We start from the raw sequence: 461,373 nt of genomic DNA, 5'->3' as shown, positions 1-461,373 counted from the left end.
TAGGCAAGCAGCTGGCGCGCCCGTTCCATCGCTTCCTGGCGGGACAGGCCTGCGATCATTTGCGGGATGACGCAGTTCTCGAGCGCGGAGAATTCCGGCAAAAGATGGTGGAACTGGTAGACAAAGCCAATGGTGCGCCGTCGCAAAGCCGTGCGCTCGCCGTCATCGAGGCCAACCGTCGCCTCCCCGGCGACCCAGACCTGCCCGTCATCGGGTTTTTCGAGCAGTCCGGCCATATGCAGGAGGGTCGACTTGCCGGCGCCCGAGGGGGCGACGAGCGCCACGAGCTCACCCGGAAAGAGCGTGAGATCCGCCCCTTGCAGGATCGGGAGGTCTCCGCTGCCGCTCTGATAGACGCGCACGACCTTCTCAAGGTTGAGCGCGGGGATGTCTGCCGTGTCGCTCATTCGTAGCGCAATGCCTCAACAGGATCGAGCTTGGCCGCACGCCAGGCCGGATAGAGCGTCGCGAGGAAGGAAAGAATGATCGCCATCACCATGATCGACATCGTCTCTCCCACGTCCATATCGGCGGGCAGACGGCTCAGATAATAAAGCTCAGGCGAGAACACTTCGGTGCGCGTGATCCAGGTCACGAATTCGCGCAGGCTTTCGATGTTGGCGCACACGAGCGCACCGAGCGCCACGCCGACGAGCGTGCCAACGACACCGATGCTTGCTCCCGTGATGAAGAAGACCCGCAAAATCGCCCCGCGTGTCGCCCCCATCGTCCGCAGGATGGCGATGTCGTGTCCCTTGTCCTTCACCAGCATGATCAGGCCGGAGATGATGTTGAGGGCCGCAACAAGCACGATCAGCGTCAGGATGATGAACATCACGTTGCGCTCGACCTCGAGAGCGGAGAAGAACGTGACGTTGCGCTGTCGCCAATCGGACGAATAGATCGGCCGACCGGCCGCCTCTTCGACCTTCCCGCGCATCGCCTCGACATTGTCGGGATCGTCGAGATAGACCTCGATCGCCCCGACTTCCTCACCCTTGTTGAAATAGGCCTGCGCCTCTTCGAGTGGCATGAAGACGAAGGTCGAATCGTATTCTGACATCCCGATCTCGAAGATCGCGACGATCGGATAGGCTTTGACGCGTGGCGAGACGCCCATGGGCGTGACGGCACCGCGCGGACTGACCAGGGTGATGTTGTCGCCCACGAAGAGGCCAAGAGACTGGGCAAGCCGGCTGCCGACGGCCACACCTCCCGCCGTATCAAAGTCGGCAATCCCGCCGCCGTCTTGAATGTTGCCGGCGATGCCGGGGACTTTTTCGAGGTCGGCTCCTCGGATGCCTCGCACCAGGACACCCGAGCCACCACTCGTTGCACCCGAGGCGAGCGCCTGCCCCTCCACCAAGGGAATGGCTGCGCGCACGCCTGGCACCGCCGTTATGCGCTTGGCGACCGCATCGTAGTCGGTCAAAGGCGTATCGATCGGCTGCAGAATGAGATGGCCGTTGATCCCGAGGATCTTGTCGAGAAGCTCGGCACGGAAGCCGTTCATCACGGCCATGACAATCACGAGCGTCGCGACGCCTAAGCAGATGCCGAGAAAGGAAAAACCCGCAATGACGGAGATGAAAGCCTCTTTGCGCCGCGGCCGAAGATAGCGCAGCGCCAGCATCCATTCATACGCCGAGAAAGGCCGCGTCGCAGCGTTCGATGTGCTGCGGCGTTTGCCTGCCGATTCGCCGGCGACCTCGGCCTCCCCCTTTGCGGCTCTTTCCACCAAGCTCAGGCCTTTTCGTGCACGAGGCGATTGACCGCTTCATCGAGCGACAATGTCTCTTTGGCGCCGGTGGCGCGATCCTTGACCTCGACCTCGCCCGAGGCCGCCCCGCGCGGGCCGACGACGAGCTGCGTCGGCAGACCGATCAGGTCCATCGTCGCGAATTTGGCCCCGGCGCGCGCATCGACGTCATCGTAGAGGACCTCAAGACCGGCCTTCTCCAGGCGCACGGTCAGCCCCTCGGCGATTTCGTCCGTCGCCGCGTCGCCCGGCTTCAGATTGACGAGACCAAGATCGAACGGTGCGACGCTCTTCGGCCAGATGATGCCGGCATCGTCGTGACTCGCCTCGATGATCGCGGCGACCACGCGCGACGGGCCGATGCCATAGGAGCCCATATGCACCGGCACCATTTCCCCGTCCTGATTCGTCACCATCGCCTTCATCGGTTCTGAGTACTTGGTGCCGAAGTAGAAAATATGGCCGATTTCGATACCGCGTGCGGAAACCCGTCGCTCTTCCGGCACCGCATCGAAGGCCGCTGGATCATGCATGTCGTCGGTCGCCGCATAAGGCCCCGTCCAAGCATCGAAAATCGGCGACAGATCGGCGGTGAAGTCTGTGTCTTCACCGGGAATCGGCAGATCCAACAGCGCCTTGTCGCAATAGACAGCGCTTTCGCCGGTGTCAGCGAGAATAATGAATTCGTGGCTGAGGTCGCCGCCAATCGGCCCGGTTTCCGCACGCATCGGAATGGGCTGCAGGCCAAAGCGGGAGAACGTCCTCAGATAGGCAACGAACATTCGGTTGTAGGCCGCACGGGCGCCCTCGTAGTCGAGATCGAAGGAATACGCGTCCTTCATCAGGAATTCCCGCGAGCGCATGACGCCGAAGCGGGGCCGCACCTCGTCGCGGAACTTCCACTGCAGATGATAGAGATTGAGCGGCAGATCCCGGTATGAGCGCACATGACTGCGGAAGATGTCGGTGACCATCTCTTCCGCCGTCGGACCATAGAGCAGCGACCGATCATGACGGTCGCGGATCCGCAGCATCTCCTGTCCGTAATCGTTGTAGCGCCCGCTTTCGATCCAAAGATCCGCCGACTGGATCGTCGGCATCAGGATTTCAAGCGCGCCGGCGCGGTTCTGCTCCTCCCGGACAATGGCGCTCACTTTATCGAGCACGCGCTTGCCGAGCGGCAACCACGAATAAATACCAGCAGATTGCTGGCGAATCATACCCGCGCGGAGCATCAGGCGATGGGAGACGATCTCCGCTTCCTTGGGGTCTTCTTTGAGAATGGGCAGGAAATATCGGGACAGTCGCATTGAAGCGATCCATAGGTCAGATTGTGCGCGCGCACTGAAACCGTATCGGGGGCGGCTTGGCAAGCGCGCAGCCGGTGTTTCCCAAGCCAACAATCGGCTGCACCATGTTTGAGCAGCCTTCGACCAAAAAAGACGCATTTCTTGTGGAAGCTAGGTGACAAGCCTGCGTCACTTCGTTACTGTCGTCTCTGCCTCATGCGGTGAAACAACGCATAAACGGCGGCCGGTCTAGGAAGGAAACGGAATCAAGCTGCTCCCGCGTCGAACGAGAAGCGGCCACAGAACAAAGAACTAAACGAGTAGGCAAGGCTGAGGCCTTGCCTTTTTTATTGGCGATTCTCGCGCCTCGGCGCAGCTCGCGCTCCGCTCAGACCACGAGATCTTCCAACGTCACCCCAAAGACGGCGATGGCGAGATAGACGACGCCAAAAAGGACGGCCGCGACCAGAGAAGTCGCCAGAAGCTTCCACCACATGCGCGGAACTGCCGGCGCGGCACGTTCCGTTCCGAGCGTCACCTCCCCCTCCTCCTCCTGGGTACGCACCCCGAACGGCAGGACGGCGAACAGCACCAGCCACCAGATCACGAAATATACGGCAAGGGCGCTGATCCAGGACACGTCCTAGGCCTCCTCGATCTCCACGAGCGTGCCGTTGAAGTCTTTGGGGTGAAGGAAAAGGACCGGCTTGCCATGAGCTCCGATCTTCGGCTCGCCATCGCCCAGGACACGCTTTCCTTCGGCCTTCAGGCGGTCCCGGGCCGCGAGAATGTCGGAGACTTCGTAGCAAATGTGGTGGATGCCCCCCGCAGGACTGCGCTCGAGGAAGGCGGCAATCGGCGAATTTTCCCCAAGTGGCTCCAGAAGCTCCACCTTGGTGTTCGGCAAAACCACAAAGACGACGGTCACGCCGTGCTCAGGCAAGGGCTGCGGCTCAGACACCTCCGCTCCGAGCGTGTCGCGATAAAGCGCCGTGGCGGCGGCAAGATCACTGACGGCGATAGCAATATGATTGAGCCGACCCAGCATGGTATTCCTCAGACGTAACTGACGGTGACGGCGACGGAAGGCTTTTTGCCCCAGATCGCCGCGATCTCGCTGCGTATAGCGCGCCGCACCGATTCCTGGACACTTGCTTCGTCGCGACGCTTTGCCTTGGGCAAGGAATCGAGCGTGTCGTCCACCGTGTCCTCCACGATGGCCTGCAGCAACTCGCCCTCGCTGTCGCATGAAGGCAGACCGATCAGCGCCACCTGCGGGTCATCGAGCGGCTCGCCCTTCTCGCTCATGACCAGGGAGACGAAAACGGCGCCTGCGAACGACAGGCGGCGCCGTTCGACGACACCGCTCTGTTCGGGCGCCAACAGAAGCCGTCCGTCGCGGAACATCTGTCCTCCCCCGACCTTGGAGATGACCTCTCCGGGACCCGGGGCGAGACGCGCGAGGTCGCCATTGCGCACCTCCAGAACTTCCGGGATGCCGGCAGCGCGCCCGAGCTTCGCCTGCTCGTGGAGATGCAGAGCTTCGCCGTGCACGGGCACCAGCAATTCCGGGCGAAGAAGCTCATAGAGCCGGCGCAGCTCGTCTCGCCTTGGGTGCCCAGAGACATGCACAAGGCCGAGGCGGTCGGTAATCACCTCGGCGCCGAGATCAATCAGGCCATTGATGATGCCGTTGACCGCCCGCTCATTACCGGGAATGGTCCGGGACGAGAAAATCACCATGTCGCCGGGCGAAAGCGCTACGGCCGGATGATCGTTGGCGGCAATGCGCGCCAGCGCCGCACGCGGCTCTCCCTGGCTTCCCGTCATCAGGGCAACGACCTTGTCGCGCGGCAAGTAGCCATAAGCCTCCTGATTGTGGAACGGCGGAAGCCCGTCGAGATAGCCGAGCTCGCGCGCCACATTGATGGCCCGATCGAGCGACCGTCCAACGACGACCACCTCACGCTCTGCCGCCAGGGCCGCCTCCGCGACCGCCTTCAGCCGCGCGACATTGCTGGCGAAGGTGGTGACCGCAACGCGCTGTCTGGCGCCGGCGATGATTTCCTTCAAAACGGCAGCGACCTCGGCCTCGCTCGGGCTGATGCCGTCCCGCACGGCGTTGGTCGAATCACAGACGAGCGCCCGCACCCCCTCTCGACCGATTTCGGCAAGGCGCACCTCGTCGATCGGCTTACCGAGGCCCGGCGTCGGATCTATCTTCCAATCGCCGGAATGGACCACGGTGCCGGCCTCAGAGCGGATGACCAGGGCACTCGGTTCTGGGATCGAGTGGGAAACCGGCACGTACTCGACCTCGAATGGGCCGGCTGAGACCCGGGCGCCCTGCTCGACCACCGTCACCGGGATATCGGGCGCGCCGATTTCACCAGCTCGCTTGGCGGCCAGAAGGCCCGCCGCGAACGGCGTCATGTAGACTGGAGCCTTCAGCTTCGGCCAGAAATCGAATAGCGCGCCGAAATGATCCTCGTGCGCATGGGTGATGAATATCCCCTCGAGGCGATCCGCCCGCTCCGCCAGATAAGCGATATCCGGCAGGACGGCATCGACCCCGGGCAGATTGTCGTGGCCGAAAGCCACGCCCATGTCGACGGCGATGTAGCGTCGCCGGCGCGCGGGACCGATCCCGTAAAGCGCGAGATTCATGCCGATCTCGCCGACACCGCCCAAGGGTACGAAGACGAGGCCTTCGCTCTTATCTTTGTTCTTATGAACCATCATCAAATCCGTACGGTCGCAGCGGCGCTAAAATGAACTTCGCCGGCGGTCACCGCTCTCATTGTCCCGCTTGCTGTCCGCACGAGTAGGCGTCCTTCATCGTCGATGGAATCGAAGGTGCCGCGGATAATCTCTTCACCCAGTTTGACGGCGACAGGAGCGCCAAGACCGGAGGCCCGCTTCAGCCACGCATCACGGACGGAAGCAAACCCTCGGCCGCCGGCCCATAGATTTTCCTGATCCACCCAGGCGTCGGCCAGTCTCAAAAACACGTCTTCCGCACAGATCCCGTCAACGCCGAGGTCAACGAGCGAGGTCGCGGCATAAGGCAGATCCGGCGGCGTCCGAACGACGTTGACACCTATCCCGATGACCACAGCCATAAAGCCGTCGCCCACATTCGACGCTTCGAGCAAGATACCCGAGACCTTACCGCCGTCGATGAGCGCATCGTTCGGCCATTTCAGAGTCAGCCGGTTGTTCTTGCCATCCGCCGCCCCGTCGAGACCGACGTTAAGCCGAAGCGCCGGAGCGCAAGCCCCGAGTGCATCGTGAAGCGCAAGACCAGCCACGAAGCCCAGATTGGCCGCGTTCACGCCTCGCGGCACGAGAAGAAGCAGGCTCGCAGCAAGATTGCCCGGCTCCGTGGACCATGCCCGCCCGCGCCGTCCATGCCCGGCCGTCTGATGTGTCGTCGTCACCCACAGGCGACCCGCATCGCCTTCGCGCGCGAGCCGCATCGCCTCAGAGTTGGTGGACCCGACAGAGGGAAGCGCCAGAAGCCTGAAGCCTGCGGCACGAGCCTTGGCGCCTAGGGTGAACCCCATCCCTAAAAGAGGCTTGCTGCCGCAGTGCCAGCCGCGTTGATGATCGGGGAGGCAAACACCAGGAACGCAACCACAAAGGCACCGGAAAGGACGAGGACCGCCTTCAACTCGCCAGGCATCCGCTCGAAGCTCGCTTCCGCCTCGTCGAAGTACATGAGCTTGACGATCCTGAGATAGTAGAAGGCACCAACGACGCTGGTTACGACGCCGATGACCGCGAGCCAATAGAGGTTGGCCTCGATTGCTGCCAGGAAGACATAGTACTTGGCGAAGAATCCGGCGAGCGGCGGGATGCCAGCGAGCGAGAACATGATCGCCCCCAGCATGAAGGCCGTCAGCGGCTGCGTACGCGAAAGCCCCGCCAAAGACTCGATGTCCTCTACCATATGCTCCTGCCGACGCATCGCGAGAATGCAGGCAAACGCACCCAGCGTCATCGGAACGTAGATGACGAGATAGACGATCACCGACTGCACCCCGAGCTCGCTTCCAGCAGCAAGCCCCACAAGCGCGTAGCCCATATGGCCGATCGAGGAATAGGCCATCAGCCTCTTGATGTTGCGCTGGCCTATCGCGGCGAACGCCCCGAGCGCCATCGAGGCGATCGAGACGAAGGCGACGATCTGCTGCCAGTCCATCGAGATAGGAGCGAACGCTTCCGTCACGACGCGGATCGTGAGGGCCATCGCGGCAAGCTTCGGAGCGGCCGCCAGGAAGGCGGTGACCGGCGTCGGCGCGCCTTCATAGACGTCCGGCGTCCACATATGGAACGGCACCGCGGAAATCTTGAAAGCAAGGCCAGCCATGACGAAGACGAGGCCGATCACGAGGCCGGTCGAGCGCCCATCGGCGAGGACGTTGGCGATCTCGATGAAATTCGTGTGGCCGGTAAAGCCGTAAACGAGCGACGAGCCGTACAGGAGCATGCCCGACGACAGCGCACCCAGGACGAAATATTTGAGGCCGGCTTCCGTCGAGCGAATGGAATCGCGATGGATGGCGGCGAGCACATAAATCGCCAGCGATTGCAGCTCGAGACCCAGATACAGACTGATCAGGTCGTTGGCCGAGATCATCAGGAGCATGCCGAGCGTCGCGAGCACGATGAGGATCGGGTACTCGAAGCGCTGAAAGCCAGCGAGGCGCGCATAGCCGACCGACATCGCAATCGCGAAGCCGGACGCGATCAGCGTCAAGACCTTCATGAACCGGGCAAAGCTATCCTGAATGTAGGCTCCGTTGAAGGTCGTGCCGTCGCCGCCCGCAAACAAGACGAGAAGCACGGCGAGGCCCAGGAGCCCGATCGAAATGCCCGTCACGGTCGGCGCGGAACGCTCACCGGCGAACACACCAAACATCAAGAGCCCCAAGGCTCCGAGAGCGAGAACCAGTTCCGCCAGAAGCGGTGTCAGGGTCGGCATCATGATGACTTCCGGCACGGAGACCTCCTAGCGGCCGAGCATTGCGGCGGATGTGGCGCCCTCGCGGGCGGCCTCCACCTGGGCCACGAGATTGCCGACGGAAGCCGCGGTGACGGTCATCACCGGCTGCGGATAAACGCCGAAGAAGAGAACGAGCAACATCAATGGCACCAATATGAGCTTTTCGCGCCGAGAGAGATCGAGCATCGCCTTGAGGCTTTCCTTCTCCAGCTGGCCGAGCACGACGCGGCGATAAAGCCACAGGGCATAGCAGGCCGAGAAGATCACGCCTGATGCCGCAAACAGGGCGACCCAGGTGTTCACTCGGAATGCACCGAGCATGGTGAGGAATTCGCCGACGAAGCCCGACGTACCGGGAAGACCGATATTGGCCATCGTGAAAAGCAGGAAGGCGAAGGCATACCAGGGCATGCGGTTCACCAGACCGCCATAGGCGTCGATCTTGCGCGTGTGCAGGCGGTCGTAAATCACGCCGACGCACAGGAAGAGCGCACCCGAGACAAGACCGTGCGAGAGCATCTGGAAGATGCCGCCCTGCACGCCCTGTGCCGTCACCGTGAAGATACCCATCGTCACGAAGCCCATATGCGCGACGGACGAATAGGCGATCAGCTTCTTCATGTCCTCCTGCGCCAGAGCGACGAGGGAGGTGTAGATGATGGCGATGACGGACAGCGTATAAACGAAAGGCGCGAAGTCCGCACTCGCCAGCGGAAACATCGGCAGCGAGAAGCGCAGGAATCCGTAGCCGCCCATTTTCAGAAGGATGCCGGCCAGGATGACAGACCCCGCGGTCGGGGCCTCCACATGCGCATCCGGCAGCCAGGTGTGCACCGGCCACATCGGCATCTTCACCGCAAACGAGGCGAAGAACGCCAGCCACAGCCAGAACTGCATGCTTTCCGGGAACTGATGATTGAGGAGCTCCGGAATGGAGGTCGTGTCTGCATCCCAGTACATCGCCATCAAGGCCAGCATCATCAAAACCGAGCCGAGCAGCGTGTAGAGGAAGAACTTGAAGGCGGAATAGACGCGCCTCGGGCCACCCCACACACCGATGATCAGGAACATCGGAATGAGGCCGCCCTCGAAGAACACATAGAAGAGAACGAGATCGAGCGCGCAGAACACGCCGATCATCAGCGTTTCAAGGACGAGAAACGCGATCATGTATTCTTTGACGCGGTTCTGCACGGATTCCCAGCTCGCCAGGATGCAGAGCGGCATCAAAAACGTCGTCAGGATGACGAACAGCATCGAGATGCCGTCGACGCCCATCCGGTAGCTCATGAAGCCGCCGAGCCAATCCGCATTTTCGACGAATTGGAAGCCTGGGTTCTGGGGATCGAAACCGATCCACAGAAGCAGCGAGACAAGGAAGGTTACGACGGTCACGCCGAGAGCGACATGGCGCATATTGCGCCGATGGACCTCTTCATCACCGTGAATGAAGAAGAAAATGATCCCGGCGCCGACCAGCGGCAGGAACGTTATCGTCGAAAGGATGGGCCAGTTCAGCATTTTCGCACCGTCATCCTGCAAACATCATCCAGGTGACGAGCAAAGCGACACCGATCAGCATGACGAAGGCATAGTGATAGAGATAGCCGGATTGGAGCCGGACAACGCGCCCGGTGATGTCCACGACACGCGCTGAGATCCCGTCAGGGCCCAGCCTATCGATCGTCCCCTCATCGCCGCGATGCCACAGGAAGCGGCCGAAGGCGAATGCCGGACGCACGAACATCGCGTTGTAGAGTTCGTCGAAATACCACTTGTTGAGAAGGAAACGGTAGAGGCTGCCCATCTGCCGCGCCAGCGACTTCGGCGTCTCCGGACGCACGATGTAAAAGAAGAGCGCGACGAGGAAGCCACCCACCATGGCCACGAACGGCGCCAGCTTCACCCAGCCCGGGACATGGTGGATATCTTCGATGATGTGGTTGTCTTGCGCCGTGTAGAGCGCGCCCTTCCAGAATTCTGCAGACTGCTCCGGATCGATGAAGGCGGTGCTGCACAGGATGCCACCGAACAGCGCGCCAGCCGCGAGCACGAAGAGAGGAACCAGCATGACAGCCGAGCTCTCATGCACGTGGTTCATCACCTCGGTGGAAGCGCGCGGGCGCCCATGGAAGGTCATGAAAATGAGCCGCCAGGAGTAGAACGACGTGAAGGCGGCGGCCACCGTCAGGAGGACGAAGGCAAAGCCCGCCATCCCGTTATGGCCCATGAACGAGGCTTCGATGATGGCGTCCTTGGAGAAATATCCAGCCGTCATCGGAAAACCGGTGAGCGCGAGCGTTCCGACCAGCATCATGACGTAGGTGATCGGGATCTTCCGCCATAGCCCGCCCATCTTGCGCATATCCTGTTCGTCGGAGACGGAATGGATGACCGATCCGGCTCCCAGGAAGAGCAGCGCCTTGAAGAAGGCGTGCGTGAAGAGGTGGAAGATCGCGATCGGATAGGCCCCAACGCCAAGCGCCACGAACATGTAGCCGAGCTGCGAGCAGGTCGAATACGCGATCACACGTTTGATGTCGTTCTGCACGAGACCGACGGTTGCGGCGAAGAAGGCCGTCACGGCACCGATGAAGGTCACCACAGTCAGGGCGCTAATCGAAAGCTCGAAGATCGGAGAAAGACGGGCCACCATGAAGACACCCGCAGTCACCATCGTCGCCGCGTGGATAAGCGCGGAGACAGGCGTCGGGCCTTCCATGGCGTCCGGCAGCCATGTGTGCAGCGGCACCTGAGCAGACTTGCCCATCGCGCCCATAAAAAGCAGCAGGCAAACGACCGTGAGCGCCGTCTCCCCGCTCCAAACGGTTCCGAACATGTTCAGCGTCGCGCCCTGGTCGGCCGCGAGAGCCTCAGCGTTGGCGAAGATCGTATCGAAATTGATCGAGCCGAAGAGAACGAAGAGGCCAAAGATGCCGAGCATGAAGCCGAAATCGCCGACACGGTTGACGACGAAGGCCTTGATCGAGGCCGCATTGGCCGAAGGCCGCTGATACCAGAAGCCGATCAGGAGATATGAGGCGAGACCGACACCTTCCCAGCCGAAGAACATCTGCAGAAGGTTGTCTGCCGTCACCAGTGCGAGCATCGAGAAGGTGAAGAAAGAGAGATAGGCGAAGAAGCGCGGCCGATGCGGGTCATGCGCCATGTAGCCGATCGAGTAGACGTGAACGACGGCCGAGACGGTCGTGACCACGACCAGCATCACCGCAGTCAGGGAATCGATGCGCAACGTCCAATCGGCCGACATGCCACCCGACTGCACCCAGGTCATCACCGGCACGGTGAAGCCCTGACGCTCGCCCATCGCGACATCGAAGAAGCCGACCCACGAGAGGACCGCCGACAAAATAAGCAGCGCGCAGGTGATGATTTCCGCAGCCCGGGATCCGGCTGCCGCCGGCGCGTGGTGATGATCATCGCCCTCGGCATGTCGGTCACGCAACGAACGCCGCTCCGACGTCTGGCCGACAGGGTGGCGCGCCTGCGCGCCTGCCATCGTGATCAAGCCGGCGAGGATGGCGCCGAGCAGAGGCAGAAAAACGATCGCCGTATACAAAGCTCAGCCCTTCATCATGTTGATGTCTTCGACCGCGATCGAGCCGCGGTTGCGGAAGAAGACGACGAGAATGGCGAGGCCGATCGCCGCCTCCGCTGCAGCGACCGTCAGGACGAGAAGAGCGAAGATCTGGCCGACGAGGTCGCCAAGGAACGCGGAGAACGCGACGAGATTGATGTTGACCGCCAGGAGAACGAGCTCGATCGACATCAATATGATGATCACGTTCTTGCGGTTGAGGAAGATGCCAAAGACGCCGAGCGTGAACAGCACGGCGGCGACCGTGAGGTACTGGCCGAGACCGATCATCATATCCCCTGCCCCGATTTGACTTTTACCAGTTCGACGGCGGCTTCGCGCGTGCGGCCCACCTGAGCACCGATATCCTGCCGCTTGACGCCCTCCTTGTGGCGAAGCGTCAAGACGATGGCCCCGATCATCGCCACCAGCAGAACGAGCCCGGCCGTCTGGAAGAAGAAAATGTACTTGGTGTAGAGAAGCTCGCCGATCGCGGCGATGTTGCTCGCCTCCGCAAGCGGAGGGATCGGCTGCGCCACCTGCTGGGCGACCTCAGGCGCGATGACGGTGCCGCCAAGCACCGCGACCAGCTCAACGAGCAGGATGATTCCAATCAGTGCGCCGACCGGCAGATACTGCAGAAAGCCCTGCCGGAGCTCCACGAAATCGACGTCGAGCATCATGACGACGAAGAGGAAGAGCACAGCCACCGCCCCCACATAGACCACCACCAGAATCATGGCGATGAACTCGGCTCCGAGCAGCACAAAAAGGCCAGCGGAGTTGAAGAAGGCGAGGATCAGGAAGAGCACCGAATGCACAGGATTGCGCGACGATATCACCATCAAAGCCGCGGCAATCGTCACGGCGGAGAAGAGGTAGAAAAAGATCGGCTGCAGGATCATGGGTCCGGGCTTCGGGTGCTGAAAGTCTTTAACGAAGCCCCGCCGGAGCGTCCAGCGGGGCCAGGCTCAATTTACCGATAAGGCGCGTCGAGAGCGATGTTGCGAGCAATTTCACGCTCCCAGCGGTCACCGTTCTCGAGGAGTCTCTCCTTATCGTAGTAGAGTTCTTCACGTGTCTCGGTGGAAAACTCGAAGTTCGGGCCCTCCACGATCGCATCCACCGGGCAGGCTTCCTGGCAGAAGCCGCAATAGATGCATTTCACCATGTCGATGTCGTAGCGGACGGTACGCCGGGTGCCATCGTTGCGCCGCGGACCGGCCTCGATGGTGATGGCCTGGGCCGGACAGATCGCCTCACAAAGCTTGCAGGCGATGCACCGTTCCTGACCGTTCGGATAACGCCGCAACGCGTGCTCGCCACGGAAGCGCGGCGACAGTGCCCCCTTCTCGTGCGGGTAGTTCAGTGTGGCCTTCGGCGCCACGAAGTAGCGCATGGCCAGCATGGTGGCGGAGACGAATTCCTTCAACAACAAGGATCCGGCCGCCTGACGCAGAGACGCCATCATCCACCTCCGAAATATCTGTAAAGCAGCGGTCCCAGAAACCAGCCGAGAATGGGAAACAGAACCAGCTGCGCCTTGCGGGCAAGATCGATCGCCGTGACGCCGAAACCGCCCTCCCCGCGCCTCTTGGCGCGCTCAAGCACCATGCCGAACAACATGTAGTCGGCAATGGCAAAGACCAGCCCGACGCCCAAGCCGATGAATGCGATATCCATCGCGCCTCACCCGGCCATCGGAACGCCGCCCCAGCCCGTGAACTGAAGCACGACCGCGACGATCACGACGAAGGCGAGAGACAGAGGCAAGAACACCTTCCAACCAAGCCGCATCAACTGGTCATAGCGGTAGCGCGGCACGATCGCCTTCACCATCGAAACCAGGAAAAAGATGAAACACAGCTTTAAGGTGAACCAGACGACCCCGGGGATCCAGGTGAACGGCGCAAAATCGAAGGGCGGAAGCCAGCCGCCGAGGAACAGCGTCGTCATCAAGGCGCAGATGACGGTGATCGCCACATATTCCCCGAGCATGAACAGCATGTACGGGGTCGAGGAATATTCGACCATGAACCCGGCGACGATCTCCGACTCACCTTCCGGCAGGTCGAACGGCGGCCTGTTGGTTTCCGCCAGACCCGAGATGAAGAACATCACGAACGCGGGGAACAAGGGAAGCCAGTGCCAGTCGAGGAACGAATTCGGAAGGCCCACCATCGTGCCGAGACCCGTGGTCTGAGCCAACACAATGTCGGAGAAATTGAGTGAGCCGACGCACAAGAGCACAGCAATGATGATGAAGCCGATCGAGACCTCGTAGGACACCATCTGAGCCGCGGAGCGCAGCGATCCCAAGAACGCGTATTTCGAATTCGACGCCCAGCCGCCCATGATCACGCCATAAACCTCGAGCGAGGAGACGGCGAAGACATAGAGAATGCCGACATTGATGTCGGAAATGACCCATCCGGAGCCGACCGGAATCACCGCCCAAGCCGCGAGCGCTAGAACCGTCGACATCAGCGGGGCCAGAAGGAAAATCGTCTTGTCGGATGCCGCGGGAACCACCGGCTCTTTCAGAACGAATTTCAGCAAATCGGCGAAGGACTGAAAAAGCCCCCAAGGCCCGACGACATTCGGACCGCGGCGCATTTGCACGGCCGCCCAGATCTTGCGGTCGGCGTAAAGCAGATACGCAATGACGACGAGCAGGACGACCAGAAGCAGAAGGCTCTGACCGACGATGATCGCACCCGGGATGAGGTAGCTGTGCAGAAACGTATCCATCGGGCCTACTCCGCGGCTTCAGCGCGCGGGCCGAGCCGCAGCGCAGAACATTCTGCCATCACTGCCGAAGCACGGGCGATCGGGTTTGTCAGGAAGAAGTCCGGAACGCAGCTGACGAACGGCTCGCTGCCCGGCTTTCCGCCGGCGCGGCCTGAAAGCGACTTGAGGCCGTCCTTGGCAACGTCGCCAATCTCGTCGAGCGCCAGATAGCGCGGATCGCTCTCCGCAAGACGATTGCGCAGCTCCGTAAGCGAATCAAAGGGCAGCGTCTTTCCGAGCACGGCAGAGAGCGCCCTCAGGATCGACCAATCCTCCCGAGCCTGTCCCGGGGGGAAGATCGCACGGTTCGCCATCTGGGCCCGCCCTTCCGTATTCGCGTACGTGCCCGATTTCTCGGTGTAGGCCGCGCCCGGAAGAATGACGTCGGCGCCGTGGGCGCCACGATCACCATGGCTGCCGATATAGACTTTGAAGGTGTCGGGGATCGTGTCGAGCTTGTACTCGTCGGCTCCCAAGAGGAAGAGCACGTCGAGTGCTGCCGTTCCCTCCATCCCGAGCATCTCGGCCGTCGCCAGACAGCCCTCGCCCGGCACAAAACCGAGATCGAGGCCACCGACCCGCGCGGCCGCCGTATGCAGAACGTTGAATCCGTTCCATTCCTCGCCGAGAGCCCCGATCGAATCGGCAAGCTTCACCGCCTGAGAGAGGATCGAGGCGCCGTCGGCGCGGTTGAGAGCGCCCTGCCCGATGATGATCATCGGCCGCTCGGCCTTTTTCAGAACATCGAGGAAGTCGAGCTCACCGGCGACGAGCGAATCGAGGGAGGAAGGTCCGGCCCCCAGATGCGCGTAGGAATAGGTCAGATCCGCCGACTCGCCGATCAGGCCGATCTCAGCCTGTCCGGCGCGCCAGACCTTGCGAATGCGCGAATTCAGAACCGCCGCCTCGACACGCGGATTGGTGCCGATCAAAAGGATCGCATCGGCGTCTTCGATACCCGCGATCGTGGAGCCGAAGACGTAGCTCGCTCGCCCGTTCTTCGGGTGCAGCGGCGAATACGGTTCCCGGCAATCGATGTTCGCGGAGCCGAGCGCAGACATCAGCTCCTTCAGCGCGAACATTTCTTCCACGTTGGCGAGATCGCCGGCGATGGCGCCAAGTTTTTCCGGCGCGGCGGCCTTCACCTTGTCAGCAATAGCGGAGAACGCCTCCTGCCAGGTTGCGGCCCGCAAGCGGCCATTCTCACGCAGATAAGGACGATCGAGGCGCTGTGTCCGAAGCCCGTCGAAGACGAATCGGGTTTTGTCGGAGATCCATTCCTCGTTCACCAGCTCGTTGGTGCGCGGCAGGATGCGCATCACTTCGGTGTTGCGCGAATCGACGCGAATGGCAGAGCCGAGCGCGTCCATGACATCGATCGATTCGGTCTTGTTGAGCTCCCACGGCCGCGCCTTGAACGCGTAAGGCCGCGAGGTCAGGGCTCCGACCGGGCAAAGGTCGATGACATTGCCCTGCAGCTCGGAGGTCATGGCCCGCTCGAGGAAGGTCGTGATCTCCATATCCTCGCCGCGGCCGGTGGCGCCGAGCTCGGAGACGCCGGCGACTTCGGTCGTGAAGCGGACGCAGCGCGTGCAATGGATGCAGCGCGTCATGATCGTCTTCACCAGCGGACCGATGTATTTGTTCTCCACCGCCCGCTTGTTTTCCTCAAAGCGAGAGGTGTCGACACCGTAGGCCATCGCCTGGTCCTGCAGGTCGCATTCGCCGCCCTGGTCGCAAATCGGGCAATCGAGCGGATGATTGATGAGCAGAAACTCCATCACCCCTTCGCGCGCCTTCTTCGTCAAAGGCGACTTCGTCAGCACCTGCGGCGGCTCACCGTTGGGCCCAGGGCGGCAATCACGTACCGCATAAGCGCAGGAAGCGACGGGTTTCGGCGCGCCCTTCAGCTCCACGAGGCACATGCGGCAATTGCCTGCAATCGAGAGCCGCTCGTGGAAACAGAAGCGCGGGATCTCCGCACCTGCGGCCTCGCAGGCCTGCAGAAGCGTGTACGTTACGGGGACCTCGACTTCGGTGCCGTCGACTATGAGTGTTCGCGTATCTGCCATGATCCGTCCTGCGCCTGTCGCCGTTTCACCGACCGGCGGCCATCAAGGGCGCTGCATGCGGCAGCGAGCGGCTGCACCCCATGTAGCGCTTGCGGTCAATATATCCGTTTTTCCAGGCGATCTCCGCCCTGTCCCGATCTGCCATCTTTTGGAAATGAACGATGCCGGGCTCGTTTAGAATGATTTCAAGCGAGACGCCAATAGCGTCAGCCTCTTTTACCCCGTCGCTCTCGGGATTTTGCAGATCGACAAACGTTTCGCGGGTGGCGTGGCCGGAGACAGCGGGCAGACCGCCGAATCGCCGATCGTCCTTCTGCATGCGCCTCCCTCTCATCGTTGCCGTAACCTGAAACAAACCTACTCCGCCGCCTCCAGGACGACCCTGTTCTCCGTCTTCGGATTGGCCGCGTACTGGTCGATGCGCTTTTCGATCTCGGGGCGGAAATGCCGAATCAGGCCCTGAACCGGCCATGCCGCCGCATCGCCAAGCGCACAGATGGTATGGCCTTCGACCTGGTAGGTCACTTCCAGAAGCATGTCGATCTCGCGCTTTTCCGCCTCGCCGCGCGCCATGCGTTCGAGCACACGCCACATCCAGCCCGTGCCCTCACGGCACGGCGTGCACTGGCCGCAACTCTCGTGCTTATAGAAATAGGCGATCCGCGCGATGGCCCGAACAATGTCGGTCGACTTGTCCATGACGATGACGGCCGCAGTGCCGAGGCCCGATTTCAGAGCGCGCAGCGAATCGAAATCCATCGGGCAATCGATGATCTGGTCCGCCGGCACGCATGGGACCGACGAGCCACCCGGGATGACCGCGAGAAGATTGTCCCAGCCGCCACGAATGCCGCCGCAATGCCGCTCGATCAGCTCGCGGAACGGCACCGACATCGCCTCTTCCACCGTGCACGGCTGATTGACGTGGCCGGAAACGCAGAAGAGCTTGGTGCCGGTGTTGTTTTCCTTGCCGATGCCGGCAAACCACGCACCGCCGCGCCGCAGAATCGTCGGCGCAACCGCGATCGATTCGACGTTGTTGACGGTGGTCGGGCAGCCATAGAGGCCCACATTCGCCGGAAATGGCGGCTTCAGGCGTGGCTGGCCCTTCTTGCCCTCGAGGCTCTCCAGAAGCGCCGTCTCTTCGCCGCAGATATAGGCGCCGGCGCCATGGGCGATGAAGATGTCGAAATCCCAGCCGCAGGAATTGTCCTTGCCGATGAGGCCAGCGTCATAGGCCTCGTCGATGGCGCGCTGCAGAGCCTCGCGCTCGCGGATATACTCGCCGCGCACGTAGACGTAACAGGTGTGGGCGCTCATCGCGAACGAGGCGATCAGACATCCCTCGATCAGCGTGTGGGGATCGTGACGCATAATCTCACGATCCTTGCAGGTGCCGGGCTCCGATTCGTCGGCATTGACGACGAGATAATGCGGACGTCCATCCGATTCCTTCGGCATGAACGACCATTTGAGCCCCGTCGGGAAGCCGGCACCACCACGGCCGCGCAGACCCGACTTCTTCATCTCGTCGATGATCCAGTCACGACCTTTGGTGATCAGGTCTTTCGTCCCGTCCCATTGGCCGCGCTTCTGGGCTGCCTTCAGACCAGGGTCATAAAGGCCGTAGAGATTCGTGAAGATGCGGTCTTTATCGGCGAGCATCGGATTTCCTCTTCATCCCGACACAGCAGCAAGGAAGGCAGAAGGCTATCGGGTAAGGTGCGTTCGGTCGCTTCAACTTTTTTCCGTCCCGCCCGAGGCGTCACGAGAGGACTTGTCCGTCTTCCGCCCTCCACCTTTCTCGGCCTGCTCTTGGGTGGTCTCTTTATGGGGCTCCGCGCCAAGATTTTCAGACCCCGTATCCGTGGGTTCGGAGCGCGCGGCCTCTTCGTCGGGCCGGCCAGCGCCGGTCGGACGACCGGCGAGCTCTTGCTTGCCGCTTGGCGTTGCAGCTGCTTCGTTGCGGCCAACCGCCTGCTGCGGCTCTTCCGGAACACCTCCGGCAAGATCCTCGTTGGCGGGGGCGGGCTTCCCGGCAGCGACGGAGGCGCCGTTGCGACCCTCGACCCGCTCGCGGGCCTTGCCGTCAGCGGGAGCACCGCGCGGCGGCTCGCGCAAAACCTGCTCGGAACCGCCATCGATTTCTGTGAGGCTCGTGAGGCCAGATTGCGGCGCCGAATGCTGACGGTCGACCTGGGTGCCTGGACGTGGCGTGCGACCGGCAGCGAAATCATCCAGAATCGCCTCAAAACTCTCCGGCGTCAGATCCTCGTAGGTATCGGAGAAGATCTGCACCATCGGCGCATTCACGCAGGCACCGAGGCATTCCACCTCCTCCCACGAAAACGCACCGTCAGCCGACACTTCGTGCGGGTGCTCGGCGATCCGCCGCTGGCACACCTTCTTCAGCTCGTCCGAGCCGCGCAGCATGCAAGGCGTCGTTCCGCAGACCTGCACATGCGCCTTGGTGCCGACGGGAGAGAGATGGAACATCGTGTAGAAGGTTGCGACCTCCAACACGCGGATTTCCGGCATGGCAAGCATATGGGCGATCGTCTCGATCGCCGGCTTCGTCACCCATCCCTCCTGCTCCTGGGCGCGCCAGAGGAGGGAAATGACGGCAGAAGCCTGCCGACCTTCGGGATATTTGGCGATCTCCTTCTCCGCCCAAGACGTATTCTCGGGCGTGAACGCAAAGGAATCGGGTTGCTGTTCAGCGAGACGACGAACGGCCATCAGCGATCCACCTCTCCAAAAACGACATCGATGGAGCCGAGCACAGACGACATATCGGCAAGCATATGGCCTCGCGAAATCGAATCGAGGCCGGCCAGATGCACGAAGCCCGGCGCTCGAATTTTGCAGCGGTAAGGTTTGTTGGAGCCGTCGGAGACGAGATAGACCCCGAACTCACCCTTAGGGGCTTCGACCGGGGCGTAAACCTCGCCAGCCGGCACATGGTAGCCCTCGGTATAGAGCTTGAAGTGATGGATGAGCGCTTCCATCGAACGCTTCATCTGTCCGCGCTTCGGCGGCACCACCTTGCCGTCCTGGGCCGACACCGGGCCAGCACCTTCGGGCGAATTCAGCTTCTCGCAACATTGCTTCATGATGCGAACGGCCTGACGCATCTCATCCATGTGGATGATGTACCGGTCGTAGACGTCGCCGTTCTTACCGACGGGAATATCGAAATCATATTCCTCGTAGCCGTCGTAGGGCTGAGATTTCCGCAGATCCCACGCGACACCGGCGCTCCTCAGCACGACACCCGAGAAGCCCCGCCGCCACGCCTCGTCGAGCGTCACGACGCCGATGTCGACACAGCGCTGCTTGAAAATGCGGTTGTCGGTGAGAAGCCCCTCGAGGTCGTCACAGACCTTCAACAGCGGGTCGCAGTAATTGTAGATATCGGCGATGAGCTGCGGCGGCAGATCCTGGTGCACGCCCCCCGGACGGAAGTAGGCCGCATGCATGCGCGCACCCGAGGCCCGCTCATAGAAGCCCATCAGCACTTCCCGCGCTTCGAAGCCCCAAAGCGGAGGCGTCAGGGCCCCGACGTCGAGGGCGTGCGTCACGACGTGCAAGAGATGGGAGAGAATCCGCCCGATCTCCGAATAGAGCACTCGAATGATCTGGCCGCGCTTCGGAACCTCCAGTCCCAGGAGGCGCTCCGTAGCCAACGCGAAAGCATGCTCCTGGTTCATCGGCGCGACGTAATCGAGGCGATCGAAATAAGGCACCGCCTGCAGATAGGTCTTGTATTCGATCAGCTTCTCGGTGCCGCGATGCAGCAAGCCGATATGCGGATCGACGCGCTTGACGACCTCCCCGTCCAATTCCAGCACTAGACGCAAAACACCATGCGCAGCAGGATGTTGCGGTCCAAAGTTGATGTTGAAATTACGGAGATCAGCTTCAGAGGGCATGAGTATACGTCGGTCCTGAAGAGAGATGATGAATGACCCGGCAGCGCAACGGCGCGGGCTTTACGGAGCCGCTGGCGTTCGGCCGCACGCTGTCACCGGTGCGATTCGAGACGAGAGGATCGCCAAGCGCGCGCGCTTCATTTTCGCGCCACCCTGCCGCTGTCGACACGGCGCTGGATACGGCTCGGATGCGCTTGTAGCAGCGGGCAAAATTCGTACCGCCGGCAGCGACACGCTCTGCTGCTGCGCGGGACACCTCGCTCAACTCGCCTTCTCGTCCCCGGGCAGAACGTAGTCCGGCCCTTCCCACGGGGATAGAAAATCGAAACTCCGAAATTCCTGTTGGAGCTTCACCGGCTCATAGACGACGCGCGCCTGCTCGTTGTCGTAGCGAACCTCGACGAAACCCGTCAGAGGGAAATCTTTGCGCAACGGATGCCCCCGGAAGCCGTAATCCGTCAGGATGCGGCGAAGGTCCGGATGGCCCGAGAAGAGAATGCCGTAAAGGTCGTAAGCCTCGCGCTCAAACCAATCCGCTCCCGGGAATACGTCGGTCACAGACGGCACAGCTGTATTCTCGTCCGCCTGCACTTTTACGCGGATGCGCGCATTCTGGCGCGGGCTCAAGAGATGATAGACGACATCGAAGCGGCGCCGGCGCGCAGGATAATCGACGCCGCAAACGTCGATGAAACAGACGAACTGCAGCCGCGCGTCGTCGCGCAGGAAGCGCAGGGTCTGAACGATGTCGACAGGGTCGACGGTGATCGTCAATTCGCCGTAGGCGATGGCGGAATCTTCCACACGGTCGCCGAGATGTCCGGCAATGTGAGAGGCGATATCCGCCAGGCTTTCAGTGTCGGCCATGGTCTCGGTCACCGCTCAATCGTGCCAGTGCGGCGGATCTTCTTCTGCAGAAGCAGCACGCCGTACAGAAGCGCTTCCGCCGTCGGCGGACAACCAGGCACGTAGATGTCGACCGGAACGACGCGGTCGCAGCCCCGCACCACGGAATAGGAATAGTGGTAGTAGCCGCCGCCATTGGCGCATGAGCCCATGGAGATGACGTAGCGCGGCTCAGGCATCTGATCGTAGACCTTCCTGAGCGCCGGGGCCATTTTGTTGGTCAGCGTGCCCGCCACAATCATCACGTCCGACTGGCGCGGCGAGGCGCGCGGTGCAAAACCGAAACGCTCCACATCATAGCGTGGGCCGGACGTCTGCATCATCTCGATGGCGCAACAAGCGAGCCCGAAGGTCATCCACATCAATGAGCCCGTGCGCGACCAGTTGATCAGCTCGTCGGTCGAGGTGACAAGCCAACCCTTGTCGGCGAGCTCATTGTTGATCTCGCTGAAGAAGGGATCCCCCTGGCGCGGCAGCGTCGACGAGCCTTCGCGCCCAAGAGGATGCGGGTCGTCGATGCGTGGGCGAGCGTCGGTCAATCCCATTCCAGAGCTCCCTTTTTCCATTCGTAGACGAAGCCAATCGTAAGGACGGCGAGAAACACCATCATCGACCAGAAGCCGAACCAACCGACGGTGTGGAACGCCACAGCCCAGGGGAACAGAAAGGCCACTTCGAGATCGAAGATGATGAACAAGATGGCGACCAGGTAGAACCGCACATCGAATTTCATACGGGCGTCATCGAAGGCGTTGAAGCCGCATTCGTATGCCGACAGCTTCTCCGGATCCGGCGCACTGTGGGCAACGATAAATGGAGAAACCAGCAACGCCAGCCCGATAACCAGCGCAAGCGCAATGAAAATGACGATGGGCAGATAGCTGAGAAGAAGCTCGTTCATCATAACGACCGGGCCATCCCCGGTAGACGGTATGTATTGGCGCAAGTCAGAGCGTCAATGGTTCATCCGGGTGCGACGGAGGGGATTTTCCAATCGCACCACTGTGTGAGTTAGACCGGGACCTCGTCCTGCGCAACCCTGTCTCATCCACCAGCGCTCAGATAAAAGAACCGGCCGAGACCGATGGTGAAGACGAGGTCACCATAGAGGGCGTGTTCCAACCAAACCGGCCAGAAAGAGCGCGCTTGTGCGTAGCGCCGGGCCAGGAGAAGCCCCAACAGAAAGGCCCCGGTAACCGACATCGCGCTGCCGAAAATGATGTGGGCGAAGGCAAAGAGTACCGCATTCGCCGCGACGGCGACCGCCTCGTGATGCCCGAAGAGGCCACGATAGCGATGGAAGAACCACACCCGATAGACAAGCTCCTGCGGCAGCGCCGACAGGAGCGGATAGAAGACGAGGATCATGAGCCAGAGCTGCGGGTGGATCCGCAGCAAGCCGAAAAGTCCGTCCGGCAAAAACCACGCGGTGGCAGCCGTCAAAAAGGCGGCGGCGCCAACGAACAGAATCAGGATCCGGCGAAGGATACCGTTCTGCCACTGCAGCCGGAACGCATCCCGCCAACGGAACGAGCGATCCGTCGCGAAAATCAGAAGAATCGCAGGCAGCGTCGCTGTCAGCAACGCGAAGACCGGCATGTGCCAGTTGATCACCATCCAATGGATGGCGAGCGGTGCGCCGAGATAGATAAGCGCCACCTCACCCAACAGGCGGAACCGCAATCGTGGCGGACGTGCTTGTCTCGACTCCACCCCTCACCCGACATCTTCCAGACATCCCTCTCGCGACCCGGAATTTATGGCGCGACCTGCCGGCGCCCATGGTCATCGTGGACGGGACGTTGGCAGCTTCCAGCAAGGTTCGGGCATCGCAAGATTCGCGCCTTGAGAGAGGGAAAACGGGAGATGACGGGGAAACCCCAGGAACGGCGTCAGGCCCCCTTCCCCACCCGCAGAAGATCTGCGGATGGGGAAGGCTGTTTCGGCGCAGGCGGCCAGGCCGCCGACGTCAAAAATAAACGTCCGAGCTGCTGAACTCTCCAGCACTGATGCCGTCGATCGTGATGCTGCCGCCCTCGGCGAAGTTGATGACGACATTGCCGGAGGCGTCGGTTGAAAGAGCTGCATCGAGCTCAGCCGAACTGCCGATCGAGGTCTCGGAGAGATCGATGTGGTCACGCCCGTCCTCAAACCCATAGACGGTGTCATCACCATTGTTGGGTCCGGCGGCATAGACGTCATACGAGTACGAATCGGATCCCAGATAGATCACGTCATTGCCCGTGCCACCGTAGATGACGTCGTCGTCCTCACCGCCAAAGATCGTATCATCGCCCGCAGCGCCGTAGATCGTATCCGCACCGGCCCCGCCCGCAACCTCGTCATTGCCTGAGCCTGCGCCGAGAATGTCGTCATCCGCGCCACCGACCAAAACGTCGTGACCCGCTCCGATATAGGCCACATCAGAGCCACTCCCGCCGTAGATCACATCGCGAGAGGCGTCAGAGCCGCCGTAGACCGTGTCGTCGCCATCGCCGCCGTACAGGGAATCCGCGCCAGTTCCGCCGCCCAGGATGTCGTCGCCCTTACCACCGCCGATGACATCGTTGCCGGCGGCCCCATACGCCTGGTCGGACCCATCACCGCTCCAAATCTTGTCGGCTTCTCCGCCACCGAACATCGCATCATTGCCGGACCCGCCGAACTCCACGTCGTCGCCTGGTCCACCGAAAATCTGATCGCTTCCGCCAGCCCCGGAGATCGTGTCGGCTCCGCCTCCGCCGATCAGAGTATCAAAGCCGATACCGCCGTTCAGCGCATCATCCCCAGAAGTGCCGGTGATAGGTTCGGTCCCCGTCAGGATCACCGAAAGAAGCGAATCAACGACGTCCGAGGTGGTTTCCGCTTCAATCACGCCCCCTCCGGTCGCGGATGCCAGGTCCTGGAAGGCCTCTTTGGTGCCACTGTCGATGCCAGAGCCAGAAACGCCGATGATGACGCCGTAGATCTGCACATCCTGACCGTTGGCGAGTGAAACCACTTCGTCATGAAGATCGGTGTCTTTGGGAGGCGCGTCGCCGAACAAAATGATGCGCCGCGCTTCAGCTTCCGGGCGCCAAGCGCCAATATCGCCGTCGAGCGCATGGAGAAGACCTCCGTTGACGAGTTCCGGGAGGTCGCCCCCGCCGGATGCGTAGAGGCTCTCAATCGCCTCACGTGCCGCGGTCTCCCTCGCAGAAACGCTCGTATCGTTGGTGAAATTCAGAACAACCTCAGTATCCGGGTCATTGTAAGCGACCAACGCTACGCGCGCATCAGTTGTACCAGAGCCAAAAATCGCGTCGATAACAGATGTGACGCTTTCTTTTACCGTGTCGATTTCGTCCCACATGCTTCCGGTGGTATCGATCACGAAGGTAATGTCCTGCTGAATGCTGGTCGCCATGCTTGTTTCCCTCAGACGCAATATATAATTCTTATTTTTAATAATTTTTTATCGGCTTTGTCTAGGCACGTTCTAATTTCCGGAACCTTCCTGCAAGCGTCGATAAGATCGGACTTCGTATGACGCCATTCCGAGGCACCGGGACCTGCAAGCCCCCCTCCAATCCCGCCCTTCGCCACGCATGTCGCGGAGCGGCGCCGCCGGCAATTCGTCTCCCGTCAGACCTCATCACGATCGCGCCAGGACGGCAGCCCAGCGCGAGCAAGGTCCGATTGCGATGGCAGCGCTCAATCGGAGACGCGAGTTGAGGAGCCCACAGAGCGTCACAGACACGCTCGCGGGGAAGTGCCAGAACTTTCCCCGCGCGAGATTGAGATCGGTGCCCTGCGCGCTCCTGGCGGCCTGCAGGGCCCGGTGAAGGCGTGAAGCAGGTCGGCGGGGTGCAGGACCGGTCCGCAATCCGATTTGCCCGATTCGATTCTCTGAGCCAGCCGCCGAACCGAATCGGCGACCTGCGGTGCGGGCTGGTCGCCGGGCAAATGCGAATCGACGGCATCAGAGATGGCGCGCCTGGACACCAATCCGAACGCTACGGGCCGATCAGTCGAAAAGATGAGGTTTGGGAAATTCCGCCTTTGGGGGAGAGAGATGTTCTCTCTCCGGCAGGCTCTCAGACGTTGGTTGGATCTGAGAAAAAATGGCGGGAGTGACGGGGCTCGAACCCGCGACCTCCGGCGTGACAGGCCGGCACTCTAACCAACTGAGCTACACCCCCGCGGGCGGCGTCGGGCCAGTGGTTCGGCCCTCAGCGAGACGGCGAGATAGGTGACTGCGCCGTCTGTGTCAAGCGTGCACCGAACGATTGGTGCAGCTTTCTGAAACCGGCGCCAGCAAGCCGTTGGCTGCGAGCTGGCTCCGGGAATTCTGGTGGGCGGTGACAGGCTCGAACTGCCGACCCTCTCGGTGTAAACGAGATGCTCTACCAACTGAGCTAACCGCCCGCCGCCCCCCTGTATAAAGGGCGGTCGCTCATGACAAGTCTGTTGGAAGAGAATGGATTCCGCGAAGACGGAATCGAAAAGGCCGAAGAGGTCGGCCTTTCAACAAAACAGCGGGACCGTCAGCTATTGACGGCGTCCTTCAAACCCTTGCCCGGCTTGAACTTGGCCTGCTTGGAAGCCTTGATTTCGATCTTTTCGCCGGTCTGCGGATTGCGGCCCGTGCTGGCGGCGCGTTCCGAGATGGCGAAATTGCCGAAACCAAGCACACGCACCTCTTCGCCCTTCTTAAGGGCATCCGTGATGCAGCCGAAAACGGCTTCCACAGCGTCCGTCGCCTGAGTCTTGGACAGATCCGTCTTCTCTGCCACCGCAGCGGCCAATTCACCCTTGTTCATTCTCATTCTCCCTTTGTCGAGATGGCGATTCTCTGCGTCACATTAACGCCTGGGGCAAGCGCCAGAGCCCGGAAAATCTGCAAAATCTTCAAGAAAACTGGGCATTTCCGCAACTTTGAACGACAAAACGGCCCGGAAGGTTCCGGGCCGTCTGAAGCTTAAGCGCACTCAGTGCGCAATCATCGTTGCGGCGTTGTCATCCTCGGCGACGTCAGAGCGTTTTGGCTCGTTCTCCACTTCGCTCCACACGATCGGCTCAGGTTGGCGGACCAATGCATGCCGCAGAACCTCATCCATTCGGGCAACAGGTATGATCTCAAGGCCGCTCTTCACATTGTCCGGAATCTCCGCCAAATCCTTGGCATTATCTTCCGGGATGAGCACGGTCTTGATGCCGCCGCGGAGGGCCGCCAAAAGCTTCTCCTTAAGGCCACCAATCGGCAGAACGCGGCCGCGCAAGGTGATCTCACCGGTCATGGCGACATCGCGACGGACTGGAATGCCCGTCATCACCGAAACGATCGCCGTCACCATCGTGATACCGGCCGAGGGTCCATCCTTCGGCGTCGCGCCCTCGGGCACGTGCACGTGGATATCGCGCCGATCGAACAATGGCGGCTCGATGCCGAAATCGACGGCCCGCGAGCGCACATAGGACGCCGCTGCGGAAATCGATTCCTTCATCACGTCGCGAAGGTTGCCGGTGACGGTCATCTTGCCCTTACCGGGCATCATGACACCCTCGATCGTGAGCAGATCGCCACCGACTTCGGTCCAGGCAAGACCGGTGACGACACCAGTCATGTCCTCCCTTTCGGCTTCACCGAATCGGTACCGGGCCACACCCAGATAATCGGCGAGATTGTCTGAGGTGATCGCGACCTTCTTTTCATCGCTCGTCAGGAGCTTCTTCACCGCCTTGCGGGCGAGTGTGGCGAGCTCTCGCTCGAGATTTCTGACGCCAGCTTCCCGTGTATAGCGGCGAATCACCGTCCGCAGAGCCTCGTCGTCGATCGAGAACTCGCCCTTCCGGAGGCCGTGATCCTTTTCCGACTTTGGCAAGAGATGGCGCCGCGCGATCTCGACCTTCTCATCCTCGGTGTAACCGGCGATGCGAATGATCTCCATCCGGTCCATCAAGGCGGGTGGGATGTTGAGCGTATTCGCGGTCGTCACGAACATCACATCCGACAGGTCGTACTCGACCTCCAAATAGTGGTCCATGAAGGTTGCGTTCTGCTCCGGATCGAGCACCTCGAGAAGCGCCGACGACGGATCGCCGCGGAAATCCATGCCCATCTTGTCGATCTCGTCGAGCAGGAAGAGCGGGTTGGACTTCTTCGCCTTGCGCATCGACTGGATCACCTTGCCGGGCATCGAGCCGATATAGGTGCGCCTGTGGCCGCGGATTTCGGCTTCGTCACGAACGCCGCCCAGCGACATGCGCACGAAATTGCGGCCGGTGGCCTTTGCGATCGACTTGCCGAGCGAGGTCTTGCCGACGCCGGGAGGTCCGACGAGGCACAGAATCGGACCCTTCAGCTTGTTGGCGCGGCTCTGCACGGCGAGGTACTCGACGATCCGCTCCTTGACCTTCTCAAGACCGTAATGATCGGTCTCGAGCACGGATTCGGCATGACCGAGATCGTTCTTCACCCTGGTGCGCTTGCCCCACGGGATGCTGAGCAGCCAATCCAGATAATTGCGCACGACGGTCGCCTCGGCGGACATCGGGCTCATCTGGCGCAGCTTCTTCATCTCCGCCTCGGCCTTTTCCCGGGCCTCCTTGGAGAGCTTTGTCTTGCCGATGCGGTCTTCCAGCTCGCGCAGCTCGTCGCGTCCGTCTTCCGAATCGCCGAGCTCCTTCTGGATCGCCTTCATCTGCTCGTTGAGGTAGTACTCGCGCTGCGTCTTCTCCATCTGGCGCTTGACGCGCGAGCGGATGCGCTTCTCCACCTGCAGAACGGAGATCTCGCTCTCCATCAGGCCGAGCACCTTTTCCAGGCGGTCGGTCGCAGAGGTGAGAGCCAGGATTTCCTGCTTCTCGGGAATGCGAATGGCGAGATGCGACGCCACCGTATCGGCGAGCTTGGCATAATCCTCGATGTTGGCGACGGCGGTCAGAACTTCCGGGCTCACCTTCTTGTTGAGCTTCACGTAGTTCTCGAACTCCGCGACCACGGAGCGCGACAGCGCCTCGACTTCCACCTCGTCGCCCAGCGTCTCCGGAATCTCTTCGGCCTCGGCCTCGAAAATGTCCTTGCGATCACTGAAGCGCTTGATGGACGCACGGCTGCGCCCCTCGACCAGCACCTTCACGGTGCCATCGGGCAATTTCAAAAGCTGCAGAACCGAGGCGAGCGTGCCGACCTCGTAAATACGTTCCGGAGACGGATCCTCGTCGCTGGCGTCTTTCTGGGTGGCCAGCAGGATCATCTTATCTGCCCGCATCACCTCTTCCAGGGCATTGATCGACTTCTCCCGCCCGACGAAGAGCGGCACGATCATGTGCGGGAAGACAACGATGTCGCGAAGAGGAAGGACGGGATAAACCCCGTTCCCTTCAGCAGATCCGAGGAAACCAGTGGGTTCTGTCATAAGGATTCCTTCGCGTTCGCCGGTCGATCCGACGAAATCTCAGTGTAAAGAGTACTCGCTTACGGGATCACTTTTGGGCGCAGACAAAATGACAAGCCACACACCTGGCGCGACCGTTCGAAGCGAGCTTGTTGCGTTACCCGGTTAGGTGGATAGGAGAGGCCCGGTTGTCAACCTGAGGCCCCTCACCGCTTTCCTAGGCCGAGCGACCGGCGTTCTGCGTCTCGGAATGACGTTCCGAGTAAATGTAGAGCGGGCGTGCGCTGCCGTTGACCACGTCGCCGGAGATCACGACCTCCTCCACGCCGTCGAGACCCGGAAGATCGAACATCGTCTCCAGCAGGATCGCCTCCATGATGGAACGCAGGCCACGGGCGCCCGTCTTGCGCTCGATCGCCTTGCGGGCGATCGCCGCAAGCGCATCCTCATGGAACGTCAGCTCGACATTCTCCATCTCGAAGAGCCGCTGATACTGCTTCACCAGCGCGTTCTTCGGCTCCGTCAGGATGGAGACGAGAGCCGGCTCGTCGAGATCCTCAAGCGTCGCCACGACCGGCATACGTCCGACGAATTCCGGAATAAGACCGAATTTCAGAAGGTCCTCCGGCTCCACCTGGCTCAGAAGCTCGCCGATCTTGCGATCGTCCGGCGACGCCACGGTGGCGGAGAAGCCGATCGAGGTCTTGCGGCCACGGTCGGAAATGATGCGATCGAGACCGGCGAACGCACCGCCGCACACGAACAGGATGTTCGTCGTATCGACCTGGAGGAATTCCTGCTGCGGGTGCTTGCGCCCGCCCTGGGGCGGCACGGAAGCAACTGTGCCTTCCATGATCTTCAGCAAGGCCTGCTGGACGCCCTCGCCCGACACATCGCGGGTGATGGAAGGGTTGTCCGACTTGCGAGAAATCTTGTCGACCTCGTCGATATAGACGATGCCGCGCTGGGCACGTTCCACATTGTAATCGGCGGCCTGAAGCAGCTTCAGGATGATGTTTTCGACATCCTCACCGACGTAGCCGGCTTCGGTCAGTGTCGTTGCATCCGCCATGGTGAAGGGCACATCGAGAATGCGGGCCAAGGTCTGCGCTAGCAGCGTCTTGCCGCAACCCGTCGGGCCGATCAGCAGAATGTTGGACTTCGCCAACTCCACATCATTGTTCCGCGCCGCATGGTTGAGGCGCTTGTAATGGTTGTGGACAGCGACAGAGAGCACCTTCTTGGCACCCGTCTGGCCGATCACGTAGTCGTTGAGGACGTTGTAAATCTCTTGCGGCGAAGGCACGCCGTCGCCGGACTTCACCAGTGAGGATTTGTTCTCCTCCCGGATGATGTCCATGCAAAGCTCGACACACTCGTCGCAGATAAACACGGTCGGTCCCGCGATGAGCTTCCGCACCTCGTGTTGGCTCTTGCCACAGAAGGAGCAGTAGAGCGTGTTCTTACTGTCCCCGCTGTTACCGCTGATTTTGCTCATCGGTCACCTCTCCGGTGGGCCAGCCCGCCATTCCGGCGCCTGGCACGAGGCGCTGCCGCGAAGCGGCACGCCCCTTTCATCGAACATCTTTGGCTGTACGGTTTCAAGATAAACTTAACAGCTTCTAGCCTGCGTGACGCTTGCAACGTCAACCCTGCCCCTCGGTCTCCGTCATCGCCCGGCTTGTGATCACGCGATCGATCAATCCGAACTCCTGCGCCTGCTCAGCCGTCATGAAATAGTCACGATCGAGCGTCCGCTCAACCGTCTCATAGTTCTGACCTGTGTGCTTGACGTAGATTTCGTTCAGCCGGCGCTTCATTTTGATAATATCCTCGGCGTGGCGCTCGATATCCGAGGCCTGACCCTGGAAGCCGCCCGAGGGCTGGTGCACCATGATGCGGGCATTGGGAACGGCAAAGCGCATATCCTTTTCACCGGCGCAAAGAAGCAGCGAGCCCATCGAGGCAGCCTGCCCGATGCACAAGGTCGACACAGCCGGCTTGATAAACTGCATCGTGTCGTACATCGCAAAGCCGGAGGTCACGACACCGCCGGGCGAATTGATGTAGAGGCTGATCTCCTTTTTAGGGTTCTCCGCCTCGAGGAAAAGGAGCTGGGCACAGACGAGGGTCGCCATGTGATCCTCGATCATGCCCGTAACAAAAATGATGCGCTCCTTCAGAAGGCGCGAAAAGATATCGTAGGCGCGCTCACCCCGGTTGGTCTGCTCCACGACCATGGGGACGAGGTTCATGTAGGTTTCAACGGGATCTTTCATGGGAGGCCTTTGCTCTGCCCGCAGAGGCGCGGGCACGGGGATACGATTCGTCCTAATTTAGGGGGTTCTTAGCAATCTGCCAAAGCCCCGTAAAACATGACGCCCGACTTGGCGGAAAAAAGGCCGCGCGATGCGCGGCCTGCGTGGTGCGGTGACGCAGCGTCGACTGCGTCACACGCCCGTTTGGTCACCTATCAGTGATCGTGGTCGTGATGATGGTGATGCTCGTGGTCATCCTCATCGTCATCGGCAAGCAGCTCCTCACGTGACACCGTCTTGTCGGTGACGTCGGCGAGCTCGAGCATGTAATCGACGACCTTCTCCTCAAAAATCGGAGCGCGAAGCGCCTGCACCGCTTCCGGATTGTTGCGGTAGTGCTCGATCACCTGCTGTTCCTGACCCGGGAAGCGGCGAACCTGCTCGTAGAGAGCGCGCTGCAGCTCTTCCTCGCCGACCTCGACCTTCGCTTCTTCGCCGATCTTCGACAGGACGAGACCGAGACGCACGCGGCGCTCGGCAATGGTGCGGTACTCCGCCCGCGCCTCTTCTTCCGTCGTGCCTTCATCCTCGAAGGAACGACCGTGATGCTCCACATCGTGCATCACCTGCCGCCAGATGTTCTCGAACTCCTGCTCGACCAGCTTTTCCGGAAGCGGGAATTCGTGCTTCTCGTCGAGCGCGTCGAGGAGCTGACGCTTCACACGCTGGCGGGTGGCAGAACCGTATTCGCTTTCGAGCTGGGCGCGGACGGCTTCCTTCAGCTTGTCGAGCGATTCGACACCGAGCTTCTGCGCGAACTCGTCGTCGAGCTTCAGCTCCTGCGGAGCGGCCACTTCCTTGACCGTGACATCGAACGTCGCCGGCTTTCCGGCAAGCTTCTCAGAGGGATAATCCTCCGGGAAGGTCACCTCGATCGTCTTCTCCTCGCCTTCCTTCACGCCCTTCAGCTTCTCTTCGAAGCCCGGGATGAACTGGCCGGAGCCAATGACGATCTGGGTGTTGTCGTCGCTGCCGCCGTCGAAGACTTCGCCATCGATCTTGCCGACGAAGCCGATCGTGATGCGGTCGCCGTCCTTGGCCTTGCGCTTCACCGCCTCGTAGGTGCGGCTTCCTTCGCCGATGGCGTTCAGGCGCTCATCGACCTCTTCATCCGGCACTTCGGCGATCGGGCGCTCGATCTTGATGCCTTTGATCTCGGCGATCTCGAATTCGGGCAGAACCTCGTAATTCACCGTGAAGGTCAGATCGGCATTGGCTGCCAAGATCTCGTTGGCTTCCGCCTCGTCGTCGGTCATGGCGATTTCCGGCTGCATGGCAGCCTTCTCGCCCCGTTCGTTGATGGCCGTACGTGTCGTCTCGGCAACGATGTTCTCGACGATTTCCGCCATCGCGGCCTTGCCATAGAGCCGGCGCAGATGCTCGGTCGGGACTTTGCCAGGGCGGAAGCCCTTGAGGCGGACCTGTCCCCGCAGCTGATCCAGGCGCGCAGCCAGCCGATCGTTCAATTCGCCGGCCGGAACGGTAACCTTCAATTCGCGCTTGAGGCCGTCGGAGAGGGTCTCGTTGATATCCATTGTCGCTTCCTGATGCTCAGGCGAAACTCGCCGCTTGATTGCCTGAAGTTGAGATGTAAGCGGTTCGCGCCGTCAAGCGTCGGGTGACGTGGTGCGGGCGGAGGGACTCGAACCCCCAAGCTGTTAGGCACTTGGACCTAAACCAAGCGTGTCTACCAGTTCCACCACGCCCGCCACCTTCAAGAGCTGGCGCGCCCTGCCAAGGTTGGGGCTCTATATCATGTCTTTGTCCGCGCACAAGGTGGCGCGCAACCGCCAAAAGAAAAGCCCTCCGAAGAGGGCTGAGGTCCAATCATTGTGCAGTGAGTCTTGAAGCTTGCCGTGGCAACCGACGACACATCACGTCACCTGCCCACACGTCCTCTCTTAGCGTAAACTGGAGTTTAACGAAATCCCCCGGTTCGCCTGTGGTTAATCAGCGCAGCATTCAGATGCGAGCTGCGACCACACCGCGGGCAGCATCTCCGATAAATCTTCCGAAATCAGGCCCGGCCCAAAACGGTTTGCCGCATCGGCATGCATCCACACCGCGGCGCATGCGGCTTCGAAGGCCGGCATTCTTTGGGCGGCAAGCCCCGCGATCATGCCAGCGAGAACGTCGCCCGTCCCGGCCGTCGCGAGCCATGGAGCATCCTGCGCGGAAATCGCAGCCCGACCGTCAGGGGCGGCCACGACCGTGTCCGCGCCCTTGAGAATGACGATCGCTCCGGCTCGCTCGGCGGCCTTGCGTGCTTTCTCGACCTTGTCGTCCTCCTCCGCGAGATCAGGAAAAAGCCGCGAAAACTCGCCCGCATGCGGCGTCATCAAGACCGGAGCCGAGCGGCCTGCGATCGCATCGAAGAGCCTGCCGGGATACTCCTTGAAGCTCGTCACGGCATCGGCGTCGAGGACGACGGCCGCCTCGCTCTTCAGGCAGGCGATCACACGTTCGCATGTCGCCTTCCCCACCCCGGCGCCCGGCCCGATCACCACGGCGTTGAGGCGCGTATCCGCAAGAAGCTCGGCCAGACCTCCAGAGCCGTCCGCCTTCTTGATCATGATTGCAGTGAGATGGGCCGCAAGCGCCGGAATGGCATCTTCCTCCGCCGCCATACTGACGAGACCCGCCCCCGCCCGCAGAGCGGCCCGCGCCGCCAGGCGCGCGGCTCCCGTAGCATGGGCAGGCCCTGAGACGACGACGGCATGGCCGCGGGCGTATTTGTGTCCCTCCACACCCGGGAGCGGCAGAACGGTGCGCCACAGGCCTGGATGATTGCGCCACAGGCGGAGCGAAAGACCCGGCAACACCGCGCCCGGGATGCCGATGTCGGCCACATGGATCTCCCCGCAATGGAGACGCCCGGGCAACAGGAGGTGTCCGGGCTTCTCGCGGAAGAAGGTCACGGTCCTTGCCGCCTTGAAGGCCGCTCCGCGAACGCCTCCGGTACGACCATCGATGCCGCTTGGGAGGTCGACGGCCAAAACCGGTCGTTCGCTCGCATTGACCGCCTCGACGAGAGCGGCCACCTCCCCGTCGATCGGCCGCCCGAGACCCGCCCCGAAAAGCGCATCGACGATGAGGTCGGCGGACAGATCGATCCCGGCCGACAGCGGCTCGATCTCGCCCGGCCAGCGCGAAGCGGCGCTCGCCGCGTCACCTGACAGTTTTTCGCGGGAACCGAGGAGCGCAAGGCGGACACGATAACCGCGCTCGGCGAGACAACGTGCGGCGACGAAGCCGTCGCCTCCGTTGTTGCCGGGCCCGGCCAGAACGAGGACATGCCCGCGGTGCGGGCACATGGCCTGTGCATGTTTTGCGACCGCCGCGCCGGCGTTCTCCATGAGCAAAGGGCCGGAAATTCCGGCGTCCATCGCAGCGCGGTCGGCGCGCCCCATTTCCTCCGGAGTGAGGAGGAGAAGAGCATCCCGGGCAGAGAAGTGATCACGCATTGTGCAGTTGCCTCATTATTATGCCGTGCCGATGGGGAAAAAGCGGTCATCCGTCGCCGCAAAATTAGCCTTGGCAGCGGCAGGCGCCTCGTCTTCCATGCGCACGCCGCCGAGAGCGGGCTGGCACGCTTCCTGCTGAGGGGCGGTCGGAGCGACGACGACGCTCACGGGCTCTGGAGTTTCCCTTGATATGAAGAAGATCGAAGCGATCATAAAACCGTTCAAACTCGATGAAGTGAAGGAGGCGTTGCAGGAAGTCGGACTGCAGGGCATCACAGTGACCGAGGCTAAGGGCTTTGGTCGTCAAAAGGGCCATACCGAGCTCTATCGCGGTGCAGAATATGTCGTCGATTTCCTGCCCAAGGTGAAGGTTGAAGTGGTTCTGCCGGACGAGCTTGTCGAGCGGGCCGTCGATGCCATCCGAAACGCCGCGCAAACCGGTCGCATCGGCGACGGAAAGATCTTCATCTCCAGCGTCGAAGAAGCCATTCGCATCCGCACGGGCGAAACCGGCGCAGAGGCAATCTAGAGATCGGTCGCGGCCGGCACTTCTCCGATGGCCGCACCCTTTCCCCATTCCATTTAGAAGGTGACACTCATGAGCAATGCTTCCGATGTCTTGAAAACGATCAAAGACAACGATGTGAAATATGTCGACCTGCGCTTCACCGACCCGCGCGGTAAGATGCAGCACGTGACCATGGACGTATCCATCGTCGACGAGGATATGTTCGCCGACGGCATCATGTTCGATGGGTCCTCCATCGCCGGCTGGAAAGCCATCAACGAGTCCGACATGACGCTGATGCCGGACCCCGACACCGCCGTCATCGACCCGTTCTTCGCGCAGCCGACGCTCGCCATCTTCTGCGACATCCTGGAGCCGTCCACGGGCGAGCCCTACAACCGCGACCCGCGCACTACGGCGAAGAAGGCCCTCGCCTATCTGCAGTCGACCGGCGTCGGCGACACCGCCTTTTTCGGTCCGGAAGCGGAATTCTTCATCTTCGACGACGTGCGCTTCTCCTGCACGCCTTACAACACCGGCTTCCTGCTCGATTCCATCGAGCTGCCCACGAACCAGTGGACGGAGTACGAAGGCGGCAATATGGGCCACCGCGTGCGCACCAAGGGCGGTTATTTCCCGGTGCCGCCGATCGATTCGGCCCAGGACCTGCGCTCCGACATGCTGATGTACATGGCCGAGATGGGCGTCGACGTCGAAAAGCACCATCACGAGGTCGGTTCCGCTCAGCATGAGCTCGGCATGAAGTTCGACACGCTCGTGCGCGTCGCCGACAAGCTGCAGATCTACAAATACTGCATCCATCAGACGGCCGCGGCCTACGGCAAGACGGCGACCTTCATGCCGAAGCCGGTCTTTGGCGACAACGGCACCGGCATGCACTGCCACCAGTCGATCTGGAAGGACGGCAACCCGGTATTCGCCGGCAACCAGTACGCCGATCTTTCGGAAGAATGCCTCTTCTACATCGGTGGCATCCTGAAGCACGCCAAGGCACTCAACGCCTTCACGAACCCGACCACCAACTCCTATAAGCGTCTGGTCCCGGGCTACGAGGCTCCGGTGCTGCTCGCCTATTCGGCGCGCAACCGCTCGGCCTCCTGCCGTATCCCGTACACCAATTCGCCGAAGGCGAAGCGCATGGAGATCCGCTTCCCGGATCCGGCGGCGAACCCGTATCTCGCCTTCTCCGCCATGCTGATGGCCGGCCTCGACGGCATCAAGAACCGGATCCATCCGGGCGACCCGATGGACAAGGACCTCTACGATCTGCCGCCGGAGGAGCTGAAGGACATCCCGACGGTTTGCGGCTCGCTGCGTGAAGCCATCTCTTCGCTCGAAGCCGATCACGACTTCCTGACGGCCGGTGGCGTCTTCGACGAGGATCAGATCGAGGCCTATCTCGACCTCCTGCGCGAGCAGAACATCCGCTACGAGCAGACCCCGCATCCGATCGAGTTCGAGATGTACTACTCGGTCTGACCCTTCGGGCTCAGAGCCATCATCGAAAGCACTTTGGGGAGGCGGTCACCGCCTCCCCTTTTTGTTGCGCGCGCGAATTGGGCCACCTCCCAACGAAACGGCAGAGCCAGAGTGACGTCCTCGGTTTTGGCAAGCCCCTGTGGTCTCGTCCCGACTGCCGGCGGGAGATGAGGCATGGTCGGCTAAATTGGCGCAGGCCGAGTTTCTAGGCAGATGTGTCGCAAACGGCACAGCACCGTTAACGAATCTGCTCTATCTTTAGGCGGTCCAGGTGGATGGCCGGCTAGGTTCATCGCGCGCATCCGAAAAGGCTTCCTTTGCCCTGTCGGTCGTCCACCTCCGGTTCTCCACCGGTTGCAAGCCGAGCTGCGCGCTGCCCTTGAAACCAAGCGCTTGAAGGCGCATCGATAGCGGCATGCTCTGCGGTCGCTTCTCTGCGGCTGCGCATGGAGTAGGGTCACGTCGCCGCAAGGCCGAGACCATGGCAACATCGCCACCCGATTCGCATCAAGGCAGAAGCATGGACCGAGCCGAGGATCTTTTTTCGAGCGCCAGCAAGCCCTCCGGCACAAAAACGCCCACCGAGCGGACCCCGCGCCGCCGCAAGGCGCGTGAGGCGAGCGCTCCGGCGTCGGGCTATTCCGCCACCGACATCGAGGTCTTGGAGGGCTTGGAGCCGGTCCGGCGCCGGCCGGGCATGTATATCGGCGGCACCGACGAGAAGGCTTTCCACCATCTCTTTGCCGAGGTGATCGACAATTCGATGGACGAGGCCGTGGGCGGCCACGCCAGTTGGATCGAGGTCGAGCTCGACACCGAAGGATTCCTGACCGTCACCGACAATGGCCGCGGAATCCCCGTCGACAGGCATCCGAAATTCCCCGACAGGTCCGCGCTCGAAGTCATCATGACGACGCTGCATGCCGGCGGAAAGTTCAATTCGAAGGTCTATGAAACCTCCGGCGGATTGCACGGGGTCGGCGTCTCCGTCGTCAATGCCCTGTCGGAAAAACTCGAGGTGGAGGTTGCGCGCAATCGCAAGCTCTACCGACAGATTTTTTCGCGCGGCAAGCCGCTCGGCCCGCTGGAAGAAGCCGGCGACGCCCCGAATCGCCGCGGCACGCGCATCCGTTTCCGCCCGGATCCGGAAATCTTCGGCACCGAGATCACGTTTGATCCCAAGCGTTTGCACGAGATGGCGCGATCGAAGGCCTATCTCTTCGGCGGGGTCGAAATCCGCTGGAACTGCCCTTCGTCCCTTATCGATCCGAAGAGCGAAGTGCCGGAGAAGGCCGTCTTCCATTTTCCGGATGGGCTGCGCGATTATCTCGACGCTACGCTCGCCGGAGAGACCCGAGTCGGAGACATTTTTTCCGGCCGCACGGAACGTCCGGGCGGGCATGGGGCCGTCGAATGGGCCTTGGCCTGGTTTGCCGGCGACGGTTTCCTGAGCTCCTACTGCAACACGGTGCCGACGCCTGAAGGCGGCACGCACGAAGCAGGGTTGCGCACCGCGCTCCTGCGCAGCCTTAAGGGCTATGGCGAGCTTATCGGCAACAAGCGCGCGGCCCAGATCACCTCCGACGATATCATGACCTCGATGGGCGGCATGCTCTCGGTGTTCATCCGCGAACCGGAATTCGTCGGTCAGACCAAGGACCGGCTCGCAACTGGCGAAGCATCCCGCATCGTCGACGCCGCCATTCGCGATGCGTTCGATCATTGGCTCGCCGCATCACCGAACCAATCGGCAAACCTTCTCGACTGGGTGGTGGACCGCGCCGAAGAGCGCCTGCGCCGACGCCGTGAAAAAGAAATCTCCCGCAAGACCGCGACCCGCAAACTCCGCCTTCCGGGCAAGCTTGCCGATTGCTCCGCGAGCGACCGCGACGATACCGAGCTCTTCATCGTGGAGGGCGATTCGGCCGGAGGCTCCGCCAAACAGGCCCGTAACCGGCGCACGCAGGCAATTCTCCCGCTCCGGGGCAAGATCCTCAACGTGGCAAGCGCCGGGCGCGAAAAGCTTTCTCAGAATCAGCAGCTCTCGGACCTGATCCAGGCGCTCGGATGCGGCACCGGCTCGCGCTACCGCGAGCAGGATCTGCGTTACGGCAAGATCATCATCATGACCGACGCCGATGTGGACGGCGCGCATATCGCGTCCCTCCTCATCACGTTCTTCTATCGTGAAATGCCGGAGGCAATCCGGCAGGGACGCGTGTTTCTCGCGGTCCCTCCTCTCTTCCGGCTTTCGCAAGGCGGAAAGGTTCTCTACGCCCGCGACGAAGCTCATCGCGACGAACTGATGCGAACCGAGTTCTCAAGCCGCGGAAAGGTTGAGGTGAGCCGCTTCAAAGGCCTCGGCGAGATGATGCCGGCGCAGCTCAAAGAGACGACGATGGACCCGGCCCGCCGCACGCTTTTGCGCGTCGGTGTCGTTGAAGACGAAGCTCAGGCGGTTCGCGCCACCGTGACACAGCTCATGGGCAACAAGCCCGAAGCACGCTTCGCCTTCATCCAAGAGCGCGCGGCTTTCGCACCGCCGGATCTCGACATCTAGGCCCGCCCGAGCGCGGCTCTCGCTTCACAAAGCGGTTCGGAGCAAGCCCGATATCCGGCGTGTCGACGCTGCATTCGAGCGCGATGCAGCGGCCGGGCAAATCATCTCGATCGATGCGACGGGGCGGGTCCCAGGCCTGCGCGAGGCGCCCGCAAAACCTCTCCTCACGACACACCGTGATGCACAAAAAAAAACCGGCGGCCGAAGCCGCCGGTTTCGCACTCGCTCGGAAGCGAGAATTAGTAGTTGGCCATCACCGAGCCGCTCGGGCCGCCAAAGCGCCAGTTCACACCAACCATGAAGGTGTCCATGTCGGTGTCGAAATCGACGCTCGAGCCGTCCGCATAACCGATCGACTTGTCGTCGAACCAGTAGTGGCGATACTCACCCGAGACCGAGATGTTGTCGGTGACCGCAACCTCGATGCCGGCACCGAGCGTCCAGCCGAAGTCGCCATCGTCGTCGCTGTCGCCATAGACAACAGTGCCGTCGGTGTAAGAGTTGCTGTGGTCATAATCGACGTAGGCAACACCACCGAGGACATACGGATGGAAGCGGTCCATGCCGACACCGGCGCGGGCCGTCAAGCTGGCGAGCCAGTTGGCGTCCATGCCGTTGACAACGGTGTCACGGTTGCCGTCGCCATCGACGTCAAGCCAGTTGATGTCGCCGCGCACGCCGAGGACGGCCCAGTTCCACTGGTAGTCCCAACCTGCGGCAACACCGGCCGTCCAGCCGTCGCTGTCGAAATCAAAACCGCCGACCGTCGTGCCACCGTAATTGAAGTCGGTGTCGACGTTCGACCACGCCCAGCCAGTCTGAAGACCGACATAGCCGCCGGACCAGTTGTAGGTCGGGGTGGCAACCGGCGTTGCGACGGGAGCCGGCTCATAGGTCGGCAAATCCGCTGCGAGGGCGGAACCGCCCATCAGGGCAACCGCGGCGCTCGCGAGAAGGATCTTTTTCATGTGGTACTCCATTGCGGGAAAACTGTAAGGCTCCCCTTTGCCAAGAGTTCATTTAGCAAAGCGCGACGGTCCTGTCTGTCGCCGAAACGCAACAGTGGGAGGCTTTCAAACCAGCTGTTTATTGTTAACGAACGTTAATGTACGGCGGCAAACTGTGAACGATAAGTTAATACACCCTTTTCCCGCCACATTGTGGCAGAAACCGACCGGATTTTTGGCGAAGTCTATTTTTAGCATAACGATGATCCTACAATGTTTATTCGGTAGCGTCTTGCGACTTTTGCTATCATCAAGGTCTCGGACGAAGGCGTATTAAGGAAAAAGCCTCCAAGGACCTCTCAAAACAGAGGCAACTTCAACACCTAATTCGGGGCCATTCCATCGCAATTGGCTCTGGGTGCGCTGCCCCAGGAGGGGCTCAACGAAAATGCGCGGAGGACGAAAGCATGCCAGCTCAACCGCTTGCTTGACACATGTCGCATGGCACCTATGGTGCGCCTCGTGTAAACAAGCCCGACGTTGAGAAGTTTTCCGCCGGGCGCGAAATTTCCCATGAGCTTTGATAATCTAGGTTTAAGCGACAAGGTTTTGCAGGCCGTTCACGCGGTTGGCTACACCGAACCGACGCCCATTCAGGCGGCGGCAATCCCGCATGTGCTGGCAGGACGAGACGTCCTCGGCCTCGCCCAGACAGGCACGGGCAAGACGGCGTCCTTCACACTGCCTATGCTGACGCTGCTGGAGCGCGGTCGTGCACGCGCACGTATGCCGCGGACGCTCATCCTTGAGCCGACGCGCGAGCTCGCGGCACAGGTGGAAGACAATTTCTCCGGCTATGGCGCCAACCACAAACTCACCGTGGCGCTTCTCATCGGCGGCATCTCCTTCGATGAGCAGGACAAGAAGCTGACGCGGGGTGCCGACGTTCTCATCGCGACACCGGGGCGCCTGCTCGATCATTTCGAGCGCGGTCGGCTGCTTCTGACAGGTGTCGAAGTCCTCGTCATCGACGAGGCGGACCGCATGCTCGACATGGGCTTTATTCCCGACATCGAGCGGATCGTCAGCCTGATCACGGCGACGCGCAAACCGCAGACGCTTCTCTTCTCGGCGACGATGCCGAAGGAAATCGCCACGCTCGCGGCGAAGTTCATGACCAATCCGGAGCGGGTGGAGGTTTCCCGACCGTCCAGCACTGCGGAAAACGTCAGCCAACACACCGTCGTCACGGGTCGCAAACCGCACGAGAAGCGTGTCGCTTTGCGGGCTTTGATCGATCGCGAGAAGGATCTCACCAACGCGATCATCTTCTGCAATCGCAAGCGCGATGTTGCGACGCTCGAGCGTTCGCTCCGGCGGCATGGCTATTCAGCCGGGGCGCTGCACGGCGATATGGACCAGCATGCGCGGCTTGCGACGCTGGAATCGTTCCGCGAAAATCGCATCAGCCTTCTCGTCGCCTCGGACGTCGCCGCCCGCGGCCTCGATATCCCGGCGGTCAGCCACATCTTCAATTTCGACGTACCGACGCATGCGGAAGATTATGTGCACCGCATCGGCCGGACGGGGCGGGCTGGGCGCAAGGGTCGCTCCTTCACGCTGATGACAGCTGAAGAGAAAAAGTACGTCTCTGCGATCGAAAAGCTCATTCATCGCGAAATCCCGCCCCTTCCCGACTTTGAAACCGCCGAACCGGAGGCAGACGACGAAGACGAACGTCCGCGGCGCTCAAGTTCGCGGCGCGGGAAGAGCGGCGGCCGAGAGCGTTCGCGCAGCGCAAAGCCTGCAACGAAGACGGATGCGGACGAGGTTGCTGCAAGCGAGGGTTCTGCACCGACCGAAGCCCGGTCCGGCCAAATCAAGTCGGGTCACAGCAAGTCCGAGCACGGGAAATCCGAGCACAGCAAGGCGAGTTCTCGTCCGGATTCGCGGCCACAGCGCAACGACAAGCCGCAGCAGAGCGGGCGGTCGAAAGGCAAGCAGCAGAGGCAGCGCGAAGAGGAGCCCGTTGGCTTCGGCGATCACGTGCCGGCCTTTCTTCTGCAGCCGGTTCGCGTCGGCAACAGCTGAACGAGCACGTAGACGGGCCCGCAAGGCGGCCGAATCGATCGATCGCCGCTCCGTCTCATTCCCAATAAAAAAACGCCGGCCCGAGGGCCGGCGTTTTTTATTGAGATCAGAAACCGTGCTCACACACGGGCCGATTGAAAGTTGCCAGGATCGGCAGCCCGCAATTCCACCGATTCGCCGCAACCGCAGGCCGAGGTCTGATTGGGATTGCGAAACACGAAGCCCGTCCGCAGCTTCGTCACCTCAAAGTCCATTTCGGTGCCGAGCAAAAACAAGGTGGCGGAGGGATCGACGAAAACCGCAACCCCCTCTCCAAGATCGACCTTGTCATCGGAGGGGTCTGCGTCGCGCGCGAGATCGACGGTATATTCCATACCGGCGCATCCGCCCTTCTTGATGCCGACTCGGATGCCCGAAGCCGGCGCTTCGGCGTTTGCCACAATTTCACGGACACGCGCTGTTGCGGCATCCGTGAGGCTCAGAACTTGAAATCCGGGAAAAGCCATAGGTTCAACCTAGTCACTGAGGTTCGTCGTTTCCAGTCCCGCGGTGCGTCTTGCAAAAGCCGGAGCACGAGACTGCGGAGCCCCCGCGTCAAGCGGCGCCGGACCCTACCACCAACCGATCGCGACTTTCGCCTCATCCGACATCCGTTCCGGCGTCCAGGGGGGATCGAAGACCATCGTCGCCGTCGCACCGGAAACGCCCTGAACAGAGGCCACTGCGTTCTCCACCCAGATCGGCATTTCGCCGGCCACCGGGCAGCCCGGCGCCGTGAGAGTCATGTCGATGTTCACATGGCGCGAATCGTCGATATCGACCTTATAGATCAGGCCAAGCTCATAGATGTCTGCCGGGATCTCGGGATCGTACACGGTTTTGAGAGCCGCCACGATATCCTGGCTCAGGCGCTCAACCTCCTCAGGCGGCATCGCCGAAACCTCGATATCCGGGGAATTCGGCGCCTCGTCCGCGTGCGGCTCGGGCGCCGCCGCGGCGTCGGTTTCGTCCTTGTGCGTGGTCTCGTCCATCGCTCTTATCCTCACGCGAAGAAGGTCTGCGCCTTCATCAGGGCTTCCGCCAATTTATCGACTTCTGCTTTCGTATTATAGAGGCCGAAAGACGCACGGCACGTGGCGGTCGTCCCGTAATGGGTGAGAAGCGGCTGCGCGCAATGCGTGCCCGCACGCACCGCCACCCCTTCCCGGTCAATAATCATCGAGACATCGTGCGGGTGCGTGCCTTCCAGGTTGAAAGAGATGATGGCGCTCTTATCCGGTGCATGCCCATAGATCGTGAGCGAATTGATCTCCCCCAACCGTTCGTGCGCGTACTCCTTGAGCTCGTGCTCATGGGCCGCGATTTTTTCGCGCCCGAGCTCCCGCATGTACTTGAGCGAAGAGCCCAGCCCGATCGCCTGAACGATCGGCGGCGTCCCGGCCTCGAATTTATGCGGCGGTTCCGCATAGGTGACGCCGTCCTGCGTCACATCCTTGATCATCTCTCCACCACCGAGAAACGGTGGCATTTTCTCCAGCCATTCCCGTTTCGCCCAGAGGACCCCGATGCCGGTCGGTCCATAGGTCTTGTGGCCGGTGAAGACATAGAAATCGCAGCCGAGATCCTGAACGTCGATTGGCAGGTGCACGGCGGCCTGGCTGCCATCGACGAGAACGGGGATGCCGCGCTCATGGGCAAGCCGACAGATCTCCCGGATCGGCACGACCGTCCCCGTGACGTTGGAAAGATGAGTCACGGCAACCATTTTGGTGCGATCGTTGAGAAGCTGCTCAAAGGCTTCCAGATCGAACGAATCATCCTCGCGAATCGGCGCCCAACGGATCACCGCGCCAGCGCGCTCGCGATGATAGTTCCAAGGCACGATGTTCGAGTGGTGCTCGAGGATGGAAAGGACGATCTCGTCCCCCTCTCCGATCGCCATGCTTCCATAAGACGATGCGACAAGGTTGATCGCCTCCGTCGAGGAGCGCGTGAAAATCACCTCATCCACCGACGCAGCATTGAGAAAGCCGCGCACAGTCTCTCGGGCATCCTCGTAGGCCTCGGTCGCCGCATTCGAGAGGAAATGAAGGCCGCGATGAACGTTGGAATAGGTCGAGGCATAGGCCCGCGAAACGGCGTCGATCATCGCCTGCGGTTTCTGAGCCGAGGCACCGTTGTCGAGATAGACGAGCGGTTTGCCATAGACCTCCAGCGCAAGCGCCGGGAAATCGGCCCGCACAGCCTCCACGTCGTAGGTGGCGTTCTTTGTCAGCATCAGCCCCGTCCTCTCGCGCCGAAGCGCCTATTCGCAAAATGGCTGCCGCAGGTCGCGGCAGCTTCCGTCAGCGGACCTCGCCTCCGAGCGACAGCCAGCGGCGTGTGCGCGCCTCAAGTGCCGCGACGACGTCGTCGTCTGCGATCTCCTCGATCGCCTCGGCGAGGAATGCATGCACCAGCAAACGTTCGGCCTCATCGGCCGGAACGCCGCGAGAGCGCATGAAGAAAAGCATTTCTTCGTCGATCTGACCGCAGGTCGCGCCGTGGCCGCAAACCACGTCATCGGCGAAGATTTCGAGCTCCGGCTTGTTGGAGAACTCCGCGTCCTCCGACAAGAGCAGAGCCTGGCTCATCATCTTGCCTTCGGTCTTCTGCGCGTGCGGCCAGACATTGATGCGCCCCTGGAAAACGCCGCGCGCCTCGTCGTCTATCGCCGCCTTGAAGAACTCCTGGCTCACGCATTCCGGCACCGCGTGATCGACGATCAAGGTGGTGTCGAGATGCTGACGGCCTCTCGCGATGGTCGCCCCGCGGATGCCGGACGTGGCCCCCTCGCCGTCGAAGATCATTCGGATCTCGGAACGAGCGACCGCGCTTCCAGCTGCGAAGAAGAACGGATCGAACACCGCGTCGGCTTCGACACGCGGCAGGATGAGACCAAGATGGAGCGCCTGGTCACCCTCCTCCTGCGCCTTCACCCATTTCACCTTCGCACCTTTGCCGATGCGAATGTCGGAGACGACATTGGTGTGGTAGCCGACGCCATCGGGACCGACATAGCTTTGCAGGATGACAGCTTCCGCTCCGTCTCCCACCGTCACCTGATGGCGGAGTGTCTGCAGCCCCGGCTCGTTTCCGGCAAAGACGGTGCAGATCTCAAGCGGCTTCGTAAGCTTTGCGCCTTCGCGAATACGGATCACGGCGCCGTCGCGCACGAAGGCGCTGTTGAGCGCATAGACCGGCGCTTCACCTGGATCGACCTGCTCGCTCCGCTCCAGGAGAGCGCCACCGTCGTTCAAAAAACGGCCGAGCGACGCAAAATCGAGCGCATCTTCGACGCCGCTCAAATCGGAGAGCGGCGGTACGAAATATCCGTTCACGAAGACGATGCGGGCGCGGTCGATATCGGCGAAAATATCCGCCTGGTCGACCAGGTGACGCGCGCGCTCCGGATTGACAGGCTCGGCAGGCGCCGGCGCGTCCGTCATCAGCCGCCGCAGGTCAGTATATTTCCAGTCTTCCACGCGGCGGTTCGGCAAGCCCTTCTCGATGAAGGCATCGAAGGCCGTGGTGCGCATGTCGCGTATCGGATCGTCGCCGGAAAGCGCTGCAAAATGGTGGGCCAGCGCCTCCTCGGCTTTTGTGCGCGTGCGTTCGGGCTCGGCCATTACGCGGCCTCCACGTAATCGGCGTAGCCCTTCGCCTCCAGCTCGAGCGCCAGCTCGCGCCCACCGGACGTCACGATGCGGCCTCGCGAGAGAACATGCACGTAATCCGGCACGATGTACTCAAGCAGGCGCTGATAGTGGGTGATGACGACGATCGCGCGATCAGGCGAACGCAGCTTGTTGACGCCATCGGCCACGACACGGAGCGCATCGATATCGAGGCCGGAATCCGTCTCGTCCATCAAGCAGAGCGACGGCTCGAGAAGCGCCATCTGCAGGATTTCGTTGCGCTTCTTTTCACCGCCCGAAAACCCGACATTGAGCGGGCGCTTCAGCATCTCCGGCGTGACGTTGAGCTCGCCCGCCACTTCCTTCACGCGGCGCATGAATTCCGGCGTCGTCAACTCCGGCTCGCCGCGCGCCTTGCGCTGGGCGTTCATCGCCGTCTTCAAGAAAGTCATCGTGCCGACGCCCGGAATTTCGATCGGATACTGGAAGGCCAGAAAGACGCCGGCGGCGGCCCGCTCGTCGGGCTCCATCTCCAAGAGGTCCTCGCCCTTGAAGGTGACGGATCCGCCCGTGACCTCGTAATCCTCCTTGCCCGCCAGGATATAGGACAGGGTCGACTTGCCGGACCCGTTCGGGCCCATAATGGCATGCACCTCTCCCGCTCCGACTTTCAAAGAGAGGCCGCGCAGGATTTCCTTGTCGTCTTCCGCCACCTTGGCGTGCAGGTCGTTGATCTCAAGCATGCGTTTGTTCCTGAATTGATTCAGCTTTCAGGGTCAGCCCCCTGATATGTCTCAAAATTCGGCTTCCGAAGAGCCGCCCGCAATCAGCCGACGCTGCCTTCCAGCGAGATGCCGATCAGGCGCTGCGTCTCGGCCATGAACTCCATCGGCAGTTTCTGGATGACCTCACGGGCGAAGCCGTTGACGATCAGGGCCACCGCTTCTTCCTCGCTCATGCCGCGCTGCTGGCAGTAGAACATCTGGTCGTCGGAGATTTTCGACGTCGTCGCTTCATGCTCGAAGATCGCCCCGGCGTTCTTGGATTCGATATAGGGCACGGTGTGAGCGCCGCAGTTTTCGCCGATCAGGAGCGAATCGCACTGCGTGAAGTTCCGGGCTCCCGAGGCCTTGCGGTGCGCCGACACCAGGCCACGATAGGTGTTGTTGGAGTTGCCCGCCGAGATGCCCTTGGAGATGATCCGGCTCTTTGTGTTCTTGCCGAGATGGATCATCTTCGTGCCGGAATCGATCTGCTGGTGACCATTGGAAATGGCGATCGAGTAGAATTCGCCTTCCGAATTGTCGCCGCGCAAAATGCAGGACGGGTATTTCCAGGTGATCGCCGAACCGGTCTCGACCTGGGTCCAGGAAATCTTGGAGTTCTTGCCCCGGCAATCGCCACGCTTCGTCACGAAGTTGTAGACGCCGCCCTTGCCGTCCTTGTCGCCCGGATACCAATTCTGGACCGTGGAATATTTGATCTCGGCATCGTCGAGGGCAACGAGCTCGACGACAGCCGCGTGGAGCTGGTTTTCGTCCCGCATCGGCGCCGTGCAGCCTTCGAGATACGAGACGTAGGCTCCCTCGTCGGCGATGATCAGCGTGCGTTCGAACTGACCCGTATTGCGCTCGTTGATGCGGAAATAGGTCGACAGTTCCATCGGGCAGCGCACGCCCTTCGGCACGTAGACGAAGGATCCATCGGAAAAGACTGCCGAGTTCAGGGTCGCAAAGAAATTGTCGGTGATCGGCACGACCGAGCCGAGATACTTCCTGACGAGATCCGGATATTCACGGACCGCTTCTGAAATTGGCATGAAGATGACGCCGGCTTTGGCGAGCTCTTTCTTGAATGTCGTGGCGACAGAGACGGAATCGAAAACCGCATCAACCGCAACCTGCCGGCCGCCGCTGCCACTGGGCGGAGTGCCGGAATCTTCGTCGAGTGAGGAGGGCTCATCCGCCTTGCGGACGCCCGCCAAAATCTCCTGCTCTTTCAGAGGAATGCCGAGCTTCTCGTAGGTCGCCAGGATCTCCGGATCGACCTCATCGAGCGAGTTCGGTCCGCTCATCGATTTCGGAGCGGCGTAGTAATAGAGCTCCTGGTAATCGATCTTGGGATATTTCACCCGCGCCCAGGAAGGCTCCTTCATCGTCAGCCAGCGCCGGTAAGCCTCAAGACGCCATTCGGTCATCCATTCCGGCTCGCCCTTCTTGGCAGAAATGAAACGCACGGTGCTCTCATCGAGCCCCTTCGGCGCCCGGTCAGACTCAATCAGCGTTTCGAAGCCGTACTTATACTTATCGACGTCGATCTGCTTAACTTGCTCAATGGTCTCCTGAACGGCTGGCATTCAGTTCTCCTTTATTGGTTCAAGCCGCCCGGCCGAGGTTCATCCGATGATGGATGGTCTGCCACACGTCAAGAAAACGATCGATATCCCGCTCGTCCGCGTTCCAAGGAAGACTGACCCTGACAGCGCTCGGAGCGGCAAAATTCATGGCGCGCAGCACATGACTGTCGCCGACTTTGCCCGATGAACAGGCAGACCCGGAGGAGACGCTCACACCCTCCAAATCGAATGCGATCACCAGCGTTTCCGCGGCCATGCCCGGCGTTGCAAACAAGACCGTGTTGGCGACCCGCTCAGCCGCTTCGCCGGCAATCAAAGTGCGCGCCTCAATTTTGCGCAGACCCTGCTCAAGCCGTTGGCGCAGCTCCTGCAGCCTTTCCATGTGCGACACATGGTGGCGCACCTCTTGCACCGCAACGCCGAAACCAGCGATCGCGGCGAGGTTTTCGGTGCCTGCGCGGCGACGCTTTTCTTGGCCTCCGCCCTTCAGCAGATTCTTCGGGAAGGCCTCGTCGCTCTGCACCACGAGCGCTCCGGCACCCTGCGGGCCTCCAAGCTTATGCGAGGAGAGAAACAAAATGTCGGCGCCAAGGCCCTCGAGAGAAAGAGGCATGCGGCCGGCCGCCTGAACGGCATCGCAGACCACCCGCCCGCCGAACTCATGTACGACGGCCGCCGCTTCGGCGACGGGCTGTACCACCCCCGTCTCGTTGTTGACGGCCATCAAGGCAAGAACCGGACGAGATTCGGTTGAGTCGGCAGCGAGCCGTGCACGCAATGCCTCGATATCGAGAACGCCGTCACCGCGCACCGGCACGGAAGCCGTCCTGTCCGGATCGAACTTGCCGCCAGCAAGAACGCAGGGATGCTCGACCGCACTGACATAAAGCCGCTCGTCCGGCGCCATCGGAGTCAGTGCCCAATTGGCGGCTTCGGTCGCGCCGCTGGTGAAGACGACGTTTGCGGCTTTCGCTCCCAAAAGTGCGGCGACGGCTTCGCGCGCGCCTTCGATCAGATCGCGCGCCCATCGCCCTTCACCATGCACCGAGGACGCGTTGCCGGGATGTTCAAGAGCCGCAAGCATTGCCTCGCGCGCCTGCGGGCGAAGCGGCTCGGTGGCATTTGCGTCCAGATAGGTTCTAGCCCGACTCATCATGGCTCCTGGCCGGACGGCTGCTTTATTCTTGCAACCGAACGAACACATAGTGTTTAGATGCGCCCCTGCCACGAGCGGGGACGAATGCATTTCTTTTGAACTATTCCAAACTAAGTTTTAGGGAGGGGTTCGGGCGGAGTCAACAAAACCTCCGTCTAAGATGCAAGTTTCCTGACCCAGCGAGTTGAGAGTCCTGTGAACCATGCCTGAAGTGATTTTCCCCGGCCCCGACGGTCGTCTCGAAGGCCGTTATCAGCCAGGAAAGACGAAGACTGCCCCGATCGGCATCGTGCTGCACCCGCATCCGCGATTCGGCGGGACGATGAACAATCAAATCGTCTATCGCCTGTTCTATATGTTCCAGGAGCGCGGCTTCACCGCTCTGCGCTTCAATTTCCGCGGTGTGGGACGCAGTCAAGGCTTCTTTGATCACGGCGTCGGTGAACTGTCGGATGCAGCGGCCGCCCTCGATTGGGTGCAAACGCTACACCCCGATGCGCGCGGCGTATGGATCGCCGGATTCTCCTTCGGCGCATGGATCGGCATGCAGCTCTTGATGCGGCGACCAGAAGCGGAAGGCTTCATGTCCATCGCCCCGCAGCCGAACATCTACGACTTCTCGTTTCTCGCTCCCTGCCCGTCTTCGGGGCTGATCATCCACGGCGAGAACGATCGCGTGGCGCCGCCGGAGGCCGTCCAGACTCTGGTCGACAAGCTGAAATCGCAAAAGGGCATCGTCATCGATCAGCAGACCGTCAAAGGCGCGAACCACTTCTTCGAGGGCCAGGTCGACGAGCTCATCGGCAATTGCAGCGACTATCTGGAAAAGCGGCTGGCGCAGGTCGAGGCTTGAGCTGACCGCAACGAGTCCCGCCGAGCTATCAGTCCTCGCCGGCCTCATCATCGGGGCCGACGAGGCCAAAGCGGTTCATCTTAAGATAAAGGGTCTGGCGGCTCAGTCCCAAGACGCGCGCGGCGACCGTGCGGTTATTCCCCGTCAGGTTTAGAGCCGCCTCGATGCACATTTTTTCGATCACATCGGTCGTGTCGCGGACGAGATCCTTCATCGGCGTGTAGCCGATCATCTCGACGAGATTCTCGACCGCCCGGACCAGATCGCTCGACTCGCTCCCCACCTGCGTCTCATCCGGGCCGAGGGGCCGCAACACAAAACCATAACCTGGCGTCGTGCCTTCCGGCAGAGTGAGCGCGGAAAAGCGCACAGCGACTTTCTCACCGCTTCGGCTACCAATGATACCGGAGACATTCTGCAATCGTCCGTGGCGGCGCACGTTCTGCAAAAGCACATCCTGGGTCAGTCCGCTCCACGACAGAAAATCGTCGAGATGACGCCCGGCCGCGTTGGCCGCAAACGGCACGTCTGCAAGCCTAAGGAACGTCTCGTTCACCCAGACGATCTTGCCATCCTCATCGGCGAGAATGACCGCTTCGGGGGCGTTACGGACAAGGGCGACAAGATCGGATTCCGGCGCTGTCTCCTCCTCCACCGGTGATATCCGGACCATCAGCAAATGGAGGTCACCTGCCCGAAACGCCTCGGCGGAGAGCGAAACGCGTCCCTCTGCCTCAACCTCGATCGTGAGCGGCGCCCCTGTCTCGCCGACGGCCTGCAGCAAGGCTTGGACGTCCGGCCTTTGCTTGCTGCGGAAGAGAGCCGTGAATTTCCGCCCACTCAGAGCCTTGCCCGGAACGCCCAGGAGCAGCGCAGCGTGAGCGTTGGCCTCGCGCACCTTTCTGCTGTCCGCATCGACCACGATGATGGCCTCAGAGACCGTCTCGAACAGAAGCCGGTAATGCGCTTCGGCCTGCCGCAGGCTGCGGGCATGCTGCTCGACCGATCGCGCATGAGCCAGAAGACGCGACTGCAGCTCGACGACGAGACGCAGGTCGCGGCCAATAAGAACCACCTGGTCGCCACCATCGACCTGAAGAGCGGAATACCGCACAGGGAGCTCACCGCCAGCTTTGAGTGGGTGGCTGACGTCCGCACGTTCGAGGACACGACCGCGCCGAGCCGAATCGATCAGCCTGCGCAGCCGGGTACGGTTACCGACCGTAACAAGATTCTCGACCGGCTGGCCACGCCACTGCATGATCTCGTCGCCCGAGGCAGATTCAAGATTGTACGAAACGTCGCTAATCGTACCATCTTTGCCCACGACTAAAGCGAGATCCGAAATCGCCGAAATCAGGGATGTGACGGCAACGGAATCCATCTGCAGGAGTGGCGACAGGCTGTGAGAATACAGGGCCATCTGAGTTCAACGATCGAAAGCCGGATGTCGAGCGAAAGCGCCGTGGTTCGCGGCGATCTGGAAAAAACCGTCCAGTGCACGTTGACAAGACGCATGTTCTTGGGAGCGTTTCCCTTTATGAAGGGTTTGTCCAGTGCCGACGTGCAACATTTCCGGGGGCCTATTGCAGGGCAGATATCCGTGCCCGGGATCCCGGGCTTCGCAACGGACAGTGCTTTTCAGATGCAACGCCTGGCTTCAAAGGCTCCAGATCCCAATAGACCGGCAGATTCGAGAGAATCGAACTTTGGCCACTCGTTTGTACCATGTGTCCCGGTGTCGCACTTTTGTCCCTCGCGGGGTTGCTGTTGAGCCTCCGTCCGCGCAATTTCGCCGTCTTGATGCGTCGCTTGGCCGCCCTGCGTGGAAGAGCTGACGTCACACCGTTTCGAAGGGGTACGGCCGTTTGCTGAACAGTCCGGTTGATCTCAGCGCCTGCGACACAGAGCCTATTCACATGATCGGTGCGATCCAGCCGATCGGCTGTCTCATCGCAGTCGACGCCGGCTCGTTGACGATCGAATATGCCAGCACCAACACACGCGCCTATTTCGGAAGAGACTATCCCTCCCTGTTGGGACTGCCTCTGGCAGAGCTGCTTGGCGCGGACGGCTGCGAAGCACTTTTGGCGCGACGCCTCGCTCCAACAGCGCCCGATCTTCTCCGACCCGCCCTGCTCCAGATTCCCTCTGTCGACGGTGAGCCCGTCGAACTCGAATGCTTTCCGCACCGCTGCGGTGACTGGCTCGTTTTGGAGTTCGTCCACCCCGAAAGCCGCTCAGGCAGCGTCTGGGACGACGAAGTCCTGCGGCAGCGGGTCATTTCCGAACTGATCATCCCTGATACCCTCGAAGATCTCGCACAAGTCGGCGCACAGATCTTGCGCGAGGCGACGGGCTTCGACCGCGTGATGATCTACCGCTTTGCGGCGGACCAGCACGGCGAGGTGATTGCCGAAAGCACCGTGCGTCCGGACAGCTTTCTCGGCCTCCACTATCCTGCATCCGACATTCCCGATCCGGCTCGGCGCCATTTCGTGCGCAACGTGATCCGCGTGATCGCGGACATCAACGCCGAGCCCGTTCCCATCATGACGCGCGGCGGCACTGTCGCGGATGCCGGGTCTCAGGCTCCTCTCGACCTCACCTATTCGAAGCTCCGCGCGGTCGCGCCGGTGCATGTCGAATACCTCAACAATATGGGAGTGGCGGGCAGCGTCTCGATCTCCCTTATTTCCGAAAACAAGCTGTGGGGCCTTGTCGCCTGCCACAATTATAGCCCGCTCGAATTGTCCTGGAGCAGATTGAGAGCCTGTGAGCTGATCGGCGGGACCATCTCCGCCCTGCTGCATAGCCTGGAAAACACCAGCCAGCTGCGCGCCAGTATTTGTGCGGAGAAAACCGCTTTTGCGATTGAGAGCGAGGCTCGAAGCGGCCAGCCGTTGCGCGAAACTATCGAGGCGCATGCAGACGACCTGCTCAACCAGCTGGGCGCGCAGGGCATGCTTTTGAAGCTCGCTGACGAGGTCTTGGCTATCGGAAAGGTCCCTGTCGGCAATTTCAACTACGCCCCGCTGGCTGCAAGAATGTCGAGTGGGATCGCGACCTGCGATCAGTTGCATGAACTCCTTGGCGTCGACAATCTCGGAAACGATATCGCCGGCGCCGCGATGATGGAGCTCTCCGAAGATCGGTCCGACTGGCTCATTCTTTTCCGGGAAGCCTTCAGCGAGACGATCCGATGGGCTGGCAAGCCCGAGAAGATCGAGATCCGCAAGGAAGACGGCTCGACGCGCCTGTCTCCCCGGGGTTCCTTCGCGCTGTGGCTTGAAGAGCGGCGCGGACACAGCCAGCCGTTTACGGAAACCGATGGCGAGATCCTCCGCATCACGCGGCGCGCGCTCTTTGCCATCAACAGTCTCGATCGCGAGCGCGCCGCAACGGCGGCGATGCGCAGGGCGGAGGCCGAAGAGGCGCGGCTGCGGCTGATGCTGATGGATGCGGCGCAAGATCGTTCGATGGGCGAACTCGCCTCAGCACTTGCGCATGAACTCAACCAGCCCCTTTCAGCCGTCAGCAATTACGTGAACGCATCCCGGCAAGAGCTGCGCAATCACGGGATTGCCGTGCCTGACCATATCGGTGGCCTTATGGAGAGCGCCGTCAGCGAATCGGCGCGCGCTGCAGACCTCGTCCGCCGTCTGCGCAATTTCATCGGTCAACGAGAGATCACCGTGGAGCGGGTGGATCTCAAAGCGGTGGTACGGCAAGGGGTCGAGCTCGCCCTCGCCGCGAGCAACGAACCTCGCCCCGAGATCGTCTTTGATTTCGCCGACGATATCCCTCCTCTATCCGCCGACCCCGTGCAGATCGTTCAGGTCATCCTGAACCTCGCACGCAACAGCATCACGGCGATGGCCGGTAGCAAGATAAGGCGCTTGACGTTATCGATCCGCAATGCCTCGCCGATGGCGGAGATCAGCATCTGCGACACTGGAACAGGCGTCCCGCAAGAAATGGAAGACACGCTCTTCGAACCGTTTCACAACTCGACCACAAGCGGAATGGGACTCGGCCTGTCGCTCTGCCGCTCCATCGTCGAAGCCCACGGCGGGCGGCTCTGGATGCAGGAAAACGGCGAAGGCGCAACTTTCGTCTTCACCCTGAGAATTACGGATCCAGACGATGCGTGACGCCGCCCGCGGCAGAGTGGTTTATATCGTCGATGACGAGATGTCCGTCCGTCATTCGCTCGGCGCCCTTCTCTCCGCGCACGGATTTGAAACCGAGGCATTTCCCTCCGCCGAGAGTTTTCTCGAGGCTGCCGACGCCGATAAGGGGCTGTGCGCGTTCATCGATTTGCGAATGCCCGGTCTGAGCGGCATGGATTTGCAGAAGACGATGGCCGAACATGGCATCGGGATCCCTGTTGTGATCCTGACCGGCCACGGTGATGTCCCGCTCGCGGTCGAAGCCATGAAGAACGGTGCGGTCGACTTCATCGAAAAACCCGGCTCGGAAGAGCAACTGCTCGGCGCGATCCGCGCCGCATCCGACCAGCTAGCAAACCGCCCATCTTCGAAGCTGCCACCGCACATCGTCTCGGAGCGGCTGGCCCGATTGACCGGACGAGAACGTGAGGTTCTCGATCACCTCGTCCTCGGCATGACCAACAAGCATATTGCGGTCGAGCTCGGCATCAGCCAACGCACGGTCGAGATACACCGCGCCCGCATTCGAGAGAAACTCGAGGCCCGCGGGCTTGCAGATCTCATCCGGATGATGCGCTGACGCCTATTTGCGATCAGCGTTTTGGATATACGCAGTTTCTACGTAGCGGAATATCCGAGATACCGCCGCCTTGCGGTTGAGCCTACTTTGCGCTCGAAAAGCAATGGGCGGCGTTACGGGCCTGCCCCCAACGGCGCCCCAAATAAGGGGCATGTGTCATGCCACCAAAAAAATCCTGCTGGGCTGTGGGCGAGGAATTGGCGTCGCAGACATCTGAGACCGTTCACAAGGTCGTTGTGACGTTAACGGATGAGCAGCTTGCGGCGGCCGAAGGTTGGCGCTCTGCACGGGGAATCCCAGAACGCTCGGAGGCTTTGGGTGAGCTCATACGCCTCGGGCTTTTGAGCGAGATAAGCCGGGTCTATCGTCTGGCGTGATGTTTGCCGTCAGCCGGACACACCGGCTGACCGGACGACCATATTTCCGCAAATTCTAGGCGGCGTTCCGGCTCTTGCGCACACCCTCCTCGGGCGCTTGCGCGTTCGCTGACTCATTGCCTGCCGCTTGCGCCTCGAGCCTCTTCGCCTCATGCCGCTTTTGGGCGGCACGCGTTCCTACGCGAATGTCCTTGGCAATCACGGTTGCCACTTCGTCCTTCGGAACCGGCCAGCCGAACAGGAAGCCCTGGACGTTGCGGCAGTCGTTGGCGACGAGGAAATGTGCCTGTTGAGCGCTTTCCACGCCCTCGGCGGTCACCTTGAGGTCGAGCGAAATGCCGAGCCTGATGATGGAACGCAGAAGCTTCTCCACCTGCCCGCCGACGCCCACACCGTGCACGAAGGAGCGGTCGATCTTGATGCCGTCGAAAGAGAACCGCCAGAGATAGCTCAAGCTTGAATAGCCGGTACCGAAATCGTCCATGATGAGGGCGGCCCCCATCTTCTTGATCTCGCGAAGCTGCGACAGCACACGATTAGACGTCTCCAAAAGCAGACCTTCGGTGATCTCCACCTCGAGGCGGTCCGCTTTGAGCCCAGTCTGCTTCAATGTCTTGGCGATCAAACGGGGCAAGTTGCCTTTCTTGAACTGTGCGGGCGATAGGTTCACGGCCAGAGTCAAATGCTCCGGCCAAAGGCTTGCCGCACGGCATGATTCCTTCAAAATCCACTCGCCGATCGGCTCGATGAGGCCGGTCTCTTCCGCAACCGGAATGAACTCCGTGGGTGAGACGACGCCGCGCTCGGGATGTTTCAGCCGAAGGAGCGCCTCGAAGCCTGTGAGGCGCCGCGTCACGAGATCGTACTGAGGCTGGAAATAGAGGACGAACCACTTCTCTCGGAAGGCCTTGCGGAGAATCGCCTGCATTTCCAGACGACCCTGCATCGAGGTGGTCAGCTCCGTGGTGAACACAGAGATATCGTTGCGTCCGCCCGCCTTCACCTTGTTCAAGGCGAGGTCGGCATTCTTCAGGAGCTCGTTGGCGTTTTCGCCGTGCTCCGGGGATACCGCGATCCCGATCGAGGCGCTCGCGACGACTTCGTTGTTCTCACCGTCACCGACCTTGTAGACGCCGTTGAGAGCGGACCCGATACGTCGCGCGTGGATTTCCGCGTATTTGGTGCCGCCGGCCTCGAGCTGAATGATGGCGAATTCGTCGCCACCGAGCCGCGCAAGGTACTGGGGCTTCTCCACGACATCGCGTAACCGCTCGGCCACCTGCTTCAGGAATTCATCGCCTGCAGCATGGCCATGCGTGTCGTTGATTTCCTTGAAGCGGTCGATGTCGATGTAGTGAAGGGCGAGATGATGTCCTTCTTCGCTTTGACGCCGGATTTCGACCTCCAGCGTCCTCAGGAATTCGTCGCGATTGCTGAGGCCCGTCAGCGTATCGTGACCGCTCACATAGGTGAGTTCCTCATAGACCTCGCGCTTCTGACGCGTGCGAAGGAGCAGGCTGACCGCCGGGATCGTGAAGGCGACGAGCGCCAGCACCAGGATGGTCCCGAGAATTCCTGTCAGCCACTGCCAGAAACCCGCCTCATCGGCGCTGTGGTCGAGATAGACCGCGATCGCGCCGTCGGCGTTTCCGTCTGCATCCTCGATCGGCACCAGGGTACGGCTGTAATAGGACGGCCCCGCGCCTTCCTCGGCATGGCGGTCCTGCCAGCTTAGCGCACCCTTCCCTGCCTCGACGAGCGTGCGCGCCTCATCGCGACCAATGGGAGCAATCTCTGCACCGCCCGGCGCATCACTCAACTCTCGGACGCGCTCACCCGCCCGGTTGAACACCTCTATGCGGAAGACATCGGGCATCGCCAGGATTGTCTTAAGGGCGACATTCTCTCCAGAAGAGATGCTGCCATCCCTGTCCTGCAGACCTGTCTCCTGAAGTCGGCCTGCCGCAAAGGTCGCGCGCTCGAGCGCCTCCGATCGCACATATTTCGAATAGAGCTCGTCGGCAGAAAAATACACAACGCCAGCGGTCAGTGCCGCCGTGATCAGCCCGACAAAGGTGACGAAGACCGCGATCGTCTGGTCGCCCGCAATCGAGCCGCGCCGGCTTGGAATGGAGCGAGCCGCTTTCTTCTGCCGTTTTGCGGCCTTGACCTTCTTCTCCTTGGCGGGGGAAGCCTTCTTGATTGCCTCGCGGCCGGCTTCGATCACCTGAGGCGTCGTTGCGGGCGCGGTTTCGCGGGCTGATGTTTCTTCGAGGGGCTGTGCTGATGCGACCGTTCGGCCGTGTTTTGTCGCCTTGCCTCGGAACATATCCGCGAAGGAGGCCGCTATTTTACGCATGAACTCGGACCCGATACCTTCTTCGGAACTTGACCTTGATCCAAAAGGCTTGATTCGAGGTTAATTGTTGCGGTTGGGACGACTCCAGCGGCCTCCGGGCAAGGGCCGCGGAGCGCCCGTGGTCCCGGGGAATGTGAGCGGCAGCCCTTCCGCCGCCCTGAGAGCCAGATAGGCAAAAGCCTCTGCTTCGATCGCGTCTCCGTCGAGCCCCAGATGCTCGGCCGCGACGACTTCCGCCGGGGCAAGCTCTGCGGCAAGCAGCTTCATCAAGCCCCGGTTCAGCCGACCTCCTCCGCAAACGACCACGAGATCAGGAACTTGCGGCAAAAGCTGAAAACCTCGATTCAACGCGGAAGCCGTGAAGGCGGCAAGCGTGGCGGCCGCATCGTCGTCGTCGAGCCCGGTCACATCGGTGGCTGCAAAGGCGTCTCTGTCGAGCGATTTGGGCACCGGCCGCGTGAAGAAGGGATGCTCGAGCCACCTCTCAACCCGTGAGACATCGGGGTGCCCACGCATCGTGATTTCACCGTCAGCATCGAACGCCAGGCCTCGGCGCGAAGTCACGAGATCATCGATCAGCGCATTGCCCGGCCCCGTGTCGAGCGCGATCAAGGTGTCGCCCTCACCGACATAGGTCACGTTGGCGACACCGCCGATATTGACGAAAGCGATCGGCAATCCGCGGCCCAGGCGTCGGGCGAGCGCACGATGATAAACCGGTACGAGCGGCGCACCTTCGCCGCCTGCGATCACATCGGCAGTTCGGAAATCCCAAGCAACTGGAACGCCAAGCGAATCGGCTAGGGCCTGGCCGTCTCCGAGTTGGAGCGTAATGCCGCGTTCAGGCGCATGAAAAACGGTCTGTCCGTGAAACCCGACACAGGCGATATCTTCAAGCCGTAACGCGTGATCGCTCACAAAGCGACGAAGAGCGAGCTCATGCGCTTTGGTGACGGCAGCCTCCGCCTCGTCGATGACCGGCGCGCCTCGCACAGTACCGTCTTTTGCAGCCGCCATCGCGCGCCTCAGCAGCGCCCGGTGCGTATCATCGAGAGGATAAGTCGCGGCAGGGCCGATATCGCCGAGCGTTTCGCCGTCGCTTTCAAGCAGCGCAACGTCGACCCCATCCATCGATGTGCCGCTGATCACCCCCAAAGTGCTACGAAATTTTGTCACGCCCTTCGCGCTCCGTGATTTCAGGTGCTAAGGGAGCACCCCATATCATTCCTGCAACTAACGAACCCATGACCACGTTTCGATCCGATTTCCTCAACACGCTCCAGGCCCGGGGCTTCATCCATCAGATCTCCGATCCGGAAGGGCTCGACAGCCTTTTGTCGAAGGAGATGGTGAGCGCGTATATCGGCTTCGACTGCACCGCCCGGAGCCTCCATGCCGGCAGCCTGGTGCAGATCATGATGCTTTACTGGTTGCAGCAGACAGGGCATCGGCCGATCGCGCTGATGGGCGGAGGCACGACGCGGATCGGCGATCCGTCCGGCCGCGACGAAAGCCGCAAAATCCTCTCCGATGCCGAGATCGAGGCGAACAAGCAGGGCATCCGACGCGCCTTCGACCCGCTTCTGCATTTCGGCGAGAGCGGCAACGACGCCATCATGCCGGACAATGCCGAGTGGCTTCTGAAACTTAACTACATCGACGTTCTGCGCGATGTCGGGCGGCATTTCTCCGTCAACCAGATGATTCAGCGCGATTCCGTGCGGCTGAGGTTGGAGCGCGAGCAGCACCTCTCCTTGCTGGAGTTCAATTACATGGTGCTGCAGGCCTACGATTACGTCGAGCTTCACCGCCGTTATGGCGCGCGCCTGCAGATGGGCGGCTCCGACCAATGGGGCAATATCGTTTCGGGTGTCGATCTTGGACGCCGGATGGAACAGGTGGAGATGTTTGCCCTCACCACCCCGCTCCTGACGACTGCGACGGGAGCCAAGATGGGCAAGACCGCGGAGGGAGCTGTCTGGCTCAACCCCGACATGCTGTCGGCATACGAGTACTGGCAGTTCTGGCGCAACGCCGCCGATGCGGATGTCGGTCGCTTCCTGAAGCTCTTCACGATCCTCCCCCTCGACGAGATCGAACGTCTGGCAGCCTTGCAAGGCGAAGAGATCAACGAGGCGAAGAAGGTTCTCGCCACGGAGGCCACGGCGCTCCTTCATGGCCGCGACGCGGCGAAGGACGCCGAAGAGACTGCGCGGCGCACCTTCGAAGCCGGTCAGACGGGTGATGCGTTGCCGAGCATCGAAGTGGAGCGCAGCGAGCTCGAGGCCGGGATCGGCGTGCTTTCCGCCTTTGTGCGTGCGGGTCTTGCCACTTCCAATGGCGAAGTCCGGCGTCTCATCCGCAGCGGGGGTATCAAGGTGAATGATACGCCAGTCAGCGATGAGCGCGCCCTCATTGGCCTTTCCGACCTCTCCGAGGACGGTGCCGTGAAGCTTTCGAGCGGCCGCAAGAAACACGCGCTTTTGCGTATGGGCGGGGCGGCCTAAGCCGCCCGCCTGCCGTCACGGCGCCACACACCATCGAGGCCGCATTCCGGCGGCCTCAGCGGTACTCGAAGATCTTTCGAAAAATGCCGGGTGCGATCGCCGACATCAAGTTCATCTTGAGAGATGGATTGCCGAGATTGCCGAAGAGTTTGAAGGTCACTCCGACCAGGCCTTCGTTCTGACCGCCCCCGAGTATCTGTCCGAAGATCGGGATCGTACCCGCCATGTTGTTGATGCCGAAGGCCGGGATGAAGGTTCCGCTTAAGGCGATCTTCTCATCGGTCAGGTTGATGGTCCCGCTCGCGGTCGCTCCCAGCATCGGCCCGCGCAGATAAGCCTCATCGATCGCGACCACTCCCTTCTCCATGCGGAAGGGGATGCGGAGCTTCGTGAAAGTCATATTGGAGGTGTCGACCTCCTCGGTGATCTGTTCGCGCGCCCGCTGCGACCCCGGCTGGTCGCGTTTGCGCGTCGCCGGACGGACGGCTTCGGCGAGTGCGGCCTCTTCCACAACGCGGAAGTCCCGTAGCCAGGCTTCTCCAGAGGCGCTGTCGCCACCCGGCGGACCGCGCATGACGAGGGTAAAGAGCCCTTCGCGGACACGTGCATAGAGATCGACAAAGCGCAGGACCGCTCCGCCGTCGGCGGCATCCAGCACCTGCTCTCGCAGTTTCGAGTTCTCGGTGATGCGCCAATTGAAGGCGCCACCGGCAGCATCCCCAAGCACGCCTGAAAGGTTCAGCCCGTGGAGGCGACCGCCGGCGATCGCCGCAGAGCCCTTGATGCCGTAAGCCGTGACATCGTTTTCGCCCTTCACGCGATCGAGCGCGACATCGAGACGTAATGGCATCATGCCGGCACCCGCACCCTTCTTGCTGCTTTTCAGCGCGCGGATGAGACCACGCGCATCGAGCTGAGCCCCGCTCACGCTGATGCTCCCATTTCCGCCGGAGACGTTCGCCTTCAGCGCAAAATCATCCCCCGGCCGCAGAGCCACATCGTTAAGGTCGAGGCTGTCGAGCTTTCCGTCCGAGGTCAGCTTCAGCGACCCGGAGGCGTGGAAGCCTTCGCCTTTCAGCGAAAGCCCCTCGACATCGCGACCAGAGGAGCTCGTCTTCACGCGAAACTCGGCGCTGGCAGCAACACCCGCGCCCTTTTCCCACGAAATCGGCGGCAGGCGCACGCGCGCTTTCGTCAGATCGAGATTGATGATCTGCGATCCGTCGTCTTCGGCGGATATCGACGCGATCACGGGTCCGGAAAGATAATCATCCAGGTTGATGCCGAGGCGCTCTCGTGCGGCCTTGTCGAGAATGAGGGCAACGTCGGTGTCGGACTTGCCGGCCTCGCCCCCCGTCATGTCGATGTTCGCCTCGATCCCGTCGAGGCGAGCCTTGCCCGCAACCCGGTAGGCGTCGGGGACCCCACTCAACGTCAAGTCAGCATCCGCGACGGAGTGGCCCTCTATCGGCGCCTTGCTCGAAAAATCGCGCAAGACGAGTTCGAACTTCGGCTCCACCGAGAGAAGCGAAGCCTCTTTCTTCAAAGGCACAGCCGCAACGAGCGAAAGCTCTGCCTCTCCCGACAAGTCATCCGGCGAAATGCCCTTCGACGCCGCCACGTCCAGCGGTCCGGTATTGGAAAGCGCGGCAAGTGCGGGCGCCGGACCGATGAGCCGCAGGGTGAGGTCGCCGACGGCGTCCTTGCCTCCGAGGTCCGGAATAACGAGCAAAGACCCTCCGGCCGAGAGAGCCGGATAGTTCGGCACGGCAACATCGGCCGAATCCAACGCGATCGTGGCCGTCGCGTCGGCGAGCCTTACAGAGCCTTTCGCATTGACAAAGTCCGGCAGATCGGGAGCGGGTGTGAAACGTCCAGAGCGGAACGGCACATCGCCGGACAAACCGTACTCCGGCAGAACCTTGTCCTTGCCCTCGGGGCCGATGTGGTCCGGCGGCAATGCAACCTGCAACTCGACCGGTCCGACGACGCCTTCTTTGAGATTGTCCTCAAGCCAGTGGAGCACGCCCGGCGCCACGAACCCCGGCCATAGCGCCACAAAGAGCGAGCTCGGCATCTCGCTGATCGATACGGCGAGCGCAAGGCCCGGCGAGGCGCCATCGGGATGCCAGCCGCCAACGACACTGATGTTACCGGCAGGGTTTGCGACCGAGAAACGATCAATCGAGACGCTGCCGCGGGCGGGATCGAATGTGACGTCGAATTCGCCCCGCACCTGCTCCCGCGCCCCGCCTGGGGCGAAAACGACGCCGGAGGGCATTTGCGCACGCACCTCCACCGGTTCGTCGACATCGTTGAGATCGAGCGCCACAGCGAGGCCGAAGAGGCCGGCAGAACTCGCCACATAGGCCCGGTTGAAGAGTATCTCGTCGCCTTCGGGAGGTAGCGTAAAGGCAAAGCGCGCATCATTCAGATAGAAGGAACTGGCATCGTCGACGGTGACGAGCCCCGGCGTCAGCCCGATCTCGCCCAGAAGCTGCACGTCATCCACACCCGCCTGGAAACGAGCATGAAGCTGCAGGCGGCCGGCATAGCTTTGCTGTGTCTGCGGGTTCGCCAATGTAGGAACGAGCGTCGCAAGCGGCAGATCATCGAGATTGAGCTCCACGATGTCAGCACCGCTCTCGCGCGTGCGCTCCACGGTCAACGACCAGAAAGCCCCCGCCGCGGAGGCCTGAAGCCATAGCTTGCTGCGCGCCTCTCCCAGCGGCTGCCAGGTGAAATCGGAAATCTGCCCGGTCAGAGGAGGCAGATCGGAACGCGGCAGTTCGAGCTTGATGTTCTCAACCTCGAAATCCTCAAATCCGAGTTCGCGCAGGGTCACGTCCGCTTCCACGACGCCTTCCGAGAAAGACCGCGCGAACTGACGGATCAATTCGGCGCGCGGCTGCGCCTCGGTCGCGCTTTCCGGCAATTGCAGGGAGACTTCCACCTGCGAGATGCGCACATGACGCGGCTTGATCCAGGTCTCTCGCCAGTCACGCAGCGAGGAGGAAACGGCCATTGTCTTGGCCTTGATGTGCAAGGCGGGACCGAAGCTGAAATCGACGTCTCCAGCTTCGAGCACGAGGCCACTGCCCGATTCCCAGTAGGCACGGATGCTGCCAAGCTCGACGTGCGCCCCGGGCGGGACACGGTCTTGGAGTCTCGCCTCGAGGCGATCGCGCATCCAGTTCGGGCCGAAGCCCTCCCCGCTCACGCTGTAAACGAGGCCACCCGTCACCAAAACCAACAGGCCGACGACCACAAGCAAGGATAGAAATGCGACACGAAGGATCCGACGCATGACACGACGTGTCGTTCGCGGAGCGTTCTTCCCTGGCTTCTCGGTCGTTGACTTGGGTTCCTGCGACAGCATTTTCTTCCGAATCGGGTCTCGCTCTTCCCAAGGTGGCTGCCAACGATAGACAACTTGGCGAGCGCAGGCACGAAATCGCACCCTAGAGTTCACCTGATTTCCAAACACGTCGAAAGGATGACGAGATGGCGAAGGCCCCCGATGTGGGCGATCCGGCCCCGGACTTCACTCTTCCAACCGATGGCGGCGGCGAATTCTCGCTCGCCGCGCATCGCGGCGAACCGGTCGTTCTCTACTTTTACCCGAAGGACAACACGCCCGGCTGCACCAAAGAGGCGATCTCCTTCAGCTCCGAAATAGACGCCTTCCGCTCCGCCGGCATTTCCGTGGTCGGGATTTCACCCGATAGCGCAGCAAGCCACGACAAGTTCAAGACGAAGCACGATCTCTCCATCACGCTCGTCGCCGACGAAGACACGAAGGTGTGCGAGGCTTATGGCGTGTGGGCGGAAAAATCCATGTACGGCCGCCGCTTTATGGGTGTCGAGCGTTCGACCTTTCTGATCGACCGCGACGGTGTCATCGCACGCGTCTGGCGCAAGGTGAAGGTCCCGGGCCATGTGGATGACGTCTTGGAAGCCGCGCGGATGATGGCGACCTGAGGAGACCGCCGAGAGCGCTAATCGCTCTTAAGGAAACGCGATATTAACCATGGGCTGCGAGGGTCTTTACCTCCTCTCAACCATACCGCGCCTTCGTGCTCATGGTCCCCTTCTCAAGTTCTCAGCCTGCTTCCAAACCCCGAAAAGAACCGCCCCGCGTCATCATCGCTCGGCGCGGACGACTCACGTCCTATACGCTTCGACCCTGGCTTTTCGGCTCGATCGCCAGCGTCTTCGTCCTGTTCGGCACCGGCTATATCGGCGGAACCGCTTACCTCTTTTACCGCGACGGCCTTCTCGATGCGGCCTCCGCACGCCAGGCGGAACTGCAACATGTCTATGAAGACAGGATTGCCCGGCTTCGAGGTGAAATCGACAAGGTCACCAGCAAGCATCTCGTCGAGACACAATCGATGGAGGAGCAGCTGGCAACGCTGCTCGACCGCCAGGAGGCGATCTTCCGGCGCCAGTCCCTGCTCGACGATGTCATGCAAAAGGCCGAGGCTGCCGGCATCAGCATTGCCGAAACACGCATGACGACGCCGCGACCGCGCCCCGACCGACCGTCCCAGCAATTGGCAGCCGCGCCAGGAGAGGTTGCGAATCCAGAGGAAGGCCCGGCGCTCGGCTATGCCGAGGATGGCCCTTCTCGGGCGGACATCATCACCGGCAGCATCTTCGCCCATCCGGGCGAGGCGCAGATCAAACCGGCAGCTGCAAGGACGAGCGATCTCGAGAGCGAAAAACTTCGCCCTCTCCTCAAATCGATGGATGGAGCCTTGCGGGACAGCTTTGCGACCCAACTGGATGCCGCAGCGGTTCTCTCAGCCGCGTCTCACGCTGAAACGGAACGTCTCGAGACGACGCTGAACGATCTCGGTTTTTCCGATCTCGTTCCGAGGAAGAACAGATCGTCAGGCGACGATGCCACAGGCGGACCTTTCGTTCCGGTCGACGATGATGCCGCGTTGCGCGGGCTCGCCTTCGTGGAAACGATCGATGGGATCGATACCACGCTCGCCAATTTGCAGGATATGCGCCGAAAACTCGCGTCTTTGCCTCTCGGGCGCCCCATCATCGCGCCGCGGTCGTCCGGCTTCGGCTATCGCACGGATCCGTTTCTGAAGCGGCCGGCCCTGCATACCGGCATCGACTTCCGAGCGGTGAGCGGTTCGCCGGTTCGCGCCACGGCTCCGGGTGAAGTCGTCGAGGCCGGATGGAACGGCGGTTACGGCAAGATGATCGAGATCCGACATGCCCACGGCGTCAGCACGCGCTATGGGCATCTGTCGCGCATCGACGTGAAGGTCGGCGACAAGATCACCGCCGGTGAAGTGATCGGTCGCGTCGGCTCGACCGGGCGCTCAACCGGCCCGCACCTTCACTACGAAACAAGGCGCGACGGCCGGCCGGAAGACCCGACACCGTTCTTGAAAACCGAACGCTTCAGCTAAACGCCGCGAAGCGCATCCCTCACCTGACCTTGGGTTTTTGAGAGGGATGGCTCGCGGAAAGGAAGCGGCTATTCGGCCGCTTCCTCGGTATTGTCGGTGCTGCCCACGCGCTGGGCGAGAGCCGCTTCCATGAAGCCATCCAGGTCCCCGTCGAGAACCTCAGACGGCGTCGTGTGCTCCACGGATGTGCGCAGATCTTTGACCAGCTGGTACGGCTGCAGCACGTACGAGCGGATCTGATGGCCCCAGCCGATTTCGGATTTGGCTTCGTGAGCCTCCTGGATCGATTCCTCGCGCTTCTTCAGCTCCATCTCATAGAGCCTCGACTTCAACGCCTTCATGGCGTTGGCGCGATTCTGGTGCTGCGACTTCTCCGATGACGTCACCACGATGCCGGTCGGCAAGTGCGTGATCCGCACAGCCGAATCGGTCGTGTTGACGTGCTGTCCGCCGGCACCTGAAGACCGGTAGGTGTCGATACGGATATCCTTGTCCTGGATCTCGATCTCGATGTTGTCGTCGACGACCGGATAGACCCAGACAGACGAGAAGGACGTATGCCGGCGAGCCTGGCTGTCGAAGGGCGAAATCCGGACGAGACGGTGAACGCCCGATTCGGTCTTCAGCCAGCCATAGGCATTCTCGCCTTTGAGCAGGAGGGTAGCTGACTTGATGCCGGCTTCTTCGCCGTCCGTCTGCGAGATGAGTTCGACGGAAAATTTCCGGCGCTCGCCCCAGCGCGTATACATGCGCAGCAGCATCGAGGCCCAGTCCTGGCTCTCCGTACCGCCCGCACCGGCGTGGACTTCGAGATAGGCATCGCTCGCGTCGGCTTCGCCTGAAAGCAAAGCTTCGACCTGCCGTCTCTGCACGTCCTTATGCAGAGCGACGAGGGACTTCTCAGCCTCGGCGATGACGGTGTCGTCGTCTTCTTCCTCGGCAAGCTCGATCAGCTCGATGCTGTCGGCAATGCTCGCTTCGATCTCGCGGACGCCGGAAATGGCCGTCTCCAGCCGTTGGCGCTCGCGCATCACCTTCTGAGCTTCCTGCGGATCATCCCAGAGCGTCGGGTCTTCGACGCGTTCGTTCAGCTTGGCGAGACGTTTCTGAGAGACATCCCAGTCAAAGATGCCTCCTTATCAGGGTCAGCGCCTCCCTGATCTCGTCAACGAGGTTTTCGATTTCGGCGCGCATCTTGTCCTCATGCAAATGTACCGACGGCGGCGCCCCAGAGGAGCGCCGCCTGATGAAAGAGGGAGCCGTAACGCTTTTGCGTCGACCTAGTAAAGGCCACCCGTCCCGGTGCTGATCGCTCTGTCGGCCTCGGGCGTCACGGTCAAAGGCTGACCGGAGGAATCCTGATAGCCGATGATGGAATAGCTGGAGGGAGGTGCCGTGCCCGGCTTGAAGGCCTCCATGATGACCTTCTCACCTTCAGCGCCGCTGGCGCGTAGACCGGTACGGGCATCGATTGGGATGAGCTGGATACCCGGCGGTACCTGGAAGGGCTTCGCCGGCTCGTCGGCAAGCGCCACTTTCATGAAATCTGCAAAGATCGGCGCCGCGAGCACACCGCCCGTCGACCCACGACCCATCGGCTTTGGCTGGTCGTAGCCGATGAAGACACCGACGACGAGATCCGGCGAGAAGCCGATGAACCAGGCATCCTTCTCCTCGTTCGTCGTTCCAGTCTTGCCGGCGATCGGCTTGCCGACGACCTTGACGCGGCTGCCGGTGCCCCGCTGGACAACGCCTTCCATCATCGAGGTAATCTGGTAGGCCGTCATCGGATCGAGGATCTGTTCACGCTGGTCGATCAGCTCCGGCTCGGCCTGTCCGTGCCAGTCCTGAGCTTCGCAGCCGATGCATTCGCGCTGATCATGCTGATAGATGGTCTTGCCGTAGCGGTCCTGAATGCGGTCGATCAGCGTCGCGTTGATCTTACGCCCTCCATTGGCGATCGTTCCATAGGCGGTGACGAGCCGCAGGACGGTCGTTTCACCCGCCCCGAGCGCCATCGGCAGATAGGGCTTCAGGTCGTCATAGATGCCGAAGCGCTCCGCATATTCGGCGATCAGCGGCATGCCCATATCTTGCGCCAGACGCACGGTCATGACGTTGCGGGAATGCTCGATGCCGATGCGCAGCGTCGAGGGGCCGTAATATTTGTTCGAGTAATTCTGCGGCCGCCAGATCTTGTCGCCAGCCTTGATCTCGATCGGAGCATCCATGACCACGGAGGACGGCGTGTAGCCGTTGTCGAGAGCCGTCGCGTAGACGAACGGTTTGAAGGACGAGCCCGGCTGGCGATAGGCCTGCGTCGCGCGGTTGAATTTGCTCTGGTCGAAGGAAAATCCCCCGACAAGCGCGCGGACGCGGCCCGTATAGGGGTCCATGGCGACCATGGCACCCTGGATCTTCGGCGCCTGCCGCAGTTTGTAGACGCCCTTCTTATCGGCATCCTCTTCGACGAAGATGACGTCGCCGGCGCTCAACACATCGCTCGCGGATTTGACGCTGCGCTTCGCCCATTTCATGTTCGAGACAGGCAAGACGCCGGTTTCGCGCTCATCGGAAAGCTTGCCAGAGATGAGACGCTTCGGCTTCAAACCGATGTCGGCCTCGCCGTCACCCGTCGCCAGCACGACAGCCAGGTGCCATTCCGGAACGTCCGAGAGGCCGTCCACCTCACCCAGCTTCTTGCCCCAGTCGCCGGCGATATCGATACGATCGACCGGCCCACGGAAGCCGCGCTTTTCGTCGAATGCGATGAGACCTTTCTGGAGGGTCTTGCGGGCGAGCGCCTGAAGCTGCGGGTCGAGCGTGGTGCGCACCGACAGGCCGCCCTCATAGAGCTTTTCGCTGCCGTACATATCGATCAGACGGCGGCGCACCTCTTCGGCGAAATATTCGGACGCGAAAAGATACTGCCCACGCGGGCGCGGATTGACGTCGAGCGGCTCGGTCTTTGCCTTCTGCGCATCCTCGGCCCGGATGTAACCGTTCTCAAGCATCTGATCGATCACCCAATTGCGGCGATCGACGGCGCGCTCGGTGTCGCGAAACGGATTGTAGTTCTCCGGCGCCTTCGGCAACGCGGCGAGATAGGCCGCTTCAGCGAGAGTCAGCTCGTTCACGGATTTGTCGAAATAGTTGAGAGCCGCGGCCGCAATGCCGTAGGAGCCGAGGCCGAGATAGATCTCGTTGAGATAGAGCTCCAGGATACGGTCCTTGGAATAGGCCTGTTCGATGCGCAGCGAGAGAAGCGCTTCCTTGATCTTGCGCTCGTAAGTGCGCTCGTTGGTGAGAAGAAAATTCTTCGCCACCTGCTGGGTGATGGTGGAGGCACCCTGCAGTTTGCCAGAGCCGCTGTTCCTGAGGTTGGAGACGATGGCGCGAAGGATGCCCTCCACGTCGATCCCAGGATGGTTGTAGAAATTCTTGTCCTCGGCAGACAGATAGGCAGCCTTGACCAGGTCCGGCACGGCCTGAATCGGCAGATAGAGCCGACGCTGGCGCGCATATTCGGCAACGAGCTGGCCGTCATCGGCATGGATGCGCGTCATCACCGGCGGCTCGTACTTGGCGAGCACGTCGTAATCTGGAAGATCCTGATTGTAGCGATGCAACAGGAAGCCGGCCACAGCCGCCACGCACAGCGCCAGAAGCGCGCCGATGCCGAACAAATAGCCGATTAATCGCAAGAACATGAAGGGGCTGCCCCACCTATTCGGAAAAGCCGAGATTGCTAAAGATCGGCTTCATCCAGTTTTGTGATGAAACTGAGGCGGTTCCCCGGCGGGACCGCCCCGGCGCTGGCTCTGTCGCCAATAAGCCACACGCTTTCTCGTGATCTTCCTCAGCGCCGCGCGACGCCCGGCAAGGCGAGATACTTCTCGACGGCGCTGGCCACCGCCTCGCTCGTGCGCTCTCGCCATTCATCCGACTGAAAAAGCTTCTCGTCCACATTATTGGAAAGATAGCCGAGTTCCAAGAGCACCGAGGGCACGTCCGGGGCCTTGAGAACACGAAAGGATGCACCCCGCCGAGGTTTCTTGTTCAGGACCATTTCCGCGCTCAGATCCTTTACGAGATCGGCGGCGAAACGCATCGAGAGGTTGCGGGTCTCGCGCCGCGCCAGATCAAACAGGATCGTGGCCACCTCGTCCGGCTGATCTTCGATGGCAAGGCCCGCCAGAATGTCGGCCCGGTTCTCGCGTGCGGCGAGACGCGCCGCAAGCACATCGGAGGCTTCTTCCGAGAGCGTGTAAACGGTTGCGCCACGCACGTAATCCTGCGGCACGGTATCGGCATGCACCGAGATGAAGAGCGCCGCCCCCTCACGTCTGGCGAAGGCGACGCGCTTGCCGAGGGGCAGGAAGACGTCGTCGTCGCGCGTGAGGATCGGGATCGTCTTGCCACGCTCGATCAGGACTTCGCGCAATGCCTTCGAGAAGCCGAGCGTAATGTCCTTTTCCAAGAGCCCATCTGAACTGATCGCGCCGGAATCGATGCCTCCGTGGCCAGGATCGATGACGACGACCGGACGGGTGTCGGCCGCGTCGGGCCGATCGATCGGAATTTCGTGGGTCTCGGGTGATGTGCCCTCCTCCCCTTCCTGAAGCGAGGCGAGCGCCGGCGTAGGCTCGCTGATCGGCGCCGCCGCCTCCGAAAAGGCTTCCGCCGTGGAGGGAACCATATCGAGGACGAGACGAGCCGGCTGTTCGGCAACTCCCGGCATCAGGTACGATTTTTCCACCTCCACCGGACCCGTCAGGTCGAGGACCACGCGACCGCGCGAGGCCGCAATCTGGCCGAACCGATAATCGCTGACGAGACCTATCGCTTTGGTCTTGGAGGCTGGGGCGGCAAATTCCGTATCGGGGAGATCGACAACAAGCCGATAGGGCGCGCGTAACCGCAAGATGTGAAAGCGGGGCTCTCCTTCCACGTCGAGCACCATACGCGTGCGCTCACTATCTCCAACAACACGGATGTCGGAAACCTTCGCGGCAAGCGCTGGAGAAGCTACAAGCCAAGGCAAGACGAGCAGCATGAGGGCGAAGCGGACCATGCCCACCTTCTTCAGTTCTTAGAAAACGCCTCGCTTCTCTCTAAAGGATGTGGCAAGGCAAAGGCGAGCGAATGTGGTTTTCGCGTCTCCACGTCGCAACGTTCTCTTGAATCGAACGAAGCTCGTTTATAAGAGAGAGAATGACGGATTCTTCTCCGGCTGTCATCGGGTGCGGCGTTGTAAAGATCAACGCCCTTCAGCCGACTGTACGGAGGCGAAGACGGACCAGCCGGACACACCGCTGGTCTCAGGCGGCATGAGCCGCAACGACTTGGAAAGGCAGCCCATGGGTGACCGCGCCCGCAACGCTCAGCAGCTGATGGTTCTGCCGCAAAGGCAGATCGCGCAGCAGCCGATGCTTCCGCGGCGACACGCGCTGGCGCCTGTTCTCCCCTTATTCACATTTGGCCCCGGCCGCGCGCCAAGAGCAACTGGCGCGCCCAACGCATATTTGGCCCGGGGCGGAGTCACACACTATGTCGAACAAGATGCTCATCGACGCGGCCCACCCGGAAGAGACCCGGGTCGTGGTGCTGCGCGGCGACAAGGTTGAAGAATTTGATTTTGAATCAGCAGAGAGAAGACAACTTCGAGGCAACATCTATCTGGCGAAGGTAACGCGGGTCGAACCGTCGCTGCAGGCCGCCTTCGTCGATTATGGCGGCAACCGGCACGGCTTCCTGGCGTTCTCGGAGATCCATCCAGACTATTACCAGATCCCGTTCGCCGACAGGCAGGCGCTTCTCGATGCGGAAGAATCCGACCGCGACGAGGATTCCGACAATCATGGCGGTGACGCCCACGGCGACGACGCCCCCGCAAAGGCGGACAAGTCGTCCGATGACGATTCCGACGACGACAACAGCGACGACTCCAACGGCGACGATAACGACGCCGACCATGCCGTCGAAAGCGTCGGCGCGGAAGATGCGATGGAGGAGGTGCCGGAACGGCGCCGCCAACGGGCCAAGCAGTACAAGATCCAGGAAGTCATCAAACGTCGCCAGGTTCTGCTGGTGCAGGTGGTCAAAGAGGAGCGCGGCAACAAAGGCGCTGCGCTGACGACCTATCTGTCGCTCGCCGGTCGCTATTCGGTCTTGATGCCGAATACGGGCCGTGGCGGCGGCATTTCCCGCAAGATCACGGACCCGGCCGACCGCAAGCGCCTGAAGAGCATTGCGGCAGGGCTCGAGGTGCCGTCCGGAATGGGCGTCATCCTGCGCACAGCGGGCGCCTCCAGAACGAAGACGGAGATCAAGCGCGATTTCGAGTATCTCCTCAGATTGTGGGAGAATGTTCGCGATCTGACGCTGAAATCTGCGGCACCGACCCTCGTTTACGAGGAAGGCAGTCTCGTCAAACGCTCTATCCGCGATCTCTATTCGCGCGAGATCGACCAGGTCATGGTGGCCGGCGAAGAAGCCTATCGCGAGGCGAAGGACTTCATGCGCATGCTCATGCCGAGCCATGCCAAGAATGTTCAGCCCTACCGTGATGCCGCCCCGATCTTCTCGCGCCATTCGGTGGAGCGTCAGCTCGAAGCGATGTTCCTGCCGCAGGTCACCCTGCGCTCGGGCGGTTACATCGTCATCAATCAGACGGAGGCGCTCGTCGCCATCGACGTCAATTCAGGCCGTTCGACGCGCGAGCATTCGATCGAGGACACCGCGGTTCGAACGAACCTCGAGGCGGCCGAAGAGGTCGCGCGCCAATTGCGGCTGCGCGATCTGGCAGGCCTCATCGTCATCGACTTCATCGATATGGAGGAGAAGCGCAACAATCGGGCGGTCGAACGCAAGCTGAAGGACTGCCTGCGCTTCGACCGGGCGCGCATCCAGCTCGGGCGCATCTCGCATTTCGGTCTGATGGAGATGTCGCGGCAGCGCCTCAGGACCGGCGTCTTGGAGAGTTCGACGGCGCTCTGCCACGCCTGCCATGGCACCGGCCAGGTTCGCTCTGTGGCGTCTCTGGCGCTGCAGCTCCTGCGCATGCTGGAAGAGCACCTCATTCAGGACCGCAGCCGCAATCTCGAAGTGTCGACGCGTCCGGACGTTGCGCTTTACGTGCTGAACCAGAAGCGTTCGCATCTCGCCGACCTTGAACGCCGCTTCGCGGTTTCGATCAGCGTCGCCGGGGATGCTCCGGATGCGGCCTCGGGCTTCACCATCGATCGCGCCGACCTCTCCGAAGAGGAGCCGCCGCACTCAGCCGCCGTCGCGATGCTCGACGTGTCTGATTTCGACGAGCCGGCTCCGGCCGAAGTCGAAGAAGAGAGCGAAGCGAGCCTCGATGAGGACGGCGAGGATGGTGGCCGCCGCGGAGGCCGGCGGCGCAAGCGTCGTCGTCCGAAGGGCGAGAGAGCCGAAAGCGACCGCTCGGAGGCGGAGGCCGCGACCTCGGAAGCCGCCGCAGCCAATGGCGGCGAAGGCCGGCGGGACGAAAACTCGGAAGACGACGATGGCGACGAGACAAAGCCGAAGAAGCGGCGCCGTGGCCGCCGTGGCGGAAGGCGGCGCGGTCGCAATCGCGACGAGCAGCAGGATGCGAATGCAACGAACGGCGACAATGCGCAAGATCGTGGTTCGCGCTCCGATGACGACGATGAGGACGACGATCGCGCAGACGCGCGCCGGCCCGAGACCGAAGAGCAGAACGAAGTAGCGAACCCCTCTGAGACCCCAGAAGCCCCGTCGGCGGAGCAGACCTCTCCGACCGTCGAAGCGACGCAGGAAACCGCGTCGGCCGAGCCTTCCGAGGAGACGGCGGTGGAACAGCCGTCGCTCCCGGCCGCGTCAGAACAGGTCGGAACGGGCGCTGAGAGCGAGCCGAAGGCGGAACCTGCCACAAGCTTGGACGCCGGCGACGAAGCTGTCGAAGAAGACGAAAACCGTTCGAGCTACGAAGAAGCCAAGGACGAGAACGCCGATCGTGTGGCGGAAGCGGCAATGCCTGCCGAACCAGAGGCAACCGAAAGCGGCGCTACCTCGAGCGGCACGCCAGAAGAGCGGCAGTCCGATGAGACCGCTTCGGCACAGGCTGACGTTGCCGAAAAGGCCAAGGACGACGAGCCGAAGGACGACCCGAACCGGCCGAAGCGCGTCGGCTGGTGGCAGCGTCGTTCATTCCTCTGAACACAGCGATCGCTCGTTGAGCTAAAAAAGAGCCCGTCCGGGACACCCGGACGGGCTCTTTTCGTATCGCGGAAAAGAACGCCTTAAGGAAACAGCGCCAGCTGCAAGAGGCCTTCGCCTTCTTCAAAGCCGAACGCGACATTCATGTTCTGCAGGGCCTGGCCAGCGGAGCCTTTGACGAGATTGTCGATTGCGGCAATGACCAGCGCACGTCCGGGGATGCGGTCGGGGAAAACGCCGATCTGCACGTAGTTGGAGCCGCGGACATTCTGCGTCTGGGGAACGCCCCCTTCCGGCAGGACGTGCACGAACGGCTCCGGCGCGTAATCCTCCACGAGCCGTTGGCGAAGATCGCCGGCCGTCGCGCCTTCGGCAAGGCGCACATAGCAGGTGACGAGCTCGCCCCGGCTCATCGGGATGAGATGCGGCGTGAAATTCACGGTGATGGGCATCCCCGCGGCAACGCCGATTTCCTGTTCGATCTCCGGCGCGTGGCGATGCTTGCCGATGGAATAGGGTGACAGCCCCTCGCCCGCCTCGGCAAAGAGCGTATTCTGCTTGAGACCGCGGCCGGCACCGGTCACGCCCGATTTCGCATCGATGATGAGATCGCTCGCATCAATCATGTCTTGGCGCACGAGCGGCAGGAGTGCCATCAGCACCGCGGTCGGGTAGCAGCCCGGACAGGCGATCAGCCGGGCATCCTTGATGAGAGCGCGGTAATGCTCGGTCAGGCCATAAACCGCCTCTTCCTGAAGCTCCGGCGCCTGATGCTCATGGCCGTACCACTCGGCATAGACGGATGCATCGCGGAGACGGAAATCGGCCGACATATCGATGATGCGCGCTTTCGGATTGGCGCTCAAAACCGCCGCCGTGATCTCTTGCGTCGTCCCATGTGGAAGGCCACAGAAAACGGCGTCAAGCTCGCTCCAATCGACCTCTTCCCAGGCTTTGAGACGCGGCAAATCGAGGATTGCGAGGTGCGGAAACACCGCCCCCATCTCCTTGCCGGCATGGGTGTTGGCGGTCAGCGCAGCGATCTCGACATGCGGATGGCGCGCCGCGAGACGCACCAGATCGGCGCCGGTGTAGCCGGAGGCGCCAAGGACGCCGATGCGAATCTTCTCGTGCATATCAAACCCTCGCTTCAAGGCGCCGGCTTTAGCCGTCAGGCCGAGGCGAAGTCAACGAAGGCCGATGCAGAGCCGCTCAACGCCAGCGGCGGACGAGGTCCCCGAGATGCGCAAACCCCGCGAGCGTCAGGAAGAAGGCGATCACCTGCCACTCCGCCCCCACCAGTGCAGCACGCAACGCCAAAATCAGCGTCGCGCCCGCGGCAAGATTGACGAGAAGTTCGAGCGGGCGAACGCCCCGCCCGGTCCGCCGATAAAAGTAGACGAGGCCGACAGCCTCCGCGAGCACGAGCAGAAGGATGAGGTCGGCGATCCGACCGCTTTCGATGAGACCGGCCATGAGAGCGCCTCCTGAAAGGGATCAGGAAACGCGGCGACGGGGACCGAGCTTGCTCGCCTCGTCCGGCTGCACGAGCCCCAGAAGATGCGCCATATCCTTGAAGAAGACCCGCATATGTGCCCCCGGGCGCGCCCGCACGAGCTTCTTGTTCATATAGGCTTCCCAGGTCAGCCGCTGCACGTCCGGATCGGCGCACATGGACACGAAGCGCTCGCGCCGTTTGTCGTTCTTGTACCAGAAGTACTGCATGATCCCGAGGATCCAGAAGACGCGCCCATGCTCTTTCATGAAGCGCTTGCGTGCACCCGCGAGCGCCTTCGCGTCGTTGGTGCGCAGGAATTCCTCGACGGCCTCTCCGGCGAAGCGACCGCAAACCATGGCGTAATAGATGCCCTCGCCGGAAGCCGGCGCCACGACGCCAGCGGCATCACCCGCCAAAAGCACATCCTGGTCGTTGTCCCATTTCCGGCGGGGCTTCAGCGGAATCGGCGCACCTTCCTTGCGGATCGTTTCGGCCGCGTCGAGGCCCGTGATGCCGCGCAGATCGGCGACGGCGTTGCGCAACGAAAAGCCCTTGTTGGCACTGCCGGTACCGATGCTCGTCGTATCGCCATGGGGGAAGACCCAGGAATAAAAGTCCGGCGACATGCGGCCATTGTAATAGACATCGCAGCGCTTTGGATCGAAATGCGCGGCGCCGTCTTGGGGCGAGCGAACGATCTCATGATAAGCGAAAACGTACGGCACCCGGCCAGCCCGCGGCACAGCCTCGCGCGCGACTGCGGAATTTGCGCCGTCCGCGCCGATCACGGCGCGTGCGCGCACGACTTCGAGAGACGCGTCGCGTCCGCCGTCTTTCGGCCGGTAATGGATGCGCGCCACCCCGTCGGTGTCGCGGTCGAAAGCTTCAAACGTGCCGGCACAGCGCTCAGCGCCGGCCTCGGCCGCACGCTGACGCAGCCACTCATCGAAATGTTCGCGATCGACCATGCCGACGAAGCCGCCTTCGATGGGCATGTTCACGCGCCGATCGGTCGGCGAGACGATCTCCGCGGAGGAGACCTGCGCGACGAGCATCGACGTCGGGACGTTGAAATCGCGCAAAAGACGTGGCGGCACCGCGCCACCGCACGGCTTGATGCGGCCCTGCCTGTCGAGCAGCAGGACCGAATGCCCCTTGGAGGCAAGATCGGTTGCAGCCGTCGCGCCAGCCGGGCCACCCCCGACGACGACCACATCGTATGTTTTGCTCTCAGGCATGATTACCGTCCCCCTAAACCTGCGAGCGTCTCCTCGCCCACGGCCGTCACATCCAGCGGGGCCGAGATCACCTCCCCCGCGCGATCGACCCGGTATGCAAGCCAGGCCGAAATCACAAAGAACACGCCTTCGATCGCAAAGACCATGGCATAGGCCGGTACCGGCGAAGCAAAGATCGTGCGTGTCGTGTCGATGGCCACCGTGCCCAGGAATCCGCCAAGGCCGAAAGCCACGCCCTGCGCGGCACCCCACAGGCCCATGCGCACACCTTCACGGCGCTCGCGCCCGGCACCCGCAAGACCCATCATCGACGCGATGGCGGCCACAGCGAAGGCGCCGTTTGCCGCACCCAAAAAGAAGACCGAGCCCCTGATCGGCCAACCGGGCCCCCAGAAGCCTGCCATGACCAGCCCGAAGAGCGCCAAAGCGGAGGCAAAGCAGCCGCCGATGGTCCAGCTCTTCATGGTGCCGATGCGCCGGCCGATCACGTTGCTGCCGAGAGCGCCGACCAGAAGCATGCCGACAAGGACGCCGCTGTGCTGGACGCCGGCGAGCTTCGTCGATTCGCCCGGCGTCATTCCAAAGACCGTGCCCGCGAAAGGCTCAAGCACGAGATCCTGGGCGCTGTAAGCGAGCATCGACACGAAGATGAAGATGGTGAAGCGACGGGCCGTCGTCTCGCTCCAGACCTCTTTCAGCGCCTGCCGGAATGCGGGCTTTTCCTCCGCCCCGTCCTTCCCCGCGGGATGCGCATCATCGGGCCGGGCAACGCGCTTTTCGACACCGAAGACGGCTACGACTGTCACCAGGAAAGCCGCCAGAGAGACCGCTCCCGTCACGGCAACGAGCCGCTGCGGAGAGAACGGATCGAGGAAATGGCCGGCGGAGGTCGCCGTCACCACGAAACCGACGATCATCATCCCCCAGACGAGCGTCGCTGCCGCCGCGCGACGGCCGGGATCGACCTTCGCGGCAAGCAGGGCGAGAAGCGAGGTGCCGGCCGCGCCGACGCCGATGCCGATTGCAAAGAAGCTTATGACGGCAAGCGCGATACCACCGGCGAGATTGACACTCATCCAGGCTGTCGCGACCGCGGCCAGGAAGCCGCCGCCCCCGAGGACAGCCATACCTCCGATGATCCACGGCGTTCTGCGCGCGGTGATGTCCGAGCCATAACCCCAACGCGGGCGCAGCATCTGCACCGCATAATGGACGCCGACCAGAGCGCCGGGCAAAGTGGCAGGGAGCGCAAGCTCCACGACCATCACCCGGTTCAAAGTCGACGTCGTCAGGACGACGATCGCTCCAAGCGCCGCCTGCACCAGTCCGAGACGGACGATGCTGACCCAGCCCAACGTGGCTGTCTGCATGTCACGCTCCAATCGTACGCAGTGCGAAAGCCGAAATCAGCATGCCAAGAACGTAAAGCGTGGTGCCGGTGGCATTGTACCAGGCGGCCTGCTCTTTCGGCTCACGCAACAGGCGCGCCATCAGCACGAACTGCACGAGCAAGGAGACACAGACCGCGGCCGCGTAAATCGGCTTTCCCCACGAAAACAGGAGCGCAATCACAATGGCTTGCGGGAAAGCCATGACAAAACAGGCAAACCTCGCCGCGCGCGCGACGCCCAATTGCGCCGGCAGCGACCGGATCCCCATCTTGAGGTCGCCCTCGACCGCCTTGAAGTCGTTGAGGGTCATGATCCCGTGGGCGCCGAGGCTGTAGAGCGCGGCAAGCGTGATGATCCGCCAGTCCGGCAGCCCGCCCACCATGACAGCGGCGCCGGTGAACCACGGAAGCCCCTCGTAGCAGGCCGCGACCGCTGTATTGCCCCACCAGCCGTTCTTTTTCAGCCGGAAGGGCGGCGCCGAATAGGCCCAGGCGAGAATGAGGCCGACCACTGCCGCCCAGAACACCCAGATGCCGAGAAACGCTGCGAGGACGAGCGACAAAGCCGTCCAAATGAGTGCGATATAAAGGCCCCAACGGCCCGGAATGCGCCCAGACGGGATCGGGCGGTTCGGCTCATTGATCGCGTCGACATGGCGATCGTACCAGTCGTTCGCGGCCTGGCTCGTCGCCGTGACCATCGGTCCCGCGAGCACGATGCCGGCAAGCATCACCAGCCAGCGCTCAGAGATCGGAACGCCTGAGGAGACGACGCCGCAGCCGAACGCCCACATGGGTGCGAACCATGTGATCGGCTTCAACAATTCGAGCACGGCCGCCGGTTTCGGGCGGGTTAAAGTATCGGATGCAATCGAAGCCGAACGAGACATGGCCGGGACAGTATTGGCCGCCTCGCGCACCGTCAACTCAACTTTACACTCGCCCCCGCGGCGGAATCTCGCGCCCCCCCGGCAGCGGGGAACCCGCGTCACTGGCGGACGTTGCGAGAGCATCGCGAATGTTGCAGAGCAAAATGGCGGAGCGGATGACGAGCGAGGATAAGGCGATGACATCGCAGAACGAAACTGAAGGCAGCGCAGCGTTGGGCAATGGCGCTCACATGCGCCCCGAACCCGCCGCGAAAAGCGTCTCGCCGGTCAGCGACAGCCGACCTGCCGCGCCAATGCCCTCTTTGCCTGAGGCCTTTCCCGCCGAAAGGCGCGAGATCACGGGACGTGCCGGCCGCCTCTCCTATTATGTCGCAGGCGAAGGGAGCCCCCTCCTCCTCATCCACAGCATCAACGCCGCAGGCTCTGCCTATGAAGTGCGGCCGGTTTTCATGCACACACAGACGCGGCACCGCGTCTATGCCGTCGATCTTCCGGGTTTCGGGTTTTCCGATCGCTCCGACCGCACGTACGACATTCGGCTCTTCGTCGACGCGGTCCACGACATGCTTGATCTCATCGAAGCGGAGACCGGCTCACAGGCGATCGACGCCATGGCACTCTCCTTGTCGTCAGAGTTTCTGGCGCGCGCCGCCACCGAACGGCAGGAAAGGCTTCGCAGCCTCACCTTCGTCACGCCAACCGGGTTCGAGACCGGGTCGAGCAAACGTCGTGGTCCCGAAGGCTCCACGCGGCAGGTGCCGTTTCTCTACGAAACGCTCAACGTGCCGCTTTGGAGCAAGGGGGCCTTTCGCCTCCTCACCACGAGGCCGAGCATTCGCTTCTTCCTGGAAAAAACCTTCGGCAGCAAGGACATCGACGAGGGGCTTTTCAACTACGCCTATGAGACGACGCATCAGGACGGGGCTCGTCACGCGCCTTATGCCTTCGTTTCGGGATGCCTCTTCGCCAACGATATCAGGCGTATCTACGAGAAGCTGACGCTGCCGATCTTCCTCGCCCACGGCACCCGCGGGGATTTTCAGGATTTCTCCGAGGTCGATTGGCTGCGCGCGCAACCCAATTGGACGGTGAAGCCGTTCAAGACCGGCGCGATGGTCTATTTCGAGCAGCCGGAAGCTTTCCTCGCGAGCTTCGAAGAATTTCTCACGTCCGCAAAAGCCTGAGGCGTCTCGCGCAGACCTCTCGGGCCTGTCTCAAGGCCGCAATGCATTTCAGTGGTCGCTGCCGCTTTCCGGCGTAAAATCTACGAGGTCGTACCGGCGAAGCTTCGAATAGAGGCTTTGCCGGCTGAGACCGAGAATTTCGGCCGCCGACGCGCGGTTGTCGCCGGTCAGCTCAAGGGCCGCCTCGATGCAGAGCTTCTCGATCACGTCGGTGGTTTCGCGCACGAGATCCTTGAGGGGCACGCGGCCGACGAGTTCCGTCAATTGATCGACCGAGCGGGGCAATTGCCTCGCCGCCGGGCGCTCTCTTTCCACCCGCGCACTGACATCGCGAAGAACGAAACCGAGGCAGGGCTGCTCCCCCTCGAGCACCGATACCGCGGCAACTTCGACATCGACGACAGAGCCGTATTCACCGCGCAGGATCGACCGAAAATGCCGAACCGAGCCGTGTTCGCGCAGATTGGCGATGAGAACGTCGAGTTCGATCCCCTGCCGCCCGACCCAACGCTCCAAGCGCTTTCCACGAACCTGCTCGAGGCTCGCGGTCTGCGCCAGATCAAGAAAAGCGATGTTGGCCGCCAGGATCCGCCGGTCGGGGTCGGTCACGATGAAAGCGTCGGGCAGATGCTCCACGATATCGACCAGAAGCGAGGTCGTCCCGGCATCCTGCCTCACTCTCTCGCCGTCGACCGGCGACAGGCGGATGAGGAAATGGGCCGAGGATTCCTGCCGGAAAAGCGAAGCGGAGAGAACGCACTCCTGCTCGCTAAAAGGAAGCCGCACGCGCGCATCTTCAGCATGACCGGCAGCCCTCACCATCGCAAGCAGCGCCTGCACGGCGCGCTCCGACTCGTCGGAAAAGAGCCTGCGCAGCGGTGCCCCGACAAGCTGCTCCGGAGACTGGTCGAGCAGCCCGCTGGCGGCGGGATTGACCTCGACGACCTTCTGGCTGTTGGCATCGACGATCAAGACGGCCTCAGAGGCCATTTTGAAGAACAGGCGGTAGCGTGTCTCGGCTTGCCGCAGGCGCGAATATTCTCGCTCCAGCGCCACCTGCGCTTCAATCAGCCTCTGCTGCAGCGCGGACACGGGACGCAAATCGCGACCGATCGCGATGTAACGCTCACCACCGCCCACCTGCATCGCGAAATAACGGACGGCCACGTCGGCGCCACGGTTTGAAGGGTGATTGACCTCGCGCCAGCGCGAAACGCCTTTCGCACCCGCCTCGCTCAGAAGAGCCGCAACCTTTTTTTCGCTATCGGCCGTGACAAGATCGCGCCAGGCCTTTCCAACCCAGTCTGAAACGCCTTCGTGAGAGAATTCTTCGTCGCCGAAGGCGAGATCCTGAACGACGCCCTCCTTGTCCAGGACAAGGGCAATATCTGCCGCGTGGGCGATTAGCTTTCCGGCGATCTCGGCGTCCAGGTCGCCGACCGACTTATGCGGGACCGAGAACTCGCTTGGGGCTGATTTTGTAACCAAGCCGTCCATCTGTTGCACTTAGTCCCGCATCAGGCATGAATCATTAGCAACGCATAGCTAGAAGCCCGAGCATACGCTCGGCCTGCGATACTGCACTGCGCGCATCCGTCGCTCCTACATCGGCCCCGACCAACGCGACAAGCTCTGGATGCTCCATAAAAATGTGTCCACCAACGATTACAGCGATGGATTTGTTACGAGATTCCAGACGGACCGCCTTTATCGTCGCCGCCAGATCGTCGATTCCACGCGCGCTCGACAGCGACAACCCGACCATCGAAAACCACTCGCGCTTGACGGTTCCAACGAGATCGGCGGGGTTCGCATCGAGTTCCACAGATACATCCCAGCCGCCGCGACGGAAGAAAGCCTCCGTCAAAAAGATGCCGAAGGAATGCCGCTCGCCCGGTGCAGAGGCGAGCAGGATGCGCCGTCCGTCGCCGCAATCGGCTGACTGGCTGTAAAAGGCCGGGCCGAGCTCCCGCAAAAGGTGCTGAAGCCGCGACATGCCGATGGTCACCTCGGCGAAATCGCAGCGATCATCGTTCCAGAAATCCCAAAGCCGCGCTGCTGCAGGCGCCATCAGCTCGAGCAGAAGTGCCTCGAGCCCGACACCGCGCGCGCGTGCCATATCCACATAAGCGAAGGCGACGCTCCCATCACGCGCCAGCAAAAGACGGGCGAATTCGTCGATATCAACCGCGTCGACGCCAGTTCCCTCAACGCAATTGAGATGCGGCTCTCCCCACCCGACCCGGTGGGCCAGCATCAACCGCGGGATGATCTCACCTTCGATCGTCGTGAGAATACGGCCACTCCAGGCGCTCTCGCTGGAAGCCGCCTCAATGTCTGAGACCGGGAACGAGCGCATGGGGACATCTTCCCATGGCCTATTTACGTCCCAGCTTCCGCAGCGGTCCTCAGCGTGTTGCCTAATGTCGACCATCTCTCGCACCCCCGAGCTCAAACTGGCCATAAAACGGATATTGCACCGCTTCACCTTCCCGGCAGCGGCTCCGGATGGAGGCCTCAGACCTCCGCCTTTCGACGCGCGAGTTTAAGCACTTTCGGTCCCTCAGCGATAGAGCCGGAGCGTACGCCTCGGCTCGGCGGAATGTAAAGTGAGATTTACGTCTAGTGTTGTTGACAGTCGCCGAGCGGCAGCCCTAGAGTCGGTCTTACGTTGTGCCGGTTGGGGAGACGGGGCGCGGTGAAAACGCCAAATAAACCAATCATTTCTCTCTATACAGAGGAAGAACGTCGACGGCGTGACTCGACCTCCTGGACGCTGGTTCAGGGTGTGCTTGCGCCGATTCAATTCCTCGTATTTCTCATTAGTTTAGCCCTTGTGATCCGGTATTTGACGACAGGCCAAGGGTATTTTGTCGCAACTGCGTCCGTCGTCGTCAAAACCGCGGTCCTGTATACGATCATGATCACGGGCTCGATCTGGGAGAAAGTGGTCTTCGGCCGCTATCTCTTTGCACGGGCCTTCTTCTGGGAAGACGTCTTCTCGATGCTCGTTCTGGCCCTTCACACGGCCTATCTCGGCGCGCTCTGGACGGGTTTCCTGGATGCTGGGGGGCAGATGATCTTGGCGCTCGCCGCCTATCTCGCATACGTGATCAACGCGACGCAGTTCGTTCTGAAGCTGCGCGCCGCGCGGCTGCAGGAGCAGGCGAATCGCGATGCGGCGGCCGCGTCCAAGACGGATATGGAGTTCGCACGATGAACCCAGCAGGCGTCGCACGCGTCACGACGGGCTGCAGTGAAGCGCCGATCCTTCGGGAGCGCGGCCAGCGTGAGGTATTTTGTGGCCTCACCGGTATCATCTGGCTGCACCGCAAGATCCAGGACGCCTTCTTTCTGATCGTCGGATCTCGCACCTGCGCGCATTTGATGCAGTCGGCGGCGGGTGTGATGATCTTCGCCGAGCCGCGGTTTGCGACGGCCGTCATCGAAGAGCGCGACCTTGCCGGCATGGCCGATGCCAACGAAGAGCTCGACCGGGTCGTCACGCAGCTTCTGGCGCGCCGCCCTGAGATCAAGCTTCTATTCCTGGTCGGATCCTGCCCCTCGGAAGTGATCAAGCTCGATCTGTCGCGAGCTGCCGATCGCCTCAACGAGAAATTCGCGTCGACGACCCGCATCCTGAATTATTCCGGCAGCGGCATCGAGACCACCTTCACGCAGGGTGAGGATGCATGCCTTGCCGCACTTGTCCCGCAGATGCCCGAAGCATCTGCACAGGCGCCCGCCTCCCTCCTCGTCGTCGGCTCGCTCGCCGATGTGGTGGAAGACCAGTTCCGGCGGCTGTTCGACGATCTCGGCGTAGGGCCAGTCGGCTTCCTGCCGCCGCGATCGTCGACAGAGCTGCCCGAGGTCGGCCCGAACACCCGTTTTTTGATGGCGCAGCCCTATCTTGCCGACACGCGGCGGATCCTGGAGAGCCGCGGGGCAAAGGCTCTGCAGGCGCCCTTCCCTTTCGGCGCCGAAGGCACCACTGCATGGCTGAAAGCTGCAGCGGATTGCTTCGGCGTCGACGAGAGCCGGTTCACGGCGGTCACCGCGCTTGGCCGCGAACGCGCCAAACGCGCGCTGTCGCACTATCAGGAGCAGCTCGCCGGCAAGAGCATCTTTTTCTTCCCCGATTCTCAGCTCGAGATACCGCTTGCACGGTTTCTGTCGCGGGAGCTGTCGATGCGGATCGCCGAAATCGGCACCCCCTATCTGCATCGTCAGAATCTCGCGGCAGAGCTTGATCTGCTGCCGGAAGGCGTCGTCTTGTCCGAAGGCCAGGACGTCGACCGGCAGCTCGACCGCGCGCGGGCCGCGCGCCCGGACCTGACCGTGTGCGGGCTCGGCCTCGCCAATCCGCTGGAGGCGGAGGGTTTGACCACCAAATGGGCGATCGAACTCGTGTTCACGCCGATCCAGGGCTACGAGCAGGCTGGCGATCTCGCCGAACTCTTTGCGCGGCCGCTCAACCGCGCCGCTCGGCTGGAGGTGTGAGATGCAGCTCACCGTCTGGACCTATGAAGGGCCGCCGCATGTCGGAGCGATGCGCATCGCCACCGCCATGGAAGGCATCCACTACGTCTTGCACGCACCGCAGGGCGACACCTACGCCGATCTTCTCTTCACGATGATCGAGCGGCGCAACAAACGCCCACCGGTCACCTACACGACTTTCGAGGCGCGCGACCTCGGCACAGATACGGCCGAGATCTTCAAGAACGCGGCACGCGATGCGTATGAGCGCTTTCAGCCGCAGGCGATGCTGGTCGGCGCGTCATGTACGGCGGAACTCATCCAAGACGATCCGGGCGGCCTTGCCAAAGCATTGGCCCTGCCGATCCCCGTCGTTCCGCTGGAACTGCCATCCTATCAGCGGAAGGAAAACTGGGGCGCCTCGGAGACCTTCTATCATCTCGTTCGCGCCCTCGCCGGCCCGCATGCGCCGGCGCCTGGCACGGAACGACCGCCCCGGGACGCAGGCCGCCGGCCGCGGTGCAATCTGCTCGGACCGACCGCTCTCGGCTTTCGGCACCGCGACGATGTGGCGGAGATCACCCGACTTCTCGACCGCCTCGGCATCGATGTCGCCGTGACGGCGCCGCTCGGCGCCACTCCGGCCGATATCGCGCGACTCGGAGAGGCAGATTTCAATGTCGTGCTCTATCCGGAAATTGCGCAAACGGCCGCCGGTTGGCTCACCCGCACGTTCCGCCAGCCGGCAACGAAAACGGTCCCGATCGGCTTCGGCGCGACAATCGACTTCATCAAGGAAGTCGCCGAGATCGCAGGCGTCGATCCCACCGCCGTTCTCGCGGGCGCGCCATCGCGTCTTCCGTGGTACTCACGCTCCGTCGATTCGACCTATCTCACCGGCAAGCGCGTCTTCATCTTCGGGGATGCGACGCATGTCGTTTCAGCCGCGCGCATCGCCGACAAGGAGCTCGGCTTCAAGGTCGTAGGCCTTGGCACCTATTCGCGTGAATTCGCCCGCGACGTGCGCGCCGCCGCCGAAAGCTATGGCGTCGAAGCGCTCATCACCGACGACTATCTCGAAGTCGAAGAGAAGGTGGCAGAGCTTCATCCCGAGCTCGTTCTCGGCACGCAGATGGAGCGCCATATCGCAAAGCGGCTGCGTGTGCCCTGCGCAGTCATCTCGGCGCCCGTCCACGTCCAGGATTTTCCGGCACGCTATTCGCCGCAGATGGGTTTCGAAGGCGCCAATGTGATCTTCGACACCTTCGTGCATCCTTTGATGATGGGCCTCGAAGAACACCTTCTCGGCATGTTCCGCGGCGATTTCGAATTCCACGACGAGGTCCAGCCGTCGCATCTGGGGCACGGCGCCGCACCGGCGCCAGACCAGACTCAGATCAAAGAAACGGAGATCGAAAAGGCTGAGATTGCCAGTGTCGTCCAAGCTGTCACCTGGGCGGCAGAAGCGGAGCAGGAACTGCGCAAAATACCGTTCTTCGTCCGCGGCAAGGCGCGCCGCAATACCGAACGTTTCGCCGAAGAACGCGGCTTAGCGACGATTACAGTTGAGACACTCTACGATGCCAAAGCCCATTTCGGCCGATAACGCGACGCCTCTGCGCGTCGTCATCGTGACACTCGACAGCCATCTGGCGAGCGCAGTCGAGCGCGCACGCCCGATTCTTCAGAAAGAGATCCCCGGTCTCACGCTCAATCTGCACGCCGCCACCGAATGGGGCGACGATGCGACTGCGCTCGGCCGGTGCCAGGCCGACATCGCCGAGGCCGATATCATCCTCGCCAATATGCTCTTCATGGAAGACCATATTCAGGCGGTGATGCCGGCCTTGAAGGCGCGGCAGGACGAATGCGACGCCATCGTCGGCTTCATGTCGGCCGGCGAAGTGATCCGCCTCACCCGCATCGGCCGTTTCAAGATGGACGGCTCGCAAGGCGGCGCGCTCGCCCTTCTCAAGCGGCTTCGCGGCTCGGACAAGCGCGACAAGGAAGGCGCCAAGCAGGCCGCCAATTCCGGCGCCAAGCAGATGGCGATGCTGCGCCGAATCCCGCAATTCCTGCGGTTCATCCCGGGCACGGCCCAGGATGTTCGCGCCTACTTCCTGGTTCTGCAGTACTGGCTCGCCGGTTCGGAAGACAATATCGTCAACATGGTGCGGCTTCTCGTCGAGCGTTACGCCGAGGGCCCGCGCAAGCAGCTGCGCCACCATTTGAAGGCCAAGCCGCCGGTCCATTATCCGGAGGTCGGACTTTATCATCCGAGGCTCAAGGGACGCATCACGGAGCGCCTGGAAGCCCTGCCCTCCCCGTCGAAGGAGCGCAAGGGCCGTGTCGGCCTCCTCATCATGCGGTCCTATGTGCTTGCCGGAAACACGGCGCATTACGACGCTGTGATCGACGCCCTGGAGGCCCATGGCCTGCAGGTGGTGCCGGCCTATTCGAGCGGTCTCGACAGCCGCCCTGCGGTTGAAGCTTTCTTCACGCCGAACGGACGCCCGGTCGTCGATGCCGTCGTTTCATTGACGGGCTTCTCGCTCGTCGGCGGCCCCGCCTACAACGACGCCAAGGCGGCCGAAGAGATGCTGACGCATCTCGACGTTCCCTACATTTCGGCACAGGCTGTCGAGTTCCAGACGCTCGAGCAATGGGATGGGTCTGACCGCGGCCTTCTTCCGGTCGAAACGACCATGATGGTCGCGATCCCGGAACTCGACGGGGCAACCGGACCGATGCTCTTCGGCGGTCGTTCGGAGAATGCCGAACAAACGCGCGACATGCAGGCGCATTCAGAACGCGCTCAAATGCTCGCCTCGCGTGTCGATAAGCTCGTCAGGCTTCGTCACACGAAGCGCGCTGAGCGTAAGCTCGCCGTCGTTCTCTTCAACTTCCCACCAAACGCTGGCAGCACCGGCACCGCCGCTTACCTTTCGGTTTATCATTCGCTCTTCAACACGCTGAAATCCCTGAAGGAAGCGGGTTACACGGTCGACGTGCCGGAAAGCGTCGATGCCCTGCGCGACATGATTTTGAAGGGCAATGCGAGCCGCTACGGCACGGACGCCAATGTGCATGATCGCATCGCGACCGACGATCACGTGAGGCGCGAGCGCTATCTGAAGGACATCGAAGCGCAGTGGGGCCCGGCGCCCGGACGGCAACAAAGCGACGGCAGCTCGATCTTCGTGCTCGGCGTTCAGCTCGGCAATGTCTTCGTCGGTGTGCAGCCGGCCTTCGGCTATGAAGGCGATCCGATGCGGCTGCTTTTCGAGAAGGGCTTTGCTCCGACGCACGCGTTCTCCGCCTTCTATCGGTATCTGCGCGAAGATTTCCGTGCCGACGCGGTTCTGCATTTCGGCATGCACGGCGCGCTCGAATTTATGCCCGGCAAACAGACGGGGCTCTCGGATGCCTGCTGGCCTGACCGGCTGATCGGAGATCTGCCGAACTATTATCTCTATGCGGCCAACAATCCGTCAGAAGGCTCGATTGCCAAGCGGCGCTCCGCAGCAACACTGATTTCCTACCTCACGCCGCCCGTGGCCCGGGCCGGGCTCTATCGCGGCCTTCTCGATCTCAAAGCGTCTCTCGACCGCTGGCGGGCTTTGCCGCCGGACGAGACGAATGAGCGCGAGCAGCTCGCCCCGCTCATTCAGGCTCAGGCCGCAGAGCTCGACCTGGCGGCTCCGGAACCCGCCTGGGAGGATCCCGCAGCGGAGACGGCGAAGCTGAGTGAGGCCATTCTCGACCTCGAATACAGCCTCATCCCGCACGGACTGCACGTCATCGGCGAGCCACCTTCGGCGGAAGAGCGTGCCGATCTCCTCCTCGCGGTGGCTGAAGCCCGTTTCGGCACCAAGCCGGAGAAGGACGCTGTCGAGGCGCTCGTTGCCGGGCGGCAGCCGCGGCAGGCTCTGGTCGTCGGCGGAATGGATGAGAACGACGCGAACATCGAATTGTTCGATGAGCTCGCCTCGACCAACAAGCTCCTGTCGGAAGACCACGAACTCCCGTCCCTCATCCACGCGCTCGACGGATGCTTCGTGCGCCCTGCCCCCGGCGGCGATCTTCTGCGCACGCCGGCGATCCTGCCGACGGGCCGGAATGTGCATGGCTTCGACCCCTTCCGCATGCCGAGTGCGTTCGCCGTTACGGATGGGGCGCGCCAGGCGAAGCGCCTCCTCGACCGATACGTCGAAGACGGACATCCGATCCCGGAATCGGTGGCGATGGTCCTGTGGGGGACCGACAATCTGAAGAGCGAAGGCGGTCCGATCGCCCAGGCGTTGGCGCTGCTCGGCGCGCGGCCGCGTTTCGACAGCTTCGGTCGTCTCTGTGGGGCGGCTCTCATCCGCCTGGAAGATCTCGGCCGGCCCCGCATCGACGTCGTCATGACGCTATCGGGCATCTTCCGCGACCTCCTGCCGTTGCAGACCAAGCTGCTCGCCGAGGCCGCCTATCTTGCCGCCACGGCGGATGAACCGCTTGAAATGAACTATGTGCGCAAGCACGCGCTGCGCTATCAGGAAGAGCATCAATGCGACCTGGAGACGGCCGCGCTGCGCGTCTTCTCCAACGCCGACGGTGCCTACGGCTCCAACGTCAACATGCTGCTCGATTCCGGGCGATGGGAAGACGAGGACGAGCTCGCCGACACCTACGCAAAGCGCAAATGCTTCGCTTACGGACGCCAGGGCGCGCCCAAGCAGCAAGCCGATCTTCTGCAGACGATCTTCAGCGATGTGGAGCTCGCCTACCAGAACCTCGAATCGGTCGAGCTCGGCGTGACCACCGTCGATCACTACTTCGACACGCTCGGCGGAATCAGCCGCTCGGTGCGCAAGGCCAAGGGCGGCGAGATTCCCGTCTACATCGGCGACCAGACCCGTTCGGAAGGCATGGTTCGCTCTTTGTCGGAGCAGGTCGCACTCGAAACCCGCACCCGCATGCTCAACCCGAAATGGTACGAGGGCATGCTGAAGCACGGTTACGAAGGCGTGCGTCAGATCGAGGCCGCGGTCACCAATACGATGGGCTGGTCGGCCACGACAGGTCAGGTCGCGCCGTGGATCTATCAGCAGATCACGCAGACTTACGTGCTTGATCCGGAAATGCGGCAGCGCATGGCCGCCCTCAATCCGGTTGCGTCGGCAAAGGTCGCGCACCGGCTTCTGGAGGCACATGAGCGCCAGTACTGGCAGCCCGACGAAGCCGTGGTGGAAGCCCTGCGGCAGGCGGGTGAAGAACTGGAAGACCAGCTCGAAGGCATACCCGTGGAGAGAGCCGCATGAACATCCCTCTGAGACCGATGCCACCGATCGCGAAGAACGAGGACGGAGAAGGCAGCGTTCAGGTTCGGCTCGATCCGTCGATCCATATCGAAACGGCGAAAGTGTTCGCCGTCTATGGCAAGGGCGGGATCGGCAAGTCGACGACCTCGTCGAACCTGTCAGCGGCCTTTTCAAAGCTCGGCAAACGGGTTCTGCAGATCGGTTGCGACCCGAAGCACGATTCGACCTTCACCTTGACCAAGCGCCTCGTACCGACGGTCATCGACGTTTTGGAGTCTGTGAACTTCCACTCCGAAGAGCTGCGTGTCGAAGACTTCGTCTACGAAGGCTATAACGGCGTCATGTGCGTGGAGGCCGGCGGACCGCCTGCCGGCACAGGCTGTGGTGGCTATGTCGTCGGCCAGACCGTGAAGCTCCTCAAGGAGCACCACCTCCTGGAAGACACAGATGTCGTGATTTTCGACGTCCTGGGCGATGTGGTCTGCGGCGGCTTCGCCTCACCTCTGCAGCATGCCGAGCGCGCGCTTATCGTGACCGCCAACGATTTCGATTCCATCTTCGCGATGAACCGGATTGCCGCGGCGATCCTCGCCAAGGCGAAGAACTACGACGTGCGGATCGGCGGCGTGATCGCCAATCGCAGCGCTGGAACCGACGAGATCGACCGCTTCAACGAAGCGACCGGACTGAAGCGTCTGGCGCATCTGCCCGATCTCGATGCGATCCGGCGCAGCCGTCTGAAGAAGTCGACGCTTTTTGAAATGGAACCCTCCCCCGAACTGGAGCAGGTGCAGAACGAATATCTGCGCCTTGCCGCTCAGCTCTGGGCAGGCGTCGAGCCGCTTGCAGCGACACCGATGAAAGATCGCGAGATCTTCGACTTTTTGGGATTCGATTGATGCCAACAGCCTCGTATTTGGAGCGCCGCGGAGAGCTTGAGACCTATTTCGACCGCACCGCGGCCGATGCCTGGTCCAAACTCACGTCCGACGCGCCGGTGAGCCGTATTCGGGCCACCGTGCGCGCCGGCCGCGACCAGATGCGGGCAACCCTGTTGAGTTATTTGCCGGACGACCTCTCTGGGCTGCGGCTCCTTGATGCCGGTTGCGGAACCGGTGCGCTGTCCCTGGAAGCGGCGCGCCGCGGCGGCGATATCGTCGCAATCGATCTGTCGCCGTCGCTGGTCGCACTCGCCAAAGAGCGCACCAAGGACGAGCCGGAGGCACAGAAGATCGATTTCCACGTCGGAGACATGCTCGATCCCGCGCTCGGTGATTTCGACTTCATCGTCGGCATGGATTCGCTCATCCATTACCGTGATCAGGACCTCGCGAATATTCTCGCCCGGATGGCGACGCGGGCCCGGCAGGGGGTGGTTTTCACCTTCGCGCCCCGCACAGCGCTGCTCGCGGCCATGCACATGGCGGGGCGGTTTTTTCCGCGCAGCGACCGCGCGCCTTCCATCGAACCGATCAGCGAAGCGCGGCTGCGCCAGCTGGTCGCTGCGACACCTGAGCTAACGGCATGGCGGCCGGGTCGAAGCCGTCGTATCGTAAGCGGATTTTACACGTCACAGGCTATGGAGCTCGTGCCCGCATGAAGCGGCTGAACAATTCGGTGAGCGCAGCGTGGAGCCGTCTCGGCCCCCGCTTTTTGCCGTTTGCAGATGCTGCAACGGCCGAGCTTCCGCTCGGCCGCCTCTTGCGTCTGTCATTGTTCCAAGTCTCCGTCGGCATGGCGGTGGTGCTTTTGAACGGCACGTTGAACCGCGTCATGATCGTCGAGATGGGCGTGCATGCCTGGCTCGTTTCGTTGATGGTGTCGCTGCCGCTCGTCTTCGCGCCATTCCGCGCCCTGATCGGCTTCAAATCGGACACCCATCGCTCGCTGCTTGGTTGGCGTCGTGTGCCCTATATCTGGATGGGCACGCTGATCCAGTTCGGCGGTCTCGCCATCATGCCATTCGCGCTTCTGGTGCTTTCGGAGGGCCAGGGGCCCGCGATGGTAGCCGGTCAGGCCGGGGCTGCCATTGCCTTCCTCCTCGTCGGCGCGGGGCTGCACACGACGCAGACAGCCGGGCTTGCGCTGGCCACCGACATCGCGCCGGCCGAATCCCGCCCGCGCGTCGTGGCGCTGCTCTACGTCATGCTGCTTCTCGGCATGATGGTGAGTGCCCTCGTCTTCGGTGTGGTTCTCGACAATTTCAGCCCGTTCCGGCTCATCCAGGTCATTCAGGGTGCCGCCTTCCTGACGATGGTCTTGAACGTCGTCGCCTTGTGGAAGCAGGAGGCGCGCAATCCCGCACTCACCGCAAAAGACGCGCCAAGAACCAGCTTCCGCGAAGCCTGGGGCTCCTTCGCCAAAGGTGGACGCGCAAGCCGCCTCCTCGTCGCTGTCGGTCTCGGCACGGCAGGCTTCAGCATGCAGGATATTCTGCTCGAGCCTTATGGCGGCGAAGTCCTGCACCTGACCGTGAGCGGCACGACAACGTTGACGGCTCTCCTCGCCGGAGGCTCGCTCGTCGGATTTGCGCTCGCCGCCCGCCGTCTCGGGCGCGGCCAGGATCCGCACAAGCTTGCAGCCTATGGCGCGCTTGCGGGCGTCGTTGCGTTCGTCGCCGTGATCTTCGCCGCGCCCCTGGAATCAGCGATGCTCTTCCGGGCAGGCACCATCATCATCGGCTTCGGCGGCGGCCTCTTCTCGGTCGGCACGCTCACAGCCGCCATGGAATTATCGGAGAATGGGCAGAGCGGCCTCGCCCTCGGCGCCTGGGGCGCCGTTCAGGCGACCGCCGCGGGTCTCGCGATCGCGCTCGGTGGCGTCGTTCGCGACACCTTCTCCACATTGGCAGAACAAGGCGTTCTCGGGTCGGCTCTCACGGGTCCGGCCACCGGCTACAGCTTTGTTTACCATTTCGAAATCGCGCTGCTCGCCGTCACGCTCGTGGCGATCGGGCCGCTCGTGGGGTCGGGGGGGCGAACACGCTCCGATCCATCATCGTCCTTCGGTCTAGCCGAGTTTCCTGGCTAGCCGTTGTCAATGGAGGTTATCAATGCCCGCCGGAGCACTTACTGGGTATATGGATGTGGCCCAGATGACGCTTTACGCGTTCTGGATCTTTTTTGCCGGTCTCATCATCTACCTTCGTCGCGAAGATAAGCGCGAAGGTTATCCGCTTGTTGCGGAACGCGGTGAGACCAATGACCGGATCGTCGGGTTCCCCGACGCACCGGCACCGAAATACTTCAAACTTCATGGCGGTGGCACGGCACAGTCCGGCCGCAGCGACGACCGCGACGTGCGTCTTACGCCGGCCGGCCCGTCGAACGGCGCACCGTTCCGTCCCGTCGGCAATCCGCTGGTCGATGGCGTTGGCCCGGCCGCCTATGCCGATCGTGCCCATGAGCCCGAGCTGACGCTCGATGGCGATCCGAAGATCGTTCCGCTCTCAAGCGACGAGAGCTTCTATCTCGATCCGAAGGATCCGGATCCTCGGGGCATGCTCGTCATCGCCGCCGATGGTGAAGTCGTGGGTAGCGTTGAAGATGTCTGGGTCGATCGTTCCGACGTGATGATCCGTTATCTCGAGGTCGCGCTCGATGGCGCCGGCACTGTGCTGGTTCCGTTCGTGATGACGAACCTCAACGCTCGCCAGCGTCAGATCCGCGTGAATGCACTGGTTGCCAAGCAGTTCGCCGATGCGCCGCGCACGGCCAGCCCGAACAGCATCACCATGATGGAAGAAGACCGTATTCAGGGCTACTTCGCCGGTGGTACTCTTTACGCAACGCCGGCACGGCAGGAGCCGCTGCTGTGAACGAATACGAATCCGAGCCTATCCGCGGCCTGCCTCAGCGCTTGCCGAAGGGGGAACGGATCCTCTGGCAGGGGGAACCGCGCTGGGCAAGTCTTGCCCGGCGCCTTTTCTACCTTCCAACCCTCGTCGTCTATTTTGCTGTTCTTCTCGTCCTGCGGGCCATTCTGGCTCTCTCGGCGGGAGGAACGGTAAAAGACGCGATCCTGTCGGCGACCTGGCTTTTGCCGGTCGCCGCTCTCGCGGTCGTTATCCTCACCGTCTATGGCTGGCTGATAGCCCGCACCACGGTCTATACGATCACGGAGAAGCGTCTCGTCATCCGCAGCGGTGTCGTGCTGCCGATGACGCTCAACATCCCTTTCGTAGCGGTGGAATCGGCCGCGCTGCGGCTCTACGGACAGGGAATTGGCGACATTCCTCTCGTTCTTTCCCCAAAACACCGTGTCGCTTACTATGCTTTGTGGCCGCATGCCCGGCCATGGAAAATCAAGCAGCCTGAGCCCATGCTGAGGTCTGTTCCAGATGCCAAGCGCGTCGCTGAGATCCTGGCAGGCGCGCTCGCAGCAACCGCCGAACGTAGCGACCAAACGGCAGAAGCTGCCCCCGAGGCAGAGACTGATACGCACGCACAATGGTCATCGCACGCAAGTGCGGTGGCATAGGAGATCAAGGTGAGCGGCTTTACGAACACTGCGCCCTTTCCGCGAGGCCCCCTTCTGGCCGTGGCGGCGCTGCTGACGGTTTCGATCGTCCTTGCAGCCGTGAGCGCATTTGACCGTAGAGGCCACAGCACCGAGATGCCGGGGACGACGGCCGTAGAGGTGCGTCTTCTGCAATTCAGAGATCTGCCGAACGGAGGCGTCGGGATTTTCGACGCCTCCGACGGCAGCCAGATCGCCGTTGCCGCTCCCGGCACGAATGGTTTTTTGCGCGCGACCTTGCGCGGCCTCGCACACGAACGGGAACGTCGCGGCATCAGCCCCGACAGCCCATTTCGTTTGACCTATTGGGACGACGGACAATTGTCGCTCGAGGATCCCTCGACCGGCCGGCTCGTCGCCCTTGAAGCTTTCGGACCGACGAATGCGCAGGTCTTCGCCCGCTTCCTCTCCAAGACGAGGCAGGCGCAATGATCGGCAATTGGGTCGGCGGACGCGAAGAGATCGAAGTGGAGTGCACCATTGAGGTGCAAAACACCTTCGAAAGCCTGCACGCTCATGTGGATCTCGATGGTGGCATCGAAATCCGCCCGGGCGATGCGGTGCGAGTCCATGGTGAGCCGATCACCGTCCCTTACGGCGAGACGGCTACGTTTCACCGCCGCGCGACGGTGGTGCGGGCGACCGCTCTGGAACGGCTTTGGACACGCATGACCGGTGACATGGAGTTCATGGAGCTCCTTGAGTTCAGCTTCTCTTCCGAAAGCAGGCTATGACGATCGAGACCCTCTCCCTCTCTCCGAACGACACGACCCTCAAGGCTCAAGAAAGCACGGTTTTGAGTCCGCGCTTTTACACGACGGACTTCGACGAGCTTGACGCCATCGATGTCAGTCACATTCGCCTCGAGTGGGACGCGCTCATCGCAGAGATGAAGAGCGACCCCAACAAGGGCCATTTCAAGCGCACAGAAGCCTGGGACGACGTGAAGCTCTCCGATCTGCCAGAGGATCTCCAGAAGGAGTTCGTCGACTTTCTGGTAAGTTCGCTCACGGCCGAATTTTCGGGCTGCGTGCTCTATTCGGAAATGAAGAAGCGCGGCAACAACCCCGATATCTGCGAGCTCTTCCGCTATATGAGCCGCGACGAGGCGCGCCATGCGGGCTTCATCAACGACACGCTCAAGGATTTTGATATCGGCGTCGATCTTGGCTTTCTGACGCGCACGAAGAAGTACACCTTCTTCCGCCCGAAATTCATTTATTACGCGACCTATCTGTCCGAAAAGATCGGCTATGCGCGCTACATCACCATCTTCCGGCATCTTGAAAAGCACCCGGAGAAGCGCTTCCACCCGATCTTCAAATGGTTCGAGCAATGGTGTAACGACGAGTTCCGGCACGGTGAAGCCTTCGCTCTCCTGATGCGTGCGAACCCGGAGGTCACGCAGGGCCTCAACAAATACTGGGTGCGCTTCTTCGTGCTCGCCGTTTTCGCGACGATGTATGTGCGCGACCATGCCCGCCCTGCGTTCCACAAGGCTCTCGACATCGACCCGACGGAATATGATTTCACGGTCTTTCGGATCACGTCGGAAATCAGCAAGCAGGTCTTCCCGCTGACGCTCGACATCGACAATCCCCGCTTTCGCGCCGGCCTCGAAAGGCTACGGCAGGCGAGCGAGGGAATGGCGGCCGCCAAACGCAAGGGTGGCCTCGTCGGTGGCCTGCAGCAGCTCTTCCATGGTGCCGGCGTAGGTGCTGCCATCGCCCGTCTTTATTTCCTGCCGGTCAAGGACAATGCCCCGCCGGCCGAGAGCCGGCTCGTTCCGGCCTGGTAGGGAGGCATCAGAGTGTCGCTCTACGCTCTGCCCATCGTCTTCGCGTTGTTTGCCTGGTGGTTCTCGACGGGAGCGATTCTGTATCTCGACGGCCTGCCCCGGCGGACGTTTCGCTGGAGTCTTGCTGGCGCGACGGTTCTGCTCGGCGCGGCCTTTTACGGCCTGGCGGTCTCTAGTCGGGATGCGAGTGTCTCGGGCGCCTTTATCGCCTTCACCTGCGGCCTGACCGCGTGGGGCTGGCATGAGATCAGCTTTCTCATGGGATACGTCACCGGGCCGAGAAAGAGCCTGTGCCCGAGCGACATTTCAGGCTGGAAGCGTTTCCTCTTCGCCGTACAAACGATTCTCTATCACGAGCTCGCCATCTTCCTTTCGGCGGCCGTGATCGTCACCCTCACCTGGGGCGGCCCCAACCAGCTTGGGACCGGCATTTTCTTCCTCTTGTGGGGCATGAGGGCCAGCGCCAAGCTCAATCTCTTCCTCGGAGTGCGCAACCTCTCCGAGCAGTTCCTGCCCGACAGCCTCGCCTATCTGAAGAGCTTCATGGTCAAGAAGCCGATGAATCCGCTCTTCCCTATCTCCGTTACAGTTGCAACGGTGATCACCGTGTTGTTTGCACAGCGCGCCATCGCCGATGTTGCGAGCCCCTTCGAAGCAACCGCCTATACCTTCCTCGCCACACTGATGGCGCTCGCCGTCCTGGAGCACTGGTTCATGGTGCTGCCGCTGCCGGCTGAAGCGCTGTGGAAATGGGGGCTGCGGACACATGAGGTGCAGCAGCCCAAAGACGAGACTTCACCGGCGCGGCCGTCGACGCCCTTTTCAGCGCGGACAGCCGCAGCATTGCCCGGCAGCCGACTGCGCGCGCAGCCGGCCTTGAGCACGTATGGCGCGTCACCGCCGGGGGAATAATCGGGAGCGATCGGGATGGCACGCGAGGTCAGCGCGGATTTGGGGAGGCGATCCATGGATTACGAAAATTTCTTTCGGCAGGAACTCGAGGCGTTGCGCCACGAAGGTCGCTACCGGGTCTTCGCCGATCTTGAGCGTCATGCGGGCGAGTTTCCGCGCGCCACGCATTATCGCGAACGCGGCCGGGCCGAGGTGACCGTCTGGTGCTCCAACGACTATCTGGGTATGGGCCAGAACTCTTTGGTCATCGACGCCATGCATCTCGCTCTCGATCGCTGCGGTGCGGGTGCCGGTGGCACGCGCAACATATCAGGCACCAACCATTATCACGTGCTTCTGGAGAACGAGCTCGCCGACCTGCATGGCAAGGAGAGCGCCCTCGTCTTCACCTCAGGCTACGTCTCCAACTGGGCCACGCTTTGCACACTTGCCGCGAAGCTGCCGGGCTGCGTCGTCCTGTCGGACGCCAAGAACCACGCCTCAATGATCGAGGGCATTCGCCACAGCCGCGCAGACCGCATGATCTTCGCGCATAACGATCCGGAAGATCTCAACCGCAAGCTCGCCGAGATCGACCCGGCTCGGCCCAAGCTCGTCGCGTTCGAATCCGTTTATTCGATGGATGGCGATATCGCGCCAATCGCCGAGATCTGTGACGTCGCCGATGCGCATGGAGCCATGACCTATCTCGACGAGGTCCACGCCGTCGGCCTCTACGGCCCGCGCGGTGGCGGCATCTCCGAGCGTGACGAGGCCGCCCATCGTCTGACCGTTATCGAGGGTACCCTCGCCAAGGCTTACGGCGTCATGGGGGGCTATATCGCAGCCTCCACCGCCCTCTGCGACTTTATTCGCAGCTTTGCCTCCGGCTTCATCTTCACGACCGCTCTGCCGCCCTCCGTCGCGGCGGGTGCGCTCGCCTCCATCCGGCATCTGAAAGCGAGCGAGGCCGAACGCGACAGACAGAAGGAGCGCGTGGCGACGGTTCGGCGTCGCCTGGACGAGATCGGCGTGCCGCACCTCATGAACGAGAGCCATATCGTTCCGGTGATGGTGGGCGACGCCGTTTTGTGCAAGCAGATCAGCGATCGGCTTCTCACGCAGTACGGGATCTATGTGCAGCCGATCAACTACCCGACCGTCCCGCGCGGCACGGAGAGGCTGCGTGTCACGCCCTCGCCGCTTCATTCCGACTGGGACGTCGACCGCCTCATCAACGCCTTGAAGGCGATTTGGTCCGAGATCGGCCTCGAACGCGCCGCCTGACCTGTCCTAGTCGCAAGTCTGTCAAAGCGCCGGCCCCTCGCCGGCGCTTTTTTTTGCGGCCGGCCGAGATGTAACCTGCCGGACGGGAGCGAGCCGTGTCCCGGCTCTTTCGGCACTCTCCGGCAGATCGCGGACCACGCCATCTGAGGCTTGCCCTAACCCGATTGGACAGTTGCACCTCTGGAGCGGACCGTCCTCTGTGTCGTCGCCCCCCCCCGTCCGCAGCCTTTGATGCCGTCGTTACCCTTTTTGAAGAATCACTTGCCCGGAACTGCTCACGTCTTGATTCATGTTTGGCGACGCCCCTGGCGCGTTCTCTGTGCCGCTTAGAGGAGGAACTTCAAAGATTGATTCAAGTGATCGCCTCGCGCCAAGCGGTGCCCCTCGCGTGATCCGGCAGGCAATCCGCACCGTTCGCCGTTTCCTGACACGGCATCTGCGACCACGAATGCATGCAACGGGATGCCTCACCCAAAGCGGCGTCAGCGCTCGCGGTCCGATCGCCAGAATTGTCGCGTTCGCGCAGACCGCCTCACGTGCAGCCAGCGAGCAACACTCAGCCCCGTCCTCTTATAACTGAGCCACATGATGGCGCCTCTCAAGCGCGCCGCAGAGTTACGCTCCGCCCACCACAACTCCGGCCATTGGCTCCGTCGTGATGGCTGGATGCGTCATGGGCCGCCTGGGGCTCCTCTCGCAATTTCGGGGATCTTCACCGCCAAGGACGACAACCTCGGCAATTCTTGCACGTTCCGGAACGGCCTCGGAGATCGGACGATCCCGCTCTATGCCGCCCTTCCCGATCTTCACGTCGCTTGAGCTCAAGCTGCGCTTTTGGCTGCTCGCTCGGTCCGGCAGGAAATCGAAACAAAAAAAATCCGGGAGATGAGACATCTCCCGGATCGAGGTTCAGGAGGCGCCCGAAGACGCCGCCGTCTTACTGATTTTGCTGCATCTGCTCCATCTGCTGGCGCATCTGCTGCATCTGCTCCATCTGCTGCTGCATCAGCTGCATCTGCTGCTGCATCAGCTGCTGCTGCGGCGTCATCTCGCCAGACGGGGCCTGCTGGGCCGGCTGCTGAGCCTGAGGCTGAGCCGGCTGTTGTGCCTTCGGCTGTTGAGCCTGGGGCTGCTGAGCCGGGGCCTTGGGCTGAGCCGGCTGCTGCGCCTTCGGCTGCTGAGCCTGGGGCTGCTGAGCCGGAGCCTGAGGCTGGGCCGGCTGCTGAGCCTGGGGCTGCTGGGCCTCTGGCTGCTCTGCCGGAGCCTGGGGCTGCTCAGCTGGGGCCTGGTCAGGGGAGACCTGAGCGGAAATCAGCTCAGGATAATCCTGGACCATCGGCGCACCGCCAAGCGGCTTGGGCTCGCCCTGATGGCAGGTCGCGCAGTTCGCCTTGGGAGCGTCTCCCGTCGGGCCGAGGCGCATCGCCGGATATTCCGGCTGCAGCGGCACGAGGTAGTTCGCATTGAGATCGCGCACCAGGTCAAGGCCGTGGAAGGCCGTGAGCCGCGGCGGGCTGCTCTCATTCCAAGACATGAACGACCGGCTGTCATGGCAGTAGGTGCAGTTCACGCCAAGCGCGTCAGACAGATGGATCATCAGCGCATAGGTGTCTTCCGTATCCTTGATGCTCGCGCCGAGGCCGCTGCCCTTAGCCGGGAGAGCAGTCGTCGGAACGATACGAGGATTGGACGGACCGGTCAGGAACACATCCGACGGGTTGGCAGCCATTGACGTCAGGCCGGCAACTTCGTTCGCATGGTTCTGCCCGTTCGGGCTGTAGCCTGCATAGACTGCCTTCGTGGGAGCCTCGTCCTTGAACCAGATCTCGGTCGGGACAGGGTTGCCGCGGTGGCAGGTGTAGCAGGTCACACCCGTCTGGGCGACGTGGTTCGTCCAGTCGGAATTGATGTGGCGCGTCATCTCAAGCATGCGACGCGACACGATCTTGGTGTAAGGCCGCTCGGCGGCCAGGTCGTTTTCATCGTGGCAGTAGGCACAGCCCTGTTCCGGCGCCACCCATTCCGTGATCACGGTCATGACACGCAGGAACTGCTCTTCCGAAAGATCACCGAGAACATGAACGTTCTCATAGACTTCCGAAGCGCGGGGGCCTTCAGCCGAAACCGCTGGGAACGGATCGGGAATCTGGTCCGCCGCCTTGCGCAGATCCTCAACAGACTTGATCTGCTGCATGCCGGTGCCGCGGTAACCCAGCTGCGTACCCTGTGCCAAAGGCCAGATATGATCCGGCTGCGGCAGATTAAGGGTGAACAGCAACAGGCCGCCAACTAGCACGCAGAATGCAACGGCCATTTTCATCGTGAAGGTCATTGCGCCCCTCCTGACATAAGAGCCGGATCCTGAATGGCGTCAAAGACCTGCGGATAGGCGGGAACGAGCCCGTGCTTGATACCCCACAGGAACCAGTTGTCGACAACCGTACCCGTGAGAAGCATGCCGATACCGCCGGTGATCGGGCAAAGAACCGCAAACCACCAGGCCCAGCGATGGATGGATTCCATGGTGGCATTGAAGCCCATGGTCCAGCGCCAGAAGAGCGCGGCGCGCTCCGCTGCAGTACCGCGATCCACGACCTGCTCAGCTTCCCGGTCGCCGCCGAAGCGGCCCACGGCCAGGATCGTCGCGCCATGCATGGCGAACAGAAGAGTCGCGCCATAAAGGAAGACGATCGAGAGCATGTGGAACGGGTTGTAGTACAGATTACCGTAGCGGATCGAGAAAGCCGCAGTCCAGTCGAGGTGCGGGAAGATGCCGAACGGAACAGCCTCAGACCAGCTGCCAAGAAGCAGCGGGCGCAAGAAGCCGATCACAATCATCAGCCAGATCGCCGCCATGAACGCCCAGGCAACGTGCGTGCCCATACCGAGCGCGGTAGCCCGGCGGTACGTGCGCACCCACCAAAGAAGAACCGACGTCGTCATAAAGAAGCCGGCCATCTGCCACCAGCCGCCCTGGTCGAGCGGACACAGCACGCAGAAACCAAGCTCGGCAGGCGGCGGCTCAAGCGCAAGCCACGGCAGTTGGCGCACGAATTCAATCGGGCTCCAGTTCACCGAGGCCAGCATATTGAGACCGACGATCTCAAAGGCCAGGAAGCCGAAGATCAACGAAGCGACACCGGACAACCCGAGATAAACGGGTCCGATCTGTGCGTCGCCGATCTTGCCTAGCCAATAGGAGACAATCGGCTGTCCTGCCCGACCGGTAGCAGAGCCAGCGACCGGGACACCGGCGTAGACAGGTCCGTGGACCTGCACCCGGTTAAAGATGTTTTGGTACTCAGCCATAATAGTCCCCCTGCCCTAGCTCCAGATCGGGAGGTTGAGCCACCAACCCCACCATTCGGGCCATCCGCGGGTCCAGAACGGACCGCTGATGACGATGCAGACGGCACTCCAGAACGCTGCCGACAGCGCCAGGAACAATCCCAGACGATGCACGCCGAGCGAACCGATGGAGTAGCCCACCACATCACGGAAGAAGGTGTTCTCGTGCTCCGGGCCTTTGACGGCCTCACCAGGCTGCGGGTTGACGGCGGAAAGGATCACGCCTCCGTGCAACGCCAACGCGAGCGTCGTCGCGAAGAAGAAGCTGACGGCGATCATGTGAGCCGGATTGTAGTGGAAGTGCAGGTACTGGTACCCGACGTTCGACACCCAATCGAGGTGGCTCATGATGCCATAAGGAAAACCGTGCCCCCACGCACCCATCAACACGGGCCGGATGACGACCAACGTGAAGTAGGCAAAGACCGCAAAGCCATAGGCAATAGGAATATGATAGCCCATGCCAAGCTTGCGGGAGATTTCGACCTGACGCAGAGCCCAGGAAACAAATGCGCCCAGGGCGCAAATGGTAATGAGCTGCCAAAGCCCGCCCTCGCGGAGCGGCGCCAAGCCTAAGCCATAAGAAAGATCTGGCGGAGCAATACTGATCTGCCAGATGTTCCAGGTCGGTCCCAGCGCCGCGCCCCAGAGAATGAGCCCGGTGCCCAACGCTGAGAAGAAGACCGTCGTTACGCCAAAAAAGCCGACGTAAAGCGGCCCCACCCAAAAGTCGAAGAGATCCCCTCCGACTAGCGTACCGCCACGAACGCGATACCTCTTTTCAAAGCTGAGCATCGCCATTGCTCAATCCTCCGGTCAACGAGACGAGGAGCGAAGTCGCTCCTGCGTGAAGATGGCAGCGGGCTGAAAATCCCAGCGGACTGGAACCCAGTCCGCTGCCATTCGCAAAACCTTCCGTCTCGTCGATTAGGCGAGCGGCGTGATCAGCTCGACCTGGCTGGTCTGCGCCGGGGCCGTCGAAGCGCCCTGCATCCAGTTGAACCGGTCGGTGCTCAGCAGAATGAAGTGAATGAGCAGAGCCAGCACGAACAGGAACGTGAACAGCGCGACCAGCATGCGACGCGGATCGAACAGGAGCCAAACTTTCCACATTTCTCTCTCCCCCTATGCGAGAGTTGACAGGAACGCCGAAGCGGTCGTCGGCAGGTCTTGAAGGAACGCGTAGCCTTCCGGCCCCGGGATCCAAGGACGCCACATCCAAGCAAGAATGTGAGCGACAATTGCCACGGCGACAAAGACCATGAAGCTGGTCATGAACACACCGTGAAATTCGCGAGCCTCGCCTTCCGTCAGACCCGACAGCGAGACCGGCCTATCGATTTCAGCCATTGATCTACCCTCGTTAAAATCAGCCTTTCGGCCGTTACCGCGCACCTCCCGCGCGGCAGGGAATGGTCACGACACGAAAGCCGTGACACATCTCCGCCCAGCAATGCCGGACGAATTCCAGCGAATGCGCCTTAGCGCATAAAAGCGAATGGGATCGTCGTGTTGGCCGCGACGCGCGCCTCTTCAATCACCGACCGGCGACCATTCGGTCCCGGCGAGAAAGGACGCCATTGCGGCGGCAGAAGCCGCGCAATCATGCAAACGACCAGGAAGAAAGCGAAGCTCACCATCACGATGAGACGGAAATCGCGCTCTTCTTTGGACCGCAGCAGCGCTACGTTCGATTTTTCGATTGCAGCCATATGCCTCTCCACATCAAACTCTTCGGACAGCGCGCCCCCGCGCCAGTCCGGTTAAGATTTCGTGCTGCGGATGACCCCCCGTCATACGAGCTGATCTTCTTTTAGACCGGTCGCAGCCCTACGAACACATGCTATGGTGACGCGGGGCGTGCCGACGCGCCTGGCTTCGCGCTCAGCCTGATCGCGCAGCTTCTTCGCTGCAGAGATGCGGATCAGAACCGGCTGCGATTCCACCAATGAATCCAATGACTTCTTGGCATCGTCATCCCACGGCAGCTCATCATGGAGCCGCGAAGGCGTCGCATCGATCTCGTCAAGGTCTTTTGCGAGGGGCAAAATGTGGAAGAGTGCGTCGAAAAGCGCATTGCACACTTCCTGAACGAGATACGTCGCACCCGAATAGCCCATGAACGGCGTGCCTGTGTGGCGCCGGATGATAGCTCCCGGGAACGAGGCCGGAATGTAGACGCTGCGCGCGCCGATTTCGGCCAGATACATGCGTTCGTTGTAGCTGCCGAACAGAACGAGCGGCGTCTTCTCCTTGACCGATTCGCGCACCGATTCGTTGTCGGGCTTGACGCCCGCGCGGCGCGAAAAGGCAAAGGTGCAAGGCAGGCCCATTTCCGATTCGAGGAAGTGGCGCACGCCCCGCGCATAGGTCTCGTTCGCGACGATGGCGAAGCTCGCCGTACCGAAGAAATCTTGAGTGACGGAGCGCCACAGATCCCAGATCGGCTTGATCGTCGTGTGTTTCTCGCGCGCGATGAAGGGTTCCGGGTCAAGACCCAGAAGCTCGCCCAGGGCGCGCAGGAATTTCGTCGTCGAATGCAGTCCGATCGGCGCCTGCAGATAGGGCTTTTCCAGCGCCTCACAGAGGAGCCTGCCGAACTCGCGGTACATGCAGATGTTGACGTCCGCGTCGACAAGCCGGCCGACCTCGGAGATATGGCTGCCCATCGGGAAGACCATATTCACCTCGGCACCGATTCCCTCCACCAGCCGCCTGATTTCGGCGAGGTCGGAGGCCATGTTGAACATGCCGTAGATCGGACCGATGATGTTGACGCGGGGCTTGTCGCCTTCCTTGCGGGCGCGTGCCTTCGGCATCTTGCCCTTCTTGGCGCCAAACTGATTCCAGAGCCACGTCATCGCGCGGTCGGCGCTCTGCCATTGGTCTTCATCGATCGTACGCGGCAGGAAGCGCTGGAGATTCGTCCCCTCCGGCGTCACACCGCCACCGATCATCTCGGCGATCGAACCTGTCACCACGACGGCAGGGAGCGCGGGATCGAGCGTTTCATGCGCCCGGCGCATCGCGCCTTCCGTGCCGGTCTGGTTGAGATTCTCTTCAGACAGCCCGGTGACAACGATCGGCAATTCGTGCGGCGGCAAGGCATCTGTGTAATGCAGGACCGAGGTGACCGGCAGGTTCTCACAGCCGACCGGGCCGTCGATGACAACTTGGAGCCCTTTGATCGCGGTAAAAACGTAGACGGAGCCCCAATAGCCGCCGGCGCGATCGTGATCGAGGACCAGCATCAGACCACCGATTCCGCGACCCGTTTCGGGTCTGCGGCCTTCCGAGCTTTCTCCGCTTTGGCAAGTTCCTTGCGGCGGAAATCTGAATGGTCGGCGGGAATCTCTTCCCACAAGCCGGCGCTATCGCCGTGGCCGACGCCCTCAAAGAACTCGCGCATCTCGTCGAAGCGAGCCTTGTTGCCGATCGCAGCGTTGACGACCTGCGCAAGCGAGCCGGCGCCCGCGACACCGAACAGCGGCCGCGCCGAAATGAGGTTGGTGAAATAGAGACCCGGGATCGCCATCTCCTTCGCCTTCTGCACGACTGGTGTCGTGCCGATGGCGAGGTCCGGCCGAAATTCCTCGACCGCGGCAATGTCCTTTTCAAGCGACGCGCGGTATTCAACGTGAACGCCGCGGGCCTCGAGCCATTCGCGGTCGGCAGCCGAATAAGGTGTCTTCGGGCAGGCCGTGCCGACATAGGGCACATCCGCCCCACTCTCGAGGAGAAGCCGTGCGACGAGAAGTTCAGAGCCTTCGTAGCCGGAAAGCGTCACGCGCCCTTTGATCGGAGCATTCGCCAGTGCGCCCTTGATCATCGGCAGGAAGCGATTCTTCGTCTGGTCGACACAGTCGCGGGAGATGCCACACGCCTCGCCGATCGCGTCGAGCCAGGCGGCCGTTCCATCATGGCCGACCGGTGCGGAGCCGACGATCGGGCGCCCCGCTTCCTGAAACTCTCGGATGCTCGCCGTATAGAACGGATGAAGCGCGGCGACCGCGGCACAGTCGAGCGCGGCATAGAGCTCGCGCCATTCGCGTGTCGGCACGACCGGGCCGGCGGCAAGACCGAGCGGCTCCAGCATCATGCCAAGACCCACGGGATCGGCCGGGAACATTTCGCCAAGAAGCGTCACGGTCGGCTTGTCGCTCGGCCCGCCACGCGGCGCCTGAACGGGACCAAGCTCCGCCTCGGTGCGTGCATAACGCAGCATGGCACCCGAGAGGACGTCTTTCGCCTCTGCATGAGTCGGCACACCGAACCCCGGCACATCGATGCCGATGATCCGCACACCGTTGATTTCTTTCGGCAAAAGCCTGAGCGGCACGCCGGAAGCCGTCGGCACGCAGAGATTGGTGACGATGACGGCGTCGTATTTCTCGGGATCCGCGAGCTTATGGACCGCTTCGCGAATATCTTCGAAGAGCTTGCCGGTGACGAGCGTCTCCGAATCGAAGGGCACGTAGCCGACGGTCCGACGCGCGCCATAGAAGTGCGAGACGAAGCTCAGGCCATAGACGCAGCACGCGGAACCCGAGAGGACCGTCGCCGTGCGACGCATTCTCAAACCGACGCGCAGCGAGCCGAAGGCCGGACACATAGATTGCGGCTGGTCGTGAGGACCCTTCGGATAATCGGCAGCGTAACGTTCGAGAATCTCGCTCTGGCCGGCTTTTTCGGCTGCAGCGCGCATTTCGGCCTGACCGCCGTGGCAACCAAGGCCGTCCCCTTCTGGAGACGGAGCGTTCGAGGGGCTTTTCGTCATGCTTTCACCTGGAGCGGGCATACCGGTCCCGGACGCCGCGGCGAGATCATTCGCCGTCGGCGTGGCAGCGGCACCGTCGTAGACGACTTCCGTCGTCTTGCGGTCCCCACCTTTCCGGTCTTCGGTATCTGCCATCGTCTTAGCCCCCCAAGACGGCTGTCACACTGTGTCGTATATCACTTCGAGCGACGGTTTCTCTTGGGCAGCTTTGCCGCACATGTCTTCCATGGTGGCTGGCTCCAAGACCACGTCGCGCCCGACCTCGTCGCTCTTGAAGAGACCGAGAAGATCCTCCTGGCTGAGCGGATCCGGCCGCATCGGAGGTGCCTCGGCGACATTGGTCGCGAGCCCTTCGAAAAGCGGCGCCCATTGCGTACCGGGGCGTCCGACGATCTGATAAGCAGCGCTCTTGCGCCTGATGTCCTCATCCGCAGGGATGGCGGCAAGAATCGGGATGCCGACCTTTTCGGCAAAGGCGGCCGCCTCCCCGGTCCCGTCATCCTTGTTGATCACCATGCCGGCCACGCCGACATTGCCGCCGAGTTTGCGGAAGTAATCGACCGCATTGCAGACGTTGTTGGCGACGTAGAGCGACTGCAGATCGTTGGAGCCGACGACGATGACCTTTTGGCACATGTCGCGCGCAATCGGCAGACCGAAGCCGCCGCAAACCACGTCGCCCAGGAAATCGAGCAGGACGTAATCGAACCCCCAATCGTGGAAGCCGAGTTTTTCCAGAAGCTCAAAGCCATGGATGATGCCGCGACCGCCGCAGCCACGCCCGACTTCCGGACCGCCGAGTTCCATGGCGAAGACGCCGTCGCGCTTGAAGCAGACGTCGCCGATTTTGACCTCTTCACCGGCGGCTTTCTTGACCGCCGAGGTCTCGATAATCGTCGGGCAGGCGCGCCCACCGAACAACAGCGAGGTCGTGTCGCTCTTCGGGTCACAGCCGATCAGGAGAATCCTCTTCCCCTGCTGCGCCATCATGTACGAGAGGTTGGCGAGCGTGAAACTCTTGCCGATGCCGCCCTTTCCATAGATGGCGATAATCTGGGTCTCGCGCGTTACGGGACCCGTCGCAACCGGATCAGGCTCGATCGCCGCCTCGTCCCGCAGATAGTCTTGCATTCCACGGCGGTTGGGGCCTGGCGCGTTGACGTCAAGGGTCATGCAGCTCTCCAATCCAGAATCATCTTGAGACAGGCGGCATCGCCAAATGCGGTTCGATAGGCGCCGTCGGCGTCCTGCGCCGGGCAGCGATGCGTGATCAAACCGTCGAGCGACAGGCGCCCCGTTTCCACCAATTCCTTGACCGCCACCAGATCCGGCTCGCGCCATTCGGCCGCGACGCGCAGTCGCGCCTCGCGCAGGAATGCCGGCGGGAAGGTGAAAGACAGCGGTGCGGAATAGAAACCGGCGAGGACGATCTCACCGCCGGGAGCAAGACGCGCAATCAGCCGATCCAAGATCGTCGAATCGCCGCTCACGTCATAGATCGCGCGATAATCCTGCCGAACATCCTTTTCCGGATCGATGGTGACATAGCCGAGTGCACCTTCTGCGCGTTCGGCGTTGCGCTCCCAGACAACGGGCGGCTCGGCATCGAGCGCCACTGTGACGCGCGCCAGAAGACGTCCGAGAACGCCGTGGCCGATGATCAGATCCGGCTTTCTCGCCCCTTCGGCCGCGATCGCGTGATATGCGGTCGCGGCCAGAGCAAGCAACGTCCCCCGCTCGCCAAGATCTTCTTTGATGGTGATGGCCCGCGCCGCCGGCACGATCAGCCGCTTGGCGGCGCCACCGAAAAGACTGCGTACGTCGGCAAAGCTACGCGACCCCGGCACGAAGACCCGCTCGCCAATTCTGGCGCGAGCCCCCTCGCCTGCATCGCTCACCCGTCCAACGGATTCGTATCCGGGGACCAGCGGATATCCCATGCCCGGGAAGTCCGGCATCCGCCCCGACCAGAGCAAACGCTCCGTACCCGTCGAGATGCCGCTCCACTCCACATCCACGACAACGTCGTCCGCGCCAGGCGTCACAAGCGCGACTTCCTTAAGAGCAAGATGCTCAGGCTGTTCCAGAACGACGGCGAGAGTGTTCAAACCGGCCTCTCCTAAATGTGTGTTCACGCTTCTGTTTTGGCGCGTTTTATGGAGTGTAAGTCTAGCTTGACCCATCAATACGTCAAGCTAGATTTACACAGTCGCCCCATCACGGAAGGCGACCAAAGCGCGCGCCAAGACCGGGGTCGGCGTTCCAAGCTGCTGAGAACGCGCAAAACCCGCCTCCCGCAACATGGCCTGAAGCTCGCCGACCGCGCGCGGCCGACCGCTGCCCATGGCGAGCAAATAGAAGCCGAAATAAGCCTCCGCAGCGGCATCCCGGCCCGGTACCGGGGCCATCGGTTCTGCGATCAACAGCATGCCGTCGCGTGGCAACGCAGCGTGCGCGGCGCGCAAAAGCGTCATCACCGACGCATAGTCATGATCGTGCAAGATGCGTACGAGCGAAATGACATCGGCACCAAGCGGCAGAGGTTCGCGCAGGAAATCCCCTCCGACGGCGGCGGCGCGCTGGCCCAGCCCCGCCTGGGCGAAGCGCGCTTCGGCACGGGCAGCGACGCTCGGCAGATCGAACAGCATCAACTGAAGATCGGGAACCCGCTTCGCCACTTCCATCAGGAAAGTGCCGTCGCCACCGCCGACATCGAGGAGACGCCGCCGTGTGGCGAGCGCATTCGTCGCCAGCACCTCCTGGGCGATCATAGCCTGCGAGGCGCCCATCAAGGCTGTGTATTCGTCGATCGCTTCCGCTGGCAGAGCGCGCGGATCGTCGGCCTCGGCATAGGCCCAGTATCGCGCAAGCCGCTTCTCCTGCGCGTCGCCCCGCAACAGGGCCACCGGATCCGCGAGGTCGGCATAAAGATGCGCATGGTGCTCGACCATCGCGGCAACACCCGGATTGTCGAGCATGGCAGCGCCGAGGGTGCCAAGACCGTAACGCGCCTCGCCGCGAACGGAGACGAGCCCCAAAGACGCGGCCGCCCGCAAAAGCCGGCGCGCCTCGCTCTCCTCAAGCTTCAACCGTCTGGCGAGCGTTGCGAGATCCTGGGGCCCCTCGGAAAGAATCCGAAACAGGTCGAGCCGCACGCAGGCGAAAAGAACCTGCGAATAAACGAACCCCGCGCAGAGATCGAAAAGCGAACGCGCATTGTGCTGCGCAACCGGGCGCGTCAGGAGATTGCGCGAGGCACGCTCGCGAAATTCCTTGCTCCCAACCAGACGGTCCCGCAGGGCGTAGACCCGGTCGAGTACCGATGCGCGCAGTTTCGAGGCCTTCATCTTGCGGCCGACCCGGTTGCCTTCGATTTTTTCGCCGGCTCAGGCGGCGACGCGATCGGAGAGCTGTTTCGGTACGAGCCGTGTCGATTCCGACATCACGAGCGCTTTGAGCTCGTCGGACCCCTGACACTCCGGGATCGAGGCGACCGCGCCCTTCACGAGATCACGCAGGCGCTCCATGGCTCCGGCGAGACCGAGCTGAACGACCGCACTCGGGCGCCCCAAAGCAATATCCCGCCCGACCGGCTTGCCGTTGTCTTCCTCGGCAGCGACCGCATCACCGATGTCGTCGGCGACCTGATAGGCCTCCCCAAGGCGATCACCGAGCGCGCGCCACGGCGCCGGATCGGCGCCTGCGGCGAGAGCGCCCGCCGCGGTCGCGGCCACGAAGAGCGACCCCGTCTTCGCCCGCTGATAATCGGAGACAGACACCCGCGGCTCGCTTTCCCACGCCTGACCGGCGATAATTCCGGTCGGCATGCCGACCGAGCGGGCGAGCGTCAAAGTGAGACCGGCGAGCCGCTGAGGGGCGCAGGCTCCTGCCCGCGCCAGCGTCTCAAAAGCAAGAACGATGAGAGCGTCGCCAGCAAGAACCGCCAGCGGCTCGCCGAAGGCACGGTGGACCGAAGGACGGCCACGCCGCAATTCTGCATCGTCGAAGCAAGGAAGATCGTCGTGAACAAGCGACGCGCAATGGAAGAGTTCGATCGAAGCCGCTGCCGCATTGGAAAGATCAGGCTCGTCGTCACCGCAGGCATGCGCAACAGCAAGACAAAGCCGCGGACGGATACGTGCGCCGCCCGGAAACACAGAATAGCGCATCGCCTGCGCCAATTGTGGCGGGGCCCCTGGTGCTTCGGCATAGGCCACAGCCATGTCGAGCGCCTGCTCGATGCGGACCAAGGCTTCCATAACGCCCCCCTTCGCGCTGTCTGTAAGTCCCTATTGTCACAGGGAGTGTCAATTACGATGGACAGATGCTAGCCTGAAGTCAACAAAGTCATGTAGGAGTAAATGTCGCGGTGGGCAGCGAACGGGTGGTGATCGTCGGGGCCGGGATCGGGGGCCTTGTGGCGGCCCTCATCCTCTCTGCCAAAGGCTGCGCCGTGACGGTCGTGGATAAAGAAAACGCGCCTGGCGGCAAGATGCGAGAAGTCGCAGCCGGAGGCCGCCGGATCGACGCAGGTCCGACCGTGTTCACGATGCGAGGTCTCTTCGAGGAGATCGTCGCAGATGCCGGTGTCAGTCTCGGCGATGCGCTTTCGCTTAAACCCTTATCGATCCTCGCCCGTCACGCCTGGAGCGCAGAGGAGCGTCTCGACCTCTTCGCCGACATCGACGAAAGCGCCGAAGCGATCTCAGCTTTTGCCGGCCCCGAAGAAGGGCGCGGATATCGCCGCTTTTGCAAGCGGGCCAAACGCATCTTCGAAACGCTCGACGAACCTTTCATCCGCACGCCGCGGCCGAGCGTCGAAAGTCTCGTTCGCGGTGTCGGTCTCTTCGGCCTGCCGGGGCTCATGCAGATCAGCCCGTTCACGACAATGTGGCAAGCACTCGGTGACTACTTCAAAGATCCGCGCCTCAAGCAGCTCTTCGGCCGTTACGCCACCTATTGCGGTTCCTCGCCGTTTTCGTCACCCGCCACCTTGATGCTGATCGCCCATGTCGAACAGGAGGGCGTGTGGCTGGTCGATGGCGGCATGCACGAAGTGGCGGAAACCTTCGCCCGCCTCGCGGAGGCCAAGGGCGCGCAGTTCCTCTATGGAGAAACGGTCACGGAAGTCCTTTCCGCCGGAGGAAGAGCAACAGGGGTCGCTCTTGCGTCGGGCGAACGCCTGGAAGCCGATGCCGTCATCTTCAACGGAGATGTCGCAGCGCTTGCGGCAGGGCTCGGCGGTGAGGCTTCTCGCCGCGCCATCAGCCTCCCGGCCTCGGCCGAACGCTCCCTCTCTGCCATCACCTGGGCGATGACGGCGGAGGCAGCGGGCTTCCCACTCATTCGCCACAACGTATTCTTTTCAAACGATTACGAGGGCGAGTTCGAGCGCATTTTTAAAGCCGGACGTCCGCCAGACGTTCCGACAGCCTATCTCTGCGCTCAAGATCGCGACGACAGCGCGGCCTCTGTCGCGACTGGACCTGAGCGCCTGTTTTGCCTCATCAACGCACCAGCGCGCGGCGACAGCGCGCCCCTCACCGACAGCGAGATCGCGGCATGCGAGACACAGACGTTCCAACTCATGGAAAAATGCGGCCTGACGATCAAACACAGCGCAGAGGCGACGGTGATCACGACGCCGCAGGGATTCAATCAGCTTTTCCCGGCGACGGGGGGAGCCCTCTACGGACAGGCGTCACACGGATGGAAGGCGTCGTTCGAGAGGCCGGGGGCGCGAACGAAGCTGAAAGGGCTCTATCTGGCCGGGGGCAGCGTGCATCCGGGAGCGGGCGTTCCGATGGCGGCGCTGTCGGGCAAGATCGCCGCCACGAGCCTGATGGACGATTGTGCTTCGACACAACGGTCCCGCCCCGCGGCTATCGCTGGTGGTACATCGATGCGCTGAGCGAGGATGGTCGCCAGGGGCTGACCATCATCGCCTTCATCGGCTCCGTCTTCTCACCTTATTACGCCTGGGCGCGGGACCGCGGCGAGACGGATCCCAGAGATCATTGCGGATTGAACGTCGCCTTGTACGGCGACGGCGGCAAGCGCTGGTCGCTTACCGAACGCGGCCGCGGACGCCTGCAGCAGGGTCCTGATGCACTCGTCATCGGACCGAGCGCGCTTTCGTGGGACGGGCAAACGCTCACGATTCGAATCGACGAGACCACGGTGCCGATCCCCACAAGCCTCAAGGGTACGGTGAAAATCACCCCGCATGCGGTCACTCCCGGCCCCTATCAGCTCGACGAAGCGGGCAAGCATTTCTGGTGGCCTATCGGACCTTGCGGCCATGCAGAGGTGGCGATGGAAAAGCCGTCGCGCGTCTGGCAGGGCGAGGCGTATCTTGATTCCAACTGGGGCAGCGAACCGCTGGAAGACGGTTTTCGCCAGTGGGACTGGTCGCGCTCCGCGCATCCGGAAGGCGCTGCGATCCTCTACGACATGCAGCGGCGACGCGGAGGCAACAAGACCCTGGCGCTTCTCTTCGACCGTGAAGGCAATGCCCGGGATTTCGACGTTCCCGCCCCCGCTCCGCTGCCTTGGACACTTTGGCGCGTTGCGCGCAGCACGCATTGCGAAGTCGGCAGCGAGGCGCGCGTGCTCGACACGTTCGAGGACACGCCGTTCTACACCCGCTCTCTCGTGGCGACGCATCTGGCAGGCGCCCCGGTCAAAGCCGTGCACGAAAGCCTGTCGCTCGACCGCTTCAAAACTAGATGGGTGAAGATGCTGCTGCCCTTCCGCATGCCGCGGCTGCGCTGAGCGTCAACGCAGAAAAGGCGCCGGCGACGAGCTTGTCGCCGGCACTGCCGATGCGCCTCAACGCGGTCGGCGGCTCTTCATTTTGTAGACGACGAAGACAATCGCCAACGCGATCAGGCCGCCGAGCGTCATCAACGTCAGCGACGGCAACAATGCCATTTCACCCATTTTCCTCTCCCTGCTCTTCGTGAAGGTTTCACCAAAGGCCTGGCGCGCGCGGGGAACAGCGGCCGATATCGCTCAGCGCGGCGGCCGCCGGTCGAGTGCCTGCTTGCTCTCTTCCTCAAGCTTTGCTTGCCTGTCCGCGCGACGCACCGAAACGATCTGCCAAATGCCGAAGACGAGGACGCCGCCGAAGAAAAAGATGAGTTCGGTCAGGACGATCGTCGTTGCGTCCATGCTCTCCCCCCGAGGCAAAGATGGGCAGCCGCAGCTGCCCTAGAGGCGAATACGGCCCGTCGCTTCCCTCTCGTTGAGCTGAGCGAAGAGGTCGATCACCCATTCTGCCTGCTCGCCGAAGCCACGCCGCCGCACCGGCATATCCCGGAATGGATAGGCTGACGAGGCAGCGGCCGCTTCCACAAGGAAGCGTGTCTCCGGAAGCGGTGCGAACACCAGATGCTCCTGTGCCGATCGACCGGCCGCGCAGCACGCAAGCAGAAAGGCCTTTCGGGAGGCGGGAACGACGGTGCGGCTCGACACCGAATCGAGTCCCCTGCGCTCCAGCTCACGTCCGATCTCGGCATAAAGATAACACGCAGCCCTGATGGCGGGCCGGCATCGCCACGGCAACCGTGCGATACCGCTCGCAGCACGCAGGTAAAGCACGTCGGCATAATCGAGGAGCCGTTGAATGACGCTGCCGAGCTCGGGAGAGAATGTCGGGTTATCCAGCCAGAGATCGGGATCGATGCCAGCCTCGTGCATCCACTCGAGCGGCAGATAGATACGGCCTGCGCGCGCATCCTCGCCGACATCGCGGGCGATATTGGTGAGCTGCATTGCAACGCCGAGATCACAGGCGCGCGCCAGGACCGGATAATCGCACTCGCCCATCAGCACCGTCATCATGGCGCCGACCGTGCCGGCGACACGTGCTGCATAAGCGTTGAGTTCGCCGATCGTCTCGTAACGGCGCCCCTCGACGTCCCAAGCAAAACCGTCGAGCAACGCTTCCGGCAGAGCACGCGGCAGGCCATAGCAAAGAACCATCTCGGCAAAGGCACGGTCCGCAGGAACGGCCGCGGGGCGGCCCGCATAGGCCGCATCGAGCCTGGCACGCAGACGGTCGAGCGCCTCCGCCTTGCCGTTCGACAGATCCACGGCATCGTCGGAAAGGCGGCAGAAGCCATAAAGCGCATAAGCGGGCGCGCGCACCGCCGGAGGGAGAAGAAGCGATGCCGCAAAAAAAGTGCGCGAGCCCGTGCGAATGAGCTCGCGACAGGCGGCGTGATCGGCGGGTGTGGCCAGACGTTGCTCAGGCCAGTGCGGCAGCATCAGGGACGACCTCATCGAGAATTCGGGCGGAAGAGAGAACACCCGGCAGTCCGGCTCCCGGATGCGTACCTGCACCCACGAGATAAAGACGGTCCACCTCTTCGCTCTTGTTGTGAGGACGGAACCAGGCGCTTTGCGTGAAAACGGGTTCCAGCCCGAAGGCGGCGCCATTGAGCGACAGGAGCCGGTTGCGGAAGTCCAAAGGCGTCGTCATGCGCGAACTGACGACATGCGATTTGAGGTCCGGCAAGACGGTCTTGCTCAGATGCTCTTCGATCGTCTGGCGATAAGCTTCCGCTTCAGTACGCCAGTCCGTGTTGCCGCCGAGATGCGGAACCGGCGAGAGCACGTAAAACGCGTCGCATCCAGCAGGCGCCAGCGAAGGATCCGTCGCCGTCGGCCGGTGCAGATAGAGACTGAAATCTGGCGCGAGACGCTTCTTGTCGAAGATGTCGCTCAGCAATTCCCGGTAGCGCGGGCCGAGGAGGATCGTGTGATGCGCGACGTCTGGATAGGTGCGATCGGTGCCGAAATACCAGACGAAGAGGCTCATCGAATAGCGCGCACGATCGATCTTTTCGTTGGTCCAGCGACGCCGCTTCACGCTGCGCAAGAGCTTGCGATACGTGAAGGCCGAATCCGCATTGGAGACGACGACATCGGCGGCGATCGTCTCTCCCGAGGCGAGACGCACCCCACAGGCGCGCCCATTCTCGACCAGGATCTCGTCGACCTCCGCATTGAGACGGATGTCGTTGCCCTGATGCTTAACCAGGCCTGCCATCCCTTCGATCAGCGCGCCCGTTCCGCCCATGGCGAAATGCACCCCCCAATGCCGCTGCAGGAAGGTGATCATGGCGTAGATCGACGTGGTCCGGAAGGGATTGGCGCCGATGAAGAGCGGATGGAAGGACAGCGCGATGCGCAGGCGCTCATCTTTCACATAGCGCGAGACGCAGGAATAAACGCTACGGAAACTCTGCAGCCGCACGAAGTCCGGCAGCACCTTTGCCATATCGAGCAAGGAGCCGAAGGGCACATGCGCAAGCTGTTCGAACCCGACGCGGAAGATCGCCTCGCTCTCGGCCATGAAACGGTCGTAGCCTTCCACGTCCTCCGGAGAGATGCGCGCCACTTCCTTGCGCATGACATCGGGATCGGAAAACTCTTCGAACGTCGTGCCGTCGGCAAAAATTAGCCGATAGAACGGGCTCAATGACTTCAGCGTGATGTCGTCGGCAAACTCGCGTCCGGCGAGGCGCCAGAGTTCCTCGAAGAGAAACGGCGCCGTGACGATCGTCGGCCCGGCGTCAAAGGTGAAGCCGTCCTGGCGAAAGACATAGGCGCGACCGCCCGGCTGATCGAGCTTCTCGAGAACCGTTACGCGGTATCCTCGAGCACCGAGACGGATGGCTGCAGCAAGACCACCGAAGCCGCTGCCAATGACGATCGCATGCGGGCGACGCTCCGCCATCTCAGCGACCGGGTTTGAAGCTGAAGCACGTGTCAACATAAACTGACATGTACACCTGAGAGGCCATTTGGCGCAACGCGGCGCAAGCCATCATGACCGCGACAATTCCGGCCCATCACCCCACCTCAGGCGTCGAAAACCCGCGTTTCTTCCAGGACCAAACGGAAGATGAGGTCGGCCACCTGCCGCGGCGCTTCCTCATGCGCGAGATGCCCGAGACCGCGCAGATACTCGACCCGGGCAGAGGGCAGAATGTCTTTGACACGAAACGCGGTGGAGGGATCAATGGAACCATCCTCACCGCCGGCGACGAGAACGAGCCGCGTCTTGAGCTTCGGCAGATCCCGCTCCAGCGGCCCGAGCTCCCAATTCGCCATCATATTGATCGCCGCCCAGACGTGACCAGTGTTGCGGGCGAGCATCTCGTACCAGTCGATGTCCTGCTGGCTCAGTTTCGAGCCCGTTCCGTCGATCAACCGTTTGACGGCGTTTTCGTCCCGATCGGCACTCCAGGCAAAAAAGCGCGCGGACAAAGACGTGCGCGCCAGGATCTTCGCCACTGGAGAGAAGAACTGACCTGCCATCCCCGAGAGAGGGAGAATAGCTCCGTTGAGGCTGATCAGGAGATCGGAATCCAAATGCCCATCGAGATCCATACGCATCAGGATGGCCGCGCCCGCCGAATGTCCGGCGACGATGGTCGGACGGACGGAAAGAGCATCGAGGAGGCCAGCGACCGCATCGGCCATTCCCGGCATCGACAGCCGATGAGCCGCCGGCGTTGAGGTAAATCCGTGCCCCGGCAGATCCATGGCCGTCACGGAAAATCGTTCAGCCAGGAGCGGAAGGATCGATCCCCAGGAATGGGTCGTCGCACCGGTGCCGTGAAGGAGCACGAGCGACGGTCCCTCCCCCATCTGCTGCACATGCCAGCGCAGCCCTGCCGCCTCGACAAAGCGGCTCGCGGCACGGTTCGGCCAATTGCGGCCTTCCTTTTCCCAGTCGACCTTCCTGGTCATCCGACGAATCGCCCTCGGCTCACTCCACCACCCGCACTTTTTCCTCGCCGCGCCTCGGGCGGACTATGCCGCCGCCGGCACATTGGAGGATACGGCGCGCACCGCCTGCGAGAGGCCCTCGGCATCCGCATAGGGCAAAGGCAGATAGATCGCAGCCATTTCCCCGGCAAGCTTCTCCGCCTTCGGTTGCGGCCGTGGCGACGTATCCACGAGGACGGCGCGAAATCCAGCCAGACGAAAGGCCCTGGCAGAGGCCAACGCATCCTCCTCGGCCTGGGGACGACCCGGCTCGCCATCACGCGCGATATTGGCGCGTCCATCGGTCAAGAACACGATGCTCGGCGTCTGACCCTTGCGCTTGACGCTATCAGCGAGCGCCGCGGCCGCATCGATCGCCGTCGCGAGCGGCGTGCCGCCTCCGCCCGGCAGCCCCGCGAGGCTGCGTTTGGCGCGCGTCAAAGACCGCGTCGGCGGCAAAAGAAGCTCCGCCTCACGTCCGCGAAAGGCGATCAGCGCCACCTGATCGCGACGCACATAGCAATCGGCCAGGAGGAGCTCGACGGCGCCCTTGGCCTCGGCGAGGCGGTGTAAAGCCGCCGAGCCCGAGGCATCGACGACGAAGATCGTGGCCGTCTCCGACCGCTCCTTGTGACGCGAGATGCGGAAATCGTCGCGCCGCACCTCGACGCGCGCCGGACGTTTGCCGGGCTCGAGCACCTCACCGCGCGCAGTCCTGCGGATCGGCTGCCAGGGCGCGGCCGCGCGCAACGTCTCCACGACGTTGAGACGCATCCCGTCACGCAAATCGCCCTGCCGTGTGCCGATCGGACGGCCGCGCGTCTTCGACTGTTTTTGCGCGCCCGCCTTACCGCCCGCAGAGGCGCCGCGGCTGTGCCGGTCGAGCCCCATCTTCAACATCGCAAGAAGGCCCGGAGGAATGGCGGCTTGCGCGGCTTCCAGGATCACGTCGTCGAGCGGCTTGTCCTTGGCCTCAGATTCGTCCTTCTGCTCGGCTTCTTCTGGAGGTTCCTGCGGCTCGGGCGGTTGTTCCTCGGTGGATTCGTCCTCCGGATCCTCGATTTGCGGGATCATCGTGGCGCGTGGCGCCAGAACGAGACGAGCGGCCGTCTGCAGATCCACCTCGCTGACGGAATCCTCCCCGCACAAGGCTGCGTGCGCCTTTGCGGCCCGTGCGGCCAGCAGCGGTGCGCGCAGAGAACCGATTCCAAGTGCCATCGCCGTCGTGCAAAGCGCCTGCAGCGCGTCGTCTGAAAGCGAGACGGCGCTGTAACGCGCAGCGGCGACCGTCACTTCTTCGGCCGTCACGATCGAAGGCTCCAGGTCCCGCAGGGTGGCGCCGGAAAGATCGATATGGAAAGCGAGACGGTCCATGAGCGCGGCGGGCGGCCGCTCCTCTTCCGACAAGCCCTCGTCGAGGGCGACGACACCGAAGTGGCTCGGCGTCCGCAACGCCAAACCATCGCGTTCCAAAACGACTTCACCGGCATCGAGCGCGGCGACGAGATGGGCGGCCTTGTTCAGCTCCATGCGTTCCGCCATGGCGAGAACGACGACGCCGCCATCGGCTGCGGCGAGGATGCCGCGCTCGGCCACCGGACGCCCGGCGCGCAAGGTCGCCGTCAGATCCAGTCCGCCCAGAATACGGCTCTCGCTGGCATGCAGCGGCACCCGGCGCATGGGGGCCTCATCGGGCAGAAGCGCGCGCAAGGTTTCAAGCCAGGCATCGCGGCCCGGCCCTGCGAGAGAGCGTATCGCAGCACCGCCGAGCTGCGCCGGGGCAACAGCAAAAAGTGCCGCCGCAAGAAGCGCATCCCCCCAAATCGGATCTTCTGCTGAGCGCTCTCTCATCACCGTTACACCCTTAAGCGCCGAAAAGCTCCTCCAGGGCGCGATCGACGCGCACGGAGGAACCGGAATCGTCGAGCGGGTTGCGCCGCAAGCGGTGTCGGAGTGCCGGTGGCGCCACCTGACGCAAATGCTTGTCGCCCACTTCCGCGTCACCTTCGAAAGCCGCAAGAGCGCGAGCAGCCCGCATCAGCGTCAGCTCGCCCCGCAAACCGTCGGTGCCAAGCGCCATGCACAATTCGGCCGCGCGCTCCAAAGCCTTGTCGGGCACGGACACGTCGCCAAGACGCTTGTGCGCCGCGGTCAGACGTGAACGCAGCTTGCCGTCTCGGCGCTTCCAGTGCTCGACGAACGCAGCGGGGTCATGTTCATACGTGTCGCGACGGCGGATCACCTCGATACGGGTCGGCAGATCCGTCGGCGTCTTCACTTCGACGGACAGACCGAAACGGTCGAGAAGCTGCGGACGCAGCTCGCCTTCTTCCGGATTGCCGCTGCCTACGAGCACGAAGCGGGCAGGATGGCGAACGCTCAAACCTTCGCGCTCGACGACGTTCTCGCCAGAAGCCGCCACATCGAGCAGAAGATCGACGAGGTGGTCCTCGAGAAGGTTCACTTCGTCGATATACAGAAAGCCGCGATGGGCGCGGGCCAGAAGACCGGGCTCGAACGCCTTTTCACCCTTTGTGAGCGCGAGTTCGAGATCGAGCGCCCCGACCACACGGTCTTCGGTCGCTCCGAGCGGCAGATCGATCACCGGTACCGGGACCTGGCGCGTCTTCAGGTCGCCTTCCGCCGCTTTCTCCTTACAGCTGTCGCAAAAAGCGCCTGGATTGGCGGGATCGCAGCCATAGGGGCAGCCCACGACGACGCGCATCTTCGGCAGCAAAGCCGCCAGGGCGCGCACGGCCGTCGATTTTCCGGTGCCACGATCACCAAAAACGAGGACACCGCCGATGGAAGGGTCGATCGCCGCCAGAAGCAGCGCTGTCTTCATTTCGTCCTGGCCGACGATGGCGGAGAAGGGAAACGGCATTGCCATGTGTGTTCAACCTTGCGGCTTGGGCCGATACGCGCCCGAAATGTCAGCTTCGCAGCTCAACATCCGACAGGCTTACACCGGGCCGGACAACGACGGGCTGGCGCCAAAGCGCTCGCCCAGGTTCATGAAAGGATTGAGACTTTTTCGAAAGAGAGACGCCAGATGAAACACCATCCTCACAAGCCAGGAATGCAAAATCAAGCTTTCCGCCAGCAAGGCTCAGGCATCGGCCAGAGCCTCTCGAAGAAGTCTCTGAGGCAGTTTGAAGTGAACTTTTTCTTTGATTCCGTCCAGGGTTTCTACATGAAGTGTGCGGAAAGTTCGCAGCCAGTTCAGCACCGCTTGTACGCTCGCCTCCGGTGCCGAAGCGCCGGCCGTGACGCCGAGCCGATCGACATTGCGAAGCCATGCTGGATCAAGCTCTTGCGGGGCCTCGATCAGATAGCTCGGAATACCCGACGCCTCTCCGAGTTCGCGCAACCGGCTTGAATTGGAGCTGTTGGCGGAGCCCACCACCACCAGCTTTTCGACGCTTGCGGCAAGCTCCAGCACTGCGGTCTGCCGGTTCTGCGTCGCATAACAGATATTGCACGTCTCCGGCCCGACGATCGAAGGAAAGCGTGCCTTCAAAGCGGCGATGACGTTGCGCGTGTCGAGCAGGCTCAAGGTCGTCTGAGTGATGTAAGCCACGCGCTCAGGGTCCGCGACATCGATCTCAGCCACCGCATCGGGCGTCGCCAGGATATGGAGGCGACCGTCGATCTGGCCACGCGTGCCTTCCACCTCGGCGTGACCGGCGTGACCGATGAGCACCACGTCGTAGCCTTGCTCGGCGTAGCGGCGACCTTCCCTCTGCACTCGCTGCACGAGCGGACATGTCGCATCGATGACGTCCAGCTTCTTGGCCGCGGCACGATTGGCAACCGCACGGGACACACCATGGGCGCTGAAGACGGTGATGGAGCCGTCCGGAATCTCGTCCGTCTCCTCCACGAAAACAGCGCCGCGGGCTTTGAGCGTGTCGACAACGTGCTGATTGTGAACGATCTGGTGGCGCACATAGACCGGCGGGCCATAAAGCGAGAGCGCGCGCTCCACGATCGTGATCGCACGTTCGACGCCCGCGCAGAAACCGCGTGGCTGGGCTAGGATCACCCTCAAAGACCGTCCTGTCGCCATAAGCCTCTTTATAGGCAATCTACGCGGACGGCGTAATGTGTCACGTCGGTTTGACACTGTGACGGATTGCCGTCGCCCGGACAGCGTCTGCGCCGAGCGATTAACTCCCCTTTATCTCAAAAAGTGGACAAAGCTTTTACTGCTTGCCGGCAGGTTTGGCTCGGGGGAACCAAGAGGACAACATCATGACGGCCGCACAGATACAGGAGGCGATGTGCCCCTGCCCGGCCAATGAGCAGGAACGGCTCCAGGAAGTTCTACATTATCGTTTTGCCGATGGCGGTTCGGAAAAGGCCCTCGACGAGATCTGCGCTCTCGCACACAGCCTGTTTGAGGTTCCGCTTGCATTCGTCACGCTCATGGACGCGAACGAGGAAGTCGTCCTCGCAAGCTGTGGGGCTGGTGATCGCCCGATTCCACGCAGCGACGCGATCTCCAGCTGGACAGTCCTGTCCGATGACGTCCTCATCGTAGAAGACGCCCTGCAGGATCCACGGTTTCACAGCAACGAATGGGTACAGCGGCGTCATCTGCGTTTTTATGCGGGAGCGCCTCTCATCGTACGCCCCGGCGTTGCCGTGGGTACGCTCTGTCTCATCGACACCCGGCCGCGTCGCTTTTCAGCGGGCGAAAGAGTGCGACTTGCGATGCTTGCCGCGCTCGCCATGAACGAATTGTCGCGCAGGCGCACCATCATCGATCTGCGCCGTCAGAAGAGGCTCCTGGCACAGGCCACCCGCCTGACCAAAGTCGGCAGCTGGAAACTCGATGTGCGCAACGACAGCCTGACCTGGTCGGAGGAGATGTACCGCATCTTCGAGCTTGATCGCCGGGTCAATCCAACGCGCGAGTTCTTCAAACAGACACTCTCGAGCGCGAGCGACACAGAGGCGCATCAGGCCGTGACGGCCCTGGTTCAGGCAGGCAAACGCTTCGATCGTGAAGTCGAAATCACCACTGTTAAAGGCCATCGACGCTGGATTCGGTGCCTTGCCGAAGCCGAGTGGAGCGAAGGCAGGGTCGCGCATGTGATCGGCAGCGTCCAGGACGTGACCGAACAACACCAGCACAATGCCGAAATAGAGCGACTCGCCTTCCGCGATGGCCTGACGGGGCTTCCCAACCGGGCCCTGTTTCATGAGCGCTTGTCGGACACCATAGATCATGCGCGGCAAAGCCGGACGAGCGTCGGGCTCATCATGCTCGATCTCGATCACTTCAAGACCGTCAACGACACGCTCGGTCACGACGCGGGCGACCAGCTTCTGTGCCTGATTGCAGAACGGCTCCAGCGCGTCTTTGGAGAAGACAACACGGTCGCGCGCCTCGGCGGCGACGAATTCGCCATCATCATGCCCGGCATCAAAACGGCCGCCGACATCCACAAAGCCGTCGAGCGGGTGATGGAATCACTTCGCCATCCCGTCGAGCATGACGGACGCAACTTCTCCATCACGGCCAGCGCCGGAGCGGCGATGTGTCCCCAGCATCATGAAAACCCGACGGATCTCTTGAAGAACGCCGACATCGCGCTTTTTCGGGCGAAGCTTACAGGGCGCAATCGCCTGATCGGCTTCCAACCCTGGATGCGCCTTGCCGTGGAGCGCAAGGCCGAGCTCATGCATGATGTGCGCAGCAGCCTTAAGCAGAACCATTTCAAGCTCTTCTATCAGCCGACTGTCAGTCTTGCGGAGCCCTGTCAGGTGACCGGCCTTGAGGCGCTGATGCGGTGGGAGCACCCCAGCAAAGGTCTGCTCACGCCCGCAGCCTTCATCGCCGCATTCGAGGATACGGAATGCGGACATCAACTCGGCGAGCTCGCTTTCGACAGCGCCATCGAGCAGATGCGGCGCTGGCTCGACGAGGGTGTCGAATTCAGCCGCGTGGCCATCAATCTCTCATCGGCACAGTTTCGCACCGGCAATCTCACCGAGGTGATTCTGGACAAGCTCGCGGCCGCAGGGGTTCCCCCTTCCCGCCTCGTCCTCGAGGTGACGGAAAACACCTATATGGGGTGGAGTGCCGAAATGGTCGGGGATGCTCTGCGCGCCCTCCATATTGCGGGCATCAAGATCGCGCTCGACGATTTTGGAACGGGCTACGCCTCCCTCACCCATCTCAATCAGTTTCCGATCGACCGGCTGAAGATCGACAAGTCGTTTCTGCGTGGCACGAGTGACGGTGCCATCGTCCACGCCATCGTCACACTCGGCGTGCGTCTTGGAATGAAAGTGGTCGCAGAAGGTGTGGAGGATGCCGACCAGCTGGCGATCTTGCGGGAGATGAAGTGCGACGAAGCCCAAGGTTACTACTTCGCCCGCCCGATGCCAGCCGAGGACGTGCCCACGTTCCTCGCCGCGTTTCACTCCCGCTCAGGTGGCGAGACGCTGACGATTCCTGCAAATCCGCAGGCTCTTGCCTACTTTGAGGAGACACGGCAGCCGACATACCCCTGAAGCATCCTGCAGGCGTCAGGCTTCGGAGGCCGCTTCTTCCATATTGATCTCGCGCAGAATCTCCTCACCGTGCTCGTTGAGCCGCGGAGAGCCCGATTGGGCCGCGAGCGGCGTTCCGTCGAAGAGGATCGGCGTGCGTAGCCCAGGAAGGGTGAAGGCGCCACCCGCCATTTCGGCTTCGATCACCATGCCGCGCTCGCGCAGTTGCGGGTCGGCAAAAACCTCCGACAATGTGTTGATCGGTCCTGCAGGGATTGCCGCCGTCTCGAGACGTTGAAGGAGGTCTGTCCGCCGCCAGGATGCAAGTTTCGGACAAAGAAGCCCAAGAAGCTCGGGGCGGTTTGCGACACGCGCAGCATTGTCGGCGAAACGCGGATCGTCCGCCCATTCTTCGTTGCCGAGAATTCGACAAAGCCCACGAAACTGCCGATCGTTTCCGACCGCGATGATGAGATGGCCGTCGCTGACGGCGAACACCTGGTAGGGAACGATATTGGGATGGGCGTTGCCGGCGCGTTGCGGGTTCTTGTCGGTCACGAGGTAGTTCATCGCCTGGTTCGCCAGGACGCCCGTCATGGAATCGAACAGCGCCATATCGATGTGCGTCCCCTCGCCGCTCGCTTCGCGCGCGCGCAACGCCGCCTGGATCGCAATGACGGAATAAAGGCCGGTGAAGATGTCGGCAAAAGCGACACCCATCTTCATCGGCTCGCCGTCCGGTTCGCCCGTCAGAGACATGATCCCCGACATGCCCTGGATCATCACGTCATAGCCGGCGCGGGACGCATAAGGACCGGTCTGGCCGAAGCCGGTGATGGAGCAGACGATGAGGTGGGGGAAATCACGGCGCAGCGTCGCCGCGTCGAGACCATATTTCTTCAAGCCGCCGAGTTTGAAGTTTTCGACGAGCACGTCCGCCTCGGCGCAAAGCCGTCGCACGATTTCCTGCCCGTCGGGCGTGGCGATATCGACGCCGATCGACCGTTTGCCCCGATTGCAGGCGTGAAAATAAGCGGCCCCCTCCGATCCACCCTCCGGATTGACGACAAAAGGCGGTCCCCAGCGCCGGGTGTCGTCGCCCTGGCTCGGCTCCTCGATCTTGATCACGTCCGCACCGAGATCGGCGAGAACCTGACCAGCAAAAGGCCCGGCCAGAATGCGGGCGAGCTCAATGACTTTGACGCCCTCAAGCGGCTTATTCATTTTCCGACCCCGAGCCTCAGATCAAAAGAAGGCCTGAATACCCGTCTGGGCACGGCCGAGGATCAGCGCGTGGATGTCGTGCGTGCCCTCATAGGTATTGACCGTCTCGAGGTTCTGCGCATGGCGCATGACGTGGTATTCTTCCTGGATCCCGTTGCCGCCATGCATGTCGCGAGCGACACGGGCGATATCAAGCGCCTTGCCGCAATTGTTGCGCTTGATGAGCGAGATCATCTCAGGCGCCATCTTGCCATCGTCGAAGAGACGACCGACGCGCAAAGCCGCCTGGAGACCCAAAACGATCTCCGTTTGCATGTCGGCCAGTTTCTTCTGAACCAACTGAGTGGCGGCGAGCGGCCTGCCAAACTGATTCCGCTCGAGCGCATAACTCCTTGCGCGGAACCAGCAATCCTCGGCGGCCCCCATGACGCCCCAGGCGATTCCATAGCGCGCGCGATTGAGGCAACCGAACGGGCCTTTCAGCCCCGAAACATTGGGCAGGAGATTCTCTTCCGGCACCACGACGCCATCCATGACGATCTCGCCGGTGATCGACGCGCGCAGGGACAGCTTGCCGCCGATTTTCGGTGCGGAAAGACCCGGCATGCCCTTCTCGAGAATGAAACCGCGGATCGCACCGTCATGCTCGGCCGATTTCGCCCACACCACGAAGACATCGGCGAGCGGAGCATTCGAGATCCACGTCTTGGAGCCGGTGAGACGATAGCCGTCGCTCACCTTTTCCGCCCGCGTCTTCATTCCGGCGGGATCGGAGCCGGCATCGGGTTCGGTCAGACCAAAGCAGCCGATCCATTCGCCGCTTGCGAGCTTCGGCAGATATTTCTGCCGCTGCGCTTCGTCGCCATAGGCGTAGATCGGATGCATGACGAGCGAGGATTGCACGCTCATCATGGAGCGATAGCCCGAATCGACGCGCTCGACTTCACGCGCCACAAGGCCGTAGGCGGCATAGGAGGCGTGGGCGCAGCCATATTCTTCGGGGATGGTGATCCCGAGAAGGCCGAGTTCGCCCATTTCCGCAAAGATCTCTGGCTCGGTTCTTTCCTTGGCGTAGGCTTCGAGAATCCGAGGAGCGAGCTTCTCCTGCGCATAATCGTGCGCCGTATCACGGATCAGCCGTTCTTCTTCACTCAGCTGATCTTCGAGGAAAAAAGGATCCGCCCAATCAAAGGCAGAGTGTGAATCGGTCTTCTTAACGTGTTGATCCATGACCTGCTCGCCACCGTCGCCCGCTACCGGGGACGCACTCCGTTCAAAAATATCCGAATACAGCGGCGCAGATAGCTCTTACGGTCATCGCCACCGCCCAATTCGGGGTCTCCCGGCGTTTTGAAGACAATGGCACCGAAGATCATGTCCATCAAAATCTTCCCAGCACTCATTGCATCGTCGACATCGATACGCCCGAGTTGACGCTGCTTGTCAAACCATTCGCCCAAGAGAGCTCGCGATCTCTCGCCGCCGCGCTGGCGCGCCAAATCGTGCAATTCCGGATAATGCCGAGATTCCACCATCACGAAACGCAAAAGAGCGACGCGCTCACGATCGGCTTCTTCTGAAATGTCGATGCGGAAAATGGCTTCCAGAGCCTCCTGCAGCGACATCTCCTCGTAGTCGCCCGGGAGCGCCAGCATGGTCTCACGATGGGCGTCGATGATCGCGGCAAAAAGCTCCGTCTTGCTGGGGAAAAGCCGGTAAAGCGTGCGCTTCGAAATCCGGCACCGCGCCGCCACCTCATCCATCGTCGTGCGTGCATAGCCGCTCTCCTGGAACAGCTCGCGTGCCTTCTGAAGGATGATCGCACTTTGGGCTTCATCCGACATGACTTTGGGACGGCCACGTCCACGAGGAGCCTCAGAGCCCCCCTCAGCCTTGCCGAGATTTAAGGTTTCTTCGTCTTTTGAAGAGGCTACGGAATGCATATCGGTCACCTGAGCGGCTTGACAGAGCGCCAGGGACATTTATAGGTACGATCGCGTTTTATATTAACGGGCACAGCTGCTCCCTCCCAATCCTTATGCTGTATCGCCCCCCGGTCTCAACATGGCTCAAGACAGTCCTTTTCCCAAATATGGTTATCGCGGAAATAACGCCTCACGTAAACGGCGAAATGCGCGAATGATTTTCTGCAGCTCCTCTTCAGGTGGCCATCGCAAGGAGATCTTCCTTCGCTTTGCGGCGACGGACGCCCCCGAAACTCCGCGCCCGACGGCTATTTCCACCCTCCCTACCTCCCCCCGGACCAGCCGCATAGGTAGACTCTACGACAGGTTGCGCCTGCACTGTCCGAACCTCATTGTGGGGACCTTTGCTGCGACCTTGCTTCTCAGCGCCTGCAACCCGTCTGAGGAACAAAAGACAGCCCCGGCGCAGAGCAATTCCCCGCAGGTGAGCGTCATTGCTCTCCATCCGGGATCGACAACCATCACGGCCGAACTTCCTGGGCGCGTAGCGGCCTCCCTGGTCGCGGAGGTGCGACCCCAGGTTGGCGGCATCATCCGTGCGCGCGCCTTCGAAGAAGGCAGCGAGGTCAAAGAAGGCGACGTTCTCTATGAGATCGACAGCGCCTCTTACCAGGCAGCCTACGACGTGGCGGCTGCAGCTCTCCAGAAAGCCGAAGCGAAGGTCCCAAGCGCCAAGGCCAAGGTGGAACGCTATGAAGGGCTCGTGGCGCAGAACGCCGTGTCGAAGCAGGATGTCGACGATGCTCGATCGGACCTTCTGCAAGCGCAGGCCGATGTCGCGTCAGCCAAGGCCGATCTCGAATCCGCCCGCATCAATCTCGATCATACCAAGGTGAAGGCGCCGATCTCCGGTCGTATCAGCGCCTCGGCTGTCACCGTCGGCGCGCTCGTCACCGCCGATCAAGAGACGCCTTTGACGACGATCCGCACGCTCGACCCGATCAATATCGATGTCACGCAGTCGAGCACGAACCTGCTGAGATTAAGGCGCGCTGTCGACGAAGGGCGCATCAAAACCTCGGGCGAGAACGTCGCGGTCAGGCTGAAACTCGACGACGGCAGCACCTATGCTCAGGACGGAGCGCTCGAGTTCATGGAATCGGTGATCGACGAGACGACGGGGACTTTCACGGTGCGCGCCGTCTTTCCCAATCCCGATCGACTGCTTCTGCCGGGCATGTATGTGCGCGGCATCCTCCAAGAAGGCGTCGCGGAGGGGAGCTTTCTCGTCCCGCAGCGCGCCGTCACCCACAACCCGGATGGCGAGGCAGTGGCGTTTTTCGTCGATGCCGACGGAAAGGTGGACCAGCGCGTGTTGAGCGTGCAGCGCAGCATCGGCCGCAATTGGCTCGTGGACGGCGGTGTCTCGGATGGCGACCGGCTCATCGTGGAAGGCGCGCAATCCGTCAAAGACGGTGACAGCGTGCGCGCCACCGAAGTCACCCTCGACGAGGAGACCGGCGAAGTTCAGGCTCTTTCGGAGACGCCCCCCGAAAAAGCCGCCCTCTCGAACGACCGCGCTCAGAAGGGCTGACCCACACCCATGTCGCGCTTCTTTATCGAACGGCCGGTCTTCGCCGCAGTCATCGCGCTCGTCGTCATGCTGGGCGGTCTCCTTGCCCTGACGACCCTGCCCATCTCGCAATATCCGCAGATCTCACCGACGACGGTGCAGATCCGAGCCAACTATCCCGGCGCCGATGCGGAGACGGTCGAGAATTCGGTGACCAAAGTCATCGAGCAGGGCATGACCGGCATCGATTTTCTCGACTACATGACCTCGTCGTCGACATCGACCGGCTCCGCCTCCATCCAGCTCACCTTTACCAATCAAGCGGATCCCGACGTCGCGCAGATGCAGGTGCAGAACAAGCTGCAGCTTGTGGAATCGCAACTGCCCCAGGCCGTCGTCAACAATGGCGTGACGGTCACCAAGTCGACGCAGAGCTTCTTGATGGTCGTCGGATTTGTGTCGACCGACGGCTCGCAGACGACGACGGACCTCGCCGATTACGTTCAATCGACGTTGAACGACCCGTTGAGCCGCCTCGGCGGCGTCGGCTCGACCCGCCTTTTCGGCTCGGGCTACGCCATGCGCGTCTGGCTCGACCCTGCCAAGCTGCAAAAATACTCGTTGATGCCGAGCGACGTGACGGCGGCAATCCAGGCCCAGAACACGCAGGTGTCCGCCGGCCAGCTCGGCGCCGAACCGCAGGTCCAGGGACAGGCGCTCAACGTCACCCTCACCGCCAAGAGCCGCCTTCAGACGGTCGAGCAATTCGAGAACATCATCCTGAAGAGCGCCACCGGCGGATCGATCGTGCGGCTCAACGACGTGGCGCGTGTCGAAATCGGCTCGGAGAGCTACGACACGAGCTCACGCTACAACGGCAAACCCGCCGCCGGTCTCGCGATCTATCTCGCCACCGGTGCCAACGCCATCTCAACGGCGGCAGAGGTTCGCGATGTGCTCGACGCGAACGCCGGCACGCTGCCGCGGGGTGTCGAGATCGTCTATCCTTACGACACGACCCCCTTCGTCGAACTCTCCATCGAAGAGGTGGTGAAGACGCTGTTTGAGGCCATCGTCCTCGTCTTCATCGTCATGTTCGTCTTCCTGCAGAACATCCGCGCGACGCTCATTCCGACGATCGCCGTTCCGGTCGTTTTGCTCGGCACTTTCGCCATGCTCTCCTTCGCCGGCTATTCCATCAACACCCTCACCATGTTCGCCATGGTGCTGGCCATCGGCCTTCTCGTCGACGACGCCATCGTGGTGGTGGAGAATGTCGAGCGCGTGATGGACGAAGAAGGCTTGCCGCCCAAGGAGGCGACGATCAAGTCGATGGGCGAGATCCAGGGCGCGCTGATCGGCATCGCCACGGTGCTGTCCGCCGTCTTCGTGCCGATGGCGTTCTTCTCCGGCTCGGTCGGCATCATCTATCGCCAGTTTTCCGTGACCATCGTCACCGCGATGATCCTCTCGGTCGCCGTCGCGCTCATCCTGACCCCGGCCCTGTGCGCAACGCTGCTCAAGCCCGTTAAGGAAGGACACAAGCAGAAAGGCGTCTTCGGCCTCTTCAACCGCTCTTTCGAGCGCTTGACCAACGGGTACCGCTCAGGCGTCAGCGGTATCATCAAGCGTTCGTTTCGCTTCCTTGTCGTCTTCCTCGTCATCGCGGGGGCAACCGGATATCTCTTCACAAAGCTGCCGAGCTCCTTCCTGCCAGACGAGGACCAGGGCATCCTGATCGCCAGCGTTCAGCTTCCTGCCGGCGCGACCCAGGAGCGAACGTGGCGCGTGATGCGTCAGGTGCAGGATTACTTCCTCGACGATGAGACGGACAACGTCGCCGGCGTGATGACGGAGGTCGGGTTCGGCTTCGGCGGCCAGGGCCAGAATGTCGGACTCGCCTTTATTCGCCTCAGCGATTTCGAGAAACGTACGAGCGAAGCTGCGAGCGCGCAGGCGATCGCCGGACGAGCTATGGGTGCGCTATCGGGAATCAAGGACGGCCGCGTCTTCGTGCTCAACCCGCCTGCCCTGCCGGGCTTCGGCGCAACGGGCGGATTTGATTTCTATCTGCAGGACCTCAACAACGCCGGCCACGACGCCCTCAAAGGGGCGCGCAACCAACTGCTCGGGTTGGCGGCACAAAGCCCGGTTCTGAGCGGCACCCGCCCCAATGGCCAGGAAGACACCTCCCAATACCACATCGACATCGATCAGGAGAAAGCGAGCGCCTATTCTCTTGCCCTCTCCGACATCGACAGCACCCTCTCGGTCTCCTGGGGCAGCAAATACGTCAACGACTTCATCAACAAGGGCCGCGTGAAACCCGTCTATGTGCAGGGAGATTCGCACTTCCGCATGCAGCCGGAGGACATCGAGCAATGGTATGTGCGCAATTCGGACGCCAAGATGGTGCCGTTCTCGGCGTTCGCAACCGGGACCTGGACCTATGGCTCACCGCGCCTTGAACGTTTCAACGGGCTGCCGGCCATGGAAATCCAGGGCTCGGCGGGTGCGGGCTACAGCTCCGGCCAGGCGATGGAGAAGGTCGAAGAGCTGATTTCCGAGCTGCCAGCCGGCTTTGGACACGAATGGACCGGCTTGTCGTATCAGGAGCGCATCGCCGGCAATCAGGCGGCGTCCCTTTATGCGATCTCGGTCCTTGTCGTGTTCCTGGCGCTTGCGGCGCTTTACGAGAGCTGGACGATCCCGATCGCGGTGATCCTGACCGTGCCGATCGGCATTCTCGGAGCGCTCGTCGCGTCGCTCTATTTCGGCCAATCCAATGACGTCTATTTCAAGGTCGGTCTGCTGACGACCATCGGTCTCGCGGCGAAGAACGCCATTCTGATCGTCGAATTCGCGCTGGACTGGCAGAAACAAGGCAAAGACCTGGTGGAAGCGACACTCGAAGCATGCCGGCAGAGATTGCGGCCCATCCTGATGACGTCGCTCGCCTTCATTCTCGGCGTCTTGCCGCTCGCCATTGCCGATGGCGCCGGATCCGGCAGCCAGAATGCCGTCGGTATCGGCGTCATGGGCGGCATGATCGCCTCCACGACCCTCGGCGTGTTCTTCGCGCCTCTCCTATTCGTTGCGGTGCGTCGTCTGTTCTCCAAGCGACGCAATTCGCAGGCTTCCGCAGCCGACACCATCCCCGCCCCAGCTTCACAGGCTTAGGCGGACAAGAAAGACCGATCGCCAGGCATGACAAAGATGATCGCTCACCCCATCGCGACACGGGCTTCGCATCGTCGAGGCAGACGCACCACCGCGGCCATGCTTCTGACCCTGCCCTGGCTCGCCGGCTGCATGGTCGGGCCAGACTATCAGAAGCCTCTGATGGCGCTTCCCGCCAGCTGGAGCAACAACGGCGCCACGCAACCGACCCGTCCGCCGGAACTCGCGCATTGGTGGAGCCGCCTCAACGATCCCTTGCTCGATTCCCTCATCGAGGAAGCGGTCGCGGGCAATCTCGACGTTGCCTCGGCGAAAGCGCGGATCCGCGAGGCGCGGGCGAGCTACCGGCAGAGCACCGGCGCGCTCCTCCCTTCTTCCGACGGATCCGGTTCCAGCCAGCGTTCGAAGAGCAACGGTGCAGGTTCGGGCGGCTCGAACACGGCATGGAACTATCAGGCCGGCTTCGACGCGACCTGGGAGCTCGATCTTTTCGGCGGGAATCGCCGCACGGCCGAGGCCGCCCGCTACGGCATCGATGCCGCGGAGGAAGATCTGCGCAACACGCTTTTGACGTTGATCGGCGATGTCGCGTCGAACTACGTCAATCTCCGCGGTTATCAGGCGCGCATCGCGCTTGCCCAGCGGACCGCATCCTCGCAGCGCGAGACCGCGGACATCACCCGTAACAAGTTCGAGGCAGGCGCGGCATCCTCGCTCGATGTGGCGAACGCCACGGGTCAGGCGGCCAATACGGAGGCGACGATTCCATCGCTGCGCACCTCCTACGCCGAAGCGTTGCACCGGCTCGGCGTGTTGACCGGTCAGGCGCCGAGCGCCCTCGAGAGCAAGCTCAAGAAGAGCAAACCGATTCCGCGGCCAAAGCTGCCGATCCCGACCGGCATTCCGGCCGAAATTTTGAACACACGCCCCGATGTGCGTATGGCAGAGAGACAGCTCGCCCAGTACACGGCGCGGGTCGGCGCGGCCGAGGCCGATCGATTCCCGAGTGTCAGTCTCCTCGGCAACATCGCCACATCGGGTGCTCAGATCGGCGATCTTGCAGACCATTCTTCGATCGCCTGGTCGTTCGGTCCGAGCCTCAGCGTTCCCCTTTTCCATGGCGGCCAGCTCGCCGCTGCGGCGGATGTCGCACGGGCTCAGCGTGACCAGTATTTCATCGCCTACAAATCGTCCGTGCTCAACGCGCTGGAGGAAGTGGAGAACGCCATCGTCGGGCTGTCCCAGGAGCGCATCCGCTACGGCAAGCTTGCCACATCCACACAGGCCTACCGGCAGGCGGCCGACCTTGCCCGGACACTCTATAAGAGCGGTTCATCAAGCTTCCTCGACGTGCTCGACGCGGAGCGCTCGCTTTACTCCGCGGAGGATGCGTTGCTCGCAAGCCGCGTGGAAATCACGCAGGATTATATCGCCCTGCAAAAGGCGCTGGGCGGCGGCTGGGACGGACGGGTGCGGATCGACGAGCCTGCAATTGTCGACCGGCCGAAGACCAGGCCGGTCGTCTTCGTGCAGCATTAGGGCACAAAGATCGGCAACGTGATGGCAGCCCGCAAGCGCAAGCGTTCCAAGCTCATCTGGCTCCTTGTCGCCCTCCTTCTGATCGGCGGGGCGGGTTACTGGGCGAAGGGCAGTTATTTCACCGAAGAGCCGCCTGAGATCATGACGTCGCCGGTCACACGGGGCGATATCGAGAAGACGGTCCTCGCCACGGGCATTCTCAAGCCGGCGAAACTGGTCGCCGTGGGCGCGCAGGTTTCGGGCCGCGTCACGTCTCTCGACGTCGGCGTGGGCGACAGCGTCAAGGAAGGCGATCTCATCGCGGAGATCGATTCCGAAACGCAGGAGAACGACCTGCGCACCGCAGAGGCGTCGCTTGCCAACGTTCGCGCTCAAAAGGAGGAGAAGCAGGCGACGCTCGTTCAGGCCGAGCAGGCTCTCGCGCGGCAGACACGCATGATCAACCAGAATGCGGTTTCGCGTGCCGATTACGAAGAGGCGGAAGCGACCGTCAAAGTGACCAAAGCGCAGATCTCCGCGCTCGACGCGCAGATCGCCGAGGCGGAGGTGGCCGTCGAAACGGCGAAAGTCGACCTCGGCTACACCAAAATTACCGCTCCGATGGACGGGACGGTGCTTTGGGTGGTGACGCAGGAGGGGCAGACGGTGAATGCCATCCAGTCGGCCCCGACGATCGTCATTCTCGGGCAGCTCGACACGATGACCGTGCGCGCGGAGATTTCCGAAGTCGATGTCGTGGACGTCAAACCCGGCCAGCCCGTCTATTTCACGGTGCTGGGAAATCCCGACCGTCGCTACGAATCGACCCTCTCGTTCATCGAGCCCGCACCGGAATCAATCACCAGCGACAGCATGGTGGCCTCGTCGTCCTCAGGCTCGAGTTCCGCGTCCGAGAAGGCGATCTATTACAACGGCATCTTCGATGTGCCGAACCAGGATCGCGAGTTGCGCACCTACATGACGGCGGAAGTCCACATCGTGCTCGGCCAGGCCCATAATGTCCTGACCTTACCGTCGGCGGCACTCGGCAGCAAAGGTGCTGACGGGACGTATTCGGTCCATGTGCTGGAGGCGGATGGCAACGTCGCCGAACGCACGGTAAAAATCGGCCTCAACGACAAGATCCGGGCGGAGGTTGTTTCCGGCCTTTCGGAAGGCGATCGTGTCGTCATGGGTCAGCCAGGCAGCTCTGGGAGCGGTCGACGGCGCGGGCCCCGGGGACCGATGGGGTTCTAGGCATTGGCCACACCTCTCATTACGCTCGAGAAGCTTCGGCGGGAGTTTCCCGCCGGTGAGGACACGATCGCAGTTCTCAAGGATATCGACCTTCAGATCGATGCCGGAGAAATGGTCGCGATCGTCGGCGCCTCCGGCTCCGGAAAATCGACGCTGATGAACATTCTCGGCTGTCTCGACCGTGCGACAGCGGGAAGCTACAGGATTTCCGGGCAGGAGACGTCGGCACTCGAACCCGATCAGCTGGCAGCGCTTCGGCGGGAGCATTTCGGCTTCATCTTCCAGCGCTATCATCTGCTTTCGGAGCTGACGGCCCTCGGCAACGTCGAAATCCCCGCGATCTATGCCGGCCAGCCACCGGCGGAGCGCGAAGAGCGGGCCGAAGAGCTTCTGGCACGGCTTGGCATGGCAGACCGGCTGGAGCACCGGCCCGGCCAGCTCTCCGGAGGCCAGCAGCAACGCGTCTCCATCGCCCGTGCACTGATGAACGGCGCGCAGGTGATCCTCGCCGACGAGCCGACCGGGGCCCTCGACAAGCATTCCGGCGAAGAAGTCCTGAAGATCCTCGAAGAGCTCAACCGAGAGGGCAAGACCGTCATCCTGGTGACGCACGACATGAATGTCGCGGCGCGCGCCGAGCGGATCATCGAAATCAGCGATGGCGAGATCATTTCCGACACCCGCAGCGCCAAGGCGGACGGGCAACAGATTGCCGGAGAGATCGCAGAGGACCGGCGGCGCGGGCGTGTGCGCGCCGCGGTCGATCGTTTCGGGGAAGCCTTTCGCATGGCACTGCTCGCCATGCGCGCCCACAAGCTCAGAACGTTTCTGACGATGCTCGGCATCATCATCGGCATTGCGTCCGTCGTCTGCGTGGTGGCGCTCGGCGAAGGATCGCGGCAGCAGGTTCTGTCGCAAATCTCAAGCCTCGGCACGAACACGCTGGAGGTCTTTCCCGGCAAGGATTTCGGCGACGTGCGCTCGGGGAAAATCACGACGCTGGTCGTCTCCGATGCGGACGCCCTCGCCGGCCAGCCCTATGTTGCGGCTGTCACGCCGACGGTCTCCACAAGCGCCAACGTGCGTTTCGGCTCGATCGAAGCGAGTGCGCTCGTCAACGGTGTCGGCGCGCAGTATTTCGAGGCTCGGGGCACGACGCTCGCCGCCGGCAGCTTCTTCAATCAGGAGAGCGTGAGGCGGTTGGAGAAAGACGTCGTCATCGACGACAATACCCGGCAATCTCTGTTCGCTGACTTCGACGGCAGCCCGGTCGGCCAGGTCATTCTGGTCGGCAAGGTGCCCTGTCGCATCGTCGGGGTCGCAGGCGCCCAACAAAGCGGCTTCGGCGCCAGCAGCAACCTCAACCTCTACCTGCCTTATACGACGGTGCAGGCGCGTTTCCTGGGCGACCAGTCACTTAGAAGCATCACCGTGCGCGTCGCCGACGATACGTCCACCGATACCGCCGAACAGGCCGTGACGGAGCTCCTCACCCGGCGTCACGGCTCGAAGGATTTCTTCATTCTCAATACGGACGACATCCGTCAGACGATCACGGAGACGACGGAAACCTTGACCGTCCTGATCGCCTCCATCGCCCTCATTTCGCTGATCGTGGGCGGGATCGGCGTCATGAACATCATGCTCGTTTCGGTGTCTGAGCGCATCAACGAGATCGGCGTACGTATGGCTGTCGGTGCCCGCCAGAGCGACATCCTGCAGCAATTCCTGATCGAGGGCGTGCTCGTCTGCCTGATCGGCGGCGTGCTCGGCATCGCCTTGGCGCTCGGCTTCGGCGCCCTTTTCGATGCGCTCGGATCGAGCTTCAAGCTCATCTACTCGCCCGTCTCGATCGTCGCGGCGTTTCTCTGCTCAAGCCTCATCGGCATCGTCTTCGGCTATCTGCCGGCACGCAATGCCTCCAGGCTCGATCCGGTCGCCGCACTCGCCCGGGATTGACGCCGGCCACGGCAAATCGCGCCGGCGTCAATCAGAAGCAAGCTCCGATTACGCCGCAAAGGCCGGGTCGAGGACCGTCCGCAGGACCTTCTTGTCCAAAGACTCGTAACCGAAATAATTGATGATGTCGTAGAGCTCGGCCCGGCTCTGCATGTCCTTCACCGTGCCGGCCGCGGTGCCCGTGGTCTTCAGCTCGGTGAAGAACTTTTCCATGGCATGTGCGCAGATGCGCAGGCTCGAAACCGGCCAGATCGCCATCGCATAACCCATCTCGGCAAACTCTGCGGCCGACGTCTGCGGCGTGCGGCCAAACTCCGTCATATTGGCAAGGAGCGGCACCTTGATGGCCGAAGCGAACTGGCGGAACTGCTCTTCGCCTTCGAGCGCCTCGGGGAAAATCGCATCGGCCCCGGCCTCGATATAAAGGCGCGCGCGCTCGATCGCGGCCTCGACACCTTCGCTAGCCGCCGCGTCGGTGCGGGCGATGATCTTGAGATCGCGCCGCGCGCGGGCGGCTGCGGCGACCTTCTGGGCCATGTCTTCGGCGGCAACGAGCTGCTTGCCGTTCAGATGGCCGCATTTCTTCGGCATCACCTGGTCTTCGAGCTGCACGGCCGCCACACCCACGTCCTCGAGTTCGCGAATGAGGCGCATGGCGTTCAAAGCCTCGCCAAAGCCCGTGTCGCCATCAACGACCAGGGGAAGCCTCGTCACGCGGATGATTGCACGCGCCCGGCCGACGAGCTCTTCCATGGTCAGGAGACCGAGATCCGGCAGGCCGAGAGACGCCGTGAGCGCCGCCCCGGAAAGATACAACGCCTCAAACCCTGCCTTGCGCGCCACAAGCGCGGCCATCGGATCGTGAGCACCCGCGATCTGCAGGAATTCGCCGGAGGCCCATTTCTTGGCAAGCGCGGCGCCAAGATCGCGCGGAAGCGGCTCTTCCAACCATACGGGTCTGTTCGGTGTCTCGGTCATGGGCACTCCTTGATTGTTTTCCACTTTGGGGATTGTTTTCCACTTTGGGGAATTCACGATGGGTTGGGGATGCAGACCGCGCCTTCCATGAGGCGGCGCTGGGTCCGGAGAACATGTGCGGCTTCGATTGCCGGGACACCTGCGTTCTCGCCGTTCACCTTCACGCCGACGGTCACGATGCCGCTCGGCGTGCCGAGCCGAAGCCGGCTCAAATCTGTCTCCGGCTTGAGCAGCGCGCGCACGACACCTCCCTCGACCGCGGCCGCGCTCGCCAGAGCAAGCGAGCAGGTGATGGGAACGGCACGATGCGGCTGAGCCGCCGAAATCATGCGCACGAGGATGTCGAAGTCGTCGGGCGCGAGAGCAGAACCGGACAGGTCAGAGAACGAGGACGGAGCAGCGACGAAGCCGATCTTCGGAATGGCGATGATCTTCGCCGCCTCGTCCACGCTCGAAGCGATGCCCATGGCAACGGATGCCTGCCGCCGGAGATGCTCGATCTCCTCCAGCACGTCTCCCGCCGCATCGAGGGCGTCCGGCATGATCGTCGGATCGACACCAAGCGCCGACGCCGGGAGGAAGCAGGTCGGGATCGCGGCATCGATGAGGCTCGCCTCGACCGCACTGCCGTCACGCTTCGTAAGCCGGGTGAGCGCTTCGCCCGCCGGCAGAAGACCTTTGCCGCGCGTCCCGGCCGGATGCAGGAATTCCAGTCGCACCGGCGCCCCACTCCCGGCCACGCCGGGCAACACCGCATCGCCCTCGACCGCTGCCTCACCGCCGGCCATCCGGAAGACGGAGCGGATGATCTTGCCCGTGTTGGTGTTGTGGATGCGGACCGTGGCCTCGCCGTCGCGCGGCGCAGCAACCATTTTCTCGTCGGCGGCAAAAGGGCCGACGGCCGAACTCATATTGCCGCAATTGCCGCTGAAATCGACCGCGTCGGTTTTCACCGAAACCTGGGCGAACGTGTAGTCGACATCCGCATCGGGGCGCGACGAAGGGCCGATGACGCAAATCTTGCTCAGCGAAGAAATGCCGCCGCCGAGGCCATCGAGCTGCCTCCCGTTCGGATCGGGACTGCCGAGCATCTTGCGAAAAAGCGCCGGCCACAGAGCGCGGTCCTCAGGCAGATCCTGCTCCTTCAACATGATCGCCTTCGAGGTGCCGCCGCGCATGAAAACAGCCGGAATGCGCTGCTGGGTCATCGTTCCTCCTCTTGAGAGAGTTCGCCGGCAAGCGAGGTCCAGCTCGCGCGGATATGCCGGCGCATCAAAAGTCCGGCGAGTTCGCCGTCGCCAGCTGCGATCGCTTCCTGGATGCGCTCGTGTTCGATCAGCGCCTCGCGGCCCCGGCCCTGCACGCGGCCATGGCGGCGGCGGAGAAGGGAGAGCTGCGGATAAAGCTCCGAATCGAGAAGCCGCAGGATGAGCGGGTTTCCTGAAAGCCTGGCGATGACGATGTGAAAATCCGCATCGCCACCGCTTTGAAAGTAAGCGCCCACGGGATGGGCGGCGATCTCGCCTGCGTGCTGCTTCAAGAGCGCACCGAGATCCTGCGCCTCTTCCGGCGTCGCCCTGAGTGCCGCAAGCCTTGCGGCTTCAGCCTCCAGCGCTTCGCGCAGCTCATAGAGGACACGGGCGTCCGCGAGGGAGAGTTCGCGCACGCGCGCGCCCACATTGGGCGTGAAACTGACGAGCCCGGCATCTGCCAGAAGCCGCAGCGCCTCGCGGACCGGCCCGCGGCTCACCTCGAAGCGTCGCGCCAGAGCCACTTCGCCGAGGCGCTCTCCAGGAACCAGGCGTCCGGCCAGGATATCGGTCCGCAGACGCTCCAGAATGGCGGCAGAGGAATCGCCGTGCCTGACTGCAATTGTCGACAATATGCCTCCCCCAACACTAGCGGCGTTTTCTGCTCAATGACGAGGCAGATTCAATTTAGGGCCGCAACCCCCTGTTTTGCCTCACTTAGAAGAATAGTACGCCTCTGACAAGCGTCCCCTATTGCCCGAGGCAGTGCCGCCACCTCTCTCACATTGTTGACATTCTCGCTCGGCGATGCAAATTCCGCCAAGATAACAAAAGCGGGAGGACGATTATGAAACTCACCAGACGCTCCGCATTGGCCGGCCTCGTCGCCGGCATGACCTTGCTCGGAACATCGATCTCGGCACAGGCGCAGGACGACTGGCCGAACCAGCAGATCACCTTCGTGGTGGCGCTCGGACCGGGCGGCTCGGCCGACCGCACCGCACGCATGCTGGCGCAGAAGATGCAGGATGAACTCGGCGTGCCGATCCGGGTGGTCAACCAGAAGGGTGGTGGCGGCCATGTGGGCCACACCTACTTCCTCAACATGCCGGACGATGGCAGCTTCTTCCTGGCAACATCGATCCACCCCTACATCAGCAACGCCATCCTGCAGAAAGACGCCGACTACACGCTCGACGACTTCGCCTTCATCAACGGCCAGTGGACGGATATCGATCTCTTCGCGCTCAACAAGGATCTTCCTTACAAGACGCTCGACGAGTTCGCCGCCGCCATCAAGGAAGAGCCGGGCAAGCATTCGATCAGCGTCGTTCCCGGCTCCACGGGCTACATCAACGCGCTCCTGATGCTCGAAGGCTACGGCCTTTCGGAGGATGACGTGAACATCGTCACCTACGAATCGGGCTCAGCAGCCCGCACCGCCGCAGCCGGCGGGCAGGTCGACATGACCGTGCTCGGCGCCGACGGGTCGCTGTCGATTGCAGAATATATCCGCCCCCTCGCCGTCGCCTCCGAGAAGCGCCTGCCGGATTGGGACGCCCCGACCTTGAACGAGGCTCTCTCGGACGAGGGCGTGACCGTGCCGCCGCTCGTCGGCTCGATGCGCGGCCTCGCGGCCCATGCGACCTTCAAGGAGAAATATCCGGAGCGCTTCCAGCGCATGACGGACGCCTACAAGGCGGCTCTTGACGACCCGGAATTCGTCGAAAGCCTCAAGAAGCAGGGCATCGGCGCCGAATGGCTCGGGCCGGAAAAAACCACCGAGATCATCAAGTCCAACTTCGAGATCTTGAAGCGTTTTAACGACGTAGCGGGCTGAACCCGCCTGGAGAGGGCCTTTGCCCTCTCCTCCCACCCTTCCGGCGAAATCTTTCCCGAGGTCTGTCGCAGATCATGCCGCTGCGTATCGCGCCCACTCATCTCGTCTTTCTGATCCTCGGATCGATCACCGCGATCTATCTCAACTGGAGCGCCATTTCCGCATCGACGAAGCTCTACAATCTCATCGTCGTGGTGCCGGTCGGAATCGCGCTCCTCGTGCTTGCCACCCTCATCCTCGGCAAGAGCCTGCTGCGCCCCCACGATCCGGAAGGCCTGGAAAGGACGCCGCTCCACGAGACCCTCGGAGATGTCGTTCTGCTTGCCTGCTTCGGCGTCTTCTGCGTGGCGCTGACCAAGGTCGGCTTCGATCTCGCGACATTCTTCTTCGTGTGGATCGGGGTGCATCTGAGCGGTGAAAAGCGCCTCTGGGCGCCGCCGCTCTACGCGGCCGTGTTTACAGCGCTCCTGGTGGAGAGCTTCGGCTCGCTCTTTCCCTTCCCCATGCCCCTGGCGGTCCTTTCATGATCGACGGCCTCGCACTTTCCCAGTCGCTCGACCTACTTTTCGGCGGTTTCGGCCCCTGGCTCTATGTCCTGCCTGGCCTTCTCATCGGGCTTGTCTTCGGCGCCATTCCGGGCCTGCAGATCTCCATGGCGATGGCCGTCTTCCTGCCGCTCACCTGGAACATGGATTTCCTTCAGGCGATGCTGTTCCTGACGTCGATTTTCACCGGTGGCGCCTATGGTGGCGGCGTCACGGCGATCTTGATGAACATCCCCGGTTCGTCGTCGAGCGTTGCGACCGCCTTCGACGGCTATCCGATGGCCCGTCAGGGCCGGCATAACGAAGCACTGGGCCTCGGCCTCGGCGCCTCGGTCGTCGGCGCTTTTGTCGGCTATGTCCTGCTCTTTCTCCTGATCGAACCGCTGACGGTCGTCGTCTTGAAACTCGGTCCGCTTGAAATGGTGATGGTGGTGTTCTGGGGGCTCACCCTCATCGCCACGCTCAACGACAGCACCATGGCGAAGGGCCTTTATGCGGGCCTTCTCGGTCTGCTTCTGAGCCAGATCGGCATGTCGACGACCGGCACGATGCGCACGACCATCGGCAATCCCTATCTCATCGACGGTATCCCGGTGGTCCCGGCGATGATCGGCATGTTTGCCGCCTCCGAGCTTCTCCGGCTGCGCGGCAATTCCTATCTCGTCGACGCCAAGGGCCTGCGCACGATTTCGCTCTCGGCGCTCCTCAAGGGCTTCCTCAAGACATTTCGCTATCCGAAGACGCTGATCCGCGGCAGCCTGATCGGCGCCCTGATCGGGGCGGTGCCGGGCGTCGGCTCCTCGGTTGCAAATCTTGTCGCCTATGGCGAAGTGCGCCGCAGCTCTGATCACCCGGAAAAGTTCGGCAAGGGCGAGCCTGAGGGCGTCGTCGCGGCCGAATCATCGAACTCATCCTCCGAAGGCGGATCGATGACGGCGCTTCTGGCACTCGGCGTGCCGGGCGGTGCGGCAACGGCCGTGCTCCTCGCGGCCTTCTCTTTCCACAATCTCGTGGGCGGACCGTCCTTCATCCGAGACAACCGGGACGTCGTCTACTCCATCATCATCGGCAATATGGGCCAGGTGATCCTGCTTGCGATCGTCGGCATCCTGTCGCTGCGCGTGCTCGGCATGGTGGTACGCGTGCCGCTCAGCTACCTCGTACCCTCCGTTCTCGCCTTGTGTGCCTGGGGCGGGTTCGGTATCACCGGCACCATCGCTGGTCCCGTGACGGTCGCCGTTTTTGCGGGGCTCGGCTGGATGATGCGCCGGCATTCCTATCCCGTCGCAGCGACGGTCATCGGCCTGCTTCTTGGCCGCATGACAGAGGGTGAGATGGTGCGCACATTGCAGATCTCGGGCGGCAACCCGCTCGCCTATCTCGCCGAGCGGCCGATCGCGATCCTGTTCCTCGTCCTGCTTCTGCTTTCCGCGGTGGTGCTGCCCCTGTGGCGCCGCCATCGTGAAAACCGGCAAAGCGCGGAGGAAGCGGCCGCCGGCTCGTCTTGAGCCAGAAGACATCCGGCCGAGCATCAACCCTTCTCATCGGTCTTGCCACTCTTGCCGCCGGCCTCACCGGCGGCCTCACGTTCACGGCGCTGTCGATCCCACTGCCATGGGTGCTCGGAAGTTTTTCGGCAACCGGCCTCCTGTCGCTTTTCGGGGTCCGGCTCGCCCTGCCGGGCTCCTGGCGCGGCTACGCCATGGTGATCGTCGGCACGATGCTCGGGGCCGGCTTCGATCCAGAAACGGTGAAAGCGATCCCCGGCTGGTGGCCCAGCCTCGTGATCATGATCATGTTGTCGATCGCGTTCTTCTTCTTCGCCTTTCTGGTTCTGCGGACATGGGCGAAGATGACGCCCGCGACCGCCTTTCTGGCGGCCATGCCGGGCGGTTTGTCGGTCGTCAGCGTCATTGCCGAAACCTATGGGGCGGATCCCCGCCGGGTCGTGCTCTGCCACTCCGCCCGGCTCGTCGCCCTTCTGGTGACGATGCCGATCCTCATCCACCTCCTCGGCGATTACGATCTTGCCGGAGCCTCACGCCCGGGCAGCCTGCCGCCAATCGACGGGTCGCCCCTCGATCTTCTGCTGCTTCTCGGCTGTGCGATCGCAGGTTATTTCCTCGGGCGGGTGATGAAAGTGCCTTCGGGTCTCCTGCTGATCCCGCTCGTCCTGTCCGCCTTCGTCCACAGCCTCGGCGTGGTCGAGGCGCATGTGCCGGTGCAGATCTCGATCGTCGCACAGATCATTATAGGCGCGAATGTCGGTGTCCGCTTCGTCGGCTATCGGCTTCGAGACATTTTGAGCGACGGCTGGATGTCGGCAATCATCGGCGTGGTGCTGTCCTTCAGCACTTTCCTCGCCGCCCTTGCCGCCTCGAAGCTCACCGGAATCGACGCGGCGCCGCTGCTTCTCTCGTTCCTGCCCGGCGGAGCCCCGGAGATGGGGGTGGTCGCGGTCGCCCTTCACATCGCGCCGGCGATGGTGGCCTGTCATCATCTCGTCCGCGTCGCGATCATGGTGGCGCTGATCCCGCTCGGGCTCAAACACCTCGCAAAACCCGGCAAGCCTGACTGAATCGCTCAGGAGGCCGTCTTCTGGCGGCCGATCCGCTCCGCGCTTTCCTTCAAGGCCAGCAGCACCGTCTCGCGGCGGGCATCGTCGAAGCGCGTGATCAGCCCCGAGATGGCGAGCGCGCCGCGCAAATTGCCGTCGGGACTGAAGACAGGGACGGCGATCGCAGCGATGTCGGAATCGCGTTCGCCCAGAGAGACCGCGTGCCCCACCCGCCGGATCTCCCGGTACCGCGGATCATCCTCAGTCCAGGCAAGGAGAAGGTGGGACGCCGCCCCCGCCGTCAACGGCATACGCGCGCCCTCCACGATGTGGTGACGAATCGCGCGGTCCGGCTCATGGCGATAAAGGCAGACACGGCTGTCACCGTCGCGAACATAGAAGGATGCCGTCTCACCGATCGTCTCGGCCAGACGGCGCAGTTCTGGGCGGATGAGGTCTGCAGCGGTGAAATTCTGCCGGTACCGCGCACCAAGCCGCCACACCGTCGCGCCGAGCCGATAGCGCCCATCGGGCTGGCGCGCGATGTAACCGTAACGCTCCAGCGACACGCAGAGCCGCAGGATCGTGCTCTTGTAGAGGCCCGTGCGGCGCGCAAGCTCCGCAAGCGTGAGCGTCAACTCTCCCTCATCGAAGCAGGCAAGAATACGGAAGGCCCGCTCGACTGCCTCTACGCCGCGCTGGCCCGCATCGTCGGAACCACCGTTTTCAGCCGCTGCCACAATTGTCTTCCCCTCTTGCCGCTATACAATCGTTCTGCTACGTTGAATATACGTTCTGCCTGACAGAACGCAAGAACAATGAAGAACGATCCGGAGGACATCGGCCCAACTTGCGGAATTGATTCCGCACGTCCCGCTATCCCTCTGATCGAAAAGGAGACGCCATGCTCCGGCCCCTCGCCGGTATCCGCATTCTCGACCTGACGAACGTCCTCGCAGGTCCATTCTGCTGCCATCAGCTCGTGCATTTCGGTGCGGAGGTGATCAAGGTCGAGGCGACGGGTCGAGGCGACCTCGCGCGCCAGCTCGGGGCCGATCCCGAGCTCAATGCCCGCAACATGGGCATCTCCTTCCTGGCGCAGAACGCCGGCAAGAAATCCGTCACGGTCAACCTCAAGGACGAGCGCGGCAAAGCCATTTTCCGCCGCCTGGTGGAAAGCGCCGATGTGCTCGTCGAGAATTTTCGCCCCGGCGTCATGGAGCGGCTGGGCGTGGGCTATGAGGCGCTGAAGGACGTCAACCCGCAGCTCATCTACTGCGCCATCTCCGGCTTCGGGCAAAGCGGCCCCTGGATCGGACGCCCCGCCTACGACCAGATCATCCAGGGCGCGTCCGGCGTCATGTCGATCACCGGCGACAGCGATTCGGGCCCGTTGCGCGTCGGCTACCCGATCGCGGACACGATCGGCGGATTGACCGCGGCCTTTGCAATCGCAGCTGCCCTCAATGCCGAGGAGCGCGGTGCGTTTCTTGATGTTTCCATGCTCGAAGCGACGATCGCCACCATGGGCTGGGTCGTCTCGAATTATCTGATCGGCGGCGTCGAGCCTTCGCCGAAGGGCAACGAAAACATGACGTCTGCCCCTTCCGGCTCGTTCCAGGCGCAGGACGGGCTTCTTAACATCGCGGCCAACAAAGACGAGCAGTGGCAACTCCTTGCCCGCCATCTTGGACGCGAGGACCTGCTTCAGGATCCGGATTTCGCCACCCGCGAGAAGCGCAAGGAGAACCGCGTTCGTCTCAAGGCTGAGTTGGAAACGGCACTGACACGCCGCCCTGCACGCGACTGGGTGCGCGAATTGAACGAGATCGGCGTCCCGGCGGGTGCCGTGATGAGTGTCCCGGACATCCTGGCGCATCCGCAGATCGCCGAAAGAGGAATGCTCGGGACTTTCCAGAACGTTCCAGGCGTCGGGCGCGACATCACCGTCATCCGCACCGGCATCAAGATGAGTGGCGAGGCACCGAGCGTCGACGCGCCGCCGCCGCAACTCGGCGAGCACAACCAGGAAGTCTACGGCGCTCTCGGACTGCCGGCGAGCGAGATCGAGACGCTTCAGAAGGAAGGTGCGATATGAGCGACGTGTCCGATTGGTGGCGCACCTCCATCATTGAGATGGAGCCGGGCAAGATCAGTTTCCGCGGCTACCCGGTCCAGGACCTCATCGGCCAGGTCAGTTTTCCCGAGATGATCTGGCTCATGACGCGCGGCGAACTGCCAGGCCATGACGAGGCGGCCCTATTTGAGGCGGCGCTCGTAGCGGCCGTCGATCATGGGCCTCAGGCTCCTTCGATCGCGGCGGCTCGCATGGCCGTCACCTGTGGCCTGCCCTTGAATGGCGCCATGGCGTCCGCGGTCAATTTCCTCGACGACGTGCATGGTGGCGCAGGCGAGCAGGCCGTTGAACTCTACCATATGATCGACGACGCCGGCGGGCCGGAAAAGACGGCCGATATCCTGGACCGCTGGCAGGCGGAACGCGGCCGTTTCGTGCCGGGCTTCGGCCACCGCTTTCACAAGCCTGTCGATCCCCGCGCGCCCCGCCTCCTTGGGCTTGTCGACGAGGCAGCCGCGGCCGGGACCGTTTCCGGACGCTTTGCGAAGATCGGTCGTGCAATTGAAAAAACGCTGACGGAGGCGAAGAGCAAACCCGTCCCGATGAACATCGACGGGGCAACCGCCGTCATCTACGCCGAGCTCGGCTTTCCGGCTCCTCTTGCCAGGGGCCTCTTCTGCCTGTCACGTTCCGTCGGCATTCTCTCCCATGCCTGGGAGCAGATGTGTCAGGGTGGCCGCAATAAGGGCCCGACACCACCAGCCTATCGCTGGACCTTCGACGGAATGGCTCCGCGCGAAGTGCCGGCTTCCTATCGCAGCCAGAAGCTGCGTCAGAATGGTCAAATCAGGGAGGATTCATGACCATGTCATTGCGTCGTTTGCTTGTACTTGCTCTGCCGCTGGCCTTCGCCACGGCCACGCTGAGCGACCGGGCGTCGGCCTTCGAGCCGTCGTCGACCGAATGCATCGCCCCCGCCAATCCCGGCGGCGGCTGGGACTTCACCTGCCGCCAGGTCGGCAAGACCATGCAGGATCTGGACTTCATCCCAGGCACGATGAAGGTCACCAATCTCGCCGGCGGATCCGGCGGCGTCGCGTTTGCCGAAGTCGTCAACAAGCGCAATGACGACAACAACCTCATCGTCGCAGCCTCTTCGGCAACCTCGAGCCGCCTCGCCCAGGGCGCCTATCCCGGCGGCGACATGGATCAGGTCCGCTGGCTCGCCTCGGTCGGCGCCGATTACGGCATCATCGCGGTCGCCAAGGATTCGAAGTTCAACACGCTTCCCGAACTGTTCGACGCCATCAAGGCCGATCCTTCTTCGATCGCCGTCTCCGGCGGCTCGGCCGTCGGCGGCTGGGACCATCTGAAAGTTCTGATCGCAGCCAAGCGTGCCGGCATCGATAAGCTGCGTCAGATCAAATACGTCGCGTTCGAAGGCGGTGGCGAAGCGGTGACCCAGCTTCTCGCGGGCTCCGTTCAGGCCTTCTCCGGCGACGCATCGGAAGCGAAGGGCTTCGTCGATTCCGGCGACATCAAAGTCCTCGCCGTCCTCGCTCCGGAACGCCTGCCCGGCGATTTCTCGAAATTCCCGACCGCCAAGGAACAGGGCATCGATGCCGTGGGCGCCAATTGGCGCGGCTTCTATGCTCCGGGCGGCATGTCGGACGAAGCCTATGATTGGTGGGTCGAAACCATCGGCAAGACCTACAAATCCGACGAATGGAAGAAGATCATGGCCTCCAATGGCCTTGCCCCGCTGGATCTTCAGGGCGAAGAGTTTGAGAAATTCGTGGCAGACTCCGTCGCGGAGATCAAAGATCTCTCCAAAGAAATCGGCATCATCAGGTGACATCGCGAAGGGCCGTGCCGGACCTCGGCGCGGCCCTCTTCGATAACGGGAAGAGATCATGAGCGATCGGATACTCGGCGTGATCGGCGTTGCGCTTGCCGCGTTCTATATCTGGCAGGCGACGCTCATCCAGGAAAGCTTCATGTCCGATCCGGTCGGACCAAAGACGTTTCCGATCATCATCGGCGTCATTCTCGGACTTTCGTCCATCTATTTCATCATCAAGCCCGATCCGGAACCGCAATGGGCGAGCGTCGGGCGCACGATGGAAGTGCTCTTCGCCGCCGCGGTGCTCTTCGGTTACGCCTATGCGCTGCCGATCGGCGGCTTTGTCCTGACGACCGCCATCACCGCAATGTTTCTGTCCTGGCGTCTCGGCGCGGGGCCTGTGCAAGCGGCGATCGCAGGTGCCACCATTTCGGTTGGCATCTACGTCCTTTTCGGCGTCGTCCTCGGCCTGTCGCTCGCGCGCGGCCCCTGGGGCTTTTGAGAAAGCGGAGGATTTTACGATGGACGCACTCTCCTCCCTTGCCGATGGTTTTGCCGTCGCTCTCACCTTCCAGAACGTGCTTCTGGCTCTTCTCGGCTGCTTCCTCGGCACGATCTTCGGCGCTCTGCCTGGACTGGGGCCTTCGAACGGCGTCGCCATTCTCATCCCTCTCGCCTTCACGCTCGGCCTGCCTGCAACGCCGGCTCTGATCCTTCTGACCAGCGTCTATTACGGCGCCATGTATGGCGGGCGCATCTCGTCGATCCTGCTCAACATTCCGGGTGACGAGCCGGCGCTGATGACGACGCTCGACGGCTATCCGATGGCCCAGCAGGGCAAGGCCGGCGAGGCGCTCGCACTTTCCGGCATCGCCTCTTTCGTCGGCTCGTTCTTTGCGACCTGGGGGCTGGTCTTCCTCGCCCCGCAGCTCGTCAAGGTCGCCCTCCTCTTTGGTCCGGCGGAGTACTTCGCTCTCTTCACACTGGCCTTTGCCACGCTCGGAGGGATCGCCAGCCGCAACCAGGCGAAGGCCGCGTTCTCCGCGGCTCTCGGTGTCGGCATCGCCATGATCGGCGTCGATGCCCAGACGGGCGTGCCGCGCTTCGCCTTCGGCGAGGTGCATCTTTACGACGGCATCGATTTTCTGGTCGCGATCGTCGGCCTGTTTGCCGTCTCCGAAGTGTTCATCTTCCTGGAACACCGCGGCGAAGAAGCTCATGCGGAGGATGCGAGCAAGCTCGTCAATCGCGTCACCGCGCCGCTTTCGATGCTCCGCAAGACCGCCGGCACGATGGGCCGCTCGACCGTTCTCGGCTTCCTCGCCGGCGTCCTGCCCGGGGCCGGCGCGTCACTCGGCTCGTTCATCGCCTATTCGGTGGAAAAGCGCGTCTCCGACCGCAAGGGCACGTTCGGCAAGGGCGACCCTCGCGGCGTTGCTGCGCCAGAAGCCGGCAACAATGCCGCCGCCGGTGGCGCCCTCGTTCCGATGCTGGCGCTCGGCGTTCCAGGCTCGGGCACGACGGCGGTGCTGCTCGCCATGCTGCTCGCCCTCAACATCACGCCTGGGCCGCTCCTCTTTCAGTCCAATCCGGATGTCGTCTGGGGTCTGATCGCAGCTCTCTTCATCGGCAACATCATCTTGCTGATCATGAACATCCCGCTCGTCTCTCTGTTCGTGCGGGTTCTCCTCGTGCCGCCGAAATACCTCATGCCGGCGGTCGCGATGATCGCCTTCGTCGGCGTCTACGGCATTTCCGGTTCGACCTTCGACCTCGTCGTCATGGTGCTTTTCGGCCTGGGCGGCTGGCTGTTGCGCAAGCTCGACGTACCATTGGTGCCGGTGATCCTCGGCGTCCTCCTTGGAGGCCAAATGGAGGTCAATCTGCGCCGCGAGTTGACGATCTCCAACGGCGACTGGTCGGCGCTCGTCGATTCGTGGCTGTCGATCACGCTCTGGGGGCTCGCGATCGTCGGCTTCATCCTGCCGATTATCGTCGGCTCGTTCTTCCGCACCAATGTCGGCAAGGGTCGTTCGCGAGAAAGCGACGATCCGGATTGATCGGTGACTTCAGCGCGGCAGAGGCTCGTTTCGCGCAGCCCTGCCCCGCCTGACGGCGACTTGCCCGGGCTTTTTCGACACGCCACCTGAAGACGGGGAGCGGACAATAGCTCCCCGTCTTCAGCTCGTCACGGGGGAAGCCGTCGTCATGTCTCAAGGAACGCCGCGACCGCATGAGTTCAAGCTCGCCAGCGTGCCAGCCTTCTGGCCGGTCGCCATGGCGTCCGCTCTCGCTGAAGAGGAAGCGGAACTCTATGCCCGCAACGTCAAATTCATCGAGGAAGAAATCAAAATCCATCACGAGCTGCGGCCGCAGCTTGCGACGGAGAACAGGATCCGCCTCGAACTGAGAACCATGCATCTGCGCGATTACGGACGCGAAGAAGGGCGCCCAACGCTCGTCATCGCCCCCTATGCCGGGCATAGCGCGATGATCGCCGACTATCACAAGGGCCAAAGCCTCGTCCAAACGCTGCTCGATGGCGGCATCGCCCATGTCGCCCTGACGGACTGGAAGTCGGCCACCCCCGACATGCGCGACTTCGATGTCGACAATTATCTGGAAGAACTTCTCGTCGCGATCGAGGATCTCGGCGGTTCGGCCGATCTCGTCGGGCTCTGCCAGGGCGGCTGGGCATCGGCAATGCTTGCCGCGCGCTTTCCAGAGAAGGTCAACAGCCTCGTTCTCGCGGGAGCGCCCATCGACACGAATGCCGGCGACGGCCCCATCAAGCGCATGGTGCAGGCCTCTCCCCTTTCCTTCTACCGCGAACTCGTGGAACTCGGCGGCGGGCTCATGCTCGGCCGCTTTATGCTGCGCGGCTGGAAGAACATGCATCCCGCCGAGCATTACATCGACGAGCACATTGAGCTTTACGAGCACATCGACGACCCGGCCTATCTCGCCAAACGCGAGACCTTCGAGAGCTGGTATGAAAACCCGATCGACCTGCCGGGACGTTGGTATCTCCAGGTGATCAAAGAGATCTTCAAGGAGAACCGCTTCGCCAAGGGCACCTTCGTCGGCCTCGGGCGGCCGCTCAAGCTGAGCGATATCAGCTGTCCGGTCTACCTTCTTGCGGGTGCCGCCGACGACATCACCACACCGGAGCAGGTGCTGGAGGCCGACCGTCTCCTTGGAACGCCCAAGGACGCGATCGTGAAGGAGACGGTGCCGGGCGGCCATATCGGGCTTTTCATGAGCGCGCGCACGCTCTCGCAAACCTGGCCGAAGATTGCGAGTTGGATCCTTCGCGCCTCCGACAGGTCATCCGCCACCTGACCACGCTCATTCGCCAGGACGGCAGAACCTCGCCGCCGCCTATTTCAACACCTCGACGAGCACGCTCGACAGGCTCGGAAAGGCGGCGATGAGGATGAGACCTATGAGGCTCGTGATCAGGAACGGCACGGCGCCGCGCGCGATCTTCTCCAGCGGCAGCGACGTCATATTGGCTGCCACGTAGAGATTGATGCCAACGGGCGGCGTGAAGAGCCCTATCGCCAGATTGACCATCACCAGGACGCCGAACCAGACCGGATCCCAGCCGAGCTCGCGCATCACCGGCAGGAAGATCGGCAGCGTGATGAACATGATGGTGATCGCGTCCATGAACATCCCCGCGATCAAGAGGATGAGCATGATGACGATGAGGATGACCCATTGCTGATCGCTCAGCCCGAGAAGCACGGTCGAGTATTTTCCGATGAGATCATCGACCGTCACCACCCAGCCGAAGAGGCTTGCATAGGCCACCACGAGCATGACGACGGCCGAGGATGCCGCAGCTGCGGACAGCGCCTCGTAGAGCGTCGCAAAGCTCAAGGTGCGGTAGACGAGGCCGCCGACGAAGAGCGCATAGACGGTCGCCACGATCGCCGCTTCGGTCGGCGTGAAGATGCCGGAATAGATACCGCCCAGGATGACGAGCGGTGTCATCAGACCCCAGAAGGAATGCAGGAAGGAGCGCCACAGCCGCCGCCCGTATGGGAGCTCCGAAAAATCCTGCGGCATCAGGCGCTCCAGGCTCGGCGGCATCTCGTTCGCATCCACTTTCGGCACGAAAGGCAGAGCGACGAGCATCAAGAGCCCCATGACAAGGCCCGGGATGATCGCTGCCGTGAAGAGGTCCGAAATCGAGGTTTCGGCAATGACGCCGTAGATGACGAGACCGATCGAGGGTGGAATGACGATGGAAAGTCCCGCACCGGCGCAGACGAGGCCGGCCGCAAAAGCTCTCGGATAGCCATCCTCGGCCATGCCGCGCACGATCAGCGGGCCAATTGCGGCAACCGATGCCGGCCCCGAGCCTGAGACCGCACCCCAGAAGAGGCAGACGACGGTTCCGACAAGCCCCATGCCCCCCGGCAGGCCGCCGACGAGAACGCGGAAGAAGGCGATCATACGCTCAGCAATGCCGAGGGAGCCCATGAGGGTGCCGGCGAGGATGAAGAACGGGATCGCGAGCAGAGAGAACTTGGCGATGCCGCTCGCGATCAGATCGCCCGCCATATCGAGGCCGAAGCCGATCGCCCACATCGCATAGACGGCAGAAAGCCCGAGGGCGAACGCGACCGGCACGCGCAGGAACAACAGCACGAAGAACAGGATCACCATCTGCGTGCCGGCATCGAGGTCAAACATCGGCGACGACCTCATGCGTGTCACCGCGCCAGCGCTCGAAGGCATGCTGAATGTAGCGGATAATGACGAGCGCGAAGCCGAAAGGCAGCGCCACGCTGTAGTACCAGGCCGGGATCTGCAGCGCGTAGGAGCGCACACCACTCTCGAACTGGTTCGCGAAAAGCTGCCAGGTGAACCAGGCCGACATCGCGAGGAGAGCGACGGAGAGGACGCTCGACAGGACGAGGATCGCCCTCCGAACCGGCCTCGGCACGGCATCATAGAGGATGGTCACGGCAAGATGCTCGCCGTTGCGTGCGGCGATGGCCGCGCCGAAAACCGTCAAAAGCAGAAAGCCGTTGGTGAGGAGCTCTTCCGTCGATGCGAGCGAATAGCTGGTCAGATAGCGCACGACCACATTGGCGAAGCCTAGGCCGGTCATCGCAAGAAGGATCACCGCGCAGACGATCTTCTCCGCTTCGCGCAACAGGAACGACACGAAACCTCCTCAAAGGCTGAACGTGCAGGCGGGCACAGACACCCCGCCTGCACGAGCGATGCCTCAGTTCGACTGAGCGATGGTGTCCTGGAAGCTCTTCACGAGATCCTCGCCCACCTTCTTCGACCAGGTGTCGAAGGCCGGCTTGGTCGCTTCGCGGAAAGCGTCGATCTCTTCGGCGTTCGGCTCGTAGACGTCCATGCCCTGTTCGCGCAGGAATTCGACGCCCTTGGCCGTGCCTTCACGGCTGATTTCCTTCTGGTATTCCATCGCCTCTTCGGCGGCCTTCTTCACCGTGGTCTTGGTCTGGTCGTCCCATGAATCCCAGAGCTTCTCGCTGACGCCGAGGAAAAGCGGGTCGTAGGAATAGTGCCAGGTGGTCAGGTATTTCTGCACCTCGTAGACGCGCTGCGGGATGATGACGGCACCGATCGGGTTTTCCTGCCCGTCGACCACGCCCTGCTGCAGAGCCGGAAACGTCTCCGACCATTGCATCTGCTGCGGGTTGGCGCCGAGCGCCTGCATCACGTCGATGTACATCGGACCCGAGACGCGCATCTTGAGACCCTGCATGTCCTCCGGCGTCTTGATCGGGCGGACATTGTTGGTCACTTCGCGGAAGCCGTTCTCGCCCCAGGCGAGAGCGATGATGCCGTGCTCTTTCAAGATCTCTTCGATCTTCTGCCCCGGCTCGCCGCTCGTCGTGGCGTCGACCGCGTCATAGTCCGAATAGAGGTACGGCAACGAGAAGACCGCAAGCTCCGGCACAAGCGGCGTGACGTTGATCGCGGAGGTCAGCATGAAGTCGATGGAGCCACGGCTCACCATCTCCGTCTGCTTCATCTGGTCGCCGCCGGCGAGCTGCGCATTCGGGAAGATACGGACGTCCATCTTGCCGTCGGTCGCCTCACCCAGAAGCTCGTTGAACTTCTCGGCACCCTTCTGCCAGGTCGTCGTGTTGCTGGTATTTTGCGACAACCGATAGGTTTCGGCGGAAGCCGGCCCCGCCATCGCGGCAAGTGTGGCGGAAAACAGCGCAATCGCGCCAATCTGCGAAATTTTCATTTTCTTCCTCCCGTTTTCGCCTCACCAACACGAACGATTTTTCGGCAAAGCGCTCTTTGGTGATCGAAAAATCCATCTGAGGCCGCGCACAATACGGATGAGCGAGCGCCACGCAATGCCGTAAACGCCTCACCCGGTGCACGAAAGGCCAAGACGAGGCGAACGTCGCTCCCCGCGCGACCTGGGTGGCAGGCGCGCTTCAGAATTCGTCCGACATGATGTGGGGAAAAGGGTGTGGTGGGTCCGGCAGGACTCGAACCTGCAACCAAGCGGTTATGAGCCGCCGGCTCTAACCAATTGAGCTACGGACCCAGACAGGCGTCAGGTACGCGATTGCCCGGCACCGGGCAAGCCGGCGCGACACAACAGCCCCAAAAAGAGCCGCATTCGGCAGGCATTCGCACGGGCCACCGATTCACGCACCCCGGAGAACCGACATGCCGACCAGACGCCTTATCGCCCCGGCCCTCGCCCTCTCGCTCGCCGCATTCGCAGCACCGGCGCTCGCACAGGATGGGCCGGACCGCCCGCAAATCAACGTCTCCGGCAACGGCGAGGCATTCGGCACGCCGGACATGGCGGTCGTCGCGCTCGGCGTGTCGGAACAGGCGAAGAGCGCGCAGGAGGCGCTTCGCGCCAATTCAGAGGCGATAACGAAGGTCACGCAGGCGCTAAAGGACCAGGGCATCGCCGACCGCGACCTGCAGACCTCCGGCTTCTCCATCCAGCCGGTCTACGAGCAGCCGCGCCCAGGTCAGGCTTCGGAGCGCAAGATCGTCGGTTACCGGGTCGACAACCTCCTCACGGTCCGCATCCGCGATCTTGAAAGTGCCGGATCGACGCTCGACAAGGTCGTGGAGCTCGGCTCCAACCGCATCCAGAATCTGTCGTTCACCATCGACGACCCGAAGCCGCTCGAAGAAGAGGCCCGCAAAAAGGCGGTCGAGGACGCGCGTGCCCGCGCCGAACAGCTCGCCGAGGCGGCCGGAATCACCCTCGGGCCGATCCAGTCGATCTCCGAACAGAGCTATGGCCGCCCGCAGCCGAAGATGATGGCGATGGCGCGCGCGCAAATGGACGAGGCAGCGGTGCCGCTGGAAGGCGGCGAAGTCTCCGTCGAGGTCCAGGTCAACATGGTCTGGGGGATCGAGGAGTAGAGGGCTAAGCGTCAGAGCTTCGTCTGGCGATCATCGGCCTCTAGGACTTCTAGCGCCCACTCTACATACGCCCTCATCTCGGGTGAGTGATTGAAGAAGACAAGAAGCTGCGATCCATATTGTTGTAGGACAGGGATCGCAGCCCGGATGAACTCTGCATTCGGGTCGCCCGTAAGTGCTGACCCTCCCGCAAGGAGCCCGAGAACTGCTCCCGCATTCGGTTCGCTACCGACACTGAGCCTGATCATCGCCCGAACGCCGTTACGTACGATCAGATAAGCAGAGTAACCGACTCGGGAGCCCGCCCAACCGAGATCTACAATACTGTCCCGGACCGGTCGGTGCAGTGCCCGTGTCTCTTCTTCAACGAAGTCGCGGTTTTCCGTCAGCTCTTCAAGGATTGCAGTTCCTGATTCGGAAATCTCATGTAACCGAACCGCGTCGAGGGCGAACTCATCAGCGCGATGGATGAGATCCCGCGCCTCGTCGAAGCCCATGACGAACGCTCCGTGTTGCCGGACGACGTTCTGCAGCAAAGCGTCAAGTTCTGGTTCAAGCGGCTCCGCGAGTGTCCGAGCAATGTTCTGCTGGCGATAGGACTGAGCGAAGCTGGAAAGCGCATTGCCAACAGACCAAAGGCCAGTGACATCGGCATCCGCGACTTCAACCTCAATGAGCTCGGCGTACTCCTTCGCGCTGAAAGCCAAGTCTGGATAGACGTTCCCCGCACGCCTTAGCGCTTGTGCCAAACGAGCCGCATCTCGCTTAAGACGGGCATGCAAGGCTTTCTGCCGGTCCACCTCTTCCGTTGCTGGGGCGCTTGGAACTCCAGACAGCTTGCCGTAGCGCACTCCATATTGCGGACCAGGGCCGGCGGAAGGCAAATTCGGAGGAAGCGGCAAGCTCAGAGGACGCAGATAGTCATCCGTCAGGTCGACTTCCAACGGTTCTCTCTCCTCGCTTCCGGCTTTCAGAAAGTCTTGTAACTTCGCCGGCGGCTCGTATCCCTCGGGGATGTGTGGCGGCAGTCCCTGCTGGCGACGCAGCTCGTTGATGGTTTCCACAGTGCGCGCGGGCTGACTCAGTGTCACCAAATGGTCGAAAGGCGGGATTCCGGTGATGCTGGCGCCAGCAAAGCGGAGCCCGAAAACGTCCTGGTCCGCGACCGCAGCATCTTGCAGGCCTATGAGCGAAGCGAGCGGGGTAAGGTCACGTACCAGCGTGTCATCGAAGCCGAGGGCTCGCAAGTTCGTAAGGCCCGAGAGCGGCTCAAGGTTGGTGACCATCGTACTGTTGAAGACAAGGGTCTGTAGGCTCTTCATACCCGAAAGCGGCTCAAGGCTACTAACCTGCGTACGAACAAACGATAGTAGCCTTAGGCGCTTCATACAGGAAAGCGGTTGAAGATCGCTGACATGTGTCCCAGCAAGCGCGAGAACCTGCAACTCTTCAAGACTGGAAAGAGGTGATATATCCCTCACGTCAGTTTCCGAAAGCCAAATCTCCCGCAAACTGTCAAGAACCGAGATTTGAGCAATATCACTTACCCGCGTGCCATCCAGAGATAGAACTGAAAGCCCCTTCAGCTCACGAATTTCGTCTGGAAGTGCGTATAGAAACCCTAGATCGCTGAGATCAAGGTGACCCCTTCTTCGTCGTTTCTCCCCCAAAATCCGTGACCGCGCTTCGGCAAAATCCTCCCGGCTGGCCGCAGCAACCCCGGCCTCCCAAGAATCGTGATTATCCCGCGCCATCAGCACCTCAGAAAAAAGGCCCCTGAAAAGGGGCCCTTATAAACTAATGTATCCGTCCGAGTTGAGCCAGATGCAGCAGCTCAGCTGTCCAGGAAGCTCCGGAGCTTCCTACTCCGACTCGGATGCTTCAGTTTGCGGAGCGCTTTCGCCTCGATCTGGCGGATACGCTCACGGGTCACCGAAAACTGCTGGCCGACCTCTTCGAGCGTGTGGTCGGTGTTCATGCCGATGCCGAAGCGCATGCGGAGAACGCGTTCCTCGCGGGCGGTCAGCGAGGCCAGCACGCGGGTCGTCGTCTCGCGCAGGTTCGACTGGATCGCCGCGTCGATCGGCAGAATGGCGTTCTTGTCCTCGATGAAATCGCCGAGATGAGAATCTTCCTCGTCGCCGATCGGCGTTTCGAGGCTGATCGGCTCCTTGGCGATCTTCAGGACTTTTCTGACCTTTTCGAGCGGCATCTGCAGCTTCTCGGCCAGCTCCTCCGGGGTCGGCTCGCGGCCGATCTCGTGCAGCATCTGGCGCGAGGTGCGGACGATCTTGTTGATCGTCTCGATCATATGGACCGGGATGCGGATCGTGCGTGCCTGATCGGCGATCGAGCGGGTGATCGCCTGGCGGATCCACCAGGTCGCATAGGTGGAGAACTTGTAGCCGCGGCGGTACTCGAACTTATCGACCGCCTTCATCAGGCCGATATTGCCTTCCTGAATCAAATCAAGGAATTGCAGGCCGCGGTTCGTGTACTTCTTGGCGATCGAGATGACGAGCCGGAGGTTCGCCTCCACCATCTCCTTCTTCGCCTGCCGGGCTTCGCGTTCGCCCTTCTGCACCTTGTGAACGATGTTGCGGTACTCGGAGATTTCGAGTCCGGTTCTCGCCGCAAGCTCTTGAATTTCCGTACGAATATCGTGGATCTGGTCCTTGCCGTTGGCGACGAAATCGCGCCAGCCCGGCGAGGTCAGACGCGCCACGCGGCGGATCCAGTGCGGGTCGTGCTCGTTGCCGCGATAATGCGACAGGAATTCCATGCGGTCGACGCCATAGCCCTCGGCAAGGCGCATCAGCCTGGTGTCGAGTGAAACGAGGCGTTTGTTGATGTCGTAGAGCTGCTCGACCAAGGCGTCGATGCGGCCCTGGTTCAGCGACAGTGACTTCACCTCGGCAACGATCTCGTCACGCAGCTTCTTGTAGCGGCGCTCCTGCGGCGGGGTCAGCGCCCGGCTCTGCATGTCGTTTTCGACAAGCGTGTCGTGCAGTTTTCTGAGGCGCTTGTAATTGTCCGCGATGGTATCGAAGGTCGCGAGCACCTGCGGCTTGATCTCCGCCTCCATGGCGGCAAGCGACAGATTGTTCTCGTAATCGTCCTCGTCCTCGTCGCTCTCCTCACCGCCTTCGGTGGCTTCCCCGGCCTCGGCTTCCGCCCCGCCTGCGGCCTGGCCCTGCGCAGGATCCGGCGCCTTGGCATCGGGCCCGGCATAGGTCGCTTCGAGATCGATGATGTCGCGCAGCAGCGTGTCGCCGTTGTTGATCTCATCGCGCCAGATGATGATGGCCTGGAAGGTGAGCGGGCTTTCGCAAAGGCCTGCGATCATCGCCTCGCGCCCGGCCTCGATGCGCTTGGCGATCGCAATTTCACCTTCGCGCGACAGGAGCTCGACCGCCCCCATCTCGCGCAGATACATGCGCACGGGATCGTCGGTGCGATCGGACGGCTCGCGCTTGGTCGTCTTCTTCGTGACGGCGGTCGAACCGGCCTCCACGAGATCGCGGCCCTCCGATTCTTCCTCTTCTTCCGCCTGCGGCTCGTTCTCTTCCGCCTCGTCGGCTTCCACCACGTTGATGCCCATATCGGAGAGCATCGACATGGTGTCCTCGATCTGCTCGGAGGTCACCTCCTCCGAGGGAAGGACGGAGTTGAGCTGATCGACCGTGACATAGCCGCGCTTCTTCGCCTCCTTGATCATGCGCTTTACAGCGGCATCAGAGAGATCAAGAAGCGGGCCATCGCTATGCTGGCCGTCGCGCGTCTCGTCCTTGGTTTCGGTCGTCTGGGGCTGGTTCGCTGTCGTCATTGATCCGTCGTCTCAGCGGTGCGATGGTCAATCGCCCGTGCTATCGCTGTCGAGGTTGCGTTCCAAACTAAGGGCTGCACCGTAAAGCGCCACTTAACCATGGCCCGCTTTATCGGCAATTTGTTTTTCTCGAACGCTCGACCGCTCGAACAAACTTGGCCCGCCTCAACGGCGAGCCTTGAAGGGATGAAGGAGAATGGTTTCCGTCTGCTCGTCTTCAAAGGCACGATGGCGGAGCCTCAGATCTTCCTCTTGTATATCCTTCAACCGGGTTAAACTGGCCTCAATCGTCTCGTTAGCAAGATCACGTGCTGCCTCCCGGCGCTCGTTAGATAGAGTTGTGGTGCGCAGACGCAAGAGGGCCGCATCGTCCCAAATGGCTGCGGCCTTGAGAGAATCTCCGCCCGGCCCCAGGTCGGCAAGGCCTGAAGTGGCCAGCTTGCGGCCGATTGTCTCCACCAGCGCCGAATGTCCTTTTGTCTTCAGTCGGTCAAGGAGTGCGCCCGCGCTCAGTTCGGGCTCTTCGGACAAAGCCAAAGCTATTGTGCCGGCAAGCTCAGAAAGTGCCGCATCCGTGAAAGGAATGCGGCCGAGCATCTCGAGCCTCTCTTCGGCGAGCTGAGGATGAGCCAGAAAGGTGCCGACCAGGATGGCGTCGGAAAGGCCGATCGCCGCCCCGGTCCGCCCACCGCCACGCACAAGCGCCGTCGACAGAAGGCTGGTCGAGGCTTCGCCCAGCGCCTCGGGCGGCATGAAGCGACCGCCCCGGCCGGCGCCTTGGCGTCGTCCTCCACCAAAATTCTGGCGGGGCGTGCGGCCCTGCTTCGCGCCTCCCCCGCGGCTGCGACGGCGCTCAAACAGACGGTCGCGATAAAGCTGCTCGTAGTTGCGGCGGACATCGGCATCGCCGATCTGCGCCACCGCGTCTTTGAGCGCTTTCTCGGCGCCGGCGAGACGCTCCGGCGTATCGAGCGGCCCGCGCTCCATCTCCCGGCGCCAGAGCATGTCCGCAAGCGGGTTCGCCTGATCGAGAAGAGAAGCGAAAGCATCCGATCCCGAAGCCCGAATGAGGTCGTCCGGGTCCTGCCCTTCCGGCAGGAGCGCAAACAACAGGCTGCGTCCAGGCTTCAGATGCGGCAAGGCAAGATCGATCGCCCGCGCGGCCGCCTTGATACCGGCCTGGTCGCCATCGAAGCACAGGATGGGCTCCTCGGCCATCTGCCAGAGAAGCTGCAGCTGTTCTTCCGTCAAAGCGGTGCCGAGCGGGGCAACAGCGGCTTCAAAGCCTGCCGCCACCAGTGCCATCACGTCGATATAGCCTTCGACGGCAATCACCTTCTGCCCCTTGGCGCTCGCGGCCCGCGCCATCTTGCCGTTGAAGAGAACGCGGCTCTTCGAGAAGAGCGGGGTTTCCGGCGAATTCAGGTATTTGGCCTGAGCGTCCGGCGACAGCGCCCGCCCGCCGAACGCAATGACCCGCCCCCGGAAATCGAGGATCGGAAAGATGATGCGATCCCGGAAGCGATCGTAGCTCACCGGAATGTCGTCGCCAGCGATGACGAGGCCGGCCTCCGCCATCTCCTCAGGCTTCACGCCCGCCTCGGCGAGATGGTTTTTCAGTGCATTGCGCGAGGACGGCGCAAAGCCGAGGCGGAAGCGGTTTTGGATGTCCTGTCCGAGGCCGCGATCGCGCAGATAAGCGCGCGCCCGGGCCCCATCCTTTCCGGCGAGGTTCGCCTCGAAAAAGGCAGCCGCCTTCTCCATCACCTCGACGAGGCCCATACGGCGGGCCTGGCGCGCCTCCTCGCGCGGGTCGGGATCGGGCAGCTTCAGTCCGGCATCGGCGGCAAGTTGCTCGACCGCCTCGGGAAACGTCATCCCTTCGAGCTCGACCAGAAAGGTGAAATGGTCGCCAGACACACCGCAGCCAAAGCAATGATAGCGGCCCCGGCGATTGTCGGCGTGGAAAGACGGCGTCTTCTCGCCGTGGAACGGACAGCAAGCCCAGTAATCGCCGCGAGATGGCAGCGATTTGCGCTTGTCCCACGACACGCGCCGGCCGACGACGTCGGAGATCGGGATCCGGCTTCGGATCGCGTCGAGAAAAGATGGCGGGAAACGCATCCTGCCCTCTTAGCACAGCGGCGGGAAACGCGGCAGAACAAATGGCATGAGCGCCGCGCCCTCCCCGCTACTCACAGCTTGCGCCGGCACCGCGGGCTTCAGGCCTACATCTTCTCTTTGATGCCGGCACGGATCAGCCACCAATTCACCGGATAAGCCGTCATGAAGCCGAAGATCATCGCGATCTGCATCATGAACCAGAACTCGACGCTCGTCACTTCGAGCTTCGCGCCGAGAACATGCGCGAAGATGTAGAAATGGGCGATGGCCATGAAGCCGTACATGCCGACCTGCCAGGCCGTGAGAGACAAAGCGTCTGCCTTCACCGCCTGGATGAGACCCTGCACCGGAGAGAGGTTCCGCATCGGCTTGATGGTGAAATACTGGAAGGCCACACCGAAGCCGAAGGCTAGGATATAATCGAGGATCCAGACCGCGAAGATCTTCTCCGAAAAGATCGTCTGCCAGCCGAACCAGACGGCGACGGTCGGAAACAGAAAGGCGATCCACTCCGCGCAGATGTCGCCAAGTGTGCAACCGGATCCACAATGGCTGGTGCCCTTGCCGACCATCACGGGAAATGGCGTCAGGCGCTGGCTCGGCGGCGTCTCGTTCGCCTGCATCGCCGCATGCATCTTCTCATGCGTCGCGAGCCGCCCGTAGGTGAAATAGGCCCAGAGCGCGATGAGTGAGGCAAAGAGCGCGAGCGCCGGCCAGACGATGTTCATGATCCACATATGCTGCGGATGGCGGCGCTCATCGACGGCAATGACGAGAGCGCAGACGAAACCGAGAAGCAAAGACGCAATCGCAAGAATATGGAGCCAGGCTGGAACCATTGTCACATCCCAATCGTGTTGCTGGAGTATCGGCTTTTCCAACAACCGATCGGCAGACGAGTTCCGCCAGGAAACCCCACATCCCTGGCGCGTCAGGCCACGTCGAGAGCTACGCCTTCACGCGCCAAGATCGGCGCGTGAAGGCCCTGAAGAGCGCTCTTAGGAGCTCAGAATGTCCTTCACGACGGAGCTCGCCCGGGCAAAATCCATGCGCCCGGAATAGCGTTCCTTGAGCGTGCCCATGCATTTGCCCATGTCGCGAAGGCCCTGAGCGCCCACATCTCCGACTACATCGCGGCAGGCGCTTTTGAGCTCGTCGTCATCCATCTGCCGCGGCAGAAACGAACGGATGACCTCGATTTCCTTGCGTTCCTGCTCGGCGAGGTCGAGGCGGGCGTTCTCCTCGTAGATCTTGGAGGATTCCTCGCGCTGGCGGATCATTTTGGTCAAGATCGACATAATCTCGTCGTTGGAGACGCCGTCCTTGCCTTTCGTCCTCGCCTCGATGTCGCGGTCCTTGATGGCGGCGTTGATCAACCGCAGCGTCGTCATGCGCACGCGGTCCTGTTTCTTCATGGCCTCTTTCAGGCCTTCGCTGATCTGATCGCGGATTCGATCAACCATGGGTCACCCCTTCGATGCGTCGTCAGACGCCTCAGATAAAATGAGAAGTGAAGTCTCGGTGGTCGGCTGTGGGTCTCATGTGGGTCTCAACCATCCTCGCGTTGACGCGACATGATCCGCCCACTACGTATCGCGCGCTGCCCCAGCGCGCCATAGAGGCCGTCGATATAGACACTCGCAGCGGGGACGCAAGAGAGCGCAAGCTCCACCTGTTCATGCTGACCGTCGGATCCGCTCATGACCGCCACTTCCTGGCCCGAAAGCAAACCCACTGCCTGCCTCGTCCTCGCCGACGGCACCATCATCGAAGGCGAAGGATTGGGAGCAACAGGCAAGTCTTCCGGCGAAGTTTGCTTCAATACCGCGATGACCGGTTATCAAGAGATTTTGACCGATCCCTCCTATGCGGGGCAGATCATCACATTCACCTTCCCGCATATCGGCAATGTGGGCACGAACGACGAAGACGTCGAGACGGTGAACATGGCACGCAATTCCGGCGTGGCCGGTTGCGTCTTGCGAGCACCGATCACGGCTCCGTCCAACTGGCGTGCGGCGAAAAACCTCGATGCGTGGCTGAAGGCTCGCGGCATCCCCGGCATTGCGGACGTCGACACCCGTGCCCTCACCAATCGCATCCGCGAAAACGGCATGGCGAATGCCGTCATCGTTCACGACCCGAACGGCAATTTCGATTACGAGGCGCTGAAAGCGGAAGCGGCCGCAATGCCGAAGATGGACGGGCAGGATCTCGTGCCGGGCGTCACCTCGGGCCAGCGCTACGACTGGAACGAAACGAGCTGGAAGCCCGGCCAAGGCTATGGACATCGCGAGGACGGCGAGTGCCACGTCGTGGTCGTAGATTACGGCATCAAGCGGAACATCCTGCGCCTCCTGACCGAAGAGGGCTGCAAGGTCACAGTTCTGCCTGCGACGGCGACGGCGGAAGATATTCTGTCCCTCAATCCGGACGGCGTTTTCCTCTCCAACGGTCCGGGCGATCCGGCTGCGACGGGGACCTACGCGGTTCCTGCGATTCGCAGCGTCATCGACAGCGGGACACCGACATTCGGCATCTGCCTCGGCCATCAGATGATGGGCCTCGCGCTCGGCGGGAAGACGGCCAAGATGCATCAGGGCCATCACGGCGCCAATCATCCGGTCAAGGACAAGACCACGGGCAAGGTGGAAATCGTCTCGATGAACCATGGCTTCGCGATCGATCGCGACAGCCTGCCGCCCGAGGTGGAAGAGACGCATGTCTCGCTGTTCGACGGCTCCAATGCCGGCCTGCGCCTGAAAGACAAGCCGGTCTTTTCGGTGCAATACCACCCGGAAGCCTCGCCTGGCCCTCAGGACAGCCATTATCTCTTCCAGCGCTTCATGAATCTCATTCGCGAGAACCTCAAAGCGCAGACGGACAAGACGCCGGCGTAAGCCGCCGCCACCGGCGGACCAGCTTTTCCGAAGCCGGTCTCAGCTTGGGGTGACTTCTGAGCGCCTGCGGTTGTTCGCAAAGAGGAAGCGCAGCATTTTGCCTGAGAACCAGGCGAAACCGCCGATGAGAGAAAGTCCGGCGAAAGCCCAAGCAGCGCCCGCTGCCGTCACCGGAACGGCCGGCTCGTAGATCTGCCAGGCGCCTTGCACGATTTTCTGGTCCGGATTCCTGAAGACGATCATCGGTCGCATCAAAGGCTCTGCCAGCTCCAGCTCCGCCTGCTGACGGCTGAGCGTCGAGAAGCGCGCGAGAAGACGCTTCATCGAGAGCCCGCGATCCTTGAGAAACGCTTCGGGCGACTGGGCATAAAGCGCCACCGCCTCGTCACGGTCGAGGCCGTTGCGGCGGACATCCTCGTCGAACTCCGCCACGACCTGCCGCATTTCATCGACCGCGCCGCCCAGGCGCTGCCGATATTGCTGGGCGAATTCCGGCGCCTGCGAGCCCGCAAGACCTCCAGCCAGCGCGAGGCACAGCACGGCCGTGCGGCCCGCAACGCTCATCCTTCCGCCTCAAAGCGTCGAAACGCTGAAAGTATCGCAGGCATCGAGATCTCCCGATTGGTAACCCTGGCGGAACCAGCGTCGCCGCTCCTCTGACGAGCCATGATTGAAAGCCTCGGGCACGACATAGCCTTGCGTGCGCTTCTGGATCATATCGTCGCCGATCTGGGTTGCCGCATTGAGCGCCTCGTCGAGATCGCCCTCCTCCAGCAATCCCTTGTCGCGCGTCCGGTTCGCCCAGATGCCGGCATAGCAATCCGCCTGAAGCTCGACCCGCACAGACAAAGCGTTGCCGGCACGCTCGCTCATGCCCTGACGCATCTCGTTCACTTTCGAGAGAACGCCTGTCAGGTTCTGCACATGATGGCCGACTTCATGCGCGATCACATAAGCCTGCGCGAAATCGCCGGGGGCGCGAAAGCGGCGCTTCAGCTCTTCGAAGAACGACAAGTCGAGATAGAGCTTTCGGTCGCCCGGACAATAAAAGGGCCCAGCCGCCCTGCCCGCCAGGCCGCAGGCGGAGCGAACGGAATCATTGAAGAGAACGAGAGTGGGTTCGGGATAGTCGGCCCCCGCCTCGCGGAAAATGTCGCCCCAGACGTCTTCGGTTTCGGCAAGCACTGTCGCCACGAAATCATCAACTTCCGTTCGGGTGGGGGCGACCTCTCCTGATGGAGAGCGCTGCTCGCTCGAGATCTGTCCCTGGCCGGTCTCCACCTCGCGGAGGAGTTCCATCGGATTGATGCCGAAGACGAAGAAAAGGACTGCGGCCACGATCAGGAAGCCGATGCCGCCGCCGGCACGTCCGATCGGCAGCGAGCTTCGCCCGCCGGTTCGATATTCGATATTGCTCGACTGACGCCGACCCCGCCACCGCATTCGATACTCCGTCCGTTTCTGCGACGGGAAAAGAAACGGAGATGGCCGGCGGTTCCGTCGCCTGAAAGCAAAAACGCGGCCAGGGGAGCCGCGTTTTTGTTCATCACACTTCTTTACAGCGCAATCGCCGTGAGAAACCTCAGCTGAACCAATGGCCTACACGTTTGAACAAACGTGCCATGCCGCAGTTCAGAGTCGCGTAGCGATGCATATCCACGCGATCGTAACCCAGGCGAGCCCGCTGCAGGACGATGTCATTCAACATCTGTGAGCCCTCCTCTGACAGGTTGCGTCTGGCGGCATGTTAGCCGCCAAAAGGAGCACTATTTGCGCCTTCATCGTGAATATGTGCACATTGTGCGCATTTGTCAAACAAGAAATGCACTTTTTGCGCCTTCACGATTTCGCTATAGGCCGCAGTGTAAAAAGCCCCTAAATTCGGTCAGCTGAAAGGGACCTGCCTTGGGCGTTTCCACGATGACACCCGACCAGTTCAAAGCCTGGCGAAAAAAGCTCGGAATGAAACAGAAAGAGGCCGCCGACCGGCTGGGCCTCAAAAAACGTATGATTCAGTATTATGAGACAGGCGAACGTGACGGCAAGAAGGTTAAGATCCCGAAGTCGGTTCGCCTCGCCTGCTACGCGCTCTCGGTCGGGATCGCCGACTACGATGGCGAGACGGCCTCGTACGAAGACGGCCAAGACCCAGAAGAAGATTTGAGCCCCGAATCTGAGCCGTCCGCCATCGCTGGCATGAGTTGACCTCGTTTCTCTCGGTCGTCTCGGCTCCGCTTTGGGCTCCACGAGGCTGTAGGTCCACAGCGCTCCAGGGAGCGACTTTGCCTCTTGCGCGAATTCCTCTATAAGCGCGCAACTTTCCAACCACCCGGAACCGGCCGGGCCGAACGGCCCGCCTACCAGCACGCCCCCATGCCGAAACGCACCGACATCTCTTCCATTCTGGTTATTGGGGCCGGACCGATCGTGATCGGCCAGGCCTGCGAATTCGATTATTCCGGCACGCAAGCCTTGAAGGCTCTGAAGGCCGAGGGATATCGGGTCATCCTCGTCAATTCCAATCCGGCCACCATCATGACCGATCCGGACTTGGCGGACGCCACCTACATCGAACCGATCACGCCCGATGTGGTCACCAAGATCATCGAAAAGGAGCGGCCCGACGCACTCCTTCCAACGATGGGCGGGCAGACGGCGCTCAATTGCGCCTTGTCCGTGGCCAAGGCCGGCGTTCTCGATCGCTATGGCGTCACGATGATCGGTGCACGCGCGGAAGTCATCGACAAGGCCGAGGACCGAGAGCTCTTCCGCGAAGCCATGACGAAGATCGGCCTCGATACGCCGACCTCGCGTCTTGCCCATTCGCTTCCCGAAGCCCTTGCTGCACTCGAAGAGATCGGTCTGCCGGCGATCATTCGCCCCTCCTTCACGCTCGGCGGCACCGGCGGCGGCATCGCCTACAACCGTGAAGAATTTCTCGAGATCGCCGAACGCGGCATCGACGCCTCGCCGACCAACGAAATCCTGATCGAAGAATCGGTGCTCGGCTGGAAGGAATACGAGATGGAGGTCGTCCGCGACAAAGCGGACAACTGCATCATCATCTGCTCCATCGAGAACATCGATCCGATGGGCGTGCATACGGGTGATTCGATCACCGTTGCCCCCGCCCTCACCCTCACCGACAAAGAATACCAGGTGATGCGGGATGCGTCGCTCGCGGTGCTGCGTGAGATCGGCGTGGAGACCGGCGGCTCGAACGTGCAGTTCGCGATCAACCCGGCCGATGGACGCATGGTCGTCATCGAGATGAATCCGCGCGTCTCGCGGTCCTCGGCCCTTGCCTCCAAGGCGACCGGCTTTCCGATCGCGAAAGTCGCGGCGCGGCTCGCCATCGGCTATACGCTCGACGAGCTCGAAAACGAGATCACCGGCGGAGCGATGCCGGCCTCTTTCGAGCCGACGATCGATTACGTCGTGACCAAAATCCCGCGTTTCGCCTTCGAGAAATTTCCTGGAGCGGAACCCTCTTTGACCACGTCGATGAAGTCCGTCGGCGAGGTGATGGCGATCGGGCGCTCGTTCAGCGAATCCCTTCAAAAGGCTCTGCGGGGTCTTGAGACCGGGCTAGACGGGCTGGACGAGGTCACGATTCCGGGCCTCGGCGAAGGCGACGACAAGAATGCCATTCGCGCTGCCCTTGCCCGCCCCACGCCTGACCGGTTGTTGAAGGTGGCACAGGCGCTTCGTCTCGGCACGTCGTGCGAAGAGATTTATGAAGCCTGCGCCATCGATCCCTGGTTCCTGCGGGAGCTTGAAGGGCTCGTCGGCTGGGAAGAACGCATCCGCGCCAACGGTGTGCCTGACGACAAGGTGGTCCTGCACCGGCTGAAGAGCCTCGGCTTTTCCGATGCCCGCCTCGCCAAACTCGCCGGCACCGACGAGGAAAGCGTGCGCGCGCTGCGCGACCGCCTCGGCGTCAGGCCGGTCTTCAAGCGCATCGACACATGTGCGGCCGAGTTCGCCGCCGCCACGGCCTATATGTACTCGACCTATGAGCGCCCCTTCCGCGCCGGTGGCGAGGCAGAGGACGAGGCGCGTCCGAGCAATCGGGAAAAGATCGTCATCCTGGGCGGCGGGCCGAACCGGATCGGTCAGGGCATCGAATTCGACTATTGCTGCTGTCATGCCGCCTTCGCGCTCGCAGATGCGGGCTATGAGACGATCATGATCAACTGCAATCCGGAGACGGTCTCCACCGACTACGACACCTCCGACCGGCTTTATTTCGAGCCGCTCACGGCGGAGGACGTGCTGGAGATCCTGCGCGTCGAGCAGAGCGCCGGAACGCTCAAAGGCGTGATCGTGCAGTTTGGCGGCCAGACCCCGCTGAAACTCGCGCAGCCGCTCGAAAAGGCGGGCATTCCGATCCTCGGCACCTCGCCCGATGCGATCGACCTCGCCGAGGATCGCGACCGCTTCCAGCAGGTACTCGGGAAGCTCGGCCTCAAACAGCCGCGCAACGGGATCGCTCATTCGGCGGAAGAAGCCTTCGCGATCGCCGAGAAGATCGGCTTTCCGGTCGTCATCCGGCCGTCTTATGTGCTCGGCGGGCGGGCGATGGAAATCGTGCGCGATACCGCGCAGCTCGAGCGCTATATCAACGAGGCGGTCGTCGTCTCCGGCAAGTCGCCGGTGCTGATCGATTCCTACCTCGCCGATGCGATCGAAGTCGATGTCGACGCGCTTTGCGACGGCACCGATGTCGTCGTCTGCGGCATCATGGAGCATATCGAGGAAGCCGGCATCCATTCCGGCGATTCCGCCTGTTCCCTGCCGCCGCATTCTCTGTCGAAAGAGATCATTGACGAATTGGGCCGTCAGACGGCGGCGCTCGCCAAGGGGCTTTCCGTCGGCGGGCTCATGAACGTGCAATACGCGGTCAAGGGCGACGACATCTTCGTGCTGGAGGTCAACCCGCGCGCCTCGCGCACGGTGCCTTTCGTGGCAAAGGCCGTCGGCCGGCCGATCGCGAAGCTCGCCGCGCGGATCATGGCGGGTGAAAAGCTGAAGGACCTTGAGGCGACGCCGCTCGTCCATAAGCATGTGGCGGTGAAGGAAGCCGTTTTCCCCTTCGCCCGCTTCCCCGGTGTCGACACGGTGCTCGGACCGGAGATGCGCTCGACCGGCGAAGTGATGGGCCTCGACTACGATTTTGCCGTGGCCTTCGCCAAGAGCCAGCTCGCCGGTGGCGTGCAGCTTCCGACCGGCGGCACGGCTTTCGTCTCGGTGCGCGACGGAGACAAGCCGCGCGTGATGGACACGATGCGCCAGCTTGCATCCCTCGGCTTCACGATCATCGCGACGACCGGCACACAGCGCTTTCTGGAAGAACACGGGATCGCCTGCGCCAAGGTAAACAAGGTACTTGAAGGCCGGCCACATATCGTTGATGCTATCAAGAATGGCGAGGTGCAGCTGGTCTTCAACACCACGGAAGGCGCTCAGGCCCTCGCCGACAGCCGGTCGCTGAGACGAGCCGCGCTGCTGCACAAAGTGCCTTATTTTACCACTTTGGCGGGAGCACGTGCTGCGGCACAGGGCATTGAAGCCCTTCTCGGCGGGCAGCTTGAAGTCAGGCCGCTGCAATCCTACTTCGACGCAGCCTGAGTTAGTTTCGTCAAGCAGGGTGTTCCCCTCATCGGTGGAGCACCCGCTTTTTTGTTGCCCCCAGCCCAAAAACGAGGCGTCGTGGAGGAGAAGATGGAAAAGATTCCGATGACCGCTGCCGGCCATGCGCAACTGGAATCGGAGCTCAAACGACTCACCTCCGAGGAAAGGCCGCGCATCATTCAGGCGATTGCCGAAGCCCGCGCGCATGGCGACCTCTCGGAGAACGCGGAATATCACGCCGCGAAGGAGCAACAGAGCCTGAACGAAGGCCGCATCGCGGAGCTCGAAGACAAGCTGTCGCGCGCCGACATTATCGACGTGTCTAAGCTGACCGGTTCGACGGTGAAATTCGGCGCCAAAGTGAAGCTCGTCGACGAGGACACCGACGAGGAGAAGACCTGGCAGATCGTCGGTGACATGGAAGCCGATGTCCGCCTCGGCCGCATTTCGATCTCTTCGCCGATCGCGCGTGCCCTCATCGGCAAGAGCGTCGGCGATTCCGTCGAGGTTGCGGCTCCGGGCGGGGCCCACAGCTATGAGATCCTCGAGATCGCCTACGGCTGAGCCCTTCACTGGGGTTTTGTAACGAAAGAGCGCGCCGGCTCGTCTTGCAGCCTATGGCGCGCTCCTGCTAACTGGCCCGCCTGACCTTAAGGTGGGCATTGCCATGATCGATCTTTACACCTGGACCACACCGAACGGCCGCAAGGTCTCCATCGCTCTCGAAGAGATGGGGCTCGCGTACGAGGTCTATCCCATCGACATCATGGCGGACGAGCAATTTCGGCCGCAATTTCTCAAGATCAGCCCGAACAATAAGATCCCTGCGATCGTCGATCACGAGGGTGGTCAGGCGCTGATGGAATCCGGCGCTATCCTCCTCTATCTCGCGGAAAAGACCGGCAAATTCATGCCGACCGACGAGGCCGGTCGCTGGCGGGCGATGGAATGGCTGATGTGGCAGATGGGCGGTTTCGGTCCCATGCTCGGTCAGGCGCACCATTTCTTGAAGTTCAATCCCGGCAAGGCTTCCTATGCGGAAGAGCGTTACGCCAAGGAGGCTGCGCGCCTTTACAAGGTGCTCGATACGCAGCTCGCAGAGCACGATTATCTCGCCGGGGAATATTCGATCGCCGACATGGCCGCGTGGCCGTGGGCCTCACGTTTCGAGTGGCAGGGCATCGATCTCGGCGATTTTCCGCATGTGCGCGATTGGTATCTGCGCATCGCCGACCGCCCAGCCGTCCAACGCGGCTACGACGTGCCAAAAAAGGACCAGGGCATCCCACTCCCATAACGGATCGGCGCCCTGACGGATCGGCGCAGCCACGCATAGCGCTCCGCGCCAGCAGGCGCGAAGCGTGGTTTTTTCGAGTGCGGCTACTGCGTACTGCCGCTCCCTCGCCTCACACTCACGTCCGATGCGCCGATTTCGTGGGCCGCCTCCATCAATTTGGCGGCCGCGCTGGCGCAGGCCTCCGCGCTCTCTTTCGGTGAGCACGTCACGCGGATCGTCGTGTCGCCCTGACGCAGCCTGAAGCTGGTGCCGTCGCGGGCCATGCCATGCCCGTGATGGCCACGCCATTTCATGCCGTGATGGCCAGGCCCCATCGCCGCCGGGCCGGGACCCCACTGGCCCCAACCGCCACCAGGCCCGGGTCGCTGCATCGGCGTCTGGCCCGCCCAGTCACCCTGATAGCCGGGGCCTCCGCCATACCAGCCGCCTCCGGGCCCGTTTCCAGGCGCCATCATGCAATTGCCGGGACCCCAACCGCCATAGCCGGATCCGCCCCAGCCAGAGCCGTAACGTTGCCTCGGTTGGTTCTGCGACGACGACGCTGTATCATCCTCCATCTCTGATTGCCCGTCCTGATCGGACATCATGTCCATATCCGGATTGGCCTCCATACCCTCATCATTGTTCTGATCAGGATTTGGCGCACTCATATCAGGCGGCGAAGATGGCTCATCAGCCCCTGTCTGGGCGTAGGCCAGTGTGGACATGCTGAGAGCGAGAGCCGTGCTCGCGGCAAGAAGTCTGCGCATTCGTATCTCCCATTGACGCGCCCCTCTCGTCGAGAATACCCGCGCCACGGAATTCGTTGCGTGAACTTCAAGAAACCTTCGCTGAGCCTGCTTCGGACCACACGCAATGGATCTTGACCCTACGAGGGCGAAGCGAGCACTCCGTCAGGCGCGGCGCCAGTCGATCGCCACATGCCCCGCCTCCCCCGAGACACGCGCCAGCCAGCGGCGGATGCCCGAAAATCTACCGGAATCCTGCATGGAATAGAGAGTTAGCATCTTCGCTCTGCCGCGGTTGTCGGCGCGCGGACTTTTCCACTTGCTGCCTTTCCGGCAAGCGAATTGGATTGAAGGCTCGCCTCAATCTGACTGAAGTCGAGCAAGATCCGCCGGCAAAGCGCATCTGCCATTGTGCGTTCGACGCGCTTGCGCCTTGCGCCTCTCGCCCCATGGGCCTAGGTTTCGCGCCCGTTGCTAACTCCCTTCAGTCGGATTTCAAACTCATGGCCTTCCTTGCCGACAACCTCGCTCGTGTTCAGCCCTCCCAGACCATCGCCGTCGCCGAGAAGGCGCGTGAACTGAAGGCGCAGGGACGAGACGTGATCAGCCTCAGTGCGGGCGAACCCGATTTCGACACGCCCGACAACATCAAGGAAGCCGCGATCGCCGCCATCAAGCGTGGCGAGACGAAATACACGCCGGTTCCGGGCATCATGGAACTGCGCACGGCGATCGCCGAGAAGTTCAAGCGCGAGAACGGTCTCACCTACAAGCCGACGCAGACCATCGTCGGGACCGGTGGAAAGCAGATTCTTTACAACGCGCTGGCGGCGACCCTTAACCCGGGTGACGAGGTCCTCATTCCGGCACCTTATTGGGTGAGCTATCCGGATATGGTTCTTCTCAACGGTGGCGAGCCGCGCTTCGTCGACACGACGCTTGAAAACAAGTTCAAGCTGACGCCGGAAGCCCTTGAGGGCGCGCTCACGCCGAAGACCAAATGGCTGATCTTCAACTCGCCTTCGAACCCTTCCGGCGCGGCCTATACCGAAGCCGAACTGAAGGCGCTCGCGGCGGTTTTGATGAAGCATCCGCATGTGTGGATCATGTCGGACGACATGTACGAACACCTTCTCTACATCGACGAGCCGTTTTCCACGCTCGCCGCGGCAGAGCCGGAGCTCTATTCACGCACACTCACGATGAACGGCGTGTCGAAGGCCTATGCGATGACCGGCTGGCGCATCGGCTATGCCGGCGGCCCGGACGAGCTCATCAAGGCGATGACCAAAATCCAGAGCCAGCAGACCTCCGGCACCTGCTCCATCGCGCAATGGGCGGCGGTCGAGGCGCTCACGGGACCTCAGGATTTCGTGGAGACTTCGCGCAAGGCCTTCCAGAAGCGGCGCGATCTGGTCGTGTCTATGCTCAACCAGAGTGCTCTTCTCGAGTGCCCGGAGCCGGAAGGCGCGTTCTACGTCTATCCGTCCTGCGCGGCGGCGATCGGCAAGAAGGCGCCTTCAGGCAAAACCATCGACAACGACCAGGATTTCGTCACCGAGCTTCTCGAAGCGGAGGGGGTCGCGGTCGTTCATGGCGGAGCCTTCGGTCTCGGCCCCAACTTCCGGATCTCCTATGCGACGTCGACGGAAGCGCTCGAGGCGGCTTGCGAACGCATCCAGCGTTTCTGCAACACGCTGAGCTGAGGCCTCACCGCGGTCCGGGGCAGCGATGCTCCGGATTGCAGAGATGGAGAGCACGCAAGGCTGACGCATTTCGAAGACCGAGACGCCAAGAAAAAGGGGCGGCCCGCGCAAGCGAGCCGCCCCAATTTTTGTCGCTTTGCCGTTCGTGGGCGAAAAGCGTCCTCTCAAGAACGCCGGCGCACCTCCGCCGACTTGCTCAGGCCTCGTCGTCGAGCAGCTGCAGATTGACCGCCTGCGGGCCGCGCCCGCGACGATCCTGCTGCGTCTCGAACGAGATCCTCGTGCCTTCCGCAAGCTGCGGCAGGCCGGAGCGCTCGATCGCCGAGATATGCACGAAGACGTCCTTGCTGCCGTCCTCCGGCGAGATGAAGCCGAAGCCACGATCCGCGTTGAAGAACTTCAGCGTGCCGTTCTGACGCGGGCCGACTTCTGCTGGCTGACGATCCTGGAAGCCGCCGCCACCACCGCCGCTACGGAAGCCGCCACCGCCTCCGCCACTGCGGAAGCCGCCGCCACCACCGCCGCCGCGATAGCCGCCGCCTTCGCCACCACCGCGATAGCCGCCACCTTCACCGCCACCGCGGTAGCCGCCGCCTTCACCACCGCCGCGGTAGCCGCCGCCTTCGCCGCCACCGCGATAACCGCCACCGCGGTTGGGACCGCCGCGATAGCCTCCGCCACCGCCGCCGCCACCGCGATAGCCACCTTCATTGTCTCTGCCGAAGCCCCCGTCTCCCCGATCGCCATAACCGGGGGTGGGAGCATCGCTACCGAAATCGCTGCCGAATTCGCGCGCACCACCACGACGGGGCCGGCGGGACCGATCACGGTCCGGGCGCTCACCAAAGTCGTCGTCGTCGTGCCCGCCGCGACCGCCATTGTTCATCATCTCATCTCGTCCTTCGATAGAAAAAAGTCGCCGGCTGGAGCGTCACCAGCCGACGCGGGCAAGCGCGCGGTCTTTACTTGGGAATACATGGAAAGCCGGGATCGGTCCGCTGGCCCTCGACCATAAAGGGGGCGCCTCATGCAAACCCCCGCGTATGATCATGCCGTTATGCGGGCAAATCTGCAAGTCCCTAATGGGCCGAACCTATCTCCGGCCCCAAATCCGCGTTTCACTTCAGGACTTCGACTTGAACCTTTGCCGTGCCGCGCCCTTTGAAGCCGAGCTTGTGGGCGGCAGCGCGCGTGACGTCGATGATGCGCCCTTTGATGAAGGGGCCGCGGTCATTGATGCGTACGATGGCGGCCCGGCCGTTGCGCAGATTGGTGACCTTCACCTTGGTGCCGAAAGGCAGCGTGCGGTGCGCCGCGGTCATTGCATTCGGATTACACCGTTCGCCGGAAGCCGTGCGCGAGGTCAGGGCATACCAGGAGGCGTGGCCGGTCTGAGCATTGGCGCTTTGGGGCTGGGTTACGAGGACGCAGCTGGCCGCAAGGACCGCCGCGGCGAGGAACTTCGCCGAGTGGAGCATTCTTCTCTTCCCATGAAATCAACTTTGCCGCTGCCGCTTTCACCGGTGAAAAGGGGCCAGAAATGGGCAAGACCTGGGGCATTTCTTGGGGCGCGGCGGGAAGAGCTGCCAATGTGACCGTGATGTCACTCGGATCGCGCAGAAAAGCAAAAGGCCGCTCCCGAGAAGCGGCCTTTCCTATGTGTTGCTCAAGAAAAACAATGCGTCACTGGCAAAGCTGACGCGGGCCATTATAGGGCTGATAGGTACCACTATTGGCATCGAAGGAGCGATACTTCGAGCTGCAATAGGCATACCATTCCGGCGTCCAAGGAGCGGGCCGGGTGTCGTAGACAACCAGCGGATTGCGTGCCGGAACCGCATAGACGGGCGCCGGCTCGACATAGACGGGCGGCGGAGCCGCGTAGACCGGTGCCGGCTCGACGTAGACGGGGGCGGCGCGCGGCGCGGTCAGCGCCGATCCGAGAAGAGTCCCCGCGGCCAGACCGACAACACCGGCAGCAACCGCCGCACCGGCGTCATCGCGGTCGCGGCGATGATGGTGGCGGTGCCCATAATAGCCGCGCGGACGGTCCCAGCCACGGTCACCATAATATCCCCTGTGGCCATCCCAGTGGCGCGATTCCCATGAGCCGGCCTGCGCGCCAGCCGGCAGGGTAAGAGCAGTCAGTGCCACAGCCAGAGCCGCGGCAGTCGTCTTGAGAGCAGTGGGTCTGAAGAAAGACATCGTCGTTTCCTTGCCAATAAGCCCCGCCGGAAGATCATCTCCGGCTTCTTGATGAGATTGGTAGGACTTCCAGGCTGAACGATGGCTGAACGAACGCGCCTCCTTGCCATCACGCTCGCGAGGCCGTGAGAGACTTCGGCAAAACCGGAGGTCGACAGCGACACCCTGATGACCTCAAACGATGTCGCGCGGCTTGGCGGCGCATGGGCGCGCAACATGCCTTGAGCGCATCATGGCCGAGATACAAGAAACCTGGGAGGACGGCGATGGTGAGCCGGATCTTGCTTCCGATCGACCTCGACCACATCGCCAGCTGGAAGAAATCCGTCACGACGGCGATCGAACTCGCGCGTCTCTATGACGCCGAGCTCGTGGTTTTGAGTGTGTTTCCCCAGATGGAAGCGGACTTTTCGCAGTTCCCAACGCATCACCTCCCCGCCGTGGAGGTGTTCCGGCGCGAGTATCTGCCCGAAGATATCCGAAGCCGCGCCATCTACCGCTCCGGGACCGTGGCTCGCGGCATCCGTGCGGCGATCAACCAGGAAAAGATCGATCTCGTGGTTATGGCGTCGCACAACCCCAATCTTGGCGACTATGTCATGGGGTCAAACGCAGCCAATGTGGTCCTGCACAGCCCGTGCTCGGTGCTGGTGGTGCGCTAAACAAAAACCGCCGGACATGCCGGCGGTTCGATCGTCAAATCTGGCTCGGAGCAGTCACACCCCGGAGCAAAAGCAATCAGGCAAGCTGGAGATTGACCGCCTGCGGGCCGCGGCCCCTGGGATCCTGCTGCAGCTCGAAGCTGACGCGATTGCCTTCGACAAGACCCGGAAGTCCAGAGCGCTCAACGGCCGAAATGTGGACGAAAACGTCCTTGCTGCCATCTTCCGGAGCGATGAAGCCGAAGCCGCGCGTGGAATCAAAGAACTTAACGGTGCCGGTCTGGCTCATGGGAGAAACCCTTTCCCTTTGTAGTCGGATTCATCGAGGTCGGCTCATCACCGCACCCGAATTTCGAAACAGTCGGGAAAGACATCACCTACCGGTCGGGTACTAAACCGCGCGGCGCAGACTTAACCGGTCGTCGGGACGCGCCCATCCAACATTTACGCGCCCAAGCGCGTTATGAAGGGAAACGCCAAAGATAACAAGGCGCCGCCTCTCCAGCCTCGTCACAGCGCCGGCTTTCTCACGATCCCAAGCCTTGCACGCAGCACCCGCGGCACGTCGTATTCGCGCATCAGCCGTTCCGTACCCGGGAGACCGAGCGCCTCACGCTGCACAACGAGTGCCCACAAGGCCTGAGCCGCCTCGTCCAACGCCCGCGCGCGAGCATCTTCGATGGCAGGTTCGCGGTCGCCAGCTTTCGCCGCGTCTTCAAGGCGACGCCAGGCTGTCAGAGCGTCTTCAAAGCGCGAGGCGATGCGCGAGAGGCTTGCAGCCCTCTCCGCCATCATCTCGTGCTCGAGGGCGTCGTAGGGCGAAGACTGCTTGCTCGGAGCAAGAATGCGCGGCGGACGAATGCTCATGTCCCCCAGCTAGGACGAGCCGCCTTCGCGGACAAGACCACCGCTGGGGCCTGATACGGCTCATGAAGACGCCGAGGCCCTCGCCGCCCGTTCAGATACCAGCGCAGGTGTTACGGCGCATTTAGCGCCGCGTTTGGCGGTCCTCGGGGAGGAACTGCGTGTGCTCTTTGTCGCGCTTTTGCCGTTCCTGCATCAATTCTTCGTAGGCGCGGCGCTCCTCGGCCGACAGCTGAACGCGCTTCACCGGCGCCTTCTTTCGTCGATCCTTGGCCTTCTTGTAGAGCTGCGGCTCTGTGGACATGTGCCTCGTCTCCATCTGCCGGACGTCGTTAGATAACCACATCGTCCGCAAATGACGAGACGCTTTCCCGGTTCGCCGATCGCGGGGTCGAGATCAGGCTTCAAGCCGTGCCATAAGGTCCATCGCCGCATGTGGATTGCGGACCTTCTCGCCAGCGATAAAGAAGACGAAAACAGAGAGGAAACCGGCCGTCCCCTTAGAGGCTTTGTCCGACAGACGAGGCAGATCGTCGGGCACGCTTCCCTGCGCCAAGACGCGCGCACGCTCCGCCCAGTTCTCGAGATCGGAAGGAGAATAGCCGGTCTTCTCCTCCTCGCGCGTGCGCATCAGCCGCAGATAGGCGAAATCGGCTGTCGGCTCGGCGAGCCCCGGATAATCGTCTGACTCGGCATAGACGATCGCCACGTTGTGGCGGCGCGCGAGATCGACGAATTCCTCACACAGGAAGCTCCCGTGGCGGACTTCGAGTGCGTGGCGAAGCGGCAGACCGTCGACTTCCTGCGGCAGGAGCTTCAGGAAAGCGGAAATATCCTCACCATCGAAGGAACGGCTCGGCGCGAACTGCCACAGGATCGGACCGAGCTTTTGCTTCAACTCGGCGATGCCGCCGTTGATGAACCAATCGAGACTGTCGCCGGTTTCGGCGAGCTTCTTCTTCATGGAAATGGCGCGATGCCCCTTCAGAGCGAAGACAAAATCGTCCGGCGTCTCGTCGTGCCATTTGCCAAAACTCTTGGCGCTCTGGCCGCGATAGAAGGTGCCGTTGATTTCGATCGCCGTCAGCTTGGACGCCGCATATTCGAGCTCGCGCGTCTTCGGCAGCTTTTCTGGATAGAAGGTGCCGCGCCAGGGTTCGAAGGTCCAACCGCCTATGCCAACCCGGATGGGTCCCGTCCGAGCCGAGTTTTTCTCTTCGGACCTGTTTTGCGCCGGCATGCCTCGCCTCCTCTTCCTGGAGAGAGACCCTTCCCTGCCTTGAATGTGGAAGCAACCCGAAAAAACGCTGAGGAACCTGACGGTACGTCCGCGTCAGAAAGCCGCCCGGCCCCCGCCGTCAGTTCTCTTCGCGATACTGATATTGCGCCCGACACCTTGCGCGCTGCTGCGCCGTGAGATTTCCGGCACAGCCGGGCGGTGCGAAAATGCGCTGGTTCTCCAGCTGACGCTGGCGAAGGCGTGGCTGATCATAGGGGTTGTTGATCGGATCCGGAGCTTTCAGCTTCGGCACGTCAACCCGCGGGATCCGCGGCCGATCGGGGTTGCCAAAGCTCTGCGCCATCGCAACAGAGGGGATCGTAGCGAGCGCGAGGAGACCGACGAGCGCCAATCCCAAAAGGGACCGGCCTGAACCCCGGCTCGGACGTGAAGCTGACCTGCACATGACAATTGATGTGGGGCAGCTTTCGACCATTCACAAGCTGACATTCGCACTTTGCGGTTTGGCCTTAATTCCGTCTTCCGACGCAGCTAGCGGCCCGCCTGCCGCAGATGTCAGGAAGGAACCGACATGGATACGATGCCGACGCGCCGCAGCTTCACGGCCCTCATGGCCGCGATGGCCGGCAGCGCGTTTTTGCCCGCCCCGCTTTTCGCACAGACCGCTGACGACAATCCTCCGCAGGACGTGCTGACACGCACGCTCTCCGAAGTGGAACAGCGCCTGAATGCGCGTCTCGGTGCCTATGTCCTCGACATCGAGACGGGTCGCGAATGGGCCCAGCGTGCGGACGAGCGTTTCCCAATGTGCAGCACCTTCAAGCTGCTCGCCTGCGGCGCCGTGCTGGCGAAGGTCGATATGGGCGAGGAAGATCTCGAGCGTCGCATCAGCTTCGAGGAAAAGAACCTCGTGACCTATTCGCCCGTCACCAAGGAACATGTCGGTGGTGAGGGGATGACACTTGCGGATCTCTGCGTCGCGGCAATGACGCAAAGCGACAACACGGCCGGCAACCTGATCCTCGACAGCCTCGGCGGACCGCCCGCGATCACATCTTTCGCTCGCTCCATCGGCGATCAGGTGACCCGCCTCGACCGCCGGGAAACGGAGCTCAACGAGGCGACGCCCGGAGATCCAAGGGACACGACCAGCCCGCGCGCCATGGCCCGCGATGCGCAGACGCTTCTTGTCAAAGGCAGCCTCTCGGACCGATCCCGCCTGTATCTCAAGAGATGGATGTGCACCAACAAGACGGGCGACGAGAAGCTGCGTGCCGGTCTTCCCGGCGACTTCCTCGTCGGCGACAAGACGGGCGGCGGCGGCAACGGTACCATGAACGACGTTGCCGTCATCTGGCCGAGCGGACGCAAGCCCATCATCGCCTCCATCTATCTGACGGAAAGCGGCGCCTCGTTCGACGAGCGCAATGCCGGCTTTGCCGAGATCGGCAAGGCGATCGCCGAAGTGATCAAAGCCTGAGCGTCGTTAGCGACCCGGCCGCCCGGTTTTTCTCGGGCGGCGCTGGCGCGCGCGCTCGTCTTCGGGCTCCTCGTACGACCCCTTACCGATATTCTCGCGCCGCAGCGGCTGGACGTCATCGCCCTCCGGGGCCCGCAAGGGAGCCGGACCGCCGAGCGGTTTCTCGGTCCGTCCAACCGTCATCTCGTCGAGCGTGTTCTTGCGCACGCGCGAGCCGCCCGACTTGGCCGCATCTTTCCGGCTCTGCCGGGTGTTTTCGATGCCGGTGTTGCGGGCAAGCGGGTCGTCCATGACCGCAAGCTCGGTCGCTTCCAGCCGCTTGATCTCGTCACGCATCCGCGCCGCCTCTTCGAATTCCAGATTCGAAGCAGCCTCCAGCATGCGTTTCTCGAGGTCCTCAATGTGGGCGCGCAGATTGTGGCCCATGAGCGCGCCTTCATCCTCGGCGTGACCGGCGCCGCGGCCGCCGCCGGAGACACCGACGCGAACGTGATCGCGCTCATAGACGGAATCGAGGATATCGGCGATGCGCGCCTTCACCGATTCCGGCGTGATATTGTTCTCGACATTGTAGGCGATCTGCTTTTCACGCCGGCGCTCGGTTTCCGCGATCGCCCGTTCCATCGATCCGGTCATACCGTCCGCATATAGGATCACCCGCCCATCGACATTGCGAGCGGCACGGCCGATGGTCTGCACCAGTGACGTCTCGGAGCGCAGGAAACCCTCCTTGTCGGCATCCAGAATCGCGACGAGACCGCATTCGGGGATGTCCAGCCCCTCTCGCAGCAGGTTGATTCCGACGAGAACATCGAAGGCGCCGAGACGCAGGTCGCGGATGATCTCGATGCGCTCGATCGTATCGATATCGGAATGCATGTAGCGCACGCGCACGCCGTGTTCGTGGAGGTACTCCGTCAAATCTTCGGCCATGCGTTTGGTCAGCACCGTGACGAGCGCCCGGTAACCGCCGGCAGCGGTCTCCTTCACCGCGCCCAGAAGATCGTCGACCTGGCTCGAGGCGGGACGGATTTCCACCGGCGGATCGATCAGGCCGGTCGGACGAATGACCTGCTCGGTGAAGACACCGCCGGTCTCGTTGAGCTCCCAGTTGCCCGGCGTCGCCGACACGCACACGCTCTGTGGACGCATCGCGTCCCACTCCTCGAAGCGAAGCGGCCGGTTGTCCATGCAGGACGGCAGTCTGAAGCCGTATTCGGCGAGCGTCGCCTTGCGCCGGAAGTCGCCTCGATACATGCCGCCGATCTGCGGAATCGTGACATGGCTCTCGTCGACAAAGACGAGCGCGTTGTCGGGCAGGTACTCGAACAGGGTCGGCGGCGGCTCGCCGGGCTTGCGCCCCGTCAAATAGCGCGAATAGTTCTCGATGCCGGCACAGGAGCCTGTCGCCTCGATCATCTCCAGATCGAAGCGCGTGCGCTGCTCAAGGCGCTGCGCTTCGAGAAGCCGGCCCGCTTTTTCCAGCTCGTCGAGGCGCCATTTGAGCTCCGCCCGGATCCCCTTCACCGCCTGCTGAAGAGTCGGTTTAGGTGTGACATAGTGCGAGTTCGCATAGACCTTTACGGAACGAAGCTCACCTGATTTCTGACCTGTGAGCGGATCAAATTCCGATATTGCCTCGATCTCGTCGCCGAACAGCGAGACCCGCCAGCCGCGATCTTCCAAGTGGGCTGGGAAAATCTCGATCGTGTCGCCACGCACCCGGAACGTGCCCCGGATGAAATTGGCGTCTGACCGCTTGTATTGCAGGGCCACCAGATCGGCCATGAGCTGGCGCTGGTCGAGCCGGTCACCCACCTCCAGGCCAAAGGTCATGGCGGTATAGGTTTCCACCGAGCCGATACCGTAGATGCACGACACGGAAGCGACGATCACCACGTCGTCACGTTCGAGCAGCGCACGTGTCGCCGAGTGGCGCATGCGGTCGATCTGCTCGTTGATGGAGGATTCCTTCTCGATATAGGTGTCAGTGCGCGGGACGTAGGCCTCCGGCTGATAATAGTCGTAGTAGGATACGAAATACTCGACCGCGTTCTCCGGAAAGAACGATTTGAACTCGCCGTAGAGCTGCGCCGCCAGGGTCTTGTTGGGCGCCAGAATGAGCGCAGGCCGCTGCGTCTCCTCGATCACCTTCGCCATGGTGAAGGTCTTGCCCGAGCCGGTGACGCCGAGCAGCACCTGGGTCGCCTCTCCCGCCTCTTTGATGCCAGCAACGAGCTCCGAAATCGCCTGGGGCTGGTCTCCACGCGGCTCGAATTCGGAGGTGATCTTGAGCGGAACGCCGCCTTCGGATTTTTCCGGCCGCGGGGGCCGATGCGGAACCCAGGTGCCGTCGCGAAACTCCGGACGGCCTGTCTCGATGAGAGACGACAGGGCTTCGACCGTCGCCGTGACGGCAGAGCCCGGCAAATTCTCCGCATCTTCCAGATTCACGTCGAAGCCGGCGGCCGGGCTCATGCCCGCACCTGCGCGCTCCTTGGCCGAGCTGCGCCCACCCATCGAGGTTCCCCTGGAGGTCTTCAACGGCTTGTCAGCGGCCTTCTTGCCGGCACCGGGCTTTTTGCTCTTGCCCGCGGCACCGCGGCCGGTTTTCGCCGGCGCTTCGGTCTCGTCGCCCTTCAGGGGGATCGACTGGTCCGTCTCCCAACCGGAATTCTTTCCCGGCCCAAGCCTCGACTTTCCGTCACGAGATTTTCTCTCCGGTGCAGAATCCGTCCCCGGCTTTTCCGGAACGGCGATGGAGCGATCATAGGCAAGGCCGCCGCGATCCTTCGGCTGGGGCGGCCGGACGCGCGTGCTGCGCCCTTCCGCCTCGGCCTCGCGCGCAATCTCTTCCGCCCACGACGTGATCGAGCCGGCAAACGCCTTTTCGATCGGCACACCTTCCAGCGAAGGCTGTGCCGCCTCGCCGAACCCCTCACCATCGCCTTCCGGCTGATCGTACGTGGTTTCGGAGGCCGGCTTAGCGGCCTTGCCGCGTCGTCCGGAGGATGTGCGCCTGTCTGCTGCCATGTTCGCTATATGGACCAGCCATGCGGGCGCGAAAAGGCCTGCGCCGCAGCTTTCGCCAGCCGCCGAGGGCGACGGCTTTACCCGCCACAGCCTCTCACAACCTGCCCGTGTCACATACCCGCATAACGGGATTCTTCATTTCGCCACAAGAGCTTCTATCTTGGAACGAAAGCAATTTGAATTTGGAGGAACGTCCGGGGGTCTTCGCACCGGCTTACCTGACCTGGAGTTTGGAGACTTGCGGATCACTCTCGGCGTCGGCCGCGTCCGACCGCAAATCATGACGCTCGGAATCTTGTCCGTCCTCGGCCTGCACGCATTCGTTTCATCGGCAGAGGCGGATCAACGAGATTGGCTGATCGTCAATCGTTCGCCGCTCGCCGACGGCGCGGCCATCTACACATTGGGCGCCCAGAGCGCCGGTGATTTGGACGGTCGCTTCGGGGTCGACATCGGCACGACCGGCAGCGGCTCCCACGGCGTCGACACGCGCGTGTGGCAATGGGGGAACCGGCCGACGGATGTGGCATGGTACAGTCTCGCCCTGCCCGGCCCTTTCCCCAATTACGACTGGACCTGGGACAAGGCCTGGATCGAAGGCAATGTGATCCCGGAGGAGAACAGCTACCGAATAGCGGCCCGTATCGGGCGCGACGAATCTTTCGGCAACCTCGTCGAAGCATCGCTGCAGCTGAGTTACGCCCTCTCCGGCTCAGGCGTCGGGTCCGATGCCGAGCAAACGATGGCGACGGCCCCTTATCTGCGGCTCAACATCCTGCCGACCGACACCGCGCTCACGGCGCAGTCATACGTGTCGGATACCGATTTCATCTGGCACAGCTCTGTTGAAGCCCAGCAGCAGCTGATCAAAGGCATGTCGCTCGTGGGGGCGGTTTCCGACATCGGGCTCGACAGCCAGAACGCCAGCCTTCGCCTGAAACTCTATCGGAGATGGTAACGCCGAATGGACGCCTCGTCTGAGCGTCGTTGGATCACACTATCGCAGGACGACGATCGTCACCTGCCCATCGGTCTCGATATTTATGGCGGCATCATCGCCGATTTCGCGCCGGCGACTGAACCCGAGCGCCGTCAGCACATCCCCCCGGAGCCAGCCATGTCGCGCATCGCCCGAGCGGGGGCGTACCAGACACCATCCCTCCGCCTGCGCGCAGCCGTTGACGACGACTTCGGAGCCCTTCGCCACATCAACGAGCACCTCAGACGCATCAGTGGGCAGAACGCGGATGACCGCATCGCGGCGCAAAGCGGCGTCTGCCGCGGAAGCGGAAGATGGAAGGCCCAAAGCGCCCAACAGGATCAGTGAGACGATCAGGCGGATATTTGAGACGAACGGCACGGGGATCCCGGTAAGGATTGATTCGCCATAGCGCCACGGTGCCGTTTCCGCGATGGCTCTGCAAGAGCGGCGCTTGCCGCCACGCTCTCGCTTCGGCTCAGAAAGAGCCGCAGGGTGAAAGCGCCACCTTGACCAGACGGACGACCTAGAGATCCAGCGCGTCGAGACCGGCGTCGATATGGTCCGCGAGAAGCGGCATGCCGAGGAGGTACTTGGAGGTCTTGCCCTGGGCGCGGCTTCTCGCTTCGGAGCGCGCCTCGTCCCAATCGTCGGCGCCGTAATCCCCGCGCCCAATCCATACGATCGCCACCAGATCCGCCGCTTCATCGATATTCAGATCGTCGATGAGTTCGCGAAGCTCTTGCTCGGTCTGGTCGTCGGTCTCTTCTTCCGCGAGCGCGTCGTGATGATGCGATTCGTGCATGCCCTCGGCGTCGAGGTCGATTTCGTGTTCGCGGCCGTCCTCGTACCCCGCCTCCAAATCGGCACTGAGCGTCCGGGCCTTGTCGGCAAAAAGCCGGAGGGTCGAGGGATCGAGAGAAAGATCGACAGCCATTGTTCCGTGTTCTGCTTGTGTGCCGGCCTTCAAAAAAGCCTAGCACGAGTGTTGCATCTTGTAGCGGAACGCGTTGTCACGTGGCCTTCGCCTGCAACCGTTCCCTCCCATCAAGCCACTAGCCCGAAACAAAAAAAAAGACGAGCCCCGGTGTTTGATATCCAGGACTCGTCGGGAGAGTTTGGAGCCGGTCAATGACCGGCCGTCCAAGAGGGGAACAGCTGCTCTCTGCGGCCACAGGGAAGTGCCCGAAGAGCTCGTCAGCTCCCGCTTTATCGTCCGACAATCGGTCGATCACAATGAAAGAGTCTGCATGCCAGCCATGCATGTGCCCGAAACATAGGCACTCACTGCCTTCCAACACGGCAAAACGGGGTCGAAAAGGCCGTCTTAGCCGCGCCTGAAGGCGCACTTGGCGCGCCGGCTTCCCGCATGCTACCGGTTCCCGCGCTTCAACTTATCGCCGGCCTTCGTCAGATCATGGTTCCGCATTCCGCAAATCCGCCCAAGCCCCGTTGTTGGGTGTTGACGACCGGCGAGGCCGGCATGCGCAGCCAGGCCCTCGGACTGGCAGAACGTTTGGGCGTGCCGTTCGAGGAGAAGACGATCAGGCTCCGCCAGCCCTGGTCGTGGCTGCCGGGACATTTGTGTCCCGCGGCACTGACCGGGCTCGATCCTTCACGCGACCTTCTCACGCCGCCCTGGCCGGATCTCCTCATCAGCTGTGGACGCCGTTCCACCGCCGCCTCCATCGCAATCCACAGTGCTTCAGAAGGCACCACGCGGACGGTGCACATTCAGAATCCGCTGACGCCCGTGCACCATTTCGATCTCGTCGTTTCGATGCGCCACGACCATCTTGCCGGCGAGAACGTTGTCAATGTCGATACCGCGCTGCATCGTGTGACACGTGAAAAACTCGACGAGGCCGCAGCTCAATGGGGGCCCCGCCTCCGCGGTTCGGAAAACAGCCTCATCGGCGTCGTTCTGGGGGGCCCGACACGCCATTACTGGATGAGCGAGGCCTTCCTCACTCGGCTCAAGGCGATCATCCGCGGCGTGCACGAGACGACCGGAGCGCGTATCGTGGTGACACCCTCGCGGCGTACCGAAGACCGGGTGAAGCAATCTCTCGCCGGCGAATTTCAGCCCGAGCCCTGGTACTGGCAATGGGACGGAAACGGCGACAATCCGTATTTCGGGCTACTCGCGCTGGCCGATCGCCTGATCGTGACCGCCGATTCCGTCTCGATGGTGTCAGAAGCGGTCGCGAGTGGGCATCCTGTCAATCTCCTGCCGCTCAACGGACACTCGCGCCGTCATGACGAATTCGCCTCAAATCTCGACGCTCGCGGTCTCGTGTCTCTGACAGGACCCGATGGGGTCGATCTCGAGTTCGAGGGGGCCGGCGCGGTCGATGCCACCGCTTATGCGGCCGACGTCGTGCGCGAGCGTCTTTTGAGCTGACGGTCGCGCAATCCGGAAAGGGTGCGCAACGCGCCGGAAAGCGCCAAAAACAGCGCCTGGGTTGCACGAGGCGCACCAAACAACCTGCCATCGGCCGAAACCTGGTGACGGAGGGGCATGCTCGGCTTGCCCTTTATGAAGTTGCCGCCTATCTGGACAGACCAACCTGCGATGGGTGCGACCATGCCAACGGCCAACCATGCCAAGCTCTTGATCATCGGATCAGGTCCCGCCGGCTATACGGCAGCCGTCTACGCGGCGCGGGCTCTTCTCGAGCCGGTCCTGATTGCCGGAATGGAGCCTGGCGGACAGCTCACAATCACCACTGAGGTGGAGAACTATCCGGGCTTTGCGGAGCCGATCCAAGGCCCATGGCTGATGGAGCAGATGCGCAGCCAGGCGGAGAATGTCGGCACCCGGATCGTCAGCGATATCGTCGTCTCGGCCGAGCTTACCACCCGGCCATTTCGACTGACGCTCGACAGCGGTGATGTCTGGACGGCGGATGCCGTCGTCATTGCCACGGGTGCGCAGGCACGCTGGCTCGGCCTGCCGTCGGAGGAACGCTTCAAGGGTTTCGGCGTGTCGGCCTGTGCCACCTGCGATGGCTTCTTCTACAAAGATAAGGACGTTCTCGTCGTGGGAGGCGGCAATACAGCCGTCGAGGAAGCGCTCTATCTGTCCCACCTCGCACGCCACGTCACGCTCGTGCACCGTCGCGACGCGCTTCGCGCCGAGCGGATCCTCCAGGACCGTCTCCTCACCCGAGACAATGTCAGTGTGATGTGGGATTCCGCCATCGAGGAAGTGCTCGGCCAGGGCGGCTTTCCGCCGGCGGTGACCGGGGCGAAAATTCGCAATGTCCGGAGCGGCGCCATCTCGGAAGTCGCGGTCGACGGCATCTTCATTGCCATTGGTCACGCACCGGCGGTGTCTCTTTTCAAAGACCAGCTTCGTCTGAAGCCGAACGGCTATCTGTGGACCGCGCCCGATTCGACGGCGACGGATATCCCCGGGGTTTTCGCAGCGGGTGACGTGACCGACGACGTTTTCCGGCAGGCGGTGACCGCGGCCGGCCAGGGCTGCATGGCGGCTCTGGAGGCGGAGAAATACCTCTTCGCGCTGGAAGCAAGGCAGGAGGCGGCCGAGTAGGCCACCTGTCTCGACGCGCAATGTTCAAGACCTCGGGGACGCAGGGACCCTGAAGGGGGTGTGATGGATTGGGATAAGCTGCGGATCTTCCACGCGGCGGCAGAAGCCGGGTCGTTTACCCATGCCGGCGATTCGCTCAACATGAGCCAGTCGGCTGTCAGCCGGCAGGTGAGCGCACTGGAATCGGAGCTCGGAGTTCCCCTCTTCCACCGCCACGCCCGCGGCCTCATTCTGACGGAACAGGGCGAGCTCCTCGTGCGCACGGCGCGCGAAGTGCTGGTGAAGCTCGAACAAACCCGAGCAGAACTCGCCGATTCCAAGGGGCAGCCATCGGGCGCTCTCAAGGTCACGACCACCGTCGGACTCGGCTCCAGCTGGCTCGCTTCGCGCCTCAACGAATTCATCGACCTCTACCCGCAGATCAATCTGCAGGTCGTGCTCGACGATGACGAGCTCGACCTCTCGATGCGCGAGGCCGATGTGGCGATCCGACTGCGGGCACCCACCCAGCCAGACCTCATTCAGCGCAAGCTCTTCACGGTGCACTTCCACGTCTACGCTTCGCCCGATTATCTTCAGCGTTTCGGACAGCCGAAAAGCGTGGCCGAGCTCGATGAACACCGCATCATCGTCTATGGCGAGAATGCCCCGGCCTATCTCCGAGACATGAATCTGCTGATGAGCAGCGGCCGCGAAAACGGCGAGCCGCGCACTCCGATCATGGCGATCAACAATGTCGTGGCGATCCGGCGTGCGATCGAAAAGGGGCTCGGCATCGCCATGCTTCCCGACTACCTCGTCAACGAGCAGTCGCCGCTGGTGGCCATTCTCCCGGAAGCGGAAGTGCCGGCGTTCGACACTTATTTCGTTTACGCAGAAGAGCTCAGGAACTCCGCCCGCGTCCAGGTTTTCCGGGATTTCCTCATCGCCATGGCGCGCCGCTGGCATTATTGAGCCGAACGCCCCATCCGCAATGAGCGTGGCCTGAGGCCGTCTTCGTGACGCCTTGCCGCATCTCTCTCTTTGCATATGAAAAGCGCGGCCTTCCGGCCGCGCCAGTTCGAACAGAACTTCCAGAGGCTATGCCGCCTCTTTCGAGGCCGCTTTCAGAATGTCATCGGAAAGCCGCCCATGCACCTCGGCGAGATGATCGAAGCTTGAGGTGAACGTTCCGACGCCTTGCGTGGCCGAACGCAGTTCGATGATCAGATCGGCAATCTCGGCTTCCGGAATGAGCGCCGAGATCACGTCCCAGCCATCCCAATCCGGCTTGCCGTCGAAACCGAGGAGCTGGCCGCGCCGACCGGAGACGATGGCGTTCACCTTCGGCGTCGCATCACTCGGCACGGTGACCTCGACCTTCAGAACGGGCTCCAGAATGACCGGCTGACATTGTGGCAAGCCTTCACGCATAGCGAGGAGTGCCGCCATCTTGAAAGCCTGCTCGGACGAATCGACGGGGTGATAGGAGCCGTCGGTGAGAGTTACGCTGACGTCCACGACAGGAAAACCGCCGAGCGGCCCGCTTTCCAGCGCTTCTCTTGCGCCGGCCTCGACCGCGGAGAAATACTGACGCGGAACCACGCCGCCGGAGATCGTCTCGTTGAAGACGAAGCCGGAACCGCGAGGCAGCGGCTTGATGTCGACCACGATGTCGCCGAACTGACCATGTCCGCCCGACTGCTTCTTGTGGCGGCCACGCTGCGTCACCGAGCCCTTGATGGTCTCGCGATAGGGCACGGTCGCAACGGAGGTCTCGACCGACAGGCCGTTCTTGCTCGCAAGCCGTTCGAGCGCGACGCGCAGGTGCATTTCCCCCTGCCCGCTCACGACCGTCTCGCCCGTTTCCTGACGGTGCTCGACGGCAAGAGAGGGATCTTCGTCGACGAGCTTGGCAAGAGCGGCCGACAGCTTCACGTCATCCTTGCGCTCACTCGGCCGCACGACTTTATGCAGCACCGGCTGCGGAGGCTTCGGCACGGCGATCGTGGGAACCGACGCCCCTTTTGCCGACAGCGTATCGCCGGTCACAGCCCCGTCGAGTTTGCCGAGAGCGACGGTGTCGCCGGCCTTGGCGGTCCCACGCTTTACCGTCTTCTGTCCGACGAGATCGTAGATGCCTGAGACTTTGCCTGCTGGGCCGGCCGCATTGTCGAGTTCGGCGGCGTCTTCCACCGATCCAGCAAGAACCCGGCTTAAGGAAAGCTTGCCGCCATGGCTTGTATGAATGGTCTTCATCACCTGCACGAGCGGCCCGGCTGCGTCTTCAAGACCGAGACGGGCGCGGGTGTCGGTGACGTCGGGAGCCTCATGGCGCAGCGCCTTCAAGAGGCGCATGATGCCGTTGCCATTCGCGGCCGAGCCGAGGAAGACGGGAACGATTTCGCTCGCGCGCATCTCTTTGACGAGATCGGCAAAAACGTCGTCGCGCGGCGGCTGAATATCTTCCAGAAGCTGTTCCATCAGCGCGTCGTCGTGATCGGCGAGCGATTCGAGCATGGAAAAGCGGGCTTCTTCGCTCTCCATGCGCTCCATCTCAGCCATATCGACGACTTCGCTCGGCGCGTGTTCGCGGTAAAGGAAAGCCCGATCGAGCGCGAGGTCGACGAAACCGACCGCAATGCCATCCTTCCAGATCGGCAGCTGACGCAGGACGAGCGGCACGGACGAGACCGGCTGCAACAGTTCAAGCGCGTCACGCACGCCGCCCGAGGCGCGATCGATCTTGTTGAAGAACAAGAGCCGCGGCACGTTGCGCTCTTCCAGATGCTTCATCACCACCTGGAGCGCAGGAATCTTCTTGTCGTCCGGCTCGGCGACCACGATCGCCGCGTCGACGCAGGCGAGAACCGGGTCGGATTCGTAAGCGAATTCAACGGAGCCCGGGCAGTCGATGAAACAATAGGTTTCATCCATGAAGGTGGTCATGGCCGTGTTGAGCTCGACGCTCATCGCATGCTCGCGCGCTTCCGGCGAGGCATCACCGACGGTGTTCCCAGAGGCTACCGCCCCAACTTTGGGGATCGCGCCGGTTCGGAAAAGGATCTCCTCAAAGAGGCTGGTCTTACCGCTCGCGAAGGGGCCAACGATGGCGATGCATCGCGGCCCCTCGCGCCTCGCACCTCCTGCGTCTCTGCCGCTCATTTCGCCGCTCCTTTCCCTGAAATTGAAAACTCCATCACAACCGATTTCTAGCGCGTTGCGCGTAGGTTACGGTAGCCACAGATCGTCTCAGCGGACGCGGCTTTTTGCAAGTCTGCAACACGTCCGAGCTATTCTTCCTGGCATGCTTGATTCGCGGGGCTCCCCCGCGCATGGTCGCGCAAAAGCGGAGGACGGAATGCGCATGAATAGGCTGGTTTTGGGTCTTGGAGCCGTCCTCGCGGCATGTCTCGCTCAGCCGCAGGCCTACGCCGCCGATCTCGCGCGTGGCTACGATGCGGGGGTTTATGCCGTGGCACCCGCACAGCCGACGAGCTGCGATGAGCCGGGCGTTCTCAATCGGATCGTCGAACGCTTCGCCTGGGCGGAGAAAAACACCTGGCATCGCGGTCTTTTGATCGACAGCGTCGTCGAGCCCCGCCTGCGTTACACGGATGGCACGGCTCCGGGCCGGATCATGAACGACCGTTGCGAGGCGCGTGCCCTCATGAGCGACGGAACCGTGCGCCCGGTCTATTATATCGTTCAAGAGAATATGGGCTTTGCCTCGCTCGGCCGCGGCATCGATTTCTGCGTTCTCGGCCTCGACCCCTGGCGGGTTTATGACGCCGATTGCAGGACGATGCGGTAAGTCACGTCTGCGGCCGACCATTTGGGCGGCATTTGCCTTGTCTGACGTCCAACCCGGGGCCAATGAGGCCGCTGGAGGTGGTGTATGCGCGGCCTCAGCCTTCTCGCCCTACCCCTGTTCATCGTTTCTCCCGCTCTCGCGCAGGAGACGAACAGTTTTCGCGATTGGTCGGTGACGTGTTCTCCTGACGCCGGTTGCAGCGCTCAGGTGAAGGGGCCCTCCACGCAATTCGCCCTTGATCGAAGCGAAGGGGCCGCCGGCTGGTACATTCGCTTCGACTTCTCCGACCCGCTGCCTGATCCCAACCGCCCTCTGACCCTTTTGATCGACGGCGAAAAGACTGTGTTGCAGGCTCGTTCGGACTGGAGTTTTACCGGCGAGGCTGGACGGAGTTTCGTCCGCGGCAACGATAGTCTGCGGGCAGCTTTGATGGGCGCCCTGCAGGACGGAACGCAGCTCATCATGGAATATATCGACGTCACCGGCGAACCGCGCCGGCAGCTTTTCTCTCTTTCGGGCCTCTCCGCCTCCTTGCTGTGGGCAGAGGAACAGATAGGCATCGTGGGGGAAGAGCGCCTCGCGTCCGCCCCCGATCAGGACGCGGTGGATGCACAGACGGCGACGGATATCGAGACCTTGTCGATCGAAGCCTCTGCCATCCCGGCGGTCGTTCTCGAGCGACATCAGCAATCCAGCGCTTGCGAAGCGCTCGACAGCGAGCTGATGCGGGATATTCCGCCACTCATCTCGCGGGTCAGCGATACGGCCATCGTCTACGCCATTCCCTGCGTCGTCGCCGCCTACAATGTCACCTATCGGATCTATCTGCGCGAGACCGGAGAGATCGGCGGCCTTCAGACACTCTATTTCCCGCAATGGTCGGAGGCCTATGGCTGGAGCGGGACCGATCTCTTGTTCAATGTCGAGCTTAAAGGCGACCACCTTTCAGCGACCGCGCTTGGACGCGGCGTCGGCGATTGCGGCACGCAAGCCGATTTCACCTTCCTGGATTATGCCTTCCGGCTCGACCGCTATGCCGCCGAAGAGGAATGCCGCGGCCGTTTGCCGACCGACTGGCCCGTCATCTACGAGCACGGCGGCGAACATGGCGAGCAACCACAAAAAAGCCCGACCTGAGGCCGGGCTTACATTCATCGCGTATCTTTTGGTCTGGGACGCAGGCACCGCGCCCGAGAGGCCCTAGAACTTGTAGCCGACGCGGGCGCGGACCGAATGCGTATCGAGATCGACCGCAGTTGGTGCTGTGAGGCTGAAAGTCTTGTCCTCGTAATCCGTATAGCGGTACTCGACACCCGCCGTCAGATTTTTGGTGATCGCGGCTTCAGCACCTGCACCGAGTGTCCAACCGACGCGCGTATCGCTGTCGCTCACGCCACCGGACTTCGCCTTGACGTCGCTCAGGGCGACACCACCCGTCGTGTAGAGAAGGAAGCGATCGAGCGCGATGCCGGCGCGACCGCGAACCGAACCAGTCCAGTTCTGCTCGACAGAAATGCCGTTGTCGTTGCCGTCGAGGCCAGAGGCGAGCGCATCCGCTTCCACACCGACCACGAACTGGTCGAACTGGCGCTGATAGCCGGCATAAACCCCGCCATCGACACCGTCGACATCGACGTTACCGCCGCTCGTATCGCTCTCGCCCGTGGAATAGCCGAGCATGGCGCCGAGATAAAAGCCTGACCAATCGTTCGGACCGGTCGAGGTGACCATCGGAGGCTCAGAGGTATAGGTTTCGGGCGCCGGCAGATCGGCAGCCAGCGCGGACGATGCCACCAGACCGAAAGCAGCAGCGAGAACCAGTGGTGTGCGCACGATAACCTCCACTTCTCCGACAACCTTAACGCCTGAGGCCGGAAGACGTTCCGATGAAATCTTACAGCCGGCGTTCGTTCGGAGCTAGCCTTAGATTGTGATCCCCACCGGCCGAAAAAAGGGTGAAACCTGAACAATTCCGTGATCAAGAGTTAACGTGTCTCAGCTGCCACACCGACGCCGGTGATTCCCTGCAATAGAGCCTCTTCCACCTCAATCTGTGACAATTCGTACAAGCCGCAAGTGACCGTTCCTCTCTCCATTTTCATCATCACCCGCAACGAAGCCGACCGCCTCGGCGAGACGCTCGCTGCCGTCCGCGGCCTGACCGACGACATCGTCGTCGTCGATTCCGGCTCCACCGACGGCACGCAGGAGCTGGCGCGACGCCTCGGCGCGCGCGTCGTGCATCACGACTGGCAAGGCTTCGGTCCCCAGAAGCGTTTCGCCGAAGAGCAATGCCGCTACGACTGGCTTCTCAACCTCGACGCCGACGAGGTTCCTCAGCCGGAAGTCGTCGGCGGCATCAGCGCCTTGTTCGCCGAGGGCGAACCTCCGCTCAGCCTCTATCGCATCCGCATCGTCACGATTTATCCGCGCCATCACCATCCTCGGCTTTTTGCCGACTTCGTCAGCCCGGTTCGTCTCTACGACAGGCGCGTCGCGCGGTACTCGCCGAGCCTCACCGACGACCGCGTCGTCGACCATGGTCTGCCCTCGGGGCTCGTGCCAGGGGCCGTCTGGCATTTTTCGTTCCGCTCGTTTGCGCATATTCGCGCCAAGCTCGACGGTTATTCCGATCTGCAGACGATCGAGAAGGCCGGGCGCCGCTCGCCCCTCGTTTTGAGGCTCAGGCTTCTCACCGAATATCCGATGCAATTTGCTAAGTACTTCATTTTCCGTCGTCATTGGACAGGCGGCGTTCTGGGCGCGCGCTATGCGCACGAAATCGCGGCGGCGAAACAGCGCCGCATTCGCCGCTTTCTGGAGGCCCGTCAGAAGCTCTCCTCCTCCTGACAGGGCGGCGACGCGCGCGCAACGGGGCTGTTGAGCGAGAAATACCCGCCTATATGGGGCGCTGCAGCCCAACGGATCGGATCCCGCCGCCCATGTCGAGCCTCCTCACCCTCATTGCCGGCCTCATCTTCCTCATGATCGCCGCCGACATTTTGGTGCGAGGCAGTGTCTCCTTGGCCGAAAGGTTCCGCGTCCCGCCCCTCGTCGTCGGCCTCACGATCATCGCTCTCGGCACCTCGGCGCCCGAATTGGTGGTGTCCTTGCAGGCGGGGCTTGCCGGCTCCGGTGGCATCGCCATCGGCAATGTGGTCGGATCGAACATTGCCAACATCCTCCTGTGTCTCGGCCTTCCCTCTCTGATCTTCGCGACGGCCGTGAATGCGACCGGCCTGAAGCGGAATTTTTCCGTCATGGTCGCGGCCACCGTTCTCCTCATCGTATTGTGCTGGGACGGGACTTTGAGCCGGCTCGACGGCGGAATTCTCCTTCTCTGCTTTATCGCCTTCTTCGTCGCCCAGATCCTTGTGACCCGAGATTCCCGGCGCCAGCAGGAGGAGATCGAAGAGCTCCGCACCAACCTTTCGCCCGCACTCGCCGCGTTGATGGCCATCGGCGGTCTCGCCGCTTTGCCTTTCGCGGCGGACTTCGTTGTCGAGGGAGCCATCGGGCTTGCGGAGATGCTCGGCCTTTCAGAGACCGTCATCGGCGTCACGGTGGTCGCCGTGGGCACCTCGCTGCCGGAACTCGCCGCGGGAATCATGTCCGCCTGGCGCGGTCATTCCGACATGACCCTCGGCAACGCCATCGGCTCCAATATCTTCAATATCCTTTTCATCCTCGGCGTCACCGCGAGCGCCGTACCTTTGGTCGTGCCTCCGGACTTCCTGCACTATGAATTCTGGGCGATGGTTGCCGCGGCGCTCGTCCTGGTCCCGTTCCTTGGCATGCGTTGGCCGATCGGCCGCCTGGGCGGGCTTATCCTCGTTCTCTTTTACGGAGGCCTCATCTGGGGCGCCGTCGCCCTTCCCGGCGCCTGAGCCATGTCCGCTCGATCCTCTTCAGATCCCTCGCAGCGCACCGCTCTCGTCACTGGCGGAGGACGACGCATCGGCCGCGCGATCGCGGAAGATCTGGCACTGCGCGGATGGCGGGTCGCCATTCACTGCAACACCTCCAAGAATGAAGCGGAGGCCGTGGCTCAGGGCATCCGCGATGCCGGGGGAGAGGCAGCCGTGTTCGCGGCAGATCTCGCCGACATCGAGGCTGTGGAAGGGCTCCTTCCCAGCGTCACCAGCTCCCTCGGGCCGGTCACGCTCCTCGTCAACAATGCCTCCGTCTTTTGGGATGACGCGGCAGAGAGCTTGAACGCGGAAGTCTGGGACAAACAGCTCGCGATCAATCTGCGAGCGCCCACCTTCCTCGCACGCGATTTCGCCCGGCTCTTGCCGCAGGACGTCGAAGGCCTCGTCGTCAACATCGTCGACCAGCGGGTTTTAAAGCCAGACGCCGAGTTCGTCTCCTATACGATTTCCAAATCCGCGTTGTGGACGGCAACGCAGACGCTTGCCCAGGCGCTCGCCCCACGCGTTCGGGTGAACGCGATCGGCCCCGGCCCCACATTGCCCAATCCGCATGAGGGCGAGGCGGGCTTCGAGCGCGAAATCACACAGGAAACGCTTCTCGGGCGTTCCGTGGACCTTGCCGATTTCGGCCGCACCATCCGCTATTTGTGGCAGACGCGCTCTTTGACGGGCCAGTTCATTGCCCTGGACAGCGGCCAGCACCTCACGTGAACAGCCGCCCTCCCCGCGGCAACAGGAGAACTCGATGGACATAGCGATGATTGGTCTCGGCCGCATGGGCGCCGGACTCTCCCGACGCCTGATGGCCTCCGGACACACACCCTTCGTCTTCGACCGAAACCAAAGTGCGATCGATGCGCTCGCCGGCGAGGGCGCGCGCCCGCTTGCAGACCTGAAGGACGTTACCCAGCTCACACCACCCCGCGCCGTCTGGGTCATGCTCCCGCATGGCGAGGCGACGGAAAGCACGATCCGCGCGCTTGCCGATATCCTCTCCCCTGGCGACTGCATCATCGATGGCGGAAACTCGTATTATAAGGACGACGTGGCACGACGCGCCTTTTTGGAGCCGAAGGGCATCGCCTATCTCGACGTCGGTGTTTCCGGAGGCATCTGGGGAGAGCGCGAAGGCTTCTGCATGATGATCGGCGGTCCGGAAGCAGAGGTTACGCGCCTCGATCCGATCTTCGCGGCCCTCGCACCCGGCATCGGCGATCTCCCGGAGACACCCGGCCGGGACGGGCGCGATCGTCGGCCCGCCCAGGGTTACATGCATTGCGGGCCAGCCGGCTCCGGCCATTTCGTCAAGATGATCCACAACGGCATCGAATACGGGCTGATGCAGGCTTACGCGGAAGGCTTCGATATCCTGCGCAATGCCGGGACAGCTGCACGCCCGGAAGACGAGCGTTTCGAGCTCGATTGCGCGGACATTGCCGAGGTGTGGCGCCGGGGTTCGGTGATCCGCTCATGGCTCCTCGATCTTTCGGCCTCAGCGCTCGCCAAGGACCAGGCGCTTGAATCGTTCCGTGGACATGTCGCCGATTCCGGCGAGGCCCGCTGGACATTGGAGGCCGCCGTCGAGGAAGAGGTGTCGGCTGCCACCATCGCCTCTGCCCTCTTCGCGCGCTACCGTTCCAGACGCGAAAGCACTTTTTCCGACAAGCTGCTTTCGGCTCTCCGGGCTGAGTTCGGCGGGCATATCGAGGGCGGGAGCAAGAGCGAAAGGGCGTGAGGCGGGTGCCCAAACGCTGACGAGCGCCTATCTTGGACGACATATGAGTGAGGATATCAGCAACGGTCGGGAGCCCGAGGTCGCGCAGACAGCGGACCCGGCCGATTCCGTCTCATCCGAAGACGCCGCCACGGCCTCCGACGCGGCTCGTGCGCCTGCGGCAGAGCCGGTTTCCGGTATTGCGTTTGAGGAGCTGCCACGGGCCGAGCCCGGTGCGGACGTGATTGCGGCTGCCGTCAAAACCCTGCCCAACGCACCCGGCGTCTACCGCATGATCAACGAGCACGGTCAGGTGCTCTATGTCGGCAAGGCGCGGAGCCTCAAGAAGCGCGTCGTCTCGTACACACGGCTCGGCGGCCAGAACAACCGCATCGCGCGCATGATCCGCGCCACAGCAGCGATGGATTTCGTGCGCACCCGCACGGAGACCGAGGCGCTTCTCCTGGAAGCGAATCTCATCAAGCGTTTGCGGCCGCGCTTTAACGTTCTCCTGCGGGACGACAAGTCGTTCCCTTACATCCTGATCACCGGCGATCATGAGGCGCCGATGATCGTGAAGCATCGCGGGGCGCGCAAACGCGCGGGCGATTATTACGGACCGTTCGCCTCGGCCGGCGCAGTCGGGCGCACGATCAATGCCTTGCAGAAGGCGTTTCTCATTCGCTCCTGTTCCGATTCCGTCTACGAGAGCCGAACCCGCCCCTGCCTCCTCTATCAAATCAAGCGCTGTTCGGCCCCCTGCACCGGGGAAATCTCGGTCGAGGATTATGCGAAGCTCGTCGACGAGGCCCGCGCCTTCCTGTCCGGCCGAAGTCAGGCCGTACGCACGGAGCTCGCCCAGGAGATGGAGGCCGCCTCGTCTCGCTTCGATTTCGAGCAGGCGGCAGTTTACCGTGACCGGCTGGCGGCGCTGTCGCATGTCCAGTCCCACCAGGGCGTTAATCCGCAGAGTGTCGAAGAGGCCGATGTCTTCGCCATCCATCAGGAGGGCGGCATGGCATGTGTTCAGGTGTTCTTCTTCCGCACCGGGCAGAATTGGGGCAATCGCGCCTATTTCCCAAAAGCCGACAAGACGATGGATGCGCCCCAGATTCTCCAGGCTTTTCTGGCGCAGTTCTATGACGACAAACCGGTACCGAAACTCGTTCTCGCCTCGGAGGAGTTCGAGGAACGTGCGCTGCTTTCCGAGGCGCTCAGCGAGCGCGCCGGGCACCGCATCCAGGTCCATGTTCCGCAGCGGGGAGAGAAACGCGAGCTCGTCGAGCATGCGCTGACAAACGCGCGTGAAGCCTTGGGGCGGCGTCTGGCGGAGACCTCTAGCCAGGCGCGCCTGTTGCAGGGGCTCGGAGAGGCGTTTGGCCTCCCCTCTCCTCCGAGACGCGTCGAAGTCTACGACAACAGCCATATCCAGGGCACGAATGCCGTCGGCGGCATGATCGTCGCCGGTCCCGAGGGCTTTTCCAAACCGCATTATCGCAAGTTCAACATCCGCTCAGAAGAGATCACGCCCGGCGACGATTTCGGCATGATGCGGGAGGTACTGACACGGCGCTTTTCACGGCTCCTCAAGGAGGCCGGCCCGCGCGCTCCGGAAGAGCACACGACCGAGGATGGCAGCGAAGCACAGAGCGACGCGATACCCGCCTGGCCGGATCTCGTCGTCATCGACGGCGGCAAGGGACAGCTTTCCGCAACTTTAGCCGTTCTGAAGGAGCTCGGGATCGACGATCAACCGGTGGTCAGCATCGCCAAGGGCCGCGACCGCGAAGCGGGGCGCGAGACCTTTTTCATGGCGGGGAAAGCTCCCTTCATGCTCCCCCATCGCGACCCAGTCCTCTATTTCATTCAGCGTCTGCGTGACGAAGCGCACCGCTTCGCGATCGGCTCGCATCGCGCCCGCAGAAAAAAGGCGATGGCCGCCAATCCACTCGACGAGATTTCGGGGATCGGTCCTTCGCGAAAACGGGCGCTTCTCCGGCATTTCGGCACGGCGCGCGCCGTCAGCCGCGCCGGCGTGGAAGACCTGATGGATGTGGACGGAATCTCTGAGCAGATGGCGGAAATCATTTACGACCATTTCCACGAACATGGCGGCTGAGACAAAATGGCACCGGTCTTGGCTAACAATCAGCGTGACAATTACAAAAGTTTTGTCAGGCACTGCTATTGAGACCGTTGACACTGCGAGCGGGCAAGGAACAAGCTGAGGCATGACCATGGAAGCACAGAACGCGGCCCGCACCCCGCACATCCAGGCTTTCACGATACCGAACGTCCTGACCTACGGTCGGATCGCGGCGGCACCGCTTCTTGGTGCCTTCTTCGTCCCGGAGATCGGTCCCTGGATCGCCTTCGTCATTTTCGTGGCGGCCTCCGTCACGGACTATTTCGATGGCTATCTCGCCCGCATCTGGGAACAGCAATCAGCCCTCGGTCGCATGCTCGACCCGATCGCCGACAAGCTTCTGGTCGCCGTGGCGATCCTCATTCTGGTGGCGGACGGGATGCTCGCCGGCTGGACGATCTGGGCGGCAATCATCATCCTGATGCGTGAAATCCTCGTTTCCGGCCTGCGCGAATTCCTGGCCGAATTGCGCGTGAGCGTGCCTGTCACCAAGCTCGCGAAATGGAAGACGACGATGCAGCTCTTCGCAATTGCCGCGCTTTTGATCGCGCCGGCGATTCAGGGCGCCAAAAGCGGCATCATCATCGATCTTGGCCTCGCCTTCTTCTGGCTTGCAGCGATCGTGACGCTCTACACCGGCTATGATTATTTCCGCGCAGGCCTGAAGCATCTGGTGGACGAATGAGCCTCGAACTGCGCTATTTCGCTTGGGTGCGTGAGCGCATCGGGAGCCCTGGAGAAAGTCTCGATGTGCCGGGCGACGTCACGACCGTTAGCGAGTTGATCAGCTGGCTCGCCAACAAGGATGAAGGCTATGCGGCCGCATTCGCCGAGCCGGACATCATCCGCGCAGCGATCGATCACGAGCATGTGGAGCATGACGCGGCACTCGCAGGCGCCAAAGAAGTGGCTTTCTTCCCGCCGATGACCGGCGGCTGATGGCGCCAGTCTTGCAGTCATCGCACGATCTGCGGGAGTGCGGCGAAGGCTGAGAAAGTGATTCATGTCCTGCACAATTCGAATCCGGATCCAGCCGCAATCCTTTGATATCGAAGAGGAAAGCAAGCGCCTCACGCAAGGGCGGAGCGATGTCGGCGCGCTCGTTACCTTCACCGGATATTGTCGCGACGAAGGCGGAACGCTCGCCGCGCTCACGCTGGAGCATTATCCCGGCATGGCGGAGGCTGAGATCGGCCGCATCGCCGAAGAAGCGGCCGCGCGATGGCCGTTAAGCGGTCTTACAGCCATCCATCGTCATGGCCGCATCTTGCCCGGCGAGCCGATCGTCCTCGTGGCTGCCGCCTCGAGCCACCGTCAGGCCGCGTTCGAGGCCGCATCCTTCTTGATGGATTATCTCAAAACCCGTGCGCCTTTCTGGAAGAAGGAAGAACGGGTTGGTGATCGGGACGGAGATTGGGTGCAGACGAAGGCCACGGACGACGCCGCAGCCGGGCGCTGGCAGAAGCCTTGAGCCTCCGACCTGGAAAGAGGCGGCTCTCTCTCGCTCCCTCCGCAGACGGCAAAAAGGGCGCCGCGGCGCCCTTTTCGAAGTCATCAGATGGTCGCGGGCCTCAGCCTGCGGCCGCCATCTTCTGAGGCGCAGAAGCAGGCGTCACGGCGGCGATATAATCCTCGAACATCGTTTTCGAGATCTCGCCCGGCGTGAAGTGATATGGTCCGATCTCAGCGACCGGCGTCACCTCTGCGGCCGTTCCGGTGATGAAGCACTCGGAAAAACCGTCGAGCTCTTCCGGCATGATCGCCCGCACTTGGACGTCGATACCACGCGCCTTAGCGAGCTCGATCACCGTCTGGCGGGTGAGGCCGTTGAGGAAGCAATCCGGTTCCGGCGTATGCAGGACCCCGTCCTTCACGAAGAAGACGTTGGCACCCGTGCATTCAGCGACCCGGCCGCGCCAATCGAGCATCAGAGCGTCGGCATAGCCTTTGCTCTCCGCCGCATGTTTGGAGATCGTGCAGATCATATAAAGCCCGGCGGCCTTGGCGTGGACCGGCGCGGTGCGCGGATCGGGCCGGCAATAGCTCGCGATATCGAGCCGGATGCCCTTCAGCCGCTCTTCCGGATCGAAATAAGACGGCCACTGCCAGGCAGCGATCGCCACGTTGATCCGGTTCTTCTGAGCGGAAACACCCATCATTTCGCTGCCGCGCCAGGCAAAGGGCCGCAGATATGCGTCGGTGAAATTGTTCACCCGCAGAACTTGGGCCTTCGCCTCCTCGATTTCCTCCACCGAATAAGGCAGCTTGAAATCCAAGATCTTCGCAGAAGCGTGAAGGCGTTGCGTGTGCTGGAGGCTCTTAAAGACTACCCCTCCATAGGCGCGCTCACCCTCGAATACGCAGCTGCCGTAGTGAAGACCATGTGTCAGCACATGAATCTTTGCATCGGCCCAGTCGACCAACTCGCCATTGAGCCAGATCTTGCCTTGCATTTTATCGAAGGGAACGCCTGCCATTGATTTCTCCTACCCTTGAGCTTGCATTGCTTTCGGCGGCGCATCTTGTAAGGTTTGCGGAAAGAGTGCGCTCTTTTGGACCGTCTCTCCTGCCCAGCAACCATACACAAACGGCTTGACCTTCGTAGTCAACGACGGAAAATATGTCAACATGGCTGACGTAATTACGCCCTCACGCGAACGGATCGCGCCGATTTTTCCCAAAGAGCGCTATGACGACCTAATGTCTTTGCTCTTTTTCGCATATCGAGATTTTATTTCCGATCCGGACGCGATCCTCGCGCGCTATGACTTCGGCCGGGCGCATCACCGGGTGCTGCATTTCGTGACGTGCCACCCTGGTATGCGCGTGGCGGACCTCTTGGACATGCTGAAGATCACCAAGCAGAGCCTCGGCCGGGTTCTGAAGCAGCTCATCACGGGGGGGTACATCGAGCAGCAGCCAGGCGAGACCGATCGGCGGGAAAGGCTGCTCTTCGCCACCTCCGAAGGCGAGGCCCTGGCTGCCCGTTTGCGCGAACCACAATCTCGCCGAATCGAGAGAGCATTGGCTCGTCTCGGGCCCGATGCACGCGACACGGTCGCAGACTTTCTGCTCAATATGGTCAATGAAGCGGAACAGAGCGACGTGGCGCGACGGGTGTTTGAGGAAAGAACCAGCGCATGACCCTCGCCGAACAGGCGGTGCCGGCGGAACTGCCGGACGATGCTCCCCATCTCCTCGTCATCGATGACGACAACCGTATCCGCTCCCTCCTCTCCCGCTTCTTGAGGAATGGCGGTTACCGCGCGACCGTCGCGGCCTCGGCCGAAGAGGCACGACGCCATCTCTCGGCCATGACCTTTGATCTCCTCATCGTCGATGTGATGATGCCGGGCGAAAACGGCATGGATCTGGTGGCAAGTCTGCGCAAGACCGACGACGTGCCAATCCTGATGCTGACGGCGCGGTCGGAAGCCGAAAGCCGCGTGCGGGGTCTCGAGCTCGGCGCCGACGATTATCTCGCCAAACCCTTCGAGCCGCGCGAGCTCCTTCTGCGCATCAGCAATATCCTGAAACGCGGGAGCCCGCCTCCCGTGCGCGAAATCGAGTTCGTACGCTTTGGTCCCTTCACGTTTCATCTCGAGCGCGGTGAGCTGAAGCGCGGGCTGGAACCGATCCGTCTCACCGACCGCGAACGCGAATTGCTGACGGCCTTCTCCAGCCGTCCGGGCGAAACCGTGCCCCGCCACGAGCTGTTGTCCAGCTCCGATGCGAGCGGCGAGCGCACCGTCGACGTGCAGGTCAATCGATTGCGGCGCAAGATCGAAGCCGATCCCTCAAACCCGGTGCATCTGCAGACGGTTCGCGGCATCGGCTACCGGTTGATGGTCGACTGATTTCTGATGCCGCGAGCGCCGTTCCTTACACGTGCAGTCTCGGCCGTTTTCCCCGATCGCGGCACGCTTGCGCGCCTCAATCACCAAGGTCTGCGTCGCTCGCTCCGACGCTGGCGCCGGCGGCTCAAACGCATCCGGCCGTTCGGCGGGCTCGGCGATCGTCTCATGGGGCGCATGCCGAAGGGGCTCTTCGCCCGTTCCATTCTGATCGTCGTCACCCCGATCGTCATTCTCCAGGCGATCGTCGCCTATGTCTTCATGGAGAGGCACTGGCAGCTCGTCACCGAGCGCCTGTCGCAATCGCTCACCGGCGACATCGCCGCGCTCATCGCGGTGATCGAACGATATCCGCATGAGCCGGGCTATCTCGACGTCACACGGCTCGCTGCCGACACGTTTCAGCTGACCGTCTCCATTTTGCCTCCGGACCCCCTTCCCCCGCCCGTTCCAAAGCCCTTCTTCTCTCTCCTCGACCACACTTTGTCGGAGCAGATTACTGAGGTGATCGGCCGTCCGTTCTGGATCGACACGGTCGGCAATTCCGATCTCGTCGAGATCCGCATTCGGCTCGACGATGTCGTCCTGCGCGTCTTCGCGCCGCGCCGCCGCGCCTATGCCTCCAATTCGCACATCTTCCTCGTCTGGATGAGCGGCAGCGCCCTCATCCTGCTCGCGATCGCCCTGTTGTTCCTGCGCAACCAGATCAAGCCGATCGTCGCCCTCGCCTATGCGGCCGAAAGCTTCGGCAAAGGCCGCAACGTCGAGAACTTCAAACCCCGAGGAGCGCGGGAGGTTCGGCAGGCGAGCCAGGCGTTTCTCGACATGCGCGAGCGCATCGAACGCCAGATCGAGCAACGCACGACGATGCTGTCAGGCGTCAGCCATGATCTCAGGACCATCCTGACGCGGTTCCGCCTCGAACTCGCTCTCCTGCCGGAGGGCGAAGAGAGCCAGGCGATGCAGAATGACGTCGAAGAGATGAGCCGTATGCTCGAAGATTATCTGGCCTTCGCCAAGGGGGACGCGGGCGAAGAGACGGAAGCCGTCGTGCTGCCCGATCTCCTCGAAACCCTTGCCGAGCACGCACGGCGCAGCGGCGACACGGTCGTGCTGAACTTCTCAGGCGAGCCGGAGATCCACGTACGCCCGACCGCTCTTGCCCGTTGCATCTCCAACCTTCTCACAAACGCGGCAAAATTTGCCGACCGCATCGAGATCAGCGCTACCCACCGCGACGGGGTCCTCGAAATCACCATCGATGACGATGGGCCGGGGATCCGCGACGAAGATAAGGAAGCGGTGTTCCGCCCGTTCTACCGGCTGGATGATTCCCGCAATGTGGATGTCGGGGGAACAGGGCTTGGGCTTGCGATCGCGCGCGACATTGCCCGCAGCCATGGCGGAGACATTGTCCTGGAAGACAGCCGGCTCGGAGGACTGAGAGCTGTGGTGACTATTCCGGCGTAGCGGCCTTCAGAAAAGCCGCCCACCGACGGGCACGCCGAGGTTAGGCTCAATCAGCACGACCTCTCCGTCGGCATCAGGCACGCCGAGCGTCAGAACTTCCGAACGCATCGGACCGATCTGGCGCGGCGGGAAATTCACGACGGCAAGAACCTGCCGTCCGACGAGTTCGGCCAGTTCATAATGCTTGGTGATCTGCGCGGAGGATTTCTTCTGCCCGATCTCCTCGCCGAAATCGATGAGAAGCTTGTACGCGGGTTTGCGCGCTTCAGGAAACGGGGCCGCCTCGACGATACGCCCGACACGGATATCGACTTTCAAGAAATCGTCGAACGCGATCGTCTCGCTGACAGGATCACTCATACTCCGTCGGCTCCGGTAGCTCCGGCGGCCTGGGCGCCATCGGACGGTGCTGCCGCTTCGGACGCCGGCGCGCTCCGCCGCGCCGTGTGGCGGCGGCCTCCGGGCGGCCGCGGCAGGAAACGCGCCAGCCGGTCGAGCCGCATCACCGCCCGTTCGCCCTTGCGGAGCTCACGGTCGAGCGCCGACATCGTGCGCGCAAGGCCCGGGTCATCGTCGCTGAGCCACGTGCGCGTCACCCGGCTCCACAGGAAAGCCAGGCCCTGCGCCCGAACCAGCCCTCCCGGTCCGCCAGATGAAATACCGGCCGCCGTCATCATCCACGCCATCGACGTGACAAGGTGGCGGTTCAGCTCCGCGGCCAGAAGCGGGTCTCGCCTCGCCGAATGGGCAAGACCGGAAATGGCATGCTTATGCGGGCCCAAAGCTTCAAAGCGCGAGAACAGCACATCGAATAGCCTTTCGCGGCGGCTTTCGAATGCCATGTCCGGATCGAGATTGGAAAGAACGGCCCGATCGGTCCGCCGGCAAAAATCCCCGACGATGTCGCCCCGACCGTCGTAGGTTTCGCGCAATTGCTGCAAGGTCACGCCCGCCGCGTCGGCGATGTCGGCAAGCGTCACGTCATCCCAGTCGCGCTCGGCCACGAGGTCGAGCAAAGCGTCGATGATCTTGTCGCGGGTTTCGGCAGTGGCCATCGTGGTCAATTCCCTTCTGCCCTCAATATTGGCGAGGCGCTCTCTTAGATAGAGGCCGCTCTCATGGGGCAAGACCCCGCCATAATGCCGCAGGTCCCGCTCAGCCGAGTTCGATGGAACGCCGTTTGGCCGCGGCGACCGCCTCACGCATCAAATCGACCAGACCATGCTCGGCCATCAGCACATCGAGCGCCGCCTGGGTGGTGCCGCCCGGAGACGTCACGTTCCGGCGCAACTCCTCCGCAGCGAGAGGACTTCCGGCGAGAAGCGCCCCGCCTCCAACCACTGTCTGGCGCGCAAGCTGCATGGAAAGCTCTGCCGGCAGCCCGGCGGCTTCGCCGGCGGCCGCCATCGCCTCGACGAGATGGAAGACGTAAGCGGGCCCCGAGCCCGACACCGCCGTCACCGCATCGATCAGCCCTTCATCGTCGACCCAGGCGATCTTTCCGGTCGGACGCAACAGGGCATCGACCAGAGCGCGGTCCTGCTCGGTCACGGCATCGTTGCCGACCGCCACGGCCATGCCTTCCCCGACCTGCGCCGGGGTGTTGGGCATAATCCGCACGATGCGCGCGGAGGCCTCAAACCCCTTCGCCAATCGGTCGAGAGCGATGCCGGCGGCGACCGAGATAATCAATGTCTCTTTGCCTGCGTAGAGGGCCGCTTCCGGCAGGACGTTGTCCATCTGCTGCGGCTTGACGGCAAGGACCAGGACACGCGGTGCGCTTTCGGCCTCGTCAGCGCCGTTCGAAATGGTCACGCCGCGGGAGCCGAGCTCTTGCGCTCTCTCCGGAGACAGCCCCGGATCGCGGACGATCGTCCTTTCCGGCGGAAGCCCGGCGGAAAGCCACGCCTCCAACATCGCGCCGCCCATTCGCCCGGCTCCGATCAGGAGAACAGGCCCGGTCTCAGAAAGAGCCGCTTCGGCGGTCATCGTCTATGCTTCTCCGAGCGTCTCGAAAAGAACCGAACCGAGAGCCTCCTCGGGAGATTTCCCGGCCCAGATGACAAACTGGAAGGCCTGATAGTAGCGCTCGCAGGCCTCCACCGCTGCCGAGAGAATTCCCTCGAGCTGACCGGTGTTGACCTCGGCCCCGTCTGACAGAAGCAGTGCGCTCCGATACATGATGACGCCTTCGGCCTGCCAGAGATCGAAATGGCCGATCCACAATTGCTCGTTCACCAGCGCCAGCAGACGCATAATCTCGGTCTTGCGGCGCTCACTGACACGAAAATCGAAGGCGGCAGCAAGATGCATCGCCTCCAATTCTTCCATCCATGACAGAGAAATATTGTAGTCGCAGAAGCTGCCGGCGATCGAAACGGTAATTTCGTCCTCGCCGGACCGGTCAAAGCTCCAATCGTGGTAGGTGGCGATCTGCTCCACCAGGTCGACAAGATTTCCGGCGGCAGCGGTCTGAAAATCGAGCAGGCTCATAATTGGCCCTCGCATCTTGGGAGGTTGCAAGGCATCGGAAAGTGATGGGACGCGATGAGAATCAGCAGCTCCTTCAGTTCTTTAGCCTTAGGTGTGGGCGTGTCGATTTGATGACGCCACGAATCTCTTCCGTTTCCAAGTATAGGAACGAAGGCGTGCCGCAAAACCCGCAGCTCGGTCGAAGAGGGCTTTTCCACGACCGATCGCCCGACGCCGAACTCGACGCCGGGGCCGTTGTCGCGCGGAAGAGAAATGTCAGTCGGCGAGAGGCCCTTCCTCGTCGGCCGCAAGCCGTGCTTCATCGCCGGCAAGCCGCGCTTCGAGAGCAGCGACGCGCTGCTGCAAGGCTTCGTTCTCTGCGCGCGCCTTCAAAGCCATGTCACGAACGGTTTCGAACTCCTCGCGCTGGATGAGATCGAGCTCCGACATGATCCGCTCCAGCTGGGAGCGCATCGCCGTTTCGGCTTCGCGCCGCACCCCCTGGGCTACCCCCGTCGCATCCGTCATCAGCTTGGCGAATTCGTCCATGAGGCGATTGGAGGTTTGCGTCATCGGGATCCCTTTCCGGCATTGTGTGGCACTGACGCCAGGCGTTCCTTCGGTGGCGCTGCGGCATACAGAGGGTGAGATATAGGAGCTCAATGCCCTGCCGCAAGCGGAGAGACAAGGGCGTGGGGTCGCGGGAGAGTGAGCGCGGCAACCACAGCCCGCGCCCGGTTGACCCGCAGCGCCATTCTGGGCAAGGGTCCGGCGCGCTTTAAACAGAAGCATCGTGAACTCCCGTGGCCCTGCCGTATCCAAAGATCGATCCCATTGCCGTGGAGATCGGCCCGCTTGCCGTGCGCTGGTACGGCCTCGCCTACTTTGTCGGCATCCTTCTCGGCTGGTGGTACGCGAGGCGGCAGACGAATAATCCCCGCCTCTGGCAGGGAGATCGATCGCCTCTCACGGTCGCAGATCTCGACGATTTCGTCTTATGGATCACCGTCGGCATCATTTTCGGTGGGCGGCTCGGATATGCCCTCTTCTACCAGCCGGACCACTTCTTGAACGAGCCGCTCGCCTTCTTTCGGCTGTGGGAAGGTGGAATGTCGTTCCACGGCGGCCTGATCGGCACGATCGTGGCGATGATGGCGTTCTCCTGGAAACGCGGCCTTCCTTTGATGTCGCTTTTCGACGTCGTATCGACCGCCGTCCCCTTCGGCCTCTTTTTCGGCCGCCTCGCCAATTTCATCAACGGCGAGCTCTACGGGCGCCCGACGGACGTTCCCTGGGCAATGGTGTTTCCAGGCGGCGGCGGAGTCCCGAGACATCCAAGCCAGCTTTACGAAGCGGCTCTAGAGGGGATCCTGCTGTTCCTCATTCTGAGGCTCCTGACGCATCATTTCAGGAGCCTGCGCTATCCCGGCCTAACGAGCGGCGTTTTCCTCATCTTTTACGGAGCGTTTCGCATCTTCGTCGAGTTTTTCCGCCAGCCAGACCCGCAGCTCGGTTTCATCGCGGCGTTCCTCACAATGGGCATGATCTTGTCGCTTCCCATGATCCTGATCGGTGCCGGAGCAGTCATCTACGCATGGCGCCGGGGCCCACGGGCGACGGAGGACGGGGTGTGACGGGGACACTTTCAGACGCCCTGAAAGACATCATCCGCACCAACGGACCGATGACGCTTGCAAGCTGGATGGGCCATTGCCTCGGCCATCCCGAACACGGCTACTACGTCACCCGCGACCCGTTCGGCGCGAGCGGGGATTTCATCACGGCCCCGGAAGTCAGCCAGATGTTCGGAGAGATCATCGGGGCCTGGGTCATCGATCTCTGGCAACAGGCGGGCTGTCCGCAGCCCGTCAATCTCGTCGAGCTTGGGCCCGGCCGTGGCACGTTGATGAGCGACATCCTGCGGGTCGTGCGTCTCAAACCAAACTTCTGCAGCGAGTTGTCTGTGCATCTCGTCGAGACGAGCCCGGTCCTTGCGAAGGCACAGGAAACGGCGCTCGCATCCTTTGCCGGCCGCAAGGAGTGGCATGAAAGCCTTCAGACGCTGCCGCAAGGTCCGCTTTTTGTCGTCGCCAACGAGTTCTTCGATGCGCTGCCGATCCGTCAGTTCGTCTTCAGACGGGGCAGCTGGGAGGAGCGCATGCTCGGCCTTGATGCCGACGGCGAACTTACTTTCGGCTTCGGACCAGGGCGCCCGGAAAATGTCCCCTTCGAACCGCAGGATGGCGATGTCTGGGAAGAGCGGCCTGCAGCCGCGCCGATCGTGGCCGAGTTGGCGGAGCGTTTTGCAAGCGACGGCGGCGGCGCTCTCATCATCGACTACGGCCATGGCGAGCCGGGCTTCGGGGATACGCTCCAGGCCGTCGCCCGGCACGAATTCGCTGATCCGTTGAAACGGCCCGGCGAGGTCGATCTGACGGCGCATGTCGATTTTGCGGCGCTGTCCGACGCCGCGTTCGCGGCTGGAGCCGATGTCTACGGTCCCATGCACCAGGGCGAGTTTCTCTTGCATCTCGGGCTCGTCGAACGCGCAGGACGTCTCGGTTTCGGGCGCAGCGAAGAGGAGCAGGAGGCACTTCGCAATGAAGTGACTCGCCTCGCCGGCCCGGAGGAAATGGGAGAGCTCTTCAAGGTCCTGGCGATCGTCAAGCCAGGGCTCGTGCCGGCACCCTTTGCCAACTCCTAGATTTAGTCGTTGGCTCACGCTGAGCACCCTTGCGGTCGCCTGCAGCGGCGCCATCCTTGCTGGTGCAGATTCGCCTCATCCCGATAGGAAGGACAGATGATGCCGCTCTCCCGCTCTCTTCGTTCACTGCTCGCCGCGGGGCTCATCGCCGCCGGCGGAAGCGCGCTCGCTCAGGGCGCAGGACCGATCGAGGTCGGCGATCTCACGATCAGCCATGCGTGGACGCGGGCGACGCCGCCAGGCGCACCGTCGGCCGGCGGCTATCTCACCATCTCGAATGAGGGGTCGCAACCAGATCGGCTCGTCTCCGTCTCCGCTCCCTTCGCAAAAGAAAGCCTCGTCCATGCCATGAGCATGCAGGATGGCGTCATGAAAATGCGGGAGATGACCGAGGGGCTCGAGATCCAGCCGGGTGAGAGCGTGACGCTCGAGCCCGGCGGCAACCACGTGATGTTCATGGGCCTTGAGACCGCCTTGACCGCCGGAAACTCCGTGCCGGTGACGCTCACTTTCGAGCATGCGGGAAAAGTGGAGATCTCTTTGCCGACGGCCAAGATCGGAGCCACGCAGCCTCCTGAAGCTTCGGAGTAGGCGCGGGACACGCTGCGACCATGAATCTTCGGCAAATCCTGTTTGGCGCCTTTGCCTTGCTGATCGCCGCTTCGGCAGAGTCGGCGGCAGCGCTTGTCCAAAAGCCGGGTGAAGCCTCGGGCGGCACCGTGCGCGTTCATTCAGGATTCGCGCGGGCAACGGCGGGACAGGCGCTGGAAACCGCGGCCTACCTCGTCATCACCAACACCGGCCTGCAGCCGGAGCGCCTTCTTTATGTGGAAACGCCTTTTGCCGATCGGGGCGAGCTGCGGCAGACGCGCTTCAATGAAGACGGTGCCCTCGAGACACGCCGGATCAGAAGCATCAGCATTCCGCCCGGCCGCACGATCAGGCTCAGGCCGGGCGGCGATCATCTCGTCTTCTGCGGACTTGCGAAGCCTCTCGCACAACATGGACGAATCCCGGTCACGCTCACTTTCGCCAAAGCGGGCCGCATCGAACTCTCGTTGCCCGTGGCGGCAGCGGGTGCAAGGCAACCGCCGAGCTGAAGACAATGGGAGACAACGACACGGGTTCGACAGTCTCATTATTTCGTTGTGGGCGATGCTCCCGCATGATCCGATCTTGCCCATCCATTCCACGATTTTGAGAGAAGAATGTCTCCGACACCGATCCAGTCTGATGCCCTCGCCTTCCCAAATATCCGTCACGCCTTCTTCACGCGGGAGGGCGGCGTCTCGGAGGGCATCTATGCGAGCCTCAACACCGGGCTCGGCTCCTCAGATGATCGTCTGCATATCCTGGAAAATCGCGCGCGGGCCTGCCGCCATCTGGCGGTCGCGCCGGAGCTCCTCGCCACGCCCCATCAGATCCACAGCAGCGATGCGACCGTGGTCCACGAGGTCTGGGCACCCGGTGAAGGACCGCGTTGCGATGCGCTGGTGACGGACCGGCGCGGGATCCTTCTCGGCATCGGCACCGCCGATTGCGGACCCGTTCTTTTCGCCGACGCGAAGGCCGGCGTGATCGGCGCGGCGCACGCCGGATGGAAGGGTGCGTTTTCCGGCGTTCTCGAAGCCACCATCGACGCAATGGCGCAACTCGGCGCCGAGCAATCCTCGATCGTCGCCGTTTTGGGGCCCACCATCTCTGGCAAGAACTACGAGGTCGGCGAGGATTTTGTGGACCGCTTTCTCTCCGCGGACGGCGAGAACGAGAGATTCTTCTCGGCATCCGAGCGGGCCGGCCATTCGATGTTCGATCTTCCCGCTTATATTTTGAAGCGCCTGCAGGAGGCGGGCATCGAGGCTCAAAACCTCGATCTTTGCACCTATGCGGATGAAGACCGCTTCTTTTCCTATCGTCGTGCGACCCATCGCGGCGAAACGGATTATGGACGCCTGCTCTCAGCAATTGTCCTGGCATAGGCAAAAAGCACGAGGTGCGTCTGTCTGCCATGCATAGACGCAGGGGACGGGCGGCGTTAGCTGGTGGACGTCGGCACGGTCAGCCGGTATGAGGCCCTTCTGAAAAGGCTCGATTATGCGACTGTCTCCGCTTCTGGCGTTTTTCGCGCTCATCCCTCTGGCCGCGTGCAACCCCGCCCTCAACACGGGCGGGCCGGGTGCTGCTGTGTCCAGTTCAGGCAAGGTGACGACAGACGCACGTGTTGCCTTCGCACCATTGACCGGACCACCCCAGAAAATCGCAGACGCACTTGCCGTCGAAGTGGCACGCGGCGCGACGAGTCGCGGGATCGCGCTGACCAACTTTCAGGACGCGACCGCCAATTACACGATGAAGGGTTATCTTTCGGCTGTCGCTGAAGATGACGGAACACTCGTCGTGTATGTCTGGGATGTGCTGTCGCCCGATTTGAAGCGCGTGCATCGGATTGCCGGAAAGATCATGATTGAGCGCAAGGCGAGCGATCCGTGGTCGGCCGTCGACGACAAGACGCTGGCGCTCGTCTCGCAGGAAACACTCGACAAACTGACATCCTGGCTTGCGTCCGGTTGATCAGCGCACACAGTTCGCTATACGCCAGCCTTGCCGCCGTGCAGGGCGACCGCGCCAAAAGGCGCTTCCTTTGCAGCTCGCCACTCCGGAGAGCCGCCTGAATGCTTGAGAGGGCTTCCAGCCGATGAAAATCGTCGCCGGCAATTCCAACCGGAGTCTTGCGCAGCAGATCAGTTCCTATCTCGATGTGGAACTGGCGAAATGTGCCGTAAGACGGTTCGCCGACCAAGAGATCTTCGTAGAGATCCAGGAAAACGTGCGCGGCGAAGACGTCTTCGCGATCCAGTCGACGAGCTTTCCCGCCAACGACAATCTGATGGAGCTGTTGATCATCATCGACGCGCTCCGACGGGCTTCGGCGCGGCGCATTACGGCGGTGATTCCCTATTACGGCTATGCCCGCCAGGACCGAAAGCCGGCGGCCCGCACGCCGATCTCCGCCAAACTCGTCGCCAATCTCATTACTGAAGCCGGCGCCGATCGCGTCCTCACGCTCGACCTGCACGCCGGCCAGATCCAGGGCTTCTTCGACATCCCGACGGACAATCTCTATGCGGCGCCTGTGTTCACGCGCGACGTGAAAGAGCATTACGAACTCGGCAATGTCATGGTTGTGTCGCCCGACGTCGGGGGTGTGGTGCGCGCACGCGCCATCGCCAAACGTATCGATGCGCCACTCGCCATCGTCGACAAACGCCGTGAGCGTCCGGGCGAATCGGAAGTGATGAACATCATCGGCGAAGTGGCCGGCCGCGACTGCCTTCTCGTCGACGACATCGTCGATTCCGGCGGCACGCTGTGCAACGCCGCCGACGCGTTGCTCGCCAAGGGCGCCACGTCCGTCACCGCCTATATCACACACGGCGTGCTTTCGGGCGGAGCCGTCGCCCGCATCACGGCCTCGCGCCTGAAAGAGCTCGTCATCACCGATTCCATTGAGCCGACGGCGGCCGTCACCAGCGCTCATAATGTGCGGGTGGTTTCGATCGCGGCCCTTCTCGGCGAGGCGATCTCGCGCACAGCCCTGGAAAAATCTGTCTCCAGTCTCTTCGACTAAGAGCCTGTCCTCCCAATAGGGATCAGATTTTCGAGCGCGGTTCTTCGGCCGCAAAGGGCTCTCATGTCTTGAAGCCGTCATAAGGCGTGCGAGATACGCCCCTCAATGGCCTTGAGGGGGAAAGACATGCGCGCGCTAGACGCCGGGGAGCAAATAACCGAAGGCTCTGCTTTTGAGGTCTTCAAGGTCTTTCTGGTGCGCGGCCTCACCTCGTTCGGCGGACCTGTCGCGCATCTCGGCTATTATCACGAGGCCTTCGTCAAGAAGCGCGGCTGGTTGAGCGACGCGGCTTATGCCGATTTGATTGCGCTTTGCCAGTTTCTCCCTGGCCCGGCCTCCAGCCAGGTCGGGATGGCGATCGGTCTGATGCGCGCGGGCTATCTCGGTATGCTGGCCGCCTTTGTCGGCTTCACGCTGCCCTCAGCCCTCCTCATGTACGGCTTCGCCGAAGCTTTCGGCTTTCTATCGCCACTCATCGGATCGGGCTGGATCGCCGGCCTCAAAGCTGCGGCCGTTGCCGTTGTGGCTCTTGCGCTCCTCGGCATGGCGAGGAAGCTGACGCCGGATCTCCGCCGCCTCACCATGGCGGCCGGGTGCGCAGCGCTCGTTCTTGGCATGCATACGCCGTGGACACAGCTTGGCGCCATTCTTATTGGCGCACTTCTCGGCCTCTTCGTCATTCCGAACAAAGCGGTGGAGACACGCGAAGCCGAAGCCGCCATCGACACAAAAGTCGGGCGGCGTCTCGGCGTTGCGGCTTTCGGCATCTTCGTCCTGCTGCTTTTCGTGGCGTTCATGCTGCGTGGAAGCCCGACCGGGATCGGCCTTGCGGCCCATTTTTATCACGCGGGCGCCCTCGTCTTCGGCGGCGGCCACGTCGTCCTGCCTCTTCTGGAGACCGAGGTCGTCGATCCGGGCCTCGTCTCTCGCGACGCGTTCCTCGCCGGGTATGGCGCCGCGCAGGCGCTGCCTGGACCGCTCTTTGCCTTCTCGGCCTATCTTGGATCGCTCGCGCAAACGCCTCTCGCCGGAGCCGTCGGTGGCCTCGTCGCCCTGTTGGCGATTTTCCTGCCGGGCGCGCTTCTCGTGGTCGCAGCACTCCCCTTCTGGCGCGAACTTCAACACGCGCCGGGCGCCCGTCGCGCTCTGGCCGGCGTGAACGCAGCCGTGGTCGGCATCCTCGCCGCCGCGCTTTACGATCCGGTCTTCACGGCGGGGGTGAACTCGCTCGACAGCTTTGCGGTCGCCACGAGCGCCTTTCTGGCCCTTCTTGTGCCGCGTGTGCCAGCATGGGCCGTTGTGATCGCGGCAGCCGGCGTGGGGGCCGTCATTCTCTGACCTCTCTGCACCCTCCCGCCTGCATTGCCTTTTCCACAGGCCTCGCCTATAAGCGCGCCCACGTGCCGGCACCCTTGGAGGCCGGGCGTACGAGGAGCCGCGCCATGCGGCTCTTTCTCTTCTTAAACCTAGGAGTGCACCAATGAGCCACACTTACGAGCTCACAGCTGAGGTGCGCGAACGGAGCGGCAAGGGGGCCGCACGTGCCGTGCGCCGCGAGGGTAAAGTCCCAGCCGTCATTTACGGCGACAAGAAGCCCGCCACACCGATCGCGCTGAACTACAAAGAACTGAATTTGAAGCTGCATGCCGGCGGCTTTCTCACCACCGTCGCAACCATCAACGTTGATGGCGACAAGGTGCGCGTGATCCCGAAGGATTATCAGCTCGATCCCGTTCGCGGCTTCCTGATGCATGTGGACTTTCTGCGCGTTTCGCGCGGCACGACGCTGACCCTGGAACTGCCGGTGCACTTCATCAACGAGGAAGAAGCTCCGGGCCTCACCCGCGGCGGCGTCCTCAATGTCGTGCGCCACACCGTCGAGGTGCATGTGCCGGCCGATCAGATTCCGGAAAATCTGGTGGCTGATCTCGCCGGCCTCGAAATCGGCGACAGCGTCCACATCTCCAACATCGCCCTGCCCGAGGGCGTGACGCCGACCATCACCGACCGCGACTTCACCGTCGCCACGATCGCCGCTCCGGCGTCGCTCGTCAGCGAAGAGAGTGAAGAAGAGGCCGAGGCTGAAGAGCCCGAGGTCGAAGGCGAAGGTGACGAGGAAGAGGAGACGGAGGAGTAATCCTCCCCCTCTCGACCAAGGGAGGTCGGACGATGCTGTTGATCGTCGGTCTCGGCAATCCTGGTCGCCGGTACGCTCATCATCGGCACAATATCGGCTTCATGGCGGTGGACGAAATCCACCGCCATCATCGTTTTTCGAACTGGCGCGCGCGTTTCCAGGGGGAAGCCGCCGAGGGTCAGATCGGCGACGAGAAGGTCGTTATCGTCAAACCGGCGACCTTTATGAACGAATCCGGCCGCTCGGCCGGAGACGCCATGCGCTTCTACAAGCTGAAGCCAGAAGACGTGCTCGTCATCCACGATGATTTGGATCTGGCGCCGGGCAAGCTTCGTCTCAAGACGGGCGGCGGCCATGGCGGTCACAACGGTCTCAAATCGCTCGACGCGCATATCGGAAAATCCTACCGCCGCATGCGCATCGGGATCGGCCATCCGGGCGCCAAGGAACTGGTCAACGCCCATGTCCTCCACGACTTCGCAAAGGAAGACGAAGCCTGGCGCGAGCCGCTCTTGCGCGCGATTGCGGAAAATGTCGGTCTTCTGGCAGAGGGCGATGAAGCCAATTTCATGAACCGCGTGCATCTGGCGAGCAACGGCTCGGCGCAACGTCCCGCCGAGGGGACGCCTCCGCCTCCGGCCCCAGCCAGTTCGCGCGCCTCGGGAGAAAACCGGTCTGGACCGCTTGCCGATGGGCTCAAAAGGCTCTTCCGGCGCGATTCCTAATCGCACCCTCCCCCTCACACCAACTTTCGAACAGGCATCGCCATGGGTTTCAAATGCGGCATCGTCGGGCTGCCCAACGTCGGCAAGTCCACCTTGTTCAACGCGCTCACCAAGACGGCCGCGGCGCAGGCTGCGAATTATCCCTTCTGCACGATCGAACCGAACACCGGTGAAGTCGCGGTCCCCGATCCGCGCCTCAAGCGCATTGCGGAGATCTCGAAATCCGCCCAAACGGTACCGACCCGCCTCACCTTCGTCGACATTGCCGGCCTCGTGCGCGGAGCCTCCAAGGGCGAGGGCCTCGGCAACCAGTTTCTCGCCAACATCCGCGAAGTCGATGCCATCGCGCATGTCTTGCGTTGCTTCGAAGACGGCGATGTCACCCATGTGGAGGGCCGCATCGATCCCGTAGCCGACGCGGAGACGGTCGAAACCGAACTGATGCTTGCCGATCTCGAAAGCCTTGAACGCCGTGTCGTGGCGATGCGCAAAAAGGCGACCGCCAAAGACAAGGAAGCGCTCGCCTTTCTGCCCGTGATGGAAAAGGCGCTCGAGGCCCTGCAGGAAGGCCGCATGGTGCGTACGATCCGCGCCGAACTTGCCGACGAGGATCGGGCGATCCTGCGCACGCTCGGGCTTTTGACGTCCAAGCCCGTCCTCTACGTCTGCAACGTGGCGGAAGACGAAGCCGCCACAGGCAACGCACATTCCGCTCGCGTCGCAGAACGTGCCGCCGCCGAAGGGGCCGCCTGCGTCGTCATCTCCGCCTCGATCGAAGCGGAAATCGCCCAGCTCGACGCTGAAGAACAGGCCGATTATCTTGCCGACCTCGGCCTTGAGGAGCCGGGCCTCGATCGGCTTATCCGTGCCGGCTACGAGCTTCTGGATCTGATCACCTTCTTCACGGCCGGGCCGAAGGAAGCGCGCGCCTGGACGATCCGGCGCGGCTCGCGAGCCCCACAGGCCGCAGGCACGATCCACTCCGATTTCGAACGCGGCTTCATTCGCGCGCAGACCATCAAATACGATGACTTCATCGAGCTCGGCGGAGAGACGGCCGCCAAGGAGGCGGGTCGGGCGCGCGACGAAGGCAAGGAATACGTCGTCGAAGACGGCGACGTGCTTCTGTTCAAGTTCAACGCCTGAACCTTTGGGCCTCAACCTTTGGGCCTGAACGTCTGGGCCTGAACGTCTGGGCACGAACGCCTCGACAGGAAATTTTGTCGACCCTAAGAATGGGGCATGTTGCATTTCGAGGATTTTCATCCCGGCCTTGAGCTGCCCCTTGCGCCCTATGCCGTGAGCCGCGAGGCGATCATCGCCTTTGCGGCGGAGTTCGATCCCCAGCCATTCCATCTCGACGAAGCCGCCGCGGCATCAAGCATGCTCGGGGGTCTCGCCGCGTCGGGCTGGCACAGCTCGGCGATGTTCATGCGCATGATGTATGATGGCTGGCTGAAAGACGCTGCCTCGATGGGCTCGTCCGGCATCGAGGAGGCGCGCTGGCTGAAGCCAGTGCGCCCCGGCGATCACCTCACCGGCGTCTCGCTCGTCCTCGAAAAGCGACCCTCCGCCAGCCGTCCGCATCTCGGCGTGGTGCGATTCGAACATCGGGTCGCCAACCAGAACGATCAGCTCGTCCTGACGATGACCAACCCCATCGCCTTCCGGCTCCGCGAGACGGCGGCATGAAGACGTTCGAAGCGATCCAGATCGGCGAGCGCATCGTGCTCGGCTCGTATCATTTCACGAGCGAGGAAATCGTCCGTTTCGCAGAAGCCTTCGATCCGCAGGATTTCCATCTCAGCGAAGAAGCTGCACAAAACGGGCCCTTCGGCCGCCTCGCCGCCTCCGGATGGCACACGGCCGCGATCTTCATGAAACTGTGGATCGCCTATTCCAAGGAAGAGGCCGAGCGCGGGGATGACTTCGATCCGCGCAATGCCGGTCCTTCCCCGGGATTTGAAGCCCTCAAATGGGTGCAGCCGGTGTTCGCCGGAGACACCCTCACCTACACGACCGAGGTCATCGACAAGAAGGAAAGCGCGTCGCGTCCGGAATGGGGGCTCGTCGTCATGCGCAATGAGGCCCACAAGCAAGACGGAGCGCTTGCCTATACCTTCATCGGCAAGGTCTTCGTACGGCGTGAGAGGCCCTCAGACGCGCGATAGACCTCAGGCGCCATCAATCCCTCCGATACTCACCGTCAGTCGCCAGCGAAGCTCACAAGCGTGCGCACGGGCACACCAAGCTTTTCCAACTTGGCCGCCCCGCCGAGATCCGGCAGATCGATGACGAAGACTGCGGCGACCACATCGGCTCCGATCTGCTGCATCAGTCGGATGGCCGCGTCCGCCGAGCCGCCCGTCGCGATGAGATCGTCGACGAGGATCACCTTTTCCTGCGGACGAATCGCGTCCTTGTGTATCTCCATTTCGTCCAGCCCGTATTCGAGGCTGTAGGCGATGCGCACCGTGTCGTAAGGCAGCTTGCCCTTTTTGCGGATCGGCACGAAGCCGGCGGACAGCTGGTGCGCGACGGCGCCACCCAGGATGAAGCCGCGGGCCTCGATGCCGGCGACCTTGTCGATCTTGGAGCCGGCCCAGGGCTGAACCAGTTCATCGACCGCACGCCGGAAGGCGCGCGCATCCCCCAACAATGTGGTGATGTCGCGAAACGCGATTCCCGGCTTCGGATAATCCGGAATTGTCCGAATGGTGCTCTCGAGCTTGTCGATCAGGCTGTTCATCCCTCGCCCCAGCTGCCTCAGCTTTCGTCCGCTTTTGCGCGAACGGCCAGTGGCTTAGCACCGGATAGCCGCGACGGCCAGATGGGCATCTTGCCGCCGGACAAAGGCTGCCGCGCGGCGCCGGCAATTGACACCATAGACCCAAGCACGGGTCTCGCATGCGCTCAAAAAGGAATGGCCGCGGACGAGCCGCGGCCATCGAAAACGTCGGGTCGGAGTGAGCGGAGATCAGTGCTCCACGTTCGACCAGACCTTGCGCTTCACATAGTAGACGAGTCCCAAGAAGACGAGCAGGAAGGCGATCACGGTGAAGCCCATCGACTTGCGCGCCTCCATGTGCGGCTCCGCCGCCCACATCAGGAACGCAGCGACGTCGCGAGAATACTGGTCCACCGTCTGCGGAACGTCGTTGTTCGGATCGTCGTCCTGGTTCTGCGCATACTCGATCAGATCGTCGAACAAGGGGGGCGGCATCGCCAGGGCGGCAGCGTACATGTAATGCGGATTGTAGTACTGCCCCGGGAGAACCGTCACGCCCTCAGGCGCTTCGTCCTCATAGCCCGTCAGAAGTGCGTGGATGTAGTCAGGCCCGCCCTCCTGATACGTGGTGAAAATATCGATCAGGAATTGCGGAAAGCCGCGTTCCACGCCGCGTGCCTTGGCCAGCACGGACATATCCGGCGGGACAGCGCCGCCATTGGCGTAGCGGGCCGCCTCGTCGTTCGGGAACGGAGACGGGAAATAGTCCGACGGCCGGCCCGGCCGCTCGAACATCTCACCCGTGTCGTCCGGACCGTCCTGGATCTGGTATTCGGCCGCGAGCGCTTCCACCTCCTCTTCGGAGAAGTGGGGACCGCCCTCCCAGCCGAGAGCACGGAACGGCACGCGCTTCATCGAGTGGCAGGCCGAGCACACTTCCCGATAGACCTGGAAGCCACGCTGCAGCTGCTGCTGATCGAATTTGCCGAAGGGCCCGGCGAAGCTCCACTCCATCTCTTCCGGCTCTTCGAGCGGGAAATGAGGGAGTGCCGATTCTTCGGGTTTCGCCTCCGGAGATTCCGGAGCCGCCGGAGCGTCTTGCTGGGCTGCCGCCACGGACAGTCCGGCCAGAACGAGAACGCCAGCTGCCGAAAGACGCGTTATGGATTTAAGCATTGTCGTCATGGTGTTTGTCGCAGTTCCGTCTCGCATCAGCCGCGTCGTTCCGGGGAGGCCGCCGCTTCGGCCGGCGTTCCGCCACCCCCGCTCTTATGCTTGGAAAGCACAGCCTCGGTGATGGAAGTCGGGCGAGGCCTCGGCTTCTCGATGTACCCCAGCAGCGGGAAGATGATGAGGAAGTGGACGAAATAGTATGCCGTCAGCAGCTGCGTGGCGAGCACGTACCAGCCTTCCGGCGGCTTGGCACCGAAATAACCAAGGCAGATGACGTCGGCCACGAAGATCCAGAAGAAGATGCGATAGAGCGGACGATAGGCCGCCGACATCACCTTCGACTTGTCCAGCCAAGGCAGGAAGAAGAGCACGATGATCGAGGCGAACATCGCGATCACGCCGCCGAGCTTTGACGGGATGGCCCGCAGAATCGCATAGAACGGCAGGAAGTACCATTCCGGCACGATGTGCGGCGGCGTCACCAGCGGGTTGGCGACCGTGTAATTGTCCGGGTGGCCGAGATAGTTCGGCAGGTAGAACAAGAACCACGCGAAGAACAGCGCGAAGGCGACCATCGCCACCGCGTCCTTCATGGTCGCATGCGGCGTGAACGGCACCACATCGCTGCGCGACTTCGGCTCGATGCCTGTCGGGTTCGTCTGGCCGGTCACATGGAACGCCCAGACGTGGAGAATGACCACGCCGACGATCATGAACGGCAGCAGATAATGCAGCGAGAAGAACCGGTTCAGCGTCGGATCGCCGACCGCGAAGCCGCCCCACAGCCAGTGGGTGATGCCTTCGCCGACCAGCGGGATCGCCGAGAACAGGTTGGTGATGACGGTGGCGCCCCAGAAGCTCATCTGGCCCCAAGGAAGCACGTAGCCCATGAAGGCCGTCGCCATCATCAGGAGGAAGAGGATGACGCCCAGGATCCACTGGATTTCGCGCGGCGCCTTGTAGGAACCGTAATAAAGGCCGCGGAACATGTGGATGTAGACCGCGATGAAGAACATCGACGATCCGTTGGCGTGCATGTAGCGCAACAGCCAACCGTAGTTCACGTCGCGCATGATGTGCTCGACGGAATTGAAGGCGATCGCGGAATTGGCGGCGTAGTGCATCGCCAGCACCACGCCGGTGAGGATCTGAACCACGAGCACGAGGCTCAGGATCGCGCCGAAGGCGTAGGAATAGTTGAGGTTCCGCGGGATCGGATAAGCGATAAAGGAATCGTACATGAGCCGCGGCAGCGGCATGCGCGAATCGATCCAGCGTTCAACGCCGGTGCGCGGTTGGTATTCGGATGTACCCTGCATTCTCGTTCTCCGCCGCTCAGCCGATCGTGATTGTGTTGTCGTCGCTGAAGGCCGTGGTGGGGATCAACATGTTCTCCGGCGCCGGCCCATGACGAATGCGCCCGGCCGTGTCGTAGACCGAGCCGTGGCAGGGGCAGAACCAGCCGTTGTAATCACCCGCCTCGCCCATCGGGACGCAGCCGAGATGGGTGCAGATGCCGACCATCACGAGAAACTCTTCGCGGCCCGGTGCGGCGCGATTTTCATCGGTCGCCGGCGCGTTGCCGTCGAGGTTGTCGTTGCGTGCGATCGGATCCTTGAGGTCGGAGAGAGGCGTATTCTTCGCCGCTTCCACCTCTTCAGGAGTGCGGTAACGGATGAACACGGGCTTGCCGCGCCACATCACCGTGATCGACTGCCCCGCCTCCATGGCGGAGATGTCGACATCGATCGAAGCAAGCGCCAAGGCGGAGGCATCCGGGTTCATCTGGTCGATGAACGGCCATGCCAACCCAGCTACGGCCACGACCGCGGCAGCGCCCGTGGCGATGACGAAAAAGTCTCGCCTCGACGGTTCACTGCTGTGCGGATCTGGCGCAGCGGCGGAATCAGGAACGGTAGTCGGATATGTATTAGCGGACACGAATTCTACCCTCGCAGGTCGGACGGCCATTTGCGACTGGAAGAGCGCGAAGACGCGATAGCCAGCCGACTCCGCTTGCTCCACGCAGCTCCCAGCGAAGACCAAGCGCGCGGCCTCTTAGCGCCCCTGGTTTCATTTGTCACCCTTGCCCAAGGCTTGTCCAGTGACGCTTAGACGAACACGCCACAATGTCGCGCCTCATCCTCCACTTTTGCGTCAAGCAACGTCGAGGCTGATCTCACGCGGCGCCAAGAAACCACCGGACTGGCGTTCCCATAGCTTTGCATAGACACCGTTTTTTTCGAGCAATGTCTGGTGCGTGCCGGCTTCGACAATCTCCCCGCGATCAAGGACGACAAGACGATCCATAGCAGCAATCGTCGACAAACGGTGGGCGATGGCGATTACGGTCTTGCCTTGCATCAACCGCTCAAGATTTTCCTGAATCGCGGCCTCGGCTTCCGAATCGAGCGCCGAGGTCGCCTCGTCGAGAACCAGGATCGGAGCATCCTTGAGCAGGACACGCGCGATCGCGATACGCTGGCGCTGACCGCCCGACAGTTTCACGCCGCGCTCGCCGACGAGAGCGTCGTAACCGGAGCGGCCGCGATGATCGGAAAGATTGTCGATGAATTCGGCCGCTTCGGCGGCGCGCGCCGCCTCTTCGTACTGATCTTCGTCTGCATCCGGGCGTCCGTAGACGATGTTGTCGCGCACCGAACGATGCAGAAGAGCCGTATCCTGCGTGACGACACCTATCGCGGCCCGCAGCGAGGCCTGGGTCACCTCCGAGATGTCCTGCCCGTCGATGAGGATGCGCCCGCCTTCGAGGTCGTAAAAGCGCAGGAGAAGGCTCACCAAAGTCGATTTGCCGGCCCCCGACACACCCACGAGGCCCAAGCGCTCGCCCGGACGCACATGCAACGACAGATCCTCAATCACGCCACCGCCGCGACCGTAGTGAAAGCGAATGTGCTCGAAGCTGATGCCTCCCCCGCTGACGGCGAGATCTTTGGCGTCCGGCTTGTCGAGCACCTCGTGGGGTCGGGAGATCGTCTCCAGCCCATCCTGGACGATGCCGATATGCCGGAACAATGCGGAAAGCTGGAACATCACCCAGCCGGCCATCGTGGACAGCCTCGTGGCGAGCGCAAGGCCGGTGGCGATGGCACCGACGGTGATGGCGTTTGCCTGCCAGAGCCAGAGCGAGGTCACGGCAATCGAAACGACAAGACCCGCATTTAGGATGGTGAGGACCGCGCGGATCGTCGTCACCTGACGTGTCAGGATCCGCAAGCGCTCCACGAAGGTGCCGATCGCCTGGCGAACGAAGCTTTCCTCCGTCTCCGCTTCGGCGAAGAGCTTGACGGTCTGGATATTCGTATAGCTGTCGACGATGCGGCCATTGACGATGGAGCGCTGGTTGGAAACGCGCTTTGCGGCCCCACGCAGCCGCGGGATCATCACGTAAGCGAGAACGACGTACCCGCCGAGCCACACGATGACGGGCAGCATCAGACGCAGATCGGCCTGCCCCAGGAGAACGAGAGCGGTGATGGCGAAGACCAATACGGTCCAAAGCGTCTCCGCCAGCCCGGTGACGAAATCCGCAAGCGAGATCCCCGTCTGCATGACCTTGTTGGCGATGCGCCCGGCGAAATCGTTGGCGAAGAAGGAAACGCTCTGGCGCAGAACATGTCGGTAGCTCTGCCACCGCACGAGATTGGCGAAATTCGGCGCCACGCTCTGCTCGCTCAAAAGACTGTTTGCGGTGACGAAGGCGGGTCGCAGGACGAGCACCACGAACGCCATCCCCAGCAAGGTCAGACCATGGTCGGACCAGAACGTCTCCCGGTTCGCGCTGCCGATCATATCGACGAGCCTGCCGATAAAGGAAAAAACCACGGCATCGGTCACGGCGGAGCCGAGCCCCGTCGCCAGCAATGCGGCCAGCGGCCAACCCATCTGGCGGGCGTAATGCCAGATGAAGGCCATCGTCGTTGCCGGAGGCTGGGCGGATTCAGGCCTGAGAGGATCGATCAGGCGCTCGAAGAAGCGAAACATGGGTGCCTATATGGCGCGGCTTTGCGATGGCGAGAAGACGTGCTTCTTCTTGCCACGCTTCGCCTTCCGTCTGCAGAGCCCATCCGCAAACCCCTAGCCGCACAGCCATGATCGATATCGCGCTCTTCCAACCCGACATTCCGCAAAATGCCGGGGCAATCCTTCGGCTCGGCGCGTGTTTCGGCGCGACCGTCCACATCATCCATCCTGCGGGCTTCGTCCTCTCCGACAGAAACCTGAAGCGCGCGGGGATGGATTACGTGGAGCTCGCAGCCCTTCGCGAGCACGACGATTTTGCGGCTTTCGAGATATGGAGGCGAGAAGCCGGCCGGCGGCTCGTCGCGCTGACGACACATGGGCGCGAGAGCCTGCCGGATTTCGCGTTCACTGCCGACGACATCCTGCTTCTCGGACGGGAATCGGCGGGACTGCCGAGCGATGTCCGCGACCGGGTCGATCGCCTCCTGCGCCTGCCGATCCGGCCTACGACGCGCTCGCTCAACGTCGCCAATGCGGCCTCGATCGCGCTGTTTGAAGCGCTGAGGCAGACCGGCGGCTTTCCCGCTTCCAATTAGGTTTCCGTCGCGCCAGTCTCACGTGGAGGATCAGGTCAATCGGCGGTCGGCAGCCGGCGCATGGTGAACTCGATGTCGCCATTGTCCAGTTCGCGCCAGCTTTCGACCTCGCTCTGATAGGCTTCGCGCGGAAAGCGCTGCAGGAATTCGCGGGCGCGTTCTCGCGCCCGCGGCCGAGGCAGAACGAAGGTCTCGCGCCGCCAGATATCGAGACCTTCGGGTGCTGATTGCCTTGCGCTGCGTCTATGCGAGAAGTCGCCGTTCATCGCGCCAACCTCCGGGGCGCCGATCTCCTGCCACGCCCGATCTCAATATAGCGCAGCGCGCAGTCTTCTGCGAATCAGACGAATCGCAGGCGGCGTTCACATGCTGCCAGAACGGGGATGCGCGACATCTCGCAGAGCAAGCCCCATGGCGATCCAGGCCGAGCCGATCACGATCAGATCGACGGCGAGGAAGATGCCGAGGGCCCAAAGGCTCGAGGCCGGCCAGCCGATCAGAATGACGACGCCGATCAAGATGGTGAGAAGCCCGGAGGCGAGAACGTATCCCCATCGCCGCTGCGGGCGCATCGAGAAGGCGAGGAAGGTGCGCACACCGCCCGCGAAGATCAGCACCACGCCGAGAAGCCAGGTCAGGATCACCGCCGCAAACAGCGGCGCCACGAAAATCATCGCAGCGGCAACGACATAGAGCGCACCGATCAGGATCCACAGGAAGAAGCGCGACCAACGGCGCGACTGGATGCCATGGGCCACCTCGGCAAAGCCGGAGAGAAGCATCATGATGCCGATGAGATAGACGCTGGCGACCGTCGCCGTCACGATCGCGATGAAGCCCAATAGGCCACCAATCAAAGCGATCGCGCCGAAGGCCACGAGCCAGCCCCAGCGCTCCGCCAGCGTTTCCTGCATTTCTCGGTCTCTCGGGCCGAGCCCGCCAAAATCGCTTTCGTACATGGCAATCTCCATATCTTCTCGTTGTCAGAAGGAACTCAAGCCACGCAGTTCGGTTGCCGCGATCAAAGCCATGCTTTAAGCGCGAGACAATGAGCCGCAACATGCACCTTTACCGGCCGGATCTCGACGCTCTCAGCGTGCCGGACGACATCGATGCCAAAAAGGTAGAAGCCCGCACCTGGTTCGAGGCTCTTCGCGACACGATTTGCAGTCGGCTCGAAGCCCTGGAGGATGCCGTGCCGGCCGACACCGCGGACGAGGCACCCGCCGGCCGCTTCGAGCGCACGCCGTGGGATCGGAGCGACCATTCGGGTGCGGCCGGAGGTGGCGGTGTCATGTCGGTGATGCACGGACGCGTCTTCGAAAAGGCCGGCGTCCATTGCTCGACCGTCTTCGGCGAATTCGCGCCAGAGTTTCGCGGGCAGATCCCCGGCGCCGATGAAGATCCGCGATTCTGGGCTTCCGGCATTTCTTTGATCGTGCATCCGCGCAACCCGCATGTGCCGGCCGCACATATGAACACGCGCATGGTGGTGACGAGCCGCCAATGGTTTGGCGGCGGCGCCGATCTGACGCCGGTCCTCGCCACACGGCGCAGCCAGGACGATCCGGACAGCCGCGATTTTCACGCTGCAATGGAAGTCGCCTGCCGGAGCCACACAGAAGTCGATTATCCGCGCCTCAAGACGTGGTGCGACGATTACTTCTACCTTCCCCACCGCGACGAGGCGCGCGGCATCGGCGGCATTTTCTTCGATTACCTGAATTCCGGCAGCGGCAGTGATGAAGGCTGGAAAGCCGACTTCCACTTTGTGCAAAAAGTGGGTCAGGCCTTCGCCGACATTTATCCCAAGCTCGTGGAACGCAACTTTGCGACCCCCTGGAGCGAGACCGAGCGCGAGGAGCAGCTCGTTCGCCGGGGACGTTATGTCGAATTCAATCTGCTCTACGACCGGGGCACGATTTTCGGGCTCAAGACGGGAGGCAACGTCGCCTCCATCCTGTCGTCGATGCCACCCGAGGTCCGGTGGCCGTAAGGACCCCTCACGCTGCTTTCAGGCGATGTCTTCTGCCTCCAGCGATCTGCCATTTGATGACGAGATGCGACCATAGGCACGTCTTGCGGCATTGAATCCGCCGAACGATCGCTCACATTGAAGAATGCGTCGGCAGCAAGTCCGATGTCATCAAGGCAAGGAGGAAGCCATGAAGACGATCACCTGTGGGGAACTCGTTCCCGGCTGCACCTACAAGGCCCGCGCTGAAACGGAAGCGGAGCTTCTGCAGAAGGTCTCCGAGCATGTGCGCAGTGCCCATCCGGGCATGGAGATGACGCCGAAGATGGTGGAAAAGGTCAAAGCCAAGGTGCACGACGAATAATCGTCCCTACACGACGACACTTCCCGAGCAAAACCTTAGAGAGGCCCGGCACCGCATGGCCGAATGCGGTGCCGCTGTGGGCATTATTGCCGGCGAGCCAGCGCCAAAAGCTCCTCGCGCGTGATCGCGAAATCGACCTCTAGCCAGCGCTCTTCCAACTCGTTGAGAAGTTTGCCGAGCTCCGGGCCCGGTTGATGGCCTGCGGCCAGCAGATCCTTGCCGCTCAGTGGGAATGTCGGCCGCTCATAATCGCGCACGAAGGCGAGCTGCCGCTTGCGCGCCGCGACTGCCCTCTCGTCCCCCTTCTCCCGGTCACGGGCGAGCGCCAAAAACAGCCGATCCGTGAGCGCGCGGCGGCCCGCAGAATACGCTCGGCGCGCCAGCAGCGCTTCAGAAAGCTCGCTCTCCGGCTCCGGCGTCTCCGCCCAAGAGACCAGACGCTCCGTTTCCTTTCGCGCCAGACGCAGACGGTTTGCCAGCTGATCAATGCGCGAGCGGTGCGGCGGGATGATCGCCATAAGCCTCAGGAGTGGATCGGGCGGGATCTCCTCGGCCCGTTCGGCGGCAACCACCCGCTCGATCGCATCGATGCCCCAATTTTCCGGAAGCGCCTTGTCGAGCGTTCCGGTGATGCGCATCCAGCGCAGGGCGCGCGAAGGGTCGGGCGCGGCGAGCAGCCTTTTCAGTTCCGACCAGACCCGCTCGGCCGACAGCACGGCAATGCCGGCCTTCAATCTCGAAGAGGCTTTCAGCCCTTCGGCATCGGGCCGCCCATCTCCATACCAGGCAAAAAAGCGAAAGAACCGAAGAATGCGCAGATAATCCTCGCGGATGCGCTCTTCGGGGTCGCCGACGAAGCGGATATTGCGCGCGGCAAGGTCGGGATAGCCGCCAAGCGGGTCGAAGACGTGGCCGCTCGCATCGCAGTAAAGCGCGTTCAGCGTGAAATCGCGTCGGCCTGCGTCTTCAGCCCAGTCATCCGTGAAGCGCACGACCGCATGGCGTCCGTCGGTCTCCACATCGGCCCGCAGCGTCGTCACTTCGAAAGGGTGGCCTTCGGCGATCACCGTCACCGTGCCGTGCTCGATGCCGGTCGGCACGCTTTTCAGTCCCGCGTCTTCTGCCGCCGTCACGACATCTTCGGGCAGCAGAACCGTCGCCATGTCGATGTCGCCGACGGGCTCACCCAGAAGCGCGTTGCGCACGGCCCCCCCGACGATGCGCGTCGCCCCCTCCTCGCTCTTCAAAGCATACATAACCCGCTTCAGCGTCGGCGCGTCGAGAAAGGGATGGCCGGCAAGGCTCGGCAGTTTCAAATCTTCTCTCCATAAAGCTCGTCGGCGAGCATCCTGATGATGCCGGCCGTAACGCCCCAGATGTATCGGTCGTGCCAGGGCATTTCGAAAAAGTAGCGCGCACGGCCTTGCCAGATGCGGCTCTTCTTACGGTGGTTGCTTGAATCCATCAGAAAGGCGAGCGGCGTCTCGAAGGCCGCCGCCACCTCATGCGGGTTGAGACTGAGCGGCTGGCCGGGTTTCACGACCGCCAAAACCGGAGCAATGCGAAAGCCGGAGGCTGTCAGATAATCCGGCGCGCGCAGGACCACTTCGACGGCCGAAGGCCGAAGGCCGATCTCCTCTTCCGCCTCGCGGAGCGCCGCTTCCTCGGCCGTCTCGCCGGGATCGATCTTGCCGCCGGGAAAGGCGACCTGCCCGGCATGGCTGCTCAAGCGTTCCGTGCGTTGGGTCAGGATCACACGCGCTTCGCCCGGGTAATCGACGACGGGGACGAGGACCGCCGCATCGCGCCGCTTCATCGCTGCGAACATGGCCGAAAGTTCAGGATTGATGCTGTGGTCGCCATATTCGCGCGGGGCATGGGCCTCCGTCGCGAAGGCGTTCTCGGCGCGGCGACGAAATTCGTCCGCCGTATAGGGAATCGTTTCTTTCACATAAGTCATCCTGCGCCGTCTTCGGAGTGTTCCGGCAGTGAGAAGAACGTCCCGGCGGATATAAGGCCAAGAGCGCCTTCTCGCTCCTGCGCCAGATCGACGAGGTCGTGCGTGAGCGCGCGCGTGAGAAGCGCCTCCAGCCCCGCCCGAACGGTGACATACGGCTTCACACCGAGCGTCTGCGGCTCGATGGCGAATCGGATGGGATGCGCGGCATCGGCCGTGACGACATCGTCGACATTGGTTCGGAAGGTGAGCCTTCGCTCATCCGCCTCTCCGTCCACAGCCATTTCGACAGCCAGAAAGGGCGCATCATCGACATGGATGCCGACCTTCTCCACGGGTGTCACGAGCACGTATTCGCCGTCCGGCTCACGTCTCAGCACCGAGGCGAAAAGACGGACGAGCGCTGGCCGCGTAATGGGTGTGCCCATATAGAACCAGGTTCCATCCGCGGCGATGCGCATGTCGATGACACCGCAATGGGGCGGATCCCACTTTTCCACCGGACGCGCAGGAGCTCCTTCGCCGGCGCGGCGCATGAGCTCGGCGAGGCCCGGCGGCAGTTCACCTTTCTTTGTTCCTCTTTCCATCGCCCCGTTCCGGTCCATCTCTTAATCTGTAAAGGCTGAGATCTCTTCGCCCCCGGCATGACACAATCGGCCATGAAAACGAAGGTGTGGGGCAGATGCGGCAACCGGCAACCACGGATCAGGCCTAATGAGTGCAATGACGCAGCCAGAAACCAATCCGGACGAGATCGTCCGCGAGGCGGAAAAGACCGTCGACCTGCTCGGTCAGGTGCGCGAGGCGATCGGCCGGGTGATTTATGGTCAGGACGTCGTGGTCGAGCGGGCCCTCATCACGCTTCTGTCGGGCGGGCATGGCGTTCTCGTCGGCGTGCCGGGCCTCGCCAAGACCAAGCTCGTGGAAACGCTCGGCACCGTGCTTGGGCTCCATGCCCGGCGCATTCAGTTCACGCCAGATCTGATGCCCTCCGATATTCTGGGCGCCGAAGTCCTGGAAGAAAGTGGTGACGGACGGCGCGCCTTTCGTTTCATCCGCGGCCCGATCTTCGCTCAGCTCCTCATGGCCGATGAAATCAACCGCGCCAGCCCGCGGACGCAATCGGCGCTTCTCCAGGCCATGCAGGAGCAGCATGTGACGATCGCGGGGCAACGCCACGATCTGCCGCAGCCTTTCCATGTGCTCGCGACGCAGAACCCGCTGGAGCAGGAAGGCACCTATCCGCTTCCCGAAGCTCAGCTCGACCGCTTCTTGATGCAGATCGACATCCTCTATCCCGATCTTCAGTCGGAAAGGCGGATGCTGCTTGAGACGACCGGCGCCCACAACGCGGTGACGGAGACCGTCCTCGACGCCGAGCAATTGATGGCGATCCAATCGCTGGTGCGGCGCATGCCGGTCGGCGACGGCATCATCGATGCGATCCTGAAACTCGTGCGTTCCGTACGGCCGGACGAAGCCCAGCCCGAAATGGCCGACCGCATCGCCTGGGGGCCGGGCCCGCGCGCCAGTCAGGCGCTGATGGTGACGGTTCGTGCTCGCGCCCTTCTCGACGGTCGCCTTGCCCCCTCGCTCGACGATGTCGAAGCACTCGCTCTGCCGATCCTGCAGCACCGGATGGCCGTCACCTTCGCCGCACGTGCCGACGGCATGAGCGTCCAGGACATCATTCGTCGGGCCATCGAGCAGGCCCTCTGACGCTGATGGCAGCCGGCGCTCCCCCTCATCACACAGGATCGGTCGCCGACGCGCGAAGCCTTGCCGCACGCCTGCCCGACCTCCTGGTCGCCGCCCATCGCGTGGCCGCCAATGCGATGTTCGGATCGCATGGCAGGCGCAGGCCGGGCACCGGCGAAACCTTCTGGCAATACCGCTCCTATCAGCCCGGCGAACCGGCGAAGCGCATCGATTGGCGACGGTCCGCGCGCGACCATCACCTGTTTGTCCGCGAACGCGAATGGGAGGCGGTGCAGACGGTCTGGCTGTGGCCCGACCTTTCGCCTTCCATGCGCTTTCGCTCGCGGCTTGCGGCACAGGAAAAGGCGGAGCGCGCTCTTATTCTCATTCTGGCGCTCGCGGAGCTTTTGGGGCGCGGCGGTGAACGCGTCGGCATACCTGGCCTTGTCCCGGCCCGTCCCGGACGCGATCTGCCGGAGCGCTTTGCCGAAGCGCTGCTTCGTGGCGAGCTTGCCGACGACTGGCCGACGACTGCGCCGATCAAACCGCTTTCCGACGTCGTCATCGTCAGCGATTTTCTCACCGATCCTGAGACGATCCACGATCGTTTCCGTCATGCGGCCGAAAAGACAGCCCGTCTGCACCTTCTGCAAATTCTCGACCCGGCCGAAGAGACCTTTCCTTATGGCGGGCGCCTCGAATTCGAAGATCCGGAGACCGGCGGCACCTGGCTCGCGGAGCGCGCCGACCTTCTCAAGGAGGGCTACCGCGCTCGGCTTCTCGCGCATCGCGACGAGATCGCCCGCCTCGCACAACGAGCCGGCTTTTCCTTCAGCGTGCACCATACGGACCGTCCCGCCTCGGAAGGGCTTCTCGTTCTGCAGTCGAGCCTGGCCGGCCCGAGCGAACGACGCTTGAGCGCATGATCGCCAATTTCGCGTTTCTCTCACCCTGGATGCTTGCGGCGTTCGCCGCGCTGCCGCTCTTGTGGTTCATCCTGCGCCTCACGCCGCCGCGGCCGACGCGGGAGATCTTTCCTCCGACGCGCATTCTCTTCGGCATCCAGGAAGAGCAACGGACACCGCGGCGCACACCGTGGTGGTTGACCGCGCTTCGGCTTTTGCTTGCTGCCCTCATCATCCTGGCTCTCGCGAGGCCTGCCCTGCAGCCCTCCGCCAATCTCGCAGAGACCCGGGAAGGCCCGCTCCTCATCGTCCTCGACAACGGCTGGGACAGCGCTCAGGACTTTGCGACGCGCCGCGACGTCGCCGCCAGACTGATCGACGAGGCCGGACGTGGCGATCGCCCCGTTGCCATCGCGGCAAGCGCCGGCGAGGCCAACGCCAATCTCGCGCCGACCTCCCCAAGCGAGGCGGCAAGACGACTTGCCGCGATCGAACCCGAGCCCTTCCCCGCCAACCGTCAGGCACTTGCGGACAGACTCGCCGAGCTCTTCCCGGCCAACTCCGCGGAAGTCGTGTGGATCGGCTCGGTTCTCGACGGCGGCGATGGCGGCAGTTTCGCGGCGGCCCTTAAGACCATCGATGCAGATCCGCTCCTCATTACGGCGCCCGCCGCACTCTCCGTCCTGCGTCCGCCCCGCAACGCCGCAGACCGCGCCGACGTGCGCGTGAGCCGCATCGGGCCGGCCGCCGGCATCACACTCGCCGGCTTCGACAGCGAAGGCCGCCGTCTCGTCGACACTGAGACGAACCTTGCAGCCAACACCGATACGGACGTGGAAATTCAGCTTCCGACGGAGATGCGCAACGAAATCGCGCGGTTTGAAATCATCGGCACGGAGAGCGCGGGTGCCGTGCAACTCCTCGACGGACGCTGGCGCCGCAAAGCCGTCGGCCTGATCGCCGGAGAAGCGGGCGATGCGGCACAACCGCTTCTTGCCCCCCTCACCTATGTGGAGCGGGCTCTGTCGCCTTATACGGACATCAAAGAGCAAAGCGGAGAAACCTCGCCACAGGCGATCGACAAGCTTCTGACCACAGGCGTCTCCGTGCTCGTCCTCACCCAGACAGGCAATCTGCCGCCGGAGACCGTCGACAAGCTGCGCCGATGGATTGCGGCCGGTGGCACGCTGCTGCGCTTCGCGAGCCCGAATATCGGCGCAAGCGATCCTGAGCTTCTGCCCGTTGAACTTCGCGAAGGCGAGCGCGCGCTCGGCGGTTCGCTGTCCTGGGAGGAACCTCAGGCAATCGGTCGGCTTTCACCGGAGAGCCCCTTTCGTGCCATCGAAATCCCGGCCGATGTGCGCATCCGTCGCCAGATCCTGGCCGAACCGCGCTCGCTGCCGCAGGCAGAGACCTGGGCGGAGCTTTCCGATGGAACACCCCTCATCACGGCCGTCACACGCGGTCAGGGCCGCATCATCCTCTTCCATGTAACGGCAGATCCCCGCTGGTCGAATCTGCCGATCTCCGGCGCCTTCGTGGACATGCTGCGTGCGATCGTCGATACGGCCGAGCCTGCCGTTCGCCTGCCGCCGGAGAATATGGCCTCCGGCGAGGTCGCGCCGACACCCGCACGCGCGCCTTCGCGCAGTTCGCCCTGGAAGCCCGCCTCCGTCCTGGATGGCTACGGGCGCCTGCGCCCGCCGGGATCAAAAGCCGCTCTCGTCGCGGACATCGACGCGGCAGCGGCCAGCGCCATCACGCCCCCTGGCCTCTACGAACGCGGTGGCGATATTCGCGCCCTGAACACGGTGACGGACGAAACGGATCTGACCCCGCTCGATCCCAACGCCATCGGCTGGTCGGGGCGTGTCGGCTCGCTCACACCCGAACGGGCGAAGCCCCTGTGGCCGTGGATACTTGCCATTGCCGCCCTTCTTGCCGCGCTCGACGGTCTCGCGGTCCTGGCGCTGTCCGGTCGCCTCGTCCCCCGGCGCGCGGTGACCGCTGGTCTCGCGCTTGCCGCCCTGGTCGCGATCGCTGCACCGAACAAAGTCTCCGCGCAGGAAGTCTCGGCCGAAGATGCACTTGCCGGCACGCTCGAAACCAGGCTCGCCTACGTCATCACCGGCGACACGCTCGTGGACGAAACCAGCCGGGCGGGGCTCAGAGGCCTGACCGAATACCTCGCTGGACGGACGGCGCTTGAACCCGGGCAGCCGGTTGGGCTCGACCTCGCGACCGACGAGCTCTCCTTCTACGCGCTCATCTACTGGCCGATGAGTGCGGGCCAGACACCGCCTTCGGCGGAGGTGATGGCGAAGGTCGATGCCTATATGCAGAACGGCGGCACGATCCTCTTCGATACGCGAGACGCCGGCAATCCGATGCCAAACTCGGCCCTCAGCGCCACGCCGGAAACGCAGGCCCTGCGGCAGATCCTGTCCGAGATCGACGTGCCGGCCTTGCAGCCGGTGCCGCCCGACCACGTTCTGACCAAGGCTTTTTATCTTCTCAGCACGTTTCCAGGCCGCTGGGACCAGTCGCAGCTCTGGGTGGAGGCGATCGCCGATCAGCCGGACGATACGGGACGGCCGGCCCGCGGCGGTGACGGTGTCTCGCCGATCCTGATCACGGGCAACGACTTTGCCGCAGCCTGGGCGATCTCAGCCGACAACAGTTTTCTCTATCCGACCATTCCCGGCGACCAGCGCCAGCGTGAAATGGCGTTCCGCGCCGGCGTCAACATCGTCATGTACACGCTGACCGGGAATTACAAAGCCGATCAGGTCCACATCCCGGCGCTCTTGGAGCGCCTCGGCCAATGAACAATTTCGTCTTTCACCTCGAGCCCCTTCTGCCCTGGTGGCTCATTGGCGGGCTTGGCGGCCTTCTTCTCGTCGTCGCTCTCTACGTCTTGTTTCGCCGTCTGTCGGGCGCCTTTTTGCGGCTTCTTGCCGGCGCACTTCTCGTCTTCGCTCTCACAAACCCAGTCCTTGAGAGAGAGGAACGCGAGCCCCTGCCGTCTGTCGTGGCCGTCGTGGTCGACGACAGCGGCAGCCAGGGGATCGGCGAGCGGCGTGCGCAGACCGAGCAGGCCGTCGCGCAGCTCAAAGAGCGCATCGGCGCGCTCTCGGGCTTCGAAGTGCGCGAAGTCCATGTCGGCGACGCCCCGGACGACAGCGGCACGGCGCTTTTCGGCGCTCTCTCCAAGGCGGTCGACGACGTGCCGCCCGATCGCCTCGGCGGCGCGATCATGGTGACGGACGGCATCGTCCACGATACCCCCTCGTCTCCCGAAAGCCTCGGCTTCAACGCTCCTGTCCATGCGCTCATCACCGGCGAGGAAGACGAATACGACCGGCGCATCGTGCTTGAACGGGCGCCGCGTTTTGCAATTTTGGGCGAAGACCAGACCATCACCTACCGTGTCATCGATCCACGGCTTTCTCCGGGAAGTCTTGTGCGCGTGACGCTCCGCATCGATGGGCGCGAGGTCGCGACCGACATGGCGGTGGTCGGTGAAGATCAGGTCATCGACCTTCCGATCGAGCATGCGGGACGCACGATCGTGGAACTCGAGGTCGAACCGGCAGAGGGCGAACTCACCACGGACAACAATGTCGCCGTCGCTGATATCGACGTGGTGCGCGAGCATTTGCGAGTGCTTCTCGTCTCCGGCGAGCCCCATGCCGGCGAGCGCACTTGGCGCAACGTCCTGAAATCCGACGCGGCCGTCGACCTCGTCCACTTCACCATCCTGCGTCCACCGGAAAAGCAGGACGGGACGCCTATCCACGAATTGTCGTTGATCGCGTTCCCGACACGCGAGCTCTTTGCGGAAAAGATCGACGAATTCGATCTCATCATCTTCGACCGCTATCAGCGGCGCGGTGTCCTGCCGATCCTCTACTTCGACAACATCGCTCGGTATGTGCGAGATGGCGGGGCGGTGCTGATTGCGGCAGGGCCCGATTACGCCTCGACGGCGAGCCTTTATTCCACGCCCCTCGGCGGCATTTTGCCGGCGGCCCCGACCGGCAACGTGACAGAGGCGCCTTATCGGGCGGAGATCACCGACCTCGGGCGCAAGCATCCCGTGACCCGCGACCTGCCCGGCGGGGATACCTCCCCGCCAAGCTGGAGCCGCTGGTTCCGCCTCATCGATACGGACGTCACGGCCGGCGACGTCGCCCTCAAAGGCCAGGACGGCAAGCCGCTTCTGGTTCTCGCACATGAGAACGAAGGGCGTATCGCCATGCTTCTCTCCGATCAGGCCTGGCTCTGGGCGCGAGGCTTCGAGGGCGGAGGCCCGCACGGCGCGCTCCTCAGACGGATCGTGCACTGGCTGATGGGCGAACCGGAGCTTGAAGAAGAAGCGCTGACAGCGCGCGCGGACGGCAACAGCCTGGTCGTGGAGCGACAGACGCTCGGTTCCGAGAAGCCCGAAATCAAGGCGACGGGACCGGACGACAAAACCAATCCGGTCCCCATGAGTGAGGCGGAACCCGGTCTTTGGCGAGGGCGCATCGATAATGCCTCTCTTGGCCTCTACAAGGTCAGCGACGGCAAGATGAGTGCGCTTGCCCATATCGGTGTGGCAGACCCCGTGGAATTCCGGGAGGTCGTCAGCACACCGGACAAGCTCGCCCCGATCGCCGAAGCGACGGGCGGGGGTGTCGTACGTCTCGCCTCCAACAATGGCAACATTCCCCGCATTGCCGCGGTCTCTCGGCGGGCCAGTGCCGCAGGTTCCGGTTGGATCGGCCTCAAGCGCAGTGACGCAACGATCCTGAAGAGCGTCGACCGCCTGCCCCTCTTCAGCGGCTTGATGGGCCTTGCCCTTCTCCTCGGGGTCTTTGCCTCATTGTGGTGGCGCGAGGGACGCTAAAGAAAAAACTGGCTCAGATCGTCGCGGTCCGCCGGTTCGACGTTGGCCGATCGGCGAAGCGTCCTAAGTTCGGTCTTGCCTCACCCCCTACGGCCATCCAGAATTTGCACATGAAAGGAATATTGCGATGAAAGGGTCAGACGTTTCCCTGAAGCATCTCCAGCGCGCACTCACGATGGAGTTGACCACCGTCAACACCTACATCCTGCAGGAGCGCAAGCTGGACGATTGGGGCGTCGATCGCCTTGCAAAGCGTATGCGTGAAGAGATCGACGAAGAGCGCGAGCACGCCAATCTCTTCCTTACCCGCCTCCTCTTCCTAGAGGGCAAGCCGGACGTCCATACGCTCGACAAGATCGATCAGCCGAAGGACATCGCCCATATCTTCAAGACCCAAGCGGCGATGGAGCAAGAGGCGATCGACTATTACAGCAAGGCTGCGCAGGAATGTCAGGAAGCTGGCGATATCGGCAGCTTCAACCTGTTCATGACAATTCTCGGCGACGAAGAGGAGCATGTCGGCTTCGTCGAAGAGCAGCAGGATCTGATGGAGATGCTGGGCACGCAGCTTTACCTCGCGCGTCAGATCTCCTCGGTCGCCGCGGAAGAAGAAGACGACTGATCTCTCTCGGTCATTTTTGAGAGTTTTCAACGATCGCCCGTCCGCAAGATTGCGGGCGGGCTTTTGCTTGCTGAGGCGTGCTGCGTGTTAGGGCCGTCCGACGACGATGCCCGCCAAAGAGGCCGCGATCCCTTCCTCCAGCTCCGCGACCAGGAGCCGCCGAGGATCGCACGGTCCCGGCATCTTCACCCGCCCCAGAGGCAGCGGCGCAAAACCGAGCGGACCGTAATAGGGCGGATCACCGACCAGGAGCACATAGCGGATACCGCGGGCCCGTGCCTCCGCCAAGGCGTGGCGCACGAGGGCCTTGCCATAACCGCGGCTCTTCAAAGGCGGATCGACCACAAGGGGGCCAAGAAGCCTGCCTTCGCACGAGCCGATGACGATGGGGGTCAACCGGACAGAAGCGGCGAGCTCTCCATCGAGATCGACGACGAATGACAAGGCTGGATCGTGCGGCGCCTGCTCGCGCACGCGAAACGCAGCCCGCGCATAGGCGCCCGGCCCGAAGGCGTTTGCAACAAGGGTTGAGATGGCAGGATCGTCGTCCGGCGCTTCGGGCCGGATCAAAATATCGGACATGGGCTCAGCTGGCTTTCGAAGGAAGATGGCCGCGGCTCATCGCGCAGCGTGAAACCGCCGCTCCCTGAGCGGCGGAACGAGCCTCATCGGAGGCGCAGAATCTTCGATGTCCGATACATGGTCCGATACATGGGCGCGCCCTCTATCACACGCCTCGCACCCTTTCAACGAGTTCTCGCAATGGGCTGCTGCGGGCAACGCCGCGTTTTCGAGCCTCAAAGACAACGAACCTTCGGCCGCACTGTCCGGGCTGAGCCGGCAAAGCCGAAGCGGACCTCCGACTTCTCATGCAAGCACAACCGCCGCAGGCAGCCAGTCAGGACAACTAAGCTCTTTTTCTTTCCGACCCCGCACCACATGTTTGGGCAGCGCCGATGGCCAAACACGTCTGGTCGATCCGGCCGAGCTTCTTTAAGACGCAGAGATGCCCCATAGCGGGGAACGGGAGAAATTCATGGGTTTGTTGGTCGACGGCGTCTGGCAGGACCAGTGGTACGACACCGAGAAGACCGGCGGAAAGTTCGAGCGTGAAGCTTCGATCTTCCGCAATTGGGTGACACCCGATGGCGAAGCCGGTCCCTCAGGCAAAGGCGGCTTCAAGGCCGAACCCGGCCGCTATCATCTCTATGTGTCGCTCGCCTGTCCGTGGGCGCACCGCACGCTGATTTTCCGCCGCCTCAAGGGGCTGACGGACATGATCGGCGTGTCGATCGTCAGTCCGCTCATGCTCTCCGAAGGCTGGATCTTCGACGACGAGCATCCTGATCACCTCTATGACCTCAGGCGGCTCTATGAGGTCTATCTGAAGGCGAAATCGGATTACAGCGGTCGCGTCACCGTTCCAGTCCTGTGGGACAAGGAACAGGAGACCATCGTCTCCAACGAATCCGCTGAGATCATCCGCATGTTCAATTCGGCCTTCGACGGTGTCGGGGCCCGCGCCGAGCTCGATTTTTATCCGAAGAACGAGCGCGCAGCGATCGATGAGATCAATGCGAAGGTCTACGAGACCGTCAACAACGGCGTCTACAAAGCGGGCTTTGCGACCAAACAGTCGGTTTACGAAGAGAACTACAAGGCCCTCTTCAACACGCTCGACGAGATCGACCAGCGCCTTGACGACCAGCGCTTTCTTGTTGGCGATCGCTTGACGGAAGCCGATTGGCGGCTTTTTACAACGCTGGTGCGCTTCGACGCCGTTTATTACGGCCACTTCAAGTGCAACAAGCGCCGCATTTCCGACTATTCAAATCTGTCGGGATATCTGCGGGATCTTTATCAGATCCACGGCGTGAAAGAGACGGTCAACTTCACGCATATCAAGCGGCACTATTATTACAGCCACGCCAACATCAATCCGACGCGCATCGTGCCGCTCGGACCGCTTCTGGTGCTCGATTCTCCGCATAATCGGGACCGGTTTCCCGGCGAAGGAATCCCGAAAGACTGACGCATTTCCCAAAGACGCGTTATCGGCTCACCAATCCTGCGCAGGCGCTACGGCGCCTGTCATTTCGGCAATGCGTGCACGGGTGGCGGGCGTCGTGTTGTCCGGCAGATCGTCCAACGGAAACGTGCCGATGTCTGCGATCTCAGCACCCCTTGGATCGACACCGAGATCTTTCCAGCTGCGGCAGACGTAAAGCGCCACATGATCGTTCGGGTGCGCTCGAGCATTGCGGTACATCCCGAAAAGCTCCGCGGGCCCGTCGAGCTCCGCTCCCGCCTCCTCGCGCACTTCCCGGGTCAAGGCCTGAAGGAGCGTTTCGCCCGATTCGACGCCGCCGCCCGGCAGATACCAGCCCGGCATGTAGGTGTGCCGGACGAGAAAGATATGTCCATCGGCAATCATAGCGGCACGCACGCCGAGCGTCATACCGCGCGACACGCGCCCATATGTGAGCAACACTTTTTGGGCCAGCTGCTGGATTACGTTGAGCTGTGGGAGGCGTCGCTTCGTCATCGTCAGCTCCTCTCAGGACTGTCGCACCCGCTTCCGGCGGCGGCAAAGTTCCAGGCCATTGCACAGACACTCATAGCGCGATAGGCGAAATCATGTTCCGCCTCGCGCACATCTCCGACGTGCATCTGCCGGCCCTGCCGCAGCCTCGTCTTCGCGAACTCGCCTCCAAGCGCATCATCGGCTACGTCAACTGGCGGCAGAACCGCAAGCAGGCGATGACGGAAGGCAGTCTCGACCTTCTCACGACCGACATCGTCGATGCCGATCCCGACCATATCGTGGTCACGGGCGATCTCACCAACCTCGCACTTCGGCAGGAATTCGAGAACGCGCGGCTGTGGCTCCAGGCGCTTGGGCCGCCCGCGAAGGTGACGGCCATTCCGGGCAATCATGATGCCTATGTGCCGCGCGCGCACCATCGCTACCGCGCGCTGTGGGCGCCGTGGATGCGCGGCGACATCGATGAAACGGAGGACGCAGAACATATCGACCGGGCGATCTTCCCGTTCATGCGGCGCAAGGGCAATGTCGCCATCATCGGCCTGTCCTCGGCGGTCGCCTCGGCGCCGTTCATGGCGACTGGGCGCCTTGGCCGCAGACAGACGGCGCGCCTGGAAACCCTGCTGCAGGAAGCCCGGGACGAAAGGCTTTTCCGCGTCATCCTGGTGCACCATCCACCCAAGCTGATCGATCCAGGCCGGGCACTTCGGCGACTGACGGATGGATACAGGTTGCGCCGCGCAGTCGAGCGCTTCGGTGCCGAACTCGTCCTCCACGGGCATGATCATATCCGCGCTGTGACCGCCATTCGCGGGCCGCATGGCACGGTTCCCGTCATCGGCGTGCCGGCCGGCAGCAGCGGCCCCTCCGACGGACCGAAATCGGGCGGCTACGCCTTACATGAAGTCGAGGAGAGCCCCGATTGCTGGCACCTCACGGTCATTCACCGCTGTCTCGATCAAAGCGGTGGCGTGAAGGAGGCCATGCGGGTTCAGTTCGACATCAAGCGACCGTAACCCAGGCATATACGAGAAGCGCTGACGCGCCGAAAATGATGCCGATGATGAAGGCGAGAAAAACCCAAAATCCAGACAGACGGGAGCTCGCGTGATTCTGGATCTGCCGCGCATCCGCAAGCCTGCGATGACGCGCCATCTCCACATCATCGGCAGCAAGCGCGCGTTCGCGCTCGACGATGCGCTCCGCCAGATGCGTGGTGACACGGTCCGCCATCTTCCCCGCATCATTCGCCTCGGCCAGAACAATGCGCCCGTTCAGCGTGTCTTGGAGAAAACGAAAGGTGCGCTTGTCGCGCCCCATCATCACGAAGCTCGTCGCATCGACCCAGTAGCGCGGCGGATCACCGGGCAGAATCGAGAGCAAGAAGCGATCGCGGTCGCGCTCGGGGAGTTCCTCGGCGACACCCGCCATTTCTTCCGCGAGAAGCTCCAGGCGTGCGCGTTCCGTCTCTCTCAGATCGACGATCCCGTCCATCCGGTCCGATTCGCGAATCCGCGCCTCACGAATGCGTTCCTGCAGCTTCCGAACGGTCGCCCCGGTCGCTGGCACCGTGTTCATCCTCGTTTCCCTTTCGCGGACTGTGAGTGGAGGCTACCAGAAAGCCTCCCTGGCGGCAGGCGCCGACACGCAGTCTCCACTGCTATCTATGGTTAAAGAAAGGCAAATGGAATGGCGTCAGCAACGAGAAGCAGTGATCGTGTCGAAGCGGCAGCACGCGCGGCCGGGATCAATATCTCCATCCAGCGGATGCCGGACACGACGCGCACCGCCGAAGACGCCGCAAAAGCGTGCGGCACGAGCGTTGCGCAGATCGTGAAATCCTTGATCTTTAAGAAAGCCGAAAGCGGCGAGCCGGTGCTTCTCCTCGTCTCCGGCGAGAATCGCGTCAATGAGAAGAAAATGGCGGAACGGCTTGGCGAAGCGCTCAAGCGCGTCGATGCGCGCGCCGTGCGCGAGCTGACGGGTTTTGCGATCGGAGGCGTGGCGCCGCTCGGCTCGATTTCTCCGCTCGCCACCTATATCGATGAAGATCTTCTCGCCTTCGATTCCGTCTGGGCGGCAGCGGGCACGCCGAACGCCGTCTTCGAAGTCGCGCCGCACAAGCTCAAAGAGGCGACTGGCGCCAGGGTGATCCGTATGGATTGAGGGGACCGGCGTACCGGTCCCCTCACCGCTTGATCGGCGTCAGCCAGCCTGTCCGGTGCCACCAGCTTCTGGCTGAGTGGTGTCGTTGACGAGAGAACCCGGCTCGACCGACTGAAAATACGCCGATACAGCCTTCATCTCCTCATCCGTCAAAGCATGGGAGAGCTCGTCCATCGGATTGTAATCCCCGACATTGCCGCGATCGTTCTTCGCGAAGAGCTTCAATTGGTTCTCCGTATAGGTCGCATATTGGCCGCTCAGATTGGGGAAGACGCGAGACGTGAACTGCGTCTGTTCATGGCAGGAGAGGCAGGCGGAGACATTTCGGGACGGCACGCCGTCCTGGGCGATCTGGCGTCCCTTTTCGACGAGCGCCGGATCGAGCTTGTCCGCCCCGGGAGCGCGAACATCTGGCTGCGAGGCATAGTACTTTGCGAGAGCCTCGATCTGCGGCTGCGACAGTTGGGTGGCGACCGGGCGCATGAAGCCGCTGTGGCGCTCACCGCTGGCATAGGCTTCCAGGGACTTCTTCAGATATTGCTCGTTCTGCATGGCAAGGTTCGGAAATGCGCCGATGCCACGTCCTGTCCCATCCTCACCATGACAGCGACCGCACATCGGAAGCAGCGTGTCCTGCATGGCGAATTCTAAGAATCCGCTGGCCGGCGTGCTGGAGCGATACTCGGCCCGCTTCGCAGCCGGCGAGCGTGTATCCGGGAAATGATCGCCGAACTTGACGTCGAGCTTCTTGGTGATCGACCGCCCCTGCCCGTAAGCGAGATCGCTGTAGGTGGCGTAGTCCATTTCCGGCAACTTACGGAGGAAGGCCGCCATCGACCACGCTTCATCCTCGCGATCGGCGTCGGTCCAGGCGGGCATCGCCGTGTACTTGACACCATGCAGAACGATCCAGGCGAGTTCCTTGTTGCTCAGCTGATCGACAGACTCGACCAGGTACTGCGGACGCGGACGCATCTTCAGCACGACCGCGTTCTGACCGAGTTCGGGAGCGCCGTGGCACGACACGCAGACATGGCCGTAATGTGCGGCGCCTTGCGCGACCCGCCAGTCGGCATCGAAATCGTCGGGCTCCTTCAGATCACCCGCATGAAAGGCCACCGCCCGCTTCATGCCGAAATGCAGAAGATTCGCCCATCCCTCCGGATGAGGGATCGATGCGGCAAGATTGATAATGCCCGAAACGAGCACGACGACGGCAACAACGGCGACCGCGACGACGGCCGTGCCAAGCGGACCAATCCATAAGGACAGTCGGTCAGGAAAGAACTTATTCATGGTGGGAAGGGCAGCACCCGGAGGTTAGCGATAGCGTTTAAACTAGAGCTCAAACGCGCTCTGTCCCGCCACGTTCCGGGGTTTTTGCCACTTTTTAGCCGCCAAAAGGCACAATTGCGACGCGGGGGCTCAGCCTCATAGGCTCGAACGCTTGGCCAACTAAGCAGCTCGTCCGCCCCGCGCTAGCGGCTGTTCTCTGAGATAAGTCTCGCCGCCGCTGACGGAATTTCCCACGGCAGCATGTGGCCGGCGTCCGCGAAGACATGCACGCCGATCACCCCCGGCAGCCCGCGCGCCTGTGCCGCAGGCAGGATGCGATCTTGTTCTCCCCACAAGAGCTTCAAAGGGCAAGGGAGAGCCGCGATCGCCTCAAGAGGCAGCATCTTCTGGGCTCCACCGCTGTGCAACGTCTCGGAAATCGCCACAAGCGCCTCGCCCGCGCCCGGAGCCTCACGCTCGGCGGCAAGCCGGAGGATCAGGTCTTCAGACAGCTCGGCACAAAAGCCGACAAATTCCTCGAGCACCCGGCGCATCTCCTCAGAGCCGCGGGCCGCCGCGTAATGTGTCAAAGCGCGGTGGTTCACCGCCGGACCAAATCCACCCGGGGCGAGAAGCGTCAAGGAACGTGCCTTCTCCGGCTCCTTCAGCGCGATGAGCGCAGCCGCCGCGCCCCCCATCGAATGGCCGACGAGATGGAAGCCGTCCGGCGCGCGTTCGGCCAGGTCCGCCCGCACGGCACGGGCCGCAGTCACGGCATGGCCGAGTTCAGGATAGCCAAGCGAAGCCGCATGGCCGGGAAGATCGTAAAGAAGGATCGCTCTCTCACGTCCCAATTCGGCGCAGACATCGTCCCACGTCCGGTGCGAGCCACCAAAACCATGCAAGAGAACGACGGGAATCCCATCGTTCTTTCCCACCCGGCGCACGAACAAGGACGACATCTCTCCTGCCCCTCCCCTTTTTCTTGCAAACGGCTTACCGCTTTTCAGCAAAGCCCGGTAGGCGCGTTGCGAGGAAGAGCCTCACCAATCGATGATGATGCGGGTGTTCTTTGCGCCGCTGTGCTTGACGAGATTGTAGAGCTTGCGGGCATTCGCCGGATGCAGGCGCACGCAGCCATGCGAGGCGGGGCGCCCGAGGCTGCGCACGGAATTGGTTCCGTGGATCGCGTAGCCGCCGCGAAAGAAGATCGAATACGGCATCGGCGACATATCGTATTTTCGCGAATACCACATCCTGTGCATCCGCTGCGGCCGGTATGTCCCCGTGGGTGTGCGATAGCCCTTCCGTGCGGTCGAAACGGCCCAGGTATAGGCGAGCCGACCGTTGCTATAGACGCGCATCTTTTGTGCAGAGAGATCGATGCGAGCGGTTACTCCCGCTGCCGCTGCCCCCGCCGTAACGGGAAGGGCCAGAAGACACACGATCATCAGAGCGGCAAAGCGCATCACGCCCTCCAAGACGGCGGCCACCACAACTTTGCCGCACTTTGCCTCAGTCTAGACACAATTTCTAACCCCTACAAAGCGCTGAGAGCAGGCAAATCCCGCTACCGTTAAGCGAGTACAAAGAAGGACCTGGCGGGCCAGAGCGAGACACGCTGAGGTCGCACAACTCACTTTTCGGCAAAGTGTGCGCGCTTTTTATGCGTGACGAGTCGCGACGCATTGGCTAGCGTCGTTCCACAACATGGAACAGACAGTCGGCCAGCGCGGCATAGCGCGTGAGATCATCTTCAACGAAATGATCGGGCCCGAAGGGGCGCCGCGGAGCCATTACGTGACTCTCTCCGAATGGCTTGAACAACAGCCATCTCGCGAGTTGAGGCGCAAGCGGACCGAGGCGGAATCGATCTTCCGACGTCTAGGCATCACCTTCGCTGTCTATGGTTCCACCGACACGCTGGAACGCCTGATCCCGTTCGACCTCATTCCCCGCATCATATCGGCGGCCGAATGGCGCCTTCTCGAACGCGGCATCGAGCAACGGGTGCGAGCGCTCAACGCCTTCCTCCTCGACATCTACAACCGTCAGGAGATTATCCGCGCCGGTCGCATTCCGGCCGATATCATTCTGCGCAACGACGCGTTTCTGCCGGAAATGATCGGGCATCGACCGCCGCTCGGCGTCTTCAGCCACATCGTCGGCACCGATATCGTGCGCACGGGGCCGCAGGATTTCTTCGTTCTAGAAGACAATCTGCGCACACCTTCCGGCGTCTCCTACATGTTGGAGAACCGGGAGGCGATGCTGCACCTCTTCCCGGAGCTTTTTGCCCGCCATTGCGTCGCGCCCGTGCAGCATTATCCTGAGCTTCTGCGCCAGACGCTCGAAGCCGTGTCGCCGGTCGCGCCCGAAGAGACGACGATCGTGGTGCTGACGCCCGGCATTCACAACTCGGCCTATTTCGAGCATTCCTTCCTCGCCGACCAGATGGGCGTCGAACTCGTCGAGGGACAGGATCTCTTCGTCTCCGGCGGGGCGCTCTACATGCGCACGACGCGGGGGCCGATGCAGGTGCATGTCGTCTACCGGCGGATCGACGACGAATTCCTTGACCCCCTCACCTTCCGGCCGGATTCCATTCTGGGCGTGCCGGGGCTCATGGATCTCTACCGGGCCGGCGTCGTCACCATCGTCAATGCGCCAGGCACCGGCATCGCCGACGACAAAGCAATCTATTCCTGGGTGCCAGAGATCGTCGAGTTCTATACGGGTCAGAAGCCCATTCTGCAGAACGTCCCGACCTGGCGCTGCGCCGAGCCGGAAGCCCTGTCCTACGTCCTCGACCATCTCCCGGAACTCGTCGTGAAAGAGGTTCATGGGTCAGGCGGCTACGGCATGCTCGTTGGACCGACGTCTTCGAAGAAGCAGATCGAGAAGTTCCGCCGGATTTTGAAGGCACGGCCCTCGAACTACATCGCCCAGCCGACGCTCGCTCTGTCCGCCTGCCCGGCCTTCACAAAATCAGGCGTCGCGCCCCGTCACGTCGACCTGAGGCCTTTCAGTCTCGTCAGCGACCGTGTGCGCATCGTCGCGGGGGGGCTTACGCGCGTGGCGCTCAAGAAGGGTTCGCTCGTCGTCAATTCCTCCCAGGGCGGCGGCACCAAGGACACTTGGGTGCTGACCGATGAATGAGAGGACCCCCCGCCTGCATAGCACCGGATGCCAGCGCCCCAGGAATCTGTCGTCATGCTGAGCCGCGTCGCTTCGAGCCTCTTCTGGATGTCTCGCTATATCGAGCGGGCTGAGAATATCTCGCGCCTCTGCGAGGCAGGGTTTCGCATCTCTCTCACGCCAAAAGTCGGCGGCGGTCACAAGGAAGAATGGCTCTCGACGCTGAAAAGCGCGGGCGTTCTCGAAAGCTATCTCTCCATTCACGACGAAATCACAGGCGAGACCGCGATCAACTTCCTGCTGTTCGACGAGCGCAATGCGTCTTCGGTCAAATCGTGCCTCACATCCGCGCGCAACAACGCCCGCATCGTGCGCACCAAGCTCACCCGCGACATGTGGGAATCGTTGAACGACACCTGGATCGCCCTGCAGGCGGTGTCTCCCCAATCCATGACCAATGCCCGGCTACCGGATTTTCTGGATTGGGTGCGCCACCGCACGGCGCAGTTCCGCGGCGCTCTCCTCGGCACGGTCCTGCGCGACGAGGGCTACTATTTCAGCCAGCTCGGCGCCTTCACGGAGCGAGCCGACAACACGGCGCGGATCGTCGACGTGAAATACTACCTCCTACTACCGGATCACCAGGCGGTTGGCGGGGCGATCGACACCTATCAATGGGAAACGATCCTCAGAGCCGTTTCCGCGCAGCGCTCCTACCGGCACATCTTTCATGAAGATTACCGCCCCTGGCGGGTCGCAGAGTTTCTGATCCTGCGGCCGGAAATGCCGCGCTCCCTGCGTTTCTGCTACGACTGGCTCAACGTCACGATCGACGGACTGATTGAACGCCGACACCCAGAACTCAGCGCCGCGGAGCTCATTCGCAGCACCCATCAGCTTCTGAAAAGCAGCCAGATGGACGATATTTTTCAGGCGGGCCTACACGAATTTCTCACCGACTTCATCGACCGCAACAACCGCGTCACCGGAAACCTCGCGGTCGATTACTGCTTCGCGCAGGCGGCCTGATCATGCGGCTCAAGATCCGGCACGTCACCAACTACCAGTATGCAGCCGCCGGTCGCTACGCCATCCAACGGCTGCGCCTCACGGCCCGCGCGAATGCCTCGCAGACGGTCGAAGAATGGCGCATCGAAGCGCCCGGCATCGACGAAGCCGCCAGCTATACGGATGGCTTCGGCAACGTCACGCATCTCGTCACCCAGGACCAGCCGCTTGAAACATTGTCCATCATTGCCGAAGGCGTGGTGGTCACGAAGGACACCGGCGGGGTGACGGGGCGACCGCCCGAAGCCGCCAACCCAGCGTCCTTCCTGCGCAGCACAGCCAGTACGGAAACCTCCCCAGGCATCCGCAAGATTGCGCGCAATGCGAGAGGAGAGGACCGACTCTCCCTGTTGCACAGTCTGATGTCGGTAATCGGCGATCATATGAGTTTCGATACCGATGCGAGCCATTCGGGGACCAGCGCAGCGGATGCTTTCGCGGCCGGCTTCGGCGTCTGCCAGGATTATACCCACATCTTCTGCGCTGCCGCGCGCTCTCTGGAGGTGCCGGCTCGCTATGTGACCGGCTATCTCAGGCTCGACGACGAGGCTCCCGCGGTCGCACACCATGCCTGGGCGGAGGCTTTCATGCCGGAACTCGGCTGGGTCGGCTTCGACGTTGCCAACGGCATCTGCCCAACGGAAAATTATGTTCGCCTCGCCTGCGGCCTCGACGCACGTGCCGCCGCGCCTATAGTCGGCTTACATCGACAGGCGGGCGAAGAAATTCTGTCCGTAGACGTCGTCGTCGAACAGCAGCAGCAATAGCGAGCGCGGGCTGCCCCGGAGAAGCGGAAATGACGTATTGCGTGGGCCTGCGCCTCGACCGAGGGATCGTCTTCGCCTCCGACACGCGCACCAATGCGGGCGTCGACAACGTTTCCATCTTCAAGAAGATGCATATCTGGGAGCGGAAAGGCGAGCGGTTGCTCGTGCTTTTGTCCGCCGGCAATCTCTCGGTCACGCAATCCGTCGTCTCGCTCCTCAATGAAAGGCTGCATCTCGCTGCCGATGGCAGCGAGCCCTCGCTCATGACGGTGGAGACGATGTTTCAGGCGGCGCGCCTCGTGGGGCAGACGGTGCGCGAGGCTCTCGCCGACCAGGACGAAGCCGCCAAGGAGAATCCGGGCCTCTTCTCCGCGTCCTTCATCTTCGGGGGCCAGATCGAGGGAGACATTCACCGCCTCTTTCTGATCTACCAGGAAGGCAACTTCATCGAGGCAACCAAGGACACGCCGTACTTCCAGATCGGCGAGCACAAATATGGCAAGCCGATCCTCGACCGCGTCACGGTGGCACCGATGCGCATGGGCGAAGCGGCGAAGCTCGTGCTCATCTCCTTCGATTCCACCTTGCGCTCGAACCTGTCCGTCGGGCTGCCGATCGACCTCCTCATCTACCGCAAGGACACGCTGACGATCGGCGAGCAGCGGCGCATCGAGGCGGAAGATCCGTATTTCCGCAAACTCTCGCATGCCTGGTCTGAGGCGCTGCGCGACGCATTTGCCCGCATCGACGAGTACGAGGCGCTCGATGCCGGCGGCCCGCCCCCGATCAGCCTCGTGCCATCGAAGCCGGCCGCCAAGGAAGAAGCTTAGGCGGCCTCGCCTTGCGGGCCGTCGGGCAGGAGAATCTCCATCCCGTTGCGCTCGGCAATGGCCTTGAGAGCCGGAATATCGGGAGCCTGAAAGGGCGGAAACTCACGCGTACGTGACGGCACGGCGTCACCCGCTTGAGTGTAGAATCCCTCATGAACGAGGCCCGGCGTGTTGATCACCAGAAGGCGGGCCGGCTCCTTTCCAACATTCTTGAAAGCGTGGGCCGCCCCCGTCGGGACCTTTACGAAATCGCCGGGGCCGGCTGTGAAGGTCTTGCCGTCCAGCATGAACTCGAACGTTCCCTCGACCACATAAAAGGCCTCATCGTCGCCGGGATGACGGTTCGGCGGGGCTCCGGCGCCAGGTGCGCTCAAAGTCTCCACCAGACAATAGGCTCCGCCCGTCTCAGGACTTCGCGCCAGGAAACGTACGAGGTTGCCGAAGAGGTGATACGTATCCGTCGCTGTCGACATAGCATGTCCTTTCCGCGGCTTGTCGCCCCCTGCCCTTGCTCCACAAATGAGATACCATTATCCTAATGAGACAACATTCTCAAGAAATTTAGGTGTCATGCAGACTGCAGGTGGAAGGCTGAAGCAAAAGGCGCGCACACGGCGCGATTTGTTGGAAGCGGCGCGCCGGCTGGTGGATCGCGGAGAGACGGTGACGGTCCCCACGGCCGCGGACGAAGCCGGGATCTCGCGAGCGACCGCCTATCGGTACTTTTCAAGCGCCGACATCCTCACGCTCGAAAGCGTTCTCGATCTTCAGGTGCTTCCCGCTGAAGAGGTCATAGCGGGCGCGTCGACAGTGAGAGAAAGGGTCATGCGCGTACACCGACATCTCATCGATCTGACCCGGACGGCCGAGCCGCAATTCCGGCTTTTTCTCGCGCGGACTCTCGATGCTTCGGTCAGCGAAGGCGCGGCCAAGGCGAGAGCTCTCCGCGGCGGCCGTCGCGTCGCGATGTTGGAGGTCGCCCTGGAACCGGCGCGCACGAGACTTGGTAAGGCGAGCTTCAGAACGCTCGTCAACGCCCTTTCGGCCGTGTCGGGGATCGAGGCCGGCGTTGCCCTCAAAGACGCCTGCGCGCTCAACAACGAAGACGCCGACCGCGCCACCACCGCGATCGTCGAGGCGCTGCTCGCGCGCTACGGCGTCGATGCAGAAACCGACGACACATTATCTGGCGCCTGACGCTGGACGCGTCGGGCCGTGTCGATGAAAGCTCGCAGCTTGGGTGAAAGCGAAGCGCGTTTCGGAAAATAGAGAAAAAGACCGGGCTCCTCGATCGCGGATTGCGAGAGAAGCTGCACGAGCCGCCCTTCCGCAATGTCGACGCGCACGAGCGGCTCAAAGAGGTAGGCGATGCCAAGCCCCTCCCCTGCCAGATCGAGCGCGCTCATCGCATCGCTCACGACGAGCGGGCCGCGTGTCTCCACTGCGACATCCTTGCCGTTCTCCGAAAGCTCCGAGCGATAGAGAGCCCGCGAGCGGCTTCCGCGAAATCCGATGCAGTGATGCGCGGCGAGATCGGCAATCATCTCCGGCCGGCCGCGGCTTGCGAGATAATGCGGCGAAGCCACGAGGATCACCTTGAAGGCCGGGGTGAGACGGACGGCCACCATATCGCGCGATCATCTCGCCGAGACGAACCCCCGCCTCGAAACCCTCGCCGACGATATCGGCAAGCCCCTCATCGACGGTGATGTCGACCGTCACATCCGGGTGCCGGTCGACCATCTCCTACAGGATACGGGTGAGCGTCAGCGGCAAGGCGAGCCGCGGAGTGTTGAGCCGCAAGACACCGCCCCGCCCCCCTTTCGCGGCCCGCAGGCGTTCGATTTCATCAGCGATATCGGCAAGCGCCGCCGAAGCGGCAGCGGTATCATACGGTGATCCGTTTCCTACCGCATGGTCGGCATGATGAATTCGGCTCCGTCCTTGATGCCGGAGGGCCAGCGCGAGGTCACCGTCTTCGTCTTCGTATAAAAACGAATGGAATCGGGGCCATGCTGATTGAGATCGCCATAGCCTGACCGCTTCCAGCCGCCGAAGGTGTGATAGGCCAACGGCACCGGAATCGGCACGTTGATGCCGACCATGCCGACTTCCACCTTCGAGGCGAAGTCGCGAGCGGCATCGCCGTCGCGCGTAAAGATCGCCACGCCGTTGCCGTATTCGTGCTTCGTCGGCAGATCGAGCGCTTCCTGATAATCCTTGGCGCGGACCACGGAGAGGACAGGCCCGAAGATTTCCTCTTTGTAGATGCGCATGTCCGCCGTGACGCGATCGAACAGGCAACCGCCCATGTAGAAGCCGTTCTCGTAGCCCTGCATGGTGAAGCCGCGGCCGTCGACGACGAGGTCGGCGCCCTCTTCGACACCGAGATCGACATAGCCGCGTACCTTCTTCACCGCCTCGGCCGTGACGAGCGGACCAAAATCGGCGTCGGGGTCGGTCGACAAACCGATCTTCAAGCTCTCCACGCGCGGAATGAGCTTCTCCATGAGCCTGTCAGCAGTCTCCTCGCCCACCGGGACGGCGACGGAAATCGCCATGCAGCGCTCACCGGCAGAGCCGTAGCCGGCACCGATCAGGGCATCGACCGCACGGTCCATATCGGCGTCCGGCATGACGATCATGTGGTTCTTGGCGCCGCCGAAGCACTGCACGCGCTTTCCGGCCGCGCAGCCCTTCCCATAGATGTACTCGGCGATCGCAGACGAGCCGACGAAGCCGATCGCCTTGATGTCGGGATCCTCAAGAATTGAATCAACGGCCTCCTTGTCACCGTTGACGACGTTGAGAATTCCAGCCGGCAGTCCCGCCTCGATCATGAGCTCGGCGAGGCGCATGGGCACGCCGGGATCGCGCTCGGACGGCTTCAGGATGAAGGCGTTGCCGCAGGCGATCGCCGGGGCGAATTTCCACATCGGGATCATGGCCGGGAAATTGAACGGCGTGATGCCGGCGACGACGCCGAGAGGCTGGCGCATGGAATACATGTCGATGCCCGGCCCGGCGTTCTCGGAGAATTCGCCCTTCATCAAATGGGGGATGCCGCAGGCGAACTCCGCCACTTCGAGGCCGCGCTGAATATCGCCGCGCGCATCCGGAACGGTCTTGCCATGCTCGCGCGCCAGAAGCTCGGCGAGGCTGTCGTATTCCTGATGTACGAGTTCAAGAAACTTCATCAAAACGCGTGCGCGCTTCTGCGGGTTCTGCGCCGCCCAGCCCGGCTGCGCCGCCTTGGCATTCTCCACCGCCTCGCGCATTTCCGCGCGCGATGCGAGCGCCACTTTCGCCTGCACCTCGCCGGTCATCGGCAAGAACACGTCGGCCGTGCGCCCGCTCTTGCCCGCCACATTGCGACCGCCGATGAAATGTCCGATTTCGCGCATTCAGTTCTCCTTGTCGCGCTCCTTCGATCCTGCTGCAGACATTCCGGAGCCTTCAGCGAGTGATCGCCGCAGAGGACGAGAAAAACAACCCCGGGCAGCTCACTCTTGCCCTGCGGCGATGACAATCCACCTGTTGTGAACCTATGGTCGGTCCGCATGCGGGGTTCGATGAGCAAGAAATATCTCGATTTCTACATGATCGACGGCAGCGATATCGTGATCCGTCCTGCCCCGCGCGAGCGCCGATGGATGGATCAGACAAGCCATCGCTTCGCCTATCGCTGTCTGCCTCTCGCCATCGCCAACGCGCATTGCTGGGAAATCCTGAACCCTGTGACATTCACCGCCAGCTGGGACGGCACCGATGCGTTGGAGGCGATCGATATCAGCTACCGAGAAGCGCACCGGCATGCTGCGATGAGCCATTTCGGCCATGGCATTCTCACGTTCACGGTGCCGGCGCTGATCCGCACACCGCCGGGATATGATCTTTGGGTCATGGGCCCACCCAACCTCATCAAGGCCGACATCCAGGCCCTCAACGGCGTGGTTGAGACGGATTGGGCGACCGCCACCTTCACCATGAACTGGCGCTTCACCCGTCCTGGCGCGCGCGTCACCTTCGAGAAAGACGAGCCGTTCTGCGCCTTCTTTCCAATCCGCCGCGGCGAGATCGAAACCTTTCAAACACGCCGCCGAACGCTCGGTGACGATCCGGAGCTTGCGGCCGCCTATCATGAATGGGCGGAAGGACGGCGAAGCTTCAACGAAGAGCTCGCCTCGCCCGATTCTGATGCCGCGCGCAAGAAATGGCAGCGTGACTATTTGAAGGGGCCGCACGAGGCGTTGTCGCCACCACACCGCACCAAGGTCGTCTTGCACAAAACCAAGAAAACAGACGACTGAGCGCATCCAAGTCTTCGCCCGCGCAAAGCCAGGCCAGACCTTCACGCAGTTCTCACGCCGAAGATGCCGGGAACCGCAACGATCCCGACGGCGTTTCTTGCTGCAAAAGAGCCGGCCCAACGGGGGCGCCGGACAAAACAAAGGTTCTCCATGTCGGTCGGAACAATTCTTCTTATCATCTTGATCTTGATCCTCCTCGGTGCAGTGCCGGCCTGGCCCTATAGTCGCGGCTGGGGCTACGGACCCTCCGGGATCGTCGGCCTCATCCTGGTCATCCTCATCATCATGCTTTTGCTGGGATATGTCTGAGACGGCGTAGATCGGTCGCACCATCGCCTCGCTTGATGGGCGGGGCGCAGTCTTCCATATCATCAACGATGAGGCGGCGGTCTTTCACGGCCGCCGCCTTTTTGATGTGGACCTCGTTGGAGATGATGATGAGAAGAGCGATGTTGTTCAGCCTGGCTGCCGTGGCTTTCGGGGCGGTCACAGGTTCCGCACACAGCCAGGATTTTGACGCCGCCTCCGTCTTCACGACCAAATGCGCCACCTGCCATGGCACGCTGGCGCCCAATAAAGCCGCGATGGCAGAGCTCGACCTCGAACAATTTCAGGAAAAGATCGCCACCCATCCCAAGCTCGGCGGGGTCGTGGAAGGGCTGACCGAGCCCCAGATCGAGGCGATGCACAGCTACGTGCAGGAGAAATAGGCGACAGGCTGGCCGCAGGCGACCGCGCGCCGCACTTCTTCCTCCTCCCACCGCCGCCTAAGTCTCTTTTGTCCGACAATGAAGGCGTGTCCAAGCGGGCGTGCCGATCGGTCAATGGGGGATTTTCATGAAGTGGGCAGCACTCGGCCTCGTGGCGGTTGGCGGCGTCATCGGCCTGGCCGTCGCAGGCGCGACCACTACTGTGGTCGAGAAGACCGGCACCAACGAATTTTGCCTGGCGTGTCACGAAATGTCGTGGCCGCAGGAGACCTACACCCAGCAGGCGCACTACAAGAACGCATCCGGCGTGCGTGCGCCCTGCATCACGTGTCATGTCGATAGCCACCCATGGACCGATTACCTGTGGGGCAAGGCGACGGCCGGCGCCAAGGACGTGTGGGGACACTTCACCGGCAAACTGTCGACGCGCGAGGAGTATGACGCCAAGCGCGAAGAGATGTCGGAACAGGTCTGGGCCTATCTGGAACGCACGGATTCGGAGACCTGTCGCTCCTGTCATGACGAAGCCGCCATGGCGCTTGAAAAACAGAGCCCGGCGGCACAATTCGCTCATCCGCAGGCGCAAGCCGCCAACCTCACCTGCATCTCCTGCCACAAGGGGATCGGCCACGGCCCCGTCGGCGACGAGGCAGCCGCAGCCGCGCATCGGCCGGCCAAAGAGATGGCAGATCTTGCGGGCGAGCTCACCGACGTGCTTGGTTCTGGGAAATGATGCGACGTGGCCGGCGTCTCTGATGGCGTCGGCCACGCAGCTTTTGAGGCCAGATGTCACGACACCTTGAGACGACGCGTTTCGTCGCGCTGCCCCAGGAAGAGGTCTTCGACCTCGTGGCCGACGTTGAGAGCTATCCCGAATTCCTTCCAGGCTTCCTGGAGGCGCGCATCCTGAAGCGAGACGGTGATGCTCTCCTCGTGATGCAGCGCGTCGGGCTGCCGGGCCTCACAATTTCATTTCGCAGCCGCGCCGAACTGACGCGGCCGGACCATCTTCTGATCACCTCCCACGACAAACCGTTTCGTTCGCTGCGCCATGAATGGCGGTTTGAGGCGATCGAAACGGCCCGCACCAAAGTGACGATGCGCGTCGACTTCGCCCTCGTCGGCGCGGGACTTGGCGGATTCAAGGAAGCTGTGGTGCGCCAGCTCTATGCCCGCTCCGTGGAAGCTTTTGAGGCACGCGCCCGAGAGCGGGCACTCGCGCAAAGTCGCAAAGCCCGCAACGGCAACGGCGGCGGGAACGCCGACGGCATTACATAAGCTGTGCGCGACCGAGAGATAACGGCGCACCGCGGCTTGACGGTGAAAAAACCCCACCGTATATCGCACGCGGTCCGTTAGCCTTGCATCGCGAGGCGGCCTGCGGGCGGCGGAGTAGCTCAGTCGGTTAGAGCAGCGGAATCATAATCCGCGTGTCGGGGGTTCGAGTCCCTCCTCCGCTACCAGCCCTTTTCTCATGAAAAATCCAGTAGTTATACGCCGATCTTAACGTGGCGACTGGGAACCATCCCCGGTCATGTCCGCAGAGATGTAACCTCTGGCGCGCACCTCCGACTTGCTACGCCGAGGCGGTCGGTACTACCTCCAGGTACGTGCGGCGAAATGCACAGCGCCACTCCTCGGTAAGGCACTCTCGAGGACCTCGCTGCAGACAAGTGACTTTCATCTCTTTGGTGCGCGAACGCTTCGTGGCCCGGGCCTGAGAAGAATACACCGCAACGTTGCCCCCGCGGCTCGATCCAAGTTGGAGGTCGTCCCGACCGATCGGTACGGATCAGTTCATGAACGCTGTCATTTCCCGGAAGAACAGATCATCAGCGGCCCCGTCTAAGATCATCAAGCCGGGCTAGCTTGCACGCTTTCATTATAGAGCCGCGTGTCTAGTTCGACGACGATTTGCAGCTTCACTGACGATCTGTGCAAGTTCCTCTTCCTTGAGCCGCGATTTAACGATGACGCGTACAGAGCGTTCATCTACCTCCGGCATGTCGCGAGAACCAACCATCACGACCGGAAGGTCGGGGCAGCGTCTCGAGACCTCATCAAGCAAGTCCAACCCAGATCCATCCGGCAGGGTTTCCTCTACGATAAGAAGGTCAAAGTGCTGTTCAGCCAGTTGCTGGCGCGCCTCTGCAACGGTGGACGCGCGCGAGAGCTCCAGGCTCTCTTTCAAAAGAGCGGAGAGGATCGCGAAAAAGTCGGCATCTTCCTCAACATGCAGCGCACGCGGCAGGTTCGAGCCGCTCTGCGGTGCCTCAGCTCCAGCCTCGTCGTTCGCGTCAACCGTCGTCCGGTCCGTCGCCTTTTCTGCTGCACCCGTCGATAGCGGCAAAGCAACTGTAAATTCGGCACCGGAATCCGGCCGATTGCGATAGGAGATCGAGCCGTTCATCTGCTCGATGATCTGTCGCGAGATGTGCAGGCCGAGGCCGGTGCCGCCCTGCTGCCTGGTGGCGGAGGAATCAGCCTGGCTGAAACGGTTGAAGATCTTGCCCGCGAATTCCGGAGGCACACCCGCTCCTTCATCGGCGACGGAAATGCGCACCGTCTCGCCGCTCTTGGCGATGGAAACCTCCACGGTTCCCCCGGAAGGGGAGAACTTTGCGGCATTCGACAGGAGATTAGAGAAAACCTGCTGCAGCCTCCTCGCATCGACCTCGACGGCATAAAGGCCGTCCGCGTGCACGACGGGCGTCACATCAAATTTCTCGAAATACGCCTGGTTCGCTTCGACCGACTGCCTGACGAGTTCGTTCAGATCTTCCACGCGTCGATCGAACTGCATCGCGCCTGAGGCGATCTTCTCCAGGTCGAGGATGTCGTTGACGAGTTCAACCAGCCGTTCGCAGTTCTTCAGTGCGATTGTGAGAAGATGCGAGATCTTTGGACCGAGCTGCGCCTCTGCCGAGCCAAGAACCAGCCCGAGAGAGCCGCGAATGGAGGTCAGCGGCGTGCGAAGTTCGTGACTGACGGTCGCGATGAATTCGCTCTTCGCTCGCTCCGCCTCCTTTCGGGCATCGATATCCTGGAACTGGGCGACGAAGTAGCCATGCCGGGTCTGGTGGTCCTCCACGCGCGACAGACCGAAGAGACACCAGATCGAGCGCCCGTTCTTGGCGACGAAGCGACGCTCGGCCTGCTGGGTGGCAGCGACACCGTCGAGCATCTTGCGCAGCTGTCCGGACGCCGGTCTGTCGTCGGGATGGATCACGCTGGCGAAATCGAGATGCTCGAACTCCTCCGGCTCGTATTGCAGAAGCGTGCACAGCGTTTCGTTGACCTGCATCCATCGCCCGTCGTCACTGATCAGCGCCATGCCGACAGGTGCGTTCTCAAGTGCCAGGCGGAATCGTTCCTCGCTCTCGCGCAGCGCGAGCTCCGTCTCTTTGAGGTGCGTAATGTCCGTTTGCGTGCCGATCATGCGCATCGCTCGACCGGTCTTGTCGCGTTCGATGCCGATCGCCTCCGAGCGCAACCAGATCCAACGGCCGTCTCTGTGACGAATGCGATATTCCGTCAGGGAGCGGGCAGCTCGGCCCTCGATACATGCCGCGTCGGCCTTCTCCACCGCGGCGCGATCGTCGGGATGCACCCGCCGTCTCCATTCCTCCTGCGGGTCGATATCTTCGTCCTCGCCGAAGCCAAGCATCGCCCGCCATCTGCCCGAGACGACGGAGCGGCCGGTTTTGAGATCGATATCAAAGACACCGATGGCCGCCGCCTCAATCGCCTGCTGCAGGCGCTGCTCGCTGATTGCCAGTTCGCGCGCCACCTTTTGCTGCAGTGTCACATCGCTGATGATCAGCGTGTGGCGCAGGTCGCCTGCCTCTGTGCGCCACTCGTTCTTTTGCAGCGTCAGGAAAAGCTCCTCGCCATTGCGGTTCCGCGTCTCGACAAGCCGGCTGACTTCTCCCTGCTTCTGCGCACTTGCCGCGTCCTCTTTCGACCCGGGAAACAGCGTGGCGATCGTCTGCCCGTCCAATTCGTCCGCCCCATAGCCGAAGATCAGCTCCGTTGCCGGATTGACGGAACGAATGATGCCGCCTTCGTCGAGCACGATCACACCGGCAAGAGCCGTATCGACGATCGAACGGTTCTGCTGCTCGCGCGCGGCGATCTCCCGCGTCTTCAATTCGACCGTCTGCTGGATCGCCTCTTCGCGGCGCGCATAAGACAACAAGAGCACGCCGAAGAGGAGGGACAAGGAAAGTCCCGCCGCCAGGACAATCCCTGGCTCTTTCGACGCCGCCGTCGCTTCAAAGGCGGGCGTGCTCTTCCAGACGACGGTCCATGTCTTCTCCATCACAGACAGCACTTTGCTGACCTGGAACGCAGGATTGTGTGCGTTGCCTTCAGAGCTTGAATAGATCAACTGCTCAGGATCGGCCGTTCCGCCATCATAGACACTGAGGTTCAAGCGCGTGCCCTGGCTGGCCGTCAGACTGTCCATGAAACGCGGCGCGATAAAAGGCGCATAAACCCAGCCACGGAACGCATCCCGCCTCTGCGCCATGGTCTCAAGAGGTGCGGAGGCCTCATAAAGGGGGCGAAGCAACAAGAAACCGGCGCTTTTCGTTTCGTCTTGCACAAGGAAGATCCGACCCGTGATCGTCGCACGCCCGGTGTCGCGCGCATGGACGGCCGCGGTACGACGGTTCTGCTCAAACGCGATATCGAGCCCGAACGCCTTCGCGTTCGTCGCAAGAGGCTCGATAAAGGTGATCACGAACATCTCGCGATCCGTGGAAGGCTCGGGCTTGATCGTCAGACTGGTTTCGCCGGGCGTTGTGTGCTCGATCAAAAACGTCTGCAGCTCGCCAGGCATGACCGGCTCGATGAACCCAACGCCGTTGATCCCGGGTAGATTCGCCTCGAGACCGAATTCGCTGACGAAAGCCCTCCATTCCGTCTGCGAAACGTAGCTGGAGCCGCTGAAAAGCCCCGCTCCAGCGTCCAGCGCCTGCTTGTAAGCGTCCAGCCGGTGCAGAAGTGCTTGTTCGCTGTCTCCCGCCAGTGCCTTGAACGAGGTCAGCCCTTGTTCGAACGCCGCTTCGTTGGTGAACTTCCATGCGTAGAACGTCAATCCGAGGGGAACCAGCAGCGCCACAAGGCCCAGCCTGCTGACCCGGGCGAGCGGGCGTCCGCGGTATCGGGCACTCCACGGGCGCAAAGGGCTGATCATAGCCAGGGGTAGGACAAGCAGGATGCCCGCAACATCCCCGATCCACCATGTGATCCAATTGGAAAGGGCCGCCGATCCCTCGGTGATACCGGCCCCCATAAGGCTCGCTACGCCGACGCTCGCACCAATGAGACACGGCAAAAGTGCCGCGCGCAGGATAAACGGAATGAAATCTCGCATCCCATCCAAGGCGAGCGGCATCCCGAAGCGCCGCCGAAGAAGTTGGACAGCGAGAAGCGACTGCACCGTCGACCCCGTGGCGATGCAAGCAGCAACCCCCAGAGCTGACCAGTCGGGCCCCTGTGCACCGAAAGCGTTTCCGATGACGGCATTAACCGCAAATGCCCCCAGAAACACGCCGGGCCATAGCCGGTGACCATAAAATAAAAGAGCAGAAACCGCGATTCCCGATGCCGGCCAGATCAACGTCGCATAGCCTGGCGGTACGGCCAGACGCAGGCCGAGCCAGCCAAAAAGCCCATAAAGGACGGCCGTAGCAGCCGCGCGATAAAAGTCGGTTCGAGACATAAGTCGCAGATTTAGCATGCGCAGCTTGCGCGCCGCAGACCATACAACTCAAAGGCGATAATAGGGAATGCATCGGTAAGACGGGACTTCATCATCCCTAACGATGGGCTGGCATCCCCCTTTTGGTTCCCGATCGCCGAAAGCACGAGATCACAATTCCGGTCGCCTGGGCTCCGTACTGTTGATCGATCGGACGGAACGCACCGGCCCTATTGCCCAGAAGAAAAGAAGAGCTTCCGGGCCGCGTCGGCAAGACACCTTCCATGGCCACCGCTCGAACCCTCCTTGAAAATACATGACTGAAATCCAAAATGAGATAGAGTAACACTGCTCGATTCGGATTGGACGTTTTTACGTGATATTAAATTGAATCCGAAGAGAGCGTGCGGATGACTTTCCTTTTGAATTCGTGGAGATCCTGGACATCTGCTGCGCCCTAAAGAGGACCGTGGCTATTGAGACTTAGCTGTGAAGCGTGAGCGAGCTGAACAGATAGAGGCATATGCTGAAAACGGCGCGGATACTCTACGTTGACGACGAGCCCGACATCCGGGAAATCGCGAGCATGTCCCTGGAACTCGACCCCCAGTTGGACGTGCGCACGTGTTCCTGTGGCCAGGAAGCGCTCGAGGCTGCACGCGCGTGGCAGCCCGATCTCATTTTGCTTGATGCGATGATGCCGGGAATGGACGGGCCGCAGACGTTGGCAGCCCTAAAGGAAAAAGCCGACACGAGCGGCATCTCGGTCGTGTTCATCACCGCCCGTACGCAGACATCCGAGGTCGAGCACTTCATTAGTCTCGGGGCCATAGGCGTCATCGCCAAACCCTTCGACCCGATGAGTCTTGCGGGCGTTGTCCAACAATACCTGCAGAATGTGGATGCCTAGGCTCTGGAAAGCTGAGAGGGCGCTAGGGCTGAGGGCGGCAGTTTGCGGATTTTCCTTCGCATGCATGACAGCGGGCATCGCCATGGCCGATGAAGGACGGCCCGGAGACGGGCCGGACGCATCGATCCTCTGGCGCGAAAACGTCACGCCGTTCGCCGAAGCGCCTGCCCGCGTCGTCATCGAAGGGGTCGAAGAGGAAAACGGCTTCGAGCCGCGGTTGGCGCGTCTCATCGAAACTCCGAAGCCCGCATCGTCGGCCCCGCCGCGCATGCTCGCACTTGATAGAAACCTCCTTCGACAAATGAATATTCGCCCTTTCGGCGAGGAGGAACGCGCCGCGTCGCGGAAGAGCGGAGTTCAGCTAGAGCTGCACTGCAAGGCAGGACAAAGCCCAGCGGGCTTCGTCCTGTCTGCGCCAAATTCCCGCCTGCCGCGCGGCCTCCGCCTTGCCGCCGTCGCCAAGATTTCCGACGGGAAGGGCTTCGGATTGTCGCTTGTGCCCAAGGGAGAGGATGCGCCGGCAATACCGCAGGCGAAGTTGCAAACCGGCAAGACTCGGCTGCCCATTCCCTTGCAGCAATCCGCAGCGGAGCCCAATCAGCCCGATGTCGTGATCACCTGCCCTGAAAGCGCAGCGACCGCGACGCTTCAGGAATTCGCCCTTGTGCCACAAGCCGAGACGGCCACTTCGGTTGCCGCAGGTCACGTCGGCACATGGATCTGGGACATCGACCCCTTTCTCCAGGATCCGGATGCGCTGCTTGCTTTCGCGCGCAACGAGCAACTGAGCGAGCTCTATCTTCAGCTGCCGCTTCCCATCGAATCTCAGTCGCAGATGGCGGCATTGGAGCGGCTGCACGACACCCTGACCGCGGAAGGCATCGCGGTCATCGCCGTGGAAGGCGATCCGGAGATGGTCCTTCCTTCCGGCAGACAGAATGCGCTCTCGCGCCTTCGGGCGCTCCGCGAGATCGAGCAGAAGATCCCGCTGACCGCCCTGCAATATGACATCGAGCCCTACCTCCTGCCCGCTTTGGCGCGCGATCTCCCTGCGGCCTGGGCCGCGTGGACGGAGACGATACGCGCCCTGTCGCGGGCCTGGGATGGCCCCGTGGGCGTGGTTCTGCCGTTCTGGATGCTGGAGTCGAAAGACGGGCTGAAGGCTCTCGATCATGCCGCGGCTTCCCTCGCCGCTGTCACGGTCATGGCCTACCGCACCGACATCAATGAAATCGTCGCGATCAGCGAGCCTTGGCTGGCCTGGGGTGGCCGCTCCGGCGTGCCGATCCGAATTGCCGTGGAAAACGGCCCCCTTGAGCAGGAGATCCACAAGGTCTACCTGAGGGCGAAAGAGGGGACGCTGCGACTCGCGTCTGACGGGAACCACGCTTCGGCAGAGCTGCTTACTGCACCCGTACCGGAGAGGTCCGATGCCCCCGTCTACCGTTTCAGCCACGAGGTACGGGTGGACATGGCGCGCATCAGCTTCCTCAACGACACAAACAAACTTACGTCCGCACGTGCGCATCTGAAGCATCTTTTTCCTGCCTGGCCGGCCTTTGCCGGCCTCGCGATCCACGACTTGCAACAAGCGCAACGCGAGGGACCGGAACAGGCAAGGATTCCCGAGCAATGAGCTCCCCGCCACTCATCCTCATCTGCGACGACGACCCGCTCCTCATCGAGCTCATGGAGTTCCGTCTTCGCGCCAAGGGTTATGCCGTCACAACCGCCACCGATGGCGAAGAAGCCTTCGCGAAAGTGTCCTCCGAACGGCCATCGATCGTCGTCCTCGACGCTATGATGCCCAAGCTCGATGGCTTCGATGTCCTCAACCGCATCAAGCAGGATCCCGAGCTGAAGGACATCCCCGTCGTGATGCTCACTGCGCGCAAAAACGAGCGCGACATCGTCTCGGCGCTGGAGCGTGGCGCCGAAGACTATCTCGTGAAGCCCTTCATTCCCGATGAATTGATGGCGCGTTTGTCGAAGCTGATCGCCAGGCAGCCCCCGAGGGCCTGATGCCGGTCGTCGCCCCGCCCCATGCCGTGCTGCTTGGCCTCCTGCTGGCCTTTTGCAGCGTGGCACCGGCCAGGGCGCAAGCCCCTGAAACGCTTTACGAGGAAGGCGTCCGCTACCGGCTCGAAGGCCGCTTCGACGACGCGGAACGCCTGCTCCAGGAGGCCTTGAGCGAACAGCCCGAAAATGTCGACGCGCTGGTGCAGCTCGGATTCGTTCAACTCGCCCAGGGAAAGAACGAGGATGCGCGGGGGACGTTCGAACGCGTGCTCGTTCTGTCGCCGAATTACGAGGACGCACGCTACGGTCTCGCCCAGCTCGCCTTCCGAAACGGCAACCTCGACGACGCGGAAAACCTCACAAACCAGGTTCTGGCGGCGCAGCCGGAAAATGCCGACGCGCAGGCGCTCGCCGACAACGTCGCACGCGCCCGCGAGGCGCAAAAGACCAGCGCCACATCGCCCCCAGAGGCTGTGCCTACAGTACCCGCGCCTCCCGAACCCGCTCCCGCAAAACCGACCCCCGAAGAGATCGCACAGGCAAAGCGCGAACGCCTCGCCGGTCTCATCGCCGAAGGCACACGGCTTCGGCTCGATGGCCGGTTCGCTGCCGCCGAAACACGCTATCGCAAGGCCCTGTCGCTCGCGCCCGAGGATGCCGACATCCTGGTGGCGCTCGGGCTCGTGACCGCGAACCAGGACAAGCTGGCGGAGGCGCGCAAGTTCTTCGGACGCGCGCTCAGACTCGCGCCCTCCTATACAGATGCCAGGCTCGGTCTCGCTCGGCTTGCCCTGCGCGCCGACGACACCGCCGAAGCACGGCGCCTTGCCGAGGAGGCAAAAGTGCGCGAGCCGGAGAGCATCGAGACGGAGCTTCTCCTCGCCCGCATCGACATCGCGGAGGGCGATCTCACGTCGGCGGATGCGCGCTACGAGGCGCTCGCCCGGCGCACCAACGACAACGCCGAGGTTATGGTCGGCCTCGGCGATACACGATTTCGGCAATGGCGCTTCGACGAGGCACGGGCCGCCTATAGGCGGGCGCATGAGATCGCACCCGGCGATCCTGTAACGGCGGGCCGACTTGAGCGCGAGCCACCGAAGCGCTGGCGCTTCACAGCGGGAAGTGAATACAGCGCCCTCACCGAGAACCGGCCGCACTGGACCGACAGCGTCGCGGTGCTCTCCTACCGCCTCTCTCCCGCCGCGACGGTGACAGGAGAGACCCGGCTCGCCACCCGCAACAATTCGACCGACCTACAGATCGGCGCGCGCATCGATTACGCCTTTTCCGACGCCTTTGCCGCCAATGCCTCGGTCGCTGCAACGCCGCGCGCCGATTTTCTGGCGCGCGTCTCGCTGGGCGCCGGCATGGCCTGGCGCATCGCCGAAAATGGCCCGAACGGCGGCCCGCTCTTTCTGGAAATGCAGACGCGTCATGAATTTTTCGCGGACAGCGAAGTCACCTCCCTCTTCCCCGCGATCAAGGCAGCTATCGTCGACGAACGTCTCACCTTCAAGGTCACGTGGGTGCATGCCCGCGACGACGACAGCACCGTCTCGAACGGCTACATCCTGCGCACCGATCTTGCTGCCACAGACAGGTTTCGGCTCTTCGCCGGCTATGCCGACGCCCCTGAAATTTCGGAAGGCAGTTTGTTTGACACCCGCACATTGTTCGGCGGCGTCTCCTTCGATCCGGTGGATTGGGTAACGATCAACGCCGCCATCGCACACGAGCGGCGTGACGCATTCGAGCGCAACAGCCTCGCCCTTAACTTCTCGACCCGGTTCTAGGCGATGCTTTACGGAATCTGGAACCTCTCCATCGCGCTTGCACTCGCATCGATTTTAATCTTGCTGGGCCTGATCGTTCTGCGTATCGCCGATATGCGTCTTGCCGCGCGTCGTGCCGCACAACGCAAGCGCTTCGTCGGCGCCTTGATCCGCTTTTCCGCGGACGAAGACGAAGCCTCGCTAAGGCAGGTCATAGCGGAAACTCCGAAGCGCATCTTAGTCGATGCGGGCTTCGAGTTCCTCGCAATGCTCCGCGGCGACGAGCGCGCCCGCATCGAAGAGGTCTTCGCCGAGGCAGGCGTGCCGGATTACATTCGCCGCCGCCTGCGGCGTGCCAACGAGGCAGAGCGTATCTTTGCCGCCGAAACTCTGGCAGCCTTTCCAAGCGAGGCGACGATCGCAGCGCTCAACCGGTCGCTCGGAGATCGGGCACGAGAGGTGCGGCTCGCCGCGGCGATCTCTCTCAATCGCCTGGGCAGAACACCGTCGCTTGCCGAGCTGATGGCCACAATCGGCGAACGTGGCCAGCGCTCCCGCCGTCTCGTTGAATTGCTGCGCACCTTCCCACTGGAAAAAGCCCCAGAGCTCGTCGAATTCGCGGCACGCGAGGACGCCTCCTCCTTCTCCCGCGCCGCGGCGATCGAGGCGCTCTCCCATATCGGCGATCCGCAATTCATGCCCTTCTTCTCGCGCCTCGCCGCCGACGCGAAACCGGAAGTCGCCGCCGCGGCGGTCCGCGGACTTGGCCGCTTCGGCCACCCTTCGGTCCTGCCCACAGTGCTCGCAGCGACAAAGAATGGTGACTGGCAGGTGCGCTACGAAGCGGCCGAAGTGGCGGCTGCCTTCCCGTCGCAGGAGATGATCGAGCCTCTGGCTGCGCTGCTCAGCGATGCGGAATGGTCCGTTCGCTATGCCGCAGCGAAGGGGCTGAAGAATCTCGGCGCGGCTGGGCGCGACAGGCTTCTCGCCTTCGCCACGGGAACGGCCTCCCGTGGCCAGCGCACCGCCTCCATGGTGCTCCAAGAGGGAAGCCGGGCATGAGCGACTTCGTCCTCGCCGATGTCCTCCTCCAGGCGACGCGCGTCATCGCCTGGTTCGTCATCGCATCGGGGCTCGCCCAGTCCGCCGTCTATCTGTTCCAGCTCGTCGTCGCCGGCGCGACCTTTTACCAGCGGCCACCCGTCGCGCGCTCTTCGCTCCTCTGGCATCGATACAGTGATGTGGCCCCGCCGATCGCCCTCATCGTGCCCGCCTACAACGAGCAGCTCAACATCGTCTCGACCGTCTATTCACTGCTCTCGATCGAATATCCAAGCTACGAGGTCATCGTCGTCAACGATGGCTCCAAGGACGAAACCCTGTCACGTCTGCGTGAGACCTTCGACATGAGGGAGTTCGAGCGCCCACACGACGACGCCCTCCCCCACGCACCCATCCGCAACATTTACAGCTCACGCAACAGCGACAGGCTTTTCGTCATCGACAAGGAGAATGGCGGGAAGGCAGATGCCCAGAATGCCGGCATCAATCTCTGCCGTGCGCCGCTGTTTTGTGTCGTTGATGGCGATTCCATCGTCGAACCTGATGCGCTGATGCGGGTGGCACAACCCTTCATCGACGACCCGAACCGCACGATCGGCGTCGGCGGGACGATCCGCATCGCCAACAACTCCCTCGTCGATGCCGGGCGGATCACTGACGTGCGTCTGCCCAAACGTCTTCTGCCGCTCTTCCAGGTGGTAGAGTATATCCGCGCCTTCCTGATGGCACGCGTGGCCTGGAGCCGTATCAACACGCTGATGCTGGTCTCCGGCGCCTTTGGAGTCTTTCGACGCCGCGAGGTGATCGACGTCGGCGGCTATACGCCGGGCTCGATGGGGGAAGATCTCGATCTCGTCATCAAGCTGCACCGCAGCATGATCGAGAAGAAACGGAAGTACCGCATCACTTTCGTTCCCGAGCCCGTATGCTGGACAGAAGCTCCCGAAACCTTGTCGGTGCTCGGGCGGCAACGTGCGCGCTGGCAACGCGGTGCTCTGGAGTGCTTCTTCCGCTATCGCCACATGGCCTTCAATCCGCGCTATGGTCGGATCGGATTTCTGGGTTTCGGCCAGATGTTTATCGTCGACGTTTTGGGCCCTGTGGTCGAAGTTCTCGGCTATATTCTTATGCCGACCTTCTATTTCCTCGGAGGTTTGTCGCTCGAATACCTCCTCGCCTATACGGCCCTCGTTTTCGTCTTCGGGGTTTTCATCAGCGTCGGATCGCTGGTGTTGGAAGAAATCGAGCTGAAACGCTTTCCGACACCCCGGAGCCTCTTCATCCTAGCGATGGCAGCGATAATTGAGAATTTCGGCTATCGTCAGATCAATAATTACTGGCGGCTGAAGGGATTGTGGCAGTATCTACGATCCGACAACAGCTGGGGTGAAATGACCCGCATCGGCTTTCAGTCACGCTCCCCTTGAGACGCTCACTGGAAGCCGAGTTGACGCCGCCCAACAGACTGGGTCTGCATCAATCGGCAGGATGCCTCGTTTTTGCAAGTTCTTCACACAGGTCGTCATAGGCGCCGGAGACGACTTCTCGCTCGGCGGCTTCCAGGCCAAGCAGGTCTTCGAGCGCTGATGCCCGATCGCTGACGGCAGGAAAACCAAAGGTACCGCCGGCCCCGGCTAAACCATGGGCGAGCGAAATAATCTGCGGAATATCCTCGATGGCATGCGGACTGAGCTGCCTGAGGCGCGCGAGATCACTCCCACAACGCTCGGCGAAACGCTTCTTGAGAGGCAGCAACGGATCGTCTTGCACGAAGGTCCCCTTTGAAATTGGCCGAAGTCTCCAGACTTCCTGAGCGACGCCTCTGCAAGCTATCGCAGTGCTTCAACGGAACATATTCAGTTGGCGTATTTCTGTTTGATCAGAAGCGTCACATCCGGTCACCTATCCTTCCGCATAGGCGGACCTGATCTCTTGCTTTGTGGTGAAATAAGCGAGGCTTCGATAAAAAAAGACAACCAAGCAAACTCGACGAGGGACAGGACATGTCGATCGGCACCATTATGACGAAGCTGAAACTGTTCATGGCCGGCCTTGCGATCCTCGCCGGATTGGCGACCGTATGGTCGGTTGGGCTGGAGCCGGACCCCGCCAGGGCTGCCCGGCTGGGGGCTACGCCCACAGGGGACGTCATTCTGCGGATCTATGGCAAAATCAACGCGACCAATGTCGGCGATGAGGCGCACTTCGACCTCGACATGCTGAAAGAGATGCCTGCGACGACATTCAAAACCAGCACGATCTGGACAGAAGGCGTGAACAGCTTCACCGGCGTGAGCCTTGAAGACCTTCTAGACGCGGTCGAGGCGCAGGGTGGAACACTTCGCGCAACGGCTATCAACGATTACGCGGTTCAGCTGCCGGTGTCGGATGCCACGTCGTCTGGCCCCATGGTCGCCTATGAAATGAACGGCAAGCCGATGTCGCGCCGTGGCAAAGGCCCCTTGTGGATCATCTATCCATTTGATCAGAATTCGCAATTTCAATCCGAAACAATATATTCACGCAGCATATGGCAGCTTGACCGCATTGAGGTGATCAACTGAGTTGCCCAATGTGACCCATGAATAAAAGAAATGGAAAACCCGCCGGGCATGGCGGAGCACTTCGAAACGGACTCGCAGCGACCGTCCTAATTGCGGCCGCTGCGCTTCTCGTCTTTCTGGGTTTGCAGGTATCGCAGGAACTAAAAGAGTTACGCAACGCTCCGCGCGATAACGTGCAATGGACGGTCGCGCAGCTCGAAGTCGAACTGCTAAGGCTCCTGCGGTCCATCGAGGGTGGCAGCGGGGCCGGCGACATTGATGAACTCCGAAAGCGTTTCGACGTTTTCTACAGCCGCGTCTCGACGATCGAGACCAGCAACATGTTCTCCGAGCTGCGCACGGCGGAAAACGCCGATGCCGCTCTTCTCCGTATACAAACGACGCTGGACGACCTCGTTCCCGTCATAGACGGGCCGGATGAAATTCTCCGCGAACGTCGCGCCGAACTGGTCGCCCCCCTGGCGCAACTGCGTTCCACCGTACGCACGCTCTCCCTTAAGAGTGTCGATCTATTCGCCCGCCTGTCTGACGAGCGCCGCCAGGCCTTTACGCTCCTCCTCATTCAGACGGCCGTCGTCGCAGGGCTTCTCATCATTGCCCTTGCGGGAACGCTCCTGGTGCTCTGGCGGCAATACGGTATCTCGATGTCGCGAGCAGGCGAGCTCGCGCGTAGCAGCCAGCGTTACGCCAACACCATCAACGCCTCTCTCGACGCCATCATCGTCGCCGACGCCTCGGGGACCATTCTCGACTTCAATCCTGCGGCGGAGCGTGCGTTCGGCTATTCACGACACGCCGCACTTGGCCGCAACATTTCGAGCCTGATCGCACCGGGCGAGCCTTATGGCACCGGTGACACCTTCATCAAACGCCATTTGCGCTCGTCCGCCAAGAAACCACTCGGACAGGACCGCATCGAGCTCCAGGCGATCCGCGCCAATGGCGACAAGTTTCCGGCCGAGCTGTCTCTGGGCATCGCGAGCGAGAGCGAAAACCCGACCTTTATCGCCTATATGCGCGACATCTCCGATCGGCACCGCACCCGCCAGGAGCTTTTGTACGCCCGAGACCGCGCTCTGGCGGCAGCTGAAGCAAAATCGCAATTTCTTGCCGTGATGAGCCATGAAATGCGCACGCCGCTCAACGGCATCCTCGGTGTACTCGATCTCATCCACGGCACCGACCTTACCGACAAGCAGAGCCAGTACGTGGAAACGGCGATCGCATCGGGTGAGCTTTTACGCGACCAGATCGACGACGTCCTCGACCTTTCGAGCCTGGAAGCCGGCGGCTTCGAGCTGAGACCGGTTGCCTTCGAGCTTGGCCACCTCTTGCACGAGATCGTCGATCTGCATGCACTGGCCGCGGAAACGCGCGGCAATCATCTCGTAGTCAGCCTCGCCTTCGAAACGCTCGGCGTTAAGGCCGATCGCCGCCGCATCCGCCAGATCCTCATCAACCTCGTATCAAATGCCGTCAAATTCACCAAGAACGGCATCATCACGCTCGAAGCCCGCGAAATCTCCCAGGCCGACGGACAGGTTCTTGTCGAACTGACAGTGTCCGACACCGGCAGCGGCATAGCCCCCGCCAACATCGATCGGATCTTCGAAGACTTCGTAACTCTCGACCCCTCGTTCAAGCGAACGACCGGCGGAACCGGCCTCGGCCTGGCGATCTGCCGACGCATGGCCGGAGCAATGGGTGGCGAGATCGGCGTTGAAAGCACACTCGGCCAGGGCAGCCGTTTCTGGGTTCACCTTCCGATGTTGCCGGCAAGCAGCGAAGAGCTCGAGGCGAGCCCGGTGGAAGACGTGAGGGAGTATGACTTCGACGGCAAAGCTGGTCTCAATGTCCTCGTGGTGGAAGACAATCCCACCAACCGCTTCGTGGCGCGCGAGATGCTCGTCAAGGCCGGCTGCCGGGTCCGGGAAGCGGAGAACGGCGAAGTCGGTGTCGCCGTGGCCAACGAAGAAGCCTTCGACGTCATATTGATGGATATCAGCATGCCGGTGCTCGACGGCCTTGGTGCGACGCGCCGCATTCGCTCGGGTGACGGGCCATCCAGCGACACGCCGATCATCGGCCTGACCGCGCATGTCTTTCCCGAAGAACAGGGGAAACTCCGCAAGGCCGGGATGCAGGACACGCTCATCAAACCGCTTCGCCTGCAACAGCTCAACGCCGCCCTCGCCCCCCTCCTGAAGGAACGGCCGGTCGCGAGGGAGCTGTCGAGCCGAGAACGGGCGAAGGCGATCCTAAATACGGATTCTGACGGGATTTCGGAGGAACCGGAACTGCTCGACGAAACCGTCGTGCAGGATCTGAAAGATGTCCTGCCTCAGCAGAAGCTGGCACATCACATGGACAAGTTCTGCCACGAGCTTGCCGTTATCAGATCGAGCCTGGAGGGCGCGCGCCAGGACGAAACCTTCATGCAAATTCGCCAGGTCGCTCACCAGCTAGCGGGCTCAGCGGCGCTCTTTGGTGCCCTCAAGCTGCGCGAGGTGCTGCTCGAAATCGAAGAAGTGGGCTTCCAGAAGAACGCGGAGCCTCTATCAGACCTCATTGACGAAGCTGAAGCCCTTGGTCGGCAGACAGCAGCGGCGCTCAAACCGCACCGCACTGCTGCCTGATCTGGCAAGGGCGCTTCAGCGGGCACACCGCCAATCACCACCGTCGCTCGTATCGGAATCAATTGAGCAAAAGCGCTGCAGAGGTCGAGACGGTGCCGAAGCCTTTCGCGAGCTCGATCACGTTGGTCAGATTGCTGTCATAGCACGCAAGCGCGTCGCCCGGCATGATGTAGGGATCGTATTCGTCGCGATCGGCACGCTGCAGCATATCCTCCAGGCTGCGCTCGATGACGATCGATTCGCCCGTCATCGGATTGCGGGTGAACAGGATCGCCGTGCGGTGGGCGTTCGTCCATCTCGCGCCGCCGATGCAGTTCATGCCGGCAACCGCCTGAATGAAGCGCGTCCCGTAGCGCAATTCCCGCGCATCCTTGCCAATTGCCGAGAGTGCATTCGCGTTCGCCGGCTGCGAGAGATTCGACATGAAGACCGTCACACCGGGCGCGGTGATGGAGGACGGCACCATGAGCTCTTCCTGGAAACAGCCTCGGCTCGGCACATAGATCTGGTCGCCTTCAAGCAGCAGCACGTCGGAATACGCGAACCCCAAGACCGCGCCGCGCACATCCGCCGAAATGGTCTTGCCTGCTCGTTGGATCTTGACGTTGGAAAGATCGGCATCCGGCCGCACGCCTCCCGCCGCCTGCAAAGCGGTGGACAGACGGCGGCCCCGTGCCACCGCTCCGAGCGCCGCCTGGCGGGCAGTATCCACGTCATCGCCACTCACGCCACCGATGGTCACGGCCATCGGGTCGAAAACGGCACCGGCCACATAGACGCGCGCCGAGGCCACGTCCGCCAGCCGCACCGAAACCCGCGGCGCTTCCTTGTAGAAATCTTCCGTCACAAGGGCGCGCGCAAGGCTTGCCTCGACGCTCTCCACGCTTCGGCCGATCGCCGGTATCGGTTTTAGATAAGGAAGCTTTAGGGTCCCGTCCTGCGACACCTCATATGAACCGGTGAAGGTCTCATCTTCGGCGACATGCACGTTGACGAGATCCCCGGGAGAAAGCCTCTCGTCATCGCGCAGGACGGTCGACACCTGATGGCTGACAGGAGACACGCTCCCAAGAGTACATTTCTTCTGGTTGAGATATGCGGAAGCCGAGCGTGGCAACTGCTGAGAAGTGGGAGCAGCGCGATACTGCGCTTGATAGCTCAGCCCCTCCGCAACCGCTTCGCGGTTGCTGATGGAATGCATCTGATCGCAGCCGGCAATAACAAACGCCCAGCCCAAGGCGGCAAGCGCCTGAACCAAGGTATGCAGGCGCTTTATCTTTGCCGGACAGTTCATCAACGGTTATCCCATAATTCAACGACTGGCTGCATAATGGTGGTCAATCTTCCATTTTTGGTGAATCTTTTGAACCCATTCAGTGGCTCCGCGAGCTACTCAAAAGGATAGGTCGCCTCATCGTCTGAGCGCGCTCCTACGCTAGCGCACGCGATACGAAACGCTGCGCCTCGCGTACAAGCAGCGCCAGGACAACAGCCGTTCTTGGCGAGCGGAACAAAGGCACTCAAGCATCATGGCACTTGCGATCAAAGCATTGATGGGACGGATCAAAGGCTCGTCACTGACGGGTGGCCTAGCGGCCTATGGTGCGTCCGAAGTGGTGTCGAAGCTCTCCCGCCTCGGTGTGGTCGTTGTTCTCGCCCGCTACATGGACCCGCTCAGCATTGGTCTGGCGGCGGGTGCGTTCGCCACCTCCGATATTCTCAAGAGCCTGACGGAGAACGGCGTCGGCCAGCGCATCATCGCCGCCCGTCAAGACGAGCTGGAATCGACCTGCCGCACGGCCCACAGGATCTTCTGGGTCTGGTGCCTCGGGCTCTTCGGTCTGCAGCTCGCACTCGCTGGTGCCGTCAGCGGGGTGTCCGGCAACTGGCTCGGCTTCGCGCTCATCGCGGTCATCGCCGGTGAATACCTGTTCATGCCGGGCGGGCTGACCCAGTGCGCCCTCGCCATGCGCGAAGGCAAGTTTAAACAGACGGCCGCCATAGCCGGCGGCCAGGTCGTCGCCGGCAACATCCTCACCGTTCTTCTCGTCCTTGTCTGGCCGCATCCGCTGGCGATCGTGCTGCCGCGCCTGTTGACCGCACCGATCTGGCTGATCGCCATGCGCCGCCTGCGCCCCTGGCGTCCTGCCGATGTGGCGGCGGCTCCGCTGCGGCCGTTCGTTCGCTTCGGCAGCGCCGTCATCGGCATCGAGTTCCTCAAGGCCGTGCGCATGCAGGGCGACAAGCTGATCGTCGGCGGCCTTCTCGGCGCCGATGCGCTTGGCATCTACTTCTTCGCCGTCAATGCCGGCCTCGGCATCACCACCTCGTTCAGCACGGCGCTGTCGACCGTCCTCTTCCCCTATATCTGCCGCAGCGAGAACCGCGACCGCGCCCTCGGCCACGCCTTCGCACTGTCCATGGCCATCATCGTTCCGGTTGCAATCGCCCAGTCACTCCTCGCCCCCTATTACGTCCCGGTCCTCTTCGGCGCCGAATGGGCAGATATGGCGCCACTCGTTGCAATCCTCTGCCTGGCGGCGATCCCGACCGTTCTGTGGTCGGCCTCGGCCCAATGGCTGCGGACCGGCGGCCGTGCCGGCACCGAGTTCACCTACTCGCTGGCGATTGGCGCAACCGTCCTCGTCTCCACCGCCGTCGCCGCTTCTTACGGCCTCACCGCGGTCGCCTGGACCGTGCTCGCGGCGATGACGGCCTCACAGGTCGTCGCATCCGCCCCGGCAATCCTGGCGGCCCTGCGCGCCAGCATCGGCTTCGTCCCAACCCTTTCTGCTCAGAGGTGCTGACATGACCGCTCCGTTGTTTTCCGTGATCATCCCCTGCTGGAACGCTGAAAAGACCATCGCCGCGACGCTCCGCTCGGTCCTTGATCAGACGCTTGCCGACTGGGAAGTGATCGTCATCGACGACGGCTCCACCGACGGGTCGGCCGAGATCCTGGCCGAATTTGCCGCCCGAGATCGGCGCATAACCTACCGCACGGTTGAGAACGGCGGCCCGAGCCGCGCCCGCAATCTCGGTGCCATCGAGCTCGCCAAGGGCCGTTACATTGCTTTCCTCGACGCCGACGATCTCTGGGCTGCCGACAAGCTCGAAATCATGGCAGCGCGGTTCGCGGAAGATATCGCGGTGCAGGCGCTCTATGCCGACGTCGCCTTCTTCACGAACGTGCCGGAAGACGCCCAGTCCCGCACAAATGTGCGGCGGGATCAGCTCTTCCTGAGGGATGTGCTCGCCGAAAACCCCTTCTGCACGACCTCCAACCTGGTAGTGGAGCGCAAGGCCTTTGCGGCGACCGGCGGCTTCGACGAAACCATCGTTTATGGCGAGGACCTGGAATGGCTGGTGCGCTTCGTCGCCATGTCCGGCGTCATCGAAGGCGTCGACCAGACGCTCGTCTATTACCGCAACACGCCGGGGAGCCTGTCTTCCAACATCGAGGCCATGGCCACCGCCTGGCAGTCACGTCTTGCAACGCTTCGCAAGATGCAGATCGGGCTTGCCGAAAAGGACCTCCGCGCCGCCGAGGCGCAGCATCTGCGCTACCTTGCCCGCCGGGCCCTGCGCTCAGAAGGATCGCGTTTCACCCCCATGCGCTTCGCGCTGCGCGGCGTTTGGACGAGCCCGGTTTCCTTCTTCAACAATCCCCGGCGCGGCCTCCTGACACTCGCGGCTGCCTGCGCCCTTCCCTTCTTCCCGCAATCGGCCGGACGGCCGGCCTGCTTTCAGTAGATCACGACACCGGCTTCCGAGGAGCAACGACCATGAACATGACCCCGCCCCCCATCGCCAGCGTCGTCGTGCCCGCGTATAATTGCGAGGCGACGATCGCCGAGACCCTGCGCTCGATCCTCAACCAGACCTTCTCCGATCTTGAGCTGATCGTCGTGGACGACGGTTCGACCGACTCTACGGTCGAAATCGTCAATGGCTTTACCGACGAACGCATCCGGCTCATCAGTCAGAAGAACCGGGGCCTTGCCGGCGCCCACAATACCGGCATCTACCATGCACGCGGCCGCTACATTGGCTTCTGCGATGCCGACGACCTGTGGCTGCCGGAAAAGCTGGAGCTGCACGTCGCCCATCTGGAAACGAATCCAGACGTCGGCATCAGCTTCTCCGCCTCCGCCATGATCGACCAGCATGGCCGCCGCCTTGGTATCAGCCAAAAGCCGAAGCTTCGCGGCATCACCGCCGCCGACGTCTTCAAGCGCAACCCGATCGGCAATGGCAGCACGCCGGTCATGCGCCGCACGGCTCTCGATGCGATCGCCTTCCGTCCCGCCGGTGAAGAAGAGCGCGACTGGTGGTTCGACGAGAATTTCCGTCAGTCGGACGACATCGAGGGGTGGCTGCGCTTCATCCTCTCCTCCGACTGGCTGATCGAAGGCATTCCGGGCGACCTCACACTCTACCGCATCCACACCGGCGCCCTCTCCGCCAATGTCGAAGCGCAATACGACACCTGGTGCCGGATGAAGGACAAAATCGCCGCCATCTCGCCGATGCTTGTGCGCCGCCATGGCGCTGCGGCGACCGCCTACCAGCTGCGCTACCTCGCCCGTCGCGCTGTCTCCTCCCGAGACGGAAAGCGTGCTGCCAGGTTCATGCGCCGCTCGATCTGGGCGTCTCGCCGCCCTCTGCGGGAAGAGCCGATCAAAACGATGGTGACGTGGAGCGCCGCAGAGCTTCTGAGCCTTTTCGGGCGCGGCATCTACAACCGCGTCGAGGCGCGCCTTCTTTCGTCCAAGGCAGGCTGATTTTACAATCGGGGGGAGCAAGTCCATGATCCACGCCATCGCCCATCTCATCGACGATGCCTCTTTCGGCGGCATCAACCGGATGCTCGAATACATGGAAGCGTCGCCGGATCTTGCGAAAATCGCAGATCATCGGATCGTGCGGGTGCGCCGCGGTCAGCTTACCGCACCGCCGCTCGGAGCCGACCTGATCGTCTCCCATCTGTCGATCAACTGGGCGAACCTGCCCATGCTGACGGCGCTACGGGCCGCCTATCCGACGACGCCGATCATCCATGTCGAACACAGCTACTCGGAGCGTTTCGTGGCGCTGCATGTCGAAAAGCGCGACCGCTTCACGGCGCTCCTGCGCACTGCCTATGCGCTTTTCGACGAAGTTGTCGCCGTCAGCGAGACGCAAGGCGCCTGGATGCTGCGCCGCGGCTTCTGCCCGGAAGGCGGCCTCAAGGTCATTGAGCCCTGCGTCGAGCTTGCGCCCTTCCTCGCGGTCGAAGGACATCGCGAAGGACCGGATATCGTCATCGGCGCGATCGGCCGCTTCGACCTGCAAAAAGGCTTCGACATTCTCATCGACGCCTTCCAGGTGCTCGAGCGCACCGACGTGGAGCTGCATCTCTACGGCGACGGGCCGGACCTCAACGACTTGAAGGCACGCGCCAAGAACAACCCGAAGATCGTCTTCAAGGGCTACACGTCCGACGTTCCTGAAGCCATGGCGGCGTGCGATGCCATCGCCCTCCCCTCGCGCTGGGAGCCTTATGGTCTCGTCGCTATCGAGGCGATGGCGGCCGACCGGCCCGTGCTCTGCCCGCGTCATGACGGCCTCGTCGGCCACATTGCGGCCGGGGCTCGCGATATTGGCGAGAATTCCGTGACCGGCTGGGCGGCCGCGATCGAACGGCTCGACGTCGAGGAACTGCGCGAGCCGAATGCAAAGACCCGCACTCACGCGGCCGAGGCAGGTGAACGTTTCGCAAAGGCCTGGGGCGGCCTCGTCGAACGGGTTTTGAGCAAAGAGGAAAAGGAAGCCGGCGCGGCCTGACCAGGCCAGCACCCACCGCACCCGACAAAAAGACCCGCGGAAGCTTCAGCTTGCGCGGGTCTTGTCGTTCCTCTCGAACCTCTTGTCAGAGCCGGCCGGCGCCAGAAGGCGATCGCTCACGTCCCAGTCCTCCGGCTCGATCGGCGAATGTCTTTCTGAGCGAACTTTTCTGCCGGAAAGTATTCTTCGGGAGTTACGCCTACAGCGAGCGCACCCGCATCTTGCCGAACTGGAAGAGCGCGGCGACGGTCGCGCCGCCGAGCGCGCCGATGACGTTCGCATAGAAATCCGTCATCGAGGCGGTCCGCCACGGAATGCACATCTGCAAAAGCTCGATCCAGCCGGAAAAGGCGAGTGTCGCGATGGCCGCCCCGAACGGATTGCCGAAGACGAAGGCGAAGCCCGCCGCGTTGACGAACGTCCCGACGGCATGCAGCACAATATCGCCATGATGGCCAAGATTCACGCCCGGAATGACGGCCAGCATCAAGGCCCACGCATCCGCGCCGAGAATCAGAAGGAAGACTGGCAATCTCATGAGATCCTGCATGTTCTGAGCCCGCGTTTCCATTACGCCTCGGCCTTTCGGGTTGCCTCTATCTCGGTGAACCGAGAAAACTCAAGAGAACATGCGCGGATGGACTTCATTGTCCTTTTCGGAGTTCCGAAGCGCGCCCAATCTCCTGTTAAACTCTTCTCGACTTTCGCAGCAGCCTCGCGATCGATCTTCCGCGCAAGTCAATTCGGCATAAGGAAGCCTCACAAAGCTTGCGGGACGCTTGCATCCTTTAAACCGGGGGTAGTATCGGCTCGCACGAGGTTGCGATCGAAGCGAGAAATCTGCGGCTCCGGCTTTCGATCCGGCCTTTCCGAAAAGGCCGAACGACGACGTCGCGAGAGCCAGATCGCCCCAGCACCAAACCAGGCAAACATCGCGAAGGGACGATCGGATAAGTGGCAAACCAACGCTTCACGGATCTCGCCAGCTTTACGTATACGGAAGCAAAGGCAGGCGGTCTCGGCGGATGCGCGCGCTGATCCATCCGGAAGAGGGTCGGGTTCACCCCAAAGGGGCTGGCCATTCGAAGGTACGTGATCGGCAGCTCGTGCAGATGGGGCGGGCGACCTGAAACGAAAAAATGGCCGCGGTGCCTAAGCAACCGCGGCCGGTCGGAACTGTGATGGGGAATCGCAGTCTTAGAAGTGTTCGCTTTGTTATAACCCTCCCTTCGTTGTGGTCTCAGTAGGCGCCCCGTCCGGTGAAGACGGCGCGGAAAGTCAGTGCGATGAGAGCAATATCGAGGAAAACCGAGCGGGAGCGGACATAGGCACTGTCCATGTGGATCATCTTGTTGAAGCCGATCTCCGCACGACCCGAAACCTGCCAGAGCCCCGTCAGGCCGGGCTTGCCCATCAGCCGCTCGAGAGCCTGAGGCGGATAGGCTTCGACTTCCTGCGGCAGAGCCGGACGCGGGCCGACGATGCTCATATCGCCCTTCCAGATGTTGAAGAGCTGGGGCAGTTCGTCGAGCGAGAAGCGCCGCAGAAGACGGCCGATCTTGGTGACGCGCGGATCGTTCTTCGACTTGAAGCAGATGCCGGCACGATCGCTTTGCTCAAGGAGCGCCGCCCGACGGGCTTCGGCGTCGCGATACATGGAGCGGAACTTCAACACGGTGAAAGCCTGACCGCCCTGCCCGATGCGCGTCTGCCGGAAGAAGACCGGGCCGCGGGACTCAAGCTTGATGGCCGTTGCGATCATCAGCATCAGCGGAGCGAAGAAAAGGAGGCCCATGCCGGATCCGAAAAGATCGAGGGCACGCTTGGCCCGCTCGTCAGCCGTCGGCACCGCCTTCTTGGCGCGGGCATCCTGCCATGCCCGCATCATGAACTCCGGGTTGCCGATGATGTAGCGGCGGAACATACGGCGGGGCTCGATCGCAAATCGCCAAATCCATTCCAGCCCGGCGCTGCGCAGCATGCGAGGAGCCCGCGACACGCGGCCGGCCCAGAAATCGAACTGCGCGCCGACACCCATCACCAGCCGTGCGTTGAGGCGATGGCGATTACGGGCGATCCACACATCCTGACGCGGCACACCCAGCGCGACCAGCACGATATCAGCGCCAGAAGCATTGATCTCGTCGATGATGCGATCTTCTTCTTCCGCATAGAAGTAACCATGGCGGGTGCCGGCGACCTTGAGGGCCGGGGCGATCCTGCGGGCAGCCTCTGAAGCCTTACGCGCAACGCCCTGCGCACTTCCGAGAAAATAGATGGAGAGGCCGAGAGCGGCAGCCTTGCGGCACAGCGGAACGAACAGGTCGGTACCATTCAGGTTCTCGACGAAGCGCTTGCCTTGCAGTTTCGCAGCAAGCTGCAAACCCGAGCCGTCGGGCAGCAGGTAATCCGCCTTCTTCAACGCCCACTGGTAGATCGGCGTCTTGGCGGCAACATTCATGCAATGGGCATTGAGGAACGCGGCGGTGCGACGGGCACGGCCCTTCAGAAGCGCTCCAAGAGCCTCTTCCGTCTTTGCGTTGACGATGTCGAGCGAGAAGAGAGAGATCTTATTGAGAGAAGTCATTGTGGCCTCCAGAAATCCGTTGGCCAAACAATACTCAGCTCGACGAAAAAATAACTCGAGCAAGGGAACAGTTACAGCATCCGTAGAATATCAAAAATACACGGAAGTGCATGTATAGTCTCGATCGAGACAAGTTCTACCCTTTAGGATAGGCGAATCCTCTCCAACCACGCCGCGATCGGGCGGGTGCCTGCGGGCGACGCCCTCGATTAACCGTTCATTGGGTGCTATGCGCTAGGTCCACTAGTGGTTGAAATGGTGGAGCCGCCAGGCGTCCTTTGCCAAGCTGCGGAGAACGCAACGCCGAGAAGACGGAAGTGCACGCGTTAGGAACGTGCGGTCTCGCCTGAAAGGTAATGTTGATGGATATTCTGATCGCTGACGATCATGAACTCGTCCGAGACACGATCTGCGCGTTTCTCGAGCGCGAACCGGATGTGCGCGTCGTCACCGCCAGCGATTTTACCGAAGCGATCGACCGTATCGATGCGCAGGGCCCGTTCGATCTCGTCATCCTTGATTACAACATGCCCGGCATGGACGGCCTCGAAGGCCTCGCCCGCGCCAAGGAGCATAATAAGGGCAACCCCGTCGGCATCATTTCCGGCACGGCCAACCGCAGCGTGGCGGAAGAAGCGCTGGCGGCCGGCGCCGCCGGCTTCCTGCCGAAGACGATCGCCGCCAAATCGCTTATCCACGCCGTCCGCTTCATGGTGGCGGGCGAGCAATATGCTCCGCTCGATTTCATGCGAGCACCGAGCGAAGAAACTGAAAATCCTCTGGCCGCCAAATTGAGCAAGCGTGAGACGGAAGTCCTGGGCGGTCTCGTCCGTGGCGCATCCAATAAGGAAATCGCGCGCGAGCTCGATTTGCAGGAGGTCACGGTGAAACTTCACGTCAAAACGCTCTGTCGCAAGCTTCAGGCACGCAACCGCACACACGCTGCCATGATCGCCAAGGATGCGGGGATGTTCTGAGGGGATCTCTCTCTCAAGACCTTCGGGTGGATTGGCCTATTCCAAAGGATAGGTCCCGCGCCGAAATAGACCCGAAGTGCACCATTGCACGCACGCGAAGAGGAACGCCTTCCGCTAAGCATTTGTCACGACGAGGAGTGCAGTGATGAATGTTCATACCAATCTACTGGAAGCCCCATACGTCCCTCACGACGAGGAGGCTGCGGCCGATAAGGCACGCACCGGCGGCCGGCGCCTGTTTGGGCGCCTTGGCGCTGCGGCAGCCGGCATTTCCCGTTTCATGCCCCGCCTGACCCGCACGCGCATCACCGCGCTGTCGCCGGTGCGCCTGCTGCGCGGCGGTCGCGTCGGGGACTTCCAACGCCTGCCCCGCTACGCGCTGGTCATTTTCGCCGGCCTTGCCGCGATCTGGGCTCCAGTCATCCTCTACATCTCGACGGCACCTCTGCGCTTTCAGTCCGAGGCAGCAATGATCATGCCGGGCGCCGGCTCGTCCAGCTCCGTCAATCTGTCGGACATCGGCCAGGCCTCGACCTCGGCGAGCTCGCCTTATTCAAGCTCCTCGATAAGCCCAACCGTGACCTACAAGAGCCTGATCGAATCCCGGCGCGTGCTTGAGCGTGCGGCGGATTCGCTTCAGCTCGAAGTTCAGGAACTCGGACGTCCGCGCATCAAGCTCCTCGACCAGACGAGCCTCATCCGCCTGACGATGACGGGTTCCTCGCCCGAGGACGCGGCTGACAAGACGGAAGCCATTCTCGCGGCCTTTCTCGGCGAACTGGACCAGCTGCGCAGCGACGAGATGGAGAGCCGGGAAGTCTCCACGATCGACACTGTCCGCGAGCACCAGAAGGCCGTTGAGGCCATTCGTCTTAAAATCAGCGAGCTGCAGGCAAAGACCGGGCTGGCGAGCGCAGATCAGCATCTCGAACTCGTGACGATGATCGAGCAGATGGGCCAGCAGGTCGTCTCCACGACGTCGGAGCTGCGGGAATCGGAGGAGGCCGTCGTGGCCCTTTCGACGATGCTCAACGTCGATGCCGGCAACGCCTCGTCCATGCTGCGTCTGCACGGCGACATCGAGTTCGCCGCCCTTTCGGAAAACGCCGCCGAGGCTTCGGCGAAGCTCTCCAGCCTCACCGGACGCTTCGGACAGAACCATCCCCAGGTCGTCGAGGCACGCAACAATTACAACGGCGCAAAGGCGCGCATGGATGATCGCGCACGGGCCGTCACCGGCCTTCCGGTCGCCGCCATCTGGGAGCAGGTCGACCCCTCTTCGCAGGGGGAGCGGTCGGCCCTCCTCTCTCAGCTCGTCGATCTTGTCACCAAGCGCGATGGCCTGGCCGCGCGGGTCGCCGCTCTCAAGCAAGAGCACGAGGCCGGTCAGGAGCGGGTGCGTGATCTCGTCGAGACGGCGTCGCGCCTCGACAGTCTCAACCGCGACTACAAGGTCGCCGAAGCCGTCTTCGCATCGGCCCTGGCGCGGATGAACACCACCCGCAACGATGTCTTTGCCTCGTATCCGATGGTGCAGGTGATCGAACAGCCGTCAATCGAATGGGAGCCGTCTTCGCCCAATAAGAAGATCGCACTGGGCGCGGCGGGCGCAGGCTCCCTGTTTCTCCTGATGGGGCTCGCCCTCGCCTGGATGCGTCGTCCTCTGATCGACCGTCTCCTGGAAACCGAGGAAGCTGGCGATGAAAACGCCGACGCCACAGCGTAACCTACCGGAGAATCTCGTCTTCTGGACGATCTCTCTGACCTGGTTCTTCTACGCCTTCGGCGCGCTCTACGTGGTGGGACCAGTGATCTCCTGGTCCCTCGCAGGTCTAGGCTTCCTGTCGCTTTACCTCGGTCCCGGCCTCAGGCCGGACCTCAGGCCCACCGGCTCGGTGCCGCCGATCATTTGGGGCTGGATCGGCGGCATGCTGGTCATGCTTGTTGCCTTGTGGGTCGGCCATTTCGACTGGGGCCTCGGCATGGGTCAGACGATCAAGTCCTCGATCGGATGGGCAAAAGGCTGGGCGATGGTCGCACTCGTTCCCTTCGCCGGGGCCATTTTGAAGATCCGCCGAGACGTTGTCATCCGCAGCCAGTGCATCGTCGGCGCATGCACGGTGGCACTCCTACCGATCCTCCTCGTCGCACCCTCGATCGGCTTGCCCGAAAAGATCTTCGTTTCGCCTCTGAAGGCCGTTGGCGGCCCGGGTCCGGAATATTTCTCTGTATATTTCTACACACTTGATCCGTCGAGCTGGACGCCGCGCTGGCAATTCTACGCCCCGTGGTCGCCCTTTGCCGGCCTTCTCGGCGTCGTCATGGTTCTCTTCGCGCTCGAAGACCGCAGCCGCTTCTGGATGGCGATGGGCATTCTCGCCGGGCTGGCGATGGTCTTCTTTTCCAAGTCGCGCATGAGCCTTGTCGCCCTCTTCGTATGCGCTGTCGGCCCGCGCATGATGCCGCTTCTGGCCAAAAGCGTCGCCTGGCAACTCGCTGCCGGCGTCGCCGCATCGATGGCGGCGCTCGGCACATATCTTCTACAGGCCATGCAGGATGCGGTTTCGGCCTTCAAGGGCGCCAGAGCCGACAGCACCCGCGTCCGCGAGACCCTGCAACGTATCGCCTATGAGCGCTGGCAAAACGAGGCGGTGTGGTTCGGCCACGGCACGGTTCAACCGGGTCCCCATATCGTCGAGTACATGCCGATCGGAAGTCATCACACCTGGTATGGACTGCTGTTCGTGAAAGGTCTTGTCGGAGTGTGGGCTCTCCTCGTCCCGCTGGTCTGGCAGTTCTGGATTGTCGCCGTCGATTCCGTCAAAGGCCGCCGAGGACGGCTTCCTCTCGGCATCGTACTCGTTTTCATCATTCTGAGCTTCGGGGAAAACATCGAGATCGAGGCCTATCTCCTTTGGCCGGCTTTGCTTCTCCTTGGCATTCACGCTCGCGAATTGGAGCGCGACCGGCTGGAAACAGCATCCAGGAAAGCTTGAAGAAAGCCCTGCATGCAACTTTTGCGCACATTCGGCTCCCCCTGACCTCCGACCGCAGAGCGCTCGGCGGATACAGGCATCAAGGTCGAACATGGTCCAACTCGGACTCGGTCATGACGAGGCCGGTGCCCAGGCGCAGAGGAACACATGAATGCGGTAGTCACGATGGTCGAGGCAGCCTCCGCCATCATCCTCGCCATTATCTTTCTCGCTCTTCTGGGAGAGCGCCTGGAAGGAACGTTCTGGCGTCGCAGCATCGCATTCGGCCTCGTCTTCGCCGGCACGGGCATGCTCATCATGCTCCATCCGGTCGAATTGATGGAGGGGGTGCGCACCGATCCGCGCAACGCGGTCGTCGCCCTCTCTGCAGCTCTCGGCGGGCCGGTCTGCGCGCTGATCACGGCCATTCCGATGATGGCGCTGCGGCTTTATTTCGGCGGCCTGGGCGCCGTCCCCGGCGCCGCGGGCATCGCCTCTGCCGCAATCTGTTCAAGCCTTCTGTGGTACGTCTGGACGCGCCATCTCGGCCGCGCCGTGTCGCAGCGTTACATCCTCCATCACGCCCTCAGCGCCGCCATCGTGCCCGCCCTGGTCATCGCGATGATGACCGCCGTGCCCTGGCACATCTTTCTCAAATCGGCCTCCCTGTTCGTCACGGTGAATTTTGCGGCCGTCCTTCTGATGGGCCAGCTCGTCGTCCGCGAATACCAGCGCCGCTGGGCCGTGGCGGCGCATAACGAAGCGCAGGCCCGCCTGGAGGCGACCGCCAACAACGCCCCTGGCATCCTCTTTCAAATCTCCCGGGACGAAGATGGACAGCTGGAGGTGCGCTATGTCTCCGATGGCGCACGGCGCATCCTCGACATCGCCCCGGAAAGCTTCGTCGAGCATCCGGAGAAGCTCGCAAGGCTTATTTCCCGGCAAGACGCCGAAAAATTGCAGCTCATTCTCGAAGGTTCGGCGGAAACCCTGGAGCCCTGGTCATTCGAGGCGCAGTGCATGCATCCCAAGGGCCACGTCCTTTGGATGCGCGCCACCGCAGAGCCCCGCGGCTACGGCAAAGACGAGATCATCTGGGACGGTTTCGTCTACGATATCACCGAGCAGAAGCGCTCCGAGCAGATGAAGAACGACTTCATCTCCACCGTCAGCCACGAATTGCGCACGCCCCTGACCGCGATCCACGGCGCGCTCGGCCTGGTGGCGGCCGGAGGCGCCGGAAAGCTCAGCGCCAAGGGCAACAATCTCGTATCGATCGCCTATGCCAACAGCGCGCGGCTGGTGCGTCTCATCAACGACATCCTGGACATCGAGCGGATCGAATCCGGAAGGATGCCCTTCGACATAAAACCCCTCGCGCTTCGCCCTCTCGTCGAGACAACGGTGGAATCGCTGCGCGCCTACGCGGCCGAACACAAAGCGTCGATCGAGATCGACGACACGGCGCCCGGGCTCGTCTGCCTCGCCGATCCCGATCGCCTCAGCCAGGTGCTCGTCAACCTGATGTCCAATGCGATCAAATTCTCGCCGCCGGAGGGAACCGTTCGGATCCACATCGCGCTGCGGGCCGGCCGCACCCGCATCTATGTGAGCGACGAGGGGCCGGGCATCCCGGAAGAATTCCACGACCGCATCTTCAACAAGTTCGAAAGGGCCGATTTCTCCGACAATCAGAAGGTCGGCGGCACGGGTCTCGGCCTTTCCATCACCAAGGCGATCGTCGAGCACCTCAACGGCGAGATCGACTTCCGCAGCACAGAAGGCGGCGGAACGATCTTCTTCGTTGACCTGCCAAGTTTTCCTGCCATGCAGCAGCTCGGTGCAGAGCGCGACAGCCGCAAGCTGGCAAGCACCTGATTATCGTCTTCCCGACCCCAATGGAAGACAAGCCGCATGGCGAAACGTCTCCGCTGAGACGCTTTAATCGCGCCACCCAAATCGGTTTGCAGGTCCGCCGTCTCCCCGAACCGAATCTGACGTGAAAGGGAAGGCGCCGAGCCCCAACTCCCGCACGCCGTTGGCAAATTCCCCGGTATCCATCGACTCCTTCGCGACTCGCGGACGTCAGATGGGTCATCGGCGTCAGCACATCGGAGAGATTATGGATCGGGTGCTCGTCATTGGGGGGACCTTGGTCGTTTAGATCGAGGTCGCCAAGGCCCAGATCATCGCTCGATGCTTGTCGGGCCGGCGCATTTCCACTACGTCTGAAGACGCTCACACGGGGTGCCCAAAAGGGCTGAGAGGCTTATCCGCCAACCCGCTGAACCTGATCCGGCTCGCACCGGCGGAGGGATGGAGAGCTTTCGTTGCCGCGAATGCGCCCCTTCCCGCTTTCAAACGACAAGGAGGCGCCCTTGGGCTCGCTGCAATCCCCTTCCATCTTCATAGCATCAGCCGTCGCCGCAATGTTCTTCGGCGCAATCACACCCGCCGCAGCGCAGGAGGAGAAGCCCTCGCTGACGGTCTACACCTATGAGAGCTTCGTTACCGATTATGGGCCGGGGCCGCAGATCAAGGCCGGTTTTGAGGCGGTTTGTGGCTGCACGGTGAAATGGGTCGGGCTGGAGGACGGCGTTGCGATCCTCAACCGTTTGAAGCTCGAAGGTGCTTCGACATCGGCGGAGGTGGTGGTCGGGCTCGACACCAACCTGATCGCTGAGGCCAGGGCGACCGGGCTCTTCGCACCGCATGGCACCGACACATCTGCGGTCGACGTGCCCGGCGGCTTTTCCGATCAGGTTTTCATACCCTACGATTACGGTTGGTTCGCCGTCGTCTACGACAGCGAGGCGATCGATGCCCCTCCGCAAAGCCTGGAGGAGCTGGTCAGCGGCGATCCGGAGGAGAAGATCGCCATCGAAGATCCTCGCAGCTCGACACCGGGTCTCGGGCTGCTCCTGTGGATGAAAAAAGTCTATGGCGACGGCGCCGAGGCAAAATGGCGGGAGTTCTCCGAGCGTATCCTGACGGTGACGCCCGGCTGGAGCGAAGCCTATGGGCTCCTGACGAGCGGCGAAGTCCCGATGGTGCTGAGCTATACCACCTCGCCCGCCTATCACCTGATCGAGGAGGAGAGCGACCGCTACCACGCGGCAGCCTTCGATGAGGGCCATTACATCCAGATCGAGGTCGCCGGCCGCATCGCAAGCTCCGAGCACCCAGATCTCGCCCGCGACTTCCTCGCTTATCTGATCTCACCCGCGGCGCAGAACGTGCTGCCGACCACCAATTGGATGCTGCCGGCCGCAGAGACCGCCTCGCCGCTGCCCGGCGCCTTTGAGCAGTTGGTGACCCCGGACAAGACCCTGTCTTTCGATCCCCAAACGGTAGCCGACAGCCGACGCGCCTGGACGCAGGAATGGCTGCAGGCGCTTGGCCGCTGAGGCTCTCCGCGCGTCCGATGACAGGTTCGACAGATCGACGTTGGCGTGTCGCGGCAGGACTTGCCGCCGTTGCCGCGCTCGCCGTGTTTTTGGGCGGTGCATGTTTCGCCTTGCTTACCCAAGCCGATGCGGCGCCGGACCTTTTTGCCTTGGCATCGGACCGCTATTTGCGGGGAGTGGTGCTGTTCACGCTGGAACAGGCGGCCCTTTCCACCCTCCTTGCCGTGGCCGGTGCCCTGCCGCTTGCAGTCGCCTTGCACAGGGCGCGGTTTCCTGGCCGCGGCCTTGTCCTGCGTCTTTTCCTCCTGCCGCAAGCTCTGCCGGTGCTGGTCGGCGCCTTGGCGATCATCGCGGTGTGGGGCCGCAACGGCGTCGTCTCGGATCTGGTCGCCACTCTCGGTTTCGATCGCCTCAACGTCTATGGGCTGTCCGGCATCCTGATCGCCCACACCTTCTTCAACCTGCCGCTCGCCGCCCGACTGATGGTCGCCGCACTCGACGGCGTGCCGGCGGAAAGCTGGAAGCTCGCCGGGCAGCTTTCTCTCACGCCGCTGACCACCTTCCGCATCCTCGAATGGCCGGCAATTCGCACCGCGCTGCCCGGCGCGACGAGCCTCATCTTCATGCTCTGCGTCACCAGCTTCACGCTGGTCCTCACGCTCGGCGGCGGGCCGGGTGCCACCACCCTGGAAGTCGCGATCTACCAGGCGCTGCGCTACGATTTTGATCCGGGTCTCGCGGTTTTCCTGGCGTTGATACAGATTGTGCTGACCGGCCTTGCGGTCGCCATCACGCTGCGGCTTGGCCGGACAACGGCCGGCGGCTTTACACTCGGGCGGCGGGCACGGCGCTACGACCCTCACCAGGGCTTCGTTCGCGCGCTCGATCTCGCGGTTCTGACCGTGGGGATCGCCTTCGTCCTCTCGCCGTTCATCGCCACGATCGTCGCCGGTCTGCGCTCCGATCTGATCGCACTGCTGGCCGATCCAAACGTCCAACGGGCCGCGATGACCAGCGGCGTCGTGGCGATCGCGGCGGCGACCCTCGCCGTCTTGCTCGCCGCGCCTCTCCTCTTGGCGCGGCAGGCATTGGAACGATCTTCCTCTTCAAGGGGCCGCGCAGCCTGGCGCGGGCTCTTCGAACTGTCGGGCAGCCTCGTCCTCGTGGTGCCGCCGATCGTCATCGGCGCCGGCTGGTTTCTTCTGCTGCGACAGGTGACCGACGTTTTCGCGGCGGCACCTTTCGTCGTTGTCGCCACCAATGCCGTAATGGCGATGCCGTTTATCGTGCGTATTCTCGCACCGGCGCTTGCCACCTCGGCACAGCGACACGATCGCCTTGCCGAGAGCCTGGGACTCTTCGGGCTGGCGCGGCTGCGCCACGTCGAATGGCCCGCTCTGAAAGCGCCGCTGGCCCTCTCCTTTGCCTTTGCGCTCGCCCTCTCCCTCGGAGATCTCGGTGCGATGGCGCTTTTTGGCAGCCAGGATTTCATCACCCTGCCCTATCTGCTGCTGCAGCGCATGGGCAGCTATCGCACAGCCGACGCAGCCGGACTGGCGCTGCTGCTCGGTGTCTTATGTCTCGCCCTGATGGCTCTCGCGGAGCGTGGGTTTCGCGGGGAGGAAGGTCGATGAGCGCCCTGCCCGCTCTCGTCTTGGACGGCCTAGAATACACCTATGAAAGTGCCCCGATGCGCTTCGACCTCACGGTGACGCCTGGCGAATGGCTGGCGATCATCGGCCCAAGCGGTGCCGGCAAATCGACCCTCCTCGACATCATCGCCGGCTTTCTCGTGCCCGAGCGCGGCCGGGTGACGATCTCCGGCGCCGACATGACGGGCGTGCCACCCTCGCAACGCCCGCTCAGTTTCGTGTTTCAGGAGAACAATCTCTTTGCCCACATGAGCGCCAGGCAGAATGTGGGGCTCGGAATTTCTCCGAGATTGCGGCTAAGCCCGGCCGAGCGGCAGCGCGCGGCAGAAGCGCTGGAGGCCGTCGGCCTTGTGGGCTTCGAAGATCGCAGGCCGGGGGAGATGTCCGGCGGCGAACGCCAGCGGGTCGCGCTGGCGCGCGCCTTTGTCCGCCAGCGCCCTCTGCTCCTGCTGGACGAGCCGTTTGCCGCGCTCGGTCCCGCCCTACGCCGTGAAATGCTGGCGTTGTTGCGCGATCTGCGGCGTCGGAAGGGAACGATGACGGTGCTGATGGTGACGCATCATCCCGAGGATGCCCTGGGCTTCGCCGACAACGTCGCCTTCCTCGACAAGGGGCGTTTCGTCACCGTTGGGCCGACCGAGGAAACCCTGTCAGCTTCGGGCATTGCCGCGGTAGAGAGCTACCTCGGAACGCGCGCGCTCTCTTAAACGCGGCATGCTGCAATGCGGCGTCAGGCCAGGCAGAAGCGTGCCGGGGCCGAGGACGAGACGGGGCAGATCGAAGCGCCAAGTCGGCACGTCGTTCTTGGATGGCAGCGAACGCTGCTCATACGCATTTTGCACTCTCTTGCGTTTGCCGCCACATTCATCGAATACTCTCGTCTTACAAAATACGAAACGCCACAACAATCATACCAGGCGCAGTCAGGCGATTGCCCTAGTCGTATCTCTAAATACACAAGGAGAACGCAAGAACCTAGAATCGGACGATGCGCCTAAACAAGCCGAATACAAAAACCGGTCCGGGCGCATCGAAACCCCAATGGGAGGAAACTTGGGATGTCCGAGACTTGTGCCCACGTCGATGTGGTTCACTCAGCGATCACGGCCGGGGCTGCCGCGCAATCGCCGATGGTCGCCTCCTGGAGCCGCTCGGCGCGTCTCTATGGGCTCGACCCAGCCAACCGGCACCCGCCTCACCGGCTGACGGCGAGCGAATTCGCCCTGGTGCGCGAGCGGATGGAGCCATGGATTCGCGCCGCCGAAGCCAGTCTTGATCAGCTCTTCAGCGCTGTCGGCGCAGCAGGGTGTTGCGTGCTCCTTGCCGATAGCGACGGCGTGCCGGTCGAGCGTCGCGGCGAGGCTGGCGACGATGCCATCTTCGACGAGTGGGGATTATGGCCGGGCGCGCTGTGGAGCGAGGCAACGGAAGGCACCAACGGCATCGGCACCTGCGTCATCGAGCGCCGCCCCGTCACCGTGCACCGCGATCAGCACTTTTTTGCGCGCAACGGGGCGCTCGGCTGCATGGCGGCCCCCATCCATGACCACAACGGCGAACTCGCCGGCGTTCTCGACGTCTCCTCCTGCCGCACCGATCTCACCGAGACCTTCGCGGGGCTTATCGCTCTCAGCGTCCGCGAAGCGGCACGGCGGATCGAAGCCGAAGCCTTCCGGCGCACGTTTGCGCATGTGCGGATCCTCGCCGTCTCGGGGCTGGAGCACAATCCGGCGGCTCTCGTCGCGGTGAATGCCGACGACCTCGCCGTCGGCGCATCGCACAGCGCCCGCGTGGCCTTGGGGATCAAAGGCAACCTCGCCAAAGCGCCCGTGCCGGCCTCCGATCTCCTGAGCATCCCGGGTGCGGAGAGCCTGGAGGATGCGGAGCGGGCCGTTCTTGCCCGCGCTCTCGCCCGCACCGGCGGCAACGTCTCCGCGGCGGCGCGCATCCTCGGCATTTCGCGCGCGACCTTCCATCGCAAACTCGGCGCAAAACGGCTGGAGGCGGCGACACAAGATCCCGCGGCTTCCTGTCGCATTCCTGCGACAGATGCAGCCTCTCTCCCGCTGGAGGGGGGCTGACAGACCTCCAGGCGACATCGATCCTGTTGTCCAGGGCGCCCGAGAGGAAACGCTTTTCTCTCGCCAAGAGCGCCCGCTTAGGGAGAACAGCAATGGATCAACTGGAACGGCCGTTCGGCGAAACGCGGCTGCCTTTCGCCACACGCTACGACAATTACATCGGCGGCAAATGGGTGGCGCCGAAGTCGGGTCGGTATTTCGACAACGTCACGCCGATCACCGGCCAATCGCTGTGCGAAGTGGCGCGCTCGGATGCGGCAGACATCGAGGCGGCGCTGGACGCCGCCCATGCCGCGAAAGACGCCTGGGGCAAGACCAACGTCGCCCAGAGGGCCTTTATCCTCAATCGCATCGCCGACCGGATGGAGGAGAATCTCGATCTCCTCGCCACCGCAGAGACGTGGGACAACGGCAAGCCGATCCGGGAAACGACGGCCGCAGACCTGCCGCTTGCGATCGACCACTTCCGCTATTTCGCCGGCTGTGTGCGGGCGCAGGAAGGCACGCTCTCCGAAATCGATCACGAAACGATCGCCTACCATTTCCACGAGCCCTTGGGTGTCGTCGGCCAGATCATCCCGTGGAATTTTCCTCTCCTCATGGCCGTGTGGAAACTCGCTCCGGCGCTCGCCGCAGGCAATTGCGTGGTGTTGAAGCCGGCCGAGCAGACGCCCGCCTCGATCATGGTGTTGATGGACGTCATCGGCGACCTGCTGCCTGAGGGCGTGCTGAACGTGGTCAACGGCTTCGGGCTCGAAGCCGGCAAGCCCCTCGCCTCCTCCAACCGCATCGCGAAGATCGCGTTCACCGGCGAGACGACCACCGGCCGGCTGATCATGCAATACGCCAGCCAGAACCTCATCCCAGTGACGCTGGAGCTTGGCGGGAAGTCGCCGAACATTTTCTTCGACGACGTGTGCGCGGAAGACGACGATTTCTTCGACAAGGCCATCGAAGGGTTCGTCATGTTCGCCCTCAACCAGGGTGAAGTCTGCACCTGTCCGTCGCGGGCGCTCATCCAGCACTCCATCTACGACCGCTTCATGGAGCGGGCACTGGAGCGCGTGAAAGCCATCAAGCAAGGCAATCCGCTCGACCCGGAGACGATGATCGGAGCGCAGGCGTCGAGCGAACAGCTGGAAAAGATCCTTTCCTATATCGACATCGGCAAACAGGAAGGCGCCGAAATCCTCACGGGTGGTGAGCGCAACCATCTCGGCGGCGAGCTGGAAGGCGGCTATTTCGTCCAGCCGACCGTGTTCCACGGCAACAACAAGATGCGCATTTTCCAGGAGGAGATCTTCGGTCCCGTCGTGTCGGTGACGACCTTCAAGGACGAGGAAGAAGCGCTGCATATCGCCAACGACACGCTCTATGGCCTGGGCTCCGGCGTGTGGAGCCGCGATATGAACCGCTGCTACCATTTCGGCCGCAACATCCAGGCCGGGCGCGTCTGGACCAATTGCTACCACGCCTATCCGGCCCATGCGGCTTTCGGCGGCTACAAGCAATCGGGGATCGGCCGAGAGACCCATTCGATGATGCTCGACCACTACCAGCAGACGAAGAATCTGCTCGTCAGCTACAATCCCAAGAAGCTCGGCTTTTTCTGAACGAGCCACCGACGAGGGCCCGGCGACTTGGGGGCCGCCGGGCTTCTTTTCCAAGACAAAATCCAAGGGAGGAAGACAATGGCGAAGACCATGAAGGCCGCAGTCGTGCGCGAATTCGGCAAACCGCTGAGCGTGGATGAGGTGCCGGTTCCCGAACCGGGGCCAGGACAGATCCAGGTCGCGATCCAGGCCTCAGGCATCTGCCACACCGACCTTCATGCCGCGGAGGGAGACTGGCCGGTCAAACCGAACCCGCCTTTCATTCCAGGCCATGAAGGCGTCGGCTATGTCTCCGGTGTCGGAGCGGGCGTCACCCGCGTCAAAGAAGGCGACCGGGTCGGCATCCCGTGGCTCTACACGGCCTGCGGGCATTGCGAACATTGCGTGGGCGGCTGGGAGACCTTGTGTGAATCCCAGCAGAATACCGGCTATTCGGTGAATGGCGGTTTTGCCGAATACGTGGTGGCCGACCCCAATTATGTCGGGCACCTTCCGGATGATATCGGGTTCACCGAAATCGCTCCAATCCTGTGTGCCGGCGTGACGGTTTATAAGGGTCTTAAGATGACCGATGCCCGCCCCGGCAACTGGGTGGTCATCTCGGGCATCGGAGGCCTTGGCCACCTTGCCGTCCAATATGCCAAGGCGATGGGCTTCAACGTCGCCGCGGTCGATATCGACGATCACAAGCTCGATCTCGCACGAAATCTCGGCGCCACGCTGACGGCGAATGCGGCCAAGGAGGACGCCGCCGCAAAGATCAAGAAGGAGACGGACGGGGGTGCACACGGTGTTCTCGTCACGGCCGTCAATCTGAAAGCCTTCGAGCAGGCCGAGAACATGGTCCGCCGCGGCGGCACGATCGCAATGAACGGTCTGCCGCCAGGCTCTTTCCCAATCTCGGTCTTCGACATGGTCCTGGCGGGCATTACCGTGCGCGGCTCGATCGTGGGGACCCGTCTCGACCTTCAGGAGGCGCTCGATTTTGCCGGGCACGGCAAGGTCAAATCGATCGTCAATCCGGTGAAGCTGGAAGACGTCAACAGCGTCTTCGAGAAGATGCACAAGGGCCAGATCGACGGCCGGGCGGTCATCGAGATCGCCGCCTGAGATACGACACGGAGGGGCGGTCAACCTGCCCCTCCCTTCCCTCCATTCTTCGAAAGACCGCGAGGCGAAAGCCGTGGGTACAGTCTCCGCAACACCAGCGGCCCGGAGCCTTCTGAGCGAGATCATCGCCGATCACGGGCCGGTCCTCTTTCATCAATCGGGCGGTTGTTGCGATGGCTCTTCGCCGATGTGCTACCCGGTGAACGGGTTTCTAATCGGCGACAACGACGTGAAACTCGGCGAGATCGACGGCATGCCCTTCTATATCGGCGGGGCGCAATACGAGCGCTGGAAGCACACCGATCTCGTCCTGGACGTCGTTGCCGGGCGTGGCGGCATGTTCTCCCTGGACAATGGCCGCGAGCGCCGCTTCCTCATCCGCTCGACGCTCTGCGAAGCGCCAGACAGTGCGGGCCGGTAGGCCTCCGAGCCGTCATCCTTCGAGTCTCCCTCTCCGTTTCGCGCGCCACCGGCATCAGAACCGCTCGAAGCGATAAGGAGCGGGATCCACGATCGGCGTCTCTCCCGTCACCAGTTCGGCCGCGAGCTGACCTGCGGCAGGCGACGTGCCGAAACCGTGGCCGGAAAAGCCTGTCGCCAAGGTCAGCCCCGGAATGCTGGCGACAGGCCCGATCACCGGATGAGTATCCGGCGTGATATCCATCGTGCCGGCCCAGGCAGATTTTATCTCGACACCTTTGAAGAGCGGCCAGGCCGCACTGAGATTGGCGACGGCCTCTCGGTTGAAAGTGGAGATCGTCGGTGGGTCCATCACACGAAGCTTTTCGAAGGGGCTTTCGTCCGCAGGTCCCCAACGGCGTGGAAGTTTCAGATCATCGATCGTTTCGCGCCCGACCTTCATCCGCACGATTCCGCGGTTTCCACGCAGCTGCGACAGATACCGCATGCCGATCAGCACATGATCGAGCGTCAAAGGCGCCCTCAGCGCGGCACGCTGAGTCATGATGAAGCTTCCGTCGTGATGCTGGCAGAAGGAGAAATCCGGTCCGGCCACGCCGATTTTGCACGGCCCCTGCATCGGCGGGGAACGGAACGCCGAACAGACGAGTGGCAAGGTCGGCAATCCGATACCGAGATTGCCCAGGAAGCGGCGCGACCACAGCCCCCCGGCGAGGAGAACCTGATCGCAGCGGATCTCTCCGCGCTCGGTCACCACACCGGCGACCCTGCCCGCTTCCAAAGACAAGGTGCGTACCGCGCAATTTTCCACAACGACGGCGCCCTTCGAAATCGCGGCTTTCGCGATCGCGCTCGCCGCGAGGGTCGGGTCGGCGTGGCCGTCCGACGGCGTGTAAAGGCCACCGGCCCATTTGCCCTCGCCGCCCGGCACCAATTCATCAATCTCTGAAGGCGTGACGAGGCGTGAATCGAGCCCCAGATGGCTCACCGATTTCAGCCAATCCTCATGCCCGGCCACATCCGCTTCGGTGCGGTCGAGATACATGATGCCGGTGCGCTCATAGCCGACATTGGCCCCGACCCGCATTGCCATCTCGGCCCACAGCCGATCAGCGGCCATTGCCAGGGGCACATCCGGCGCAGCTCGGATCGTCTTGCGGACCCAGCCGAGATTTCGCGACGATTGCTCGCCAGCGATCCGTCCCTTCTCCAAAACGACGACGGCGATGTTCTTTTCGGCAAGCGTCAGAGCAGCCGTCAGGCCAACGATACCGCCTCCGATAATGACGACAGAGGTGCGAGGCGGAAAATCCTGCGCCGTTTCAACCGGCGTGATCGTGGGGGCCATGGGGGATATCCTTCTGACAGACCGTCGCCGGGGCTCGTCCCCGTGCAGCAGCCGAACGCAATGAGCCATCTCGCTATCGGACGGAAGGACGCCGCCAGCCCGCGTCCCTCGATCTCGTGCAGAGCTTTATTCGATGGCGGGTGGATATGTTGGGGGCGCCTCAGCGCAGCGCCGGCTCGTCCCACAGGTTGAGCTTCTGGCCGATGCCCTTCTCCACCGCATTGCGGTAAATCACGGTGCCCCACGCAACGTCTTCGACCGGCATGCCCCCGACCGACATCAGGATGATCTCTTCATCGTTGGTTCGGCCTGGCGCGTCGCCTGCGACGATCGCGCCGAGATCCTCCAGTTCCTCGCGCTTCATGCTGCCCTCGGCGAGCATATCCATGAACTTCACGCCGATCACCGGGATGGTGCGATGCGCGGGCTTCGGAACCTCTTCGTACCAGGCCTCGTAGAGACCGGTGTTGTCCAGAACCTTGCGCACTTCTGGCGCTTTCATCCCTTCGTCGATCTCGCAAAGGGCCGGCATCGCCAGGAACGCGCCCGGCTTCACCCATTCGCGCTTGACGATCGGATAAGTCTCCGGATCGCCGACTTCACCGGAGGCGCAATAGGTGACGATATCGCAATCACGAACGACCGCCTCGAGGTCGTTCACAATCTCGATCTTGGTGATCTGCGGGTAATGCTCCTTCACCCAGGCGATGAAGACATCGAGGCTCTTCTGCCCGCGCGCCTTGACCCGGACGGTGTCGATCTTCGGACAGGCGGCGATGAAGGCTGCGAGCGCGGTGCGCGCCATCACACCAGGCCCTAGGATGCCAACGATCTTTGAATCCTTGCGCGCAAGGTGCCGCGCCCCGACGCCCGGCACCGCGCCGGTGCGGTAAGCGGAAAGAAGATTGGCCGACATATAGGCGAGCGGTGCGCCCGTATCGGCGTCGTTGAGCGTAAACATCAGGATCGAGCGGGGCAGATCCTTGTCGCGGTTTGCGATGTTGGAGCCATACCATTTGACACCGGCGGTGCAGAAATTGCCGCCGAGATAGGCCGGCATCGCCATGAAGCGACGATCCGCCGTAGGCTTCGGCATCTTTGGGAAGGGCGAGTTTTCGGGGAACACGACCATGGCCCCATGGCTGTCGCTGTTGGGACCGGCCATCCGGTAATCGCCCTGATGAAGCAGGGCAAACATCTGTTCCATGCAGTCGACACAGGCGGGCATGTCGGTCACGCCGGCCCGGATCATGTCTTGTTCGGAGAGGTAGAGAAAATCGATTTTCGGCAGACCCGTCATCGGTTTGGTCCTTGCGTTCGGGCTCGCGTCGCGCAGGCGCCTGCGCACCGTGCGACTTGAAACGGTGGATTGAAGGGAGAGAGGAAGAGGCGAAGGCCGGCAGACGCTGCGCTCCAATCACGGAACGCCTTGCCGGCCTTCCGGGAGGGCTAGTCGAGCATGCGGCCGAGCCCGGCATAGAGATCGGGGCGCTTTGCCTTGATGCGATAGCCGAAGAGAATGCCGGACAGGCAAACCAGGGCGATCGCGTAGGGGAACGAAGCGACCACTGGGCTTTCGCTGCCTGACAGCAGCGAGAGATTGTTGATCACCAGGGCAAGGGCTCCGAGCAATCCCACGAACGCAACGCTCGGTGCCACCAGCGTGGTCCAGCGGCCATGCTGGTCAGGATGGCGATGGAAATACAGGATGATCGCCACCGAAACCAAAGCCTGCACCGACAAGATGCCGATCACCGCAAGAGCCGACATCCAGGAGAAGACCACGGCATAGGGGTCGGCTCCCGAGACGACGAAGACGAGAAGGATGGCGGCCGCGCTCACACTTTGGACGACGCCGGCGATGTGCGGCGACAGATGCTTTTCATGCACCCGACCGAGGGCCCGCATGGCCAGACCTTCCCGGCCGAGCGCGAAGAAGTAGCGGTTGAGCGTGTTGTGAAACGAGAGCACGCAGGCAAACAGGCTCGTGATCAGCAGGACGTTCATGGTCTCGCTGGCCCAGCGCCCGAGCACCGCATCCATGGCGGCAAAGAAGAAATTGTCGAGCCCGGCTTCGGCGACCGCCTGCACCTGCGAAGCGCCGTAATGCTGCACGATCGCCCAGGTCGAAAACGCGTAGAACAAGGTGATGAGAAGGACGGCGACATAAGTCGCCTTCGGGATCGTCGTCTCAGGGTTTTCAGCCTCTTCGCCGAAAATGGCGGTCGCCTCAAAGCCGATGAAAGAGCCGATGACGAAGACGAGTGCCGCCCCCAGCCCCGGCGACAGGACGGTGGCGGGTGCGAACGAGGTCAAGCCGATGCCTTCCGGCCCGCCGCCTTGCAGGAGGATCCCGACATCGAGCAGCAGAAGAATGACGATCTCCGCCACCATGCAGACACCGAGGATCTTGCCCGAGAACGCGATGTTGCGCTGCCCGCAGAGATGAACCACGGCCAAGGCGGCGAACGACCAGACCCACCAGGGCATCTCGATGCCGTAAGGCGCGAGCCCTGCCGCAACGAAGACGCCGAAGAGCGCGTACACGGCGATCTGCACGGCGCTGTAGGTGATCAACGCCATCATGGCCGCGCCGACTCCCGTCGGCCGACCGATGCCTTGAGAGATATACGCATAGAAAGCACCGGCTCCCTCCACATGACGGCTCATTGCCGTGAACCCAACGGAGAAGACCAGGTACAACAGCCCCGCCAGAAGGTAGGCGCCGGGAACGCCCGCACCGTTGCCGAAAGCGAAAGCGACCGGTGAAGCTCCGACGACGGCGGTCAAAGGAGCGGCGGCTGCGACGACGAAGAATACGATATGGGCAAGCCCCACCGAATTCCTTGCCAGTCTCGGACTGGCGACAGGATTGGCGATTTCCAGCGTCATATCACCCCTCATTGGAACTGCTATTCGCCAAAGCTACGAGGGGGAATTTGGTACCGATATTGCATGTTACGCCAATGAATCGATAATTCGCGCCGAGAGGGGGTTTGACGATTATGTCACCGGCAAATGCCCTACACTTAGACAGTCGCATGCCAGCGATTGCATCAATTCGAGCGTCCGCACTGGCGCCGATCATTCAAGAACTCGACAAGCGCACGGCCAAGACCGACGTTTTACTGGCGGGCCACGGTATATTGCGCGCCCAGCTCAACGATCCCTATGCTGTCGTCCCGATCGCCCGCTATCTCGCTGCCTTCGAAGAGGCTGCCGTCGTGGTTCGCGATCCTTTTCTCGGCGCTGAGCTCGGGGTGTCGATCAAGCCCGCGGATCTCGGGCCGATGGGCATGCTTTTCTCGATGACCTCGACCATCGAAGCCGCCTTCAAGCGCCTGTGCCGTTCGATGGCCGCGCTGCAGGGCGCCAGTCATTCCTCCGTCTCCTGCGAAGACGAGACGCTGATCTGGTCCTACGGAATCACCGACACGTCGCTCTCCCCGCGCCGGCAGGACAGCGAGTTCACCCTGGCGACGACCTGCCATCTCGTCAGGCAGTGCTTTTCAAGCAGCTGGCGGCCCCTCGAGGTGCACTTCGAGCACGGCGCCCCGCGCGATCCGAAACCGCTGGAGCGCATCTTCCAGGCACCTGTCCTATTCGGGCAGTCGACCAACAGACTGGTGATGGACCTTGCCGGCGCCCGCCGCGTCTATCGCAAAGAGGATCCCGCTCTCGCCAGCGTCCTGGAGCGGCATATCAACGACCTCTTCGTCGAAACCGTGGCTCCCACCACCTATTCCGAACGCGTCCTGGCGCTCATCGCCATCCATCTCGGTTTCACCAACATCACGCTCGCCACAATCTCCAGAGAGCTCGGAATTCCACCGAGGACACTTCAGCGCCGCCTCGCGGACGAAGGCACATCCATCCGCAAATTGGTACAGGATTACAGGAAGTCCCTTTTGCGCCGGCACAACGCGGCCCATGGCGGAAACCGGTCGCGGCTTGCGCAGGCGCTCGGCTATGCTGACAGCACGGCGCTGTGGCGCGCCGAGAAGCGGTGGGAGGACGGCGAGTAGGTGCATCATCGAGGGATCTGCAGGCTCGGCTGAGGACTGACGGGCGGGCTCAGCCCGTCGCGCGGCAAACACAAACCTGTTTCAGAATTCGGCGACTTTCCCCCGGGCGCTGCGTCCGAAGCGCGACAGCGCATATTGCTTGTAATCGACGCTCGGTTCCGCTCCGGTGACGAGGTCAGCGATGAGCTGCCCCGCACCCGGGCCGATCCCGAAACCATGTCCGGAAAAACCGGCGGCCAGCAGAAACCCTTCCGGCCCCGCATTCGGGTCGATCACCGGCACACCATCAGGTGTGCTGTCAATGTAGCCGGCCCAGCGTGCCTGCACCGGCACCTGTTTCAGCGCCGGCAGCAGCTTCCGTGCCCGCGACAGGATTTTGTCGGTCGCGCGCATGGACGGTGCGGGATCGAGAATACGCATCCGCTCCATGGGCGTTGGCCGGTCGAGGGACCAGCGCCTGAGCGTTTCATGCCCGGCCCGCAATGCCGTGAGATCACCCGGCGACAGACTGCGCCAACGCTTGGCGAACATCGGCAGAAAGTGCCGGGCGAAGCGAAGCTGCTGCAGAGTCGGATCCGTCTTCGCCATCCCCGACACTGCGAGCGTGTAGCCGCCATCTCCGCGTCGCGTCACGGTCACATCCGCCGTGTGCAGTGCGTCGAGAAGCCCTTCCGCTCCCGGCTCAACGGAAAGAACGGAGGAGCGGATCGACGCCTGCGGAAAAACCACGCCGAGCTGCCGGCAAAACGAGGACGCCCAGGCGCCGCCCGACATCACCACCTGTCTCGTGCGGATAACACCTTTTTCGGTCACCACCGCGGAGACACGCCCGCCTTCCGTCTCGATGCCTCGGGCGGCACATGATTGATGAACCGTGCCGCCGAAACGAACGATTGCTTCGGCGATCATCGGTGCCGCGCAGGCGGGATCGGCAATCCCGTCAGACGGAGAAAAGACGCCACCCTTCCAGGATCGCCCTGTGACAGCGCCACGCGACGTGGCCTCCTCTCGACTGAGAGGATGGCTCGTCACGCCCATCGTCGCCGCAAAGCGGCACCATTCCGCCCAGCCTTCGATCTCCTTTTCGTCGTTCGAGAGATAAAGCAAGCCAGAACGCCGGAACCCGAGATCGGGTCCGAGCTCTGCAGCAAGCTCGTCCCAAAGCTCCAAGCTCCTGGTCGCCAGCGGCAGTTCGCGTGCATCACGGTTTTGCTGTCGGCACCAGCCCCAATTCCGGCTCGACTGCTCGGCGCCTATCATCCCCTTCTCCAGGAGAGCGACGCTGACGCCGCGCTTTGCGAGAAAATATGCCGCCGACACCCCGATGATCCCGCCTCCGATCACGACGACATCGGCGGCCGCCGGCAATTGCGGGGATGAGGGAACGCTCAGCAAAGGAACAGGCATGAATCTCTCCAATCGCTCCGAATCTAGCATCGAGACCGGTTCGGATCGGCAGCAATCTCCAGCTTCAGCAGCAGAAGATGCTTCGAAACATGCAGACGGCGGCAGCTTGTGTTTCAAGCATGCACGCGCAGGCTGGTTGTCAGAAAGCTCAACTCGGCGCAATCTGCCGGCATCTTATGCCGTGCACGCCGGAGGAGGCCCCCCTGCCCACCAATTCGCGCATGAAACTCGATATGATCGACGTGAAAATCCTCTGCGAATTGCAGAAGAACGGACGTATCACCAACGTCGAGCTGGCCGAGCTCGTCAATCTCTCGCCAAGCCCCTGCCTGACCCGGATGAAGAAGCTGCAGGCCGCCGGCTACATCACCGGCTACTCGGCCCAGATCGATGTGAGCAAGATCGGGGAGACGCTGACCGTCTTCACCGAATTCACCTTGAAGAACCACCGACATACGGACTTTTCGCGCTTTCAGGCGACGGTGGAGAAAATCGATTCCTGCGTGGAATGCCACCTCGTCTCGGGCGGCTACGACTACCTCGTCAAATTCGTGACAGCCGGCATCGTGCATTACCAGACGATCATGGAAAAGCTCATCGATGACGACATCGGCATCGACAAGTATTTCAGCTTCGTGGTGATCAAATCGCCCTTCATCAAGGCGCATCTGCCGCTGACATCGCTGTTTCGCGACAAGCTTCACGCCTGAGGAAAGCCGCTGCCCGCCGCGTCGTTCAGCGCCCGGCGACGGCCTGCATCAGTTCGTTGTCGTGCTCGAGGCGGTCGAGCCAGTTGGTGTCGAGCTGTGGCACAGAGGATATCAAAAGACGGGAATAGGGATGCTCGGCACCCGACTTCATTCGGTTCGTCGGCATCTCCTCCACCTTCTCTCCCTGATACATCACCACGACCTCGTCGCAGATCGCTTCGACCGTCGAGAGATCGTGGCTGATGAACATGTAGGAAAGGCCGAGCTCTCGCTGCAATTCATCGAGGAGCTTCAGGATGGCGGCCGCCACCACCGTATCCAACGCCGAGGTGATCTCATCGCAGAGGATCAGCTCAGGTTTCGCCGCCAAGGCGCGCGCCAGGTTGACGCGTTGCTTCTGGCCGCCCGACAATTCGCTTGGCAGACGATGTTTCAAGGCGGCCGGCAGGCGCACCATATCGAGCAGCCGGTCGACCTCCGCCTCGCGCTGGCGCCCCCTCATGCCATGATAGAAGGTGAGCGGGCGGCCCAGAATTGCCCGCACAGGCCGATTGGGGTTGAGAGCGGTATCGGCGAGCTGAAAGACGATCTGCATCTTGCGCAGCTCTTCACGGCTGCGCCCGCTGACACTTTTCGCAAGTTCCCGGCCCTCGAACATCACGCTGCCTGAGGATTGCGGCAGAAGGCCCGAAATGACGCGCGCCAGTGTCGACTTCCCGCTGCCGGATTCGCCGATAATCCCGAGGCTCTCACCCGCCGCCAGGCGGAAGGTCACGTCCTTGAGCGCGAGAAAGCCAGGCTGACCATCGGAGCCGGTCGGTCCGTAACCGGCACTGAGATTCTTCACCTCCAGAATGGCATTTCTCTGCGCCATGGCACGCGGATCCGCCGGCGCGCGCTCGACGGGATGAAAGGCTGCGATGAGCTCTTTCGTATAGGCATGCTGCGGCGCGTGGACGATTTTCTCCGTCTCGGCCACTTCCTGCACTTCGCCGCCCTTCAGGACGACGATGCGGTCGGCGATCTGGGCGACGACGGCAAGATCGTGCGAGACATAGATCCCGGCCATATTCCGCTCGGCGATGACCGACTTGAAGGCGCGCAGAACTTCGATCTGTGTCGTCACGTCGAGAGCCGTCGTCGGCTCGTCGAACACCATCACCCCGGGATCGCCCATCAGGGCCATCGCCGCCGCCAGCCTCTGCAATTGTCCGCCCGACACCTGATGCGGATAGCGCGCGCCAATCGTCTCCGGATTGGGCAGCGACAATGCCCGGAAGAGCTCGACGGCCTTGCGACGCGCATCCTCCGGCGGCATCAGTTGATGAATGCGGGAGACCTCAACGACCTGTTCCATGATGGTCTGGGAGGGATCGAAGGCCGCAGCTGCCGATTGCGGCACATAGGCGACCTGCTGCCCGCGCACATGCCGGCGTTCGGCCTCGCTCATCGTCACCATATCGCGGCCGGCGACCACGACCTCGCCGCGGGTGATCCTGCAGCCCGGGCGCGTGTAACCCAGAAGCGTCAATGCGATCGTGGTTTTGCCGGAACCACTTTCGCCGATCAAAGCGACCACCTCACCCTCGGCCACCTCGATATCGACGCCTTTGATGATATCCACGACACGCCCGGAATCGGTCTTCGCGGCGACGGCAAGATCACGAATTTCGACGATATTGCCCATCAGGCGCTCCGATCGCGGATGCGTGTCGGCAGGTTGTCGATCAGCATGTTGACCGAGATGGTCAGGCTCGCAATGGCGATCGACGGAAAGATCACGGCAGGCGCACCGTACGGCAGGCCGGCGAGGTTCTCACGCACCAGGCCGCCCCAATCGGCATTCGGCGGCTGCACGCCTAGGCCGAGGAAAGACAGGCCTGACAGAAGCAGCACGATGAAGACGAAGCGCAGGCCGAAATCCGCCAGCACCGGGCCGATGATGTTGGGCAGGATTTCCTCCCGGATGATGTAGACGGTGCCCTCTCCCCGCGCCCGCGCGACCGTCACGAAATCCATCGTGTTGGTGTTGGCGGCAAGCGAACGGGCAAAGCGATAGCTCCCCGGTGCATAGATGAGCGCCAGCGTCACGATCAACACAGGGATGGAGCTGCCGACGCCGGCAACAACCACAAGCCCGAACATGAGCGAGGGGATGGCGTTGAGCGCGTCGAGAAAACGCGACAGCGCCGTGTCGAAGAAGCCGCCCACGACGGCGGCGATCATACCGAGCGCCACACCAACGAAACAGGCGAGCGACACCGCGGCGAAGGCGATGCCGACCGTATAGCGCGCACCCATCAAGATGCGCGAGAGGATATCCCGGCCGAGATAGTCGGTGCCGAGCCAGAATTTCTGCGACATCGGTCCGAAGAAATCGAAATCGACAATCTTGCCGACTGGATAAGGCACGAGGAGCGGTGCGCAGATTGCAATCACGATCCAAAACAGGACCACGATCGCGCCGATCGTTCCGACGGCATTGATGTGGAAGCCTGTGCGGCGGCGGGCGGCGGCGACGAGAGCTTTCACTGGCGCAGCCTCGGGTTGGAGGCGATGGCAATCACGTCCGCAATGAGGATCAAAAGAAGATAGCTCAGGCAGAACAGCATCGCACAGGTCTGGATGAGAGGAAGATCGCGGGTCGCAACGGCATCCACCATGAGCTTGGCGACGCCCGGATAGTTGAAGATCGTCTCCACGATGATGACGCCTCCGAGGAGATAGGAGAGCGACAGGGCCATGGCGTTCGCGATCGGACCGAGCGCGTTCGGCAGCGCATGTCTCATGACCATTCGTCGCCGGGTCGCGCCCTTGAGGAGCGCCATCTCGACATAGGGGGTGTTGATCGTATCGATCACGGCAGCGCGGGTCATGCGGATCATCTGCGCCGAGACGACGAAGCTCAACGTGATCACCGGCATGGCATAGACCCGCAGAAGCTCACCCAGGCCTTGGACTTCATTGGCGAAGGAGAGCGCCGGCAGCCAGCCGAGATAGACAGCGAAAATCAGAACGGCGAGGGTCGCGACCATGAACTCTGGCACCGAGATCACGGTCACCGTGAAGACCGACACGAGGCGGTCGTAGAACGAACCGCGGAACATGGCCGCAGTCACACCGAGAAAGAGCGACAGCGGCACCGAAAAGAACGTGGTGACGGCTCCGAGCTTCAATGAGTTCACGAGACGCCCGGAAATCAGCTCTGCCACGTCGCGGTTGTTGGCATAGGACCGTCCGAAGTCACCCGTCACCAGACCGGCAAGCCAATGCACGAAGCGCAGGACCGCAGGCTGGTCGAGATGCATCGCCTTGCGAAGACCTGCCACCGCTTCCGGCGTCGCCGACTGCCCGAGAAGGATCTGTGCGACGTCGCCCGGCAAAAGCTCCGTGGCCGCGAAGACAGCAAAGGCAACAATGACGAGGGAGACGAGCATAATCCCAATGCGGCGGATAATAAGACCGGCGATCGTGGAATTCATGCAGCTCTTTCTCCTTCGTTCTTCGGGCGCGATAGGCCGAGCGCCCAGGCTCGCAGGATGGCTCGGCCTTCAGCTCTCTTAGTCGTCGAGCCAGACATATTCGGCGAAGGCGTAACCCATCATGCCGCCTAGCGGATTAGGCTGCAGGCCCTTCAGTTTCGAAGACAGGGCATCGACATTGGAGATCCAGACAGGGATGATGGTTCCGGCGTCTTCCGCCACCATCACCTGCATCTCGTCGTACATTTCCTTACGCTTGGCCTCATCGAGGGTGCCGCGTGCCTCTACCAGCATCTTGTCGAATTTTTCAGACTGGTAGCGGCTCTCGTTCCACGGCGCGTCGGAGGTGTAGAGGAGCGAGAAGAGAATATCCGGGGTCGGCCGCGGATTGATGTTGCCGAAGTGTATGGGCGCCTTCAGCCAATAGTTCGACCAGTAGCCATCGGAAGGAACGCGCTGCACATCGAAGGGCATGCCGATTTCCGACCCCGCCTGCTGCACCACCATCGCCATGTCGATCGACGAGGTCGCAGCCGTCGAAGCAACGATCGGGATCGACTGCCCGAGAACGCCTGCACTCTCAAAAAGCTTCTTCGCCTTTTCCGGATCGTAATCCTTCGGCTTCAGCTCTGCATTGTAATAGCGGTCATTCGGCGAAACCGGCTGATCGTTGGCGATGACAGCCAGATCGCGCATGACGGAGCGCGCGATGACCTCACGATTGACGAGGTATTTGAGGCCGTCGACGAAATCCTTCTTGTCGCCTGGCGCCATGTCGAGGCGGACGTTGAGGTCGGTATAATTCCCTGACGTCGTCTTCGACAGCGTGACTGTGTCGATCGTATCGAGGCGCCTGATCGAACGCGGATTGATTGAAGCAGCGAGCGCGATGTCACCCGACAGGAGCGCATTCACGCGTGCCGTTTCATCCGGGATCGCAATGAACTCGAGGGAATCGAGATAAGGAAGGTTCTCCTTCCAATAATCCTCGTTGCGGACGCCGACTGATCTAACCCCGGGCTCGAAGGTCTCGCATTTGAAAGCGCCGGTCCCGTTCGCCGTCGTGAAGTCGGTCGTGCCGTCGGCGAGGATCATGAAATGGTGCAGAGACAGAATGATCGGCAGGTCGGCGTTCGGCGAACTCAGCACCAGCTCCAGAACCCGGTCGTCCACCTTCTTGAAGGTCTCCATCTGCTGCGCCATGGCGTTCGCCTTGGAGCCGACGGATTCATCCTTGTGACGCTGGAGCGAATAGATGACGTCGTCCGTCGTCAGCGTCTTGCCGTCATGGAAGGTGACGTCCGGGCGGAGCGTGATCTTCCACGTCTTGGCGTCGTCGGATTCGATGCTTTCGGCGAGCTCCATCTCGACGGAGCCCTTCTCGTCGAGGAAGGTCAGCCGATTGTAGAAGGAGCAGCAACGCACATAATCGGTGGAAAGAGAGGCTTTTGCGGGATCGAGTGTGTCGGCCGTCGAGGAGGACCAACCGGCGGCGGTGATCGATCCGCCCTTCTTCGGGGTCGCAGCAAAGGCCGTCGTCGCACGCGTCATGATGGCGCTCCCGGCCGCCATCGCCACGCCGCTCGCCGCAAGCAGACGCAAGAGATCGCGGCGTGAAGCGCCTCGTCGGATGGCCTCCTCCACCATCGCATCGTCGCGCCTCGTCCAATTCGTGACGTCCCAGTTCGTCCGGTTATTCTGGCTCATGCGTCGGTCCTTTCCGGTGACAAAGAGGTGGCATCCCGTCTTGGCGCGGTTTGAAACAGGTTCAGGGCTGGTCGACGGCCTCCGCCAATGCAGCCAGGGAAGTGAAGTGATAGTCCGGCTCGGTGAACCGCTCAGGGGCTATCGTGCCCCCGTAGCCTTTCCGGCCGTGACGGCGCTCGATCCAACAATTGGTGAGACCGAGCTGCCGGGAGACACCGATATCGTGATACTGGCTTTGGGCGACATGCAGGATGTCGGCCTTCTCGATCCCCTCGCCCTTCAAATCGGCGAGCACCGCCTCGAAGAAGGCCGGGTCCGGTTTTTCGGTCCCTGTGTCGTCGACCGTGAAAGACTTGTGAAACGGCTTCCCAAGTTCGTCCGAGAAGCGCTCGAAGGCCCAGCGCTGCGCATTGGTCATGGCAACGAGCCGGAAGCGTCGGCGCAATTTCGCAAGAGCTGCGCGGCTGTCGGAAAAGGCCGGCGCAGAGGCGACGGCTTCTACGACGCGGGCGCCATATTCCTCACCGCGCGGAAGATGCATCTTCGCGGCAATCTTGTCGTAGCAGCGAGCGACGTCGTCAGGGAATCGACCGCCACCCGGATCGCGGCGGCTCTCACGGTAGATAGCGAGAGCCTCCTCGCCATCCAGCGTCGCACCTACGTCTGCCGCAAGGCTGGCGAGGCCGTTTTTTAAGCCCGTTTCAAAGTCAATGAGCGTGCCCACGACATCGAAAGTCAGAACTTTGAAAGTCGCCAGCCTGCGGGTCACGCATTCCTCCGCCTTGAACGCCCACGAGAGACGCCGCCATCTGGCAGCATAATCTTCCGCGATGTAGCACCGATGCACTCAACGTCGCCGGGCGATTGCTTGGTCAGAAATCAGCCCGGTTTTGTACTCCGTCGACTGTAATGTGCTTTCTTTCCAGGAATGCAGTCTCGCAGGACGACCCTTTATGAGGTTCCGAATGCGGCCGGCATCACAGCATAATCTGTCGATTTTTGAAGCAAGTCGGAATCTTGCTCACGCAATCGTCAATAGCCGCGCGCTTTGTCGACGAGCCCGGGGATCGGTCGGCCTTCCTCGTGTGCGCGCAGGCACTCAACTGCGGCCAAGGCCCCCTCTTCGAAATCGGTCATCGTGGCGACATGGGGCGTCAGAACGAGGCGCGGATGGCTCCAGAACGGGTGCTCGGCCGGCAAAGGCTCAGGCTCGGTCACATCGAGGAAAGCACCCTCGAGATGGCCGGTATCAAGTGCATCTAGAAGCGCATCATGATCGAGCTGCCGACCTCTCCCGGCATGCACAAGCGTGGCGCCTTTCGGCAGAGCCGCAAAGAGCTGCGCGTCGAGAATGTTCTCCGTCTCCTTCGTCAGCGGCAGAAGACAAATGAGAATATCGGTCCCTGCCAGGAACGCCGGAAGCTCGCGCCGCCCAACGAAGGTCTGCACCCCGTCGAGCGCGCGGGGCGAGCGCCCCCAGCCGGCGAGTTTGAAACCAAAGGGACGAAGCGCCTCCAGCACGGCCGTTCCGAGCTGACCCAGCCCCATCACGCCGACGGTTTTCCGCCGCGCAAGATCGACACGGCCGGCGCTCCAGGTCTTGTCGCGCTGCTGGGCAATGTAACGCGGCAATTGCCGGTGCATCGCCAGAACGCCGAGGACGACATAGTCGCGCATCATTTCGGCGATGCTCGGCGTGACCATGCGCGCGACCTTCACATGCTCCGGCAGAGCGCGAAAATCGAACTGGTCGACACCGGCACCGACCGAGAGGATCATCTTAAGGTTCGGATAGGTCTTCACCGGGTCGGCCGGAGCGTTCCAGGTCGCGATGAAACGGACCTTTGAGGGATCTTGGACCGCATCAAAGCCGTCGTAGAATTCTAGTTCCGGCAATTCCCGCCCGAAGATCGGTTTCCAGACCTCGGCGCGCTCTTTGTGCGAAAGATAAAGCAGCGCCATCGCTCAGACGCCCTTCATGGCCGCGCGGACATCCGCGTCGGCCAGGGTTTCGTCGAGAACGCGGCGCGTGCGCTCCACGATTTCGTCGATCTCCTCATCGCTGCAGCAAAGCGGCGGCGCAAAGCCGATGACGCCCTGAGCGAAGGCACGAACGATCAGCCCGTTCTTGTAAGCACGATCGAAGATGCGCTTTCCGGCTTCCGCCGCAGCAGGTAGCGGCGTCTTTGCCGACTTGTCGGTGACGAGTTCGATCGCAGCCAGCATTCCGCGGCCACGCACATCGCCGACAAGCGGGTGTTCTGCGAGGCTTTCAAGGCCCGCCATCAACCGCTTCCCGGCCCGCCTGCCATTGTCCAGAAGCCCCCCTTCGTAGAGCTTCAGGACTTCCAGGCCGACAGCTGCGCTCACGGGATGGCCGGAATAGGTGTAGCCGTGGCCGATCGCGGCCTCGCCTGCCCCATCGGCGATCGTCTGATAGACATGATCGGCCATGAAGACGGCACCGAGCGGCACATAGCCGGAGGTGAGCCCCTTCGCGACCGTCATGAAGTCCGGCACCACTCCCTCTTCCAGGCAGGCAAAGAGCGGGCCCGTGCGACCGAAGCCGGTGATCACTTCGTCGGCCACGAAGAGAATGCCGAGTTCGCGGCAGGTATCTGCCATCGCCTTCACCCAGCCTGGCGGCGGCACCAGGACGCCACCCGAGCCCTGAATCGGCTCGGCGTAAAAGGCGGCGACGCGGTCTTTGCCGATCTCGTCAACCTTGGCCGCCAGCGCCGCGACCGAGGCGGCGATCACCGTCTCGGGATCGCGTCCGACCGGATTGCGGTAGAGGTAATGGGACGGGATCTTGTGCTGCCACTCGAAAGGCACGCCGAAGCCCGTGTGGAAGCCCTTGAGCGCCGTGAGGCCTGCGCCTGCGGTCGAAGAACCGTGAAAACCCTGCTCCAGCGAGATGAACTGATCCCGCTCCGGCGTGCCGCGCGCGTGGTTGTAGTAGCGGATGAAACGGATCGTGCTGTCGACCGCGTCCGATCCCCCGAGCGTGAAATACACATGGTCGAGATCACCCGGTGCCCTCTCGGCGAGCGCTTCGGCAAGCTTGATCGCCGGCTCGGAGCCCAGATCGAAATAGCCGGTCGCATATGGCAGGCGGCGCATCTGTTCGGCGGCAGCCTCAACGATGCTCTCGTGTCCGTAGCCCGCATTCACGCACCACAGACCGGCAAAGCCGTCGAGAAGCCGATGTCCCTCCCGGTCCGTCAGCCACGCCCCCTTTGCGGAGGCCATGACGCGCACCCCGTCCCGCTCATGCCCGCGAAAGGAGCTCAAAGGATGCACCAGGTGCTCGCGATCAGCCTCGAGCAATGAATTTGAAAGCATGTCGTTCTCCGGAAACGTCAGCCAAAGGCCTGAGAGACAAGGGCGAAAGTTTTTGGTTCTCCGTCGCGGATCGCGCGGGGCTCCTCGCCCCGCGCCATCGCCACGCCGGACCCGGTCTCGGGGAGTCCGAGATCCGCGAGCCAGGACGAGAGACCGGTGTCACGGCGCGTATCGATGCGCAGGAACTCTCCGGCGTGCCGCTCAATGAGGGCGAGGATCAGGTTCCTGGTCGCCTCGATATTTGTGGCAACGACGGGCCCGATGACCCGGCCGCGCCCGAATGGGCGACAAATCCCGAAACCTGAGAGAGATCCCCTGTCGCGCAAGACGACCGCTTTGCCGCCGGCGGCAAAGAGCTGTCCGAAAAGCGCGCGACGATCGCCCCCGTAGGCTGCTCGATCGAGGTCGATGATCGCGTCGAGATCCGCGTCGCGCGCCACCTCGACGTCCTCCGAAGGCGCCGCGGAAGCAATCTTGCCCTGGTGTTGGACGATCCCGCCACGCTCTTCGAAGCCGAGCTTCTTGTAGAGCGGAAGACCATCCTCCGTCGCCACAAGGCGCAGATTCCGCGAGCCGGACGCCTCGATCGCGGCTTCCACGAGCCGGCGCCCCAGCCCCTGGCCGCGCAAAGAGCTGTCGACGATGATCATATCGATCGTTGCAAGATCAGGGCCGAAGGGTGTGGTGAAGGCCGTGCCGACGACGCGCCCATTCTTCGTTGCGACGAAGCCTTGCGAGACCGCATCGACCATCGCCCAGTCTTCGGTTCGGTGCGGCCAATTCTCGGCCTGCGACAGGCGGACGGCTGCCTCAAAATGCGGATCGGAAAACGGTTCAAGCAGAATGTCGGTCATCTCTCGCAACAGAATCCTTGGTTCTCGCAATTGGTAGCAGGACAGGAGAGAACGATGTGCCCGGCGCGCCCGTCACCGACGACACATCCGGCCGTCCCGCCGATCCGCTGCCGCAGCTTCTACCGAGCGAGCCGCAACCGCTGAGCTTCCTGAGACGTTTCAAAGGGCGCGCGCCATGTCCTCGGATATGCCCCCCACCGCAAGCCTGCGTCCCAGCCGGAGCACCATTGCGCGGGCCTCGTTGAGCTCATCGACGGTGATATATTCTTCCGGCTTGTGCGCCCGGGAGATGTCGCCCGGCCCGCAGACGATGGACGGAACTCCGGCGGCTTGAAACAGACCGGCCTCCGTCCCGTAGCTCACGGCTTCGACCAGAGCATGCCCGGAGAGCTCCGCGGCAAGCGCGGCGAGCGGATGGTCCTCGTCCGACGACAGCGCGGGATAGCTCGCGATCACCTCAGCCTCGAGAGCCTCGCTCGCTTCGACCTCCGCAAGCGCACCCTGCAGCAATCCCAACGGATCGAGCCCTGGCACGGCCCGCGCCTCGATATCCGCCTCCGCATGGCTCGGGATGATATTGAGCGCCTCGCCTCCCGACACCACGCCGATCTGCAAGGTGCTGTAGGGCGGCGCGAAATGCGGATCTCTCGGGCCGCTCTCTTCCTGGTTCGCCGCCTCATCAGCGACCGCCTTCAAAGCGGGCAACAAGGCGTGGATGGCGTTCTGACCGAGATCTGGGCGGGAACTGTGGCCGGCGACGCCTTCCGCCCGGATGCGGATCGCGGCCTTGCCCTTGTGACGCAGCACGGGCTCCAGGCCCGAAGGCTCGCCGACGATGCAGCCGAGAGGCGGAGCGCATAAAGTCGGCAGCTTTTCGATGAGATGCGGCACACCGCGGCAGCCCGCCTCCTCATCGTAAGAGAGTGCGATATGGATCGGCTGCTGCAGCTCCAACGCCGCCAGCTCCGGCACAGAGGAAAGCACGGCCGCCACGAAACCTTTCATGTCGACGGCGCCTCGACCGATGAGCCTCTCCTCCACATTGCGCAGGCGAAACGGGTCGGATGCCCATCCCGTCTCATTCGCCGGAACGACATCGATATGGCCGGAGAGAACGTAGCCCGGGACGTTTTTCGGGCCGATCGTCGCGAAGAGGTTGAAGCGGTCGCCTTCCGGCCCGGAGATCACCGCCGAGGCGATGTCGTAGCTGGCGAGATAGTCGCGGATATAGTCGATGAGTGCCCCGTTGCGCGTTCCTACGACGGAGCGGAAAGCGACAAGGGCAGAGAGCATACGTTCGGCGGACATCGGTGAGCCTTCCCCGGCAGGAGCGCAATAGGACGCCATCCTTTGGAAACGATCGCGCGTCGTAATCAAGACTGGCAGAAAAGGACCGGCAGCCCTTGCCGTGTGGACCCCGGCATTCGGAAGAATCTGCTTTGCTTGCGGGGCGGACCACGAAAACGCGCGCGAAATCGCCGCTACGCTCACATCAGGATAGCCCCCAACGCGCCGTTATCGTCGCAGTGAAGAAAGGCCATGCCCGTGTTCCGCCCGAAATACATCACCTTCGACTGCTATGGTACGCTCACCCATTTTCAGATGGCCGAGAGAGCCAAAGAAATCCTCGGAGAAAGGCTGTCGCAGGAAAAGCTCGCCACTTTCATCCGCAATTTCTCCGCCTATCGGCTCGACGAGATCATGGGCGACTGGAAGCCCTATGAAGAGGTGCTCGTCAGCGCCTACGAGCGCACCTGCAAACGCAATGACGTCGCTTTCGATCTGGCGGAGGCCCGCTCATTCTATGAAGCCGTGCCGACCTGGGGTCCGCATCCGGACGTGCCGGCCGGCCTTGCGAAGGTCGCCAAGGAATATCCTCTCGTCATCCTGTCAAACGCCATGAATTCTCAGATCATGTCGAATGTGGAGAAGCTCGGCGCGCCTTTCGCCCATGTCTTCACCGCCGAGCAGGCCAATGCTTACAAGCCGCGCTTCCAGGCCTTCGAATACATGTTCGATCAGCTCGGCTGCGGACCCGATGAGATCCTGCATTGCTCATCGTCTTTCCGCTACGACCTCATGTCGGCGTACGATCTCGGCATCGAGCACAAAGTCTGGGTGAACCGCGGCCACGAACCAGCAAATCCCTATTACGGCTACACCGAGATCGCCGACATTTCCGGTCTGCCGGCTGTGGTCGGCCTCTGAGCCGCGTCCCGGGACCAGCGACGATGCAGCTCAAATCCTATTGGCACGAAACCGCGCCGCGCTTCACCGGCGGCGCGCGAGGCCCTGTCGACGGCCGTTACGACGTCGCCGTCATCGGCGGAGGTTTTACCGGTCTGTCGGCTGCCCGAAGCCTTGCGAAGGCCGGGCTTTCCGTGGCCGTCCTTGAAGAGAGGCACGTCGGCTATGGCGGCTCGGGTCGCAACGGCGGCCATCTCAACAATGGCCTTGCCCACTCCTATCCGGCGGCAAAAGAAGAGCTCGGTGCGGACCGGGCCAAAGCCCTCTACCGCGCGTTCGACGATGCGATCGATACGATCGAGCGGATCGTCGCGGAGGAAAAGATCGATTGCAGCTTCCGTCGCGCGGGAAAGCTGAAGCTCGCCTCCAAGCCGGAACATCTCTCAGCGATCGCGAAGAACTTCGAGGCGGTGCACAACGAAGTCGACCCGGAAACCGCCCTCCTGGCGAAAGACGACCTTCGCGGCGAGATCGGCTCCGACGCCTTTCACGGGGCCATGCTCTTCAAGAAGAGCGCCATGATGCATATGGGCCGCTTCGTCCACGGCCTCGCAGAGGCCGCACACCGCCACGGCGCGATGATCTTCGAAGACGCACCGGTCCGCGACCACACGAAGACCGCCTCCGGTCACCTGCTGACTACACCACGCGGGACGCTCGCGGCGGAGCGTGTTTTCCTCGCGACTGGTGCCTATACGACCGGGCCCTTCGGCTATTTCCGCCGCCGGGTCATCCCGGTCGGCAGCTTCGTCATCGCGACGCGTCCGCTCAGCCCGGGCGAGGCAGAGGCGGTCATGCCCGGCAACCGGACTTGCGTCACCTCGCGCAACATCGGCAATTACTTCCGCCTGTCGCCCGACAATCGCCTGATCTTCGGCGGTCGCGCCCGTTTTTCCGCCGTCTCGGATGCCACGTCAGACGAAAAGTCCGGTCGCATCCTGCGTGAGAACCTGGCGGAGGTTTTCCCCGACTTCGCCGATATCGACATCGATTATTGCTGGGGCGGCCTCGTCGGCATGACGAAGGACCGCTTCCCCCGTGCCGGGGAAGCCGATGGCGTCTATTATGCGATGGGCTATTCCGGCCATGGCGCCCAGCTCTCCACCCATCTCGGCGCCATCATGGCCGATGTGATTCTCGGTCGTGACGACCGCAATCCGATGAAGGGTGTCGACTGGCAGGCCGTGCCCGGCCATTTCGGCAAGCCCTGGTTCCTGCCGCTCGTCGGGCTCTACTACCGGGCTCTCGACCGGATCCAGTGACGGGAGCCTCATGTGAGGCTCCCGCTTTTCAGAGTTTTTCAGCCGAGGCCGCCGATGTGAAAGGCCTTGGTCTCGAGATATTCCTCGATACCTACCTTTGCGCCTTCACGCCCGAGGCCCGACTGTTTGACGCCGCCGAAAGGCGCGACTTCCGTCGAAATAAGACCCGTGTTGAGCCCGACGATGCCGAAATCGAGCGCCTCGCCGACGCGGAATGTGCGGGCGAGATCGCGCGTGTAGAAATAGGCGGCAAGCCCGAACGGCGTTGCGTTGGCGGTCGCGACCGCTTCCTCCTCGCGCTCAAAGCGGAAAATTGGCGCAATCGGCCCAAACGTCTCCTCCGAGGCGAGCAGCATGTCCGTATTCGCCTCAGTCAGGACGAGAGGCGCGACGTATTGCGGGCCGTCCGGCAGCTCGACAGGATCGTGCGCACGCTTCGCGCCCCGCGCGAGCGCGTCCTCCACGTGGCGTTCGATTTTCTCCAGGGCGGCGCGATTGATCATCGGACCGATATCGGTGCCCTCCTGAAGGCCCGACCCCACACGCATCGCCGCGACCCGCCGGGAGAGCTTTTCGACGAAGGCGTCATGGACGCCCGCCTGAACGAGGATGCGGTTCGAACAGACGCAGGTCTGGCCGCCGTTCCTGAACTTGGAGGCGATCGCTCCCTCGACCGCGAGATCGAGATCAGCGTCGTCGAAGACGAGGAACGGGGCATTGCCGCCGAGTTCGAGGCTCAGCCGCTTCACGGTCGGGGCCGACTGCGCCATCAGGAGCGACCCGATGCGCGTCGAACCGGTGAAGCTCAATTTGCGCACGATCTCGCTGCCGGTGAGCTCGCCGCCGATGTCCTTCGGCATGCCGGTGACGATGTTGATCACACCCGCCGGGATACCCGCTTCCTCGGCCAGAACGCCGAGTGCCAGTGCCGAAAATGGCGTGAATTCGGACGGCTTCACCACCACGGTGCAGCCCGCTGCGAGCGCCGGCGCCACCTTGCGGGTGATCATGGCGTTCGGAAAATTCCAAGGCGTGATGATCGCGGCCACCCCGACCGGTTCCTTCAGCGCCAGGATGCGCCGATCCGGCGTCGGTGACGGAATCGTCTCGCCACCGATCCGGCGCGCTTCTTCCGCAAACCAGCGCACGAAGGAAGCTCCGTAGCGGATCTCGCCCCGCGCTTCGGCAAGCGGCTTGCCCTGTTCGCGGGTCAGCAGCGTGGCGAGTTCCGTCTCATGCGCAAGCATCAGCCCGTACCAGGCAAGGAGCTTGTCGGCACGCTCCGCATGCGTCGTACGCCGCCAGGAAGCGAAGGCCTTCTCCGCCGCCTCGATCGCCCGCCGCGTCTCGGCCGCCCCCATATCCGGGACCGTGCCGATGACCGCGCCCGTCGCCGGATCGATCACCTCGATCGTGGCGCCCTGATCGGCTTCGACCCAAGCTCCGTCGATGAGCCCCGCCTGCCGCAAAAGGCTCGGAGAGATATTGCCGTCCATCGTCATTCCTCGTTGATTGCCGTCAAAACGGCGTTCGTGATTGCATCAGTCGTTTGGGCGCCCGGCCGAATGCCGAAGCCGCGAGCCGTCGCGGCCTCCATCGCCCTCAAAATGCGCGCCGATGCCTGCCCTTCACCGAGGTGATCCAGCATCATCGCGGCCGACCAGATCGCCGCGAGAGGATTGGCAAGACCCTTCCCGGCAATGTCCGGGGCCGAACCGTGGACAGGTTCGAACATGGAGGGGGCGGAGCGCGTCGGGTTGACATTCGCCGAGGCGGCGAAGCCGAGACCGCCCTGGATCGCCGCACCCAGATCCGTGAGAATGTCTCCGAAGAGATTGGAGGCGACGACGACATCGAGCGTCTCAGGCGCCATCACCATGCGCGCCGCCATCGCATCGATATGGTAGGAGGTCACCTCCACATCCGGATAATCGGCCGCGACGAGACGCGTGATCTCATCCCAGAACACCATCGAGTGCTTCTGCGCGTTCGACTTCGTCACCGACGCGACACGCCCGCGCCGCCCCTTTGCCGCCTCGAACGCAAAGCGCAGTATTCGCTCCACGCCGGTGCGGGTGAAAATTGCCGTCTCCACCGCCACTTCCTGGGACGTGCCCTGATGCACGCGCCCACCGGCGCCCGAATATTCGCCTTCGGTGTTTTCGCGGATGCACAGAATGTCGAAGGTCTCCGACTTGAGAGGCCCTTCCACGCCCCGCAAAAGCCGATGCGGACGAATGTTGGCATACTGATCGAAAGCCTTCCGGATCGGCAGGAGAAGGCCATGCAGCGACACGGAATCGGGGACGGTCGCGGGCCAGCCGACAGCGCCGAGCAGGATGGCATCGTGGCCACGCAGCGTCTCGATGCCGTCCTCCGGCATCATCCGCCCGGTCTCCAGGTAATAATTGCAGGACCAGGGATAGGTCGTGCCAGCGAGAGCGAATCCATCTCTCGCGGCTGCAGCCTCCGCAACCGCCCAGGCGGCTTTCGTCACGTCGGGCCCGATACCATCTCCCGGCACCAGAGCGATGTCGTAGGTCTTAGCTGCGCTCATGTCATTTCCGTCCTTCAAAGATCGATCAACATCGACGTCGTCCGTCGGTTGGCGAGAAAGGCTTCGCGGCCGAGATCCTTGACGAGGCCGGAGCTCTTTGAGTCGTCGGTCGGCAGGATGTGATCCTGCGAGTGGCCATGGCGGTTGATCCACGCGGTTCCTGCCGGGAGACGTGGCGGATCAAAACTCAGGGACATGGGAGGCCTCGCGGAGACGGCAGGGGGCTGCGCGAAGCTAGCCGAGCCATGCCGACAGGACATGACGAAGTGACGGCATGCTTGGCAGAATCCTCTGCAAGGAGGGCTGCGCGAAGCGGATAATGACGCGCATGCCAGCGAAAAGTGGAGAACCTGCCTCATTCGGCGTGAGAGAGGTCGGGGGTGTCTCGTCCTGTCCCCAGGGCGACCGCAGACTGGGGGACCGCGCCTCGCTTGCCGTGCCCCGCCCCTCCGCCTCCTGCTAACCTCGCCCGCTCAAGCGGGCACCGCCTCCCGGATCTGAGGAAGTTCCTCGAGGAGCTCCTGATAAGCGCGCCGCACCAGTTCGGCACTGCCGTGGCCGGTGTCTGCGGCCTCTTCAAGCGCTCGGAAGATGCGATGCTTGATGAAGAAGCGCCATTCGACCGGCAGGGAGAACATGATCTCCGTCAGCGCGTCGTAGGCTTCGCGGGTCCACACCTTCTCATATTCCTCGCGCTCAGGGCCGAAGTCGAAAAAGGCGCCCCCGTCCGTCTCCGCGCGCATTTCACTGCGGCGTGTCTCGGTGGCCACCTCGTCGACGGCGCCGGCGACGATGACGACGCCGTATTCCTCAAGAGCGAGCTTCTCCGACAGGAAGCCGCGTTCGACGTCACGCAGGACGCGGGCAGGCTCCCGGTCGAGAGGCGAGCCGCGCCCTCCCCCGCCGGGCGAGAAGATACGGAACACATCGCCCGGTTCGGCGATGACGAAATCCTGATTGCCGAGGATCGTCTCGCGCGGGGTGTCCGGATTGAGGATCGAATCCGAAGGCTTGCCGGCCTTGCCGCCGAGGATCCCCCACGGGCGGAAGCGGCTGCGGTCGCGGTTACGGATGGTGATGCGGGTGTGGGGCGAGAAAACCTTGAACTCGAGCATCGTGCCGAGCCCGCCGCGCCAGCGCCCGGCACCGCCGGAATTTGGCGCAAGCCGGTAGCGGATGATCTCGATCGGCACCTCCGCTTCATTGATCTCCACGGGCGTGTTCTTGAGATAGGCGCCGTCCGCACCGGAGCCGTCCGTTCCATCGCGCGTCGGCATGCCGCCCGAGCCGCCGACGATCGGATCGATCGCAGCGATGATGCGCCTCCCGGTCTTCGGCTCCGTCGTCATGACGTTGACGATCGAACTCGATCCGGCCGGCGCCGCCGGCATCCGCTCCGGAATCGCTTGTGCGAACGCTCCAAAAATCAGGCTCCGTAGCCGCCCGCAGGTCAGGCTGCGCATTCCGACCGCCGCCGGGAAGACCGGATTGACGACGCTGCCCTCGGGCAAGATGCAGGTGAAAGGCCGGGTCAGACCGGCGTTCAGCATCAGGTTCTGGTTGAGGCTGTAGAGGATGTAATAGACGCCGACGAGCATCAGCGTATGGCGCGGATTGCCGCCCGTCGGCACGTTCAACGACGAGGTGAGCTGGGTGTCGGTGCCAGTGAAATCGAGTTCCGCTTCGCCATCTGAGATCGTCAGCTTCAAGGCCAGCCGGCAGGGATAGCCGTTGAGCGAATCCTCATCGCAATAATCGGAGAATTCATAGACCCCGTCCGGCATCGAACGCAGGATCTCGCGCGCCTGGCTTTCGCCGTAGTCGAGCATGTCGTGCATGCCCTGTGTCACCGCCTCCACGCCGAACTTGGCGACGATCTCGCGCACCTTCCGTTCGCCCGTGTTGAGCGCGCCTACGAAGGCCTTGAGGTCTCCCCAGTTCTGTTCGGGCTGACGAACATTCGTCATCATGATGTCGAGGAGTTCCTGGTTGAGAACTCCCTTGTCGTAGAGCTTGCAGGGCGGGAAGCGGATGCCCTCCTGGTGGATCTCGGTCAGCGTCCGCGACAGGCTGGCCGGGACGGCGCCGCCCATATCGGTATTGTGGATGTGGCCGACAGCGAAGCAGACGAGCTTTCCGTCCACGATGATCGGCTTCCACATGTGGATGTCGGGCGTGTGGGTGGCGAGAAAGCCGCTGTAGGGATCGTTCGTGAGGCAGACGTCGCCCTCGTTGTATTCGGCAATCCGCTCGATCCCCGGCCCGTAATCGAGCCCCGGATACCAGGTCGCACCGTAATCGAGGGGCACCGAAAAGGTCGTTCCTTCCGGCGTGACGAGCGCGACGGTGAAATCCTCCGTCTCCTTGACGAAGGCGGATTGGGCGGTGCGGTAGAGCGTGTAGGCCATGCTCTCCGAGGCGGCCCGGAAATGGTTGGCGAGGATCTGCAGGGTAGCCTTGTCGGTCATGTTTCTCTCCCGGGCCGATCAGATGAGGGTCTTTTCCGCAGTCGCCTGCAGCATGATGTTGCCGAAGCCGTCGACTGAGGCTGAAAAGCCTTCAGGAACACAGGTCGTGGTGTCGGACTGGATGACGATCGCGGGGCCTTCAAAAGAATGTCCAGGAACGAGGTCGTGACGGAGGTAGAGGCCCGCCTGCACCTTCTTGTCGGCGAAGGTCGCCGGGACGTAGCGGGCGGGCTCCGCAGGCGCCGGAGAAACCGGCTCGCTCTTCAGCTCGGGACGCGGGCCGGCGGCCGTCACGACGAGACGCAGATTGACGATGTTCACTTCGGCATCGGCGTCATGGAAGTCGTAGAGCTGCACATGGCGTGCGTGGAAGGCGTCGATGATCGCCGTCACGTCCTCTCCCTCGAGCCAGTTCGCCTCGAGGTCGACTTCGATTTCGAAGGATTGGCCGGCGTAATTCATGTCGGCGGAGAGCAGGAAAGTCGGCTCGCCCTTGTATTTCTGCTCCTCGCGCAGCCATGCGAGAGCCTCGCTCTTAAGCTCGGCAAATCCCGCGCGGATCGCTTCCATATTCTTGGGCGCCACGGTCAGATAATGGCTCGCGATGAAGTCGTTGCGGATGTCGGAGACAAGGCCGCCGAGCGCACTGACGACACCGGGCGTCGTCGGCACGAGCACCTGGCGGATGCCAAGTTCGAGTGCCAGCATGGGCGCCAGCATCGGGCCCGCACCGCCGAAAGCGACGAGCGTGAAGCTTCGAGCGTCGATGCCGTGACGGGCGATCAGCTTGTTGATCTCCAGATACATGCCGGAGATCGCGACGTTGATGATCGCCTGCGCCGTCGCTTCCAGGCTCCAGCCGAGCCTGTCCGCGATCGTGCCGACAGCCGCACGTGCCTTGTCCGCATCGATGGAGATGCTGCCATAGGCAAGGCTTTCATGGCCGATGAGGCCGCAGACGGCGAACGCGTCCGTGATCGTCGGCTTCGTGCCGCCGCGCCCGTAGCAGGCAGGCCCCGGATCGGAACCGGCGCTTTCGGGTCCAACCTTGAGAACGCCGAAATCGTCGACCCAGGCGACCGAGCCGCCGCCCTCACCGATCGAGGAAACCGCCACTGCCGGGACGTAGAGGGAATGTGACCCCACCTTCTCGCCGGCAGCGAATTGCGGCTTGCCGTCGATGATCACCGCGACGTCGGCACTGGTGCCGCCGATATCGATGGTGAGCGCGTCCATGCAGCCGGCCCGGCTGGCGACGAAGGCACCGCCAATGACGCCCGAGGCTGTGCCGGAAAGGAGCATGCTGACGCAGTTCTCCTTGCCGAGCTCGGCGTTCATGATGCCGCCGTTCGACTTCGTCACCAGCGGTTCCGGCTCCACCGCGTGCTCGCGCAGGGCTTCTTGCAGCGAGGAGATGTAATGGGCGACGCGCGGATGCACATAGCCATTGATGACCGCCGTCGTGGTGCGCTCATATTCGCGGATCACCGGCCAGATGTCGGTGGAAGCGAAGACGAAGAGCTCCGGCGCCACTTCGCGCACGATGCGCACCACTTCGCGTTCATGATCGGCGTTGCGATACGCGTTGATGAGGGCGACGATGATGCCCTCCGCCCCTTTCTCCCGAGCGCGTTCAATGGCTGCGATGACGCTGTCGCGGTCGAGCGACCGCAACACCTTGCCGTCGCTGCGCATGCGCTCGCGAATGGAGAAGACGAGGTCTTTCGCCACAAGGGGGTCCGGGCGTGAGGATTGGAGATTGTAGGTCTCCGGCATGCGCAGGCGCGCCAGCTCGAGAACGTCTTCGAAATTCTCTGTGGCGAAGAGTGCGAGCCGCGCGCCGACACCCTGGATCAGAGTGTTCACGCCGACGGTCGTGCCGTGGACGAAGCTCGTGATCTCGGAGGGCTCGATGCCGTGGCGACTTTGCGCGATCTTCAGCCCTTCCATCACCTCCGAGCCCGGCTTTGAAGGCGTGGTGAGGACTTTGAGGGTGAAAATGTCGTCCGTCTGCTCGTTGAAAAAACAGAAATCGATGAAGGTCCCGCCGATATCGACACCGACTCGATAGCTCATCGTTACGTCTCCTTGTCGTCAAAGCCGGTCCCTTCGCCGCCCGCCCTTCGGCAGATCGGCGCTCTGGTCGGCATCCATCTCGAATTTCTGGGCTGGCGCGGTATCAGTGATGCACTTGGACGTGCCTCATCATCTCCGCGACGCGTCCCTCGCCTGGCGGACCGCGCACGGCGCGCCAGATCGCCTCGGCATCCACGGCGATCGCCGAGCGCGCCGCGCAGGCGAGAAATTTCGTCTTGAGCGCATTTTTGCTCCGGGACCGTTGGGGGTGGCTTCACGCAGATTGTCGATCAGCTTCATAAGCTGGGCCTGGAAGAGATTTTCGCGGGACCGTTGCCGGCGAACCTTTGGATCGAGAAAGGCTCGATCGGAACGTTCGTGTCGCCGGTCGCAGCGAGATCAGCGAGGACCGATCCGACGCCTGGACCGAGCTGAAAACCGTGACCGCTGAAGCCGAAAGCGTGCAGAAGGCCCGGGACCTTCGCGCTCCAGCCGAGCGCCGGCAGCTTGTCCGGGAGGTAGCCCTCGACGCCGCTCCATGTGCGCACCACCTGCACGCCGGCCATTGAGGGGAGAAATCTCGTAAGCGAACGCAGCTGCGTGAGGAGATGTGCGGGACGCGGACGCGGCCTCGGATCGGCAAGATCGACCGCAACATGACCACCGCCTCCGAAGACGACGCTGCCGCGCTTCACCTGGCGCATGTAGAAACTGGAATCGCCCGTCCCGAGCACAGGCGAGACGAAGTAGGGAAGCGATTCCGTCACCCCCATCTGTGGGCCGCGGGCTTCCATCGGGACGGATTCGCCAAAGCCGGCCGCAAAGCGATTGCCCCATGCCCCGGCGCTGTTGATGAGGATCGGGGTGCGCAGAACGCGTCCATCCGCCGTCTCGATGATGAAACCGTCGCTTTGACGCGTGGCGCCGATCACTTCGCATTGCTCGATGACATGCGCGCCCGCCCGCCGCGCTGCCCGTCCGAATGCCGGCGCGGCGAGCCGTGGGTTGGCGTGCCCGTCCTCTGGCGAGAACGAGGCGCCGACGGCACCGGGCCCGAGAAACGGATAGTCCGCGCGCAACCGGTTCACACCGATGAGCGTCAGCGACAGGCCCCAGTGTCGTGCCTCCGCGTTATAGGTCTCAAGGGCCGCAAGCGAATCCTCGTCGAAGGCAATCTTGAGATGACCCGTCGGCAGGAATTCGCAATCCTCGCCGATCAGTGCCGGCAGCCTGCCCCAGATGTCACGGGCATGGTGCGCGAGCGGCAATTGGATGAAGGGACGCCCCTGGCGCCGAACATTGCCGAAATTGACGCCGCTCGCCTGAGCGCCGACGCGACCACGCTCCACAAGCGCCACGGAGGCTTTGTAGCGTGTCGCAAGGAAGAAGGCTGCGGACGCGCCCATCAGCCCGCCACCGACGATGACCACATCGTATTTCGTCGCGTCCGTCATTCGCCGGCCTCCGCCTGAATGGCGGCGGGCAGCGGCTTCACCGGTGCCTGTCCGCGCAGGCGGCCGACGGAAGCGAGTTCGACACCGAGCGTTTGCGCGGCGACACGCGCCGCCGAAGCACCGCACATGCGCCCCTGACAGCGCCCCATGCCGACACGGCAGAACGCCTTTGCACGATTGACCTCATCAGCGCCCTTGTCCCGCAAGGTGGCGCGGAACGTGCCGACCGAGACCTCCTCGCATCGGCACAGGATCGTCTCATCGGCCAGGTTCTCGTAGAGATGCTCGGGAAACGGGAAAGCATCACGCAGCGCCGACGCGAAGACCGAACCTCGCCGCATGGCCTGGAGCGCCTGATCGCGCGCGGCCGCATCACGTGGCAGGCCCTGATCCTCAAGGCAGGCGAGCGCGGCAAGCGTGCCGGTCGCCTCGGCCGTATCGGCGCCACGCACCGAGGCGCCGTCTCCAGCGAGATAGACGCCAGCCACCGAAGAGCGCCCCATCTCGTCCTGGCGGGGCAGCCATTGCCCGGCGCGGGCATCGAAAGCGAAATCGCAGCCGAGAAGATCGGCAAGCTGCGTCTCCGACTGGACATGATAGCCGGTCGCGACCGCATCACAGGCAAAGGTCCGCTCGCGGCCCGTGCGGTCGCGCAAAACGAGGCGCGCGACACGCCCCTCGCCTTCTGCGCGGACCGGCGAAACGCCATGCAGCATGGGAACGCCGTGTGCTGCCAGCCAGGCGAAATAGTAGAGCCCCTTCGCCGTATTGGCGGGGTTTGCCGCCATTCTCGGCAGACCCGCAAGCTCACGCGAGAGCGGTGTCGTATCGAAGATACCGGCTAGTTTTCCACCGGCACGGCGATACTGGTAGGCGACGAGATAGAGGAGCGGTCCGGACCCGACGAGCGCCACATTCCGGCCGATCAGACAGGCCTGGTATTTGAGAGCGATTTGGGCGCCGCCTAAGGTATAGACACCGGGCATCGTCCAACCCTCGAAGGGAATGATGCGGTCGACGGCGCCGGTGGCGAGGATGAGGGCATCGAAAGCGACGACGTCTTGGCGGCCGTCGCGGTCGGCAAGGTGGAGATTGCGGCCCTCCGTGCCCCAGACCATCGTCCCCGGACGATAGTCGACCTTGTCTTGAAGACGGTCGAAAGTTTCGTGGAGACGGGCGGCTTTGTCGGCCTCGAACCCGTAGAGCTTCTTCAAGGGTCGGCTGAAATCCTGCGGCTGGCGGCGATAGATCTGGCCGCCGCTCCTCGGCGCTTCGTCAACAACCACCGGCCTCAATCCGGCGGCGACCAACGTTTCCGCCGCCCGCGTTCCGGCCGGCCCCGCACCAATGACGACGACCCGAGACGAGCTCATTCCGGACGCGCTCCGTTGAAAGGCGAACGAGTCCGCAGCCGCATATCCGGCTCGATCGTCGTGGAGCAGGCACGGACTCTTCTGCCGTCTTCAGTCCAAATCCAGCAATCCTGACAGGCCCCCATCAGGCAGAAGCCCGCTCGCGGTTGTTGCAGGATTTCGCTGCGACGCACTTCGTGATCATGGGTCAGGAGCGCCGTCAGTACGGTGTCTCCAGACAGCGCCATCGCTGGGTGTCCGTTCACAAAGAAGGGCACGATCTCGCGATCTTGTTCGGCGACACGAAGAAAGAGCGACTGTTCGTCCATGACATGCAAAACCGCTGCGTCTCGTTGCCGCGATTGAAGAGCGAGATACAGACGAGATCAAATTCCGATGTGTCGACAAACAATAGCCCAAGGCTATAGGCTGGCGGAACAAAGCCGGGCCGGAGACCCATGAACGCGCGCCAGCTCGAGATTTTTCGCACGATCATGCAGACAGGCAGCGTCACCGACGCCGCCAAGCTTCTCAACGTGTCGCAGCCGACCGTGAGCAAGATCCTCCATCACATGGAGGATCAACTCGGTCTCCGGCTCTTTCGGCGAATCCGCGGCCGCCTTCATCCAACACCGCAGGCGGAGATGCTCTTCCCGGACGCCGACCGCGTTTTTCGAGACCTTGGAGCGTTGCGGCTTCTTGCGGAGGAGTTGCGCGCCGGCTCGGGCGGCGTGCTGCGCATCGCCGCCTCCTCCTCGCTCGCCGCCGCGATCGTGCCGCGCGCGATCGCATCGTTTCGCGCGGCAAATCCGCGGGTCAAGATCGTCTCGCATCTCCTGCCGGGAGCCGAGACCGCGGAGATGGTGCGTTCACATCAGGTCGATCTCGGCCTCTGCCTGTCGCCGCAGGATCTTCACACGCTCACCATGAGGAGCCTCGGCCAGGTGGAGATGATCTGCATCTTCCCGCGTGGACACCGGCTCTCGGCCCTCAGCCACGTCACGCCGCCGGACCTCACCGACGAGACATTCATTTCCTTCAACTCGTTGAACCATTTCGGGGGGCTCCTCGACGAGGCCTTCCTGCAGTACGACGAGACCCGACGTGTCGACATCCAGGCAACGATGTCGATCGTTGCGGCCGTTCAGGTGGCCCAGGGGTCGGGGGTCGCCATCGTCGACCGCTTCGCCATGCTGATGGCACCGGAAAACGTCGACTGGCGGCCGTTCCGGCCGCTCCTCTCCCTGCCCATCAATCTGCTCCTGTCGGAAACGCTTCCGTGGTCGCGCTTCCGCAACAGCATGATCGAGCATCTACAGAAGGCGGTGGAAGAGTATCTGGAAGGCTGACGGCGAGAAGAGCCGCTCGGATCAAGTCCCCGGCGATCGAGCCCTAAAGCGCAGCCATATAGGTGTTGAGGTCCTTCAGCCGCGGCACGACGATCATGCGGGTGATGTGGCCCTTCTTGAAGGCCTTCAGGAAGCGCTCGTAATTGGCGAAGACCACACAGCCGTTGGACTGGGAGCGCGAGCCGCCGCCGACATACATGTAAGGGTGCGCCAGGAGCCCGTCCCGATTGTATTTCTTGCGACCATCGGAGGGCAGCAGGCGAATGGCCTCCGCGCCGTGAAAACGGCTTTCGCGCATCACCAGATTGTAGACGTTCGGCGGCGTCGGGCCGCGGTTCTTCTCGCGCACATAGCGGGGATCGTCCTGCATCTTGGCAAGCCCCGAATGCGCCTCGAGACGTTCCCCATTGGGCAGATAGACTGTCGCCGATTGAATTTCGTAGACGGCAATGCCGCTGTCCCGTCCCGGAAGCGCGGCCCTGCTTGCAGGCGCAAAGAGCTTGTTGAAAAAGCCGTCAGATGAATCGCTTGCGGCCGGATCTTCGACCGCCGCATAAGCAAGGCTTGCGGGCGAACGCCCGCCTCTCGCAGCGACGCCCGGCGTGGGCCGGGATGCCGGCACGGCCACCTTTTTCAAAACGGCCTGCGCATCGAGAGCCTCGTCAAAACCCACCGTCGATGCCGGGCGGGCATCGGGCTCCAGGCTGGCGATCTCCGTTTCGCCGATATCTGGCCTCGGCGCCGGAACGAGGTCGAGGCTCGCCACCGCATCTGGGACCATCTCGTCAGGCGATGGAACGTGCTCGCTCCCGATGAGAGCGGCGAGATACGCTCCGGCCGTGGGCTCAAAAGTTTCAGACATCCAGCGGTTCGCAAACACTTCGCCACTGGTCTCGGGGGCCATCGTAAAGGCCGTCGCCGATCGTACGGCGCCGCTTTCGCTCGCCGGCACCAGGAGCCCCGGATAGCCCGCAACGACTTCCGGCAGGTGCACCATCCTCGGCTGCCAGGCGAAACGCTGCGAGTCGAAAAGGCCAGTCGCCGGGCCTTTCACAATGGTGTCTTCGAAAAGGTTGTGCTCGACCGTTGAGCTGCGCTGTCCGAGACGGTTCGACGGGCTCTGCCTCAGAGCGACCGAGGACAGGCGGTCTCCCCGCGAGGCGGGTTTGAGCCGCGCGTCTTCCCCGATCATCGGCGCCGAAAAAACCTCTCCGGCCGCGATGAGATGAGCGGAGGCTTGTACGACCCCCTCGGCGACGAGCGGCGCCGTCCCCACCGACGCGGCCATGCCGGCAACGGCGCTCAAAAAGAGCAGAGGCTTGGAGCCCTTCAGGCGTCTCCGCGCCGTCAACAGACGCGCATCAAAGCTCGGCTTCATCAACAAGCTTCTCCCCTGCCCCTGCGAGCGAACCGCAACTCCCACTCAGACCGGACGTCGGCACATGCGCGCTCCGGACTGTGGTTCGCTCCTCTATACGCCGAGGCTCGTTATGCTTTCGTTTACGATAACCGACGCCTCCGCTCTCGGCGGGCTGCCTGTGCCGCAACCGGCACAGGACACGTAAAAATCGCGTGGAGAATGCCTGCTCGCTCGCGCCAGGGCAACCTCCCCACCGAGGGCGGTTCGATCCGCCTCACCAGTGTGCGTTCATCCCCCTCGCCCGCCGGCTCACCGCGATCGGCGAGAAAATCGGAGGATCCGTAATTCTGCAGGAGATGCATGGCGTCGATGACGGTGACCATCGCATCCAGGCGCGCGATGTCGGACAGGCTACGTCCGTTCTCGTCGCGATACTCAAACGTCGCTGCGACAGGCAAAGGCTCAGATACGCCCGTGCTTTCGATCAGCAGGCAATCGAAGCGCCCCTCTTCGGCCAGACGGCGCACCTCCGTGAGGAGATCGTCGCGCAACGTGCAGCAGATGCAGCCGTTGGTCATCTCGACGAGCTTCTCTTCGAAACGGTTCAGCGCCGTTTCTTCGCGCACGAGGTCGGCATCGATGTTCACCTCGCTCATGTCATTGACGATGACGGCGACGCGCCGGCCCTCGCGATTATTGAGCACATGGTTCAGGAGCGTCGTCTTGCCGGCGCCAGAAAACCCGACAGCACGGTCACAGGCAGGCGCCCGTCATTGGACCTGGATTACCGCATCTCGCCTCGCGATAAGTAATTTTATAACATATCGCATCGATGCCGAGGTCGCCTTTCGCATGTCAAGTCGCGTTCGCCGGCCACCAGACGGGCCAGATGGGAGGCGGCACCAAGGCAGGTAGGGGTTCCGGCCAGGTCGGGTCTCGCGCTTCCGCCCGGCCGGAAGATCAAAAAGCTCGCTCAGGCGGCGGCGAGCTTCTCGTTCGGATAACCCGCCTCACGGATCGCAGCTTCGATCGCCGCCTCGTCGGCCGAGCTCTCGATTGCGGCCGTGCCGGCATCGAGGTCGACATCGACCTTGGCCTCAGGATCGACGCCCTTCACCGCCTTCTCCACGTTTGCCACGCAATGCTTGCACGACATCTCTTCAACTTTGAGCTTCAGCATCGAAATCTCCTTTTCTGACATGACATTGGCCGGCATGGCCGGGGTTTGGGACACAGATTGCGCAGGCGCCGACAGTGTTTCCGGGTCGGCACTCGTCGCGGCCTTGGCGATGGGCCTCGTGTGTGTTCCGGTCACCTCGAGCGGCGGCGAAAACCGCTTCAGACGCAGCGCATTGGTGACGACGAAGACACTTGAGAGCGCCATCGCTCCGGCCGCGAAAACCGGCGACAGAAGCACGCCGGTCGACGGATAAAGCGCGCCGGCCGCCACAGGGATCAGAACGACGTTGTAGGCGAAGGCCCAGAAGAGGTTCTGACGGATGTTGGCAAGCGTCGCTTTGGAGAGAGCGATCGCATTGGCGACACCCCCGAGATCACCCGACATCAAGACTACATCGGCGCTTTCGATCGCCACATCCGTGCCGGTGCCGATCGCCAGACCGACATCGGCCTCCGCCAGCGCCGGTGCGTCGTTGATGCCATCGCCGACGAAGGCGACCTTGCGACCACCAGAGCGCAAGGCTTTGATCGCATCGATCTTGCCCTGTGGAAGCACTTCGGCGACCACCTCATCGATGCCGAGACGGCGGGCAACGGCGTCTGCCGTGCGGCGGTTGTCGCCGGTGATCATCGCCACCTTCAGCCCGAGACCGTGCAGGGCCTTGATCGCAGCCGGCGTCGATGGCTTGACCGGATCGGCGACCGCGAGCATCGCGGCAAGCGTTCCGTCGATCGCGGCATAAAGCGGCGACTTGCCCTCCGCGCCGAAACGTTCTGCGTCCTCGGTAAAGCCATCGAGAGCGATTTTGTGCTCCGCCATCAATCGGTCGGCCCCGACCATGACATCATGGTCGGCAACGCGTGCCGTGATGCCGAAACCGGGGATCGCCTCGAAAGCCTCGGGCTTCGTCAGCCCCAGCCCCCGGCGCTCGGCCGCCGCCACGATCGCCGCCGCGATCGGGTGCTCGGAGCCCGCCTCGACGGCGGCCACCAGCGCCAAAACCTCGGCCTCGTCGAACCCTTCAGAGACGCTGAGATCGGTGAGCTCGGGCTGGCCTTCCGTCAAAGTGCCGGTCTTGTCGAGCGCGATCACGCCTGCCTCGCGCAGCGTCTGCAGCGCCTCGCCCCGCCGGAACAGCACGCCGAACTCGGCCGCCCGGCCCGTGCCGACCATGATCGAGGTCGGCGTGGCGAGCCCCATGGCGCAGGGGCAGGCGATGATCAGGACGGCGACCGCATTGACGAGGGCGAAGCCCAGCGCCGGCTCCGGACCGAAGACGAGCCAGATGAGGAAAGTCAGGAGGGCCGCACTCATCACGGCCGGCACGAACCATTGCGTGACCTTGTCGACCATCGCCTGGATCGGCAGCTTGCCGCCCTGCGCCGCCTCGACCATGCGGATAATATTGGCGAGCATCGTATCGCTGCCGACCTTCTCGGCGCGATAGGTGAAATTGCCGGTCTTGTTGATGGTCCCGCCGACGACCTCGGCGCCGTCGGCCTTTTCGACGGGGATCGGCTCGCCGGTGATCATCGATTCATCGACATAGGACGTGCCGGTCAGCACAGCTCCGTCGACGGCAATCTTGTCGCCGGGCCGCACCTGCAGGACATCGCCGACGACGACATCTTCAAGCGGCACTTCGACGAAACGGCCCTCCCGCTCGACACGGGCTGTCTTCGGCTGCAGGCCGATCAGGCGCTTGATCGCCTCGCCCGTGCGGCCCTTGGCACGTGCTTCGAGAAGACGACCGACGAGAATGAGCGTCACGATCCCGGCCGCCGCCTCGAAATAGACGTTCGCGGTCCCGGCCGGCAGCACTTGGGGCAGAAAAGTCGCGACAGTGGAATAGCCCCAGGCGGCACTGGCTCCTACGACGACCAGGGAATTCATGTCAGGTGCGGCGTGAAGAAGCGCCGGCAAGCCCTTGCGGAAGAATCGCAATCCCGGGCCGAAGAGCACGAGCGTCGTCAGGACGAACTGCACGAGATGATTGGTTCCCGAACCGATCGTCCGCTGCACGAGATCATGGATCACCGGCGAGACATGCGAGCCCATCTCGACCAGAAAGACCGGCAGCGTCAGGATTGCAGCAATGGTGAGATCGCGCTTCAGGGCCGCATAATCACGCGCCTTGACCTCGGCGCGCCGGTCGGCTCCGGCCGCGTCATTCTCGATCAGGCGCGGTGTATAGCCCGCCTCGCGAATCGCCGCCGCGACGGCCCCGCGATCAAGCCCGCCCCGGGCCGAAATCGAGGCGCGTTCGGTCGCCAGATTGACCGACACCTCGTCGACGCCGGGCACCGCCCTGATCGCGCGCTCGGCCCGGCCGACGCAGGAGGCGCAGGTCATGCCCTCGATGGCGATTTCAAAATTCTCGCGCGGGACGTCGTAGCCGGCCTTCTCGATCGCGGCGATGACGGCGCGATCCTCAGGCGTACCAGCGAAGATGACCTCCGCCGTCTCCGTCGCCAGATTGACATTGGCTTTGTCGACAGAGGGCAGCGCCGCAATCGCCTGTTCGACCCGGCGCACGCACGAGGCACAGGTCATGCCCTCGACACGGTATCGGCGCGAAGACGAGCCTTCGCTGAAGCTCGCTGCAGGTGCAATCTCGTTCATGAGACCAATCCTCGTGGCTGATCGCACCCTAAATGGGGCTTCCAGCCACTGGAAGGTCAAGTCAGTCGATCGTCACGCCCCAGCGGCGGCCTCGTCATTCAGATGGCAGGCCGAGAGATGGCCGCCGGCAACCGGCTTGAGCTTCGGCACCTCCACCCGGCAGCGTTCGTGGGCGAACGGGCACCGGGGATGAAAGTGACAGCCCTTCGGCGGAAATAACGGGCTCGGAATCTCGCCCTTGATCGCCTGGAAGCGGCGCTTGCGCGGCTCGATGCGCGGAATTTCGGCGAGCAGCGCCTGCGTATAGGGATGGTTCGGGCGGGCAAAGATCTCTTCCACCGGCGCCTCTTCCACGATCCGACCGAGATACATGATGACGACGCGGTCGGAGATATGCTCGACCACGCCGAGATCGTGGCTGATGAACATATAAGTGAGATCGAGCTCTTCCCGCAGCTTCACGAAGAGATTGATGATCTGGGCCTGGATGGAGACGTCGAGGGCGGCGACGCTTTCATCGCAAACCAGAAATTCCGGCTTCACGGCGAGCGCCCGAGCGATGTTCACCCGCTGACGCTGGCCGCCGGAGAATTCGTGCGGCAGGCGCTTCTTCATCGCCGGATCGAAGCCGGCCATTCGCAGATGCTCATCGACGTAATCGGAGACGCTTCCCTCGATGAGACCGTGTGCACGAGGCGCCTCAGCCACGATGCTCTCGATGCGCATACGCGGATTGAGGGCCGCCATCGGATTCTGGAAAATCATCTGTGCGGCGAGATCGGCCGCCTTGCGCGCCCGCCCTTTCAGCTTGTGATGCGGCTCGCCCTTCCAGCGGATTTCTCCCTCGGTCGGTGGCAGAATGCCCGCCACGATGCGGCCGAGCGTCGACTTCCCGCAGCCGCTCTCGCCGACCACCCCCAGGACTTCGCCGCGGGCAACCGAGAGATTGATGTCGTCGAGCGCATAGACGACGGCCGGCGGTTCCGCCGCGCCTGCACTGATGGCAATGCGGGCGGCAAGATCGGGCGTTGCACCGAAGCGACGCGTCACGTCGCAGGCTTCGACCAGCGGCATCTTTGGAGCTTTTTCCATCACCTCGTTCGCCTCGCTCACGATACGGCCTCCCCGGCAACCGCATCCAACGACTGCGCGCCCAAGGGATGCACGCAGCGAAAGCTCCGCTCACCTTCCCGGATCTCGGGTGGGAGCTTCGTGCAGAGCGCGTCAGCGCCTCCGCATCGGGTGCGAAAGCTGCATCCGGAAGGAAGATTGGCCGGGCTCGGCGTCATACCGGGGATCTGCTTCAGAAGCGCGCCCCGGGTGTTCTGGCTCGGCACGGAATCCATCAGCCCGCGCGTATAATGATGGCGCGGATCGGTCAGGACGTCGGCGACCGGGCCGGTCTCCACGAGGCGGCCCGCATACATGACGGCAATGTCGTCGGCGAGCCGCGAGACGATGGCAAGGTCGTGGGTGATCCAGATCACGGCCGTGTCCCTCTCCTCGGCCAGGCGTTGGAACTCGGAAATGATTTGCGCCTGGATGGTCACGTCCAGCGCCGTCGTGGGTTCGTCCGCGATGATCAGCTCGGGGCTGTGCAGAAGCGCGATCGCGATGGCGACGCGCTGGCGCATGCCACCTGAAAACTCGTGCGGATAGGCAGAGAGCCGCTCTTCAGGGCTTGGGATTCCGACCATGCCCAGCGCATCGCGCGCCCGCGCCCGCGCTTCGGCACGATCCATCTTCTCATGCGCGAGGAGCGTTTCGGTCATCTGCGTCTCGATCCGCAGGACCGGATTGAGCGTCATCATCGGATCCTGAAAGACCATCGCGATGTGGCGTCCGCGCAGGCGCCGCATGTCTTCCGCGTTGAGATCTGCGAGGTTCTCACCGTTGAAGAAGATGTCACCCGAAGCGACACGCCCGGGCGCATCGACGAGGCCCATGATCGAAAAGCCGGTCACGGATTTTCCCGAGCCGCTTTCGCCGACAAGTCCGAGCACCCTTCCCTTCTCGAGCGAAAAGGAAACGTCGTTGACCGCCTTGACGGGCGCTGCACCATGACGGGGAAACTCGGTGACGAGGTTCTTCACTTCCAGCAAAGCGGCCATCTCACACGTTCCTCGGATTGAGGACATCACGCAGCCTGTCGCCGACGAGATTGATCGCGACGATCGTCACGAGCAGGGCAATGCCCGGATAGAAGCTGATCCAGTAGAGGCCGGAGAGCAGGTACTGGTAGCCGTTGGAAATGAGCATGCCGAGCGAGGGCTCCGTCACGGATGCGCCGAGACCGAGAAAGGACAAGGTCGCCTCCAGGCTGATGGCGCGGGCGACCTGCATTGTGGAGATGACGATCACGGGCGCGAGGCAGTTCGGCAGAAGATGGCGGAAGAGGATGCGCCATCCTGGCAGCCGCAGGCATCGCGCCGCCTCGATATATTCTTTCTCACGTTCAACGAGCGCCGTCGCGCGCACGGTGCGGGCATAGACGGCCCATTCGGCGATGATCAGCGCCAGGATGACGTTCACCAGGCCTTTGCCGAGGACGGCGAGCATCATCAAAGCCATCAGGATCGTGGGAAAGGACAGCTGCAGATCGACGATCCGCATCATGAGGCTCTCAACCCGCCCGCCGATGTAAGCGGCCGTGAGGCCCGCCGAAGTGCCGATGATCGCGGCGGCGAACGCCGAGAGCACACCCACCATCAGCGAGGCGCGCAGCCCGTAGAGAATGCCAGAGAGGATGTCGCGTCCCTGCGCATCGGTGCCGAGAACGTAGGGCACGCCAGAGAAGGATTCCGAGCCCGGCGGCAACCTGCTGTCGAGGATATCGAGCTGCGAAAGGTCGTAAGGATTCTGCGGGGCGATATGCGGCGCAAGGACCGCCACAATGATGATCACAAAAAGCGTGAGCAGCCCCAGAACCGCACCGGGAGAGCGAAAGAACTCCCGAAGCTTATTGCGGCCCCGCTCGGAGGTGAGTGTCTCCGTCTCCGACACCGCGTTTTCGATGTGATCTACAAGCTGAGGGTCCATGGCGTCACCGTTGGGCATCGAGCCGGACGCGGGGATCCAGCAGCGTGTAACAAAGATCGACGATGAAATTCAGGCCGACGAAAATCAGGACCATCATCATCAGGTAAGCGACGATCACGGGCCGATCGAGAAGGTTGATGCTGTCGATGATGAGCTTACCCATGCCGGGCCAGGCGAAGATGCTCTCCGTCACCACGGAGAAGGCAATGAGCGAGCCGAATTCGAGTCCGACGATCGTCACGACCGGGATCATCAGGTTCTTGAGGACGTGCACGGAAATGATCCGACGCTCGCTCAGTCCCTTGGCTCGGGCAAACTTGATGTAATCCTGCGGCAGCACCTCCTGCACGCCGGCACGGGTCAGGCGCAGAACGAGCGAGGTCTTGAAGAGCGCGAGGTTGAGGGCTGGCAGAAAGAGATGCCGTAACCCGTCCTCCGTCAGGAACGACCAGCGCATGCCGAGGATTTCCACGGTCTCGCCGCGCCCGTTCGACGGCAACCATCCGAGCTGCACGGAAAACAAGAGGATGAACATGAGGCCGACCCAGAATGTCGGCAGTGAAAAGCCGAGGATCGAGCCCGACATGATGATGCGCGAGGCGATGCTCCGCGGCCGCAGCCCGGCGTAAAGGCCGAGCGGCAGACCGACGATGAGCGCAATCACCAGCGCCGAGAGGGCGAGTTCCAGCGTCGCCGGGAAACGCTCCAAAATCACCTGGAGAGCGGAGCGACCGTAGACGAAGCTGTTGCCGAAATCGCCGCGCAACAGCCCCGCCATGAAGTCGATGTACTGGCGCCAGAGAGGCTGATCGAGGCCATATTCCGCGATCACACGTGCGCGCTCGGCCTGGTTCGCATCCGGGTTGATCAGAATGTCGACCGGATTGCCGATGACGTTGACGGCGACAAAGACGATCACCGTCATCGCCACGATGACGAACAATGCCTGGATGAACCGCCGAATAATGGAAGTGACCATTCAGCCTCTCCGCCTGCCTAGGTGATCGAGATGGCCATACCATCCCGCTGCGGATCTGCGGCCCCCTTCGAGACGCCGTCATCGATCCGGATGCCGTGCAGGGCCGCAAAGGCATAGGTCTGCGGCGAGCGCTCGACCTCGTAGCCATCCGCGCGCAGATCCGCCTCCACCGAACGGCGAATGCGGTTGCAGATGTCGATCGTGTTCGACACGCCGACAATGCGTGGTGCCGTCACCGCCTCCTGGATCGACATGTCGAAATCGATCATGTTCATGATGCCCTGAGCGACCGTCGGGGCGATATAGCTGCCACCGGGGGCGCCGATGACGATAAACGGCTTGTCATCGCGAAACACGATCGTCGGCGCAGCCGAGCTCGCCCGACGCTTGCGCGGCGCGATCGAGCCGGGACGTCCAGGACGCGGATCGAAGCGGCTCATCGTGCCGTTGTACATGAAGCCGAGGCCGTCGGTGATGGCGCCGGAGGGGCTGCCGAGCGTGTGGGTCATGGCGACCGCATTCCCCTCACGATCGATCACCGAAATATGGGTGGTGTCGCGCTGCGAGAGGTCGAGGCGTTCCACATTCGCGCGTTCGCCGCGGCGGATGCTTTCGGCATGGGCCCGGATATTCTCGTCGGAGAGAAGGCGTTCGACCGGCACCTCGACATAGGCCGGATCGCCCATATGGGCGTCCTTGTCGATCGTCATGCGCTTCATCGCCTCGAAGAGAAGACGCACATGCTCGGTGCTTGCATGCTGCATGGCCCCGACATCGAAATGCTCCATGATGTGCAGGATCTCCAGCATCGGGAAACCGGATGCCGGAGGCGCACTCGTGGAAATCTTATGGCCGCGGTAGTGCCCCCAGACCGGCTCCGATCGGGTCACCTCGTATTTCGCGAGATCCTCCAGACCAATGAGGCCGCCGCCCGCCTTGAAGTCGGCGGCAATCTCTTCGGCGATTTCGCCGTGGTAGTAGATATCCGAGCCGCCGCTTCGCGCGATCCGCTCCAGAGTGTTGGCAAGGTCGGGATTGCGCAGGATCTCGCCCACGGCACGCAGGCTTCCGTCCTCGTGGAAATAGACGCTCCGCCCGGTCTTGGAGAAGCGCAGCTTGTCGATGGTGTTCGCCTGCCCGTCTCCCGACTGGTCCTTCGACCAGTACCAGTGCATGTGCGGGCGGATCATGAAGCCCGTGCGCGCGACTTCGGCCGCAGGCGTGATCAGATCGGCCCAATCGAACGTGCCGTAATCGCGAAGGGCCGTCTCATAGCCCTTGAGAGAGCCCGGCGTGCAGCAGGCGAGATAGCCGATCTCGGAGATGTTGCCTTCGAGAATGAAGCCGAAGCCGTCGCGGCTTTGGCCGAGCAGCTTGTCGAGCCACATCTCCGGCGTGGCCGCGGCCGGCGCGAGCGCGTAGAATTCCAGCATCTCGTGCACGCCTCGGCCCGGCATATAGACCTGCATCGAGCCGAAACCGCCGACACCGGCCATCTGCGGATCGACGACACCCTGCATGAAGGCGCAGGCGAGCGCTGCATCGACGGCATTGCCGCCGCGCGCCAGGACATTGGCTCCGGCCTCCACAGCCTCCGGCTGGGGGGCGACGATTGTTGCGTTGTTCATCAGCTGCGCCTTTCTGCCAGCGTGCGTGTCAGGAAGGCTTTGACATGGCCAAGCACCTTCATGCGGTCGTGTGAAATGCCGGGGACTTCGTCGAAGGTGACGTTCACGCCGGCGGCTTCGAAAGAGCGCGCGAGCGAACGCAGGCGTTCCGGACGCGTCTCGCCGGCATCGTTCGCCCCTTCCATCCAGTAGGCCGAGCCAGGCTTGTGCGTGATTTCCCAGGTCTCGAGATCGAGTTTGCCGACGACCATCTGCACCGGCAGCTTCGCGAGCTCTTCGAGATTGAACGGCTTGCCGAACTTTTCCGCGAGATCGCGGGTGCCGACCCACCAGTCACGCTCTGGATCGATCAGCGTGACCGACCCCGGCGCACCGACACATGCGGCCCAGAGCCGTTCCGGATGAACGAGCGCGAAGCGATGGGTGAAATGCCCACCGCCGGAATACCCGAACATCGCAAAACGCGACCAATCCTGGGCGTATTTCGCAGCCATCTCCTCGACCATGGAGATGAGCAGGAGATCGTAGCGGATATCGCCCTCGATCAGATATTTGTACCCCGAGCGCGCGCCGTCTCCGCGCACATTCATCGGGAAGATCGGGCACAGGACGGCGCAGTCGTTGTAGAGACCGAACTCGGCGAAGCCGTCGCGGAATTCCATTGCGGAGGTGCGGCCGGTTCCGTGCACGGCAACCAGGAGATCGACCGGACGGCCATCGGCCGCCGCCGGCGGCACATATAAGAGCATGTGAAAACGCGGGTCGGCCGTGGAGGCAAAGATTGCCGTATGGCCGTAGTCGTAGATGGCGCGCGCGCGAGCAGCGGCAGCGCTGGTGCCGAGTTCCTGCATTCCTATGTCCTGAAAGGGGAGAATTGGCGGGCGTGGCGCAGAGGCGCCCCGCCCGGTGACTTAAAGGCGAGCCTTGGGGCTCACTCGGCCGACTTCACCTCGTAGGCGAGCAGATACTTGTCGCCACGCGGCTTGTAGTCGACGTCCTTGCTGGCTCCGAGCACGACGTTCTCGTAGTGCAGAGGCAGCAGATAGTGGTGGTTGAAGGTGAGTTCGGAGACCTTTTGAAGGATCGGCTCACGCTTGTCCTCGTCGAGCGTCGAGGTCGCTTCATCCAGGAGCTTGTTGATCTCCGGATCGTCGATGCCACCGCCGTTGTAACGGCCGGTGCCCTTCGCCTCGTCGCGCCCCGCCACGATGGCGATCGCCGGATTCGACACTTCACCCGTGTTGACGCCCCAGGAGCCGAGGAAGACGGAATATTCGCCGTTGGAGTATTTGTCGGCATACATCGACCACGGCATCACCTCGACCTTCGTGTCGATGCCGATGCGGGCGAACATCTGGCCGACCGCCTGCAGCACGTCACTGTCGTTGACGTAGCGTCCCTGCGGACCGTGCAGGGTCAGACGGAAACCGTCGGGATAACCCGCCTCCTCCAGAAGCTTTTTGGCACCTTCCGGATCGTAGGAGACTTCGTCGACATCGTCCGAATGGCCGAAGTAGCCCTCGGCGACGAACTGATGGGCGACGGTGCCGTTGTCCTGCATGACGCGCTGGACGATCGCCTGCCGGTTGATCGACATCAGGAGCGCCTTACGCACCCGCTCGTCCTTGAGAGGGTTCTTGTCGAGCTTGGAGCCGTCCTTTGCCGTGATGAAAGGCGTCTGATCGCGGGCGACATCCGTGCCGAGATAGACGATACGGGTCGACTGGCCGCGAATGACCTTGAGATTGTCGGAATTCTTCACCCGATCGACACCTTCCGCAGGAAGCGTCTCGATGAGGTCTGCGTCACCGGAGAGCAGGCTTGCGAGCCGCGCGCCGTTGTCGGGCAGCATGCGCAAAGTCACCTTGCTCCATTCGGAGGCACCGCCAAAATAGTCGTCGTTCCGCTCCATGACGATCCGGTCGCCAGGCGTGTAGGAGACGAATTTGAACGGGCCGGTGCCGACCGCCGCAGTGCCGTTGTCGAACGCGGCGACATCGTCGTCGGCGTGCTCGGAGCTGATGATGCGAATGCGGCTCAGCGAATTGAGGATCATCGGATCCGGGACGCTCGTCTCCACCACCACCGTGTGGGGATCTTCGGCCGTCACGTCCGTGATGTTGCGCGTGTAGGACGCGAAAGCCTGGCTCGGCTTGTCGCGCGCCCGCAGCACAGAGGCGATCACGTCCTCGGCGTCGAAATCGGTGCCGTCGTGGAATTTCACCCCTTCGCGCAGGTGGAACCGCCAATGGGTGTTGTCGACGACCTCCCAGGAGGTCGCAAGCTGCGGTTCGTTCTCGGCAGCGCCGCCGCGATAGATGAGGCTGTCGAAGATATGCCGGCTCATCGCGTTGTGCGGCGAGTTCGATTCCTCATGCGGATCGACGGTCGCGAACGTCGACGCCATGCCGACCGTCAGCTCCTTGTCCTGAGCCGATGCCGTTCCGGCAGCGACCGCGCATAAAGCCAAGGCAGCAGCACCCCGGCCGATCCATCCCATTGTCGAGATACCCAAGAATTAATCCCCTCTTGTTCGACAAGGCCGGTGCCACGCCAGGCGGCGATGCCCATGCCTTGACCACGCTTGAACGCTGACCAGGAACGCATGCGCAACGGAGGGCTGTCAATAAGAATGAAACTGTGTTTCATTGGGTGAGACAAGCGAGTGCCACAACCGGAATTTGAGGCAGATTGTCGCAAGGCTGTTGAGCGAAGGGGGATCACGCCATGGTAGACCAGGAAAAAAGCTATGTTGTTCAGTCGGTTGACGATGCGGTCAACATCCTCATGACCGTCGCGGAACATCCCGAAGCTGGAGTGTCTGAAATCGCCCGTGCAGCCGGAGTGACAAAGGCCAAAACGTTCCGATTGTTACGAACACTGGAACGGCGAGAACTGGTGTCGCAGGAGTCTGACGGGCGATGGCGCCTCGGAAATGCCATCCTAGTGCTCGGCACCTCCGCCTCCTCGCAGATCGATCTCGTCAAACTCGCCAATCCGATTCTGGAGGATCTGGGGCTCAAAACGAACGAGACGGTTCAGCTGCGCCTGCGCGACAAGAACGAGGCTCTGTGCATCGCCAAATACGAGCCTTCGCGGGATCTTCGCGTACATGCAGTGGTGGGCCGCCGCCGCCCGCTCTATGCCGGATCGAGCAAGGCGATCATGGCCTATCTCCCAGAAGACGAACGCGAATCGGTTCTGCCGCAGGAGCTCAAAGCCTTTACCGGCAACACGATCACCGACCGTTCTCGCCTGTTTGCCGAACTCGACCGGATCCGTCAGACGCGAATCTGCATCAGCCGTGGGGAAGTGAGCGACCAGCTCGTGGCCGTGTCGGCGCCGGTGTTTTCCGCGGACGGCTCTGTCTTTGCCTCGATCAATATCGCCGCACCGGCCTTCCGAACCGACGACACCGACATCGAGCGCTTCATTCGTCTGGTTTCCGAGGCGGCGGGGCGGATTTCCGAAGGGCTCGGCTGGAAGGGCGACGCTTCGCTCGGCGGACGAATGGCGCTGTGAAGCCGGACACCTCGCAGCCCCGCCACGCCGCGATAGATAGAAACGAGCGGCAATATGAGCGACGAGGAGCTCTGGAGTGATGTGGGACGAGAGATATGGCCAACCCGGCTATTTCTTCGGCACTGAGCCGAACGCCTTCCTCGCCGCCCATGCGGACCTGCTGAGCCCGGGAATGCGGGTTCTTTCGGTGGCCGACGGCGAAGGGCGCAACGGCGTCTGGATGGCGGAACGGGGGCTTGAGGTGACAGCGATCGACGCCTCAGCGGTGGCGATCGAGAAATCGAAACGCCTCGCAGCCGACCGCGGCGTGTCACTCGCCCACGTGCATGCGGATCTCGCCGCATGGGAATGGCCGTCCTCCGCCTATCACGTCGTGGTGGCGATCTTCGTCCAGTTCGCCAATCCGACGCTGCGCGCGCAACTGTTCAAGGCGATGAAACGGGCCCTCCTGCCGGGCGGCATTCTGCTCTTGCAAGGCTACAGACCCGAGCAGATCGGCTACGGCACAGGCGGACCGCCCAATCCCGACCACCTCTATACGCGCGCCCTGCTCGAGGCGGCGTTCTCCGATTTCGAGATCATTCACCTTGCGGAACACGACAGCGAGATCCAAGAGGGCAAGGGACATTCCGGCCTCTCGGCCTTGATCGACCTCGTGGCACGCAAGCCCGCCTGAGCCCGCGCCCGACCGACGCTCAGGGGTTCATCGCATCCGCAGCCACCAATGGTGCAGATCCGTTTTCCGCAAGAGCCGCCGGCTTTGACGCCAAGGTCGAACCGCGCACGATACAGCGACCGGACAGGACCACCTTGCGGGGCGCCAAACCCGGATTTTGCAAGCGGTCGAAGAGGAGCGACATGGCGTTGCGGCCAATGTCGTGCACCGGCTGCTCGATCACCGTCAGCCCAGGCCCGACCACTTCCGTCCAGTGCTCATTGTCGAAGCCGGCAACGGCAAGATCGCTCGGGATGGCGCGCCCCAGCCGCTGCGCCGCTTTGACGACGCCCATGAGCAGAAGGCCATTGCTGGCGATGATCGCCTCCGGCGCATCGGGCCCCGACAGCCATTCGCTCATCGCCCTCTCGCCTGCATCGACGGTCGGCGGCAGGAGGCGCGGATCCGGGGTGAGGCCCCTCGCCTTCATGCTGGCACAATAGCCGTCGCGGCGCTCCAAACCCGTGGCACTCGTCTGGCCGAACACGCCGCCGATGCGGCGATAGCCCTCGTCGAAAAGATGCTCCACGAGCGTGTTTGCGGCCTCGCGGTTGTCGAGAACGACGGAATCGTAAAGGCCGCCCGCGCCGGCCCGGTCGATGAGGACGGCTGGAAACTGCAGCGGGCTCTTTTGCAGCTGATCGAGCATGGCGAGCGTCGGGGCGAGAATGAGGCCCGTCACACGCTCCTCCTGCATCAGGCGCAGATACATGCGCTCGCGCTCGACGTTCTCATCGGTGTTGCACAGGAGCACCCGCATGCCGGCCCGATAGGCGGCATCCTCGACGCCGCGACCTACAGCCGTAAAAAACGGATTGCGGATATCGGAGACGATGAGACCGATCGTCTGTGCGTGCTGCGTGCGCAGACGCCGGGCCGACAGGTTGGGGCGGTAGCCGAGCGCCTTGATCGCAGCGTGAACGCGCTCTTTGGTGTCCGCGCGCACGGGCCCCTCGCTGAGGACCCGCGACACTGTGGCGACCGATACGCCCGCCTTCTCGGCGACGTCCTTGATGCTGATGGACATTTTCAGAAATCGTTTTCAGACATTACACCCGAACGATGCCACGTTGCGTGCGCGCAGGCAACCATTGTGCGCTGCAAAACATGGATTTTCGGCATCGTCACGATTGACATCGAGAATGTAATCGTTTTCAGTAAATCAACTGGTACGGAGGAAATGGACCAATGACAAACGCCCAGCCCGACATCCTGCCACCGTCCAATCTGGTTCGCCTCGGCGCCGCCCCCGCCGACAAAGAGGCCGCCATCCGGGAAGCCGCGCAGCTGTTGATCGCCGCCGGATGCATCGATCCCCAATATGCCGACAGCATGATGCGGCGCGAGGACGTGGCGGAAACCTATCTCGGACACGGCGTCGCCATCCCCCACGGAAAAGTCGAAGATCGGGGCATGGTCCGCCGCAACGGCCTCTCCATCCTGCAAGTGCCTGAGGGCGTCGAATGGAATGCGGGCCAGACGGTGCATCTTGTCGTCGCCATCGCCGCAGAATCGGACGCGCATATCGACACGCTGAGGCGTCTTACGAACCTTCTGCAGGACGAAGAGCACCTCAAGAAGCTGTTCACGACGAACGACACCTCCGACATCATCAACGCTTTGAGTGAGGCCAACGCCGAGCCCGAGGCGAATGGAGCGCCCGCGGAAGATCTCGACGAACGCTTCGAGTGGACCGTCGACTACCCTTCGGGCCTTCACGCCCGCCCGGCCTCGGCATGGGTTGCAGCCGCGCGCAAGGCGAGCGGCTCCGTCCAGGTGCGCAAGGGCGCCGCCGTGGCCGATGCCAAGGCGCTCGTGTCGCTCCTGCGTCTCGGCCTGCGCCAGGGCGACACGATCGTCATTTCCGCCGACGGTCCCGATGCGGGCTCCGCAATCGACCGGATGCAGGCAACCGTCACCGGGCTCAGCGCCCAGGAAAAAGCCGACGCCCAGGCGGCGAAGGGCCCGGAGCCGACCGTCAAAGGCTGGACGCCGCCCGAAGAGATGCCCGTCATCGCAGGCATCGGCGCGAGTCCCGGCCTGTCGATCGGGCCGATCCACGTCTATGCGCCCGCCGATATCGCGATTGCGGATACGCCAACGCCACTCAACGAAGGCGGCAACAGGCTGCATGAGGCTTTGACGGTGACGCAGACGCAGCTGCGCGTCCTCGCCGACGACACGCTGCGCCGTCTCGGCGAAGCGGAAGCGAACATTTTCCGCGCCCAGGCCGAACTCCTCCACGACACCGATCTCATCACTCTCGCCTGTCAGCTGATGGTCGAAGGGCATGGTCTCGCCTGGTCATGGAACGAGGCGATCGAACGCACGGCCCGGGATCTCGAATCCAACGACAACGAGGTGCTCGCCGCACGTGCCGCCGATCTGCGCGACGTCGGGCGCCGAGTCCTGGCGCGGATCGACCCCTCGCTCGAAAACCGAGACGGCGATCCCCTGCCCGCCGAGCCTTGCATCCTCCTCGCCGGCGACCTCTCGCCGTCCGATACTGCGGGCCTCGATGTGGAGCGGGTGCTCGGGCTCGCCACCGTTCAGGGCGGACCGACTTCACACACTGCCATTCTGGCACGCACGCTCGGCCTGCCGGCAATGGTCGGCGGCAGCGAGGCCCTGCTCGATCTCGAAGACGGCACGGAAGTCATTCTCGATGGACAGGCCGGCCGCCTCTATCCGAAGCCGTCCGCCTCTGCCATCGCTTCGGCGCGCGACTGGCTCGCCGCGCAGGAAGAGCAGCACAAGCGCGAGATCGCCGAGCGCAGCCTGCCGGCGCGCACCACCGACGGCCATCAGGTGGAGATCGCCGCAAACATCAACCGGCCAGACCAGATCGAGCTCGCCCTGTCGCAAGGCGGCGAAGGCGTCGGCCTGATGCGCACGGAGTTCCTGTTCCTGGAGCGCAGCTCCGCACCGACCGAAGACGAGCAGTACGAGACCTACCGGGCCATGCTCGATGGTCTCGAAGACCGTCCGCTCATTGTGCGGGCGCTCGATATCGGCGGCGACAAGCAGGTGCCGCATCTCAACCTTCCGCGCGAGGCCAATCCCTTCCTCGGCGTGCGCGGTTCGCGGCTTCTCCTGCGCCGCCTCGACCTTCTCGCAACACAGCTGCGTGCGCTTTATCGCGCCGCCCGTGACGGCGAGAGCAGCGGTCTTTCGATCATGTTCCCGATGATTACGTCGGTCGGCGAAATGCAGCGCCTCAGGGCCGTCGCCGACAGCATTCGCGATGAACTCGATGCGCCAAAAGTGCCGCTCGGCGCCATGGTCGAGGTGCCGGCCGCCGCGATCGGAGCGGACATCCTCGCCCGCTACGTCGATTTCTTCTCGATCGGAACCAACGACCTCACGCAATACGGGCTTGCCATCGACCGGCAGCATCCGGAACTCGCGGCGGAGGCGGATGCCCTGCATCCCTGCGTCCTGCGCCTGATCCGCATGACCGTCGAGGGCGCCGCAAAGCACGGCCGCTGGGTCGGCGTGTGCGGCGGCATCGCCGGCGAGCCCTTCGCGGCCTCCCTTTTGACCGGCCTCGGGGTCAACGAATTGTCGATGACGCCGCGTGACATCCCCGCCGTCAAAGCGGCTCTGCGCGAGACGTCGCTGAGCGCGCTCAAAGCCCTCGCCGACAAAGCTCTGGCCTGCGAGACGGCAGCCGAGGTGCATGCCTTGGATCGGGAGGAATTGTGAAACCCTCGCCCCTCCCTGTCGTCACCGTCACCCTGAACCCGGCGATCGACCAGACGGTCGTCGTAGAAGGCATGACGCTCGGCGAAGTGCACCGCGCCTCCTCCGTGCAGAGCAATGCAGGCGGCAAGGGCGTCAATGTCGCGAGCTGCCTCGCCGACTGGTCGGTGCCCGTGATCGCGACGGGCATCCTGGGCGGCGGCAATCCCGGTCCCTTCGAGGCGCTTTTCAGCGCCAAGAACATTCGCGATCTCTTCGTGCGCGTTCCTGGAGAAACGCGCACGAACATCAAAATCGCAGATCCCACCCGCAACGAGACCACCGACATCAACCTCCCCGGACCGGTGGCCGACGAAGCTGCGCTCGAGCGGGTGAAAGCCGTTCTCAACGAAACGGTCGCGCCCGATAGTCTCGTCGTGCTCGCCGGCAGTCTGCCGGCCGGGCTTCCCGACGACACGCTTGCCCGCCTCGCGGCGGCATTGCGCAAACGAGGTGCACGCGTCGTTGTCGATACCAGCGGGGCACCGCTCAGGGTCGCCCTCTCGGCACCAGCCGAAGATCTGCCATTTTGCGTCAAACCCAACCAGCACGAGCTCGAGGAATGGGCGGGCAAATCCCTGGCAGGCCGCGAGGATCTTCTCGTCGCCGCCACCGCTCTTCAGGCGAGCGGCATCGCAATCGTGGTGGTTTCGCTCGGCGCCGAGGGAGCTCTGTTCGTGACCAAAGACCAGGTTCTCATGGGCCGAAGCGAGCCCGTCGAGACCCTGAGCACGGTCGGGGCCGGAGACGCCATGGTGGCGGGCCTCGTCGCCGCCTTTCGAGAGGATGCGCCGCTTGAAGACGTGGCGCGCCTTTCCAACGCCTTTGCCGCCGCGAAGCTCGGCCGCATCGGGCCGCACCTGCCCGATGCAGAGGAGGTCCAGCGTCTTGCGCGGGCGGTCGTCGTGACGGAGCTCCCGGCTGGCCGGGACCTCAAGCAACAAGCATAGGAGGACCCATGACACACGTTCTTGCCGTCATATCGGCAGGCGACCTCACGACCCAGGCCGCATTGGCGGCCGAGGCCCTGCGCAAGGCGGCCGACAATCTGGGCCATCGCATCGACATCGAGGTGCGCTCCGACCTCGGCATCCGCAATTCGATTTCGGGCAAGGCTGCAAGTGACGCCGCCGCCGTGCTCCTGGTCGGCCCCGGTGAGCACGAGGAAAGCCGTTTCGGCACGCTGAAGCAAAGCACCGCGACCATCGAGGCGGTCCTGGAGGATGCAGACGGCGTCCTCGCTCAGGCCGTTCAAGACGCTGGTGCCGCCACGGATGCGGCGCCGGCCGCGTCATCGGGCGGACAGAAGCACATCGTCGCCATCACCTCCTGCCCGACCGGCATCGCCCATACCTTCATGGCGGCCGAAGGCGTGCAGAAGGGCGCCGAAGCGCTCGGCTACTCCGCGCGCGTGGAGACGCAAGGCTCGGTCGGCTCGCAGAACAAGCTGACCGACGAGGAAATCGCAAAGGCCGACCTCGTCATCATCGCCGCCGACACGCAGGTGGATTTGAGCCGCTTCGCCGGCAAGCCCGTTTTCCTCTCGGGCACGAAACCCGCCATCAACAACGGCAAGGCGCTGGTTGAACGGGCTTTCAAGGAAGCCGAAGTCCAGGGCGGCAGCCAGGGCCTCGCTGATCGCGTCGCCGCAGGCAAGGCGGAACGCGCGGCCTCCCGCACGGGCCCCTACAAGCACCTGATGACCGGTGTCTCGTACATGCTGCCCTTCGTCGTGGCCGGCGGCTTGCTGATCGCGGTCGCCTTTGCGATCGGCGGCATCTACGCCTACGAGAACGAAGGCACGCTCGCCTACAATCTCTTCCAGATCGGCGCCAAGGGCGGCTTCGCACTGATGGTCCCGGCCCTTGCCGGCTATATCGCCTATTCGATCGCCGACCGGCCCGGCATCACGCCCGGCATGATCGGCGGCCTTCTCGCCGCCAATGTTGGCGCCGGCTTTCTGGGCGGCATCGTCGCCGGTTTCATCGCCGGCTACGGCACCGATTTCATGAATCGCCACATCAAGCTGCACAAGAATCTTGAAGGCTTGAAGCCGGTTCTCATTCTGCCGCTCCTCGGCACGCTGCTCACCGGCCTGTTGATGATGTACGTGATCGGCACGCCCGTCGCGGAAACCATGACCTTCCTGACCAACTGGCTGAAGTCGATGCAGGGCTCGAGCGCCATCATGCTCGGCCTCATCATCGGAGCGATGATGGGCTTCGACCTCGGCGGCCCCGTCAACAAGGCGGCCTACACCTTCTCCACCGGTCTGATCGCCAGCCAGGTGTACACGCCGATGGCGGCCGCAATGGCCGCGGGCATGGTGCCGCCGCTCGCCGTGGCGCTTGCGACAAAGATCTTCGCCGACCGCTTCACCGCGGACGAGCGGGAAGCCGGCAATGCCGCAGCCGTGCTCGGCATCGCCTTCATCACGGAGGGCGCCATCCCGTTCGCGGCTCGCGATCCTTTGCGGGTGATCCCCGCCATGATGGTGGGGGCGGCCACGACAGGGGCCATCTCGATGGCGATCGGTGCGGAACTCAAGGTTCCGCATGGCGGCATCTTCGTTCTGCCGATCCCGAACGCCGTCACCCATCTCGGCGGCTACATCGTGGCGCTCCTGGTCGGCACGGTGGTGAGCGCGGTGCTCCTGCGACTTCTCAAGAAGCCGATAGCGGCTGCCGCCCCGGCTCTGGCGCCCGCTGAATAAGCCTGCGGAGCTTGCCCTCTCCCCCCGCAAGAACCCAGGCAGAGGCCGGCGCTAAAAACGCCGGCCTCATCGTGTTGCAAGGCATATTTTGGCGAGCATGGACGGGGCTTCGCGTAGGGCCAGAAAGACCGCATTGGCCACACGAAACTTTGTCATGAAAACCTCGATTTCGCTTGCTAAAGTCGCTTGTAGTAGATAGTGTAGTTTTACTACATAAGCCGATCGCTCGGCCGGAGAACCCAGACTATCCCGGTGTCCCTCAGCGAACGGCACAGCCATCCCTGCTCTCTCGGGTTCCGCCCTTGGGGCAGCGCGCAGAAAACCGGCATTCCTGGAAGGGCCAGAGCCATGACATCCGATACGCTCCCCAGCCTCGACGCTCTCATCGCTCCCGTGAAGGAGGCCCAACGGGTCTATGCGGGTTACTCCCAGGAGAAGGTCGACCGGATCTTCCGCGCCGCCGCACTGGCGGCCAACAACGCCCGCATCAAGCTTGCCAAGCTCGCCGTCGAAGAGACCGGCATGGGCGTGATGGAAGACAAGGTGGTCAAGAACCACTTCGCGTCGGAGTACATCTACAACAAATATAAGGACGAGAAGACCTGCGGCATCCTCTCCGAGGAGCCGGAGTACGGCACGCTGACGATTGCCGAGCCGATCGGCCTCATCTGCGGCATCGTCCCGACGACCAACCCGACATCGACCGCCATCTTCAAGGCGCTCATCAGCCTGAAGACGCGGAACGGCATCATCTTCTCGCCGCATCCGCGCGCCCGCCGCGCGACCTGCGAGGCGGCTCGCATCGTGCTCGAAGCGGCGGTCGCGGCCGGCGCGCCTGAGAACATCATCGGCTGGCTCGAGGAACCGACGGTCGAGCTCTCGAACGCGCTCATGCGCCACAAGGACATCAACCTCATTCTCGCGACCGGCGGGCCGGGCATGGTCAAGGCGGCCTATTCCTCCGGCAAGCCCGCAATCGGTGTCGGCGCCGGCAACACGCCGGCCGTCATCGACGAATTCGCCGACATCAAGCGCGCCGTCGCCTCCATTCTCATGTCGAAGACTTTCGACAACGGCGTCATCTGCGCCTCGGAGCAATCGGCGATCGTCGTCGACCAGGTCTATGACGCGGTGCGCGCACGCTTTTCCAAGCACGGCGGCTACATCCTCTCCCCCGACGAGACGGACGCGGTCCGCCATGTCATCATGCCGAACGGCACGCTGAATGCCCGTGTCGTCGGCCAATCGGCCGCCGCCATCGCGGAAATGGCCGGATTTTCGGTGCCGCCCTTCACCAAGGTTCTGATCGGCGAAGTGAGTGAAGTGAGCGAGGCAGAGGTCTTCGCCCACGAAAAGCTGTCGCCCACGCTCGCGCTCTACCGCGCGAAGGATTTCGGCCATGCGTGCGATATCGCGGCGGACCTCGTCGCGCTCGGCGGCATCGGCCATACCTCGGTCCTCTACACCGAGCAGGATCAGCAGGAAGAGCGCATCCGCCAATTCGGCGACCGCATGAAAACGGCGCGCATCCTGATCAACTCACCGTCTTCGCAGGGCGGGATCGGCGACCTCTACAATTTCCGGCTGGCTCCGTCGCTGACACTCGGCTGCGGCTCCTGGGGCGGCAATTCGATCTCCGAAAATGTCGGCCCCCAGCATCTCATGAACAAGAAAACCGTGGCGAAGCGAGCGGAAAACATGCTCTGGCACAAACTTCCGAAATCCATCTACTTCCGCCGTGGCAGCCTGCCTTTCGCGCTCGAAGAGTTGCGGGGACACAAGCGGTGCCTCATCGTCACGGACAAATTCCTGTTCGAAAGCGGCGCCGTCAGCGAAACCATCAGCCTCCTCAAGAATCTCGGTCTCGAAGTCGAGGTCTTCTACGAGGTCAACGCCGACCCGACGCTCGAGACGGTGCGCAAGGCCACCTCTCTCGCCAACGCCTTCAAGCCGGACGTGATCCTGGCGCAGGGCGGCGGTTCGCCGATGGATGCGGCGAAAATCATGTGGGTGATGTACGAGCACCCCGACGTGGCCTTTGAAGAACTCGCGCTGCGCTTCATGGATATCCGCAAGCGCATCTACAAATTCCCGAAAATGGGTTTGAAAGCGCAGTTCGTCGCGGTGCCGACCACCTCGGGCACGGGCTCTGAAGTCACCCCGTTTGCCGTCGTCACCGACGAGAAAACCGGCATCAAATACCCGATCGCCGATTACGAGCTGACGCCGAACATGGCGATCGTCGACCCCAACCTCGTCATGAACATGCCGAAGTCCCTGACGGCAGCCGGCGGCATCGATGCGGTGACGCATGCGCTCGAATCCTACGTCTCGGTGCTGGCGAACGAATATAGCGACGGCCAGGGGCTGCAGGCCCTCAAGCTCCTGAAAGACTACCTGCCGTCGGCGTACCGCAACGGTCACGAAGATCCGAAGGCGCGCGAGCAGGTGCACAATGCAGCAACGATCGCCGGCATCGCCTTCGCCAATGCCTTCCTCGGCGTCTGCCATTCCATGGCGCACAAGATCGGCGCGGAATTCCATATTCCGCATGGCATCGCCAATGCGCTCCTGATCTCGAATGTCATCCGCTACAACTCGGCCGACATTCCAACGAAGCAGACGGCCTTCAGCCAGTACGACCGCCCGAAAGGCGTCGCACGATATGCGCAGATCGCCCGCCATCTCGGCCTTTCCGGCGAGCGCGACCACGAGCGGGTGCAGAGCCTCATCGCCTGGGTGGACGAGCTGAAGGAGGCGTTGGAAATCCCGGAGAGCATCCAGGCTTTCGGCGTCAAGGAAGCGGACTTCCTCGACAAGGTGGACAGCCTCGCCGAAGCGGCCTTCGACGACCAGTGCACGACCGCAAATCCGCGCTTTCCGCTCGTCAGCGAGCTGAAGCAGCTCCTTCTCGACAGCTATTACGGCCGGGCCTGGGTCGAGCCGTCCCTCGAAGCCGAAGACCAGACGCAGGCTTCCTCCCCGGCCTCTCTTGCCGCCGAATGACGGCGCATTGGCGGGTCCGCTCTCACCCCTCCTCCCGAAGAGAGCGGACCCGCCAGATCAACTCCGGTGTCAATCAATTCCAAGATTTGTCGCCGGAGACAGAAGGAATGAGACGATGAGCAAGAGCTTGATGTGGACCGCCAAAGACGCGCGAGGCCTCACGGTTCAGTGCCTCTTCAACGACGACGCCCGCAGCTATGAGATGACCGTCTCAGGCCAGTCCGCCTGGACCTGCCGCAGCGAGACCTTTCTGGCAAGCAGCGAGCCCGTTTTCGGCATGGATCCGGACGACCGGGCGCTGTCGGTGCAGGTCGCAGACCGGCTCATGCACGATGTCGCACGCTCCCTCGGCGACTTCTGACAGCACGTGCCGACGGCTTTGCATATCCTGTCGTCAGTCCCGCAACCCGCCGCTTTCCTTCAAGAGAGCTTTGCTGCGCTCCACGCGTTCATGCAGGGTCCGTCCCTTGCGCAGCGCCACGCAGATGGAGAGCGCATCTCCCAAAACGAGATGGCTGATACGGGAGGTGAGCGGCGAGTAGACGTCGTATTCCTCCGCAACGTCGGTCAGAAGGCTCACCGTCGCGAGTCGGGCCAGCGGAGAATCGGAGCGGGTCAGCGCCACGACATCGGCGCCGACCGTCAGCGCATTCTGCACGCTGTCCAGGATATCGCGCGTTCGCCCGGAATTCGAGACGGCCACGACCGCATCACCCGGTGCGAGCGACAGCGACGAAATGAAGTAAACGTGCGGATCGCTGTAGGCCACGGTCGGCATTCCGAGCCGAAAGAAGCGGCGCTGAACGTCCTCCGCGATGGTGCCGGAATTGCCCGAGCCATAGAATTCGATGCGCCGCGCCGACGCCAGAATGTTCGCGGCCTTGTCGAGCATAGAGGCCGAGAGATTGTTGCGCACGCCGATCAGCGTGTTGATGGTGCGATCGAAGACTTTTCCGGCGATGCCGCTGGCGCCGTCGTCGGGCAGCACATCCTGATCGAGAAACGGCATCCCGCCGGCGATATCCTGCGCCAGCTTGATCTTGAATTCGCGAAACCCTTTGCAGCCGAGCGCGGAACAGAAGCGCGCCACCGTCGGCTCGCTCACCTCCGAGCGGCGCGCCACTTCGGCCATCGACAGATTGATGACCTCGCCAGGATGCGAGAGCACGAAGTCCGCAAGCTTGCGCTCGGACGGTCGGATCTGATCCTTGACCGAGGTGATTCTTCCCAACATTTCCGCCCTCATTTGTTGCGTCAGGCGGCGAAAGCGGTCATCCATGACGGGGGCCAACACAGACAAGCCCTGCGCGGTACGCATGACAGCATGCTACACACCGCAAATCCGATCCGGATTAAGACTAACACTCTGACGAATTTGTATTTTTGCCCTTGGGGAAAATTCGAGCGAACTACGATTCTCGCTCTTTTGCCCTTCAACCACACCCATTTGTGTAGTAAAACTACAGAAAGTCAACGGTTCGTGAAACGGATCCAATCCAACCGGCGGAACCATCAGAAATATGATAGGTTCACGCTACAGCGCCCTTTTCACAAGGAGTGACAATGAACGCCATAGTGATGTCCTCTCGCGTCGATCTCAACGACTTCCCGACGACGAACGACCCGTGGCGTGGCTTCAAGCCCGGCGCGTGGCAGCACGAAGTCAACCTCCGCGACTTCATCCTCGACAACATCACGCCTTACGAGGGCGATGCCTCCTTCCTCAGCGGCTCGACCAAACGGACGAAGGCCCTCTGGGACAAGGTTGCCGAACTCCTGAAAGAGGAACGCGCCTCCAAGGGCGGCGTTCTCGACGCCGACACCGAGGTGGTCTCCTCCATCACCTCGCATGGCGCGGGCTACATCGACCGCGATCTGGAAGTCGTTTTCGGACTGCAAACCGAGAAGCCGCTGAAGCGCGGGATCATGCCGTTCGGCGGCTGGCGCATGGTCGTGAAGGGCCTGGAAGCCTATGGCTTTACACCTTCGCCCAAGCTCAAAGAGGTGTTCCCGAGCCTCCGCAAGACGCACAATGACGGCGTTTTCGACGTTTACACCGATGAAATCCTGCGCTGCCGCAAGTCCGGGCTCATCACCGGTCTTCCCGACGCTTACGGGCGCGGCCGCATCATCGGAGATTACAGGCGCGTCGCCCTTTACGGTGTCGACCGCCTCATCGCCGACAAGCAGGAGCAGATGACCTCGCTGGAGGTGAGCCCGCTCGACGCCGAAATTCTCCAGCTGCGCGAGGAGATCGCCGAGCAGATCAAGGCCCTGAACGAACTCAAGGAGATGGGGGCGGTCTACGGCTTCGATCTTTCCCAGCCGGCAACCAATGCGCGCGAAGCGGTGCAGTGGACGTATTTCGCCTATCTGGCGGTCGTGAAAGAAGCCAATGGCGCGGCCATGTCGCTCGGCCGAGTATCGAGCTTCCTCGACATCTATATCCAGCGCGACCTCGACGAAGGCACCCTCACGGAAGCCCAGGCACAGGAACTCATCGACCAGTTCGTCATCAAGCTGCGTCTCGTCCGCTTCCTGCGCACTCCGGAATATGACACCCTCTTTTCCGGCGACCCGACCTGGGTCACGGAAGTTCTCGGCGGCATGGCTCTCGACGGCTCCACGCTCGTCACGCGTACGAGCTTCCGCATGCTGCAGACGCTGCACAACCTCGGCCCCGCGCCAGAGCCCAATCTCACGGTCCTCTGGTCGGAGAAGCTGCCCAAGGGCTTCAAGGAATTCTGCGCCGAGACCTCCATCAAGACGTGCTCGCTGCAATACGAGAACGACGATCTGATGCGGCCGTATTACGGCGATGATTACGGCATCGCATGCTGTGTCTCGGCCATGCAGATCGGCAAGCAGATGCAGTTCTTCGGCGCTCGCGCGAATCTCGCAAAGGCCCTGCTCTACGCCATCAATGGTGGCCGCGACGAGAAGTCCGGCGTGCAGGTCGTGCCGGCTTTCGCGCCCATCACGGCCGATGTGCTCGACTACGACACGGTCGTGGAGAAGTTTCTGCCCATGATCGAATGGCTGGCGCGGGTCTATGTCAACGCGCTCAACGCCATCCACTACATGCACGACAAGTACATGTATGAGCGCCTCGAGATGGCGCTGCATGACCGCGACGTGCTTCGCACCATGGCCTGCGGCATTGCCGGTCTTTCCGTGGTGGCGGACAGCCTTTCGGCCATCAAGCACGCCAAGGTGAAGGTCATCCGCGACGAGCGCGGGCTTGCCACCGACTTCGAGATCGACGGCGAATATCCGATGTTCGGCAACAACGATGCACGCGTCGACGACATCGCCTCCTGGGTGGTCAAAACCTTCATGGACATTCTGCGCCAGCAGAAGGCCTATCGCGGAGCGACGCCGACGCAGTCGGTTCTGACCATCACCTCCAATGTGGTCTACGGCAAGAAGACGGGATCGACGCCCGACGGCCGCAAGGCCGGCGAGCCTTTCGCACCGGGCGCCAATCCGATGCATGGCCGCGACAGCAAGGGCGCCCTCGCCTCCATGGCGAGTGTCGCGAAGCTGCCTTACGAACATGCCCAGGACGGCATTTCATACACCTTCACGATCGTCCCATCCGCACTCGGACCGACCGAGGAGGAGCGGACGGAAAATCTGGTCGGGATGCTCGACGGCTATGTGGCGGCCGGCGGTCACCACATGAACGTCAACGTCTTCGACAAGGAGACGCTCCTGCACGCGATGGATCATCCAGAGCTCTATCCGCAGCTCACCATCCGCGTGTCGGGCTATGCCGTGAACTTCATCAAGCTGACCAGGGAGCAGCAGCTTGACGTCATCAGCCGCACGTTCCACCAGCGCCACTGATCTCGTTCAGGAGGTGACGCAGAGCGAAGCACCCGAGGCCGCGGCGGCGCCTTGCGTCAAGGGCTGGGTGCATTCGCTCGAAACGGGCGGCACACTCGACGGGCCCGGCCTCCGTTACGTGCTGTTTCTTTCCGGCTGCCCTTTGCGCTGCTGCTACTGCCACAACCCCGACACGTGGCACATGCGCAAGGGGAAGCTGCAGAGTTCAGACGACATCGCGGCGGAGATTGCCTCCTTCGCGCCCTTCCTGAAGCGCGGGCGCGGCGGCGTCACCTTGACGGGTGGCGAACCGCTTGTGCAGCCCGAATTCTGCCGGGCGATCCTGCGGGCATCGAAAGAGCTCGGCCTGCACACGGCGCTCGACACATCCGGCTTTCTCGGTGCGCGCGCCGATGACGCGTTCCTGGAGGATGTCGACCTCGTTCTCCTCGACATCAAGGCGTTCTCGGAAGCCACCTATCGCAATGTCACAGGCGTGCGTCTGCGCCCGACGCTCGATTTCGCCGAACGGCTCTCTGCCATGAAGAAGCCCGTGTGGCTTCGTTACGTCCTCGTGCCGGATTTCACCGACAATACGGCGGAAATCGAAGCCCTCGCCCGCTATGTGGCCGATCTCAAGAATGTCGAGCGCGTCGACGTCCTGCCCTATCACGATCTCGGCGCCTACAAATGGCCCCGCCTGGACAAGGCCTATCGTCTGGCAGGCACACAGCCACCGAAGCTCGAAGAGACAGAGCGGGTGCGCAACATTTTCCGGGCTCGGGGTCTTCTCGCGACATAGACTGCTGAGCGGCGCAGGCTTTGCCCTCCGTCTCGCACTGAGAGCCGGGTCGCCGTCAAGGCGCCCGAGATCTGACAATAATTCTGCTCATCTTCGCGTGAGGCTCGTGCTCGGGCATTCCCCGACCTCGCCCCGACCATTTCGCGTGTGCATTCACTCGGCCCAAGCTGGAACCGGCTACACAGTCTTTTCTCCCACAAAAAAGCCCTCCCGCCGATCTCCGGCGGGAGGGCAAAATCATTCGGGTGCTTTCGTTGCTGACCTTAGTAGGGCAGCGGCACCAGGCTGAAGAAGCCGATCGACAACAGATAGTTCACCGTGAGCGTCATGGTGGCGATCGTCGTTGCCGGCGGATCAAAGTGCGTATCGCCATGATCGTGGAAGAGCCGGGCGAAGAACTCGCCGAGCAGCGCCGCGATCACGCCAACGACTCCCGCCCACAGAAGGCTACCCGACCCCGCAGCCGCCAAAGCGGCCGGCAGAGCGATGTGGTGGGTGACCGGAACGGAAACGCCGAACTGAAGGAAGATCAACGAGGCCGCGGAGATACCGAAGGCGAGGAAGCATCCGGCGCCACCGTAGAGATCTCCGAGGTATCCGCCGAAGATGCCGACACCCAGGCCAATCACGACAAGCTGGCCGAGCGTGCTCTGGAAGGGCAGCCAGCGATCGGCTTCTCCCGGGTTCCAGCGGGTCGTGCCCTCCTTGGGCGTTCCGAACAGGCCGGCCTTGCCGAACATGAGGCGGGTGACGATGGCGCTGACGACGACAGTCAGAGCGACCGTATCCGTCCAGGCGAGCCCTTCGCCGAAAGCCGGCACGAGAGCAAGATAGTACTGGACGATATAACCGAAGATACCGAATGCGCCGCCGACGAGAAGCACGTCCGGCGCCTTAAGACCCATCATCCCGGCAAGGATGTTCTTGCCCGAATCGAACTTGCCGCGGCGCGCAGCATAGGCTGCTGCGGCGACACCTGAGGCAAAGCCGCCGACATGGGGGCCGAAGGCACCAAACGGCAAACCGAAGAAATCGGTCGCCTCTGGCGCAACACCGAGCTGCACCGCCACACCGATCATCACGAGGAAGCCAACCATCTCGAACGCCGGCAAGGCGCCGATGGCAGCTCCAAATATCCCCCCGCCAAATGCGGCAATTATTCCTAGGACCGTCATTTTGCCCTCCAAGAGGTCGTCACTGTTTCACAAGATCCAAGCCTTGGCCAAAAGTCGAAGCACGAATGAAGCTGCCGCCACTTGCCATACCGAGCTCCATAAGATGTACTTTGCTTCTCAATCCCCCGCCGGCCTGCAGTTTTTGGGAAAATCTTCCCCGCTCCGCCGTTTCCGGCAGATTTCTTTGTTTCAGATTCCGATTTGGCTTCCCAGCTCTGAGACGGAAGGCTCCACACCCCATCCGCCTGTGCTGATGGCGTCGCGGCGGCCGTCCGCGGCCAGCCCTCGCGTTGAGGGCTGGCAACGGTTGCAAGACGGTTCAGCGACCGGGCGCCTTTGTGCCCCAGCCCCGGTCGCGAAGCCCTTTAGCGGGCGAAGACGATACCGTTCTCGCATGCATTTTCGCAGTCTTGTCTAGAGCGAGAACGCCCCAACGAGCGCACAGCGGCGAACACGCGTGAAGGTGCGCACGGTCGCAATGCCCTCGCCGGTCCGCCCAGCGATGGTGAAGCCCGTATGTCCCTCGCCGCCGATGCCGATACCGGCATAGGAGGGAGCGTTCTTAACGTAGATCGTCGTGTTGATCGCCCTGCCGAACTCACTCATGTGATAGACGTCGGAGGAATGGATGATGGCCGAGTGACGGTTGCCGCCCTCAAGCTCCACGGCGACATCCACCGCTTCCTTGAAGTTGCCGACGCGCACGACGCCGAGAACCGGGATCATCAGCTCGTGCACCACGAACGGATGCTTCCGGTCGGTCTCCACGATGATGGCCCGGATGTCGTCGCCCGCATCGATGCCGAGTTCGCGAAGGATGACGTTGGCGTTCTGGCCGATCATCTTCGGCGCGCCACCCGTCCGCTTTTCGTTGAGCACGATGCGCTCGAGCTCCGGCAGACGGTCTGCGCCGAGAACGACGGCATTTTCGCAACGGCCGAAAGCCGCCATGAGGTTATCGGCAATGCCGGAGGTCGCGATGACTTCCTTCTCGGCGATGCACGGAAGGTTGTTGTCGAAGGAATGGCCGGCGATGATTTCGCGGGCGGCCTTCGCCGGATCGGCGCTGTTGTCGACCAAGACCGGTGGGTTGCCCGCAGCGGCGCCGATCACGCGCTTGCCGCTCGTCATCGCTTCACTGACGACGCCGGTACCGCCTGTGATGCACAGGATCGCAATCTTCGGATGGCGCATCAGGCCCTGAACCACCTTGAGATCGACGGAGCTCGTCGTCACGCAGGTGTTGGCCGGACCGCCCGCCTTCTCCACGGCCTCGTTGATGAGGTCGATGCAGTGCAGGGATGTCTTCAGGGCACGCGGATGCGGCGCAAAATACACGGTGTTGCCAGCCGCCAGCATGCTGATCGCATTGTTGAGCAGCGTCGCCGTGGGATTGGTCGTCGGCGTCACGGCGAGGATCGTGCCGAACGGCGCCGGCTCCTCCGTCGACAGGCCGAAATCGCCGACCATGGCGTTCGTCGGCAGGCCTTCCACACCGGGCGTCTTTTCAGCGATCGCCAGGTGCTTTTTGACCTTATCCTCGACGCGGCCCATGCGGCTCTCGGAAACGGCCATCTGAGCCAGTTCCTGCGCATGTTCGATCGTCACTTCCCGCAGCGCGTCGACGATCGCCTTGCGCTTGGCGAGGCTGACGCTACGGAACTCCGCATTGGCACGCTCGACGGCAAGGATGGCATCGTCCGCATTCGCAAAGACGCCACGTTGCCCGGTCGTGACCGGCTGCGGCCGGAGAGCCGAACGGTCAGCGTCTGGCCGTCCACCCATCTCACCGAGAACCCGGCGAACGATCTCGCTGATTGTGTTGTCTTCTACAGCCATAGCGTGTCTTTTCCTTTCACAGAATTCTCACAGCGCCGCGACCATCGCGCGGGCCACATCGATATCTTCCTCGACGGATCCACCACTTACGCCCACCGCGCCGACGACGCGGCCGCCGCGCTCAAGAGGCAGCCCCCCGCCGACCAGCGTGAAGTTCGGAATGTTGCTGTCGATGCCGAACAGTGGACCGCCGGGCTGCGATAGTTTCGCGATCTCATGGGTCGGCGAGCGCACGGCAGCGGCCGTATAGGCTTTGTGCGGCGCAAGCTTCAGGCTGACGCCCAGCGAGCCCTTCATGCGGCGCAGCTCGATCAGATCACCGGCCGCGTCGACGACGACCAGCACCATCGGCACGGAAATGGCGTCCGCACGGGCAATTCCGGCTTCCACCAGCTGATCGCAATCTGACAGGCAGAGTTCCGTCATCGTCCCCTCCTCGGGTTCGGCCTTGGCTTTCTTGATCTGCCTGGTGACTTCGCGAACGACCGCACGCTGCTCGTCGATGCGCGCCGCCATATAAAGATAGTCAGACAAGCGATTGAAATATTTGAAGAGAACCGGGTTGATCTCTTCTTCCCGGCCGAGTGCGATGAGACGGCGCTCGCCGCGGCGCACGAAGGTGCGAGCCATGTCGAGGGCTGCCGCAGCCGGTGTTCCACCAGGCGTCACGAAGCCTCTCTGGGGGACACGCTCTTCCTGATAGGCGTCGATCAGTTTCTCCAGATGTTCCACCTGGTGCGGCTCGACGCGGTAGACTTTGCCTTTGCGCGGCTTGTCGGGGTCAAAGCCGGAGGCAACCTCTGCCATCACGTCGATCAGCTCGCGCTGGAGGCAATGGAGGTCGCCGCGCAGCTCGTCATCCTCACAGGAGGCACGCCCGAGGCCCATAGCCGAGGTGGCCTCATCGAGGGTCCCGTAGACTTCCACCCGCAGGCTGTCCTTAGGGACACGCAGACCGCCGAGAAGCGAGGTTTCGCCCTTGTCTCCGCCCTTTGTGTAGACGCTCATGACCGCACATCCACTGTGTCGACGATGCCGACGACAGCCGCGTCGACGGGGCTTGGTTTATCCAGCTTCACGCGCGCAGCGCCGCCAGTGACGTAGAGAACCGTGTCGCTGCCGCCGGCGCCGACGAGGTCGATGGCGACGATACGGGAGCCGTCCGAGGTTTCCAGGACGAGGAGCTTGTAGCCAACGAGCGCATCATCCTTGCGCGTGGCGACGACAGTTCCGATTACCGTTGCAAGTTGCATTTCAGTCGTCCTTTCACTGTCACGCGGCAACGAGCTTGAGATGCAGGCGCTCGACAGCATCGCGCGCCTGGGCCGTCAAAGCCTGCCCCGGCGCGAGGCTGATTGAAGAACCAGGCGCAAGCCCCAGGAGCTCGTTGGCGGTCACGAATTTCGCGGCTGGCGTCACCGTGTTCGATATCCCAGCGGCGACCGTGGCCGACTGCTGGGGAACAACGGCAGGCGCCTCCGTCACGTGGCGCGACGTCACGAGGTGGCGCTCCATCCGCATCAAGAAGTCTTGCTTGTCGACCATCTCCGCGCCGAAGGCGGCGAGCCGGGCGAGGTATTCCTGCAGAAGCGACCAGAGAACGGGCGAGCCGTCCGGCTTTGACCCCATGACCTCGCCGCGCTTGTCCGCAGGATCGGCGCCGTTGCGAATGGCGATGACCGGCTTGCCCGCAAGAAGCACACCCAGAAAGAGCGTCGTTGCCGGGGAATCCATGAGCCCGAGGGCAAGACGACCGGCAAGGTTCATCGTCAGGCACGGCACGAGGAGCAGGTCGCACCCCTTGATGAGCTCGGGCACATCGAGCCAGGGATCGTAAGGAAGGATCGTCTTCGCGCCCTCCTGGCGAACCAGATCTTCGGTCAGGACATGCTGCGCACCCGGCGTCATCAGCACTTTGAGCTCGTGCTTGGAGGCGCTCAGGCGGCGGATGCCTTCGCGCGCGGCGTAAAAGCCACTCGCAGCCCCGCTCAGCAGCATGACGACGCGCCGCGGTGAGGTGTCGAGCGTCTCGCCCTCAAGCTGCGCCATCACTCTGGCGACGACCATGTCGACGATTGCCTCGTCCATCGCCCTCTCCCTTCAGCCTCCTCAGCGCGGAATGATGAGCGTGCACATCTGGCCGGTCCGGATGCCGGCCGCATTCGCTTCATCCGTGTCGACGTGCAATTCGGTGCGCCAGCCCGCCTTCACGCGCACAAAGATGCCGTGCAGCGTCGTGGGCTTTGGACCGTCGACCCGGAGATCGAGAAGGTCACCGGCCTTGACGCGAAGTTCGCGGGCAACATCGTCGCTGAGGTGAATGTGGCGCCGCGCCTGGAAGGCGCCGCCGCCTTTGCCGCCCGGCAAGCGCACAGTGCCCCGCGGTCCGACGAGGGTGACGGGCTGCGTTCCCTCTTCGCTGCCTTCGGTGCGCACCGGCAGCTTCAGGCCGATGTTGGTGGCATCCGTCTGTGCCAGTTCGACCTGCGAGAACGCCCGGGTCGGACCGAGAACGCGAACCTTTTCGATCGCCCGCTTCGGACCGACGACGATCAGCTGCTCTTTCGCGGCGAAATAGCCTTTCTGATAAAGCTCGTTGTAGACCTGCAGGTCGTAGCCCTCGCCGAAGAGCACCTTCACGTGTTCGTCGCAGAGATGGATGTGGCGGACGGAGACGCCGGTGTAGACCGGCAGTTCCAGATTGCCGTTACGAATGACCGGCTTCGTCGGCACCTCGCTCTGGGCAGCCTCAGGCTTGGGCGGCGTCACCTCAGTCTTGGCCGCAGCCGGTGGTGCACTCGCCGTCGACTTAGCCGCGCCCGCTCCCGCTTGCGAAAGACGCCGGACCACTTCTTTGGTGACCCCTTCGATCGTTTCGGCGGTGATTTCCATCGAGTTACTCCTCAGTCGCGCCTTCGGCGCGGTCTTCTTCGTCCGTTCCAATCGTCGGCGACGCGGTCTTCACCGACCGTCAGTATTTTCTTCTGGAGCGCCGTCCCTTGCGGGGCCGGCCGTTTGAGGCCGCGTGCTCACCGGTCGCATTCGTCTCGCCCGTCTCGCCATCCGAGGTGTCATCGGCGTCTTCATCACCAGCTTCGTCGGACGCCTCATCGTTGCTATCGGCCGCTGCCCCGGACGGGGCTTCCTCTTGCGGGGTTGCATCGGCTGCGGCGGACGTCTCGACCTGGGTGGCTTCTTCAGCGACCGGCCCGGTCACCTCCGAAGCCTTGGGTTGGTCGTCTTCGGCGTCGCTTTCGCCTTCGGCGCTGTCCTCGGAACCGGCGGCCTCGGAGCTCGCCTCTTCCGGCGCAGATTCAGCGGCCGCAGGCTCTGCCGCCGGCGCCTCTGGGGCGGCCTCGCTCGGCGCCTCCGACTTCGGCTTGCCACCGGCCTGCAGGATCAGGCTTTCGAGCGTGTCGTGCGGGCGCGGGATGATCAGCTGACCATCGATCCGCCCGACCTTGGCACCAGCGGCCGTTCCCGCGGCCACCGCCGCGCGGATCGCACCGACGTCGCCAGCGAGCTTGATGGTGATGCGTCCACCGCCTTTTGCGGTCTCGGAGCCGAGCAGCACGACATTGGCGGATTTCACCGCTGCGTCCGCCGCTGCGATCGCAGTCGGCAGGCCAATGGCCTCGATCAATCCCAGAGCCTTCAGCGCCATTGTGTTCCTCGTTCTTTGATGATCGCCACGACGATTTTGACGATCTTGCGTATGTCGGCCTCGCTCAGAGCAAGCTCGGGAGAGGCCTCGCCGGCCGGCCGTCTTGCTGTCTCAGCCGCTTGTTGATTTGTGCAATTGCCCCCAGCACCGCCTTCGGCGCGCGCCTGGCTTTGTGTCGGGACGCCCCCGCCGTTGCCATCCCGAAGGGCGGCAGCAGTCTTAGCCGGAACGGATGCCGCCGATTGTGCTGCGGCGCGTCGTTCGGAGGCCGGCCGAACGCGCTCGTCGACATCCTCGACCGCGTCTTCGAAGAGCAGCGGAAGGCGTGCCACCATGCGGGCGGCATTGGCGCCGGCCCGGCGACAGACGGCTTCGGCTTTGCCTTCGTAGGGAATCGTCAAGACCGGCTTTTCGGGCGGCATGTGCCGTTCGTGCAGAACGATCGCGTCAGCGCCGATCGCAACACCGATATCGATCCGCGAACTGATCGCAGCCGCATAAGCCGCATCCACGACATCGCCGGAAGCCGCCTCGGCCATCTTGGTCGGGACGCCCTCTTCCTCAGCGCCGATCAACACCCATTCGTAAAGCGACGGCGTTGCTCCGCGGACGACCGCGACGTTGATGGTGGGACGTTCGGACTTCTCGGCCATAGCTCAGACCGCTCCCTGACGCCGCGCATGGCTGAGGACGAGGCCGGTCGCCACGGCGTTCACAGGGCCGAGAGCGCCGCGGATATTGGCGGTGCCGATCACCGTGCCGTAATGGGCGAGCTGATCGGTCAGCATGCGGGCGACCTCGAAGTCGAGCCCCGAACCGCCAACGACGGCGACGAATTGGATCTCACGGATGTTGCCGGCCGGCGCGACCGCGGAGAGCGCCCGCATGGCATTGCGCACGAAGACGCGGCGCTTGGCCTCGCGGCGCACCTCGCGGATGCGGTCCAGCGTGTGGTGCGTCGGGATCGGCGAAAGCCCGTCCGGGGTGATCAGGGCGACACGGCCAAAGAGCTTCGGATCGAGCGGCTCCTCGAAGAAGCGCACGGTGTTGTCCTCGTGGCGGACGTGGAACAGGCTTTCCACACGCACCAGCGGGAAGCGCTTGATCTGCTCGGCGATGTCCGTCTCGTTGCCGCCCGGCAAATCGAGCTCACGCTGGATGAGGAGCGTGACCATGTCGCCGGCGCCGGCAAGATGGACCGAGCGCACGTCACGGTCCTTTTCAAGGATCGCTGCGTCGGTCGAGCCGGCACCGAGGTCGAGGATCGCCAAAGGCGTGTCGAGGCCCGGCGTCGTGAGTGTGCCGAGGATCGCCATATTGGCTTCGACACCACCGAGCTGCACCTTGATGCCGAGCTCCTTGTGCAGACCTTCGGCAAGCTGCTCCATCAGAAGCTTGTCAGTGTTGACCATGGCCGCAAGCCCGACGGCATTCTCCATCGAGAATTCCTGGGCGAGGCCACCCGAAACCCGCTGCGGCACGAGGCAATCGACCGCCAGCACGTCGCGGATATGCACCTCCGACGCCGGTTTCTTCGTCATGTTGCTCATGGTCTGACGCACACGCGCCACCATGCCGCCGACATTGGTGCCGGACTCGCCTTCCACATCCTTGAGCGGAAAGGCCTCGGCGAGCGCATCCATGATCGCGTCAGCGCCGGAATCCATTGGCGCGTCGACCGTGCGGCGCTCGCCGATAAGCTTCAGCGAACCAGCCGGAATGTGCCGGGTCTGGACGTCGCCGGCGGGGGTGCGGATGACCACGGCCGAGCGCAAGCCGATGAGGGCCTTGGCGATCGGAATGATCATCGTCGTTTCTTGCGGCGTCAGCTTGAAGAGCGTCGCAATGCCATACGGATTGCTGAGCTGCTGGATCGCCTGGCCATGATCGGCCACTTCGACAGCCGCGAGCATGCCGAGCGGCACCTGATCGATGAGCTTCACTTCATCGACGATCGGCAACTTCTTGGGAAGGCGGTTGGCGATCAGAACACCGTCGTCGCCCTGCACGATCGCGGCCGTCACATCGACGCCGCGCTCGATCGCCGCTGCCAGCATCTGTGCGGCGCGGGTGAAATCGTAGGTCTTCGGGACGACGGCGATGATCGCCTCGTCTTTCGGGGCTGTCTCAAGCTCACTGATGTCGTGCGTGACGCCGACACCGATGCCGAGCCCGCCCGGAGAATTCGGATTATGACCGATCATCGAAGACTCGGTGATGATCGTCTCGGTGATCGTTTCCATGGCGATATCGCCAATCACCGGGGTCGCTTCATTCAGAAGAACAAGGTCGATGTCGCCCAACGCGAGCCCAGCCTGCTGCACAGCCGTCTCAAGCGCGCGCACCACACCCGGCACATTCGCCAGGGTGCCTTTGATGCCCGTCGTCGGCATGCGGCTGGAGGCCAGGAAATTCGGCACTCCACCTGATGCGCCCAATTCGGCCAGGGCAACTTCCGTGGTCGAGTTTCCGATATCGACGCCCGCGACCTTCATTTTTCTTCCAATAGGTTTGCTTTGAGGAAGGTGCGAAACGGCGGGCCAATTGGGGGTACACCCGCCGTTTCGCAGAGAACCAAACTCCAAGGGGGAGCAACGTGCAGGAGTTTGGTCGGTCCGTTTTCGTCAGTCCTTACGGAGGACGTCGCGACGCTCGTAAACGTCGGCCGCCTCACGAACGAAGCCCGCGCAAATCTGTGCGTCGAACTTGCTCTCCAACTCGTCCGCGATCGCCAGCAGTTCGGCTTTCGTCGAACGGTTCGGACGCAGAGCATTGTACATCTGCAGGATCCGGTCGTCGGGAACCCGGGTCATCTCGGCAGCGCGCCGAAGGTTCGCCGCGAACTGCGGGCGACCGACGCTCTCACCAATCTGAGCCTGGTATTCCAGAGTATCAGCCGTGATGCGGATGTCGTTCGGGCCGATCTTGCCGTTGAGGACATCCTCAAGAGTGATGTCCTCAAGCGACTTGCCGCCCGGCGTTTTGACCAGCTCGGGGCGATTCTTGGCGAGCGGATAGTCCTTCGTGTGGTCGAGCTTTCCGCTTGCCGATGCCTTGCTGGGGGCAGCGGCGGAACCGCCGTTGCCCAGCTCCGCGAGCACTTCGCGAACAATGGAGTTGATCAGGTCTTGCTGTGACATTGTTTTTCTCCCTGTCCGCTCAGCTGAACTTCACTTCCAGATCGACCGGCTTCGCATTGCGATCGACGAAGCTGGTTTCACGGATGTGGAGGACCGCAGCGATGGCCTGGTATTTCGGCCGGGCCATCTGGTCGTTCTTCTGGCGCACGGGATCGGGCGTCTCGCCCTTCGCGTAGCGCGCAGCGTTGCGGCCGATTGAGCGGTAGGTTTCAAGGTCGAGCACCGGCGCCTGCGGGAACAGCTCCAGGTTCTGAAGCGGGAACAGGTCTCGCTGGTGGATGACCGAAGTGCCCCGCGACTGGATGCCGATGGCGATGCCCGAACCGGCGAGCTTCGCACCGACATTGCCGGCGAAAGCGACGTCGGAGGTGTGCTTGACCCGGATGACGCGTCCCTTGCAGCCCTCTTCCTCGATGCCGGCGAGAATTTCGCGCAACACCTTGGCGTGGGGGATGCCAGTGATCGTCTGTTCCTTCAGCTTGTCGCCGAAGGCCGGGGCAAGAGCCACGACGACTTCGTTCGGCTCCGTACCCTGCTTGGCAGGGCCGACCTCACGCAGTGTCATCTTGGCGGCGGAGTTGTCGACCGGTGCAAAGGCGGAAACCGGAGTGCTTTTCGCACTCTTGTCTTCCGCCAGCTGCATCTGGGCCAGGACTTCCCGAACCGCGTCACGGACAGCTGCTTCTGTGATCTGTGCCATTTCTGTCTATCTCCTGACCGCGGCTTAGAGATCTTCAGGCCGAATGGCCTGACGGATCGTCTGCAACTGTTTCCAGCGCTCGCCTTCGGCCCGATATCCAGTGCCAGGGCCCTGGTAATCGTTCAGGTCATTGACGGCAGCGATCGGGTTGAAGTCGGTGTCGAAGATCGTCGAAGTGTGCAGGTAGTCACCCGCCACGCGCTGCTTCTGGATGGACAGAACGGAGTTCGCCACATCCGCAAAGCCTTGCTTGGCAAGAGCCTTGATCACATCGAGACCGGTGATGCCCCGCTTCAGGATGTCCTGCGCAGCCTTGGTGTCCCGCACCTTATCGCGCGGCGGCATGTCGTCGCTCGAATGGGCGTAGGTCGCGGCTTCGACTTCCTCGTCGGTGATCGTCGGCAGACCGAGTTCCGTAAAGACAGCCTGCATGGCGCGGGCGGCCTTGTTGCGGACTTCCACGATCTTCTCTTCCGAACTCGGGACAAGACCAGCATCGACCTTGAGGTCGCGCTGAATGATCAGCCAATCGTCAATGTCGTCGATGTCGACATTGGAACCGGCGAACATGTTGTCCTTGTTCGGCGTGGCCGAATAGCCAGAGGTGATGAAGTCGGTTCCCGGAAGGAACTGCATCAACAGGCGGGCCGTCCGACGCATGTCGGAATGCGAGAAGGTCTGGTCGTTGCCCGACGCGTTCTCGAGGTCGAGGCACGCCGTGACGAGGTTCTCACCGAGGACAGCACGGATACCACCCGGGACGCCGGCCGGAACGCCGATGCACGAGATGGAGCCGTTCTGCAGGCCCTGCACGCCGGCCGCCTTGGTCAGCATGATGCACTTGATCTCCAAGTACAGCATCGACTTGCCTTCGGCGTAACCCATCTGCACTTCCGAACCGGTACCGGAGGTGAAGCGCATCTTGATGCCGCGTGAGGCGTAGGCAGAGGCCAGGAAGCCCTTCGACCACGGCGTATCGTCGCCGTCGATGAACACCCGCTCCGTGCCGTAGACCGAGACCGTTTCCGCATAGGCGGTCAGACCGCGCATGCCGAGCTCGAGCTCGATCGATTCCTCCAGAGAGTCCTGCCAGAGGACGCCCGGACGGCCGACCTGACCACCGATCAGAAGCGCAAGCGCGTTGAACGGGCCATAGTTGAACACCGCGACGGTCGTCTCGATCTCGGCGAAGCCGTAGCAGGTCGCCTCGGCCGCGTCGGCCGCCATCAGGACGGGATTGTCCTGGGTGTTGGTCACGTGAGCCTGGTTCGCCGGGGTGCGACGGGCACGCATCTTCTGCACGCCCATCATCATCTCGACGACGTTAAGCTCGTCGATCACCGCTGCGATCTTGGCAGGCGTGAGACCCGAGAAGACGCGAACGACCTTCTCGCGCGGCACGTTGATGTCGACGATCATCCTGGCGATATCAACAGCCGACATCGCCATCATCTCTTCGGCGACCTTGGCGTTGATGCCATATTTGGCGATGAAGAGTTCGTTGAAGTCGAACTCGTCAACCGTGCGACCGTCCATTTCGACGATCACACCGTCTTTGACTTTGATGCTCGGCTTCGGATCGTTCGGGCTGCCCATGGCAATCATGCCGACTTCGGGCCATTCCGTCACATACCCGTCTTGGTTGACGGGCCGCTTCTCCAGAGCCTCAAATCTTTTATGCCTTTTGGCCATACTTTTATTCCTCGCTAAGGCTGGCTCTCGATCAGATGTACGGAGTTCCGTCCGTCTTCGGCTCCGAGCCAAGCGTTCCGAGGAGCTTCACGCCGATCTCGCGCGCCGTGACGACCGCCTGGCGGACCGCGCCGGCATCACCGCTGAAGAAGCCGATGACCTCGTTCGAGAAAGACGTGCCCTTGGCCGGCGAAGAAATGCCCAGAAGATCGACGTCTGCCGACTTCACAGCGGCATCGACCATCTCGACACCGATACCGGCAGGAGCACCGACGCAAAGACCGAAAGCGCGCCCGATCGGGGCACCGAAAGCCTTGTTGCAGGCGTAGCTGGCACGTGCGGTGTACTGCAGCTCAATGTGGCCGGCGTCATTTCCATAGACGTCGCCGAACGTGCGCTGCAGATCCTTAAGGGCAACCTCGATACCGCGACGGGCATCCGACACCTCTTCGGCACCGAGGATGATCAGGGAGCCGTGGCCCGCCCCGCCCTTGGTGTCACGAGCAAGCTCGATCGAGATGACTTCGGTGTTGGTGGCCTTCACGGCCTCGTCGACGGCGAGGATGTGCGGGCCGGCGCCCGTGCGTGAGCTCAGGATGCCGATCGAGCGGTACTTCGGGTCGTAGCCCAGCATTTCGTGGAGCTTCGGATCGAGGTTGGCGATCACGATGCCGATCGAATCGCCGACCGCAGTCCCGACGAATTCCGTCAGGCCGGGATGCTTGGTGGCGGGCTGCGACGCAGCCGGAGCAGCCGGAGCAGCACCGGCGTTGCCGCCGATCTTCTGCATCACCTGCTGCACCATCTGGTCGAGGAGTTTATCGTCCATGGCGTGTCATCCTTTAATGACTAGTGCGTACAGATCAGCTGGAGGCGCCCGGAAGCTTCGGCAGCAGCTTTTCCGTATCCATGTGCGGCCGCGGAATGACGTGGACCGAAACCACTTCACCGACGCGCTGTGCCGCAGCGGCACCGGCATCGGTGGCAGCCTTCACGGCGCCGACATCGCCACGGACCATGACGGTCACGAGACCAGAGCCGATCTTCTCCGTGCCAATCAGCGTGACGTTGGCCGCTTTGACCATCGCGTCGGCCGCCTCGACCATCGCGACAAGACCCTTCGTCTCCAGCAGGCCAAGGGCTTCACCCGGTGTATTTGCCATGTTGCTTCACTCCTCTGTGTTAGAAGCGCTGTGGTGAACCAGTCCCAGGGCAAGAAGACGTTGGCGCAATTCCTCAATGCCGGTGCCTTCAACCGCAGAGACGGGGTAGATGTCCCCACGCACCCCGGCATCGCGAAGCAGCCGTGAGGCATGAGCGATGTCGGCGTCGGGACGATCAATCTTTGTGACCAGGCCGATGACGGTCTGGGAAAACATCAGGAAGAACCCAGGCGGAAAGCTGGAGCGCGCGCGTGTGGCATCCTGGATCACCAGGAGCACTGCCGCGTCGTTCGCTGTCGTGATCAGATGGTTCCGGAACATCCCCATCTCGGAATATTCCCCGGGGGTGTCGATGCCCCAGCCGGCGTAGTCGACCATCTGGGTCTTGCGTGCCGCCTCGCCCGCACCCTCAAGAGCACGCAGCAGAGTCGTCTTGCCGAAGCCGACGGAGCCGAGCACCATGAAGCGCCGCTCGGAGGGAGTTTCCGCTGCAGCCATTGCCACCCCGCCCCGCCTCATGTCCGCGTGACCTTGGCCGGGAAGAAGGCAAGGACACTTTGGAGCCCACGATTGGCCGCCTCGACGGCGACCTCGACGCTATCCAGGCTGCCGCACACCACCAGCGTGCCACTGAAGCGGTCCAGGAAACCGATGGTGACATCAGCCGCCTTCATCGCCAGATCGCCAGCTATGATCGTGCCCTCGCCCGGCGTCACGGTTAGGATCCCGACCGCCTCCGCATCCTCCAGACCGACCCTTTGGCACAAAGCGGCGTCCGGATTTGCGATAATATGAGCAATCGTTACCTGCCGGCCAGGCACGTATTCTTGAATAATACGTGTCGATACTTCTTCCTGGTCGAACTGCGTCCGCGACATGCTTAGTTGTTCTTCCTTTTGAGACAGTCGCGGTTTTAGACGGCGGGGGTCACGCCTTCAATGCACGGACCGGCGAATGCACTCCACAAATCGGCTTTTGTTCCGCCTGATAGTGTACGAACTCAGCCGAAAAGTGCACAACCATAGCGGCTAATTGCATTGCCGCGCCCTCTTCCACCCCATAAGAAAGTACCAGCTAAGAAAGCCGGTTCTGCCGCATTCATAAGGGTTTGCGGTCGCCAGTTGTGTTGTGCGTGAGGGTACCGATTACGCCAGCAATGGCCTACGATACTCTCTGCTCCAAAAATACAACCAGAGATACGTGCCCGTTTTGCTATAGGCCGGACAATGCGCAGCGTGACCCGTGGAACCCGCGTCGCGCCCGGACAAGTGGGCCCATCTGGAGCGTCTATTGTGAAAGCTTTAGTTTATTACGGCTCTGGAAAGATCTCCTGGGAAGACAAACCCCTCCCGAAGATCGAGCACCCGGCCGACGTTATTGTCCGGATCAGCAAAACGACGCTTTGCGGCACGGATCTTGCGATTCTGCGCGGCGGTGTGCCCACCGTTCAGCCTGGCCGCACCATTGGCCATGAGGCCACCGGCTACATCACCGAGGTCGGCGCCGCTGTCCAGGATCTCAAGGTCGGTGATCATGTCATCATTCCCTGCAACACGTCCTGCGGGCGTTGCGAGCCGTGTCGCAGGGGGCTTCATTCGAGCTGCGAACGCGGCGGCTGGCTACTCGGCAACACGATCGACGGCGTGCAGGCCGAATATGCGCGCATTCCGCTTGCCGATTCGAGCCTCTTTCGCATTCCGGACGGCGTCGACGAAGAGGCCGCTTTGATGCTGGCCGACATTCTGCCGACCGGCCTCGAAGTCGGTGTCAAACGCGCGGAGGTGGGCCTCGGCGACGCGCTCGTCGTCATCGGTGCGGGGCCCGTCGGACTGGCGACCATCCTCGCCGCGGAATTCTACTCGCCGGCCCGGATCATCGCCATCGACCTGGACGACAATCGCCTGGCCAAGGCTCTCGAAATCGGCGCCACGGATATCATCAACAACAAAGACGGCAAGGCGCGCGAGAAGGTTATGGCGCTCACCGAAGGGCGCGGCGCGGACGCGGTCATCGAGGTGATCGGCAATCCGGCGACCTTCCAGCTGGCGCAGGAGATCCTCGCCGCCGGCGGCCGCATGGCCAATATCGGCATCTTCCACAAGAGCACCGAACTGCACAGCGAAACGCTTTGGACGCGCAACATCACTCTGCGCATGGGCGTCGTCGACAACAGCACGGTGCCGGTCCTTTTGAAGATGGTCCAGGCGGGAAGACTCGACCCGACGAGCCTCGTCTCTCACCACTTCCACATCAACCAGATCCTCGACGCCTACGAGATCTTCAAGAACGCGGCCGAGGAGCAGGCAATCAAGGTCGTCCTCTCCACCGATGCGGCCAAGAAAGCTGGCAGCGGCGTCTCCAACGACAACGAGTTCATTCGCCAGATCGTGGGGCGCGTCCTGGCCAGCCTCTGACATCCCTCGCCAACGGCCGCGATGCGGCACGGCTCAACGAAAACCGGCGCCCCACGCCTCGCAGAGGTAGTGCGGCCATGCTTGCGGAGTGTTCACCGGTGATTTTGGTTATCAATTGCGGCAGCTCGACGCTGAAATACCAGCTCTACACCACCGATCTCACGATCGTCACCGCCAAAGGTCTCGTCAGCAGGATCGGCGAAGAGGGCTCACGGCTGGAACATACCGCTCACGGAGAGAAACATGTCCGCGTGGTGCCAGTGCCGGACCATCACACGGCCTTCACGGCCATGATCGACCTCCTGCTCGACCCGGAGGTCGGGGTCATAGACGACATCAGCGATGTCACGGCGGTCGGCCACCGCGCTGTTCATGGCGCTGACACCTTCGTCAAATCCTCGGTGATCAATGACGAAGTCATCGCCAAGCTGGAAGAATGCGTCCCGCTCGCCCCGCTTCACAACCCGCCGAATCTCGTCGGCATCGTGGAGGCGCGCAGATTGCTGCCGGACGTACCGCAGGTGGTCGTCTTCGACACCGCCTTCCACCAGACCATGCCCGAATATGCGCATGTCTACGCCCTGCCATACGAGCTCTATAGCGAGCACCGGATTCGTCGCTACGGTTTCCACGGAACGTCGTGCCGCTTCGTCAATCAGATGGCGGCGGACATGCTCGGCAGACCCGTGGACGAGCTCAAAATGGTCATCTGCCATCTCGGCAACGGCGTCACGATCGACGCGATCGAGAACGGACGCTCGATCGATACAAGCATCGGCTTCGCCACATTTTCCGGGGTTATGATGGGCACGCGCTCTGGTGACGTCGATCCGGGGCTGATCTTCTATCTCAACAAGCAACTCGGCATGAGCCTCGATGATATCGAGGCCATGCTTTACAAACGGAGCGGTCTCCTCGGCGTCTCAGGCATTAGCAACGATATGCGAGAAGTTGAGGAACGCGCCGAGGGTGGCTGCGAACGTTGCGAGCTCGCGCTTGAGATGTTCGCCTACATGACGCGGAAATATATCGGGTCTTATGCAGCCGCCTTGGGCGGGCTCGATGCGTTGGTCTTCACCGCAGGCATCGGCGAGAACAGCCCCTCGATGCGAGCGCGGATCTGCGAGAAGCTCGGCTTCCTCGGCATTGCCATCGATAGCGACGCCAACGAGGCGCCGGGCGACGACGGGCGGATCAGCACCCGTGATTCCAGGACGGCGGCCATGGTCGTGCCGACCGACGAGGAAAAGATGATCGCCATCGACACACTTCGCCTGACCGAAAAGGCGAGAGCAGAAGCCGCGTGAGGCAGGAACGATGAACAGCCACGCCGACGACATCCTCGCCCGTGCAGTCAGCGTCTTCAACAAGACGCCGGCTCGGCAGGGTTACAAGGGCCGGGTTCATGTCGGGGTCGACCTCGGCACGGCCTATACCGTCCTCGTCGTTCTCGACGAGGACGGACAGCCGCTCGCCGGGCGCTATCAATTCGCGCAGATCGTGCGGGACGGCCTCGTGGTGGATTTCATCGGCGCCATGCAGATCCTTTCGCGCATGAAGGCGGAGGTTGAGGCGGATCTCGGCTTCGCGCTCGAGAGTGCGGCGACCTCCTACCCTCCTGGCGTTGCGCCGGCGGAGGTGAAGGCAACGCAGAATGTCGTCATCGGTGCAGGGCTCGAATGCGAGCATTTCGTCGATGAACCGACAGCGGCCAATGCCCTCCTGCAGATCAAGGACGGGGCGGTGGTCGACGTCGGCGGCGGCACGACGGGCGTTGCGATCTTCAAGGATGGCGAAGTCGTCTATACGGCCGACGAGGCGACTGGCGGGACCCAGTTCACGCTGGTGCTTTCAGGCGCTCTCGGCGTTTCTTTCGAGGAGGCGGAAGACATCAAAAAGGACCCAAAAAGGGCCCGTTCACTTTATCCGCTGGTCAGACCGGTTATGCAGAAGGTCGGTAGCATCGTCGCCCGCCACATCGCCCCGTACGACGTCAAGACCATCCATCTGGTGGGCGGCACCAGCGGGATGCCCGGCATGGCCGACATCGTGGCCGAGATGACCGGAATCCCGACGAAGCTGCCGTCTCACCCGATGTTCGTGACGCCGATTGGCATCGCCATGCATGATCGTGAAGACAAAACAGGCGCGCCGCCCCAGAAATAGGCGGCGCGAAGATCATTGCGCGTCCGGCACCGGCTCCTTCTCGCTTCGGCGGAACTGCGCCGGCGTCATGCCTGTCTCACGCTGGAACAGGCGATAGAAATTGGTGACGTTGGCATAGCCGACCTGCTCGGCGACCGCTTCGTTGGTCGTGTCGGTCGTCAAGAGCAGATCCTTGGCCGCCTCGATGCGCTTCTCGGTGAGAAACTGCTTGTAGCTGATGCCGACACATTCGCGAAAACGGTGCGCAAGGTGCGACGGGCTGAGATGCGCGACATTGGCGACAGCCGAGAGCGACATGTTTTCATCGGCATAGTTTTCGGAAATGAAGGCGATCGCACGCTTGACCGGATCTCTCTCCGGCGCACAGGGCGTGGCAGCCGACGTCACGTCCCGCGCGATCTCCGCATCGGAGGCGGACGAGGACGCACTCAATTCCGTGCAGATCTCACCGTGGAGCTTCCGCAACAATTCGCCAAGCTTCGCCGGACGGATCGGCTTCAGAAGATAGTCGAGCGCACCGATCTTGAGAGCGCGTTGCACATAGGCAAATTCATCATAAGCCGTGAGGAAGATGAGCCGCGTGCGCGGCAGCTCGGCCTTGATGATCGCCGCCGCTTCCAACCCGTCCACGCCAGGCATCTTGATGTCGATCAGAATAAGCTCAGGATGCTCGCGCCGCGCCAGCTCCACCGCCTCGGAGCCGTTCTTGGCCTCCCAGACATTGGCGAAGTCGAGCGCCTCCGCCGCCACGACGCGGCTGACCGTCGAGCGAATGATGGGCGTGTCGTCGGCCACCAAAAGGCCGGGCCGAACCGAGGACTCCTGCTGAAAAGCGCCTTGAAACATGGACGCAAAACGCTCAGTGCGTGCGAGCTCAAGCATTTTCGAGCTGCGCATAGTCGCCGAGTGGCCAGGAAAGCTCAATTCGGGTTCCCTCATTCAATCTGCTTGTTACTTTTAGATCGAAGTCGTTGCCGTACTCGCTGTCGAGCCGGGTGATAACGCTCTGCAGTCCGAGAGCCGCGCGGCTGCGCTCCGCCTGCTGCAAGACACAACGATCGTTGTTGAGCGCGGCGACCTGAGCCTCACTCATCCCCGCGCCGTTGTCATAAACCTCGATCAAGCCGCGATCGCCTACCCTCCGGGCCGAAACGCGCACACGCACCGGCCGCGAGAGCGCTTCCACCCCATGCACGATAGCGTTCTCGGCAAGCGGCTGCAGAACCATGCACGGGACCGGCCAATTGCGCAGGCTTTCGTCGAGATCGACTTCGATGCTCAGGTGGTCGCCGAAGCGAAGCTGGTGGAGGCGCAAGCAGCGTTCGATCATGTCGAATTCTTCGCTGAGCGGTACCGAAGTGGCGAGATTGCGCAGGCTGTAGCGGAGGATGTCGCTCAGCATATAAGCGACCTCCTCGGTCTTCACCGCCTTCTCCTCGAAAGCCGTGTAGCCAATGAGCGTCAAGGAATTGAACAGGAAATGCGGATTGACGCGCGCCTGCAACGCCCGCAACTGCGCATCCTGCAGCGCCTTTTCCGTGGCCGCCTTGGCTTTCACCTCTTTGAGGAGGCGCGCCTGGATCAGGTTCGTCTTGCCAATCTCGATGATGTGGCTCGCCGCCAGCATCAGCATCTCGACAGCGGAATCGAGGCGATCTCGATCGGCCGCCGGCATGGCATAGACGGCTTCCTCGAGTTCAGCCGGAGCAATGCCAATTGAACCGTTTCGGTCGAGCACGTTCTGGATCGTGCGCTCGCGTTCACTTTCGAGCATCACCTGGCCGCACAAGAGGCAGCCGAGATATTCGTCCTCGATGATGATCGGCGCGGCGACGTCGACGAGCCCGGCATGGCAGACATAGGTTGCCGGCCGGCCAGACCGGTAGGCGGCGAGGCCCCCGCAGGCATCGCATGCATGACAGCGCCGCAACCCTTCGGGGGTGGAACGCATCAAACGACACACAGGCTGGAAATTGCTTGTTTTGGTGACGGGAACCCCGTCGCGACCAACTGTCACCGCCGCCATATCCATGGCCTTGGCAAACGTGTCCTGGATCCTCTGCAACGTCGGGACGTCGACGAAGTCCTGGATCCGCCACTTATGAGTTGGGAAATGCTCTTCCATCAAGATGACCGACCTGCCCAACGCCGAAAGATGACAAGCAAGCGCAAGCGCTGCCCGCCGTGATTTTCGTCGCTGGATGCAGACCCCGACATCCCTCGTTGTACGCCGACAGCCCACACAGCCCGACGCACATCACCGGCAGGTCTCCTGGCTCGCGGCACCAAGCAAGGGCTACCTTCCCAGCACTTTCGCGCCAGTGGCACTCCCAGCCCTGCTCTCCGCTCACAGTTGCGGGGGCAGCTACGGTTTCGGCCCCTTTTTGGTAGGCCTCACCGTATTCCCTTTTCATCCTTGCACTCTCGCGCTCGGAAACCGGTAACGGGCTTTTACTGGCGCTAAGAGAGGCATATGTCAAGTCGGCAAGGCCGCTAACGCTTTCGTTACCCACCGGCAATAGGAGAAAATTCTATTTTCGGTTTATTTTTAGCGCGTGCAGGTTGCTTTTTGCCATAAAACGGCCATTCGAAGCTCCAATATTCGTAATATTTACATCGGAATTGGAGGGTAATACTTCGATGTATGACGATTTCTACAGGCGCCCGCGCCCCGATCCGGCCATAATGCCACATGTTGCCAGGTCTCGACACCCTCTTCGTCTGGCCTCAGAGGCATCACCCCACGGGACGAATAGCGCCTTTCAGTACAGGATTTTTGCAACAGAGGCGGACTGCCCGTGTCCCCTCCAGCAACCTCCTCTGGGTCGCCTCCTCCGGACACCCCTTCGAGCACGGAGGTGGCCGATGCCGTCAAAGCCTCGGCCCGAACTATAGAGCCTGACCATCCCCGTCGAAGAAATGGCAATGGGCGGGATCGAAGCTCAGCCAAACGCGCTCGCCCGTCGTCACATCGCTGATCCCAGCCGTCTCGACGGTCACGAGATCATCCTCGCCGATATTGGCATAGAGAAGCGTGTGGTTGCCGAAAGTCTCGACGACGACGATCTCGGCCGCAATACCTTCGGTCTTCTCGCGGCTGAACTTGATCTCATGCGGACGGATGCCGAGCACGACATCGTCCCGATCGATCGCCGCCGCCGGCGCTTCCGGAAAAGCCATTTCGACCCCGTTCGGGAGCTTGAGGCAAGGACTTCCCTCCGATGCTCCGGCGACGCGCACCGGCAGGAAGTTCATCTGCGGGCTGCCGATGAAGCTCGCCACGAAACGGGTCTTCGGCTTGCCATAGAGTTCGAGCGGCGTGCCCACCTGCTCGATGCGCCCCTCGTTCAACACCACGATGCGGTCGGCGAGCGTCATCGCCTCGGTCTGATCGTGCGTGACGTAGATCATCGTGGCGTCCATGTCGCGATGCAGGCGCGCGATCTCGATGCGCATCTGGGCGCGCAGAGCTGCGTCGAGGTTGGACAAAGGCTCGTCGAACAGGAAGACCTTCGGATCGCGCACGATCGCACGACCGATGGCGACACGCTGGCGCTGTCCGCCGGACAATTGCCGCGGCTTGCGCTGGAGAAGCTCCGACAGGCGCAGCATTTCTGCCGCTTCCGTGACCTGCCGCTTGATCTCCGACTTCTCGACCTTCGCCTGCTTCAGGCCGAAGCCCATATTCTCTTCAACGGTCAGATGCGGATAGAGCGCGTAGGACTGGAACACCATCGAGATGCCGCGCTTGGCAGGCGACAAATCTTTCACCGAACGCCCCTCGATCAGAAGGTCGCCGGAGGTGATCTCCTCCAGCCCCGCAATCAAGCGCAGGAGCGTCGACTTCCCGCATCCAGACGGTCCGACGAAGACGACGAATTCTCCGGGCTCGACACCGAGGTCGACACCGCGGATCACCTCCGCGGCCCCGAACTTCTTACGCACGCCTCGAAGTTCAACTTGCAGCTCTCGGGCCATGGCGGTCACCTCGTTCAAACGAATGCCGATGGTTTGATGACGGGGACGTTTTCGCCCGCCACAGGATTGAGACGGCGGCGCACCATGGCTGCCGCTCCGATGAGACCGGAATCGTTACCATGCTCGGTCGCCAAGATCCGGGCATCATCAACCAGATACGGCCAGGTGTTTGCCCGAAGGTGGCGACGGATACGGTCCAGCAGAAAGCCTCCGGCGAGCGAGATGCCCCCGCCGACGACGCAAAGCTCGATGGCGGTGAGATTGATCATCGTCCCGAATGCCTGGGCGATGTAGCGCCCCATCGTCTCGAATGCCGCGTCGGCTCGTGCATCGCCGGCCAGAGCGCGTTCGCGCAAAAGGCTCATGCTGAGATCTTCGGCCGCTTCTCCGGTCTCCGCGGCATAGGCGGCGATGACGGCCTTGCCACCCGCAAGATCCTCAAACGTACCGTGAAGACCATAGCGTTCATACGGATGACCCGGCTCCAAAACCATGGCGCCGAATTCCGGCGGCTTGCCATCACGGCCGCGCACGATGCGCCGATCGATGACGAGGGCGCCGCCAATGCCGGTGCCCACCGTGATGAGGGCAAAGCTCGAAACGCGCCTGCCGACACCGAACTCCAATTCGCCGAGCGTGGCAGAGATCGCGTCGTTGTCCGTCGCGGCGGGCACGTTCAGCCGCCTGGCGAGCTCAGCCGCAAGCGAGCCGCCCTGAAGAAGCGGAACATTTCCGGTGCCGTCGAGCGGCAGGCCGGTGGCGGGATCCGCATAGCCAGGCGCCGCGATCCCGATCGCTTCGGGCGCAGCTGAGACCGTACGCGCCAAGGCATCGAGGCTTTCGGCAGCCCCCTCCACGAGGGCTTCGAAGCTTGCCAGCGAAGGAAAGGGAAGTGCGCTCTTGGCGACGACGACGCCGTTGCCGTCGACGATGCCAAGCTTCACCGAGGATCCACCGACATCGACCGCAAAAAGGAATTCGGGCGTCAAACGGCCTCTCCGACCTTGATGCCGAGCCGCTGCGTCATGCCCGGATAAGGCATATCCTCCGGCACGAGCCCGCGTTCCGCGGCAAGATCGACTGCGAGCCACTGAAACGGCACGACGGCGCTCAAGGTATCGAGACCTTGCGTCGGCTCTTCCGACGCCGGCCAGACGATCCCCTCAGGCTCCTTGCCGGTGAGATCGAAGATGAAGCCGGTAAGGCCGTAATGCGCCATTGCCGCCACGACACGGCGTGCCAGATCGAGCTCGTCCGCGTTCGAAGCAAGCGCAATCGTCACGCTCTTCTTGGTGAGGCCGTGCAGACGGCCGTGGCTCGCCTCCTCGGTTTCGAGGCCAAAGGAGGGAATGCCGGCCATTTCCGCCACTTTCAACGAACCCTCCAGGGCAGAACCGTAATGCCGTCCCTGCCCCAGCACTGCGATCACATCGGCACCGGCGAGCTTCGGCGCCATGTTGGTCGACCAGATGCGCGCCGTCTCGATCAGCTGCGCATAACCGTCGACGAAACCACGCGCCGCTGTCGGCATCGTCTTGCCGCTCAGCGCCATGCCGATCAAGCGAAGCGCCAAAACGCTCGCCGTGTAGCCCTTGGTCTTCGGCCCGACGGTCTCGTCCTCGACCGGAAGCCAGACGAGCTTCACATCACAGGCGGCAAGCGGCGCATCTCGTCCGGCCGTCACCACGATGACATCCATGCCCTCTTTGCGGGCCTGTTTCGTCGCCGCGATCGTATCGCTGCTGTTGCCCGACTGGGACAAGACGATGGCAAGGCTCTTGGCGACGCGGCGCTCGCCGGCCTCGGCCAGGAAGGTCAGCGGGCTGCGCAGCGCAAGCTCGGCAGGGAGACCGGAAAAGCTGTCAGAGGCGGCAAGGAGCGCATTCATCGAACTGCCGGTGCCGATCAAAATGACGCGTTCAGGCTCCGATTCCGGGAGCGCCGCTTCGATCTGTGACGGCAAGTCGGACAGGACTTTCTCGACCGCCGCCGGTTGTTGGGCGATAAAGTCACTGATTTTCATGGTCATAACGCAGCCTGAGGATCCGTATCGAGGAAGTTGATTGACGTAATGGGTCCCTATTAATCAAAACGTTTTGGAAAACTCAACCATTTACAGCGAGACGGAGTGCGATGTCGCTTCAGGGCACAAACCTCGAACATGCGAGAAGACGCAATCGCCGCGTGGCGTTCGAAGCGGTTTTGAAACACGGCCCGCTGTCGCGCTCAGAGATCGCCCGGATGACGGGCCTCACCTCGCAGACCGCCTCCAACATAGCCGGGGAATTGATCGCACTCGGCCTCATCAAGGAGACCGGGCGTCGCCTCGGTCGCAAGGGCCAGCCAGCCACCGAATATGTGGTCGACGAGGAAGGCGCCTACACGATCGGCATCCACCTCGATCAGAACCAGCTGGTCGGCCTGCTCGTCGACGTTCTGGGGCACATCGTTGCACGCACCGCGCTTCCGATCGCCCGCCAAAATCCGGGCGAGGTCTTGCCTCTCGTGGAGCGGGCCGTCGACGGCCTGGTCAACGGAAACGACGAAATCCGGCGGCGCCTTCTCGGGCTCGGCGCGGTGATGCCGGGCTTTTTCGAGAGCGGCACCTTCGCATCACGCGGCCCCCTCACGATGGAAGGCTGGCTCGATTTTCCGCTCGCCCAGGAGCTTTCCGGACGTCTCAACCTGCCGGTTTTTGTGGATAACGACGCGACAGCCGCGGCGATCGGCGAAAGTCTCTACGGCTTCGGCCAGACCCATCCGACCTTCATTTACATCTATTTCGGCCTCGGTCTCGGCGGTGGCATCGTCATCGACGGGCGCCCCTTTACCGGCGTGCGGCAAAGAGCGGCGGAACTCGGCCATCTCATCGTCAATCCCGGCGGCAAGCCCTGCGCCTGCGGCAATCGGGGCTGTCTGGAGCGCTACGTCTCGCTGCACAGCGCCTACGAGGCGATCCTTCAAACCGAGAACGAATGGCAGGGCGCAAGCCCCGAGCTGCTCCTGAAAGCCTTTCAGACGGGCAATAACGCGCTCGCAAAGTGGCTCGACGACGCCGCCTACTATCTGCGCATCGCCGTCAACGGGCTTGAGAATCTCTTCGACCCGAGCGGCATCGTCGTGGGAGGCTTGCTTCCCGACCCGATCCTGACCGCCCTCGTCGAGAAGACTTTTCCACTGTTGCCGAGCTCCGCGGCGGATCCAGGGACCCGAGGCGCACGGCTCATCAAGGGCGACGTCCGCTTCGATACGCCAGCGGCAGGAGCTGCAGCTCTGCCGATGTCGCGCCTTCTGCATCCGCTTGCGAAGGAAGACGGGCCAGAGCTGGAGAATGCCGCAGGAGCCGGCCTTTTCGGAGCGCTTTGAGCGCCGAAGTGGGGCGCTGTGCGGGCTCGGAACGGGCGCTCGCACCTCACTCGAAAGAGTGCGCGCCGCCGTCCAAAGGGTGCACCCACTCAGGCCCTATCGGCAGATTTTTGCAGTGCAATAAGGGCGACAGGCCAGGCTAACGCCCGTTGACAGACAATTTTGCCCTTGATCTATTTAGCAAAACAATTTGAATTATTAATCCTCGCGGTTTCGATGTCGCTGGAACTGTCCGCAACTGAAATGGAGTCCAAGTGCATGAACATTTTACGCCTCAGTGCGGCCACCGCCTTGGTCGCATCATCGCTCGGCCTGGGCATGGCCGGCCCCGCCTCGGCGGAAACGACCATCAATGCTCTCTACATGTCGCAGGCCTCCTACAACGAGGCCGATGTCCGCAGCATGACAGAGGCCTTTGAGAAGGCGAACCCCGACGTCAAAGTCAATCTCGAGTTCGTCCCCTACGAAGGCCTGCGCGACAAGACCCTCCTCGCCAGCAGTTCCAGCCAGGGTTACGACGTTGTCCTCTTCGACGTGATCTGGACCGCGGAATATGCCAAGCGCGGCATCCTCGCCGATGAGACGGACAACATCTCCTCTGAGGTCAAAGACGAGATTTTCCCCGGCGCCTGGACGACCGTGGAATATAACGGCCACTATTACGGCATGCCGTGGACGAATAGCTCCAAGCTCTTCTTCTACAACAAGGAAATGGTCGAGAAGGCCGGTTTCGATCACGCTCCGCAGACCTGGAGCGAACTCGTCGAGCAGGCCAAGGCGATGAAGGAGCAGGGTATCGTCGAATACCCGATCGTGTGGAGCTGGGCGCAGGCGGAAGCCGTGATCTGCGACTACACCGTGCTTCTCGACGCCTTCGACGGCAAGTTCCTCGACAAGGACGGCGCTCCGGTCTTCCAGGAGGATGGCGGCCTTGAAGCGCTGAAGTTCATGGTCTCCACGCTCGACGACGGCATCACCAACCCGAATTCGACGGAATATCTCGAAGAGGATGTGCGCCGGGTGTTCTCGAGCGGCCAGGCTGCGTTCGCCCTCAACTGGCCTTATATGTACAACCTCGCCAACGATCCGAAGGAATCCGACATCAGCGGCAAGGTCGGCGTCATGGCACCGCTCGGCGTTAAGGACCGCACGGAAGCGTCCGGCGTGAACGGCTCCATGGGTCTCGGCGTCACCGCCAACAGCGACAAAGCCGACATCGCCTGGAAGTACGTCCAGCACATGTCCTCGCCGGAGATGCAGAACAGTCACGCAGAGCGCAGCCTGCCGATCTGGAAGGCTTCTTTCGAGAATTCCGAGGTCATCTCGGGTCGCGAGGATCTCATGAAGGCTGCAAGCAACGCTTTCACCGCGATGATCGCCCGTCCGACCCTGCCGAACTACCAGGAAGCGTCGAACATCCTGCAGGTGTCGATCCAGGAAGCCCTTCTCGGCGCCTCCTCCCCGGAAGACGCCCTCGGCTCGGCCGCCGATCAGCTTAAATCCCTGACCGACCAGTAAGGCCTTCCTTCGATGCGCTCATCCCTATCGTATCATTCCAGGCAGCGTCTGACTGCCTGGCTCATGATCGCGCCTCTCGCGGTCGGTGTCCTGATCATCGTCGGATGGCCGTTCCTCGACACGATATGGATGAGTTTCACCTCGGCACAGCTGACCCAGTACACAGGCGACTGGGTCGGCCTCGACAATTACATCCGCGCCTTCCGCTCGCCGCAAGTTCGCGGCGCGCTTGCGACGACAATCTTCTTCGTCGCCCTCACCGTTTCGCTGGAACTCGTTCTCGGCGTCTTGGTGGCTTTGCTGCTTGATCAGCCGCTTTACGGCAGGCGCTTCTTTCGCGCGCTCCTGATCCTCCCCTGGGCGCTGCCGACAGTGGTGAACGCCATGTCGTGGCGGCTGATCTACAATCCCGATTTCGGCGGTCTCAACGCGGTTCTGACGCAGATCGGCCTCCTCGATTCCTATCAGAGCTGGCTCGGCTCGCCCGCGACCGCGATCTACGCCATCGCCGTCGCCGACATCTGGAAGACGGTGCCGCTCGTGGCGATGATCACGCTCGCCGCCCTGCAAGGCGTACCGCGCGAACAGCTGGAAGCCGCGCATATCGATGGCGCCTCGCCATGGTCGCGCTTCAAGACCGTCACCATGCCAGCGATCGTCGGACCGTTGATGGTCGCGGCCGTCCTTCGAACCATCGAGGGCGTCAAGGTCTTCGATATCGTCTGGGTGATGACGCGGGGTGGCCCCGCCAACAGCACCAAGACCATGAGCATTCAGGTCTACCAGGAAGCCTTTTCGAATTTCCGGGCCGGATCCGGCGCCTCGCAAGGCCTGTTGATCGTGCTCGTCAGCCTCATCCTCATCAACGTCTACGTGGCGCTCCTGCGCCGCCAGGGGGCACAATGAAACAACCTCTTGCCCTCCGCATCGTCCTGCATGCTCTGGCGATCCTCGTCGCCGTCATCATCCTGGCGCCGATCCTCTGGCTCCTCCTCGTCAGCGTCAGCACGACGACGCATCTGACGACCCTCCCCTTCGAGTGGCTTCCCGAGAAGCTGAATTTCGACAATTACGCCAAGCTCACGACGCTCGAGCCCAACAGCCGCGGCGAGATGTTCCTCTACGCCATGCGCAATACGGCGCTCGTCGCTTTCGGCGCGACAGCGATCGCGCTTTGCGCGGCGGTCCCCGCGGCCTGGTCCTTCTCCCGCTCCAAGGGCGGGCAGAGCAACCTTCTCTATGTCGTCGTCGCGACCTACATGCTGCCGCCGGTCGCCCTCATCGTTCCGCTCTTCGCCTTTTTGAACGGGCTCGGCCTCTTGAACACCAAGACCGGGCTGATGCTGGTCGACTGTTCCATCGTCCTGCCCTTCACCACCTGGCTTCTGAAGAGCAATTTCGACAACATCTCGCATGAGATCGAAGAAGCCGCCTTCGTCGACGGGGCCAGCATGCTGACGGTGCTGCGCAGCGTCACACTGCCGATGGCAAAGCCGGCGCTTGCGACCGTCGTGCTCTTCTCCATCCTCCTCGTCTGGGACGAATTCTTCTACGCCTTCATCCTGACCAACGACGACCGCAGCCAGACGCTCACCGTGGCGATCGCCAATCTCGCCAGCGGCCGCGTCTCCGATTACGGCCTGCTCGCAACCGCCGGAATTCTGACGGCGCTGCCGCCGCTCATCATCGGCATTCTCCTGCAGCGCGCGCTCGTCTCCGGCCTGGCACAAGGGGGCGTGAAGGGCTGAGGTCGGCGATCTTCAGGGGACGCATTCCTCCTTTGCGTCCCCCGTCTCTCCCACGCGCCTGAAACTCAGGCCTTGCGTTCGCCCGGCGCCGCGCCACAGTGAGGGTAAGAACGGAGACAGCGACATGGGCGACTTCAGCATCGGGGCAAAAGACCTCCTTCTCGTCATCGACGTCCAGAACGATTTCTGCCCGGGGGGCGCACTTGCCGTGCCCGATGGCGACGCGGTCGTGCCGGTCATCAACGCGCTGATGCCGCGTTTTCAGCATGTGGTGCTGACCCAGGACTGGCATCCGGCCGGGCACCAGTCTTTCGCCAGCGCGCATCCCGGCAGCGATCCCTTCCAGACTTTTTCTGCCGAATACGGCGAACAGGTTCTGTGGCCTGAACATTGCGTGCAGGGAAGCGCCGGCGCGGCATTCCACCCCAAGCTCGATACGGTGCCGGCCGAGCTCATCCTGCGCAAAGGCTTTCGCCCCGGAATCGATTCCTATTCCGCCTTCTACGAGAACGACCGGACGACGGAGACTGGTCTTGCGGGCTATCTGCGCGAGCGCGGCTTCGCCCGTCTGTTTCTCACAGGTCTCGCCACCGATTTCTGCGTCGCCTGGTCGGCGCTCGATGCCCGCCGGGAAGGCTTTAAGGCCGTGCTCGTGGAAGATGCGTGCCGGGCGATCGATCTCGATGGTTCACTTGACAAGGCGCGCGCCGAAATGGCTGCGGCCGGTGTGAGCTTCGTCACCTCGCAGGCGATCTAGCCCCCAACGCGGCGGCAGGCCTGTCGTCGCCGTTCAGTCGTCGCCGTCCAGAAAATCGGAGAAACGCACCGGTCGGTCAACCACCTCCCGCAGCGCGAAGGAGGAGTTCAACCGCGCGACATGCGGGAAGGCCGATAGCACCGTCTTGTGAAGTCGCTCGAAATCCTGGAGATCACGCGCCGCGACACGCAGAAGATAATCGTACTCCCCCGACATCAGAAAACAGAACAGCACGTTCGGGCAGCGCCGCGCCGCTGCTTCGAACTCCGACAGATGCCGTTCGCTCTGGCCGGAAAGCGCGATGTTGACGAGAACCGTCACGGGCCGCCCGAGATGGCGGTGCGACAGGCGGGCATGGTAGCCCCTGATGGCGCCCTCTTTCTCCAGACGGTCAAGACGCCGCGAGCATGCGGAGGGCGACAGCCCGACGCGCTCCGCCAGCGCCGTGTTGGAGAGCCGCCCCTCCCGCTCCAGCGCCCGCATGATGGCAAGATCAAAATGATCAACCTCGTACATGTGTGGATGATTGCGCAGATTGAGCCTTTTCTGCAAGATATTTGCGTCGTGGGCGGATGGCCTGCCCCTTTCTGCAAGGACATTGCGCATCTGCTGCGCTTTCTTTTCCTTTCCACCAAGAGGAGAGAACAATGCGTGTTGGATGTCCCAAGGAAATCAAGAACCACGAATATCGCGTCGGCCTGACGCCGGCGGCGGCGCGCGAATACGTGGCGCATGGCCATCAGGTGATGATCGAAAGCGGCGCCGGCGCCGGCATCGATGCATCCGATGAAGATTATGCGGCGGTCGGAGCGGCGATTGCAGCAACGGCCGAAGAGGTTTTCTCAGCAGCCGAGATGATCGTGAAGGTGAAGGAGCCACAGCCCAGCGAGTGGGCGCGGCTTAAGGAAGGTCAGATCCTCTACACCTACCTGCACCTTGCTCCGGATCCGAAGCAGACCGAAGGGCTCATCGCCTCCGGCGTCACCGGCGTCGCCTACGAGACGGTGACCGACGCCCATGGCGGATTGCCGCTTCTTGCGCCGATGTCGGAGGTCGCCGGTCGCCTCTCCGTCCAGGCCGGCGCTCGCGCGCTCGAGAAAGCCTGCGGCGGGCGGGGCGTGCTTCTCGGGGGCGTCGCGGGCGTTGCCTCCGGGCGCGTCGCCATCATCGGCGGTGGCGTCGTCGGCAAGCAGGCCGCGAAGATGGCTCTCGGTCTTGGGGCCGACGTCACCATTCTCGACCGCTCCATCCCGCGCCTGCGCGAGCTCGACGACCTCTTCGAGGGCCGGGTGAAGACCGCCTTCTCCACACCGACGGCCGTCGAAGAGGCCGTTTTCGCCGCGGATCTCGTCATCGGTGCCGTCCTCATTCCGGGCGCGACGACGCCGAAACTCGTCACACGCGAGATGCTGTCGGGCATGAAGAAGGGAGCGGTGCTCGTCGACGTCGCCATCGACCAGGGCGGCTGTTTCGAGACCTCGCACGCCACCACCCATGCGGAGCCGACCTTCGAGGTGGAAGGGATCGTGCATTACTGCGTCGCCAACATGCCGGGCGCCGTTCCGATCACCTCGACCAATGCCTTGAACAACGCCACCCTGCCCTTCGGCCTGGCGCTTGCCGACCGCGGCCTTGCGGCATTGACCGCCGATCCGCATCTTCTCGCCGGCCTCAACGTGCATCGCGGCAAGGTCACCAATCGGGCCGTTGCGGAAGCACTCGGCAAGCCGTTCGTGGATGCGGTTGAAGCTCTGAATGCCTGACGCCTCGCGGGCGGCAGACCTCCACACAGACGGGGCCTCTTTCGACGGCCTGACGAACATCTGAAAACCAGGCGGGCGCAACCCAACCTATTTTTGCGCCCGCAATCGCCTCTGCCCTCGGCGATCCGCCCCCAAGACACGACGCCGGCTTACACCGTCCCTGCGTGACATCGCCCCGGCATGCCCGGGGGCGCTTCGCCCGAAAGCGCGCCGCCTCTCCCAAGGCAGGCAGAGCGCCGCGCCCAGACAGCGAAAGCACGACGCAGCCCCCCACCCCAGGCAGCCAGCAACGGCCGCCGACGTGTTGGGATCCCGGCTCTCATGCCGATTGCACCATCCCTCAAGCACATGACGAGCACAGCGAGGTCGTAAGCTGCCGAAACACATCTTGCTGGCGCAGAGCTAGGAATTTGATCTTATAGATTCGGCTGCCCCGCGCCTCGCGAGACGGGCTGGCAACAGACCGAAAAGAAAGAAGAGATCATGCCCCGCCACCGCTCCAAGATATGCGAGGCCGGCATTTCTGTGCCTGATGCAAAGGCATCAAATTTATCCGTTCTCGCCGCCCGACCGGGGCCTGACCTTACGTCGCTCTCATCCAGGCGGCTGGCATGAGCAAGAGAGAGGCGGCAGGCCGCTCGCGAGAGACCATCGGCAACGCGATTCTTCCTCTCCTGACCCGGTTGCGGCGCGGGACGGCGCTGGACATCGCGGATGAAGCCGCCCTGACGGAGCTCTTCAGTGGAAGCATCCGTCAGATGGAAGGCCATATCGATCTCATCTCGCAGGGCGACAGGCCGGGTCGGGTGCAGCTCATCCTTTCGGGTTTCGCCTGCCGCTACAAGATCCTGCCCAACGGTCGCCGACAGATCATGGCCTACCTGCTGCCCGGAGATTTCTGCGACCTCAATGTCGCCATCCTCGGGCAGATGGACCACAACATTTCGACACTCACGCCGTGCGCTGTCACCCAGGCGCCAGGCGGCGCTCTGGAGGAGCTCATCGCCACGCGGAGCCGCATAGCCCGCGCCTTGTGGTGGGCGAGCCTCGTGGAGGAATCGGTGCTGCGCGAATGGCTGGTCAATGTCGGCCAGCGCCCGGCACATCAGCGCGTGGCCAATCTTTTGTGCGAATTGGCCTGGCGGTTGCGGGCGGCCGGGCTTGAGCAGCCCGATGGTTTCGATTTTCCGATTACGCAGCAGGACCTAGGGCACGCTCTCGGTCTCTCTGCGGTTCATATCAACCGGGTCGTACAGGATCTGCGCGCGACCGGGCTTATCCGGCTCCAGGGCGGACGATTGGCGCTGTTGAAGCCGGACGCCCTTGCCGAGATGGCCATGTTCGACCCGGTTTATCTGCATCTCGGCGCGGAGGCCCATCTGCGCTGAGCAACGCCAAATCAACGGTGACGGCCTCTCCCAAGGTGTCGGATCCCTCCGAAAATATCTTCTAGTGCGGGCTCGGGCGCGGCCGGCTCATCTTGACGGTAATGCGCGCGCTCACGGCAGCTTCCGACAGCGCGCTGGCGATATCGTCGGCGCTCAGACCGCTGTGCGGCCAGATGCGGTCGATCCGCTCTGCCTGCCTGCCGGTATCGACGCAAATGCCGCTTTCGATCGCCTCGGCGACCACCCGGCGGATTTCCTCGAACACGGCGCTTCGGGCCGGATTGTAGGCGTCATCCAGCATCTTTCCTGAACCTTTTCACATTCCTGCAGGCGGCCCCGACAGCCCCGGCAGACGCCGAAGAATTCCGCGATCGTGCCCGGGACGGCACTAAAGCAGGTTAGTGCGTGGCCGCGAACGCCGAATATCCAGGCGACAATGGCGAGAAAGCGGTGACGAGAAAAATCACCAGGGGCGGCCGTCCCCCACCGTGTCGAAGGGGTGACCGCAGACAGGGATGACGGCGCTCGACGGGACATCGAGCACAGCGGGCGGAGCGGCCACATCTCAAAACGCGCCTCAGGACACTCTCCTGCAACCCGTCGTCGCAGGCGAAAAATCGGGTCGCGCTCGCCGAACCGCTTTTGCGGTTCCGCAAGGTCTCGCCACCCCGGCCGCAACGACCTCCGCGTGCATCGCTTTTTTCGCCGCAAATTGGCATTGCTCTTAATTGAACTCTTATGCTTACCATTAATCCTTCGTTAGGGATTTTCCTGACGCCGGTCAGGCGAATCCCCAGAGCGTTGAGTATGGGGGATTACGAAGATGGCTGACGACTACACGGTCTTTATCGGAGACCAGGGTTACGCAAGCATTCAAGACGCAATAAACGGCGCCTCCGACGGTGATACGATCATCGTTCATGGAGGGTCCTATGACGTTAACCTTAGAATAGACAGGCCAATTTCACTGACAACTGCTGATGATGGCCCGGTAATACTGCGCGCTGCGTCTGATAACGCGATTACTGTCGCGGACGATGTATCCGGAACGGTCGCAATTGAAGGGTTTGAGATCGAAGGCCAGGGGACTGCGGTCCGCGGCATCCTCTTTAAGGACGCCTTAGATGGCGACAGCGATCTCGATCTTCAGATCAGCAACGTCGACATTTCCGGCTTCAAGGCAAACGGTGTTTTTGTCGACGGCGGAGGCGAGAAGCTGAATGTCGAAATCTCCGATTCGAACTTCTTCGACAATGGGACCAGCGAAGGCGGGCACGGCGATGTAGTTCTGTTTGAGTTCACGGGCAACGCGAGCCTGACAGATGTCGAAATCAGAGCGACCGATGGCCATAACACTGGAGGGGCGAACGCCATCCAGATCGCCGGCTTCGATGACACCAAATATCCGGATGGGAGCGAGCACAACGTCGGCCATCCAATCGGCGACGTTGCTTTTTCGAATGTGATCGTGACCGGCGCGTTCGAGAAAGCGCAAATCATGATCCAGGGCTACAATGACGTGTCCGGCCTCTCCATGTCGGACGTCACGCTCAATGGTTCTTCAGGGTGGGGACCATTACTGTTCATTGACCCGATGGGGGACGCGGGCTCGGGCGGCCCTGGTACCATTACAGGCGCGCCGGAGATGGCAATCCTCGACCTTTCCGGCGTCACGATCAACAACAAGGAAGGCGCCGATTCCGATGCGTTCGTAAGAGGCACTCAATCGAACGATTCGCAGACGGGCACTGAGGGCAACGATGTTCTCAATGCGCCGGATGAAGATGACAACCACACTGATTATGCTGGCGATGACACGCTGAGCGGTTTTGGTGGTGACGACACGCTCACCGGAGGCGGAGGCGATGACAAACTCCTCGGCGGCTCAGGCAACGACGTGGCCCTCTTCGGCGGTGACCGAGAGGATTATACGATTACCCAGAACAAAAACGGCAGCTACACGGTAACCGATACGAATACTAACGATGGTGACGACGGGACCGACACGCTGACAGGGATCGAAGGCCTTCAGTTCGGCAATGACGCGATTATCTACCAGATCGACGCGAACAGCCCGGATTACGCTAAGAGCAAGACGATCTTCAAAGAGACATTCGAAGACGGAAAGGCTTCGGACAGCTTCGTAGAAGACCCGGCCAATCCTTATGGCCATACAACGCTCGTGATCCAGAACGGCAACACCTATGCCGTTATGACGGAAGATACGATCAATGAAACCGGTCCCTTCACCAGGCTCGGCGGCTACAGCAGCGACTTCGGAGACGGCTACTCGGTCTCCGCAAAAATCTATCTCGACACTGAATGGGCTGAAGGCGACGGGTTTGACGTGTCCGTCGCGGCCAATGGCAAGGACGGTTCGCACCAGCGCGATTTCATCTTCCACGTCACGCAGGATGAGGACACGGATAAGCTTCTCGTCGGCGCGGACAACAACTCGAGCTTTGAGCCGAAAGACAACCTCGAGCTGTACAACCACGCCACGATCGGCACGTCAGGCTGGTACACATTCGACTGGAACTTCTACGAGAACGACGCCGGTAACCTCGAAGTCGCGATGAACGTCTACGATGACGACGGCGATTTCGTCTTCTCCGAAGTTCGAAGCTCAGATCAGGATTCGATCGACACAGAGGTGGGCGGCAATCGCTATTTCTGGTTCACCGATATTTCTGTCAACGGTGGAATCCAAGTCGATGATGTCACAATGACTGTGCCGACGACTGGGGGAGGCACTGGCGGCGGCGGTGGCGATGATGGCGACATCGGCGGCGGCACCACCGGCGGCGAGGAGGACGACACGCTCGCAGGCACCGACGGCGCAGACACCATGTCCGGTGGCGGCGGCAACGATGAGATCGAAGGCGGGGGCGGCAACGACACGCTGTTCTCCGGCGAAGGCAACGACACGGTCGATGGCGGCGACGGCAACGATCTGGTCTTCGGCGGCGCGGGCGACGACGTCGTCACCGGCGGGGCCGGCAACGATCAGGCCTTCGGCGGCACCGGCAACGACAACATCGACGGCGGCGCAGGCGACGATTTCCTCGGCGGCGGCGAAGGCAACGACACGATCATCGGCGGGAGCGGCAATGACGCCCTCTACGGCGGCCGACCCGGCCTTGGAGGCAATACCAATGACGCCTTCTATGCCGGCGACGGTGACGACACGGGCTATGCCGGCGACGGCGATGATATCGCTGCCGGCGGCGACGGGGCCGACGAAATCGGCGGCGGCATCGGCAACGATACGGTCGGCGGCGGCAACGGCAACGACCTCCTCTACGGGGGTGCCGGCAACGACGTGCTCTATGGCGGCAACGATGCCGACACGATCTATGGCGGCAGCGGCAACGACCAGATCTATTTCGGCGACAATGACGGCGCGGCGGACATCTATGCCTCCGTCGCCGACAACGGCACCGATGTGGTCTTCGGCTTCGAGAACGGCACCGACCATCTCGACGTTCGGGCGAACGGCTTCACCTCGTTTGCCGAGCTGACGATCGGCGAAGATGCCGGCGGCAATGCCACGATCGATCTCGGCGGCGGCAATATCCTGACGCTCAACGGCGTCGCAGCCTCCGAGCTCGATGCCTCCGACTTCCTCTTCTGAGGCTTTTTAAGATCGTTGGGGGCGGCCGCGCGCCGCCCCAATCCCCCGGCCGGTCGCCCAAAGCGGCCGGCCTTTTTGCGTCCGGCCCGCCGTCCCGGCCGACAATCCAAAAATGGACGGTCAGAAGACGAAACTCTCTTCGCTCAACATGGCACGCGTCACATCCTCGAGCGTCAGGCTCGCATCGGGCGCGAGCGTAATCACGAGCCCCGCCGCCGTATCGGCGAAAGTGAGCTCAGAGAAACTCCCGGCATAGACGGAGACGTCGACGACATCGGCGCCAACCTCAAATCCATCGATGGCATCGTGGCCGTTGCCGGAGACAGCGGCATAGACATCGCGGTCGCCATCGGCGCCGAAGATGAAGACGTCGTCGCCGCCGGAGCCATAGACGAGGTCGCGCCCGGCGCCCACCGTCACGGTGTCGTTGCCGGCACCGCCGAAGAGCGTGTCATCGCCCGCGCCGCCGTCAATGATATCGTTACCGCCGCCGGCGCCGATCTCGTCGTTGCCGGTCTGCCCGTAGAGGCTGTCATGGCCGCCCCCGCCCCAGATCACGTCGTGGCCGTCGCCGCCGTCGATGCGATCGCTGCCCGGCACGGCTCCGCCAAAAATCGTGTCGTTGCCGGCGTTGCCATTGACGATGTCGCTGCCGACGCCGGAGCCTATGAAATCGTTGCCGGCGCCTCCATCGACGCGGTCGTCACCGCCGCCGGAGAAAAGCCTGTCGTCGCCGTCGCCACCATAAAGCGTGTCGTTGCTGGCGCCGCGCCCGCCGAAGACAAGATCGTCGCCGGAGAAGCCGGAGAGAATGTCCGATCCGCCGCCCCCGAAGAGCGTGTTGTCGAGGCCGTTGCCGTTGATCACCTCGTTGCCGGCCCCGCCGGCGGCATTCTCGATCTCGGCACCATAAGCGACCGCGAGATTGTTGCTCATACCGCCGATCGACGACCAGGCGCCTTCGCGCAGATCGATGACGGCGTTGTCGGCAAAACTCGAGACATTCAACGTATCGATGCCACCGCCGTCCCAGATCGTCACGATCGGCTCGGGATTGAGGGTGAAGTCGAAGGCGGCATCATAGGAACCGAGGCCCGAGGCGCCGAAGCCATAGGTCGTATCTCCGGCGCGTGTGGAATAGTCCGCGCCGTAGAGGTCTTGAATGGCGAGGATGTCGTAGAGCATCGGCGTCTGGGCGTAATGCATGAGCCCATCGGCGCCGACATGGTTGGTGCCGCTGCCGTCCTCGTCGGCATCGAAATAGGACATGATGGTGAAGCGGCGCGTGTCTTCAGCGAACTCGGCGGCACCGGCATAGGTGACGGCGCCGCGGGCCGCATCATAGGTGCCGGGATGGCTCAACCCCAGCGAATGGCCGATCTCGTGGAGATAGGTGAGGAAACCATATTTGCCGTAGGCGATGTCGCTGTCGTCGTTGAGGCTGCTCCAAAAGCTGTTCAGCCAGACATCCGCGCTGATGAAGGAATCATGGCCGGAGCCGAGGCCGTCATAGCGAAAACTGTAGGACGTGTAGGTGCCGTTGCCGGACGTGGTCGAACTCTCGCCGATCGAGATGCCGCCCCCCGACGCGGTGCGCACGATATCGGGGGCGATGACATCGTCCCAGAGCGCAAAGGCCTGGTCGGCCATTGCCGCCTTGTAGGCGGAGAGCGGCTGGAAACCCGCAGCTTCGCCGCTTCCCGATGCGGAGGAAAGGATGCTGTAGGTGATGGTGTCACCGGCCCAGGAGATCGGGCTCGGTGAGGCTTCGTGCGTCCACGAGGTCTGAAGCTGGTCGATAATGGTGGCGGTGCTGGTCGCTGATGCGACGCCTCCGCCCGTCCCGTTGCCTGCCTTTTCTGCCGTCGCGGCGAAACCGATCTCGTCGCTTGAAAAGAACATCGCGGCTCCCTCGCCAGTTGCGAGGGTTGCCTAACGGCCGGGGCTTGAGTGGAGCTTGAGCAGAAAGTTTGGATTTGAACGACTAAAAAGTGCAGCGCAAAATCAGTGCGCTCAATCGGGATCACTGCGTTCGGATACGCGCCTCGTCGGCCGGCAATCGGAAGCTTTCAGGAGCTGACGCGGGAGCAAAATTTTCAGAAATTCGAAGAAGTTGCCGGTCTACGACTTCAAGCCCATTGCGAAAGCCCTCCGTCTCGGCAAGCATTGGTCGGAAGCGGTTAACGCTTTGAGCCAGAACAAGGCCAGGAGGGGAATATGAGGACCAGAAGCAAAGTCATCGCGGCTTTGAGCATCGTCTTGATGACCGGCAGCAGCATGGCCGCCGCCGAACAAGTCACCGTCACATCATGGGGCGGCGCCTATCAGGACGCGCAGCGCGAAGTGTATTTCAAACCCTTCGAAGAGCAGACCGGCATCGACCTCGTCGAGGAAAGCTGGGACGGCGGCATCGGCGTGCTCCGCGCGCAGGTTGAAGGCGGCAACGCCACCTGGGACGTGGTGCAGGTGGAATCGGAAGAGCTGCAGCTCGGCTGCGATGAAGGCCTCTTCGAAGAGCTCGACTGGGACAAGATCGGCGGCAAGGATCGCTATATTGAAGCCGCCGTCAGCCCCTGCGGCGTGGGTGCGATCGTCTACAATTTCGTCCTCGGCTACGACAAGGACAAGATCTCGGATGCACCCGCCGGCTGGGAAGATTTCTTCGATCTCGACAAATATCCGGGCAAGCGCGCACTGCGGAACGGGCCGAAAACCAATCTCGAGATCGCGCTGATGGCCGACGGCGTGCCGCCTGCGGAAGTCTATGACGTGCTTGCCACAGACGAGGGCGTTGAGCGGGCATTCAAGAAGCTCGACACGATCAAATCGGATCTCGTCTTCTGGGAGGCGGGTGCGCAGCCACCGCAGCTTCTCGCCTCCGGCGAAGTCGCCCTCACCTCGATCTACAACGGCCGCGTCGACGCCGCCAACAAGGCGGATGGGCGCAATTTCGGCATCGTCTGGAACGAGAGCCTCTATACGCTCGATTCCTGGGTCATCCTCGCCGGCTCCAAGAACCTCGACGCCGCCTACAAATATCTCGACTTCGTCGGAGAGGCGGAAAATCAGGCCAAGCTGCCGATGAAGATCGCGTACGGCGTCACCAATCCCGATGCGAGCGCCATGATCGAGCCGGAGCGCCTCAAGGAGCTGCCGACGGCGGACGAGAACATGAAGAATGCGCTCAAGATCTCGGATACCTTCTGGCTCGACAATATCGATCGGCTGACCGAGCGCTGGAGCCGCTGGGCCTCTACGAATTAGCGGTCCGATGGCCGAGACAATGCTCGCGGGGCCGCGTCAAACGCGGTCCCTGAAGCGGGATCTGGCGCGCGCCGAACGCAAGCGCAAGCGCAACGCCTTCCTGCTCGTCCTGCCTCTCATCGTCTTCGTCCTCATCTTCTTCGTCGCGCCGATCGCCGGCATGCTGGAGCGGAGCGTCGTCGATACGGACCTCATGGAGACCTGGCCGAAGACGGCCGAGGCCGTGCGGACCTATGATTGGGAGAAAGACGCCGTGCCCGACGAGGCGGTCTTTTCGGCGCTCGCGCAGGACCTCATCCGCTCCTACGACGACCGCACCGCCGCAGCGGTCGCCAGGCGTCTCAATTACGATATTTCGGGCGGGCGTTCGCTCGTCATGGGAACGGCGCGAAAGATCGCGCGCCTCGATCAACCTCCCGCCTCCTGGCGCGATACACTCATCGAGACAGAGCCGGATTGGGGCCGCGCCGAAACCTGGGCCGCCGTGCGCCGTGCGGCAGGGCCTCTCACCGATTTCTTCCTCCTGCAGACGATCGACCACCAGCGCGATATCGACGGCTCGATCGTGCCGGTGCCGACGGAGCGCGCCGTCTATCTGCAGATCTATGCGCGCACATTCGCCATCGCACTCACCGTCACGCTTCTATGCCTCATGATCGGCTTTCCGATCGCCTTCCTCCTGGCAGGGCTGCGGGAGAACCTCGCCAACCTTTTGATGATCCTGGTCCTTTTGCCGTTCTGGACGCCGCTTCTCGTGCGCACTGCGGCATGGGTCGTGGTCCTGCAGGAGCATGGCCTCGTCAACCAGATGCTGCAATTCCTGCATCTGACGAACGGGCCGATCCGCCTCGTCTACAACCGTTCCGGCGTCATCATCTCCATGACCCATGTGCTTCTGCCGTTCATGATCCTGCCGCTCTACGCGGTGATGCGCACCGTGCCGAAAGATTACATGCGTGCCGCCCACTCGCTCGGCGCACCGCCCTTCACTGCCTTCCGCCGCGTCTACATTCCGCAGGTGATGCCCGGGATCGCCGCCGGCTCGATCCTCGTCTTCATCATCGCGCTCGGCTATTACATCACACCGGCGCTCGTGGGCGGGGCTGCCGACCAGATGATCTCCTACTACATCGCCTTCTACACCACCGACACGGTGAACTGGGGGCTCGCCGCGGCGCTCGGCACCGGCCTCTTCGCCGCGACGCTCATCCTTTATGCGATCTACAGCCGTCTCGTCGGCGGCGTTCGGGGGGTGATGTGAGCGGCGCTGTCACTGGCACGGAAAAGGCGTGGCGTGTCGTCCTTTACGTGGTGGCGATCGGCGGCTTCTTCTTTCTCGTCGCGCCGATCCTCGCCATCGTGCCTCTTTCCTTCAACGACGGCCAGTTCCTCACCTACCCGCTGCGCGGCATCTCCCTGCGGTGGTATGAGGATTTCTTCTTCTCCGGCACGTGGATGTCGTCGATCCGCAACAGCCTGATCATCGGTGTCGTCGCCGCCACGATCGCCACCTTTCTCGGCACGCTTGCGGCCGCCGGGCTCTGGCTTGCGGATTTCCCGGGCAAGCGCTTTATCAGTGCCTTTCTGCTCGCTCCGATGATCGTGCCGATGGTGATATACGCGGTCGGGCTCTACTTCTATTTCGCGCCCTTCGATCTGACGGCGACCTTCACCGGCCTCATCCTGGCTCATGCCGTTCTCGGCACGCCTTTCGTCGTCATCACGGTCACCGCCACGCTTTCCGGCTTCGACCGTACGCTCATCCGTGCCGGCCTCAGCCTTGGGGCTTCGCCAATCCGCGTGGCCCGAAGCGTCGTCTTTCCGCTGATTGCGCCCGGCGTCATCTTCGGCGGGCTCTTCGCCTTCTCCGTGTCGCTCGAAGAGGTCATCACCGTGCTCTTCATCGGCGGGCCCAACCAACGGACCCTGCCGCGAGAGATGTTCTCCGGCATCCGCGAAAACATCTCGCCGACGATCGCGGCGGCCGCCACGATCATGATCGTGCTCGCCGTGCTTCTTCTCCTCAGCGCGGAGTTTTTGCGCCGGCGCTCTTCGCGGCTCCAGGCGAAAGGCTGAGCCGCGACCAACAAGAACGAGCGTGCCCGAGCGAGCGGATCGCTCGGGCACTGCCCCTTACATGTCGAAAGGCATGCGCAGCTCGATAAGGGCCGCACGGCCGCTGTCGCGGGCACGCCGCAGCGATGCCGGCAGGTCTGAAAGCTTCGACGGGCGTTCGAAGACGAGGCCATAAGCCTTTGCGACGGAGTCAAAATCGGGCGGAGTCGGCTTCACCCCTTCCGGCGCGATGCCACGCTCGATCATGAACGTCTCGATCTCGCGGAAGCCGAAATTGTTCCAGACGATGAAGATGACGGGCGTTCCGGCATCGATGGCGGAGCCGAGCTCGGCGAGCGAGAATTGCAGGCCGCCGTCGCCCAGAAGCGCCACGACCAGCCGCTCAGGATCGGCGATCGCGGCGCCGATCGCGGCGGGCACGCCATAGCCGAGAGCGCCGAAGCCGGTTGCGGAATTGAACCAGCCTGCGGGCGTATCGATGTCGCAATAAAGATTGCCGGCATAGACGGGCTGCGTGCTGTCGCCGACGAAAAGAGCGCCCGGCAAAGTCTCGCGGATCGTATCGAGGATCGCGACCTCTCCCCGATAGGCATCCCCGATTTCTTCGAAGGCTGCCGCTCGGAGCCTGCACGCCATGTCACGACCGTTTCGCTCGTCGCCGATCTTTGTCGCGCCGAGAGCGACGCACAGCTCGGCCGCAGTGGCGCGCGCATCTGCGAGAATCGCCATCTCGGCCTGCGGCCCGCGAGCGAGCTGACCCGCATCGATATCGACACGCACGAGCCCTTTGAGAGTGGGAAAGCCGCCGTCCTCATAGACATCGAAATCCGTCGGTCCCATCTCGGTACCGAGCGCCAGGACCGCATCGCATTCGGCCAGGAAAGCGCGCACGGCTTTGAGGCTCGGGCTTGCCGGCACGCGCAAGGGGTGGCCGGCGAGAAGCCCGCGCGCATTCGCCGTCGTCACCACCGGCGCGTCGAGACGTCCCGCCAGCGCTGTCACGTCGTCGTTGGCGCGTCTTGCCCCTCCGCCCACGATGATCGCCGGCCGCCGCGCCTCGGATAAGAGACGTGCAGCCGCTTCAAGATCGCCCCGCGCGGGATGCGGATGCGACGGCAGGGCCGGCACGCGAGCCGGAAGCGCCGCAACCCTCTCCTGCATGACATCGACGGGAATCTCGATATGGACCGGTCCCGGCCGGCCGGAATTGAGGATCGCGAAAGCACGCGCCATGACGCCCGGAAGATCGGAGGCCGACAGAAGCGTGTGGGAGAAGAGCGCGAAGCTTGCCATCATCGCCCGCTGATCCGGCAATTCGTGCAATGCGCCGCGGCCATGACCAAGCGACCCACGGCGGCCGACGCCGGAAATCACGAGCATCGGGACGGAATCGGCTCGGGCCTGCGCCATCGCCGTGATGGTATTTGTCAGGCCCGGCCCGGTGATAACGAGGCAGACGCCGGGCTTGCCGCTGACCCTGGCATAGCCATCCGCCATGAAGCCTGCGCCCTGCTCGTGGCGCGGCGTCACGTGCCGGACCTTCGAGCCGGCAAGTCCGCGGTAGAGCTCGGCTGTATGGACACCGGGAATGCCGAAGACGACATCAACGTCGTACTTTTCGAGAAGCGTTATCATCGCCTCGCCCGTGCTTGCTTCCATCGCGTCTTGCGTCATCCCAGCGTTCATGCCCAACCGCCTGCCCTTTTCGGTGCCACCGCATTCGCGGCAAAGCGGGCAATACGCGCACAGGCCTCTTCCATCCGCTCGTCGGGCACGGTCAGGCTCACACGCACGAAGCCGCGCGCTTCCTCGCCGAACGAGGCCCCCGGCATGACAGCCACACCTTCGCTCTCCAGGAGCCCCCAGGCAAAATCCTCGCCGGTCAGGCCGCTGTCGCGCACGTCGAGCAGAATGAACATGCCACCCTCCGGCATGATCGGGCGCGCACCGGCCGTATTCCCGAGGAAGGTCGTCACGAATTGCGCCCGGCGGTGATACGCCTCGCGCATCCGTGCTGCCGCGGGCGACGGGCGTGACAACGCATAGGCCGTCATATCGGCGATAAAAGGCTGGCCGCCGAAAAGCATCGTTTCGGAGACGGGCAGAAGGCGAGAGCAGAATTCCTTCGGGCCGATGGCCCAGCCGCTGCGAAAGCCCGGCGCGGCATGCGATTTGGAAATCGAGGAAAGCGCAATGGTGCGCTCTGCCAGTTCGGGGATGTCGAAGGGCGAGGCAAATGCTCCTTCGAAGACGAGCTCCTCATAGACCTCGTCAGAGACGATCCAGAGATCGTGGCGGCGGCAGACCTCGCCGATCGCTTTCAGCTCGTCGCGGCTCAGAACGGCACCCGTTGGATTGTGCGGCGAGTTGAGAAGGAGAACCCGGCAGCGCGGCGTGATCGCCTTTTCGAGATCCGCCGGATCAAGATGAAAGCGGTTGCGCGCATAAAGCGGGACCGACCGCAGCTCAGCTCCGTTCGCCCGGATGACGCCCTCATAGGTCGCGTAGAGCGGATCGGCGACAAGGACCTCGTCGCCTGTTTCGACGAGCCCAGTCATCACCGCGAAGAGCGCCGTCTGGGTGCCCGGAAAGCACAGAACATTTTCCGGCGTGACCGTACGCCCGGACCTTCTTGTGTATTTCTCTGCCAGGACGTCGAGAAGCGCCGGATCGCCACGCCCGGCCGAATAGCGCGTGCGGCCGGCATGCATGGCGCGGCTGCATTCGTCCAAGAGCTCCTTCTCCGGCGGGATGTCAGGCTCTCCGATCGTCAACTCCAAAACCTCGGCACCTTCTGCCGCCATGGCCCGGGCGCGGAAGTGGACGGCCCATTTGCCCGAGCCGAGATCGGCGAGCCGCTCCGTGATGGAGGCGTAGCGCATGTCGTTTCTACCTTCTTGTTTGGCGTTATGGCTGGCTTGCTGGAGTCATGACTGAGCGAGACTGAGACCGAGGAGCGCCTCGACGGCTTCGACACCGGCAGCGACCAATTCGTCCTCGGCGAACATGTCTTCCGCCAGGCAGCGCTCGACCCAAAGTCCATCGATGACGGCATTGATCTGGATCGCGAGGCGCACGCGCTGCGCAGTCTCCGCTTCGCGCCCGATTTCGGCGAACAAGGAGGCAATGAGGTCCTCCAGCTCGCGGCGAAACTGCAGATAGCCGGCCCGGTGAATTGCCGCCATGGCGGGATCGACATGGATGAGGCTGATGAACGTGGCCCAGAGCGACAAGGCGCGCGGATCGGCGACCGGGGGCGTCAAATTGGCGGCAATGAAGTGGCGCAGCCGGCTTTTCGCGTCGCCCTCGGTGTCGGCGACCGCGGCTTTTGCGGCGTCCGTCATGCCCTCCATGACGGATTGATAGGCCGCTTCGATCAGCTGGGTCTTGCCGGAGAAATAATGCCGGATGAGGCCATTGGTGACGCCGGCGCGGGCTGCGACCTCGCGCACGGTGATCCCCTTGAGGCCCTTTTCCGCGATGAGATCGAGCGTCGCCTGGATCAAGGCATGGCGCCGCTCGTCCTGCGTCCCACGCCTGAAGCTTCGCCGGGTCATGGGGCCCGACTGTTTGCCGGAAGGCCCCGAGACCTCGCCACCGGCGGGCACGTTATCGCCGTCGCGAGCCGTCCCACCCTGGGTGAAGAGCGCAATTTTATCCGTCCGATACATGTCGATTTCGGCGAATCCGCCGCCGCCCGTTTGGCCATGAGCGCATTTATGCACTTGCATAACTATCGCGCAAGTGTATCAATTCGGCCCTCGGCTTCGGCCTGGACACACTCCGATCTCTCATGAAAGGAATGGACCAATCACTGGCTTCTCGAACGTGCTCATACGAGCCTCGCGGCGGTTTCGGCGTTTGACGCCGCCCCGGTTTGAAGATCTGATCCCCGCTTCGAATGCGGTTTGGGGGACAGGCCAGTGATCCAGGAAGCCGTGCCAGCATCGGGCACGACAGCAGCGCCATCCGCGGAGCGTGCTGAAGTCGTCCGCGTCGAAAACCTGCACAAATCCTTCGGCAGCCTCGAAGTTCTGAAGGGGATTTCGTTCACGGCCCACGAAGGCGACGTGATCGCCATCATCGGCGGCTCGGGATCGGGAAAATCGACGCTTCTTCGCTGCATCAACATGCTGGAGCACCCGACTGCAGGCAGCGTCAGCGTGCACGGCGAAACCATCGCCATGAAGAGCAACGGCGATGGCGGCCTCATGCCCGCCGACCGGCGCCAGGTGCAGCGAATCCGTACGCGTCTCGCCATGGTCTTCCAGAGCTTCAATCTCTGGCAGCACATGACGCTTCTCGGCAACGTCATCGAAGTGCCTGTCCACGTTCTCGGCGTCCCCAGAGGCGAAGCCGTGGAGCGAGCCCGAACTCTCCTCGATCGCGTCGGTCTCAGCGACAAGGAAGACGTCTACCCGGCCTTTCTCTCCGGTGGTCAGCAGCAGCGTGCCGCGATCGCACGCGCGCTCGCCATTCAGCCGGAGGTGATGCTTTTCGACGAACCGACCTCGGCGCTCGATCCGGAGCTCGTCGGCGAAGTCCTGTCCGTCATTCGCGACCTCGCGCATGAGCGCCGCACGATGGTCCTCGTCACCCACGAGATGAGCTTCGCCCGTGAGGTGGCCAGTCACATCATCTTTCTTGCGGACGGCGAGATCGAAGAAGAAGGCCCGCCAGAAGCCATCTTCGACAATCCAAAATCTGAGCGTCTGCAAAAGTTCATCGGATCAATTCAATAGCGGCGATGTGCCGGCGCTTCACGCCGGCCGTCATCGCACCAAGCAAGAAGGGAACTCCTCATGCACCGTATCCTCACAAGCCTCGCCGCAGCCGCGGCCGTCGTCGTCCTTGGAGCGGGCGCTGCCAGCGCCGAGACCAAGGTCGGCATCGCCGCCGAACCCTATCCGCCATTCACGGTTCCGGATGCCGCCGGCAATTGGTCCGGATGGGAGATCGAAATCATGGATGCGCTGTGCGAAGAGGCAAAGCTCGATTGCACCATTGTGCCGACAGCGTGGGACGGCATCATTCCGGCCCTCACCTCGGGCAAGATCGACATGATCATCGGCTCCATGTCGATCACCGAAGAGCGTCTCAAGGTGATCGATTTCAGCGACAAGTACTACAACACACCGACGGCCATCATCGGCCTCAAGGAGGTGGAGATCGAGCCCACCAATGAGAGCCTTTCGGGCAAGCTTCTCGGCGTGCAGCGCTCGACCATCCACGAAAACTACGTCCGCAAGCATTTTCCCGACGCCGAGGTGAAAACCTATCAGACGCAGGACGAGGCCAACCAGGATCTCGTGGCCGGCCGCCTCGATGCCGTCCAGGCGGATTCCCTCGCGCTCGCAACGTTCCTGGAATCCGATTCCGGCAAGGCGTGCTGCGAGATGAAGGGCGAGGTCGAGCCCGACAAGGAGATTCTCGGACCGGGCGTCGGTGTGGGCATCCGCCAAGGCGACACCGAGCTCAAGGAGAAGCTCAACAAGGCAATTGCCGCGATCCGCGAGAACGGCACTTACGAGAAGATCTCCGAGAAATATTTCGACTTCGACATCTACGGAAAGTGAGCGGCTCGCTCGCAGCTTGGGGAGTGGGCAACCGCCCCTCCCCTTTTCCGCCCGGCTTCTGTCCACGCAGGTCGCTCGGCGCCTGAAAAGGCATGCCGCTTGCTAGAAGCCAGGTGCGGTCATGCGGCCGCGCCAGCATCGATGCGCCACATCCAACCGTAATGTAATGGGTCCTTTAGAACTTCTTGCTTTTTCACCTCCCGGCTGGGGCGGCGTTCTTCTGCGCGCACTCCTGACCTCGCTCGAAGTCGCTGCCGGCGGCTATCTGGTGGGGCTCCTGATCGGCGTCGGTGGCGCTTTCGGAAAGCTCTACGGCGGGCCGATCCTGCGCGATCTCCTCGAAGCCTACACGACGATTATCCGCGCCGTTCCCGAACTCGTCCTCATCGTCCTCGTCTATTACGCCGGCACCGATCTCTTGAACCGTCTGATGGCAGCGCTTGGCTATGCGCGCCTCGACGTCTCGGGCATGGCGGCCGGCATCGCCGTCATCGGCCTCGTCCAGGGCGCCTACTCGACGGAGGTGCTCCGTGGTGCCATCAAGGCCGTACCGGCCGGCCAGATCGAGACCGCGCGCGCTTACGGCATGCCGCCGTTTCTGCTCGTGCGCCGCATCACTCTGCCCGCCATGCTTCCGCACGCCATTCCGGGACTTGCCAATCTCTGGCTGATCGCCACCAAGGACACGGCCCTTCTCGCCGTCGTCGGCTTCACGGAGCTGACGCTCGCGACACGCCAGGCCGGCGGGGCAACGCGGGAGTACATGCTCTTCTTCTGCGCCGCGGGGCTGCTCTATCTGATGGTGAGCCTCGTCTCCAATGTCGTCATCGCGCTCATCGAGCGACGGGCAAGGCGCGGCATGCCTGGTTTCTCCTCATGAGCGGGGACAATGCGGATGCCGTGCACGCCATGGCCGACCTCATCGACCCGCAAGAGAAGGCGGCGAAGCGCGAAAACTGGCTGAAGCCGCACCGCATCGTGCTGCTTCTGCTGGCCGCTCTCATGGTCACCCTCATGGCGTTCAATATGCGCTGGGATTGGCTGCCGCTTTATTGGCCGGAAATGCTGGGCGGATTGTGGGTAACGCTCGCCCTTCTCGTCAGCAGCAGCATCCTCGGCTTTGCGATGGCGGTGCCTCTCGGCCTCGCACAAGTCTCTGGTCCCGCTCCTTTGGCATGGGCCGCCCGCGGCTTCTGCACCGTGATCCGCGGTACGCCCCTGCTCCTACAGCTCTGGCTTCTCTATTACGGGCTCGGCTCGTTGTTTCCGCAGATCCCGTGGATCCGCGGCTCCTTCATCTGGCCTTATCTGCGCGAGGCGTGGCCCTACGCGCTCGCCTCACTCACCATCTCCTTTGCGGGTTATGAGGGCGAGGTGATGCGCGGGGCCCTTGCCGGCGTGCCGAAAGGCGAGCTCGAAGCCGCCCGCGCTTACGGCATGAGCCGCTTCACCGTGCTACGCCGTATCTGGCTGCCGCGCGCGATCCAGCGCGCTCTGCCGACCTTGAACGGCGAGATCGTCCTGCAATTGAAGGCGACGCCGCTGGTGGCGACGATCACCGTCATCGACCTTTATGCGGTCATCAGCGACGTGCGCCAGGACACCTACATCATCTACGAGCCACTTCTCTTTCTGGCTTTCATCTATCTCTGCCTGACCGGCCTCCTCGTCGCCGGCTTCCGCCATCTCGAAAATCGCATCCCCACCCGAGGAGTGTGAATGGGTATCGCCCCTGACCTCAGCAACGATCTGCCCGACATTGTCGCCATGCGGCATGAGCTGCATCGTCACCCTGAGCTCGGCCTCGAAGAGGAATGGACGTCCGCCTACGTCGCCGAAAAACTCCAGGCCCTCGGCTACGAGGTGCATCGCGGGCTTGCCAAGACGGGCGTCGTCGCAACGCTGAAGAACGGCACAGGCAAGCGCGCGGTCGGCCTTCGCGCCGATTTCGACGCCTTACCGATCCAGGAAAAGACCGGCCTTTCCTACCAGAGCGAAATTCCCGATCGCATGCACGCCTGCGGCCATGACGGCCACACCGCCATGCTTCTCGGCGCGGCGAAGCGGCTCGCGGAGCGAAAAAACTTCGACGGCACCGTGCATCTCATTTTCCAGCCGGCGGAGGAGAATTTCGGCGGCGCCAAGATGATGGTAGACGAAGGTCTCTTTGAGCTCTTTCCCTGCGACGCCGTCTTTGCGCTTCATAACGAGCCGCAGCTTCCGTTCGGGCAGTTCGCACTCAGAGACGGGCCGATCATGGCGGCCGTCGACGAGGCTCGGATTGTCGTCACAGGCCGCGGGGGCCATGGGGCGCATCCCGAGGACACGATCGATCCGATCGTTGCTGCCTCTTCCATCGTTATGACCCTGCAGACGATCGTCGCCCGCAACACGCATCCGATCGATCCCGCCGTCGTCACGGTCGGCTCCATCCATGGCGGCTCGGCGAGCAACATCATCCCTGAGAGCGTGGAACTCGTCATCGGCGTCCGCTCTTTCGACGATGCGACGCGCGACCTTCTGGAAGAGAAGATCCGCCTGATCGCGACGCGCCAGGCGGAGAGTTTTGGCGCGCGCGCAAACGTCGACTATCTCCGAAGCTACGACGCCACCATCAACGATCCGGCGGAAACGGACTTCCTCCGCGCCCAAGCGATCCGTTTCGCGGGTGCCGAGAATGTCACCGACCTTGCCCGTCCTTTTATGGGCTCGGAGGATTTTGCCTATATGTTGAAGGCTTGTCCGGGCAGCTATTTCTTTCTGGGGACTGGGCGCGGGCCGGATGATCCGCCGCTGCATCACCCGTTCTTCGACTTCAACGATGATATTCTGGCGACAGGCGTCGCCTTCTGGACGGAATTCGCCGAAGCCTTTCTGAGCCGGGCCTGAGCCCGAGCGCACACCGACGAGATCTCAATGCCGAAAAAAACCGATTTCTACATCAACGGCAGCTGGATAGCCCCGGCCGAGCCGAACCCGTTTCCCGTCATCGACCCGGCGACCGAAAGCGAGATTGCCGAGATCTCGCTCGGAAGTTCCGCCGATATCGACAAGGCCGTGGCGGCGGCGCGGGCCGCCTTCCCGACCTGGAGCGCAACAGACGTCACCGAACGCATCGCCGTGATCGAACGGCTTCTGACGATCTACCGGGCTGGCGCCGACGAGATGGCCAAGGCGATCAGCACCGAAATGGGTGCACCGATGTCGTTCTCACGCGACGAACAGGTCGGCGCCGGCGACTGGCACATCGAAGGGTTTCTCAAAGCCATCCACGAGATCGAATGGGAGCGGCCGCTGCGCGCCAATGCACCGAGCGAACGCATCATCAAGGAGCCGATCGGCGTGTGCGGGCTCATCACGCCGTGGAACTGGCCGATGAACCAGGTGACGCTCAAGGTCGTGCCCGCGCTTCTCACCGGTTGCACGGTGGTGTTGAAGCCGTCGGAAATCGCACCCCTCTCCTCGCTCCTCTTCGCCGAAATGATCGACGCAGCAGGCGTGCCGCCTGGCGTCTTCAATCTCGTCAATGGAGACGGGCCGGGTGTCGGCGCGGCGCTGTCCGCCCATCCCGACGTCGACATGATGTCGTTCACGGGATCGACACGAGCCGGCTCCGCAGTCACCAAGGCGGCCGCCGACACGGTCAAGCGCGTGACGCTCGAACTTGGCGGTAAGTCGCCGAACATTCTCTTTTCCGATTGCGATCTCGCATCACAGGTCGAGGGCGGCGTCCGCTTCTGCATGGAAAACACCGGCCAGTCCTGCAACGCGCCGACACGCATGCTCATCGAAGCCTCGGTCTACGAGGATGCGATCGCGATCGCCAAGGAGACGGCGGAAAAGGTCGCCGTCGGCGATCCGCATGAGGAGGGCGACCATATCGGCCCGCTCGTCTCGCAGACCCAGTTCGACAAGGTGCAGGATCTGATCGGGGCCGGCATTGCGGAAGGCGCGCGTCTCGTCACTGGCGGAACGGGCCGGCCGGCCGGCTTCAATCGCGGCTATTATGCCCGACCGACCGTCTTTGCCGATGTCACACCCGAGATGCGCATCTGGCGCGAGGAAATCTTCGGACCGGTGCTTGCGATGACGCCGTTCAAAGACGAGGCGGAGGCAATCCGCCTTGCCAACGACACGCCCTACGGCCTCGCCGCCTATCTCAGCACCCAGGACACGGAGCGCGCCCGCCACGTCGCGCTGCAGCTGCGGGCAGGCATGGTGCGCGTCAACCGTGCCCCCTTTGCACAGGGCAGCCCCTTCGGGGGCTACAAGCAATCCGGCAACGGCCGCGAAGGCGGTATTTTTGGTCTGGACGATTTTCTCGAGATCAAGACGGTCGCGTTTGGCGATATGCTGTCTTGAGGCCACTGTATTGAATCAGTCTCCGGCCGCAGCCTTTTTGCGACTGCGGCCGCGCGGCGTTTGCCGCCGGCTATTCGACCGAATGCCGGGCCTGCGCCGCCTTTCTGTCCTCCCGCTCCCGCAGGAAGTCTTCAACGGAAGTCGGTGTCACGCCCCAGGCTGCGAACCCTGGCTCCTCGGTCGCGACATTGGGCGCCTCCATCAATTCCACTTCGGTGGAGGTCACCGGCGGCTTCGGCAGTCGCTCGGCTGCTGCCGCCAGGCCTTTCCAAATGCCGATCGGCAACGGAACGAGCAAGCGACGGACACCAACCTCGTCGGCCACGATTCCGACGAGTTCGCGGTAGGTGTATGTGCGCGGGCCGCCCAACTCGTAGGTGCGCGGCTCGGGGGCCGGTCCCGCAACCACGATACAGGCGACCGCCTCGGCCACATCTCCGACGAAGGTCGGCTGCAGCCGCGTCTCTCCACTCCCGAAGAGAGGAAAGACGGGATATCTCCGCAGAAGATCGGAGAACGTGCAGATGAAGCCATCCTGCGGACCGAACATGACGGCAGGCCGCACGATGACTGCGTTTCCGAAGGCGCGGCGCACCGCGACCTCTCCTGCACCCCGCGCCGCGATGTAGCGGGAAGGAGAGTTCGGATCAGCGCCCACGCCAGAGAGCTGGACGAGAAGCGGTACGCCGTGTCGGTGCGCGAGCGCAGCAAGCTGGCCAGCCGCCTCCACATGGATGTTGCGGAAGGTCTTGCCACCCCGCTCCACATAGAGGCTGACGGCATTGACGACGGCACCTGCGCCCTCGACAAGCCTTGCCACATCCTCCGGCCTCTCGATGTCGCCTTCCACGGCGGCGAGCCCAGACGGCCTTCCGAGGAGATCGGTGATCTTGTTCGGATGGCGGGAGACCGCCCGCACGCTCCGTCCCTTCTCCAGCAGGCGCCGGCAGATCCGGTGCCCGAGAAAACCGCCGCCGCCAAAAACGACGACGGGTGCTTCCTTGCCTGCAAAGGTGCCATCTTCGGGCATGTCGAACCTCCCCGCCACGAACTTCGTCTTTGGGGAGCACAACTGCTGATGACGGACTTTGCTCCCTGCGCAATTGCCACATCCGATGACGGCCTCCCTGCAAATGGCCGCATAGGTGGTTTCCGGGCTCGTCTGGACGGATGATGCTGATCGATCGGTGGAGTGGGCTGTTCATCGCCCCGTCGGAGCTTAAAGTGGGTTCATTGCCCGCAGAATTTTGTCGATGAACACCTCCCCCCTTCCCGACCGTCTCGCCGGCTGGCTGCTGATCGCCACATGCTTTTTCGTCTTCCTGGCGCAATGGTCGGGCGAGAGCATCCTGGTCGGCGTGGAGATCGTCACCGTCATTCCTGCCGTGCTTCTTTTGGCACGCCGCACGGGTCGCATGCAGACCGTGTTCCTTTCGGTCGGATGCATCCTCTTCGCCGTGGCGCTTGCAACCCGGGCCGACTGGCTGACGCTCACCGCATCGGCGTTGAAAACGACGGCCTTCATCGCCGCGTTCTTCACTGCGACGACCGCGCTCCGCTACGCCGCCACGAGTTCGCCGGCAGTCATCGAATGCGGCCGTCTTCTCGCCGAGCAGCCTCCGGGCCGGCGTTATCTCGCGCTGACAACCGGCGGACATCTCTTCACACTCGTCCTCAATTATGGCTCGATCGCACTCCTCGGAGCCCTTGCGGAGGAGAGCTCACGCAGGGAAGAGAACCCGCATATCCGCGCCATTCGCCTGCGCCGCATGCTGCTTGCCATTCAGCGTGGCTTCGCCTCGGCCCTCACCTGGTCGCCGCTCGCCTTCGCCACGGCGATCTCGATCTCGTTCGTGCCGGATACGACGTGGAAGGAGATTCTGGGGCCGAGCCTCGTCAGCTCTCTCATCCTGGCCGTAGGTGGCTGGCTTCTCGACACTCTCATCAAGCCCAAAGTCTCGGCCTCACCGTCGACGCCCGTGGTGACGGAGTTGAGCTGGACCAGCATCTGGCCGCTTCCCGTCCTTCTCGTGGTGCTCGGGGTGAGCGTCGGCGGCATTCATCTCGCCACGGGCGTGCGGGCGACCGCCGCCGTCATTCTGGTTGTGCCGATCATCTCGCTCGCCTGGATCGCCTTTCAGAACAGGGATGATGCCCCGATACGCCACGTGCGCGAGCGCACCGGCCTCTTCGTGACACGCCAGCTCCTCGGCTACCGCAACGAGCTCGTCCTCCTCACCATGGCCGGCTTCATTGGCGGCCTTGGGGGACATCTTCTGAGCCCGTTCGTCCTCGGCGCCGGCTTCGATCTGTCTTCGCTTCCGGGCTGGCTGCTTCTCATCGGGCTTCTCTGGATCATTCCGGCCGCCGGCCAGCTCGGCATGAACCCGATCCTGGCCGTCTCGCTGATCGCGCCGCTCCTTCCTGAAGCCAGAGAGGTCGGGATCGACCCAAGCGATATCGCCGTGGCGATGACCGCCGGCTGGGCCCTTGCGGCCGCAAGTTCGCCCTTTACCGCAAGCACCCTCGTCGTGGGCGGTTTCGGCAGTGTCACCGCCCGTTATGTCGGGCTGGTCTGGAACGGCCTTTATGTCGTCGTGACGGGGCTCGCGCTCTCGGCCTGGGTCGCCTTTCTCGCGTTCTGGTGAGCAAGCGCCTGGCGCGCACGGTCCGTGCGGGCGATCGGTGCACCTCACGCGGTGACGGAAATGACGTCCTCGTCCTTGAAACCGATCCGCAGCGTCTCCCCCGGCTGCGGCGGAGCGGAGCGACGGTCGTTGAAGAGATCGACATGGAGACGCGTATCGCCGACGGCGACCCCGATGCGGATCACCGAGCCGAGGAAGCTCACCGCTTCGACACGGGCGTTGAGGCAGATGCCGTCATCGGCTCCGTTGACGAGGTTGAGCGCCTCGGGGCGGAGCGCCAGCACGATCGGCTCGCCGTCACGGACAGTCGCGGGGAGCTTTCTCAGCACCACGGATTGCTCACCGATCGCCACTTCCTGCGCAGCAGCGTTTTTCACCCGCGCCTCGACGCGGTTGAGCGTGCCGACGAAATTGGCGACGAAAGGCGTTGCAGGCCGATTGTAGACCTCGAACGGCGCGCCGGCCTGTTCGATGCGCCCGGAATTCATGACCACGATCCGGTCGGAGATCGACAGTGCCTCCTCCTGATCATGGGTCACGAAGATCGTGGTGATGCCGAGCTCGCGTTGAATGTTGCGGATCTGCTCACGCAGCGACACGCGGATTTTCGCATCGAGTGCGGAGAGCGGTTCGTCGAGAAGCAACATCCGTGGGCTCGGCGCGAGTGCGCGGGCAAGCGCCACGCGCTGCTGCTGGCCGCCGGACAGCTCGAACGCATAGCGCCGGCCGAGATCCGGCAGACCGATGAGCTCCAGCATCTCGGCCACACGCTCGCGCGCCTTCGCCCGCGTCACGCCGGCGACCTTCAGCCCGAAGCCGATATTGTCCCTCACATTCAGATTCGGAAAAAGCGCGTAAGACTGGAAAACCATTCCCACATTTCGCTGCGAGGGCTTCAGGTGGGTGATCTCCCGCCCGTCGGCAAAGATGCGGCCCTTCGTGGGTTTTTCGAAACCCGCGATCATGCGCAGAACCGTCGTTTTGCCGCATCCGGACGGACCGAGCAGCGAGACAAACTCGCCGCTGTTGAACGAGAGATCCAGGTCCTTGATCACCGTATTGGTGCCAAAGGTCTTGGTGATCGCTTCGAGATTGAGAAATTCTTCGGCCATATTAATCTTTTCTGGCGCTGCTCTTCGGGGCGAAGCGCGCGAGGAGCTGGATCGCGACCATCGCGCTCCAGGTGAAGACGAAGGAAATGATTGCGAGCGCCGAGGGCTCGTAGGCCCGGTTGGCGCCGATATTCTGCATGTAAGGGCCAAAGCCCGGACGGTTGAGCAGGCTCGCCAGGACGAACTCGCCCATGACGATGGCGAGCGTCAGGAAGGCACCCGACAACACGGCCGTGATGACATTCGGAAAGATGATCCGTGTCAGGATCCTGAGGCGGCTGGCGCCAAGAATGGTCGCCGCCTCCGTCAAGGTCTGCACGTCGATGGTCCTGAGACCCGTGTCGATCGCCCGGTACATATAGGGCATGGCGAGCGCCACATAGCCGAGCGTCAGCAGGATATTGGTGCCCATCACCGAACCGGTGAGCGGCAGAAAAGACGACGAGTTGTAGAGCCGGATATAGCCGAAAACGAGGATGATCGGCGGTATGATCAGGGGCATCAGCGTGAGGAATTCCACGATCGGCCTGATCTGCGGCATCCTGAGCCGCACGAAATAGGCGGCCGGCATGATGATGACGATGCCGACGACGATGGTGCAAAGGCCGATCACCAGCGAATAGGTGAAGGTCTGCTGGAAGCCCGGATCGGCGAAGACATTGCGATAAGCGTCGAGCGTATATTCGTCGCGCCGGATGCTCAGCGAAAATTCGAAGGTCGCAAGCAGCGGTAGCAGGAAATAGGCCGCGCCCAGACCGAAGACGACCCACGACCAGAAGCGATTGCCTCTCATTTGAGCCACCTTTCAGCGCGGGTGCGCACGACCAGATAGACGACGTTGGCAAGAGCGGTGATCGCGATCATGCCGACGGCAAGAGCCGCCCCGAGCTGCTGGTTCTGCAGCACGTCGCCTCGGATCTGCGCGTAAAGCAGGATCGGGACGATGTTGAGCGAGGAACCGGTGAGCGCATAGGCCGTCGCGATCGCTCCGAACGCGTTGGCGAACAACAAGGAGAGCGTGCCGAGAAGGTTCGGCCACAAGACCGGCAGCCCTACATAACGCCAGAACTGCCAGGTGGAGGCGCCGAGCGTTTCCGCCGCTTCACTCCACTCCCGCTTCAACCCATCGATCGCCGGCGTGATGATGAGGATCATCAAGGGGATCTGGAAATAGAGATAGGTGAGCGTCAGGCCCCAGAAGGAGAGAATGTTGAACCCAGCGCGGTAGAGGTCGAGACCGAACACCTCCCGCAAAATGATGGTCACAAGCCCCACGCGGCCGAGCGTTGCGAGAAACGCGAACGCCAGCGGGATACCGGCGAAATTCGAGGCGACGCCGGAAAAGGTCAGAAGCGTGGAGCGGATCACCGGCGGCAGGCGCCCACGGATGACGGCAAGGGCGATCGCGAGCCCGATCAGGCAGCCAAGGGCTGATGAAGCGAACGACACTCGGATCGAAATCGAGAAGGAACGCAGGATCTGCGGCGTGAAGAGTGCGCCGATATTGTCGAGCGTCACGCCGCCCTGCCCGTCGGAAAAGGCTGTCGCGAACAGGCCCAGCGTCGGCAGGATGAGAAACATGATCGCAAACGCCAGAAACGGCAGGATGGCGATCGCTTCCCCGAGCCTCAACTCAGCGAACATCTCCGAAAATCGGCGCTTCCGCGTAGGCAAGGCAACTGACCCGGATTGATCCGGGCCAGTCGTTTCAGTCGGAAGCGCAAGCGGCTTGCCGTTATTCGGCGACATTGGCGCCGACCACGGAATCCCACTTCTCCGTGATCACGGCCTTGGCGGCATTTTGCTGCTCGATGGTCGGAAACACGGCTTTGGCGTAGGATTCCGCCGGCGGCAGCGCATCGAGAAGCTCCTGCGGGATCTTCTTCTGCTCGGCGAGCGCATTGAAGCGGATCGGGTGGCAGTAGCCGGCAAGCCAGCCAAGCTGGCCCTCGTCGGAATAGAGGTATTCCATCCACAGCTTCGCGGCGTTCGGATGCGGCGCGTAAGCGCTGATCGCCTGGACGTAGACGCCGGCCACGACACTGTCGGACGGGACCACGACATCGGCGGCGGGGTTGCCCTCAAAGCCATCGCGCCAGGCGAGCGAATTGTAGTCCCAGGCGACCACGATCGGCGTCGTACCCTGTGCGACCGAGGCCGCTTTGCCGATCACCGGGACGAAATTACCCCGCTCGTTGAGCTTTTTGAAATACTGCAGCCCGGCCTCTGCAGCCTGATCGAGATCACCACTGTTTTCGGCGAGACCGGCCCCGACCACACCCTGGATCGCCTGGTTGGAGGCGCGAGGGTCACCTGCCAAAGCAACGGCGTTGGCGTATTTTTCGTCGAGGAGATCGGCCCAGCTCGACGGCGCTTCTCCGACGATATCGGTGTTCACGAGGAACGACAGGACGCCATAATAATCGCCGTACCAGTAACCGTCGGCGTCTTTCGCGTCGTCCGGAATCTCGTCCCAGGTGGAGACCTTGTAGGGCTCGATCAGGCCTTCTTCCTTGGCCTGCGGACCGAAAGCGAGGCCGACATCGAGAACGTCGGGCGCCTGCGGGCCGGTGTTGTTCTTGTTGGCGCGGACGGCCTCCAGCTCATCGGCTGAACCCGCATCCGGGTTGAGTTCGTTCACCTGGATGCCAGGATACTTCTCCTTGAACCCGTCGATCACATCGCCATAGCCGCACCAGGAATGCGGCAGAGCAATCGTGGTGAGCTGCCCCTCTTCCTTGGCAGCTTTGTACAGCGCATCAAGGTCCGTCTCGGCGCTCGCCGTCATCGTCGTGGTGAGCAAAGCGACGACGGATACCGAGGCAGCGAATAGAGTTTTGGTTTTCATTATGCGACTCCGTGCTGTGGCTCGGCCCCCATTCGAAGAGAGTCGCCAAGCCGAACGTCCACTAGAACCGGCCCATGACAGATCCGTGACGCTGCGTCGGCACGGCGGCTTTGTTCACGCCACGCAACGAAAGACAATTTGTCTGTGGCGCACGCCCGTTTCGCATCAGTCGTGTCTTGGGTCGCAGCAACCTTCGTCCTAAGAAGGCCCGACCGCAAGCTGCAAGACATCTGCACGCAGAAGAAGAATGGGACATCGGCGATGAAGAAAGTCTACGTCATCGGGATCGGAGCCGGTGATCCGTCTGATCTCACGCTGCGGGCGATTGAGGCGATGCGGGCCGTCGACGTCTTCTTCTTCATGGACAAAGACGGGTCCGGCAAAGAGAATTTGATCGCCTTCCGCCAACAGGTGCTCGCACGGGCCGTTCCCGAGGCTTCCTACCGAAGCATCCATGCCACCAGCCCGGAACGACCGAAAGACGGCCGAGACTACGAAAAGGGCATCGACTGGTGGCGCGGCGAGCGGCGGCGGATCTTTCGCGAGATGCTGTCGGAGCTCGGTCCCGAGGAGGCCGGCGGCTTTCTGATCATCGGCGATCCGGGGCTTTACGACGGCACCACGCAGATCCTGCATGAGCTCGCCGCCGAGGGATTTGAGATCGACTTCGAGGTGGTTACCGGCATCACGAGCCTGCAGACCCTTGCCGCCCGTCATCGCATTCCGTTGAACCGCATCGGCGAAGAAATCACCGTCACCACCGCACGCCTCTTGGCCGAGACCGAGCCCGCGACGATCTCCAACACCCTCGTGATGCTCGATGGGCGCGCCACCTTCCTGCGCTTCAAAGAGAGCGATCTCTCTATCTTCTGGGGCGCCTATCTCGGCATGGAGGAAGAAATCCTCATCGCCGGACCGCTGAAGGAGAAGGCAGACGAAATCGCCGAAACGATCGAGGCATCGCGCACGCGCCATGGTTGGATCATGGATGCCTATCTTCTGCGGCGACCGTGAAGGGTAAGAGGCCTTCCACCCTGCCATCGCGCACCCCCTTGTAGTTGCATCGTGCGCAAGCCTCCCAACTTAAATGAACGATCTACCCCAACCCCTTCTGTATTCTGATTAATTTTTGCGAAACCATGCCGCCCAAACTGCGGCCTATTCGCAATTTAATTAAGCTTTTAAACACGAGCGCCGCTCAATATCCCCGCAACAAGGGGTAGGAGAGGCGTCATGTCGAAAACGATGCCGCTGGTGGCGTTGTGGCTTCTGGCCACCACCGCCACGCTGCTGCTGATCATGCAGCCCATCAGCATCGAGGCACAATTCGTCATGGGCGTAGCGGCCGTCGGCGGTATGGCGGCCGTGTGGATGTTCAGCAAGGAAGGCGTCTGGCGCCAGGTCTTTCTGGCGCTCGCGACGGCGGTGGTGCTGCGCTACGTCTACTGGCGCACGACCTCAACGCTGCCGCCGATTTCGGAACCGATCAACTTCGTTCCAGGCTTTCTCGTCTACCTCATGGAGATGTTCTCAGTGCTGATGCTCTTCATCAGCCTGTTCATTACGGCCGACCCTTTGGAAAGGAAGCGGGCGCGCCAGCTGCGCGATGCGGAGCTTCCGACCGTCGACATCTTCATTCCGACCTACAACGAAGACAAAAGCCTTCTCGCCACCACCATCGCGGCAGCGCTCGCGATGGATTATCCGCACGAGAAAAGACAAGTCTGGCTGCTCGACGACGGCGGCACCGAGCAGAAGGTCAACAATCCCGACCCGAACGTCTCAGTCCCCGCCAAGCGCCGGCGTGCGGAACTGCAGCGCCTGTGCGCGCAGCTCGGCGCCCACTACCTCACCCGCGAGCGCAACGAACACGCGAAGGCCGGCAACCTGAACAACGGTCTCGACTGCTCCACCGCCGATCTGATCGTGGTCTTCGATGCCGATCACGGCCCGGTCCGCTCCTTCCTGCGGGAGACCGTCGGTCATTTCGCCGACGATCCGCGCCTCTTCCTGGTGCAGACGCCGCACTTCTTCCTCAATCCGGATCCGCTTGAACGCAACCTCTCGACCTTCGAGCGGATGCCATCGGAAAACGAGATGTTCTACTCCGTGATCCAAAAGGGTCTGGATAAGTGGAACGCTGCCTTTTTCTGCGGCTCGGCGGCCGTGCTTCGGCGCGCAGCGCTCGAGGAGACGGGCGGTTTTTCCGGCGTTTCCATCACGGAAGATTGCGAAACGGCACTTGAGCTGCATTCGCGCGGATGGAACAGCCGTTACGTCGACATTCCGCTGATCGCCGGTCTGCAGCCGGAAAACTTCGTCTCCTTCATCGGCCAGCGCTCACGCTGGTGCCGTGGCATGGTGCAGATCCTGATGCTGAAGAACCCGCTCTTCAAGCGGGGGCTTCGCTTCGAACAGCGCATAGCCTACCTCTCCTCGTCGCTTTTCTGGCTTTTCCCGCTGACGCGCCTCACCTTCATGCTGGCGCCGCTGCTCTACATCATCTTCTCGCTGCAGATTTACGAAGCGAGCTTCCGTGAGTTCGTCGGCTACACCGTCGCCTATATGGCGGTGAACATCATGCTGCAGAGCTATCTCTACGGCAGGCTCCGCTGGCCCTGGGTCTCGGAGCTCTACGAATACGTGCAGTCGGTCTATTTGGGCCGAGCGATCCTGAGCGTCGTCGTCAATCCGCGCGCGCCGACGTTCAACGTCACGGCGAAAGGTCAGACGAGCGATAAAGAGCAGCTCTCTGCACTTGCCGGCCCCTATTTCGCGATCTTCGGCGTCCTCGCCGTTACCGGCGCCTATGCCACCTGGCGCTACTTTACCGAGCCTACCGGCAACGACCTGTTGATGATCTGCGGCGTGTGGAACGCGATCAATCTCGTCATTGCCGGCGTCGCGCTCGGCGTGGTGTCCGAAATGCCGGAGAGGCGCCGGGCCCAACGCCTCGCCGTCGTGCGCCGCGCGGTTCTCGAAATCGTCGGTGTCGGCGAAATCGCCGTCTCGGTAGAGGATGTCTCGACCTGCGGCGTGCGGGTGCGCCCGCTGGAGGAGGCACTGCCGCCGATGAAGGCCGGAGCCACAATCGCCATGCTGCGTCTCGTCAACGACGATGGCAGCGTCACCAAAGAGGCGATCGCCGTCGTTCTGCGCCGGGCCGGCAATGATGACCGCGGACGTTTCCTCGGCATGGAATTCATCCAGCTCACGGCGCCGCAATACAAACTCATCGCCGATCTCCTCTATCACAGCGCCAATGTCTTCGAGACATTCCGCAGCCGGCGGCGGAAGCCGCGGAGCGTCATCGGCGCCACGATCGGCTTCCTCTCCTGGAGCTTCTATTACACGCTACGGGCATTCCGGATCGGGCTCAGGCGCAATCAGCCTGCCGCAACGGGCATGGAAGGGTTCACGAGCGCCGAAACCGGCTTCGGCGTCGAAATCGGGCGATCGGAGCCTGCCTTGCCGCGGGTTCAGTCCCATCTGCATGTCGCACCCGGCATGCCGATCGAAGCCGGAGCGACATCTGTTCCCACCCCTGCGGCGGCTCCGGCCGCCCAAAGCGCGGCGGCGGTCGGCGTCGCCACACCCCAGGTCGAGCAAGCAGAGCCGAGCGAGGCGCAACGCCGCCGCTCCATCTCAACATCGACGGCGGCCACCGCTTCGCTCGGTCATGACGTCTGGGAGTATGCGGTATGAGAAATCTCGCAACCGCGGGCCTCGCACTTCTCCTGCTCGCACCTCAGGCTCAGGCGGGCAAAGTCGTCCTGTCTCTCGATCAGGTTCGGTCGGCAGCGCCGGTCATGGCGCAGCCCACGACCAGCCAGATGGCCCTCTCCGACACCGGCGTGCCGCTCGTGGCCGAGGTCGATCCGGATCTTCGTCGCCTTCCCGCAGCTTTGAGCGATTTGCATTTCAACGGCGAAACCGCCGGTCATGAATGGCCCGTCTATCTGACGAGGACGCAGGCGGCCTCGCGGGCGGAGATGCAGCTCGGCTACATCAACAGCGTTTCGGTGATGTCGGAGGGGTCGACGCTGACCGTGACGGTCAACGAAGTCAGCATCGGTGAAATCCCGATTGCATCGCCCGACGAGCTCGCCCGCACGCGCCTCTCCGTTCCCCCGGGTCTCCTCCAGCCTGGCTACAATTCCGTGCGCATCTCGGTGCAGCAGCGGCACCGCGTCGATTGCTCTCTCGAGGGCACCTACGAATTGTGGACCCAGATCTATCCTGGCGTCACGGGATTTGCCTTTGCGGGGGCCGGCGCCGGTTTCGAGCGCCTGAGCGATCTCGCAGCCGTCAATCCGGGTCTCGACGGCGCCGTCAGCATCAGCGTGCGGGCGCCCGAGACGCCAACGCCGAAGGCAACCGAGAGATTTTTGCGCGTGGCCGAGATCGCCGCGATCATGACAAAGGCGCCCCGCAGCGAAGTCCGCTTCGACACCGGACCTGTTTCGGGACCCGGCGTCGAGATCGCGATCGGAACGCCGGAGGAACTGCGTCACCTCGGCGTGTTGAAGCCCGGTGAGACGGCGCAGCCCGGCGTTTCCGTCATCCTTCCCGACGAAATGGATCTGATTCATGGCCGCGTATCCATCTGGATCGTGGGAGGCAGCGACGCCGCCATCGACGCAGCGCTCGCAAGTCTCGAAGCCGGGAGTAAGACGGGTCCTTCGGAAGGAACGCCGTCCGGGCTGCGCGCCGCTGAAAACGCCCTCGGCCACCTCGTGCCGCCGGGAAGTTCGGTGAGCCTGCGCGACCTCGGCGTCGTCTCCGAGGAGTTCAACGGTCGCCTCTACCGCACCTCCTTCAAGATTCGCATGCCCTATGACTTTCTGTCGGCGGATTACAGTCAGGCGGTCATTAGGCTGACGGCCGGCTTTGCGCCACGGCTCGACCCCAAGAGCCAACTTCTCGTGCGCGTGAACGATCAGACGGCGTCCGTCCTGCCGCTCTTGGACGGCGACGGTGCATTGATGCGGGGACGCAAAATCCCAATCCCGCTGAAGGTGCTGCATCCCGGCGTCAATCGCGTGCAGATCGAGGCGCAGCTCCGCTCTCAGAGCGATCGCAGTTGCGACACGCTTGCCGGGCTCTCCAGTCCGAGCCGCTTCCTCATCATGGATACAAGCGAGTTCTATCTCCCGCCGGTCGCGCGCATCGCACGCATGCCCAATCTCGCTTCGACCCTCAGCGGCGGGTTCCCCTACGCCAAAGGCAAAACGACAGCCGCCTACATCCCCGATCCCGACCGCGACACGCTTTCGGCCGCCGGGACGCTCGCAGCCAATCTTGCTGTGGTCAGCGGGGCGCCGCTCAATCTCGAGGTCGCCTTCTCCGCGCCCCCGGCTGACGCCGGCACCTCGATCGTCGTGGCGGCGGCGCAGGCCCTGCCCGGCTCTGTCGCCGACGCTGTCGGTCTCGACGTTGCCGGCATGCGCCAAGCCTGGCGTTCGCAGATGCTCAACAGCAGTGTCGGCACAGCCGGTCTTGGAGAAGCCCCGCTCTATACGGGCTCAACCGGCCGCGACGATCCGGCGCCGCAACCCGTCTCGCAACGGCTTTTTATGCAACCTTCTGTCTCGCTCGACGACTGGACGGAGCAGATGCGCGAGAATGGTGGCTTCGGCGGACCGTTCGAGCGGGCGATCTCCTGGCTCAAGGATCAGGTCGGGAGTGCCACCGGGAACATCGGCTTCGGCGATGGATCGGATCCGCTTCGGGTCAAGCCGGGCAGCACGCTCGTCCTTGCCCAAGCGGAAGCCCCGGCCAACGAGGGGCGCACCTGGACAGTGGTGACGGCCCCGACCAGCGGAGAGCTCGCAGCCTCCGTCGCGCAGATCAACACGGCGTCGCTGCTCTACCGGCTGGACGGGCGTGCGCTCGCGTTTGGCCGCAACGACGGCGACATCACCAGGGCCACGAGCGGCAGCTTCTATTATGTGACGACGCAGCCGCTCTCCTTCCAGAACATTCGCCTCGTCGCAGCGGGATGGATGTCGCTCAACATCGTCTATTACGTCCTCGGCCTCATCGCGGCCTGCGCATGCCTCGGCCTCGCGACGACTGCGCTTCTGCGGCGCGTGGGGCATTCGTCATGAGCGCGCGCGTTTCCGTCACCGCGATCGTGGCGTCCTTTTCCGCCCTTCTGGCAATTTCGGCTGGCGCGGCTCTCTTGAAAGAGAGCCCCTCGGAGAAGGCCGCGCTGCCCTGCGAACCGGGCGAGAGCGCCGCCACAATGGCAAGCGCAGTTCCTCAAAACATCGCCCTCCGCCTGCCGATGGCATCGGGGGAAAACGCATCGCATGTCGCAGCAACAACCTTCGATCCGGAGCCCACGGCTGCCCGCACAGTCGCACCCGTTTCGACGCCGATTGAAATCGCGGCTGCCGGCATCGCAGCCGGCTCGAGCGCCGGTGCGACGAAGGCAGATCTGCCTGCGCCTCTCTGGGCGAATTTCCGTGACAATTTCATCGGCGAGGACGGACGCGTGATCGACGACGGCAATGGCAAAATCAGCCACAGCGAGGGCCAGGGATACGGCCTGCTGCTCGCGGCCTTCGCCGATGATCCCGTCACCTTCCGCCGCGTGTGGAACTGGACCGTCACCGAGCTCCTGATCCGCGACGACGGCCTTGCCGCCTGGCGCTGGGAGCCCGATGCCGATCCCCACATCACCGACCCCAACAACGCCACCGACGGTGATATCCTGATCGCCTGGGCGCTGATGGAAGGTGCGGTCCGCTTCAACGAACCGGAATATCGCAAGGCCGCCGCCGATATCGCAGCAGCGATCTACGAGAAAACTACGGAAGAGAGCGCGTACGGCCGCATCATCCTGCCGGGCGTCCACGGGTTCCGCGCCGATGATCGTCGCGACGGGCCGGTCATCAACCTCTCCTATTGGGTGTTTCCGGCCTTCCCGGCTCTCGCAAAGGCCGCTCCGCAATACGATTGGGATGCCCTGCGCGACAGCGGCGTGGCATTGATGCGGGCCTCCCGTTTCGGCAAAAGCAACCTCCCGAGCGACTGGATCTCGCTTTCGGGCGAGAAGCCTAGACCGGCCAACGGCTTTCCCCCGACCTTTGCCTACAATGCGATCCGCGTTCCCCTCTATGCCGCCTGGGCTGAGGCCGGAGATCGTTCCGACCTCGCCCCCTATCAGGCGCTGTGGGAGCGGGCGCAGCCGAGCACCGTCGATGTCATGTCGGGTCGGGCAGTCCAGCCTCTCGGCGGCCCTGGCTATGCCGCGGTTGCGGGGCTTGTGGCCTGCGCACTCAAAGATGCGCCCTTCCCTTCCTCGGCCCGCAGCAGCCTTCCCGACCTTTACTATCCGAGTGCCCTACAGGCCCTCTCTGTCGTTGCAGCACAGGAGGCATATTCAGGATGTCGCTGAAAACGCTCCCGTTTCTTCTTCTTGCAGGGGCTGCCTGGATCGCGCCGGCACATGCGCAGACCATCACCATCAAGGCGCCCGCCCACATGTCGGGCGCCGCCGTTGCAAAAGTCGATGAGAGCGCCTTGCGCTACTATGCGCGCAACCAGGAGCTCGACCGTGTCGAGGCCGAAATCCATCGGCTGCAGCAATTGCATCCGGGTTGGACACCGCCCGACGATCTCTTCACCCAGGTGACCGGCGGCAGCGACGAAACGGAATTCTGGGAGCTTTTCGCAGCCGACCGGCTCGATGATCTCGAAGCCGCCATCGAGGAGAGACGGCATTCCGAACCCGGCTGGCAGCCGTCCGAGGACCTCAGGAGCAAGGTCGCCTACAAGCGCGCCCGCCAGCGCCTCGTCAACGCCTCGGATCTCAAGCAATGGGGCAAGGTTCTCGATATCGCCGGAGGCGGCGACATCGTCCTGAGCACGGCAGACGTCGACGTCATGTGGCGGGTGGCGGAAGCCGACGCACACAACCACGCAGAGCGGGAAGCGCTCGCTCTCTACGAAAAGATCCTGCAAGATTCCTCAAATTCGGACGAGCGGCTCGGGACCATACAGAAGGCGCTCGGGCTCCTGCCTGTGCGCGAGGTCGAGACACTGATCTCCCTCGGCCGCACCAATCCTGACGGCAGCAACGAATTCGACATCGTCGAAGACGATCTGTTGCGCGCCCGCATCGGCGCCATCGCCGCCGGCGAAGACGTAGGAACGGTCTCTCGTAGCGAACTCGTGCGCTTCGAAGACGGCGTAGAAGCCGACAAGAGCGCCATGTCCGATGCGGCGCTTCTCGGCTGGTTCTATTATGGCCAGAACGACTGGCAGGATGCGGCGCGCTGGTTCAAGACGTCGCTCGATCGCGGTGGTGACGTGAAATCGGCCGAAGGCGCCGTGCTTTCGCTGAGCGCGCTTGAGAAGCTCGACGAGGCGGAAGCGATCGCCGCCAAATGGGAAGCGCAATCGGCCGAGGTGCGCAGCCTCTTTCTCGGCCTCGGTGCGGCGCGGCTCAGCATGGATCCGCCGCCTGATCTCACCCGCGACTACGTCGCCAAACTCGCCAACGCCATCGAAGAGACGCAGTCCGGCGACGGCGCGCAGGCACTCGCCTGGTACCATTACAACACCAAGTCGTTTGATGATGCGCAGAGCTGGTTCCGACAGGCGATGGCCTGGCAGCCGCAGGACACGACGGCACTCGGCCTCGTTCTTGCGACTTTTCATCTCAAACAATGGTCCGAACTCGCCGATCTTTTGAAGAGTTTCTCGCCGGACTATCCGAGCGTCGCTGCGGTCGCACCGCAGCTTAAGCGCCCGACGCGGACCGCCTCGACCATCGATCGCACGCAACAGGTGCGGGCGGCGCGGGTTGCGCAGCGGGTAAACGATCTCTTCGGAGCGAAGCGCTATCGCGAGGCCTTGGCGCTTCTCGACGAGTTCGACGGCAAGTCGCGCGGCATGATGATGCTCAGAGGCTGGGCCCTCTACCACGTGCATCAGATCGCCGAGGCGCGGGAGATTTTTCGCAAGCTCGACGCAAAGAGCTCCACCAAAGAGACCCGGGAAGCGCTGGCGTGGATCATGAACGCCCAGCTGCCCGCCCGTCATCGATAGACAAGAGAAAGCCTGGCACCTCCAGCCAGTCGAAAGGGCGTTCACCCCGCAAGGGTGAGCGCCCTTTCTTCTTCATCAGGAGTCTTAATCCGACAGGCGTTCCTCGCCGCGATAGCGGGCATAGGTCGACTGTCCGGAAGCTCCGAAAGAAACGACCGGATAGGTGTCCGGCTCCATGCCGGGCATGGCCATACCTTCCGAGCCGACCGGCATGCCCGGCACGGCGAGACCGGTCGTCATGGGCTTTTCATCGAGGAGCCGCGCAACCATCGCCGAAGGCACGTGACCTTCCAGGACGTAGCCGCCCACAACGGCCGTATGGCATGAGGCGAGCTCATCGGGCACGCCGAACTGCTGCTTGACGGCGCCGATATCGTCGGTCGGGACGACTTCGACGGCAAAGCCCTCGGTACGCATCTTGTCCGCCCAGGCCGTGCAGCAGCCGCAGGAGGGATCCTTGTAGACGGTCATGGCCGGAAGTCCTTCCGCATGAACGGAAGAAACGGCGAGCATGCCAGCAAACGCAGCGCCGGCGAGAAGAAAACGAGTTTTCATCGGAAGCATCTTTCCAAAGTGCAGATGGGCCGGGTTTCACCCGACGATTCGGTCTGTTGCGGGCTTTGCCCGCTTCTTTCAGGAAAGGATGCTTCGTGGCGGCGGTGACAGCGCTTCCGAATCAATGGCAACCAGCACCCTCGTATCCGGCCGCATCGCGGCCGCGACATCGCTCCGTGGCGCGGGCACAGCCGGCATGTGAGTGGTGGCGAAAGCTTGCAGGGTTGCGACGCAGATTGCGGTACAGCCGGTCTTTTCCGCTGGCGCCTCCTGGCAGCAATCATGCTGCTGCTCGGCCACGAGGCGCATCTCTGACACGTCCATCGGAGCCATCGTCCGGCCATGCGAGGAGGCGTAGCTCGACTGCCCGCCGACAAGTGCGAGGAGAAGCGCGAGAAGCAGCGACGCCAGACGTGGAATCCGAGTTGCGAGCATCCTCTGCAATCTAGCAGATCCGGCGATACCGCGCTTGAGGCAAATCAACGGGTTACAGAAATGTAAGCGAGCACGCCCGTTACGCGACCCTGCGCCCGTTCGCGTCGATGATCAGCTCGCCATCCTCCTTGGCGAGCGGCCCGGGCGGCAGACGATCGAGAAGGTCGAGCACCATTTCGCTCGGCCGGCACAGCCGCACACCCTTTGTCGTGCAGACGATCGGCCGGTTGACCAGAACAGGATGCGCAATCATCGCCTCCAGGAGCTTCTCGTCGCTGACCTCGGGATCGAGCAGGCCGAGCTTCTCCGCCGGCGATTTCGTCGTCCTGAGTGCTTCGCGCGGGGTCAGTCCGGCCGCAGCGAAGAGCGCCAGAAGCTGCGGGCGGGTCCAGCCCTCTTTGAGATATTCGATGACGGCCGGCCGGTAGCCGGCCTTCTCGATGATCGACAGAACATTGCGCGAGGTGCCGCAGTCGGGATTGTGATGAATGACGACGTTCATGGTCGGCGAGACTCTTTCTCTCAGCGATCGGATACGAGGGCGAAGGGCAAGCTCACGCCGTCAGCCATTCCTCCAGCTTGTCTTCCCGCGGCAGGCCTCCGGCATGGACAAGCTTGCCGTCGATGACGATGCCCGGAGTGGAGGCAACGCCATATCGAGCGATCTCGGCGTAGTCCGTTACCTTTTGCACCTTTGCCTCAATGCCGAGCCTCTCGGCAGCATTGCGCACCATGGCCTCGGTCGTCTCGCAGCGCTTGCAGCCGGGACCGAGCACTTTCACATCCTTCATCTCAGAAGATACCTCCGATTTATCCGAACAGGAAATTGAACAGGAAGCCGACGCTGAAGATGCCCGTCCCGACGATGGCGACGAAGACGGCGATGAGCTTTCCCTTCAGCACCTTTCTCAGAATGACGATCTCCGGCAGCGAGAGCGCCAGAACCGCCATCATGAAGGCGAGTGTCGTGCCGAGGGCGGCGCCCTTATCGAGAAGCGCTTCCACCACGGGTATGATACCCGCAGCATTGGAATACATCGGAATGCCGAGCCCGATTGCAGCCGGCACCGACCACCAGGCCTCCGCACCCATGATGCGCGCCATCAGCTCCGCCGGCACATAGCCGTGAATGCCGGCGCCGACAGCGATACCGACGAGAATCCACAGCCACACTCGGCCGACGATCTCCCTCATGGAGGCAAGGCCCTCGCGGAGACGCTCAACGCCGGTGATCTCGTCCTCTGGCACGCGGCAGCAGCCGCCCGTCGCATTCAACTCGCGCACCCAGTCCTGCAGCCAGGATTCGATGTGCAGGCGGCCGATGACCCAACCCGACACGATTGCGACGCCAAGTCCGAAGGCGAGATAGAGGAGTGCCACCTGCCAGCCGACCAGACCGAAGAGAAGGCCAAGCGCCACCTCGTTCACCATCGGCGCGGCGATCAGGAACGAGAAGGTAACGCCGAGCGGGATGCCGGCCTGAACGAAACCGATGAAGAGCGGAATGGCGGAACAGGAGCAAAAGGGCGTCAGGATGCCGAGCCCAGCCGCCATGAGGTTGCCGGCCCCCTCGCGCCGACCCGACAGAAAGGCCCGCGTCTTCTCGGGCGAGAAGAAAGATTGCACCACCCCCATCACGAAAACCACGAGCGCCAACAGCATCAGCACTTTCGGCGTGTCGTAGAGAAAGAAGGCGAGCGCCTCGCCGAGCCGGCTTTCCCGTGCCACAGGGAGGAGATGCGTGATCGCTTCGGCGGCCGGCTCGAGGCCCATATAAACGCCGACCCACAGCGCGAACGCTGCGACGGTGCCAAGATACCACAGGAGTGGCGAGGAGCGCCGGCCTGATCCCGGCGCAGTGCTGTCTGCAAAGCCGGAGGCGCTCATGCAGCCGCCCTCCTCGACCCGCCATCGAGCGCGACCATGGCCGCATCGACGATCGCCGCAAGCTCTTGCGGCAGGTCCGGATTGCGCCGGTAGCGAACCCATTGCGCATCGCGGCGGTCGACGACGAGCCCCGCAGCTTTCAGCACCCCCATATGCCGCGACATGCGCGATTGCGTCGCCTCCAAGCGCTGCATCAGCTCGCAGACGCAATGCTCCCCGCCGTCCCAGACGATCTGGATGGCGGCAAGCCGCGTCGGCTCAGCCAAGGCGGAGAGAACAAGAGACACGCCCATCACAAACTCGCGGTTTTGCGCATATGCGTTTAAGCGCATAAACTCTCACTGCGCGACGAAGTCAAGTACGTTGCTCGGCCGGCATGAAGGACACGGACGATATTTGCTCTCAGCGTCCGTCGGATCTGCGGTGGGCTTAGCGTTCGGCGCGAACCGGCCTCACCCCGCACGGATGGCGGACGTTCTCCGCCTTTCTTGTTCGCTCATTCGCCGCCCATGATGCGCTCCGACAGGGCCTGCGATGTCAGGCCGTCGGTCGAAAGCGATGCTTCGGTCCGGCCACCGCGCAGGATGGTCACCCGGTCCGCGACGGCCACGACGTCGTGCATGTTGTGGCTGATCAGGATGACGGTGACGCCGTTTTCCTTCAACCGGCGGATGAGCTTCATCACCTCTTCCGTCTCGCGCACGCCGAGCGCGGCGGTCGGCTCATCCATGATGATGATTTCCGCCTTCCAGCGAAGCGCCCGGCAAATCGCTACGGCCTGACGTTGCCCGCCAGACAGGTTCTCCACCTTGGCGGTCATGTCGCGCATCACCGAATTTAGCGAGATCAGAAAATCCTGCGAGCGGGCGATCATGGCGGCGCGGTCGAGCACCTTGATGCCGAGGACCCGCTTCTCGAGCTCGGAGCCCATGAAAATGTTCTGATAGATCATCATGCGCGGCGCGAGACCGAGATCCTGATGGATGGTCGCAATGCCGGCCGCGAGCGCGTCATGCGGGTTTGCAAGCCGCACCTTTTCGCCGCGGACGTGAATGTCGCCCTCATCCGGGCGTTCCACGCCGGAGACGAGTTTGATCAGCGTCGATTTTCCGGCGCCATTGTCGCCGCAGAGTGCGTGCACCTCGCCGGCCGCGACGCTGAGATCGGCGCCGCGCAGCGCCTTGACGGCACCGTAGGATTTCCGGGCGTTGCGGACGGTGAGGATGTCGCTCATCTTTTTTCCAAAGTGGCCGGCGGCTCGCCCGCCGAACCCCTCGCCTACTCCTTGATGAAATTGTCGACGTTCGACTGATCGACGAGATCGGCTTTCATGTAGAGATAGGGGCCGGAGGTGATCGTTTCCTTCTCCGCACCTTCGACCGCGATCTTCTGCATGGCGTCGACAGCCGCCTCGCCCATCGCCTCGAACGGGATCGCCACCGTCGCCATCAGCATGGAATCGGGCGACTTGATGCGCCGGAACGTTTCCGGCCCGCCATCTGTGGAGACGAGAACCACATCGCCCTTCTGCATGCCCTGCTGCTTCAGGAGATCGTCGATGATGAAGGCCTGCCCATCGAAGGATGCCCAGATGCCGTCGAAGCTGCCGGCGTTCTGCATGATGAGAGCATTCATGCCGTTGCGCACATCCTCCTGCCAGCTCTTGGTGCGGGCCATCGAATGGCTGCCCACTTCCTTCACCGCCTGGTTTTCGCTCAAGACGACGTCAAGCACCTTGCCGCGGATGCGCGTGCCGACATTGGATTCGAAGCGGTCCGTCAGGATCGAGCCCTCATAGCCGAGCTGCCCCAGAAGATAGAGCGCCGATTCAGAGCCGACGGCGTACTCATTGACCTGAATATCGAAAAGCGCATTCGGGCTGGCCCCGCTCATGACCGTGATCAGCGGGATGCCGGCGTCCTTCACCTCTTGCATCTGCGCGTCGAACTCGACGGGCTTCGACATGGCGAGCACGATGCCGTCGACGCCACTTTGGACGAGGTTCTCGATCTGCTCGGAATGCGTCTGCAGCGTGCCGTTGGAATTCAGCACGACGACGTCCCAGCCTTTTTCTCTCGCGGCGGCTTCGACGGCATTGGCGACGCGGGCATGCGTCTCCGACGACATCTGAAAGGCGACGACGCCGAGCTCGAAGGCCTGGGCGGACACCGCGCGCGTCACCGCGAAGGCGACGACGCCGAGCGAAAGCAGCAATCTGAGTTTCATTTTCATCCCTCTTATCGTTGGCAGAGCGCGGCTTTTTCGGCGCGCTTCATACGGAAAATGCGGCCTTCTTCAGAACGCTGGCAGAGACGCTCACGGAGGCGATGACGATGACGCCCAGCATGATATCTTGCAGGTAATAGGGAGCGCCGAGAAGCACGAGGCCGTTGGCAAGCACCGAAATGATCAGGGCACCGACGAAGGTGCCGGCAATGTTCGGGCGTCCAGGCTCGAACATGGTCATGCCGAGAAGCACCGCGGCGATACCGTTCAAGAGATAATCGCCCGCCATCTGCGGCGAGGCGGAGCTCAGATTGGCGACGAGAAGAACGGCCGCAATACCGGCCGCAAACCCCGAGAGCGTAAGGCCGATCAGCTTCATGCGCCGCGTCGCGATGCCGGCACGATGGGCCGCCTCCTGCGCTTCTCCGGTTGCCAGCATATGCGTGCCGAGCCGCGTCTTGCGCGTCACGAACCAGGCGCTCAGAACGACGGCCGCCATGACCACGACGAGGACCGGAATGCCGAAGATCTTGCCGCGCGCCAGGGCGAGAAACATCGGATCCCAGCGCCCGACAAAGGCCACGCCGCCGGTGATCATGAACGTCAGACCATTGGCGATCGCGGCCGTGCCGAGTGTGGCAATGAGAGAGGGCACCTTCACGCCGGTGACGAGGAACCCGTTCACCAGGCCGCCCAGGGTGGCGACGGCAAGACCCGCGACAACGGCAAGCCCCCAAAACGTGCCGCCGGCGATGAGGCCGCCGGTGACGACGGCGGCAAGGCTCGCAAGATTGGCGAAGGAGAGATCGAGCTCGGAGGTCAACAGCGCGAAAGTGAAGCCGGTGGCAAGGATCGCCAGAAAGCTCGTCTGCTTCAGAACATTCAGCAGATTGGCGCTGGAGGCGAAATTGCGCGCGAAGACGAGCAGGAAGACGAAGACGAGGAGGCCCGCGAGCGCCGTCCCGTATTTGGCGATGAAATCTCTCACCCGGCCTGGTCCGCGAGCTTGCCGATCGGCGGGATCAATTCCAGCCCCCCGGTGACGGGAATGACGGCGCCCGTCACGAAGGCGGCGCGCGGCGACATGAGGAAGGCGACGACCTCCGCGACGTCCTCAGGCCGACCGAGACGGCGCAGAGGCGTCCGCGCCGAGGCTGCCCGCTCAAGTTTTCCGAAGGCATCGCCCGGGAAAGCCCCACGCACCATCTCGGTGGCGATGATCCCCGGCGCCACCGCATTGGCACGCACGCCGTCCGGCCCCAAGGACTGGGCGATGTTGAAGGTCATCGTGTTGACGCCTCCCTTGGCCGCGCCATAGGCCGGATTGGCGCCGCCCGAAAGCCAGGCGATCGATGAGACGAAGACCATAGCGCCGCCGTTTCCGGCAGCACGCATGGCGCGCCCCACCGCCCGGCCGACACGATGGGCGCTCGAGAGATTGACGTCGATCACCCTCTCCCAGCCCTCGTCGTCCTGATCGGGAAAGGCCGCGACATGCGATGTCCCGGCACAGTGCACGAGCCCGTCGATGCGGCCGAAGCGGGCGAGACAGGCATCGACCAGAGCCTCCGGCGCCGACCGGTCGAGAAGATCGGCAGAGGCGTAGGCGTCGTCTTCGCTCAACAGATCGGCGAGCTTGCCACCGTCATCGAGATCGGTCGCAAAGATCCGCCACCCGTCGCGTTGCATGGCCGAAGACGTCGCACGACCGATGCCGCCGCTGGCACCGGTGATGAGAACGACGGGTTTTCCGCTCATCTCGCCACGCCTCGATGCTCTCGCAGCATTGTACCGTGCCTCATTCTTCGCCCCATCGTGCATCCAAGAGTCATTTCAGTACATTATGCGTGAACGTTCGCGTGGCGCAGAATGCGGCGTAAGGTCAAGGGCCGGATCGGTACTTTGCCCGTAAAGCCGCATGTCGCTCCCCGGCCGGCGCATTCAACTCGCCCTCCGGCGAAGCTTCTCGAGAGACCGGGCCGCATGTGCCACCGGCTCATGCATCTCGGTGAAAAGGGCATAGAGCGCATCGTAATGCGCATGCTCCGCCGCGTTCGGCAGGTAGGAGGTGAAGTCTTCCTCGGGTGCGGCTGCGCCGATGTTCTGCGCAAACCCAAGAGCGACCCGACAAAGGGCGAAGCAGCCGGCAAGCCCCATCTCGACGTGGCGGGAGACAAGGACAGGACGGCCGAGGATATCGGCGCGCATTTGATTCCAGAGCGGGCTTTTCGTGCCGCCTCCGGCCATGCGAACGGCTTCCGCGGCAAGGCCTGTCGCCGTCTCCGCCCGCTCCAGCACGGTGCGGTTGAGGAAGCCGACGCCTTGCATGACGGCACGCACGAGGTCGCCCCGTCCATGGCCGGACGTCATGCCGAGAAAGGAGGCCGCAAGGTCGCCGTCCCAGAACGGTGTGCGCTCTCCGTGCAGATACGGGTGAAACAGAAGCGGGCGCGGATTTTCAGGCTCGCCCAGAAGCGCCGCCAGCCGTTCCTGGAACGGTCGAGGCGTCGCATCGAGTCCATCGACGATCCAACTGAGAAGGTTGGCGCCGTTCTGGCCTGGCCCACCCAGATGCCAGAGCTTCTCTCCCCAGGGGATGGTGATCAGCCCTTCGGCCTCGCCGCGCCGATGCGACAGCAGGCCGAAAACCTCCGAAGAGCCGGAAATACAATAGGCGCTCCCGCTCTTGAGCCCCCCGAGACCGGCGACCGCGGTCCAGCTGTCGTTGGAACCGCACAGGACTTTGGCTCCCGCAAGGGCGCCCAGCGCCCCCGGCAGCCCTTCGCGCACCTGGCCGACAATGTCTTCCGGCTGCCCGAGCGGGGGAAGAAGAGCGCGTTCAAGGCCGAGGCGCGCGGCGATAGAGGCATCGCCGCCGGCCAATGATTGTGCCAGCCAATGCTGCGACACATGGTCGGAACGGGCGATGCCCGTCAGTTGCAGATTGAGATAATCCTTTGGCTCCAGAACAAGGTGGGTTCTTTCCCAATTCTCCGCCTCGTTCTCCTTCAACCAGAGAAGACGTGCGGTCGGATGGAAGGCATTGAGGCCTGCGAGCACTCCGTCGGCGTCGAGAGCCTCGTTCCTCCTCGCCGTCGCCAGCGCGCTTTCAGCGCGCGAATCGCGGAAGCCGAGCGCCGGGCGCACACTCTTTCCCGCTTGATCGAGAAAGACCTGCGTGCGCGTGAAACCGCACAGCGCCACCGCCGCAATGCCGCCGAGCCCACCCACGCTCTCGCTTGAGATCCGTTCGCAGGCGCTCTTCAGAGCCTCCCACCACAGCGCCGGCTCCTGCTCGGAATGCCCCGGCGCCCGTTCCTCGAAACCCGTCTCGACATTCGCACTTGCCACGACCGACCCGTCCGCCTCGAACAGGCAAGCCTTGAGAGCCGAGCCCCCGAGATCAATCGCCAGGACGCGTGTCATGGGAAACGCCTCCTGCATCCTTCTTGTGGCCGCGATCCAGGCGGACCCGCCCTCGCCGCCTGCCCGGACGACATCGTCGAACTTCCTGCATGATACAGGAAAGCTGCCGTATCTGCGGGGGCAGAGATCACGCGCGAAACCTTGTGCGAGAGGGTCACGGCAGATTGAAGAGCGCGTGCAGGACCAAAGAAAACCCTGCGGGACCTATAACTTAGCTCCACGGCCTCCTCATGCGACTCATCTGAGTCCATTCTTAAGCCTCTGACTTACCAGCAGTTAATTTGCGGGAGAAGCCATGCTGTGGCTTTCTCCCGCAAGCTGATCGTTCGTCATCGCCCGTGGGAAGCGGTTTTTCTCCGCGTGCGGACGAACGAAGCGGCCGGGGCGGTTTGCGGGCGAGGCTCGCGGATCCAGGCGATCATCAAGAAGGAAATTTCCCATGACCACCAAGGATCTTGAGACAATCTGGGCGCCACGCGTCCTCAGTGTCGTGCGCATCGTCGCCGCACTCCTGTTCATGGAGCACGGCACGCAGAAGCTCTTGGGCTTCCCACCGGCCGATCACGTGACGGCGGCCTTCAGCCTCGGCTGGTACGCCGGCATTCTCGAAATGTGCGGGGGCGCGCTCCTCGTCATCGGTCTGTTCACTCGGCCGGTCGCCTTCGTTCTCTCCGGCCTCATGGCCTTCGCCTATTTCCTCGCGCATTTTCCGCGTGCCTTCTATCCCGTGCTGAATGGCGGCGATGCGGCGATCCTCTTCTGTTTCTTGTTCTTCTATCTCGTCTTCGCCGGTCCCGGCCCGTGGAGCATCGACGCCTGGCGCTCGAACAAGACCTTCTTGCCGCCGCGCGACTGATTTCTCTCGGAAGGGCGGGACGCGCCGCGCTTCCCTTTCCACCGTCTGCGCTCAAGGAACGCGAACATGGCCTCGCTCGGCAGCGACCCGACCGGCACGATCGTGAAGCCGGCCATGGTCGCGCTCCTGGTCGTCTCGGGCGTGACCGGGATCATGATGCTCACGCATCGCTACAGCGATCTTGTTCGCTTTGCGCATGAATGGCTGAGCGTTGTTTTCATCGTCGCCGCGCTCTGGCTTTTCGTCAGCAACTGGCGGGCCGTCGCCCGGTCCTTCAAACGGAGTGCAGGCCGGGGCGCTTTCGGCATCGCCCTCGTGGCATCGGTGGCGCTCACCGGAATGACGGGAAACGCTCAGCATGTGAGCCCGACAACCGTGCTTCAGGTCTTGTCGAACGCGCCTCTGGAGAAGGCCGCACCCGCCTTCGGCCTGGAACCTGAGACCGCACTGGACATGCTGCTCAAGACCGGGATCAAGGCCTCACTCGGCGACACGCTCAGCACGATCGGCGCCCGCAACGGCACCAACGGCGCGGAGATCGCCTCGCGCCTTGCCGAACAGGCGCAGGCGAGCGAGTAAGGCCAGCAGAGCACAGCTTAATCCTCGTCGGGGGTCTTTTTGGCAGCTGCACGCCGTGCCCGGCGGACCCCGAACCACACGAGACCTGCTACAAACGGCACCGCAAGACCCGTCGCCAGACCAACATTGATCGGCGTGCCTGCACTTTCAGCGGCCTTGATGAGATAGCCGACGAGACCGATGGCGTAATAGCTGATCGCCACCACCGACAGGCCTTCGACCGTCTCCTGCAGCTTGAGCTGAACGCGCGCGCGCTCGTCCATGTTCTTCAAAAGGTCGCGATTCTGCTCTTCGAGCTCCACCTCGACACGTGCCCGCAAAAGGCTGCCAACACGCGCGGCGCGTTGCGCCAGCGCCTCCTGGCGCTCCTCGGCCGATTCGCAGGTGGCCATCGCCGGTCCCATGCGTCGGTCCAGAAAGCCATCGATGGTCAGCACCTCGTCCATGCGCTCCAGACGCAGATCACGCAGTCGCTGCTTGACGAGTTGGTAGTAGGCGCGCGAGGCACCGAAGCGATAGCTGGTGCGTGCCGCCACGCTCTCGATTTCGGCCGAGAGCTGTGACAGGTGCCGAAGAAGATCGGCGTCGCTCGTCTGATCGGCCCGGTCGGCCATGCGCGCGCTGATATCGGCGAGCGCCTCGTCGACGGAGCGCAGCCGCGGCGTCGCCTCCTGGGCAATCGGCAAAGCAAGGAGCGCAAGCGCGCGATAGGTGTTGAGCTCGACGAGCCGTTGCACCGTGCGGCCGGCATGGCGCTCCTCGAGCCCCTTGTCCTGGATGAGGATGCGCGTGAAATGGTCGGAATGCAGGCGGAAATCGGCCCAGACCAGAGCCTTGCCGCCAGCCACGGCATTTCCGATCAGGGGATTGCCATTGAAATGCCGGAGCGAAATCTCCTCCGGGCTCGGCATCTCCACATTCTCCGGGATGATCGCCAAATGCACCGCCGACAGGACCTCTCCCGGCACTTCTGCCAGCCAGTCGCGCGGCAATTCCTCGATGACAGTGTCTTCAAAAGGGTGAGTGAAATGCGCCCGCCGGAAGAAGGTGTAGGAGCAGAATTCCGTATGGCGCTCCCATTTCACGGTGAGGCCACCAAACTCGGAGGTATGGTGCTTCGCCTCGCTCGAGGGCGCAGCACCGCCAAGACGGGCGCAAAGGCGCGCCAGATGCTCCCGGTCGGCCTCCAGGCTCTTTTCGCCCGACAGGGCGGCGAATTGCGAGATCCGCAATGGCGCGCGCATCGGCTCCGACGGCCGCGCATGCAGCTCGCGGATCAGATATTCCCGTTGCGGATGCTCAGGGAAAGGTTGTGGGTTCATTCGCTTCGGCTCCACAAACGCCGGCAAGCGCATCGATCGTGCCGGCAAAATGCGCCCGCCCGCCCGGCTGCCAGCCCAGTCTCCTTAAGCGATTACAACGCATGATGGCGACACTTCTTTCGTCGCCCCTTTCCGGCAGCGATCCTGGCTGGGCCAGTGCCTCGCGCAACGCCGCCACGATCTCACGGTTGCTGAGAAGAAGATCGGAACAGTTGTAGATCTGCCCCGCGGCCATTTCCGCAGGCGCATCGAGAAGAAGAGCGACAGCCTGCCCGACATCATCGCCATGAACCTCCGTCGCGACACGCGGCGCAATTTCAAGAGTCCCGTCAAGAATCTGGCGTGCGACGCTCATCCATTTCGTCCGCTCCAGCGGTTCGACGAGACCATAAACCCCTGTCACTCTGAGCGAGGCTCCGGCAAAGCCCGCGGACGGCATGGCGGGCGTGACGGCCGGAACCGCGAGCGGCGCGAAAGTCTCCGGCGGGTCAAGGCAGAGCCTGCGCAGCCCCGCCTCAACGGCTAGCTTGACGTGGCCGTAATGGGTGTCCGGCTCGGGCACCATCGTCTCATCGAGCGGACCCTCCAGAGACCCGTAGACGGCACGGCTCGACAAGAAGACGGCCCGCTTCACGCCTGCGGCCTTGGCCTCTGTCAGGAAGCGCAAAGAGGCGTCGCGGTTGGCGCGGTAAAAACCTTCGACATCGTCGCCCTCGCCACCGCGGTAGCGGCCCGCCACATGCTGGAAAGCGGCGTGGACGACGTGATCGACGTCCGCGATGGCCGCACCAAAATCGGCCTGCGGATCGAGCTCGAAGGGCACCCATTCGAAAGGAAAGGAGAAGCGCCCCTCGGGAGGCCGCTGCCGCGAGGCGAGCCTGATCCGAAAACCATGGCCGGCCAGATGGCGCGCGATCAACTGGCCGACATAGCCGGTGCCGCCGGTAACGAGAACAAGAGACGGCTTTTCGCTCATGCGCAGAGAGAGGCTCTCAGGTTGCCGGCGCGATCGGATCGAGCGATTCCGGCAATCCGCGCCCTTCCATGACGTTCCACCACAGATCGATCAGCGGCCCAAGCTCTGCGCGCTTGGGATGATCCTCCTGCCAGGGCTTCTCGTATTGGTAGTGCAGGATCTTGGTGGCGTCCCAGTTCCACAGCTGCGGCAGCCGGAAATAGACATATTGCAGGACATTGTAGATGTACGGCAGGCCGTGCCAGTCGGCGAAGTAATCCTGCAAAAAGCTCTGATCGGTGCGTGGCCAGAACGCGTCGGGCGCGTCGAGGACGAGCATCATCGTCTCGTAGGTCGCCTTGTCAGGCTCGGTTACGAAAACGCCGGAATTCAGCCGATGGAAACCGTCGAGCGCGTCGTAGACGTTCGGAGCGGCGGAAAACCCCGGATAGCCGAAGAGCTTGTCGCAATTGCGCAGAAAGAGCGCATCGGCATCGACGAAGACGATGCGCTCATATTCATCGAGTTCCCATAGCCGCAGCTTGGCGAAATTGAGAAGCGGGTCGTGGAAGCTCGGCTTCTCGCCTCTCGTAAAGGGCGCTTCGCGATGCTGCGCGGCCCGGCTGTGGCGTTCGCGAAATGCCTCCGACACCTCCGGTGGACGCGTCGGAACCACGCTCACCCCCTCCGCCTCCATCTGATCGAGCCCCGGAAGATCCTCCGGGGCCAGGACAAGCAGCGGCGCTTCCGATTCCGTCATACGGAATGAACGCGCAAGTGCCGTCGCTCCGATCAAGTAATCAGGATTTGCGGCAAGGGTAGCATAGGCAACTTTCGCCATACGGCCGAGACTTTCTATGAACTTTAGGAGATTGCCGTCAATTTCGGCGAACCTGGGTGGGTATTAATCGCCTTGTTACGCTCTTTCGTCCACCCAGACACGCACGGAATGCGCGTTTTGTCGATTCGGTAGGCGTATTTGCGGGCCACGTCGATCACTTCCGACAAGAGGCCTTCCTCGAGCCGGATCGGGTCGAGGCCGAGAGCGAGGAACTTTTCGTTGCAGACGGAAAGCTCGTTTTCATCAGCCTCTTTGCGAGGATTCGGCAGGTTAATGATCTTCGCGTCCGTCATCTTCGCAACGAGCTCGGCGAGATCGCGCACCCGATGGGTCTCCGTCGCCTGGTTGAAGATCTTGACCGGCTCACCGGATGACGGCGGATTCTTGAGAGCAATTTCGATGCAGCGCACGGAATCCTGAATATGGATGAAAGCGCGCGTCTGCCCACCGGTGCCGTGCACGGTGAGCGGATAGCCGACGGCCGCCTGAATCAGGAAGCGGTTGAGGACGGTGCCGTAATCGCCATCATAATCGAAACGGTTGATGAGCTGTTCGTGCATCTTCGTTTCGGCGGTGTTGGTGCCCCACACCACGCCCTGATGCAGGTCGGTGACCCGGATGCCGTCGTTCTTGGCGTAGAACTGGAAAAGCAGCTGATCGAGGCATTTCGTCATGTGATAGACGCTGCCGGGATTGGCCGGATAGAGGATTTCGCGCTCCTCCCACTCGCCCGTCTGGCTCTGGATCTTGACCGGCAGATAACCTTCCGGGATCTGCGCCTTGACCGTGCCATAGCCATAAACGCCCATGGTGCCGAGATGCACGAGATGCGCATCGAGATCGACCGCAACCATGGCGTTCAGAATGTTGTGGGTGGCGTTGACGTTGTTGTCGACAGTGTAGGTCTTGTGACGATCCGACTTCATCGAATAGGGCGCGGCGCGCTGCTCGGCGAAGTGGATGATCGCCGCGGGACGATTCTCATCCAGCCAGTTCTTGAACCGCTCGTACTCCTTGGCGACGTCGATCAGATGGAAGCGCAGGGCGACTCCCGTCAGTTCACGCCAGACCCGGCAGCGTTCCTGGATGGAATCCATCGGGGTGAGCGATTGAACGCCGAGCTCGGTGTCGATCCAGCGACGGCTCAGATTGTCGATGATATGGACCTCGTGCCCACGCTTCGACAAATGCAAGACGGTTGGCCAGCCGACGAAACCGTCGCCTCCTAAAACCGCGATCTTCATGACAATCCCATCTCCTGAGTGCGCTTTGCGTCGATCTTGTCACAATATCGGCGCCGGATGACAATCCCATGCTGCAAGCCAGGGATGCGACGTTGCGTGTCGGCGGCAAAGGGTGAACCATCCGGACGGGGCCGAAGGTGCCCACACCACTTGGAGTTCGGACGCCGCGGCGCGGCCGTCAAGGGGAGCTGTCGAGCCCTTGCCGGCTCATAAAAAAGCGTGACCCGGGCCCCTGACGACCACTTCAGCGCCGCGCGCTCAATTCTGACGTTTGAGAAAATCGCGGAATGCCGCCAGCGTTTCGTCGCTGACATGGTGCTCCACACCTTCGGCGTCCTGTTCCGCTATTTCGCGGCTCGTGCCGATCGCCAGGAGGAAATCGCGCACCAGCGCATGACGTTCGCGTGCGCGTTCAGCCAGAGCCTTGCCGGCATCGGTCAGGAAGATCGAGCGATAGGGTTCGGAGCGCACGAGCCCGTCGCGGATCAACCGCTGAATGGTCCGGTTGACGGTGGCATGCGTCACCCCGAAGCGCTCCACGAGGTCGGTCCCCCGCGCCTCTCCGCGGACGGCGATCAAGTCGTCGATCAGCTCGACATAATCCTCCGCCACTTCCGATTGGTGCGCCTTGCGCACCCGCTCGAAAGCCGCGCGCTGACGCGCCGGATTGAGAAGCTTGTCCTTTGGCACTGTCCGGTCCGTAGGCAGGAGCAACGCCACTTCTGTAACAAATTTTCACCCGTGAACAATGCTTAGCATCGCCTAAAGCGGAGCGCCTTGCCGCGCGCCTCGAAGGCTTCGGTCGAGCGTCATGACATGACGGGACTCCCGAGGATCTCAGCCGACCTAGCCGTATCCCGCGGCTTAAGGGGCTGAAGGCCCGGCCACTTCGCTCTCCTCCTGCAAATCGCCCGGATGCGGAGGTCCGGCGCGCTCATAGAGGCAACGATCGGGCTTGATGTCGATGAGCGGCGTCTCATCGAGACAATCCATGCCGCGCACCAGGAGCGCCCCCTCCTCCACGGCAACCAGCCTGACGATCGAGGAGCCGATCGGATTTGGCCGCACCGGCGAGCGAAGCGCAAACGTGCCACGGGCCTCGCCGCCGCCTCTCGGGCTCTGCAGGACGAGATCGCGGCGGGAACGGTGCAGCCAGTAGAGCACTTCGAGCCGCTCGTAGAGCGCGATGGTCTGCAGCGCCTCGGTCCACGGCTCGAAGACTTCCAACCGGCACAAAGGACCGTCCGCTCGTCCCATGCGCGGACAATCCATCCGCGACCTCCAAGGCGTGCGGGCCCGGCCGATAAAGACGAGGCCCGCATCGACGGGCGGAGGCGCCGCAACGGCGCGCTCCCTTTGATCGTCCACGTCTCGCCCGCTCATGTCAGTCGCTGACGCCGACCATGACGTCGGAAGCCTTCACGACCGCATAAGCCTCCTGACCGACCTTAAGGCCCAGCTCATCGACGGCCTCATTGGTAATCGATGAGGTGATGACCGCTCCGCCAATGTCGATGCGAACATGCGAAGTGGTCGCCCCCTTCAACACTTCCACGACCTTGCCCTTGAGCTGGTTGCGCGCACTAAGTTTCATATCCTTGTCCCCCAAACGTCGAACTATCTATGAACTTAGCGGTACGTTATGTAGTTTGACTATACGACGTTAGACGAGCACCCCCGGCAATGGAAATCGAAGCCCTCGTATCTTTGCGCAGCGCGGAATCGCCGGCGGTCGGCCGCGACAGGATCCGCCTGCTCGAAGCCGTGGCGCGGGAGGGCTCGATCACGGCCGGGGCAAAGGCTGCCGGCATCACCTACAAGGCCGCATGGGATGCGCTCGATGCCATGGCCAATCTGTTCGGTCAGCCCCTTCTGGAAAAGCGCACCGGCGGACGTGCCGGCGGTGGAGCGACGCTGACGCCGACCGGCATCAAGGTCATCGAGGCCTATCACAAGCTCGAGGTGGAGATGGCGCGCGTCGTGCGCTCCATCGAGCCGCATCTGTCCGGCACCGGCATTTCTCCGCTCAACCTCGTTTCGGGAGTTCTCATGAAGACCTCGGCCCGCAATGCGCTGAGAGGCACGATCACACAGATCGTCTCCGACGCGGTCGCCTGCGAGGTGGCCATCAAGGTCAACGAGGACACGACGATCTACGCCGTCGTCACCCAGGAGAGCCTGAAGGCGCTCGGCCTGTGCATCGGCCGGGAAGCCGTCGCCCTCATCAAGGCGCCCTTCGTCATCATTGCGCCCGGCAAAAGCGCCCCGCCCATTTCGGTGCGCAATTGCGTCGCCGGCCAGGTGCGCCGGCTGACACCCTCCGAAGTCACCACCGAAGTGGTTCTCGACATCGGCGGCGAGAAAAGCCTCGCCGCCACCATCACGGCCGAAAGCGCCAGGTCTCTCGGGCTCGAACCCGGAAAACCGGCATGTGCTCTCTTCGACGCGGCACATGTCATTCTTGCGATCGACTGATCATTGGGGGAACAGAAATGATGTCTTTGCGCTCTCTTGCGGCCGGGCTTTTGGTTGCCGCGGTGTCTCTGCCGGCATCGATGGCTGCGGCGGCCGAAACGAATGTCGCCGTCGCCGCGAACTTCACCGAAGCGGCGAAAGAAATCGCCGCCGCCTTCGAGGAAAAGACCGGCGACGAAGCGACTCTGTCGTTCGGCTCGACCGGCCAGCTCTACACGCAGATCAGCCAGGATGCGCCGTTTGAGGTGTTTCTTGCCGCAGACGACGAGCGGCCGGCAAAAGCGGTCTCCGAAGGCTATGCGGTGGAGGGCAGTGCGTTCACCTATGCGATCGGCAAGATCGTGCTGTGGAGCACCGACGCCGACCTCGTCAACGGCGAAGACACCCTGAAATCCGGCGATTTCAACAAGATCTCGATCGCCAATCCAACGACCGCCCCTTATGGCGCGGCTGCTGTGGAGACGATGAAGGCGCTCGGCGTTTACGAGGATCTCGAGCCGAAGATCGTCCAGGGCAACAACATCGCCCAGGCGTTCCAATTCGTGCAAACCGGCAATGCCGAGCTCGGTTTCGTGGCCCTGTCGCAGATTGCGGCCAGCGACGAGGGCTCGCGCTGGGAAGTTCCAGCCGATCTCTACACGCCGATCAAGCAGGACGCCGTCCTCTTGAAGAAGGGCGAGGAGAGCGCCGCGGCAAAGGCCTTTCTCGACTTCCTGAAGGGACCGGAAGCCGGCGCCATCATCGAGAAGTACGGTTACGGCACCGCTGCTGGAAGCTGATCGTTCGTGCCGGAGCTTTCAACTGAAACCCTCTCGGCGATCCGCCTCACGATCGAGCTTGCGACGATCACCACGGTGATCCTGCTTCTCGTCGGCACGCCGATCGCCTGGTGGCTGGCGCGCTCCAAGGTGTGGTGGAAGGAGGCAGTCGCGACCGTGGTCGCGCTGCCCCTCGTCCTGCCGCCGACGGTTCTGGGCTTTTATCTTCTCGTTGCGCTCGGCCCCTCCGGGCCGGGCGGACAGCTTGCGGCGCTGTGGGGCGGACGCACGCTCGCCTTCACCTTCGAAGGCCTCGTCATCGGCTCCGTCATCTATTCCATGCCCTTCGTCGTGCAGCCGATCCGCAACGCCTTCGAGGCGATGGGCGAACGACCTTTGGAGGTCGCCGCAACCCTCCGCGCCTCCCCTTTGCGCACGTTCTGGAGCGTCGCCCTGCCGCTCGCACGGCCTGGCTTTCTGACGGGTGCCGTCCTCGGCTTTGCCCATACCGTCGGCGAATTCGGCGTGGTCCTCATGATCGGCGGCAACATTCCGGGCGAGACCAAGGTTCTGTCGGTCGCCATCTACGACTACGTGGAGACGCTGCGCTGGGCCGAGGCGACCGTTCTTGCGGCCGGCATGGTCGTCTTCGCCTTCGTCGTCATCTTGACCATGACACTCATCGAAAAGCGCGTGGCGCGGCCCGGGAAATGACGGTTCAGACACCTCCGCCGATGGCAGGAAACACGATCGAGGCCGCCTTCTCAGGTCGCCTCGGTCACTTCGCTCTCGACGCTTCTTTCTCCGTCCCGGCAAGGGGCGTCACCGGGCTCTTCGGCCCGTCGGGCTGCGGCAAGACTTCGGTGCTGCGCTGTGCCGCCGGCCTCAACAGGCTAGAGGGCAGGTTCTCGATCGACGGCGAGATCTGGCAGGACGAAACGACTTTCCGCCCGACGCATCGCCGCCCGATCGGCTACGTCTTTCAGGAAGCGAGCCTCTTCCCGCATCTCAGCGTTCGCCAGAATCTTCTCTACGGCGCGCCCGGCAGACGGCCGCCCTCCTCCGCCAACGGCACGGGTTTTGAGGAAGTCATCGAGCTTTTGGGCATCGGCGACCTCCTGGGGCGTTCGACAAGCAACCTCTCGGGCGGCGAACGCCAGCGCGTCGCCATCGGCCGGGCGCTTCTCTCGCAGCCGAAGCTCCTGTTGATGGACGAACCGCTTTCGGCGCTCGACCGGCAGACCAAGGACGGCATTCTGCCGTTTCTGGAACGTCTGCACGACCGCCTCGCCATGCCCGTGCTTTATGTGAGCCACGATATCGCCGAGGTCGAACGCCTTGCCGACCATCTCGTTCTGATGCAGGCGGGCAAGGTTCTCGCCGCCGGGCCGCTCGTTGAATTGCAGGCCGACCCGAACCTGCCGCTTGCTGCCTCGCGCGAGGCCGTCGTCAGCCTCGATGCGGTCGTGGAAAGCTATGATGCCGCTTTCGGCCTTGCCCGGCTTGCCGTCGCCGGTGGGCATTTCGAGATCCCGGCCTCGGCCGGGGCGCCCGGAACACGCCGCCGGATCCGCATCGCGGCTGGCGATGTGAGCCTCACCCGCCGTCCGCCCGAAGGCACGACGATCATCAACATCCTGCCGGTGACGATCGTCTCAGACACGCCGGTCGGCGAGCACGAAACACTCCTCGTCCTGCGCCTTGGCGAAAACGGTGAAGGCGCCAGGCTCCTGTCGCGCGTGACGCGGCGCTCCTGGCACCACCTGCAGCTTGAGGTGGGCCAGAAGCTCTATGCGCAGATCAAGGGCGTGGCGCTCACGCCGGCGAGCGCCGCCAGCTAGGTCGACGCCTCACTCTCTGCGGCCCGTCTCGGCGGTACGTGCTCAAAGCCGAAGAAGACCTGCCGCAGGAGGACGAGGGCGAGAATGCCGAGCCCGATCGCCGTCGAGGTGAACTCCGGCGCCACCAAAAGAATGGCTGCGACGGCGAGCACCCACCGTTCGAGGAGATAGAGCGGCCCCCACAGCCAGCCCGCAAAGGCCGCCGAGAGCGCCGTGATGCCGACCACCGTTCCGGTGAAAGCGAGCGCAAAAGCCTGCCAGGTGAAGCCATCGGTCACCAGAAGCAGCGACGGCGAGAAGACGAAGACGAACGGCACCAGCGCCTTGCCCATGCCGAGCCGGAAAGCGGTGTTGCCCGCCTTGAAGGGATTGGCATTGGCGATCCCCGCCCCGGCATAAGCGGCAAGCGCCACAGGTGGCGTGATGTCGGCCAGAACCCCGTAATAGAAGACGAAGAAATGCGCCACGATCGGCGCGATCCCGAGCAGCCCCAGAACCGGCGCTGCGACCGATACCATGATCAGATAGGTCGCCGTCGTCGGGATGCCGCAGCCCATGACGATGCAGACCATTGCCGTCAGGATGAGGGTGATCAGCAGCGTCAGCGTGGAGACTTCCATCACGCCGAAGGGGATGTACGGGCCGATCATTTCCGCCCACTGCCCCGCAGTCGAAGTCACCATATAGGCGATCTTGAAGGAGACGCCGGTGAGCGTGACGACACCGATGATGATGCCGACGGTCGCGGCCGCCGCGCCCACGGCAAGCGCATATTTCGCGCCGAGCACGAAAGCGTCGACGACGTCCTTCACTCTGATGCGGTTCAGCGGATTGACGAGGCCGATGACGATGCAGGCGGTGATGCCCCAGAAGGCGGCGAGATAGGGCGTGAAGCCCTGAAGGAGGATGCCGATCAAGAGGAAGAGCGGGATGAGCGTCGGCCAGTCGCGCTTCAGGATCACGCCGACCTTCGGCAACTCTTCTCTCGTCAGGCCACGCAGGCCGAGACGCTTCGCCTCGAAATGCACCTGACAGAGTACGCCGAAGAAATGCATCGCCGCCGGCACGATCGCCGCGGTGATGATGGTGGTATAGGAGACGCCAAGAAACTCGATCATCAGGAAGGCGGCGGCGCCCATGACCGGCGGCGTGATCTGCCCGCCTGTCGAGGATGCCGCTTCCACGGCCGCCGCGAAATGGCGCTGATAGCCGATGCGGATCATCGCCGGGATCGTCAGCGCACCGGTCGTCACCGTGTTGGCGATCGACGAGCCGGAGATCGATCCGAGAAGAGCGGACGAGAAGACGGAGACCTTGGCCGGGCCGCCGGAGAAGCGGCCGGCGAAGGCCGAGGCGAAGTCGATGAAGAGGCGCCCGAGACCGATGCGCGTCGCCAAGACGCCGAAAAGGACGAAGTGGAAGACGTACGTCGCCACGACACCGACCGGCAGACCGTAGATGCCCTGGCTCGTCAGATAGAGGTGGTTGACGAGCGTCGTCCAATCGCTGCCCGGATGCACAAGGACGCCCGGCGCGCTTTGCCCGAATATCGCATAGGCCATGACGATGATGGCAATCACTGGCAAGGGCCAGCCCATCGATCGGCGCGTCGCCTCCAGGAGGACGACGATCATGACCGTCCCCATGACGACGTCGATCGGCAGAGGATTGCCGACGCGGAAGGCGAGATCGTTGAATATCCACGGGACGTAGAGCGAGGCTACGGCCGCCGCGAGGGCGAACAGCCAGTCGTAGATCGGCAGGCCGAGCGGCCGCCACAGGCTCGAGGGATAAAGGGTATCCTGGCCCTTCTTGGTTGCGGCGAAAACGATGAAGATCAGGGACAGGACGAAGGCGAGATGCACGCCGCGATGGTTGACCTCGCGCAAAAGGCCAAAGCCCGCCGTGTAATAGTGAAAGAGCGACAGGCAGAAGAGGAGCGTCGCGGCGACATATCCCGCGTAGCGCCCGAGCGGCCGAAAACGCACTTCAGGATCAAACCGCTCTTCGAGCTCTTTGACCGAGGCGGGATCAATCTCTTTTTCTTCCTGCATCCTAACCTGTCGTCTTTTGGGCCTTCCGGCCTTCCACACTCAGACATCCACAATCAGACAGGCGGCGGAAAACCGCCGCCTGCGTTGCTGAAATCCGGCTTACTTGGAGACGCCGGCTTCGTCGTAGAACTTTTTGGCGCCCGGATGCAGCGGAATGCCCACGCCGTCGAGAGCCGTGTCGAGCGTGATCACCTTGCCCTTGGCATGACCGTTGTCGAGGAGCTTGCGGGTGTTGTCGTTCCACAAAGCCTTGGTGATCTCGTAGATCAGCTCTTCCGGCTGATCGGCGCTCGTCACCAATTGGGCACCCACAGAAAGCGTCTCCACGTCCTCGTCCTGCCCTTCATAGGTGCCGGCTGGGATCGTGTTGGCGGCGAAGAACTCGTAATCGGAGACGACGCTATCGGCCTCGTCGCCGGCGATCGGCACGACCGTGATGTCGGTGTTGGAGGCCAGTTCCACGATGGCACCGGCCGGGAAACCACCGACGAAGAAGAAGGCGTCCATGGCGCCGTCGCGCATACGGTCAGCGGCCTGGTTCGGCTTCAGATAATCCGCCTCGATGTCGTCCTCGCTCAAGCCCCAGGCGCCGAGGATGAGACGTGCATCGACGATGGTGCCGGAGCCCGGCTCGTCCAGAGAGACGCGCTTGCCCTTCAGATCGGCGACCGACTTGATGCCGGAGGATTTGCTGGCGATGAGATGGATGCTCTCGGGATAGAGGTTGGCGATCGCACGCAGCTTCTCGACCTTGCCCTTGCCCTCAAAGACGCCGGTGCCGGTCTGCGCCCAATAGGCGACGTCCGACTGCGAAAAGCCGGATTCGACACCGCCGGAATTAATTGCATTGACGTTCGCAACGGAGCCATTGGAAGCGATCGCCGTCGCCACCAGGCCCGGCACGCCGCAGCTGCCGCCTTCGTCGCAAGGACGCGAGCCCGGAGGGTTGGAGATGGCATTGGCGATGAGACCACCGATCGGGAAATACGTCCCGGACGTGCCGCCGGTGGCGATGCGGAAGAATTTTACGTCCTGCGCAAAGGAGGTCCCGGCAAGCGCCAGGCCGGCAACTGCGATCACCGCCCCGATCAGCTTTCTGGATGGCATGAATGTCATCTTCTGTTCCCATGTTCGTGAACTGGCACGGGAGGCCCGAAGCCTCCCGCATGGGCGGCACCATAGCTGTCGGAACAGGCCGAAGGAAACCAGATTGTGACGGAAATAGCGGCACATCCCCGTAAAGCTTAAGTCGAAAGAGCCTTTCGACAGGTAGACGCTTGCCTCTGTTCTGGCTACTTGCCGGGGAATGGGAAGGAGATCGCGATGAGCACGTTTTCCGCAGCAGCCTGGGCGCGCAATGCCGGGCTCTACGAGACTATCCGCAACATGCCGTTCAACACCGAGCTTGCCGCCGGGACGCTCTCTGAAGAGCGCTTCAAGCATTACATCACCCAGGATGCGCATTACCTGATCGGCTTCGGCAAGGGCCTCGCCATTGCCGCGGCCAAGGCACCCGATCCCGAGCGCATGGTGCAACTCGCCAATTCCGCGCAAGGGGCGATCGTGGTGGAACGGGCGCTGCACGGCACTTTCTTTGCCGATTACGGCATCGCACCTGAGGTCTTCGAAGCGAGCCCTTTGTCGCCCGCCTGCCACCATTACGTGTCGTTCATCACGGCGACCGCCTGGAGCGAGCCCTATGAGGTGCTGCTGGCGGCGCTCCTGCCTTGCTTCTGGATCTATGCCGAGGTCGGCAACGACATCCTTGTCCGCGCCGCGTCGCCCAATCCTTATTCGGCGTGGATCGAAACCTATGCCGGTGAGGAGTTTCAGGACGCCGTCAAGACGATGATCGCCACCACCGACGAGGCCGTGGCCGAGGCGGCGCCTGCCGTTCAGGCCAAGGCGCATGATGCCTTCGACCGGGCGGTGCAGCTTGAATGGATGTTCTGGGATTCCGCCTACCGGCTCGAGACATGGCCGGTGCGCCCCGGCGAATAGGAAGCGGCCTGAACATGACCCGCGGCGTGAGAGCCGCGGGCGCTCAGCCCGGAGGCTTGCGATCGCGGGGTCGGTTCTGGCGACGTGATACGGAATAGAAGAACACGCCGATCGCCACGGCGCCTAAGGGCATCATGCTGAAGAGCAGCATGAATTCGAGGCTGCTCATACGACGAGCCTTCCGAGCACCTTTCGTCCCAGCCAAAACTAAGCCGAAAAACTGCTTCGGTCAGCTCACCGAGAAAAAGAACCGCGTCAAGTGGAAGAAGATCGGCGCGGCGAAGACGAGCGAGTCGATACGATCGAGCACGCCGCCATGACCTTCGATCATCTGTCCCCAATCCTTGACGCCACGGTCGCGCTTGATCGCCGACATGACGAGACCGCCGAAGAAGCCCATGATGGCGATCAACGCCGCCATGGCGAGTGCAACAAGCGGCGTGAACGGCGTCAGCCACCACAGCCCGGCGCCCAGAAGCGTCGCAAGCCCGACGCCGCCAATCAGCCCCTCCCAGGTCTTCGACGGCGACAAATTCGGCGCGACCTTGCGGCGTCCGAATAGCTTGCCGCAGATATATTGCAGCACGTCGCTTGCCTGCACGACGATGATCAGGAAGGCGATCAGAAGCAGGTTGCCGCCCTCAAATCCCGGGATGTCGAGGTTCAAGATCGCCGGCACATGCGACAGGCAGAAGACGCAGATCATCAGCGCCCATTGCACCTGCGCGACACGTTCCATGTACCGCGCGGTGTCGGCGCGAAAGGCAGCGATGATCGGGAGAGCCAGGAACGCATAGACCGGGATCAGAACCGAGTAGATGCCATACTGGTCGGCGAGGACGAGGGCGTATTGCGCCGGCAGAAAGATGAAAAAACTTGCCGCGAGCGCATAATGATCGCCACGTCTGGTCGGCGTCAGCGTCATGAATTCGCGCAATGCCGTAAAGGAGGCGAAGGCGAAAAGAAGGACGACACCCGCCTTGCCGAACAGGAAGGCGATGAGCATCAGCGCGACGAGCACCCACCACGCCTTGATGCGCGCATTGAGATTGTCGATCACCGCGTGCGGCTTTTGCCAGCTGATCGTCCGCTTCAGGATGAACCCGATGAGCGAGGCGACGGCCAGAATGGCAAAGACGCCGGCCACCAGAGTGAGGAGATTGGGCTCAGCCATCTTTGTGGGGCTCTCCGTTGGCCGGCGCGGTCGCCAATAGCGCCGCGCGGGCGCGATCCAGAAACGCCTGCTTCTCCTCTCCCTCACCCAGCTTGACCGGAGCGCCGAAGGTTACGGTGCACAAGAGCGGCACGGGGACGATCTCGCCTTTCGGCAAGACACGGTTCAAATTGTCGATCCAGACCGGGACGCACTCGATCTCGGGACGCTTCTCGGCGAGCCGGAAGATGCCGCTCTTGAACGGCAGGAGGCGCTCGTCGCCGGTGTTGCGCGTCCCTTCTGGAAACAGGATCAGGGAGGCGCCGCCGGACAATGCATCCGCCATCAGGGCGATCGGATCGGGGGTCTCTTCTGTGCGGGTGCGCTCGATCAGGACGGCGCGAAACACCTCTTCAGAGATATAGCGGCGCATCCGCGTCGCACGCCAGTAATCGGCGGCCGCAACAGGGCGTGTCACGCGCCGCAGCGCCGGCGGCAGCACCGACCACAACAGCACAAAGTCGCCATGGCTCACATGGTTGGCGTAATAAATGCGGCGATGGGTGGTGGGATCGCAGCCGCGCCATTCCGCGCGCACACCGGTTGCAACTCGCGCCGCAAGGATCAGCGCCGTCGTGGTGGCATCGACCATGAACCCCGACGCGGCGGGCGGAAAATCGCTCATTCGCCTGCCCTTACCGGCATTTCGGCAAGCGCCGCGCGCACCCGCTTCACGATGGTGACGACGAGCAGGATCGCGACAGCCCACAGAGCGAGCGCGCTCCAATCCGGCAACGGCCCGCCGAAGCCGACCCATGTCCCGATAACGCCGAAAACGAGCGCCCGGTCGCTCTTGCCGAGCGGGCCGTCATATCGGCGGCTGGCCCCCAGCGCCTGCGCCAGGACGCCGGCAAACTCGGTCAGAATGGCGAGAAGCACGACGAAGGCGACGAGCCCCGGGCCAAAGGCCGGCAGGATCGCGAAGGGCGCATAAAGGAACGCGTCGGAGACGACGTCACCGAGCTCGTTGAAAAAGGCGCCGAGCCTGCTCTTCTGCCCATGCTCGCGCGCCAGCATGCCGTCGGCGGCGTTGAAGGCCATCCTCAGCCCGAGCCACAGGGGGATGAGGAGGAAGAGCGGGCGCACTTCGGCCGCCATGACCAGAAGACCGACGAGAACGGAGATGGCGGCGGCAGCAAGCGTCACCTGATTGGCCGTCACGCCTTTTTCGGCGAGGCGGTCGACATATGGGCGCAGGCGAGCCTGGAAGGCCGGCTTGAGATCGTAGAGGGTCATGGGCGGGCCGGGAATCAAAGAAGATCGCGGCCACAATGCCTGCCTCGACACAGTTTGCAAGCCGGCTCACGGCTTCGTCGCCTGTCTCAATCGACCCAGAGAAGAAGAACCACAAAGCTTGCAATCGGCACGAGCATCTGGAGGGGACGCAGACGCGCAAAGAAGAGCGGCGCTTCGCCCCTCCTGGCGCTGAGCGGATCGACGATCGCCAGGCTCACATAGCCGGCCAACAGCAAAAGAAGCGCTCCTGATCCTGGCCCGAGCAGCAGAGACAGAAGCCCGAGCCCGAAGAGCCAGAAAGTCATGGCGAGCTGCGTGATTGTCGGGCCGGCCTCGGTGCGAAAACTGAGGCCTCGGCGCACGCCACCAAGAAAGATTAAAACAACGGCGCCCCATATCGTCGTCAGAGACAGCACGACCTCGGCCGCATCGTCCGGTAGCACGAGGACAGCGAGCGCGCCCACGGCGATCGGCAGCATTGCACCGTAGCCGAGGAAAATGCTGAGACCCGGCGTCCTGGCCGGCTCGCTTATCTCAAGGCTGCGGCCGTCCTTTTCGTAAGTCGGCATAGCCAGGGAACTTCGGAATCCTTTGACGGTTCCCGTTGCAACAGGTTGCGGCAGCCATGTCGACGCTCGCAAGAGGAGAACTCCTCGAGCGATGCCGGCTTCTAGACGCCGAGCTGTTGGAGAAGACCTTCGACCATCGGCCGGTACCCACCGCCGAAGAGGCGCAGATGCACGAGCGCCGGCCAGAGTTGATAGATGGTAAGCCTTTCCTCATAGCCCGGCTCCAGCGCACCATAGGCGTCGTAAAAAGCGCCGCCTGGGCGGCCGAAGAGATTGAGCATGGCGAGATCGACCTCGGAATGGCCGAAATAGCAGGCCGGGTCGATCAGCCCGGAGACCCGATCATCGGACACGACGATGTTTCCGCCCCACATGTCGCCGTGCAGGAGTGCCGCGGCAGGTCGCCCGGGAATTCGGTTCGGAAGATCGGCGACAAGACGTTCGATACGTCGCGCGAGCCTGCCGTCGATATGCGGCACGTTCACGAGGAGGCGCTTGTCGCCCCAGAAGCCGATCCAATCCTCGGCACGATCATTGACGATCGCAACGGGACCGAAGGCATAATCCTCGCTCCAGCCATATTTCCCGTCGCGACGCGCGTGCAATGTCGCAAGCGCGGTGCCGAGATCGGCCCACGCATTTCTGAGACTGCCGCTGTCGGGCAGAACCTCCATGACGAGAACGTGCTCGTCAGCCGCCAGAACCGCCGGCGCCGGGGCGCCACTTTCTGCGATGGCGGCGAGCATCGCCGCTTCTGTGCGGGGGGAAGGACCATTTTTGACAACCGCCTCACGCCCATCCTCCAGCCTAATGTGGGCGAGTTGCGAGATGTCGCCGCCATGCAAAGCGGTTTCCGAAACGAGGATGCCGCCGAGAAGCTCCGCCCCGGCCTCTCCGAGGAGGCTCATACCGGCACCTTGAGATGCTGAACCAAGCCGCGAGCCCCGGCGCTCACATCCGACCACGTGGTCTCGAAGCCCTCATCCCCTCCGAAATAAGGATCGGCCACGGGCTCGCCCTCACGGCCTTTCACATGGTCGAGGAGCAGGCTCAGCCTCGCCGTCGCGTCGGGGGGCGCAAGCCGTTCAAGCGCGGCCAGATTTTCGCGGTCGAGCGCCACGATGTGGGTGAAGCGGTAGAAATCCTGCCGGGTGACGGTGCGCGCGCGGCAGGCCGTGACATCGACACCGTGGCGGCGCGCCACCGCCTGCGCCCGCGGATCGGGCGCTTCGCCGACATGCCAGTCGCCCATGCCAGCGGAATCGATGTCGACCTCCATCCCCTGCGCTGCCGCTTCTTCACGGAAGGCGGCTTCTGCCAAGGGCGACCGGCAGATATTACCGAGACAGACGAAAAGAACGGACGGGCGTTCGTCCGCTTGCATTTGCATGTGAGATCTGCGGCTCAATTTGGTCGCGTCCCATCGGCGCTTTTCGCACTCTGCATCGCACAACTCGCTTACGGCGTGGTCCCGCCCCGAAAAACAACATAGGTAAAATTGAGCGGCCGGCGCCACAGATATGAGTTTTTTGCCGACAGTATGTCGGTTGACGCTCTTGAATTGAAACAGTTTGCCGCGACACCCGGCGCATCGGGCTGCGGTGAATGACGCAGCTTCGCGCGGCCTCATTGGCTTAACGGCAAATCCTTGATATGGAGCCGGCAACGGCCACGGCACCATGTCGCCGCTTTCGGAGCCGCCGCGCATATCCGCGCGGCCCGCATTCCGCCCAATTAGGATACCCAATGCCCTTGATCACGACGAGCGCGCCGCTCGCCGCCGCGCTTGCAAGCCGTGGCTATACAGACCTTACCGACGTTCAAACGGCCGTCCTGCAACCTGAAGCAGCCGAGCGCGACCTGCTCGTTTCGGCGCAGACCGGATCCGGTAAGACCGTCGCCTATGGACTCGCCCTCGCCCCCACTCTCCTCGGCGAAGAAGAAAGACTGCCCGACGCGGGTGAGCCTATGGCTCTGATCGTGGCACCGACACGCGAACTCGCCATGCAGGTGACGAACGAGCTCACCTGGCTCTTTGCGGAAACCGGCGCCCGTCTCGTGACACTGGTCGGCGGCATGGATCCGCGCGCCGAGCGGCGCCGGCTCGATCAGGGCGTCCACATCGTCGTCGGAACCCCGGGACGGCTGCGAGATCACCTCACGCGAGGCGCGCTGCAGATCGGCAATCTGAAAGCCCTCGTCATCGACGAGGCCGACGAGATGCTCAATCTCGGCTTTCGCGAGGATCTGGAATTCCTGCTGCAGGCCACACCGGCGTCCCGGCGCACGCTCCTGTTCTCGGCAACCCTGCCGCAGACCATCATGCAGCTGACGAAGCGCTACCAGAAGGACGCGCTCCGCATCGAGGTGGCGCGCGGCGAGGCGGGACATGCCGACATCGAGTATCGCGCCGTCCGGATTGCGCCGAACGAGACCGAGCATGCGATCGTCAACATTCTGCGCCGCGCCGAAGCGCCGAATGCCATCGTCTTCTGCAACACCCGCGAAAGTGTGCGCCACCTTTCCTCAGGCCTGATCGAGCGCGGCTTCGCGGCCGTCACTTTGTCCGGAGAACTCAGTCAGGCGGAGCGCAACCAGGCCATGCAGGCGCTGCGCGATGGCCGGGCGCGCGTATGCGTCGCAACCGATGTCGCGGCGCGAGGGCTCGACCTGCCAAGCCTCGATCTCGTCATCCATGCGGATTTGCCGAGCGACGCGGAAACCCTGCAGCACCGCTCAGGACGGACCGGCCGGGCCGGCCGCAAAGGTGTCTCGGTCCTGCTGGTACCAATCTCGCGACGCCGCAAGGCGGAACGACTTCTGGCCGAAGCGCGCATCGATGCGGCCTGGTGCGCGGCTCCCTCGGCCGATGAAATCCGCGTGGCCGACGAAGAGCGCCTGCTCGCCGATCCGGCATTCAAGGAGGAGCCGAGCGAGGAGGATGCAGCAACCGCCGCCCGGCTACTCGCCGCGTACTCGCCGGAGGTTCTCGCTGCAATGCTGGTGCGCCGGTGGCGCTCAGAACTGCCCGCGCCGGAAGACGTCTTCGACCCGAATTTCGGGCGCGATCCGGCAGCCGCAAGGCCCGGCCGCGACCGCGACGACAGGGGTTCGTCCAAACACGCGCGCGGAGGCCCCTATCTGTGGTTCCGCATGGATGTCGGACGGCGCAACAATGCCGACCCGAAATGGCTGCTGCCCCTCCTGTGCCGGCGCGGACAGATCACACGGCAAGAGATCGGGGCCATCAAGATCTTCGACCGGGAGACCAAGTTCGAGATCGCCGAGAGCGTCGCCGGGCGTTTTCTAGAGACCGCGGCCCACAGCGAGGGCGACGACATCACCATCTCGCAATCCGATGCGCCTGGCAGCCGCGGCGGGCCGGGAGGCCGTGGCAAGCCGATGGGCCGAAACGGTCCCAACGACGACCGCAAGGCTTTCAAACCGAAGCGCAAAGGCTTCAAAGAAGCCGGCAGCCAACCCCAGGGCAGACCGACCAAGCGCCCAAAAGCGAAGAAAACCAAGAGCTGATCCGCCAGCGAAGCCGTCTATCGGGGCGAAGAGCGGGAGGAAGGCTCGGACGCGGAGAACGAGGGAGAAGAGGCACAGCTTGAGTCATTAAGGGACGGAGCCCGGCAATTAAGCTGGACAGCGCGCCCGTCATGGGATCTGGGGGGCATCCGACAAAGTGGCCCGGCGGATATCCGCCAGCATCGCGGTCAGTTGGCCCCTCTCCTCTACCGTCAGGCACTGCAGCATGCTCTCCGTGACGGCCTCGGCGACCGGCCGTGCTGCGCCGAGCCGGTCGCGGCCGGCTTCCGTCAGTTGCACGACGCGCCGGCGCGTATCTGCCGGATCAATCTGGCGCGCGATCAGCCCTCTTTGCTCCATGCGCCCGAGCATTTCCGTAAGCGTCGCCTTGGTCGTTGCACTTGCCGCCCCCAGTGCGGCCTGATCCATCTCGCCGGCGATGTCGAGCGCTTCCAGCACCGCATATTGCGGCTTGGTGAGATCCGGCACTTTTGCGGCCCAGCGTGAGCTGTGCTCCTGAAGGACGACACGCATGACGTGAAAAACCGTGTTGTCGAACATCACTCCTCCTTGAGGTTCGTATACGAACGATATAAGACCCGTATTGTTCGTACACGAATTATCGAGGTCCGCAGCGTGCGGCTTATCGTTGGAATATCAGGCGCCACTGGCGCGCCGATCGCCGTCGCGCTTCTGAAGGCGCTTGCAGCCATGCCGGATGTGGAGACGCATCTCGTCATGTCGCGTTGGGCGCGAGCGACCATTGAACTTGAAACCCCTCATACGGTGCGCGAAGTCGGCGATCTGGCCGATGTCGTCTATAACGCCGGCGACCAATCCGCAAAAATCAGTTCCGGGTCGTTCCGCACCGACGGGATGATCGTCGTGCCGTGCAGCATGAAGACGCTCGCCGGCATACGTTCCGGCTATGCTGACGGGCTTTTGGGCCGCGCCGCCGATGTGACGTTGAAGGAGCATCGCAGGCTCGTTTTGGTGCCGCGCGAGACGCCGCTCAGTGCCATCCATCTTCAAAACATGGCGGCCCTTGCCGAGCTGGGCGTGCGCATCGTGCCGCCGATGCCGGCCTTCTACAATCATCCCGCGACGGTCGACGACATCGTGGACCATATCGTCGCGCGTATCCTCGACCAGTTCGACCTTTCACATCCCCGCGCGCGCCGCTGGGCCGGTCTGCCCGCCGCGTGCCTTCCCACCTCAGACGATCAAGATCCGGCGCCGCGCGGGCCCGCCGGATAAGGAGACCCGCATGCCATTTGACGACCTCAGATCATTTCTTGCCGCCCTTGAGGAGAACGGCCAGCTTTTGCGCATCACCGACGAGGTTCAGGCGGAGCCGGATCTTGCTGCCGCGGCGAATGCGGCGGGGCGTATCGGCGATCAGGCGCCGGGGCTTTATTTCGACAGGATCGCCGGCTTCACGAATGCGCGTGTCGCGCTCAACACGCTCGGCTCCTGGCCGAACCATGCGATCGCCATGGGGATGGACCCGCAGACTTCGACCAAGGACCAGGTGGCGGAATTCATCCGCCGCTGGGACGCCTTTCCGGTCGCCGTGGAGCGCCGCGAAGACGCGCCGTGGCACGAGAACTCCGTCGAGGGCGAGGAGATCAATCTTTTTGAGATACTGCCGCTCTTTCGCCTCAACGACGGCGATGGGGGCTTTTATCTCGACAAGGCGGCCGTCGTCTCACGCGATCCGCTCGATCCCGACCATTTCGGCAAGCAGAATGTCGGCGTCTACCGCATGCAGGTCAAAGGCAAGCGGCGGCTCGCCATCCAGCCGGTGCCGGTCCACGACATCGCCATTCATCTGCATGCCGCAGAGGAGCGCGGCGAGGACCTTCCGATCGCAATCACGCTTGGCAACGATCCGATCATCACGCTGATGGCCTCAACGCCGCTGCGCTACGACCAGTCGGAATATGAGATGGCAGGCGCCCTGCGCGGCTCCGCCTATCCGATCGCGACCGCGCCCCTCACCGGCTTCGACGTGCCCTGGGGATCGGAGGTCGTGATCGAAGGCGTCATCGAAGGCCGCAAGCGCGAACTGGAAGGCCCCTTCGGCGAGTTCACCGGCCATTATTCTGGCGGGCACAGCATGCCGGTCATCCGCATCGACAAGGTCTCCTATCGCACCAACCCGATCTTTGAATCGCTTTATCTCGGCATGCCGTGGACGGAGGTCGATTACCTGATCGGGCCGGCGACCTGCGTGCCGCTCTACAAGCAGCTGAAGGCGGAGTTTCCTGAGGTGCAGGCGGTGAACGCCATGTACACGCACGGGCTTTTGGCGATCATCTCGACCAAGAAGCGCTATGGTGGTTTCGCCAAGGCCGTTGGCGTGCGGGCGATGACCACGCCGCATGGGCTCGGCTATCTGAAGATGATCATCATGGTCGACGAGGATGTCGATCCCTTCAACCTGCCGCAGGTGATGTGGGCGCTGTCGACCAAGGTCAATGCGGCCGGGGATCTGGTGCAGCTTCAAAACATGTCGGTGGTGGCGCTCGACCCGAGCTCATCGCCCTCTGGCATCACGGACAAGCTCGTCATCGATGCGACGACGCCCGTCACCCCTGACGATCGCGGCCATTTCAGTCAGTCGGCCCGCGACCTGCCGGAAACCGCGGAATGGGTCGGCCGGCTGACCAGACTGATCGCCGAAAACCGCTGAACTGATGCCTGAAAAGGACCTGACCATGATCTGCCCCCGTTGTGGCGACGACCATATCGTCGAACTCGCACATAGCCCCGTTGCCGGCATCTGGACCGTGTTTCAATGCGCGGAATGTCTCTTCACATGGCGCTCCACCGAGCCGCCGCGGCGCTCGGACAGAGAGCATTATCCGGACGCATTTCGCATGGATGCACGCGACATCACGGACGCCGCGGCCATTCCTCCGGTGCCGCCGCTCCTAACCGGTTCTTGAGCGAGCGGCTCTGTCTGCGGAAGCCGATGTCGCGGCGGCTTGACGGGTGCGCTTGCGTCCGGGGCGGCGTGCATCTGCGAGCCCTGCGAGCGGGTGAAAATCGGCGGCAGCCTTCTGGCGACGCTTCTTCTCCAGCGACTTCTGCCGCTGGTCGATGCTCCCATGAAGCGACGCCCAAAGCGGGGAACGAACCAGCCGCCGGAGGCCTCAACCTGAGCCTTGAAGATCTCGCACCGACATCCTTCTGCTCCACAGATCTCGGCAGCGTCACGCTGATCCGGCGCCTCGATGCGATGTCGGGTCCGCTCGCGGCGCGTTCTGCCGAGAACGTCGTCGGCACCGCCTGCGCCTTCTCCGCCCCGTTCCGGCACACCGAGGCGCTGCGGGAGCTCGGTCTCAAATCCGGTGAGGCTGCGACCTACATCCTTGTCGGGCGCAACGGGTCTGAGACGCTCGCCTATGTCGGCGAGACCGTCGATGTCATGAAGCGCCTGAGCTCCCACCGGCGCGACAAGGACAAGGCCTTTGCCGAGATGGTCTTCGTCGTCACCAGCCGGAGCGGCCTGAACTCGAAAGATCTGGCCCGCCGCCGGCAGGCCAAATATGCCGCCCTCATTGCCGCCTCCGGCCGGGCAAAGCTGGTCGGTGCACCGCCGGAAGCGGCCGGGCTTCCGCCCGTCTTTGTCGCCATTGCCGACCCGCTGGCGGACCAGGAGGCGCTTGGCCCGGCGGCTCCGTCCGCATCGTCCGGCTGCTTAATGGCCCCTACATTTTTTATGGCGAACGTCGGCTTTCAAGTAACGGATTTGACTATCGGAACGACCGAGATGGGCGCATAGCCGCCGTTCAGAGGTTGCCGCGCTAGCTCCTGTGAGCGTTCCTGTAAAATACCCGCCGGTCGAGATGGTGTTGCCCTTGTTGAGGAGCATGTTGTCGGTGAGGCGGGTGTCGGGGCGGCCTTCCATGAAGACGTTGGGCGACCAGGAAAGCCAGGTCGCCGGTGAAGGTTGACGCCCGACTTCACGCCGCCGCCGGTGCCCGGCTCGTGGCCGATCGATTTGTAGAACTCCGACCCCTTGATGCCGTTCATCGCCCCGCCATGGGAGAATACGGTTCTCGTGCCCTTGGCGAGATCCCTGGCAAAAGCGACATTGGTGAAGGGAAGCGCTTGTCCGGCGCCTTGCACACGTCCGGCAGGGTCGAACGCACCCAGCCATCCGAATGCTTGTGGCTCAGCGTCAGCCCGTTCACGGCCGACTGCGGATCAATCGAAGCGCCGAATCCACTTCCGAGTTTCTTCAAGCGAGTCGAAAGGCTCTCCAAGAACAAAGAGACCGCGCGGGTAGTCCTCGAAGCGAATGGGCGCAAGCGCTTGCGATACGCGCCGATAGTCGTCGAGCACAAGCCCACGATTGATATCGCCGAGTTGAGGCTCGGGGCCGGCCTGAACGACGATGCCACCGTCATAGTCGTGGATCGGGCAACTCGGCCCAAGCACTTCGGCAAGCCTTTCTTCGCCTCCCAAGAGCCGCGCGAGGACGATGCGGTCGAACCCCTTCATGCCGGCCCTGAAGCGCAATTCCACCACGCGCCGCCATCCATGAAGAACGAGACGCGACGGTCGCCCGCAATGATCTCGTCAGTCGATCCGCGGGCGATCGTATCCGTCAGCTTGCGCTTGGCGCTGTCCAGCGTCTCGGTTGCCGGGTCGAGCCCATGCGGCATCGGCGCCGTCGCGTCGCCCTCCGCCCGCTCCAGAACCAGCGCATCGTGCCAGTCGCTCTCCTGCGCCGCGGTGCGGCCTATCGTCAGGACGAAACCCGTCGAGCGGTCGGTGACATGGCGAGCCTGCGGCGCGAGCGAGGCGGCGGGGAACGGCAGGCCGAGCCGCTGAAACAGGTCCGCCAGCCAGGCCCCCATGCCGGTGCCGTTGATCCGCTCGTAAAGCTCCTCACCGAGATTCATCGTCGCCGCTCCGGTCATGGCTGGTTGCCCGGATAGTCGACCCGGTCCCAGCGCTTGCCGTCGAAGCGCACGATCTCCTTGTGGCCGACCGCCAGCAGCATCTCGTCCGTCGCACTCAGCCAGGTAAGGCCGCCGATCTCCGGGTCGAGGCCGGTTTCCACCTGCTTCACGCGCCGCCCGTCGAGCACGAAAAGGCCGCCGGGAAGGCCATCCGCCGACCCGCCTGCCAGATAGAGCCTACCGCCGAACACCGCCATGCGCCGAAAAATCTGACCCTGACCGTTGGTCGCCGCCGGGCGAAAGCTGTGACGATGGTTGCCGACGAAGAGCTCACCTTCCTCGCCGCAGACGACGATCCTCTCCGCGTCGAGCACGGCGATATCGAGCAGGCGATTGTCCGTCAGCTGCGGCAGACGCCGGAAGCCCGCCTCGTCGGTGCGCACCGCCAACAGCCCGTCCTTGCCGCAGATATAGATCTCCTCCGCGCTCGGACCGTTGATCCCGTAGATCAGGTCGTCACGATAGACTTCGACCAGCCGCTCGGTGTGCCGCGTCATAATATCAGGATGCTCAAGGAGATAGGTAATTTTAGATTTTCCGCTTTGCCGAAGATCGGACGGAAAAAACTCCTTGTCCCAGTCCGGATCGATCTCCGGCCGGAAGAAGGCCCGGTCGAGTGGCGGCCAGGCACCGCCCGCCCGGCGATAGTTCTGGCCGCCTTCGCCGACGGCGTAGAGATCGCCGTCGATTTGCCGCAGGGCGGTCATACGCCCGAGTCGCAACCCCTCCTGCCACGCAAAAGCGGGGTCGACCATTCGCTCCTCGGCAAACTCCGCGTCCGGCGAGGCGACGACGCCCGGCTCGCCCAGAACCGTCAGGATGCGCGCGCCGACCTCGTCCCAGCGGAACAACGTCATGTCGCCGGAGGCGAAGGGATAGTCGTTGTAGGCCCAGTCGTAGCCACCGCGCTGCCTGCCCTTGGCATATTGCAGAACGCGGGAGAAGGGCGCGAAGGGATCGGCGTCGTCCCGGCTGCCACGGACGTAGAAGACGTCCCAGGACACGGCCTGGCACGAGGTGAAGGTCAGTTGCATCGCGCTCAAAACTCCCCTTAGTGCCGCGTCATGCTGGTGCCTTCGATCAACCCGACAAGTGCTTCCCCGAGCTTCGGCCAAACCGCTGGTTCAAATGTTGTCGGGGTGCGGTCCGAAGGCTTGGCCGCGCCAGTCGACCGGGGCGCCGAGGCGCGCGAGGAGGATGCGGTCGAAGCCCTTCATGCCGGCCGCAGCTTCCGGATTGGTTGCAGCCAGACCAAGCGCACGTCGGATCACGGTCCACCAGCGGCTCGGCGGTGACGGTTTCTCCGGCGATCGAGACGTTTGTTCCGGCGTCTCCGGTGGCGGAGACGAGGTGCCGGTTCCCGGCTGGGTGTATCTGCCGGTCTTGTCCAGAAAGGCATATTGCTCGCCGGCAACGCCTCGTCGTGCAGGATGCTCCGCGCCTCGATATCCGCCGGGTCCAGCTTCAGATCTTGCGGAAAATCCATCGTCAGTCAAAGCGCCGGATCCATTTCAGCGTTTCCACCAGCCGGGCCTCCCGTCCGGTGTTGAGATGCTGCGGCAGCTTGATGACACTGAATTGGTAGCCCTCGAAGCGGATCGGCTTGATGATCCGGGCGGCCGTGCGATAGCCTTCGGGGATGCCGCCGGTCGCCAGATCGCCCAGAGCCGGCAATTGGCTCGCCCGGATCAGCACGCCGCCATCATAGACCGACAGCGTCATCTCCTCCGTCAACTGCGCCTTGACCGCCGCCGCTCCGCCCAACGCCGCGACGTTTTCGTCGCCGAGCGCCGTCAGCCAGTTCGACGAGCGCGGCTGCCGATATCCCCCGTGACGGACCTCGCTCCAGTAGTCGCCCATGGCATCGTATTCCAGCGCGGGATAGTGCATCAGCCAGGGGTAGTAGTAGGCGTCCTCCATGGTCTCCGAGCCCGGCACCGATAGGGCGCCCAGTCCTGCCGAACCGTGGATCGCGCCCAGCCGCTCGCTCCAGCTGCGAACGAGTTCCACGAAACGGTCGGGATCGTCGAACACGAAGCTTGGCGGAAAGTGCGCCTTCAAGCCGGATAGCGGCCTGTTCTTGTCATTGCGGGAGAAGCCAAAAGTGGAAATGCGCCACAGCGAGGGATCGTCGCTCTCCTCTGGGTTATCCTCAATCATGCTGAAGTAAAAATCTTCTTCCGATCCAATACTATCCATTTTCCGATAAGGTTCCGGCAGCCCGTCCCTGCTCCAGCGGCGATAGCCTCGCTTTTGTAACGTTTGGAAATGGGTAACATTCTCGGCAAAGAAGCCGAGATAGTCCGACAGGCAATCAAGCAGGCCCTTGCGCTTGTCCTGGCGCCAGCCTTCCAGGAAGTAGAGCGACATCAGCACCCCGACCCGCGAGCGGATCTTGTGGATCGACTCGTCGCGCAGGATGCCCCGCGCCTCGATGTCAGCCGGGTCCAGCTTCAGATCTTGCGGAAAATCCATCGTCGTCTCCAAGACATAGTCATTCAACATTTGTCCGGCTTTGCCTTGCAGCGGCCGTCGCTGCCTTCGACACAGTCCTTTTCGACGTCGAGCTTGATGACGTCTTCATCAGGATCGAGACCCTGGTCCCTTGCGATGTCTCGGTAGGCGCCTCTTTCCTGCATTGGAGTATCCTTATCTCCCTTGAACTTCAGTTCGAGGATCTTCCAGAGTTGGCCGTTCTTCCACCAGGAGACGTCCGGTCGTGGCGCACCGGTGATCGGCACCTGCGAGGACGGCATGCCGGCGTCGGTGCCGCTTTCGACCGGTTGGTACGTCCCATCGCTTCCCTTACGATAGCTCACCTCCGGGCGCGGGCCGTCCGCCGTCGGGCTGGTCGGGCGACGGGGCGTGCCATCCGCGAATTTGCGTCCCTCCTTATCGTAATATTTCTGCCTCAGCTTCTTGGAAACGCAGTCGGTGAGCGTGCGTTCGCCTTGCCTATCTCGCTTGCACTGGCAAGCGAGCTCGCACAATTCGTCGCATTCCGATTTCGCGCCTCGGACGGAGACGTTGTTATCCGTGCGGCCGACGGGCTCGGCAGGGCGGTCAAGTCGTAGCTCAAGCTCGAGGGGTCGTCGCAGGAAGAGTGTCCGCGTCCTCGGCGGAAGCCCCACCTGAGCCCGCTCGGCATCCTCCACAATGGCATCAGCGCGCGAGATGCCGATAAAGCCGACGCCGCCGGCCAAGGCACCGGTTGCGGCCCCGGCACCAACACCGGCCGCAGCTTCCGGATTGGTTGCAGCCAGACCAAGCGCACGTCGGATCACGGTCCACCAGCGGCTCGGCGGTGACGGTTTCTCCGGCGATCGAGACGTTTGTTCCGGCGTCTCCGGTGGCGGAGACGAGGTGCCGGTTCCCGGCTGGGTGTATCTGCCGGTCTTGTCCAGAAAGGCATATTGCTTGCCGGCAACTTAGCCGAACGGGGCGGCGTCGCTCATCACAACGCCCTGCGCCGTCTCGCCGTCGCTCGACTCGGCGTGCTGCGAGGACTTCTCCTCCTCGTCCGGCTGCTCTTTCAGCGGCGGGGTGGGGTCGTCGGGATAGTCGGGGTGCGGCCAGACCAGACAGCCGATGGTGTTCTTGTTGTTCATCCACCATTCGTCGCCGTCGCGCGTCGCCCACTGCCCCTCGACGCGCACCGTCCTGGAATGCTCCTTGCGATGGCATACGGAGGTGACGGTGTTGGACTTGACACCGAGGCCGGTGCCCGGCTCGTCGCCGGTGCAACAGGTGATGATCGAATCCTGCTTGTGAGCGCGCTGGCCGGTGAAGCGCACGCTCGTCGCCGTGTTGGCGTCGTCCGACTGGAAGGCGACGATGGTGTAGGGCACCGGCGCCACCGGCGAGCGGCAGACGTCGGGATATTTCGAGATGACCAGCCCTTCGGACGTGTCGCGGCTGCCCCTGCGCGGCGGATAGCTCATCAGGCGACCTCGTCGATGCCGTGGAGCGCGGCCCTTGGGATGGAGGAGAGCGCCGGGTCGCCGGGATTTTCCAGCCTGACGTCGATCCGCAGGAAGGAAGGGCAGATCGGCAGCCAGCCGCGCCAGGTGAGAGAAACCGACAGCGGCTCAGCCCGCAGGTCGAGATGCAGCCCGTCGAGGTTTAGGCGCTGCGTCACCTGCCGCTCGTCGCTCCAGACATAGCGCGCCACCGGCTGCACCCGCGGCAGGAAGAAGTGCCGCTTGGCACCGCCCGGCGTCAGCCGGGCGAACTGCACCGCCTCATCGCCGGCAAGATAGCCGGGCAGGACGAGATCCGGATGGGCGCATTGGTAGAAGCGGTAGTCGAAATCTTCCGGCAGGCGTGGATGGCGCTCCGCCTGCCAGGCCTCGTCATAGGTTCCGGCATAATGCTGCCGGAGACGCCAGAACGGCGGGATGGGTCCGAAGCCAGCCGGAGCATGCGTTGCAAAGGGATCGTCGTATTTCGCGTCGGGACGGTCGACTGCCGGGAGCACGAACGCTTCCGCCGCCTCGGCGCCGTCTTCCGGGCTTGGCGGCACGCGGCCCAGTGGATTGCTCGACGGCGGATCGCCGCCCGGCCCCGCCTTATCTCCCCAGGTCTCGCGATAGTCGAGATCGACCTAAGCAACCGGATCCGGCTCGCCGAGGCTCCAGCGGCGCTTGACGCGCCGCCAATGCCGCGGCCCGCTGACGCGCAAGACGAGATCGCGATTTCCCACCCGCAACCCGCAGGACCACGCCGGCGCAGTTTCCTGGCCGGGCGGCGGATAGGCACGGGCGAGAACCGTGACGTCCGTCGCCAGTTTGAACGGCACAAGGTCGGCGGCGCGCATCAGCGGCGAGGCGTGCGGGTTGCCCGCATATTCGTCCGTCAGCACGATCGCCTGCTCCGGCTTCAAGGCCAGCGTCGCATCCTCCCGGATCTCGTAGTCCGCCCTCAATGCCACCACCGCCATGGGCTCGCCGTCACGGTGAACCTGCTCGTAGCCGATAGCGGCGAAGGGGCTGTCGTTGCGGCCGAGCATCAGGGTCTCAATTCAAGTCGATCAACTCGCCGTTGATCTGCACATGGCCGGAGGCATCGAAATAGAATTTGGTTCCGACGATCGTGACGTTGCCCTCCTTGTCCATCATCAGCTTCGATTGTCCGCACTTGATGATGAATTCTTCCCCGACATTGAGGGTCATCGTGTGCCCGACCGAGGTGTTCTTGTAGAGGCCGATCTGTTCGGTGCGCGCGATGCCGATCGTATCGGACCGGAACTTTTCGATCACCGTATTGACGATGCCCGTCAGCGGCATCAACTTGCCGAGAAGCCCACCCAGGAACGAGCCCGTCGCCATCTGCTGGGCGCCACCTTCGGCAAGGAAACCGCCAGCGCCCGTTACGGCCGAATTAGCACTCAGCGATGCCGCTTCTGCGGCCGCGCCGACGGCGCTGACGGATTGCGTGAAAGTCTGCAGCAGTTCGTCGTCGATCGCTGCCGATCCATTGGCGGAATCCAGCCCGCCGGCGGCGACAATGCCACCGAGCGTCGCCAGGAGAGGCGCGCCCCTTCCCCCGCCCACGGACAGATTCATGGAGCCGCCGATCTTTTCCTGGTGATTGCCCCCGACATCAATCGACTTGTTCTGTCCGATGCTCTCGACCTCGTGGGCGTCGACGCGTTTCACCCGATTGTTCAAGACTTTCGTGGTCTGATCCTTCTGGGCGTGGAAGAACATGTTCTCCGCACCGGTGGCATCTTCGAAGGAGATCTCGTTGAACTCGCTCGGCGTTCCAGACTTGTAGGTATTCGTCCGAAGCACGCTCTTGGTCCTGTGCCCGGGCAGATCATAGGGCACGGCCTGCTGTGAGTTTGGCACGAGCCCCGTAATCAGCGGACGGTCGGGGTCGCCGTCGATGTAGGAGACCATCGCCTCCATGCCGA

At 62.6% G+C, this 461,373-nt stretch carries 415 protein-coding genes, 5 tRNA genes, 4 pseudogenes and 2 riboswitches (1 of these 426 only partly in view); of the genes and pseudogenes, 182 read left to right on the top strand and 242 right to left on the bottom strand.

The genetic code is table 11. From position 1 onward, the window contains the following. The 34 genes from EO094_RS16295 to EO094_RS16130 all read right to left on the bottom strand — a co-directional run. A protein-coding gene (locus EO094_RS16295; RefSeq protein WP_128293948.1) for an ABC transporter ATP-binding protein crosses the window boundary here: on the bottom strand, positions 1-407 show its 5' portion. Its footprint begins 295 nt before the window's first position; 407 of the gene's 702 nt are visible here — the first part of the coding sequence; its start codon is at positions 405-407; its stop codon lies off the left edge, out of view. Continuing rightward, positions 404-1,633, bottom strand: a complete 1,230-nt coding sequence (locus tag EO094_RS16290) for a lipoprotein-releasing ABC transporter permease subunit (protein ID WP_128294314.1) — start codon at positions 1,631-1,633, stop codon at positions 404-406. The genes EO094_RS16295 and EO094_RS16290 overlap by 4 nt, the downstream gene beginning before the upstream one ends. Before the next feature lie 110 nt (positions 1,634-1,743). Continuing rightward, positions 1,744-3,069 (bottom strand): proline--tRNA ligase, encoded by a 1,326-nt coding sequence (gene proS / locus EO094_RS16285; protein WP_128293947.1) that lies wholly within the window; start codon positions 3,067-3,069, stop codon positions 1,744-1,746. 367 nt (positions 3,070-3,436) lie between these two features. Continuing rightward, positions 3,437-3,688 carry a DUF1467 family protein gene (locus EO094_RS16280; RefSeq protein ID WP_128293946.1) on the bottom strand — a complete coding sequence of 84 codons (252 nt, stop codon included), beginning with the start codon at positions 3,686-3,688 and terminating at the stop codon, positions 3,437-3,439. Between the two features lie 3 nt (positions 3,689-3,691). Then, positions 3,692-4,096, bottom strand: coding sequence for a methylmalonyl-CoA epimerase (mce, locus tag EO094_RS16275; RefSeq protein ID WP_092812602.1), 405 nt, complete (start codon positions 4,094-4,096; stop codon positions 3,692-3,694). An 8-nt stretch (positions 4,097-4,104) separates the two neighbouring features. Beyond that, positions 4,105-5,787: a ribonuclease J gene (locus EO094_RS16270; protein ID WP_128293945.1), complete on the bottom strand. Its 1,683-nt coding sequence runs from the start codon at positions 5,785-5,787 to the stop codon at positions 4,105-4,107. A gap of 2 nt (positions 5,788-5,789) precedes the next feature. Further along, positions 5,790-6,614, bottom strand: a complete 825-nt coding sequence (locus EO094_RS16265) for a biotin--[acetyl-CoA-carboxylase] ligase (RefSeq protein WP_128293944.1) — start codon at positions 6,612-6,614, stop codon at positions 5,790-5,792. 2 nt (positions 6,615-6,616) lie between these two features. Next, positions 6,617-8,038 carry an NADH-quinone oxidoreductase subunit NuoN gene (nuoN, locus tag EO094_RS16260; RefSeq protein ID WP_128294313.1) on the bottom strand — a complete coding sequence of 474 codons (1,422 nt, stop codon included), beginning with the start codon at positions 8,036-8,038 and terminating at the stop codon, positions 6,617-6,619. 24 nt (positions 8,039-8,062) lie between these two features. Beyond that, complete coding sequence (locus EO094_RS16255) at positions 8,063-9,577, bottom strand: NADH-quinone oxidoreductase subunit M (protein WP_128293943.1); 1,515 nt, start codon at positions 9,575-9,577, stop codon at positions 8,063-8,065. 10 nt (positions 9,578-9,587) lie between these two features. Then, positions 9,588-11,636 (bottom strand): NADH-quinone oxidoreductase subunit L, encoded by a 2,049-nt coding sequence (gene nuoL / locus EO094_RS16250; protein WP_128293942.1) that lies wholly within the window; start codon positions 11,634-11,636, stop codon positions 9,588-9,590. A 3-nt stretch (positions 11,637-11,639) separates the two neighbouring features. Beyond that, complete coding sequence (gene nuoK, locus EO094_RS16245; protein WP_092812613.1) at positions 11,640-11,948, bottom strand: NADH-quinone oxidoreductase subunit NuoK; 309 nt, start codon at positions 11,946-11,948, stop codon at positions 11,640-11,642. Continuing rightward, complete coding sequence (locus tag EO094_RS16240; protein ID WP_128293941.1) at positions 11,945-12,559, bottom strand: NADH-quinone oxidoreductase subunit J; 615 nt, start codon at positions 12,557-12,559, stop codon at positions 11,945-11,947. The genes nuoK and EO094_RS16240 overlap by 4 nt, the downstream gene beginning before the upstream one ends. Before the next feature lie 71 nt (positions 12,560-12,630). Further along, positions 12,631-13,122, bottom strand: coding sequence for an NADH-quinone oxidoreductase subunit NuoI (gene nuoI, locus EO094_RS16235; RefSeq protein WP_092812619.1), 492 nt, complete (start codon positions 13,120-13,122; stop codon positions 12,631-12,633). Further along, entirely contained in the window at positions 13,122-13,337 is a 216-nt protein-coding gene (locus EO094_RS16230; RefSeq protein ID WP_128293940.1) for a hypothetical protein, read from the bottom strand. Before EO094_RS16230 ends, nuoI begins: the two co-directional genes overlap by 1 nt. 6 nt (positions 13,338-13,343) lie before the next feature. Continuing rightward, complete coding sequence (gene nuoH, locus EO094_RS16225; protein ID WP_128293939.1) at positions 13,344-14,405, bottom strand: NADH-quinone oxidoreductase subunit NuoH; 1,062 nt, start codon at positions 14,403-14,405, stop codon at positions 13,344-13,346. Positions 14,406-14,410: 5 nt separating this feature from the next. Then, complete coding sequence (gene nuoG / locus EO094_RS16220; protein WP_128293938.1) at positions 14,411-16,516, bottom strand: NADH-quinone oxidoreductase subunit NuoG; 2,106 nt, start codon at positions 16,514-16,516, stop codon at positions 14,411-14,413. Positions 16,517-16,541: 25 nt separating this feature from the next. Beyond that, on the bottom strand, positions 16,542-16,835 hold the full coding sequence (locus EO094_RS16215; protein ID WP_128293937.1) for a hypothetical protein: 294 nt from the start codon (positions 16,833-16,835) through the stop codon (positions 16,542-16,544). A 38-nt stretch (positions 16,836-16,873) separates the two neighbouring features. Continuing rightward, positions 16,874-18,181 (bottom strand): NADH-quinone oxidoreductase subunit NuoF, encoded by a 1,308-nt coding sequence (gene nuoF, locus EO094_RS16210; RefSeq protein WP_128293936.1) that lies wholly within the window; start codon positions 18,179-18,181, stop codon positions 16,874-16,876. A 72-nt stretch (positions 18,182-18,253) separates the two neighbouring features. After that, complete coding sequence (nuoE, locus tag EO094_RS16205; RefSeq protein WP_128293935.1) at positions 18,254-19,255, bottom strand: NADH-quinone oxidoreductase subunit NuoE; 1,002 nt, start codon at positions 19,253-19,255, stop codon at positions 18,254-18,256. Continuing rightward, positions 19,255-20,448, bottom strand: coding sequence for an NADH-quinone oxidoreductase subunit D (locus tag EO094_RS16200; protein ID WP_128293934.1), 1,194 nt, complete (start codon positions 20,446-20,448; stop codon positions 19,255-19,257). Before EO094_RS16200 ends, nuoE begins: the two co-directional genes overlap by 1 nt. A 261-nt stretch (positions 20,449-20,709) precedes the next feature. Next, the gene (locus EO094_RS16195; RefSeq protein WP_128294312.1) at positions 20,710-21,315 is read right to left on the bottom strand and encodes an NADH-quinone oxidoreductase subunit C; all 606 of its coding nucleotides are present in this window, start codon (positions 21,313-21,315) and stop codon (positions 20,710-20,712) included. 8 nt (positions 21,316-21,323) lie between these two features. Next, positions 21,324-21,899, bottom strand: coding sequence for a NuoB/complex I 20 kDa subunit family protein (locus tag EO094_RS16190; protein WP_370642296.1), 576 nt, complete (start codon positions 21,897-21,899; stop codon positions 21,324-21,326). Then, entirely contained in the window at positions 21,890-22,255 is a 366-nt protein-coding gene (locus tag EO094_RS16185; RefSeq protein ID WP_092812819.1) for an NADH-quinone oxidoreductase subunit A, read from the bottom strand. The genes EO094_RS16190 and EO094_RS16185 overlap by 10 nt, the downstream gene beginning before the upstream one ends. A 143-nt stretch (positions 22,256-22,398) precedes the next feature. Continuing rightward, the gene (locus EO094_RS16180) at positions 22,399-23,013 is read right to left on the bottom strand and encodes a CPBP family glutamic-type intramembrane protease (RefSeq protein WP_128293933.1); all 615 of its coding nucleotides are present in this window, start codon (positions 23,011-23,013) and stop codon (positions 22,399-22,401) included. Positions 23,014-23,323: 310 nt separating this feature from the next. Continuing rightward, positions 23,324-24,760 (bottom strand): VWA domain-containing protein, encoded by a 1,437-nt coding sequence (locus EO094_RS16175; RefSeq protein WP_128293932.1) that lies wholly within the window; start codon positions 24,758-24,760, stop codon positions 23,324-23,326. A 698-nt stretch (positions 24,761-25,458) separates the two neighbouring features. Further along, positions 25,459-25,535, bottom strand: a tRNA-Asp gene (locus EO094_RS16170). 150 nt (positions 25,536-25,685) lie between these two features. Then, positions 25,686-25,761: transfer RNA gene (locus tag EO094_RS16165), tRNA-Val, on the bottom strand. Between the two features lie 119 nt (positions 25,762-25,880). Continuing rightward, positions 25,881-26,156 (bottom strand): HU family DNA-binding protein, encoded by a 276-nt coding sequence (locus tag EO094_RS16160; RefSeq protein ID WP_128293931.1) that lies wholly within the window; start codon positions 26,154-26,156, stop codon positions 25,881-25,883. 168 nt (positions 26,157-26,324) lie between these two features. Next, complete coding sequence (gene lon / locus EO094_RS16155; protein WP_128293930.1) at positions 26,325-28,754, bottom strand: endopeptidase La; 2,430 nt, start codon at positions 28,752-28,754, stop codon at positions 26,325-26,327. Positions 28,755-28,950: 196 nt separating this feature from the next. After that, positions 28,951-30,231 (bottom strand): ATP-dependent Clp protease ATP-binding subunit ClpX, encoded by a 1,281-nt coding sequence (gene clpX / locus EO094_RS16150; RefSeq protein ID WP_092812658.1) that lies wholly within the window; start codon positions 30,229-30,231, stop codon positions 28,951-28,953. Positions 30,232-30,379: 148 nt separating this feature from the next. Continuing rightward, on the bottom strand, positions 30,380-31,012 hold the full coding sequence (locus EO094_RS16145) for an ATP-dependent Clp protease proteolytic subunit (RefSeq protein ID WP_092812661.1): 633 nt from the start codon (positions 31,010-31,012) through the stop codon (positions 30,380-30,382). 194 nt (positions 31,013-31,206) lie between these two features. Then, positions 31,207-32,586: a trigger factor gene (gene tig / locus EO094_RS16140; protein ID WP_128293929.1), complete on the bottom strand. Its 1,380-nt coding sequence runs from the start codon at positions 32,584-32,586 to the stop codon at positions 31,207-31,209. Positions 32,587-32,675: 89 nt separating this feature from the next. Continuing rightward, positions 32,676-32,760 (bottom strand) — tRNA-Leu (locus EO094_RS16135). A 237-nt stretch (positions 32,761-32,997) separates the two neighbouring features. Then, on the bottom strand, positions 32,998-34,515 hold the full coding sequence (locus EO094_RS16130; RefSeq protein ID WP_128293928.1) for an NAD(P)H-hydrate dehydratase: 1,518 nt from the start codon (positions 34,513-34,515) through the stop codon (positions 32,998-33,000). A 190-nt stretch (positions 34,516-34,705) separates the two neighbouring features. Here EO094_RS16130 and EO094_RS16125 point away from each other — a divergent pair, with 190 nt between their 5' ends. The 3 genes and pseudogenes from EO094_RS16125 to parE form a co-directional block, all read left to right on the top strand. Further along, entirely contained in the window at positions 34,706-35,044 is a 339-nt protein-coding gene (locus tag EO094_RS16125; RefSeq protein ID WP_092812670.1) for a P-II family nitrogen regulator, read from the top strand. A gap of 69 nt (positions 35,045-35,113) precedes the next feature. Further along, positions 35,114-36,523, top strand: a complete 1,410-nt coding sequence (glnA, locus tag EO094_RS16120; protein ID WP_128293927.1) for a type I glutamate--ammonia ligase — start codon at positions 35,114-35,116, stop codon at positions 36,521-36,523. A 587-nt stretch (positions 36,524-37,110) separates the two neighbouring features. After that, a pseudogene (gene parE / locus EO094_RS16115) lies at positions 37,111-39,083 on the top strand (DNA topoisomerase IV subunit B); the annotation flags it as partial. A 239-nt stretch (positions 39,084-39,322) separates the two neighbouring features. Here the strand turns inward: parE and EO094_RS16110 are convergent. Next, entirely contained in the window at positions 39,323-40,051 is a 729-nt protein-coding gene (locus EO094_RS16110) for an outer membrane protein (protein WP_164879697.1), read from the bottom strand. A 552-nt stretch (positions 40,052-40,603) separates the two neighbouring features. On the opposite strand from EO094_RS16110, the gene EO094_RS16105 reads away from it, so the two are divergent. Next, positions 40,604-42,121: a DEAD/DEAH box helicase gene (locus tag EO094_RS16105; protein ID WP_128293924.1), complete on the top strand. Its 1,518-nt coding sequence runs from the start codon at positions 40,604-40,606 to the stop codon at positions 42,119-42,121. Between the two features lie 119 nt (positions 42,122-42,240). Here the strand turns inward: EO094_RS16105 and sufA are convergent, their stop codons facing one another. From sufA to EO094_RS16070, 7 genes are all read right to left on the bottom strand, one after another. After that, complete coding sequence (gene sufA / locus EO094_RS16100; RefSeq protein ID WP_128293923.1) at positions 42,241-42,627, bottom strand: Fe-S cluster assembly scaffold SufA; 387 nt, start codon at positions 42,625-42,627, stop codon at positions 42,241-42,243. Between the two features lie 105 nt (positions 42,628-42,732). Further along, positions 42,733-43,053 (bottom strand): SUF system Fe-S cluster assembly protein, encoded by a 321-nt coding sequence (locus EO094_RS16095; protein ID WP_244514555.1) that lies wholly within the window; start codon positions 43,051-43,053, stop codon positions 42,733-42,735. A gap of 110 nt (positions 43,054-43,163) precedes the next feature. Continuing rightward, positions 43,164-44,399 carry a cysteine desulfurase gene (locus tag EO094_RS16090; protein ID WP_128293921.1) on the bottom strand — a complete coding sequence of 412 codons (1,236 nt, stop codon included), beginning with the start codon at positions 44,397-44,399 and terminating at the stop codon, positions 43,164-43,166. A gap of 67 nt (positions 44,400-44,466) precedes the next feature. Continuing rightward, a complete protein-coding gene (sufD, locus tag EO094_RS16085) occupies positions 44,467-45,789 on the bottom strand; it encodes a Fe-S cluster assembly protein SufD (RefSeq protein WP_128293920.1) in 1,323 nt (440 codons plus the stop codon). Next, the gene (sufC, locus tag EO094_RS16080) at positions 45,789-46,541 is read right to left on the bottom strand and encodes a Fe-S cluster assembly ATPase SufC (RefSeq protein ID WP_128293919.1); all 753 of its coding nucleotides are present in this window, start codon (positions 46,539-46,541) and stop codon (positions 45,789-45,791) included. The genes sufD and sufC overlap by 1 nt, the downstream gene beginning before the upstream one ends. An 83-nt stretch (positions 46,542-46,624) precedes the next feature. Then, a complete protein-coding gene (gene sufB / locus EO094_RS16075) occupies positions 46,625-48,154 on the bottom strand; it encodes a Fe-S cluster assembly protein SufB (protein ID WP_128293918.1) in 1,530 nt (509 codons plus the stop codon). Positions 48,155-48,173: 19 nt separating this feature from the next. After that, complete coding sequence (locus EO094_RS16070; RefSeq protein WP_128293917.1) at positions 48,174-49,307, bottom strand: cysteine desulfurase family protein; 1,134 nt, start codon at positions 49,305-49,307, stop codon at positions 48,174-48,176. A gap of 205 nt (positions 49,308-49,512) precedes the next feature. Here EO094_RS16070 and EO094_RS16065 point away from each other — a divergent pair, with 205 nt between their 5' ends. Further along, positions 49,513-50,163 carry an alpha/beta hydrolase gene (locus EO094_RS16065; protein WP_128293916.1) on the top strand — a complete coding sequence of 217 codons (651 nt, stop codon included), beginning with the start codon at positions 49,513-49,515 and terminating at the stop codon, positions 50,161-50,163. Between the two features lie 28 nt (positions 50,164-50,191). Here EO094_RS16065 and ppsR (EO094_RS16060) read toward each other — a convergent pair whose 3' ends face one another. Beyond that, a complete protein-coding gene (gene ppsR, locus EO094_RS16060) occupies positions 50,192-51,586 on the bottom strand; it encodes a transcriptional regulator PpsR (protein WP_128293915.1) in 1,395 nt (464 codons plus the stop codon). A 445-nt stretch (positions 51,587-52,031) separates the two neighbouring features. Here ppsR (EO094_RS16060) and EO094_RS16055 point away from each other — a divergent pair, with 445 nt between their 5' ends. Together EO094_RS16055 and EO094_RS16050 are read left to right on the top strand one after the other, a co-directional pair. Beyond that, on the top strand, positions 52,032-54,317 hold the full coding sequence (locus EO094_RS16055; protein ID WP_281275268.1) for an ATP-binding protein: 2,286 nt from the start codon (positions 52,032-52,034) through the stop codon (positions 54,315-54,317). Continuing rightward, the gene (locus tag EO094_RS16050) at positions 54,310-54,915 is read left to right on the top strand and encodes a response regulator transcription factor (protein WP_128293913.1); all 606 of its coding nucleotides are present in this window, start codon (positions 54,310-54,312) and stop codon (positions 54,913-54,915) included. Before EO094_RS16055 ends, EO094_RS16050 begins: the two co-directional genes overlap by 8 nt. 432 nt (positions 54,916-55,347) lie before the next feature. Here EO094_RS16050 and EO094_RS16045 read toward each other — a convergent pair whose 3' ends face one another. Both EO094_RS16045 and EO094_RS16040 read right to left on the bottom strand, forming a co-directional pair. Beyond that, on the bottom strand, positions 55,348-57,519 hold the full coding sequence (locus tag EO094_RS16045) for a putative bifunctional diguanylate cyclase/phosphodiesterase (RefSeq protein WP_164879696.1): 2,172 nt from the start codon (positions 57,517-57,519) through the stop codon (positions 55,348-55,350). 192 nt (positions 57,520-57,711) lie between these two features. Next, positions 57,712-58,827: an anhydro-N-acetylmuramic acid kinase gene (locus tag EO094_RS16040; RefSeq protein WP_205649950.1), complete on the bottom strand. Its 1,116-nt coding sequence runs from the start codon at positions 58,825-58,827 to the stop codon at positions 57,712-57,714. Between the two features lie 68 nt (positions 58,828-58,895). On the opposite strand from EO094_RS16040, the gene tyrS reads away from it, so the two are divergent. Next, positions 58,896-60,158 carry a tyrosine--tRNA ligase gene (gene tyrS / locus EO094_RS16035; RefSeq protein WP_128293911.1) on the top strand — a complete coding sequence of 421 codons (1,263 nt, stop codon included), beginning with the start codon at positions 58,896-58,898 and terminating at the stop codon, positions 60,156-60,158. 55 nt (positions 60,159-60,213) lie between these two features. Here tyrS and EO094_RS16030 read toward each other — a convergent pair whose 3' ends face one another. After that, on the bottom strand, positions 60,214-63,465 hold the full coding sequence (locus EO094_RS16030; protein ID WP_164879695.1) for a YhdP family protein: 3,252 nt from the start codon (positions 63,463-63,465) through the stop codon (positions 60,214-60,216). A gap of 197 nt (positions 63,466-63,662) precedes the next feature. Between EO094_RS16030 and bcp the strand changes: the two genes are divergently transcribed. Both bcp and EO094_RS16020 read left to right on the top strand, forming a co-directional pair. Continuing rightward, a complete protein-coding gene (bcp, locus tag EO094_RS16025; protein ID WP_128293909.1) occupies positions 63,663-64,139 on the top strand; it encodes a thioredoxin-dependent thiol peroxidase in 477 nt (158 codons plus the stop codon). A gap of 101 nt (positions 64,140-64,240) precedes the next feature. Beyond that, complete coding sequence (locus EO094_RS16020) at positions 64,241-65,593, top strand: M23 family metallopeptidase (protein ID WP_128293908.1); 1,353 nt, start codon at positions 64,241-64,243, stop codon at positions 65,591-65,593. 68 nt (positions 65,594-65,661) lie between these two features. Here EO094_RS16020 and prfB read toward each other — a convergent pair. From prfB to EO094_RS16005, 3 genes are all read right to left on the bottom strand, one after another. After that, a protein-coding gene (prfB, locus tag EO094_RS16015) for a peptide chain release factor 2 (RefSeq protein WP_128293907.1) occupies positions 65,662-66,787 on the bottom strand; the annotation gives its coding sequence in 2 pieces (ribosomal slippage) (positions 65,662-66,717 and positions 66,719-66,787; 1,125 coding nt in all). A gap of 86 nt (positions 66,788-66,873) precedes the next feature. Then, positions 66,874-69,303 (bottom strand): penicillin-binding protein 1A, encoded by a 2,430-nt coding sequence (locus tag EO094_RS16010; protein ID WP_128293906.1) that lies wholly within the window; start codon positions 69,301-69,303, stop codon positions 66,874-66,876. A gap of 149 nt (positions 69,304-69,452) precedes the next feature. Further along, positions 69,453-70,667 carry an N-acetylmuramoyl-L-alanine amidase gene (locus tag EO094_RS16005; RefSeq protein WP_128293905.1) on the bottom strand — a complete coding sequence of 405 codons (1,215 nt, stop codon included), beginning with the start codon at positions 70,665-70,667 and terminating at the stop codon, positions 69,453-69,455. 476 nt (positions 70,668-71,143) lie between these two features. Between EO094_RS16005 and EO094_RS16000 the strand changes: the two genes are divergently transcribed. Beyond that, complete coding sequence (locus EO094_RS16000) at positions 71,144-73,798, top strand: Rne/Rng family ribonuclease (protein ID WP_128293904.1); 2,655 nt, start codon at positions 71,144-71,146, stop codon at positions 73,796-73,798. An 83-nt stretch (positions 73,799-73,881) separates the two neighbouring features. On the opposite strand, the gene argC is transcribed toward EO094_RS16000, so the two are convergent. The 5 genes from argC to chlG all read right to left on the bottom strand — a co-directional run bounded on the left by argC (position 73,882) and on the right by chlG (position 78,814). Then, on the bottom strand, positions 73,882-74,934 hold the full coding sequence (argC, locus tag EO094_RS15995) for an N-acetyl-gamma-glutamyl-phosphate reductase (protein WP_128293903.1): 1,053 nt from the start codon (positions 74,932-74,934) through the stop codon (positions 73,882-73,884). Positions 74,935-75,010: 76 nt separating this feature from the next. Continuing rightward, on the bottom strand, positions 75,011-75,274 hold the full coding sequence (locus EO094_RS15990; RefSeq protein WP_128293902.1) for a hypothetical protein: 264 nt from the start codon (positions 75,272-75,274) through the stop codon (positions 75,011-75,013). A 21-nt stretch (positions 75,275-75,295) separates the two neighbouring features. Further along, the gene (locus tag EO094_RS15985; RefSeq protein ID WP_205649949.1) at positions 75,296-76,534 is read right to left on the bottom strand and encodes a geranylgeranyl diphosphate reductase; all 1,239 of its coding nucleotides are present in this window, start codon (positions 76,532-76,534) and stop codon (positions 75,296-75,298) included. A gap of 2 nt (positions 76,535-76,536) precedes the next feature. After that, positions 76,537-77,904 carry a BCD family MFS transporter gene (locus EO094_RS15980; protein WP_128293901.1) on the bottom strand — a complete coding sequence of 456 codons (1,368 nt, stop codon included), beginning with the start codon at positions 77,902-77,904 and terminating at the stop codon, positions 76,537-76,539. 1 nt (position 77,905) lies between these two features. Beyond that, positions 77,906-78,814: a chlorophyll synthase ChlG gene (chlG, locus tag EO094_RS15975; RefSeq protein WP_128294309.1), complete on the bottom strand. Its 909-nt coding sequence runs from the start codon at positions 78,812-78,814 to the stop codon at positions 77,906-77,908. A 128-nt stretch (positions 78,815-78,942) separates the two neighbouring features. On the opposite strand from chlG, the gene EO094_RS15970 reads away from it, so the two are divergent. Beyond that, a complete protein-coding gene (locus EO094_RS15970; protein ID WP_246008569.1) occupies positions 78,943-79,998 on the top strand; it encodes an alpha/beta fold hydrolase in 1,056 nt (351 codons plus the stop codon). A 48-nt stretch (positions 79,999-80,046) separates the two neighbouring features. Here the strand turns inward: EO094_RS15970 and ppsR (EO094_RS15965) are convergent, their stop codons facing one another. Together ppsR (EO094_RS15965) and EO094_RS15960 are read right to left on the bottom strand one after the other, a co-directional pair. Next, positions 80,047-81,495 (bottom strand): transcriptional regulator PpsR, encoded by a 1,449-nt coding sequence (ppsR, locus tag EO094_RS15965; RefSeq protein ID WP_128293900.1) that lies wholly within the window; start codon positions 81,493-81,495, stop codon positions 80,047-80,049. 34 nt (positions 81,496-81,529) lie between these two features. After that, a complete protein-coding gene (locus tag EO094_RS15960) occupies positions 81,530-82,357 on the bottom strand; it encodes a cobalamin B12-binding domain-containing protein (RefSeq protein ID WP_164879694.1) in 828 nt (275 codons plus the stop codon). A gap of 339 nt (positions 82,358-82,696) precedes the next feature. Between EO094_RS15960 and bchF the strand changes: the two genes are divergently transcribed. The 15 genes from bchF to EO094_RS15885 all read left to right on the top strand — a co-directional run bounded on the left by bchF (position 82,697) and on the right by EO094_RS15885 (position 99,096). Then, entirely contained in the window at positions 82,697-83,218 is a 522-nt protein-coding gene (gene bchF, locus EO094_RS15955) for a 2-vinyl bacteriochlorophyllide hydratase (RefSeq protein WP_246008568.1), read from the top strand. Next, positions 83,215-84,498, top strand: a complete 1,284-nt coding sequence (locus EO094_RS15950) for a ferredoxin:protochlorophyllide reductase (ATP-dependent) subunit N (protein ID WP_128293898.1) — start codon at positions 83,215-83,217, stop codon at positions 84,496-84,498. The genes bchF and EO094_RS15950 overlap by 4 nt, the downstream gene beginning before the upstream one ends. 1 nt (position 84,499) lies before the next feature. Next, entirely contained in the window at positions 84,500-86,083 is a 1,584-nt protein-coding gene (gene bchB / locus EO094_RS15945; protein WP_128293897.1) for a ferredoxin:protochlorophyllide reductase (ATP-dependent) subunit B, read from the top strand. Next, a complete protein-coding gene (locus tag EO094_RS15940) occupies positions 86,058-89,783 on the top strand; it encodes a magnesium chelatase subunit H (RefSeq protein ID WP_128293896.1) in 3,726 nt (1,241 codons plus the stop codon). Before bchB ends, EO094_RS15940 begins: the two co-directional genes overlap by 26 nt. Beyond that, a complete protein-coding gene (gene bchL / locus EO094_RS15935) occupies positions 89,780-90,682 on the top strand; it encodes a ferredoxin:protochlorophyllide reductase (ATP-dependent) iron-sulfur ATP-binding protein (protein WP_128293895.1) in 903 nt (300 codons plus the stop codon). The genes EO094_RS15940 and bchL overlap by 4 nt, the downstream gene beginning before the upstream one ends. Beyond that, positions 90,682-91,383 carry a magnesium protoporphyrin IX methyltransferase gene (gene bchM / locus EO094_RS15930; RefSeq protein WP_128293894.1) on the top strand — a complete coding sequence of 234 codons (702 nt, stop codon included), beginning with the start codon at positions 90,682-90,684 and terminating at the stop codon, positions 91,381-91,383. Before bchL ends, bchM begins: the two co-directional genes overlap by 1 nt. Then, complete coding sequence (locus tag EO094_RS15925; protein ID WP_128293893.1) at positions 91,380-92,813, top strand: BCD family MFS transporter; 1,434 nt, start codon at positions 91,380-91,382, stop codon at positions 92,811-92,813. Before bchM ends, EO094_RS15925 begins: the two co-directional genes overlap by 4 nt. A gap of 22 nt (positions 92,814-92,835) precedes the next feature. Then, on the top strand, positions 92,836-93,600 hold the full coding sequence (puhA, locus tag EO094_RS15920; RefSeq protein WP_128293892.1) for a photosynthetic reaction center subunit H: 765 nt from the start codon (positions 92,836-92,838) through the stop codon (positions 93,598-93,600). Next, positions 93,597-94,262 (top strand): photosynthetic complex putative assembly protein PuhB, encoded by a 666-nt coding sequence (gene puhB / locus EO094_RS15915; RefSeq protein ID WP_128293891.1) that lies wholly within the window; start codon positions 93,597-93,599, stop codon positions 94,260-94,262. The genes puhA and puhB overlap by 4 nt, the downstream gene beginning before the upstream one ends. A gap of 9 nt (positions 94,263-94,271) precedes the next feature. Further along, positions 94,272-94,733 (top strand): photosynthetic complex assembly protein PuhC, encoded by a 462-nt coding sequence (puhC, locus tag EO094_RS15910; RefSeq protein WP_246008566.1) that lies wholly within the window; start codon positions 94,272-94,274, stop codon positions 94,731-94,733. Then, positions 94,730-95,035, top strand: a complete 306-nt coding sequence (locus EO094_RS15905; protein ID WP_128293889.1) for a hypothetical protein — start codon at positions 94,730-94,732, stop codon at positions 95,033-95,035. Before puhC ends, EO094_RS15905 begins: the two co-directional genes overlap by 4 nt. After that, positions 95,032-96,099, top strand: a complete 1,068-nt coding sequence (gene acsF / locus EO094_RS15900; protein ID WP_128293888.1) for a magnesium-protoporphyrin IX monomethyl ester (oxidative) cyclase — start codon at positions 95,032-95,034, stop codon at positions 96,097-96,099. The genes EO094_RS15905 and acsF overlap by 4 nt, the downstream gene beginning before the upstream one ends. 12 nt (positions 96,100-96,111) lie before the next feature. Then, positions 96,112-97,011 carry a putative photosynthetic complex assembly protein PuhE gene (gene puhE, locus EO094_RS15895; RefSeq protein ID WP_128293887.1) on the top strand — a complete coding sequence of 300 codons (900 nt, stop codon included), beginning with the start codon at positions 96,112-96,114 and terminating at the stop codon, positions 97,009-97,011. Between the two features lie 54 nt (positions 97,012-97,065). After that, complete coding sequence (gene hemA, locus EO094_RS15890; protein WP_128293886.1) at positions 97,066-98,277, top strand: 5-aminolevulinate synthase; 1,212 nt, start codon at positions 97,066-97,068, stop codon at positions 98,275-98,277. 588 nt (positions 98,278-98,865) lie between these two features. Continuing rightward, positions 98,866-99,096, top strand: coding sequence for a hypothetical protein (locus EO094_RS15885; RefSeq protein ID WP_128293885.1), 231 nt, complete (start codon positions 98,866-98,868; stop codon positions 99,094-99,096). A gap of 118 nt (positions 99,097-99,214) precedes the next feature. Here EO094_RS15885 and pufC read toward each other — a convergent pair whose 3' ends face one another. The 12 genes from pufC to EO094_RS15825 all read right to left on the bottom strand — a co-directional run bounded on the left by pufC (position 99,215) and on the right by EO094_RS15825 (position 110,661). Next, a complete protein-coding gene (pufC, locus tag EO094_RS15880; RefSeq protein WP_128293884.1) occupies positions 99,215-100,609 on the bottom strand; it encodes a photosynthetic reaction center cytochrome PufC in 1,395 nt (464 codons plus the stop codon). Next, positions 100,606-101,586 (bottom strand): photosynthetic reaction center subunit M, encoded by a 981-nt coding sequence (pufM, locus tag EO094_RS15875; protein ID WP_128293883.1) that lies wholly within the window; start codon positions 101,584-101,586, stop codon positions 100,606-100,608. Before pufM ends, pufC begins: the two co-directional genes overlap by 4 nt. Positions 101,587-101,601: 15 nt before the next feature. Then, entirely contained in the window at positions 101,602-102,426 is an 825-nt protein-coding gene (pufL, locus tag EO094_RS15870; protein ID WP_128293882.1) for a photosynthetic reaction center subunit L, read from the bottom strand. 126 nt (positions 102,427-102,552) lie between these two features. Next, positions 102,553-102,738 (bottom strand): light-harvesting antenna LH1, alpha subunit, encoded by a 186-nt coding sequence (gene pufA, locus EO094_RS15865; RefSeq protein ID WP_128293881.1) that lies wholly within the window; start codon positions 102,736-102,738, stop codon positions 102,553-102,555. A gap of 12 nt (positions 102,739-102,750) precedes the next feature. Further along, positions 102,751-102,975, bottom strand: coding sequence for a light-harvesting antenna LH1, beta subunit (gene pufB / locus EO094_RS15860; protein ID WP_128293880.1), 225 nt, complete (start codon positions 102,973-102,975; stop codon positions 102,751-102,753). A gap of 131 nt (positions 102,976-103,106) precedes the next feature. Continuing rightward, the gene (locus EO094_RS15855; RefSeq protein ID WP_128293879.1) at positions 103,107-103,337 is read right to left on the bottom strand and encodes a hypothetical protein; all 231 of its coding nucleotides are present in this window, start codon (positions 103,335-103,337) and stop codon (positions 103,107-103,109) included. Positions 103,338-103,418: 81 nt separating this feature from the next. Next, positions 103,419-104,876 carry a chlorophyllide a reductase subunit Z gene (bchZ, locus tag EO094_RS15850; RefSeq protein WP_128293878.1) on the bottom strand — a complete coding sequence of 486 codons (1,458 nt, stop codon included), beginning with the start codon at positions 104,874-104,876 and terminating at the stop codon, positions 103,419-103,421. Further along, complete coding sequence (bchY, locus tag EO094_RS15845; RefSeq protein WP_128294306.1) at positions 104,876-106,423, bottom strand: chlorophyllide a reductase subunit Y; 1,548 nt, start codon at positions 106,421-106,423, stop codon at positions 104,876-104,878. Before bchY ends, bchZ begins: the two co-directional genes overlap by 1 nt. Before the next feature lie 138 nt (positions 106,424-106,561). Then, the gene (locus EO094_RS15840; RefSeq protein ID WP_246008565.1) at positions 106,562-107,575 is read right to left on the bottom strand and encodes a chlorophyllide a reductase iron protein subunit X; all 1,014 of its coding nucleotides are present in this window, start codon (positions 107,573-107,575) and stop codon (positions 106,562-106,564) included. Continuing rightward, on the bottom strand, positions 107,572-108,510 hold the full coding sequence (gene bchC / locus EO094_RS15835) for a chlorophyll synthesis pathway protein BchC (protein ID WP_128293877.1): 939 nt from the start codon (positions 108,508-108,510) through the stop codon (positions 107,572-107,574). Before bchC ends, EO094_RS15840 begins: the two co-directional genes overlap by 4 nt. Positions 108,511-108,603: 93 nt before the next feature. Next, the gene (locus tag EO094_RS15830; RefSeq protein ID WP_128293876.1) at positions 108,604-109,749 is read right to left on the bottom strand and encodes a methyltransferase; all 1,146 of its coding nucleotides are present in this window, start codon (positions 109,747-109,749) and stop codon (positions 108,604-108,606) included. 39 nt (positions 109,750-109,788) lie between these two features. After that, positions 109,789-110,661, bottom strand: coding sequence for a polyprenyl synthetase family protein (locus tag EO094_RS15825; protein ID WP_128293875.1), 873 nt, complete (start codon positions 110,659-110,661; stop codon positions 109,789-109,791). 110 nt (positions 110,662-110,771) lie between these two features. Between EO094_RS15825 and crtD the strand changes: the two genes are divergently transcribed. Both crtD and EO094_RS15815 read left to right on the top strand, forming a co-directional pair. Further along, entirely contained in the window at positions 110,772-112,313 is a 1,542-nt protein-coding gene (gene crtD / locus EO094_RS15820) for a 1-hydroxycarotenoid 3,4-desaturase CrtD (protein ID WP_128293874.1), read from the top strand. Continuing rightward, positions 112,253-113,176 carry a carotenoid 1,2-hydratase gene (locus EO094_RS15815; RefSeq protein WP_128293873.1) on the top strand — a complete coding sequence of 308 codons (924 nt, stop codon included), beginning with the start codon at positions 112,253-112,255 and terminating at the stop codon, positions 113,174-113,176. Before crtD ends, EO094_RS15815 begins: the two co-directional genes overlap by 61 nt. Before the next feature lie 240 nt (positions 113,177-113,416). On the opposite strand, the gene EO094_RS18510 is transcribed toward EO094_RS15815, so the two are convergent. The 7 genes from EO094_RS18510 to ispH all read right to left on the bottom strand — a co-directional run bounded on the left by EO094_RS18510 (position 113,417) and on the right by ispH (position 121,253). Continuing rightward, the gene (locus tag EO094_RS18510; RefSeq protein ID WP_164879672.1) at positions 113,417-113,575 is read right to left on the bottom strand and encodes a hypothetical protein; all 159 of its coding nucleotides are present in this window, start codon (positions 113,573-113,575) and stop codon (positions 113,417-113,419) included. Between the two features lie 39 nt (positions 113,576-113,614). Beyond that, positions 113,615-114,673: a phytoene/squalene synthase family protein gene (locus tag EO094_RS15810; protein ID WP_128293872.1), complete on the bottom strand. Its 1,059-nt coding sequence runs from the start codon at positions 114,671-114,673 to the stop codon at positions 113,615-113,617. Continuing rightward, positions 114,654-116,147, bottom strand: coding sequence for a phytoene desaturase (locus tag EO094_RS15805; protein WP_246008564.1), 1,494 nt, complete (start codon positions 116,145-116,147; stop codon positions 114,654-114,656). Before EO094_RS15805 ends, EO094_RS15810 begins: the two co-directional genes overlap by 20 nt. A gap of 125 nt (positions 116,148-116,272) precedes the next feature. Beyond that, positions 116,273-117,166, bottom strand: coding sequence for an alpha/beta fold hydrolase BchO (gene bchO / locus EO094_RS15800; protein ID WP_128293870.1), 894 nt, complete (start codon positions 117,164-117,166; stop codon positions 116,273-116,275). 63 nt (positions 117,167-117,229) lie between these two features. Next, complete coding sequence (locus tag EO094_RS15795; RefSeq protein WP_128293869.1) at positions 117,230-119,035, bottom strand: magnesium chelatase subunit D; 1,806 nt, start codon at positions 119,033-119,035, stop codon at positions 117,230-117,232. Between the two features lie 13 nt (positions 119,036-119,048). Next, a complete protein-coding gene (bchI, locus tag EO094_RS15790) occupies positions 119,049-120,074 on the bottom strand; it encodes a magnesium chelatase ATPase subunit I (protein WP_128293868.1) in 1,026 nt (341 codons plus the stop codon). A gap of 219 nt (positions 120,075-120,293) precedes the next feature. After that, a complete protein-coding gene (gene ispH / locus EO094_RS15785; protein ID WP_128293867.1) occupies positions 120,294-121,253 on the bottom strand; it encodes a 4-hydroxy-3-methylbut-2-enyl diphosphate reductase in 960 nt (319 codons plus the stop codon). Between the two features lie 185 nt (positions 121,254-121,438). Here ispH and EO094_RS15780 point away from each other — a divergent pair, with 185 nt between their 5' ends. After that, a complete protein-coding gene (locus EO094_RS15780; protein ID WP_128293866.1) occupies positions 121,439-123,709 on the top strand; it encodes a putative bifunctional diguanylate cyclase/phosphodiesterase in 2,271 nt (756 codons plus the stop codon). 15 nt (positions 123,710-123,724) lie between these two features. On the opposite strand, the gene EO094_RS15775 is transcribed toward EO094_RS15780, so the two are convergent. From EO094_RS15775 to EO094_RS15765, 3 genes are read right to left on the bottom strand one after another with little or no spacing between them, the layout of a single operon-like run. Next, a complete protein-coding gene (locus EO094_RS15775; RefSeq protein ID WP_128293865.1) occupies positions 123,725-124,912 on the bottom strand; it encodes a CaiB/BaiF CoA transferase family protein in 1,188 nt (395 codons plus the stop codon). A gap of 21 nt (positions 124,913-124,933) precedes the next feature. Further along, a complete protein-coding gene (locus EO094_RS15770) occupies positions 124,934-126,142 on the bottom strand; it encodes an acyl-CoA dehydrogenase (RefSeq protein ID WP_128293864.1) in 1,209 nt (402 codons plus the stop codon). A gap of 23 nt (positions 126,143-126,165) precedes the next feature. Further along, positions 126,166-126,756, bottom strand: coding sequence for a TetR/AcrR family transcriptional regulator (locus EO094_RS15765; protein WP_246008563.1), 591 nt, complete (start codon positions 126,754-126,756; stop codon positions 126,166-126,168). 448 nt (positions 126,757-127,204) lie between these two features. On the opposite strand from EO094_RS15765, the gene EO094_RS15760 reads away from it, so the two are divergent. From EO094_RS15760 to EO094_RS15740, 5 genes are read left to right on the top strand one after another with little or no spacing between them, the layout of a single operon-like run. Then, positions 127,205-128,431, top strand: a complete 1,227-nt coding sequence (locus tag EO094_RS15760; protein ID WP_281275267.1) for an efflux RND transporter periplasmic adaptor subunit — start codon at positions 127,205-127,207, stop codon at positions 128,429-128,431. Between the two features lie 9 nt (positions 128,432-128,440). Then, positions 128,441-131,590, top strand: coding sequence for an efflux RND transporter permease subunit (locus EO094_RS15755; RefSeq protein WP_128293862.1), 3,150 nt, complete (start codon positions 128,441-128,443; stop codon positions 131,588-131,590). 36 nt (positions 131,591-131,626) lie between these two features. Continuing rightward, the gene (locus EO094_RS15750; RefSeq protein WP_128294303.1) at positions 131,627-133,129 is read left to right on the top strand and encodes an efflux transporter outer membrane subunit; all 1,503 of its coding nucleotides are present in this window, start codon (positions 131,627-131,629) and stop codon (positions 133,127-133,129) included. Positions 133,130-133,150: 21 nt separating this feature from the next. Beyond that, the gene (locus EO094_RS15745; protein ID WP_128293861.1) at positions 133,151-134,365 is read left to right on the top strand and encodes an efflux RND transporter periplasmic adaptor subunit; all 1,215 of its coding nucleotides are present in this window, start codon (positions 133,151-133,153) and stop codon (positions 134,363-134,365) included. A 3-nt stretch (positions 134,366-134,368) separates the two neighbouring features. Then, positions 134,369-136,324: a MacB family efflux pump subunit gene (locus EO094_RS15740; protein ID WP_128293860.1), complete on the top strand. Its 1,956-nt coding sequence runs from the start codon at positions 134,369-134,371 to the stop codon at positions 136,322-136,324. 48 nt (positions 136,325-136,372) lie between these two features. On the opposite strand, the gene prpB is transcribed toward EO094_RS15740, so the two are convergent. Genes prpB through EO094_RS15725 form a run of 3 tightly spaced genes read right to left on the bottom strand, consistent with a single transcriptional unit; the run spans position 136,373 to position 139,184 of the window. Continuing rightward, the gene (gene prpB / locus EO094_RS15735) at positions 136,373-137,302 is read right to left on the bottom strand and encodes a methylisocitrate lyase (RefSeq protein WP_128293859.1); all 930 of its coding nucleotides are present in this window, start codon (positions 137,300-137,302) and stop codon (positions 136,373-136,375) included. Between the two features lie 53 nt (positions 137,303-137,355). Further along, on the bottom strand, positions 137,356-138,510 hold the full coding sequence (locus tag EO094_RS15730; protein ID WP_128293858.1) for a PrpF domain-containing protein: 1,155 nt from the start codon (positions 138,508-138,510) through the stop codon (positions 137,356-137,358). Continuing rightward, on the bottom strand, positions 138,507-139,184 hold the full coding sequence (locus tag EO094_RS15725) for a GntR family transcriptional regulator (RefSeq protein ID WP_246008562.1): 678 nt from the start codon (positions 139,182-139,184) through the stop codon (positions 138,507-138,509). Before EO094_RS15725 ends, EO094_RS15730 begins: the two co-directional genes overlap by 4 nt. Positions 139,185-139,399: 215 nt before the next feature. Here EO094_RS15725 and EO094_RS15720 point away from each other — a divergent pair, with 215 nt between their 5' ends. From EO094_RS15720 to EO094_RS15705, 4 genes are all read left to right on the top strand, one after another. Continuing rightward, complete coding sequence (locus EO094_RS15720) at positions 139,400-140,392, top strand: Bug family tripartite tricarboxylate transporter substrate binding protein (protein ID WP_128293857.1); 993 nt, start codon at positions 139,400-139,402, stop codon at positions 140,390-140,392. A gap of 74 nt (positions 140,393-140,466) precedes the next feature. Next, positions 140,467-140,919: a tripartite tricarboxylate transporter TctB family protein gene (locus EO094_RS15715; RefSeq protein ID WP_128293856.1), complete on the top strand. Its 453-nt coding sequence runs from the start codon at positions 140,467-140,469 to the stop codon at positions 140,917-140,919. Next, entirely contained in the window at positions 140,916-142,445 is a 1,530-nt protein-coding gene (locus EO094_RS15710; RefSeq protein ID WP_128293855.1) for a tripartite tricarboxylate transporter permease, read from the top strand. Before EO094_RS15715 ends, EO094_RS15710 begins: the two co-directional genes overlap by 4 nt. Next, on the top strand, positions 142,442-143,515 hold the full coding sequence (locus EO094_RS15705) for an AbrB family transcriptional regulator (protein ID WP_128293854.1): 1,074 nt from the start codon (positions 142,442-142,444) through the stop codon (positions 143,513-143,515). The genes EO094_RS15710 and EO094_RS15705 overlap by 4 nt, the downstream gene beginning before the upstream one ends. A gap of 5 nt (positions 143,516-143,520) precedes the next feature. On the opposite strand, the gene EO094_RS15700 is transcribed toward EO094_RS15705, so the two are convergent. Further along, positions 143,521-144,234 (bottom strand): IclR family transcriptional regulator, encoded by a 714-nt coding sequence (locus EO094_RS15700; RefSeq protein WP_128293853.1) that lies wholly within the window; start codon positions 144,232-144,234, stop codon positions 143,521-143,523. Between the two features lie 164 nt (positions 144,235-144,398). Between EO094_RS15700 and EO094_RS15695 the strand changes: the two genes are divergently transcribed. The 6 genes from EO094_RS15695 (at position 144,399) to EO094_RS15670 (ending at position 150,756) form a co-directional block, all read left to right on the top strand. Continuing rightward, positions 144,399-145,592 carry a CaiB/BaiF CoA transferase family protein gene (locus EO094_RS15695; protein ID WP_128293852.1) on the top strand — a complete coding sequence of 398 codons (1,194 nt, stop codon included), beginning with the start codon at positions 144,399-144,401 and terminating at the stop codon, positions 145,590-145,592. After that, positions 145,589-146,434: a citryl-CoA lyase gene (locus tag EO094_RS15690; protein ID WP_128293851.1), complete on the top strand. Its 846-nt coding sequence runs from the start codon at positions 145,589-145,591 to the stop codon at positions 146,432-146,434. The genes EO094_RS15695 and EO094_RS15690 overlap by 4 nt, the downstream gene beginning before the upstream one ends. Continuing rightward, positions 146,431-147,426 carry a Bug family tripartite tricarboxylate transporter substrate binding protein gene (locus EO094_RS15685; protein WP_425455911.1) on the top strand — a complete coding sequence of 332 codons (996 nt, stop codon included), beginning with the start codon at positions 146,431-146,433 and terminating at the stop codon, positions 147,424-147,426. Before EO094_RS15690 ends, EO094_RS15685 begins: the two co-directional genes overlap by 4 nt. Before the next feature lie 58 nt (positions 147,427-147,484). After that, complete coding sequence (locus EO094_RS15680; RefSeq protein ID WP_128293850.1) at positions 147,485-147,916, top strand: tripartite tricarboxylate transporter TctB family protein; 432 nt, start codon at positions 147,485-147,487, stop codon at positions 147,914-147,916. 19 nt (positions 147,917-147,935) lie between these two features. Beyond that, entirely contained in the window at positions 147,936-149,474 is a 1,539-nt protein-coding gene (locus EO094_RS15675) for a tripartite tricarboxylate transporter permease (protein WP_128293849.1), read from the top strand. Between the two features lie 148 nt (positions 149,475-149,622). Then, positions 149,623-150,756, top strand: a complete 1,134-nt coding sequence (locus EO094_RS15670) for an alpha/beta fold hydrolase (RefSeq protein WP_128293848.1) — start codon at positions 149,623-149,625, stop codon at positions 150,754-150,756. A 39-nt stretch (positions 150,757-150,795) separates the two neighbouring features. Here EO094_RS15670 and EO094_RS15665 read toward each other — a convergent pair whose 3' ends face one another. The 4 genes from EO094_RS15665 to EO094_RS15650 all read right to left on the bottom strand — a co-directional run bounded on the left by EO094_RS15665 (position 150,796) and on the right by EO094_RS15650 (position 153,973). After that, positions 150,796-152,118, bottom strand: a complete 1,323-nt coding sequence (locus tag EO094_RS15665; RefSeq protein ID WP_128293847.1) for a TRAP transporter large permease — start codon at positions 152,116-152,118, stop codon at positions 150,796-150,798. Beyond that, positions 152,111-152,596: a TRAP transporter small permease gene (locus tag EO094_RS15660; RefSeq protein WP_128293846.1), complete on the bottom strand. Its 486-nt coding sequence runs from the start codon at positions 152,594-152,596 to the stop codon at positions 152,111-152,113. Before EO094_RS15660 ends, EO094_RS15665 begins: the two co-directional genes overlap by 8 nt. 63 nt (positions 152,597-152,659) lie before the next feature. Continuing rightward, the gene (locus tag EO094_RS15655; RefSeq protein ID WP_128293845.1) at positions 152,660-153,661 is read right to left on the bottom strand and encodes a DctP family TRAP transporter solute-binding subunit; all 1,002 of its coding nucleotides are present in this window, start codon (positions 153,659-153,661) and stop codon (positions 152,660-152,662) included. 235 nt (positions 153,662-153,896) lie between these two features. Beyond that, positions 153,897-153,973: transfer RNA gene (locus EO094_RS15650), tRNA-Ile, on the bottom strand. 125 nt (positions 153,974-154,098) lie between these two features. Here EO094_RS15650 and EO094_RS15645 point away from each other — a divergent pair. Continuing rightward, positions 154,099-154,818 carry an SIMPL domain-containing protein gene (locus tag EO094_RS15645; RefSeq protein WP_128293844.1) on the top strand — a complete coding sequence of 240 codons (720 nt, stop codon included), beginning with the start codon at positions 154,099-154,101 and terminating at the stop codon, positions 154,816-154,818. 11 nt (positions 154,819-154,829) lie between these two features. On the opposite strand, the gene EO094_RS15640 is transcribed toward EO094_RS15645, so the two are convergent. From EO094_RS15640 to EO094_RS18505, 6 genes are all read right to left on the bottom strand, one after another. Then, positions 154,830-156,572 carry a leucine-rich repeat domain-containing protein gene (locus EO094_RS15640; protein WP_128293843.1) on the bottom strand — a complete coding sequence of 581 codons (1,743 nt, stop codon included), beginning with the start codon at positions 156,570-156,572 and terminating at the stop codon, positions 154,830-154,832. 80 nt (positions 156,573-156,652) lie between these two features. Continuing rightward, positions 156,653-158,644 (bottom strand): RNA polymerase sigma factor RpoD, encoded by a 1,992-nt coding sequence (rpoD, locus tag EO094_RS15635; protein ID WP_128293842.1) that lies wholly within the window; start codon positions 158,642-158,644, stop codon positions 156,653-156,655. A 165-nt stretch (positions 158,645-158,809) separates the two neighbouring features. Next, complete coding sequence (dnaG, locus tag EO094_RS15630) at positions 158,810-160,768, bottom strand: DNA primase (RefSeq protein ID WP_128293841.1); 1,959 nt, start codon at positions 160,766-160,768, stop codon at positions 158,810-158,812. A 104-nt stretch (positions 160,769-160,872) separates the two neighbouring features. Further along, the gene (locus EO094_RS15625) at positions 160,873-161,607 is read right to left on the bottom strand and encodes a DUF4396 domain-containing protein (protein ID WP_128293840.1); all 735 of its coding nucleotides are present in this window, start codon (positions 161,605-161,607) and stop codon (positions 160,873-160,875) included. Positions 161,608-161,766: 159 nt separating this feature from the next. Continuing rightward, on the bottom strand, positions 161,767-162,231 hold the full coding sequence (locus tag EO094_RS15620; protein WP_128293839.1) for a GatB/YqeY domain-containing protein: 465 nt from the start codon (positions 162,229-162,231) through the stop codon (positions 161,767-161,769). An 86-nt stretch (positions 162,232-162,317) separates the two neighbouring features. Next, positions 162,318-162,470: a hypothetical protein gene (locus tag EO094_RS18505; protein ID WP_164879693.1), complete on the bottom strand. Its 153-nt coding sequence runs from the start codon at positions 162,468-162,470 to the stop codon at positions 162,318-162,320. Here EO094_RS18505 and carA point away from each other — a divergent pair. Next, complete coding sequence (gene carA / locus EO094_RS15615; RefSeq protein ID WP_128293838.1) at positions 162,469-163,668, top strand: glutamine-hydrolyzing carbamoyl-phosphate synthase small subunit; 1,200 nt, start codon at positions 162,469-162,471, stop codon at positions 163,666-163,668. The genes EO094_RS18505 and carA overlap by 2 nt on opposite strands. Positions 163,669-163,707: 39 nt before the next feature. Here carA and EO094_RS15610 read toward each other — a convergent pair whose 3' ends face one another. Together EO094_RS15610 and ypfJ are read right to left on the bottom strand one after the other, a co-directional pair. Further along, positions 163,708-164,232: a DUF2937 family protein gene (locus EO094_RS15610; RefSeq protein WP_128293837.1), complete on the bottom strand. Its 525-nt coding sequence runs from the start codon at positions 164,230-164,232 to the stop codon at positions 163,708-163,710. Between the two features lie 9 nt (positions 164,233-164,241). Further along, positions 164,242-165,111: a KPN_02809 family neutral zinc metallopeptidase gene (gene ypfJ / locus EO094_RS15605; protein ID WP_128293836.1), complete on the bottom strand. Its 870-nt coding sequence runs from the start codon at positions 165,109-165,111 to the stop codon at positions 164,242-164,244. A 462-nt stretch (positions 165,112-165,573) separates the two neighbouring features. On the opposite strand from ypfJ, the gene EO094_RS15600 reads away from it, so the two are divergent. From EO094_RS15600 to EO094_RS15585, 4 genes are all read left to right on the top strand, one after another. After that, entirely contained in the window at positions 165,574-165,873 is a 300-nt protein-coding gene (locus EO094_RS15600; protein WP_246008561.1) for a helix-turn-helix domain-containing protein, read from the top strand. Positions 165,874-166,041: 168 nt separating this feature from the next. After that, positions 166,042-169,299, top strand: a complete 3,258-nt coding sequence (gene carB, locus EO094_RS15595; RefSeq protein ID WP_128293835.1) for a carbamoyl-phosphate synthase large subunit — start codon at positions 166,042-166,044, stop codon at positions 169,297-169,299. 93 nt (positions 169,300-169,392) lie between these two features. After that, positions 169,393-169,866 (top strand): transcription elongation factor GreA, encoded by a 474-nt coding sequence (greA, locus tag EO094_RS15590; RefSeq protein ID WP_128293834.1) that lies wholly within the window; start codon positions 169,393-169,395, stop codon positions 169,864-169,866. A 103-nt stretch (positions 169,867-169,969) separates the two neighbouring features. Further along, on the top strand, positions 169,970-170,599 hold the full coding sequence (locus tag EO094_RS15585; RefSeq protein ID WP_128293833.1) for a glutathione S-transferase family protein: 630 nt from the start codon (positions 169,970-169,972) through the stop codon (positions 170,597-170,599). 83 nt (positions 170,600-170,682) lie between these two features. Here EO094_RS15585 and EO094_RS15580 read toward each other — a convergent pair whose 3' ends face one another. Further along, positions 170,683-171,348, bottom strand: a complete 666-nt coding sequence (locus EO094_RS15580; protein WP_128293832.1) for a hypothetical protein — start codon at positions 171,346-171,348, stop codon at positions 170,683-170,685. A 482-nt stretch (positions 171,349-171,830) separates the two neighbouring features. Here EO094_RS15580 and EO094_RS15575 point away from each other — a divergent pair, with 482 nt between their 5' ends. Beyond that, positions 171,831-173,033: a pyridoxal phosphate-dependent aminotransferase gene (locus tag EO094_RS15575; RefSeq protein WP_128293831.1), complete on the top strand. Its 1,203-nt coding sequence runs from the start codon at positions 171,831-171,833 to the stop codon at positions 173,031-173,033. Positions 173,034-173,229: 196 nt separating this feature from the next. Here EO094_RS15575 and EO094_RS18905 read toward each other — a convergent pair whose 3' ends face one another. The 3 genes from EO094_RS18905 to EO094_RS15560 all read right to left on the bottom strand — a co-directional run bounded on the left by EO094_RS18905 (position 173,230) and on the right by EO094_RS15560 (position 175,238). Further along, positions 173,230-173,922 (bottom strand): cold-shock protein, encoded by a 693-nt coding sequence (locus tag EO094_RS18905; RefSeq protein WP_342772744.1) that lies wholly within the window; start codon positions 173,920-173,922, stop codon positions 173,230-173,232. A gap of 229 nt (positions 173,923-174,151) precedes the next feature. Continuing rightward, the gene (locus tag EO094_RS15565; protein WP_128293830.1) at positions 174,152-174,511 is read right to left on the bottom strand and encodes a septal ring lytic transglycosylase RlpA family protein; all 360 of its coding nucleotides are present in this window, start codon (positions 174,509-174,511) and stop codon (positions 174,152-174,154) included. A gap of 205 nt (positions 174,512-174,716) precedes the next feature. Continuing rightward, complete coding sequence (locus EO094_RS15560) at positions 174,717-175,238, bottom strand: BA14K family protein (protein ID WP_128293829.1); 522 nt, start codon at positions 175,236-175,238, stop codon at positions 174,717-174,719. 266 nt (positions 175,239-175,504) lie between these two features. Between EO094_RS15560 and EO094_RS15555 the strand changes: the two genes are divergently transcribed. Next, a complete protein-coding gene (locus EO094_RS15555; RefSeq protein WP_164879692.1) occupies positions 175,505-175,900 on the top strand; it encodes a universal stress protein in 396 nt (131 codons plus the stop codon). Positions 175,901-175,976: 76 nt separating this feature from the next. Here EO094_RS15555 and EO094_RS15550 read toward each other — a convergent pair whose 3' ends face one another. The 5 genes from EO094_RS15550 to EO094_RS15530 all read right to left on the bottom strand — a co-directional run bounded on the left by EO094_RS15550 (position 175,977) and on the right by EO094_RS15530 (position 178,395). Continuing rightward, the gene (locus tag EO094_RS15550; RefSeq protein ID WP_092815141.1) at positions 175,977-176,189 is read right to left on the bottom strand and encodes a cold-shock protein; all 213 of its coding nucleotides are present in this window, start codon (positions 176,187-176,189) and stop codon (positions 175,977-175,979) included. Positions 176,190-176,410: 221 nt separating this feature from the next. After that, positions 176,411-176,767 (bottom strand): DUF6665 family protein, encoded by a 357-nt coding sequence (locus EO094_RS15545; RefSeq protein ID WP_128293827.1) that lies wholly within the window; start codon positions 176,765-176,767, stop codon positions 176,411-176,413. 121 nt (positions 176,768-176,888) lie between these two features. After that, positions 176,889-177,068, bottom strand: a complete 180-nt coding sequence (locus EO094_RS15540) for a hypothetical protein (RefSeq protein ID WP_092815147.1) — start codon at positions 177,066-177,068, stop codon at positions 176,889-176,891. 93 nt (positions 177,069-177,161) lie between these two features. After that, positions 177,162-178,004, bottom strand: coding sequence for a DUF72 domain-containing protein (locus tag EO094_RS15535; RefSeq protein WP_128293826.1), 843 nt, complete (start codon positions 178,002-178,004; stop codon positions 177,162-177,164). Between the two features lie 118 nt (positions 178,005-178,122). Continuing rightward, positions 178,123-178,395, bottom strand: a complete 273-nt coding sequence (locus EO094_RS15530) for a hypothetical protein (RefSeq protein ID WP_164879691.1) — start codon at positions 178,393-178,395, stop codon at positions 178,123-178,125. 180 nt (positions 178,396-178,575) lie between these two features. Between EO094_RS15530 and bla the strand changes: the two genes are divergently transcribed. Next, entirely contained in the window at positions 178,576-179,484 is a 909-nt protein-coding gene (bla, locus tag EO094_RS15525; RefSeq protein WP_128293824.1) for a class A beta-lactamase, read from the top strand. Positions 179,485-179,490: 6 nt separating this feature from the next. On the opposite strand, the gene uvrB is transcribed toward bla, so the two are convergent. Then, positions 179,491-182,517 (bottom strand): excinuclease ABC subunit UvrB, encoded by a 3,027-nt coding sequence (gene uvrB / locus EO094_RS15520; RefSeq protein WP_281275266.1) that lies wholly within the window; start codon positions 182,515-182,517, stop codon positions 179,491-179,493. Between uvrB and EO094_RS15515 the strand changes: the two genes are divergently transcribed. Further along, on the top strand, positions 182,498-183,475 hold the full coding sequence (locus tag EO094_RS15515) for a hypothetical protein (protein WP_128293823.1): 978 nt from the start codon (positions 182,498-182,500) through the stop codon (positions 183,473-183,475). The genes uvrB and EO094_RS15515 overlap by 20 nt on opposite strands. Before the next feature lie 39 nt (positions 183,476-183,514). Here the strand turns inward: EO094_RS15515 and EO094_RS15510 are convergent, their stop codons facing one another. Next, positions 183,515-183,877 carry an SH3 domain-containing protein gene (locus tag EO094_RS15510; RefSeq protein WP_128293822.1) on the bottom strand — a complete coding sequence of 121 codons (363 nt, stop codon included), beginning with the start codon at positions 183,875-183,877 and terminating at the stop codon, positions 183,515-183,517. Positions 183,878-184,022: 145 nt separating this feature from the next. Next, positions 184,023-184,433, bottom strand: coding sequence for a DUF3775 domain-containing protein (locus EO094_RS15505; protein WP_128293821.1), 411 nt, complete (start codon positions 184,431-184,433; stop codon positions 184,023-184,025). Between the two features lie 546 nt (positions 184,434-184,979). On the opposite strand from EO094_RS15505, the gene EO094_RS15500 reads away from it, so the two are divergent. The 3 genes from EO094_RS15500 (at position 184,980) to EO094_RS15490 (ending at position 188,006) form a co-directional block, all read left to right on the top strand. Beyond that, the gene (locus EO094_RS15500) at positions 184,980-185,900 is read left to right on the top strand and encodes a mitochondrial fission ELM1 family protein (protein ID WP_164879690.1); all 921 of its coding nucleotides are present in this window, start codon (positions 184,980-184,982) and stop codon (positions 185,898-185,900) included. 183 nt (positions 185,901-186,083) lie between these two features. Further along, entirely contained in the window at positions 186,084-187,052 is a 969-nt protein-coding gene (gene trxB / locus EO094_RS15495; protein WP_128293819.1) for a thioredoxin-disulfide reductase, read from the top strand. Positions 187,053-187,115: 63 nt separating this feature from the next. Continuing rightward, positions 187,116-188,006, top strand: coding sequence for a LysR family transcriptional regulator (locus tag EO094_RS15490; protein ID WP_092815169.1), 891 nt, complete (start codon positions 187,116-187,118; stop codon positions 188,004-188,006). A 126-nt stretch (positions 188,007-188,132) separates the two neighbouring features. Here EO094_RS15490 and EO094_RS15485 read toward each other — a convergent pair whose 3' ends face one another. Next, a complete protein-coding gene (locus EO094_RS15485; RefSeq protein ID WP_128293818.1) occupies positions 188,133-190,196 on the bottom strand; it encodes an elongation factor G in 2,064 nt (687 codons plus the stop codon). Between the two features lie 196 nt (positions 190,197-190,392). On the opposite strand from EO094_RS15485, the gene EO094_RS15480 reads away from it, so the two are divergent. Both EO094_RS15480 and EO094_RS15475 read left to right on the top strand, forming a co-directional pair. Further along, the gene (locus EO094_RS15480) at positions 190,393-190,845 is read left to right on the top strand and encodes a hypothetical protein (RefSeq protein ID WP_128293817.1); all 453 of its coding nucleotides are present in this window, start codon (positions 190,393-190,395) and stop codon (positions 190,843-190,845) included. Between the two features lie 84 nt (positions 190,846-190,929). Further along, entirely contained in the window at positions 190,930-191,982 is a 1,053-nt protein-coding gene (locus EO094_RS15475) for a DUF1176 domain-containing protein (protein WP_128293816.1), read from the top strand. 63 nt (positions 191,983-192,045) lie between these two features. Here EO094_RS15475 and EO094_RS15470 read toward each other — a convergent pair whose 3' ends face one another. Next, the gene (locus tag EO094_RS15470) at positions 192,046-192,678 is read right to left on the bottom strand and encodes an outer membrane protein (protein WP_128293815.1); all 633 of its coding nucleotides are present in this window, start codon (positions 192,676-192,678) and stop codon (positions 192,046-192,048) included. A gap of 243 nt (positions 192,679-192,921) precedes the next feature. Between EO094_RS15470 and EO094_RS15465 the strand changes: the two genes are divergently transcribed. The 8 genes from EO094_RS15465 (at position 192,922) to EO094_RS15430 (ending at position 200,108) form a co-directional block, all read left to right on the top strand. Next, on the top strand, positions 192,922-193,695 hold the full coding sequence (locus EO094_RS15465; protein WP_205649947.1) for a glycosyltransferase family 2 protein: 774 nt from the start codon (positions 192,922-192,924) through the stop codon (positions 193,693-193,695). A gap of 92 nt (positions 193,696-193,787) precedes the next feature. After that, a complete protein-coding gene (locus EO094_RS15460; protein ID WP_164879689.1) occupies positions 193,788-194,732 on the top strand; it encodes a calcium/sodium antiporter in 945 nt (314 codons plus the stop codon). Between the two features lie 3 nt (positions 194,733-194,735). Then, positions 194,736-195,488 (top strand): SDR family oxidoreductase, encoded by a 753-nt coding sequence (locus tag EO094_RS15455; RefSeq protein ID WP_128293813.1) that lies wholly within the window; start codon positions 194,736-194,738, stop codon positions 195,486-195,488. A 34-nt stretch (positions 195,489-195,522) separates the two neighbouring features. Continuing rightward, positions 195,523-196,512: a phosphogluconate dehydrogenase (NAD(+)-dependent, decarboxylating) gene (gnd, locus tag EO094_RS15450; RefSeq protein ID WP_128293812.1), complete on the top strand. Its 990-nt coding sequence runs from the start codon at positions 195,523-195,525 to the stop codon at positions 196,510-196,512. Between the two features lie 43 nt (positions 196,513-196,555). Beyond that, the gene (gene uvrC / locus EO094_RS15445; protein ID WP_128293811.1) at positions 196,556-198,610 is read left to right on the top strand and encodes an excinuclease ABC subunit UvrC; all 2,055 of its coding nucleotides are present in this window, start codon (positions 196,556-196,558) and stop codon (positions 198,608-198,610) included. Positions 198,611-198,722: 112 nt separating this feature from the next. Continuing rightward, complete coding sequence (gene pgsA / locus EO094_RS15440) at positions 198,723-199,322, top strand: CDP-diacylglycerol--glycerol-3-phosphate 3-phosphatidyltransferase (RefSeq protein ID WP_246008560.1); 600 nt, start codon at positions 198,723-198,725, stop codon at positions 199,320-199,322. Then, a complete protein-coding gene (moaD, locus tag EO094_RS15435) occupies positions 199,319-199,576 on the top strand; it encodes a molybdopterin converting factor subunit 1 (RefSeq protein ID WP_128293810.1) in 258 nt (85 codons plus the stop codon). Before pgsA ends, moaD begins: the two co-directional genes overlap by 4 nt. Before the next feature lie 64 nt (positions 199,577-199,640). Beyond that, positions 199,641-200,108 (top strand): molybdenum cofactor biosynthesis protein MoaE, encoded by a 468-nt coding sequence (locus tag EO094_RS15430; protein WP_128293809.1) that lies wholly within the window; start codon positions 199,641-199,643, stop codon positions 200,106-200,108. Positions 200,109-200,208: 100 nt separating this feature from the next. Here the strand turns inward: EO094_RS15430 and EO094_RS15425 are convergent, their stop codons facing one another. Further along, entirely contained in the window at positions 200,209-201,114 is a 906-nt protein-coding gene (locus EO094_RS15425; RefSeq protein WP_128293808.1) for a branched-chain amino acid aminotransferase, read from the bottom strand. A gap of 115 nt (positions 201,115-201,229) precedes the next feature. Between EO094_RS15425 and EO094_RS15420 the strand changes: the two genes are divergently transcribed. The 3 genes from EO094_RS15420 (at position 201,230) to EO094_RS15410 (ending at position 203,961) form a co-directional block, all read left to right on the top strand. Continuing rightward, on the top strand, positions 201,230-201,781 hold the full coding sequence (locus EO094_RS15420) for a MarR family winged helix-turn-helix transcriptional regulator (protein WP_246008559.1): 552 nt from the start codon (positions 201,230-201,232) through the stop codon (positions 201,779-201,781). After that, on the top strand, positions 201,778-202,494 hold the full coding sequence (locus tag EO094_RS15415; protein WP_128293807.1) for a response regulator: 717 nt from the start codon (positions 201,778-201,780) through the stop codon (positions 202,492-202,494). Before EO094_RS15420 ends, EO094_RS15415 begins: the two co-directional genes overlap by 4 nt. Before the next feature lie 90 nt (positions 202,495-202,584). Beyond that, complete coding sequence (locus tag EO094_RS15410) at positions 202,585-203,961, top strand: HAMP domain-containing sensor histidine kinase (protein WP_425455920.1); 1,377 nt, start codon at positions 202,585-202,587, stop codon at positions 203,959-203,961. 6 nt (positions 203,962-203,967) lie between these two features. Here the strand turns inward: EO094_RS15410 and EO094_RS15405 are convergent, their stop codons facing one another. The 5 genes from EO094_RS15405 to EO094_RS15385 all read right to left on the bottom strand — a co-directional run bounded on the left by EO094_RS15405 (position 203,968) and on the right by EO094_RS15385 (position 207,006). Beyond that, positions 203,968-204,321 (bottom strand): tRNA-binding protein, encoded by a 354-nt coding sequence (locus EO094_RS15405; protein WP_128293806.1) that lies wholly within the window; start codon positions 204,319-204,321, stop codon positions 203,968-203,970. Next, positions 204,318-205,016 carry a TetR family transcriptional regulator gene (locus tag EO094_RS15400; RefSeq protein ID WP_128293805.1) on the bottom strand — a complete coding sequence of 233 codons (699 nt, stop codon included), beginning with the start codon at positions 205,014-205,016 and terminating at the stop codon, positions 204,318-204,320. Before EO094_RS15400 ends, EO094_RS15405 begins: the two co-directional genes overlap by 4 nt. 100 nt (positions 205,017-205,116) lie before the next feature. Next, complete coding sequence (gene proC / locus EO094_RS15395; RefSeq protein ID WP_128293804.1) at positions 205,117-205,950, bottom strand: pyrroline-5-carboxylate reductase; 834 nt, start codon at positions 205,948-205,950, stop codon at positions 205,117-205,119. Between the two features lie 3 nt (positions 205,951-205,953). Continuing rightward, the gene (locus EO094_RS15390) at positions 205,954-206,454 is read right to left on the bottom strand and encodes a type III secretion system chaperone family protein (protein WP_092815220.1); all 501 of its coding nucleotides are present in this window, start codon (positions 206,452-206,454) and stop codon (positions 205,954-205,956) included. A 255-nt stretch (positions 206,455-206,709) separates the two neighbouring features. After that, positions 206,710-207,006, bottom strand: coding sequence for an accessory factor UbiK family protein (locus EO094_RS15385; protein ID WP_092815223.1), 297 nt, complete (start codon positions 207,004-207,006; stop codon positions 206,710-206,712). Between the two features lie 230 nt (positions 207,007-207,236). On the opposite strand from EO094_RS15385, the gene lgt reads away from it, so the two are divergent. The 13 genes from lgt (at position 207,237) to EO094_RS15320 (ending at position 217,798) form a co-directional block, all read left to right on the top strand. Beyond that, complete coding sequence (gene lgt / locus EO094_RS15380; RefSeq protein ID WP_128293803.1) at positions 207,237-208,067, top strand: prolipoprotein diacylglyceryl transferase; 831 nt, start codon at positions 207,237-207,239, stop codon at positions 208,065-208,067. Continuing rightward, positions 208,064-209,137: a class I SAM-dependent methyltransferase gene (locus EO094_RS15375; protein WP_205649946.1), complete on the top strand. Its 1,074-nt coding sequence runs from the start codon at positions 208,064-208,066 to the stop codon at positions 209,135-209,137. The genes lgt and EO094_RS15375 overlap by 4 nt, the downstream gene beginning before the upstream one ends. 96 nt (positions 209,138-209,233) lie before the next feature. After that, positions 209,234-209,728: a copper chaperone PCu(A)C gene (locus tag EO094_RS15370; protein ID WP_246008558.1), complete on the top strand. Its 495-nt coding sequence runs from the start codon at positions 209,234-209,236 to the stop codon at positions 209,726-209,728. A 20-nt stretch (positions 209,729-209,748) separates the two neighbouring features. Next, positions 209,749-210,237: a copper chaperone PCu(A)C gene (locus EO094_RS15365; protein WP_128293801.1), complete on the top strand. Its 489-nt coding sequence runs from the start codon at positions 209,749-209,751 to the stop codon at positions 210,235-210,237. 108 nt (positions 210,238-210,345) lie between these two features. Continuing rightward, positions 210,346-211,116, top strand: a complete 771-nt coding sequence (pgeF, locus tag EO094_RS15360; RefSeq protein WP_128293800.1) for a peptidoglycan editing factor PgeF — start codon at positions 210,346-210,348, stop codon at positions 211,114-211,116. A gap of 115 nt (positions 211,117-211,231) precedes the next feature. Beyond that, a complete protein-coding gene (locus EO094_RS15355; RefSeq protein ID WP_128293799.1) occupies positions 211,232-211,708 on the top strand; it encodes a hypothetical protein in 477 nt (158 codons plus the stop codon). Between the two features lie 124 nt (positions 211,709-211,832). Then, the gene (locus tag EO094_RS15350; protein WP_092815235.1) at positions 211,833-212,765 is read left to right on the top strand and encodes a ribose-phosphate pyrophosphokinase; all 933 of its coding nucleotides are present in this window, start codon (positions 211,833-211,835) and stop codon (positions 212,763-212,765) included. A 126-nt stretch (positions 212,766-212,891) separates the two neighbouring features. Continuing rightward, entirely contained in the window at positions 212,892-214,103 is a 1,212-nt protein-coding gene (gene chrA, locus EO094_RS15345) for a chromate efflux transporter (protein ID WP_128293798.1), read from the top strand. A gap of 142 nt (positions 214,104-214,245) precedes the next feature. Beyond that, the gene (locus tag EO094_RS15340) at positions 214,246-214,902 is read left to right on the top strand and encodes a 50S ribosomal protein L25/general stress protein Ctc (RefSeq protein ID WP_128293797.1); all 657 of its coding nucleotides are present in this window, start codon (positions 214,246-214,248) and stop codon (positions 214,900-214,902) included. 32 nt (positions 214,903-214,934) lie between these two features. Continuing rightward, positions 214,935-215,627, top strand: coding sequence for an aminoacyl-tRNA hydrolase (gene pth, locus EO094_RS15335; protein WP_128293796.1), 693 nt, complete (start codon positions 214,935-214,937; stop codon positions 215,625-215,627). A gap of 42 nt (positions 215,628-215,669) precedes the next feature. Continuing rightward, on the top strand, positions 215,670-216,773 hold the full coding sequence (gene ychF, locus EO094_RS15330; RefSeq protein ID WP_128293795.1) for a redox-regulated ATPase YchF: 1,104 nt from the start codon (positions 215,670-215,672) through the stop codon (positions 216,771-216,773). Between the two features lie 96 nt (positions 216,774-216,869). Further along, positions 216,870-217,319 carry a MaoC family dehydratase gene (locus EO094_RS15325; RefSeq protein ID WP_128293794.1) on the top strand — a complete coding sequence of 150 codons (450 nt, stop codon included), beginning with the start codon at positions 216,870-216,872 and terminating at the stop codon, positions 217,317-217,319. Beyond that, a complete protein-coding gene (locus tag EO094_RS15320; RefSeq protein ID WP_128293793.1) occupies positions 217,316-217,798 on the top strand; it encodes a MaoC family dehydratase in 483 nt (160 codons plus the stop codon). The genes EO094_RS15325 and EO094_RS15320 overlap by 4 nt, the downstream gene beginning before the upstream one ends. Positions 217,799-217,833: 35 nt before the next feature. Here EO094_RS15320 and EO094_RS15315 read toward each other — a convergent pair whose 3' ends face one another. The 5 genes from EO094_RS15315 to EO094_RS15295 all read right to left on the bottom strand — a co-directional run bounded on the left by EO094_RS15315 (position 217,834) and on the right by EO094_RS15295 (position 223,533). Continuing rightward, positions 217,834-218,376 carry an adenine phosphoribosyltransferase gene (locus EO094_RS15315; protein ID WP_128293792.1) on the bottom strand — a complete coding sequence of 181 codons (543 nt, stop codon included), beginning with the start codon at positions 218,374-218,376 and terminating at the stop codon, positions 217,834-217,836. A gap of 228 nt (positions 218,377-218,604) precedes the next feature. Continuing rightward, positions 218,605-219,531 (bottom strand): cytochrome c1, encoded by a 927-nt coding sequence (locus EO094_RS15310; RefSeq protein ID WP_128294292.1) that lies wholly within the window; start codon positions 219,529-219,531, stop codon positions 218,605-218,607. A 35-nt stretch (positions 219,532-219,566) separates the two neighbouring features. Continuing rightward, the gene (locus tag EO094_RS15305) at positions 219,567-220,847 is read right to left on the bottom strand and encodes a cytochrome b (RefSeq protein WP_128293791.1); all 1,281 of its coding nucleotides are present in this window, start codon (positions 220,845-220,847) and stop codon (positions 219,567-219,569) included. Between the two features lie 16 nt (positions 220,848-220,863). Continuing rightward, on the bottom strand, positions 220,864-221,469 hold the full coding sequence (petA, locus tag EO094_RS15300) for a ubiquinol-cytochrome c reductase iron-sulfur subunit (protein WP_246008557.1): 606 nt from the start codon (positions 221,467-221,469) through the stop codon (positions 220,864-220,866). Between the two features lie 216 nt (positions 221,470-221,685). Continuing rightward, positions 221,686-223,533 carry an ABC transporter ATP-binding protein gene (locus tag EO094_RS15295; protein WP_128293790.1) on the bottom strand — a complete coding sequence of 616 codons (1,848 nt, stop codon included), beginning with the start codon at positions 223,531-223,533 and terminating at the stop codon, positions 221,686-221,688. Between the two features lie 107 nt (positions 223,534-223,640). Here EO094_RS15295 and EO094_RS15290 point away from each other — a divergent pair, with 107 nt between their 5' ends. Then, positions 223,641-224,108, top strand: a complete 468-nt coding sequence (locus EO094_RS15290) for a tRNA (cytidine(34)-2'-O)-methyltransferase (RefSeq protein WP_128293789.1) — start codon at positions 223,641-223,643, stop codon at positions 224,106-224,108. 35 nt (positions 224,109-224,143) lie between these two features. Here the strand turns inward: EO094_RS15290 and EO094_RS15285 are convergent, their stop codons facing one another. Both EO094_RS15285 and EO094_RS15280 read right to left on the bottom strand, forming a co-directional pair. Further along, entirely contained in the window at positions 224,144-224,374 is a 231-nt protein-coding gene (locus EO094_RS15285; protein WP_128293788.1) for a hypothetical protein, read from the bottom strand. Between the two features lie 96 nt (positions 224,375-224,470). After that, positions 224,471-225,067: an HdeD family acid-resistance protein gene (locus EO094_RS15280; protein WP_246008556.1), complete on the bottom strand. Its 597-nt coding sequence runs from the start codon at positions 225,065-225,067 to the stop codon at positions 224,471-224,473. Positions 225,068-225,156: 89 nt separating this feature from the next. On the opposite strand from EO094_RS15280, the gene hemF reads away from it, so the two are divergent. Beyond that, on the top strand, positions 225,157-226,104 hold the full coding sequence (gene hemF / locus EO094_RS15275; RefSeq protein WP_246008555.1) for an oxygen-dependent coproporphyrinogen oxidase: 948 nt from the start codon (positions 225,157-225,159) through the stop codon (positions 226,102-226,104). 169 nt (positions 226,105-226,273) lie between these two features. Then, positions 226,274-226,447, top strand: a complete 174-nt coding sequence (locus EO094_RS15270) for a DUF1059 domain-containing protein (protein WP_164879688.1) — start codon at positions 226,274-226,276, stop codon at positions 226,445-226,447. Between the two features lie 83 nt (positions 226,448-226,530). On the opposite strand, the gene EO094_RS15265 is transcribed toward EO094_RS15270, so the two are convergent. From EO094_RS15265 to EO094_RS15255, 3 genes are read right to left on the bottom strand one after another with little or no spacing between them, the layout of a single operon-like run. Continuing rightward, the gene (locus EO094_RS15265) at positions 226,531-227,763 is read right to left on the bottom strand and encodes a CCA tRNA nucleotidyltransferase (protein ID WP_246008554.1); all 1,233 of its coding nucleotides are present in this window, start codon (positions 227,761-227,763) and stop codon (positions 226,531-226,533) included. Beyond that, entirely contained in the window at positions 227,760-228,398 is a 639-nt protein-coding gene (locus EO094_RS15260; protein WP_246008553.1) for an NUDIX hydrolase, read from the bottom strand. The genes EO094_RS15265 and EO094_RS15260 overlap by 4 nt, the downstream gene beginning before the upstream one ends. A 5-nt stretch (positions 228,399-228,403) precedes the next feature. Next, positions 228,404-228,991, bottom strand: coding sequence for a DUF1285 domain-containing protein (locus EO094_RS15255; RefSeq protein ID WP_205649945.1), 588 nt, complete (start codon positions 228,989-228,991; stop codon positions 228,404-228,406). A gap of 127 nt (positions 228,992-229,118) precedes the next feature. On the opposite strand from EO094_RS15255, the gene EO094_RS15250 reads away from it, so the two are divergent. The 5 genes from EO094_RS15250 to EO094_RS15230 all read left to right on the top strand — a co-directional run bounded on the left by EO094_RS15250 (position 229,119) and on the right by EO094_RS15230 (position 236,520). Beyond that, positions 229,119-230,123 (top strand): AAA family ATPase, encoded by a 1,005-nt coding sequence (locus EO094_RS15250; protein WP_128293784.1) that lies wholly within the window; start codon positions 229,119-229,121, stop codon positions 230,121-230,123. Positions 230,124-230,128: 5 nt separating this feature from the next. Further along, positions 230,129-231,028: a DUF58 domain-containing protein gene (locus EO094_RS15245; protein WP_128293783.1), complete on the top strand. Its 900-nt coding sequence runs from the start codon at positions 230,129-230,131 to the stop codon at positions 231,026-231,028. Next, positions 231,025-233,835, top strand: a complete 2,811-nt coding sequence (locus EO094_RS15240) for a DUF4159 domain-containing protein (protein ID WP_128293782.1) — start codon at positions 231,025-231,027, stop codon at positions 233,833-233,835. The genes EO094_RS15245 and EO094_RS15240 overlap by 4 nt, the downstream gene beginning before the upstream one ends. Next, a complete protein-coding gene (locus EO094_RS15235; RefSeq protein ID WP_128293781.1) occupies positions 233,832-235,898 on the top strand; it encodes a hypothetical protein in 2,067 nt (688 codons plus the stop codon). Before EO094_RS15240 ends, EO094_RS15235 begins: the two co-directional genes overlap by 4 nt. Before the next feature lie 127 nt (positions 235,899-236,025). Next, positions 236,026-236,520 (top strand): bacterioferritin, encoded by a 495-nt coding sequence (locus EO094_RS15230; RefSeq protein WP_092815293.1) that lies wholly within the window; start codon positions 236,026-236,028, stop codon positions 236,518-236,520. 87 nt (positions 236,521-236,607) lie between these two features. On the opposite strand, the gene EO094_RS15225 is transcribed toward EO094_RS15230, so the two are convergent. Then, positions 236,608-237,102 carry a GNAT family N-acetyltransferase gene (locus EO094_RS15225; RefSeq protein ID WP_128293780.1) on the bottom strand — a complete coding sequence of 165 codons (495 nt, stop codon included), beginning with the start codon at positions 237,100-237,102 and terminating at the stop codon, positions 236,608-236,610. 454 nt (positions 237,103-237,556) lie between these two features. On the opposite strand from EO094_RS15225, the gene EO094_RS15220 reads away from it, so the two are divergent. Further along, positions 237,557-238,552: a glutathione S-transferase family protein gene (locus EO094_RS15220; protein ID WP_128293779.1), complete on the top strand. Its 996-nt coding sequence runs from the start codon at positions 237,557-237,559 to the stop codon at positions 238,550-238,552. Positions 238,553-238,579: 27 nt separating this feature from the next. On the opposite strand, the gene EO094_RS15215 is transcribed toward EO094_RS15220, so the two are convergent. Continuing rightward, on the bottom strand, positions 238,580-238,978 hold the full coding sequence (locus EO094_RS15215) for an NUDIX domain-containing protein (RefSeq protein ID WP_128294287.1): 399 nt from the start codon (positions 238,976-238,978) through the stop codon (positions 238,580-238,582). A 179-nt stretch (positions 238,979-239,157) separates the two neighbouring features. On the opposite strand from EO094_RS15215, the gene EO094_RS15210 reads away from it, so the two are divergent. Continuing rightward, on the top strand, positions 239,158-240,081 hold the full coding sequence (locus EO094_RS15210) for a metallophosphoesterase family protein (protein WP_128293778.1): 924 nt from the start codon (positions 239,158-239,160) through the stop codon (positions 240,079-240,081). Here EO094_RS15210 and EO094_RS15205 read toward each other — a convergent pair. Further along, positions 240,068-240,643: a hypothetical protein gene (locus tag EO094_RS15205; RefSeq protein ID WP_128293777.1), complete on the bottom strand. Its 576-nt coding sequence runs from the start codon at positions 240,641-240,643 to the stop codon at positions 240,068-240,070. The genes EO094_RS15210 and EO094_RS15205 overlap by 14 nt on opposite strands. Before the next feature lie 111 nt (positions 240,644-240,754). Between EO094_RS15205 and EO094_RS15200 the strand changes: the two genes are divergently transcribed. Beyond that, entirely contained in the window at positions 240,755-241,231 is a 477-nt protein-coding gene (locus tag EO094_RS15200; RefSeq protein WP_128293776.1) for a YbaK/EbsC family protein, read from the top strand. Positions 241,232-241,270: 39 nt separating this feature from the next. Here EO094_RS15200 and EO094_RS15195 read toward each other — a convergent pair whose 3' ends face one another. The 3 genes from EO094_RS15195 to EO094_RS15185 all read right to left on the bottom strand — a co-directional run bounded on the left by EO094_RS15195 (position 241,271) and on the right by EO094_RS15185 (position 243,975). After that, the gene (locus EO094_RS15195) at positions 241,271-242,527 is read right to left on the bottom strand and encodes a c-type cytochrome (RefSeq protein WP_128293775.1); all 1,257 of its coding nucleotides are present in this window, start codon (positions 242,525-242,527) and stop codon (positions 241,271-241,273) included. 182 nt (positions 242,528-242,709) lie between these two features. Beyond that, positions 242,710-243,468, bottom strand: coding sequence for an alpha/beta fold hydrolase (locus EO094_RS15190; protein ID WP_128293774.1), 759 nt, complete (start codon positions 243,466-243,468; stop codon positions 242,710-242,712). Positions 243,469-243,549: 81 nt separating this feature from the next. Beyond that, a complete protein-coding gene (locus EO094_RS15185) occupies positions 243,550-243,975 on the bottom strand; it encodes a L,D-transpeptidase (RefSeq protein WP_246008552.1) in 426 nt (141 codons plus the stop codon). A gap of 241 nt (positions 243,976-244,216) precedes the next feature. Here EO094_RS15185 and EO094_RS15180 point away from each other — a divergent pair, with 241 nt between their 5' ends. The 4 genes from EO094_RS15180 to EO094_RS15165 are packed head-to-tail and all read left to right on the top strand — an operon-like array spanning position 244,217 to position 248,309. Beyond that, on the top strand, positions 244,217-245,665 hold the full coding sequence (locus tag EO094_RS15180) for a circularly permuted type 2 ATP-grasp protein (RefSeq protein ID WP_425455908.1): 1,449 nt from the start codon (positions 244,217-244,219) through the stop codon (positions 245,663-245,665). Positions 245,666-245,719: 54 nt separating this feature from the next. Continuing rightward, a complete protein-coding gene (locus EO094_RS15175; protein WP_128293773.1) occupies positions 245,720-246,673 on the top strand; it encodes an alpha-E domain-containing protein in 954 nt (317 codons plus the stop codon). Between the two features lie 2 nt (positions 246,674-246,675). After that, positions 246,676-247,479 carry a transglutaminase family protein gene (locus tag EO094_RS15170; RefSeq protein ID WP_128293772.1) on the top strand — a complete coding sequence of 268 codons (804 nt, stop codon included), beginning with the start codon at positions 246,676-246,678 and terminating at the stop codon, positions 247,477-247,479. A 29-nt stretch (positions 247,480-247,508) separates the two neighbouring features. Beyond that, entirely contained in the window at positions 247,509-248,309 is an 801-nt protein-coding gene (locus EO094_RS15165) for a proteasome-type protease (protein WP_246008551.1), read from the top strand. Here EO094_RS15165 and EO094_RS15160 read toward each other — a convergent pair. After that, the gene (locus EO094_RS15160) at positions 248,306-248,782 is read right to left on the bottom strand and encodes a cupin domain-containing protein (protein WP_128293771.1); all 477 of its coding nucleotides are present in this window, start codon (positions 248,780-248,782) and stop codon (positions 248,306-248,308) included. The two genes, EO094_RS15165 and EO094_RS15160, sit on opposite strands and share 4 nt — an antisense overlap. A 97-nt stretch (positions 248,783-248,879) precedes the next feature. Here EO094_RS15160 and EO094_RS15155 point away from each other — a divergent pair, with 97 nt between their 5' ends. Beyond that, positions 248,880-249,506 (top strand): TetR/AcrR family transcriptional regulator, encoded by a 627-nt coding sequence (locus EO094_RS15155; protein WP_164879687.1) that lies wholly within the window; start codon positions 248,880-248,882, stop codon positions 249,504-249,506. Here EO094_RS15155 and EO094_RS18795 read toward each other — a convergent pair. Beyond that, the gene (locus EO094_RS18795) at positions 249,461-249,937 is read right to left on the bottom strand and encodes a LysR substrate-binding domain-containing protein (protein ID WP_246008550.1); all 477 of its coding nucleotides are present in this window, start codon (positions 249,935-249,937) and stop codon (positions 249,461-249,463) included. The genes EO094_RS15155 and EO094_RS18795 overlap by 46 nt on opposite strands. Here EO094_RS18795 and EO094_RS18790 point away from each other — a divergent pair. After that, a complete protein-coding gene (locus EO094_RS18790; RefSeq protein WP_246008549.1) occupies positions 249,918-250,208 on the top strand; it encodes a hypothetical protein in 291 nt (96 codons plus the stop codon). The two genes, EO094_RS18795 and EO094_RS18790, sit on opposite strands and share 20 nt — an antisense overlap. 8 nt (positions 250,209-250,216) lie before the next feature. Here the strand turns inward: EO094_RS18790 and EO094_RS15145 are convergent, their stop codons facing one another. After that, positions 250,217-251,713, bottom strand: a complete 1,497-nt coding sequence (locus EO094_RS15145) for a CoA-acylating methylmalonate-semialdehyde dehydrogenase (protein ID WP_128293769.1) — start codon at positions 251,711-251,713, stop codon at positions 250,217-250,219. Positions 251,714-251,881: 168 nt separating this feature from the next. Between EO094_RS15145 and EO094_RS15140 the strand changes: the two genes are divergently transcribed. From EO094_RS15140 to EO094_RS15115, 6 genes are all read left to right on the top strand, one after another. Continuing rightward, entirely contained in the window at positions 251,882-252,619 is a 738-nt protein-coding gene (locus tag EO094_RS15140) for a DUF6065 family protein (RefSeq protein WP_205649943.1), read from the top strand. A gap of 150 nt (positions 252,620-252,769) precedes the next feature. Next, a complete protein-coding gene (locus EO094_RS15135) occupies positions 252,770-252,928 on the top strand; it encodes a DUF3309 family protein (RefSeq protein WP_128293767.1) in 159 nt (52 codons plus the stop codon). A gap of 140 nt (positions 252,929-253,068) precedes the next feature. Beyond that, positions 253,069-253,329 (top strand): c-type cytochrome, encoded by a 261-nt coding sequence (locus EO094_RS15130; protein ID WP_128293766.1) that lies wholly within the window; start codon positions 253,069-253,071, stop codon positions 253,327-253,329. A 127-nt stretch (positions 253,330-253,456) separates the two neighbouring features. After that, a complete protein-coding gene (locus EO094_RS15125) occupies positions 253,457-254,062 on the top strand; it encodes a NapC/NirT family cytochrome c (protein WP_128293765.1) in 606 nt (201 codons plus the stop codon). A gap of 53 nt (positions 254,063-254,115) precedes the next feature. Then, positions 254,116-254,607, top strand: coding sequence for a type II toxin-antitoxin system RatA family toxin (locus EO094_RS15120; RefSeq protein ID WP_128293764.1), 492 nt, complete (start codon positions 254,116-254,118; stop codon positions 254,605-254,607). A 108-nt stretch (positions 254,608-254,715) separates the two neighbouring features. Next, a tRNA-Met gene (locus tag EO094_RS15115) sits at positions 254,716-254,792 on the top strand. 419 nt (positions 254,793-255,211) lie between these two features. Here EO094_RS15115 and EO094_RS15110 read toward each other — a convergent pair. After that, positions 255,212-259,057, bottom strand: a complete 3,846-nt coding sequence (locus tag EO094_RS15110; protein WP_164879686.1) for a PAS domain S-box protein — start codon at positions 259,055-259,057, stop codon at positions 255,212-255,214. A gap of 502 nt (positions 259,058-259,559) precedes the next feature. Between EO094_RS15110 and EO094_RS15105 the strand changes: the two genes are divergently transcribed. From EO094_RS15105 to EO094_RS15080, 6 genes are all read left to right on the top strand, one after another. Further along, entirely contained in the window at positions 259,560-259,946 is a 387-nt protein-coding gene (locus EO094_RS15105; RefSeq protein ID WP_128293762.1) for a response regulator, read from the top strand. 217 nt (positions 259,947-260,163) lie between these two features. Continuing rightward, positions 260,164-261,582, top strand: coding sequence for a hypothetical protein (locus tag EO094_RS15100; protein WP_164879685.1), 1,419 nt, complete (start codon positions 260,164-260,166; stop codon positions 261,580-261,582). Beyond that, positions 261,579-261,968 carry a response regulator transcription factor gene (locus tag EO094_RS15095; RefSeq protein ID WP_092813831.1) on the top strand — a complete coding sequence of 130 codons (390 nt, stop codon included), beginning with the start codon at positions 261,579-261,581 and terminating at the stop codon, positions 261,966-261,968. The genes EO094_RS15100 and EO094_RS15095 overlap by 4 nt, the downstream gene beginning before the upstream one ends. After that, on the top strand, positions 261,968-263,761 hold the full coding sequence (locus EO094_RS15090) for a tetratricopeptide repeat protein (protein WP_128293760.1): 1,794 nt from the start codon (positions 261,968-261,970) through the stop codon (positions 263,759-263,761). Before EO094_RS15095 ends, EO094_RS15090 begins: the two co-directional genes overlap by 1 nt. A 3-nt stretch (positions 263,762-263,764) precedes the next feature. Continuing rightward, positions 263,765-264,802 (top strand): HEAT repeat domain-containing protein, encoded by a 1,038-nt coding sequence (locus tag EO094_RS15085; protein WP_128293759.1) that lies wholly within the window; start codon positions 263,765-263,767, stop codon positions 264,800-264,802. After that, entirely contained in the window at positions 264,799-266,229 is a 1,431-nt protein-coding gene (locus EO094_RS15080) for a glycosyltransferase family 2 protein (RefSeq protein WP_128293758.1), read from the top strand. The genes EO094_RS15085 and EO094_RS15080 overlap by 4 nt, the downstream gene beginning before the upstream one ends. A gap of 49 nt (positions 266,230-266,278) precedes the next feature. Here the strand turns inward: EO094_RS15080 and EO094_RS15075 are convergent, their stop codons facing one another. Then, positions 266,279-266,572, bottom strand: coding sequence for an Hpt domain-containing protein (locus EO094_RS15075; protein ID WP_164879684.1), 294 nt, complete (start codon positions 266,570-266,572; stop codon positions 266,279-266,281). A gap of 233 nt (positions 266,573-266,805) precedes the next feature. Here EO094_RS15075 and EO094_RS15070 point away from each other — a divergent pair, with 233 nt between their 5' ends. Together EO094_RS15070 and EO094_RS15065 are read left to right on the top strand one after the other, a co-directional pair. Beyond that, a complete protein-coding gene (locus EO094_RS15070) occupies positions 266,806-267,366 on the top strand; it encodes a putative pterin-binding protein (RefSeq protein ID WP_205649942.1) in 561 nt (186 codons plus the stop codon). A 17-nt stretch (positions 267,367-267,383) separates the two neighbouring features. Beyond that, a complete protein-coding gene (locus EO094_RS15065; RefSeq protein ID WP_128293756.1) occupies positions 267,384-270,002 on the top strand; it encodes a hybrid sensor histidine kinase/response regulator in 2,619 nt (872 codons plus the stop codon). Between the two features lie 58 nt (positions 270,003-270,060). Here EO094_RS15065 and EO094_RS15060 read toward each other — a convergent pair whose 3' ends face one another. Further along, the gene (locus EO094_RS15060) at positions 270,061-271,065 is read right to left on the bottom strand and encodes a polysaccharide biosynthesis/export family protein (RefSeq protein ID WP_205649941.1); all 1,005 of its coding nucleotides are present in this window, start codon (positions 271,063-271,065) and stop codon (positions 270,061-270,063) included. Positions 271,066-271,531: 466 nt separating this feature from the next. On the opposite strand from EO094_RS15060, the gene EO094_RS15055 reads away from it, so the two are divergent. From EO094_RS15055 to EO094_RS15040, 4 genes are read left to right on the top strand one after another with little or no spacing between them, the layout of a single operon-like run. Beyond that, positions 271,532-272,809, top strand: a complete 1,278-nt coding sequence (locus EO094_RS15055) for an oligosaccharide flippase family protein (RefSeq protein WP_205649940.1) — start codon at positions 271,532-271,534, stop codon at positions 272,807-272,809. Between the two features lies 1 nt (position 272,810). Continuing rightward, positions 272,811-273,755, top strand: a complete 945-nt coding sequence (locus tag EO094_RS15050) for a glycosyltransferase family 2 protein (RefSeq protein WP_128293755.1) — start codon at positions 272,811-272,813, stop codon at positions 273,753-273,755. 38 nt (positions 273,756-273,793) lie between these two features. Further along, positions 273,794-274,786, top strand: a complete 993-nt coding sequence (locus EO094_RS15045; RefSeq protein WP_128294281.1) for a glycosyltransferase family 2 protein — start codon at positions 273,794-273,796, stop codon at positions 274,784-274,786. Between the two features lie 25 nt (positions 274,787-274,811). Continuing rightward, the gene (locus tag EO094_RS15040) at positions 274,812-275,828 is read left to right on the top strand and encodes a glycosyltransferase family 4 protein (protein ID WP_128293754.1); all 1,017 of its coding nucleotides are present in this window, start codon (positions 274,812-274,814) and stop codon (positions 275,826-275,828) included. A gap of 199 nt (positions 275,829-276,027) precedes the next feature. Here EO094_RS15040 and EO094_RS15035 read toward each other — a convergent pair whose 3' ends face one another. Continuing rightward, on the bottom strand, positions 276,028-276,366 hold the full coding sequence (locus EO094_RS15035; protein WP_128293753.1) for a VanZ family protein: 339 nt from the start codon (positions 276,364-276,366) through the stop codon (positions 276,028-276,030). A gap of 702 nt (positions 276,367-277,068) precedes the next feature. Then, positions 277,069-278,415, bottom strand: a complete 1,347-nt coding sequence (locus EO094_RS15030) for a WecB/TagA/CpsF family glycosyltransferase (RefSeq protein WP_128293752.1) — start codon at positions 278,413-278,415, stop codon at positions 277,069-277,071. A gap of 362 nt (positions 278,416-278,777) precedes the next feature. Here EO094_RS15030 and EO094_RS15025 point away from each other — a divergent pair, with 362 nt between their 5' ends. The 11 genes from EO094_RS15025 to EO094_RS14975 all read left to right on the top strand — a co-directional run bounded on the left by EO094_RS15025 (position 278,778) and on the right by EO094_RS14975 (position 292,651). Further along, a complete protein-coding gene (locus tag EO094_RS15025) occupies positions 278,778-279,392 on the top strand; it encodes a response regulator transcription factor (RefSeq protein WP_205649939.1) in 615 nt (204 codons plus the stop codon). Between the two features lie 145 nt (positions 279,393-279,537). After that, a complete protein-coding gene (locus EO094_RS15020) occupies positions 279,538-281,118 on the top strand; it encodes a GumC family protein (protein ID WP_128293750.1) in 1,581 nt (526 codons plus the stop codon). Beyond that, positions 281,093-282,388 (top strand): O-antigen ligase domain-containing protein, encoded by a 1,296-nt coding sequence (locus EO094_RS15015; RefSeq protein WP_128293749.1) that lies wholly within the window; start codon positions 281,093-281,095, stop codon positions 282,386-282,388. The genes EO094_RS15020 and EO094_RS15015 overlap by 26 nt, the downstream gene beginning before the upstream one ends. A gap of 147 nt (positions 282,389-282,535) precedes the next feature. Beyond that, complete coding sequence (locus tag EO094_RS15010; protein ID WP_128293748.1) at positions 282,536-284,245, top strand: ATP-binding protein; 1,710 nt, start codon at positions 282,536-282,538, stop codon at positions 284,243-284,245. A 355-nt stretch (positions 284,246-284,600) separates the two neighbouring features. Beyond that, positions 284,601-284,701: riboswitch (TPP riboswitch) on the top strand. Between the two features lie 95 nt (positions 284,702-284,796). Further along, complete coding sequence (gene thiB, locus EO094_RS15005; RefSeq protein ID WP_128294280.1) at positions 284,797-285,774, top strand: thiamine ABC transporter substrate binding subunit; 978 nt, start codon at positions 284,797-284,799, stop codon at positions 285,772-285,774. Then, positions 285,750-287,408, top strand: a complete 1,659-nt coding sequence (gene thiP / locus EO094_RS15000) for a thiamine/thiamine pyrophosphate ABC transporter permease (protein WP_246008548.1) — start codon at positions 285,750-285,752, stop codon at positions 287,406-287,408. The genes thiB and thiP overlap by 25 nt, the downstream gene beginning before the upstream one ends. After that, complete coding sequence (gene thiQ, locus EO094_RS14995; RefSeq protein WP_128293746.1) at positions 287,405-288,133, top strand: thiamine ABC transporter ATP-binding protein; 729 nt, start codon at positions 287,405-287,407, stop codon at positions 288,131-288,133. Before thiP ends, thiQ begins: the two co-directional genes overlap by 4 nt. Before the next feature lie 351 nt (positions 288,134-288,484). Continuing rightward, positions 288,485-289,507, top strand: a complete 1,023-nt coding sequence (locus EO094_RS14990; protein ID WP_128293745.1) for a GAF domain-containing protein — start codon at positions 288,485-288,487, stop codon at positions 289,505-289,507. 92 nt (positions 289,508-289,599) lie between these two features. Next, entirely contained in the window at positions 289,600-291,120 is a 1,521-nt protein-coding gene (gene adh, locus EO094_RS14985) for an aldehyde dehydrogenase (RefSeq protein ID WP_128293744.1), read from the top strand. 78 nt (positions 291,121-291,198) lie between these two features. After that, a complete protein-coding gene (gene adhP / locus EO094_RS14980; RefSeq protein WP_128293743.1) occupies positions 291,199-292,230 on the top strand; it encodes an alcohol dehydrogenase AdhP in 1,032 nt (343 codons plus the stop codon). A 73-nt stretch (positions 292,231-292,303) separates the two neighbouring features. Further along, positions 292,304-292,651, top strand: a complete 348-nt coding sequence (locus tag EO094_RS14975; RefSeq protein ID WP_128293742.1) for a DUF779 domain-containing protein — start codon at positions 292,304-292,306, stop codon at positions 292,649-292,651. Between the two features lie 54 nt (positions 292,652-292,705). Here EO094_RS14975 and EO094_RS14970 read toward each other — a convergent pair whose 3' ends face one another. The 3 genes from EO094_RS14970 to EO094_RS14960 form a co-directional block, all read right to left on the bottom strand. Continuing rightward, positions 292,706-293,998 carry an NAD(P)/FAD-dependent oxidoreductase gene (locus EO094_RS14970; protein WP_128293741.1) on the bottom strand — a complete coding sequence of 431 codons (1,293 nt, stop codon included), beginning with the start codon at positions 293,996-293,998 and terminating at the stop codon, positions 292,706-292,708. Positions 293,999-294,158: 160 nt separating this feature from the next. Next, complete coding sequence (locus tag EO094_RS14965; RefSeq protein WP_128293740.1) at positions 294,159-295,298, bottom strand: ornithine cyclodeaminase family protein; 1,140 nt, start codon at positions 295,296-295,298, stop codon at positions 294,159-294,161. A 149-nt stretch (positions 295,299-295,447) separates the two neighbouring features. After that, the gene (locus EO094_RS14960; RefSeq protein ID WP_128293739.1) at positions 295,448-296,890 is read right to left on the bottom strand and encodes an APC family permease; all 1,443 of its coding nucleotides are present in this window, start codon (positions 296,888-296,890) and stop codon (positions 295,448-295,450) included. A gap of 149 nt (positions 296,891-297,039) precedes the next feature. On the opposite strand from EO094_RS14960, the gene EO094_RS14955 reads away from it, so the two are divergent. Then, positions 297,040-298,023 carry an AraC family transcriptional regulator gene (locus EO094_RS14955; RefSeq protein ID WP_246008547.1) on the top strand — a complete coding sequence of 328 codons (984 nt, stop codon included), beginning with the start codon at positions 297,040-297,042 and terminating at the stop codon, positions 298,021-298,023. Positions 298,024-298,104: 81 nt separating this feature from the next. Here EO094_RS14955 and EO094_RS14950 read toward each other — a convergent pair whose 3' ends face one another. Then, positions 298,105-299,430: an NAD(P)/FAD-dependent oxidoreductase gene (locus tag EO094_RS14950; RefSeq protein ID WP_128293737.1), complete on the bottom strand. Its 1,326-nt coding sequence runs from the start codon at positions 299,428-299,430 to the stop codon at positions 298,105-298,107. Positions 299,431-299,651: 221 nt separating this feature from the next. Between EO094_RS14950 and EO094_RS14945 the strand changes: the two genes are divergently transcribed. Continuing rightward, a complete protein-coding gene (locus EO094_RS14945) occupies positions 299,652-300,140 on the top strand; it encodes an Lrp/AsnC family transcriptional regulator (RefSeq protein WP_092813935.1) in 489 nt (162 codons plus the stop codon). Between the two features lie 25 nt (positions 300,141-300,165). Here the strand turns inward: EO094_RS14945 and EO094_RS14940 are convergent, their stop codons facing one another. The 9 genes from EO094_RS14940 to argE form a co-directional block, all read right to left on the bottom strand. Then, positions 300,166-301,827, bottom strand: coding sequence for an ABC transporter ATP-binding protein (locus tag EO094_RS14940; RefSeq protein ID WP_128293736.1), 1,662 nt, complete (start codon positions 301,825-301,827; stop codon positions 300,166-300,168). Continuing rightward, a complete protein-coding gene (locus tag EO094_RS14935) occupies positions 301,827-302,672 on the bottom strand; it encodes an ABC transporter permease (RefSeq protein WP_128293735.1) in 846 nt (281 codons plus the stop codon). The genes EO094_RS14940 and EO094_RS14935 overlap by 1 nt, the downstream gene beginning before the upstream one ends. Further along, complete coding sequence (locus tag EO094_RS14930) at positions 302,669-303,622, bottom strand: ABC transporter permease (RefSeq protein WP_128293734.1); 954 nt, start codon at positions 303,620-303,622, stop codon at positions 302,669-302,671. The genes EO094_RS14935 and EO094_RS14930 overlap by 4 nt, the downstream gene beginning before the upstream one ends. A gap of 78 nt (positions 303,623-303,700) precedes the next feature. After that, positions 303,701-305,329, bottom strand: coding sequence for an ABC transporter substrate-binding protein (locus EO094_RS14925; protein WP_128293733.1), 1,629 nt, complete (start codon positions 305,327-305,329; stop codon positions 303,701-303,703). Between the two features lie 61 nt (positions 305,330-305,390). Continuing rightward, positions 305,391-306,098 carry an HAD-IA family hydrolase gene (locus EO094_RS14920; RefSeq protein WP_128293732.1) on the bottom strand — a complete coding sequence of 236 codons (708 nt, stop codon included), beginning with the start codon at positions 306,096-306,098 and terminating at the stop codon, positions 305,391-305,393. Between the two features lie 263 nt (positions 306,099-306,361). Beyond that, complete coding sequence (locus tag EO094_RS14915) at positions 306,362-307,291, bottom strand: 2-hydroxyacid dehydrogenase (RefSeq protein ID WP_128293731.1); 930 nt, start codon at positions 307,289-307,291, stop codon at positions 306,362-306,364. Positions 307,292-307,294: 3 nt separating this feature from the next. Further along, positions 307,295-308,674 carry an aspartate aminotransferase family protein gene (locus EO094_RS14910; RefSeq protein WP_128293730.1) on the bottom strand — a complete coding sequence of 460 codons (1,380 nt, stop codon included), beginning with the start codon at positions 308,672-308,674 and terminating at the stop codon, positions 307,295-307,297. A 17-nt stretch (positions 308,675-308,691) separates the two neighbouring features. Next, complete coding sequence (locus tag EO094_RS14905) at positions 308,692-309,528, bottom strand: GNAT family N-acetyltransferase (RefSeq protein WP_128293729.1); 837 nt, start codon at positions 309,526-309,528, stop codon at positions 308,692-308,694. A 159-nt stretch (positions 309,529-309,687) separates the two neighbouring features. Further along, the gene (gene argE, locus EO094_RS14900; protein WP_128293728.1) at positions 309,688-310,836 is read right to left on the bottom strand and encodes an acetylornithine deacetylase; all 1,149 of its coding nucleotides are present in this window, start codon (positions 310,834-310,836) and stop codon (positions 309,688-309,690) included. A gap of 231 nt (positions 310,837-311,067) precedes the next feature. On the opposite strand from argE, the gene EO094_RS14895 reads away from it, so the two are divergent. Together EO094_RS14895 and EO094_RS14890 are read left to right on the top strand one after the other, a co-directional pair. Continuing rightward, on the top strand, positions 311,068-311,736 hold the full coding sequence (locus EO094_RS14895) for a haloacid dehalogenase type II (RefSeq protein ID WP_128293727.1): 669 nt from the start codon (positions 311,068-311,070) through the stop codon (positions 311,734-311,736). A 23-nt stretch (positions 311,737-311,759) separates the two neighbouring features. Continuing rightward, the gene (locus tag EO094_RS14890; RefSeq protein ID WP_128293726.1) at positions 311,760-313,037 is read left to right on the top strand and encodes an NAD(P)/FAD-dependent oxidoreductase; all 1,278 of its coding nucleotides are present in this window, start codon (positions 311,760-311,762) and stop codon (positions 313,035-313,037) included. A gap of 38 nt (positions 313,038-313,075) precedes the next feature. Here EO094_RS14890 and EO094_RS14885 read toward each other — a convergent pair whose 3' ends face one another. From EO094_RS14885 to EO094_RS14850, 8 genes and pseudogenes are all read right to left on the bottom strand, one after another. Beyond that, complete coding sequence (locus EO094_RS14885) at positions 313,076-314,533, bottom strand: NAD-dependent succinate-semialdehyde dehydrogenase (RefSeq protein WP_128293724.1); 1,458 nt, start codon at positions 314,531-314,533, stop codon at positions 313,076-313,078. 2 nt (positions 314,534-314,535) lie between these two features. Further along, entirely contained in the window at positions 314,536-315,594 is a 1,059-nt protein-coding gene (locus tag EO094_RS14880) for a tartrate dehydrogenase (RefSeq protein WP_128293721.1), read from the bottom strand. Positions 315,595-315,608: 14 nt separating this feature from the next. After that, positions 315,609-315,767: pseudogene (locus EO094_RS14875) on the bottom strand (aldehyde dehydrogenase family protein); the annotation flags it as partial. Between the two features lie 300 nt (positions 315,768-316,067). Further along, on the bottom strand, positions 316,068-318,062 hold the full coding sequence (locus EO094_RS14870) for a hydantoinase B/oxoprolinase family protein (RefSeq protein ID WP_128293719.1): 1,995 nt from the start codon (positions 318,060-318,062) through the stop codon (positions 316,068-316,070). 18 nt (positions 318,063-318,080) lie between these two features. Continuing rightward, positions 318,081-320,138: a hydantoinase/oxoprolinase family protein gene (locus EO094_RS14865; RefSeq protein ID WP_128293717.1), complete on the bottom strand. Its 2,058-nt coding sequence runs from the start codon at positions 320,136-320,138 to the stop codon at positions 318,081-318,083. A 296-nt stretch (positions 320,139-320,434) separates the two neighbouring features. After that, positions 320,435-321,592: an NAD(P)/FAD-dependent oxidoreductase gene (locus EO094_RS14860; protein ID WP_128293714.1), complete on the bottom strand. Its 1,158-nt coding sequence runs from the start codon at positions 321,590-321,592 to the stop codon at positions 320,435-320,437. Beyond that, positions 321,589-322,965 (bottom strand): FAD/NAD(P)-dependent oxidoreductase, encoded by a 1,377-nt coding sequence (locus EO094_RS14855; protein WP_128293711.1) that lies wholly within the window; start codon positions 322,963-322,965, stop codon positions 321,589-321,591. Before EO094_RS14855 ends, EO094_RS14860 begins: the two co-directional genes overlap by 4 nt. Further along, the gene (locus EO094_RS14850; protein WP_128293709.1) at positions 322,962-323,273 is read right to left on the bottom strand and encodes a (2Fe-2S)-binding protein; all 312 of its coding nucleotides are present in this window, start codon (positions 323,271-323,273) and stop codon (positions 322,962-322,964) included. Before EO094_RS14850 ends, EO094_RS14855 begins: the two co-directional genes overlap by 4 nt. A gap of 129 nt (positions 323,274-323,402) precedes the next feature. Between EO094_RS14850 and EO094_RS14845 the strand changes: the two genes are divergently transcribed. Beyond that, positions 323,403-324,293 (top strand): LysR family transcriptional regulator, encoded by an 891-nt coding sequence (locus EO094_RS14845; protein WP_128293706.1) that lies wholly within the window; start codon positions 323,403-323,405, stop codon positions 324,291-324,293. A gap of 43 nt (positions 324,294-324,336) precedes the next feature. Here EO094_RS14845 and EO094_RS14840 read toward each other — a convergent pair whose 3' ends face one another. From EO094_RS14840 to EO094_RS14795, 10 genes and pseudogenes are all read right to left on the bottom strand, one after another. After that, entirely contained in the window at positions 324,337-325,671 is a 1,335-nt protein-coding gene (locus tag EO094_RS14840) for a DUF2778 domain-containing protein (RefSeq protein WP_246008546.1), read from the bottom strand. 257 nt (positions 325,672-325,928) lie between these two features. Continuing rightward, positions 325,929-326,416, bottom strand: a pseudogene (locus EO094_RS14835) (GTP-binding protein); the annotation flags it as partial. A gap of 210 nt (positions 326,417-326,626) precedes the next feature. Continuing rightward, entirely contained in the window at positions 326,627-329,455 is a 2,829-nt protein-coding gene (locus EO094_RS14830) for a heavy metal translocating P-type ATPase (RefSeq protein ID WP_164879683.1), read from the bottom strand. Positions 329,456-329,527: 72 nt separating this feature from the next. Further along, on the bottom strand, positions 329,528-330,547 hold the full coding sequence (locus EO094_RS14825) for an ABC transporter ATP-binding protein (RefSeq protein WP_128294278.1): 1,020 nt from the start codon (positions 330,545-330,547) through the stop codon (positions 329,528-329,530). Between the two features lie 17 nt (positions 330,548-330,564). Further along, the gene (locus EO094_RS14820; protein ID WP_128293704.1) at positions 330,565-331,566 is read right to left on the bottom strand and encodes an ABC transporter ATP-binding protein; all 1,002 of its coding nucleotides are present in this window, start codon (positions 331,564-331,566) and stop codon (positions 330,565-330,567) included. 1 nt (position 331,567) lies between these two features. Continuing rightward, positions 331,568-332,494, bottom strand: a complete 927-nt coding sequence (locus EO094_RS14815; RefSeq protein WP_128293701.1) for an ABC transporter permease — start codon at positions 332,492-332,494, stop codon at positions 331,568-331,570. Between the two features lie 4 nt (positions 332,495-332,498). Beyond that, positions 332,499-333,473, bottom strand: coding sequence for an ABC transporter permease (locus EO094_RS14810; protein ID WP_128293698.1), 975 nt, complete (start codon positions 333,471-333,473; stop codon positions 332,499-332,501). Between the two features lie 17 nt (positions 333,474-333,490). Next, positions 333,491-335,101, bottom strand: coding sequence for a gamma-glutamyltransferase (ggt, locus tag EO094_RS14805; RefSeq protein ID WP_128293696.1), 1,611 nt, complete (start codon positions 335,099-335,101; stop codon positions 333,491-333,493). Next, positions 335,101-335,952, bottom strand: a complete 852-nt coding sequence (locus EO094_RS14800) for an alpha/beta hydrolase family protein (protein ID WP_128293694.1) — start codon at positions 335,950-335,952, stop codon at positions 335,101-335,103. The genes ggt and EO094_RS14800 overlap by 1 nt, the downstream gene beginning before the upstream one ends. An 80-nt stretch (positions 335,953-336,032) precedes the next feature. Then, on the bottom strand, positions 336,033-337,601 hold the full coding sequence (locus EO094_RS14795; RefSeq protein WP_128294277.1) for an ABC transporter substrate-binding protein: 1,569 nt from the start codon (positions 337,599-337,601) through the stop codon (positions 336,033-336,035). Between the two features lie 227 nt (positions 337,602-337,828). Here EO094_RS14795 and EO094_RS14790 point away from each other — a divergent pair, with 227 nt between their 5' ends. Together EO094_RS14790 and EO094_RS14785 are read left to right on the top strand one after the other, a co-directional pair. Next, positions 337,829-338,623 carry an IclR family transcriptional regulator domain-containing protein gene (locus tag EO094_RS14790; RefSeq protein WP_128293691.1) on the top strand — a complete coding sequence of 265 codons (795 nt, stop codon included), beginning with the start codon at positions 337,829-337,831 and terminating at the stop codon, positions 338,621-338,623. A gap of 79 nt (positions 338,624-338,702) precedes the next feature. Next, positions 338,703-339,299, top strand: coding sequence for an SAM-dependent methyltransferase (locus EO094_RS14785; RefSeq protein WP_128293688.1), 597 nt, complete (start codon positions 338,703-338,705; stop codon positions 339,297-339,299). Positions 339,300-339,318: 19 nt separating this feature from the next. On the opposite strand, the gene EO094_RS14780 is transcribed toward EO094_RS14785, so the two are convergent. Further along, the gene (locus tag EO094_RS14780) at positions 339,319-340,365 is read right to left on the bottom strand and encodes a LacI family DNA-binding transcriptional regulator (RefSeq protein WP_128293685.1); all 1,047 of its coding nucleotides are present in this window, start codon (positions 340,363-340,365) and stop codon (positions 339,319-339,321) included. 161 nt (positions 340,366-340,526) lie between these two features. Here EO094_RS14780 and ptsP point away from each other — a divergent pair, with 161 nt between their 5' ends. The 5 genes from ptsP (at position 340,527) to EO094_RS14755 (ending at position 349,159) form a co-directional block, all read left to right on the top strand. Then, positions 340,527-343,043: a phosphoenolpyruvate--protein phosphotransferase gene (ptsP, locus tag EO094_RS14775; protein ID WP_128293682.1), complete on the top strand. Its 2,517-nt coding sequence runs from the start codon at positions 340,527-340,529 to the stop codon at positions 343,041-343,043. Next, positions 343,040-344,029: a 1-phosphofructokinase gene (gene pfkB / locus EO094_RS14770; protein ID WP_128293679.1), complete on the top strand. Its 990-nt coding sequence runs from the start codon at positions 343,040-343,042 to the stop codon at positions 344,027-344,029. Before ptsP ends, pfkB begins: the two co-directional genes overlap by 4 nt. Positions 344,030-344,037: 8 nt before the next feature. Next, positions 344,038-345,792 (top strand): fructose-specific PTS transporter subunit EIIC, encoded by a 1,755-nt coding sequence (locus tag EO094_RS14765; RefSeq protein ID WP_128293676.1) that lies wholly within the window; start codon positions 344,038-344,040, stop codon positions 345,790-345,792. A gap of 348 nt (positions 345,793-346,140) precedes the next feature. After that, positions 346,141-348,798: a bifunctional acetaldehyde-CoA/alcohol dehydrogenase gene (adhE, locus tag EO094_RS14760; protein WP_128293674.1), complete on the top strand. Its 2,658-nt coding sequence runs from the start codon at positions 346,141-346,143 to the stop codon at positions 348,796-348,798. A 115-nt stretch (positions 348,799-348,913) separates the two neighbouring features. Beyond that, complete coding sequence (locus tag EO094_RS14755) at positions 348,914-349,159, top strand: hypothetical protein (RefSeq protein WP_128293672.1); 246 nt, start codon at positions 348,914-348,916, stop codon at positions 349,157-349,159. Between the two features lie 33 nt (positions 349,160-349,192). On the opposite strand, the gene EO094_RS14750 is transcribed toward EO094_RS14755, so the two are convergent. Then, positions 349,193-350,032 (bottom strand): MurR/RpiR family transcriptional regulator, encoded by an 840-nt coding sequence (locus EO094_RS14750; protein WP_128293669.1) that lies wholly within the window; start codon positions 350,030-350,032, stop codon positions 349,193-349,195. A 329-nt stretch (positions 350,033-350,361) separates the two neighbouring features. Between EO094_RS14750 and pflB the strand changes: the two genes are divergently transcribed. Together pflB and pflA are read left to right on the top strand one after the other, a co-directional pair. Then, a complete protein-coding gene (gene pflB, locus EO094_RS14745) occupies positions 350,362-352,647 on the top strand; it encodes a formate C-acetyltransferase (RefSeq protein WP_128293667.1) in 2,286 nt (761 codons plus the stop codon). Further along, complete coding sequence (gene pflA, locus EO094_RS14740; protein WP_246008544.1) at positions 352,610-353,428, top strand: pyruvate formate-lyase-activating protein; 819 nt, start codon at positions 352,610-352,612, stop codon at positions 353,426-353,428. The genes pflB and pflA overlap by 38 nt, the downstream gene beginning before the upstream one ends. A gap of 263 nt (positions 353,429-353,691) precedes the next feature. Here pflA and EO094_RS14735 read toward each other — a convergent pair whose 3' ends face one another. From EO094_RS14735 to eutS, 16 genes are all read right to left on the bottom strand, one after another. Further along, entirely contained in the window at positions 353,692-354,603 is a 912-nt protein-coding gene (locus tag EO094_RS14735) for a DUF7973 family transport facilitator (RefSeq protein WP_128293665.1), read from the bottom strand. 414 nt (positions 354,604-355,017) lie between these two features. Continuing rightward, complete coding sequence (locus EO094_RS14730) at positions 355,018-356,442, bottom strand: aldehyde dehydrogenase family protein (protein ID WP_128293663.1); 1,425 nt, start codon at positions 356,440-356,442, stop codon at positions 355,018-355,020. Between the two features lie 27 nt (positions 356,443-356,469). Next, a complete protein-coding gene (locus tag EO094_RS14725; RefSeq protein ID WP_128293661.1) occupies positions 356,470-357,450 on the bottom strand; it encodes a cob(I)yrinic acid a,c-diamide adenosyltransferase in 981 nt (326 codons plus the stop codon). After that, positions 357,447-357,695: a EutN/CcmL family microcompartment protein gene (locus EO094_RS14720; RefSeq protein ID WP_128293659.1), complete on the bottom strand. Its 249-nt coding sequence runs from the start codon at positions 357,693-357,695 to the stop codon at positions 357,447-357,449. The genes EO094_RS14725 and EO094_RS14720 overlap by 4 nt, the downstream gene beginning before the upstream one ends. 19 nt (positions 357,696-357,714) lie before the next feature. Next, positions 357,715-358,530, bottom strand: coding sequence for a flavoprotein (locus EO094_RS14715; protein WP_128293656.1), 816 nt, complete (start codon positions 358,528-358,530; stop codon positions 357,715-357,717). Positions 358,531-358,551: 21 nt separating this feature from the next. Next, the gene (locus EO094_RS14710; RefSeq protein WP_128293653.1) at positions 358,552-359,334 is read right to left on the bottom strand and encodes a PduL/EutD family phosphate acyltransferase; all 783 of its coding nucleotides are present in this window, start codon (positions 359,332-359,334) and stop codon (positions 358,552-358,554) included. 79 nt (positions 359,335-359,413) lie between these two features. After that, the gene (locus EO094_RS14705) at positions 359,414-360,106 is read right to left on the bottom strand and encodes a BMC domain-containing protein (protein ID WP_128293650.1); all 693 of its coding nucleotides are present in this window, start codon (positions 360,104-360,106) and stop codon (positions 359,414-359,416) included. Further along, positions 360,097-360,759 carry a glycerol dehydratase reactivase beta/small subunit family protein gene (locus EO094_RS14700; protein WP_128293647.1) on the bottom strand — a complete coding sequence of 221 codons (663 nt, stop codon included), beginning with the start codon at positions 360,757-360,759 and terminating at the stop codon, positions 360,097-360,099. The genes EO094_RS14705 and EO094_RS14700 overlap by 10 nt, the downstream gene beginning before the upstream one ends. A gap of 3 nt (positions 360,760-360,762) precedes the next feature. Further along, positions 360,763-362,601 carry a diol dehydratase reactivase subunit alpha gene (locus tag EO094_RS14695; protein WP_128293645.1) on the bottom strand — a complete coding sequence of 613 codons (1,839 nt, stop codon included), beginning with the start codon at positions 362,599-362,601 and terminating at the stop codon, positions 360,763-360,765. 129 nt (positions 362,602-362,730) lie between these two features. Next, positions 362,731-363,246 (bottom strand): diol dehydratase small subunit, encoded by a 516-nt coding sequence (locus EO094_RS14690; RefSeq protein WP_128293643.1) that lies wholly within the window; start codon positions 363,244-363,246, stop codon positions 362,731-362,733. Between the two features lie 19 nt (positions 363,247-363,265). Further along, the gene (locus EO094_RS14685) at positions 363,266-363,946 is read right to left on the bottom strand and encodes a propanediol/glycerol family dehydratase medium subunit (protein ID WP_128293640.1); all 681 of its coding nucleotides are present in this window, start codon (positions 363,944-363,946) and stop codon (positions 363,266-363,268) included. Positions 363,947-363,970: 24 nt separating this feature from the next. Further along, a complete protein-coding gene (locus EO094_RS14680) occupies positions 363,971-365,638 on the bottom strand; it encodes a propanediol/glycerol family dehydratase large subunit (protein WP_128293637.1) in 1,668 nt (555 codons plus the stop codon). 31 nt (positions 365,639-365,669) lie between these two features. Next, positions 365,670-366,467, bottom strand: a complete 798-nt coding sequence (gene pduB / locus EO094_RS14675; protein ID WP_128293635.1) for a propanediol utilization microcompartment protein PduB — start codon at positions 366,465-366,467, stop codon at positions 365,670-365,672. Between the two features lie 34 nt (positions 366,468-366,501). Then, entirely contained in the window at positions 366,502-366,801 is a 300-nt protein-coding gene (gene eutM / locus EO094_RS14670) for an ethanolamine utilization microcompartment protein EutM (protein ID WP_128293632.1), read from the bottom strand. A gap of 6 nt (positions 366,802-366,807) precedes the next feature. Then, positions 366,808-367,299: a EutP/PduV family microcompartment system protein gene (locus tag EO094_RS14665; protein WP_128293630.1), complete on the bottom strand. Its 492-nt coding sequence runs from the start codon at positions 367,297-367,299 to the stop codon at positions 366,808-366,810. 17 nt (positions 367,300-367,316) lie between these two features. After that, positions 367,317-367,679, bottom strand: coding sequence for an ethanolamine utilization microcompartment protein EutS (eutS, locus tag EO094_RS14660; protein WP_128293627.1), 363 nt, complete (start codon positions 367,677-367,679; stop codon positions 367,317-367,319). Positions 367,680-368,093: 414 nt separating this feature from the next. On the opposite strand from eutS, the gene EO094_RS14655 reads away from it, so the two are divergent. From EO094_RS14655 to eutJ, 3 genes are all read left to right on the top strand, one after another. Next, complete coding sequence (locus EO094_RS14655; protein WP_128293625.1) at positions 368,094-369,215, top strand: zinc-binding dehydrogenase; 1,122 nt, start codon at positions 368,094-368,096, stop codon at positions 369,213-369,215. Positions 369,216-369,313: 98 nt separating this feature from the next. Beyond that, on the top strand, positions 369,314-370,522 hold the full coding sequence (locus EO094_RS14650) for an acetate/propionate family kinase (RefSeq protein WP_128293622.1): 1,209 nt from the start codon (positions 369,314-369,316) through the stop codon (positions 370,520-370,522). Between the two features lie 10 nt (positions 370,523-370,532). Continuing rightward, positions 370,533-371,381 carry an ethanolamine utilization protein EutJ gene (gene eutJ / locus EO094_RS14645; protein WP_128293619.1) on the top strand — a complete coding sequence of 283 codons (849 nt, stop codon included), beginning with the start codon at positions 370,533-370,535 and terminating at the stop codon, positions 371,379-371,381. 12 nt (positions 371,382-371,393) lie between these two features. Here eutJ and EO094_RS14640 read toward each other — a convergent pair whose 3' ends face one another. From EO094_RS14640 to EO094_RS14620, 5 genes are all read right to left on the bottom strand, one after another. Then, positions 371,394-372,263 carry a response regulator transcription factor gene (locus EO094_RS14640; protein WP_164879682.1) on the bottom strand — a complete coding sequence of 290 codons (870 nt, stop codon included), beginning with the start codon at positions 372,261-372,263 and terminating at the stop codon, positions 371,394-371,396. Continuing rightward, entirely contained in the window at positions 372,256-373,506 is a 1,251-nt protein-coding gene (locus EO094_RS14635; protein ID WP_128293614.1) for a PocR ligand-binding domain-containing protein, read from the bottom strand. Before EO094_RS14635 ends, EO094_RS14640 begins: the two co-directional genes overlap by 8 nt. Positions 373,507-373,626: 120 nt before the next feature. Further along, positions 373,627-373,838: riboswitch (cobalamin riboswitch) on the bottom strand. Between the two features lie 432 nt (positions 373,839-374,270). Continuing rightward, the gene (locus EO094_RS14630) at positions 374,271-375,359 is read right to left on the bottom strand and encodes an ABC transporter ATP-binding protein (RefSeq protein ID WP_128293611.1); all 1,089 of its coding nucleotides are present in this window, start codon (positions 375,357-375,359) and stop codon (positions 374,271-374,273) included. 14 nt (positions 375,360-375,373) lie between these two features. Beyond that, positions 375,374-376,348 (bottom strand): ROK family protein, encoded by a 975-nt coding sequence (locus tag EO094_RS14625; protein WP_164879681.1) that lies wholly within the window; start codon positions 376,346-376,348, stop codon positions 375,374-375,376. Next, complete coding sequence (locus tag EO094_RS14620; RefSeq protein WP_128293606.1) at positions 376,345-377,388, bottom strand: SIS domain-containing protein; 1,044 nt, start codon at positions 377,386-377,388, stop codon at positions 376,345-376,347. The genes EO094_RS14625 and EO094_RS14620 overlap by 4 nt, the downstream gene beginning before the upstream one ends. Positions 377,389-377,543: 155 nt before the next feature. Between EO094_RS14620 and EO094_RS14615 the strand changes: the two genes are divergently transcribed. From EO094_RS14615 to pncA, 5 genes are all read left to right on the top strand, one after another. Continuing rightward, positions 377,544-378,725 (top strand): ROK family transcriptional regulator, encoded by a 1,182-nt coding sequence (locus EO094_RS14615; protein ID WP_164879680.1) that lies wholly within the window; start codon positions 377,544-377,546, stop codon positions 378,723-378,725. Positions 378,726-378,989: 264 nt separating this feature from the next. Further along, entirely contained in the window at positions 378,990-380,243 is a 1,254-nt protein-coding gene (locus EO094_RS14610) for an extracellular solute-binding protein (protein ID WP_425455919.1), read from the top strand. Positions 380,244-380,306: 63 nt separating this feature from the next. After that, positions 380,307-381,149 carry a carbohydrate ABC transporter permease gene (locus EO094_RS14605; protein WP_234627527.1) on the top strand — a complete coding sequence of 281 codons (843 nt, stop codon included), beginning with the start codon at positions 380,307-380,309 and terminating at the stop codon, positions 381,147-381,149. Further along, positions 381,146-381,991, top strand: a complete 846-nt coding sequence (locus EO094_RS14600) for a carbohydrate ABC transporter permease (protein ID WP_128293597.1) — start codon at positions 381,146-381,148, stop codon at positions 381,989-381,991. Before EO094_RS14605 ends, EO094_RS14600 begins: the two co-directional genes overlap by 4 nt. A 124-nt stretch (positions 381,992-382,115) precedes the next feature. Continuing rightward, positions 382,116-382,748: a bifunctional nicotinamidase/pyrazinamidase gene (gene pncA / locus EO094_RS14595; protein ID WP_128293594.1), complete on the top strand. Its 633-nt coding sequence runs from the start codon at positions 382,116-382,118 to the stop codon at positions 382,746-382,748. Between the two features lie 33 nt (positions 382,749-382,781). On the opposite strand, the gene EO094_RS14590 is transcribed toward pncA, so the two are convergent. Further along, entirely contained in the window at positions 382,782-383,264 is a 483-nt protein-coding gene (locus EO094_RS14590; RefSeq protein ID WP_128293591.1) for an Lrp/AsnC family transcriptional regulator, read from the bottom strand. Between the two features lie 131 nt (positions 383,265-383,395). On the opposite strand from EO094_RS14590, the gene ald reads away from it, so the two are divergent. Beyond that, positions 383,396-384,511, top strand: coding sequence for an alanine dehydrogenase (ald, locus tag EO094_RS14585; protein WP_128293588.1), 1,116 nt, complete (start codon positions 383,396-383,398; stop codon positions 384,509-384,511). Positions 384,512-385,122: 611 nt separating this feature from the next. Further along, positions 385,123-385,899, top strand: a complete 777-nt coding sequence (locus EO094_RS14580; protein ID WP_128293586.1) for a Crp/Fnr family transcriptional regulator — start codon at positions 385,123-385,125, stop codon at positions 385,897-385,899. A gap of 61 nt (positions 385,900-385,960) precedes the next feature. On the opposite strand, the gene EO094_RS14575 is transcribed toward EO094_RS14580, so the two are convergent. Next, entirely contained in the window at positions 385,961-386,200 is a 240-nt protein-coding gene (locus tag EO094_RS14575) for a hypothetical protein (RefSeq protein ID WP_128293584.1), read from the bottom strand. Between the two features lie 819 nt (positions 386,201-387,019). Beyond that, on the bottom strand, positions 387,020-387,394 hold the full coding sequence (locus EO094_RS18780; protein ID WP_246008543.1) for a hypothetical protein: 375 nt from the start codon (positions 387,392-387,394) through the stop codon (positions 387,020-387,022). Positions 387,395-387,397: 3 nt separating this feature from the next. Here EO094_RS18780 and EO094_RS18895 point away from each other — a divergent pair, with 3 nt between their 5' ends. Continuing rightward, the gene (locus EO094_RS18895; RefSeq protein WP_281275263.1) at positions 387,398-389,533 is read left to right on the top strand and encodes a calcium-binding protein; all 2,136 of its coding nucleotides are present in this window, start codon (positions 387,398-387,400) and stop codon (positions 389,531-389,533) included. Between the two features lie 120 nt (positions 389,534-389,653). Here the strand turns inward: EO094_RS18895 and EO094_RS14565 are convergent, their stop codons facing one another. Continuing rightward, positions 389,654-391,435, bottom strand: coding sequence for a M10 family metallopeptidase C-terminal domain-containing protein (locus EO094_RS14565; protein WP_128293580.1), 1,782 nt, complete (start codon positions 391,433-391,435; stop codon positions 389,654-389,656). A gap of 315 nt (positions 391,436-391,750) precedes the next feature. Between EO094_RS14565 and EO094_RS14560 the strand changes: the two genes are divergently transcribed. Genes EO094_RS14560 through EO094_RS14550 form a run of 3 tightly spaced genes read left to right on the top strand, consistent with a single transcriptional unit; the run spans position 391,751 to position 394,873 of the window. Further along, positions 391,751-392,797, top strand: coding sequence for an ABC transporter substrate-binding protein (locus EO094_RS14560; protein WP_128293578.1), 1,047 nt, complete (start codon positions 391,751-391,753; stop codon positions 392,795-392,797). A gap of 7 nt (positions 392,798-392,804) precedes the next feature. After that, on the top strand, positions 392,805-394,058 hold the full coding sequence (locus tag EO094_RS14555; protein WP_205649937.1) for an ABC transporter permease: 1,254 nt from the start codon (positions 392,805-392,807) through the stop codon (positions 394,056-394,058). Next, complete coding sequence (locus EO094_RS14550) at positions 394,055-394,873, top strand: ABC transporter permease (protein WP_128293576.1); 819 nt, start codon at positions 394,055-394,057, stop codon at positions 394,871-394,873. Before EO094_RS14555 ends, EO094_RS14550 begins: the two co-directional genes overlap by 4 nt. 57 nt (positions 394,874-394,930) lie before the next feature. Here the strand turns inward: EO094_RS14550 and EO094_RS14545 are convergent, their stop codons facing one another. The 3 genes from EO094_RS14545 to EO094_RS14535 are packed head-to-tail and all read right to left on the bottom strand — an operon-like array spanning position 394,931 to position 398,430. After that, positions 394,931-396,559: a 5-guanidino-2-oxopentanoate decarboxylase gene (locus tag EO094_RS14545; RefSeq protein ID WP_425455905.1), complete on the bottom strand. Its 1,629-nt coding sequence runs from the start codon at positions 396,557-396,559 to the stop codon at positions 394,931-394,933. After that, positions 396,556-397,755: a pyridoxal phosphate-dependent aminotransferase gene (locus EO094_RS14540; protein WP_128293573.1), complete on the bottom strand. Its 1,200-nt coding sequence runs from the start codon at positions 397,753-397,755 to the stop codon at positions 396,556-396,558. Before EO094_RS14540 ends, EO094_RS14545 begins: the two co-directional genes overlap by 4 nt. 45 nt (positions 397,756-397,800) lie before the next feature. Further along, positions 397,801-398,430 carry a TetR family transcriptional regulator C-terminal domain-containing protein gene (locus tag EO094_RS14535; RefSeq protein WP_128294273.1) on the bottom strand — a complete coding sequence of 210 codons (630 nt, stop codon included), beginning with the start codon at positions 398,428-398,430 and terminating at the stop codon, positions 397,801-397,803. A gap of 381 nt (positions 398,431-398,811) precedes the next feature. On the opposite strand from EO094_RS14535, the gene EO094_RS14530 reads away from it, so the two are divergent. The 6 genes from EO094_RS14530 (at position 398,812) to EO094_RS14505 (ending at position 404,811) form a co-directional block, all read left to right on the top strand. After that, the gene (locus EO094_RS14530) at positions 398,812-399,615 is read left to right on the top strand and encodes an ABC transporter ATP-binding protein (RefSeq protein WP_128294272.1); all 804 of its coding nucleotides are present in this window, start codon (positions 398,812-398,814) and stop codon (positions 399,613-399,615) included. A 60-nt stretch (positions 399,616-399,675) separates the two neighbouring features. Further along, positions 399,676-400,449, top strand: coding sequence for a transporter substrate-binding domain-containing protein (locus tag EO094_RS14525; protein WP_128293570.1), 774 nt, complete (start codon positions 399,676-399,678; stop codon positions 400,447-400,449). 166 nt (positions 400,450-400,615) lie between these two features. Further along, positions 400,616-401,329, top strand: a complete 714-nt coding sequence (locus EO094_RS14520; RefSeq protein ID WP_128293568.1) for an ABC transporter permease — start codon at positions 400,616-400,618, stop codon at positions 401,327-401,329. Continuing rightward, complete coding sequence (locus tag EO094_RS14515; protein WP_425455904.1) at positions 401,326-402,168, top strand: ABC transporter permease; 843 nt, start codon at positions 401,326-401,328, stop codon at positions 402,166-402,168. Before EO094_RS14520 ends, EO094_RS14515 begins: the two co-directional genes overlap by 4 nt. Further along, complete coding sequence (locus EO094_RS14510) at positions 402,169-403,338, top strand: M20 aminoacylase family protein (protein ID WP_128293566.1); 1,170 nt, start codon at positions 402,169-402,171, stop codon at positions 403,336-403,338. Between the two features lie 27 nt (positions 403,339-403,365). After that, on the top strand, positions 403,366-404,811 hold the full coding sequence (locus EO094_RS14505) for an aldehyde dehydrogenase family protein (protein WP_128293563.1): 1,446 nt from the start codon (positions 403,366-403,368) through the stop codon (positions 404,809-404,811). A 70-nt stretch (positions 404,812-404,881) separates the two neighbouring features. Here the strand turns inward: EO094_RS14505 and EO094_RS14500 are convergent, their stop codons facing one another. Further along, complete coding sequence (locus EO094_RS14500; protein ID WP_128293561.1) at positions 404,882-405,841, bottom strand: complex I NDUFA9 subunit family protein; 960 nt, start codon at positions 405,839-405,841, stop codon at positions 404,882-404,884. Between the two features lie 223 nt (positions 405,842-406,064). On the opposite strand from EO094_RS14500, the gene EO094_RS14495 reads away from it, so the two are divergent. Next, a complete protein-coding gene (locus EO094_RS14495; protein ID WP_128293559.1) occupies positions 406,065-407,459 on the top strand; it encodes a hypothetical protein in 1,395 nt (464 codons plus the stop codon). Between the two features lie 44 nt (positions 407,460-407,503). Here the strand turns inward: EO094_RS14495 and EO094_RS14490 are convergent, their stop codons facing one another. The 4 genes from EO094_RS14490 to EO094_RS14475 all read right to left on the bottom strand — a co-directional run bounded on the left by EO094_RS14490 (position 407,504) and on the right by EO094_RS14475 (position 411,419). Continuing rightward, a complete protein-coding gene (locus EO094_RS14490) occupies positions 407,504-408,571 on the bottom strand; it encodes an ABC transporter ATP-binding protein (protein ID WP_128293557.1) in 1,068 nt (355 codons plus the stop codon). A 1-nt stretch (position 408,572) separates the two neighbouring features. Continuing rightward, a complete protein-coding gene (locus EO094_RS14485; RefSeq protein WP_128293555.1) occupies positions 408,573-409,364 on the bottom strand; it encodes an ABC transporter permease in 792 nt (263 codons plus the stop codon). Further along, the gene (locus EO094_RS14480; protein WP_128293553.1) at positions 409,361-410,215 is read right to left on the bottom strand and encodes an ABC transporter permease; all 855 of its coding nucleotides are present in this window, start codon (positions 410,213-410,215) and stop codon (positions 409,361-409,363) included. The genes EO094_RS14485 and EO094_RS14480 overlap by 4 nt, the downstream gene beginning before the upstream one ends. 91 nt (positions 410,216-410,306) lie before the next feature. Next, positions 410,307-411,419 (bottom strand): ABC transporter substrate-binding protein, encoded by a 1,113-nt coding sequence (locus tag EO094_RS14475; protein WP_128293551.1) that lies wholly within the window; start codon positions 411,417-411,419, stop codon positions 410,307-410,309. Positions 411,420-411,680: 261 nt separating this feature from the next. Here EO094_RS14475 and cobF point away from each other — a divergent pair, with 261 nt between their 5' ends. The 5 genes from cobF (at position 411,681) to EO094_RS14450 (ending at position 420,479) form a co-directional block, all read left to right on the top strand. Next, complete coding sequence (gene cobF / locus EO094_RS14470) at positions 411,681-412,433, top strand: precorrin-6A synthase (deacetylating) (protein ID WP_128293549.1); 753 nt, start codon at positions 411,681-411,683, stop codon at positions 412,431-412,433. 219 nt (positions 412,434-412,652) lie between these two features. Then, positions 412,653-415,124, top strand: coding sequence for a UDP-forming cellulose synthase catalytic subunit (gene bcsA / locus EO094_RS14465; RefSeq protein ID WP_246008542.1), 2,472 nt, complete (start codon positions 412,653-412,655; stop codon positions 415,122-415,124). Continuing rightward, positions 415,121-417,529, top strand: coding sequence for a cellulose biosynthesis cyclic di-GMP-binding regulatory protein BcsB (locus EO094_RS14460; RefSeq protein WP_128293547.1), 2,409 nt, complete (start codon positions 415,121-415,123; stop codon positions 417,527-417,529). Before bcsA ends, EO094_RS14460 begins: the two co-directional genes overlap by 4 nt. Next, the gene (locus tag EO094_RS14455) at positions 417,526-418,824 is read left to right on the top strand and encodes a family 8 glycosyl hydrolase (protein ID WP_164879678.1); all 1,299 of its coding nucleotides are present in this window, start codon (positions 417,526-417,528) and stop codon (positions 418,822-418,824) included. The genes EO094_RS14460 and EO094_RS14455 overlap by 4 nt, the downstream gene beginning before the upstream one ends. Further along, entirely contained in the window at positions 418,815-420,479 is a 1,665-nt protein-coding gene (locus EO094_RS14450) for a hypothetical protein (protein ID WP_128293543.1), read from the top strand. The genes EO094_RS14455 and EO094_RS14450 overlap by 10 nt, the downstream gene beginning before the upstream one ends. An 84-nt stretch (positions 420,480-420,563) precedes the next feature. On the opposite strand, the gene EO094_RS14445 is transcribed toward EO094_RS14450, so the two are convergent. From EO094_RS14445 to EO094_RS14395, 11 genes are all read right to left on the bottom strand, one after another. Then, a complete protein-coding gene (locus EO094_RS14445; RefSeq protein ID WP_246008541.1) occupies positions 420,564-421,034 on the bottom strand; it encodes a DUF411 domain-containing protein in 471 nt (156 codons plus the stop codon). A gap of 78 nt (positions 421,035-421,112) precedes the next feature. Then, complete coding sequence (locus EO094_RS14440) at positions 421,113-421,469, bottom strand: hypothetical protein (protein ID WP_128293539.1); 357 nt, start codon at positions 421,467-421,469, stop codon at positions 421,113-421,115. A 79-nt stretch (positions 421,470-421,548) separates the two neighbouring features. Further along, complete coding sequence (arsC, locus tag EO094_RS14435; protein WP_128293537.1) at positions 421,549-421,971, bottom strand: arsenate reductase (glutaredoxin); 423 nt, start codon at positions 421,969-421,971, stop codon at positions 421,549-421,551. A 52-nt stretch (positions 421,972-422,023) separates the two neighbouring features. Further along, positions 422,024-422,260 carry a thioredoxin family protein gene (locus tag EO094_RS14430; protein ID WP_128293535.1) on the bottom strand — a complete coding sequence of 79 codons (237 nt, stop codon included), beginning with the start codon at positions 422,258-422,260 and terminating at the stop codon, positions 422,024-422,026. Between the two features lie 19 nt (positions 422,261-422,279). Further along, on the bottom strand, positions 422,280-423,356 hold the full coding sequence (locus EO094_RS14425) for a permease (protein ID WP_128293533.1): 1,077 nt from the start codon (positions 423,354-423,356) through the stop codon (positions 422,280-422,282). Then, the gene (locus EO094_RS14420) at positions 423,353-423,649 is read right to left on the bottom strand and encodes an ArsR/SmtB family transcription factor (protein ID WP_128293530.1); all 297 of its coding nucleotides are present in this window, start codon (positions 423,647-423,649) and stop codon (positions 423,353-423,355) included. The genes EO094_RS14425 and EO094_RS14420 overlap by 4 nt, the downstream gene beginning before the upstream one ends. A gap of 203 nt (positions 423,650-423,852) precedes the next feature. Continuing rightward, positions 423,853-424,590, bottom strand: coding sequence for an ATP-binding cassette domain-containing protein (locus EO094_RS14415; RefSeq protein ID WP_128293528.1), 738 nt, complete (start codon positions 424,588-424,590; stop codon positions 423,853-423,855). Positions 424,591-424,634: 44 nt separating this feature from the next. After that, positions 424,635-425,582 (bottom strand): sugar ABC transporter substrate-binding protein, encoded by a 948-nt coding sequence (locus EO094_RS14410; RefSeq protein WP_128293526.1) that lies wholly within the window; start codon positions 425,580-425,582, stop codon positions 424,635-424,637. A 46-nt stretch (positions 425,583-425,628) separates the two neighbouring features. Beyond that, the gene (locus tag EO094_RS14405; RefSeq protein ID WP_128293524.1) at positions 425,629-426,570 is read right to left on the bottom strand and encodes an ABC transporter permease; all 942 of its coding nucleotides are present in this window, start codon (positions 426,568-426,570) and stop codon (positions 425,629-425,631) included. After that, on the bottom strand, positions 426,567-427,340 hold the full coding sequence (locus EO094_RS14400; protein WP_164879677.1) for an SDR family NAD(P)-dependent oxidoreductase: 774 nt from the start codon (positions 427,338-427,340) through the stop codon (positions 426,567-426,569). Before EO094_RS14400 ends, EO094_RS14405 begins: the two co-directional genes overlap by 4 nt. A 183-nt stretch (positions 427,341-427,523) precedes the next feature. Continuing rightward, positions 427,524-429,008 (bottom strand): xylulokinase, encoded by a 1,485-nt coding sequence (locus tag EO094_RS14395; protein ID WP_164879676.1) that lies wholly within the window; start codon positions 429,006-429,008, stop codon positions 427,524-427,526. A gap of 439 nt (positions 429,009-429,447) precedes the next feature. Here EO094_RS14395 and EO094_RS14390 point away from each other — a divergent pair, with 439 nt between their 5' ends. Continuing rightward, positions 429,448-429,864, top strand: coding sequence for a DoxX family protein (locus EO094_RS14390; protein ID WP_128293518.1), 417 nt, complete (start codon positions 429,448-429,450; stop codon positions 429,862-429,864). Between the two features lie 66 nt (positions 429,865-429,930). Then, complete coding sequence (locus EO094_RS14385; RefSeq protein WP_128293516.1) at positions 429,931-430,443, top strand: hypothetical protein; 513 nt, start codon at positions 429,931-429,933, stop codon at positions 430,441-430,443. Positions 430,444-430,460: 17 nt separating this feature from the next. Here EO094_RS14385 and EO094_RS14380 read toward each other — a convergent pair whose 3' ends face one another. From EO094_RS14380 to EO094_RS14350, 7 genes are all read right to left on the bottom strand, one after another. Then, entirely contained in the window at positions 430,461-431,765 is a 1,305-nt protein-coding gene (locus tag EO094_RS14380) for a DUF3422 family protein (protein WP_128293514.1), read from the bottom strand. Beyond that, entirely contained in the window at positions 431,743-432,741 is a 999-nt protein-coding gene (locus tag EO094_RS14375; RefSeq protein ID WP_128293512.1) for an NAD-dependent epimerase/dehydratase family protein, read from the bottom strand. The genes EO094_RS14380 and EO094_RS14375 overlap by 23 nt, the downstream gene beginning before the upstream one ends. Before the next feature lie 16 nt (positions 432,742-432,757). Continuing rightward, entirely contained in the window at positions 432,758-433,561 is an 804-nt protein-coding gene (locus tag EO094_RS14370) for a glycosyltransferase (protein ID WP_128293509.1), read from the bottom strand. A gap of 23 nt (positions 433,562-433,584) precedes the next feature. Beyond that, a complete protein-coding gene (locus EO094_RS14365) occupies positions 433,585-434,805 on the bottom strand; it encodes an NAD-dependent epimerase/dehydratase family protein (RefSeq protein ID WP_128293507.1) in 1,221 nt (406 codons plus the stop codon). Between the two features lie 258 nt (positions 434,806-435,063). Beyond that, entirely contained in the window at positions 435,064-435,495 is a 432-nt protein-coding gene (mntR, locus tag EO094_RS14360) for a manganese-binding transcriptional regulator MntR (RefSeq protein WP_246008540.1), read from the bottom strand. A gap of 174 nt (positions 435,496-435,669) precedes the next feature. Continuing rightward, entirely contained in the window at positions 435,670-436,188 is a 519-nt protein-coding gene (gene tsaA, locus EO094_RS14355) for a tRNA (N6-threonylcarbamoyladenosine(37)-N6)-methyltransferase TrmO (RefSeq protein ID WP_128293503.1), read from the bottom strand. Position 436,189: 1 nt separating this feature from the next. Continuing rightward, the gene (locus EO094_RS14350) at positions 436,190-436,399 is read right to left on the bottom strand and encodes a TOBE domain-containing protein (RefSeq protein ID WP_092814312.1); all 210 of its coding nucleotides are present in this window, start codon (positions 436,397-436,399) and stop codon (positions 436,190-436,192) included. A gap of 89 nt (positions 436,400-436,488) precedes the next feature. Here EO094_RS14350 and EO094_RS14345 point away from each other — a divergent pair, with 89 nt between their 5' ends. The 4 genes from EO094_RS14345 to modC are packed head-to-tail and all read left to right on the top strand — an operon-like array spanning position 436,489 to position 439,879. Next, the gene (locus tag EO094_RS14345; protein WP_128293500.1) at positions 436,489-437,280 is read left to right on the top strand and encodes a TOBE domain-containing protein; all 792 of its coding nucleotides are present in this window, start codon (positions 436,489-436,491) and stop codon (positions 437,278-437,280) included. Between the two features lie 17 nt (positions 437,281-437,297). Next, positions 437,298-438,059 carry a molybdate ABC transporter substrate-binding protein gene (modA, locus tag EO094_RS14340; protein WP_128293498.1) on the top strand — a complete coding sequence of 254 codons (762 nt, stop codon included), beginning with the start codon at positions 437,298-437,300 and terminating at the stop codon, positions 438,057-438,059. Between the two features lie 6 nt (positions 438,060-438,065). Then, positions 438,066-438,752, top strand: coding sequence for a molybdate ABC transporter permease subunit (modB, locus tag EO094_RS14335; RefSeq protein WP_128293496.1), 687 nt, complete (start codon positions 438,066-438,068; stop codon positions 438,750-438,752). Beyond that, positions 438,749-439,879, top strand: coding sequence for a molybdenum ABC transporter ATP-binding protein (gene modC, locus EO094_RS14330; protein ID WP_246008539.1), 1,131 nt, complete (start codon positions 438,749-438,751; stop codon positions 439,877-439,879). Before modB ends, modC begins: the two co-directional genes overlap by 4 nt. Here modC and EO094_RS14325 read toward each other — a convergent pair. Next, positions 439,876-441,933: a TRAP transporter permease gene (locus tag EO094_RS14325; protein WP_128293493.1), complete on the bottom strand. Its 2,058-nt coding sequence runs from the start codon at positions 441,931-441,933 to the stop codon at positions 439,876-439,878. The genes modC and EO094_RS14325 overlap by 4 nt on opposite strands. A 99-nt stretch (positions 441,934-442,032) precedes the next feature. Then, positions 442,033-443,040, bottom strand: coding sequence for a TAXI family TRAP transporter solute-binding subunit (locus EO094_RS14320; protein WP_128293491.1), 1,008 nt, complete (start codon positions 443,038-443,040; stop codon positions 442,033-442,035). A 216-nt stretch (positions 443,041-443,256) separates the two neighbouring features. On the opposite strand from EO094_RS14320, the gene tenA reads away from it, so the two are divergent. Continuing rightward, positions 443,257-443,934 carry a thiaminase II gene (gene tenA / locus EO094_RS14315; RefSeq protein ID WP_128293488.1) on the top strand — a complete coding sequence of 226 codons (678 nt, stop codon included), beginning with the start codon at positions 443,257-443,259 and terminating at the stop codon, positions 443,932-443,934. Positions 443,935-443,977: 43 nt separating this feature from the next. Here the strand turns inward: tenA and EO094_RS18890 are convergent, their stop codons facing one another. The 7 genes from EO094_RS18890 to EO094_RS14285 form a co-directional block, all read right to left on the bottom strand. Next, positions 443,978-444,103: a hypothetical protein gene (locus tag EO094_RS18890; protein WP_281275261.1), complete on the bottom strand. Its 126-nt coding sequence runs from the start codon at positions 444,101-444,103 to the stop codon at positions 443,978-443,980. Between the two features lie 60 nt (positions 444,104-444,163). Then, positions 444,164-445,108, bottom strand: coding sequence for a phosphatidate cytidylyltransferase (locus EO094_RS14310; RefSeq protein ID WP_128293485.1), 945 nt, complete (start codon positions 445,106-445,108; stop codon positions 444,164-444,166). Further along, complete coding sequence (locus EO094_RS14305; RefSeq protein ID WP_246008538.1) at positions 445,101-445,772, bottom strand: lysophospholipid acyltransferase family protein; 672 nt, start codon at positions 445,770-445,772, stop codon at positions 445,101-445,103. The genes EO094_RS14310 and EO094_RS14305 overlap by 8 nt, the downstream gene beginning before the upstream one ends. Then, complete coding sequence (locus tag EO094_RS14300) at positions 445,769-446,383, bottom strand: CDP-alcohol phosphatidyltransferase family protein (RefSeq protein WP_128293483.1); 615 nt, start codon at positions 446,381-446,383, stop codon at positions 445,769-445,771. Before EO094_RS14300 ends, EO094_RS14305 begins: the two co-directional genes overlap by 4 nt. A gap of 86 nt (positions 446,384-446,469) precedes the next feature. Continuing rightward, entirely contained in the window at positions 446,470-446,952 is a 483-nt protein-coding gene (locus tag EO094_RS14295) for a DUF3429 domain-containing protein (protein WP_128293480.1), read from the bottom strand. 101 nt (positions 446,953-447,053) lie between these two features. Next, the gene (locus EO094_RS14290) at positions 447,054-447,860 is read right to left on the bottom strand and encodes a fructosamine kinase family protein (RefSeq protein WP_128293477.1); all 807 of its coding nucleotides are present in this window, start codon (positions 447,858-447,860) and stop codon (positions 447,054-447,056) included. Beyond that, positions 447,857-448,336 (bottom strand): low molecular weight protein-tyrosine-phosphatase, encoded by a 480-nt coding sequence (locus EO094_RS14285; protein WP_128294267.1) that lies wholly within the window; start codon positions 448,334-448,336, stop codon positions 447,857-447,859. Before EO094_RS14285 ends, EO094_RS14290 begins: the two co-directional genes overlap by 4 nt. Positions 448,337-448,698: 362 nt before the next feature. On the opposite strand from EO094_RS14285, the gene EO094_RS14280 reads away from it, so the two are divergent. Then, positions 448,699-450,483, top strand: coding sequence for a DEAD/DEAH box helicase (locus EO094_RS14280; protein WP_128293474.1), 1,785 nt, complete (start codon positions 448,699-448,701; stop codon positions 450,481-450,483). A gap of 129 nt (positions 450,484-450,612) precedes the next feature. On the opposite strand, the gene EO094_RS14275 is transcribed toward EO094_RS14280, so the two are convergent. Continuing rightward, a complete protein-coding gene (locus tag EO094_RS14275) occupies positions 450,613-451,044 on the bottom strand; it encodes a MarR family winged helix-turn-helix transcriptional regulator (protein ID WP_205649936.1) in 432 nt (143 codons plus the stop codon). A 75-nt stretch (positions 451,045-451,119) separates the two neighbouring features. Between EO094_RS14275 and EO094_RS14270 the strand changes: the two genes are divergently transcribed. The 4 genes from EO094_RS14270 to EO094_RS14255 all read left to right on the top strand — a co-directional run bounded on the left by EO094_RS14270 (position 451,120) and on the right by EO094_RS14255 (position 454,273). Beyond that, complete coding sequence (locus EO094_RS14270; protein WP_128293472.1) at positions 451,120-451,740, top strand: non-oxidative hydroxyarylic acid decarboxylases subunit B; 621 nt, start codon at positions 451,120-451,122, stop codon at positions 451,738-451,740. Positions 451,741-451,750: 10 nt separating this feature from the next. Then, positions 451,751-453,178, top strand: coding sequence for a non-oxidative hydroxyarylic acid decarboxylases subunit C (locus EO094_RS14265; protein WP_128293469.1), 1,428 nt, complete (start codon positions 451,751-451,753; stop codon positions 453,176-453,178). A gap of 4 nt (positions 453,179-453,182) precedes the next feature. Further along, positions 453,183-453,434: a non-oxidative hydroxyarylic acid decarboxylases subunit D gene (locus EO094_RS18885; RefSeq protein WP_342772742.1), complete on the top strand. Its 252-nt coding sequence runs from the start codon at positions 453,183-453,185 to the stop codon at positions 453,432-453,434. 293 nt (positions 453,435-453,727) lie between these two features. Beyond that, positions 453,728-454,273 carry a GIY-YIG nuclease family protein gene (locus EO094_RS14255; protein ID WP_128293467.1) on the top strand — a complete coding sequence of 182 codons (546 nt, stop codon included), beginning with the start codon at positions 453,728-453,730 and terminating at the stop codon, positions 454,271-454,273. On the opposite strand, the gene EO094_RS18975 is transcribed toward EO094_RS14255, so the two are convergent. From EO094_RS18975 to EO094_RS14205, 10 genes and pseudogenes are all read right to left on the bottom strand, one after another. Further along, positions 454,228-454,620, bottom strand: coding sequence for a PAAR-like domain-containing protein (locus EO094_RS18975; RefSeq protein ID WP_164879675.1), 393 nt, complete (start codon positions 454,618-454,620; stop codon positions 454,228-454,230). The genes EO094_RS14255 and EO094_RS18975 overlap by 46 nt on opposite strands. A 78-nt stretch (positions 454,621-454,698) precedes the next feature. Next, the gene (locus tag EO094_RS14245; RefSeq protein ID WP_128293465.1) at positions 454,699-454,995 is read right to left on the bottom strand and encodes a type VI immunity family protein; all 297 of its coding nucleotides are present in this window, start codon (positions 454,993-454,995) and stop codon (positions 454,699-454,701) included. Beyond that, the gene (locus tag EO094_RS14240) at positions 454,992-455,417 is read right to left on the bottom strand and encodes a hypothetical protein (protein WP_205649935.1); all 426 of its coding nucleotides are present in this window, start codon (positions 455,415-455,417) and stop codon (positions 454,992-454,994) included. The genes EO094_RS14245 and EO094_RS14240 overlap by 4 nt, the downstream gene beginning before the upstream one ends. Then, a complete protein-coding gene (locus EO094_RS14235; RefSeq protein WP_128293460.1) occupies positions 455,414-456,493 on the bottom strand; it encodes a hypothetical protein in 1,080 nt (359 codons plus the stop codon). Before EO094_RS14235 ends, EO094_RS14240 begins: the two co-directional genes overlap by 4 nt. A 90-nt stretch (positions 456,494-456,583) precedes the next feature. After that, a complete protein-coding gene (locus EO094_RS18500) occupies positions 456,584-456,730 on the bottom strand; it encodes a hypothetical protein (protein ID WP_164879674.1) in 147 nt (48 codons plus the stop codon). A gap of 217 nt (positions 456,731-456,947) precedes the next feature. Then, the gene (locus EO094_RS14230) at positions 456,948-457,934 is read right to left on the bottom strand and encodes a type VI immunity family protein (RefSeq protein WP_164879673.1); all 987 of its coding nucleotides are present in this window, start codon (positions 457,932-457,934) and stop codon (positions 456,948-456,950) included. Between the two features lie 23 nt (positions 457,935-457,957). Further along, positions 457,958-458,743 (bottom strand): hypothetical protein, encoded by a 786-nt coding sequence (locus tag EO094_RS14225; RefSeq protein WP_128293456.1) that lies wholly within the window; start codon positions 458,741-458,743, stop codon positions 457,958-457,960. A gap of 144 nt (positions 458,744-458,887) precedes the next feature. Beyond that, complete coding sequence (locus EO094_RS14220) at positions 458,888-459,400, bottom strand: DUF4150 domain-containing protein (RefSeq protein WP_128293453.1); 513 nt, start codon at positions 459,398-459,400, stop codon at positions 458,888-458,890. Beyond that, a pseudogene (locus tag EO094_RS14215) lies at positions 459,400-460,398 on the bottom strand (DUF2169 family type VI secretion system accessory protein). The gene EO094_RS14220 and the pseudogene EO094_RS14215 overlap by 1 nt, the downstream one beginning before the upstream one ends. Positions 460,399-460,474: 76 nt before the next feature. Continuing rightward, positions 460,475-461,373 (bottom strand): bacteriophage T4 gp5 trimerisation domain-containing protein (locus EO094_RS14205; RefSeq protein WP_425455900.1); only part of this gene is annotated, 899 nt, incomplete at its 5' end.

Origin of the sequence: Afifella aestuarii, from assembly GCF_004023665.1 — a bacterium.
Lineage (GTDB): Bacteria > Pseudomonadota > Alphaproteobacteria > Rhizobiales > Afifellaceae > Afifella > Afifella aestuarii.
The sequence above is the reverse complement of the archived record's forward strand: the minus strand, read 5'-3'. Positions and strand labels throughout refer to the sequence as shown.

Excerpts from the sequence above, each read along its gene's own strand:
- EO094_RS16290 (WP_128294314.1), bottom strand. The coding sequence starts at position 1,633 with ATGCTGGCGCTGCGCTATCTTCGGCCGCGGCGCAAAGAGGCTTTCATC.
- proS (WP_128293947.1), bottom strand. The coding sequence starts at position 3,069 with ATGCGACTGTCCCGATATTTCCTGCCCATTCTCAAAGAAGACCCCAAG.
- mce (WP_092812602.1), bottom strand. The coding sequence starts at position 4,096 with ATGCTGGGTCGGCTCAATCATATTGCTATCGCCGTCAGTGATCTTGCC.
- EO094_RS16270 (WP_128293945.1), bottom strand. The coding sequence starts at position 5,787 with ATGGTTCATAAGAACAAAGATAAGAGCGAAGGCCTCGTCTTCGTACCC.
- EO094_RS16265 (WP_128293944.1), bottom strand. The coding sequence starts at position 6,614 with ATGGGGTTCACCCTAGGCGCCAAGGCTCGTGCCGCAGGCTTCAGGCTT.
- nuoN (WP_128294313.1), bottom strand. The coding sequence starts at position 8,038 with ATGATGCCGACCCTGACACCGCTTCTGGCGGAACTGGTTCTCGCTCTC.
- EO094_RS16255 (WP_128293943.1), bottom strand. The coding sequence starts at position 9,577 with ATGCTGAACTGGCCCATCCTTTCGACGATAACGTTCCTGCCGCTGGTC.
- nuoK (WP_092812613.1), bottom strand. The coding sequence starts at position 11,948 with ATGATGATCGGTCTCGGCCAGTACCTCACGGTCGCCGCCGTGCTGTTC.
- EO094_RS16240 (WP_128293941.1), bottom strand. The coding sequence starts at position 12,559 with ATGATCCTGCAGCCGATCTTTTTCTACCTCTTCTCCGCCGTGACGATT.
- nuoI (WP_092812619.1), bottom strand. The coding sequence starts at position 13,122 with ATGGCGTCTCTGCGTCAGGCGGCCGGATCCTTGTTGTTGAAGGAATTC.
- EO094_RS16230 (WP_128293940.1), bottom strand. The coding sequence starts at position 13,337 with ATGGATATCGCATTCATCGGCTTGGGCGTCGGGCTGGTCTTTGCCATT.
- nuoH (WP_128293939.1), bottom strand. The coding sequence starts at position 14,405 with ATGGATACGTTTCTGCACAGCTACCTCATCCCGGGTGCGATCATCGTC.
- nuoG (WP_128293938.1), bottom strand. The coding sequence starts at position 16,516 with ATGGCAGATACGCGAACACTCATAGTCGACGGCACCGAAGTCGAGGTC.
- EO094_RS16215 (WP_128293937.1), bottom strand. The coding sequence starts at position 16,835 with ATGCAGAAGGACGATCGGCGATTCGGCGGTCTGCCCGCTGTCTCCGGC.
- nuoF (WP_128293936.1), bottom strand. The coding sequence starts at position 18,181 with ATGCTCGCCGATAAAGACCGCATCTTCACGAATCTCTACGGCCTTTAT.
- nuoE (WP_128293935.1), bottom strand. The coding sequence starts at position 19,255 with ATGGCCGTTCGTCGTCTCGCTGAACAGCAACCCGATTCCTTTGCGTTC.
- EO094_RS16200 (WP_128293934.1), bottom strand. The coding sequence starts at position 20,448 with ATGCCCTCTGAAGCTGATCTCCGTAATTTCAACATCAACTTTGGACCG.
- EO094_RS16195 (WP_128294312.1), bottom strand. The coding sequence starts at position 21,315 with ATGGCCGACACTGAAAGCCTGGCGGATATCGCCTCTCACATTGCCGGA.
- EO094_RS16190 (WP_370642296.1), bottom strand. The coding sequence starts at position 21,899 with ATGGGATTGACCGACGCTCGCCCACGCATCGACGACCCGCATCCTCTT.
- EO094_RS16185 (WP_092812819.1), bottom strand. The coding sequence starts at position 22,255 with ATGAACGAGCTTCTTCTCAGCTATCTGCCCATCGTCATTTTCATTGCG.
- EO094_RS16175 (WP_128293932.1), bottom strand. The coding sequence starts at position 24,760 with ATGGCGACCAGCATTCAGCAGGACATTACCTTCGTGATCGATACCACC.
- EO094_RS16160 (WP_128293931.1), bottom strand. The coding sequence starts at position 26,156 with ATGAACAAGGGTGAATTGGCCGCTGCGGTGGCAGAGAAGACGGATCTG.
- lon (WP_128293930.1), bottom strand. The coding sequence starts at position 28,754 with ATGACAGAACCCACTGGTTTCCTCGGATCTGCTGAAGGGAACGGGGTT.
- clpX (WP_092812658.1), bottom strand. The coding sequence starts at position 30,231 with ATGAGCAAAATCAGCGGTAACAGCGGGGACAGTAAGAACACGCTCTAC.
- EO094_RS16145 (WP_092812661.1), bottom strand. The coding sequence starts at position 31,012 with ATGAAAGATCCCGTTGAAACCTACATGAACCTCGTCCCCATGGTCGTG.
- tig (WP_128293929.1), bottom strand. The coding sequence starts at position 32,586 with ATGGATATCAACGAGACCCTCTCCGACGGCCTCAAGCGCGAATTGAAG.
- EO094_RS16130 (WP_128293928.1), bottom strand. The coding sequence starts at position 34,515 with ATGCGTGATCACTTCTCTGCCCGGGATGCTCTTCTCCTCCTCACTCCG.
- EO094_RS16125 (WP_092812670.1), top strand. The coding sequence starts at position 34,706 with ATGAAGAAGATCGAAGCGATCATAAAACCGTTCAAACTCGATGAAGTG.
- glnA (WP_128293927.1), top strand. The coding sequence starts at position 35,114 with ATGAGCAATGCTTCCGATGTCTTGAAAACGATCAAAGACAACGATGTG.
- EO094_RS16110 (WP_164879697.1), bottom strand. The coding sequence starts at position 40,051 with ATGAAAAAGATCCTTCTCGCGAGCGCCGCGGTTGCCCTGATGGGCGGT.
- EO094_RS16105 (WP_128293924.1), top strand. The coding sequence starts at position 40,604 with ATGAGCTTTGATAATCTAGGTTTAAGCGACAAGGTTTTGCAGGCCGTT.
- sufA (WP_128293923.1), bottom strand. The coding sequence starts at position 42,627 with ATGGCTTTTCCCGGATTTCAAGTTCTGAGCCTCACGGATGCCGCAACA.
- EO094_RS16095 (WP_244514555.1), bottom strand. The coding sequence starts at position 43,053 with ATGCCGCCTGAGGAGGTTGAGCGCCTGAGCCAGGATATCGTGGCGGCT.
- EO094_RS16090 (WP_128293921.1), bottom strand. The coding sequence starts at position 44,399 with ATGCTGACAAAGAACGCCACCTACGACGTGGAGGCTGTGCGGGCCGAT.
- sufD (WP_128293920.1), bottom strand. The coding sequence starts at position 45,789 with ATGGCCGAGCCCGAACGCACGCGCACAAAAGCCGAGGAGGCGCTGGCC.
- sufC (WP_128293919.1), bottom strand. The coding sequence starts at position 46,541 with ATGCTTGAGATCAACGACCTGCACGCCAAGGTGGCGGAAGACGACAAG.
- sufB (WP_128293918.1), bottom strand. The coding sequence starts at position 48,154 with ATGCCAGCCGTTCAGGAGACCATTGAGCAAGTTAAGCAGATCGACGTC.
- EO094_RS16070 (WP_128293917.1), bottom strand. The coding sequence starts at position 49,307 with ATGAGTCGGGCTAGAACCTATCTGGACGCAAATGCCACCGAGCCGCTT.
- EO094_RS16065 (WP_128293916.1), top strand. The coding sequence starts at position 49,513 with ATGCCTGAAGTGATTTTCCCCGGCCCCGACGGTCGTCTCGAAGGCCGT.
- ppsR (WP_128293915.1), bottom strand. The coding sequence starts at position 51,586 with ATGGCCCTGTATTCTCACAGCCTGTCGCCACTCCTGCAGATGGATTCC.
- EO094_RS16050 (WP_128293913.1), top strand. The coding sequence starts at position 54,310 with ATGCGTGACGCCGCCCGCGGCAGAGTGGTTTATATCGTCGATGACGAG.
- tyrS (WP_128293911.1), top strand. The coding sequence starts at position 58,896 with ATGACCACGTTTCGATCCGATTTCCTCAACACGCTCCAGGCCCGGGGC.
- EO094_RS16030 (WP_164879695.1), bottom strand. The coding sequence starts at position 63,465 with ATGCGTCGGATCCTTCGTGTCGCATTTCTATCCTTGCTTGTGGTCGTC.
- bcp (WP_128293909.1), top strand. The coding sequence starts at position 63,663 with ATGGCGAAGGCCCCCGATGTGGGCGATCCGGCCCCGGACTTCACTCTT.
- EO094_RS16020 (WP_128293908.1), top strand. The coding sequence starts at position 64,241 with ATGGTCCCCTTCTCAAGTTCTCAGCCTGCTTCCAAACCCCGAAAAGAA.
- EO094_RS16010 (WP_128293906.1), bottom strand. The coding sequence starts at position 69,303 with ATGTTCTTGCGATTAATCGGCTATTTGTTCGGCATCGGCGCGCTTCTG.
- EO094_RS16005 (WP_128293905.1), bottom strand. The coding sequence starts at position 70,667 with ATGGTCCGCTTCGCCCTCATGCTGCTCGTCTTGCCTTGGCTTGTAGCT.
- EO094_RS16000 (WP_128293904.1), top strand. The coding sequence starts at position 71,144 with ATGTCGAACAAGATGCTCATCGACGCGGCCCACCCGGAAGAGACCCGG.
- argC (WP_128293903.1), bottom strand. The coding sequence starts at position 74,934 with ATGCACGAGAAGATTCGCATCGGCGTCCTTGGCGCCTCCGGCTACACC.
- EO094_RS15990 (WP_128293902.1), bottom strand. The coding sequence starts at position 75,274 with ATGGCCGGTCTCATCGAAAGCGGTCGGATCGCCGACCTCATCCTTCTG.
- EO094_RS15985 (WP_205649949.1), bottom strand. The coding sequence starts at position 76,534 with ATGCCTGAGAGCAAAACATACGATGTGGTCGTCGTCGGGGGTGGCCCG.
- EO094_RS15980 (WP_128293901.1), bottom strand. The coding sequence starts at position 77,904 with ATGCAGACAGCCACGTTGGGCTGGGTCAGCATCGTCCGTCTCGGACTG.
- chlG (WP_128294309.1), bottom strand. The coding sequence starts at position 78,814 with ATGTCTCGTTCGGCTTCGATTGCATCCGATACTTTAACCCGCCCGAAA.
- EO094_RS15970 (WP_246008569.1), top strand. The coding sequence starts at position 78,943 with ATGTTGCAGAGCAAAATGGCGGAGCGGATGACGAGCGAGGATAAGGCG.
- ppsR (WP_128293900.1), bottom strand. The coding sequence starts at position 81,495 with ATGGACGGCTTGGTTACAAAATCAGCCCCAAGCGAGTTCTCGGTCCCG.
- EO094_RS15960 (WP_164879694.1), bottom strand. The coding sequence starts at position 82,357 with ATGCGCTCGTTCCCGGTCTCAGACATTGAGGCGGCTTCCAGCGAGAGC.
- EO094_RS15950 (WP_128293898.1), top strand. The coding sequence starts at position 83,215 with ATGAACCCAGCAGGCGTCGCACGCGTCACGACGGGCTGCAGTGAAGCG.
- bchB (WP_128293897.1), top strand. The coding sequence starts at position 84,500 with ATGCAGCTCACCGTCTGGACCTATGAAGGGCCGCCGCATGTCGGAGCG.
- EO094_RS15940 (WP_128293896.1), top strand. The coding sequence starts at position 86,058 with ATGCCAAAGCCCATTTCGGCCGATAACGCGACGCCTCTGCGCGTCGTC.
- bchL (WP_128293895.1), top strand. The coding sequence starts at position 89,780 with ATGAACATCCCTCTGAGACCGATGCCACCGATCGCGAAGAACGAGGAC.
- bchM (WP_128293894.1), top strand. The coding sequence starts at position 90,682 with ATGCCAACAGCCTCGTATTTGGAGCGCCGCGGAGAGCTTGAGACCTAT.
- EO094_RS15925 (WP_128293893.1), top strand. The coding sequence starts at position 91,380 with ATGAAGCGGCTGAACAATTCGGTGAGCGCAGCGTGGAGCCGTCTCGGC.
- puhA (WP_128293892.1), top strand. The coding sequence starts at position 92,836 with ATGCCCGCCGGAGCACTTACTGGGTATATGGATGTGGCCCAGATGACG.
- EO094_RS15905 (WP_128293889.1), top strand. The coding sequence starts at position 94,730 with ATGATCGGCAATTGGGTCGGCGGACGCGAAGAGATCGAAGTGGAGTGC.
- acsF (WP_128293888.1), top strand. The coding sequence starts at position 95,032 with ATGACGATCGAGACCCTCTCCCTCTCTCCGAACGACACGACCCTCAAG.
- hemA (WP_128293886.1), top strand. The coding sequence starts at position 97,066 with ATGGATTACGAAAATTTCTTTCGGCAGGAACTCGAGGCGTTGCGCCAC.
- EO094_RS15885 (WP_128293885.1), top strand. The coding sequence starts at position 98,866 with ATGGCGCCTCTCAAGCGCGCCGCAGAGTTACGCTCCGCCCACCACAAC.
- pufC (WP_128293884.1), bottom strand. The coding sequence starts at position 100,609 with ATGACCTTCACGATGAAAATGGCCGTTGCATTCTGCGTGCTAGTTGGC.
- pufM (WP_128293883.1), bottom strand. The coding sequence starts at position 101,586 with ATGGCTGAGTACCAAAACATCTTTAACCGGGTGCAGGTCCACGGACCT.
- pufL (WP_128293882.1), bottom strand. The coding sequence starts at position 102,426 with ATGGCGATGCTCAGCTTTGAAAAGAGGTATCGCGTTCGTGGCGGTACG.
- pufA (WP_128293881.1), bottom strand. The coding sequence starts at position 102,738 with ATGTGGAAAGTTTGGCTCCTGTTCGATCCGCGTCGCATGCTGGTCGCG.
- pufB (WP_128293880.1), bottom strand. The coding sequence starts at position 102,975 with ATGGCTGAAATCGATAGGCCGGTCTCGCTGTCGGGTCTGACGGAAGGC.
- EO094_RS15855 (WP_128293879.1), bottom strand. The coding sequence starts at position 103,337 with ATGGCTGCAATCGAAAAATCGAACGTAGCGCTGCTGCGGTCCAAAGAA.
- bchZ (WP_128293878.1), bottom strand. The coding sequence starts at position 104,876 with ATGCTGGTCCTCGATCACGATCGCGCCGGCGGCTATTGGGGCTCCGTC.
- bchY (WP_128294306.1), bottom strand. The coding sequence starts at position 106,423 with ATGCCCGCTCCAGGTGAAAGCATGACGAAAAGCCCCTCGAACGCTCCG.
- EO094_RS15840 (WP_246008565.1), bottom strand. The coding sequence starts at position 107,575 with ATGACCCTTGACGTCAACGCGCCAGGCCCCAACCGCCGTGGAATGCAA.
- EO094_RS15830 (WP_128293876.1), bottom strand. The coding sequence starts at position 109,749 with ATGAAGGCCTCGAAACTGCGCGCATCGGTACTCGACCGGGTCTACGCC.
- EO094_RS15825 (WP_128293875.1), bottom strand. The coding sequence starts at position 110,661 with ATGGAAGCCTTGGTCCGCATCGAGCAGGCGCTCGACATGGCTGTGGCC.
- EO094_RS18510 (WP_164879672.1), bottom strand. The coding sequence starts at position 113,575 with ATGGACGCAACGACGATCGTCCTGACCGAACTCATCTTTTTCTTCGGC.
- EO094_RS15810 (WP_128293872.1), bottom strand. The coding sequence starts at position 114,673 with ATGCTGCCGCACTGGCCTGAGCAACGTCTGGCCACACCCGCCGATCAC.
- EO094_RS15805 (WP_246008564.1), bottom strand. The coding sequence starts at position 116,147 with ATGGCGGAGCGTCGCCCGCATGCGATCGTCATTGGCAGCGGCTTCGGT.
- bchO (WP_128293870.1), bottom strand. The coding sequence starts at position 117,166 with ATGACCAGGAAGGTCGACTGGGAAAAGGAAGGCCGCAATTGGCCGAAC.
- EO094_RS15795 (WP_128293869.1), bottom strand. The coding sequence starts at position 119,035 with ATGAGAGAGCGCTCAGCAGAAGATCCGATTTGGGGGGATGCGCTTCTT.
- bchI (WP_128293868.1), bottom strand. The coding sequence starts at position 120,074 with ATGGCAATGCCGTTTCCCTTCTCCGCCATCGTCGGCCAGGACGAAATG.
- ispH (WP_128293867.1), bottom strand. The coding sequence starts at position 121,253 with ATGGCGACAGGACGGTCTTTGAGGGTGATCCTAGCCCAGCCACGCGGT.
- EO094_RS15780 (WP_128293866.1), top strand. The coding sequence starts at position 121,439 with ATGACGGCCGCACAGATACAGGAGGCGATGTGCCCCTGCCCGGCCAAT.
- EO094_RS15775 (WP_128293865.1), bottom strand. The coding sequence starts at position 124,912 with ATGAATAAGCCGCTTGAGGGCGTCAAAGTCATTGAGCTCGCCCGCATT.
- EO094_RS15770 (WP_128293864.1), bottom strand. The coding sequence starts at position 126,142 with ATGGATCAACACGTTAAGAAGACCGATTCACACTCTGCCTTTGATTGG.
- EO094_RS15765 (WP_246008563.1), bottom strand. The coding sequence starts at position 126,756 with ATGTCGGATGAAGCCCAAAGTGCGATCATCCTTCAGAAGGCACGCGAG.
- EO094_RS15755 (WP_128293862.1), top strand. The coding sequence starts at position 128,441 with ATGTCGCGCTTCTTTATCGAACGGCCGGTCTTCGCCGCAGTCATCGCG.
- EO094_RS15750 (WP_128294303.1), top strand. The coding sequence starts at position 131,627 with ATGATCGCTCACCCCATCGCGACACGGGCTTCGCATCGTCGAGGCAGA.
- EO094_RS15745 (WP_128293861.1), top strand. The coding sequence starts at position 133,151 with ATGGCAGCCCGCAAGCGCAAGCGTTCCAAGCTCATCTGGCTCCTTGTC.
- prpB (WP_128293859.1), bottom strand. The coding sequence starts at position 137,302 with ATGACCGAGACACCGAACAGACCCGTATGGTTGGAAGAGCCGCTTCCG.
- EO094_RS15730 (WP_128293858.1), bottom strand. The coding sequence starts at position 138,510 with ATGACCCAGCAGCGCATTCCGGCTGTTTTCATGCGCGGCGGCACCTCG.
- EO094_RS15720 (WP_128293857.1), top strand. The coding sequence starts at position 139,400 with ATGAAACTCACCAGACGCTCCGCATTGGCCGGCCTCGTCGCCGGCATG.
- EO094_RS15715 (WP_128293856.1), top strand. The coding sequence starts at position 140,467 with ATGCCGCTGCGTATCGCGCCCACTCATCTCGTCTTTCTGATCCTCGGA.
- EO094_RS15710 (WP_128293855.1), top strand. The coding sequence starts at position 140,916 with ATGATCGACGGCCTCGCACTTTCCCAGTCGCTCGACCTACTTTTCGGC.
- EO094_RS15695 (WP_128293852.1), top strand. The coding sequence starts at position 144,399 with ATGCTCCGGCCCCTCGCCGGTATCCGCATTCTCGACCTGACGAACGTC.
- EO094_RS15690 (WP_128293851.1), top strand. The coding sequence starts at position 145,589 with ATGAGCGACGTGTCCGATTGGTGGCGCACCTCCATCATTGAGATGGAG.
- EO094_RS15685 (WP_425455911.1), top strand. The coding sequence starts at position 146,431 with ATGACCATGTCATTGCGTCGTTTGCTTGTACTTGCTCTGCCGCTGGCC.
- EO094_RS15680 (WP_128293850.1), top strand. The coding sequence starts at position 147,485 with ATGAGCGATCGGATACTCGGCGTGATCGGCGTTGCGCTTGCCGCGTTC.
- EO094_RS15675 (WP_128293849.1), top strand. The coding sequence starts at position 147,936 with ATGGACGCACTCTCCTCCCTTGCCGATGGTTTTGCCGTCGCTCTCACC.
- EO094_RS15670 (WP_128293848.1), top strand. The coding sequence starts at position 149,623 with ATGTCTCAAGGAACGCCGCGACCGCATGAGTTCAAGCTCGCCAGCGTG.
- EO094_RS15665 (WP_128293847.1), bottom strand. The coding sequence starts at position 152,118 with ATGTTTGACCTCGATGCCGGCACGCAGATGGTGATCCTGTTCTTCGTG.
- EO094_RS15655 (WP_128293845.1), bottom strand. The coding sequence starts at position 153,661 with ATGAAAATTTCGCAGATTGGCGCGATTGCGCTGTTTTCCGCCACACTT.
- EO094_RS15645 (WP_128293844.1), top strand. The coding sequence starts at position 154,099 with ATGCCGACCAGACGCCTTATCGCCCCGGCCCTCGCCCTCTCGCTCGCC.
- EO094_RS15640 (WP_128293843.1), bottom strand. The coding sequence starts at position 156,572 with ATGGCGCGGGATAATCACGATTCTTGGGAGGCCGGGGTTGCTGCGGCC.
- rpoD (WP_128293842.1), bottom strand. The coding sequence starts at position 158,644 with ATGACGACAGCGAACCAGCCCCAGACGACCGAAACCAAGGACGAGACG.
- dnaG (WP_128293841.1), bottom strand. The coding sequence starts at position 160,768 with ATGCGTTTCCCGCCATCTTTTCTCGACGCGATCCGAAGCCGGATCCCG.
- EO094_RS15625 (WP_128293840.1), bottom strand. The coding sequence starts at position 161,607 with ATGGTTCCAGCCTGGCTCCATATTCTTGCGATTGCGTCTTTGCTTCTC.
- EO094_RS15620 (WP_128293839.1), bottom strand. The coding sequence starts at position 162,231 with ATGGTTGATCGAATCCGCGATCAGATCAGCGAAGGCCTGAAAGAGGCC.
- carA (WP_128293838.1), top strand. The coding sequence starts at position 162,469 with ATGACCGCCACTTCCTGGCCCGAAAGCAAACCCACTGCCTGCCTCGTC.
- EO094_RS18505 (WP_164879693.1), bottom strand. The coding sequence starts at position 162,470 with ATGAGCGGATCCGACGGTCAGCATGAACAGGTGGAGCTTGCGCTCTCT.
- EO094_RS15610 (WP_128293837.1), bottom strand. The coding sequence starts at position 164,232 with ATGAGCGTTGCGGGCCGCACGGCCGTGCTGTGCCTCGCGCTGGCTGGA.
- ypfJ (WP_128293836.1), bottom strand. The coding sequence starts at position 165,111 with ATGCGGTGGCGGGGTCGGCGTCAGTCGAGCAATATCGAATATCGAACC.
- carB (WP_128293835.1), top strand. The coding sequence starts at position 166,042 with ATGCCGAAACGCACCGACATCTCTTCCATTCTGGTTATTGGGGCCGGA.
- greA (WP_128293834.1), top strand. The coding sequence starts at position 169,393 with ATGGAAAAGATTCCGATGACCGCTGCCGGCCATGCGCAACTGGAATCG.
- EO094_RS15585 (WP_128293833.1), top strand. The coding sequence starts at position 169,970 with ATGATCGATCTTTACACCTGGACCACACCGAACGGCCGCAAGGTCTCC.
- EO094_RS15580 (WP_128293832.1), bottom strand. The coding sequence starts at position 171,348 with ATGCGCAGACTTCTTGCCGCGAGCACGGCTCTCGCTCTCAGCATGTCC.
- EO094_RS15575 (WP_128293831.1), top strand. The coding sequence starts at position 171,831 with ATGGCCTTCCTTGCCGACAACCTCGCTCGTGTTCAGCCCTCCCAGACC.
- EO094_RS18905 (WP_342772744.1), bottom strand. The coding sequence starts at position 173,922 with ATGATGAACAATGGCGGTCGCGGCGGGCACGACGACGACGACTTTGGT.
- EO094_RS15565 (WP_128293830.1), bottom strand. The coding sequence starts at position 174,511 with ATGCTCCACTCGGCGAAGTTCCTCGCCGCGGCGGTCCTTGCGGCCAGC.
- EO094_RS15560 (WP_128293829.1), bottom strand. The coding sequence starts at position 175,238 with ATGTCTTTCTTCAGACCCACTGCTCTCAAGACGACTGCCGCGGCTCTG.
- EO094_RS15555 (WP_164879692.1), top strand. The coding sequence starts at position 175,505 with ATGGTGAGCCGGATCTTGCTTCCGATCGACCTCGACCACATCGCCAGC.
- EO094_RS15550 (WP_092815141.1), bottom strand. The coding sequence starts at position 176,189 with ATGAGCCAGACCGGCACCGTTAAGTTCTTTGATTCCACGCGCGGCTTC.
- EO094_RS15545 (WP_128293827.1), bottom strand. The coding sequence starts at position 176,767 with ATGAGCATTCGTCCGCCGCGCATTCTTGCTCCGAGCAAGCAGTCTTCG.
- EO094_RS15540 (WP_092815147.1), bottom strand. The coding sequence starts at position 177,068 with ATGTCCACAGAGCCGCAGCTCTACAAGAAGGCCAAGGATCGACGAAAG.
- EO094_RS15535 (WP_128293826.1), bottom strand. The coding sequence starts at position 178,004 with ATGCCGGCGCAAAACAGGTCCGAAGAGAAAAACTCGGCTCGGACGGGA.
- bla (WP_128293824.1), top strand. The coding sequence starts at position 178,576 with ATGGATACGATGCCGACGCGCCGCAGCTTCACGGCCCTCATGGCCGCG.
- uvrB (WP_281275266.1), bottom strand. The coding sequence starts at position 182,517 with ATGGCAGCAGACAGGCGCACATCCTCCGGACGACGCGGCAAGGCCGCT.
- EO094_RS15505 (WP_128293821.1), bottom strand. The coding sequence starts at position 184,433 with ATGGCTGTCGATCTTTCTCTCGATCCCTCGACCCTCCGGCTTTTTGCC.
- EO094_RS15500 (WP_164879690.1), top strand. The coding sequence starts at position 184,980 with ATGCGCAGCCAGGCCCTCGGACTGGCAGAACGTTTGGGCGTGCCGTTC.
- trxB (WP_128293819.1), top strand. The coding sequence starts at position 186,084 with ATGCCAACGGCCAACCATGCCAAGCTCTTGATCATCGGATCAGGTCCC.
- EO094_RS15490 (WP_092815169.1), top strand. The coding sequence starts at position 187,116 with ATGGATTGGGATAAGCTGCGGATCTTCCACGCGGCGGCAGAAGCCGGG.
- EO094_RS15485 (WP_128293818.1), bottom strand. The coding sequence starts at position 190,196 with ATGAGCGGCAGAGACGCAGGAGGTGCGAGGCGCGAGGGGCCGCGATGC.
- EO094_RS15480 (WP_128293817.1), top strand. The coding sequence starts at position 190,393 with ATGCGCATGAATAGGCTGGTTTTGGGTCTTGGAGCCGTCCTCGCGGCA.
- EO094_RS15475 (WP_128293816.1), top strand. The coding sequence starts at position 190,930 with ATGCGCGGCCTCAGCCTTCTCGCCCTACCCCTGTTCATCGTTTCTCCC.
- EO094_RS15460 (WP_164879689.1), top strand. The coding sequence starts at position 193,788 with ATGTCGAGCCTCCTCACCCTCATTGCCGGCCTCATCTTCCTCATGATC.
- EO094_RS15455 (WP_128293813.1), top strand. The coding sequence starts at position 194,736 with ATGTCCGCTCGATCCTCTTCAGATCCCTCGCAGCGCACCGCTCTCGTC.
- gnd (WP_128293812.1), top strand. The coding sequence starts at position 195,523 with ATGGACATAGCGATGATTGGTCTCGGCCGCATGGGCGCCGGACTCTCC.
- uvrC (WP_128293811.1), top strand. The coding sequence starts at position 196,556 with ATGAGTGAGGATATCAGCAACGGTCGGGAGCCCGAGGTCGCGCAGACA.
- pgsA (WP_246008560.1), top strand. The coding sequence starts at position 198,723 with ATGACCATGGAAGCACAGAACGCGGCCCGCACCCCGCACATCCAGGCT.
- moaD (WP_128293810.1), top strand. The coding sequence starts at position 199,319 with ATGAGCCTCGAACTGCGCTATTTCGCTTGGGTGCGTGAGCGCATCGGG.
- EO094_RS15430 (WP_128293809.1), top strand. The coding sequence starts at position 199,641 with ATGTCCTGCACAATTCGAATCCGGATCCAGCCGCAATCCTTTGATATC.
- EO094_RS15425 (WP_128293808.1), bottom strand. The coding sequence starts at position 201,114 with ATGGCAGGCGTTCCCTTCGATAAAATGCAAGGCAAGATCTGGCTCAAT.
- EO094_RS15415 (WP_128293807.1), top strand. The coding sequence starts at position 201,778 with ATGACCCTCGCCGAACAGGCGGTGCCGGCGGAACTGCCGGACGATGCT.
- EO094_RS15405 (WP_128293806.1), bottom strand. The coding sequence starts at position 204,321 with ATGAGTGATCCTGTCAGCGAGACGATCGCGTTCGACGATTTCTTGAAA.
- EO094_RS15400 (WP_128293805.1), bottom strand. The coding sequence starts at position 205,016 with ATGGCCACTGCCGAAACCCGCGACAAGATCATCGACGCTTTGCTCGAC.
- proC (WP_128293804.1), bottom strand. The coding sequence starts at position 205,950 with ATGACCGCCGAAGCGGCTCTTTCTGAGACCGGGCCTGTTCTCCTGATC.
- EO094_RS15390 (WP_092815220.1), bottom strand. The coding sequence starts at position 206,454 with ATGAGCCTGCTCGATTTTCAGACCGCTGCCGCCGGAAATCTTGTCGAC.
- EO094_RS15385 (WP_092815223.1), bottom strand. The coding sequence starts at position 207,006 with ATGACGCAAACCTCCAATCGCCTCATGGACGAATTCGCCAAGCTGATG.
- EO094_RS15370 (WP_246008558.1), top strand. The coding sequence starts at position 209,234 with ATGATGCCGCTCTCCCGCTCTCTTCGTTCACTGCTCGCCGCGGGGCTC.
- EO094_RS15365 (WP_128293801.1), top strand. The coding sequence starts at position 209,749 with ATGAATCTTCGGCAAATCCTGTTTGGCGCCTTTGCCTTGCTGATCGCC.
- pgeF (WP_128293800.1), top strand. The coding sequence starts at position 210,346 with ATGTCTCCGACACCGATCCAGTCTGATGCCCTCGCCTTCCCAAATATC.
- EO094_RS15355 (WP_128293799.1), top strand. The coding sequence starts at position 211,232 with ATGCGACTGTCTCCGCTTCTGGCGTTTTTCGCGCTCATCCCTCTGGCC.
- EO094_RS15350 (WP_092815235.1), top strand. The coding sequence starts at position 211,833 with ATGAAAATCGTCGCCGGCAATTCCAACCGGAGTCTTGCGCAGCAGATC.
- chrA (WP_128293798.1), top strand. The coding sequence starts at position 212,892 with ATGCGCGCGCTAGACGCCGGGGAGCAAATAACCGAAGGCTCTGCTTTT.
- EO094_RS15340 (WP_128293797.1), top strand. The coding sequence starts at position 214,246 with ATGAGCCACACTTACGAGCTCACAGCTGAGGTGCGCGAACGGAGCGGC.
- pth (WP_128293796.1), top strand. The coding sequence starts at position 214,935 with ATGCTGTTGATCGTCGGTCTCGGCAATCCTGGTCGCCGGTACGCTCAT.
- ychF (WP_128293795.1), top strand. The coding sequence starts at position 215,670 with ATGGGTTTCAAATGCGGCATCGTCGGGCTGCCCAACGTCGGCAAGTCC.
- EO094_RS15325 (WP_128293794.1), top strand. The coding sequence starts at position 216,870 with ATGTTGCATTTCGAGGATTTTCATCCCGGCCTTGAGCTGCCCCTTGCG.
- EO094_RS15320 (WP_128293793.1), top strand. The coding sequence starts at position 217,316 with ATGAAGACGTTCGAAGCGATCCAGATCGGCGAGCGCATCGTGCTCGGC.
- EO094_RS15315 (WP_128293792.1), bottom strand. The coding sequence starts at position 218,376 with ATGAACAGCCTGATCGACAAGCTCGAGAGCACCATTCGGACAATTCCG.
- EO094_RS15310 (WP_128294292.1), bottom strand. The coding sequence starts at position 219,531 with ATGCTTAAATCCATAACGCGTCTTTCGGCAGCTGGCGTTCTCGTTCTG.
- EO094_RS15305 (WP_128293791.1), bottom strand. The coding sequence starts at position 220,847 with ATGCAGGGTACATCCGAATACCAACCGCGCACCGGCGTTGAACGCTGG.
- EO094_RS15295 (WP_128293790.1), bottom strand. The coding sequence starts at position 223,533 with ATGTTTCGCTTCTTCGAGCGCCTGATCGATCCTCTCAGGCCTGAATCC.
- EO094_RS15290 (WP_128293789.1), top strand. The coding sequence starts at position 223,641 with ATGATCGATATCGCGCTCTTCCAACCCGACATTCCGCAAAATGCCGGG.
- EO094_RS15285 (WP_128293788.1), bottom strand. The coding sequence starts at position 224,374 with ATGAACGGCGACTTCTCGCATAGACGCAGCGCAAGGCAATCAGCACCC.
- EO094_RS15280 (WP_246008556.1), bottom strand. The coding sequence starts at position 225,067 with ATGTACGAAAGCGATTTTGGCGGGCTCGGCCCGAGAGACCGAGAAATG.
- hemF (WP_246008555.1), top strand. The coding sequence starts at position 225,157 with ATGAGCCGCAACATGCACCTTTACCGGCCGGATCTCGACGCTCTCAGC.
- EO094_RS15270 (WP_164879688.1), top strand. The coding sequence starts at position 226,274 with ATGAAGACGATCACCTGTGGGGAACTCGTTCCCGGCTGCACCTACAAG.
- EO094_RS15255 (WP_205649945.1), bottom strand. The coding sequence starts at position 228,991 with ATGGAAAGAGGAACAAAGAAAGGTGAACTGCCGCCGGGCCTCGCCGAG.
- EO094_RS15250 (WP_128293784.1), top strand. The coding sequence starts at position 229,119 with ATGAGTGCAATGACGCAGCCAGAAACCAATCCGGACGAGATCGTCCGC.
- EO094_RS15245 (WP_128293783.1), top strand. The coding sequence starts at position 230,129 with ATGGCAGCCGGCGCTCCCCCTCATCACACAGGATCGGTCGCCGACGCG.
- EO094_RS15240 (WP_128293782.1), top strand. The coding sequence starts at position 231,025 with ATGATCGCCAATTTCGCGTTTCTCTCACCCTGGATGCTTGCGGCGTTC.
- EO094_RS15235 (WP_128293781.1), top strand. The coding sequence starts at position 233,832 with ATGAACAATTTCGTCTTTCACCTCGAGCCCCTTCTGCCCTGGTGGCTC.
- EO094_RS15230 (WP_092815293.1), top strand. The coding sequence starts at position 236,026 with ATGAAAGGGTCAGACGTTTCCCTGAAGCATCTCCAGCGCGCACTCACG.
- EO094_RS15225 (WP_128293780.1), bottom strand. The coding sequence starts at position 237,102 with ATGTCCGATATTTTGATCCGGCCCGAAGCGCCGGACGACGATCCTGCC.
- EO094_RS15220 (WP_128293779.1), top strand. The coding sequence starts at position 237,557 with ATGGGTTTGTTGGTCGACGGCGTCTGGCAGGACCAGTGGTACGACACC.
- EO094_RS15215 (WP_128294287.1), bottom strand. The coding sequence starts at position 238,978 with ATGACGCTCGGCGTGCGTGCCGCTATGATTGCCGATGGACATATCTTT.
- EO094_RS15210 (WP_128293778.1), top strand. The coding sequence starts at position 239,158 with ATGTTCCGCCTCGCGCACATCTCCGACGTGCATCTGCCGGCCCTGCCG.
- EO094_RS15205 (WP_128293777.1), bottom strand. The coding sequence starts at position 240,643 with ATGAACACGGTGCCAGCGACCGGGGCGACCGTTCGGAAGCTGCAGGAA.
- EO094_RS15200 (WP_128293776.1), top strand. The coding sequence starts at position 240,755 with ATGGCGTCAGCAACGAGAAGCAGTGATCGTGTCGAAGCGGCAGCACGC.
- EO094_RS15195 (WP_128293775.1), bottom strand. The coding sequence starts at position 242,527 with ATGAATAAGTTCTTTCCTGACCGACTGTCCTTATGGATTGGTCCGCTT.
- EO094_RS15190 (WP_128293774.1), bottom strand. The coding sequence starts at position 243,468 with ATGTCGTCCTTGTTCGTGCGCCGGGTGGGAAAGAACGATGGGATTCCC.
- EO094_RS15185 (WP_246008552.1), bottom strand. The coding sequence starts at position 243,975 with ATGCGCTTTGCCGCTCTGATGATCGTGTGTCTTCTGGCCCTTCCCGTT.
- EO094_RS15180 (WP_425455908.1), top strand. The coding sequence starts at position 244,217 with ATGGAACAGACAGTCGGCCAGCGCGGCATAGCGCGTGAGATCATCTTC.
- EO094_RS15175 (WP_128293773.1), top strand. The coding sequence starts at position 245,720 with ATGCTGAGCCGCGTCGCTTCGAGCCTCTTCTGGATGTCTCGCTATATC.
- EO094_RS15170 (WP_128293772.1), top strand. The coding sequence starts at position 246,676 with ATGCGGCTCAAGATCCGGCACGTCACCAACTACCAGTATGCAGCCGCC.
- EO094_RS15165 (WP_246008551.1), top strand. The coding sequence starts at position 247,509 with ATGACGTATTGCGTGGGCCTGCGCCTCGACCGAGGGATCGTCTTCGCC.
- EO094_RS15160 (WP_128293771.1), bottom strand. The coding sequence starts at position 248,782 with ATGTCGACAGCGACGGATACGTATCACCTCTTCGGCAACCTCGTACGT.
- EO094_RS15155 (WP_164879687.1), top strand. The coding sequence starts at position 248,880 with ATGCAGACTGCAGGTGGAAGGCTGAAGCAAAAGGCGCGCACACGGCGC.
- EO094_RS18795 (WP_246008550.1), bottom strand. The coding sequence starts at position 249,937 with ATGGTGGCCGTCCGTCTCACCCCGGCCTTCAAGGTGATCCTCGTGGCT.
- EO094_RS15145 (WP_128293769.1), bottom strand. The coding sequence starts at position 251,713 with ATGCGCGAAATCGGACATTTCATCGGCGGTCGCAATGTGGCGGGCAAG.
- EO094_RS15140 (WP_205649943.1), top strand. The coding sequence starts at position 251,882 with ATGAGCAAGAAATATCTCGATTTCTACATGATCGACGGCAGCGATATC.
- EO094_RS15135 (WP_128293767.1), top strand. The coding sequence starts at position 252,770 with ATGTCGGTCGGAACAATTCTTCTTATCATCTTGATCTTGATCCTCCTC.
- EO094_RS15130 (WP_128293766.1), top strand. The coding sequence starts at position 253,069 with ATGTTGTTCAGCCTGGCTGCCGTGGCTTTCGGGGCGGTCACAGGTTCC.
- EO094_RS15125 (WP_128293765.1), top strand. The coding sequence starts at position 253,457 with ATGAAGTGGGCAGCACTCGGCCTCGTGGCGGTTGGCGGCGTCATCGGC.
- EO094_RS15120 (WP_128293764.1), top strand. The coding sequence starts at position 254,116 with ATGTCACGACACCTTGAGACGACGCGTTTCGTCGCGCTGCCCCAGGAA.
- EO094_RS15110 (WP_164879686.1), bottom strand. The coding sequence starts at position 259,057 with ATGTCTCGAACCGACTTTTATCGCGCGGCTGCTACGGCCGTCCTTTAT.
- EO094_RS15105 (WP_128293762.1), top strand. The coding sequence starts at position 259,560 with ATGCTGAAAACGGCGCGGATACTCTACGTTGACGACGAGCCCGACATC.
- EO094_RS15095 (WP_092813831.1), top strand. The coding sequence starts at position 261,579 with ATGAGCTCCCCGCCACTCATCCTCATCTGCGACGACGACCCGCTCCTC.
- EO094_RS15090 (WP_128293760.1), top strand. The coding sequence starts at position 261,968 with ATGCCGGTCGTCGCCCCGCCCCATGCCGTGCTGCTTGGCCTCCTGCTG.
- EO094_RS15085 (WP_128293759.1), top strand. The coding sequence starts at position 263,765 with ATGCTTTACGGAATCTGGAACCTCTCCATCGCGCTTGCACTCGCATCG.
- EO094_RS15080 (WP_128293758.1), top strand. The coding sequence starts at position 264,799 with ATGAGCGACTTCGTCCTCGCCGATGTCCTCCTCCAGGCGACGCGCGTC.
- EO094_RS15070 (WP_205649942.1), top strand. The coding sequence starts at position 266,806 with ATGTCGATCGGCACCATTATGACGAAGCTGAAACTGTTCATGGCCGGC.
- EO094_RS15065 (WP_128293756.1), top strand. The coding sequence starts at position 267,384 with ATGAATAAAAGAAATGGAAAACCCGCCGGGCATGGCGGAGCACTTCGA.
- EO094_RS15055 (WP_205649940.1), top strand. The coding sequence starts at position 271,532 with ATGGCACTTGCGATCAAAGCATTGATGGGACGGATCAAAGGCTCGTCA.
- EO094_RS15050 (WP_128293755.1), top strand. The coding sequence starts at position 272,811 with ATGACCGCTCCGTTGTTTTCCGTGATCATCCCCTGCTGGAACGCTGAA.
- EO094_RS15045 (WP_128294281.1), top strand. The coding sequence starts at position 273,794 with ATGACCCCGCCCCCCATCGCCAGCGTCGTCGTGCCCGCGTATAATTGC.
- EO094_RS15040 (WP_128293754.1), top strand. The coding sequence starts at position 274,812 with ATGATCCACGCCATCGCCCATCTCATCGACGATGCCTCTTTCGGCGGC.
- EO094_RS15035 (WP_128293753.1), bottom strand. The coding sequence starts at position 276,366 with ATGAGATTGCCAGTCTTCCTTCTGATTCTCGGCGCGGATGCGTGGGCC.
- EO094_RS15030 (WP_128293752.1), bottom strand. The coding sequence starts at position 278,415 with ATGACTTCTCTCAATAAGATCTCTCTCTTCTCGCTCGACATCGTCAAC.
- EO094_RS15025 (WP_205649939.1), top strand. The coding sequence starts at position 278,778 with ATGGATATTCTGATCGCTGACGATCATGAACTCGTCCGAGACACGATC.
- EO094_RS15020 (WP_128293750.1), top strand. The coding sequence starts at position 279,538 with ATGAATGTTCATACCAATCTACTGGAAGCCCCATACGTCCCTCACGAC.
- EO094_RS15015 (WP_128293749.1), top strand. The coding sequence starts at position 281,093 with ATGAAAACGCCGACGCCACAGCGTAACCTACCGGAGAATCTCGTCTTC.
- EO094_RS15010 (WP_128293748.1), top strand. The coding sequence starts at position 282,536 with ATGAATGCGGTAGTCACGATGGTCGAGGCAGCCTCCGCCATCATCCTC.
- thiB (WP_128294280.1), top strand. The coding sequence starts at position 284,797 with ATGTTCTTCGGCGCAATCACACCCGCCGCAGCGCAGGAGGAGAAGCCC.
- thiP (WP_246008548.1), top strand. The coding sequence starts at position 285,750 with ATGGCTGCAGGCGCTTGGCCGCTGAGGCTCTCCGCGCGTCCGATGACA.
- thiQ (WP_128293746.1), top strand. The coding sequence starts at position 287,405 with ATGAGCGCCCTGCCCGCTCTCGTCTTGGACGGCCTAGAATACACCTAT.
- EO094_RS14990 (WP_128293745.1), top strand. The coding sequence starts at position 288,485 with ATGTCCGAGACTTGTGCCCACGTCGATGTGGTTCACTCAGCGATCACG.
- adh (WP_128293744.1), top strand. The coding sequence starts at position 289,600 with ATGGATCAACTGGAACGGCCGTTCGGCGAAACGCGGCTGCCTTTCGCC.
- adhP (WP_128293743.1), top strand. The coding sequence starts at position 291,199 with ATGGCGAAGACCATGAAGGCCGCAGTCGTGCGCGAATTCGGCAAACCG.
- EO094_RS14970 (WP_128293741.1), bottom strand. The coding sequence starts at position 293,998 with ATGGCCCCCACGATCACGCCGGTTGAAACGGCGCAGGATTTTCCGCCT.
- EO094_RS14965 (WP_128293740.1), bottom strand. The coding sequence starts at position 295,298 with ATGACGGGTCTGCCGAAAATCGATTTTCTCTACCTCTCCGAACAAGAC.
- EO094_RS14960 (WP_128293739.1), bottom strand. The coding sequence starts at position 296,890 with ATGACGCTGGAAATCGCCAATCCTGTCGCCAGTCCGAGACTGGCAAGG.
- EO094_RS14955 (WP_246008547.1), top strand. The coding sequence starts at position 297,040 with ATGCCAGCGATTGCATCAATTCGAGCGTCCGCACTGGCGCCGATCATT.
- EO094_RS14950 (WP_128293737.1), bottom strand. The coding sequence starts at position 299,430 with ATGCCTGTTCCTTTGCTGAGCGTTCCCTCATCCCCGCAATTGCCGGCG.
- EO094_RS14945 (WP_092813935.1), top strand. The coding sequence starts at position 299,652 with ATGAAACTCGATATGATCGACGTGAAAATCCTCTGCGAATTGCAGAAG.
- EO094_RS14940 (WP_128293736.1), bottom strand. The coding sequence starts at position 301,827 with ATGGGCAATATCGTCGAAATTCGTGATCTTGCCGTCGCCGCGAAGACC.
- EO094_RS14930 (WP_128293734.1), bottom strand. The coding sequence starts at position 303,622 with ATGAATTCCACGATCGCCGGTCTTATTATCCGCCGCATTGGGATTATG.
- EO094_RS14925 (WP_128293733.1), bottom strand. The coding sequence starts at position 305,329 with ATGAGCCAGAATAACCGGACGAACTGGGACGTCACGAATTGGACGAGG.
- EO094_RS14915 (WP_128293731.1), bottom strand. The coding sequence starts at position 307,291 with ATGGCGCTGCTTTATCTTTCGCACAAAGAGCGCGCCGAGGTCTGGAAA.
- EO094_RS14910 (WP_128293730.1), bottom strand. The coding sequence starts at position 308,674 with ATGCTTTCAAATTCATTGCTCGAGGCTGATCGCGAGCACCTGGTGCAT.
- EO094_RS14905 (WP_128293729.1), bottom strand. The coding sequence starts at position 309,528 with ATGACCGACATTCTGCTTGAACCGTTTTCCGATCCGCATTTTGAGGCA.
- argE (WP_128293728.1), bottom strand. The coding sequence starts at position 310,836 with ATGTCCGCCGAACGTATGCTCTCTGCCCTTGTCGCTTTCCGCTCCGTC.
- EO094_RS14895 (WP_128293727.1), top strand. The coding sequence starts at position 311,068 with ATGCCCGTGTTCCGCCCGAAATACATCACCTTCGACTGCTATGGTACG.
- EO094_RS14890 (WP_128293726.1), top strand. The coding sequence starts at position 311,760 with ATGCAGCTCAAATCCTATTGGCACGAAACCGCGCCGCGCTTCACCGGC.
- EO094_RS14885 (WP_128293724.1), bottom strand. The coding sequence starts at position 314,533 with ATGGACGGCAATATCTCTCCGAGCCTTTTGCGGCAGGCGGGGCTCATC.
- EO094_RS14880 (WP_128293721.1), bottom strand. The coding sequence starts at position 315,594 with ATGAGCGCAGCTAAGACCTACGACATCGCTCTGGTGCCGGGAGATGGT.
- EO094_RS14870 (WP_128293719.1), bottom strand. The coding sequence starts at position 318,062 with ATGACCGACAAGGCTACCCTGCAGATCCTCGCCAACCATTTCCGGGCC.
- EO094_RS14865 (WP_128293717.1), bottom strand. The coding sequence starts at position 320,138 with ATGAGCTATCGAGTCGGTGTCGATATCGGCGGGACCTTCATCGATTTC.
- EO094_RS14860 (WP_128293714.1), bottom strand. The coding sequence starts at position 321,592 with ATGACGGACGCGACGAAATACGATGTGGTCATCGTCGGTGGCGGGCTG.
- EO094_RS14855 (WP_128293711.1), bottom strand. The coding sequence starts at position 322,965 with ATGAGCTCGTCTCGGGTCGTCGTCATTGGTGCGGGGCCGGCCGGAACG.
- EO094_RS14850 (WP_128293709.1), bottom strand. The coding sequence starts at position 323,273 with ATGGACGAACAGTCGCTCTTTCTTCGTGTCGCCGAACAAGATCGCGAG.
- EO094_RS14845 (WP_128293706.1), top strand. The coding sequence starts at position 323,403 with ATGAACGCGCGCCAGCTCGAGATTTTTCGCACGATCATGCAGACAGGC.
- EO094_RS14840 (WP_246008546.1), bottom strand. The coding sequence starts at position 325,671 with ATGAAGCCGAGCTTTGATGCGCGTCTGTTGACGGCGCGGAGACGCCTG.
- EO094_RS14830 (WP_164879683.1), bottom strand. The coding sequence starts at position 329,455 with ATGAACGAGATTGCACCTGCAGCGAGCTTCAGCGAAGGCTCGTCTTCG.
- EO094_RS14825 (WP_128294278.1), bottom strand. The coding sequence starts at position 330,547 with ATGGAAAAAGCTCCAAAGATGCCGCTGGTCGAAGCCTGCGACGTGACG.
- EO094_RS14820 (WP_128293704.1), bottom strand. The coding sequence starts at position 331,566 with ATGGCCGCTTTGCTGGAAGTGAAGAACCTCGTCACCGAGTTTCCCCGT.
- EO094_RS14815 (WP_128293701.1), bottom strand. The coding sequence starts at position 332,494 with ATGGACCCTCAGCTTGTAGATCACATCGAAAACGCGGTGTCGGAGACG.
- EO094_RS14810 (WP_128293698.1), bottom strand. The coding sequence starts at position 333,473 with ATGGTCACTTCCATTATTCGGCGGTTCATCCAGGCATTGTTCGTCATC.
- ggt (WP_128293696.1), bottom strand. The coding sequence starts at position 335,101 with ATGAACAACGCAACAATCGTCGCCCCCCAGCCGGAGGCTGTGGAGGCC.
- EO094_RS14800 (WP_128293694.1), bottom strand. The coding sequence starts at position 335,952 with ATGCAGGAACTCGGCACCAGCGCTGCCGCTGCTCGCGCGCGCGCCATC.
- EO094_RS14795 (WP_128294277.1), bottom strand. The coding sequence starts at position 337,601 with ATGGGATGGATCGGCCGGGGTGCTGCTGCCTTGGCTTTATGCGCGGTC.
- EO094_RS14790 (WP_128293691.1), top strand. The coding sequence starts at position 337,829 with ATGGTAGACCAGGAAAAAAGCTATGTTGTTCAGTCGGTTGACGATGCG.
- EO094_RS14785 (WP_128293688.1), top strand. The coding sequence starts at position 338,703 with ATGTGGGACGAGAGATATGGCCAACCCGGCTATTTCTTCGGCACTGAG.
- EO094_RS14780 (WP_128293685.1), bottom strand. The coding sequence starts at position 340,365 with ATGTCCATCAGCATCAAGGACGTCGCCGAGAAGGCGGGCGTATCGGTC.
- ptsP (WP_128293682.1), top strand. The coding sequence starts at position 340,527 with ATGACAAACGCCCAGCCCGACATCCTGCCACCGTCCAATCTGGTTCGC.
- EO094_RS14765 (WP_128293676.1), top strand. The coding sequence starts at position 344,038 with ATGACACACGTTCTTGCCGTCATATCGGCAGGCGACCTCACGACCCAG.
- adhE (WP_128293674.1), top strand. The coding sequence starts at position 346,141 with ATGACATCCGATACGCTCCCCAGCCTCGACGCTCTCATCGCTCCCGTG.
- EO094_RS14755 (WP_128293672.1), top strand. The coding sequence starts at position 348,914 with ATGAGCAAGAGCTTGATGTGGACCGCCAAAGACGCGCGAGGCCTCACG.
- EO094_RS14750 (WP_128293669.1), bottom strand. The coding sequence starts at position 350,032 with ATGTTGGGAAGAATCACCTCGGTCAAGGATCAGATCCGACCGTCCGAG.
- pflB (WP_128293667.1), top strand. The coding sequence starts at position 350,362 with ATGAACGCCATAGTGATGTCCTCTCGCGTCGATCTCAACGACTTCCCG.
- EO094_RS14735 (WP_128293665.1), bottom strand. The coding sequence starts at position 354,603 with ATGACGGTCCTAGGAATAATTGCCGCATTTGGCGGGGGGATATTTGGA.
- EO094_RS14730 (WP_128293663.1), bottom strand. The coding sequence starts at position 356,442 with ATGGCTGTAGAAGACAACACAATCAGCGAGATCGTTCGCCGGGTTCTC.
- EO094_RS14725 (WP_128293661.1), bottom strand. The coding sequence starts at position 357,450 with ATGAGCGTCTACACAAAGGGCGGAGACAAGGGCGAAACCTCGCTTCTC.
- EO094_RS14720 (WP_128293659.1), bottom strand. The coding sequence starts at position 357,695 with ATGCAACTTGCAACGGTAATCGGAACTGTCGTCGCCACGCGCAAGGAT.
- EO094_RS14715 (WP_128293656.1), bottom strand. The coding sequence starts at position 358,530 with ATGGACGAGGCAATCGTCGACATGGTCGTCGCCAGAGTGATGGCGCAG.
- EO094_RS14710 (WP_128293653.1), bottom strand. The coding sequence starts at position 359,334 with ATGGAAATCACCGCCGAAACGATCGAAGGGGTCACCAAAGAAGTGGTC.
- EO094_RS14705 (WP_128293650.1), bottom strand. The coding sequence starts at position 360,106 with ATGGCGCTGAAGGCTCTGGGATTGATCGAGGCCATTGGCCTGCCGACT.
- EO094_RS14700 (WP_128293647.1), bottom strand. The coding sequence starts at position 360,759 with ATGGCCGAGAAGTCCGAACGTCCCACCATCAACGTCGCGGTCGTCCGC.
- EO094_RS14695 (WP_128293645.1), bottom strand. The coding sequence starts at position 362,601 with ATGAAGGTCGCGGGCGTCGATATCGGAAACTCGACCACGGAAGTTGCC.
- EO094_RS14690 (WP_128293643.1), bottom strand. The coding sequence starts at position 363,246 with ATGTCACAGCAAGACCTGATCAACTCCATTGTTCGCGAAGTGCTCGCG.
- EO094_RS14685 (WP_128293640.1), bottom strand. The coding sequence starts at position 363,946 with ATGGCACAGATCACAGAAGCAGCTGTCCGTGACGCGGTTCGGGAAGTC.
- EO094_RS14680 (WP_128293637.1), bottom strand. The coding sequence starts at position 365,638 with ATGGCCAAAAGGCATAAAAGATTTGAGGCTCTGGAGAAGCGGCCCGTC.
- pduB (WP_128293635.1), bottom strand. The coding sequence starts at position 366,467 with ATGGACGATAAACTCCTCGACCAGATGGTGCAGCAGGTGATGCAGAAG.
- eutM (WP_128293632.1), bottom strand. The coding sequence starts at position 366,801 with ATGGCAAATACACCGGGTGAAGCCCTTGGCCTGCTGGAGACGAAGGGT.
- EO094_RS14665 (WP_128293630.1), bottom strand. The coding sequence starts at position 367,299 with ATGGCTGCAGCGGAAACTCCCTCCGAGCGGCGCTTCATGGTGCTCGGC.
- eutS (WP_128293627.1), bottom strand. The coding sequence starts at position 367,679 with ATGTCGCGGACGCAGTTCGACCAGGAAGAAGTATCGACACGTATTATT.
- eutJ (WP_128293619.1), top strand. The coding sequence starts at position 370,533 with ATGAACAGCCACGCCGACGACATCCTCGCCCGTGCAGTCAGCGTCTTC.
- EO094_RS14640 (WP_164879682.1), bottom strand. The coding sequence starts at position 372,263 with ATGCTTGAGCTCGCACGCACTGAGCGTTTTGCGTCCATGTTTCAAGGC.
- EO094_RS14635 (WP_128293614.1), bottom strand. The coding sequence starts at position 373,506 with ATGGAAGAGCATTTCCCAACTCATAAGTGGCGGATCCAGGACTTCGTC.
- EO094_RS14630 (WP_128293611.1), bottom strand. The coding sequence starts at position 375,359 with ATGGCCCGAGAGCTGCAAGTTGAACTTCGAGGCGTGCGTAAGAAGTTC.
- EO094_RS14620 (WP_128293606.1), bottom strand. The coding sequence starts at position 377,388 with ATGACCATGAAAATCAGTGACTTTATCGCCCAACAACCGGCGGCGGTC.
- EO094_RS14605 (WP_234627527.1), top strand. The coding sequence starts at position 380,307 with ATGATCGCGCCTCTCGCGGTCGGTGTCCTGATCATCGTCGGATGGCCG.
- EO094_RS14600 (WP_128293597.1), top strand. The coding sequence starts at position 381,146 with ATGAAACAACCTCTTGCCCTCCGCATCGTCCTGCATGCTCTGGCGATC.
- pncA (WP_128293594.1), top strand. The coding sequence starts at position 382,116 with ATGGGCGACTTCAGCATCGGGGCAAAAGACCTCCTTCTCGTCATCGAC.
- EO094_RS14590 (WP_128293591.1), bottom strand. The coding sequence starts at position 383,264 with ATGTACGAGGTTGATCATTTTGATCTTGCCATCATGCGGGCGCTGGAG.
- ald (WP_128293588.1), top strand. The coding sequence starts at position 383,396 with ATGCGTGTTGGATGTCCCAAGGAAATCAAGAACCACGAATATCGCGTC.
- EO094_RS14580 (WP_128293586.1), top strand. The coding sequence starts at position 385,123 with ATGAGCAAGAGAGAGGCGGCAGGCCGCTCGCGAGAGACCATCGGCAAC.
- EO094_RS14575 (WP_128293584.1), bottom strand. The coding sequence starts at position 386,200 with ATGCTGGATGACGCCTACAATCCGGCCCGAAGCGCCGTGTTCGAGGAA.
- EO094_RS18895 (WP_281275263.1), top strand. The coding sequence starts at position 387,398 with ATGATCCAGGGCTACAATGACGTGTCCGGCCTCTCCATGTCGGACGTC.
- EO094_RS14565 (WP_128293580.1), bottom strand. The coding sequence starts at position 391,435 with ATGTTCTTTTCAAGCGACGAGATCGGTTTCGCCGCGACGGCAGAAAAG.
- EO094_RS14560 (WP_128293578.1), top strand. The coding sequence starts at position 391,751 with ATGAGGACCAGAAGCAAAGTCATCGCGGCTTTGAGCATCGTCTTGATG.
- EO094_RS14555 (WP_205649937.1), top strand. The coding sequence starts at position 392,805 with ATGGCCGAGACAATGCTCGCGGGGCCGCGTCAAACGCGGTCCCTGAAG.
- EO094_RS14545 (WP_425455905.1), bottom strand. The coding sequence starts at position 396,559 with ATGAACGCTGGGATGACGCAAGACGCGATGGAAGCAAGCACGGGCGAG.
- EO094_RS14540 (WP_128293573.1), bottom strand. The coding sequence starts at position 397,755 with ATGCGCTACGCCTCCATCACGGAGCGGCTCGCCGATCTCGGCTCGGGC.
- EO094_RS14535 (WP_128294273.1), bottom strand. The coding sequence starts at position 398,430 with ATGACCCGGCGAAGCTTCAGGCGTGGGACGCAGGACGAGCGGCGCCAT.
- EO094_RS14525 (WP_128293570.1), top strand. The coding sequence starts at position 399,676 with ATGCACCGTATCCTCACAAGCCTCGCCGCAGCCGCGGCCGTCGTCGTC.
- EO094_RS14520 (WP_128293568.1), top strand. The coding sequence starts at position 400,616 with ATGGGTCCTTTAGAACTTCTTGCTTTTTCACCTCCCGGCTGGGGCGGC.
- EO094_RS14515 (WP_425455904.1), top strand. The coding sequence starts at position 401,326 with ATGAGCGGGGACAATGCGGATGCCGTGCACGCCATGGCCGACCTCATC.
- EO094_RS14510 (WP_128293566.1), top strand. The coding sequence starts at position 402,169 with ATGGGTATCGCCCCTGACCTCAGCAACGATCTGCCCGACATTGTCGCC.
- EO094_RS14505 (WP_128293563.1), top strand. The coding sequence starts at position 403,366 with ATGCCGAAAAAAACCGATTTCTACATCAACGGCAGCTGGATAGCCCCG.
- EO094_RS14500 (WP_128293561.1), bottom strand. The coding sequence starts at position 405,841 with ATGCCCGAAGATGGCACCTTTGCAGGCAAGGAAGCACCCGTCGTCGTT.
- EO094_RS14495 (WP_128293559.1), top strand. The coding sequence starts at position 406,065 with ATGAACACCTCCCCCCTTCCCGACCGTCTCGCCGGCTGGCTGCTGATC.
- EO094_RS14490 (WP_128293557.1), bottom strand. The coding sequence starts at position 408,571 with ATGGCCGAAGAATTTCTCAATCTCGAAGCGATCACCAAGACCTTTGGC.
- EO094_RS14485 (WP_128293555.1), bottom strand. The coding sequence starts at position 409,364 with ATGAGAGGCAATCGCTTCTGGTCGTGGGTCGTCTTCGGTCTGGGCGCG.
- EO094_RS14480 (WP_128293553.1), bottom strand. The coding sequence starts at position 410,215 with ATGTTCGCTGAGTTGAGGCTCGGGGAAGCGATCGCCATCCTGCCGTTT.
- EO094_RS14475 (WP_128293551.1), bottom strand. The coding sequence starts at position 411,419 with ATGAAAACCAAAACTCTATTCGCTGCCTCGGTATCCGTCGTCGCTTTG.
- cobF (WP_128293549.1), top strand. The coding sequence starts at position 411,681 with ATGAAGAAAGTCTACGTCATCGGGATCGGAGCCGGTGATCCGTCTGAT.
- bcsA (WP_246008542.1), top strand. The coding sequence starts at position 412,653 with ATGTCGAAAACGATGCCGCTGGTGGCGTTGTGGCTTCTGGCCACCACC.
- EO094_RS14460 (WP_128293547.1), top strand. The coding sequence starts at position 415,121 with ATGAGAAATCTCGCAACCGCGGGCCTCGCACTTCTCCTGCTCGCACCT.
- EO094_RS14455 (WP_164879678.1), top strand. The coding sequence starts at position 417,526 with ATGAGCGCGCGCGTTTCCGTCACCGCGATCGTGGCGTCCTTTTCCGCC.
- EO094_RS14450 (WP_128293543.1), top strand. The coding sequence starts at position 418,815 with ATGTCGCTGAAAACGCTCCCGTTTCTTCTTCTTGCAGGGGCTGCCTGG.
- EO094_RS14445 (WP_246008541.1), bottom strand. The coding sequence starts at position 421,034 with ATGAAAACTCGTTTTCTTCTCGCCGGCGCTGCGTTTGCTGGCATGCTC.
- EO094_RS14440 (WP_128293539.1), bottom strand. The coding sequence starts at position 421,469 with ATGCTCGCAACTCGGATTCCACGTCTGGCGTCGCTGCTTCTCGCGCTT.
- arsC (WP_128293537.1), bottom strand. The coding sequence starts at position 421,971 with ATGAACGTCGTCATTCATCACAATCCCGACTGCGGCACCTCGCGCAAT.
- EO094_RS14430 (WP_128293535.1), bottom strand. The coding sequence starts at position 422,260 with ATGAAGGATGTGAAAGTGCTCGGTCCCGGCTGCAAGCGCTGCGAGACG.
- EO094_RS14425 (WP_128293533.1), bottom strand. The coding sequence starts at position 423,356 with ATGAGCGCCTCCGGCTTTGCAGACAGCACTGCGCCGGGATCAGGCCGG.
- EO094_RS14420 (WP_128293530.1), bottom strand. The coding sequence starts at position 423,649 with ATGGGCGTGTCTCTTGTTCTCTCCGCCTTGGCTGAGCCGACGCGGCTT.
- EO094_RS14415 (WP_128293528.1), bottom strand. The coding sequence starts at position 424,590 with ATGAGCGACATCCTCACCGTCCGCAACGCCCGGAAATCCTACGGTGCC.
- EO094_RS14410 (WP_128293526.1), bottom strand. The coding sequence starts at position 425,582 with ATGAAACTCAGATTGCTGCTTTCGCTCGGCGTCGTCGCCTTCGCGGTG.
- EO094_RS14400 (WP_164879677.1), bottom strand. The coding sequence starts at position 427,340 with ATGAGCGGAAAACCCGTCGTTCTCATCACCGGTGCCAGCGGCGGCATC.
- EO094_RS14395 (WP_164879676.1), bottom strand. The coding sequence starts at position 429,008 with ATGACACGCGTCCTGGCGATTGATCTCGGGGGCTCGGCTCTCAAGGCT.
- EO094_RS14390 (WP_128293518.1), top strand. The coding sequence starts at position 429,448 with ATGACCACCAAGGATCTTGAGACAATCTGGGCGCCACGCGTCCTCAGT.
- EO094_RS14385 (WP_128293516.1), top strand. The coding sequence starts at position 429,931 with ATGGCCTCGCTCGGCAGCGACCCGACCGGCACGATCGTGAAGCCGGCC.
- EO094_RS14380 (WP_128293514.1), bottom strand. The coding sequence starts at position 431,765 with ATGAACCCACAACCTTTCCCTGAGCATCCGCAACGGGAATATCTGATC.
- EO094_RS14375 (WP_128293512.1), bottom strand. The coding sequence starts at position 432,741 with ATGAGCGAAAAGCCGTCTCTTGTTCTCGTTACCGGCGGCACCGGCTAT.
- EO094_RS14370 (WP_128293509.1), bottom strand. The coding sequence starts at position 433,561 with ATGGCGAAAGTTGCCTATGCTACCCTTGCCGCAAATCCTGATTACTTG.
- EO094_RS14365 (WP_128293507.1), bottom strand. The coding sequence starts at position 434,805 with ATGAAGATCGCGGTTTTAGGAGGCGACGGTTTCGTCGGCTGGCCAACC.
- tsaA (WP_128293503.1), bottom strand. The coding sequence starts at position 436,188 with ATGAGCGGGCGAGACGTGGACGATCAAAGGGAGCGCGCCGTTGCGGCG.
- EO094_RS14350 (WP_092814312.1), bottom strand. The coding sequence starts at position 436,399 with ATGAAACTTAGTGCGCGCAACCAGCTCAAGGGCAAGGTCGTGGAAGTG.
- EO094_RS14345 (WP_128293500.1), top strand. The coding sequence starts at position 436,489 with ATGGAAATCGAAGCCCTCGTATCTTTGCGCAGCGCGGAATCGCCGGCG.
- modA (WP_128293498.1), top strand. The coding sequence starts at position 437,298 with ATGATGTCTTTGCGCTCTCTTGCGGCCGGGCTTTTGGTTGCCGCGGTG.
- modC (WP_246008539.1), top strand. The coding sequence starts at position 438,749 with ATGACGGTTCAGACACCTCCGCCGATGGCAGGAAACACGATCGAGGCC.
- EO094_RS14325 (WP_128293493.1), bottom strand. The coding sequence starts at position 441,933 with ATGCAGGAAGAAAAAGAGATTGATCCCGCCTCGGTCAAAGAGCTCGAA.
- EO094_RS14320 (WP_128293491.1), bottom strand. The coding sequence starts at position 443,040 with ATGCCATCCAGAAAGCTGATCGGGGCGGTGATCGCAGTTGCCGGCCTG.
- tenA (WP_128293488.1), top strand. The coding sequence starts at position 443,257 with ATGAGCACGTTTTCCGCAGCAGCCTGGGCGCGCAATGCCGGGCTCTAC.
- EO094_RS18890 (WP_281275261.1), bottom strand. The coding sequence starts at position 444,103 with ATGAGCAGCCTCGAATTCATGCTGCTCTTCAGCATGATGCCCTTAGGC.
- EO094_RS14310 (WP_128293485.1), bottom strand. The coding sequence starts at position 445,108 with ATGGCTGAGCCCAATCTCCTCACTCTGGTGGCCGGCGTCTTTGCCATT.
- EO094_RS14305 (WP_246008538.1), bottom strand. The coding sequence starts at position 445,772 with ATGAGCGATTTTCCGCCCGCCGCGTCGGGGTTCATGGTCGATGCCACC.
- EO094_RS14300 (WP_128293483.1), bottom strand. The coding sequence starts at position 446,383 with ATGACCCTCTACGATCTCAAGCCGGCCTTCCAGGCTCGCCTGCGCCCA.
- EO094_RS14295 (WP_128293480.1), bottom strand. The coding sequence starts at position 446,952 with ATGCCGACTTACGAAAAGGACGGCCGCAGCCTTGAGATAAGCGAGCCG.
- EO094_RS14290 (WP_128293477.1), bottom strand. The coding sequence starts at position 447,860 with ATGAGCCTCCTCGGAGAGGCCGGGGCGGAGCTTCTCGGCGGCATCCTC.
- EO094_RS14285 (WP_128294267.1), bottom strand. The coding sequence starts at position 448,336 with ATGCAAGCGGACGAACGCCCGTCCGTTCTTTTCGTCTGTCTCGGTAAT.
- EO094_RS14280 (WP_128293474.1), top strand. The coding sequence starts at position 448,699 with ATGCCCTTGATCACGACGAGCGCGCCGCTCGCCGCCGCGCTTGCAAGC.
- EO094_RS14275 (WP_205649936.1), bottom strand. The coding sequence starts at position 451,044 with ATGTTCGACAACACGGTTTTTCACGTCATGCGTGTCGTCCTTCAGGAG.
- EO094_RS14265 (WP_128293469.1), top strand. The coding sequence starts at position 451,751 with ATGCCATTTGACGACCTCAGATCATTTCTTGCCGCCCTTGAGGAGAAC.
- EO094_RS18885 (WP_342772742.1), top strand. The coding sequence starts at position 453,183 with ATGCCTGAAAAGGACCTGACCATGATCTGCCCCCGTTGTGGCGACGAC.
- EO094_RS14255 (WP_128293467.1), top strand. The coding sequence starts at position 453,728 with ATGTCGGGTCCGCTCGCGGCGCGTTCTGCCGAGAACGTCGTCGGCACC.
- EO094_RS14245 (WP_128293465.1), bottom strand. The coding sequence starts at position 454,995 with ATGAAGGGGTTCGACCGCATCGTCCTCGCGCGGCTCTTGGGAGGCGAA.
- EO094_RS14240 (WP_205649935.1), bottom strand. The coding sequence starts at position 455,417 with ATGACCGGAGCGGCGACGATGAATCTCGGTGAGGAGCTTTACGAGCGG.
- EO094_RS14235 (WP_128293460.1), bottom strand. The coding sequence starts at position 456,493 with ATGCAACTGACCTTCACCTCGTGCCAGGCCGTGTCCTGGGACGTCTTC.
- EO094_RS14230 (WP_164879673.1), bottom strand. The coding sequence starts at position 457,934 with ATGGATTTTCCGCAAGATCTGAAGCTGGACCCGGCTGACATCGAGGCG.
- EO094_RS14220 (WP_128293453.1), bottom strand. The coding sequence starts at position 459,400 with ATGAGCTATCCGCCGCGCAGGGGCAGCCGCGACACGTCCGAAGGGCTG.